The 455,900-nt window shown below is 59.2% G+C and carries 429 protein-coding genes, 3 tRNA genes, 1 other RNA gene, 8 pseudogenes and 1 other annotated feature (1 of these 442 cut by a window edge); of the genes and pseudogenes, 207 read left to right on the top strand and 234 right to left on the bottom strand.

What is annotated here, in order from left to right; translation table 11 throughout:
- Positions 1-100: the end of a 23S rRNA pseudouridine(2605) synthase RluB gene (gene rluB / locus GKQ23_RS12900; RefSeq protein ID WP_056238337.1), read on the top strand. It extends 791 nt beyond the left edge of the window; the window shows 100 of its 891 coding nt (coding positions 792-891); its start codon lies off the left edge, out of view; its stop codon occupies positions 98-100.
- Between the two features lie 278 nt (positions 101-378).
- Here the strand turns inward: rluB and cobO are convergent, their stop codons facing one another.
- Together cobO and GKQ23_RS12890 are read right to left on the bottom strand one after the other, a co-directional pair.
- Entirely contained in the window at positions 379-972 is a 594-nt protein-coding gene (cobO, locus tag GKQ23_RS12895; RefSeq protein ID WP_212408424.1) for a cob(I)yrinic acid a,c-diamide adenosyltransferase, read from the bottom strand.
- The gene (locus GKQ23_RS12890) at positions 972-1,733 is read right to left on the bottom strand and encodes a YciK family oxidoreductase (protein ID WP_101505946.1); all 762 of its coding nucleotides are present in this window, start codon (positions 1,731-1,733) and stop codon (positions 972-974) included. The genes cobO and GKQ23_RS12890 overlap by 1 nt, the downstream gene beginning before the upstream one ends.
- A gap of 222 nt (positions 1,734-1,955) precedes the next feature.
- Between GKQ23_RS12890 and sohB the strand changes: the two genes are divergently transcribed.
- From sohB to acnA, 6 genes are all read left to right on the top strand, one after another.
- A complete protein-coding gene (gene sohB / locus GKQ23_RS12885; RefSeq protein WP_212408423.1) occupies positions 1,956-3,005 on the top strand; it encodes a protease SohB in 1,050 nt (349 codons plus the stop codon).
- Between the two features lie 446 nt (positions 3,006-3,451).
- A complete protein-coding gene (gene topA / locus GKQ23_RS12880; RefSeq protein ID WP_056238324.1) occupies positions 3,452-6,049 on the top strand; it encodes a type I DNA topoisomerase in 2,598 nt (865 codons plus the stop codon).
- 255 nt (positions 6,050-6,304) lie between these two features.
- A complete protein-coding gene (gene cysB / locus GKQ23_RS12875) occupies positions 6,305-7,279 on the top strand; it encodes an HTH-type transcriptional regulator CysB (protein ID WP_056238322.1) in 975 nt (324 codons plus the stop codon).
- 481 nt (positions 7,280-7,760) lie between these two features.
- The gene (locus GKQ23_RS12870; RefSeq protein WP_072166401.1) at positions 7,761-7,919 is read left to right on the top strand and encodes a YmiA family putative membrane protein; all 159 of its coding nucleotides are present in this window, start codon (positions 7,761-7,763) and stop codon (positions 7,917-7,919) included.
- On the top strand, positions 7,901-8,086 hold the full coding sequence (locus GKQ23_RS12865) for a hypothetical protein (protein ID WP_146005477.1): 186 nt from the start codon (positions 7,901-7,903) through the stop codon (positions 8,084-8,086). The genes GKQ23_RS12870 and GKQ23_RS12865 overlap by 19 nt, the downstream gene beginning before the upstream one ends.
- A 466-nt stretch (positions 8,087-8,552) precedes the next feature.
- Positions 8,553-11,234, top strand: a complete 2,682-nt coding sequence (gene acnA, locus GKQ23_RS12860; protein WP_212408422.1) for an aconitate hydratase AcnA — start codon at positions 8,553-8,555, stop codon at positions 11,232-11,234.
- A 49-nt stretch (positions 11,235-11,283) separates the two neighbouring features.
- Here acnA and ribA read toward each other — a convergent pair whose 3' ends face one another.
- Positions 11,284-11,877 carry a GTP cyclohydrolase II gene (gene ribA, locus GKQ23_RS12855; RefSeq protein WP_056238315.1) on the bottom strand — a complete coding sequence of 198 codons (594 nt, stop codon included), beginning with the start codon at positions 11,875-11,877 and terminating at the stop codon, positions 11,284-11,286.
- A 229-nt stretch (positions 11,878-12,106) separates the two neighbouring features.
- On the opposite strand from ribA, the gene pgpB reads away from it, so the two are divergent.
- The 5 genes from pgpB to yciH all read left to right on the top strand — a co-directional run bounded on the left by pgpB (position 12,107) and on the right by yciH (position 15,780).
- Entirely contained in the window at positions 12,107-12,871 is a 765-nt protein-coding gene (gene pgpB / locus GKQ23_RS12850) for a phosphatidylglycerophosphatase B (protein ID WP_212408421.1), read from the top strand.
- A gap of 174 nt (positions 12,872-13,045) precedes the next feature.
- Positions 13,046-13,354 carry a LapA family protein gene (locus GKQ23_RS12845; RefSeq protein ID WP_101505949.1) on the top strand — a complete coding sequence of 103 codons (309 nt, stop codon included), beginning with the start codon at positions 13,046-13,048 and terminating at the stop codon, positions 13,352-13,354.
- Positions 13,355-13,360: 6 nt separating this feature from the next.
- Positions 13,361-14,530: a lipopolysaccharide assembly protein LapB gene (lapB, locus tag GKQ23_RS12840; RefSeq protein WP_056238306.1), complete on the top strand. Its 1,170-nt coding sequence runs from the start codon at positions 13,361-13,363 to the stop codon at positions 14,528-14,530.
- Positions 14,531-14,737: 207 nt separating this feature from the next.
- The gene (pyrF, locus tag GKQ23_RS12835) at positions 14,738-15,454 is read left to right on the top strand and encodes an orotidine-5'-phosphate decarboxylase (RefSeq protein WP_212408420.1); all 717 of its coding nucleotides are present in this window, start codon (positions 14,738-14,740) and stop codon (positions 15,452-15,454) included.
- A complete protein-coding gene (gene yciH / locus GKQ23_RS12830; protein ID WP_056238297.1) occupies positions 15,454-15,780 on the top strand; it encodes a stress response translation initiation inhibitor YciH in 327 nt (108 codons plus the stop codon). Before pyrF ends, yciH begins: the two co-directional genes overlap by 1 nt.
- A gap of 76 nt (positions 15,781-15,856) precedes the next feature.
- On the opposite strand, the gene osmB is transcribed toward yciH, so the two are convergent.
- Positions 15,857-16,072, bottom strand: coding sequence for an osmotically-inducible lipoprotein OsmB (gene osmB, locus GKQ23_RS12825; protein ID WP_056238294.1), 216 nt, complete (start codon positions 16,070-16,072; stop codon positions 15,857-15,859).
- A 230-nt stretch (positions 16,073-16,302) separates the two neighbouring features.
- On the opposite strand from osmB, the gene araD reads away from it, so the two are divergent.
- Both araD and GKQ23_RS12815 read left to right on the top strand, forming a co-directional pair.
- Positions 16,303-17,001 carry an L-ribulose-5-phosphate 4-epimerase gene (araD, locus tag GKQ23_RS12820; RefSeq protein ID WP_212408419.1) on the top strand — a complete coding sequence of 233 codons (699 nt, stop codon included), beginning with the start codon at positions 16,303-16,305 and terminating at the stop codon, positions 16,999-17,001.
- A 109-nt stretch (positions 17,002-17,110) separates the two neighbouring features.
- Positions 17,111-17,980, top strand: coding sequence for a crotonase/enoyl-CoA hydratase family protein (locus GKQ23_RS12815; protein ID WP_056238289.1), 870 nt, complete (start codon positions 17,111-17,113; stop codon positions 17,978-17,980).
- Positions 17,981-17,995: 15 nt separating this feature from the next.
- Here GKQ23_RS12815 and pdeR read toward each other — a convergent pair whose 3' ends face one another.
- The 3 genes from pdeR to GKQ23_RS12800 form a co-directional block, all read right to left on the bottom strand.
- A complete protein-coding gene (gene pdeR / locus GKQ23_RS12810; RefSeq protein WP_212408418.1) occupies positions 17,996-19,981 on the bottom strand; it encodes a cyclic di-GMP phosphodiesterase in 1,986 nt (661 codons plus the stop codon).
- Positions 19,982-20,631: 650 nt separating this feature from the next.
- On the bottom strand, positions 20,632-22,569 hold the full coding sequence (locus GKQ23_RS12805) for an exoribonuclease II (RefSeq protein WP_212408417.1): 1,938 nt from the start codon (positions 22,567-22,569) through the stop codon (positions 20,632-20,634).
- Positions 22,570-22,664: 95 nt separating this feature from the next.
- Positions 22,665-24,971 carry an FdhF/YdeP family oxidoreductase gene (locus GKQ23_RS12800; protein ID WP_212408416.1) on the bottom strand — a complete coding sequence of 769 codons (2,307 nt, stop codon included), beginning with the start codon at positions 24,969-24,971 and terminating at the stop codon, positions 22,665-22,667.
- Positions 24,972-25,208: 237 nt separating this feature from the next.
- On the opposite strand from GKQ23_RS12800, the gene GKQ23_RS12795 reads away from it, so the two are divergent.
- Positions 25,209-26,798 (top strand): PTS transporter subunit EIIC, encoded by a 1,590-nt coding sequence (locus GKQ23_RS12795; protein WP_212408415.1) that lies wholly within the window; start codon positions 25,209-25,211, stop codon positions 26,796-26,798.
- A gap of 123 nt (positions 26,799-26,921) precedes the next feature.
- Here the strand turns inward: GKQ23_RS12795 and GKQ23_RS12790 are convergent, their stop codons facing one another.
- On the bottom strand, positions 26,922-27,101 hold the full coding sequence (locus GKQ23_RS12790; protein WP_212408414.1) for a DUF2158 domain-containing protein: 180 nt from the start codon (positions 27,099-27,101) through the stop codon (positions 26,922-26,924).
- A 148-nt stretch (positions 27,102-27,249) separates the two neighbouring features.
- Here GKQ23_RS12790 and GKQ23_RS12785 point away from each other — a divergent pair, with 148 nt between their 5' ends.
- The gene (locus tag GKQ23_RS12785) at positions 27,250-28,140 is read left to right on the top strand and encodes a LysR family transcriptional regulator (RefSeq protein ID WP_212408413.1); all 891 of its coding nucleotides are present in this window, start codon (positions 27,250-27,252) and stop codon (positions 28,138-28,140) included.
- Positions 28,141-28,181: 41 nt separating this feature from the next.
- Here the strand turns inward: GKQ23_RS12785 and GKQ23_RS12780 are convergent, their stop codons facing one another.
- The 8 genes from GKQ23_RS12780 to pspF form a co-directional block, all read right to left on the bottom strand.
- A complete protein-coding gene (locus tag GKQ23_RS12780; protein WP_212408412.1) occupies positions 28,182-28,976 on the bottom strand; it encodes a hypothetical protein in 795 nt (264 codons plus the stop codon).
- A gap of 772 nt (positions 28,977-29,748) precedes the next feature.
- A complete protein-coding gene (locus GKQ23_RS12775; RefSeq protein WP_212408411.1) occupies positions 29,749-30,882 on the bottom strand; it encodes an oxidoreductase in 1,134 nt (377 codons plus the stop codon).
- A gap of 244 nt (positions 30,883-31,126) precedes the next feature.
- Complete coding sequence (sapF, locus tag GKQ23_RS12770) at positions 31,127-31,933, bottom strand: putrescine export ABC transporter ATP-binding protein SapF (RefSeq protein WP_056238263.1); 807 nt, start codon at positions 31,931-31,933, stop codon at positions 31,127-31,129.
- Complete coding sequence (sapD, locus tag GKQ23_RS12765; RefSeq protein WP_212408410.1) at positions 31,930-32,925, bottom strand: putrescine export ABC transporter ATP-binding protein SapD; 996 nt, start codon at positions 32,923-32,925, stop codon at positions 31,930-31,932. Before sapD ends, sapF begins: the two co-directional genes overlap by 4 nt.
- Positions 32,925-33,815: a putrescine export ABC transporter permease SapC gene (gene sapC, locus GKQ23_RS12760; RefSeq protein ID WP_056238256.1), complete on the bottom strand. Its 891-nt coding sequence runs from the start codon at positions 33,813-33,815 to the stop codon at positions 32,925-32,927. The genes sapD and sapC overlap by 1 nt, the downstream gene beginning before the upstream one ends.
- Positions 33,802-34,767, bottom strand: a complete 966-nt coding sequence (sapB, locus tag GKQ23_RS12755; RefSeq protein WP_056238254.1) for a putrescine export ABC transporter permease SapB — start codon at positions 34,765-34,767, stop codon at positions 33,802-33,804. The genes sapC and sapB overlap by 14 nt, the downstream gene beginning before the upstream one ends.
- Positions 34,764-36,398 (bottom strand): ABC transporter substrate-binding protein SapA, encoded by a 1,635-nt coding sequence (gene sapA / locus GKQ23_RS12750; protein ID WP_212408409.1) that lies wholly within the window; start codon positions 36,396-36,398, stop codon positions 34,764-34,766. The genes sapB and sapA overlap by 4 nt, the downstream gene beginning before the upstream one ends.
- A gap of 317 nt (positions 36,399-36,715) precedes the next feature.
- A complete protein-coding gene (gene pspF / locus GKQ23_RS12745) occupies positions 36,716-37,747 on the bottom strand; it encodes a phage shock protein operon transcriptional activator (protein WP_212408408.1) in 1,032 nt (343 codons plus the stop codon).
- A 173-nt stretch (positions 37,748-37,920) separates the two neighbouring features.
- Between pspF and pspA the strand changes: the two genes are divergently transcribed.
- From pspA to tyrR, 7 genes are all read left to right on the top strand, one after another.
- Positions 37,921-38,586, top strand: coding sequence for a phage shock protein PspA (gene pspA / locus GKQ23_RS12740; RefSeq protein WP_056238250.1), 666 nt, complete (start codon positions 37,921-37,923; stop codon positions 38,584-38,586).
- 28 nt (positions 38,587-38,614) lie between these two features.
- Complete coding sequence (pspB, locus tag GKQ23_RS12735) at positions 38,615-38,842, top strand: envelope stress response membrane protein PspB (RefSeq protein ID WP_056238247.1); 228 nt, start codon at positions 38,615-38,617, stop codon at positions 38,840-38,842.
- The gene (pspC, locus tag GKQ23_RS12730) at positions 38,839-39,183 is read left to right on the top strand and encodes an envelope stress response membrane protein PspC (RefSeq protein WP_056238243.1); all 345 of its coding nucleotides are present in this window, start codon (positions 38,839-38,841) and stop codon (positions 39,181-39,183) included. The genes pspB and pspC overlap by 4 nt, the downstream gene beginning before the upstream one ends.
- A gap of 43 nt (positions 39,184-39,226) precedes the next feature.
- Positions 39,227-39,475: a phage shock protein PspD gene (gene pspD, locus GKQ23_RS12725; protein ID WP_056238240.1), complete on the top strand. Its 249-nt coding sequence runs from the start codon at positions 39,227-39,229 to the stop codon at positions 39,473-39,475.
- A gap of 31 nt (positions 39,476-39,506) precedes the next feature.
- Positions 39,507-40,904 carry a YcjX family protein gene (locus GKQ23_RS12720; RefSeq protein ID WP_212408407.1) on the top strand — a complete coding sequence of 466 codons (1,398 nt, stop codon included), beginning with the start codon at positions 39,507-39,509 and terminating at the stop codon, positions 40,902-40,904.
- The gene (locus tag GKQ23_RS12715; RefSeq protein ID WP_212408406.1) at positions 40,901-41,959 is read left to right on the top strand and encodes a TIGR01620 family protein; all 1,059 of its coding nucleotides are present in this window, start codon (positions 40,901-40,903) and stop codon (positions 41,957-41,959) included. Before GKQ23_RS12720 ends, GKQ23_RS12715 begins: the two co-directional genes overlap by 4 nt.
- Positions 41,960-42,073: 114 nt before the next feature.
- Positions 42,074-43,639: a transcriptional regulator TyrR gene (tyrR, locus tag GKQ23_RS12710; RefSeq protein WP_056238233.1), complete on the top strand. Its 1,566-nt coding sequence runs from the start codon at positions 42,074-42,076 to the stop codon at positions 43,637-43,639.
- Positions 43,640-43,701: 62 nt separating this feature from the next.
- On the opposite strand, the gene tpx is transcribed toward tyrR, so the two are convergent.
- Positions 43,702-44,205 carry a thiol peroxidase gene (gene tpx, locus GKQ23_RS12705; RefSeq protein ID WP_056238230.1) on the bottom strand — a complete coding sequence of 168 codons (504 nt, stop codon included), beginning with the start codon at positions 44,203-44,205 and terminating at the stop codon, positions 43,702-43,704.
- Between the two features lie 165 nt (positions 44,206-44,370).
- On the opposite strand from tpx, the gene ycjG reads away from it, so the two are divergent.
- Positions 44,371-45,336 carry an L-Ala-D/L-Glu epimerase gene (gene ycjG / locus GKQ23_RS12700; protein ID WP_212408405.1) on the top strand — a complete coding sequence of 322 codons (966 nt, stop codon included), beginning with the start codon at positions 44,371-44,373 and terminating at the stop codon, positions 45,334-45,336.
- Here ycjG and mpaA read toward each other — a convergent pair.
- On the bottom strand, positions 45,333-46,040 hold the full coding sequence (mpaA, locus tag GKQ23_RS12695; protein WP_212408404.1) for a murein tripeptide amidase MpaA: 708 nt from the start codon (positions 46,038-46,040) through the stop codon (positions 45,333-45,335). The two genes, ycjG and mpaA, sit on opposite strands and share 4 nt — an antisense overlap.
- A gap of 185 nt (positions 46,041-46,225) precedes the next feature.
- Between mpaA and GKQ23_RS12690 the strand changes: the two genes are divergently transcribed.
- The 4 genes from GKQ23_RS12690 (at position 46,226) to licT (ending at position 50,051) form a co-directional block, all read left to right on the top strand.
- A complete protein-coding gene (locus tag GKQ23_RS12690) occupies positions 46,226-47,839 on the top strand; it encodes an ABC transporter substrate-binding protein (protein ID WP_056238218.1) in 1,614 nt (537 codons plus the stop codon).
- A gap of 433 nt (positions 47,840-48,272) precedes the next feature.
- Positions 48,273-48,398, top strand: coding sequence for a Hok/Gef family protein (locus GKQ23_RS23885; RefSeq protein WP_233208971.1), 126 nt, complete (start codon positions 48,273-48,275; stop codon positions 48,396-48,398).
- A gap of 301 nt (positions 48,399-48,699) precedes the next feature.
- Complete coding sequence (locus GKQ23_RS12680) at positions 48,700-49,023, top strand: hypothetical protein (RefSeq protein ID WP_212408403.1); 324 nt, start codon at positions 48,700-48,702, stop codon at positions 49,021-49,023.
- A gap of 164 nt (positions 49,024-49,187) precedes the next feature.
- Positions 49,188-50,051, top strand: coding sequence for a BglG family transcription antiterminator LicT (licT, locus tag GKQ23_RS12675; protein ID WP_101505957.1), 864 nt, complete (start codon positions 49,188-49,190; stop codon positions 50,049-50,051).
- Positions 50,052-50,160: 109 nt separating this feature from the next.
- On the opposite strand, the gene GKQ23_RS12670 is transcribed toward licT, so the two are convergent.
- Positions 50,161-51,555, bottom strand: a complete 1,395-nt coding sequence (locus tag GKQ23_RS12670) for a glycoside hydrolase family 1 protein (protein ID WP_212408402.1) — start codon at positions 51,553-51,555, stop codon at positions 50,161-50,163.
- A gap of 21 nt (positions 51,556-51,576) precedes the next feature.
- Positions 51,577-53,469: a PTS beta-glucoside transporter subunit IIABC gene (gene bglF, locus GKQ23_RS12665; protein ID WP_212411787.1), complete on the bottom strand. Its 1,893-nt coding sequence runs from the start codon at positions 53,467-53,469 to the stop codon at positions 51,577-51,579.
- A 339-nt stretch (positions 53,470-53,808) separates the two neighbouring features.
- On the opposite strand from bglF, the gene zntB reads away from it, so the two are divergent.
- A complete protein-coding gene (gene zntB, locus GKQ23_RS12660; RefSeq protein ID WP_212408401.1) occupies positions 53,809-54,792 on the top strand; it encodes a zinc transporter ZntB in 984 nt (327 codons plus the stop codon).
- A 275-nt stretch (positions 54,793-55,067) separates the two neighbouring features.
- Positions 55,068-55,226 (top strand): hypothetical protein, encoded by a 159-nt coding sequence (locus tag GKQ23_RS12655; protein WP_199177654.1) that lies wholly within the window; start codon positions 55,068-55,070, stop codon positions 55,224-55,226.
- A gap of 28 nt (positions 55,227-55,254) precedes the next feature.
- Here GKQ23_RS12655 and ttcA read toward each other — a convergent pair whose 3' ends face one another.
- On the bottom strand, positions 55,255-56,184 hold the full coding sequence (gene ttcA / locus GKQ23_RS12650) for a tRNA 2-thiocytidine(32) synthetase TtcA (protein ID WP_212408400.1): 930 nt from the start codon (positions 56,182-56,184) through the stop codon (positions 55,255-55,257).
- Positions 56,185-56,446: 262 nt separating this feature from the next.
- On the opposite strand from ttcA, the gene dbpA reads away from it, so the two are divergent.
- A complete protein-coding gene (gene dbpA / locus GKQ23_RS12645; RefSeq protein ID WP_212408399.1) occupies positions 56,447-57,826 on the top strand; it encodes an ATP-dependent RNA helicase DbpA in 1,380 nt (459 codons plus the stop codon).
- Positions 57,827-57,935: 109 nt separating this feature from the next.
- Here dbpA and GKQ23_RS12640 read toward each other — a convergent pair whose 3' ends face one another.
- Positions 57,936-58,229 carry a putative quinol monooxygenase gene (locus GKQ23_RS12640; protein WP_101505962.1) on the bottom strand — a complete coding sequence of 98 codons (294 nt, stop codon included), beginning with the start codon at positions 58,227-58,229 and terminating at the stop codon, positions 57,936-57,938.
- Between the two features lie 303 nt (positions 58,230-58,532).
- Between GKQ23_RS12640 and GKQ23_RS12635 the strand changes: the two genes are divergently transcribed.
- A complete protein-coding gene (locus tag GKQ23_RS12635; protein WP_212408398.1) occupies positions 58,533-58,802 on the top strand; it encodes a DUF333 domain-containing protein in 270 nt (89 codons plus the stop codon).
- A 234-nt stretch (positions 58,803-59,036) separates the two neighbouring features.
- Here GKQ23_RS12635 and GKQ23_RS12630 read toward each other — a convergent pair whose 3' ends face one another.
- Complete coding sequence (locus GKQ23_RS12630; protein ID WP_212408397.1) at positions 59,037-60,023, bottom strand: 2-hydroxyacid dehydrogenase; 987 nt, start codon at positions 60,021-60,023, stop codon at positions 59,037-59,039.
- A 194-nt stretch (positions 60,024-60,217) separates the two neighbouring features.
- On the opposite strand from GKQ23_RS12630, the gene GKQ23_RS12625 reads away from it, so the two are divergent.
- Genes GKQ23_RS12625 through GKQ23_RS12615 form a run of 3 tightly spaced genes read left to right on the top strand, consistent with a single transcriptional unit; the run spans position 60,218 to position 63,358 of the window.
- Complete coding sequence (locus GKQ23_RS12625; RefSeq protein WP_212408396.1) at positions 60,218-62,848, top strand: YdbH family protein; 2,631 nt, start codon at positions 60,218-60,220, stop codon at positions 62,846-62,848.
- Positions 62,838-63,023: a YnbE family lipoprotein gene (locus tag GKQ23_RS12620; RefSeq protein WP_371820213.1), complete on the top strand. Its 186-nt coding sequence runs from the start codon at positions 62,838-62,840 to the stop codon at positions 63,021-63,023. The genes GKQ23_RS12625 and GKQ23_RS12620 overlap by 11 nt, the downstream gene beginning before the upstream one ends.
- Positions 63,023-63,358: a YdbL family protein gene (locus tag GKQ23_RS12615; RefSeq protein WP_212408394.1), complete on the top strand. Its 336-nt coding sequence runs from the start codon at positions 63,023-63,025 to the stop codon at positions 63,356-63,358. Before GKQ23_RS12620 ends, GKQ23_RS12615 begins: the two co-directional genes overlap by 1 nt.
- A gap of 77 nt (positions 63,359-63,435) precedes the next feature.
- On the opposite strand, the gene GKQ23_RS12610 is transcribed toward GKQ23_RS12615, so the two are convergent.
- Positions 63,436-64,041, bottom strand: a complete 606-nt coding sequence (locus GKQ23_RS12610) for an FMN-dependent NADH-azoreductase (RefSeq protein WP_212408393.1) — start codon at positions 64,039-64,041, stop codon at positions 63,436-63,438.
- A gap of 235 nt (positions 64,042-64,276) precedes the next feature.
- Between GKQ23_RS12610 and hrpA the strand changes: the two genes are divergently transcribed.
- Entirely contained in the window at positions 64,277-68,176 is a 3,900-nt protein-coding gene (gene hrpA, locus GKQ23_RS12605) for an ATP-dependent RNA helicase HrpA (RefSeq protein ID WP_212408392.1), read from the top strand.
- Between the two features lie 46 nt (positions 68,177-68,222).
- Here the strand turns inward: hrpA and GKQ23_RS12600 are convergent, their stop codons facing one another.
- The 3 genes from GKQ23_RS12600 to GKQ23_RS12590 all read right to left on the bottom strand — a co-directional run bounded on the left by GKQ23_RS12600 (position 68,223) and on the right by GKQ23_RS12590 (position 69,692).
- A complete protein-coding gene (locus tag GKQ23_RS12600; RefSeq protein ID WP_212408391.1) occupies positions 68,223-68,465 on the bottom strand; it encodes a hypothetical protein in 243 nt (80 codons plus the stop codon).
- 33 nt (positions 68,466-68,498) lie between these two features.
- On the bottom strand, positions 68,499-68,984 hold the full coding sequence (locus GKQ23_RS12595) for a hypothetical protein (RefSeq protein ID WP_212408390.1): 486 nt from the start codon (positions 68,982-68,984) through the stop codon (positions 68,499-68,501).
- A gap of 546 nt (positions 68,985-69,530) precedes the next feature.
- Positions 69,531-69,692: a hypothetical protein gene (locus GKQ23_RS12590; protein WP_212408389.1), complete on the bottom strand. Its 162-nt coding sequence runs from the start codon at positions 69,690-69,692 to the stop codon at positions 69,531-69,533.
- An 18-nt stretch (positions 69,693-69,710) separates the two neighbouring features.
- On the opposite strand from GKQ23_RS12590, the pseudogene GKQ23_RS23880 reads away from it, so the two are divergent.
- Positions 69,711-69,860 (top strand): annotated as a pseudogene (locus tag GKQ23_RS23880) (DUF5431 family protein); the annotation flags it as partial.
- Positions 69,802-69,927, top strand: a complete 126-nt coding sequence (locus GKQ23_RS12585; protein WP_304437885.1) for a type I toxin-antitoxin system Hok family toxin — start codon at positions 69,802-69,804, stop codon at positions 69,925-69,927. The pseudogene GKQ23_RS23880 and the gene GKQ23_RS12585, both read left to right, overlap by 59 nt.
- 197 nt (positions 69,928-70,124) lie before the next feature.
- On the opposite strand, the gene GKQ23_RS12580 is transcribed toward GKQ23_RS12585, so the two are convergent.
- From GKQ23_RS12580 to rstA, 5 genes are all read right to left on the bottom strand, one after another.
- Complete coding sequence (locus GKQ23_RS12580; protein WP_212408388.1) at positions 70,125-70,934, bottom strand: serine protease; 810 nt, start codon at positions 70,932-70,934, stop codon at positions 70,125-70,127.
- 282 nt (positions 70,935-71,216) lie between these two features.
- Positions 71,217-71,759 carry an acid resistance repetitive basic protein Asr gene (gene asr, locus GKQ23_RS12575; RefSeq protein WP_212408387.1) on the bottom strand — a complete coding sequence of 181 codons (543 nt, stop codon included), beginning with the start codon at positions 71,757-71,759 and terminating at the stop codon, positions 71,217-71,219.
- 190 nt (positions 71,760-71,949) lie between these two features.
- The gene (locus GKQ23_RS12570) at positions 71,950-73,431 is read right to left on the bottom strand and encodes a carboxypeptidase M32 (protein ID WP_212408386.1); all 1,482 of its coding nucleotides are present in this window, start codon (positions 73,429-73,431) and stop codon (positions 71,950-71,952) included.
- Positions 73,432-73,455: 24 nt separating this feature from the next.
- The gene (rstB, locus tag GKQ23_RS12565) at positions 73,456-74,748 is read right to left on the bottom strand and encodes a two-component system sensor histidine kinase RstB (RefSeq protein ID WP_212408385.1); all 1,293 of its coding nucleotides are present in this window, start codon (positions 74,746-74,748) and stop codon (positions 73,456-73,458) included.
- Complete coding sequence (gene rstA / locus GKQ23_RS12560) at positions 74,745-75,476, bottom strand: two-component system response regulator RstA (protein WP_056238159.1); 732 nt, start codon at positions 75,474-75,476, stop codon at positions 74,745-74,747. Before rstA ends, rstB begins: the two co-directional genes overlap by 4 nt.
- A 155-nt stretch (positions 75,477-75,631) precedes the next feature.
- Between rstA and GKQ23_RS12555 the strand changes: the two genes are divergently transcribed.
- The gene (locus GKQ23_RS12555) at positions 75,632-76,045 is read left to right on the top strand and encodes a hypothetical protein (RefSeq protein WP_056238156.1); all 414 of its coding nucleotides are present in this window, start codon (positions 75,632-75,634) and stop codon (positions 76,043-76,045) included.
- A gap of 160 nt (positions 76,046-76,205) precedes the next feature.
- On the opposite strand, the gene GKQ23_RS12550 is transcribed toward GKQ23_RS12555, so the two are convergent.
- Together GKQ23_RS12550 and ydgH are read right to left on the bottom strand one after the other, a co-directional pair.
- Positions 76,206-77,597 (bottom strand): amino acid permease, encoded by a 1,392-nt coding sequence (locus GKQ23_RS12550; RefSeq protein WP_212408384.1) that lies wholly within the window; start codon positions 77,595-77,597, stop codon positions 76,206-76,208.
- Between the two features lie 226 nt (positions 77,598-77,823).
- Positions 77,824-78,774, bottom strand: a complete 951-nt coding sequence (gene ydgH / locus GKQ23_RS12545) for a DUF1471 family protein YdgH (protein WP_212408383.1) — start codon at positions 78,772-78,774, stop codon at positions 77,824-77,826.
- A gap of 515 nt (positions 78,775-79,289) precedes the next feature.
- Between ydgH and pntA the strand changes: the two genes are divergently transcribed.
- Positions 79,290-80,819, top strand: a complete 1,530-nt coding sequence (gene pntA / locus GKQ23_RS12540; protein WP_212408382.1) for a Re/Si-specific NAD(P)(+) transhydrogenase subunit alpha — start codon at positions 79,290-79,292, stop codon at positions 80,817-80,819.
- A 10-nt stretch (positions 80,820-80,829) separates the two neighbouring features.
- Positions 80,830-82,218 carry a Re/Si-specific NAD(P)(+) transhydrogenase subunit beta gene (pntB, locus tag GKQ23_RS12535; RefSeq protein WP_056238144.1) on the top strand — a complete coding sequence of 463 codons (1,389 nt, stop codon included), beginning with the start codon at positions 80,830-80,832 and terminating at the stop codon, positions 82,216-82,218.
- Positions 82,219-82,599: 381 nt separating this feature from the next.
- On the opposite strand, the gene GKQ23_RS12530 is transcribed toward pntB, so the two are convergent.
- The 5 genes from GKQ23_RS12530 to GKQ23_RS12510 form a co-directional block, all read right to left on the bottom strand.
- Positions 82,600-82,866, bottom strand: coding sequence for a DUF2534 family protein (locus GKQ23_RS12530; protein ID WP_056238142.1), 267 nt, complete (start codon positions 82,864-82,866; stop codon positions 82,600-82,602).
- 17 nt (positions 82,867-82,883) lie between these two features.
- The gene (locus tag GKQ23_RS12525; protein ID WP_212408381.1) at positions 82,884-84,917 is read right to left on the bottom strand and encodes a TonB-dependent copper receptor; all 2,034 of its coding nucleotides are present in this window, start codon (positions 84,915-84,917) and stop codon (positions 82,884-82,886) included.
- Between the two features lie 221 nt (positions 84,918-85,138).
- Positions 85,139-85,594 carry a DUF2946 domain-containing protein gene (locus GKQ23_RS12520; RefSeq protein WP_162237201.1) on the bottom strand — a complete coding sequence of 152 codons (456 nt, stop codon included), beginning with the start codon at positions 85,592-85,594 and terminating at the stop codon, positions 85,139-85,141.
- 324 nt (positions 85,595-85,918) lie between these two features.
- Entirely contained in the window at positions 85,919-86,869 is a 951-nt protein-coding gene (gene uspE / locus GKQ23_RS12515) for a universal stress protein UspE (RefSeq protein WP_212408380.1), read from the bottom strand.
- A 115-nt stretch (positions 86,870-86,984) separates the two neighbouring features.
- Positions 86,985-87,740, bottom strand: a complete 756-nt coding sequence (locus GKQ23_RS12510) for an FNR family transcription factor (protein WP_056238130.1) — start codon at positions 87,738-87,740, stop codon at positions 86,985-86,987.
- 428 nt (positions 87,741-88,168) lie between these two features.
- On the opposite strand from GKQ23_RS12510, the gene smrA reads away from it, so the two are divergent.
- Positions 88,169-88,741, top strand: coding sequence for a DNA endonuclease SmrA (gene smrA / locus GKQ23_RS12505; protein ID WP_212411785.1), 573 nt, complete (start codon positions 88,169-88,171; stop codon positions 88,739-88,741).
- Positions 88,742-88,756: 15 nt separating this feature from the next.
- On the opposite strand, the gene GKQ23_RS12500 is transcribed toward smrA, so the two are convergent.
- Positions 88,757-89,680, bottom strand: coding sequence for a LysR substrate-binding domain-containing protein (locus GKQ23_RS12500; protein WP_056238126.1), 924 nt, complete (start codon positions 89,678-89,680; stop codon positions 88,757-88,759).
- Positions 89,681-89,998: 318 nt separating this feature from the next.
- On the opposite strand from GKQ23_RS12500, the gene GKQ23_RS12495 reads away from it, so the two are divergent.
- Positions 89,999-91,321, top strand: coding sequence for an aromatic acid/H+ symport family MFS transporter (locus GKQ23_RS12495; RefSeq protein WP_056238124.1), 1,323 nt, complete (start codon positions 89,999-90,001; stop codon positions 91,319-91,321).
- Positions 91,322-91,358: 37 nt separating this feature from the next.
- Here the strand turns inward: GKQ23_RS12495 and GKQ23_RS12490 are convergent, their stop codons facing one another.
- A complete protein-coding gene (locus tag GKQ23_RS12490; RefSeq protein WP_212408379.1) occupies positions 91,359-91,793 on the bottom strand; it encodes a DoxX family protein in 435 nt (144 codons plus the stop codon).
- A 418-nt stretch (positions 91,794-92,211) separates the two neighbouring features.
- On the opposite strand from GKQ23_RS12490, the gene GKQ23_RS12485 reads away from it, so the two are divergent.
- Positions 92,212-93,756 (top strand): methyl-accepting chemotaxis protein, encoded by a 1,545-nt coding sequence (locus GKQ23_RS12485; RefSeq protein WP_212408378.1) that lies wholly within the window; start codon positions 92,212-92,214, stop codon positions 93,754-93,756.
- Here GKQ23_RS12485 and GKQ23_RS12480 read toward each other — a convergent pair.
- Entirely contained in the window at positions 93,748-94,590 is an 843-nt protein-coding gene (locus GKQ23_RS12480) for a LysR substrate-binding domain-containing protein (RefSeq protein ID WP_212408377.1), read from the bottom strand. The genes GKQ23_RS12485 and GKQ23_RS12480 overlap by 9 nt on opposite strands.
- A gap of 137 nt (positions 94,591-94,727) precedes the next feature.
- Here GKQ23_RS12480 and GKQ23_RS12475 point away from each other — a divergent pair, with 137 nt between their 5' ends.
- The 4 genes from GKQ23_RS12475 to GKQ23_RS12460 all read left to right on the top strand — a co-directional run bounded on the left by GKQ23_RS12475 (position 94,728) and on the right by GKQ23_RS12460 (position 97,933).
- Positions 94,728-95,897, top strand: coding sequence for a methionine aminotransferase (locus GKQ23_RS12475; RefSeq protein WP_212408376.1), 1,170 nt, complete (start codon positions 94,728-94,730; stop codon positions 95,895-95,897).
- Positions 95,898-95,921: 24 nt separating this feature from the next.
- Positions 95,922-96,695 (top strand): transporter substrate-binding domain-containing protein, encoded by a 774-nt coding sequence (locus GKQ23_RS12470; RefSeq protein ID WP_212408375.1) that lies wholly within the window; start codon positions 95,922-95,924, stop codon positions 96,693-96,695.
- Between the two features lie 110 nt (positions 96,696-96,805).
- Complete coding sequence (locus GKQ23_RS12465; RefSeq protein WP_212408374.1) at positions 96,806-97,507, top strand: YafY family protein; 702 nt, start codon at positions 96,806-96,808, stop codon at positions 97,505-97,507.
- 57 nt (positions 97,508-97,564) lie between these two features.
- Positions 97,565-97,933, top strand: a complete 369-nt coding sequence (locus tag GKQ23_RS12460) for a VOC family protein (protein ID WP_056238106.1) — start codon at positions 97,565-97,567, stop codon at positions 97,931-97,933.
- A 35-nt stretch (positions 97,934-97,968) separates the two neighbouring features.
- Here GKQ23_RS12460 and pepT read toward each other — a convergent pair whose 3' ends face one another.
- Entirely contained in the window at positions 97,969-99,204 is a 1,236-nt protein-coding gene (gene pepT / locus GKQ23_RS12455; protein WP_212408373.1) for a peptidase T, read from the bottom strand.
- A 127-nt stretch (positions 99,205-99,331) separates the two neighbouring features.
- Between pepT and GKQ23_RS12450 the strand changes: the two genes are divergently transcribed.
- Both GKQ23_RS12450 and GKQ23_RS12445 read left to right on the top strand, forming a co-directional pair.
- Positions 99,332-100,924: an ABC transporter substrate-binding protein gene (locus GKQ23_RS12450; protein ID WP_212408372.1), complete on the top strand. Its 1,593-nt coding sequence runs from the start codon at positions 99,332-99,334 to the stop codon at positions 100,922-100,924.
- A 259-nt stretch (positions 100,925-101,183) separates the two neighbouring features.
- Entirely contained in the window at positions 101,184-102,458 is a 1,275-nt protein-coding gene (locus GKQ23_RS12445) for an MFS transporter (protein ID WP_101506364.1), read from the top strand.
- Positions 102,459-102,563: 105 nt separating this feature from the next.
- Here GKQ23_RS12445 and GKQ23_RS12440 read toward each other — a convergent pair whose 3' ends face one another.
- Complete coding sequence (locus GKQ23_RS12440) at positions 102,564-103,487, bottom strand: LysR family transcriptional regulator (protein ID WP_101506365.1); 924 nt, start codon at positions 103,485-103,487, stop codon at positions 102,564-102,566.
- Between the two features lie 167 nt (positions 103,488-103,654).
- Here GKQ23_RS12440 and GKQ23_RS12435 point away from each other — a divergent pair, with 167 nt between their 5' ends.
- The 6 genes and pseudogenes from GKQ23_RS12435 to rluF all read left to right on the top strand — a co-directional run bounded on the left by GKQ23_RS12435 (position 103,655) and on the right by rluF (position 111,357).
- Positions 103,655-105,079, top strand: coding sequence for a M20 family metallopeptidase (locus GKQ23_RS12435; RefSeq protein ID WP_212411505.1), 1,425 nt, complete (start codon positions 103,655-103,657; stop codon positions 105,077-105,079).
- Entirely contained in the window at positions 105,076-106,347 is a 1,272-nt protein-coding gene (locus tag GKQ23_RS12430; RefSeq protein WP_212411503.1) for an MFS transporter, read from the top strand. The genes GKQ23_RS12435 and GKQ23_RS12430 overlap by 4 nt, the downstream gene beginning before the upstream one ends.
- Positions 106,348-106,459: 112 nt before the next feature.
- Positions 106,460-107,716: pseudogene (locus GKQ23_RS12425) on the top strand (IS3 family transposase).
- A 276-nt stretch (positions 107,717-107,992) separates the two neighbouring features.
- The gene (locus GKQ23_RS12420; RefSeq protein WP_212411501.1) at positions 107,993-109,312 is read left to right on the top strand and encodes an OprD family outer membrane porin; all 1,320 of its coding nucleotides are present in this window, start codon (positions 107,993-107,995) and stop codon (positions 109,310-109,312) included.
- Between the two features lie 34 nt (positions 109,313-109,346).
- Positions 109,347-110,237: a 5'/3'-nucleotidase SurE gene (gene surE / locus GKQ23_RS12415; protein WP_212411499.1), complete on the top strand. Its 891-nt coding sequence runs from the start codon at positions 109,347-109,349 to the stop codon at positions 110,235-110,237.
- Between the two features lie 238 nt (positions 110,238-110,475).
- Positions 110,476-111,357: a 23S rRNA pseudouridine(2604) synthase RluF gene (rluF, locus tag GKQ23_RS12410; protein WP_056238081.1), complete on the top strand. Its 882-nt coding sequence runs from the start codon at positions 110,476-110,478 to the stop codon at positions 111,355-111,357.
- 652 nt (positions 111,358-112,009) lie between these two features.
- On the opposite strand, the gene aldA is transcribed toward rluF, so the two are convergent.
- Positions 112,010-113,446 (bottom strand): aldehyde dehydrogenase, encoded by a 1,437-nt coding sequence (aldA, locus tag GKQ23_RS12405; RefSeq protein ID WP_212411490.1) that lies wholly within the window; start codon positions 113,444-113,446, stop codon positions 112,010-112,012.
- Between the two features lie 384 nt (positions 113,447-113,830).
- Here aldA and rhaT point away from each other — a divergent pair, with 384 nt between their 5' ends.
- Positions 113,831-114,865, top strand: coding sequence for an L-rhamnose/proton symporter RhaT (gene rhaT, locus GKQ23_RS12400; RefSeq protein ID WP_056238076.1), 1,035 nt, complete (start codon positions 113,831-113,833; stop codon positions 114,863-114,865).
- Positions 114,866-115,193: 328 nt separating this feature from the next.
- Here the strand turns inward: rhaT and rhaR are convergent, their stop codons facing one another.
- A complete protein-coding gene (gene rhaR, locus GKQ23_RS12395) occupies positions 115,194-116,045 on the bottom strand; it encodes an HTH-type transcriptional activator RhaR (RefSeq protein ID WP_056238075.1) in 852 nt (283 codons plus the stop codon).
- 11 nt (positions 116,046-116,056) lie between these two features.
- Positions 116,057-116,878, bottom strand: coding sequence for an HTH-type transcriptional activator RhaS (gene rhaS / locus GKQ23_RS12390; protein WP_056238071.1), 822 nt, complete (start codon positions 116,876-116,878; stop codon positions 116,057-116,059).
- 297 nt (positions 116,879-117,175) lie between these two features.
- Here rhaS and rhaB point away from each other — a divergent pair, with 297 nt between their 5' ends.
- The 4 genes from rhaB to rhaM are packed head-to-tail and all read left to right on the top strand — an operon-like array spanning position 117,176 to position 121,062.
- Positions 117,176-118,648 (top strand): rhamnulokinase, encoded by a 1,473-nt coding sequence (rhaB, locus tag GKQ23_RS12385; protein ID WP_212411488.1) that lies wholly within the window; start codon positions 117,176-117,178, stop codon positions 118,646-118,648.
- On the top strand, positions 118,645-119,901 hold the full coding sequence (locus GKQ23_RS12380; protein WP_056238066.1) for an L-rhamnose isomerase: 1,257 nt from the start codon (positions 118,645-118,647) through the stop codon (positions 119,899-119,901). Before rhaB ends, GKQ23_RS12380 begins: the two co-directional genes overlap by 4 nt.
- Positions 119,902-119,915: 14 nt before the next feature.
- On the top strand, positions 119,916-120,758 hold the full coding sequence (rhaD, locus tag GKQ23_RS12375; protein WP_212411486.1) for a rhamnulose-1-phosphate aldolase: 843 nt from the start codon (positions 119,916-119,918) through the stop codon (positions 120,756-120,758).
- Positions 120,748-121,062, top strand: coding sequence for an L-rhamnose mutarotase (rhaM, locus tag GKQ23_RS12370; RefSeq protein WP_056238062.1), 315 nt, complete (start codon positions 120,748-120,750; stop codon positions 121,060-121,062). Before rhaD ends, rhaM begins: the two co-directional genes overlap by 11 nt.
- A 376-nt stretch (positions 121,063-121,438) precedes the next feature.
- Here rhaM and GKQ23_RS12365 read toward each other — a convergent pair whose 3' ends face one another.
- Positions 121,439-122,623, bottom strand: a complete 1,185-nt coding sequence (locus tag GKQ23_RS12365; protein ID WP_212411484.1) for a sugar transporter — start codon at positions 122,621-122,623, stop codon at positions 121,439-121,441.
- A gap of 368 nt (positions 122,624-122,991) precedes the next feature.
- Here GKQ23_RS12365 and glsB point away from each other — a divergent pair, with 368 nt between their 5' ends.
- Positions 122,992-123,915 (top strand): glutaminase B, encoded by a 924-nt coding sequence (gene glsB / locus GKQ23_RS12360; protein WP_212411777.1) that lies wholly within the window; start codon positions 122,992-122,994, stop codon positions 123,913-123,915.
- Between the two features lie 184 nt (positions 123,916-124,099).
- Here glsB and GKQ23_RS12355 read toward each other — a convergent pair whose 3' ends face one another.
- On the bottom strand, positions 124,100-125,518 hold the full coding sequence (locus GKQ23_RS12355) for an MFS transporter (protein ID WP_212411476.1): 1,419 nt from the start codon (positions 125,516-125,518) through the stop codon (positions 124,100-124,102).
- A 114-nt stretch (positions 125,519-125,632) separates the two neighbouring features.
- Between GKQ23_RS12355 and GKQ23_RS12350 the strand changes: the two genes are divergently transcribed.
- From GKQ23_RS12350 to GKQ23_RS12340, 3 genes are all read left to right on the top strand, one after another.
- Positions 125,633-126,487, top strand: a complete 855-nt coding sequence (locus GKQ23_RS12350) for a helix-turn-helix transcriptional regulator (RefSeq protein ID WP_056238053.1) — start codon at positions 125,633-125,635, stop codon at positions 126,485-126,487.
- A gap of 201 nt (positions 126,488-126,688) precedes the next feature.
- Positions 126,689-127,153: an Rrf2 family transcriptional regulator gene (locus tag GKQ23_RS12345; protein ID WP_056238051.1), complete on the top strand. Its 465-nt coding sequence runs from the start codon at positions 126,689-126,691 to the stop codon at positions 127,151-127,153.
- Between the two features lie 216 nt (positions 127,154-127,369).
- Positions 127,370-127,711 (top strand): helix-turn-helix domain-containing protein, encoded by a 342-nt coding sequence (locus GKQ23_RS12340; protein ID WP_056238049.1) that lies wholly within the window; start codon positions 127,370-127,372, stop codon positions 127,709-127,711.
- Positions 127,712-127,768: 57 nt separating this feature from the next.
- Here GKQ23_RS12340 and GKQ23_RS12335 read toward each other — a convergent pair whose 3' ends face one another.
- Both GKQ23_RS12335 and GKQ23_RS12330 read right to left on the bottom strand, forming a co-directional pair.
- Positions 127,769-128,779, bottom strand: a complete 1,011-nt coding sequence (locus GKQ23_RS12335) for an ABC transporter permease (protein ID WP_212411467.1) — start codon at positions 128,777-128,779, stop codon at positions 127,769-127,771.
- A gap of 9 nt (positions 128,780-128,788) precedes the next feature.
- Positions 128,789-129,832 carry an ABC transporter substrate-binding protein gene (locus tag GKQ23_RS12330; RefSeq protein WP_212411465.1) on the bottom strand — a complete coding sequence of 348 codons (1,044 nt, stop codon included), beginning with the start codon at positions 129,830-129,832 and terminating at the stop codon, positions 128,789-128,791.
- Between the two features lie 192 nt (positions 129,833-130,024).
- Here GKQ23_RS12330 and GKQ23_RS12325 point away from each other — a divergent pair, with 192 nt between their 5' ends.
- The 9 genes from GKQ23_RS12325 (at position 130,025) to GKQ23_RS12285 (ending at position 137,974) form a co-directional block, all read left to right on the top strand.
- Positions 130,025-130,834 (top strand): ABC transporter ATP-binding protein, encoded by an 810-nt coding sequence (locus GKQ23_RS12325; protein WP_212411463.1) that lies wholly within the window; start codon positions 130,025-130,027, stop codon positions 130,832-130,834.
- Positions 130,821-131,870 (top strand): PLP-dependent cysteine synthase family protein, encoded by a 1,050-nt coding sequence (locus tag GKQ23_RS12320; RefSeq protein ID WP_212411461.1) that lies wholly within the window; start codon positions 130,821-130,823, stop codon positions 131,868-131,870. Before GKQ23_RS12325 ends, GKQ23_RS12320 begins: the two co-directional genes overlap by 14 nt.
- Positions 131,871-131,891: 21 nt before the next feature.
- The gene (locus GKQ23_RS12315) at positions 131,892-132,923 is read left to right on the top strand and encodes an isopenicillin N synthase family oxygenase (RefSeq protein ID WP_212411459.1); all 1,032 of its coding nucleotides are present in this window, start codon (positions 131,892-131,894) and stop codon (positions 132,921-132,923) included.
- 15 nt (positions 132,924-132,938) lie between these two features.
- Positions 132,939-133,745, top strand: coding sequence for a MetQ/NlpA family ABC transporter substrate-binding protein (locus GKQ23_RS12310; protein ID WP_212411439.1), 807 nt, complete (start codon positions 132,939-132,941; stop codon positions 133,743-133,745).
- 1 nt (position 133,746) lies between these two features.
- Entirely contained in the window at positions 133,747-134,616 is an 870-nt protein-coding gene (locus GKQ23_RS12305; RefSeq protein ID WP_212411437.1) for a methionine ABC transporter ATP-binding protein, read from the top strand.
- Entirely contained in the window at positions 134,606-135,277 is a 672-nt protein-coding gene (locus GKQ23_RS12300) for a methionine ABC transporter permease (protein WP_212411435.1), read from the top strand. The genes GKQ23_RS12305 and GKQ23_RS12300 overlap by 11 nt, the downstream gene beginning before the upstream one ends.
- 78 nt (positions 135,278-135,355) lie before the next feature.
- Complete coding sequence (locus tag GKQ23_RS12295; RefSeq protein ID WP_212411433.1) at positions 135,356-136,375, top strand: AI-2E family transporter; 1,020 nt, start codon at positions 135,356-135,358, stop codon at positions 136,373-136,375.
- A 283-nt stretch (positions 136,376-136,658) separates the two neighbouring features.
- A complete protein-coding gene (locus GKQ23_RS12290) occupies positions 136,659-137,573 on the top strand; it encodes an AEC family transporter (RefSeq protein WP_212411426.1) in 915 nt (304 codons plus the stop codon).
- Between the two features lie 113 nt (positions 137,574-137,686).
- Complete coding sequence (locus GKQ23_RS12285) at positions 137,687-137,974, top strand: hypothetical protein (protein WP_212411424.1); 288 nt, start codon at positions 137,687-137,689, stop codon at positions 137,972-137,974.
- A gap of 188 nt (positions 137,975-138,162) precedes the next feature.
- Here GKQ23_RS12285 and GKQ23_RS12280 read toward each other — a convergent pair whose 3' ends face one another.
- On the bottom strand, positions 138,163-139,194 hold the full coding sequence (locus GKQ23_RS12280) for a methionine synthase (protein WP_212411422.1): 1,032 nt from the start codon (positions 139,192-139,194) through the stop codon (positions 138,163-138,165).
- A gap of 29 nt (positions 139,195-139,223) precedes the next feature.
- Positions 139,224-140,201, bottom strand: coding sequence for a DUF1852 domain-containing protein (locus tag GKQ23_RS12275; protein WP_101506381.1), 978 nt, complete (start codon positions 140,199-140,201; stop codon positions 139,224-139,226).
- 563 nt (positions 140,202-140,764) lie between these two features.
- Here GKQ23_RS12275 and GKQ23_RS12270 point away from each other — a divergent pair.
- The 3 genes from GKQ23_RS12270 to GKQ23_RS12260 all read left to right on the top strand — a co-directional run bounded on the left by GKQ23_RS12270 (position 140,765) and on the right by GKQ23_RS12260 (position 142,121).
- The gene (locus GKQ23_RS12270) at positions 140,765-141,310 is read left to right on the top strand and encodes a tetratricopeptide repeat protein (RefSeq protein WP_212411420.1); all 546 of its coding nucleotides are present in this window, start codon (positions 140,765-140,767) and stop codon (positions 141,308-141,310) included.
- Between the two features lie 247 nt (positions 141,311-141,557).
- On the top strand, positions 141,558-141,731 hold the full coding sequence (locus GKQ23_RS12265; protein WP_156365603.1) for a hypothetical protein: 174 nt from the start codon (positions 141,558-141,560) through the stop codon (positions 141,729-141,731).
- Positions 141,732-141,857: 126 nt separating this feature from the next.
- Positions 141,858-142,121, top strand: a complete 264-nt coding sequence (locus tag GKQ23_RS12260; protein ID WP_056238015.1) for a hypothetical protein — start codon at positions 141,858-141,860, stop codon at positions 142,119-142,121.
- A 401-nt stretch (positions 142,122-142,522) separates the two neighbouring features.
- Here GKQ23_RS12260 and GKQ23_RS12255 read toward each other — a convergent pair whose 3' ends face one another.
- Positions 142,523-143,617: an NADH:flavin oxidoreductase/NADH oxidase gene (locus GKQ23_RS12255; RefSeq protein WP_212411418.1), complete on the bottom strand. Its 1,095-nt coding sequence runs from the start codon at positions 143,615-143,617 to the stop codon at positions 142,523-142,525.
- A gap of 585 nt (positions 143,618-144,202) precedes the next feature.
- Here GKQ23_RS12255 and GKQ23_RS12250 point away from each other — a divergent pair.
- The 4 genes from GKQ23_RS12250 to GKQ23_RS12235 all read left to right on the top strand — a co-directional run bounded on the left by GKQ23_RS12250 (position 144,203) and on the right by GKQ23_RS12235 (position 147,854).
- Positions 144,203-145,804, top strand: coding sequence for an alkaline phosphatase (locus GKQ23_RS12250; protein WP_249168514.1), 1,602 nt, complete (start codon positions 144,203-144,205; stop codon positions 145,802-145,804).
- Between the two features lie 184 nt (positions 145,805-145,988).
- Complete coding sequence (locus GKQ23_RS12245) at positions 145,989-146,906, top strand: sugar ABC transporter substrate-binding protein (protein ID WP_212411410.1); 918 nt, start codon at positions 145,989-145,991, stop codon at positions 146,904-146,906.
- 197 nt (positions 146,907-147,103) lie between these two features.
- Positions 147,104-147,580 carry a ribonuclease domain-containing protein gene (locus GKQ23_RS12240; protein ID WP_212411774.1) on the top strand — a complete coding sequence of 159 codons (477 nt, stop codon included), beginning with the start codon at positions 147,104-147,106 and terminating at the stop codon, positions 147,578-147,580.
- Position 147,581: 1 nt separating this feature from the next.
- Positions 147,582-147,854, top strand: coding sequence for a barstar family protein (locus tag GKQ23_RS12235; RefSeq protein WP_212411408.1), 273 nt, complete (start codon positions 147,582-147,584; stop codon positions 147,852-147,854).
- A gap of 171 nt (positions 147,855-148,025) precedes the next feature.
- Here the strand turns inward: GKQ23_RS12235 and GKQ23_RS12230 are convergent, their stop codons facing one another.
- From GKQ23_RS12230 to GKQ23_RS12220, 3 genes are read right to left on the bottom strand one after another with little or no spacing between them, the layout of a single operon-like run.
- Positions 148,026-150,419: a virulence factor SrfC family protein gene (locus GKQ23_RS12230; protein ID WP_212411406.1), complete on the bottom strand. Its 2,394-nt coding sequence runs from the start codon at positions 150,417-150,419 to the stop codon at positions 148,026-148,028.
- Positions 150,416-153,397: a virulence factor SrfB gene (locus GKQ23_RS12225; protein ID WP_212411772.1), complete on the bottom strand. Its 2,982-nt coding sequence runs from the start codon at positions 153,395-153,397 to the stop codon at positions 150,416-150,418. The genes GKQ23_RS12230 and GKQ23_RS12225 overlap by 4 nt, the downstream gene beginning before the upstream one ends.
- Before the next feature lie 2 nt (positions 153,398-153,399).
- Positions 153,400-155,079, bottom strand: coding sequence for an SrfA family protein (locus GKQ23_RS12220; protein ID WP_212411404.1), 1,680 nt, complete (start codon positions 155,077-155,079; stop codon positions 153,400-153,402).
- A gap of 188 nt (positions 155,080-155,267) precedes the next feature.
- On the opposite strand from GKQ23_RS12220, the pseudogene GKQ23_RS12215 reads away from it, so the two are divergent.
- A pseudogene (locus GKQ23_RS12215) lies at positions 155,268-155,483 on the top strand (VF530 family DNA-binding protein); the annotation flags it as partial.
- A 416-nt stretch (positions 155,484-155,899) separates the two neighbouring features.
- Here the strand turns inward: GKQ23_RS12215 and mqo are convergent.
- Positions 155,900-157,555, bottom strand: a complete 1,656-nt coding sequence (gene mqo / locus GKQ23_RS12210; protein ID WP_212411402.1) for a malate dehydrogenase (quinone) — start codon at positions 157,553-157,555, stop codon at positions 155,900-155,902.
- Between the two features lie 212 nt (positions 157,556-157,767).
- Here mqo and GKQ23_RS24185 point away from each other — a divergent pair, with 212 nt between their 5' ends.
- A complete protein-coding gene (locus tag GKQ23_RS24185) occupies positions 157,768-159,018 on the top strand; it encodes a hypothetical protein (protein WP_371820193.1) in 1,251 nt (416 codons plus the stop codon).
- A gap of 194 nt (positions 159,019-159,212) precedes the next feature.
- On the opposite strand, the gene GKQ23_RS12200 is transcribed toward GKQ23_RS24185, so the two are convergent.
- From GKQ23_RS12200 to GKQ23_RS12165, 8 genes are all read right to left on the bottom strand, one after another.
- Complete coding sequence (locus GKQ23_RS12200; protein ID WP_056237991.1) at positions 159,213-159,521, bottom strand: hypothetical protein; 309 nt, start codon at positions 159,519-159,521, stop codon at positions 159,213-159,215.
- Positions 159,522-159,699: 178 nt separating this feature from the next.
- Positions 159,700-159,954 (bottom strand): biofilm development regulator YmgB/AriR family protein, encoded by a 255-nt coding sequence (locus GKQ23_RS12195; RefSeq protein WP_212411400.1) that lies wholly within the window; start codon positions 159,952-159,954, stop codon positions 159,700-159,702.
- Positions 159,955-160,042: 88 nt separating this feature from the next.
- Positions 160,043-160,333 (bottom strand): hypothetical protein, encoded by a 291-nt coding sequence (locus GKQ23_RS12190; protein WP_056237988.1) that lies wholly within the window; start codon positions 160,331-160,333, stop codon positions 160,043-160,045.
- Between the two features lie 40 nt (positions 160,334-160,373).
- Positions 160,374-160,616, bottom strand: coding sequence for a regulatory protein YcgZ (gene ycgZ / locus GKQ23_RS12185; protein WP_212411768.1), 243 nt, complete (start codon positions 160,614-160,616; stop codon positions 160,374-160,376).
- A gap of 252 nt (positions 160,617-160,868) precedes the next feature.
- Positions 160,869-161,180: a hypothetical protein gene (locus GKQ23_RS12180; RefSeq protein WP_056237985.1), complete on the bottom strand. Its 312-nt coding sequence runs from the start codon at positions 161,178-161,180 to the stop codon at positions 160,869-160,871.
- A 376-nt stretch (positions 161,181-161,556) separates the two neighbouring features.
- Complete coding sequence (locus GKQ23_RS12175; protein ID WP_056237983.1) at positions 161,557-161,991, bottom strand: 6,7-dimethyl-8-ribityllumazine synthase; 435 nt, start codon at positions 161,989-161,991, stop codon at positions 161,557-161,559.
- 184 nt (positions 161,992-162,175) lie between these two features.
- Positions 162,176-163,117: a sugar phosphate isomerase/epimerase gene (locus tag GKQ23_RS12170; RefSeq protein WP_101505692.1), complete on the bottom strand. Its 942-nt coding sequence runs from the start codon at positions 163,115-163,117 to the stop codon at positions 162,176-162,178.
- 9 nt (positions 163,118-163,126) lie between these two features.
- Positions 163,127-164,305, bottom strand: coding sequence for a Gfo/Idh/MocA family protein (locus tag GKQ23_RS12165; protein WP_212411398.1), 1,179 nt, complete (start codon positions 164,303-164,305; stop codon positions 163,127-163,129).
- Between the two features lie 643 nt (positions 164,306-164,948).
- Here GKQ23_RS12165 and GKQ23_RS12160 point away from each other — a divergent pair.
- Positions 164,949-165,911 (top strand): LysR family transcriptional regulator, encoded by a 963-nt coding sequence (locus GKQ23_RS12160; protein WP_056237976.1) that lies wholly within the window; start codon positions 164,949-164,951, stop codon positions 165,909-165,911.
- A gap of 195 nt (positions 165,912-166,106) precedes the next feature.
- Here GKQ23_RS12160 and GKQ23_RS12155 read toward each other — a convergent pair whose 3' ends face one another.
- Positions 166,107-166,742: a carbonic anhydrase gene (locus GKQ23_RS12155; protein WP_056237973.1), complete on the bottom strand. Its 636-nt coding sequence runs from the start codon at positions 166,740-166,742 to the stop codon at positions 166,107-166,109.
- A gap of 272 nt (positions 166,743-167,014) precedes the next feature.
- Between GKQ23_RS12155 and GKQ23_RS12150 the strand changes: the two genes are divergently transcribed.
- The 3 genes from GKQ23_RS12150 (at position 167,015) to GKQ23_RS12140 (ending at position 168,855) form a co-directional block, all read left to right on the top strand.
- A complete protein-coding gene (locus tag GKQ23_RS12150; RefSeq protein WP_212411396.1) occupies positions 167,015-167,626 on the top strand; it encodes a GNAT family N-acetyltransferase in 612 nt (203 codons plus the stop codon).
- Between the two features lie 215 nt (positions 167,627-167,841).
- Positions 167,842-168,222, top strand: coding sequence for a DUF4354 family protein (locus tag GKQ23_RS12145; RefSeq protein WP_212411394.1), 381 nt, complete (start codon positions 167,842-167,844; stop codon positions 168,220-168,222).
- A 108-nt stretch (positions 168,223-168,330) separates the two neighbouring features.
- Positions 168,331-168,855, top strand: a complete 525-nt coding sequence (locus GKQ23_RS12140; protein WP_212411392.1) for a GNAT family N-acetyltransferase — start codon at positions 168,331-168,333, stop codon at positions 168,853-168,855.
- 209 nt (positions 168,856-169,064) lie between these two features.
- Here the strand turns inward: GKQ23_RS12140 and GKQ23_RS12135 are convergent.
- Positions 169,065-169,192, bottom strand: a pseudogene (locus GKQ23_RS12135) (NUDIX domain-containing protein); the annotation flags it as partial.
- Positions 169,193-169,432: 240 nt separating this feature from the next.
- Between GKQ23_RS12135 and GKQ23_RS12130 the strand changes: the two are divergent.
- Both GKQ23_RS12130 and GKQ23_RS12125 read left to right on the top strand, forming a co-directional pair.
- Positions 169,433-170,086, top strand: coding sequence for a hypothetical protein (locus tag GKQ23_RS12130; protein WP_056237963.1), 654 nt, complete (start codon positions 169,433-169,435; stop codon positions 170,084-170,086).
- 1 nt (position 170,087) lies between these two features.
- Positions 170,088-171,110 carry a hypothetical protein gene (locus GKQ23_RS12125; protein ID WP_212411390.1) on the top strand — a complete coding sequence of 341 codons (1,023 nt, stop codon included), beginning with the start codon at positions 170,088-170,090 and terminating at the stop codon, positions 171,108-171,110.
- Between the two features lie 11 nt (positions 171,111-171,121).
- Here GKQ23_RS12125 and GKQ23_RS12120 read toward each other — a convergent pair whose 3' ends face one another.
- Positions 171,122-171,457, bottom strand: a complete 336-nt coding sequence (locus tag GKQ23_RS12120; protein WP_056237957.1) for a gamma-glutamylcyclotransferase family protein — start codon at positions 171,455-171,457, stop codon at positions 171,122-171,124.
- A gap of 258 nt (positions 171,458-171,715) precedes the next feature.
- Positions 171,716-172,126, bottom strand: a complete 411-nt coding sequence (locus tag GKQ23_RS12115; protein WP_212411388.1) for a GFA family protein — start codon at positions 172,124-172,126, stop codon at positions 171,716-171,718.
- A gap of 321 nt (positions 172,127-172,447) precedes the next feature.
- Here GKQ23_RS12115 and GKQ23_RS12110 point away from each other — a divergent pair, with 321 nt between their 5' ends.
- The 3 genes from GKQ23_RS12110 (at position 172,448) to GKQ23_RS12100 (ending at position 174,783) form a co-directional block, all read left to right on the top strand.
- Positions 172,448-172,693 (top strand): YmjA family protein, encoded by a 246-nt coding sequence (locus tag GKQ23_RS12110; RefSeq protein WP_212411386.1) that lies wholly within the window; start codon positions 172,448-172,450, stop codon positions 172,691-172,693.
- A gap of 235 nt (positions 172,694-172,928) precedes the next feature.
- Entirely contained in the window at positions 172,929-173,705 is a 777-nt protein-coding gene (locus GKQ23_RS12105) for an MBL fold metallo-hydrolase (RefSeq protein WP_056237947.1), read from the top strand.
- A 100-nt stretch (positions 173,706-173,805) separates the two neighbouring features.
- Positions 173,806-174,783, top strand: a complete 978-nt coding sequence (locus GKQ23_RS12100) for a GlxA family transcriptional regulator (protein WP_212411384.1) — start codon at positions 173,806-173,808, stop codon at positions 174,781-174,783.
- Positions 174,784-174,848: 65 nt separating this feature from the next.
- On the opposite strand, the gene GKQ23_RS12095 is transcribed toward GKQ23_RS12100, so the two are convergent.
- On the bottom strand, positions 174,849-175,433 hold the full coding sequence (locus tag GKQ23_RS12095; protein WP_056237935.1) for an NUDIX domain-containing protein: 585 nt from the start codon (positions 175,431-175,433) through the stop codon (positions 174,849-174,851).
- An 86-nt stretch (positions 175,434-175,519) separates the two neighbouring features.
- On the opposite strand from GKQ23_RS12095, the gene GKQ23_RS12090 reads away from it, so the two are divergent.
- Both GKQ23_RS12090 and GKQ23_RS12085 read left to right on the top strand, forming a co-directional pair.
- On the top strand, positions 175,520-176,275 hold the full coding sequence (locus GKQ23_RS12090) for a DeoR/GlpR family DNA-binding transcription regulator (protein WP_101505688.1): 756 nt from the start codon (positions 175,520-175,522) through the stop codon (positions 176,273-176,275).
- 38 nt (positions 176,276-176,313) lie between these two features.
- Positions 176,314-176,853, top strand: a complete 540-nt coding sequence (locus tag GKQ23_RS12085; RefSeq protein ID WP_212411382.1) for a GrpB family protein — start codon at positions 176,314-176,316, stop codon at positions 176,851-176,853.
- Between the two features lie 575 nt (positions 176,854-177,428).
- Here GKQ23_RS12085 and GKQ23_RS12080 read toward each other — a convergent pair.
- Positions 177,429-177,911, bottom strand: a complete 483-nt coding sequence (locus GKQ23_RS12080; protein ID WP_212411380.1) for a GNAT family N-acetyltransferase — start codon at positions 177,909-177,911, stop codon at positions 177,429-177,431.
- Positions 177,912-178,262: 351 nt separating this feature from the next.
- On the opposite strand from GKQ23_RS12080, the gene GKQ23_RS12075 reads away from it, so the two are divergent.
- Positions 178,263-179,363 carry a Fic family protein gene (locus GKQ23_RS12075; RefSeq protein ID WP_056241232.1) on the top strand — a complete coding sequence of 367 codons (1,101 nt, stop codon included), beginning with the start codon at positions 178,263-178,265 and terminating at the stop codon, positions 179,361-179,363.
- Here the strand turns inward: GKQ23_RS12075 and GKQ23_RS12070 are convergent.
- Positions 179,352-180,281 carry a nucleoside recognition domain-containing protein gene (locus tag GKQ23_RS12070; RefSeq protein ID WP_101505683.1) on the bottom strand — a complete coding sequence of 310 codons (930 nt, stop codon included), beginning with the start codon at positions 180,279-180,281 and terminating at the stop codon, positions 179,352-179,354. The genes GKQ23_RS12075 and GKQ23_RS12070 overlap by 12 nt on opposite strands.
- Positions 180,282-180,517: 236 nt before the next feature.
- Between GKQ23_RS12070 and GKQ23_RS12065 the strand changes: the two genes are divergently transcribed.
- Positions 180,518-180,877: an MmcQ/YjbR family DNA-binding protein gene (locus GKQ23_RS12065; protein WP_056241239.1), complete on the top strand. Its 360-nt coding sequence runs from the start codon at positions 180,518-180,520 to the stop codon at positions 180,875-180,877.
- A 53-nt stretch (positions 180,878-180,930) separates the two neighbouring features.
- Here GKQ23_RS12065 and GKQ23_RS12060 read toward each other — a convergent pair whose 3' ends face one another.
- Positions 180,931-181,140, bottom strand: a complete 210-nt coding sequence (locus GKQ23_RS12060; protein ID WP_056241241.1) for an osmotically-inducible lipoprotein OsmB — start codon at positions 181,138-181,140, stop codon at positions 180,931-180,933.
- Positions 181,141-181,347: 207 nt separating this feature from the next.
- Here GKQ23_RS12060 and GKQ23_RS12055 point away from each other — a divergent pair, with 207 nt between their 5' ends.
- Positions 181,348-182,364 carry a lipoate--protein ligase A gene (locus GKQ23_RS12055; RefSeq protein WP_212411378.1) on the top strand — a complete coding sequence of 339 codons (1,017 nt, stop codon included), beginning with the start codon at positions 181,348-181,350 and terminating at the stop codon, positions 182,362-182,364.
- 110 nt (positions 182,365-182,474) lie between these two features.
- Here GKQ23_RS12055 and GKQ23_RS12050 read toward each other — a convergent pair whose 3' ends face one another.
- Positions 182,475-183,374 carry a LysR family transcriptional regulator gene (locus GKQ23_RS12050; RefSeq protein WP_212411376.1) on the bottom strand — a complete coding sequence of 300 codons (900 nt, stop codon included), beginning with the start codon at positions 183,372-183,374 and terminating at the stop codon, positions 182,475-182,477.
- A gap of 567 nt (positions 183,375-183,941) precedes the next feature.
- Here GKQ23_RS12050 and GKQ23_RS12045 point away from each other — a divergent pair.
- Together GKQ23_RS12045 and GKQ23_RS12040 are read left to right on the top strand one after the other, a co-directional pair.
- Positions 183,942-185,264 (top strand): MFS transporter, encoded by a 1,323-nt coding sequence (locus GKQ23_RS12045; protein ID WP_212411374.1) that lies wholly within the window; start codon positions 183,942-183,944, stop codon positions 185,262-185,264.
- 2 nt (positions 185,265-185,266) lie between these two features.
- Complete coding sequence (locus GKQ23_RS12040) at positions 185,267-186,739, top strand: amidase (RefSeq protein ID WP_212411372.1); 1,473 nt, start codon at positions 185,267-185,269, stop codon at positions 186,737-186,739.
- Positions 186,740-186,796: 57 nt separating this feature from the next.
- Here the strand turns inward: GKQ23_RS12040 and dksA are convergent, their stop codons facing one another.
- On the bottom strand, positions 186,797-187,216 hold the full coding sequence (gene dksA / locus GKQ23_RS12035; RefSeq protein WP_249168513.1) for an RNA polymerase-binding protein DksA: 420 nt from the start codon (positions 187,214-187,216) through the stop codon (positions 186,797-186,799).
- Positions 187,217-187,429: 213 nt separating this feature from the next.
- The gene (locus tag GKQ23_RS12030; RefSeq protein ID WP_212411370.1) at positions 187,430-188,626 is read right to left on the bottom strand and encodes a GTP-binding protein; all 1,197 of its coding nucleotides are present in this window, start codon (positions 188,624-188,626) and stop codon (positions 187,430-187,432) included.
- A gap of 122 nt (positions 188,627-188,748) precedes the next feature.
- On the opposite strand from GKQ23_RS12030, the gene GKQ23_RS12025 reads away from it, so the two are divergent.
- The 4 genes from GKQ23_RS12025 (at position 188,749) to GKQ23_RS12010 (ending at position 193,743) form a co-directional block, all read left to right on the top strand.
- A complete protein-coding gene (locus GKQ23_RS12025) occupies positions 188,749-189,741 on the top strand; it encodes an ABC transporter substrate-binding protein (protein WP_056241762.1) in 993 nt (330 codons plus the stop codon).
- Positions 189,738-190,757, top strand: a complete 1,020-nt coding sequence (locus GKQ23_RS12020) for an iron ABC transporter permease (protein ID WP_212411353.1) — start codon at positions 189,738-189,740, stop codon at positions 190,755-190,757. The genes GKQ23_RS12025 and GKQ23_RS12020 overlap by 4 nt, the downstream gene beginning before the upstream one ends.
- Positions 190,757-191,545 (top strand): ABC transporter ATP-binding protein, encoded by a 789-nt coding sequence (locus GKQ23_RS12015; protein WP_212411350.1) that lies wholly within the window; start codon positions 190,757-190,759, stop codon positions 191,543-191,545. The genes GKQ23_RS12020 and GKQ23_RS12015 overlap by 1 nt, the downstream gene beginning before the upstream one ends.
- A gap of 347 nt (positions 191,546-191,892) precedes the next feature.
- A complete protein-coding gene (locus GKQ23_RS12010) occupies positions 191,893-193,743 on the top strand; it encodes an ABC-F family ATP-binding cassette domain-containing protein (RefSeq protein WP_212411349.1) in 1,851 nt (616 codons plus the stop codon).
- Positions 193,744-193,845: 102 nt separating this feature from the next.
- On the opposite strand, the gene GKQ23_RS12005 is transcribed toward GKQ23_RS12010, so the two are convergent.
- Positions 193,846-194,754: an SDR family oxidoreductase gene (locus tag GKQ23_RS12005; protein WP_212411347.1), complete on the bottom strand. Its 909-nt coding sequence runs from the start codon at positions 194,752-194,754 to the stop codon at positions 193,846-193,848.
- Positions 194,755-195,134: 380 nt separating this feature from the next.
- Between GKQ23_RS12005 and GKQ23_RS12000 the strand changes: the two genes are divergently transcribed.
- The 5 genes from GKQ23_RS12000 (at position 195,135) to GKQ23_RS11980 (ending at position 200,888) form a co-directional block, all read left to right on the top strand.
- Positions 195,135-196,373, top strand: coding sequence for an MFS transporter (locus tag GKQ23_RS12000; protein WP_371820212.1), 1,239 nt, complete (start codon positions 195,135-195,137; stop codon positions 196,371-196,373).
- 22 nt (positions 196,374-196,395) lie between these two features.
- On the top strand, positions 196,396-197,460 hold the full coding sequence (locus GKQ23_RS11995) for a sugar phosphate isomerase/epimerase (protein ID WP_212411342.1): 1,065 nt from the start codon (positions 196,396-196,398) through the stop codon (positions 197,458-197,460).
- Positions 197,457-198,605 (top strand): Gfo/Idh/MocA family protein, encoded by a 1,149-nt coding sequence (locus tag GKQ23_RS11990; RefSeq protein ID WP_212411340.1) that lies wholly within the window; start codon positions 197,457-197,459, stop codon positions 198,603-198,605. Before GKQ23_RS11995 ends, GKQ23_RS11990 begins: the two co-directional genes overlap by 4 nt.
- Before the next feature lie 234 nt (positions 198,606-198,839).
- Entirely contained in the window at positions 198,840-199,820 is a 981-nt protein-coding gene (locus GKQ23_RS11985) for a LacI family DNA-binding transcriptional regulator (protein ID WP_101505675.1), read from the top strand.
- A 99-nt stretch (positions 199,821-199,919) separates the two neighbouring features.
- Positions 199,920-200,888, top strand: coding sequence for a S9 family peptidase (locus tag GKQ23_RS11980; RefSeq protein ID WP_249168525.1), 969 nt, complete (start codon positions 199,920-199,922; stop codon positions 200,886-200,888).
- Positions 200,889-201,072: 184 nt separating this feature from the next.
- Here the strand turns inward: GKQ23_RS11980 and GKQ23_RS11975 are convergent, their stop codons facing one another.
- Both GKQ23_RS11975 and GKQ23_RS11970 read right to left on the bottom strand, forming a co-directional pair.
- On the bottom strand, positions 201,073-201,933 hold the full coding sequence (locus GKQ23_RS11975) for a sugar phosphate isomerase/epimerase (protein WP_212411339.1): 861 nt from the start codon (positions 201,931-201,933) through the stop codon (positions 201,073-201,075).
- A gap of 349 nt (positions 201,934-202,282) precedes the next feature.
- A complete protein-coding gene (locus tag GKQ23_RS11970; RefSeq protein WP_212411337.1) occupies positions 202,283-203,527 on the bottom strand; it encodes an MFS transporter in 1,245 nt (414 codons plus the stop codon).
- A 413-nt stretch (positions 203,528-203,940) separates the two neighbouring features.
- Here GKQ23_RS11970 and GKQ23_RS11965 point away from each other — a divergent pair, with 413 nt between their 5' ends.
- From GKQ23_RS11965 to GKQ23_RS11945, 4 genes are all read left to right on the top strand, one after another.
- Positions 203,941-204,150, top strand: coding sequence for a YdgH/BhsA/McbA-like domain containing protein (locus GKQ23_RS11965; protein WP_212411335.1), 210 nt, complete (start codon positions 203,941-203,943; stop codon positions 204,148-204,150).
- A gap of 422 nt (positions 204,151-204,572) precedes the next feature.
- A complete protein-coding gene (locus GKQ23_RS11955) occupies positions 204,573-205,064 on the top strand; it encodes a type VI secretion system tube protein TssD (RefSeq protein WP_212411323.1) in 492 nt (163 codons plus the stop codon).
- Between the two features lie 80 nt (positions 205,065-205,144).
- Positions 205,145-205,504: a tlde1 domain-containing protein gene (locus tag GKQ23_RS11950; protein ID WP_212411321.1), complete on the top strand. Its 360-nt coding sequence runs from the start codon at positions 205,145-205,147 to the stop codon at positions 205,502-205,504.
- Entirely contained in the window at positions 205,504-206,001 is a 498-nt protein-coding gene (locus GKQ23_RS11945; RefSeq protein WP_249168512.1) for a hypothetical protein, read from the top strand. The genes GKQ23_RS11950 and GKQ23_RS11945 overlap by 1 nt, the downstream gene beginning before the upstream one ends.
- A 97-nt stretch (positions 206,002-206,098) precedes the next feature.
- On the opposite strand, the gene GKQ23_RS11940 is transcribed toward GKQ23_RS11945, so the two are convergent.
- From GKQ23_RS11940 to GKQ23_RS11910, 7 genes are all read right to left on the bottom strand, one after another.
- Positions 206,099-206,719 carry a TetR/AcrR family transcriptional regulator gene (locus GKQ23_RS11940; RefSeq protein ID WP_249168511.1) on the bottom strand — a complete coding sequence of 207 codons (621 nt, stop codon included), beginning with the start codon at positions 206,717-206,719 and terminating at the stop codon, positions 206,099-206,101.
- A gap of 46 nt (positions 206,720-206,765) precedes the next feature.
- The gene (locus GKQ23_RS11935; protein ID WP_212411316.1) at positions 206,766-207,917 is read right to left on the bottom strand and encodes a pyridoxal phosphate-dependent aminotransferase; all 1,152 of its coding nucleotides are present in this window, start codon (positions 207,915-207,917) and stop codon (positions 206,766-206,768) included.
- Positions 207,918-208,056: 139 nt separating this feature from the next.
- Positions 208,057-208,863 carry an SDR family oxidoreductase gene (locus GKQ23_RS11930; protein ID WP_212411314.1) on the bottom strand — a complete coding sequence of 269 codons (807 nt, stop codon included), beginning with the start codon at positions 208,861-208,863 and terminating at the stop codon, positions 208,057-208,059.
- Positions 208,860-210,548: a hydantoinase B/oxoprolinase family protein gene (locus tag GKQ23_RS11925; RefSeq protein WP_212411313.1), complete on the bottom strand. Its 1,689-nt coding sequence runs from the start codon at positions 210,546-210,548 to the stop codon at positions 208,860-208,862. Before GKQ23_RS11925 ends, GKQ23_RS11930 begins: the two co-directional genes overlap by 4 nt.
- Complete coding sequence (locus GKQ23_RS11920; RefSeq protein WP_212411311.1) at positions 210,548-212,635, bottom strand: hydantoinase/oxoprolinase family protein; 2,088 nt, start codon at positions 212,633-212,635, stop codon at positions 210,548-210,550. The genes GKQ23_RS11925 and GKQ23_RS11920 overlap by 1 nt, the downstream gene beginning before the upstream one ends.
- A gap of 44 nt (positions 212,636-212,679) precedes the next feature.
- Positions 212,680-213,984, bottom strand: coding sequence for an MFS transporter (locus GKQ23_RS11915; RefSeq protein ID WP_249168510.1), 1,305 nt, complete (start codon positions 213,982-213,984; stop codon positions 212,680-212,682).
- A 102-nt stretch (positions 213,985-214,086) separates the two neighbouring features.
- Positions 214,087-214,719: an RraA family protein gene (locus GKQ23_RS11910; protein WP_212411307.1), complete on the bottom strand. Its 633-nt coding sequence runs from the start codon at positions 214,717-214,719 to the stop codon at positions 214,087-214,089.
- Positions 214,720-215,817: 1,098 nt separating this feature from the next.
- Here GKQ23_RS11910 and GKQ23_RS11905 point away from each other — a divergent pair.
- The 6 genes from GKQ23_RS11905 to GKQ23_RS11880 all read left to right on the top strand — a co-directional run bounded on the left by GKQ23_RS11905 (position 215,818) and on the right by GKQ23_RS11880 (position 225,565).
- Positions 215,818-216,033, top strand: a complete 216-nt coding sequence (locus GKQ23_RS11905) for a hypothetical protein (protein ID WP_101505663.1) — start codon at positions 215,818-215,820, stop codon at positions 216,031-216,033.
- A 102-nt stretch (positions 216,034-216,135) separates the two neighbouring features.
- The gene (locus tag GKQ23_RS11900) at positions 216,136-217,422 is read left to right on the top strand and encodes an HlyD family secretion protein (protein WP_212411299.1); all 1,287 of its coding nucleotides are present in this window, start codon (positions 216,136-216,138) and stop codon (positions 217,420-217,422) included.
- Positions 217,415-219,514: a peptidase domain-containing ABC transporter gene (locus GKQ23_RS11895; RefSeq protein ID WP_212411297.1), complete on the top strand. Its 2,100-nt coding sequence runs from the start codon at positions 217,415-217,417 to the stop codon at positions 219,512-219,514. Before GKQ23_RS11900 ends, GKQ23_RS11895 begins: the two co-directional genes overlap by 8 nt.
- A gap of 81 nt (positions 219,515-219,595) precedes the next feature.
- Positions 219,596-220,945, top strand: a complete 1,350-nt coding sequence (locus GKQ23_RS11890) for a hypothetical protein (RefSeq protein WP_212411295.1) — start codon at positions 219,596-219,598, stop codon at positions 220,943-220,945.
- Entirely contained in the window at positions 220,942-222,855 is a 1,914-nt protein-coding gene (locus GKQ23_RS11885) for a hypothetical protein (RefSeq protein ID WP_212411293.1), read from the top strand. The genes GKQ23_RS11890 and GKQ23_RS11885 overlap by 4 nt, the downstream gene beginning before the upstream one ends.
- Positions 222,842-225,565: a DEAD/DEAH box helicase family protein gene (locus tag GKQ23_RS11880; protein WP_212411291.1), complete on the top strand. Its 2,724-nt coding sequence runs from the start codon at positions 222,842-222,844 to the stop codon at positions 225,563-225,565. Before GKQ23_RS11885 ends, GKQ23_RS11880 begins: the two co-directional genes overlap by 14 nt.
- Positions 225,566-225,580: 15 nt before the next feature.
- On the opposite strand, the gene GKQ23_RS11875 is transcribed toward GKQ23_RS11880, so the two are convergent.
- The 4 genes from GKQ23_RS11875 to GKQ23_RS11860 all read right to left on the bottom strand — a co-directional run bounded on the left by GKQ23_RS11875 (position 225,581) and on the right by GKQ23_RS11860 (position 228,918).
- Positions 225,581-226,162, bottom strand: coding sequence for a flavin reductase family protein (locus tag GKQ23_RS11875; protein WP_056241327.1), 582 nt, complete (start codon positions 226,160-226,162; stop codon positions 225,581-225,583).
- Positions 226,163-226,181: 19 nt separating this feature from the next.
- Positions 226,182-226,778: a hypothetical protein gene (locus GKQ23_RS11870; protein WP_212411289.1), complete on the bottom strand. Its 597-nt coding sequence runs from the start codon at positions 226,776-226,778 to the stop codon at positions 226,182-226,184.
- Entirely contained in the window at positions 226,771-227,886 is a 1,116-nt protein-coding gene (locus GKQ23_RS11865; protein WP_212411287.1) for an ATP/GTP-binding protein, read from the bottom strand. The genes GKQ23_RS11870 and GKQ23_RS11865 overlap by 8 nt, the downstream gene beginning before the upstream one ends.
- A 114-nt stretch (positions 227,887-228,000) precedes the next feature.
- A complete protein-coding gene (locus GKQ23_RS11860) occupies positions 228,001-228,918 on the bottom strand; it encodes a DMT family transporter (protein ID WP_212411285.1) in 918 nt (305 codons plus the stop codon).
- Positions 228,919-228,998: 80 nt separating this feature from the next.
- Here GKQ23_RS11860 and map point away from each other — a divergent pair, with 80 nt between their 5' ends.
- Complete coding sequence (map, locus tag GKQ23_RS11855; RefSeq protein ID WP_056241333.1) at positions 228,999-229,787, top strand: type I methionyl aminopeptidase; 789 nt, start codon at positions 228,999-229,001, stop codon at positions 229,785-229,787.
- Positions 229,788-229,826: 39 nt separating this feature from the next.
- Here the strand turns inward: map and GKQ23_RS11850 are convergent, their stop codons facing one another.
- The 4 genes from GKQ23_RS11850 to GKQ23_RS11835 form a co-directional block, all read right to left on the bottom strand.
- Positions 229,827-230,462, bottom strand: a complete 636-nt coding sequence (locus GKQ23_RS11850; protein WP_056241334.1) for an NrsF family protein — start codon at positions 230,460-230,462, stop codon at positions 229,827-229,829.
- Complete coding sequence (locus tag GKQ23_RS11845) at positions 230,446-231,003, bottom strand: RNA polymerase sigma factor (RefSeq protein ID WP_056241769.1); 558 nt, start codon at positions 231,001-231,003, stop codon at positions 230,446-230,448. Before GKQ23_RS11845 ends, GKQ23_RS11850 begins: the two co-directional genes overlap by 17 nt.
- 116 nt (positions 231,004-231,119) lie before the next feature.
- Entirely contained in the window at positions 231,120-232,370 is a 1,251-nt protein-coding gene (locus GKQ23_RS11840) for a protein-disulfide reductase DsbD (protein ID WP_212411283.1), read from the bottom strand.
- Between the two features lie 26 nt (positions 232,371-232,396).
- Entirely contained in the window at positions 232,397-232,972 is a 576-nt protein-coding gene (locus tag GKQ23_RS11835; protein ID WP_212411282.1) for a peroxiredoxin, read from the bottom strand.
- A 358-nt stretch (positions 232,973-233,330) separates the two neighbouring features.
- Here GKQ23_RS11835 and GKQ23_RS11830 point away from each other — a divergent pair, with 358 nt between their 5' ends.
- The gene (locus GKQ23_RS11830) at positions 233,331-233,726 is read left to right on the top strand and encodes a cupin domain-containing protein (RefSeq protein WP_371820211.1); all 396 of its coding nucleotides are present in this window, start codon (positions 233,331-233,333) and stop codon (positions 233,724-233,726) included.
- A 73-nt stretch (positions 233,727-233,799) separates the two neighbouring features.
- On the opposite strand, the gene GKQ23_RS11825 is transcribed toward GKQ23_RS11830, so the two are convergent.
- Entirely contained in the window at positions 233,800-234,669 is an 870-nt protein-coding gene (locus GKQ23_RS11825; RefSeq protein ID WP_212411278.1) for an ABC transporter substrate-binding protein, read from the bottom strand.
- 315 nt (positions 234,670-234,984) lie between these two features.
- Between GKQ23_RS11825 and GKQ23_RS11820 the strand changes: the two genes are divergently transcribed.
- On the top strand, positions 234,985-235,278 hold the full coding sequence (locus GKQ23_RS11820; protein ID WP_212411276.1) for a SelT/SelW/SelH family protein: 294 nt from the start codon (positions 234,985-234,987) through the stop codon (positions 235,276-235,278).
- Positions 235,279-235,405: 127 nt separating this feature from the next.
- On the opposite strand, the gene GKQ23_RS11815 is transcribed toward GKQ23_RS11820, so the two are convergent.
- The 9 genes from GKQ23_RS11815 to GKQ23_RS11775 form a co-directional block, all read right to left on the bottom strand.
- The gene (locus tag GKQ23_RS11815) at positions 235,406-236,698 is read right to left on the bottom strand and encodes an MFS transporter (protein WP_056241350.1); all 1,293 of its coding nucleotides are present in this window, start codon (positions 236,696-236,698) and stop codon (positions 235,406-235,408) included.
- 229 nt (positions 236,699-236,927) lie between these two features.
- Positions 236,928-238,076, bottom strand: a complete 1,149-nt coding sequence (gene dgoD, locus GKQ23_RS11810; protein WP_212411274.1) for a galactonate dehydratase — start codon at positions 238,074-238,076, stop codon at positions 236,928-236,930.
- Positions 238,073-238,690, bottom strand: coding sequence for a 2-dehydro-3-deoxy-6-phosphogalactonate aldolase (locus tag GKQ23_RS11805; RefSeq protein ID WP_212411272.1), 618 nt, complete (start codon positions 238,688-238,690; stop codon positions 238,073-238,075). The genes dgoD and GKQ23_RS11805 overlap by 4 nt, the downstream gene beginning before the upstream one ends.
- Positions 238,674-239,555 (bottom strand): 2-dehydro-3-deoxygalactonokinase, encoded by an 882-nt coding sequence (locus tag GKQ23_RS11800; RefSeq protein ID WP_056241361.1) that lies wholly within the window; start codon positions 239,553-239,555, stop codon positions 238,674-238,676. Before GKQ23_RS11800 ends, GKQ23_RS11805 begins: the two co-directional genes overlap by 17 nt.
- Complete coding sequence (locus GKQ23_RS11795) at positions 239,552-240,250, bottom strand: FadR/GntR family transcriptional regulator (protein WP_056241364.1); 699 nt, start codon at positions 240,248-240,250, stop codon at positions 239,552-239,554. The genes GKQ23_RS11800 and GKQ23_RS11795 overlap by 4 nt, the downstream gene beginning before the upstream one ends.
- A 216-nt stretch (positions 240,251-240,466) precedes the next feature.
- Positions 240,467-242,863, bottom strand: coding sequence for a TonB-dependent receptor domain-containing protein (locus GKQ23_RS11790; protein ID WP_212411270.1), 2,397 nt, complete (start codon positions 242,861-242,863; stop codon positions 240,467-240,469).
- A 255-nt stretch (positions 242,864-243,118) separates the two neighbouring features.
- Complete coding sequence (locus GKQ23_RS11785) at positions 243,119-243,598, bottom strand: GNAT family N-acetyltransferase (protein WP_212411268.1); 480 nt, start codon at positions 243,596-243,598, stop codon at positions 243,119-243,121.
- A gap of 305 nt (positions 243,599-243,903) precedes the next feature.
- Complete coding sequence (locus GKQ23_RS11780; protein WP_212411266.1) at positions 243,904-245,244, bottom strand: LLM class flavin-dependent oxidoreductase; 1,341 nt, start codon at positions 245,242-245,244, stop codon at positions 243,904-243,906.
- A 101-nt stretch (positions 245,245-245,345) separates the two neighbouring features.
- A complete protein-coding gene (locus GKQ23_RS11775) occupies positions 245,346-249,302 on the bottom strand; it encodes a bifunctional nitrate reductase/sulfite reductase flavoprotein subunit alpha (RefSeq protein ID WP_212411264.1) in 3,957 nt (1,318 codons plus the stop codon).
- Positions 249,303-249,851: 549 nt separating this feature from the next.
- Between GKQ23_RS11775 and GKQ23_RS11770 the strand changes: the two genes are divergently transcribed.
- Positions 249,852-250,883 (top strand): Gfo/Idh/MocA family protein, encoded by a 1,032-nt coding sequence (locus GKQ23_RS11770; RefSeq protein ID WP_212411262.1) that lies wholly within the window; start codon positions 249,852-249,854, stop codon positions 250,881-250,883.
- Positions 250,884-251,384: 501 nt separating this feature from the next.
- On the opposite strand, the gene GKQ23_RS11765 is transcribed toward GKQ23_RS11770, so the two are convergent.
- Positions 251,385-252,389, bottom strand: a complete 1,005-nt coding sequence (locus GKQ23_RS11765; RefSeq protein ID WP_212411260.1) for a Gfo/Idh/MocA family oxidoreductase — start codon at positions 252,387-252,389, stop codon at positions 251,385-251,387.
- A gap of 111 nt (positions 252,390-252,500) precedes the next feature.
- Between GKQ23_RS11765 and GKQ23_RS11760 the strand changes: the two genes are divergently transcribed.
- Positions 252,501-253,520 carry a LacI family DNA-binding transcriptional regulator gene (locus GKQ23_RS11760; RefSeq protein ID WP_212411258.1) on the top strand — a complete coding sequence of 340 codons (1,020 nt, stop codon included), beginning with the start codon at positions 252,501-252,503 and terminating at the stop codon, positions 253,518-253,520.
- Between the two features lie 263 nt (positions 253,521-253,783).
- On the opposite strand, the gene fabV is transcribed toward GKQ23_RS11760, so the two are convergent.
- Together fabV and GKQ23_RS11750 are read right to left on the bottom strand one after the other, a co-directional pair.
- Positions 253,784-254,983: an enoyl-ACP reductase FabV gene (gene fabV / locus GKQ23_RS11755; RefSeq protein ID WP_056241437.1), complete on the bottom strand. Its 1,200-nt coding sequence runs from the start codon at positions 254,981-254,983 to the stop codon at positions 253,784-253,786.
- Between the two features lie 122 nt (positions 254,984-255,105).
- Positions 255,106-256,446 (bottom strand): D-serine ammonia-lyase, encoded by a 1,341-nt coding sequence (locus GKQ23_RS11750; RefSeq protein ID WP_212411256.1) that lies wholly within the window; start codon positions 256,444-256,446, stop codon positions 255,106-255,108.
- Between the two features lie 398 nt (positions 256,447-256,844).
- Between GKQ23_RS11750 and GKQ23_RS11745 the strand changes: the two genes are divergently transcribed.
- Positions 256,845-258,119: a Glu/Leu/Phe/Val dehydrogenase gene (locus GKQ23_RS11745; protein ID WP_212411254.1), complete on the top strand. Its 1,275-nt coding sequence runs from the start codon at positions 256,845-256,847 to the stop codon at positions 258,117-258,119.
- Between the two features lie 537 nt (positions 258,120-258,656).
- On the opposite strand, the gene GKQ23_RS11740 is transcribed toward GKQ23_RS11745, so the two are convergent.
- From GKQ23_RS11740 to GKQ23_RS11715, 6 genes are all read right to left on the bottom strand, one after another.
- Complete coding sequence (locus tag GKQ23_RS11740) at positions 258,657-259,091, bottom strand: hypothetical protein (protein ID WP_056241447.1); 435 nt, start codon at positions 259,089-259,091, stop codon at positions 258,657-258,659.
- 58 nt (positions 259,092-259,149) lie between these two features.
- Complete coding sequence (locus GKQ23_RS11735) at positions 259,150-259,596, bottom strand: DUF441 domain-containing protein (protein ID WP_056241449.1); 447 nt, start codon at positions 259,594-259,596, stop codon at positions 259,150-259,152.
- Positions 259,597-259,695: 99 nt separating this feature from the next.
- The gene (locus tag GKQ23_RS11730; protein ID WP_212411252.1) at positions 259,696-260,328 is read right to left on the bottom strand and encodes an aspartate/glutamate racemase family protein; all 633 of its coding nucleotides are present in this window, start codon (positions 260,326-260,328) and stop codon (positions 259,696-259,698) included.
- A 69-nt stretch (positions 260,329-260,397) separates the two neighbouring features.
- On the bottom strand, positions 260,398-262,449 hold the full coding sequence (gene dcp, locus GKQ23_RS11725; RefSeq protein ID WP_212411250.1) for a peptidyl-dipeptidase Dcp: 2,052 nt from the start codon (positions 262,447-262,449) through the stop codon (positions 260,398-260,400).
- Positions 262,450-262,604: 155 nt separating this feature from the next.
- Positions 262,605-263,927 (bottom strand): guanine deaminase, encoded by a 1,323-nt coding sequence (gene guaD / locus GKQ23_RS11720; RefSeq protein ID WP_212411248.1) that lies wholly within the window; start codon positions 263,925-263,927, stop codon positions 262,605-262,607.
- A 9-nt stretch (positions 263,928-263,936) separates the two neighbouring features.
- Entirely contained in the window at positions 263,937-264,164 is a 228-nt protein-coding gene (locus GKQ23_RS11715; protein WP_212411246.1) for a hypothetical protein, read from the bottom strand.
- Between the two features lie 106 nt (positions 264,165-264,270).
- Between GKQ23_RS11715 and ydfG the strand changes: the two genes are divergently transcribed.
- Positions 264,271-265,017 (top strand): bifunctional NADP-dependent 3-hydroxy acid dehydrogenase/3-hydroxypropionate dehydrogenase YdfG, encoded by a 747-nt coding sequence (ydfG, locus tag GKQ23_RS11710; RefSeq protein ID WP_212411244.1) that lies wholly within the window; start codon positions 264,271-264,273, stop codon positions 265,015-265,017.
- 92 nt (positions 265,018-265,109) lie between these two features.
- On the opposite strand, the gene GKQ23_RS11705 is transcribed toward ydfG, so the two are convergent.
- The gene (locus GKQ23_RS11705; RefSeq protein WP_056241464.1) at positions 265,110-265,436 is read right to left on the bottom strand and encodes a YnfA family protein; all 327 of its coding nucleotides are present in this window, start codon (positions 265,434-265,436) and stop codon (positions 265,110-265,112) included.
- Between the two features lie 137 nt (positions 265,437-265,573).
- Between GKQ23_RS11705 and GKQ23_RS11700 the strand changes: the two genes are divergently transcribed.
- Together GKQ23_RS11700 and GKQ23_RS11695 are read left to right on the top strand one after the other, a co-directional pair.
- Positions 265,574-265,918: a DUF1283 family protein gene (locus tag GKQ23_RS11700; RefSeq protein ID WP_212411242.1), complete on the top strand. Its 345-nt coding sequence runs from the start codon at positions 265,574-265,576 to the stop codon at positions 265,916-265,918.
- An 88-nt stretch (positions 265,919-266,006) separates the two neighbouring features.
- Positions 266,007-266,306 carry a DUF1161 domain-containing protein gene (locus tag GKQ23_RS11695; RefSeq protein ID WP_369814408.1) on the top strand — a complete coding sequence of 100 codons (300 nt, stop codon included), beginning with the start codon at positions 266,007-266,009 and terminating at the stop codon, positions 266,304-266,306.
- 75 nt (positions 266,307-266,381) lie between these two features.
- Here the strand turns inward: GKQ23_RS11695 and GKQ23_RS11690 are convergent, their stop codons facing one another.
- The 4 genes from GKQ23_RS11690 to GKQ23_RS11675 all read right to left on the bottom strand — a co-directional run bounded on the left by GKQ23_RS11690 (position 266,382) and on the right by GKQ23_RS11675 (position 271,234).
- Positions 266,382-267,839 carry an MDR family MFS transporter gene (locus tag GKQ23_RS11690; RefSeq protein ID WP_212411240.1) on the bottom strand — a complete coding sequence of 486 codons (1,458 nt, stop codon included), beginning with the start codon at positions 267,837-267,839 and terminating at the stop codon, positions 266,382-266,384.
- A 335-nt stretch (positions 267,840-268,174) separates the two neighbouring features.
- Entirely contained in the window at positions 268,175-268,840 is a 666-nt protein-coding gene (gene bioD, locus GKQ23_RS11685; protein WP_056241777.1) for a dethiobiotin synthase, read from the bottom strand.
- Between the two features lie 120 nt (positions 268,841-268,960).
- A complete protein-coding gene (locus GKQ23_RS11680) occupies positions 268,961-270,178 on the bottom strand; it encodes an ROK family transcriptional regulator (RefSeq protein WP_212411238.1) in 1,218 nt (405 codons plus the stop codon).
- A gap of 144 nt (positions 270,179-270,322) precedes the next feature.
- Positions 270,323-271,234: a LysR family transcriptional regulator gene (locus GKQ23_RS11675; protein ID WP_212411236.1), complete on the bottom strand. Its 912-nt coding sequence runs from the start codon at positions 271,232-271,234 to the stop codon at positions 270,323-270,325.
- A 102-nt stretch (positions 271,235-271,336) separates the two neighbouring features.
- On the opposite strand from GKQ23_RS11675, the gene GKQ23_RS11670 reads away from it, so the two are divergent.
- Positions 271,337-272,590 (top strand): MFS transporter, encoded by a 1,254-nt coding sequence (locus tag GKQ23_RS11670; protein WP_212411234.1) that lies wholly within the window; start codon positions 271,337-271,339, stop codon positions 272,588-272,590.
- Between the two features lie 15 nt (positions 272,591-272,605).
- On the opposite strand, the gene GKQ23_RS11665 is transcribed toward GKQ23_RS11670, so the two are convergent.
- Entirely contained in the window at positions 272,606-273,490 is an 885-nt protein-coding gene (locus GKQ23_RS11665; RefSeq protein ID WP_212411232.1) for a LysR family transcriptional regulator, read from the bottom strand.
- A 198-nt stretch (positions 273,491-273,688) separates the two neighbouring features.
- On the opposite strand from GKQ23_RS11665, the gene GKQ23_RS11660 reads away from it, so the two are divergent.
- From GKQ23_RS11660 to tus, 3 genes are all read left to right on the top strand, one after another.
- A complete protein-coding gene (locus tag GKQ23_RS11660) occupies positions 273,689-274,825 on the top strand; it encodes an alpha/beta hydrolase (protein ID WP_212411230.1) in 1,137 nt (378 codons plus the stop codon).
- A gap of 178 nt (positions 274,826-275,003) precedes the next feature.
- Positions 275,004-276,197: an MFS transporter gene (locus GKQ23_RS11655; protein WP_212411223.1), complete on the top strand. Its 1,194-nt coding sequence runs from the start codon at positions 275,004-275,006 to the stop codon at positions 276,195-276,197.
- 179 nt (positions 276,198-276,376) lie between these two features.
- Positions 276,377-277,306, top strand: coding sequence for a DNA replication terminus site-binding protein (gene tus, locus GKQ23_RS11650; protein WP_212411221.1), 930 nt, complete (start codon positions 276,377-276,379; stop codon positions 277,304-277,306).
- Positions 277,307-277,391: 85 nt separating this feature from the next.
- On the opposite strand, the gene GKQ23_RS11645 is transcribed toward tus, so the two are convergent.
- The 4 genes from GKQ23_RS11645 to yajD all read right to left on the bottom strand — a co-directional run bounded on the left by GKQ23_RS11645 (position 277,392) and on the right by yajD (position 279,681).
- Positions 277,392-278,027, bottom strand: coding sequence for a DUF421 domain-containing protein (locus GKQ23_RS11645; RefSeq protein ID WP_056241506.1), 636 nt, complete (start codon positions 278,025-278,027; stop codon positions 277,392-277,394).
- Positions 278,028-278,035: 8 nt separating this feature from the next.
- A complete protein-coding gene (locus GKQ23_RS11640) occupies positions 278,036-278,482 on the bottom strand; it encodes a DUF3290 domain-containing protein (RefSeq protein ID WP_212411219.1) in 447 nt (148 codons plus the stop codon).
- A 329-nt stretch (positions 278,483-278,811) separates the two neighbouring features.
- A complete protein-coding gene (locus GKQ23_RS11635; RefSeq protein ID WP_212411217.1) occupies positions 278,812-279,249 on the bottom strand; it encodes a VOC family protein in 438 nt (145 codons plus the stop codon).
- 84 nt (positions 279,250-279,333) lie between these two features.
- Positions 279,334-279,681, bottom strand: a complete 348-nt coding sequence (gene yajD / locus GKQ23_RS11630) for an HNH nuclease YajD (RefSeq protein ID WP_056241517.1) — start codon at positions 279,679-279,681, stop codon at positions 279,334-279,336.
- 665 nt (positions 279,682-280,346) lie between these two features.
- On the opposite strand from yajD, the gene rcsA reads away from it, so the two are divergent.
- On the top strand, positions 280,347-280,976 hold the full coding sequence (gene rcsA / locus GKQ23_RS11625) for a transcriptional regulator RcsA (protein ID WP_212411215.1): 630 nt from the start codon (positions 280,347-280,349) through the stop codon (positions 280,974-280,976).
- Between the two features lie 28 nt (positions 280,977-281,004).
- On the opposite strand, the gene GKQ23_RS11620 is transcribed toward rcsA, so the two are convergent.
- Positions 281,005-281,967, bottom strand: coding sequence for an AraC family transcriptional regulator (locus GKQ23_RS11620; RefSeq protein ID WP_212411213.1), 963 nt, complete (start codon positions 281,965-281,967; stop codon positions 281,005-281,007).
- Between the two features lie 331 nt (positions 281,968-282,298).
- Positions 282,299-283,696, bottom strand: coding sequence for a class II fumarate hydratase (gene fumC, locus GKQ23_RS11615; RefSeq protein ID WP_212411211.1), 1,398 nt, complete (start codon positions 283,694-283,696; stop codon positions 282,299-282,301).
- 486 nt (positions 283,697-284,182) lie between these two features.
- Here fumC and manA point away from each other — a divergent pair, with 486 nt between their 5' ends.
- The 3 genes from manA to add all read left to right on the top strand — a co-directional run bounded on the left by manA (position 284,183) and on the right by add (position 288,174).
- Entirely contained in the window at positions 284,183-285,367 is a 1,185-nt protein-coding gene (gene manA, locus GKQ23_RS11610; protein ID WP_212411209.1) for a mannose-6-phosphate isomerase, read from the top strand.
- Positions 285,368-285,507: 140 nt separating this feature from the next.
- Positions 285,508-287,010, top strand: coding sequence for a YdgA family protein (locus GKQ23_RS11605; RefSeq protein ID WP_212411207.1), 1,503 nt, complete (start codon positions 285,508-285,510; stop codon positions 287,008-287,010).
- A gap of 156 nt (positions 287,011-287,166) precedes the next feature.
- A complete protein-coding gene (add, locus tag GKQ23_RS11600) occupies positions 287,167-288,174 on the top strand; it encodes an adenosine deaminase (protein WP_212411199.1) in 1,008 nt (335 codons plus the stop codon).
- Here add and araC read toward each other — a convergent pair.
- The 4 genes from araC to GKQ23_RS11580 form a co-directional block, all read right to left on the bottom strand.
- A complete protein-coding gene (araC, locus tag GKQ23_RS11595) occupies positions 288,171-289,091 on the bottom strand; it encodes an arabinose operon transcriptional regulator AraC (RefSeq protein WP_056241554.1) in 921 nt (306 codons plus the stop codon). The two genes, add and araC, sit on opposite strands and share 4 nt — an antisense overlap.
- A gap of 13 nt (positions 289,092-289,104) precedes the next feature.
- Complete coding sequence (gene araH, locus GKQ23_RS11590; RefSeq protein ID WP_056241558.1) at positions 289,105-290,085, bottom strand: L-arabinose ABC transporter permease AraH; 981 nt, start codon at positions 290,083-290,085, stop codon at positions 289,105-289,107.
- 15 nt (positions 290,086-290,100) lie between these two features.
- Positions 290,101-291,624 carry an L-arabinose ABC transporter ATP-binding protein AraG gene (gene araG / locus GKQ23_RS11585; protein ID WP_101505617.1) on the bottom strand — a complete coding sequence of 508 codons (1,524 nt, stop codon included), beginning with the start codon at positions 291,622-291,624 and terminating at the stop codon, positions 290,101-290,103.
- 200 nt (positions 291,625-291,824) lie between these two features.
- Positions 291,825-292,808 (bottom strand): arabinose ABC transporter substrate-binding protein, encoded by a 984-nt coding sequence (locus GKQ23_RS11580; protein WP_212411197.1) that lies wholly within the window; start codon positions 292,806-292,808, stop codon positions 291,825-291,827.
- 358 nt (positions 292,809-293,166) lie between these two features.
- Here GKQ23_RS11580 and GKQ23_RS11575 point away from each other — a divergent pair, with 358 nt between their 5' ends.
- The 3 genes from GKQ23_RS11575 to GKQ23_RS11565 all read left to right on the top strand — a co-directional run bounded on the left by GKQ23_RS11575 (position 293,167) and on the right by GKQ23_RS11565 (position 297,319).
- Positions 293,167-294,852, top strand: a complete 1,686-nt coding sequence (locus GKQ23_RS11575; RefSeq protein WP_212411195.1) for a ribulokinase — start codon at positions 293,167-293,169, stop codon at positions 294,850-294,852.
- Between the two features lie 12 nt (positions 294,853-294,864).
- The gene (gene araA / locus GKQ23_RS11570) at positions 294,865-296,358 is read left to right on the top strand and encodes an L-arabinose isomerase (protein ID WP_212411193.1); all 1,494 of its coding nucleotides are present in this window, start codon (positions 294,865-294,867) and stop codon (positions 296,356-296,358) included.
- 562 nt (positions 296,359-296,920) lie between these two features.
- Positions 296,921-297,319 carry an NUDIX domain-containing protein gene (locus GKQ23_RS11565; RefSeq protein ID WP_212411184.1) on the top strand — a complete coding sequence of 133 codons (399 nt, stop codon included), beginning with the start codon at positions 296,921-296,923 and terminating at the stop codon, positions 297,317-297,319.
- Between the two features lie 28 nt (positions 297,320-297,347).
- On the opposite strand, the pseudogene GKQ23_RS24180 reads toward GKQ23_RS11565, so the two are convergent.
- The 11 genes and pseudogenes from GKQ23_RS24180 to ytfQ all read right to left on the bottom strand — a co-directional run.
- Positions 297,348-297,461: pseudogene (locus GKQ23_RS24180) on the bottom strand (IS630 family transposase); the annotation flags it as partial.
- Between the two features lie 11 nt (positions 297,462-297,472).
- Positions 297,473-297,615: pseudogene (locus GKQ23_RS11560) on the bottom strand (helix-turn-helix domain-containing protein); the annotation flags it as partial.
- A gap of 103 nt (positions 297,616-297,718) precedes the next feature.
- Complete coding sequence (locus tag GKQ23_RS11555; RefSeq protein WP_212411182.1) at positions 297,719-299,497, bottom strand: ABC transporter ATP-binding protein; 1,779 nt, start codon at positions 299,495-299,497, stop codon at positions 297,719-297,721.
- A complete protein-coding gene (locus GKQ23_RS11550) occupies positions 299,494-300,357 on the bottom strand; it encodes a hypothetical protein (RefSeq protein ID WP_212411174.1) in 864 nt (287 codons plus the stop codon). Before GKQ23_RS11550 ends, GKQ23_RS11555 begins: the two co-directional genes overlap by 4 nt.
- Positions 300,338-301,861, bottom strand: a complete 1,524-nt coding sequence (locus tag GKQ23_RS11545; RefSeq protein WP_212411172.1) for a type 2 lanthipeptide synthetase LanM — start codon at positions 301,859-301,861, stop codon at positions 300,338-300,340. The genes GKQ23_RS11550 and GKQ23_RS11545 overlap by 20 nt, the downstream gene beginning before the upstream one ends.
- Positions 301,862-301,909: 48 nt before the next feature.
- A complete protein-coding gene (locus tag GKQ23_RS11540; protein ID WP_212411170.1) occupies positions 301,910-302,089 on the bottom strand; it encodes a hypothetical protein in 180 nt (59 codons plus the stop codon).
- A gap of 795 nt (positions 302,090-302,884) precedes the next feature.
- On the bottom strand, positions 302,885-303,871 hold the full coding sequence (locus GKQ23_RS11535; protein WP_212411678.1) for an IS110 family transposase: 987 nt from the start codon (positions 303,869-303,871) through the stop codon (positions 302,885-302,887).
- A gap of 371 nt (positions 303,872-304,242) precedes the next feature.
- Complete coding sequence (gene yjfF, locus GKQ23_RS11530) at positions 304,243-305,241, bottom strand: galactofuranose ABC transporter, permease protein YjfF (protein WP_056241579.1); 999 nt, start codon at positions 305,239-305,241, stop codon at positions 304,243-304,245.
- A complete protein-coding gene (gene ytfT, locus GKQ23_RS11525; RefSeq protein ID WP_212411168.1) occupies positions 305,234-306,253 on the bottom strand; it encodes a galactofuranose ABC transporter, ATP-binding protein YtfT in 1,020 nt (339 codons plus the stop codon). The genes yjfF and ytfT overlap by 8 nt, the downstream gene beginning before the upstream one ends.
- Positions 306,246-307,769 (bottom strand): galactofuranose ABC transporter, ATP-binding protein YtfR, encoded by a 1,524-nt coding sequence (gene ytfR / locus GKQ23_RS11520; protein ID WP_212411166.1) that lies wholly within the window; start codon positions 307,767-307,769, stop codon positions 306,246-306,248. Before ytfR ends, ytfT begins: the two co-directional genes overlap by 8 nt.
- A gap of 51 nt (positions 307,770-307,820) precedes the next feature.
- On the bottom strand, positions 307,821-308,777 hold the full coding sequence (gene ytfQ, locus GKQ23_RS11515) for a galactofuranose ABC transporter, galactofuranose-binding protein YtfQ (protein ID WP_212411164.1): 957 nt from the start codon (positions 308,775-308,777) through the stop codon (positions 307,821-307,823).
- A 474-nt stretch (positions 308,778-309,251) separates the two neighbouring features.
- Here ytfQ and ydgT point away from each other — a divergent pair, with 474 nt between their 5' ends.
- From ydgT to nth, 9 genes are all read left to right on the top strand, one after another.
- Positions 309,252-309,467, top strand: coding sequence for a transcription modulator YdgT (ydgT, locus tag GKQ23_RS11510; protein WP_101506449.1), 216 nt, complete (start codon positions 309,252-309,254; stop codon positions 309,465-309,467).
- A 152-nt stretch (positions 309,468-309,619) separates the two neighbouring features.
- Positions 309,620-310,060 carry a DUF2569 domain-containing protein gene (locus tag GKQ23_RS11505; protein WP_101506450.1) on the top strand — a complete coding sequence of 147 codons (441 nt, stop codon included), beginning with the start codon at positions 309,620-309,622 and terminating at the stop codon, positions 310,058-310,060.
- A gap of 151 nt (positions 310,061-310,211) precedes the next feature.
- Positions 310,212-310,793, top strand: a complete 582-nt coding sequence (gene rsxA / locus GKQ23_RS11500) for an electron transport complex subunit RsxA (protein WP_056241594.1) — start codon at positions 310,212-310,214, stop codon at positions 310,791-310,793.
- Positions 310,793-311,368: an electron transport complex subunit RsxB gene (gene rsxB, locus GKQ23_RS11495; protein WP_212411162.1), complete on the top strand. Its 576-nt coding sequence runs from the start codon at positions 310,793-310,795 to the stop codon at positions 311,366-311,368. The genes rsxA and rsxB overlap by 1 nt, the downstream gene beginning before the upstream one ends.
- Positions 311,361-313,970 (top strand): electron transport complex subunit RsxC, encoded by a 2,610-nt coding sequence (gene rsxC, locus GKQ23_RS11490; protein WP_212411160.1) that lies wholly within the window; start codon positions 311,361-311,363, stop codon positions 313,968-313,970. The genes rsxB and rsxC overlap by 8 nt, the downstream gene beginning before the upstream one ends.
- Complete coding sequence (gene rsxD, locus GKQ23_RS11485; protein ID WP_212411158.1) at positions 313,971-315,032, top strand: electron transport complex subunit RsxD; 1,062 nt, start codon at positions 313,971-313,973, stop codon at positions 315,030-315,032.
- On the top strand, positions 315,033-315,665 hold the full coding sequence (gene rsxG, locus GKQ23_RS11480) for an electron transport complex subunit RsxG (protein WP_212411156.1): 633 nt from the start codon (positions 315,033-315,035) through the stop codon (positions 315,663-315,665).
- A complete protein-coding gene (locus GKQ23_RS11475) occupies positions 315,658-316,359 on the top strand; it encodes an electron transport complex subunit E (RefSeq protein WP_056241608.1) in 702 nt (233 codons plus the stop codon). Before rsxG ends, GKQ23_RS11475 begins: the two co-directional genes overlap by 8 nt.
- The gene (gene nth / locus GKQ23_RS11470; RefSeq protein ID WP_212411155.1) at positions 316,356-316,997 is read left to right on the top strand and encodes an endonuclease III; all 642 of its coding nucleotides are present in this window, start codon (positions 316,356-316,358) and stop codon (positions 316,995-316,997) included. The genes GKQ23_RS11475 and nth overlap by 4 nt, the downstream gene beginning before the upstream one ends.
- Positions 316,998-317,146: 149 nt before the next feature.
- On the opposite strand, the gene GKQ23_RS11465 is transcribed toward nth, so the two are convergent.
- Both GKQ23_RS11465 and GKQ23_RS11460 read right to left on the bottom strand, forming a co-directional pair.
- Positions 317,147-318,328 carry a PLP-dependent aminotransferase family protein gene (locus tag GKQ23_RS11465; RefSeq protein WP_212411153.1) on the bottom strand — a complete coding sequence of 394 codons (1,182 nt, stop codon included), beginning with the start codon at positions 318,326-318,328 and terminating at the stop codon, positions 317,147-317,149.
- Positions 318,329-318,451: 123 nt separating this feature from the next.
- The gene (locus GKQ23_RS11460; RefSeq protein ID WP_212411151.1) at positions 318,452-319,339 is read right to left on the bottom strand and encodes a LysR family transcriptional regulator; all 888 of its coding nucleotides are present in this window, start codon (positions 319,337-319,339) and stop codon (positions 318,452-318,454) included.
- Positions 319,340-319,432: 93 nt separating this feature from the next.
- Between GKQ23_RS11460 and GKQ23_RS11455 the strand changes: the two genes are divergently transcribed.
- Positions 319,433-319,624 (top strand): hypothetical protein, encoded by a 192-nt coding sequence (locus GKQ23_RS11455; RefSeq protein WP_212411149.1) that lies wholly within the window; start codon positions 319,433-319,435, stop codon positions 319,622-319,624.
- A gap of 551 nt (positions 319,625-320,175) precedes the next feature.
- Here GKQ23_RS11455 and betA read toward each other — a convergent pair.
- Genes betA through betI form a run of 3 tightly spaced genes read right to left on the bottom strand, consistent with a single transcriptional unit; the run spans position 320,176 to position 323,944 of the window.
- A complete protein-coding gene (gene betA / locus GKQ23_RS11450; RefSeq protein WP_212411147.1) occupies positions 320,176-321,822 on the bottom strand; it encodes a choline dehydrogenase in 1,647 nt (548 codons plus the stop codon).
- A 45-nt stretch (positions 321,823-321,867) separates the two neighbouring features.
- Positions 321,868-323,334: a betaine-aldehyde dehydrogenase gene (gene betB / locus GKQ23_RS11445; RefSeq protein WP_212411145.1), complete on the bottom strand. Its 1,467-nt coding sequence runs from the start codon at positions 323,332-323,334 to the stop codon at positions 321,868-321,870.
- A 10-nt stretch (positions 323,335-323,344) separates the two neighbouring features.
- Positions 323,345-323,944 carry a transcriptional regulator BetI gene (gene betI, locus GKQ23_RS11440; protein ID WP_056241625.1) on the bottom strand — a complete coding sequence of 200 codons (600 nt, stop codon included), beginning with the start codon at positions 323,942-323,944 and terminating at the stop codon, positions 323,345-323,347.
- 775 nt (positions 323,945-324,719) lie between these two features.
- Between betI and dtpA the strand changes: the two genes are divergently transcribed.
- Together dtpA and gstA are read left to right on the top strand one after the other, a co-directional pair.
- Positions 324,720-326,186 (top strand): dipeptide/tripeptide permease DtpA, encoded by a 1,467-nt coding sequence (dtpA, locus tag GKQ23_RS11435; protein ID WP_056241628.1) that lies wholly within the window; start codon positions 324,720-324,722, stop codon positions 326,184-326,186.
- A gap of 141 nt (positions 326,187-326,327) precedes the next feature.
- The gene (gstA, locus tag GKQ23_RS11430; protein ID WP_056241631.1) at positions 326,328-326,933 is read left to right on the top strand and encodes a glutathione transferase GstA; all 606 of its coding nucleotides are present in this window, start codon (positions 326,328-326,330) and stop codon (positions 326,931-326,933) included.
- Between the two features lie 255 nt (positions 326,934-327,188).
- On the opposite strand, the gene pdxY is transcribed toward gstA, so the two are convergent.
- The 5 genes from pdxY to anmK form a co-directional block, all read right to left on the bottom strand.
- A complete protein-coding gene (pdxY, locus tag GKQ23_RS11425; protein WP_056241782.1) occupies positions 327,189-328,049 on the bottom strand; it encodes a pyridoxal kinase PdxY in 861 nt (286 codons plus the stop codon).
- A 78-nt stretch (positions 328,050-328,127) separates the two neighbouring features.
- A complete protein-coding gene (gene tyrS / locus GKQ23_RS11420; protein WP_212411143.1) occupies positions 328,128-329,402 on the bottom strand; it encodes a tyrosine--tRNA ligase in 1,275 nt (424 codons plus the stop codon).
- A gap of 136 nt (positions 329,403-329,538) precedes the next feature.
- Complete coding sequence (pdxH, locus tag GKQ23_RS11415; RefSeq protein WP_056241637.1) at positions 329,539-330,195, bottom strand: pyridoxamine 5'-phosphate oxidase; 657 nt, start codon at positions 330,193-330,195, stop codon at positions 329,539-329,541.
- A gap of 47 nt (positions 330,196-330,242) precedes the next feature.
- On the bottom strand, positions 330,243-330,560 hold the full coding sequence (locus tag GKQ23_RS11410) for an MliC family protein (RefSeq protein WP_056241643.1): 318 nt from the start codon (positions 330,558-330,560) through the stop codon (positions 330,243-330,245).
- Positions 330,561-330,623: 63 nt separating this feature from the next.
- Positions 330,624-331,742: an anhydro-N-acetylmuramic acid kinase gene (gene anmK / locus GKQ23_RS11405; RefSeq protein WP_056241646.1), complete on the bottom strand. Its 1,119-nt coding sequence runs from the start codon at positions 331,740-331,742 to the stop codon at positions 330,624-330,626.
- A 290-nt stretch (positions 331,743-332,032) separates the two neighbouring features.
- Between anmK and slyB the strand changes: the two genes are divergently transcribed.
- A complete protein-coding gene (gene slyB, locus GKQ23_RS11400; RefSeq protein ID WP_056241650.1) occupies positions 332,033-332,500 on the top strand; it encodes an outer membrane lipoprotein SlyB in 468 nt (155 codons plus the stop codon).
- 51 nt (positions 332,501-332,551) lie between these two features.
- Here slyB and slyA read toward each other — a convergent pair whose 3' ends face one another.
- Positions 332,552-332,989 carry a transcriptional regulator SlyA gene (gene slyA, locus GKQ23_RS11395; protein ID WP_056241653.1) on the bottom strand — a complete coding sequence of 146 codons (438 nt, stop codon included), beginning with the start codon at positions 332,987-332,989 and terminating at the stop codon, positions 332,552-332,554.
- 147 nt (positions 332,990-333,136) lie between these two features.
- Between slyA and GKQ23_RS11390 the strand changes: the two genes are divergently transcribed.
- From GKQ23_RS11390 to GKQ23_RS11380, 3 genes are read left to right on the top strand one after another with little or no spacing between them, the layout of a single operon-like run.
- Positions 333,137-333,376, top strand: coding sequence for a DUF1656 domain-containing protein (locus GKQ23_RS11390; protein WP_056241656.1), 240 nt, complete (start codon positions 333,137-333,139; stop codon positions 333,374-333,376).
- Positions 333,377-333,380: 4 nt separating this feature from the next.
- The gene (locus tag GKQ23_RS11385; RefSeq protein ID WP_212411141.1) at positions 333,381-334,238 is read left to right on the top strand and encodes an HlyD family secretion protein; all 858 of its coding nucleotides are present in this window, start codon (positions 333,381-333,383) and stop codon (positions 334,236-334,238) included.
- A gap of 7 nt (positions 334,239-334,245) precedes the next feature.
- On the top strand, positions 334,246-336,273 hold the full coding sequence (locus GKQ23_RS11380) for an FUSC family protein (RefSeq protein ID WP_212411760.1): 2,028 nt from the start codon (positions 334,246-334,248) through the stop codon (positions 336,271-336,273).
- 184 nt (positions 336,274-336,457) lie between these two features.
- Here GKQ23_RS11380 and sodC read toward each other — a convergent pair whose 3' ends face one another.
- Both sodC and GKQ23_RS11370 read right to left on the bottom strand, forming a co-directional pair.
- Positions 336,458-336,976 carry a superoxide dismutase family protein gene (gene sodC, locus GKQ23_RS11375; protein ID WP_212411139.1) on the bottom strand — a complete coding sequence of 173 codons (519 nt, stop codon included), beginning with the start codon at positions 336,974-336,976 and terminating at the stop codon, positions 336,458-336,460.
- A gap of 123 nt (positions 336,977-337,099) precedes the next feature.
- Positions 337,100-337,339, bottom strand: coding sequence for a DUF1289 domain-containing protein (locus GKQ23_RS11370; RefSeq protein WP_056241671.1), 240 nt, complete (start codon positions 337,337-337,339; stop codon positions 337,100-337,102).
- 246 nt (positions 337,340-337,585) lie between these two features.
- On the opposite strand from GKQ23_RS11370, the gene GKQ23_RS11365 reads away from it, so the two are divergent.
- The 4 genes from GKQ23_RS11365 (at position 337,586) to rnt (ending at position 340,624) form a co-directional block, all read left to right on the top strand.
- On the top strand, positions 337,586-338,179 hold the full coding sequence (locus GKQ23_RS11365) for a TetR/AcrR family transcriptional regulator (protein WP_101506458.1): 594 nt from the start codon (positions 337,586-337,588) through the stop codon (positions 338,177-338,179).
- Between the two features lie 44 nt (positions 338,180-338,223).
- Positions 338,224-339,327 carry an alkene reductase gene (locus tag GKQ23_RS11360; RefSeq protein ID WP_212411137.1) on the top strand — a complete coding sequence of 368 codons (1,104 nt, stop codon included), beginning with the start codon at positions 338,224-338,226 and terminating at the stop codon, positions 339,325-339,327.
- 116 nt (positions 339,328-339,443) lie between these two features.
- Complete coding sequence (gene gloA, locus GKQ23_RS11355; RefSeq protein WP_056241786.1) at positions 339,444-339,851, top strand: lactoylglutathione lyase; 408 nt, start codon at positions 339,444-339,446, stop codon at positions 339,849-339,851.
- A 104-nt stretch (positions 339,852-339,955) separates the two neighbouring features.
- The gene (rnt, locus tag GKQ23_RS11350) at positions 339,956-340,624 is read left to right on the top strand and encodes a ribonuclease T (RefSeq protein WP_056241679.1); all 669 of its coding nucleotides are present in this window, start codon (positions 339,956-339,958) and stop codon (positions 340,622-340,624) included.
- Positions 340,625-340,734: 110 nt separating this feature from the next.
- Here rnt and GKQ23_RS11345 read toward each other — a convergent pair whose 3' ends face one another.
- Positions 340,735-341,076 carry a Grx4 family monothiol glutaredoxin gene (locus tag GKQ23_RS11345; protein WP_199177690.1) on the bottom strand — a complete coding sequence of 114 codons (342 nt, stop codon included), beginning with the start codon at positions 341,074-341,076 and terminating at the stop codon, positions 340,735-340,737.
- A 380-nt stretch (positions 341,077-341,456) separates the two neighbouring features.
- Between GKQ23_RS11345 and GKQ23_RS11340 the strand changes: the two genes are divergently transcribed.
- Entirely contained in the window at positions 341,457-342,305 is an 849-nt protein-coding gene (locus tag GKQ23_RS11340) for a C40 family peptidase (protein WP_056241685.1), read from the top strand.
- A 59-nt stretch (positions 342,306-342,364) separates the two neighbouring features.
- Here GKQ23_RS11340 and GKQ23_RS11335 read toward each other — a convergent pair whose 3' ends face one another.
- Positions 342,365-342,454 carry a YnhF family membrane protein gene (locus GKQ23_RS11335; RefSeq protein ID WP_101506459.1) on the bottom strand — a complete coding sequence of 30 codons (90 nt, stop codon included), beginning with the start codon at positions 342,452-342,454 and terminating at the stop codon, positions 342,365-342,367.
- Positions 342,455-342,749: 295 nt separating this feature from the next.
- Here GKQ23_RS11335 and purR point away from each other — a divergent pair, with 295 nt between their 5' ends.
- Positions 342,750-343,775: an HTH-type transcriptional repressor PurR gene (gene purR / locus GKQ23_RS11330; RefSeq protein ID WP_056241688.1), complete on the top strand. Its 1,026-nt coding sequence runs from the start codon at positions 342,750-342,752 to the stop codon at positions 343,773-343,775.
- A 19-nt stretch (positions 343,776-343,794) separates the two neighbouring features.
- Here the strand turns inward: purR and punR are convergent, their stop codons facing one another.
- On the bottom strand, positions 343,795-344,712 hold the full coding sequence (gene punR / locus GKQ23_RS11325) for a DNA-binding transcriptional activator PunR (protein WP_056241691.1): 918 nt from the start codon (positions 344,710-344,712) through the stop codon (positions 343,795-343,797).
- Positions 344,713-344,825: 113 nt separating this feature from the next.
- Here punR and punC point away from each other — a divergent pair, with 113 nt between their 5' ends.
- Entirely contained in the window at positions 344,826-346,025 is a 1,200-nt protein-coding gene (gene punC / locus GKQ23_RS11320; protein ID WP_212411135.1) for a purine nucleoside transporter PunC, read from the top strand.
- A gap of 326 nt (positions 346,026-346,351) precedes the next feature.
- Positions 346,352-347,500: a cyclopropane fatty acyl phospholipid synthase gene (gene cfa / locus GKQ23_RS11315; RefSeq protein ID WP_056241699.1), complete on the top strand. Its 1,149-nt coding sequence runs from the start codon at positions 346,352-346,354 to the stop codon at positions 347,498-347,500.
- Positions 347,501-347,536: 36 nt separating this feature from the next.
- Here the strand turns inward: cfa and GKQ23_RS11310 are convergent, their stop codons facing one another.
- Positions 347,537-348,202 (bottom strand): riboflavin synthase subunit alpha, encoded by a 666-nt coding sequence (locus GKQ23_RS11310; protein ID WP_212411133.1) that lies wholly within the window; start codon positions 348,200-348,202, stop codon positions 347,537-347,539.
- A gap of 253 nt (positions 348,203-348,455) precedes the next feature.
- On the opposite strand from GKQ23_RS11310, the gene GKQ23_RS11305 reads away from it, so the two are divergent.
- The 6 genes from GKQ23_RS11305 to GKQ23_RS11280 all read left to right on the top strand — a co-directional run bounded on the left by GKQ23_RS11305 (position 348,456) and on the right by GKQ23_RS11280 (position 352,581).
- The gene (locus GKQ23_RS11305; protein WP_056241789.1) at positions 348,456-349,829 is read left to right on the top strand and encodes an MATE family efflux transporter; all 1,374 of its coding nucleotides are present in this window, start codon (positions 348,456-348,458) and stop codon (positions 349,827-349,829) included.
- Positions 349,830-349,976: 147 nt separating this feature from the next.
- Positions 349,977-350,053: transfer RNA gene (locus GKQ23_RS11300), tRNA-Val, on the top strand.
- A 39-nt stretch (positions 350,054-350,092) separates the two neighbouring features.
- Positions 350,093-350,169 (top strand) — tRNA-Val (locus GKQ23_RS11295).
- A 25-nt stretch (positions 350,170-350,194) separates the two neighbouring features.
- Positions 350,195-350,271 (top strand) — tRNA-Val (locus tag GKQ23_RS11290).
- Between the two features lie 356 nt (positions 350,272-350,627).
- Positions 350,628-352,040, top strand: coding sequence for a pyruvate kinase PykF (gene pykF, locus GKQ23_RS11285; protein WP_212411131.1), 1,413 nt, complete (start codon positions 350,628-350,630; stop codon positions 352,038-352,040).
- Between the two features lie 304 nt (positions 352,041-352,344).
- Positions 352,345-352,581 (top strand): major outer membrane lipoprotein, encoded by a 237-nt coding sequence (locus tag GKQ23_RS11280; protein WP_056241710.1) that lies wholly within the window; start codon positions 352,345-352,347, stop codon positions 352,579-352,581.
- Between the two features lie 102 nt (positions 352,582-352,683).
- Here the strand turns inward: GKQ23_RS11280 and GKQ23_RS11275 are convergent, their stop codons facing one another.
- The 7 genes from GKQ23_RS11275 to sufA all read right to left on the bottom strand — a co-directional run bounded on the left by GKQ23_RS11275 (position 352,684) and on the right by sufA (position 359,479).
- Positions 352,684-353,712, bottom strand: a complete 1,029-nt coding sequence (locus tag GKQ23_RS11275; protein WP_212411129.1) for a L,D-transpeptidase family protein — start codon at positions 353,710-353,712, stop codon at positions 352,684-352,686.
- Between the two features lie 70 nt (positions 353,713-353,782).
- Entirely contained in the window at positions 353,783-354,205 is a 423-nt protein-coding gene (gene sufE / locus GKQ23_RS11270; protein ID WP_212411127.1) for a cysteine desulfuration protein SufE, read from the bottom strand.
- A gap of 112 nt (positions 354,206-354,317) precedes the next feature.
- Positions 354,318-355,538 carry a cysteine desulfurase SufS gene (gene sufS / locus GKQ23_RS11265; RefSeq protein ID WP_212411125.1) on the bottom strand — a complete coding sequence of 407 codons (1,221 nt, stop codon included), beginning with the start codon at positions 355,536-355,538 and terminating at the stop codon, positions 354,318-354,320.
- Positions 355,538-356,815: a Fe-S cluster assembly protein SufD gene (gene sufD, locus GKQ23_RS11260; RefSeq protein ID WP_212411123.1), complete on the bottom strand. Its 1,278-nt coding sequence runs from the start codon at positions 356,813-356,815 to the stop codon at positions 355,538-355,540. Before sufD ends, sufS begins: the two co-directional genes overlap by 1 nt.
- Positions 356,790-357,536, bottom strand: coding sequence for a Fe-S cluster assembly ATPase SufC (gene sufC, locus GKQ23_RS11255; protein WP_056241730.1), 747 nt, complete (start codon positions 357,534-357,536; stop codon positions 356,790-356,792). Before sufC ends, sufD begins: the two co-directional genes overlap by 26 nt.
- Positions 357,537-357,605: 69 nt before the next feature.
- Positions 357,606-359,099, bottom strand: coding sequence for a Fe-S cluster assembly protein SufB (gene sufB / locus GKQ23_RS11250; RefSeq protein WP_056241734.1), 1,494 nt, complete (start codon positions 359,097-359,099; stop codon positions 357,606-357,608).
- A 5-nt stretch (positions 359,100-359,104) separates the two neighbouring features.
- Positions 359,105-359,479, bottom strand: a complete 375-nt coding sequence (sufA, locus tag GKQ23_RS11245) for a Fe-S cluster assembly scaffold SufA (RefSeq protein WP_056241737.1) — start codon at positions 359,477-359,479, stop codon at positions 359,105-359,107.
- A 390-nt stretch (positions 359,480-359,869) separates the two neighbouring features.
- Between sufA and GKQ23_RS11240 the strand changes: the two genes are divergently transcribed.
- Positions 359,870-360,274: a hypothetical protein gene (locus GKQ23_RS11240; RefSeq protein ID WP_056241739.1), complete on the top strand. Its 405-nt coding sequence runs from the start codon at positions 359,870-359,872 to the stop codon at positions 360,272-360,274.
- A gap of 54 nt (positions 360,275-360,328) precedes the next feature.
- On the opposite strand, the gene GKQ23_RS11235 is transcribed toward GKQ23_RS11240, so the two are convergent.
- The gene (locus GKQ23_RS11235; RefSeq protein ID WP_212411122.1) at positions 360,329-360,748 is read right to left on the bottom strand and encodes a hotdog fold thioesterase; all 420 of its coding nucleotides are present in this window, start codon (positions 360,746-360,748) and stop codon (positions 360,329-360,331) included.
- A complete protein-coding gene (locus tag GKQ23_RS11230) occupies positions 360,748-363,801 on the bottom strand; it encodes an FAD-binding and (Fe-S)-binding domain-containing protein (protein WP_212411120.1) in 3,054 nt (1,017 codons plus the stop codon). The genes GKQ23_RS11235 and GKQ23_RS11230 overlap by 1 nt, the downstream gene beginning before the upstream one ends.
- A gap of 6 nt (positions 363,802-363,807) precedes the next feature.
- Between GKQ23_RS11230 and GKQ23_RS11225 the strand changes: the two genes are divergently transcribed.
- From GKQ23_RS11225 to rprA, 3 genes are all read left to right on the top strand, one after another.
- Positions 363,808-364,110 carry a hypothetical protein gene (locus tag GKQ23_RS11225; RefSeq protein ID WP_156365638.1) on the top strand — a complete coding sequence of 101 codons (303 nt, stop codon included), beginning with the start codon at positions 363,808-363,810 and terminating at the stop codon, positions 364,108-364,110.
- A complete protein-coding gene (ydiK, locus tag GKQ23_RS11220) occupies positions 364,107-365,234 on the top strand; it encodes an AI-2E family transporter YdiK (RefSeq protein WP_212411118.1) in 1,128 nt (375 codons plus the stop codon). The genes GKQ23_RS11225 and ydiK overlap by 4 nt, the downstream gene beginning before the upstream one ends.
- Positions 365,235-365,494: 260 nt before the next feature.
- Positions 365,495-365,599: antisense sRNA RprA (gene rprA, locus GKQ23_RS11215), an RNA gene on the top strand.
- 211 nt (positions 365,600-365,810) lie between these two features.
- Here the strand turns inward: rprA and GKQ23_RS11210 are convergent.
- From GKQ23_RS11210 to ppsA, 3 genes are all read right to left on the bottom strand, one after another.
- Entirely contained in the window at positions 365,811-366,917 is a 1,107-nt protein-coding gene (locus GKQ23_RS11210) for a T6SS immunity protein Tli4 family protein (RefSeq protein WP_212411116.1), read from the bottom strand.
- Positions 366,914-368,443, bottom strand: a complete 1,530-nt coding sequence (locus GKQ23_RS11205; protein ID WP_212411115.1) for a triacylglycerol lipase — start codon at positions 368,441-368,443, stop codon at positions 366,914-366,916. Before GKQ23_RS11205 ends, GKQ23_RS11210 begins: the two co-directional genes overlap by 4 nt.
- Positions 368,444-368,803: 360 nt before the next feature.
- Positions 368,804-371,185, bottom strand: coding sequence for a phosphoenolpyruvate synthase (ppsA, locus tag GKQ23_RS11200; protein WP_212411113.1), 2,382 nt, complete (start codon positions 371,183-371,185; stop codon positions 368,804-368,806).
- A gap of 469 nt (positions 371,186-371,654) precedes the next feature.
- Here ppsA and GKQ23_RS11195 point away from each other — a divergent pair, with 469 nt between their 5' ends.
- The 6 genes from GKQ23_RS11195 (at position 371,655) to GKQ23_RS11170 (ending at position 377,454) form a co-directional block, all read left to right on the top strand.
- On the top strand, positions 371,655-372,488 hold the full coding sequence (locus GKQ23_RS11195) for a pyruvate, water dikinase regulatory protein (protein ID WP_056234620.1): 834 nt from the start codon (positions 371,655-371,657) through the stop codon (positions 372,486-372,488).
- Between the two features lie 127 nt (positions 372,489-372,615).
- The gene (locus GKQ23_RS11190) at positions 372,616-373,662 is read left to right on the top strand and encodes a 3-deoxy-7-phosphoheptulonate synthase (RefSeq protein ID WP_212411111.1); all 1,047 of its coding nucleotides are present in this window, start codon (positions 372,616-372,618) and stop codon (positions 373,660-373,662) included.
- A 172-nt stretch (positions 373,663-373,834) separates the two neighbouring features.
- The gene (locus tag GKQ23_RS11185; protein WP_212411109.1) at positions 373,835-374,866 is read left to right on the top strand and encodes a hemin-degrading factor; all 1,032 of its coding nucleotides are present in this window, start codon (positions 373,835-373,837) and stop codon (positions 374,864-374,866) included.
- Positions 374,863-375,684 (top strand): hemin ABC transporter substrate-binding protein, encoded by an 822-nt coding sequence (locus tag GKQ23_RS11180; RefSeq protein ID WP_212411108.1) that lies wholly within the window; start codon positions 374,863-374,865, stop codon positions 375,682-375,684. Before GKQ23_RS11185 ends, GKQ23_RS11180 begins: the two co-directional genes overlap by 4 nt.
- Positions 375,684-376,682 carry an iron ABC transporter permease gene (locus GKQ23_RS11175; RefSeq protein WP_200929779.1) on the top strand — a complete coding sequence of 333 codons (999 nt, stop codon included), beginning with the start codon at positions 375,684-375,686 and terminating at the stop codon, positions 376,680-376,682. Before GKQ23_RS11180 ends, GKQ23_RS11175 begins: the two co-directional genes overlap by 1 nt.
- Complete coding sequence (locus GKQ23_RS11170; protein WP_056234606.1) at positions 376,675-377,454, top strand: heme ABC transporter ATP-binding protein; 780 nt, start codon at positions 376,675-376,677, stop codon at positions 377,452-377,454. The genes GKQ23_RS11175 and GKQ23_RS11170 overlap by 8 nt, the downstream gene beginning before the upstream one ends.
- Here the strand turns inward: GKQ23_RS11170 and GKQ23_RS11165 are convergent.
- From GKQ23_RS11165 to GKQ23_RS11085, 17 genes and pseudogenes are all read right to left on the bottom strand, one after another.
- Positions 377,451-378,887: a protein adenylyltransferase SelO gene (locus tag GKQ23_RS11165; RefSeq protein ID WP_212411106.1), complete on the bottom strand. Its 1,437-nt coding sequence runs from the start codon at positions 378,885-378,887 to the stop codon at positions 377,451-377,453. The two genes, GKQ23_RS11170 and GKQ23_RS11165, sit on opposite strands and share 4 nt — an antisense overlap.
- Positions 378,888-379,004: 117 nt before the next feature.
- Positions 379,005-379,733, bottom strand: a complete 729-nt coding sequence (locus GKQ23_RS11160; RefSeq protein WP_056234600.1) for an EAL domain-containing protein — start codon at positions 379,731-379,733, stop codon at positions 379,005-379,007.
- 373 nt (positions 379,734-380,106) lie between these two features.
- Positions 380,107-380,565 carry an NlpC/P60 family protein gene (locus GKQ23_RS11155; RefSeq protein ID WP_056234597.1) on the bottom strand — a complete coding sequence of 153 codons (459 nt, stop codon included), beginning with the start codon at positions 380,563-380,565 and terminating at the stop codon, positions 380,107-380,109.
- Positions 380,566-380,633: 68 nt separating this feature from the next.
- Positions 380,634-381,374, bottom strand: a complete 741-nt coding sequence (btuD, locus tag GKQ23_RS11150; RefSeq protein WP_212411104.1) for a vitamin B12 ABC transporter ATP-binding protein BtuD — start codon at positions 381,372-381,374, stop codon at positions 380,634-380,636.
- Entirely contained in the window at positions 381,375-381,920 is a 546-nt protein-coding gene (locus GKQ23_RS11145; RefSeq protein WP_212411758.1) for a glutathione peroxidase, read from the bottom strand. It abuts the gene before it with no gap.
- A gap of 43 nt (positions 381,921-381,963) precedes the next feature.
- The gene (gene btuC, locus GKQ23_RS11140; RefSeq protein ID WP_212411102.1) at positions 381,964-382,941 is read right to left on the bottom strand and encodes a vitamin B12 ABC transporter permease BtuC; all 978 of its coding nucleotides are present in this window, start codon (positions 382,939-382,941) and stop codon (positions 381,964-381,966) included.
- A 300-nt stretch (positions 382,942-383,241) separates the two neighbouring features.
- Entirely contained in the window at positions 383,242-383,616 is a 375-nt protein-coding gene (locus GKQ23_RS11135) for a type II toxin-antitoxin system HicB family antitoxin (RefSeq protein WP_212411100.1), read from the bottom strand.
- Positions 383,613-383,901: pseudogene (locus GKQ23_RS11130) on the bottom strand (type II toxin-antitoxin system HicA family toxin). Before GKQ23_RS11130 ends, GKQ23_RS11135 begins: the two are co-directional and overlap by 4 nt.
- Before the next feature lie 194 nt (positions 383,902-384,095).
- The gene (ihfA, locus tag GKQ23_RS11125; RefSeq protein WP_056234587.1) at positions 384,096-384,395 is read right to left on the bottom strand and encodes an integration host factor subunit alpha; all 300 of its coding nucleotides are present in this window, start codon (positions 384,393-384,395) and stop codon (positions 384,096-384,098) included.
- Positions 384,396-384,399: 4 nt separating this feature from the next.
- Entirely contained in the window at positions 384,400-386,787 is a 2,388-nt protein-coding gene (gene pheT / locus GKQ23_RS11120; protein WP_212411098.1) for a phenylalanine--tRNA ligase subunit beta, read from the bottom strand.
- Between the two features lie 14 nt (positions 386,788-386,801).
- Positions 386,802-387,785 carry a phenylalanine--tRNA ligase subunit alpha gene (pheS, locus tag GKQ23_RS11115; RefSeq protein WP_056234583.1) on the bottom strand — a complete coding sequence of 328 codons (984 nt, stop codon included), beginning with the start codon at positions 387,783-387,785 and terminating at the stop codon, positions 386,802-386,804.
- Between the two features lie 84 nt (positions 387,786-387,869).
- Positions 387,870-387,990 (bottom strand) — a sequence feature (Phe leader region).
- A gap of 170 nt (positions 387,991-388,160) precedes the next feature.
- Positions 388,161-388,517 carry a 50S ribosomal protein L20 gene (rplT, locus tag GKQ23_RS11110; RefSeq protein ID WP_004157375.1) on the bottom strand — a complete coding sequence of 119 codons (357 nt, stop codon included), beginning with the start codon at positions 388,515-388,517 and terminating at the stop codon, positions 388,161-388,163.
- A gap of 41 nt (positions 388,518-388,558) precedes the next feature.
- Positions 388,559-388,756, bottom strand: coding sequence for a 50S ribosomal protein L35 (gene rpmI / locus GKQ23_RS11105; protein WP_004157374.1), 198 nt, complete (start codon positions 388,754-388,756; stop codon positions 388,559-388,561).
- Between the two features lie 94 nt (positions 388,757-388,850).
- Positions 388,851-389,402, bottom strand: a complete 552-nt coding sequence (gene infC / locus GKQ23_RS11100; protein ID WP_072166329.1) for a translation initiation factor IF-3 — start codon at positions 389,400-389,402, stop codon at positions 388,851-388,853.
- 3 nt (positions 389,403-389,405) lie between these two features.
- Positions 389,406-391,334, bottom strand: a complete 1,929-nt coding sequence (gene thrS / locus GKQ23_RS11095) for a threonine--tRNA ligase (RefSeq protein WP_056234576.1) — start codon at positions 391,332-391,334, stop codon at positions 389,406-389,408.
- Between the two features lie 239 nt (positions 391,335-391,573).
- Complete coding sequence (locus GKQ23_RS11090) at positions 391,574-391,897, bottom strand: hypothetical protein (protein ID WP_212411096.1); 324 nt, start codon at positions 391,895-391,897, stop codon at positions 391,574-391,576.
- A gap of 1 nt (position 391,898) precedes the next feature.
- Positions 391,899-392,135, bottom strand: a complete 237-nt coding sequence (locus GKQ23_RS11085; RefSeq protein WP_212411093.1) for a DNA polymerase V — start codon at positions 392,133-392,135, stop codon at positions 391,899-391,901.
- Between the two features lie 482 nt (positions 392,136-392,617).
- Here GKQ23_RS11085 and GKQ23_RS11080 point away from each other — a divergent pair, with 482 nt between their 5' ends.
- Complete coding sequence (locus GKQ23_RS11080; protein ID WP_212411091.1) at positions 392,618-393,925, top strand: hypothetical protein; 1,308 nt, start codon at positions 392,618-392,620, stop codon at positions 393,923-393,925.
- A 262-nt stretch (positions 393,926-394,187) separates the two neighbouring features.
- On the opposite strand, the gene GKQ23_RS11075 is transcribed toward GKQ23_RS11080, so the two are convergent.
- Genes GKQ23_RS11075 through GKQ23_RS11060 form a run of 4 tightly spaced genes read right to left on the bottom strand, consistent with a single transcriptional unit; the run spans position 394,188 to position 405,538 of the window.
- On the bottom strand, positions 394,188-395,246 hold the full coding sequence (locus GKQ23_RS11075; RefSeq protein ID WP_212411083.1) for a tail fiber domain-containing protein: 1,059 nt from the start codon (positions 395,244-395,246) through the stop codon (positions 394,188-394,190).
- A gap of 16 nt (positions 395,247-395,262) precedes the next feature.
- Positions 395,263-404,256 (bottom strand): DUF1983 domain-containing protein, encoded by an 8,994-nt coding sequence (locus GKQ23_RS11070; protein WP_212411081.1) that lies wholly within the window; start codon positions 404,254-404,256, stop codon positions 395,263-395,265.
- Positions 404,257-404,314: 58 nt separating this feature from the next.
- Complete coding sequence (locus GKQ23_RS11065) at positions 404,315-404,908, bottom strand: tail assembly protein (RefSeq protein WP_212411079.1); 594 nt, start codon at positions 404,906-404,908, stop codon at positions 404,315-404,317.
- 60 nt (positions 404,909-404,968) lie between these two features.
- Positions 404,969-405,538: a zinc ribbon domain-containing protein gene (locus GKQ23_RS11060; RefSeq protein WP_212411077.1), complete on the bottom strand. Its 570-nt coding sequence runs from the start codon at positions 405,536-405,538 to the stop codon at positions 404,969-404,971.
- A 218-nt stretch (positions 405,539-405,756) separates the two neighbouring features.
- Here GKQ23_RS11060 and GKQ23_RS11055 point away from each other — a divergent pair, with 218 nt between their 5' ends.
- A complete protein-coding gene (locus tag GKQ23_RS11055) occupies positions 405,757-406,239 on the top strand; it encodes a hypothetical protein (RefSeq protein ID WP_249168509.1) in 483 nt (160 codons plus the stop codon).
- 59 nt (positions 406,240-406,298) lie between these two features.
- Here GKQ23_RS11055 and GKQ23_RS11050 read toward each other — a convergent pair whose 3' ends face one another.
- The 25 genes and pseudogenes from GKQ23_RS11050 to GKQ23_RS10930 all read right to left on the bottom strand — a co-directional run bounded on the left by GKQ23_RS11050 (position 406,299) and on the right by GKQ23_RS10930 (position 425,054).
- The gene (locus GKQ23_RS11050; RefSeq protein ID WP_212411075.1) at positions 406,299-406,658 is read right to left on the bottom strand and encodes a hypothetical protein; all 360 of its coding nucleotides are present in this window, start codon (positions 406,656-406,658) and stop codon (positions 406,299-406,301) included.
- Positions 406,659-406,726: 68 nt separating this feature from the next.
- Positions 406,727-407,437 (bottom strand): C40 family peptidase, encoded by a 711-nt coding sequence (locus tag GKQ23_RS11045; protein WP_212411073.1) that lies wholly within the window; start codon positions 407,435-407,437, stop codon positions 406,727-406,729.
- Between the two features lie 2 nt (positions 407,438-407,439).
- Positions 407,440-408,195: a phage minor tail protein L gene (locus tag GKQ23_RS11040; protein WP_212411071.1), complete on the bottom strand. Its 756-nt coding sequence runs from the start codon at positions 408,193-408,195 to the stop codon at positions 407,440-407,442.
- A gap of 7 nt (positions 408,196-408,202) precedes the next feature.
- Positions 408,203-408,550: a phage tail protein gene (locus GKQ23_RS11035; RefSeq protein WP_212411069.1), complete on the bottom strand. Its 348-nt coding sequence runs from the start codon at positions 408,548-408,550 to the stop codon at positions 408,203-408,205.
- 60 nt (positions 408,551-408,610) lie between these two features.
- Positions 408,611-409,153: a DUF3916 domain-containing protein gene (locus GKQ23_RS11030; RefSeq protein WP_212411067.1), complete on the bottom strand. Its 543-nt coding sequence runs from the start codon at positions 409,151-409,153 to the stop codon at positions 408,611-408,613.
- A gap of 57 nt (positions 409,154-409,210) precedes the next feature.
- Positions 409,211-412,249: a phage tail tape measure protein gene (locus tag GKQ23_RS11025; protein ID WP_212411065.1), complete on the bottom strand. Its 3,039-nt coding sequence runs from the start codon at positions 412,247-412,249 to the stop codon at positions 409,211-409,213.
- Between the two features lie 476 nt (positions 412,250-412,725).
- Positions 412,726-412,974 carry a DUF1799 domain-containing protein gene (locus GKQ23_RS11020; RefSeq protein WP_072166282.1) on the bottom strand — a complete coding sequence of 83 codons (249 nt, stop codon included), beginning with the start codon at positions 412,972-412,974 and terminating at the stop codon, positions 412,726-412,728.
- 62 nt (positions 412,975-413,036) lie between these two features.
- Positions 413,037-413,348, bottom strand: coding sequence for a phage tail assembly chaperone (locus GKQ23_RS11015; protein ID WP_212411063.1), 312 nt, complete (start codon positions 413,346-413,348; stop codon positions 413,037-413,039).
- Between the two features lie 58 nt (positions 413,349-413,406).
- Positions 413,407-414,066 (bottom strand): phage tail protein, encoded by a 660-nt coding sequence (locus GKQ23_RS11010; protein WP_212411061.1) that lies wholly within the window; start codon positions 414,064-414,066, stop codon positions 413,407-413,409.
- Positions 414,067-414,120: 54 nt separating this feature from the next.
- Positions 414,121-414,531 (bottom strand): phage tail terminator-like protein, encoded by a 411-nt coding sequence (locus GKQ23_RS11005; protein ID WP_212411060.1) that lies wholly within the window; start codon positions 414,529-414,531, stop codon positions 414,121-414,123.
- Positions 414,528-415,112, bottom strand: coding sequence for a hypothetical protein (locus GKQ23_RS11000; RefSeq protein ID WP_212411058.1), 585 nt, complete (start codon positions 415,110-415,112; stop codon positions 414,528-414,530). The genes GKQ23_RS11005 and GKQ23_RS11000 overlap by 4 nt, the downstream gene beginning before the upstream one ends.
- A gap of 1 nt (position 415,113) precedes the next feature.
- Entirely contained in the window at positions 415,114-415,464 is a 351-nt protein-coding gene (locus GKQ23_RS10995; protein WP_212411056.1) for a hypothetical protein, read from the bottom strand.
- Between the two features lies 1 nt (position 415,465).
- Positions 415,466-415,720, bottom strand: a complete 255-nt coding sequence (locus GKQ23_RS10990) for a hypothetical protein (protein WP_212411053.1) — start codon at positions 415,718-415,720, stop codon at positions 415,466-415,468.
- Position 415,721: 1 nt separating this feature from the next.
- On the bottom strand, positions 415,722-416,204 hold the full coding sequence (locus GKQ23_RS10985; RefSeq protein WP_212411051.1) for a DnaT-like ssDNA-binding protein: 483 nt from the start codon (positions 416,202-416,204) through the stop codon (positions 415,722-415,724).
- Between the two features lie 37 nt (positions 416,205-416,241).
- Positions 416,242-416,523: an Ig-like domain-containing protein gene (locus GKQ23_RS10980; RefSeq protein WP_212411049.1), complete on the bottom strand. Its 282-nt coding sequence runs from the start codon at positions 416,521-416,523 to the stop codon at positions 416,242-416,244.
- Positions 416,523-417,476 (bottom strand): major capsid protein, encoded by a 954-nt coding sequence (locus tag GKQ23_RS10975; RefSeq protein WP_212411047.1) that lies wholly within the window; start codon positions 417,474-417,476, stop codon positions 416,523-416,525. The genes GKQ23_RS10980 and GKQ23_RS10975 overlap by 1 nt, the downstream gene beginning before the upstream one ends.
- Positions 417,477-417,490: 14 nt before the next feature.
- Complete coding sequence (locus GKQ23_RS10970; RefSeq protein WP_212411045.1) at positions 417,491-418,270, bottom strand: hypothetical protein; 780 nt, start codon at positions 418,268-418,270, stop codon at positions 417,491-417,493.
- Between the two features lie 82 nt (positions 418,271-418,352).
- Entirely contained in the window at positions 418,353-418,541 is a 189-nt protein-coding gene (locus GKQ23_RS10965; protein ID WP_212411043.1) for a hypothetical protein, read from the bottom strand.
- A gap of 39 nt (positions 418,542-418,580) precedes the next feature.
- Complete coding sequence (locus tag GKQ23_RS10960) at positions 418,581-418,769, bottom strand: hypothetical protein (RefSeq protein ID WP_056233141.1); 189 nt, start codon at positions 418,767-418,769, stop codon at positions 418,581-418,583.
- Between the two features lie 659 nt (positions 418,770-419,428).
- Positions 419,429-420,502, bottom strand: a pseudogene (locus GKQ23_RS23870) (phage minor head protein); the annotation flags it as partial.
- Positions 420,474-421,892 carry a DUF4055 domain-containing protein gene (locus tag GKQ23_RS10950; protein ID WP_212411039.1) on the bottom strand — a complete coding sequence of 473 codons (1,419 nt, stop codon included), beginning with the start codon at positions 421,890-421,892 and terminating at the stop codon, positions 420,474-420,476. The pseudogene GKQ23_RS23870 and the gene GKQ23_RS10950, both read right to left, overlap by 29 nt.
- Positions 421,892-423,199: a terminase large subunit domain-containing protein gene (locus GKQ23_RS10945; protein ID WP_212411756.1), complete on the bottom strand. Its 1,308-nt coding sequence runs from the start codon at positions 423,197-423,199 to the stop codon at positions 421,892-421,894. Before GKQ23_RS10945 ends, GKQ23_RS10950 begins: the two co-directional genes overlap by 1 nt.
- Entirely contained in the window at positions 423,177-424,178 is a 1,002-nt protein-coding gene (locus GKQ23_RS10940; RefSeq protein WP_212411037.1) for a terminase small subunit, read from the bottom strand. The genes GKQ23_RS10945 and GKQ23_RS10940 overlap by 23 nt, the downstream gene beginning before the upstream one ends.
- An 82-nt stretch (positions 424,179-424,260) precedes the next feature.
- Positions 424,261-424,605, bottom strand: a complete 345-nt coding sequence (locus tag GKQ23_RS10935; protein ID WP_212411035.1) for a hypothetical protein — start codon at positions 424,603-424,605, stop codon at positions 424,261-424,263.
- Between the two features lie 278 nt (positions 424,606-424,883).
- Positions 424,884-425,054: a hypothetical protein gene (locus GKQ23_RS10930; protein WP_212411034.1), complete on the bottom strand. Its 171-nt coding sequence runs from the start codon at positions 425,052-425,054 to the stop codon at positions 424,884-424,886.
- Here GKQ23_RS10930 and GKQ23_RS10925 point away from each other — a divergent pair.
- Positions 425,033-425,248, top strand: a complete 216-nt coding sequence (locus GKQ23_RS10925; RefSeq protein WP_212411032.1) for a KTSC domain-containing protein — start codon at positions 425,033-425,035, stop codon at positions 425,246-425,248. The two genes, GKQ23_RS10930 and GKQ23_RS10925, sit on opposite strands and share 22 nt — an antisense overlap.
- 72 nt (positions 425,249-425,320) lie before the next feature.
- Here GKQ23_RS10925 and GKQ23_RS24175 read toward each other — a convergent pair whose 3' ends face one another.
- The 11 genes from GKQ23_RS24175 to GKQ23_RS10870 all read right to left on the bottom strand — a co-directional run bounded on the left by GKQ23_RS24175 (position 425,321) and on the right by GKQ23_RS10870 (position 431,565).
- Positions 425,321-425,503, bottom strand: coding sequence for an Rz1 family lipoprotein (locus tag GKQ23_RS24175; RefSeq protein ID WP_371820210.1), 183 nt, complete (start codon positions 425,501-425,503; stop codon positions 425,321-425,323).
- Positions 425,504-425,728: 225 nt separating this feature from the next.
- Positions 425,729-426,268, bottom strand: coding sequence for a lysozyme (locus GKQ23_RS10915; protein WP_212411028.1), 540 nt, complete (start codon positions 426,266-426,268; stop codon positions 425,729-425,731).
- A 3-nt stretch (positions 426,269-426,271) separates the two neighbouring features.
- Entirely contained in the window at positions 426,272-426,454 is a 183-nt protein-coding gene (locus tag GKQ23_RS10910) for a phage holin family protein (RefSeq protein ID WP_212408548.1), read from the bottom strand.
- A gap of 305 nt (positions 426,455-426,759) precedes the next feature.
- A complete protein-coding gene (locus GKQ23_RS10905; protein WP_371820170.1) occupies positions 426,760-427,479 on the bottom strand; it encodes an antitermination protein in 720 nt (239 codons plus the stop codon).
- 107 nt (positions 427,480-427,586) lie between these two features.
- Complete coding sequence (locus GKQ23_RS10900) at positions 427,587-427,805, bottom strand: LexA family transcriptional regulator (protein ID WP_212411024.1); 219 nt, start codon at positions 427,803-427,805, stop codon at positions 427,587-427,589.
- Positions 427,793-428,194 carry a RusA family crossover junction endodeoxyribonuclease gene (locus GKQ23_RS10895; RefSeq protein WP_212411022.1) on the bottom strand — a complete coding sequence of 134 codons (402 nt, stop codon included), beginning with the start codon at positions 428,192-428,194 and terminating at the stop codon, positions 427,793-427,795. Before GKQ23_RS10895 ends, GKQ23_RS10900 begins: the two co-directional genes overlap by 13 nt.
- Positions 428,194-429,576, bottom strand: coding sequence for a replicative DNA helicase (locus GKQ23_RS10890; protein WP_212411020.1), 1,383 nt, complete (start codon positions 429,574-429,576; stop codon positions 428,194-428,196). Before GKQ23_RS10890 ends, GKQ23_RS10895 begins: the two co-directional genes overlap by 1 nt.
- A complete protein-coding gene (locus GKQ23_RS10885) occupies positions 429,573-430,628 on the bottom strand; it encodes a replication protein (RefSeq protein ID WP_212411012.1) in 1,056 nt (351 codons plus the stop codon). The genes GKQ23_RS10890 and GKQ23_RS10885 overlap by 4 nt, the downstream gene beginning before the upstream one ends.
- A gap of 200 nt (positions 430,629-430,828) precedes the next feature.
- Positions 430,829-431,023, bottom strand: coding sequence for a DUF4222 domain-containing protein (locus tag GKQ23_RS10880; protein WP_212411010.1), 195 nt, complete (start codon positions 431,021-431,023; stop codon positions 430,829-430,831).
- Positions 431,016-431,312, bottom strand: a complete 297-nt coding sequence (locus GKQ23_RS10875) for a CII family transcriptional regulator (protein ID WP_056233170.1) — start codon at positions 431,310-431,312, stop codon at positions 431,016-431,018. The genes GKQ23_RS10880 and GKQ23_RS10875 overlap by 8 nt, the downstream gene beginning before the upstream one ends.
- Before the next feature lie 55 nt (positions 431,313-431,367).
- A complete protein-coding gene (locus GKQ23_RS10870) occupies positions 431,368-431,565 on the bottom strand; it encodes a Cro/CI family transcriptional regulator (protein WP_056233173.1) in 198 nt (65 codons plus the stop codon).
- A gap of 105 nt (positions 431,566-431,670) precedes the next feature.
- Between GKQ23_RS10870 and GKQ23_RS10865 the strand changes: the two genes are divergently transcribed.
- The 15 genes from GKQ23_RS10865 (at position 431,671) to GKQ23_RS10800 (ending at position 439,392) form a co-directional block, all read left to right on the top strand.
- Positions 431,671-432,390 carry a LexA family transcriptional regulator gene (locus GKQ23_RS10865; RefSeq protein ID WP_056233174.1) on the top strand — a complete coding sequence of 240 codons (720 nt, stop codon included), beginning with the start codon at positions 431,671-431,673 and terminating at the stop codon, positions 432,388-432,390.
- Between the two features lie 914 nt (positions 432,391-433,304).
- Positions 433,305-433,712, top strand: coding sequence for a hypothetical protein (locus tag GKQ23_RS10860; protein ID WP_212411009.1), 408 nt, complete (start codon positions 433,305-433,307; stop codon positions 433,710-433,712).
- A complete protein-coding gene (locus GKQ23_RS24075; RefSeq protein WP_256442897.1) occupies positions 433,709-433,843 on the top strand; it encodes a hypothetical protein in 135 nt (44 codons plus the stop codon). The genes GKQ23_RS10860 and GKQ23_RS24075 overlap by 4 nt, the downstream gene beginning before the upstream one ends.
- Complete coding sequence (locus GKQ23_RS10855; protein ID WP_212411007.1) at positions 433,834-434,034, top strand: hypothetical protein; 201 nt, start codon at positions 433,834-433,836, stop codon at positions 434,032-434,034. Before GKQ23_RS24075 ends, GKQ23_RS10855 begins: the two co-directional genes overlap by 10 nt.
- Positions 434,012-434,686, top strand: coding sequence for an exodeoxyribonuclease X (gene exoX, locus GKQ23_RS10850; protein ID WP_212411005.1), 675 nt, complete (start codon positions 434,012-434,014; stop codon positions 434,684-434,686). Before GKQ23_RS10855 ends, exoX begins: the two co-directional genes overlap by 23 nt.
- 1 nt (position 434,687) lies before the next feature.
- Entirely contained in the window at positions 434,688-435,338 is a 651-nt protein-coding gene (locus GKQ23_RS10845) for an ATP-binding protein (RefSeq protein WP_212410997.1), read from the top strand.
- A gap of 14 nt (positions 435,339-435,352) precedes the next feature.
- Positions 435,353-436,051 carry a hypothetical protein gene (locus tag GKQ23_RS10840; protein ID WP_212410995.1) on the top strand — a complete coding sequence of 233 codons (699 nt, stop codon included), beginning with the start codon at positions 435,353-435,355 and terminating at the stop codon, positions 436,049-436,051.
- 41 nt (positions 436,052-436,092) lie between these two features.
- On the top strand, positions 436,093-436,281 hold the full coding sequence (locus GKQ23_RS10835) for an ANR family transcriptional regulator (protein ID WP_212410993.1): 189 nt from the start codon (positions 436,093-436,095) through the stop codon (positions 436,279-436,281).
- Positions 436,278-436,805, top strand: a complete 528-nt coding sequence (locus GKQ23_RS10830; RefSeq protein ID WP_212410991.1) for an HD family hydrolase — start codon at positions 436,278-436,280, stop codon at positions 436,803-436,805. Before GKQ23_RS10835 ends, GKQ23_RS10830 begins: the two co-directional genes overlap by 4 nt.
- A complete protein-coding gene (locus tag GKQ23_RS10825) occupies positions 436,802-437,311 on the top strand; it encodes a hypothetical protein (protein WP_212410989.1) in 510 nt (169 codons plus the stop codon). Before GKQ23_RS10830 ends, GKQ23_RS10825 begins: the two co-directional genes overlap by 4 nt.
- A 132-nt stretch (positions 437,312-437,443) precedes the next feature.
- Complete coding sequence (locus GKQ23_RS10820) at positions 437,444-437,860, top strand: hypothetical protein (RefSeq protein WP_212410987.1); 417 nt, start codon at positions 437,444-437,446, stop codon at positions 437,858-437,860.
- The gene (locus GKQ23_RS10815) at positions 437,857-438,060 is read left to right on the top strand and encodes a hypothetical protein (protein ID WP_212410985.1); all 204 of its coding nucleotides are present in this window, start codon (positions 437,857-437,859) and stop codon (positions 438,058-438,060) included. Before GKQ23_RS10820 ends, GKQ23_RS10815 begins: the two co-directional genes overlap by 4 nt.
- Positions 438,057-438,680, top strand: a complete 624-nt coding sequence (locus GKQ23_RS10810; protein ID WP_212410983.1) for a hypothetical protein — start codon at positions 438,057-438,059, stop codon at positions 438,678-438,680. The genes GKQ23_RS10815 and GKQ23_RS10810 overlap by 4 nt, the downstream gene beginning before the upstream one ends.
- Positions 438,677-438,919: a hypothetical protein gene (locus GKQ23_RS10805; protein ID WP_212411985.1), complete on the top strand. Its 243-nt coding sequence runs from the start codon at positions 438,677-438,679 to the stop codon at positions 438,917-438,919. The genes GKQ23_RS10810 and GKQ23_RS10805 overlap by 4 nt, the downstream gene beginning before the upstream one ends.
- Positions 438,916-439,392, top strand: coding sequence for a hypothetical protein (locus tag GKQ23_RS10800; RefSeq protein ID WP_212410981.1), 477 nt, complete (start codon positions 438,916-438,918; stop codon positions 439,390-439,392). The genes GKQ23_RS10805 and GKQ23_RS10800 overlap by 4 nt, the downstream gene beginning before the upstream one ends.
- Positions 439,393-439,651: 259 nt before the next feature.
- Here the strand turns inward: GKQ23_RS10800 and GKQ23_RS10795 are convergent, their stop codons facing one another.
- Positions 439,652-440,629: a Kiwa anti-phage protein KwaB-like domain-containing protein gene (locus GKQ23_RS10795; RefSeq protein ID WP_212410978.1), complete on the bottom strand. Its 978-nt coding sequence runs from the start codon at positions 440,627-440,629 to the stop codon at positions 439,652-439,654.
- A 13-nt stretch (positions 440,630-440,642) separates the two neighbouring features.
- Positions 440,643-441,236, bottom strand: a complete 594-nt coding sequence (gene kwaA / locus GKQ23_RS23865; RefSeq protein WP_249168507.1) for an anti-phage protein KwaA — start codon at positions 441,234-441,236, stop codon at positions 440,643-440,645.
- Between the two features lie 447 nt (positions 441,237-441,683).
- Here kwaA and GKQ23_RS10785 point away from each other — a divergent pair, with 447 nt between their 5' ends.
- The 5 genes from GKQ23_RS10785 to GKQ23_RS10765 all read left to right on the top strand — a co-directional run bounded on the left by GKQ23_RS10785 (position 441,684) and on the right by GKQ23_RS10765 (position 446,615).
- The gene (locus tag GKQ23_RS10785; protein WP_212410969.1) at positions 441,684-441,953 is read left to right on the top strand and encodes a hypothetical protein; all 270 of its coding nucleotides are present in this window, start codon (positions 441,684-441,686) and stop codon (positions 441,951-441,953) included.
- A gap of 76 nt (positions 441,954-442,029) precedes the next feature.
- On the top strand, positions 442,030-442,152 hold the full coding sequence (locus tag GKQ23_RS24070; protein WP_256442896.1) for a hypothetical protein: 123 nt from the start codon (positions 442,030-442,032) through the stop codon (positions 442,150-442,152).
- A 1,191-nt stretch (positions 442,153-443,343) separates the two neighbouring features.
- Positions 443,344-444,384 carry a phage N-6-adenine-methyltransferase gene (locus GKQ23_RS23860; protein ID WP_249168506.1) on the top strand — a complete coding sequence of 347 codons (1,041 nt, stop codon included), beginning with the start codon at positions 443,344-443,346 and terminating at the stop codon, positions 444,382-444,384.
- Positions 444,381-446,345 carry a DNA cytosine methyltransferase gene (locus tag GKQ23_RS10770; protein ID WP_212410967.1) on the top strand — a complete coding sequence of 655 codons (1,965 nt, stop codon included), beginning with the start codon at positions 444,381-444,383 and terminating at the stop codon, positions 446,343-446,345. The genes GKQ23_RS23860 and GKQ23_RS10770 overlap by 4 nt, the downstream gene beginning before the upstream one ends.
- 27 nt (positions 446,346-446,372) lie before the next feature.
- The gene (locus tag GKQ23_RS10765; RefSeq protein WP_249168505.1) at positions 446,373-446,615 is read left to right on the top strand and encodes a helix-turn-helix domain-containing protein; all 243 of its coding nucleotides are present in this window, start codon (positions 446,373-446,375) and stop codon (positions 446,613-446,615) included.
- Here GKQ23_RS10765 and GKQ23_RS10760 read toward each other — a convergent pair.
- The 3 genes from GKQ23_RS10760 to GKQ23_RS10755 all read right to left on the bottom strand — a co-directional run bounded on the left by GKQ23_RS10760 (position 446,579) and on the right by GKQ23_RS10755 (position 449,254).
- A complete protein-coding gene (locus GKQ23_RS10760; RefSeq protein WP_212410959.1) occupies positions 446,579-447,781 on the bottom strand; it encodes a site-specific integrase in 1,203 nt (400 codons plus the stop codon). The genes GKQ23_RS10765 and GKQ23_RS10760 overlap by 37 nt on opposite strands.
- A gap of 436 nt (positions 447,782-448,217) precedes the next feature.
- Positions 448,218-448,352, bottom strand: coding sequence for a hypothetical protein (locus tag GKQ23_RS24065; RefSeq protein WP_255354425.1), 135 nt, complete (start codon positions 448,350-448,352; stop codon positions 448,218-448,220).
- A 146-nt stretch (positions 448,353-448,498) separates the two neighbouring features.
- A complete protein-coding gene (locus GKQ23_RS10755; protein ID WP_056234573.1) occupies positions 448,499-449,254 on the bottom strand; it encodes a YdiY family protein in 756 nt (251 codons plus the stop codon).
- A gap of 337 nt (positions 449,255-449,591) precedes the next feature.
- Between GKQ23_RS10755 and ghoS the strand changes: the two genes are divergently transcribed.
- Both ghoS and GKQ23_RS10745 read left to right on the top strand, forming a co-directional pair.
- The gene (ghoS, locus tag GKQ23_RS10750; protein ID WP_101506175.1) at positions 449,592-449,885 is read left to right on the top strand and encodes a type V toxin-antitoxin system endoribonuclease antitoxin GhoS; all 294 of its coding nucleotides are present in this window, start codon (positions 449,592-449,594) and stop codon (positions 449,883-449,885) included.
- Positions 449,886-449,984: 99 nt separating this feature from the next.
- Positions 449,985-450,884 carry a fructosamine kinase family protein gene (locus GKQ23_RS10745; protein WP_212410956.1) on the top strand — a complete coding sequence of 300 codons (900 nt, stop codon included), beginning with the start codon at positions 449,985-449,987 and terminating at the stop codon, positions 450,882-450,884.
- Between the two features lie 21 nt (positions 450,885-450,905).
- Here the strand turns inward: GKQ23_RS10745 and GKQ23_RS10740 are convergent, their stop codons facing one another.
- Complete coding sequence (locus GKQ23_RS10740) at positions 450,906-451,445, bottom strand: YniB family protein (protein ID WP_101506173.1); 540 nt, start codon at positions 451,443-451,445, stop codon at positions 450,906-450,908.
- Positions 451,446-451,615: 170 nt separating this feature from the next.
- Here GKQ23_RS10740 and hxpB point away from each other — a divergent pair, with 170 nt between their 5' ends.
- The 3 genes from hxpB to GKQ23_RS10725 all read left to right on the top strand — a co-directional run bounded on the left by hxpB (position 451,616) and on the right by GKQ23_RS10725 (position 454,634).
- Positions 451,616-452,284 carry a hexitol phosphatase HxpB gene (gene hxpB / locus GKQ23_RS10735; RefSeq protein ID WP_212410954.1) on the top strand — a complete coding sequence of 223 codons (669 nt, stop codon included), beginning with the start codon at positions 451,616-451,618 and terminating at the stop codon, positions 452,282-452,284.
- Positions 452,285-452,486: 202 nt separating this feature from the next.
- Positions 452,487-453,077: a metal-dependent hydrolase gene (locus tag GKQ23_RS10730; protein ID WP_056234559.1), complete on the top strand. Its 591-nt coding sequence runs from the start codon at positions 452,487-452,489 to the stop codon at positions 453,075-453,077.
- Between the two features lie 159 nt (positions 453,078-453,236).
- Entirely contained in the window at positions 453,237-454,634 is a 1,398-nt protein-coding gene (locus GKQ23_RS10725; protein ID WP_212410952.1) for an L-cystine transporter, read from the top strand.
- A gap of 92 nt (positions 454,635-454,726) precedes the next feature.
- Here the strand turns inward: GKQ23_RS10725 and GKQ23_RS10720 are convergent, their stop codons facing one another.
- Positions 454,727-454,948: a hypothetical protein gene (locus GKQ23_RS10720; RefSeq protein ID WP_212410950.1), complete on the bottom strand. Its 222-nt coding sequence runs from the start codon at positions 454,946-454,948 to the stop codon at positions 454,727-454,729.
- A gap of 490 nt (positions 454,949-455,438) precedes the next feature.
- Here GKQ23_RS10720 and GKQ23_RS10715 point away from each other — a divergent pair, with 490 nt between their 5' ends.
- Entirely contained in the window at positions 455,439-455,840 is a 402-nt protein-coding gene (locus GKQ23_RS10715) for a DUF6515 family protein (RefSeq protein ID WP_212410948.1), read from the top strand.
- The last annotated feature ends 60 nt before the right edge of the window (positions 455,841-455,900 follow it).

Below are 455,900 nucleotides of genomic sequence, written 5' to 3'. Positions count from 1 at the left end.
GGCCAGCCAGATCCGTCGTGCCGTCAAGCGCCACACTACCACCAGCAAAACGGCCAGGCCGGGCGGCAACCGTCGCTCATCGCGCCGCCAGCAGGGGTAATATGCTACGGCGGGCGTGCGTTATCTGACGCCGCTGCAAATCCTGCAAGCGTTGAGTATTAAGAGGGGGCCATAGGGTCCCCTTTTTTATTAGTACGTAATATCCGCCGGAACCTGCAGAACAACCCCTCTTTGTAAAGCGGATGACCCGTAACAGGGGCTATCGTCGCCCCTCTTTACTGGCACGTAAAATCCGCCGGATCCTGCAGGACAACCCATCGTATTAAAGCGGATGAGCCATAACAGGGACCCGTGTGGCCTCTTTATTATGTTAACGGCTTACCAGTCAATGCCCTGCTGTGCCTGAATGCCGGCGTCAAAGGCGTGCTTAACCGGCCGCATCTCACTGACCGTATCGGCCAGCTCCAGCAACTCACGGTGGCAGCCGCGCCCGGTGATAATCACGCTCTGCTGCGCAGGCCGCTGCCGCAGCGCCTGCAGCACCTCTTCCAGCGGCAGATAGCTCAGGCTGACCATGTAGGTCAGCTCATCCAGCACCACCAGGTCCAGCGCCGGATCCTGCAGCATGCGCCGGGCATGCTGCCAGACGCCGAGGCAGGCGGCGGTATCGGTGTCACGGTTCTGCGTGTCCCAGGTAAAACCGGTGGCCATCACCTGAAATTCCACACCGTGCGGCTCCAGCAGGTTGCGCTCGCCGTTGGGCCACTCGCCCTTGATAAACTGGATCACCCCGACGCGCCTGCCGTGGCCCACCGCACGGGTGGCGGTGCCGAAGGCGGCGGTGGTTTTGCCCTTACCGTTGCCGGTAAAGACCATCAGGATACCGCGCACCTCAGTGGCCGCGGCGACGCGCGCATCGACCTGCTCCTTAAGCCGCTGCTGCCGCTGCTGATGACGTTCGTTATCGGCCATTATTCTGCGGCCCCCGGCTTGCGCCCCGGCTGCGCGTCAAAGGTCTGGCCGGATTTACGCTGGCTGTCATCGCCCATCAGCCACAGGTAGAGCGGCATGATGTCGGCGGGGGTTTTCAGCTTAGCGGCATCCTCCTGTGGGAAGGCGCTGGCGCGCATCGCGGTGCGGGTGCCGCCGGGATTAATGCAGTTGACCCGCAGCTGGCGGCTGTCGTACTCGTCGGCCAGTACCTGCATCATGCCTTCGGTGGCGAACTTGGAGACCGAGTAAGCCCCCCAGCCGGCGCGGCCCTGGCGGCCAACGCTGGAGGAGGTGAACACCAGCGAGGCAGCGCCGGCCCGCAGCAGCAGCGGCAGCAGCGCCTGGGTCAGCAGGAAGGTGCCATCGATATTCACCCGCATCACCTGCTGCCAGACGGCGGGCGACTGCTCGGCCATCGGCAGCACTTCGCCGAGCAGCCCGGCGTTGTGCAGCAGCCCGTCAAGGCGCGGCACCTGTTCTGCCAGCGCGCTGGCCAGCTGCTGACAGCTCTCCGGTGTTGCGGTTTCAAGGTCAATCAGCAGCCACTGCGCCGGGGCACGGCTGGTCAGGTTGATCTGGTCACACACCTGCTGCAGTTTTTCGGCATTGCGCCCGAGCAACACCACCCGCGCACCATAGCGGGCGTAGGTCAGGGCGGCTTCGCGGCCAATGCCGTCGCTGGCACCGGTGACGGCGATAATGCGGTTGACCAGCAGGTCACTTTTCGGTTGATAATGCATACGAACTTCCTCAGTGCAGCAGGGCGATGGCGGCTTCCGGTCAGGCAGTCGTGGCTAAGCCTTTGCCTGGATTGAATAAAAGGGTTTATGCCTGAAAACCGCCCGCAGTTCAATCCCGGCCTGCAGCAATTCATCTTATGTTACCCGCTTTCAGGCGACGGGACGGCGCGAGTCGGCTACACTAGGCTTATCTCTAACATAATGTTAAATAAGGCGGAATGAGTGGATTTCCTGACATATTACGGACTTTTCCTGGCTAAAACCGTTACCGTCGTGGTAGCGATCGTGGCGATTGCCGTCGCCATCACCGCGCTGGCCCTGCGCAGGCGTGCGGCCGGCGGTGAACTGAAGCTCAGTGACCTGGGTGAACGCTATACCGAGCTGCAGGATCAGATGCGGCTGGCGAAGCTGAAGCCGCTGCAGCAGAAGCTGTGGCAGAAGGAGCATAAGAAGAAGAGCAAGCTGGAAGCGAAGCAGGCAAAACAGCAGGCGAAAAGCGGTCTGCCGCAGCCGGCAGCGCAGAGCACCCTCTACGTGCTCGACTTTAAAGGCAGCATGGACGCGGGTGAAGTCAGTTCCCTGCGTGAAGAGGTCTCCGCCGTGCTGGCGGTGGCAACGCCTGGCGATGAAGTGCTGCTGCGTCTGGAGAGCCCTGGCGGGGTGGTGCACGGTTACGGCCTGGCCTCTTCGCAACTGCAGCGCCTGCGCGACGGCGGCATTCCGCTGACCGTGGCGGTGGATAAAGTCGCCGCCAGCGGCGGCTATATGATGGCCTGCGTGGCGGACCGCATCGTCGCCGCGCGGTTTGCCATTATCGGTTCGATTGGCGTGGTCGCGCAGATCCCTAATTTCAACCGCCTGCTGAAGCGCAATGAGATTGACGTGGAGCTGCACACCGCCGGCGAGTACAAGCGAACCCTGACCCTGTTTGGCGAGAACACCGAGCAGGGGCGTGAGAAGTTCCGTGAGCACCTTAATGAGACCCACCTGCTGTTCAAACAGTACGTGCATCAGATGCGTCCTGCGCTGGACATCGACAGCGTGGCGACCGGTGAGTACTGGTACGGCAGCCAGGCACAGGAAAAAGGTCTGATCGACGCTATCAGCACCAGCGACGACCTGATTATCGCTCAGTTGAAAAATCATCAGGTGATCGGCGTGCGCTACGCGCGACGCAAGCGCCTGATGGACCGCTTTACCCACAGCGCCGCCCGCAGCGCGGAGGGCGTGCTGCTGCGCCTCTGGCAGCGCGGGACCAGGCCGCAGGTGTAATCAGCGGCGTTGCGGCCCCTGTGGCCATGTTGTTCTGAAGACGCCCGCCGCCGCGGGCGTTTGTTTTTTTACGGGGGAAATTGCCGCCGGGCGTCGCGCGTCAGAGTGACGCACTGGCCAGGCGATTGAAAAAACAGCCTCTTTTTGCTGCCTTTTCTGGCGAAATGTCTTGCTAAATGCTAATTAAGTTGCGTAACGAATTTTATCAGGTACAGTGTGGGCGTTTCGGGTTCCGGGCGTAAAAATGACTTTACGCTTTGTTAGCGATGCGTTTAACAGGTGGTAAAAAGTCCCGTTAATCAGGGTGTTATCAGCTGCATTTGGGGATGTTATACGGTGTGTTTGCTCCAGCATTCCCCCACGTCGGTAGAGCCATCGGCGTCATTCGCAGCGATCGCCTAACGGAACGACTTACTCTCGGATGTTTTAATCAGGTAAAGGTAACTATGGGAAAAGCTCTCGTAATAGTTGAATCCCCGGCAAAAGCCAAAACGATCAATAAATATCTCGGCAATGACTACGTGGTGAAATCCAGCGTGGGCCATATCCGCGATTTGCCGACCAGCGGATCAACGGTTAAAAAGAGCGCTGACTCTACAACCAGTAAAACAACCAAAAAAGTTAAGAAAGATGAGAAAGCGGCGCTGGTCAGCCGCATGGGCATCGACCCGTACCACGACTGGGAGGCGAACTATCAGATCCTGCCCGGTAAAGAGAAAGTGGTGGCGGAGCTGAAGGCGCTGGCAGAAAAAGCTGACCATATCTATCTCGCAACCGACCTTGACCGCGAAGGGGAAGCCATTGCCTGGCACCTGCGAGAAGTGATCGGTGGCGATGAGTCACGCTACAGCCGCGTGGTGTTTAACGAAATTACTAAGAATGCGATTCGTCAGGCGTTTGACAAGCCGGGCGAACTGAATATCGACCGCGTTAACGCCCAGCAGGCGCGCCGCTTTATGGACCGCGTGGTGGGCTATATGGTGTCGCCGCTGCTGTGGAAGAAAGTGGCCCGTGGCCTCTCCGCAGGGCGCGTACAGTCGGTTGCCGTGCGGCTGGTGGTGGAGCGTGAGCGCGAGATCAAAGCCTTCGTCCCGGAAGAGTACTGGGAGCTGGCGGCCGATCTGCAGACGCCAAAAGGGGTTGCGCTGCCGGTGCAGGTCACCCATCAGGGCGATAAGCCGTTCCGTCCGGTTAACCGTGAGCAGACCGAGGCGGCCGTCAGCCTGCTGGAAAAGGCGCGCTACCTTGTCTCTGAGCGGGAAGATAAACCGACCAGCAGCAAGCCGGGTGCACCTTTTATTACCTCCACGCTGCAGCAGGCGGCCAGCACCCGGCTTGGGTTTGGCGTCAAGAAAACCATGATGATGGCGCAGCGGCTGTACGAAGCGGGTCATATCACCTATATGCGTACCGACTCCACCAACCTGAGTCAGGATGCGGTGAGCATGGTGCGCGGCTACATCGAAGATGAATTCGGTAAAAAGTATCTGCCGAAGGATGCCAACACCTACAGCAGCAAAGAAAACTCGCAGGAAGCGCACGAGGCGATCCGTCCGTCCGACGTGAAGATCCAGTCTGAGCAGCTGAAGGATATGGAAAACGACGCGCAGAAGCTTTATCAGCTGATCTGGCGTCAGTTCGTGGCCTGCCAGATGATGCCGGCGCAGTATGACTCAACCACGCTGACCGTCGAAGCGGCCGGCTTTAAGCTGAAAGCCAAAGGGCGTACGCTGCGCTTTGACGGCTGGACGCGGGTGATGCCCGCGCTGCGCAAGGGCGATGAAGATCGTACCCTGCCGCCGGTGGACGTCGGCAGCGAACTGTCGCTGCAGGAACTGCTGCCGAGCCAGCACTTCACCAAGCCGCCGGCGCGCTTCAGCGAAGCCTCGCTGGTGCGCGAGCTGGAAAAACGCGGCATCGGCCGCCCGTCCACCTATGCATCGATCATTTCGACCATTCAGGATCGCGGCTACGTTAAGGTCGAGAGCCGCCGTTTCTACGCCGAGAAGATGGGTGAAATCGTCACCGATCGTCTGGAGCAGAACTTCCGCGAGCTTATGAACTATGACTTCACCGCGCATATGGAAGACAACCTCGACAAGGTGGCCAATAACCAGGCGCAGTGGAAAGGGGTGCTGGATGCCTTCTTCGGTGATTTCACCCAGCAGCTGCAGCAGGCCGAGAAAGATCCGGAAGAGGGCGGTATGCAGCCCAATCAGATGGTGATTACCTCGATTGACTGCCCGACCTGTAACCGCCAGATGGGCATCCGCACCGCCAGCACCGGGGTATTCCTCGGCTGCTCCGGCTATGCGCTGCCGCCGAAAGAGCGCTGTAAGCAGACCATCAACCTGATTCCGGAAAATGAAGTGCTGAACGTTCTGGAAGGGGATGATGCGGAAACCAACGCCCTGCGCGCCCGTCGCCGCTGCCAGAAGTGCGGCACGGCGATGGACAGCTACCTGATCGACAACCAGCGCAAGCTGCACGTCTGCGGTAACAACCCGGAGTGTGACGGCTACGAAATCGAACAGGGTGAGTTCCGCATCAAGGGTTATGACGGCCCGATCGTTGAGTGTGAGAAGTGTGGTTCTGAGATGCACCTGAAAATGGGCCGTTTCGGTAAGTACATGTCCTGCACCAACGACGACTGCAAGAACACCCGAAAGATCCTGCGTAACGGTGAAGTCGCGCCGCCGAAGGAAGATCCGGTGCCGCTGCCGGAACTGCCGTGCGAGAAGTCAGACGCCTACTTCGTGCTGCGTGACGGTGCGGCCGGCGTGTTCCTCGCCGCCAACACCTTCCCGAAATCGCGCGAAACCCGCGCGCCGCAGGTGGAGGAGCTGCAGCGTTTCCGCGACCGTCTGCCGGAGAAACTGCGCTACCTGGCCGATGCGCCAGCGGCGGATGACGAAGGCAACAAGGCGGTGGTTCGCTTCAGCCGTAAAACCAAACAGCAGTACGTCAGCACCGATAAAGAGGGTAAAGCCACCGGCTGGACAGCCTTCTTCGTTGACGGCGAGTGGCAGGTGACCAAAAAGTAACTGCCCATGAGGGGAGATCGCCCGATCTCCCCGCTTTTTTTGAGCCCCCGCTGTTGCCGGATCCCGCCAGAAATCCCCAAGATTGTTCCCAAACCGATGCTATACATATCCCACATTTTTGATATAGTTGTTATAGAAATGGCTTCTCTTATTATCAAATCGCATTAGACCCGCAGTCTGCATCCGGTCATTTTCCTGGCGGACGTCTTAGTCTGGTCTCTGGCGTCGTGCTTCAAACCCAGGATGGAATGAAAAATGAAATTGCAGCAGCTGCGCTACATCGTGGAAGTGGTAAACCACAATCTTAACGTCTCCTCTACGGCCGAAGGGCTCTACACCTCTCAGCCCGGCATCAGTAAGCAGGTGCGCATGCTGGAAGATGAGCTGGGCATCCAGATTTTTGCCCGCAGCGGCAAACACCTGACTCAGGTCACCCCCGCCGGGCAGGAGATTATCCGCATCGCCCGCGAGGTGCTGTCCAAGGTTGACGCGATTAAGTCGGTGGCCGGTGAGCACACCTGGCCGGATAAAGGCTCCCTGTTCGTGGCCACCACCCATACCCAGGCGCGCTACGCGTTGCCGGGGGTGATCAAAGGTTTTATTGAACGTTATCCGCGCGTGTCGCTCCACATGCACCAGGGATCGCCGACGCAGATCGCCGAAGCGGTGTCGAAGGGCAATGCCGACTTTGCTATCGCTACCGAAGCGCTGCACCTGTATGACGATCTGATCATGCTGCCGTGCTACCACTGGAACCGGGCGATTGTGGTAACCCCGGATCACCCGCTGGCCGGCAAAAGCAAGGTATCGATTGAGGAACTGGCGGAGTACCCGCTGGTCACCTACACCTTCGGCTTTACCGGACGCTCTGAGCTGGACACCGCCTTCAACCGCGCCGGTCTGACCCCGCGCATCGTTTTTACCGCCACCGATGCCGACGTGATAAAAACCTACGTGCGTCTGGGGCTCGGCGTCGGGGTGATTGCCAGCATGGCGGTGGACCCGGTTTCTGACCCGGACCTGGTGAGAATTGAAGCGACGGACGTGTTTACCTACAGCACCACCAAGATCGGTTTCCGCCGCAGCACCTTCCTGCGCAGTTATATGTATGATTTCATTCAGCGTTTCGCGCCACACCTGACGCGCGACGTGGTAGACACCGCCGTTGGCCTGCGCTCGAACGACGATATTGAAGCGATGTTTAAAGACATCAAACTGCCCGCCCGCTAACCAATACGCAGACTGAACGCCTCAGGGCAGCACCGCCTGCCCTGAATCTGCATTATCGGCACCACCTGTTTCTGCAATAGCCCCCTGCCTGAAATAAATTTCATTAAATGACACCTGCGTCACAGCTTAAAGCTAATTCATTTATTAAATGAGAATCTGAACACACTTTCACGCCGATAACTTTGATAACCAATATGAAGATTTCCATAATTAGTGGAAAGTTTAGACAGTAAAGGGCGGCGGCAGCGCCTGTGCAACCTCGAACCGGCAGCCGACAATCGCTAGCAACTGTTTCCTCTGGCGATTAATTTGTTGATGCAAACAAGATGGCTATCTAAATATTAATTTGGCTTAGTTGATAAAATGAATTAATCGTTTTCTCGCATAAATATTGCTGGATTTTATCCCCCGGAATGCCTTAGGATTAATCCTAATAGTGGTGGATAACATCACCAGCACCAATCAAACCAGGAGTCGCATTATGGCTACAAGACTGTCTGTACATGCAGAGTTTGCAGAGGATGCCGCTGACGCCGAAGGATCGAGCGATCTTAAACGTAAGGCCTGGCTGGCGGTGTTTGCCGGTTCATCGCTGTTCTGGCTGATGGTTGCGCTGGTGGTATGGCGGTTGATGAGTTGAACCGTTGCACACCAGAGCTTGCCGGTCAGCTGCGAAAAGAAACGGAAAAAAAGGTTAAAGAATCGACAATGGCTGCCGATACTAAGACTGAGCAGGCGATACTGGAAGGTTGGATGTTTAACGAGTCTCAGCATCGTTTTATTGAGTCAATGCTGGAAATGGATTGAGCCGGGCAGGCGGGTCAGATTAATAACGCCGCAACGGTTATTATTATAAAAAAAGCCTTATTTTTCGTTACTGATATTTATACCGGGACTGATCTCAATCAGTGTGTCTGAAACCCGATAATCGCGCAGCGGTCAGAATGCTTTAAAAGGGCAGCTGCGATTAATACCTGTTTTGTTAGCGAGGGTTTCTGTGAATATTACGCAATTGACGTGGTTAGGGGTGCTGACCTTCTGCACTTTGTTCTGGAGCGGCGTGGTGTGGCTGGGTATGTCACTGTAAACACACCATAATCTATTTTTTCTTACCTTATTCTCATCACGCCCTGTCGCCAGCCGACGGGGCGTTTTTGTATCCGCCTGTGCTCACACCTCATGTTATCAAAATCTTACCTCCATTCTGTACTATGTTTATATCAGCCCTGTAGTTTGTCAGGGTATGAACTGCATGCGTCAAAACGGAGGAGCCATGTCGCAGACCCTACGAGAATTAAGCCAGGACACGCTGGCAGTACAGCAACAGCACTATCGTTTTTTCAGCCTGGCCCGTGTGGCGGCTGAACTGGGGGATATTTCCCGCCTGCCGAAATCGATGAAGGTGCTGCTGGAAAACCTGCTGCGCTGGCAGGATGATGACTCGGTCACCGATGAAGATATCCGCGCGCTGGCCGGCTGGCTGCAGACGGCCCACGCCGATCGTGAAATCGCCTATCGCCCGGCGCGGGTGCTTATGCAGGACTTTACCGGCGTGCCGGCGGTGGTCGACCTGGCCGCAATGCGTGAGGCGGTGAAACGCCTCGGCGGCGACGTGGCGAAGGTTAACCCGCTGTCGCCGGTCGATCTGGTGATCGACCATTCGGTAACGGTAGACCGCTTCGGCAGCGACGCGGCTTTTGATGAGAACGTACGGCTGGAGATGGAGCGCAACCATGAGCGCTATGTCTTCCTGCGCTGGGGGCAGAAGGCTTTTAACCGGTTCAGCGTGGTGCCGCCCGGCACCGGCATCTGCCATCAGGTGAACCTGGAGTATCTCGGGCAGGCGGTGTGGCACGAAGAGCAGCAGGGCGAAGAGGTGGCTTACCCCGATACGCTGGTTGGCACCGACTCTCACACCACCATGATCAACGCGCTGGGGGTGCTCGGCTGGGGCGTGGGCGGGATTGAGGCGGAAGCGGCGATGCTCGGACAGCCGGTATCGATGCTGATCCCCGACGTCGTCGGCTTTAAGCTCAGCGGCAAGCTGAAACCGGGAATCACCGCCACCGACCTGGTGCTGACCGTCACCCAGATGCTGCGTAAGCACGGCGTGGTCGGCAAATTTGTTGAGTTCTACGGCGACGGCCTCGACGACCTGCCGCTGGCTGACCGCGCCACCATCGCCAATATGGCCCCGGAATATGGCGCCACCTGCGGATTCTTCCCGATTGATGCGGTGACGCTGGGCTACATGACCCTTACCGGGCGCAGCGCGCAGCAGGTGGCGCTGGTGGAAGCTTACGCTAAGGCTCAGGGCCTGTGGCGCGAACCCGGCGATGAGCCGGTGTTCACCAGCACCCTGGCGCTGGACATGTCGGGGGTGGAGTCAAGCCTCGCCGGGCCGAAACGCCCGCAGGATCGCGTGGCGCTGGGCGACGTACCGGCGGCGTTTAAGGCCAGTCACGAGCTGGAGGTCAACCACGCGCAGAAAGACGGGCGGGCGGTCAGCTACCTGGACGAGAAGAGCGGTCAGCAGACCGCGCTTGATGACGGCGCGGTGGTCATCGCGGCGATCACCTCCTGTACCAATACCTCCAACCCCAGCGTGCTGATGGCCGCCGGCCTGCTGGCGCAAAAAGCCGTAGCGGCCGGCCTGCGGCCGAAACCCTGGGTGAAAGCGTCGCTGGCGCCGGGTTCCAAAGTGGTCTCTGACTATCTGGATAAAGCCGGGCTGACCGCCAGCCTTGATGCGCTGGGCTTTAACCTGGTGGGTTACGGCTGTACCACCTGCATCGGCAACTCCGGGCCGCTGCCGGACGCCATTGAAACGGCGATTAAGCAGGGCGACCTGACCGTCGGCGCGGTGCTCTCCGGCAATCGTAACTTTGAGGGGCGCATCCATCCGTTAATCAAAACTAACTGGCTGGCCTCGCCGCCGCTGGTGGTGGCCTATGCGCTGGCCGGCAACATGACGCTTAACCTGCAGACCGAACCGCTGGGCTTTAACGCCAGTGGGCCGGTATATCTGCGTGATATCTGGCCGTCGCCGGAGGAGATCGCCGCAGCGGTGCAGCAGGTCTCCACCGATATGTTCCACAAAGAGTATGCGGCGGTGTTTGCCGGCACGCCGGAGTGGCAGCAGATAGACGTCAGCGAGGCTGCCACCTACGGCTGGGATCAGGACTCCACCTACATCCGCCTGTCGCCGTTCTTCGACACCATGCAGCGCGAACCGGAACCGGTCAGCGATATCCACGGCGCGCGCATTCTGGCGATGCTTGGCGACTCGGTCACCACTGACCATATTTCGCCCGCCGGCAGCATAAAGGCCGACAGCCCGGCCGGGCGCTATCTGCTGGAGCGCGGCGTGGAGCGAACCGACTTTAACTCCTACGGCTCGCGTCGCGGCAACCACGAGGTGATGATGCGCGGCACCTTTGCCAATATCCGCATCCGCAACGAAATGGTGCCGGGGGTAGAGGGTGGCATCACCCGTTACCTACCGGGCAATGAGCAGATGGCGATTTATGACGCGGCGATGCGCTACCAGCAGGCAGGAGTGCCGCTGGCGGTGATTGCCGGTAAAGAGTACGGCTCCGGCTCCAGCCGCGACTGGGCGGCAAAAGGGCCACGTCTGCAGGGGGTAAGGGTGGTGATTGCCGAGTCCTTCGAACGCATCCACCGTTCAAACCTGATCGGTATGGGCATTCTGCCGCTGGAGTTCCCGCAGGGTGAAACGCGCAAAACCCTGGGACTGACCGGTGACGAGCAGATCGACATCAGCAACCTGGACCAGCTGCGGCCGGGGGGAACGGTGAGGGTGACGTTAACGCGCAACGATGGCAGTAAGCAGGTGCTGGAGACCCGCTGCCGCATCGATACCGGCAACGAACTGACCTACTACCAGAATGACGGCATTCTGCACTACGTGATCCGCAATATGCTGAACGACTGAGGGGCAGAGCAGGGATCGGGCAAGGGAGACCCCTTGCCCGCTGCGGTGGTTAGCCTTTAGACAACAGGTGGCCCATTTTGGCGGCTTTGGTATCCAGGTAATGGGTATTGCTCGGGTTGCGGCCGACGATAAGCGGTACCCGTTCAACGATATTGATGCCGGCCTCGCTGAGGATTTCGACTTTACGCGGGTTATTGGTCAGCAGGCGAACTTCGTTGACGCCCAGCAGCTTATACATATCGGCGCACAGCGTAAAATCACGTTCGTCGGCGGCAAAACCCAGCTGGTGGTTGGCTTCTACGGTGTCGTAGCCCTGATCCTGCAGCGCATAGGCGCGGATTTTATTCAGCAGGCCAATATTACGCCCCTCCTGGCGGTGATAGAGCAAAATCCCGCGCCCCTGTTCCGCGATCTGGCTCAGCGCCGCTTCCAGCTGAAAGCCGCAGTCGCAGCGCAGGCTGAACAGCGCGTCGCCGGTCAGGCACTCAGAGTGGATGCGGGACAGGACCGGCTCATGGTCCGAGACGTCGCCATACACCAGCGCCACGTGGTCGTGCCCGGTGGCCACCTCTTCAAACCCCACCATCAGGAAATCACCCCAGGGGGTGGGCAGATTGGCTTCCGCCACTCGTTTAAGCTGCATGCGTTCTCCGTAAACGTCAGATACTGCCACTTTCGCGCGGCGAAAGCGGCAGGGTCAGCTTGCTGACCGGTACAATACCCGCTATTTTGCCACAACCCGTCTCGCGAGGGTTAACAGCTTAGAGCGATTGCTGCGATACCGTACAATAAGCGCATCGCCAGGCTCCAGGTTATTATTTTTTATCCTATTGTTAGTGACTGACGTGATTTGAACGGACCAGGGAGAGTAGATGAAGGATATTCTGAAACGTACCACGCTGGGGGCGCTGCTGTTGCTGCTGTTGCCGCTGGCGGTAATGGTATCGGGCTGGCGCTGGCAGCCGGTGGAGATGGGGCTGGGGCATCAGATTCTGTTCTGGTTTACCGAAACGGTGACCCGGCCGTGGGGCACGCTGACCAGTGCCATCCTCTGCGGCTGGTTTCTCTGGTGCCTGCGCTTTCGCCTGAAACCGGCGGTGTTTCTGCTGGCGATTATCGTCGGCGCGATCCTGATCGGGCAGTACACCAAAGGGGTGATTAAAGAGCAGGTGAGGGAGCCGCGCCCCTACGTGCTGTGGCTGGAGCAGCAGCGCGGCGTTAACCCGGAGACCTTTTACCAGCAGCACCGAAAGCAGCGCAGCCAACTGGTCAGCGAGGCGGTAGCGGAAGATAAGCAGCTCCCCGGCTGGCTGAAGCGCCACTGGGCGTTTGAAACCGGTTTTGCCTTCCCGTCCGGTCATACGATGTTTGCGGCCAGCTGGGCGCTGCTCGGCGTTGGCCTGCTGTGGCCGCGCCGGCGCTACGTGACCATCATCGTGCTGCTGGTGTGGGCGTCGCTGGTGATGGGCAGCCGGCTGGCGCTCGGCATGCACTGGCCGCGTGACCTGATCGTTGCCACCCTGTTCAGCTGGCTGTTTGTCAGCCTCGCCACCTGGCTGGCGCAGCGCTTCTGCGGCCCGCTCGGCGTGCCGCTGCAGGAGCAGCAGGAGATAGCCGAACGGGAAAATCAGCCTTAATGATTGTAAACTGACGAGCTGCCCCCATTTCTTAGCGGATGCGGGACGCGCGGAACCGCCGCAGGGGGATCGCGTGCAGCGTCCGTGGCGGCCGCATCCGCTGCATCTAAGCAAGCATCGGGGCGATTTTTTTGGCATAATTCATCTGGTTAACTCCAGATAACGGGATGCACTGTGAAATATTTGCTGATTTTTTTGGTTGTGCTGGCGATATTCGTCGTTTCTGTCACCCTCGGCGCGCACAACGACCAGGTGGTGAACTTTAACTACCTGCTGGCGCAGGGCGAGTTCCGTATTTCAACGCTGCTGGCAACCCTGTTTGCCAGCGGATTTATACTTGGCTGGGCTATCTGCGGGCTGTTCTGGCTGCGGCTGCGCCTGTCGCTGGCCAACAGCCAGCGTAAGCTGAAACGTCTGCAGCAGCAGCTGGGGCAGAGCGATACCACTGCGGCCAGCGCCCAGCCTGCGGCAGTCAGGGAATAATACTTTATGTTGGAACTGCTGTTTCTGTTGCTGCCCGTCGCTGCCGCCTACGGCTGGTATATGGGCCGGCGCAGCGCGCAACAGGATAAGCAACAGGAGGCCAGCCGCCTGTCACGGGATTACGTAGCCGGGGTTAACTTCCTGCTTTCCAATCAACAGGACAAAGCGGTTGACCTGTTCCTTGAGATGCTGAAAGAGGACAGCGGGGCCGTGGAAGCGCACCTGACGCTGGGCAACCTGTTCCGTTCGCGCGGCGAAGTCGACCGCGCGATCCGCATTCACCAGGCGCTGATGGAGAGCGCGTCGCTGACCTACGACCAGCGCCTGCTGGCGATCCAGCAGCTGGGGCGCGACTATATGGCCGCCGGCTTCTACGACCGCGCCGAACAGATGTTTGGCCAGCTGGTGGATGAAACCGACTTCCGCGTCAGCGCGCTGCAGCAGCTGCTGCTGATCCACCAGGCGACCAGCGACTGGACCAACGCCATTGAGGTGGCGGAGCGGCTGGTTAAGCTGGGCAAAGAGCGGCAGAAGATGGAGATCGCCCACTTCTACTGCGAGCTGGCGCTGCAGGCGATGGGCAGCGACGATCTCGACCGGGCAATGAGCCTGCTGAAACGGGGTGAGTCCGCGGACCGCAACAGCGCCCGCGTATCGATTATGATGGGGCGCATTCAGCTGGCGAAAGGGGAGTACGCCCGCGCGGTCAGCCATCTGCAGCGGGTGATCGAACAGGATCACGAGCTGGTCAGTGAAACACTCGATATGCTGGAAACCTGCTATCAGCACCTCAACCAGCCGCAGGCGTGGCGCGACTATCTGCAGCGCTGCGTGGAAGAGAACACCGGCGCGGCGGCGGAGCTGCACCTGGCGGCGATCCTCGATCGCGATGAAGGGGCCGAGGTGGCGCAAACCTATATTACCCGCCAGCTGCAGCGTCATCCTACCATGCGCGTTTTCCATCGCCTGATGGACTTTAACCTGCAGGAGGCCGAAGCGGGCCGAGCGAAAGAGAGCCTGATGGTGCTGCGCGATATGGTTGGCGAGCAGATCCGCACCAAGCCGCGCTACCGCTGCCACAAGTGTGGTTTCACCGCCCATGCGCTCTACTGGCACTGCCCGTCATGCCGCACCTGGTCTTCGGTTAAACCGATCCGTGGCCTCGACGGCCAGTAACCGGGGGCGATTAAACCGGTATCGTCAATTAGTTACAACATACTTTTTATCCCTCTCCCGACAGGGTTGCAGTAACGCCGGTGCAGCGCGGTCATGCAGGGCGAGGGAGTTTTTTACAGCGCGGGCCATTTTCTCAATACCTTGCCTGTGAATTTCCTCCTGACACAGGTAGAATGCCAGCCGTTTGCCACCCACCAGGAGAGTTCCATGCAAGACATTCAGGTTAGCGGTTCACCGATTGTGGTCGCTTTAGATTACGCCGATCGCGATCGCGCGCTGGCGTTTGTCGACCAGATTGAACCCGGCAGCTGCCGTCTGAAGGTGGGCAAAGAGATGTTCACGCTGTTCGGGCCGCAGATCGTCCGTGACCTGCAGCAGCGCGGCTTCGAGGTGTTTCTCGATCTGAAATTCCACGATATTCCCAACACCACCGCCCACGCGGTGGCGGCAGCGGCCGATCTCGGCGTATGGATGGTCAACGTTCACGCCAGCGGTGGGGCGCGGATGATGAGCGCGGCGCGCGAAGCGCTGGTGCCGTTTGGCAACGATGCGCCGTTGCTGATCGCCGTGACGGTACTCACCAGCATGGACGCTGAAGACCTGCGCGGGCTGGGCATTACCCTGACCCCGGCAGAGCAGGCGGAACGGCTGGCGCGGCTGACCCGCCAGTGTGGCCTCGACGGTGTGGTCTGTTCCGCACACGAAGCGGTGCGTTTTAAACAGCACATTGGCCAGGACTTCAGGCTGGTAACGCCGGGTATTCGCCCGGCGGGTAGCGATGCCGGCGATCAGCGCCGCATCATGACGCCTGAGCAGGCGCAGCAGGCCGGCGTTGACTATATGGTGATCGGGCGTCCGATTACCCAGTCTGCCGATCCGGCCGCTACGCTTGCCGCGATTCTCAGCTCACTGCAGGAGGCGTAATGGCCGATAACAACAGCCGCCTGGTCTACTCGACGGCCGGCGGACGTATTGACGAGCCGAAAGCGGTAGCGGTGCGCCCGAAGGGCGATGGTATCGTACGTATTGCGCGCCAGACCAGCGGGCGAAAGGGCAAGGGCGTGTGCCTGATTAGCGGTATCGACGCGGACGACGCCGAGCTGAGCAAGCTGACCGCCGAGCTGAAAAAAAAGTGCGGCTGTGGTGGCGCGCTCAAGGATGGCGTGATTGAGATTCAGGGCGACCAGCGCGACCTGCTGAAAACGCTGCTGGAGGCCAAAGGGCACAGGGTCAAACTGGCCGGCGGATAAGGGAAAGGCCACGAGCGATCGTGGCCTTTTTGCTAAGCGCTGCTGCAGGCAGCCTGCCGGCTATACCGTCGTCAGCTTAATCGACCTGGTGGCCGATTATACCGCCGACGGCCGCGCCGCCGAGGGTGCCAAGGCCGCTGCCGTTGGTCAGAATTGAGCCGCCGATAGCACCGGCGCCGGCACCAATGGCGGTGTTACGATCGCGTTTCGACATGTTTGAACAGGCGCTGAGTGAAAGGACTAAAGTTGCAGCCAATACGGCGGCGGTAACGCGTTTTGCAGTAGTTGACATCATTATTCTCCTGATTTTCGTCGACCAGATAGCGTTAATTGTCTGGATACCCTCTAAGTATAGAAGGGTTTACTGATTATACGCTCAGGTGAAAATTCCTAATTTTTAGACATCTCTGTACACACTTCTCCTGCCTCAGTCAGAAACTGCCCGCTATTCAGCCAATGCTTCCATACCGTCCCGGCCGCGCTGGCATGACAATATTCCGACATGCATCGGGAGACGAGATTATGCTGGAACAACTGAAACAGCAGGTACTGGCGGCCAACCTGGCGCTGCCGCGCTATGGCCTGGTGACTTTTACCTGGGGCAACGTCAGCGCCATCGATCGTGAGCAGGGGCTGGTGGTGATTAAACCGTCCGGCGTAAGCTACGAAGAGATGCAGGCCGACGATATGGTGGTGGTCAGCCTCAGCAGTGGCGAGGTGGTCGAAGGCAGCAAACGGCCGTCGTCCGACACCGACACCCATCGCGCGCTCTATCTTGCCTGGCCGCAGATAGGGGGAGTTGTCCACACCCACTCACGCCATGCCACCATCTGGGCCCAGGCGGGCCGCGATCTCCCCGCCTGGGGCACCACCCACGCCGATGACTTTTACGGCGCAATCCCCTGCACGCGCGCGATGTACGCCGACGAAATTAGCGACCGCTACGAATGGCACACCGGCCAGGTGATTATTGAAACGCTGCAGCAGCGCGAGATCGATCCGCTGGCGGTACCGGCGGTACTGGTCAATTCGCACGGGCCGTTCGCCTGGGGGCGTAGCGCGGAAGAAGCAGTGCACAGCGCCGTCGTGCTGGAAGAGGTAGCCTATATGGGCATTTTCAGCCGTCAGCTAACCCCGGAGCTGCCGCCGGTGGATCAGGCGCTACTGGACAAACACTGGTTGCGTAAGCACGGCGCCCAGGCATATTACGGGCAAAAATAGTCTGACGATAAAAATTTTTATCCGTTATATCAGGCACCTGTTCTGGCTTTACTCACTCTCTATTAGGCTGGTTAAGCGATTATCGCGCCAACTAACAGAGGATGAAACTATGACCGTTATTAATCAGGCTACCTGCCGTCTGTTCAATGAAGTCGGCTCTACCACCCAGCTGTCGGCTTACTATGAAGAAGAGCGGCGCACCCTGTGGATGTTATTGCGTGCCCAGCCGCGCCCGAGCTTCAATCATCAGCTGATTGAAGAGATCATGAACCTCAGCTATGCCGCCCAGCGCAGCGGGCTGGAGATTGATTTCTGGGTTACCGGCTCGCTGGTACCGACCATGTTTAACGCGGGCGGCGACCTGCGCTTCTTTGTCGAGTCGATCAAAAATGGCCGGCGGGAAGCCCTGCGTGCCTATGCCCGCGCCTGTGTGGACTGCATCCACGCCGCGGCGCGCGGTTTCGACTGCGGGGCGGTGAGCATTGCGATGATTGAGGGCAGCGCGCTGGGCGGCGGCTTTGAAGCCGCGCTGGCGCACCACTTTATCCTCGCGCAGAACACCGCCCGCATGGGCTTCCCGGAGATCGCCTTTAACCTGTTCCCGGGCATGGGCGGCTATTCACTGGTGGCACGGCGTTCCGGCATGAAGCTGGCCGAAGAGCTGATCTGTGAAGGGGAGTCGCACACCGCGGAGTGGTTTGAAACCCGCGGGCTGGTGGATCGTCTGTTCCAGCCGGGTGACGGCTATCGCTGCACGCGCACCTTTATCGATACGCTGCGGCCGAAGCTGAACGGCGTGCGCGCCATGCTGCGCGCGCGTCAGCGGGTGCTACAGCTGAGCCGGGGTGAGCTGATGGATATTACGGAAGACTGGGTGGATGCGGCATTTCAGCTGGAGCCGAAGGATATCGCCTATATGGAACGGCTGGTGACGTTGCAGAATCGACACAGCCAGCAGGCGTTACGCCACGCTGGCTGAGTCGCCGTGCGCTAGTTAATCCTTAGCGGCACGTTGTTTAAGCCAGTGCTCGAGCTCCCCGGCGGGCATTGGCTTTGCATACAGATACCCCTGGCGCAGGTCAACGCCGCTGGCGATGGCAAACGCCTCCTCCTCCGGGGTTTCCACCCCTTCGGCAATCACCTGCAGATCCAGCGCGCGCGCCACCGCTACAATCGCCCGCACCAGCGACTGCGAGACTTTTTGCGAATCCACTCCGCGGATAAAGCTCTGGTCGAGCTTAATCGCGTCAATCGGCACCCGTGCCAGCTGCGACAGCGACGAATAGCCGGTGCCAAAATCATCCAGATGCACCGCCGCCCCCAGTTTCTGGAACTGCTGCATCAGGTCCAGCGCCTGTTGCTCATTCTCAATCAGGCAGCTCTCGGTCAGCTCGATATCAATCGGGCAGCCGACAATCCCCGCCTCGTTCAGCGCATGCTTCAGATCGGAATAGATGCTCTGGTCGATCAGCTGACGCGGCGACACGTTCACCGCCACCCGCAGGTCAATCCCCATCACTCGCCAGCGTTTAATCTGCTCCAGCACCGACAGCATTACCCAGCGGCCAAGCGGCACGATCAGCCCGGACTCCTCGGCGTAGGAGATAAAGCTGTCCGGTCGCACCAGTCCACGTTCCGGCGACATCCAGCGCACCAGCGCCTCAACGCTGGTCACGCTGTTGTCGGCGTTGAGCTTAGGCTGATAGTGGATCACCAGCTGGCTCAGCTCCAGCGCTTTGCGCAGGTTGGTGTCCAGCCAGATATACTCAAACACCCGCTGGTTCATCTCGGAGCAGAACATGCTGAAGCGGCCGCGTCCGCCCTCTTTGGCGGTATACATCGCGGTATCGGCATTGCGGATCAGGCTGTCGCGATCCTCACCGTGCTGCGGGGCGAAGGCGATGCCGATCGAGCAGCCGGAGTAGACCTCGATCAGGCCAATGCGGAACGGCTGCTTCAGGCGGTCGAGAATGCGTGAGGCCAGCGCCTCCAGCGCCAGCTGGCTGGTCTGCTCCGCCAGGATAATAAACTCATCGCCGCCGAGGCGGGCGAGGGTCTGCTGCTCTTCAAGACAACTAAGGATCGCCAGCGACACCGCCTGCAGCAGCCGGTCGCCAAACATATGGCCGTAGGCGTCGTTGACCTTCTTGAAGTTGTCGAGATCGAGATACACCACCCCGACCTGGCCATTGACACGTTTTTCCAGCGCGGCGCTGATATCCTGGTTGATCGAGTTGCGGTTCGGCAGGCCGGTCACCGTGTCCGTATTGGCCATCACCCGCAGCCGTTCCTGAGCACGGCGCTCTTCGGTAATATCGGTGCCGGAGCAGATCAGGAAGATTTCATTTTTACCGCTGCCGCTGTGGACAAATTTATTGCGGAACAGGAACAGGCGCTGGCCTTTTTTGGTTTTGACCCAGCGCTCTACCTCATACGAGCTGCCTTCACGAAAAAAGTGCGCCACGTTGCGGCGCGAGGCGATCGCTTCTTCGCGGGTCATAAACAGTTTGAACACGTTGCGCCCGATCACCTCCTGCTCCTTCAGGCCGGTGTACTCTTCGCTCAGGCGGTTAAAACGCTGGATATGCCCGTGCTGATCGAGGATGACGATCACCGAGTTGGCTTCGGATACCACCTGCTCGGCAAAGGAGAGACCGTGCACCAGGTCACGCGCGACCGATGAGGTATCGCCCCAGGCAGACGCCGAACCGGCCCACGCCGACTGGCTGACCTTGCGGCCAACCAGGTGCAGCGACAGGTCGTTGCCGTAGATCGCCAGGCTGAGGTTAACGCTGGAGGTGATCACCGTCATCGCGCGCAGCATGCTGGCCTGACCGGGGCTCAGCGCCACGGCGATACTGGTGACGCCGCCTTCATCTTTGGCAAACTGCAGGGCATCGCTGTCAGAAGTTAAACGCCAATGAGGGCTGTGGGTGCCAAACCAGGCATACATCAGCGACTGCCCCTGTTCATCGGTCATTCAGATTCTCCTTCGTGCTAGGTAGCAACGGATATCATACTGGTTTAACGACATTATTCTGCCGAAAGCGGCTGCGTCCGTTGCCGCCATACTCAATTTTATACTGAAATAAAACTTTCCGATCGCGACAACGATCGGGAGGGAGATCGCGCGGATAAGGCACCGGATCAATCATTAAGGAAGGTCGCCACGGGGTGTGTCTGAATTCAGTTAACTGAAAATACCGTTAGTGTTCTTTTTATTCAATAGGTTAACAAGAATATTTCATCAGCATGCCGCTGGCCTGACTCATCAGAACCTATAAGCCTTATTCACTCCAGGCTTTCTGTGGAGGGGGCAGGAAACAGCAATTATTTTATGTCGGGGTGGCCAGACGCCAGCGGCCAGCGTGGTGCTGGTCCGATAACAGCACTGTTAACATCGGAATAGCTTAATAGTTTATGGCAGTTATCTGCAATTTTTCTCGCGCTGCGCGCAACAGACAATGGCTAAAGGTGCATCGGTCAGGGTCGCAGGTTCGGGCCGCGTACTAAGAAGGAGGGAATGAATCCGGGAGAGCAGAGCAGGATGACACGGCAGCAGAAGTGGATGACAACATCACGGCAGGTAAGGCAGCGGGCCAGCCAGAGCCGGCCCGCTGCTAAACGTCATCAGGCAGCCGGGCGGGCCACGATGCTGCGGGTCTCCATACGCACTTCGGCGATGGTGACCTCAATCAGGTCGGTAACGCGGTAGGCGACTTCACCTTTCACCATCACCGTACCGTTTTCGTTGCTGCACACCAGCTCATCACGCACCGCGTGAATGAACGGCGCCGGGATAAAGGCCACCGCGCCGTTATCCTGCAGGCGCACGCGCATGCCACCGCGTGAAACGTCGATCACTTCGGCGCTGAAACGCTGCTCGCTGCCGGCCGCATTCTGCAGGAAGCGCGAGTAGAGCCAGTCGCCCACGTCACGCTCGGCCATGCGGTTCTGGCGGCGGCGCTCAGCCATCTTCACCGTCAGCTCGTCGGCAGGTTTTTCCGCCGGCTCGCCTTTGATAATGGCTTTCAACAGACGATGGTTGACCATATCGCCATACTTACGGATCGGTGAGGTCCAGGTGGCGTACGCGTCCAGGCCAAGGCCAAAGTGCGGCCCCGGCGTGGTGCTGACTTCGGCAAACGACTGGAAACGACGGATGCGGCTGTCGAGGAACTGGGTCGGATGGGTGTCCAGCTCGCGGCGCAGTACGCGGAAGCCTTCCAGCGTGGCGATCGCCTGCGGGTCAGCGGTGACGCCGTGGTTGGCCAGCACGGCGGCGGCCTGTTCGGCGTTCAGCGCGTCAAAGCCGAGGTGAACGTTGTAGATGCCGAAGCCCAGCTTGTCGCGCAGCACGCTGGCGGCGCAGACGTTGGCAAGGATCATCGACTCTTCCACGATACGGTTGGCGATGCGGCGGTGCTCGGCAATGATGTCCAGCACTTCGCCTTTTTCGCCCAGCAGGAAGCGGAAGTCAGGGCGGTCCTTGAACACCAGCGCGTGGGTCTGGCGCCATTCGCAGCGTGCCAGGCACACCTTATGCAGCAGGCGGATCTGCTGTGCGATGGCTTCTGATTCCGGCTGCCAGTCGCCGCTGTTCTCCAGCCAGTCTGAGACGTTGTCATAGGCCAGTTTGGCTTTCGATTCGATCCAGGCGGCGAAGAAGTGCGGTTCACCCTGCGGCGTACCGTCGGCGGCCAGCGTCACGCGGCAGGCCAGCACCGGGCGGCGCACGTTCGGGCGCAGCGAGCAGATGTCGTCAGACAGCTGGCGCGGCAGCATCGGAATATTGAAGCCCGGCAGATAGTTGGTAAAGGCGCGTCCGGCGGCGATCGCATCCAGCTTGCTGCCCACCGGCACATAGGCGGTCGGGTCGGCAATGGCGATGGTCAGCAGCAGGTTGCCTTCTGCCGTTTCTTCCACATACAGCGCATCGTCCATATCTTCGGTGCTGGCGCTGTCGATGGTTACGAAGTCCAGGCCGGTAAGGTCTTCGCGCGGCAGGCACTCGTCAAGCATCTCTTCCGGGGTAGCGACGTCCGGAGCTTCACGCTCCAGCGTATGGCGTGACAGTGTCACCCACCACGGTGCCAGGTGATCGTCACCGGTGGTGATAAATTCGGTCAGTTCAGCGTAGAAGGTGCGGTCGCCCTTCAGCGGATGGCGGCGCATCTCGGCCACCGCCCAGTCACCGGTCTGGAAGTCATGCTTCACGTCACGCTCGGCGCGGCACTGGATGGCATCTTTCAGCAGCGGATGATCGGGAACGATCGACAGGCGGTCATCTTTCTTCTGCACCCGGCCAACAAAGCGCGTCAGGAACGGCTCAATCAGCGTTTCCGGATCGGCAACTTCACGATCCTTATCGGTCTGCAGCACCGCGGAGACGCGGTCACCGTGCATGACTTTTTTCATAAACGGCGGCGGAATAAAGTAGCTTTTCTGTGCGTCGACTTCCAGGAAGCCAAAGCCTTTCTCAGTGCCTTTTACCACACCCTCAACACGCGGCGTCTGGGAGTGGAGTTTCTCTTTGAGCTGCGCGAGCAGCGGGTTATCCTGGAACATAATCTCAACAGTTTTCGTGGCCTAAGTGCGGCAGACAGTTTTACGCGATTAACCGCGCAGCGGCAAGTAAAAAGCCGGGAAATCCCGGCTTTACGTCAGGCGATGCGCAGCCCCGGCACCTGCGGCGACAGGCTGATTTTCACCGGCACCGACTTAGAGGTTGGCGTACCGCTACCGTCGCCAAAGCTTGAGAGCGGCACCAGCGGATTGGTTTCCGGATAGTAGGCGGCGAGGTTGCCGCGCGGGATGGCGTAAGGCACCAGCTTAAAGCCGCTGACTTTACGGGTAATGCCATCATTCCACAGCGTTTCAATATCCACCAGGTCGCCTGCGGCCAGCCCCTGGCGCTGCATATCTTCCGCGTTGATAAACAGCACCTCGCGCTGGCCATACACGCCGCGGTAACGGTCATCAAGGCCATAAATGGTGGTATTGTACTGATCGTGGGAGCGTAACGTCTGCAGCGTATAAGGCACCGCCTCGGCCAGCGGCGGGAACAGCGAGTCGGGCAGGGCGGCGGCGCTAAACTGCGCCTTCTCATGCAGGGTAGTAAAGCGCAGTTCGGCGGCGGCGTTGCCAAGGTAGAAGCCGCCCTTCAGATCGCATTTGGCGTTAAAGTCGCTGAAGCCGGGAATGGTCGCCGCAATATGTTCACGGATCCTGCCGTAGTCATCGGCCAGCCCCTGCCAGTCGACCTTCGCACTGCCCAGCACCGCGTTGGCGATACCGGCGACGATCCAGGTTTCCGAGCGCTGGGTGTCGGCGATCGGTTTACCCACCCCTTCCGAGGCGTGCACCATGCTGAACGAGTCCTCGACGGTAATAAACTGCGGGCCGCTGGCCTGCAGATCCTGCTCGGTACGGCCAAGGGTCGGCAGGATCAGCGCGTCCACCGCGCCGGGGCACAGGTGGCTGCGGTTCAGCTTGGTACTGATCTGCACCGTTAAACCGCAGCGCTTCAGCGCCTGCTCGGTACGCGGACTGTCCGGCGCGGCTGCCGCCAGATTGCCGCCGAGGGCGATCAGCACCTTAATCTCATCGCGCAGCATCGCTTCCAGCGCTTCAACGGTGTTGTGGCCGGGTTCGCGCGGCGGCTCAAAGTCAAAATGGCTGCCGAGGCTGTCAAGGAATGCCTTTGAGGGCTTCTCATCGATGCCCATTGTACGGTTGCCCTGCACGTTGCTGTGGCCGCGCACCGGGCACAGGCCGGCACCTTTTTTGCCCAGCTGACCAAACAGCAGCTGCAGGTTAACGATTTCGCGGACCGTATCTACCGAATGTTTATGCTGGGTGATGCCCATCGCCCAGGTACAGATCACCCGTTCGGCGTTCTGGTAGAGGGTGGCCGCTTCGCGGATCTGCTGCTCGCTCAGGCCGGACTGGCTCACAATATGCGACCACGGAGTGGCATCAACGGTGGCCAGGTATGCCTCCACGCCCTCGGTATTGGCGCTGATAAAGGCCTGGTCAAACAGGCCGCTTTCCCCTGCGGCGAGGCGGGCGCGATGGGTCTCTGCCAGCACCTTGACCATGCCGCGCACCGCGGCCATATCGCCGCCGAGGTTGGGCTGATAGTAGCTGGAACTGATCTGGCCGGCCATGCTGGTGACCACTTCCAGCGGCTTCTGCGGGTCGGCAAAGCGCTCAAGGCCGCGTTCGCGCAGGGTATTGAAGGTGACGATGCTCGCGCCGTTGTCGGCGGCGTGGCGCAGGCTGTGCAGCATACGCGGGTGGTTGGTGCCCGGGTTTTGTCCGAAAACGAAGATCGCACTGGCGTGGTCAAAGTCATCCAGACGAATGGTGCCCTTACCGACGCCGATGCTGCGCTTCAGACCGGTGCCGCTGGCCTCATGGCACATGTTCGAACAGTCGGGGAAGTTATTGCTGCCGTTCAGGCGACCAAACAGCTGATAGAGCCAGGAGGCTTCGTTACTGGCGCGGCCGGAAGTGTACAGCTCCATCTGATGGGGATTATCCATCGCGTGGACATGGCGGGCGATCAGCGCGAAGGCGTTATCCCAGCTGATGGGCTCGTAATGGTCGGTTTCACGGTTGTAGCGCAGCGGTTCGGTCAGACGGCCCTGATATTCAAGAAAGTAATCACTTTGCTGGTAAAGCTGGCTGACGCTGTACTGGGCGAAGAACTCTGCACCGATATGGCGGCGGGTGGCTTCCCAGGTCACCGCCTTGGCGCCGTTTTCGCAGAAGCTGAAGGTGCTTTTATTGTCATCGCCCCAGGCACAGCCCGGGCAGTCAAAACCTTTGGCTTTGTTCATGCGCATCAGGTTACGCATGTTCTTGATCACCTGCTTACTGTCAAAGACAAAACGGGTGGTGGCTTCCAGTGAACCCCAGCCGCCGGCTGCGGCCTGATAGGGCTTAATCGCTTCTTTAAATTTCATGATGGCAGGCTTGTGTTGAATAGTTGTTATGAAGTTATGGTTTGTTTGCCTGAATTTTGCGAGCCGGTAACCGGCTTGTCTAATTGATTAGGGCGATGAAGCGATAGCTGATGTTTATCGTCAGAGGCTAAAAAATGTGATGCTCCTCAAAAAATGGCTGCCGTTTAGCCGCCGGAAACGCGCCAGAAGCGCCACCCGGGCTAATACTTAACGCTCAACGTCAGCGCAGGGGGCCAGATGAAACAGTTCGCCAGTAACGTTCATGCCTTTGGAAAAGCACTTATGATGCCGATTTCGGTGATCGCCGCCGCCGGTATCTTTCTTGGTGTGGCCGCCGCGCTACAAAACCCGGCCATTACCGGCGAAGCCTTCGCTGGCCTGCCGCTGCCGCAGCTGATTATTGGCTTTATTCGCAAGGTGGCTGGCGCACTGTTTGCCAATCTGCCGCTGTTCTTCGCCGTGGCCAGTGCCATTGGTCTGGCAAAGGCGGAAAAGCCCACCGCCGCTTTTGCTGCGGCGATTGGTTTTATCGTTATGCACGTCGGCGTAAGCGCCACTCTGGCAGCACAGGGGCTGACCGCAGCCACCACCACCCCGGCGGCGCTGCAGCAGCAGGGGATGGATCAAACTGCCGCAATGATGCAGGCGGCGGAATATATCCAGATGCTTGGTATCTTTACCTATAACATGAGTGTCCTGGGTGGGGTGATAGCTGGCCTGCTGACCGTGGTCATTCACAACCATTGCTACACCGTGCAGTTGCCAACGGCGATCGCCTTCTTCGGCGGGCGTCGCTTTGTACCGATCGTTACCGTGCTGGTGCTGCCGCTGGCCGGCGTTCTGCTGGCGCTGATCTGGCCGACCATCGGCAACGGCATTGCCTGGGTCGGCGAGCTGATTGGCAAAAGCGGCCAGTATGGCGCCTTTCTTTATGGCAGCAGCGAGCGGCTGCTGATCCCCACCGGCCTGCATCATATCCTCAATGAAACCGTGCGCTTTACCCCTATTGGTGGTGTGGCCACGGTAGACGGACAAACGCTGGTCGGCGCACTGAATATCTTCAATGCCTCGCTGACCCACCCGGGCAGCGTGCCGGATGACACGGTGCGTGAGGCCACACGTTTTCTGGCGCAGGGAAAAATTCCGGTGATGATGTTTGGCCTGCCCGCCGCCGCACTGGCGATTTACCGCTGCGCACGCCCTGCAGAAAAGCAGCGGGTCAAGGCACTCATGCTGGCCGGGGCGCTGACCTCTTTCAGCACCGGCATTACCGAACCGCTGGAGTTCTGTTTTATCTTCGTTTCGCCGGTGCTCTACATCCTGCATGCCGTGCTGAGTGGCCTGTCGTTTATGCTGATGTCGCTGATGCACCTGATGATCGGCAACATACAGGGCGGGGCGATCGACCTGGTGGTGTTCGGTATTCTCGGTGGCAGTAAGACCGCCTGGTGGTGGAGCATTGTTCTGGGGCTGGTCTACCTGCCGGTCTATTACTACAGCTTTACCTTTATCATCAGGCGTATGCGGGTAGAGACACCGGGGCGAGAGTCAGCGGATCAGGAGCCGGCGGCAACGGTGTCAGCCGACGAGCGGATTAAAACCATTATCAGCGGGCTGGGCGGTGCGGAGAACATTAGTGACGTGGACTGCTGCTTCACCCGGCTACGGGTTAGGGTAAACGATATGCAGCAGGTGGCTGATGAAACGCTGATGACAACCGGGGCCAACGGCGTCAGGCATGTCAGTGAGCACGATGTGCAGGTGATTTATGGCCCACAGGTGGAGAAAATTGCGGCGGAGGTGAAGGCGGCGCTGGGGATCGGCTGATCCATTACACCGCCTGTCGGTAGAGGTCTTTACGCTATCGGCTATCGGCGGTTATCGAACGCGTCTCACAGGCAGCTCACTGAGTGCGCCGGTCTGTGGGGCCTGCGCCGACTGGTCTGGCGATCAGCAAACGCCGAAATCGCCGTCTTCGTGGTAAAGATTAACGCTATCCACCGCGACATCGAACGGTTTTTTTTCTGCGTCGCTGGCGCGCGCGCAGCTAAGCGTGTCGCCGTGAACGGCCAGCACCACCATTTTCGGGCCGCCGGTTTTGCCTTGAACGAAATCACCTGCTTTAAACATGTCTCTCTCCTTAAAAAACCGATAAAATGTCGGTTAACTATAGCAACGTATTTATCCGTCCCGCAAAATTGTCGTCAGCTGGCGATAACTTCGCCCACCAGCCGTTAAAGTCCGTAAGCCCGATGAATTATTCAGGAAGCCCGACGCATTGGACATCAAGCAATTAACCTACCTTGTCAATCTTGAGCGCGAGCGCCACTTTGGCCGCGCCGCCGAGGCCAGCTTTGTCAGCCAGCCAACGCTCTCTATGCGCCTGAAAAATCTGGAGCGCGAGCTGGGGCTGTCGCTGATTAACCGCAGCAACAACTTTGACGGATTTACGCCGGAGGGGGAGCGGGTGCTGGCCTGGGCGCGTGAGATGGTTTCCGTCTATCAGGGGCTGAAGCTGGAGGTGGAATCACTGAAGCACGGCGTCAGCGGCACGCTGCGCATTGGCGTGGTGCCGCAGTGCAGCATTTCGCTGCCGGAACTGCTAAAGGCGGTCAGCGGCCGCTACCCGCAGCTGGATTATCGCGTGGCGGTGCTCAGCGCCGATCAGCTGCTTGAGGCGCTGAACAGCCACACCGTAGATGCAGGCATCGGTTTCTTCGAGCTGGCGACGTTACGTGAACTGCATTTTCAGGCGGAGCGGGTGGCGGATAAGGGCGTAGAGTTGCTGTACCACCCACAGCAGTTTCCACAGCTGATGGGGAACGAGCCGCTGACGCTGGGTGGACTGGCTGGTGTACCGCTGTGCCTGGCCGAACCCACGCGCTATTTCCGCCGCTATCTTGATGGACACTTCCGCGAGGCCGGTGTAACGCCAAGGGTGGTACTGGAAACCACCTCGGTGTTTCAGCTGTTGCAGGCAACCCAGGTCGGGTTGGGCTGCCTGCTCTCTCCGGTGGGGCAATTGCTGCCAGGTATGACCGGAGAACTGCAGCGCCGGGTTATAAGCGTACCGCCGATGTCACGGCAGGCCGCCATTGTTATTGCTGAACCCGGACGCGCTACGCCGCTGGCGCAGCACTTTTTTGATGCGGTGCGTGGATCAGTTTGAACCTCATTCAGTTACCATCAATTTAAAAATGAAAGTAATGACTACTGGAATTCAATTTTAAGGATCCCTGAGCTTTTATAATCACCAGCTGAGATGGCAGAGGTATTTTCCAGCGTTGAAGAGAGTGTAAAAGAGATCTCTTTCTGATTATTGACCTGAACGCCGTCTGCACCGTCTCTGCTGTTGATTTTTAGTCTTGCACCCAGCCCCGGCGCCAGGTTTATTTTGCTCAAACCAGCGTTATCTGACGCTGTTATCGTAACGGAGGCAGGTAGTTCGCAGCTGATATTAGCCGTTAGCGATGTAGTGTTGCCGTTAAGATTATCTGCAGGTAGAGTTTTATGGTCCAGTACATAACTTTTTTCACGGATACTGCAACTGTTTTTTGTTGGTGGTAGTTTTCCATTTATAATTTCGAGCGTTTCTTTACCGCCTATATAATTTAATTCGAAATGAACGGTGTAATCACCGCCGAGATCAGGGTTATAGAATTGTTGCGAAAAACCATGTAACTCTGCGGCGACCGATGAAGCCGACTCCCATGATCGGTGTTGAGTGAGGCTGGTGAGGTTTAAAAACAAGATCGGACCTGCTTTTTCATCATAGATGTAGAGTGTGCAGCCTGTTCTGGGGCATATTTTTCTGGAGGTGTCATAATTTAAAGTTATATTAGTTATATTCATTAACCAGTGATCGTTAGACCTTTTCATGAAGGTTGTTGTTATATTTAATGGGGTTTTTGGCCATTGGGAATAGTTGACGGGTTTAGTTAATGCTGGGGTTGTCACTAAAATGAGGGATAAGAGCCCACCTCTGATTTTTTTAATGTATTGCATTTGATATCCTTATCTTTTTCAAAATGTTAAATTTTTTTCTGTTGGAATCGTGGAGAGGTAACCGAAAAAATTGCTTCCATAGAAAAATGGTTATACATTGTAGATAGATGTCATCATTGTTCTTGATTTATTTTTAATCAACACTTATGGGCTTTGACCTGCCTACCGGTGTACTGAATATCTTGCTGCATGTGGGGTGGTTAAACGACCAGATGAAGCGACTTTAAGAGCAAGTTATTAAAATTCTATTCACGTCCTCTGTGATTAAAGTTGTATGTTGATCGTTATTAATACGCGAAATTCTGAATTAAATTAAAATCACATTATGCATTTTTATGAGCCATGATAAGGCATTTAAATGTGATTGTCACGTTGCGGAAGTGCTGTTGTTAAAAGGCTTGTGGTTGCACCTGTTTAAGGTTTTTTTGGTTGTCGTAATAGGTGGGAATGGAGTGTTGCGATATTTTATTCTTTTTTAAGGCGTGCTGAAGAATTCGATTGGAAAGGGCATTGGGGGTGGCTCTCTGTCTTTAAGTCAAAGATTGATACAAGTTTCGTCGGCCCTGAGCGGCACAGGGCTGCTAAACCATGCATAACTTGACGATTAATAGCCGTGTATTCCAGTTCCTGCATAAAATGAAAGGAGCATCATGGTGCTCCTTTCAGTTCGAGTAAGTCTGAGAGATATACCCAACTCAGTTAGCAGAGAAGTACGACAGGAATATACTCCCGGACTTAATGACGGGTATTTGCGTCGCGAACTGAGTAAAAATTATAAACCCAACCCCTGCATCAGCCGGTTGCCCCAGCTGGCTGCCGCCGCGCTTAATACCGCCGCTAACACCCGGCCATCGCTTAATCCGGCGTCGCGCAGCGGCTGCAGATGTGCAGCGCTGAAGCGCTCCGGGGAACGTGTCAGCTGGGCGGCCAGGTTAATCACCGCCTGTTCAACCGGTGTGGCTAAGTGCAGCGCCCGATCCACGCCTTCGGCCAGCGCATCGCGCAACGCGCCTTCAGGGTAGCGGTAAAAGCAGCCGGCGCTGCCGTTGATGCGTGATGCCACGGCTGCCGCCAACCGTGTTTCTGCCGTTTGCTGTGACGCCGCCAGCGCCGCCAGCAGCGCGCTCCAGCCGGAAAGCACCCTGCCGTCGTGTGCAAACAGCCAGCAGGCGGCCTCCGGCAGCCCCAGCGGCGCGCTGCTGTTAATGGCCACCAGCTGATCCGCCGCCGCATAGCGTGGCTCCAGCGGCGGCAGGGCAGGCTGCCAGTCGCCGGGTTGAAGGCAGGACGCATCGGCATCTGGCGGCACGGCAACGCCCGGGATCCAGCGCACCGGCAGCGCCATGAATGCATGAATGCCAGCCACCACCCGCGCCTGCCAGCAGACAAAGCCGATAATCTGGTTGAAGGTAACGATATCCGGCGCGGTCAGGCCCGCGTCGTCCAGCCGCTGCAGCGCGGCGGCATCGATCAGCGTCGGCTGCCCGGCCAGCTGGCGGGCATACTCGGTGATCTGCGTCAGACGGCGGTTGCTTTCGCGTGAGGAGTCCGGGCCCGGCAGTGGGTTCAGCCGCGCCGCATAGTGGTTGCACAAACGCTGCACACCGGCAACCTGCGCCACGGTCAGCGCGGTACATAACCGGTCATAGAGGGTGAGCGTATGGGTCAGGCTGGTGTTCAGCAGGTCGGGGAACAGCAGCGGGTAAAGATCCCGTGAGGCGTGCATCACCGGTTCTGCCCGTTGCAGAAGGGTATTCAGTTCGCCGTTCGCCTGCTGCCCAAGACCAAGCAGAAAACGGTCTTCAACGTTGGCAGCTTCAGGCACCAGCGGCGCGCGCTGCGTGGGCAGGCTGGTCTGGGTTTCATGATACCACTGGCTGTTGCCGGGAAGGCGGCGTTGTTCCATGATCAGTCCTTGTTGAGTTAACTGACCCGCTGCCGTGGTGGTGAAGGGCACGACGCGGCGGCGGGTCTGAATGGCTTCAGTATCCTGACCTAAGCCGGCTGGCGAACGAAATAATGATCGGTGCTAACAAATAGCGGATAGCTATAAGGCAGACGCATGCAGGCAGACAGAAGGACGGAAAGTGGGGAAGGCGAGGTACAGGCGGTACAGTAAGTCGGGCAGCCAGCGGCGACCGCCCGTCAGATCAGCGGTCTTTACGCCAGGCGTCAGCGGTTAACGCTTCACCAAAGTGGCTGGAGATCAGGCGTTTGGTTTGTTCGTGCATCGGGCAGGCCAGCACGTCGGCGGTGCTGCCGCGCTCCACCACCTCCCCCTGATGCATCACCAGCAGCTGGTCGCTGATATGCTTCATCATCCCCAGATGCTGGGTAACGTAGATATAGGCGATGCCGTGTTTCTGCTGCAGCTCAAGCATCAGGTTAATCAGCTGTGAGCGCATCGACATATCCAGCGACGCCAGCGCCTCATCGGCCACGATCACCTGCGGCTGCAGGATCAGCGCACGCGCCAGGCCAACGCGTTGCTGCTGACCCGGTGCCAGCATATGCGGATAATAGGCGGCGTGGTCGCGCAGCAGCCCGACCTGGCGCAGGGTGGCGATAATGCGTTTCTCCCGCGCGTCGGCGTCCAGCTCGGTGTTCAGCCGCAGGGGTAAGTCAAGGATCTGACTGATGCGCTGACGCGGGTTCAGCGAGGTGGACGGGTCCTGAAAAATCATGCGGATGCGCTGGCTGCGATAGCCATAGTCGCCGAACTCCAGCGGGTGCCCGTCGATCAGGATCTGTCCGGTGCTCGGGGCGACCATGCCGCTGAGCATCTTCGCCAGCGTCGACTTACCGGAGCCGTTTTCGCCGATAATCGCCAGCGTTTGCCGCTCGCGCAGCGTAAAGCTGACCGCCTTCACCGCCTCAACGTGCTGACGATGGAACAGGCCGGTGCGGTAGCGCCAGGTTTTACTCAGCCCGCGCACTTCCAGCAGCGTTTCACTCATGGCTGGCTCTCCATATTCAGCGGGAAGTGGCAGGCAAACAGGTGGGCCTTCGGCCCGCTGAGCCGCGGCGTGGCGATGCAGGTTTTCTGCGCATAGGGGCAGCGCGGCCCCAGCCGGCAGCCGATCGGCAGGTGTTCCAGCGACGGGATCGCGCCCGGCAGGGTATTCAGGCGGCTTTTGTGCGGCAGCGCGCGGCCAAAGTCAGGCATGGCACGGATCAGCGCCTGGGTATAAGGGTGATGCGGCGCGGCGATCAGCGCGTCGCTGGCCGCCGACTCCACCGTCTGCCCGCAGTACATCACGTTGATGCGGTCGGCCCACTGGCTGAGCATCTGCAGGTCGTGGCTGATCAGCAAAATGGTGGTGTTGTTATTCTGATTAAGCCGCGTCAGCAGGCGGAAAATCTGCGCCTGAGTGGTCGGCTCCATGGCGTTAGTGGGCTCGTCGGCGATCAGCAGGCGCGGCTGGTTGGCCAGCGCAATGGCGATCATCACCTTCTGGCACTCCCCCTCGGTGATCTCATAAGGGTAGCTGCGCATGATGTCTTTATGATCTTTAATGCCCACCCGGTGCAGCAGCTCGATGGCGCGGCGGTGACGCCAGCGGAAGCGCTGATACCAGCGGCCTTTCCAGGTCCAGCCGGGAATGGCCTGCTTAATCTGGGTGCCGACGCGTGCTGACGGATCGAGGCACGACTGTGGCTCCTGAAAAATCATCGAAATATTGTGACCAATGATCTTACGCCGCTCGCGCGGCGACAGGTGCAGCAGGTCGATATCGTCAAAGCGCATGCGGTCCGCCGTTACCCGCCAGTTGTCTTTGGTCACGCCGCAGATCGCCTTGGCAATCAGGCTTTTCCCTGAACCCGACTCGCCGACCAGGCCGCGGATCTCGCCTTCCGTCAGGGTGATGCTGACGCGGTCCACCGCCTTCACCGGGCCGTCAGCGGTCATAAACTCAATGGTCAGATTACGAATGTCCAGTAGCGGCATTACTCCACCCCCGCAACGATGGCGCGGCGGATGCCGTCACCCAGCAGATTAACGATCAGCACGCTCAGCATAATCGCCGCGCCCGGCAGCATCACCGTCCACGGGGCCACGTAGATCAGCTCCAGCGAATCGCCGAGCATTGCTCCCCACTCCGGCGAGGGCAGCTGCGCGCCGAGATCGAGGAAGCCCAGGGCCGCAATGTCGAGGATTGCCATCGACAGCGCGCGGGTAAATTCGGTGATCAACAGTGCCAGAATATTCGGCAGGATAGCGTGCCAGAGTATATCGAGGCTGCTGGCACCGTCCAGCCGGGCCGCCACCACGTACTCTTTCTCCAGCTCGTCGTGTACCGCACTGTAAATGGCGCGCACCAGCCGAGGCAGCAGCGCGAGGAACACCGCCAGCAGCGCATGCTCCAGACGCGGACCCAGAAACGCCACCACGATAATTGCCAGCAGCAGCGACGGGATCGACAGCAGCGTATCGAGGATATGGTTGAGCACCGCCGAACGTAAACCTCGGGTCAGCCCGGCCAGCACCCCCAGCAGCATGGCACAGAACGCCGCCGCCAGCGTCACCAGTATCGCCGAACCGACGGTGGGTGCCGCACCGCTTAACAGCCGGCTCAGCAGGTCGCGGCCGAGATCGTCGGTGCCGAGGAAAAACGACACGTCGCCGTAGTGTGACCACGACGGCGGCAGCAGCTGGAAGCCTAAAAACTGCTGGTCTATATCATAAGGGGCCAGCAGGCCGCCGGCCAGGCACAGCAGCAGCAGCGCGATAAAGGCATAAAAGCCCACCATCGCCGTGGTATCGCGGTAGAACAGCCCCCAGGTGTAACGCAGCGGGCTGGGCTGACGCTGTTCAGAGTAGACGTTATCGCTGGGCATACCACTCCTTATGCTTCAATGGCGTCAGCATGGCACCGAGAATATCGGCCAGCACGTTGACGGCGATCACCAGCGCACCGACCACCATCACGCCGGCGGAGATGGCGGCGTAATCCTGCTGACGGATGGCGCCGATCAGCCAGCGGCCGAGACCGGGCCAGCTGAACACCATCTCGGTGATCATCGCCAGCGTCAGCATGGTGGAGAACTGCAGCCCGAGGCGCGGGATCACCGGCGGCACCGCGTTATGCAGCACGTGGCGGCGGATAATGGTGAACAGGGACAAACCGCGAGTGGCGGCGGCTTTGACATAGTTCTTCTCCATCACTTCCCGGGTGCTGATGCGCAGCAGGCGGATCACTTCGGTGGTCGGGGCCACCGCCAGCGCGGTGACCGGCAGCACCATATGGGTCAGCGCGCTGAGGATCATCTCATGCCGCCACGGCGAATCACTCAGCCAGGCGTCAATCAGCGCAAAGCCGGTGACGTTCTGCACCGGGTAGAGCAGATCGAAACGGCCGGAGACCGGCAGCCAGCCCAGGTTCAGTGAGAAGAACAGCGTCAGCAGCAGCGCCAGCCAGAACACCGGTACCGAGAAACCGAGCAGCGCCACGGCGCTGATCGCCTTATCCTGCCACTTGTTGCGCATCACCCCGGCGACCATCCCCAGCGGGATGCCGACCAGCATCGCCAGCGCAAAGGCCATAAAGCACAGCTCCAGGGTGGCCGGAAACACCTCACGCAGCTGCTGGTTGATTGACTGACCGTTAATGCTGGAGACGCCAAAATCGAGCTGCACGATGCCTTTAAACCAGAACAGCCAGGCGTCAAACAGCGACGCGCCCTGCAGCGGGGCGTGCGGGGTAAAATAGCTGAGGCTGAAGCCGACCAGCGTCAGCATAAACAGCGTGACCATGAACAGCACCAGCCGGCGCAGGGTGTAGATAATCATCGTGGGTGCTCCTCTGCGCCGTCAGCTTCACGGTACACGCCGGCAAACGAGGCGTTGCCGAACGGGCTCAGTACCAGTCCTTTGATATCGTAGCGATAGGCCTGCAGGCGCAGCGAGTAGGCCAGCGGCAGCACCGGCAGCTCGCGGGAGAGCAGCGTCTGCGCCTGGTCGTAATATTCAATGCGGTTCGCCAGCTGTTGTGAGAGCAGCGCCTTGTGCAGCAGCTCGTCGAAGCCGGAATTGCACCAGTGGGCGTAGTTGGTCTGCGAGGCGATCGCCGCGCAGCTCAGCAGCGGGCGGAAGAAGCTGTCCGGGTCGTTACTGTCGGTGGCCCAGCCGGTCAGCGTCAGGTCGTGATTCATCTCCATCAGCCGGGCTTCCTGAAAACGCCCCTCGACCTGTACGATGGTGACCTTAACGCCCACCTGCGCCAGGTCGGCCTGCAGCAGTTCGGCGGTTTTCATCGGGCTGGGGTTCCACGCCTGCGAAGCGGAAGGGACCCACAGCGTCAGGTGCAGATCCTCCACCCCCAGCGACTTCAGCGCCTCGCGCGAGGCCTGCGGATTATACGGCGTGACGCGGGCGTCGTTATCGTAGGCCCAGGAGGCGCGCGGCAGGATCGTCGCGGCGGTCTCGGCGGTGCCGTAATAAATTGACTCCATCAACCGTTCATTATTGATCGCCAGCGCCAGCGCCTGGCGCACCTCCGGCCGGTCCAGCGGAGCTTTACGGGTGTTAAACGCCAGATAAGCGATGCTCATACCCGGGCGCAGCGTCAGCCGCAGGCGCGGATCGTCGCGCAGGATCGACAGCTGGCTGGCCGCCGGATAGGCCAGCACGTCACACTCGCCGGTCAGCAGTTTGGACAGGCGCCCGGTGCCGCCGGCACCGAGGTCGACCACCACCTGCTGCATACGCGGCACGCCTTTCCAGTAATCCGGATTACGCTGCAGGCGGATATACTGCCCGGCGCGATACTCCTCAAGCATAAACGGCCCGGTGCCCACCGGCTGGCGGTCCAGCGTCTCCTGGCGGTCGGTCTGGTCCAGACGCGCGGCGTACTCAGCCGACAGCACCGGCGCATAGTGGGTCGCAAGGTGCCAGAGGAACGAGGCATCCGGGCTGTTCAGGCGAAACTCAACCGTATATTTATCGATTTTTTTCACACTCTGCACCGCGTCGGCGAACTGCAGGCTGTCGAAATAGGGGTAGCTGCCGCCGTTGACGTTATGCCACGGGTGCTGGCGGTTAAACATGCGCCCAAAGCTGAACACCACGTCGTCGGCGTTCATCTTCCGGCTGGGGGTGAACCAGCGGGTTTTCTGGAAGGGCACGTTCTGCCGCAGGTGAAAACGGTAGGTGGCACCGTTGTCCAGCACTTCCCAGCTTGCCGCCAGTTCCGGCACCAGCCGGTAGGTATAGGGGTCAACGTCCAGCAGGCGGTCGTAAAGCTGCGCGGCGAGGGTATCCACCACCAGGCCACTGTTGGCCATCTGCGGGTTAAAGGTATTTATCATGCCGTTAACGCAATAGACAAAGCCGCTCTGACGAATATCGCCGGGCGTTGCGGATCGTGCCGGGGCGCTAAGCACGCTCAGGCAGAGAAGCAGGGTGATGAATAGTGGGCGCATAACTCTTCTGATATTTCAGACAATAAACACAGTGTACAGCACTCTGCGTGCGTACCCAAAGCCCACCGGGATAACTGCGTTAAAATCCACCGCGAGCCGTCAGAATATTCTCCGGTTACGCGACGTGCTGGATGAAATACGCCCATAATTGCTGTGGAGATGAGAAAAATTCTCAACAAATGGCTTTACAGATCGGAGTGAGAATGATTATTATTCATCTGCGCTTCACCGGTGGCTCTACCGGGGAGGGGCACGACATTGCTCACATTGCTTCCAGTATTTTTTCAGCCCGCCTTGTGCGGGTTTTTTTTCGCCTGTTACTCTTCAGTCACCTGAATATCGTGTTTTTTCAGCATCGCGCGGAACTGATGATAGGTTACGCCAAGCAGCTCCGCGGCGCGCTTCTGGTTAAAGCGTGCCTGCTGCAGACTGGCGGTGACCAGCGCCTGCTCCTGCTGATGCTGCCACCGGCGCAGATCCAGCGGCAGCTGGGGTAACCCTGCCGCCGCAGCCTCGGCTGGAAGGTCTGCCGCCGGTTCTGTCTGCGCGGCCCGATCCTGCGCCGCTGCGGAACTGCTGGCGGCAAACGGATTGAGAATAATGTGGTCGAGCGGCTGCTCGGCGCTGGCGTGGCGGTACACCGAGCGTTCCACAACGTTCTTCAGCTCGCGCACGTTGCCCGGCCAGCGATACGCCAGCAGCGTCTGCTCCGCCGCCGGGGTAAAACCGGCAAACAGCGGCAGCCCGAGTTCGCGGCACATCTGTATCGCAAAGTGCTGCGCCATCACCAGAATGTCGCCGCGCCGCTGGCGCAGCGGCGGCAGCTGCACCACGTCAAAGGCCAGCCGGTCGAGCAGGTCGGCGCGGAACTTTCCCTGGCTGGCCAGCAGCGGCAGATCGTCATTGGTGGCGCACACCAGCCGCACGCTGACCTGTAGCGGCTGGCTGCCACCAACCCGCTCCAGGTGACCGTACTCGATCACCCGCAGCAGTTTTTCCTGCACCAGCATCGGCGCGGTAGCCAGCTCATCCAGGAACAGGGTGCCGCCGTCTGCGCGCTCAAAACGGCCCAGATGGCGCTTTTGCGCGCCGGTAAACGCCCCGGCTTCATGGCCAAACAGCTCGGAGTCGAGCAGGTTTTCGTTCAGCGCCGCGCAGTTGAGCGAGACAAACGGCCCCTGCCAGCGGTCGGAGAGGTAGTGCAGGCGGCTGGCAATCAGCTCCTTGCCGGTACCGCGCTCACCGACCACCAGCACCGGTTTATTCAGCGGAGCCAGCCGGGAAACCTGCTCCAGCACCTCAAGAAAGTTATTCGACTCACCCAGCAGGGTCTCTGCGCGTTCAGACATGATGAATTTCGCCATCTGTTAGTGATAATCACTAATCTAGTCGGGTGGTGGAAATCTGTAAAGCGCAATGTTTATTTAAAATCAATAACATAAAAACTGGCACGGATTTTGAATGGTGTTATGCAGACCGGACGGCATTCTGCCTGATACCGTTGTTAAAGAGGAACTGACTTATGGGAATTTTTTCACGCTTTGCTGACATCGTTAACGCCAACATCAACTCGCTGCTGGAAAAAGCAGAAGATCCGCAGAAGCTGGTGCGACTGATGATTCAGGAAATGGAAGACACGCTGGTGGAAGTGCGCTCCACCTCTGCCCGCGCGCTGGCCGAGAAGAAACAGCTGCTGCGCCGCATTGAGCAGGCGGAACTCCAGCAGAGCGAATGGCAGGAAAAAGCCGAACTGGCGCTGCGCAAAGAGAAAGACGATCTGGCCCGCGCCGCGCTGATCGAAAAGCAGAAGCTGACCGAGCTGATCGCGCTGCTGCAGCAGGAAGCCGACCAGGTGGAAGAGAGCCTGACGCGGATGAAAGGCGAGATCGGCGAGCTGGAAAGTAAACTCGGTGAGACCCGCGCGCGCCAGCAGGCGCTGACCCTGCGCCACCAGGCGGCTTCGTCATCCCGCGACGTGCGTCGTCAGCTGGACAGCGGTAAGCTGGACCAGGCAATGGCCCGCTTCGAGTCCTTTGAGCGCCGCATCGACCATATGGAAGCCGAAGCGGAAAGCCACAGCTTTGGTAAAAAGAAAAGTCTCGATCAGCAGTTTGCCGATCTGCAGGCCGACGATGAAATCAGCCAGCAGCTGGCCGCGCTGAAGGCCAGAATGAACCCGGGCCAGTAATCCGCACCCCTGTGCATAAGGAGAGTGAATGAGCGCGTTATTTTTAGCCATCCCCCTGACGATATTTGTACTGTTCGTCGCGCCGATCTGGCTGTGGCTGCACTACAGCAACCGGCAGAGCAGCGGGGCCGCCCTGTCGCAGGGCGATCTGCAGCGTCTGCAGCAGTTGAACCTGGAGGCGAAAAAGATGACCGACCGCATCCAGGCGCTGGAAGCCATTCTTGACGCCGAACATCCGAACTGGAGGCAGCCATGAGCAACGGGAAAAAGCTCTGGCGCATTCCGGCGCAGGGTAAAATCAAAGGCGTCTGCGCCGGTATCGCGCAGTACCTGGATATTCCGGTGCGGCTGGTGCGGGTGATCGTGGTGCTGTCGATGATCTTCGGGCTGTTTATGTTCACCCTGATCGCCTACTTCGTGCTGGCGTGGGTGCTGGACGAGATGCCGCAGGAGCAGCAGGCGGCGCAGCTGAACGCCGGGCAACTGTTAAACCAGCTCGGCAACGAGCTGCAGCGGGGTGAGCAGCGTCTGCGTGACGTTGAGCGCTACGTCACCTCCGAGACCTTCAGCGTGCGCAGCCGGTTCAGCCAGCTGTAATCGCATCGCGGAGCCACGGCTCCGCCAGCAACGGGAGAAATCTATGCGTCAGTGGCAACAGGTTGCGCGGCAGCAGGCCGCGCCGGCAATGAAGAAGGCCGGAAAATTTATCCTGCTCACCGCCATTACCGCCGGCCCGGCCGGCATCAGCGGCTGGGCGGTGAAGTCGGTGGCCCGCCGGCCGCTCAGGATCCTGCTGGCCTGGGCGCTGGAACCGCTGCTGCGCCGGGCGATGCGCGGCATTGCCGGCCGCTGGCTGAAAAACGCCCCGGCGGACACTGTGTTAAAATAAGGAAAATTTAAACGGAGGTGCCCGGGCACAGATGAAACGACTGCAAACTGAACTACTGTCTCTGGTCAACCGCGGCGTGGATCGCCATTTACGGCTGGCCGTTACCGGTTTAAGCCGCAGCGGCAAAACCGCTTTTATTACCTCACTGGTCAATCAACTTTTGCAGGTCAACAACGGCGCGCGGCTGCCGATGTTCAGCGCCGTGCGCGAAGGGCGGCTGTTGGGGGTTAAGCGCGTGCCGCAGCGCGATCTCGGGATCCCCCGTTTCAGCTACGATGAGGGGCTGGCGCAGCTGTACGGCGACCCGCCCGCCTGGCCGGTGCCAACCCGTGGCGTCAGCGAAACGCGGCTGGCGCTGCGCTTCCGTTCGCGTGACTCGCTGTTGCGCCATTTCAAAGACACCTCGACGCTCTACCTTGAGATCGTTGACTACCCCGGCGAGTGGCTGCTCGACCTGCCGATGCTGGCGCAGGACTACCTGAGCTGGTCGCGGCAGATGACCGGCCTGCTGCACGGCGACCGCGCGGCGTGGGCGCAGCGCTGGCAGCAGCTGGTGGACGGACTGGACCCTTTCGCCCCCGCCGATGAAAACCGCCTGGCGGAGATCGCCGCCGCCTGGACCGAATACCTGCAGCACTGCAAGCGGGAAGGGCTGCACTTTATCCAGCCGGGGCGCTTTGTGCTGCCGGGGGAGATGGCCGGTGCGCCGGCGCTGCAGTTCTTCCCGTGGCCGCAGATCGGTGAGGGCAGCGAAAGCCAGCTGATGCAGGCCGACGCCGGCAGCAATATCGGCATGCTGCGCGCCCGTTACCATTACTACTGTCAGCACGTGGTGAAAGGCTTCTATAAAAATCACTTCCTGCGCTTTGACCGGCAGGTGGTGCTGGTTGACTGCCTGCAGCCGCTTAACAGCGGGCCACAGGCGTTTAACGATATGCGGCTGGCGCTGACCCAGCTGATGCAAAGCTTCTCTTACGGCCAGCGCACGCTGTTCCGCCGCCTGTTCTCACCGGTTATCGACCGGCTGCTGTTCGCCGCCACCAAATCTGACCACGTTACCGTCGATCAACACGCCAACCTTGTGTCGCTGCTACAGCAGCTGGTGCAGGACGCCTGGCAGAATGCCGCGTTCGAAGGCATCAGCATGGAGTGCCTTGGCCTGGCCGCGGTGCAGGCGACGCAAAGCGGCCACGTTGAGCATAACGGCGAGCGGGTTCCGGCGCTGCGCGGCCACCGGCTGGACGATAACGCGCCGCTGACCGTCTACCCGGGCGACGTGCCGCCGCGCCTGCCCGGTCAGGCGTTCTGGCAGCAGCAGGGGTTTCATTTTGATCAGTTCCGGCCGCAGCCGCTGGACATTGACCGGCCGCTGCCGCATATCCGCATGGATGCCGCGCTGGAATTTTTACTGGGAGATAAGCTGCGATGAGCACACCGATCAAACCGCGGGTTGATTTTGCCAGCCCGCTGCAGGATAAGCCCGAGCCGCAGCTGCGGCCGTCGCAGGCGTTTAACGCCGGGGAGCCGGATTTTGTCGTAGCGGCTGAGCCGGATGACGAGGTGCTGGCCGCCGAAGGCGCGGGCGAGCAGGCGGTTGAAGCGGCGCTGCGTCCGAAGCGCAGCCTGTGGCGCCGCATTGCGCTGGCCGGGCTGGCGCTGTCTGGCGTCAGCGTTCTGGCGCAGGGCGGACAGTGGCTGCATCAGGCGTGGCTTGAGCAGCAGTGGATCGCGCTGGCCGGCGGCGTGGCCGGGGGACTGATCGTCGTCGCCGGTGCCGGATCGCTGATCGCCGAGTGGCGGCGTCTGTATCGCCTGCGCGAGCGGGCGGAGGAGCGTGACGTGGCGCGCGGGCTGCTCAACAGCCAGGCCCCCGGTGAAGGGCGGGCGTTCTGTGAACGGCTGGCGCGGCAGGCCGGGCTGGACGCTGGCAACCCGGCGTTACAGCGCTGGCAGGCTGCGCTGCACGAAACCCATAACGATCGTGAAGTGGTGATGCTCTATGCCCGGCTGGTGCAGCCGCAGCTGGACAGCCAGGCGCGCCGCGAAATCAGCCGCTGCGCCGCCGAGTCGACCCTGATGATCGCCGTCAGCCCGCTGGCGCTGGTAGACATGGCGTTTATCGCCTGGCGCAACCTGCGTCTGGTGAACCGGATTGCGGCGTTGTACGGCATTGAGCTGGGCTACTTCAGCCGTATCCGTCTGTTTCGCCTGGTATTAATCAATATCGCTTTTGCCGGCGCCTCTGAACTGGTGCGCGAAGTGGGCATGGACTGGATGTCGCAGGATCTGGCGGCGCGCCTCTCCGCCCGCGCCGCGCAGGGCATTGGTGCCGGCCTGCTGACAGCCCGGTTAGGCATTAAAGCGATGGAGCTGTGCCGCCCGCTGCCGTGGCTTGAGGAGGATAAACCCCGCCTCGGCGATTTCCGCCGCGAGCTGCTGGGGCAGTTAAAAGAGACGCTGGCGCGCGATAAAAACGCGAAGTAACACAAAAGCAGGGGTTGCGTGTCAACTTATGCTGACACACCACTTCTGGACAAACAGGGGATAGCGTATGATTGGCGTTAATGACCCTGCTGCCGTTCACGAAGGTTAAAACATATGCGTCTTGAAGTCTTTTGTAAGGACCGGATTGGTCTGACCCGCGAACTGCTGGACCTGCTGGTGGAGCGCGCTATCGACCTGCGCGGCATCGAAATTGCCGCCATCGGCCGCATCTACCTCAACTTCTCCACCATCGGCTTCGAGCAGTTCAGCCAGCTGATGGCGGAAATCCGCCGCATCCCCGGCGTAACCGACGTGCGCACCGTGGCGTTTCTGCCCTCAGAGCGCGAGCACCGGGCGCTGAGCGCGCTGCTGGTGGCGCTGCCGGAGCCGGTGTTCTCCATCGATATGAAAGGCAAAGTGGAGCTGGCTAACCCGGCGGCGCAGTCGTTGTTCGATCTCAACGAAGAGAAAATCCGCAGCCACAGCGCGGGCGCGCTGATCGGCGGGTTCAACTTCACCCGCTGGCTGGAGAGCGAGCAGATTACCGCTCAGGCGCATCACGTGGTGCTGCAGGGGCGCGATTTCCTGCTGGAGATTACCCCAATTTACGGCCGTGATGATGAGCAGCAAACGGTGATGCCGGTCGGCGGGGTGGTGATGCTCAAGTCAACCGCGCGCATGGGGCAGCAGCTGCAGAACCTCGCGGTCAACGACGACAGCGAATTCCAGCATATCGTCGCCGTCAGCGGTAAGATGCGGCAGGTGGTCGATCAGGCGCGCAAGCTGGCGATGCTCGACGCGCCGCTGCTGATCGTCGGCGACACCGGCACCGGCAAGGATATGCTGGCGCGCGCCTGCCATCTGCGCAGCGCGCGCGGTAAAAACCCGTTCCTGGCGCTTAACTGTGCCTCGCTGCCGGACGACGTGGCAGAAAGCGAGCTGTTTGGTCACGCCGCCGGGGCTTACCCGAACGCGCTGGAAGGTAAAAAAGGGTTCTTTGAGCAGGCCAGCGGCGGTTCGGTGCTGCTGGATGAGATCGGCGAGATGTCCCCGCGCATGCAGACCAAGCTGCTGCGCTTCCTCAACGACGGCACCTTCCGCCGGGTGGGTGAAGAGCACGAGGTACACGTCAACGTGCGGGTGATCTGCGCCACGCAGAAAAATCTGCTGGAGCTGGTGCAGCGCGGCGAGTTCCGTGAAGACCTGTTCTATCGGCTGAACGTGCTGACGCTGAACCTGCCGCCGCTGCGCGATCGTCCGCAGGACATTCTGCCGCTCACCGACCTGTTCGTCGCCCGCTTTGCCGATGAGCAGGGCATGGCGCGGCCTAAACTGTCACCGCAGCTGAACGCATTTCTGACCCGTTACACCTGGCCGGGCAACGTGCGCCAGCTGAAAAATACGCTGTACCGGGCGCTCACCCAGCTGGAAGGCTACGAACTGCGGCCGCAGGATATCGTGCTGCCGGAATATGCGCTGGAGATGCCGCTGGGTGATGAGGCGATCGAAGGATCGCTGGATGACATCACCAGCCGCTTTGAACGTTCGGTGCTGACCCGGCTCTATCTCTCCTATCCGAGCACCCGCAAACTGGCCAAACGGCTGGGCGTCTCGCATACGGCGATCGCCAATAAGCTGCGTGAGTATGGCCTGAGCCAGAAGAAAAGCGACGGGGAGTAACGCGGAAACCGGCGATCCGGCTGGGAAAACAACGGGCCGCCCGGAGGGGCGGCCCGCAGAGATTACTTCAGCGCCGCCAGGGCCGCATCGTAGTCCGGCTCGGTGGTGATTTCATTCACCAGCTCGCTGTAAATCACGTTATCCTGCTCGTCCAGCACCACTACCGCACGTGCCGCCAGGCCGCTCAGCGGGCCAGCTGCGATCGCCACGCCGTAGTCCTGGATGAAGCTCGCGCCGCGCAGGGTGGAGAGGGTTACCACGTTGTTCAGGCCTTCCGCGCCGCAGAAGCGTGACTGCGCAAACGGCAGGTCGGCGGAGATGCACAGCACCACGGTGTTTTCCGCGTCGCCGGCCAGCTGGTTAAATTTACGCACCGAGGCGGCACACACGCCGGTATCAATGCTTGGGAAGATATTCAGTACCTTGCGCTTGCCGGCGAAGCTGGACAGCGCCACATCGGAAAGGTCTTTGGCTACCAGGGTGAAGGGTTTGGCTACCTGGCCCGGGGCCGGCAGCAGGCCATCGACGGCAACCGGGTTGCCCTGAAAATGTACGGTCTGAGACATAAACTATCCTTTGTATGTTAATGGTGTTTAAGCGCCCCCAGTGTATGTCATGCCGCGGCGGGGAAACAGTAAAAAAACAGACGCATAGCAGTGAGGGTTCGCCCGGCGTTATGCGTGTATGGACTGAAGATATGGCGGGTATCAAACCTGAACAGGAAGGTGACGATGAGAACGGTCAAGGTTTACCCGGAAAGCTGGCCCCTGCACACGCCGTTTGTCATTGCCCGCGGCAGCCGCAGCGAGGCAGCGGTGGTGGTGGTGGAGCTGGAAGAACAGGGCATCAGGGTGCAGGGCGAGTCCACGCCATACGGGCGCTACGGCGAAACCGAAGGTTCAGTACTGGCGCAGATTGCCCCGCTGATCGCCGCGCTGCAGCAGGGTATGAGCCGCGCAGAACTGCAACAGGCGCTGCCGGCCGGGGCTGCCCGCAACGCCATTGACAGTGCGCTGTGGCAGCTGGAGGCGCAACTGAGCGGCCGCAGCCTGTGGCAACTGACGGCAGCCAGCGCCCCGGCGCGGGTGGAGACCGCGCAAACCGTCACCATCGACCTGCCGCAGATGATGGCCAGCAGCGCGCTGGCGCTGTGGGAAAACGGCGCGCGCCTGCTGAAAATTAAGCTCGATAACCACCTGATCGCCGAACGGCTGGTGGCGATCCGCGCGGCGGTGCCGGAGGCGACGCTGCTCGTTGACGCTAACGAATCATGGCACGGCGAGGGGCTGGCTGAACGCTGCCAGCTGCTGGCCGACCTCAATATCGCCATGCTGGAACAGCCGCTGCCCGCCGGCGAAGACGCCGCATTAGAGACCTTTATCCACCCGCTGCCGATCTGCGCCGATGAGAGCTGCCACACCCGTGACAGCCTGCCGGCGCTGCGCGGGCGCTATGAGATGGTCAACATCAAGCTGGACAAAACCGGCGGGCTGACCGAAGCGCTGGCACTGGCCGATGCGGCGCAGGCGCAGGGATTTTCGCTGATGCTGGGATGTATGCTCTGCACCTCAAGGGCGATCCGCGCCGCGCTGCCGCTGGCACCAAGGGTGCGCTTTGCCGATCTCGATGGCCCCACCTGGCTGGCGGTGGACGCCGATCCGGCACTGGATTTTCACGGCGGGCGCATCCAGCTCTAAGCCTGCCAGCGCAGCAGGGCGGTCATCGCCGTCAGATAACGTTCGCTGGCCTCATCGGTCGAGATGGCCGGGAGCTCGGCGGTGATCACCGGCAGGCTGAGGTCGGCGCACCAGCTGCCAAACGAGCCGGGTGTGGCGTAGCCGACGCTGCTGACCAGCGGCAGCGCGGTCTGCTCTGCCAGCCAGTGGCCGAGCGGGCTGGCCTGCGGATCTTCAATACAGGCCAGCGGCTCGTGGAAGGTGACCACCCAGCGCGGCTGCAGCTGATGGATCAGCTGGCACAACGCCTGGGTCTCCGGCTCGGAACCGGCCTGCCCGCCGCTGGACAGCCGCACGTCACGTTCATCTGCCGCGCTGTTCCAGCGATATACCGTCTCACCGGGCTGCCAGTTGGCCGCCGGAAAATTGCGGTTCAGGTCCACCCCGCGCGCGTTGGCGCGCAGCCCCAGCTGGCAGCCGTCCGGGTTCACCGCCAGCACCACGTGGTGGCGGCGCAGCGCCTCCGGCAGCGTGCGCAGGGCACAGGAGAGGGTGACGATACTGGCGGTTTCGTCACCGTGGGTGCCGGCAAGGATCAGCCCGCTGTCGGCATCGGCCTGCAGCGCCGGAAACCACAGTAACGGTGCGCCGAGCACCGAGCTACCGTACTGCTGCACCGCAAGGTCGAGTGGCCCGCGCAGCGGGCGCGGCTGGTGGTTTAACATAGTCGGCTCCTCAATGTTGGCCCTTCACTGTGGCATAAATTTGCGGCGCGAAACACATCCCGTTGAAAAGTCTGTCGGTCTGACAACATTTTACGCTACAGTGCCAGCAGTCGTTTTCCTCAGTTACCCCGCGGCGCGGCTACGGTAGTGCGCCCGCCGCCGGCACAGGCATGGAGAAGTTCAGGATGCAGAAAACCCGATTTACGCTGGGCGCGCTGGCGGCGTGCCTGAGTTTTGCTTCGCTGGCCGCCGAGGTGCCGGCGGGCACCCCGCTGGCCGCCAGTCAGGAGGTTATCCGTCATATTAAAGACGAGCCCGCCTCGCTCGATCCGGCCAAAGCGGTCGGTCTGCCGGAGATCCCGGTGATCCGCGATCTGTTTGAGGGGCTGACCAGCCAGGACGCCAGCGGTAAAACCGTACCCGGCGTCGCGACCAGCTGGCAGACCAGCGATAACAAAACCTGGATTTTCACCCTGCGTAAAGACGCGCGCTGGTCAAACGGTGACCCTGTCACCGCTGCCGACTTTGTTTACAGCTGGCAGCGGCTGGTCGACCCGAAAACCAGCTCCACCTTCGCGTGGTTCGCCGCGCTGGCGGGGATAGAAAATGCGGCGGCGATCGTCAAAGGCGAAATGAGCGCGGATAAACTCGGCGTCAGCGCGGTGGATGCCACCCACCTTAAGGTGACGCTGGACAAGCCGCTGCCGTGGTTCGCCAGCCTGACCAGCAACTTCAGCCTGTTCCCGGTGCCGCAGAAGGTGATTGCCGGGTTCGGCGAGCAGTGGACGCGGCCGGGCAACCTGGTGGGTAACGGAGCCTATCAGCTGGAAAGCCGGGTAGTGAATGAGAAGCTGGTGCTGGTGCGCAATAGCCATTACTGGGATGACGCCCACTCGGTGCTGACTAAAGTGACCTTCCTGCCGCTCAGCTCCGAGTCCAGCGCGGCGAAACGCTACCGGGCCGGCGAGATCGACATCACCGAATCCTTCCCGAAAGAGCAGTTTGCCATGCTGAAAAAGCAGCTGCCGGGCCAGGTCTACACCCCGGACCAGCTGGGCACCTACTACTACGCGTTTAACACCCGGAAAGGGCCCACCGCCGACGCCCGCGTGCGCCAGGCGCTCTCATGGAGCATCGACCGGCAGATTATCGCCGGCAAAGTGGTCGGCAGCGGTGAAAAGCCCGCCTGGCACTTTACCCCGGACGTTACCGCCGGCTTCAGCCCGAAGGCCAGCTTTATTCAGCAGCACAGCCAGGCGGAACTGAATCTGCAGGCTAAGGCGCTGCTGGCGGCGGCGGGCTACGGGCCGTCGAAGCCGCTCGATCTGACCCTGCTGTATAACTCCTCCGAGAATAACCAGAAGATCGCCATCGCCGTGGCCTCAATGTGGAAGAAGAACCTGGGGGTTAACGTTAAGCTGCAGAACCAGGAGTGGAAAACCTACATCGACAGCCGCAGCAGCGGTAACTTTGACGTGATCCGCGCCTCCTGGGTCGGTGATTACAACGAGCCCTCCACCTTCCTCAGCCTGCTGGGTTCAACCCACAGCGGCAATATCTCGCGCTTTAACAGCAAAGAGTACGACGCTATTCTCGCCCAGGCCAGCCAGCTGACCGATGCGCAGGCGCGCAACGCCGCCTACAACCGTGCCGAACAGTTAATTGCCGACCAGGCGCCGATTGCACCGATCTATCAGTACACCAACGGACGGTTAATTAAGCCTTACGTGAAAGGTTATCCAATTAATAACCCGGAAGACGTGGCTTACAGCCGTCAGCTGTATATTGTGCAGCACTGATAACGGGATATTTAACGGTTAGCGGTAATTAAAGTAAAGGCCAGCGGAGAAACCGCTGGCCTTTTTTTAATGGCAGGTCGGGGCGGCGGAGTGAAGGCGTTAAGCTGTTGTTAATATTATTGAGTTGCTTCGGTAAATACGGGCGATTAATGCGACATATTAAACTGCTGGCCTTTTAAATACGCGCTTACTGCTCCTGGAAACATGTTGGTATCTGGCGGTATAATAACCGCGGCGCTTGCGGCTTTTTGCCCGGGCGACGTGCAGAAATGCTGATTTGTCTGTGGCATAAAGTAGAAAAGCCCCGAAGTTAATTTTCATTAACCCCGAGGCCTACCCTATGCTCAACAACATCAGGATAGCCTCTTACCTGCCTCAAGGCAAGGAGAAGACGGTCATGAAACTGCCGAACAACCCCCTGATCGGGTGCGTATTGATACTGTGTATAACATTACTGATATTCACGCTCCTGACGCGGCGCTCGCTGTGTGAGTTAAGGCTGAAGGATGGAGAAAGGGAGGTGGCAGCCAGACTGGCTTGCGGATCTGACGGTAAGTAGTCTGTTTTAAGGCGGGGGTAAGCCCGCCTTATCAGGACTGATGGAGTTTTGCACCCAGGCGCTTTTATCAAGCGCTCTTCACAGATGCGGAGAGCGCTTTTTTTATTAACCCGATGGTTTTTAGCTGTTATTTATTTCGCAGGATATGAATGGTCAGGTTTATCCGAAGTTTTTTACCAACTGCGAAGAAAACTCATCTTTTTATCGCCAGGAAATACCCCCCCTTAACGCTGCTGTTCGACCTATTGCCCGCGGGCCGCGCTGCCATAATCAGCCACTCTTACACCATCAGGGTCTCATCATGAAAACAATAACCGGCCTGCTGACCGTCAGCCTGCTGCTCAGCGGCTGCGCAGTGAAAAGCTATCCCGACTCGCCGCCGTTGAGCAACGTGCAGCAAACCCAGCTGGACTGCCAGGGCGCGCAGAAGCTGACGGCTGAACAGCAGCAGGTGCAGCAGCAGATTGATAAGAAAGGCGAATTCGACGGTCTGACGGTGGTCGGAGTGTTACTGGACTTCGGGGTAGGTAACGGTATCGCTAAGGCGCGGGCGCAAAGCCAGGCCGACAAGCGGGAAAAACAGCTGCAGGCGTTAACCCAGGCAAAGTGTACGCAGCCTGGCTGAAAACAGATCGCGAGCTGAATCACATTTCAGCCTCTGACCGCTTGAGACGGTCGTATAAAGGATTATCGTGTTACCACTACTGGATTGTTACTGCATTTACGCAGGCAAAACCTGATCTCCGGACTCCACCGGCGGTCGGGTTTTTTTGTTTTCAGGCCAAAAAAATGATAATAGCGAAAGTACTTAATAATAATGTGGTCATCGTGCATGACCAGCAGGGCCAGGAACAGGTGGTAATGGGGCGCGGTCTGGCGTTTAAAAAACGCGCGGGCGACGAGCTGGACCCGCAGCTGGTGGAAAAAACCTTCGCCCTGAAAAGCCATGAACTGACCGGGCGCTTAACCGAGCTGCTCTCTGAGATCCCGCTGGAGGTGGTTATCGCCTCGGAATGTATTATCGCGCTGGCGCGCGAGCAGCTCAGCGGCGCGCTGCACGACAGCCTGGCGATAGCGCTGACCGATCACGTTAACTTTGCCCTGACGCGCCACCAGCAAAACCTGCCGATCCGCAACGTGTTGCAGTGGGAAATCCGCAGCCTCTATCCGAAAGAGTACGGCATTGGTCTGGCGGCGCTGGATATCATCGAAAAACGGCTGAAGGTCAGGCTGCCGGACGATGAAGCCGGTTTTATTGCCCTGCACCTGGTTAACGCGCAGCTGGGCAGTGAGATGCCGGCGGTAATGCATATCACCAGATTTATGCAGGAGATCCTGCATATCGTAAAGTACCAGCTGCAGCTGGACTATCAGACCGACTCGCTGAGCTATAACCGCTTTGTCACCCACCTTAAGTTCTTCTCGCAGCGCATGCTTGGCAAACGCGGCGTCTACAGCGACGATGATTCACTGCACGACGTGGTACGTGAGCGTTATCCCGCCGCCTACAAGTGCGTGGAGAAGATCGACCGCCACGTGATGAAAAACTATGACTACGCGCTGGGCAGCGAAGAACGCATGTTCCTCACCATTCATATTGAACGGGTGCGTAAGGAGACGCTGGCGCTGGATGAGAGTGCGGACGAAGCGTAACGCTAGCGCATGATGGTGGCGGCAGGGAGGCCGCAGAGGGCTGGTACAGGCAACGTCATTAACCGGGCACGCAAACAAACAGGGCAGCGAATCGCTGCCCTTATGTTTTTTACTTCAGTGATTCACCGTGGGTTTTAATCACGTCCTGATACCAGAAGAAGCTTTTCTTGCGGCTGCGGGCGAGGGTGCCGTTGCCCTGGTCGTCGCGATCGACGTAGATAAAGCCGTAACGCTTGGAGAACTCCGCTTTCGAGGCGCTGACCAGGTCGATCGGCCCCCAGCAGGTGTAGCCCAGCACTTCAACACCGTCTTCAATCGCTTCACGCACCTGCACCAGGTGATCGTTCAGGTAAGCGATGCGGTAGTCATCGTTGATCGAACCGTCAGCTTCCACCGTATCGCGCGCGCCCAGGCCGTTTTCGACGATAAACAGCGGCTTCTGGTAGCGGTCATACAGCACGTTCATCAGATAGCGCAGCCCTTCCGGGTCAATCTGCCAGCCCCACTCTGAACTGGCCAGGTGCGGGTTCGGCACCATGTTCAGGATATTGGCGCGCGCTTTCTGGTTGTGCTCTTCGTCGGTGGTTACGCAGCCGGTCATATAGTAGCTGAAAGAGATAAAATCGATCGGCTCGCGCAGGTCGGCCTTGTCCTGCTCGCTGATTTCCAGGGTGATACCCTGCTGTTTAAAGTAGCGGTTCATGTAGGACGGGTAGTAGCCGCGCGTCTGCACGTCGCCGAAGAACAGCCAGTCGCGGTTCTGCGCCAGCGTTTCCAGCACGTCGGCCGGTTTGCAGGTCAGCGGATAGAGCATCGCACCCAGCAGCATATTGCCGATTTTAGCGTCCGGGATCAGGGTATGACAGGCTTTTACCGCGCGGGCGCTGGCCACCAGCTGGTGGTGAATCGCCTGATACACCGCCTGCTTATTGCTCTCTTCCGGCAGACCGACGCCGGTGAACGGCGCGTGCAGCGACATGTTGATCTCGTTAAAGGTCAGCCAGTGCTTCACCTTGTCTTTGTAACGCGTAAACACGGTCTCTGCGTAATTCACGAAACAGTCGATGGTGGTACGGCTGCCCCAGCCGCCGTACTTTTTAATCAGCCCGTACGGCATCTCGTAGTGGGAGAGGGTCACCAGCGGCTTGATGTTGTACTTCGCCATCTCATCGAACAGGCGATCGTAGAAGGCCAGGCCCGCCTCGTTCGGCTGCGCTTCGTCACCTTCCGGGAAGATGCGCGTCCAGGCGATGGAGGTGCGCAGCACGGTGAAGCCCATCTCGGCGAACAGCCTGATGTCCTCCGGGTAGCGGTGGTAGAAGTCGATCGCCTCGTCTTTAATACCGAAATCGCCAGCCTGACGCTCCACGCGTTCACCGAAAATGCCGTGCGGCTGCAGATCGGAGGTGGAGATGCCCTTGCCATCGGCCTGCCATGCGCCTTCAACCTGGTTAGCGGCAACCGCACCGCCCCAGAGGAAGTGTTGTGGGAAACGTTGAGTCATGATGATTCTCCTTATGAAAATTTATTTAATCAGCGTCAGCAGCGGCTCACCGGCGGCCACGTCGGGCTGCGGGCTGGCGGCCAGCACGTCAATATAGTCATCGCTGTTGCTGACCAGCACCGGGGTGGTCAGGTCATAGCCTGCGGCGGTAATCGCCGGGATATCGAATTCGATCAGCAGGTCGCCGACGCGCACGCTGTCGTCCTGCTTAACGTGGGCAATAAAGTGCTGACCATCCAGCTTCACCGTATCGATGCCAACGTGGATCAGCACCTCCGCACCGTTTTCCGCTTCCAGGCCAATCGCATGGCGGGTGCGGAACAGCGAGGCGACCGTGCCGTTAACCGGCGAATAGACCCGGCCTTCGGTGGGTTTGATAGCGATACCTTTGCCCAGCAGGCCGCTGGCAAAGGTTTCGTCGGCCACCTGTTCCAGAGCTACAACCGCGCCGGTCATTGGGCTGGCCAGCGACGCCTTATTCAGCAGATCGGGGTTAACCGGGGCGGATTCGGCAGCAGCAGGCGCCGCGGCCTGTGCAGCCGCAACGGCCTCATTCGGTAAACCAAACAGCGCGGTGGTTACCGCGGCAAAGCCAAAGGCGATCAGCGCGCCGGCAAAGGCCGCCATCACGCTGGCGTCAAAACCGGTTTTTGGCACCACCTGGCTGAAGGTAAATACCGACGGCAGGCCAAAGGAGTAGCTGGTGGTGTGCCAGAAGCCGAGCACCGCGGCACCCATCGCGCCGCCGATGCAGCCGAAGATAAACGGACGGCGCTTGGGTAAGGTGACGCCGTACACCGCCGGTTCGGTAATACCAAACAGGCTGGCGCTGAACGCCGAGGCGGCAATGCCTTTCAGCTTCAGGTCACGGGTACGCAGCAGTACGCCCAGCGTGGCGCCGGCCTGGCCGAGCACCGCCGGCATCAGCAGCGGCAGCAGGGTATCGGCACCGTGCACCGCCAGGTTGTTAAGCATAATCGGCACCAGGCCCCAGTGCAGACCGAAGATCACGCACACCTGCCAGAAGGCACCCATAAACGCGCCGGCAAAGGTTGGGCTGAAGGTGTAGGCGTGCAGATAGCCCGCCGCCAGCAGCTCGCTAACCCAGGTGGCGGCCGGGCCGATCACCAGGAAGGTCACCGGCACCACGACAGCCAGGCAGATCAGCGGGGTGGTGAAGTTGCGGATCGCCGACGGCAGGCGCTGATGGATCAGGCGCTCGATCACGCAGGAGAACCATGCGGCGAAGATAATCGGGATCACCGACGAACTGTAGTTAATCAGGATCATCGGCACGCCGAAGAAGTGCAGCGGTGCGCTGCCGGCCTGGGCGGCGGTAAAGGCGGCCATCATCGACGGATGGATCAGCGCAGCGCCGATAATCATGGTGATAAACGGGTTGCCGCCAAACTTTTTACCGGCGCTGTAGCCGAGGATCACCGGCAGGAAGTAGAACACCGCGTCGCTGGCGGCGAACAGAGTGATATATGTGCCGGAGGCTTCGGTGGTCAGGCTAAAGGCCAGCGCCAGCGCCAGCAGGCCTTTCAGAATACCGGCCGCCGCCATTACGCCGACAAACGGGGTAAAGATGCCGGAGACGATATCGATAAAGCGGGCAAACAGCGACCCTTTCTGCTGGCCGTCGTCGCTGCTGTCGGCACCGTCTCCCAGGCCTGCGATCTTCAGCAGCGCCTGATAGACGTCACTGACGTGGTTGCCAATCACCACCTGATACTGGCCGCCGCTCTCTACCACCATGATTACCCCGGCGTTGTCTTTCAGCCCGGCGGTGTCGGCTTTTTTGCTGTCTTTAAGTTTGAAACGCAGGCGGGTGGCACAGTGCATCACCGAGATGATGTTCTCTTTGCCGCCAACGCCCTGCAGAATCTCTTCTGATAACCCCTGATACTTCATTGTACGCTCCTGGTTCAGACATCTTGTCATGCGGCCGTTACCGAATTCAGGCCAAAAAAAAACCTAAATCGCCTCTGCAGGGCCCGACGGGCGCAAGAAAAGCGATTTAGGTTTTGCCTGAAGCTCAGTAGCAATCCTGTTTTTAGTGCAGCGATAGTTCCCCAGCGGCGGATAATTAGCAAGAGATGTGGCAGATCAAAACTGATTTTCGTGACCGCGATCCGCTTTTGGTAGCAGTTTGATACGCTTTCTCACCGCTGTTGCCGCGCGTGCGATTATGCAAGCCTGGGCGGACAGGCTAAACTGTATCGCATTGATTATGCTGAATCCGGAGACACAATGGAGTCAATTTCAGGCAATGCGTTACAGGTATCAGACGCCATTATCTCCTGCCAGCTGGACGGGAAGGGCGGGCTGATCCCGATTGAGAACAGCGAAGTGGTCCATTGCGACCGTCCGTGCTGGCTGCATCTGAACTACACCCACCGCGCCAGCGCCGACTGGCTGATGTCGACGCCGCTGCTGCCGGATGCGGTCAGGGATGCGCTGGGCGGTGACAGCATGCGGCCGCGGGTCAGCCGGCTGGGCGACGGCACGATGATCACCCTGCGCAGCGTGAATCTCAACAGCGAGTCGCGTCCCGATCAGCTGGTGGTGATCCGGGTGTTTATCAACGAAAAGCTGATCGTCTCGACGCGCCGCCGCAAGGTGTTCGCCATCGATGAAGTGCTGACCGACCTGAACAACGGCAACGGACCTACCGACGGCGGCAGCTGGCTGGTGGACGTCTGTGACGCGCTGACCGACCACACCAGCGAGTTTATCGAGGACCTGCACGATAAAATCATCGAGCTGGAGGACGCGGTGGTTGACCAGCGCGTGCCGCCGCGCGGCGAGCTGGCTTTAATTCGCAAGCAGCTGATTATTATGCGCAGGTATATGGCGCCGCAGCGCGACGTCTTTTCGCGGCTGGCCAGCGAGCGCCTGCCGTGGATGAGCGACGACGACCGCCGCCGCATGCAGGATATCGCCGACCGGCTGGGGCGCGGGCTGGACGATCTGGACGCCAGCGTGGCGCGTACCGGGGTGCTGTCCGATGAGATCAGCACGGTAATGGCGGAGGCGATGAATCGCCGTACCTACACCATGTCGCTGATGGCGATGATCTTCCTGCCGACCACCTTCCTCACCGGCCTGTTCGGCGTGAACCTCGGCGGCATTCCCGGGGGCGAGTGGCGCTATGGTTTTGGCATTTTCTGCCTGCTGTTAGCGCTGCTGGTTTCCGGCGTTGCATGGTGGTTACGGCGACGTAAATGGCTGTGAAAAAACACAAAGACAGCAGATTAAATCGCGGAAAGCGTGCGGAACCTGATCGAAATCAATAACGCCGCGACGGCTTCGCGGCAAACTTCATCTCGCAGGTGAATGTAACGTCAAGCGATGGGCGTTACGCTCCATATTGTCTGACTTCCTTTTAGAATTGATGCTCAGCGCATTTAATTCGCACGACGCCGGCCGCTGGCCGGTTTTTTTTTGCCGGTTTGCCAGCCGGGCCAGATCTTCTACGCTTAAGGTTCGACCTTACCGAGGAGGACGCCATGTTATCCGCTATCCATCCGCACATTCGCAGCTCAGAACCGCTCAGCGACCCGCTGCCGATCCCCGGACCGCAGCCGACGCCGCCGCCGGACCCGTCACTGCCCGATCCGCCGCCGATCGATCCACACCCGATTATTGACCCGCCGGCGCACCGTTAAGACAGCGTGCAGGCAGGGCAGGATTGGCTTAGCGAATTTCCAGCACGTCGAGACGCACCGGCGCGTCATCCTGCTCTTCCGGCTGCCAGCCGGCCGGCTGCACCGGCAGCGTTTCGCGGTCAAAGGCCAGATCGCCGCCGTCGACGACCTCGCTGCCGTGCTGAATGTTCCTGAAGTCGAACAGCTGATGGTCGGCAAGGTGTGACGGCACCACGTTCTGCATGGCGCTGAACATGGTTTCAATGCGTCCCGGATAGCGTTTATCCCAGTCGCGCAGCATTTCGCCCACCACCTGACGCTGCAGGTTGGGCTGCGAACCGCACAGGTTGCATGGGATAATCGGGTATTCGCGGGCGATAGCGAAGCGTTCGATATCCTTCTCGCGGCAGTAGGCCAGCGGGCGGATCACGATATGTTTACCGTCGTCGCTCATCAGCTTTGGCGGCATGCCCTTCATCTTGCCGCCGTAGAACATATTCAGGAACAGCGTCTGCAGGATATCGTCGCGGTGGTGGCCGAGGGCGATCTTGGTACAGCCCAGTTCGGTGGCGGTGCGGTAGAGAATACCGCGGCGCAGGCGCGAGCAGAGTGAACAGGTGGTTTTGCCTTCCGGGATCTTCTCTTTCACGATGGCGTAGGTGTTCTCTTCAACGATCTTATACTCCACGCCCTGCTGTTCCAGATACTCCGGCAGAATATGGCCCGGGAAGCCCGGCTGCTTCTGATCGAGATTGACCGCCACCAGCGAGAACGAAATCGGCGCGCTCTGCTGCAGGCTGCGCAGGATCTCCAGCATGGTGTAGCTGTCTTTACCGCCTGACAGGCAGACCATAATGCGGTCGCCCTCTTCGATCATATTGAAGTCGGCAATCGCCTGGCCGACGTTACGCCGCAGGCGCTTCTGCAGCTTGTTCAGGTTGTATTGATCTTTTTTGGCGGTCTCTGGATTCGATAGCATATTCTGACGTTCTCAACTCGGAAATAGTGGCGGGATTGCCCCACGAACACGGTGGGTAAGCCCTGATGGCGTGTATGGTACGGATTCCGCGGGGGAATTCCAGCACGATTTGTGGTGCATTAACCGCACACGATCGCTGGCCGGGCAGGATATGCCCCCGCAGCGGGCAGCCGGGCGGGGCGTCCGCGCGGAAAGTCGCCCTGCGGACGGGTTATCTGCTACAATCCGCGCCATCTTCCTTTGCTGTTTTGAGAATCATCCCGTGACTGCTTTTTCCACCCTGACCCAACTGCCCGCCAGCCAGATCGACAACCTTAACGAGCTGGGCTACACCGCGATGACCCCGGTGCAGGCCGCGGCGCTGCCGGCGATCCTCGCCGGACGTGACGTGCGTGCCCAGGCCAAAACCGGCAGCGGCAAAACCGCCGCTTTCGGCCTCGGCGTGATGCACGTGATTGACGCCAGCCAGTACGCCACCCAGGCGCTGGTCCTCTGTCCGACCCGTGAACTGGCCGATCAGGTCAGCAAAGAGCTGCGCCGGCTGGCGCGCTTTACCGCCAATATCAAGATCCTGACGCTGTGCGGCGGCCAGCCGGTCAGCGCGCAGCGCGACTCGCTGGTCCACGCGCCGCATATCGTGGTCGGCACCCCGGGGCGCATTCTCGATCACCTGAAGCGCGAAACCCTCAGGCTCGACGGCGTCAAAACGCTGGTGCTGGACGAGGCCGACCGCATGCTGGAGATGGGCTTCCGTGACGACATCAACGAGATCGTCAGCTACTGCCCACCGCAGCGGCAGACGCTGCTGTTCTCCGCCACCTGGCCGCAGGATATCGCGCAGATCAGCCAGCGTATCCAGCGCGACCCGCTGACCGTGGAAACCGGCGACGTCTCCGATCTGCCTGCCATCGAGCAGGTGTTCTATGAGGCCGGCTCGCGGGAGAAGCTGCAGGCGCTGACCGGCCTGCTCAGCCAGCGCAGGCCGGCCTCCTGCGTGGTGTTCTGTAACACCCGCCGCGAGTGCGACGACATCGCAGCCGCGCTGGAAAGCGCGCAGATCAGCGCGCTGGCGCTGCACGGCGACCTCGAACAGCGCGATCGCGATCGCGTGCTGGTACGCTTCTCTAACGCCAGCTGCCGGGTGCTGGTGGCCACCGACGTCGCCGCGCGCGGACTCGATATCAAATCGCTGGAGATGGTGGTCAACTATCAGCTCTCCTTCGATCCGGAGGTGCACGTGCACCGCATCGGCCGTACCGCACGCGCCGGGCAGGAGGGCTTTGCCGCCAGCCTGGTGGCGCCGGACGAGATGGCACGCGCCCACGCGCTGGAAGATCTGCTGCAGCAAAAACTGCAGTGGCGCAGCGTCAGCGAGCTGAAGTCGGTGGCGACGGTGGCGCTGCCGGCGGAAATGGCCACGCTGTGCATTGACGGCGGACGTAAGGCTAAAATCCGCCCGGGGGATATTCTGGGTGCGCTGACCGGCGACGGCGGGCTGAAGGGCGATCAGGTGGGTAAAATCGAGATTGCGCCGAATCACGCCTATGTGGCGGTGCGCCAGTCGCTGGCCCGCCAGGTGATGAAACAGCTGCAGCAGGTGAAGATCAAAGGTAAATCCTGCCGCGCGATGCTGATGAAGTAAGCCGGCGGTCGGACAGGGAGCCTGACGCTGGCATCAGCGTTCGCCATTTGACCCGGAATATTACCGCCCGCGTTAACAGCGTGCGGTAATATTGGGATCAACCAGATGCTTAGACAGAAATCTTGCTGACCACCGGTGCTGCCGCCAGCAGTGGCGCCGCGCCCTGCTGCAGCGCCAGGTAGTGCGGCTGCTGCTCGTGTTCGGCCACGGCGGCCACGCTCTTCCAGGTCTCATGGAACAGGAACGCATCCGGGTTGGCTTCGCTGCGGTAGAGATCGTAATGCACGTTGCCTGCCTCGGCGTGGCTTGGCCCTACGCAGGCCTGCAGCACTTTCGCCAGTTCGTCACCTTTACCGGCTTTGGCAGTCAGGGTGGCAATAATTAATACCTGCTTATCGGTCATAACGGTTCCTTTTCTCTTCATAACAGCGATGGAGTGACCATCGCAACGTAGTCTGGTCGGCGAGTCTGACACAGCAGCCCGGCACTACCACAAGCATTTCAGGCTATCGTATTTTTACGAAATTCGCCGTATTTAATCGCCGGAGTGGTTCGGCTGCTGCGAAACGTGGTTGAAATTCAGAGGCGTGCCTATTGCCAGATGCGAACTTTTGATTTTGTAAAAAATCGTGACAGCTATCGACCTGCTGTGCAAGGTAGCCTATTCTCGTTGAGCCCTTACCGCCTTCCGAACCGGAGATCCACCATGAAAGCCGCGAAACTTCTTCTGGCAACGGCCGTCCTGCTGTTGTCCGCCTGCAGCAGCAGCGATAATGAACCGCCGCAGCAGGCCACGGCAGCCCACGTTCCGGCTCGGGTGGCGATGGCCGATCTGGCCGCCAGCAACTGCGAGAACGCCGGCGGCACCCTGGCGCTGTCGCGCCAGCTCGACGGCAGTTCGGTAGGCATGTGTCAGCTGACCAACGGCCGCCGCTGCGGTGAAAGCGCGCTGCTTAACGGCACCTGCGCGCGCTAAGCTTCACTCACCGCACCTGTGAGTGGAGTTTCACTGACGGCACCTGCGTACAAGTTTCACCGACGGCACCTGCGCACGCTTAGTTCCACGAACGCGTGCGGGCCGTTTCAGATGCTCTCTTTATTCAACGCTGACCGGCTTAGCCTGCGCACCTGGACCGTTTAAGCACGGCAGGTCGCAGTGAGCGCAGGTTGATTCAGAGACGGCGTTAAGCCGTCAATGATGCTCCCCCGTTCAGAGCTGATTGGCGCAGGTCTCGCCCTGCTCCAGCTGGCTCAGGTTCTGTAGCGTGGTCTGTGAGATGCTGGTCAGCGCTTCGGCGGTAAGAAACGCCTGATGGCCGGTAAACAGCACGTTGTGGCAGGCGGACAGGCGGCGGAAGATATCATCCTGGATCACGTCGTTAGACTTATCCTCAAAGAACAGATCGCGTTCATTCTCATACACGTCCATCCCCAGCGCGCCAATCTTGCCCTGTTTCAGCGCGTCAATCGCCGCCTGCGAGTCGATTAAGCCGCCGCGGCTGGTGTTGATCACCATCACCCCGTCTTTCATTCGCGTAAAGGCTTCGGCGTTAAGCAGGTGGTAGTTTTCCGGCGTCAGCGGACAGTGCAGGCTGACCACGTCGGACTCGGTCAGCAGGGTGTTGATATCGACGTACTCCGCGCCCAGATCCCGCGCCTGCTGGCTCGGATAAGGGTCGCTGACCAGCAGGCGCATGCCAAAACCTTTCAGAATGCGCAGGGTGGCAATACCAATCTTGCCGGTGCCGATCACCCCGGCGGTGCGGCCGTGCATATTAAAGCCGATCAGCCCGTCCAGCGAGAAGTTGGCGTCGCGGGTGCGCTGGTAGGCGCGATGAATGCGGCGGTTCAGGGTCATCATCAGCCCCACCGCGTGTTCCGCCACCGCCTCCGGTGAATAGGCCGGCACGCGCACCACCTGCAGGCCGAGCTCGCGGGCGGCGTCCAGGTCGACGTTGTTGAAACCGGCGCAGCGCAGGGCGATAAACTTCACCCCCAGCGCGGCCAGCTCCTCCAGCACCTTACGGCTGCCGTCGTCGTTAACAAAAATACAGACCGCCGTGCAGCCGGCGGCGTTTTTCGCCGTGCGTTCGCTGAGCAGGAAGTCGAAAAACTCCAGTTCAAAACCGTAACCGGCGTTGACCTGCTCCAGGTATTTCCGGTCATATTGCTTGGTGCTGTATACCGCAAGTTTCATTTTTTTCTTTCCCTGACTGCGCGAAGTGAATGCCTCCAGTGTAACAATTAATGCGCCGACAGCGAGCGCGACGTGACGCCGGAGCCGGTAAAAAGGATCTGCTGCGGCATTTCTGCCGGGAATAATTTCACCCTGGGCGCTTTTCCGTGCCATCATTCAGCATTATTTCAGGGATTAACAGGATGTTTTTTGCCATGACCCGCCGATGGAAAAGAGCGCTGGCCGCGCTAATGGCCGTCGTTCTGCTGATCGTCGGCCTGCTGCTCAGCGTCACCCAGTGGCTGCCGCGGCTGGCCGGCGTCTGGCTGCCCGCCGATACCGCTATCGCCCTTGACGGCAATCCGCGCCTGCGTCACGGCGCGCTGGTGTTGCCCGGCGTGCACTACTACGCCGGCGACTGTGAACTGGCGGTGGTCAGCAACGTCGCCCTGCGTTACGCCGATGGCCGCTGGCAGGCGTCTGCGGACCGGCTGCAGATTGACAGCGCCTGCGCCTCGCGCCTTGAGTCCGGCCCCGCCTCAGATGCCCCGCGCACGCTGGCCGAATGGCAGCAGATGCTGCCCGCCGCCCGCGTGACCCTCGGCCAGCTTACCCTGCTGCCGTGGGCCGACTGGGCCGGTGAGCTGGCGCTGGATCTCGACCCGCAACGCCAGCGTCTGCACTACCAGGGAAAAAATATCGCGCTGGAGGCCGAGCTGAACCAGCAGCAGCTGACGCTGCGCAGCCTGAGCCTGCAGGCACCCGGCGTTGCCCGGCCGGTGGCGGTAAGCGGCGAGCTGACGCTGCCGCGCCTGCCGGGCGACCTGCCGCAGACCGGCGCGTTGCACGGGGCGCTGCGGCTTGACGCCATCCCTGATCCGCTGCGGCTCGAGCTGAACTGGCAGCAGCAGCAGGGCCAGCTGCGGGTGGTGGCGGAGAATCAGCCCGCGCCTTTGCTGACGCTGCCGTGGCAGATATCGCCACAAACCCTCACGCTGCAGCAGGGCCAGTGGAACTGGCCGTACGCCGCCCAGCCGCTCTCCGGCGGCATTACGCTGACGGCGGACGGCTGGCGGCAGGGGCTGGAGGCCGCGCAGATCGCCGGTCGGCTCAACCTGCTGACCGCCGGGCGCGGCGGCAAGGGCAACGTGGTGCTCAACGTCGGCCCCGGTCGTCTCGACTTTACCGACAGCCGGCTGCCGCTGCGGCTGACCGGGGACAGCAAACTGGCGCAGCTGCAGTTCTATGCCAGCCTGCCGGGCGAGCTGCGCGGCCCGCTCCTCAATCCGGTTCTGCAACTGCAGCCCGGGGCGCTGCTGCGCATGAAAGGGCGGCTGCTGGACACGCTGGAAGTGGACGAAGCGCGCTGGCCGTTAGCCGGGGTGACCCTTGCCGCCAGCGGCATCAGCGGCCGCCTGCAGGCGATCCTCAGCGCACACAACGGCGATCTGGGGCGCTTCCGGCTGCATCTGGACGGCCGCGCGCGCGACTTCTGGCCGGATAAGGGCGAATGGGGCTGGGGTTACTGGGGCGAAGGGCGGCTGACGCCGCTGGCGGCAAAATGGGACGTCAGCGGCCAGGGCCGCTGGCAGGATACGCTGATCGCGCTGGATTCGCTTTCCACCGGTTTTGACCGCCTGAGCTACGGCAGCGTCAGCATGGCTGCGCCAAGGCTGACCCTCACCCAGCCGGTGCTCTGGCAGCGCGATCCACGGCAGGCGGCGTTTGGCGGCGCGCTGAGCCTCAAATCGGGTGAGACACGCTTCAGCGCCGGCGGCTTCCTGCCGCCCTCAACGCTAACCCTGACGGTGAAGGGGCGCGATCCGGCCGATTTCCTCTATCAGGGGGCGCTGCAGGCGCAGCAGATCGGCCCGGTGCAGGTGCGCGGCCGCTGGGACGGCGCACGCCTGCGCGGCCAGCTCTGGTGGCCGCAGCAGTCGCTGCGGGTATTCCAGCCGCTGCTGGCACCGGACCTCAAGCTGGCGATCCAGAGCGGCACGCTCAAGGCACAGGTGGCCTTTTCGGCCGCCGCCGATCAGGGGCTGGAGGCCGGCGGTCATCTGCTGGTGGGCAACGGCGAACTGCGCCTGCCGGACAATGAATTTCACGGCGTCGACTTCTCGTTACCGTTCCGCCTGGCGTCGCACCGCTGGTACTTCGGCACTCATGGCCCGGTGGCGCTGCGCATTAAACAGATTGCCAACCAGTTTACCCTGGAGAACGTCACCGCCGATCTGCAGGGCTGGTATCCGTGGAGCACGACGCGCCCGCTGCGCCTGAGCAACGTCAGCCTCGATCTGCTCGGCGGCCAGCTCAGCCTCGCCAGCCTGCAACTGCCACAAACCGAAGCCGCCACGGTCCGGCTGCGCCAGCTCAGCCTTTCCGAGCTGGTCAGCGCCATTAAACTGAAGCAGATCGCGCTCTCCGGTCGGATCAACGCCGCGCTGCCGCTGTGGCTGAATAACTCGCGGTGGCTGGTGAAGGAGGGCTGGGTGGCCAACAGCGGCGAAATCACCGTGCGCATGGATAAACAGATCGCGGATGCCATCAGCAGCAACAATATGGCCGCCGGGGCGGCGATTGACTGGCTGCGCTATATGCAGGTGACCCGCTCGTGGGCCACTCTCGATATTGATAACCTGGGCCTTATGACGCTGACCGCAAAGGTCGACGGCACCAGCCGCTTCAGTGATAAAGATCAGCGTGTTGCGCTGAACTACACTCAGCAGGAAAACCTGTTCCAGCTCTGGCGCAGCCTGCGCTTTGGCGATAATCTGCAGTCCTGGGTGGAAGATAACGCCACGCTGCCGACGCAGAAGGAAAAACGTAATGACAATGCAAACTAACCTGCTGCTGGCCTGCGTCGGGCTGCTGCTAAGCGGCTGCGTGCCGCGCATTGAGGTGGCGGCGCCGAAAGAACCGATCACCATCAATATGAACGTGAAGATCGAACATGAGATCCACATTCGCGTGGATAAAGACGTGGAGGCGCTGCTGAAAAATCAGAGCGGGTTGTTCTGATGGCGGCGCGATCTGGCGTGAAAAGCGTGCTGCTGGCGGCGCTGCTGCTGGCGGCGGCCCCGGCATTCGCCGCCTTAACCCTTGATCAGGCCCGGACGCAGGGTATGGTCGGTGAAACGCTGGGCGGCTATCTGGCGGCGATAGAGAACGATGCAGAGACGCAGGCGCTGGTAACGCGGATTAATAACGGACGGCAGCGGGAATATGCGCGGCTGGCAGAACAGAATAATCTGACCACGCGGGAAGTGGCCAGTATCGCCGGGCAGAAGCTGGTGGCGCGGGCAAAGGCCGGTGAGTACGTGCGTGGAATCAACGGTCAGTGGCTGCAAAAGTGAGATCGGGTAGAACAGGCATACGGCGGCACCCGGAGGCACCGCCGTCGTTCGCCTGAGCAGGTCAGGCGAGGGAGTCGTTACGCGGTCACCAGCTGGGAGATGGCGTCTTTCGCATCGCTGGCCGCTTTAGCCGCCACTTCCGGGCCGTAGCCGATACCTTCAGCAAACACGAACTGCACGTCTGTCATGCCGAGGAAGCCAAGGAAAATGGTCAGGTACGGGGTCAGCAGGTCGTTTGGCGTATCTTTATGAATACCGCCACGGCTGGTCAGCACCACCACTTTCTTGTTCTTCACCAGGCCTTCCGGACCGTTTTCGGTGTAACGGAAGGTCACGCCCGCACGGGCAACCAGATCGAAGTAGTTTTTCAGCTGGGTAGGGATGTTGAAGTTGTACATAGGTGCTGCGATCACGATGGTGTCGTGCGCCTGCAGCTCTTCGATCAGCGCGTCAGAGAGCGCCAGCGCCTCTTCCTGGCGTGGGGTCAGGGCCACGTCGGACGGACGCAGCGCGCCGACCAGCTCACCATCCAGCACCGGGATTGGGTTCGCGGCCAGGTCACGCACGGTAACGTCGTCGCCCGGATGAGCAGACTGCCACTCTGAAACCAGGTGGTCGGCCAGCTGGCCAGACTGTGAATAACCGGCGAGGATGCTTGATTTCAGAACGAGTACTTTGCTCATGGGACTGTTTTCCTGTTATTAGAAGCGACTGCCTGCCGCCGAATGTCAGACACTTTACTGCCTGTTGGCGAAATGTGTAAGTGCGAGTTTTCGATGTCTATATTCGAAAAATCTGAATAAGAGTATCAGCACCGCTTCTGCGCTAAGTGGTTGTCTGTGCTACCATACGAAAAATTTTTTATTGCCAGGATCAATCCGGCTGCCGCCCGGCGGCACCGCGTGAGTTAGAAACCCTATGTCTGAGAAACCACAATCTGTTCTGACCCCGCTGTTTGACCGCCTGCCGGCGCTGATGCTGCGCGACGGCCAGCGGCTGCAAAAGCGCCTGCACGGTGCGAAAAAAATCAGCAATCCGGCCGCGCTGCAGGCGCTGCTGGGCGAACTGGAGGGCGAGATCGCCAGCGCCGAGCAGCGTATCGCCACGCGCCGCGCCGCCACGCCGACCATCCGCTACCCGGAAAACCTGCCGGTCAGCCAGAAGAAGCAGGCGATTGCCGAAGCGATCCGCGACCACCAGGTGGTGATCGTCGCCGGTGAAACCGGCTCGGGTAAAACCACCCAGCTGCCGAAAATCTGCCTCGAGCTGGGCCGCGGCCTGCGCGGCCTGATCGGCCACACCCAGCCGCGCCGGCTGGCGGCGCGCACGGTCGCCGACCGTATCGCCAGCGAGCTCGAAACCAGCCTCGGCGGCTGCGTCGGCTATAAGGTGCGTTTCAACGATCAGGTCGGCGAGACCAGCCAGGTCAAGCTGATGACCGACGGTATCCTGCTGGCGGAGATCCAGCAGGACCGCCTGCTGATGCAGTACGACACCATCATTATCGATGAGGCGCACGAACGCAGCCTGAACATCGACTTCCTGCTCGGCTACCTGCGCGAGCTGCTGCCGCGCCGCCCGGATCTGAAGGTGATTATCACCTCGGCGACCATCGATCCGCAGCGCTTCTCGCGCCACTTTAATAACGCGCCGGTGATTGAAGTCTCCGGCCGCACCTATCCGGTGGAAGTACGCTACCGCCCGGTGGTCGATGACGCCGACGACAGCGAGCGCGACCAGCTGCAGGCGATCTTCGACGCGGTGGATGAGCTGGGGGACGAGAGCCCCGGCGATATTCTGATCTTTATGAGCGGCGAACGGGAAATCCGCGACACCGCCGACGCGCTGACCAAACGCAACCTGCGCAATACCGAAATCCTGCCGCTCTACGCACGCCTCTCTAACGCCGAACAGAACCGCGTATTCCAGTCGCACAGCGGGCGGCGCATCGTGCTGGCGACCAACGTGGCGGAAACCTCGCTGACCGTGCCGGGCATTAAGTACGTCATCGACCCCGGCACCGCGCGCATCAGCCGCTACAGCTTCCGCACCAAGGTGCAGCGCCTGCCGATCGAGCCGGTGTCGCAGGCCTCGGCCAACCAGCGTAAGGGCCGCTGCGGCCGCGTGTCGGAAGGGATCTGTATTCGTCTCTACGCCGAGGACGACTTCCTCAGCCGCCCGGCGTTTACCGACCCGGAGATCCTGCGCACCAACCTTGCGTCGGTGATCCTGCAGATGACCGCGCTTGGCCTCGGTGACATCGCCGCGTTTCCGTTTGTCGAAGCGCCGGATAAACGCAATATCCAGGACGGCGTGCGGCTGCTCGAAGAGCTGGGGGCGCTGACCGTCAACGACGTTGGCCACTATAAGCTGACCGCCTCCGGGCGTTCGCTGGCGCAGCTGCCGGTGGATCCGCGGCTGGCAAAAATGGTGCTGGAAGCGCAGCGCTTTGGCTGCGTGCGCGAGGCGATGATTATTACCGCCGCGCTGTCAATTCAGGACCCGCGCGAACGCCCGTCCGACCGCCAGCAGGCGTCGGACGAGAAGCACCGCCGCTTTGCCGATAAAGACTCGGACTTCACCGCTTACGTTAACCTGTGGAACTACCTTAAGGAGCAGCAGGCCGAACTCTCTTCAAGCCAGTTCCGCCGCCAGTGCAAGCTGGACTTCCTCAACTACCTGCGCGTGCGCGAATGGCAGGATATCTACACCCAGCTGCGCCAGGTGGTGCGGGAGCTGGGGATGCCGGTCAACAGCGAACCGGCCCCGTTCCGCGAGGTGCACTGCGCGCTGCTGACCGGCCTGCTGTCGCATATCGGCCAGAAGGACGCGGAGAAGCAGGAGTTTACCGGCGCGCGCAACGCCCGTTTTGCGCTGTTCCCCGGCTCCGGCCTGTTTAAAAAGCCGCCGAAGTGGACGATGGTCGCCGAACTGGTGGAGACCAGCCGCCTGTGGGGGCGCATTGCCGCACGCATCGAGCCGGAGTGGATTGAGCCGCTGGCACAGCACCTGATCAAGCGCAGCTACAGCGAACCGCACTGGGAAAAAGCGCAGGGCGCGGTGATGGCGACAGAGAAGGTAACGCTGTACGGCCTGCCGATTGTCGCGGCGCGTAAGGTCAACTACGGTCAGATTGACCCGGTGTTGTCACGCGAGCTGTTTATCCGCCACGCGCTGGTGGAGGGCGACTGGCAGACCCGCCACGCCTTCTTTAAGGCCAACCTTAAGCTGCGCGAGGAGGTGGAAGAGCTGGAGCACAAGTCGCGCCGCCGCGATATCCTCGTCGACGATGAGACGCTGTTTGGCTTTTACGACCAGCGCATCGGCCATGAGGTGGTCTCCGCCCGCCATTTTGACCAGTGGTGGAAAATCGCCGGCCGTGAGGACCCGGAAAAACTGAGCTTTGCCCGCGAGATGCTGATCCGCGACGGCGCGGAAAACGTCAGCAAGCTCGATTACCCGAACTTCTGGCAGCAGGGCAATCTTAAACTGCGCCTCAGCTACCAGTTTGAACCGGGGGCCGACGCCGACGGCGTCACCGTGCACGTGCCGCTGCCGCTGCTCAACCAGGTGGAAGAGAAGGGTTTTGAGTGGCAGATCCCCGGCATCCGCCGTGAGCTGGTGATTGCGCTGATTAAATCGCTGCCGAAGCCGTTACGCCGTAACTTTGTCCCGGCCCCTAACTATGCCGAAGCCTTCCTGGGGCGCGCCACGCCGCTGGCGCTGCCGCTGCTGGAGTCGCTGGAGCGCGAGTTCCGCCGCATGTCCGGCGTTACCCTTGACCGCGAGGCCTGGCAGTGGGATCAGGTGCCCGATCACCTGAAAATCACCTTCCGCGTGGTGGACGAAAACAACCGCAAGCTGGCGGAGGGCAAAGATCTGCCGGCGCTAAAGGAGAACCTGAAGGGCAAGGTACAGGAGACGCTGTCGAAGGTTGCCGACGACGGGCTGGAGCAGAGCGGGCTGCATATCTGGAGCTTTGGCAACCTGCCGGATCACTTCGAGCAGAAGCGCGGCAGCTACAGTGTGAAGGCGTGGCCGGCGCTGGTGGACGAAAATGACAGCGTGGCGATCCGCCTGTTTGACTCGCAGCACGAACAGCAGAAGGCGATGTGGCGCGGCCAGCGGCGACTGCTGCTGCTTAACATCCCGTCGCCGATCAAGTATCTGCATGAGAAGCTGCCGAACAAGGCCAAGCTTGGCCTCTACTTTAACCCCTACGGCAAGGTGCTGGACCTGATCGACGACTGCATTGCCTGCGGCGTCGACAAGCTGATCTCTGAAAACGGCGGCCCGAGCTGGCAGGAAGAGGGCCACACGCGGCTGCACGACAAGGTGCGCGCCGAACTGAACGACACCGTGGTCGACATCGCTAAACTGGTTGAGCAGATCCTCACTGCGGTGTTCAACATCAACAAGCGGCTGAAGGGGCGAGTGGATATGTCGATGGCGCTGGCGCTCTCCGACATCAAAGCGCAGATGTCCGGGCTGGTCTATCGCGGTTTTGTCACCGGCAACGGCTGGAAGCGCCTGCCGGATACGCTGCGCTATCTGCAGGCCATTGAACGCCGGATGGAGAAGCTGGCGGTCGACCCGCACAGCGACCGCGCGCGCATGCTCAAGGTTGATTCGGTACAGAAGGCCTGGAGCCAGTGGTTTAACAAGCTGCCGCAGCAGCGCCGCGACGATGCTGACGTGCAGGAGATCCGCTGGATGATTGAAGAGCTGCGCGTCAGCTTCTTCGCCCAGCAGCTGGGCACGCCGTACCCGATTTCGGAGAAGCGTATTCTGCAGGCGATGGAGCAGGTTGATATCTGACCGGATCGTACCAGGGTAAGGCCCGCTGTAGCGGGCCATTATTTTATTAATTATCGGTAAGGGCTACTTTAAGTTCAGTCGGCGTCAGCTCAGGGTGGTCCTGACAAATCGGCTTGATGATTTTCTCAAATATCTCGGCGACGATATAGCCTGTAGCCCGGCGGTACTCTATATATTCCTGTTCTGAAATCTGATTTCTGATATCAATAAGATCCTGCTGCAGTTGCCGGGATGCTTTCAGCTGTTTTTTTAACATCACTTCGGCCAGCGTTTTATCTTTAATTAACATGGTTACTCCCGGATCGAATTTTTATAGAAAAGATCAGAAATTTGCTGCGCTCAACTTATTCAGTTCCGTATTACCGTTGACCACATTATAAAAGGTCAGCGAGGCGTCACTGAATTCGATCTGCTTTTCGGTACGGCGCTCGTTGAGTCGCATCGGTCTGGAGACCTGAACACAACCATTTTTGATATCCATCAGCTTGACGACGTATTCACCGACAGCCATCTCCAGCAGTTTAAGCTGCTGTCCGGCGGGAATAAAGGCGGAGCGGGCGAAGTTTTTGCTCTGTTTATCCGCTACACGGCTGACTTTTACATAGATATCCTGCTGATTTTTGCTGTTGTCCAGCCGCAGCGACGAATGGCCCTTTTTCTTCTCTTTCTGCTGCAACTGCCGGGCCTGAGCCGGCCAGGGTTTACCATCCGGTGCCAGCGTCAGCGGCGGAGCGCAGCCGCTTTCGGTCCACGGCTGATAGCTACGCACCGGCGCTTCCCGGCCGGCAAAGGTATCGGCTACGGCCACCGGTGCTAAAAAGAGTGAAGCCAGAGTGGCAATTGTCAGAGTAACAGCGGGTCGGGTCAGGTGTGCAGTCAACCCCCTGTGTGCAGAGGCTGGCGTACAGGCGGCAGACGGTTGGGACAGTGGGCAGAGGTTCAACTTCCGTTCCCTGAAAGGTTGTGCGCAGTTTAATTATACACTTTGGCATTAGAAAAACTTCACCGTCACTTCACATGGCGCGGCTAAAGTGCAGCTTTTCCCTGTTCAGAAGAGTATCAGACATGACGCTTATTTTAAAATCGCCGCCGGAACTTTTTTAGGCATGCTGGGATTTTTGGCCGTTTTAGTGGCGGTTGTTTATTTTTCATTCGCAGCCACCAGTTGTGCGGACAAGACCGCCTGTGGTTCACTCAAGCCTACGCAGGCTGCGAATGTGACCCGTCCTGAATAGCGTTGAACTATGGCAACGCGCTGAAGAGAATCCCATTTTCCCATCGGCAAATATCGTCCGCTAACTCGGTTTTGTCTGGCAGTTAAAGGCTGACTAACCCGGTCCGCGGCTAAAGGATGTCATTCGATTTTTGGATTTTTTACTAACCGCCACTTCATTAAGCGCAGAACTGAACGCGGTATAATAGCTGCGGCGCTTGAGGCTTTTGCCTCATAGCCGTTGGTAGCAGTGCTGATTTGTTGTGAGGCAGAAAGCAGAAAAGCCCCGAAGTTAATTTTCATTAACCCCGAGGCCCCTGTATGCATGAACAACATCAGGATAGCCTCTTACCCGCCGCAAGGCAAGGAGAAGACGGCCATGAAACTGCCACGCAGCACCTTGATCTGGTGCCTGTTAATTGTGTGCGTAACACTATTGATATTCACCGGTCTGACGCGAAAATCGCTATGCGAGGTACGCTACAAGGACGGGATCAGGGAGGTGGCAGCGTCAATGGCCTGCAAATCCGGTAAGTAGCAACCTGGAGGCGGGGAAACCCGCCTTTTCAGGGCTCTGATGGAGTCAGGCACCACAAGCGCTTTTTGAAGGCTCTCCGGTAAAATGGAGAGCCTTTTTGTTGTGACCTGCGGATCGGACTGTTAAGCCTGGCTGCAACATAATGCCCGCCAGGATGCACGCTGGAAGAGGGCGCTATCGTGCCGGGCATGCAGAACTCACTGCTGCGCCAGCGCCTCCAGACTATCCCGAAACGCCGTCACCGCAATCGCGCGGTTATCCGCCAGGTAGCGGTCTTTCGCCGCCGGGGCCGAGCTCTGCACCGCAATCAGCTGCCACTCACCGTTCACCTTTAGCAGCAGCGGCGAACCGCTGTCGCCGGGCAGGGTGTCGCACTGGTGCGACAGCACGTTTTTCTGCGCCCAGCCGGTGACCAGGCAGTCGCTGTGCGAATAGAGGTTGTCCAGATGATCTTCCGGGTAGCCCGCCTGGGTGACTTTACGGTTGCTGGCCTTCAGCGCGGCGGTTAACTCGCTGCGCGTGCCGCTAAACAGCGGCACCGGCGTAATGCCGGAGGGCGGATTACGCAGCACGATCAGGCCGAAATCGTAGGGCGCGGCGGAGGCCGGCACGATCCACCCGTCACCGTCGGCCTTCAGCTTTTTGCCCAGCGCCGGATCGACGCGGCCTTCGATATCGTGGATCTCATAGCGCCAGCCGCGCTTGCCGCCGGTGATAAAGCGCAGCGCCACGGCGGGATCGGGCTTGCCCGGCGGGGCCAGCAGACAGTGGCCGGCGGTCAGCGCCAGGTGCGGGGCGATCAGCGTCGCGCTGCACAGGTTGCCGCTTTCGGTCTCCAGCTGGCCAATCGCATCCCAGGGCGCAGCGCCCGAATTGCTCACTTCCTGACGATCGTCATGGCCAAAAAACAGCGTTTTGGTTTCATTATTACTGCGGGCATCGTCATCGGCATGGGTGGTAAATGAAACAGCGAAGCAACCCATTAATAGCACAGCGGTCAGGCGCATATTGTTCTCAGGCTGGAAGGGATTCAACAAGTGATAACGCGGGTGTAATAACTATAGACGCAACGCGTTAAAAAGGGGAGATTATTTTGATATATCAGCGTGCTACGGGGATTACAGGTAGAAGCTGGCAGCAATAATTCCGCACAGGATCATCAACCCCAGAATAATTTCGAACAAGTAGCGTCGGCCCATCATTCGAAACTCCTTAAAAAAACACCCGGAAAATCCGGGTGTTTGAGTGGGACATTCAGCCGGGGTGAGCGATTCACCCCTCAGTCAGACTTACGCTTTTGGAGCAGATTTTTTCGCTTTGTGGTGTTTTTTAGCAGCCTGGGCTTTCTGAGCTGGTTTAGCCGCGGCTTTGTGGTGCTTCTTAGCCGCCTGCGCTTTCTGAGCAGGTTTTACTGCTTTGTGATGCTTTTTAGCAGCCTGGGCTTTCTGTGCTGGCTTAGCCGCGGCTTTGTGGTGCTTCTTAGCCGCCTGCGCTTTCTGAGCAGGTTTTACCGCTTTGTGGTGTTTTTTAGCAGCCTGGGCTTTCTGTGCTGGCTTAGCCGCGGCTTTGTGGTGCTTTTTAGCAGCCTGGGCTTTCTGTGCAGCGGCTTTCTTCGCTTTGTGATGCTTTTTAGCGGCCTGGGCTTTCTGTACGGCGGCTTTCTTATGGGCTTTATGATGCTTAACAGCGGCTTTCGCCGGGGCAGCGGCCGGAGCAGCGGTAGTGGCAGCAGCCGGGGTAGTGGTGGCTGGCGCGGCGGTGGTTTCAGCAGCGAAAGCGACTGAAGAGATACCCATTGCAGCGGCTACAACCAGAGCAAATAATTTTTTCATCGCAAAACCCTCAAGTGTTTAGTTCATTTGTCAGCCCACTGCGGGGCCGGTGAGAAGACTATAAGGGATGGCGTGTTGGCTTTCCGTGAGTGATTGGTATCGGCGTGTAACCTAATGTACAACGTGGCCGAAAGGCGTAAATATCGCGTCTGGGCAGACAGCCAACGTTCGCTGCCTGCCCGCAGCTCAGTTACAGATAACGCTGCTCAAGGTGCTTACGGAAGTGCGCCGGGTTAAGGTCTTCGCCGGTGGCGTTCTCAATCAGCTGGCGGGTGCTGAAGCGGCTGCCGTGCTGCCAGATATTCTGCTGCAGCCAGTCAAACACCGGCTGCAGTTCGCCCTGGCGGATCATCTCATTGACCTGCGGCAGCGCGCGCTGCAGCGCCTGGAACAGCTGTGCGGCGTACATTGCCCCCAGCGTGTAGGTCGGGAAGTAGCCGAAGGCACCGTCGGTCCAGTGAATATCCTGCATACAGCCGTTGCGGAAGTCGCCGGTGGTGTCCAGCCCGAGCAGCGCCTGCATTTTCTCCTGCCACAGCGCCGGAATATCCTCCACCTCGATTTCACCGGCTACCAGCGCACGTTCGATCTCATAGCGCAGGATCACATGGGCCGGGTAGCTCACCTCATCGGCATCCACGCGGATCAGCCCCGGTTTCACCCGCTGGTTCAGCGCAATAAAGTTGTCTGCTGCCAGCGCCGGCTGGTCGCCCAGCAGCTGTACCGCCAGCGGCTGCACCAGGCTCAGGAACGCCGGGTTGCGCCCCAGCTGTTTCTCAAAGAACAGGCTCTGCGATTCGTGGATGGCGGTGGAGCGCGCCAGCGCCACCGGACGCCCGGCCCACTGTTTTGGCAGGTTCTGTTCGTAGCGGGCGTGGCCGGTTTCATGGATCACCCCCATCATCGCGCTGATAAACTCCGCCTCGTTATAACGGGTGGTGATGCGCACATCTTCCGGCACGCCGCCGCAGAACGGGTGGGCGCTGATATCCAGCCGCCCGGCGTTAAAATCAAAGCCCAGCAGCTTCATCACCGCCAGCCCCAGCTGCTGCTGGGCGGCCTGCGGGAAGGGGCCATCCGGGCGCTGCACCTGCTCAGTAGCCTGTTTATCCACCACCCGCTGCAGCAGGTCCGGCAGCCACTGTTTCAGGTCGCCGAAGGTGCGGTCCAGCATGGCGCTGGTCATGCCCGGCTCATACAGGTCGAGCAGCGCATCGTAGCGCGAGCAGCCGTTGGCCTGGGCGCGGATCTCCGCTTCTTCGCGGCTGAGCTTAACCACCTCCTGCAGGTTGGCGGCAAAGCCCTGCCAGTCGTTGGCCGGGCGCTGCTGCCGCCAGGCGTGTTCACAGCGGGAACCGGCCAGCGCTTTGGCCTCCACCAGGCTGGCTGGCAGCAGCGAGGCCTGCTGCCAGCTGCGCTGCATCTCGTGCAGGTCGGCGCGCTCCACGTCGTCCAGCTCTTCCTGCTGCGCCTGCTGCAGCCACTCGCCCACCTGCGGCGCGGTGAGGATCTCATGGCGCAGCACGCTCAGTTCGGCCAGCGCTTCACCGCGCGCGCGGCTGCCGCCGGCGGGCATCATGGTTTGCATATCCCAGCCGGCGATGGCGGAAAGATGGCCAAAGCGTGACAGGCGCAGGAAGGTATGGGTTAAACGGGCATAAGCTGAAGACATAATTATCCTTATTAATGAACAGGTTCAGACATTGCGTAAGGGTAGATCAACCGGCCAGCAAAAGCGAACGCTGGCACCGCCCAGCGGGCTGCTGTCGATGGTGACGGTGCCGCCGAAGGCCTGCGCCACCGAGTGGACGATCGCCAGGCCCAGCCCGCAGCCGCCGGTGGCGCGGTCGCGGCTCGGGTCGAGGCGCACAAAGGGTTCAAACACCCGCTCGCGTTCTTCGGCAGGGATGCCGGGGCCGTCATCTTCCACCTGCAGGCAGGCGAGGTGGCCGTCAAACCACAGGCCCACCCGCAGGCGCCCCCCGGCATAGCGCAGCGCGTTGTTGACCAGGTTATCCAGCACCCGCTCCATCAGCCTCGCGTCGGCCACGCCGGGATTCTCGCGCTGTGGCGTGTCGAGTTCGATGGTGAACTCCGGGTGCACCAGGCGGAAGTCCAGCAGCCGCTCCTCCAGCCAGTCGGCCAGATCGAAGGCCTGCAGATTCAGCTCCACCCGCGGGCGGTCGAGGCGTGCGTAGGTCAGCAGCTCTTCGATCAGCGCCTCCAGCTGGCCGATATCACGATTCAGCGCGGCGGACTCTGCGGCGCTCAGATTGTCGCTCATCTCCAGCCGGTAGCGCAGCCGCACCAGCGGGGTGCGCAGCTCGTGGGCGATGCCGTCGATTAGCTGTTTCTTACTGGCGACCAGCGCGTTGATATTGTCCGCCATCTGGTTAAAGGCCACGCCAACCCGCAGCAGGCTCGACGCGCTGTCAAAATGAATGCGCTCGTCAAGGTGCCCCTGGCCGAAGCGCTGTGCGGCGTTTTCCAGCCTGAGCATCTCCTTCCAGTGCGGGCGCATCCAGATAAACACCGGGAAGGCCAGCGAAATGCCGATCAGCGCCAGCAGGGCGATATCGAACATCCGCATCTCGTGCAGGTAGAACAGATAGGGGATTGGCCCGACCGCCAGCACGTAGTGGCTGCGCGGAATGTGCTGCAGGAAGGTGTACTCATCGTCCAGCGCGACGATCTCCCCGGCGCGCAGCCGCTTCAGGGTGGTCGGGTCAAGCTGATACTTGTTCATCGGCTCGATATGCAGCTTAAACGACAGGTTAAGATCGAGATTCTCGATGGTTTTGTTCCAGTCGCGCGGCGGGATCTCGCGCAGCTCGCTGCGCATCAGGTACAGCGAGCTTTTCATCAGGTCATCCATCGACTGACGGCCGGCGCGCTCGGCGGTGAACTTGTATACCAGCCCGACCAGCATTGCCATCACCAGAAAGCAGACGAACAACAGCAGATAAAACTGTATAAACAGCTTTCTCATGGCTGCGCGTCCCAGGCATGCGGCGCAAACAGATAGCCGCGGTTGCGGATGGTTTTGATACGGTAAGGTTCGGTGGCGCTGTCGAGCAGCTTTTTGCGCAGGCGCGATATCGCCACGTCAATGCTGCGATCCATACCGTCGTAGCTGACGCCGCGCAGGGTTTTGAGCAACGCGTCGCGGTTAAGCGTGCTGCCGGCGTGGGTCGCCAGCTCCCACAGCAGGTCAAAATCGGCGGTGGAGAGCGCAATCACCTCGCCGGAGAGGATTACCTGGCGGTTGACCGGATCAATGCTCAGGGTGCCGAAGCGCAGCATCTTCTGCGCGGAAACCGTGGGCGCGATATCGTCGCTCTGGGTGCTGTTGCCGGCCTGGCGCAGATGCAGGCGCAGGCGTGCCAGCAGCACGGCGGGCGGGGTGGTTTTCAGAATATAGTCGTTAGCGCCCATCTCCAGCGACAGAATATGGTTCATATCGCTGTCCAGCGAGGTCAGCAGCACGATCGGCCCGCGCCAGCCGCTGCCGTTGCGCAGGTCGCGGCACAGGGTCATACCGTCTTTGCCCGGCAGCATAATATCCAGCATCACCAGGTCCGGCTCGTGGGCGGCAATGGTGGCCTCGGCCTGGTCGCCGCGCGGCTCGACGATCACCTCGATGTCGTGGCGGCCGAGATAGGCGGCAATCAGTTCACCGACGTCTTTGTCATCTTCTACAAATACAATTTTGTTCATAACGCCTTCATGCCTGCGCGGAGGGCCGCGGCCGTTTCGTCAGGAGTTTGACGAGGGTCAGGATTGTCACTCTGCTGGCTAGTGTATAATGGCTGTGGAATATGTCATTATATTCGTCAGTGCTGGCGTAATATCAACCAATTAAGGAGAGCAGGGTGGCGGAAAAGAAGCTGGCGGGCGCTGACTACGGTGACCGTATCTGTCTTAACTACATTGATTTTCTCTCCGCCTCCTGTCGTAAGCGCTGGAGTTTTGTCGACGCCATCTACGGCGTGATGCCGATTTTCGGCATGGTCACCAAAAAGCCAGCTGCCGTCGCGCCGGCCGGCCCGGAAGAGATTAAAGAGCTGGCGCTGCAGATCCTCTCCACCCAGGTCAGCGATGAGATCAATATTGCCCGGCTGATTGCCCTCGCCGAACAGCAGCAGCTGTCCCGCTTCGATATTCTGTTACCTTACCCGCTCTCCGCTTCACAGCTGGACACCGTACGCCAGGAGTATGCGCGGCCGCTGGAGTTACAGCAGCTGGACGATCGGCTGCAGGTGACGCTGGCCTCACAGACGCACTGAAAGGGCGGGTTTACGCCCCACGGGTTGGCCTCCCCGGGCATCCGGCAGGCCAATCCCGTGGCCCCGCACTGGATGGCTCGCCGCTTCGCACCGGCTTAAATGTATCACTGGCGGTGCGTTTTTTAGGGGATGAGGGCCAGCGAGTTGCGCGTGCTAAACCTCAGTGCATCAGCTGCCACAGTGCCGGAACCGCTGCCACCCCGATCAGCACCATCAGCCCTTTTTCCCAGATCCTCAGCGGCTTTACCCCGGCGTTGCGGTGGCGCGCATACAGAAACAGCAGCAGCCCCGGTGCATACAGCACCACCGACAGCAGCAGATGCATCACTCCAGACGCGTACAGCAACCACAGCCCGTAGGCGCAGGCCCCGGCGGCCACCAGCGTTATCGCCGGCTTATGCTCCGCCCACGCCAGTCGCAGCAGGTAGGCACCGACCAGCAGATAGGGCAGCAGGATCATCTCCGAGGCGATGGTCAGCAGGGTATTGTAGTCGGCCCCGGTGACGCCGATCAGGATCAGGCACAGCTGTACGCTGCCGTTGGTCAGCCACAGCGAGGCGGCGGGCGCGCCGCGGGCGTTCTGCCGGCTGAGAATGCGCGGGAAGGCCCCGTGTTTCGCGGCAATCATCGGCACTTCGGCGGCCATAATCGTCCAGCTCAGATAGGCCCCGCACACCGAAACAATCAGCCCGGCGACGATAATCAGATTGCCCCACGGCCCGACCAGCGCGGTCATCAGCCCGGCCATCGACGGGTTACGCAGCTGAGCCAGTTCAGCGCGCGGCACCACGCCGAGCGCCAGCAGCGTCACCAGCAGATAGACCACCAGCGCCGCCATAACCGCCAGCAGCGTGGCGCGTCCGACGTCGCGCTTGTGGCGGGCGCGGGCGGAGACCACCACCGCCCCCTCCACGCCGATAAACACCCACAGGGTGATCAGCATGGTGTCTTTCACCTGCTGCCACACCGGCTTACCGAGCGTCATTCCGCTGAAATCCAGCGTAAAGCGGTCGAGGTTAAACGCGGCCAGCGCCAGCAGGACAAACAGCCCCAGCGGCAGCAGCTTGCCCAGCGTCGCCAGCAGATTAATGCCCGCCGCCGTCTGCACCCCGCGCAGCACCAGCCCGTGTACCGCCCACAGCAGCAGCGAGGCCGCCAGCATCGCCTGCCAGGTGTTGCCGTCGCCAAATACCACCCGCTGCGGCGTGTCGGTAAAGAAGCTCATCGCCGAGAAGACGATTACCAGATAGGAGACGTTAGCGATCACCGCACACAGCCAGTAACCCCAGGCCGAACAGAAGCCGATCAGGTCGCCAAAGCCCGCCTGCGCGTAGGTAAAGATGCCGCCGTCCAGTTCCGGCTTTAGTCGGGTCAGCAGCAGCATCGCCGTTGCCAGCAGCAGAATGCCGACGCCGGTGATCGCCCAGCCGATCAGCAGCGCCGCCGGGCCGGCCACCGCCGCCATATTTTGCGGCAGGCTGAACACCCCGGCACCGAGCATCGAGCTGAGTACCAGCGCCGTTAACGCCGCGAGCCCTAATTTTTTGTCCAATAAAAACTCCAGTAACAGAATATAAAACCAGATTACGACGCCGTGGTGGCGTTCTGTTCAGGCCCAGGCGCGTTAAGGTGAACGAAACCGCTGTGAAGGGCGGCGATTTTACGGAGGGACGGGGCGGGATGCAATGACTTGCTATGCAGTTTCTGAACGAAACTATGCAAAAAAAAGGGCAGCACGCGGCTGCCCCTGGCGATCCCCTGGGTCAGGGGAAGCGCGATTACTTAAACAGGTCGGCGCTGATGGTCAGGTTGCCGCCGCTCTGATTCGACCACTCACGGGTGACGTGATAGTACTTGGCGCCTTTGGCAATGGCGCGTTTACCCACTTCTTCCGAGATTTCGGTCGGGGTGCTGAAGTGGCCGGTAAAGATGATGCTGTCGTATGGCTGCATCTGCGCCGCGGTGATGGCGTTCACTTCCTGCACGCTCTTGCCGTTCGGCAGGGTCACGGTATAACGCTGACCGCTGGAGCTCTGGGTTTCGTAGAAACGGCCAACCTTGTTGCTTGGGGTTTCCGACGAGGCCACGCCCGGGATCTCAACCTTTTTCGCTGCTTCGCCGCCGGCGGCCAGCGCCGCTTTACCGGCTTCTGAATCGGCAGGGATCAGGTTAGGCGACTGCACCTTACGCTCTGGAGCATCGGCCTTGTAGATATAGGCGTTAACGATCTGGTTGCCGCCGCTGTTGATGTCAACCTGGCGTACGATAAAGAATGACGCGGCACCCTTATCTTTCGCGGCGCGGGTGATGGCATCGTTGACGTCCGGCTGGCTGCGGAAGAAACCGCTGGCGGAGACGGTATCAAACGGCTCCAGCTTGAAGGCTTCCGCTTTGGTCAGTTCACGCACGCCGTTGATCACGCGGTCTTTGTTTTTTACCGCTTCCGGTGCGTCTGCACGGTAGAGGTCCGCCGTCACGGTCCAGTTGCCGCCGTTGCCGTTCAGATCGTTGATGCCCTGAATGTAATAGGAGGCCGCACCCAGTGCGTCAGCACGGCGCGAAACGGCACTGCTGGCCTCATTGATCGCGTTAAAACGTCCGTTGATCGTGATGCGATCGAACGGCTTCAGCGCGGCGGCCTTTTCCGGCGTCAGTTCCTGCGCCGCGTGCGCGGAGAGTGCGGTCATTGACAGCAGGGCTGATGCCAGAATGGTGTTCTTAAGCTTCATAAAATAATCCTTCGCCTTACGCAAAAAATGAGTTCAAAAACGTGCGGACTCTTGATGTGTAACAGATTAGTTGTCGAATATTACATGTAATCATCTGCGCTGTCTCAGCCATTTTATGGGGTTTTATCGGTCAGGCTATTCTGGATTTCAGAATAACGGCGAAAGCTGGCTGAATCGTGTCATATTCCGGCTCGCTACCACTTATTCCGATAATAGTAACCACCGGACTCGTTAATGCATTGTTAATCAATGTTTTTTTTGAGCGTCACGCAGCCAGATGTTAAAAAAAATCGCAGCAGAAAATCGCTGAAAATATGCGATATTCAGGTCTGATATAGGGTGTTGATGGCGGAAGCCTGAATTTTTATAGTTAATGTGGCCATAAGGCCGCCGTTGGCTGGATCGGAAGGCATATTTTCAGTAGGTTATTAAGACTTTGCTACAAAAAATGCTGCGGTATTTTTCACCGCAGCCTGAAGAACAACCCGTCTTACTCTCTGAAGAAAGGGAAGAAAATGCTTATTGGTATCACCAAAGAGCGGTTACCCGACGAAGCCCGCGTGGCCGCCACGCCGAAAACGGTTGAGCAGCTGCGCTCGCTGGGCTTTAGCGTGGCCGTTGAACGCGATGCCGGGAAACTGGCCAGTTTTGAAGACGCTGCCTTTGTGGCGGCCGGTGCGACGATCGTCGACAGCGCGGGCGTCTGGCAGTCGGATATTGTGCTGAAGGTCAATGCGCCAACGGATGAAGAGATTGCCCTCAGCCGCGCAGGCTCCACGCTGGTCAGTTTTATCTGGCCGGCGCAGAACCCGGAACTGCTGGAAAAACTGGCGGCGCGCAGGGTCACCGTGATGTCGATGGATGCGGTGCCGCGCATCTCCCGCGCCCAGTCGCTGGACGCCCTCAGCTCAATGGCCAACATCGCCGGCTACCGGGCGATTATTGAGGCCGCTCACGAGTTCGGCCGTTTCTTTACCGGGCAGATCACCGCCGCCGGTAAAGTGCCGCCGGCCAAAGTGATGATCATCGGTGCCGGTGTCGCCGGCCTGGCCGCCATCGGTGCCGGCCGCAGCCTCGGCGCTATCGTGCGTGCCTTCGACACCCGCCCTGAAGTGAAGGAGCAGGTGCAGAGTATGGGCGCCGAGTTCCTTGAACTCGACTTCGAAGAGGAGGCGGGCAGCGGCGACGGCTACGCAAAAGTGATGTCAGAGGCCTTTATTAAGGCCGAGATGGCGCTGTTTGCCGCCCAGGCGGCAGAGGTGGACATTATCGTCACCACGGCGCTGATCCCAGGCAAACCGGCACCGAAGCTGCTGACCGCTGAGACGGTGGCGCTGATGAAGCCGGGTAGCGTGATCGTCGATATGGCCGCGCAGAACGGCGGCAACTGTGAGCTGACCGTACCAGGCAAGATCCACCTGACCGAAAACGGCGTCAAGGTCATCGGCTATACCGATCTGCCCAGCCGCCTGCCGGGCCAGTCTTCGCAGCTGTACGGCACCAACCTGGTGAACCTGCTTAAGCTGCTGTGCAAAGAGAAGAACGGTGAAATCACCATCGATTTTGACGACGTGGTGGTGCGCACCGTGACCGTGGTGCGTGACGGTGAGATCACCTGGCCGGCACCGCCGATTCAGGTATCCGCCGCGCCAAAAGCGGCGAAGGTGGAAGCCCCGGTCACTAAGGCCGAGGTTAAACCCGCTTCACCGCTGCGTAAGTATGCGCTGATAGCGCTGGCGGTGGTGCTGTTTGGCTGGCTGGCCAGCGTGGCACCGGCCGAGTTCCTGTCGCACTTTACCGTGTTTGCGCTCTCCTGCGTGGTCGGCTATTACGTGGTGTGGAACGTCAGCCATGCGCTGCATACGCCGCTGATGTCGGTGACCAACGCCATTTCCGGCATTATCGTCGTTGGCGCGGTGTTGCAGATTGGGCATGGTGGCTGGGTCAGCGTGCTGTCGTTTGTGGCGGTGCTGATTGCCAGCATCAATATCTTTGGTGGCTTTACCGTCACCCAGCGCATGCTGAAAATGTTCCGTAAAAACTAAGGGGTAGTCCATGTCTGGCGGATTAGTGACTGCAGCGTATATCGTTGCTGCGATCCTGTTTATTTGCAGCCTTGCCGGGCTGTCTAAACATGAAACCTCGAAGCAGGGGAATATTTTTGGCATCAGCGGGATGGCGCTGGCGTTGCTGGTGACCATTTTCGGCCCGGAGACCGGCAACGTAGCCTGGATCCTGCTGGCGATGGTGATCGGCGGCGGCATCGGCGTGCGCATGGCGAATAAGGTGGAGATGACCGGTATGCCGGAGCTGGTGGCGATGCTGCACAGCTTTGTCGGCCTGGCGGCGGTGCTGGTGGGCTTTAACAGCTATCTTGACCATGGTCCGGGGCTGGAGCCGGTGATGGAGAATATCCATCTGACCGAGGTGTTTATAGGCATCTTTATCGGTGCGGTAACCTTTAGCGGTTCCATCGTTGCCTGGGGCAAGCTGAACGGCAAGTTTTCGTCGCGCCCGCTGGCGTTGCCGCACCGTCATAAGCTGAATCTGCTGGCGCTGGTGGTGTCTGCCGTGCTGCTGATTATCTTTGTGCGTACCGACAGCGTGGGTCTGCAGAGTTTTGCGCTGCTGGTGATGACGCTGATTGCGCTGGCGTTTGGCTGGCATCTGGTGGCGTCGATCGGCGGTGCCGATATGCCGGTGGTGGTGTCGATGCTGAACTCTTACTCCGGCTGGGCGGCGGCGGCGGCGGGCTTTATGCTGAGCAACGATCTGCTGATCGTGACCGGTGCGCTGGTGGGTTCCAGCGGGGCGATCCTCTCTTACATTATGTGTAAGGCGATGAACCGTTCGTTTATCAGCGTGATTGCCGGCGGGTTTGGTACCGACAGCAGTTCTGTCGGTGAAGAAACCGAGATGGGCGAGTACCGCGAGATCGACGCGGCGGGCACCGCCGAGCTGTTGAAGAGTTCGACGTCGGTGATTATTACACCGGGTTACGGGATGGCGGTGGCGCAGGCGCAGTATCCGGTGGCGGATATTACGGCGAAGCTGCGCGAGCGCGGGATCAGGGTCCGTTTTGGTATTCATCCGGTGGCCGGGCGTTTGCCGGGGCATATGAACGTGCTGCTGGCGGAGGCGAAGGTGCCGTATGACGTGGTGCTGGAGATGGATGAGATCAACGATGATTTCGCAGAGACGGATACCGTGTTGGTGATTGGTGCCAATGATACGGTGAATCCGGCGGCGCAGGAGGATCCACGGAGTCCGATTGCCGGGATGCCGGTGCTGGAGGTGTGGAAGGCGCAGAACGTGGTGGTGTTTAAGCGTTCGATGAATACCGGGTATGCCGGGGTGCAGAATCCGCTGTTCTTTAAGGAGAATACGCAGATGTTGTTTGGCGATGCTAAGGCGACGGTGGATGCGATTCTGAAGGCGCTGTGATTTTTCTCGCGATCTGATACGAGGCTCCCTTAGGGGGCCTTTTTTTTGCCTTCAGGGCTGAAGGGCTCGTTGTCTGGTTGATCGAGATACGCCGGGCCTGTCAGCAGGTGACCCTGCGCGGGTTACCCCGCTCCGGGCTCATCCCGCTGCCCTCCCGAAAAATGGGCGGGGGTGTGGCCTGATGAGGAGGAAGGGCGTGTTGTCTGGTTGATCGGGATACGCCGGGCCTGTCAGCGGGCGACCCTCCGCGGGTTACCCCGCTCCGGGCTCATCCCGCTGCCTTCCCGAAAAATGGACTTTGGATTGGACTGTGGGTTGGATTGTGGGGGGCGCTGGAGGGGCGTTGGCGGGCCACAGCGTTAGCTGTGGCCTGTGGGGGGGTTAGCCGCGGGAGTTGGGGTCCTGTTCGCCGAGGAACCAGTACCAGAGCGGGATCGAGAGCAGCAGGGTGAAGACGCTGGTGTAGATCATGATCATAAAGAATTCGGAGACGTAGAGTTCTACCGGCCAGGTGTTGAACGGCATGTTGTATTCGTTGATGGCGCCGCCGATGATCGCTTTGACCATGACGACGGCGATGCAGAGCCAGAGGATGCCCTGGGCGATAAAGAAGTTGCGGCGTTTTTTGCCTGGGGGAAACATGGACATGACGATCTCCTTGTTAGTTAAAATTTCACGTTAACTTTGGCCCACCAGGTGCGGCCAGGTTCATTGACCGGGGTGCTGGCCGAGTAGCCGAAGGCGCTGTTACCGGCCAGGTTCAGGTGTTCGCTGTAGGCCTGGTTGAGAATATTGTCGACGCCGGTGCTGAGCCTGACGTTTTTATTCACTTTATAAGCGGCGTTGGCGGAGAGTACCGCGAAGCCGCTGCTGCGTTCAAAGTCTTTGCCGACCACGTTGCCCTGGTTGAGCGCGATGCGGTTCTGGCTGCTGACCATGCGCAGCAGGCCGGTGGTGCTCCAGTCGCCCTGTTGCCAGGTGAGGCTGAGGCGGCCGTCCAGCGGCGGCATTTGCGGCAGCGGCTGGTGGGTGGAGCTGTTTTGCCCCCAGGCCCAGGCGAGGCTGGCGTCGGTGGTCAGGCTGTCACTCAGTTTATAGCTGAAGCCGGCTTCGCTGCCCATGATGGTGGCGTCAACGTTGCTGACCCGGCTGATGTAGGCATTGTTTGGATCGTAGTTAAACAGGATAAAGTCGTTGATCCGCCCCACGTAGGCTGAAACCCAGCCGTCCAGCCGCTGGCCGCTGTACTTCGCGCCGAAATCCAGCTGGGTGGTTTTTTCCGTTTTCACCTTATCGAACGCCCTCGAATGGCCGTCGGCGGCGTAAGTCGGCGAGAACAGTTCCCAGTAGTCCGGGAAGCGTTCGGTATAGCCGATACCGGCATAGACCATCAGCGACTTCTGCAGGCTGTGCTCCAGGCGCAGGAAACCGGCGGGCAGGGTAGCACTTCTTGATGCGTCTGCGGAAGTGGCAAAGCTGTCCACCCAGCTGCGATCGAGACGGGCACCGCCGATAACCTTGTTCTGTTCGTCGGCGCTCCAGGTGAGTTCACCAAAGGCACCCACGTCGTGGAAGCGGGCGTCCCTGATCCAGGCACCGCCTGCCTGTTGACGGTTGCGGTGGGTGCTGGTTTGCATATCCATACCGCTCTCCAGTTTGAAGTCGGACCATATCCAGGTGCCCATCATCCGGCCGCTGACGGTGCGGCGATCCACCTGCATCGACATGCCGTGGTCCATGCCCGTATCGCCCATGTCCATGTCACTCATGTCCATGTCGGCGCTCGCCATTCCGGACATGCTCATCATACCTGAAGGGGCGCGCAGCGTAATGTTATCCATGATGTGGTTGGCGTAGTTATACTTAATCTGCGCTTCGAACCTGTCGAAGGTGTCGCTGATGTTGTTTTTTTCAAGCCGCAGGCCGAGGCTTTCACGTTTGAACTGCGATCCGTCCATTGCGCGGCCGCCGTAGCGGGCTTCGCCGTTGCTGCGCCCGGCGCTCAGTTCCAGCAGGGTGTCTTTATCCGGCGTCCAGCCCAGCGCCACGTCAGCGCTCCACTTATCCCACTTTGACGGCACGCGCTGGCCGTTGCCGTCTTTATAGTCGTTAGCGCGTGACTTACTGCCGATAGCGCGCAGGTAGCCCTGCTCGTTGCCGAGGCTGATATCCGCATTGCCGTCGTTGCGGCGGTTAGAGGCGGTCAGCAGGCTGGCATCGCCCTTGACGCCGGCTTCATCAAACTGAGGCGGTTCACGCTCAAAGCGCACTGTTCCTGCTGAATTGCCCGGGCCCCACAGCACGGTCTGGGGTCCTTTAATGATGCTCAGCAGGTCAAAGCTTTCCGGTGAAATGTAGGAGCTGGGGGCGTCCATACGCGCCGGGCAGGCGCCGGGCATGTCGCTGCCGTCGGTCAGTATGCGCAGGCGTGAACCGAACATGCCGCGCAGCACCGGGTCACCGTTGGTGCCGCCGTTGCGCACCTGGGCGAATCCCGGAATGGTTTTCAGGTAGTCAGAGCCGTCACTGGCCGGTACCGGCTGGCGCGGGATTTTCGGCGAGGTGACGATGGTCAGCGGCGATTGTGCCGGGGCGGTGACGGTCATCACCGGTTCGGCTTCCTGCAGGTCGGCGGCCTGGCCCTGAGCGGCAAACAGCGAGAGCGTCAGTAGCGACAGCGGAAAATAACGAGGTAGCATAATCAATTCCTTTTAATGGCGGCACAGGGCGGCCTGCGAACGATTGATCGCAACAGTGAGAAGAAAAATAGATTCATTACCGGCACTGACGTTATTCAGCACCGGGTAAATTAAACAACGGTATATTTAAGACGTCAGTTACCCTGTGCAGTGCACATATTTATTCGCGACGCGATGTTATTACCGCGTCAGCCGGCAAATGCAGGATAAACGAGGAGCGATCAGGCGTGTGGTGGCGCGCGCGGCTGTGAAGTGCCGGGGAACCAGCATTGCGGGTAAGGGGGTAATGCGAGTGGCGGCGGCAGGCGGCTGGTCAGCAGGATCAGCCACAGCAGCGGGATAAAGATCCACACCAGTATCGGCAGGTGTGCCAGTAGCTCACAGTAGCCGCAGCTGAACTCATCCATACCACGCGGGTGAGGGTGGGTCGAATCGGCCCCGGTACCAGCCCGTGTCTCAGTAGCAGATGTCGTGTGTCCCTGGTGCGCGGGCTCTGCGCCGTGCTGCCCTGGCGTCTCTGAATGATGTCTGTGCCCGGAAGGGTGACCTTCTGCTGCGGCTGCGTTATCAGGCGTTGCAGAGCCTGTGGAGTGATGGCTGGAGCGCTCGCCGGTTATGGCGCTATGCCCCGATACTAGTTCGCTTTCGCCCGTTGCGCTAATGCCAGCCTGCGGCATCGTCATCTCATGCATCCGCATGCGCATTTCGCCCCAGGCGGACATTCTTTGCTGTTCGAGGATTCTGGAAATGTCCGGCGCAATAAACAGCAGCCCGATCGCCAGCAGGGCGATAAAGGCAGATATTCGGCTATGCGTCAGACGATAAGATAACAACAAACCAGCGATCCATCATGGCGTATTACAGGTGGGCTAAAGTGTAACGATTTTCTTTCAGAAGTTTAAAGCCTTATTTAATTAAAAGTGATTATTGCGCCGGAAGTCAGATTTATTCTGCTTATCCGGCGCTAATTTTAACAGGCTGGCAACAATAAGCCGCTGGGCTTAATCATCTTCATCGTCATCCAGCGCCACCGGCGAGATAAATCCATCGGGCTTAATCGCCAGCAGATCGCAGCGCAGGTGATCGATCACCTGCTCTGCGGTATTGCCAAGAAACGCAGCGGAAAAACCGGTGCGGCCGATGGTGCCCAGCACCACCACGCCGGCGTCCAGATGCTCGGCGACGGCCGGGATCACCTCTTCCGGCAGACCCTTTTCAACGTGGGTAAACTTCTCATCGATGCTGTACGACTGCCGCAGCGCCTTCATCGCCACCAGGTGCTGGCCGCGGATGGCGTCGTTGTAAACGCTCGGGTCGAAGTCGGGAAGCTCAATGGCGATATTGATCGGCGTAATCGGGTAGGCCCCGACCAGATGCACTTCGGTATGGTTAACCCGCTCCGCCAGGTCGAGGGTTTCGCGCACCAGCTTGGCGTTCAGCGGGTCGTGATGCGGTTCTTCGCTCGCGAGATTAACCGCCACCACGGCTTTGCCGCCTTCCGGCCAGGCCTGGTCTTTCACCATCCATACCGGGCACGGGCACTTGCGCAACAGATGCCAGTCGGTCGGGGTGAACACCACCGCCTGCAGGCGATCGTGCTGGTGGGCCATCTTAATCACCAGGTCATGCTGGTGGTTTAGCACTTCCTGAATAATCGCTTCGAACGGCCGGTTGTGCCACACCACTTTAATGTCGATCTGCACCCCAGCGGCCAGATAAGCCTGCGCCTGTTCGCGGATCCACTCAGTGCGTTGACCGATCACCCCTTTGCGCATGGTCTGGCGTTCATCAGGGGAGAGCAGGGTGGTCATCTCATAGGAGAAGTCGTAAATCGGCAGAAAACAGGTGATTTTGCCGCCAAGCCGTTGATTAAGATAGACGGCACGGCGCAATGCGGGCTGGTCGTCCTGCTGCGGGTCGATCGCCACAAGGATATTCTGATAGTTAGCCATAACGGGTTCCCCTACGCTGAGCATGTCGTTTAAAGATAGCCCAATCATGGCAAAGGAAAAAGCGGAAAAGTTGTTGCCGGATCAATAAAATAACAAATATTAACCCGGCAAAGGGTCAGCCAATTGCGCGGCTCTGGCCGGCCAGCTGGGAGAGGATTTCATGATTTTCAATGGTGATGTATTTGCCTTTCACCGCCAGCATACCGTTTTTCTGGAAGCGGCCGAGCAGGCGGCTGATGGTTTCCACCGTCAGGCCAAGATAGTTGCCGATATCACCACGGGTCATGGTCAGACGGAACTCGCGCTGCGAGAAACCGCGCTGGCCGAAGCGGCGTGACAGGCCATAAATAAAGGCGGCCAGACGCTCCTCGGCGTTCTTTTTCGACAGCAGCAGGATCATCTCCTGGTCGCCTTTGATTTCGCCGCTCATCAGACGCATGATCTGCTGGCGCAGGTTGGGCATTTTTCCCGACAGGTCATCCAGCGTTTCAAAGGGAATTTCGCAGACCATCGCGGTTTCCAGCGCCTGGGCAAAGCTCGGGTGCTGGTTAGCGCTGATGGCGTCAAAGCCTACCAGGTCGCCGGCGAGATGGAAACCGGTAATCTGTTCATCGCCCTGCTCGGTGATGGTGTAGCTTTTAATGGTGCCCGCACGGATAGCGTAGATCGACTTCAGCTCGTCACCGGCCTTGAACAGCGTTTGTCCCTTCTGGATCGGCTTTTTACGCTCGATGATATTGTCCAGCTGGTCAAGCTCATGCTCGTTAAGTGTGAACGGGATGCAAAGCTGGCTGATACTGCAATCCTGGCAGTGAATGGCGCAACCGCCGGATTGTACGCGTCTGCTGATAATTCGCTTTTCGGGAATCATAATCTACGCTCGATGATAATTGACTGGAATCAATTTTACCCTGTTACAGGTCGGATGAAAACTCATCTGAGCAGTTAAAAGGTATTAAATATAAGTATGTTGCGAAAATTGTTTCTTTATGTGATTCACATGTAACAATCCAGTCTTCATCGTGCTTTGCCGCTCTATACGCTAAAAATTATCTCCGTGCATTAGCCGGGTAGAGGTTCTGCTTCGTTAATAACTGTAAACTTGATCTAAATCAATTTTAATGGATTCAACGGTTGCCTTAAATAAATTTAGTTTAAGTTTGCTAATCAGTCGCGGTGACGACGCGACGGTTGCTGGCCCGGTCTGATGACGGTCAGATCTTCCTTTAACGACGTATGCTAAAATTTATCCGCCCCCGCATTACGCAGGCGGCAATCTACAGCATCGGGGGAGAGGCGATGACCTGCCATCATGACGACAACGATCTTTTTCAACAGGCGATGGGTGACGTTACCCCGCTGAAAACCTGCGGCAGCACGCTGTGGCTGCCGGTATCCGCCCCCAGGCCCGACCGCGATCGCCAGCAGGAGCTGCAGCTCGATAACCCGCTGACCAGCGGACTGCTGGAGATCGTCCCCTGCACCACCGATCTCGCGTGGCAGGCGGCCGGCATGCAGCAGGGCGTGGTTGACAAACTCTGGCTGGGGAAATATGCCCCGCAGGCCAGTATCGATCTGCGTGGGGTTTCGGTGGAACAGTGCCGCCAGCGGCTGTATCTGTTTATCGGCCAGGCGCAGCAGGAGAACTGGCGCAACCTGCTGATCGTGCACGGTAAAGGCCGCCACGATCGGTCTCATGCCAATATCGTGCGCAGCTATCTGATGCGCTGGCTGCCGCAGTTTGAGTCGGTACAGGCGTTTTGTGCCGCCCGGCCTCAGGACGGCGGCAGCGGTGCCTGTTACGTCGGCCTGCGTAAAAGCGAGCAGGCGCGCCAGGAGAACCGCGAACGCCATGCGAAACGCAGCCGCTAGCGCAATCACCTCCGTTCAGCCGGAGTGGGATTTACGTACCGTGGATAAAAACACTTCGGCACTCAGGCTCAGCGGCTTGCCGGAGCGGGTGACGATGCCCACCGGTTCGCCCGGCCCGTGCGAGGAGATCGGCAGCGCCGCCAGCGCATTGTGCAGCAGGTCGTCCTTGATCGCGCCGGAGGGCACAAACCAGACGTAGCTGGCGCGTAAGGCCAGCTGGCGCGCCAGGGAAGTGGCTGAGGTCTCGACCAGCGTGGCGGGCAGGCGGCAGCCCTGGTCTTTAAGCATCGCCTCGGCAACGCGTCGTGGGGCGGTACCTTCCGGGGAGATCACCACCGGCCATGACAGCGCTTTCGACAGCGTGACGTTGTCACTTAAAAGCGGATGGTCGGGGCGCACCACCAGCCGCATCGACTCAAGGAACAGCAGCTCATAGGTCAGGCCGGTCATCAGGCCGGGGTCGGCCATGCGGCCAATACCCACGTCAAATTCGCCGGCCTTCAGCCCGGCCAGCAGGACGTTATTGTGCAGGGTTGCAACCTGCACGATGGTCTGCGGCTGCTGCTGGTGAAACCGTTCGAGGATCGATGGCAGCATCCCCAGCGCCACCGTGGTCAGCACGCAGACCCGCAGCACCTCCGGATCGCGCGCCTGCGGCAGGTGGAAACTCTGCCCGGCATGGTTCAGCGCGTCCAGTACCCGCACCGCGTGAGTAAGGAACTGTTCGCCCATGGTGGTCAGCTGTGCACCCAGCCGCCCGCGCTCGAACAGCCGCACGCCGGTCAGCTCTTCCAGCTCGTTAAGCGTTTTTGACAGCGCCGGCTGGCTGAGCGACAGCGTTTCGGCGGCACGGCCCAGCGTGCCTTGCTGGGCAACGGCCACGAAGGTATGCAGGTGGCGCAGGCGAATGCGCTGATTAAAAACGTAATTTTTGTCCATAGCTCAGAGTAGTAACCCGCAGGAGGCCCTGGCAAGTCTTGCCTGTGGGTTTTGTTAACCTTATTGCAAAAATTAATTAACATTTAGCGGAAATACCGGCGTATCTATTACTTTTATTCCCTCTTAGCGGCCGGGATATGCGTATAGCTTATCGTTCTTCGCCCGTCAGGGCTGCGGTGCAATGCTCCGAAATGATAATCATTATCGAAAAACTGCCCATTTTTACGAGTCAACGTCATTACTATCCGTTATGATAGCCAGCAATTTTTACCGGTCCCGCGCTATGCCGCAGGGAGTCAACCAGCCAGGGAGCGCGAAGTGAACCGTACCGCAGCGATCGATATCCGTGGATTAATCAACCAGGGTGGCCTGAGCCGTTATCAGAAACGCATTATTGCCCTGAGCTTTGCCATTGTGGCGATGGACGGCATGGATATTGCGCTGATGGGCTTTATTGCTCCGGCGTTGAAAACCGCCTGGGGCGTCAGTAACCACCAGCTCGGGCTGGTAATCAGCGCCGCGCTGATCGGGCTGGCGCTGGGGGCGATGTTTGCCGGGCCGCTGGCCGACCGCTTTGGCCGTCGGGTGATGATCCTCAGCAGCGTGTTCTTCTTTGGCCTGTGGACGCTGGCCACCGCCTTTTCGCAAAATCTTGACCAGCTGATGCTGTTCCGCTTTTTGACCGGGCTGGGGCTGGGCGCAGCGATGCCCAACGTCGGCACGCTGGTGGCGGAGTATTCGCCGGAGCGTAAACGGGCGTTTCTGATCACCGTGGTGTTCTGCGGCTTCACCTTTGGCGCGGCCAGCGGCGGCTTTGCCGCCTCCTGGCTGATCCCGCATTACGGCTGGCATTCGGTGCTGGTGATGGGCGGCGTGTTGCCGCTGCTGCTGCTGCCGCTGCTGATGCGCGGGCTGCCGGAGTCGGTGCGTTTTATGCTGACGCGCAACGCTCCCGCTGCGCAGGTACGGCAGATCGTCGAGCGGATGCGGCCGGGCAGCACCCGGGAAGACAGCCGCTTTGAGCTTAACGAACCGCAGGTAAAAGAGGCCGCGGTGCGGCTGGTACTGTCGCGCCAGTACCGCTTTGGCAGCCTGATGCTGTGGGGCAGCTACTTTATGGGGCTGTTTCTGGTTTACCTGATCGGCAGCTGGCTGCCGTCGCTGGTAAAAGATGTCGGCATGACGGTGACCCAGGCGGCGCTGGTGACCGCCATGTATCAGGCGGGCGGCACGGTCGGCTCGCTGTTTGCCGGCTGGATGATGGATCGCTTTAACGCGAACCTGGCGCTGGCCGCCATCTACTTTAGCGGCGCCATTGCCACGGTAGGCATCGGTTTCGCACCGGCGGATGCCTGGCTGCTGAGCGCCATCGCCTTCTGCAGCGGTTTCTGCCTCAACGGCGCCAACACCGGCATGAATGCGCTCTCGGCCAGCTACTATCCGACCCGCGCCCGCGCTACCGGCTCCAGCTGGATGCACGGCATCGGTCGCATCGGTGCCATTCTCAGCGCCTTTGCCGGCGCGCAGATGCTGTCAATGGGCTGGAATATTACCGACGTCTTCTCTTTCCTGGCGATCCCGGCGGTGCTGACCAGCCTGATGCTGGTGGCGAAATACCGCTTCGCCTGGCACCCGCAGTAACGCGTGCCTGCCCGCCTGAGCGCGGGCAGGCCACGTCTCAGGTCAGGCTACCGTCGCGCACCAGCGTATAGCGCCCGGCGCCGAGGAACATCACCGCCAGCGCGCCGAACAGGTACAGCGCCTCCACCTCCAGCGCCCAGGCACCGACGGCGGTGCGATCCCAGAACACGCCGCTCTTCGCCAGCAGCGTCGCCACCACCAGATTGATTGCAATCACCAGCGCCGCCGGGCGGGTCAGCAGGCCGAGCACGATCATCGCCGGCGCCAGCACCTCGCCGATATAGGCGCCGTAAGCGATAAACCCGGGCAGGCCTTGCCCCTCAAGCAGGCGCGCGATCCAGCCGACGCCGTGCTGCATTTTAAAGAAGCCGTGGAACAGCAGCAGCGCCCCGAGCGAGACGCGCAGCAGCAGTTTGCCAAAATCCGGGGCATCGGCGAAGCGGGAAAATCCGTTATTGATTGAGGTAAACATCGGGTCATCCTTTTAGATAGCAGAAGGGAGGCGGGCGCGCTAAACGCGCCGCGTTGGGCGCTGGGATCCTGCCGCCCGCGGTACGGCTCTGCTATCAGCATAATCTGCAAAACCGCCGGCGGGAGGGTTTTTTAAACAACCTGCGCCGCTCTGCGGGGAGAAACGCCCGTACAGAAACAATCAGAAATACTTTTGTTACGGTCACAGATAACGTTATCTGCTGATTAAATAGCGCATTCAGAGAAGAATAATCTGTCACAACAGCGGCTTATCCTGTTCTTTCGCCTGGCACAATCGGGCAATTCAGTACGCTTTCTATAGTGTTATCTGCTCACCTTTGCCGTAAATATGCCGATAACCTACGTTGAATACCCTAAAAACTAAAATCTCAACGGTTTCACCAGGTTATGGAGTCACTATGCAATTTTTAAAAAACTACACCATCCGTGCAGTCATGCTGTGGGTGCTCGGACTGTTCTGCCTGCTGTGGGGCGCGGTGGGCGGCTACAGCATCTACTCGCTTAATCAGTTAGCGCAGGGCAACGCGCTGGATCGTGAGCTTGTCAGCCAGATGAACACGCTAAGCCAGGGCAATGATCGCTATTTCCGCTTTATTACCCGCCTGACCCGCGCGCTCGACTCCGGTAAGCCGGAGGAGCTGGCCTCGGCGCAGAAGGCGCTGGATAACATGAACGGCCTGCTGGTCCGATTTAAACAGCAGGCGCCCGGCCCGCTGGGCGATGAACTGGTGACACCGGTGATCAACAGCTGGCAGCAGCTGCTCGATCGCGGCGTGAACCCGCAGATGCAGCTGGCGGCGCAGGGCAACAGTGAGGCGTTTCGCCGGCACGCCAGTAGCGTCACCCCGGCGCTGAGTCGGGAATTTGGCAGCCACGTTGAACAGTTCAACGCCGCCGCCACCGCCAAGCTCGATCAGACCCGGGTGACCGTCGACCGGCTGACGCTGATGACCAAATTGGTGCTGGCGCTGGCGCTGGCCGCCGGGCTGCTGATCCTGCTGTTTACCGATCGCTATCTGGTCAGCATGCTGGTGCGTCCGCTGGACCGCATCCGTCAGCAGTTCCGCCTGATTGCCGACGGCGATCTCAGCCAGCCGGTTGAGGATATGGGCCGCAACTGCGTCGGCCAGCTGGTCCCGCTGCTGAGCGCGATGCAGGACAGCCTGCGCGATGCGGTCAGCGCCATTCGTAGCGGCACCGACGGCATCTGGCGCGGGGCTGAGGAGATCTCCAGCGGCAATAACGACCTCTCCTCACGCACCGAGCAGCAGGCGGCGGCGCTGGAAGAGACCGCCGCCAGCATGGAGCAGCTGACCGCGACGGTGAAATTCAACGCCGACAACGCGCATCAGGCCAGTCAGCTGGCGGAAGCGGCGTCCGCTACCGCCGGCAAGGGCGGGGTGCTGGTCGGTCAGGTGGTCAGCACCATGCAGGGCATTGCCGGCAGCTCGAAGAAAATTGCTGAAATTACGTCGGTGATTAACAGCATCGCCTTCCAGACCAATATTCTGGCGCTGAACGCGGCGGTAGAAGCGGCGCGCGCCGGCGAACAGGGGCGCGGCTTTGCGGTAGTGGCCAGCGAGGTGCGTAACCTCGCCCAGCGCAGCGCCGCCGCGGCGAAGGAGATTGAAGGGCTGATCGGCGACTCGGTCAGCCGGGTCAACAACGGCTCAACGCTGGTGGCGGCGGCCGGCGACACCATGGACGAGATCCTGCGCGCGGTCGGCGAAGTGACGGCGATTATGCAGCAGATCGCCGGTGCGTCGGCGGAGCAAAGCAAAGGTATCTCGCAGGTCGGCACCGCCGTGGCGGAGATGGACACCGTCACCCAGCAGAACGCCACGCTGGTGCAGAAAGTTTCTGCGGCGGCCAGCTCGCTGGCGCGCCAGACCGAAGCGCTGTCGCAGTCGGTGGCCAGGTTCCGCCTGTCGGCCTCAGCCTGACAGCCCGCTGACCAGCCGATCCAGCCCCGGCGGCGCGCCAGCCTCCGGGCGCAGGATCAGGCTGTAGAGCGCGCCGGTCTTCACCGGGTGGGGCAGCGGGGCAACCAGCCGCTGCGCCGCCAGGTCATCCACCACCAGCGTCTGGTCGGCGACCGTGACGCCAAACCCCTGGATCGCCGCGGCGATCGCCAGATCCATGGTAGCGAAGTGCTGACTGCGGCGCATCTCCAGCTGCTGCCCCTGCGCCGCCAGCCACAGCTGCCAGTCGCGGCGGTCGGCGGTGGGGTGCAGAAAGGTCAGCGCCGTCAGCGCCGCAGCGTCCTGCGTCCCGGCAGGCAGCAGGCCGGGTGCCAGCACCGGTATTAGCGCCTCTTCAAACAACAGCCTCCCCACCGGTTCATGGCCATAGACTATCGCGGCGTCGAAGTTCTCCAGCCTTGGCCGGTGATCGACGGTGGTGGTCAGCGCCACGTGCAGCTCCGGATGCGCCTTCTCCAGCGCAACCAGCCGCGGCACCAGCCAGCGCATAGCGCAGGTGGGGGCGCGTAGCCGGATGGTGGCATGCTGGCGGCTGGCCTGCAGCGCAGCATCCAGCATCTGCTGATAGCCCGCCTGCAGCGCGGGCAGCAGGCTGCTGCCCTGCGGCGTCAGGTGCAGGCCGCGCGCGTGGCGATCGAACAGCGCAAAGCCCAGCCACCCCTCCAGCGCACTGATTTTGCGACTGACCGCGCCCTGGGTAATGCACAGCTCAGCCGCCGCCCGGGTCAGGTTCAGGTGACGGGCGGTAACGATGAAAGCGTGAATGGCGTTTAACGGCAGCGTACGCTGGGTCATGCAGGGCCTCTGAGCTATGTGAAAAAGTCATAGCTATTATGACAACAAATCGCTTGTTCACTCAAGGTGCGCCACGTTGAATAGGACAGCGGTCGCTGACCCCCCTTACACAGTAAATTACCCGAACCGGAGTTCCCATGGCCCTCAAATCTGCGCTGCAGCCGCGCTCTAAATTACCTGATGTCGGCACCACCATTTTTTCGGTGATTGGTCAGCTCTCCGCGCAGCACAACGCGATCAACCTGTCACAGGGCGCGCCGGACTTCAGCTGCGACCCGCTGCTGGTCGCCGGCGTCACCCGCGCGATGCAGCAGGGGCATAACCAGTATGCGTCAATGACCGGCTACCCGCCGCTGCGCGCGGCGCTGGCAGACAAGGTGGAAACCCTTTACGGCCAGCGCTATGACGCCGCCAGCGAAGTGCTGGTCACCGCAAGCGCCAGCGAAGGGCTGTTCGCGGCGATTGCCGGGCTGGTGCACCCCGGCGACGAGGTGATTTTCTTTGAACCGGCGTTTGACAGCTATGCGCCGATGGTGCGGCTGCAGGGGGCGACGGCGATCGGCCTTAAGCTGCAGGCCGGTGATTTCAGCATCAACTGGGACGAACTGGCGGCCACCATCACGCCGCGCACCCGGATGATCATTATTAACACGCCCCACAACCCCAGCTCGCAGGTGCTGAGCGCTGCGGATCTGGACCGGCTGGCGCTTATGCTGCGCAACACGGATATCATCGTGCTCTCCGACGAGGTTTACGAACATATCCTGTTCGACGGCCGCCGTCATCACGGTATGGCCACCCACCCGGAGCTGGCGGCGCGCAGCGTGATCGTCAGCTCGTTCGGTAAAACCTTCCACGTCACCGGCTGGCGCGTCGGCTATCTGCTGGCCCCGGCGGCGCTGATGGAAGAGGTGGTTAAGGTGCATCAGTTTATGATGTTCGCCGCCGATACGCCGATGCAGGTGGCCTTTGCCGACTATCTGCAGCAGCCGGAAAACTATCTCGGCCTGGGCGAGTTCTATCAGCGCAAGCGCGACCTGCTGGCCAGCCTGCTGCAGGATTCGCCGTTTACCCTGCTGCCGTCGGCGGGTTCCTTCTTTATGCTCGCCAGTTTTAAGGATTTCAGTGACGAAACCGACGCTGAAATGGTAAAACGTCTGATTGTCGATTACGGCGTAGCAACCATTCCGCTGTCGGCGTTTTACACCGACGGCACCGACAATAAGTTAATCCGTCTCTCTTTCGCAAAAGACGAAGCCACCCTGAAGGCCGGCGCACGCGCGCTGTGTCAGGTTAAGCCTCGCTAAAATAAACATCATGAGGGGAAGTGAATGAAGAAAATCAATGCGTTGTGCGTCGTGGCCGGTCTGCTGGCCTCCATGTCGGTGATGGCAGAAAATCTGCGTTACGGCGTGGAATCACAGTATCCGCCGTTTGAAAGCCGCAACGCGCAGGGTGAGCTGGAAGGCTTTGATATCGAGCTGGGTAACGCCATCTGTAAGGTGGGCAACTTTACCTGCAGCTGGGTGGAGAGCAGCTTTGACGCGCTGATCCCGGCGCTGTCGGCGAAGAAGTTTGACGCTATCAACTCCGCGATGAATATCACCGAAGCGCGGGCGAAGAGCATCGGTTTTACCAAACCGATCTATCGCATTCCAAGCATGCTGATCGGTAAAACCGGCGCGGTAAAAGCGGCGACGGCTGAAGGGCTGCAGGGTAAAAACATCGGCGTGCTGCAGGGGTCTATTCAGGAAACCTACGCCAAGCAGCACTGGGAGCCGAAAGGGGTGACTGTGACCTCCTATCAGGATCAGAACCAGGTCTATAACGACATGGTCGCCGGCCGCCTCGACGGCACGCTGGTGATGTCGGCCGCCGGTCAGTCCGGCTTCCTCGACAAGCCGCAGGGTAAAGGCTTCGGCTTTATCGGCCAGGCGGTCGATGACGACAAGATCCTCGGCAGCGGCATCGGTTACGGCCTGCGTAAGGACGATACTAAGCTGAAAGCCGCGCTGGATGAGGCGATCGTCAAAGTGCAGAACGACGGCACCATCACTAAACTGGCCGCGAAGTACTTCCCTGGCATCGACGTTTCAGTGAAATAATTCGTCCGAGAAGACCATTTTTACCCCACGGGGCCGCTCTGTCGGCCCCTTTTTACGTTATTATCCGCCCATCGCCACCCTTTCCATTTTTCTCTAAAGGTCACCCCATCATGTCACGCGCCCAGCGCCTGCTCGATATCCTGCAGCTTCTGCGTAACCACCGCTTTCCGGTGACCGCGCAGCAGCTGGCTGAACAACTCAGCATCAGCACCCGCACCCTGTATCGTGATATCGCCACGCTGCAACAGCAGGGGGCCGATATCGTCGGCGAAGCCGGGCTGGGCTACGTGCTGCGCCCCGGTTTTACCCTGCCGCCGCTGATGTTCAGCCAGGCGGAGATCGCTGCCCTGGTGCTCGGCTCACGCTGGGTCGGCAGCCGCGCCGATAACGAGCTGGCCGGTGCCGCCCACTCGGCGCTGAGCAAGATTGCCGCGGTGCTGCCGGACGAGCTAAGAAGCCAGCTGGAGCTGTCGCCGCTGCTGGTCGGGCCGGCCGCCGTCAGCGTGCCGATCAGCGGTGAAACGCCGGAGCTGCGCCGGGCGATCGAACAGCAGCGCATCGTGCGTATTGATTATCTGGATCTGCGTGATGAGGTCAGCCAGCGCACGCTGTGGCCGCTGGCGATCGGATACTTCGACAGCGTGCAGCTGCTGATCGCCTGGTGCGAACTGCGCGGGGATTTTCGCCACTTCCGCCTCGATCGCATCACTGCGATTACCTACACCCAGCGCCGCTACCGCCAGTCGCGTAGCGCGTTGCTGAAAACCTGGCGCAGCCAGCAGGGCATTAAAGCGCAGGGCTTCGGCTACTGACGGAAACTGTCACTGGCGCCGCGTACTCTCTGCCTATCAACCAACGGGGAGAGCACCATGAAAGCACTAAACTTCACCATCCTGTACGTCAGCGATCCGGCGGCCAGCGCCGCGTTCTATCAGCGTCTGCTGGGCCTGCCGCCGGTTGAGCAGTCGGCCACCTTCGCCATGTTTGTGCTGCCGGACGGCGGGCGGCTGGGCCTGTGGCGGCGGGACGGCGTGCGCCCGGCGGCCACGCCGGGCAGCAGCCAGTCGGAACTGGTGCTGAGCGCCGCCAGCCGCGAAGAGGTGGATAGCTGCCATCAGCAGTGGCAGCAGTGGGGGATAAATATTCTGCAGCAGCCGGTCAGCATGGACTTCGGTTACACCTTCACCGCCGCTGACGACGACGGCCACCGGCTGCGCGTTTACGTGTACGAAGAGTAAAGGCGCGGCCGGCAGCGGGTCCGGGTAGCCGGGGATTACGCCTGTGCCGCCAGCAGGCAGATCTTCTCGGCCAGCTGATACGACTTCACAAACGACGGCAGCGGCAGGAACTCGAAGCGCGAGTGGAAGTTGTGCGCGCCGGTAAAGAAGTTCGGCGTCAGCAGCCCTTTGGCGGACAGGGCGGCACCGTCGGTGCCGCCGCGCATCGGGATCACCTTCGGCTCAATGTCCAGTTCGGCCATTGCGGCGAAGATCAGATCAATCGGCCGGCGGTCGTCGCCGATCGCGTTGCTGATGTTGCTGTAGGTGTCGCTGATGCTCACTTCCACGCGACCGGTTGGATTGGCCTGGCGAATTTTGTCTGCCACCGCCTCAATCTGCTGCTTGCGTGCGGCGAAGCTGACAAGGTCAAAATCGCGAATTGATGCCTTCAACACCGCGCTGCTGGCACCGGCCTGCATATCGTTGAACCAGGTGTAGCCTTCACGGCCTTCGGTGTGCTCCGGCGTCTGCTGGCGGTCAAAGTGGCCGATAAAATCCCACGCCATCAGCAGCGGGTTAACCAGCACCCCTTTACCGGACATCGGGTGCGCCGCCACGCCGGTAAAGCGGATCTCGGCGGCCGCGGCGTTAAAGTTCTCAAACACCACTTCCCCCAGTTCGCAGCAGTCGATGGTATAGGCGAAATCGACGTTAAAACGCGAGGTCAGATCCAGCGCCTTGGCCCCGCGCAGGCCGATCTCCTCATCCGGCACAAAGGCCACCACGATATCGCCGTGCGGCTGATCCGCGCGCAGGTTCTCCAGCAGCGTCATCACCACCGTGACCGCCGCCTTGTTATCTGCCCCCAGCACGCTGGTGCCGTCGCTGAAGATAATCTCCTGCCCCTGATAGCGGGCGATTTCCGGGTGCTGCGCGGTACGCAGCCAGATATCCTGTTCCGCGTTCAGGCAGAGATCCTGCCCCTCAAAGCGCAGCTTTTGCGGCTTAATGTGCGGCGACAGCCCGACGTCAACGGTGTCGATATGAGTGATAAAGCCGATGCGCGGTGCCCCCGGACGGTTGCCGGGCTTCACGGCGGTGACGGTGGCGAACTCATCGATCACCACCTGCTGCAGGCCCAGCGCGCGCAGCTCGTCGGCCAGCAGCCGGGCCATATCGTGCTGCTCCGGCGTGCTCGGCAGCACGCTGGCGGTGGCGTCACTCTGGCTGCTGACGGCCAGATAACGGAAGAAACGGTCGGTAAGCTGGCGTTCCAGTGAGACAGTCATCACAATTCCTTATCGATTGCCGATTACCCGGATTAGGTAATATGACGAATAGTGTGGTTTATTAATCAGCTACCTTCTGGTTTTACGCACTGCCCCCGGACACTGTCAAATAAAAAAGAGGATGGAGATGAACAAAAGACTGATTAGCGCCCTGATTGCGGCGCTCTCACTGGCCGCCGGTTCTGCCACCGCCGCCAAAACGCTGGTCTACTGCTCAGAGGGCTCACCGGAGAACTTTAATCCGCAGCTCTACACCTCCGGTACCAGCGTGGACGCCAGCGCGGTACCGATCTACAACCGGCTGGTGGACTTCACTCCCGGCACCACCGAACTGATCCCAAGCCTGGCAGAAAGCTGGGAGATCAGCCCGGATGGCACGGTCTACACCTTCCATCTGCGCAAGGGGGTGAAGTTTCACAGCAACAAAAACTTTAAGCCCACGCGCGATTTTAACGCCGATGACGTGATCTTCTCGTTTATGCGACAGAAAGATCCGGCCAACCCGTATCACAAGGTCTCTAACGGCAGCTACGCCAACTTTGAAAGCCTGGAGCTGGGCACGCTGCTAAAGAGCATCGATAAGGTCGACGAGCACACCGTGCGCTTCACCCTGGCGCATGCCGAAGCGCCGTTCCTCGCCGATCTCGCCTGGTACTTTGCCTCGATCCTGCCGGCGGAATACGCCGACGCAATGCTGAAAGCGGGCACGCCGGAGAAGGTGGATCGTGAACCGATCGGCACCGGGCCGTTTGAACTGGTGCAGTACCAGAAGGATGCGCGCATCCTCTATCGTGCCTTCCCGGACTACTGGCAGGGCAAGGCGAAGCTGGACCGGCTGGTGTTCAGCATCACCCCGGACGCCTCGGTGCGCGCCGCCAAGGTGGAAAAAAATGAATGCCAGGTGATGCCGTTCCCTAACCCGGCCGATCTGGCACGGCTGGGGGAGAATAAAAATATCACCCTGATGCAGAAGGCCGGGCTGAACACCGGTTTCCTCGCCTTTAACACGCAGAAAGCCCCGCTGGATAACGTGAAGGTGCGCCAGGCGCTGACCATGGCGATTAACAAGCCGGCGATCGTTGAAGCGGTATTCCACGGCACCGGCACGGCGGCGAAAAACCTGCTGCCGCCGGGCGTCTGGAGTGCGGACGCCGACCTGAAGGACTACGACTACGATCCCCAGGGGGCGCAGGCGCTGCTGAAGCAGGCCGGGATTGCACCGGGCACTAGCATTGACCTGTGGGCAATGCCGGTGCAGCGCCCGTATAACCCTAACGCCCGCCGGATGGCGGAGATGATCCAGTCGGACTGGGCAAAGGTCGGTATTAAGGCGAATATCGTTACCTACGAGTGGGGCGAATATCTTAAACGGGTAAAAGACGGCGAGCATCAGGCGGCGCTGATGGGCTGGACCACCGCCACCGGCGATCCGGATAACTTCTTCGGCCCGCTGTTCAGCTGCACCTCTGCCAGCGGCGGCTCCAACTCGGCGAAGTGGTGCTACAAGCCGTTTGACCAGCTGATCACCCAGGCGCGCGCCGAGCAGGATCACAACAAACGCGTGGCGATGTATAAAGAGGCGCAGCAGATTATGCATGACCAGGCGCCGGCGGTGATGATTGCCCACTCGACCATCTTTGAACCGGTGCGCAAGGAGGTCAGCGGCTACGAGGTTGATCCGTTCGGCAAGCATATCTTCTATCAGGTCGATCTGAAGTAACCCGTTCCCCGGCCCGCGGCCGGGGAGTTTAACCGGGATAACCGCAGAGCCGGAAATGCATCTGCTGCCTTCTGCGGCCACGCCAGGTGCAAGCGAAAAGCAGCCGGATCCCCCTTGAGCAGGCGGACGACAGGGTAATCCGGTTTTTTTGTGCTTAACCCGCGCCATCCCCGCGCACAACTCTCTGATTTTCGATAAATATCCATGGGTAATTTTGCTAGTTATGTCGTGAGAACCTCAACGGAAGGAAATCCCGCACATGACCTGCACAAAACAACACCGCGCCTCTGCACCCCCCGGACTGCTGCCGACGCTGGCTGCCACCTGCGCCGGCAACGCGCTGGAGTGGTACGATCTGGTCGTTTACGCCTTCTTTGCCCGTTACATCAGCCAGACCTTCTTCCCGGCCGCCGATCCCTCGGTAGCGCTGCTGCTCACCTTCGGCAGTTTTGGTGCCTCTTTTCTGGTTCGCCCCCTCGGCGCCGTGGTGCTCGGCGCTTATGCCGACCGTCACGGACGTAAAAAGGCGCTGCTGCTGACCATCGGCCTGATGATGCTGGGTACGCTGATGATCCTGCTGATGCCGGGCTATCAGCAGATCGGGCTGCTGGCTCCGCTGCTGGTGCTGCTGGCGCGGCTGATTCAGGGATTTTCCGCCGGCGGTGAGTTCGGCAGCTCCACCGCGTTTCTGGTTGAGCATTTTCCCGCACGCAGGGTGTTTATCGCCAGCTGGCAGATCGCTACCCAGGGCGCAAGTACCGTGCTGGCCGCCGGCGCAGGCTGGCTGATGACCGCCTGGCTCACCGAGCCTCAGCTGTACGCGTGGGGGTGGCGGGTGCCCTTTATCTTTGGCCTGCTGCTGGGGCCTGTCGGGCTGTGGATGCGGCGCAACATCCAGGAGCCGCCCGGTTTTGTGACGCCAGGTGCCGGCCATTCGCCGCTGAAGCTGCTGATGTTGCAGCATAAGGCGCGCCTGCTGCTGGCTACCGGGCTGATCGTGTTGCCAACCGGGATCAACTATATGATCAACTTTGTGCCGACCTACGCGATGGAAAATCTGCACCTGCCGGGTTCCGTCAGTTTTGCGGCCACCCTGAGCGCCGGGGTGGTGCTGACGCTGCTGACCCCGCTGGTCGGGATGCTGGCGGAGCGGGTGGGGCGCGTACCGCTGATGGCCGCAGCGGTGCTGGCGCTGTTAATCAGCCTCTGGCCGGCGTTCTGGCTGCTGACCCACCGGCCGTCATCAGCCACGCTGCTGCTGGTCGTGTGCTGGCTGGCGGTTACCCAGTCGTTTTACTTTGCCTGCGTGCCGTCGGCGCTGGCCGATCTGTTTCCCATCCGGATCCGCACCAGCGGCATGTCGATTGGCTATAACGTGGCGGTCACCCTGTTCGGCGGCTTTGCACCGATGATCTGCACCCTGCTGATTGCGCTGACCGGTTCGCTGCTGGCACCCGCCTACTACCTGCTGATGCTGGCACCGCTGAGCGCCGCTGCGCTGTGGTGCAGCCGCAGCGCGCTGGCGGAACGCTGATGTTGCGCCCCGCGCAAAGCCGCTGCCGCTCCCCCTTGCCTGCGCTGAGCGATGGCCGCTCCCGCGTTGCGCCGGGCGGTATGGTTTCACCGGCCCGTGCCGTGTTTACAGCGCAAAAGCCTCGCGGATCTGCCGATCCTGCCGCTGCAGCTCGCGGCAGGCAAACTCCACGAACAGCGTTTGCGCCTGCGTTGGCTTGCGGCCGGAGGCGGTCTGCACCTGCAGCGAACGCTGACTCATCTGCTCAATGCCGGGTGATTTCAGTATCAGCTCCTGCTCCACCTGTGGATACATCACGCTGAACTGGCTGCAGATGGTCACCGCCAGCGGCGTCTGCATCAGAAAGGTGTGGAGGGTGCTGAAATTGTTGCAGGTGAGCACCGGCTCCAGAAAAGTGCCACCCATCTGGCAGGCGAGGTCGAACAGCTGGCGCACGGTGGTGCCGGTGTGCGGCAGCGCCAGCGGGTAGGCCTGCAGGTCACTGAGGCGAATCTGCCGTGAGGCCAGCGGGTGGTCCCGCTGCATCACCAGCAGCACCGGCGCGGGCCAGGAGCCGGCAACGTCCACCGCCGGCTCGGCAAACAGGCTGAACTGCAGGGCGACATCGCACTCGCCGCGGCTGAGCAGGGCGGCAATCTGCTGGGTGTCGACGACGTTCAGGTGAAAGCTGACGCCCGGATGCTGCTGGCGGAAGCGGCTGCACAGCAGCGGCAGCAGGCTGAAGGCCGCGCCGTCGGTACAGGCCACGCGCAGGGCGGTGCGGCGCACGGCGGTCAGCCCTTTGATCTCCGCTAGCGCGTGCTCCATATCCAGCAGGCTGCGGCGCACGTGGTTCTCGAAAATTTTACCGGCATCGTTCAGCACCATGCCGCGCGCGTGGCGCTCAAACAGCGGGCAGCCGACCTGCGTCTCAAGCCGCTGGATCTGGCGGCTGATCGCCGAAACGGCCACAAACAGCTGCTGGCTGGCGGCGCTGAGTGAACCGCAGCTGGCGACGGCTAAAAAATAGCGGATTTCGGTACTGTGCAAGGTGTGCTCTCTGAAGGGGCATGGGCCAGGATCGTGCATATTAGCATTGCTTTGAGAGCAAAGCGTCGTTGTTAATTTGATAATTGTGGCAAGCCATGTCGCTGGCATACAACTACAGGGCAAACACAAAAAACATAATCATAAACATTCAAACAAACGGACCGACTATGACAGGTGAACAGGCGGTGGCGCAGGCCACGGCGTATTTTGACAGCGGCGCGTTTAAAGCGCTACTGGCGCGGCGGGTGGCGCTGCGCAGCGAGAGCCAGCGTGACGACTGCGACGCGCTGATTCAGGCCTATCTGGATGATGAAATGGCCCCGGCGTTTCAGGCGCTGGGCTTTACCACCGAACAGCTCGACAATCCTCAGGCTCCGGCGCGGCCGTTCCTGCTGGCGACCCGCATTGAAGATGCGGCGCTGCCGACCCTGCTGTGCTACGGCCACGGCGACGTGGTATTTGGCGACGATGAGCACTGGCGGGACGGCCTGACGCCGTGGCAGCTGGTGGAAGAGGGCGACCGCTGGTACGGGCGCGGCAGCGCCGATAACAAGGGCCAGCACTCGGTGAATATCGCCGCGCTGGAGCAGGTAGCGGCCGCGCGCGGCGGCAAGCTCGGCTTTAACTGCAAATTCCTGATTGAGATGGGCGAAGAGGTCAGCTCGCCGGGGCTGGCTGACCTGTGCCGCCGCGAGGCGGAGAAGCTGCGGGCGGATATTTTTATCGCCTCCGACGGTCCGCGCCTCAACGCGCAGCGGCCGACGCTGTTCCTTGGTTCGCGCGGCGCGGTTAACTTCCGTCTGTCGATCCACGCCCGCGATCGCGACTACCACTCCGGCAACTGGGGCGGCCTGCTGACCAACCCGGGCACCCAGCTGGCGAACGCGCTGGCCTGCCTGGTCAACCCGCACGGCCAGCTGCAGGTGGCCGCGCTGAAGCCGCTGGCCATCAGCGCGGCGGTGAAGGCGATCCTCAGCGACATTGAGGTTGGTGAACCCGGTGGCCCGGAGATCGACCCGCACTGGGGCGAAGCCGGCCTGACGCCGACCGAACGCCTGTACGGCTGGAATACGCTGGAGGTGCTGGCAATGGTGGCCGGCAACCCGCAGCGGCCGATGAACGCCATTCCCGGTTCGGCCAGCGCGGTGTGCCAGCTGCGCTTTGTGGTGGACACCGACTGGCAGAATATCGGCGGCCATCTGCGCGCTCACCTCGACGCCCACGGCTTCCCGCAGGTGGCGGTTGAGGTGCTGCGTGGCTCCCCGGCCACCCGCCTTGACCCGACCGACCCGCTGGTTGGCTGGGCGCTGGCGGCGATGGCCGAGACCAGCGGCAAGAAGCCGGCGCTGCTGCCGAACCTTGGCGGTTCGCTGCCGAATGACGTGTTTGCGCAGATCCTCGGCCTGCCCACGCTGTGGGTACCGCACTCTTACCCGGCCTGTGGCCAGCATGCGGTGGATGAACACATGCTCAGGTCAATTGCCCGTGAAGGGCTGCAGATGATGACCCGGCTGTTCTGGGATCTGGGTGAACAGGGTGGCGAGCTGCTGGCCCGCCATCGCGCGCACCGTGCGCAGGAGGAGCAGGCATGAGCACTCACGTTGAAACGCAACCCGCCGTACAGCCTAACCTGTACAAAACGCTGTTTGCCACCTGCGTCGGTAACGCGCTGGAGTGGTTTGATATCGCGGTATACGCCTTCTTTGCCAGCTATATCGCCCACGTCTTCTTCCCGACGGCTGACCCGTCGGTCTCGCTGCTGCTGACCTTCGGCAGCTTCGGCATCTCGTTCCTGATCCGTCCGCTGGGCGCGGTGGTGCTCGGCGCCTATGCTGACCGCCACGGGCGCAAAAAGGCGCTGCTGGTGTCGATTACGCTGATGATGATCGGCGGGCTGATGATCGCCGTGATGCCGGGCTATGAAACCCTCGGCGTGGCGGCACCGCTGCTGATCCTGCTGGCGCGCCTGATTCAGGGCTTTTCGGCCGGCGGTGAGTTCGGCAGTTCTACCGCGTTCCTTGTCGAGCATTTCCCGCAGCGGCGGGCGTTTATCGCCAGCTGGCAGTTCGCCACCCAGGGGGCCAGCACGCTGATGGCCGCCGCGTTTGGCCTCGGGCTGACCACCTGGCTCAGCGAAGCGCAGATCCAGGACTGGGGATGGCGCATTCCGTTCTTCTTTGGCCTGCTGATTGGCCCGGTGGGGCTCTACATCCGCCGCCACGTGCATGAGCCGGCCACCTTTGTGGCGCAGAAGAAGGTGGAGTCGCCGCTGAAGATGCTGGGAGGCCAGCAGAAAACCCTGCTGCTGCTGGCGATGGGGCTGATGGTCATCTCCACCGGGGTCAATTATATGCTCAACTATGTGCCGACCTACGCCACCAAAAACCTGCACCTCTCCGGTTCGGTGGCCTTTGGTGCCACGCTGCTGGCCGGCGTGATCCTGACGGTGGTCACGCCGCTGATGGGCCTTTGGGCGGAGAAGGTCGGCCGGGTACGTATCATGTGGTGGGCGCTGGGGCTGCTGGGCGTGACCATCTGGCCGGCGTTTATGCTGGTGGTCAACCACACTTCACCGACCACGCTGATGCTGCTGGTTGGCTGGATGGCGCTGCTGAAGTCCGCCTACTTTGCCGCCGTGCCGTCGATGATGGCCGATCTGTTCCCGGTGCAGACCCGCGCCAGCGGCATGGCCATCGCCTACAACCTGGCGGTGACCATTTTTGGCGGCTTTGCGCCGCTGATCTGTACGCTGCTGATTAGCCTGACCGGCACCGCGCTGGCCCCGAGCTACTATCTGGTAGCGCTGGCGCTGATTAGCGCCGTGGCGTTGTTCAACAGCCAGCGACGCACCGGGCGGTAACCTCTTAACCGCATCACTGCCCACCAGAGGCCGGGATAACCCGGCTTTTTTTTATACTGTGACCCGTCCTGAATAGCGTTGACACGTTTCCGACTTAATTCCGGAGAACGTGATGAATACTGAGTTCAAACGCACCCAACGAGATTACACTCTGTCTTTTAAACTGGCCGTTGTTGAGCAGGTCGAGAAAGGCGAACTGACCTACAAACAAGCCCAGCAGCGCTATGGCATCCAGGGACGTTCAACCGTTCTGTCCTGGTTACGCAAACATGGACGCCTTAACTGGAGTCCAACTTTGCCCAATCTCTCAACCAGGAGTCTGCCTGTGAATCAGCCCCCGACCCCTCTCACACCACAACAAAGAATCAAGGAACTTGAAGAACAGCTTGAACTGGTCAGCCAGAAAGCTGAGTTTTTTGAAGCGGTTGTGAACGTTTTAAAAAATGATTACGGGGTAAGCATCGTAAAAAAGCGGCCCGGGAAGTCCTCGCGCAAACTCCGGCCAAAAAGCTGACGGTCAGCCGTGTCTGTCAGTTTTTTGGGCACAGCAGACAGTCCTGGTACCAGCAAAACAAACGGGATATCGCCCGCCGGAGGCAGTCGGCTGAGGTCATACGTTTCGTGGCGAAAGTCAGGCTACGCCAGCCGCGAATAGGCACACGGAAACTTCATTACCTGCTTCACAGCCAGGCACAGATAGCCCCGCCAGTGGGGCGTGACAGGCTGTTCACACTGCTGTCTGAACACCGAATGCTGGTTCCCTGCAAGCGTGCATACCACAAAACAACTAACAGCCATCATCGGTTCCGCAGGCATCCAAATCTGCTAAAAAAGGGTCCAGACCAGGTGATAATTAGCCGTCCTGAACAGGCCTGGGTTGCAGATATTACATATCTTCCAACCCGGGGTGACATGGTTTATCTGAGTCTGATAACCGACGCCTGCTCACGTAAAATCATGGGCTACCACGTCCATGAAAGCCTTAAAACTGAAGAGGTTATGGAGGCGCTTCGCTGTGCCTTACGACACCGGCGCGGTCAACTGAAACTGATACACCACTCAGACAGGGGGATCCAGTATTGCTCGGAAAAGTATCAGGCGATGCATCAAAAATATGGAATAACCTGTTCGATGACCGATGGTTACGACTGTTATCAGAATGCGCTGGCAGAAAGAGTCAACGGGATACTGAAAACGGAATTTCTCCTGCACCGTCCGGCCGATCTGCATGAGGCAAAAAAAATGGTGGCGGAGTCGGTAGCAATCTACAACGGGGAGCGTCCACATCTGGCGCTAAAATATAAAACGCCTGATGAGGTTCATCAGGCGTTGATCGCTGGCTGAAGGTGTCAACTTATACCAGGACTAGTCACTGATTTTTGCATTTAGTGCCTAAATAATCGCCAGATCTGCTTTTGCCGTAATCTGCTTCACAGTTTTCTAAATCAACCAATACTTCCTGTATTTTCCTGATTGTCACTGATGTTACTGTTTCAGTGTTGATTTATCACGTCTGTTACTGGAGCTATAAAATTCACTCGTCAGCCACCGCCCGCGCCGCAGTGCGGGCAGCAAGGGTGACGAGGTAACGCGGATGAGGGAGCGGTACATCCGGTCAGCTGTTCAGGGAACCAGGGAGGAGAGAATGAAAAACACCATCAGGGTGAAAAAAAGCGCGCTGCTGCTGGCAGCAGGGCTGTGGGCGGGCCAGGCGGCGGCCGGGCGGGACAGCCTGCACGGGTTGCTGACGGATAGCCACCTCGACGTTACGTTAAAAAATATCTGGATGACCAATACCACCGATGCTCTTGAGGAGCAGGGGATCGGGCCGCAGAATGCCTGGGCGCAGGGGTTGCTTGTCGATTACCGCAGCGGCGCGTATTACGGTTTTGGGCTGGATGCCTCCTGGTACGGGGTCGGCAAACTCTACGCCAACCGCTCATTTGCCGGGCGCGATCTGGTGCGCGATAACCACGGCCACGCGGAGGGGTTCAGCAAGCTAGGCCAGCTCTATCTGCGTAGCCATGTTGGTGATGCTACTCAGTTTCTGCAGATGAAGGCCGGCTGGCAGCAGCTGTACAAATTTGGCGTGCTGAACGTTACCCGTAGCCGCGCTGCACCCAGCAGCTGGCAGGGGCTGAGCGCGGAGGGCCGATTTGAACAGTTTTACGCCCGTGCCGCGCTGGTCAATAAATTTTCCGAGCGTGACGAGCCGGAAAAACGCCATTTTATGACGCTGAGCAGTAATAAGCGCATCGACTATATTGCCACCGCCGATTTTACCTGGCAGCCGCAGAAGGGGCGCGCCATCACCCTGGTGGGGGGCGAAAGTAAAGACTACATCCGCCGGCTGGGCGTCGAGTCGGCCTGGTCGCAGCCGCTGGCTGAAGACCTCAACCTGCTGCTGCGCGGCGTTTATTATTACAACCAGGGATTGCGCGAGTGGGAGGGGGCGCGTGGCTTCAGCCATCAGGCGCAGCACCTTTTTGGCCTGGTCGGCATTGCCACCGCCCGCACCGAGGCGGGAATCGGCTGGTCAGTAACCCGCGCAAGGCTGGATAACAATCTTGGCCGCTTCTACTGGCATCTGGGTAAAAATACCCGCGGTGCCTTCAATAGCAAAGCCGACGCCCCGGGCAACGACTATGTTAACGATGGCGAACAGATGCTGTATGGCTACGGCCAGTATCAGATTTCGCCGGAATGGCTGGCCGGGTTGTACGCCTACTACGGTGACCATATGCGCTATCGCGGCGTGGCGATGCGCGAGTGGGAATATGGCGGGTTTATCTCCTGGGCACCGGAACGGCTACCCGGTTTCACGCTGTTTGCGGGGTTAGGCCCCAGCTACAGCTGGAAACTGTCGCACGGCAAGCCGGCGCTCAACGCCAGCGGGGACGATTTTCAGCGATCTTCCGGTATTGGGGGCGCGTTCAGCCTGGAATACAAATTCGGGTTGTTCTGATCCCCTGGCTGGATAACACCACAAGGAGAGTAAAATGAAAAAGAGTCTTGTCACCCTCGCACTGGCCGCCAGCGGCTTAAGTGTTGTCGTACAGGCTGCGCCGCTGCGCATACTGCTGGTTAACGATGATGGCTGCCGCTCGCCGGGGATCACCCAGCTACAGCGTCAGCTAGCGGACAATGGCTATGACGTGTGGCTGGTCGCCCCGGCAGAAAATCAGAGCGGGATCGGTTCTGCCATCACTATGAGGATGGGCAAAACGTTCAGCGTGCAGAAAAATGCCGATCGGCAGTTCTGCTTCCCGGGTACCCCGGCCGACTCGGTCGACTTTGGACTGTTCGGGGTGTTGCGTGATAACCCACCGGACCTGGTGATCTCCGGGGTCAATGACGGGCCCAATACCGGTGCGTCTCAGCTTAACTCAGGCACCGTTTCGGCAGCGGCGCGCGCCGTGCGCTTCGGTTACCCGGCGATAGCCGCCAGCATTGGTTACATTCTGACGCCAGAGGAGATGAGCCAGGGCTGGCCTGCGACCAAAAAATACTGGCCACAGGCGATCGACTATGTGGTGCAGGTGGTGAAAAAACTGGATCGGCAGCGCCTGGCGGGCCAGCCGTTACTGCCTGCCGGTATCGGGGTGAGCATCAACTACCCGGCGCGCGATAAAAAGCAGATTGCCGGGGTAAAAGTGATTGAAAACCAGCCTCGCCCAACGCCGCAGTTTTACTATCAGATCCAGCCTGACGGAAAGGTGCAGCAGATGATGAATGATCAACTGCTGGGCGCGGATAACAGCGATACCGACGGCGGCTGGCTCAGCCGCGGCTGGATCACCTGGACGCTGTTTGACGGCCAGTGGAATACGCAACAGGGGCTGCAGCAGGTGAAAAAACTGCTTGCCGATCCTGCATTACAGCAGCCGTAACGCTTTCGGCCAGCTTCCTTCGTTATCCCGCCACGGGCAGGCCACGCGCCTGCCCGCTGCTCCTGCCACGCCGCGATATGTCATCGCAACAACAAATCCTTTGCCGACCATCACCCGTCGGTGACCATAAACTCACCGACGGTCAGCCGGTGCGGGCTGCCGGCCGCTGAAAAAGACGTTACTGACGCTTCGCAAGCTACCCCGGCTGAGGTATAGTCCGCTTTTTTACGGGGGAACCATGCTGACTAATTCATCTACACGTCTTAACAAGTACATCAGCGAGAGCGGAATCTGCTCGCGTCGCGAGGCCGACCGCTATATTGAACAGGGAAATGTGTTTATCAACGGCAAGCGCGCCGCCGTCGGTGACCAGGTGGTGGCTGGCGACGTGGTAAAGGTGAACGGTCAGCTGATTGAACCGCGTAACGAAGAGGATCTGGTGCTGATTGCCCTCAACAAGCCGGTTGGCATCGTCAGCACCACCGAAGACGGCGAGCGCGACAACATCGTCGACTTCGTTAATCACAGCAAACGTGTGTTCCCGATAGGCAGGCTGGACAAAGATTCGCAGGGGCTGATCTTCCTGACCAATCACGGCGACCTGGTGAACAAAATCCTGCGGGCCGGCAACGATCACGAGAAAGAGTACGTGGTCACGGTTAACAAGCCGGTCACCGAGGAGTTTATTCGCGGCATGGGTGCCGGCGTGCCGATGCTGGGCACCGTCACCAAAAAGTGTAAGGTGAAAAAAGAGGCACCGATGGTGTTTCGCATCACCCTCGTGCAGGGGCTTAACCGTCAGATCCGCCGCATGTGCGAACATTTTGGCTACGAGGTGATGAAGCTGGAACGTACGCGGATCATGAACGTCAACCTGAAGGGCATTCCGCCCGGCGAGTGGCGTGACCTGACCGATGACGAACTGATCGCACTGTTTAAGCTGATTGAGGACTCCTCTTCAGAAGACAGCAGTCACAAAACGCGTCAGAAACCGTCCCAGGCAAAAAAACCGGCCAGCGGCGCGACCAAAGGTGGCGTGACGAAAGCCGCTGAGAAAGCCACGACGCCCTCTAACCGCAAGCGTTTTGCCCAGCCAGGGCGTAAAAAGAAAGGGCGCTGAGTCATCGTTCAACGGCTGCCGCAGCGGCCATTTGTCCAGCCGATCCTGCAGACGGCGTTAGGCACCAGTATGTTCTGCAGTGCAGTGGAGCAAACATAATAAAGGGTGCACGTGGCGCTGAATGAGTTCATTGGGTAGCTACAGGGAAAGAAGGCATAAAGCGTGTGGAAAAGCGGTTGTTAGCAGAAGTTTTATACAATTCTCACGGGTGATGGTGCTAATAATGCATAACGGTGATGTGCATCAACGTCGCCGTCATCGTTTTGCTAACGGCGACCCTTTAATTATTAATCAGCTATTTTCACAGTGTTTCTTTTTCTTCGATGCTTTCCACCAGTCCCAAGGCCATTTGGCAGGATAGGTGCCGCCACTGACTGATTTTATCTGTTGTTTGTTCAATATTTTCATGGTATTCCCCCTTGATTGAGGAGGTCAATTTACGCAATAACAGGAGGATGAATTGTGATTATGATCACTTAATGGCTGCAAATTAAAAATATGGATTAAATACTAAATAAAGCAATTAAAGTTCGGGTGTAAGTTTCTAAATGCTTCATAATTTCGCGAGATATTACTATTTCATCGCGGCTGCGGCGGAGGGGAGCGGCGGAGGATAAATTGACGCCGCGCCTTATTTGCGCGGCGGGTGTTACTAATACTGTAAATAAGCTACGTGGGTCTGCAGGTACTCTTCCAGCCCGTGGCGGCCGTCCGCACCGCCGATGCCCGATTTACGCCAGCCGGCGTGGAAACCCTGCATCGCCTCGAAGTTTTCGCGGTTAACGTAGGTTTCACCAAACTTCAGCGCTTTTAACGCGGTCATCGCGGTATTGAGGTTCTGCGTGAAGATTGACGAAGTCAGGCCGTACTCGCTGTCGTTGGCCAGCGCGATCGCTTCATCCAGCGTGCTGAACTTCATCACCGGCAGCACCGGGCCGAAGGTCTCCTCCTGCATAATTGCCATCTCCTGCTGCACGTTGGTCAGCAGCGTCGGCTGGAAGAAGAAGCCTGTGTCACCCGCGCGCTTACCGCCGGTGACCAGCGTGGCACCGGCCGCCAGCGCGTCGGCCACCTTCTGCTCAACGCGCTGCAGGGCAGCGGCGGTGATCAGCGGGCCCATATCCAGCCCTTTCCGGGTGGCCGGATCGCCAAAGGTGACCTGCCCGAACGCATGGGTCAGACGTTCAACCACCTGGTCATAAACGCCTTCCTGCACGTAAAGCCGCTCGGCGCAGTTGCACACCTGCCCGGTATTGATCATCCGTGAGGCGACGATCGCCCTGACCGCCAGATCGAGGTCGGCGTCGTTCATGACGATTGCCGGGGCCTTACCGCCCAGCTCCAGTGACACCTTAGTGACGTTTTTCGCCGCCGCCTGCATGGTGGCAATACCGGCACCCACGCTGCCGGTCAGGCTGACCAGACCAACCTTCGGGTTGGCCGCCAGCTCCGGGCCCAGCTCCGGGCCGTAGCCGGTCACCAGGTTGAACACCCCGGCGGGCAGGCCGATGCTGTCAACGATCTCTGCAAAAATAATCGCGTTATTGGGCGTCAGCTCGCTCGGCTTAATTACGATGGTGTTGCCGGTCAGCAGCGCCGGTGCGGCCTTGCGCGCGATCAGGAAGAACGGGAAGTTCCACGGCAGAATGCCGGTGGTGACGCCAATCGCCTTCTTAAACACCAGAATATTTTCACGGGCGCGATCGCTCTGCACGATCTCACCTTCATAACGACGCGCCCAGCCGGCCATATAGTCAAGGTAGTCGGCGGTGAAGAACACTTCGGTCTCCGCCAGCTCCTGAGTTTTACCGCCTTCGGCTACGATGGTGGCCGCCAGTTCGCTGGCGCGCTGGCGGATGCCGGCGGCCAGCTTCTGCAGCCAGTTGCCGCGCTCCACGGCCGGCAGCGCTTCCCAGCCCGGCTGTGCGGCTGCGGCGGCATCGATCGCCCGTCGCGCGTCTTCGGCGCTGCCTTCAGGAATACGCGACAGCACGGCTTCGGTCGCCGGGTTAATCACCTCGATCCAACGGCCGCTGCGGTTTTCCACGAACTGGCCGTCGATATACATCTGATGCTGAACTGGGGTCATTGGTTGGATCCTCGTCAAAACGTGTTTATACGGTTGTTAATAAACAGGCAGCGCGCTGTTACACGGGTAAGAAACTGACGCATTCCGGCGGGCACTTCCTTGAGCTGACTGCCAGCAATGAGAGCCCGCTGGCAAAATTGACAAGAACGCCATGACCGGGCTGGCAAAACCGACAGTAAATCCCGAATATGAGCGACTTAGCTAAAAACGGACTTTTTCAGTAGCAAAACGGTGATTTCGGTGGATTTGTGACAGCGGTCGGCAGAAGCCGCTGAATTTTGCCATTTCCGTACAATCCGGGGCAGCCAGCCAAAGGTTGCCCGGAGGGGCTTCTCCGTAGACTCCTTCGTCAACAGGGCAAACAACAACGAAGGAAAACAACCAATGAGTGAAGCGATTATCTCTGGCATTCTGTGGCACCTGGTGGGGGCGGCCAGCGCCGCCTGCTTCTATGCGCCATTCAAGAAGGTACGTAACTGGTCATGGGAAACCATGTGGTCGGTCGGTGGAGTGATGTCATGGCTGATCCTGCCGTGGGCGGTCAGCGCCATCCTGCTGCCCAACTTCTGGGGCTACTACAGCTCGTTCTCGCTGTCGCAACTGCTGCCGGTGTTTCTGTTCGGCGCGATGTGGGGCATCGGTAACATCAACTATGGCCTGACCATGCGCTACCTCGGCATGTCGATGGGCATCGGCATCGCTATCGGCATCACGCTGGTGGTCGGCACGCTGATGACGCCGCTGCTGCAGGGGCGTTTTGTCGAACTGTTCAGCTCGTCCGGCGGCCGCCTTACGCTGGTGGGTGTGCTGGTGGCGCTGATTGGCGTAGCGATCGTCTCCCGCGCCGGGCTGCTGAAAGAGCGGGCGATGGGCATCACCGCCGAAGAGTTTAACCTCAAGAAGGGGCTGATCCTCGCGGTACTCTGCGGCATCTTCTCCGCCGGCATGTCCTTCGCCATGGACGCCGCCAAACCGATGCACGAAGCCGCCGCCGCCGCCGGTATCGACCCGCTCTACGTCGCGCTGCCAAGCTACGTGGTGATCATGGGCGGTGGCGCACTGATCAACCTCGGCTTCTGCTTTATCCGCCTGGCCACAAAAGCCAACCTGTCGGTCAAAGCCGACTTCTCGGTTGCCAAATCCATCCTGATCGCCAACGTACTGCTCTCACTGCTTGGCGGCACCATGTGGTACCTGCAGTTCTTCTTCTACGCCTGGGGCCACGCCCGCATCCCGGCGCAGTATGACTTCGTCAGCTGGATGCTGCACATGAGCTTCTACGTCCTCTGCGGCGGCCTCGTCGGCCTGGTGCTCAAAGAGTGGAACAACGTCGGCCGCAGCCCGGTCCGCGTCCTCACCGTCGGCTGCTTCGTCATCATCCTCGCCGCCAACATCGTTGGCCTCGGCATGGTCTCCTGATCCCCCGGCTGGCGGCACACCGCCGCCAGTCATAAAACCCGCAGACCACAAAGAAGTAGATTATCAGGGAGGGCAGTGGGATGAGCCCGCAGCGGGGTAACCCGCGGAGGGTCGCCCGCTGACAGGCCCGCCAGTCTCGATCAACCAGGCAACGAGCTTGTACTCTCGATCCCAAAAACAACGAGCCCTTAAAAAACCAGCAGACAACAAAGAGTCAGATTATCAGGGAGGGCAGTGGGATGAGCCCGTAGCGGGGTAACCCGCGAAGGGTCGCCCACTGACAGGCCCGATAGTCTCGATCAACCAGACAACGCGCTTTTATTCTCGATCAAACAGAAAGCGCAACCACCCCGCGTAAAAACTGCTGTCGCCATGCGCTCGGCGTCATCCCCGTCTCACGGGTAAACACCACCGAAAAATAGTTACTGTCATCAAAACCACAGCGCGCCGCCACCTCACCAATCAGACAATCGCTGGCGCGCAGCAAATACTTCGCCTGACACAACTGCAGCTGCCGCACATAATGACCAATCGTCATCCCGGTCTGCTGACGAAACAGCTGCTTCAGCCCGCGCTCCGACAGCTGATGATGCTGACAAAACCGCGCCAGATCGAACGGCTGCGCCATCTGCCCCTGAATCGCCGCCATCAGCAAATCCAGCTGCTCCCCCTCCGGCAACTGATACGGACAATCGGCCGCGTAACGGTGCCGCTGCAAAATCAGCGCCAGCTGCAAAAACAGCGCCTCGCTCAGCTGCCGCGACAGCGGATCGGTCTTGCGGCTCTCCTGCTCCAGCTGCTTCACCACCCCGCGCGCCAGCGCCATCCCGCGCAGCGTCAACCGCCAGGCCCCGGCGTCACGCGGCGGTAACAGCTGCTGCCAGTCCAGCGCCAGCTGGAAACGCTCCGGGCAGTAGATAATATTGTCCAGCACCAGATCGTGCACTGCGTCAAAACTGTGGCAGTCATCGGCGTGCAGATAAAAAATATCACCGCAGGTCACCAGCCACGGCCGATCGTTCATCACGTGCAGACCGTTGCCGCGCCAGACCAGCACCAGCTCGTTGAATTCATGGACGTGCGGAGGGAAAGAGGGCTGCGGGGTGCGCTCGGCCACCGCTACCGGCAGCAGCTCAGAGGGCAGATAGTCAGCTTTTAACAGCCGCAGGGGAGCAGTCACGGGTCACCTCATCAGTCATGTTGACGCAGTGTACGCGGTGCGCTGCCAAACTCACGCTTAAACAGCGTTGAAAAGTGATTGCTGTCACCAAATCCACACTGAAAAGCGATATCGGTAATGCGCATATCGCTGTGGCGCAACAGATGGCGCGCCTCCAGCAGGCGCAGACGGTTCAGATAACGCTGCGGCGTACTGCCGGTCTGCTGCTTCAACTGCCGGTGCAGGGTACGCAGCGACAGCGCAAAACGATCGGCCAGCGCCTCCCAGTCGATCTCCTCGCTGTAGTGGTCGGCCAGCCAGTCCAGCAGCGCGCGCAAACGCCCCTCATGATCGTCCGCCTGCGCGCTGCTGCTTCCCTGACGCAACAACAGCAGCAGCTGCATAAACTGCATCTCACGCGTGGCCTGCGCGGCAAAACCCTCTTCAAGCGGGCTGGCCATCTGCGCGGTCAGCTGATGCGCCTGGGCCAGCACCTTGCTGCTGATGCGCCAGTGCGACGGATAGTGGCCGTTCTGCTCGGCCGGCAACAGCTGCTGCAGCCCGGAGAGGAAATGGAACGCCTCCGGCCCGCGGTACAGCACGTTGGTCAGGCACAGGTTGTCGGTCTGCTCATACAGATGGCGATCGTGATTGCGCACAAAGCAGACGCAGCCGCCGCACAGCGGCTGCGACTGGCCGTTAAACACGTGGATCCCCGAACCCTGTTCAACGATCACAATCTCATGGAAGTCATCGTGATAGTGCTCGGGGAAGCTGCCCTGCGGGGCCCGCGGTTCAATCGCCACCGGACAGTGACCGGCCGGAAAAAAGTCAACGCTGTGCAATACGGTCATGATCGCCCCTCCTTAACAAACAGTTCACAGAGTCTACCCAGCGCCCGACGCGGGCACCTTGAATTTACGACAGCAGAAGCGGCGATCGCCGTCAGTTATTAAAGAAACCGCCGTCGGCGTTGCGAAAATGAGGCGGGCGTCACAGAAGCATTTTCCGGCCCTCTGCGGTAAAAGTGTGAGCCTGTTCACGTTCATCTTTGCCGTTTTGCCAGTGAGCAGATCGGACTGGCAGTGGCAAGAAGGTGGCAAAACGCGGCTCTTTTACACTGGTCACATTGATTGATCGGGAACGTAACTATGAGCACTCGTCATTTTGTCGCTATCGATTTAGGCGCCTCCAGCGGCCGCGTGATGCTGGCCAGCCACGCCGCGCAGGGCGGCGCGGTCAGCCTGCGGGAAATCAGCCGCTGTACCAATAAGCTGGTCAACGTTGACGGCCGCCAGTGCTGGGATCTCGACGCGCTGGAAGCCTTTATCGTCGCCGCACTGGTCAGCCTCGACGCCGAAGGCATCGTGCCCGAGAGTATCGGCATCGATACCTGGGCGGTGGACTACGTGCTGCTGGACGCCGACGGCCAGCGGGTTGGCCTGCCGGTCGCCTACCGCGACGACCGCACCCACGGCCTGATGGCCCAGGCCTGCCGCGAGCTGGGCAGCGAAACCATCTATCAGCGCACCGGCATCCAGTTCCTGCCGTTTAACACCCTCTACCAGCTGCGCGCGCTGTGCCGTGATAACGCGGCCGACCTGCCGCAGGTGGCGCATGCGCTGCTGATCCCCGACTATCTGCACTACCGGCTGAGCGGTGAGCTCAACTGGGAGTACACCAACGCCACCACTACCCAGCTGCTGAATATCCACAGCGGCGAATGGGACAGCGAACTGCTGCGCTGGTGCGGCGCAAACCCGGCGTGGTTTGGCACGCCTTCGGCCCCCGGCCGCCGTATCGGTGCCTGGACCAGCCCGCGTGGCCACGCGATCCCGCTGGTGGCAGTAGCTACCCACGACACCGCCAGCGCGGTGCTGGCCACGCCGCTGAGCGATGCGGACGCCGCTTATCTCAGCTCGGGCACCTGGTCGCTGATGGGCTTTGAAAGCCGCCAGCCGTTTACCGACGGCGCGGCGCTGCAGGCCAATATCACCAACGAAGGTGGCGCGGAAGGGCGCTTCCGCGTGCTGAAAAACATTATGGGGCTGTGGCTGCTGCAGCGGGTGTGCAGCGAGCTGGAAATCAGCCAGCTCGCTCCGCTGATCGCCGACGCCGAACGCCAGCCGCTCTGCCGCTGGCTGGTTAATCCCAACGACCATCGCTTTATCAACCCGGCCAATATGGTGCGCGAAATTCAGGACGCCTGCGCCGAACTGGGCCAGCCGGTGCCCGCCACCGCCGCCGAGCTGGCGCGCTGCATCTTTGACAGCCTGGCGCTCTGTTACCGCCAGGTGCTGCGGCAGCTGGAGACGCTGCGCGGCGGGCGGTTCAGCCAGCTGCATATCGTCGGCGGCGGCTGCCAGAACCCGCTGCTGAACCAGCTGTGCGCCGATGCCTGCGGCATCCCGGTGCTGGCCGGGCCGGTGGAGGCCTCGACCCTCGGCAATATCGGCTGTCAGCTGATCGCCGCGGGGCAGGTCGCCGACGTCAGCGCCTTCCGCCAGCAGCTGCGCCAGCATTTTCCTCTTATTCGTTTTGAACCTCACGGCAGTGATGCGTATCGCCCCCATCTGGCGCGATTTGAGTCACTGACGCCATCAGCTAAGGAGCTTTGTGTATGACCCAGGCAATTGACCAGGCCTTCGCGCTGGCAAAACAGCGTTTCGCCGATATCGGCGTGGATGTGGAAGCGGCAATGACCCAGCTCGACCGGCTGCCGGTATCGATGCACTGCTGGCAGGGCGACGACGTGCGCGGCTTCGAAAACCCGCAGGGCGCACTGACCGGCGGCATTCAGGCCACCGGTAACTACCCGGGCCGCGCGCGCAGCGTCGACGAACTGCGCGCCGATCTGGAGCAGGCAATGAAGCTGATCCCCGGGCCGAAGCGGCTTAACCTGCACGCCATCTACCTGGACACCGAACAGACGGTGGATCGTCACGAGATCAAGCCTGAGCACTTTGCCGGCTGGGTCAGCTGGGCGCAACAGCACCGGCTGGGGCTGGACTTTAACCCGACCTGTTTCTCCCACGCGCTGAGCGCCGACGGCTTTACCCTCGCGCACGGCAACGCGGAGATCCGCCAGTTCTGGATCGACCACTGTAAGGCCAGTCGTAAAATTTCAGCGTACTTTGGCGAGCAGCTGGGCACACCGTCGGTGATGAACATCTGGGTGCCGGACGGCATGAAGGATCTGACCGTCGATCGCCTGGCACCGCGTCAGCGGCTGCTGGAGTCGCTGGATGAGATCATCAGCGAGAAGCTGGACGAATCGCTGCATATCGACGCGGTGGAGAGCAAGCTGTTCGGCATCGGCGCGGAGAGTTACACCGTCGGTTCCAACGAGTTCTGCCTCGGCTACGCCGCCAGCCGCCAGATCGCGCTGACGCTGGACGCCGGCCACTTCCACCCGACCGAGGTGATCTCCGACAAGATCTCCACCGCCATGCTTTACGTGCCGCGCCTGCTGCTGCACGTCAGCCGCCCGGTGCGCTGGGACAGCGATCACGTGGTGCTGCTGGATGATGAGACCCAGGCCATCGCCAGCGAGATCGTGCGGCAGAAGCTGTTCGATAAGGTACATATCGGGCTGGACTTCTTCGACGCGTCAATTAACCGCATCGCCGCATGGGTAATCGGCACCCGCAACGCGAAGAAGGCGCTGTTGCGCGCGCTGCTGGAGCCGGTCGACCAGCTCAGGGCGCTGGAAAACGGCGGCGACTATACCGCGCGGCTGGCGCTGCTGGAGGAGCAGAAGTCGCTGCCGTGGCAGGCGGTGTGGGAGGCCTGGTGCCTGCGTCACGACGTGCCGGCCGGTGCCAGCTGGTTAGGCGACGTCCGTCAGTATGAACAACAGATTCTCAGCCAACGTTAAGTTAAGGAAGTAAAATGCAACAGATTCTTAAATCCTGGTTTGTGCAGGGCATGGTGAAAGCGACCACCGATATGTGGCTGAAGGGCTGGGATGAGCGTAACGGTGGTAACGTGTCGCTGCGCCTGCTGGACGAGGAAGTGCAGCCGTTCGCCGCCGATTTTTATCCCGAGCCGCGCACGCTGGAGCTGAGCCAGCCCGCGCCCGAGCTGGCCGACTGCTGGTTCCTTGTGACCGGTTCCGGCAAGTTTTTCCGCAACGTGCAGTTAGATCCGGCCGACTGTCTGGTGCTGCTGCGCGTCAGCAGCGACGGCCGCGCCTTTACCATTCACTGGGGGCTGAGCAACGGCGGCGTGCCGACCTCCGAGCTGGCGTCGCACTTCCAGTCGCACAGCGTGCGCAAGGTGGTGACCAACGGTGCCGATCGGGTGATTATGCACTGCCATGCCACCAACTTTATGGCGCTGAGCTACGTGGTGGATCTGAATCCGGCCAGCTTTACCCGCCTGCTGTGGGAAGGCAGCACCGAGTGTCTGGTGGTGTTCCCGGACGGCGTCGGTATTGTGCCGTGGATGGTGCCGGGCACCGACGGTATCGGTACCCAGACGGCCGAGAATATGAAGTCGCATACGCTGGTGATGTGGCCGTTCCACGGTATTTTTGGCGCGGGGCCGACGCTGGATGAGACCTTTGGCCTGATCGATACCGCTGAGAAGTCGTCGGAGGTGGTGGTGAAGGTGCTGTCGATGGGCGGGATGAAGCAGAGCATCACTACGGAAGAGCTGGTGGCGTTGGGCGAACGTTTTGGCGTGAAACCCTGGCGCGCGGCGCTGGAAGCGACGCATCCGCATGTTGCGTAAAGCCTTTGTGATGCAGGTGCATGCTGATAAGCATCAGGAGTATCAGCAGCGGCACGATCCGATCTGGCCGGAGCTGGCGCAGGTGTTGAAGGATCACGGGGCGCATCATTACAGTATTTTTCTGGATGCAGAGCGGGATTTGTTGTTTGCGGTGGTGGAGATTGAGTCAGAAGAGCGTTGGGCAGCGGTGGCGCAGACCGAGGTGTGTCAGCGCTGGTGGCGGTCGATGCGGGAGTTGATGCCGTCGAATGCGGATAACAGTCCGGTGAGTGCGGAGCTGAAGTCGGTGTTTTATCTGGAGTGACGGTGTCACTTTTACTGAATGGAGCCTTTGTGGCTCCTTTTGCATTTGTGGGGTTTTTTTGGGTTCGTTGGGTGTGGGATCGAGTCTGAGGCTCGTTGCCTGTGGGATCGAGAGTGCCGGGCCTGTCAGCGGGCGACCCTGCGCGGGTTACCCCGCTCCGGGCTCATCCCGCTGCCCTCCCTGATGGCGGGCGGCGGTGGTGGCTGGGGGGATTAAGGGCGCGTTGCCTGTGTGATCGAGACAGTCGGGCCTGTCAGCGGGCGACCCTCCGCGGGTTACCCCGCTCCGGGCTCATCCCGCTGCCCTCCCTGATGGCGGGCATTCTCTTTGTCTGGTGATTTTCAGGGCTCGTTGGCTGTTTGATCGAGCTGGCCCTTTATCCGTTGATGCGGAGTTGGGGGTAGCGTTTGAGGCTGATGGCGCACCAGAGCAGGGAGCAGAGGCCGATGGCGCCGCCGACGTAGCCGATGCTGGCCATGTTCAGATGCAGGCTGACCTGGTTGCCGAGCAGCGCGCCGCCGCCGATGCCGATGTTGTAGATGCCGGAGAGCAGCGACATGGCGACGTCGGTGGCGTCGGGGGCCAGCGCCAGGACGCGCACCTGAACGGCGAGGCCAATGATCATCATCGCCATGCCCCAGATAATGCACAGCAGGGAGATGGAGAGGGTACTGGAGGCCGCCAGCCAGAGCAGGAACATGCTGCCGGTAATAAGGGCGATCGCGCCTGACAGGAAGGTAGCGGGATATTTATTGCCGTACAGGCTGAACAATATGCTGCCGACGATTCCGGCCGCGCCGAAAATTAACAGCAGGAAGGTGGTGAAGCCGCCGCTGATTGCCGCGACGTTTTGCATAAAGGGTTCGATATAGCTGTAAGCGGTATAATGTGCGGTGACGGTGACGGCAATCAGAATATAGAGGGCGACCAGCGCCGGGCGGCGGAACAGCATCGGTACGCTTTTGAGCGAGCCGGTGTGTTCGCTGGGCAGGCGCGGCAGCAGTTTTACCAGCAGTACCAGGGTTATCAGGGCCACTACGCCAATCGCTGCAAAGGTTATGCGCCAGCCGAGCAGCTGGCCGATCATGCGGCCAATCGGCAGGCCGAGGACCATCGCCAGCGCGGTGCCGGTGGCCAGCATGCTCAGCGCCTGGGTTTTCTTGCCGGGCGGGGCGACGCGGATCGCCAGCGAGGCGGTGATCGACCAGAAGATGGCGTGGGAAAAGGCGATGCCGATGCGCGAGACAACCAGCGTGGTGAAGTCCCAGGCCATTGACGACAGTACGTGGCTGGCGATAAACAGCACGAAGATGATGATTAACAGCAGGCGGCGCTCAACGTTACGCGTCAGCAGCATCATCGGCAGCGACATTAGCGCGACGATCCAGGCGTAGATGGTGAGCATCAGGCCGACCTGGGCGGTGGGCATGGCGAAGCTGGCGCCGATATCCGAGAGCAGGCCGACCGGCACAAATTCGGTGGTGTTAAATATAAACGCAGCAATAGCGAGCATGACCACGCGCAGCCAGGCGACTTTCCGGGAAACAGTTGATGATGGCATTTGAAGTTAGCGATGTGTTGAGAAAGTGTTAACTGTCATAAAGGGTGCACAGCAAATGTGGAGGTATTGTCTTTTATTTAGCAGGCAGATGACATCGAAAATTTAATAATTTTGTAAAGCAGCATCAAAACGTCAAATAAAAGAATAAATATTCGATAGCGGTGCTATTTTGACCTGCGATGGCGATGGCGATGGCGATGGCGATGGCGATGGCGATGGCGATGGCGATGGCGATGGCGATGGCGATGGCGATGGCGATGGCGAGCGTGAGTCAGCGCAACCTTTCAGGCAGAACGTTTGACGAAGCCGCCTTCAGTCGGCAGAATCGCGCGCAAAATCAGGCCGTTCAGGTCAATCGGGGAATAATAATGGCAAGTGCACTGGATAACGCGCTGTTGCAGGAGATCCTGCAGCAGGTCAGGCCGCTGATCGGGCAGGGCAAGGTCGCCGACTATATACCTGCGCTGGCGCAGGTGCCCGCCGACCGGCTGGGCATCGCGGTTTGCCTGCTGGATGGCACGGTGTACCAGGCTGGCGACGCGCTGGAGCGGTTTTCGATCCAGTCGATCTCTAAGGTGTTGTCCTTAACCCTGGCGTTAAGCCGCTACAGCGATCGTGAGATTGCGCAGCGGGTGGGCAAAGAGCCCTCCGGCCAGCCGTTTAACTCGCTGGTGCAGCTGGAGCTGGAGCAGGGTATTCCGCGCAACCCGTTCATTAACGCCGGTGCGCTGGTGGTGTGCGATATGCTGGAAACGCGTCTGACCGCGCCGCGCCAGCGCATGCTGGAGCTGGTGCGTGGCCTGACCGGGCAGGCTGACGTCAGTTACGACCGCATCGTGGCGCGATCGGAGTTTGACCACTCGGCGCGTAACGCGGCGATCGCCTGGCTGATGAAGGCGTTTGGCAACTTTGCCAACGACGTGCCGACGGTGCTGCAAACCTATTTCCACTACTGCGCGATGACGCTGAGCTGCGTCGAGCTGGCGCGCTGCTTTCTCTATCTGGCCAATGGCGGGCTGGGCCCGCAGGGCGAGGCGCTGCTGACGCCGAAGCAGACCCGCCAGGTCAACGCGCTAATGGTCACCAGCGGCATGTACGACGGTGCAGGTGAATTTGCCTGGCGCGTTGGCATGCCCGGTAAATCCGGCGTCGGCGGCGGCATCATTGCCGTGGTGCCCGGCGAGATGACCATTGCCGTCTGGTCGCCGGAGCTGGACAGCGCCGGAAACTCGCTGGCCGGCACCGCCGCGCTGGAGCTGCTGGCCGACCGCATCGGCCGCTCGATCTTTTGAGAGGGTTTAGCGGTGGCAAATCAGTCGGCAGAGGTTTCCGGTAAAAATCTTCGCTGATACTGACAATGCATAATAAATTGATTTCTTTTCAGCTAACGTTACAACAATAAACGGGATGGCAAGGTAAGCCAGCAGCCAACGTGGCTGTGATACCGCAGTAAGTTCTGCGGCATCACGAAACCCGTTATTCAGGCTGCATTATCCTGATACCGCGCTTCTGCAGGGCAAACACCACCAGTACCAGCATTAACCCCCACTCGACGCCGAGGGTGATGAGGATCGCCTGGCGATAGTCGTCGTGCGGCTGCAGCACGTGGCTGAATACCGCGCCGAGCAGCATCGGGCCGAGCCCCATCGCGGTCTGCTGCACGGTGGAGAGCACCGCGCTGCCGGCCCCGGCGTGGGTTTTCGGTACATCGGCGAGGCCGATGCGGTAGAAGCAGCTGACGATAAACGACTGACCGAAGCCAATCAGCGCGGTGGCCGGAGCGAGGGCGAGGATGCCGATCTGCGGCCAGCCGCGTTCCAGCGTCAGCATCAGCGCCAGCAGGCCGCTCATCTGAATGGCATAGCCGGCCAGCAGCGTGGCAACCTTACCCCAGCGCGCCACCATGCGGGTGGAGAGCATCGCGCCGATAAAGTAGGCGCTGCCCAGCGCGATAAAGGCGTTACCGGACTGGAACGGCGTCATGCCCAGCCCGGACTGCAGCGTCAGCGCCACCACAAACATAAAGCCGCTCCAGCAGGCGAAGAACAGCACGCCAATGGTCAGGCCGAAACGCACGCCGGGCAGGCGCAGCAGGGCGGGCGGCAGCAGCGGTGAACCGCCCCTGCGCTCCAGCCGTAACTCAACCTGCCACAGGCGGCCGAGCAGCAGCGGGAACAGCGCCAGCAGCGCGAGGCATGGCCATGACCAGTGCAGCAGCGGGCCGAGCGACAGCGAAATCAGCAGGCTGCCGGTGGCGGCGGCCAGCCAGAAGGTGCCGGCCCGGTCCAGCGCCACCCGGCGATCGTTACGGGTCTCCGGCAGGGTGCGCGTGGCCAGCAGCAGGATCGCCACGCAGAACGGGATATTAATCAGGAACACGCTGCGCCAGCCGAAGCCACCGGGATTGAGCTCAATCAGCGTGCCGCCCAGCACCTGACCGATGATAAACGCCAGCCCGCCAATGCCGCCGTACAGGCCCAGCGCGCGCGAATGTTCGCGGCCGTGCAGCGTCACGTGCAGCGTCGCCAGAATCTGCGGCACCACCAGCGCCGCGCCCACCCCCTGCAGCGCCCGCGCCAGCAGCAGCGTGGTAACGTTGGGGGCCAGCCCGCACAGCAGCGAGGAGAGGCCAAACAGCGTTACCCCCCAGATAAACACCCGGCGGCGGCCGAGGTTGTCGCCCAGCCGGCCGCCCATCGCCAGGCTGATGGCAAAGGCGATACCGTACAGCGCCACCATCAGCTCCAGCTGGATCGGCGAGGCGTGCAGCGAGGCGGACATTGCGTCCAGCGCTACGTTAACTATCGAAAAATCGATCATCGGCAACAGCTGACCCGCTAACAGCACCAGCAGTCCGCTGCGGCCGAGAGTGGTGGAATCATAACCGCTTTTCATGGTGTAAACCCTTGTGTTAATCAGTAACCGGGCTGAGAATAACGCTTTCTGAAACGGGTACCAGTTTTTGCTTATCATGGTATAAACACTACCCGCCTGCGTGGAGAACACCGAATGAGCGAAGCGATCCTGCCGGTCAGCGGCACTGAAAAAAACCGACAGCTGCTGGCGACCTTCCTGCGCAGCCGCCGCGAAAGCCTCGACCCGCAGCGGCTGGGGCTGCCGCGCCAGCGCAGCCGACGCACGCCGGGCCTGCGGCGGGAAGAGGTGGCGCAGCTGGCCGACGTGGGCGTCACCTGGTACACCTGGCTGGAGCAGGGCCGCGAGATTAAAGCCTCACCGAAAACGTTGGCGGCGATCGCTGCGGCGTTACAGTGTAACGAGGCCGAGACCCAGCACCTGTTCCGGCTGGCCGGGCATGAGTCACCGGCGAGGGAGCTGGCAAAAAGCTGTGAAGTGGTGTCGGCCCACGGCCAGATCCTGCTGGATTCTCTGCACCCGCTGCCGGCGATTATTCAGAGCAAACGTTTTGATATCATGGGCTATAACCAGGCCTGGTGCCGGCTGATGAATGTCGATCTGGAAAGCATCGCCCCGGAGGACCGCAACTGCATCCTGCTGGCCTTTACCCACCCTGACTGGCGGGCGGCGGTGGTTGACCAGGAGCAGCTGATGCCGCATATGGTGGCGCTGTTTCGCACCCAGATGGGCGAACACCATGACGACCCGCGCTGGCAGGAGTTGCTGGATCGCCTGCTGCGCGAGTCGGCAGAGTTTCGCCTGATGTGGCAGCGTTATGAAATTCGCGCGATTGATAACCATATTAAGCAGTTCCGCCACCCGCAGGCGGGCGTACTGACCCTGCGGCAGAATAACTGGTGGTCCGCGCCGCGCAACGGCGATCGTCTGCTGGTTTATATTCCCAATGACGAACAGAGCGCGGCGGCGCTGCAGCAGATTACCGCCTGAATCTGTCAGGACCGGTAATAATAAACTGTGCTAAATCATGGTGATGGTGATAATAGCCCATAGTGCTTAGTCACCATCTTCAAAAACGCGCCGCGCTTTGATATATTAGCGTTCTGAGTTATTTTTTATTTTATTGATTTTAAATGCTTTTTAATTCAATGCTTCATCCGTGGATGAACGGCAAAAAGCAAGGATCACCGCATGCTTGATAATCGTTTTCCCACCGCCTTACAGATGGTGCTCTGCATCGCTAAAGCGGACGGCGAAGATAAACGCTGTACCAGTAAAATGCTCGCCGATGGCCTTGAGGCTAACCCGAGCTTTGTACGCAAAATGATGGTGCCGCTGACCCGCGACGGTATTATCGTCTCTACGCTCGGCCGCAGCGGCACCATTCGCCTCGGGCGGCCTGCTGACCAGATCACCCTGTGTGATATTTACAGCGCGGTGATCGAAGATAAACCGCTGATGGCCTGCCGGCCGGAAGTGCCGGCGCGCTGCACGGTCAGCGCCAACGCCTGCTGGTACTTCAAAGAGCTGGCATGGGAAGCGGAACAGGCCTCGCTGGCGGTGCTGGCGAAACGAACCGTTGCCGAGGCATTGCGCGATATTCTGCAGCGCGGTGCACCAAAGACGCAGGATGACTGCGTGGCTGTCACCGAATAGCACTCCCTTAATCGTCCCGCTGCTGACGGCGGCGGGGCGCTCAACCCAATTTTAACTCTCCCTGCCTGGTCGATCCTTTTTCCCCTATCCATCGCTACTCGTTCGGCGCAACCTGCCCGTCAGAATTTAATGCAACAATAAAACTTGCATTATAGGCCCGGCTGACTTACTTTTATTAAAGTGCATTTTTGATTGATACTTTTTAGGGGAAGACCGATGAGCCATGATGACTTTATTCAGGATTTACTGCAGTGGATTGACGGCCACATTGAAGGCAAGATGGATTTAGACACCGTGGCTGCCCGCGCCGGTTACTCCAAATGGCACCTGCAGCGCATGTTTAAACAGCATACCGGCTATGCAATGGGTGAATACATTCGCGAACGTCGTCTGAAAAAATCCGCTGAACGCCTCGCCCGGGGCGGTGAGCCGATTCTGGATGTGGCGATCAGCTTTGGTTTTGATTCCCAGCAGTCGTTTAACCGCAGCTTTAAGCGCCAGTTTGGCCAGTCGCCGGGCGCATGGCGCCGTCAGGTACAGATTGCCGCGCACGCCTGATGACGCAGGGGCAGGTAAACCTGCCCCGTCATCGTCTTACTTCACTCTGGCTTATCGTTACCACTTCACCGTGCCGCGCTGCCAGGCGAGCGAGCGATCGCGGACCGCAAACAGCAGGGTGATCAGCGACGAGAACAGCAGCGCCATCACGATCAGCGCGCCGTACATATTGGCGTAGGCCGCCCAGCCCTGAGCCCACTGCAGATACCACCCCAGCCCGGATTTCACCCCCATCATCTCCGCCGCCACCAGCACGGAAAACGACGCCCCCAGCCCCATAAACAGCCCGACAAACACCTGCGGTAACGAGGCCGGGATCGCCACGCGCAATACCAGGAACAGCGTGCTGGCCCCCAGCGTGCGCGCCACGTCGTAGTAGCGCTGATCGACGCTGGCGACGCCAGACCAGGTGAGCACCGTCACCGGGAACCAGGTGGCCAGCGCGATCAGAAACACCGCCGCCGAAAAGCTGGAGGGGAAGAAGTAGAGCGCCAGCGGCAGCAGCGCGGTGGAGGGTACCGGGCCGAGGAAGCGCAGCACCGGGTGCACCCAGTAGCCCAGCCCGCGCGACCAGCCGATCGCCACCCCGGTCACAAAGCCGCTCAGGCTGCCAAACACAAACCCCAGCGCCAGCAGCCGCATCGAGTTCAGCACGCTGTCGCCCAGCCGGTACCAGTCGGTAGCGTATGCTTCGACCAGCGCCCGCGGTGGCGCAAAAAACGGCACCGGCAGCAGCGCCAGCTTGGCAGTGACGATCTCCCAGACGGCGAACAGCAGCGCCAGCGCCACCAGCCAGCGCGCGCCGCGCAGCAGCGGTGCCAGCAGGCGCGGCAGCGCCAGCAGCCGCCCGGCCAGCACCGTCAGGCTCAGCGCGGCGGCCAGCACCACAAAGACCTGATGGGTCTCGGTGACAAAACGCGGTGCGGCAAAGCCGACCGGCTTATCCGGCCAGAGGATCATCAGCGCGGCCAGCCCCCACCAGGCGGCCGCGGCCAGCAGCAGGGTGGCCGACAGGTGCACCGGCGGGTCGCGGCGCGTCAGCGGGGAGGCAAGGGTTTCACTGGACATCACGACTCCTTATGCGCTGTGGTGGGCGTGTTCGCCCTGGCCGCCAAGCAGGTCCGGCACGTAGTGCTCGGCAAACTTCTGCGCGTCGGTGTCTTCGCGGATCACCTTAATGGTTTTCAGCTCATTGACGTAGATCGCCACCTCTTTGCGCAGCTGCGCGCCGCTGGAGTGGTGGGCGTGGGTGTGCTCGCTGAGCATCGCGGCGATGTCATCCGCTGACACGTTGCCCGGCACAAACGGGGCGAAGATCTTCGCCGATTCCGCCGGGTGATCGGCCGTCCACTGCTGGGCGTCGATAATCGCCTGGCTGATCGCCTGCGCGACCTTCGGGTTATCGCGCACCAGCGAACCGCGCAGGCCCAGCACGCAGCAGGTCAGGTTGCTGTACTCGCCGTTGAGGTTGTTATCCACCTCCACCAGCCCGTCGCGTTTCTTAATCAGCCAGCCCTGCGGATCGTCGGTGGCCAGCGCCTGTACTTCCCCCTTGCGCAGCGCCTCGCCGAACAGGTCGGCCGGGTACTGTACCCAGTTCACCTGGGTATCCGGGTCGATACCCAGTTTCGCCAGCTGGATGGCAAAGAAGTTACGGATCGGGCTTGCCTGGTCGGTCACCGCCACGCTTTTGCCCACCAGATCGCGCACGCTGTTGATGCCGCTGTCTTTCGGTGCCAGCAGGCGCATACAGCCGCCGTGGGTACCAACGGTAAGATCAACGTCAAAGCCCTGCTCCAGCGGCTTCAGCCAGCGTAATGCCATGCCGATACCGCCGTCCGCCTTGCCGGTGGCGATCGCCTGCAGCAGGGCGTCGGTCGGGCCGCTGAAGTTCACCGGCTCGACGTTCAGCCCGTACTTCTTAAAGAAACCCTGCTTCAGCGCCACCGAGATCGGCGACTGACACACCGCCGTCTGGCCCCATGCCAGCTTCACCGTGGTCAGCTTCTCGTCACTGCCCGCCGCCCATACCGGTAGCGAGGGTGCCAGCACCAGTCCTGCCCCTGCCACACCCAGAGTCTGAATAAAGTTACGACGCGAAACACCGCGAGAAAGAGTCATGCTGTTTATCCCTTTTGGCTGAATTATCACCGCACTATGACAACATTTTCCGCCGGTCTGAAATAACAATCCCGCATGTGGAAATGCAAAATCACGTTATCTGGCGCGCTGTAAACCTTTGCCACTATTGGTATTTCACCCGGCAGCAAAAAAACGGAATAGTCAGCGTGTATCCGTTAATGAGGTGAACCAATGGCAGTAGCAGAGCAGAGAGAAAACCCGGCCGGTCTGGCGCTGAACGTTAACCAGGTCAGCCATGCGTTCCATCTGCAGGGCGAAAGCCTGGCGGTGCTGGATAACGTCTCGCTGCAGGTGGCACCGGGGGAGTTTGTCGCGCTGCTTGGCCCCTCCGGCTGCGGTAAATCGACGCTGCTGCGGCTGGTGGCCGGGCTGGATCAAGCCTCGCAAGGCGAGATTCTGGAGGACGATCGGCCGCTGACCGCGCCGCACCCCAGCCGGGTGGTGGTGTTTCAGGACCCGACGCTGTACCCGTGGCGGCGCGTCTGGCGCAACGTGGCGCTTGGCCTGCAGACCCGCGGTGCGCTGACCCCGGCTGGGCGCGAACGCATTGATACCACGCTGGAGAAAGTCGGCCTCAGCCAGTTCGCCAACGCCTGGCCGCATCAGCTCTCCGGCGGCATGGCGCAGCGTGCGGCGCTGGCGCGGGCGCTGGTCAACCATCCGCGCCTGCTGATCCTCGACGAGCCGCTGGGCAAGCTCGACTCGCTGACCCGTATCCGCATGCAGCAGGAGCTGGTGGCGCTGTGGCGCGAGCAGCGTTTTACCACGCTGATGGTCACCCACGACGTGGAAGAGGCGCTGCTGATGGCCAACCGGGTGGTGATCTTCAGCCCGCGCCCGGCGCGCATTATCGAAACGATTACCGTCGACCTGCCTTACCCGCGTCGCCGCAACGATCCGCGGCTGGTGGAACTGCGCGCCCGTGCACTGGCGCTGCTGGGTGCTGAACTCACTGAGGAGCCTGAGTATGACTATTCATAATTCGATCGCCGAACTGGTGGGCAATACGCCGCTGTTGCGCCTGAACCGCTTTATCGCGCAGTTCGCGCTGCCGGCGGAGATCCTTGCCAAGCTGGAGTATTTCAATCCCAACCACAGCGTTAAGGACCGCATTGCGCTGGCGATGATCGAAGAGGCGGAACGCAGCGGCAAACTGAAACCGGGTGACACCATCGCCGACACCACCAGCGGTAATACCGGCATCGGCCTGGCGGCGATCGCGGCGGCGAAAGGCTATCCGTTCCGGGTTTATCTGCACGACCGGCTGAGCGAGGAGCGCTTTCAGATCCTGCGCGCGCTGGGCGCGGAGGTGATCCCGTACAGCCAGGTCGAGGGCTTCCGCGAGATCCTCGAAAACTGCGACGGTGATTTTGTGGCGGCGGCGCGCTGGCTGGCGCAGAACGTGATTACCCGCCAGCCTAACGTGTTCCACGCCGCGCAGCTGGAGAACCCGGCTAACCCGGGCGCGCACCGGCTGACCACCGGCCCGGAGATCTGGCAGCAGACCGCCGGGCAGCTGGATATCGTCATCGTAGCGGTCGGCACCGGCGGCACCATCTCCGGCGTCGGTCAGTATCTGAAGCAGCAGAACCCGGCGATCAAAATTATCGCCGTCGAACCGGGGCCGCACTCTGTTCCGGCCGCAGGGCGGGAAGATATCCGTGAACTGACCGGCGTCCACGCCTTCAGCGGTGTGCTGCCGGAGCGCATCCCCCCCAACCTGAATCTGTCGATTATTGATGAAGCGATTGCCGTTGAGTCCTGGCAGGCCACCGAGGCCGCCCGCGCCGTGGCGCAGAGCGACGGCATCCTGATCGGTGAATCCGCCGGCGGCGTGCTGTGGGCGGCGCGGGAAGTGGCGCAGCGCCCGGAGAACCACGGCAAACGCATTGTTACCCTGCTGGCCGATAGCGGCCTCAGCTACCTCTCCACCGACCTGTTTAACCACAACCTGACCATTGGTCAGCTGCAGGTCAACGCACTGTTACACAACCCGGCGATCCAGAACGCCTCGTGAAATGATGTTAAGGGAACAGTTATGAGCCAGATTACCTCTCTGCCGATTCTTGATTTATCCGAGCTGGATGGCGATGCCGCCCGCCAGCAGGCGTTCTTCGACAAGCTGAGCTTCGCCGCGCGCGAAGTGGGCTTTTTCTACCTGATTAACCACGGCGTGGACGCGGCGCTCTCTGCGCAGGTGCAGCAGCTGTCGCGCCAGTTTTTTGCGCTGCCGGATGAGGAAAAACAGCAGGTTGCCATGCTGCACTCGCCGCATTTTCGCGGCTACAACCGCGCCGGTTCCGAACTCACCCGCAGCCAGCCGGACTGGCGGGAGCAGTTCGACATCGGCGCCGAACGCCAGCCGCTGCCGGTGCAGGCGGGTGACGCCGGCTGGAAACGGCTGCAGGGGCCAAACCAGTGGCCGCAGGCGCTGCCGGATCTGAAACCGGTACTGCTGGCCTGGCAGCAGGCGATGACGCAGATGTCGCTGCGCCTGCTGCGCGCCTTCGCCCGGGCGCTGGATCTGGCCCCCGATGCCTTCGACCCGCTGTATGGCGATAAGCCCAACGAACATATCAAACTGATCCGTTATCCCGGCCAGACCGCCGGCACCTCCAGCCAGGGGGTGGGAGCGCACAAGGACTCCGGCTTCCTCAGCTTCCTGCTGCAGGACAACCAGCGCGGCCTGCAGGTGGAGGTTGAGCCGGACCGCTGGGTGGATGCGCTGCCGCTGCAGGGGGCCTTTGTGGTCAATATCGGCGAGCTGCTGGAGCTGGCAAGTAACGGCTACCTGCGGGCGACCGTCCACCGGGTGGTGGCACCGCCGGCCAATAAAGATCGCCTGTCGATCGCCTTCTTCCTCGGCGCACAGCTGGACGCAACCATTCCGGTTTATCAGCTGGCGCCGGAAATTGCCCGCCTGGCGCTGGGGCCGGCCAGCGACCCGCGTAACCCGCTGCTGCGCGACGTCGGCTGGAACTACCTGAAAGGCCGCCTGCGTTCGCACCCGGACGTTGCCGCGCGCTGGTATGACCAGTTACAACAACAACAACCCCAACACACCGCTTAATCTTAAGGAACCGCAATGACTACAGGCTTCACTTCGTTCCCGCTGGCCGGCATCGCGTTATCTGTTGCATTCGCCTTCAGCGCCCAGGCTGAGACGCTGCGCGTGGCCGCCGACCCGGTGCCGCACGCTGAAATCCTTAACTTTGTAAAAAAGAGCGATCCGCAGCTGGATCTGAAAATCATCGAGCTGACCAGCGGCATTAACGCCAACGAACTGCTGGCGCACGGCGACGTCGACGCTAACTACTTCCAGCACGTGCCGTATCTGAAAGAGCAGGAAAAAGCGCTGGGGCAGACATTTGTTGTCGCCGCCACGGTGCATATTGAACCGCTGGGTATCTATTCGCGCAAAGTGAAAACCCTGCAGGCGGTACCGGACGGTGCCACGGTGGCGGTGCCGAATAACGTCACCAACCTCAGCCGTTCGCTCTATCTGCTGCAGAAAGAGGGGCTGATCAAACTTAAGGCGGGCTACAACGATCCCTCAAAAAATCAGGCCACGCCGAAAGATATCGCTGAGAACCCCAAACATCTGAAAATTCTGGAAGTGGAATCGCCGCAGATCCCGCGCACGCTGGATGACGTGCAGCTGGCGGTGATCAACGGCAACTACGCGCTGGAAGCGGGGTTAACCCCGGCGAAGGACGCGCTGGGACTGGAGAGCGCGGTTAATAACCCGTACGCCAATATTCTGGTCACCACGCCGAAGCTGGCTAACGACCCACGCATTAAGCAGCTGGCGAAAGATCTGGAGTCAACGCAGGTGGCCGGGTTTATTCAGCAGAACTATAACGGTTCGGTGATCCCGGTAGCAGGTAAATAGGATGATTGTCCTCGACGGGGTCACCAAACGCTATGCTGCCGGGCAACCGCCGGCGCTGGATAACGTCTCGCTGCGTATCCCCGACGGGGCCATTTACGGCATTCTCGGCCGCAGCGGGGCAGGGAAAAGCACCCTGATCCGCTGCCTTAATCTGCTGGAGCGCCCGGACAGCGGGCGCGTACAGGTGGAGGGGGCTGACATCATGCAGCTGGACGATCGCGCGTTGCGACAGCAGCGTCAGCGCAGCGGCATGATTTTTCAGCACTTTAACCTGCTGCATTCACGCAGCGTTGCCGCCAATGTGGCGGTGCCGCTGGAGATCGCCGGTGTGAAACGCCCTGAGCGGGAGGCACGGGTCAGCGAATTACTGGCGCTGGTCGGCCTGACTGAGAAAGCCCGCGCCTTTCCCTCACAGCTTTCCGGAGGCCAGCAGCAGCGGGTGGGTATTGCCCGCGCGCTGGCCGCCAGACCGGACTACCTGCTGTGCGATGAGGCCACCAGCGCGCTGGACAGCGAGACTACCGCCTCGGTGCTGGCGCTGTTACAGCAGATTAACCAGCGGTTCGGGCTGACCATCGTGATGATCACCCATCAGCTGGAGGTGGTGAAAGCCATCTGCGATCACGCCGCGCTGCTGGAGCAGGGGCGGGTGGTGGAGAGCGGAGCGTTGAGCAACCTGCTCAGGCAGCCGGACTCATTGCTGCGTAACGCGCTGCTGCACGATGAACAGGCCGAACTGCGCTTTCTTCAGCGGCACGGCATTGCCGCAGGCGTGGAACCTTTCGCCCGGGCGACCGGCGCTGAACGGACCGGCCACGCTCAAGCGCCGGAAGGCTGGCCGTTAACTCAGGAAGTGAACTATGCGCGGTAGTCTCGATATCAACGAACTGTGGCAGCTGATGGCGCAGGCCACGCTGGAAACCCTCTATATGGTGGCGCTGGCCGGGGTATTTACCCTGCTGTTCGGGCTGCCGCTGGGCGTGCTGCTGTTTATCAGCCGCCGTGGCGGCATCCTGCCGCTGCCACGGGTCAATGCGCTGATCGGCACCCTGGTCAATATCGGCCGCTCGCTGCCGTTTGTGGTGCTGCTGATTGCGCTGATCCCCTTTACCCGACTGGTGGTCGGCACGACGCTCGGCAGCAGCGCGGCGGTGGTGCCGATTACGCTCGGCGCGGTGCCGTTCTTTGCCCGCATTGTTGAGAGCGCGCTGGATGAGGTGGCGAAAGGGCGCATTGAAGCGATCCTGTCGATGGGCGGCAGCGGCTGGCACGTGATCAGCAAAGTGCTGCTGCCGGAAGCACTGCCCGCGCTGCTGGCCGGCGTGACGCTGACGCTGGTGATGCTGATTGGCTTCTCCTCCATGGCCGGGGTGATCGGCGGCGGCGGGCTGGGTGACCTGGCGATCCGCTACGGCTACCAGCGATTTAATCAGCCGGTGATGATCGGCACGGTGGTGGTGCTGGTGTTGCTGGTGCAAATCGTGCAGATGACCGGAGACCGGCTGGTAAGACGGCTGGCGCACCGCCGTTAAAGCAGCCCAAAGCGCGGCTGGCGGTGTATACTGTCTGAATTGGTTACACTTTTGCTATCAGACAGGACAGGACGTGTCATGGAAATACGCAATGCCAGCCAGGCGCACTGGTGTCAGGCCGCCAGCTACGGCCTGATTTTAATCGCACTGTTTGCCATCTTCCCGCTGCGGCTGTTGCCGTGTTTTCTCGCCGGATTTATCGTCTATGAGATCATTCTGGCGCTGACGCCGCTGGTGGAGCGGCTGGTAAAGGGGCCGATCGCCCGCTGGATCAGCATCCTGTTCCTCAGCGTGGTGATTATCCTCGCGCTGGTCACCGGCATTACGAAGATCATCACCTTCCTGCTGCATGATTTCCAGAACCCGGCGCAGTTCCACGCCACCGCCACCAAGCTGCTGGTTGACGCCCAGCACACGCTTTCGCCGGTGATCACCCGCTATCTGCCGTCGGATATCGATGAGCTGCAGCACCAGGTGGTGACCTGGCTGCGCGAACACCTGGTGGTGGTGCAGACCTTTGGCCGCAACGCCGCCCATACCTTTGCCACCATGCTGATCGGCATGCTGCTCGGGGCGATTATCTCGCTGCGGCCTGCCTCAATATTCCGCTCCGACGCGCCGCTGAAAGAGGCGCTGCTGGACCGGCTGACCAACCTGGCCGCTGCGTTCCATAACGTAGTGTTTGCCCAGATTAAAGTCTCGCTGGTGAACACGGTGCTGACCTGTGGCTTCCTGTTTGGCGTACTGCCGCTGTTCGGACTGCACTTCCCGTTCGCCAAAACGGTGGTGGTGCTGACCTTTGTTGCCGGGCTGTTGCCGATTATCGGCAACCTGATCTCCAATACGGTGATTGTGCTGATCGGCCTGTCGATCTCGCTGGAAGCCGCGCTGATCGCGCTGGTCTACCTGATCCTGATCCACAAGCTGGAGTACTTTATTAACGCGCGTATCTTCGGCACCCGTATCAGCGCCAAAACCTGGGAGATCCTGCTGGCGATGCTGGTGTTTGAATCGGCCTTTGGCCTGGCCGGGGTGGTGGCCGCCCCGGTTTATTACGCCTACCTGAAAAGCGAGCTGCGCGAGGCGAAGCTGATCTGACGCCGGGCGGGCACTTTGCCCGCTTATCCATCGTTCAGACCTTATGATGCCACTGTTTTTATTTAGAAGTCGTCCCTTCGCGATGCGACAGCCTGTTATAAGGCGTATTGCTCTGCATCCTGCCTGGCCGTAGCAGGCCAGGGGCGCCTAAGGCTGTATTGCGCTAACGGTGCCGCGAAAGAGTTCATCCTGGTTTTTTACATTACGTCCGCAAATCTGAAGAGTTCGGGGTTAGGTTACATTGTCACTTTTTAGCTCGTTTTTACACCAGGTTCTGGCGGCGATGCCATTATTTATGCTGATCGCGCTGGGCTGGCTGCTGGTGCGCTGGCGCAACTGGCCGGAGACCATTACCACCGCCCTTAACCGGGTGGTGTTCCGCCTGGCGCTGCCGGCGATGCTGTTCCGCCTGATGTGCGACTTTAGCGCCGGCCCGGCGGTGGACGTGCGCCTGCTGCTGGCTTTCTTTGGCGGCTGCCTGCTGGTATTTATCATCGGTCGCCTGATCGCCAGCCGGGTATTTAAGCTCGACGGCGTGGCCGGCTCGGTATTTGCCCTCGGCGGTATTTTTTCCAATAACGTGCTGCTGGGTATTCCGGTGGCGAAGGTGATGATCGGCGACCAGGCGATGCCGTCGGTGGCGCTGGTGCTGGTATTTAACGGCCTGCTGCTGTGGACGCTGGCCACCGCCTCGGTCGAGTGGTACAGGCACGGATCGCTCTCCGTGAAGGGCATCGGTAAAACGACCGCCAGCGTGCTGCGCAACCCGCTGATTATCGGCATCCTCTCCGGCACCGCCTTCAGCTTCAGCGGCCTGACCCTGCCGGCAATCATCGACCGGCCGCTGACGATGATCGGTCAGATTGCCGTACCGCTGGCGCTGATCGCCCTTGGCATGAGCCTGGCGGTGTATCGCATCCGCGACGGGCTGGCCATCAGCTACACCCTCAGCGCGATTAAGCTTGTCGTGATGCCGCTGGTGGTGTGGGCGCTGGCCGCGCTGCTCGGCCTGCCGCCGCTGGAGAGCAAAGTGGTGGTGCTGCTGGCATCGATGTCGGTCGGGGTGAATGTGTATCTTATGTCGCAGCAGTTCAACGCTCTGGTCGGCCCGGCCGCCGCCAGCATGCTGATCACCACCGTTTTTTCGGCAATTACCACGCCAGTTCTGATACTTACGATGGATGGGGTGTATGGGTGACAGGGGCATGGTGCTGTTGCAAGGCATAACCTGCCCATTCCGCACGACCGATGCCAAACCGAACCGGTCAAAGAGGTAGAGTAGACAGCGGTATTTTTCAGTTAAGGATATGTATGTTGTCTGCGATAGGGATGCTGCTAACCGCCGTCTATGCGATAGCGTTGACGGTGGTGATATCATTTTCCAGTCTCAAACCGGTGACCAGCTGTGCTGAGTTAGGTCTGTTTTTGGTCGGCGTTTTCTCACCGCCTGTGTTTCTGTGGCTTTATCTGGTGAATCTACAGCAACAGAAACAACTGAGGCAGATTAACAGGGTGATTGATCTGCTGATTTCCGAACGTTGTTGTGCTGAGATAATTAACACCTCCGGGACACCTGCAGCCCCGGACCTGAATGAATGACGGACAGGGTGCGTACATTTATCCGCTAACGAGCGAGGTGGATGCTGCACAACCCGCTGGTGATGGTTAGCCAGCCTGATGATCGATATCGTCAGGACAGAGCCGTTGAAGGAGGAGAAGTTAATAGTTTGCATCGAATCGCTTAACCCGGACTGATGGCCGTTTAAGCGATCCGATCACCGGCGATATTATTTACCCAGCAGTTCCCTGCGGACAATATCAGCACCGGCGCTCAGGGCCATCATTTTGCCTTTGGCGATACGGCGGGATAACGGGATCATGCCACAGTTGGTCGCCGGGTAGAGCTTGTCGGCATCGACAAACTGCAGGGCCTTGCGCAGCGTGTCGGCTACTTCTTCCGGCGTTTCAATGATGTTGGTGGCCACGTCAATCGCACCGACCATCACTTTTTTACCGCGAATCAGCTCAATCAGGTCCATCGGCACGTGGGAGTTCTGGCACTCCAGCGAGACGATATCAATGCTCGATTTCTGCAGTTTCGGGAAGATCTCTTCGTACTGGCGCCACTCTGAACCCAGCGTCTTTTTCCAGTCGGTATTGGCTTTGATGCCGTAGCCGTAGCAGATATGCACCGCAGTTTCGCACTTAAGCCCTTCAACGGCTCTTTCCAGCGCGGCGATGCCCCAGTCGTTAACCTCGTCAAAGAAGACGTTAAACGCCGGCTCGTCGAACTGAATAATATCAACGCCCGCCGCTTCTAACTCTTTGGCTTCCTGATTCAGAATTTTGGCAAATTCCCAGGCCAGCTTTTCACGGCTCTGGTAGTGGTGGTCATACAGCGTGTCGATCATCGTCATCGGGCCGGGCAGGGCCCACTTGATCGGCTGCGTGGTTTGCTGGCGTAAGAACTTCGCATCTTCAACAAACACGGACTTCTGGCGGGATACGGCACCCACCACCGTCGGCACGCTGGCTTCGTAGCGGTTGCGAATTTTAACGGTCTTACGATTTTCAAAATCAACGCCGTCAAGGTGCTCAATAAAGGTGGTGACAAAGTGCTGACGCGTTTGCTCCCCGTCGCTGACGATATCAATGCCGGAACGCAGCTGATCTTCCAGACACAAACGCAGGGCGTCCAGCTTTCCGTCAGTCAGTTCCTGTCCCTGCAGTTTCCACGGCGACCAGAGTTGCTCAGGCTCTGCCAGCCATGAAGGCTTAGGTAAGCTGCCGGCGGTCGAGGTGGGTAATAACTTTTTCATAATAATAAAGACCTTATAATTTTAGCCGATCAGGCAGCGTAGTTAGCAGACCACTGCTCAAGAATGTGCTGGTACGGTTTAATGAAGTTCTCTTCAGTAAATTTACCCTGTTCAACGGCCAGCTGGCTGCGCTCCACGCGATCGTAAACAATGCGGGTTAAGGAGTGATCCAGGTGGTTCAGGCTTGGCTGATAGACTTCTCCTGCTGCCGAGTTTGCGTTGTAAATCTCAGGGCGATAGATCTTCTGGAACGTCTCCATGGTGCTGATGGTGCTAATCAGCTCAAGATCGGTGTAATCGTTCAGCAGATCGCCGTTGAAGTAGAAGGCTAACGGCGCGGCGCTGCCTTTAGGCATAAAGTAGCGCGCCTGCAGACCCATTTTATTGAAGTAGTGATCGGTCAGGGACAGCGCATCCTGCTGGTATTCGAAGCCCAGCACCGGGTGCTCGAAGTCAGTGCGCTGATAGACGTTTTTACTGGATACGCTCAGGCAGATAACCGGGGCTTTATTAAAGTTGGTTTTATAGACATCCGAATTAACGAAACATTTAAATAAATTACCGTGCAAATCACCAAAGTTGGCTGGCGTGCTGAATCCGGCATTGCTCTTATTATGCTCAGACAATAAGACGCTGAAATCATAATCGCGAACGTAAGAAGAGAAGTTGTTGCCGACAATCCCTTCGGTACGCTGCCTGGTTTTTTTATCAACGATATGAGTCTTCAGGATTTCAATCGCCGGAAAGGTTTTGCCATTGCCTTCGATATCAATCTCAACGGAAACGATCTCAATGTCCACAGAATAACGATCTGATGTTGGATTATCCCAGTGCGCCAGGGTATTGAAACGGTTATTAATCATCACCAGCGTGTTGCGCAGGTTCTCCTGGCGTTTCTCACCGCGGGCCAGATTGGCGAAGTTGGTGGTAATGCGCGTATTTTCGGATGGGTTGTAATCTTCATCAAAGCTGATGCGTTTAACAGTAAAGGCAAATTCTGTATTCATATTAATCGGTATCCTGAGTCTGATATAAAACCTGAATTAATTTCTTGCTTTTCAGGATTTTTAAATTTTGTCTTTATCACCCAGTAGTCTTGCTGTAGGCTACTGTTAATAACATGATGTTATTTATGCCAGAGTTGTGACTTGAGTAAAAGTGATTAAATTTCACAGCAACATGAGCGTTCTTCATGATCGTGGTGAGAGACGCCATCAGCGCTAAGTTGTTGATGTAACTGCGGCGTTTTAGCGGCACAGACTGCGCTGAACAGCCTGGTAAAGCCTGAATGAATTTACGTCAGCTGTGAGAGACAGGCGGGCGCTGGCCCTGACGGGGCGAAGCGTGACATAAGCGATATCAGGCAGTGGTGTGCGTAGTCGTTACTGCCTGAGCGTAGGTTTGAATCCTACCCTGAGCTTTTTGTGAACGACCCACCCATAGATTGAACTGAACCCATAAAGTCGGGCGTTTTTTACGCCTCACACTGCTATTCAACCACGCTTGTGACTTCCCTTTACCGCCTCACGCCGTTAGGATCGCCGATAATTTTACTGACGGGAAGCGGGATATGAAAAAGATTGGCTGGCTGCTGGCCGCGTGTTTAGGTATTTCTGCCTGCGATTCAGGTTCGTCTCAGGCCGATATTGAGCAGAAGGCGAGGGCCGGTGACAGCAGTGCGCAGGTCGAACTTTACCGGCTGTATCACTCCGGGCAGGCGCGCGGAGGCTCTAACCACGCTGAGGCAATGAAGTGGCTGAACAAAGCCGCGCAGGGCAACAACGCCGAGGCGCAGTATATGCTGGGCGTTATCTACTCGTCCGCTGAGTCGGGTGAAGCCAAAGACAACAACGCGGCCGCAGCCTGGTTTGAAAAATCGATCGAAAACGGCGGCAAGCCGGCCCTGTTACCGGCGGCAGTGTTCTTTAAGAACGGCTGGGGCGTCGAAAAGGATGAGGTCAGAGCTTTTGCTTATCTGCTGCTTGCTCAGCAGTTCGACAATAAAAAGGCTTTTTCTCAGGACGCCATCTTTCGCGGCGCGTTAACGCAACAGCAAAGGGACAACTCCGCAGCGCTGGCGCAGGAGATTAAGCAGAAGTATTACCCGCAGCCTTAGTTATCCCGCTGAAAACCCTGCATCCGCGGGGTTTTCAGTTTGATGCAGCAGAATTGGCTGGCTGTCATCTCCAGGTCTGAACTTTCTGCCTTCTGATAACGTCGCCCGGCGGCCTTTAATTTTAACCGCTTTACAGCCAGTAATCAGCCAGATACCCACGGGAATGACAAAACCCAACAAATCCCTTCAGGTAATTTTTATCTCAGCGTGTTAGAGTGGGCGTTCAATACATGACCGGAACAGCTTTATGGACACCGGATTTTACTGGATTGGAACGGGGTTATCTAAACCTCAGGTTTGGTTTTACCGTCATCAAAGCGGATTCTTCAAACCTGCTAATGCCGTACCTATGACACTGACCCGATTTGAAGCAGAAGGGTTTAAATTTCTTAGCGAAAAACTGACCTTTCCTCATTTCTGACCGGAGCCGCCACAGGGCGGTTTTTTTCTGCCCGTCGCCATTTTGCCCTTACCGATAAATTTCACCAATCTGAGCAACACGTACAACCTGTTGGGCTTTCATAACCCGCTGCCACATAATTACGGCATGACAACTTATCGCGTAAGAGTAGGGTTCCACAACCCGTCAGCCCTGACCTTCAGGCAGCTGGATGAGATCTTTGCGCCACAGCATATCGTACGTTGCGCAAAGCGGGGCGGCACGTTCCGCTATTTTATGGATTACCACTATGAGAGCGAAGAGAAGGACGTCTGCTCGGTCTGCGAACTGGCGTACAGCCACGCCTGCAGGGTGAAGAAATGTCCGCTGGTGCTGGTTGAAGAGCTGGCGCCCCCATCGGAGAGTTATTGATTAAGCAAAGTCTGACCTTAACTAAGCGTGTTGTCGGGCGGGTAGTTTAAGAGGTTTACCTGCATCGCTCGACGGCAGCCAGTCGCGGATTTACCGAGCAAACCGGCAGGGTGAGGGGCAACGATGTTTATAACGCAATCCTTATTAGTTACAACATACATATTACCCTCAATAAAGAGAGTGCTTCGGCAGCGGCGGTGTTAATTTCTGGCTAAGCAGGTTTTAATGGCCCGTTTAGCCAGCAAAGGGAAAACCGCGCCCTCGCTGGCCTTGGTTTATATCGTCAGCCTCTGACCGTTGAGTTCAGCTGAATTCGCCAGCAGAGCGTGTTACTCGGCCAAGGTTCGTTCAGCATGCAGGCGCCGTAATGTCGCCTGGCCGAAGCTGCCTGAACCGATCCCTTAGCGCCGCAAAGTCCCCTTAACCTCATGCGGCTCCGAACGCAGATACTGTGGAGCAACGCGAACCTGTGCATCAAGCGCGGCCGCTGCGTGCCATGGCCAGCGTGGGTTATAGAGGATGCCGCGCGCCAGCGCTACCAGGTCGGCGTCGCCGTCCTGCAGCACCGCCTCAGCCTGATGCGGGTCAGTAATCAGCCCAACGCCAATCACCGGGATAGATACCTGCTCACGGATGGCGCGGGCAAACGGCAGCTGATAGCCCGGCCCGACGCTGATGGCCTGAGCGGGGGAGAGGCCGCCGCTGGAGATATGCAGATAATCACAGTTCAGCGCCTGCAGGCGCTGGCTGAAGACGATCGACTGTTCCACGTCCCAGCCGCCCTCCACCCAGTCGGTGGCCGACAGGCGTGCGCCAACCGCGACCGCTGAAGGGACCGCTTCGCGCACGGCCTGGAACACTTCCAGCGGGAAGCGCATGCGGTTTTCCAGCGAACCACCGTACTCGTCGCTGCGCTGATTGCTCAGCGGCGACAGGAACTGGTGCAGCAGGTAGCCGTGCGCGGCGTGGATCTCAATCAGTTCAATGCCCAGCCGCACCGCGCGCAGGGCGCTATCGACGAAGGCCTGTTTTACCGCGGCCAGACCGGCAAGGCTCAGTTCTGCAGGCGGTGCATCACCATCGGTAAACGGCAGCGCCGATGGGGCCACCGTCTGCCAGCCACCGCGATCGCTGGCCAGCTGCTGACCGCCCTCCCAGGGCACCTCGCTGGAGGCCTTGCGCCCGGCGTGGCCTAGCTGAATGCCAAGGCGAATGGGCGACCAGCGGCGAATATCGCCAATTACCTCGCCCAGCGCGGCTTCAGTGGCGTCATCCCACAGCCCGAGATCGCCGGAGGAGATGCGCCCGATCGCTTCGACGGCGCTGGCCTCTATGATCAGCAGCCCGGCACCGGAGAGCGCCAGCTGGCCAAGGTGAATACGGTGCCATGAGGTGGCAAGACCGTTCTCAGCGGAATACTGACACATCGGCGCAATCACGATGCGGTTTTCAAGTTCAAGCTTACCAATGCGTGTCGGACTGAACAGTTGACTCATTACTACCTCATATCTCTGAAGGATTTCTCATAATCGGTCGTGCGCAAGGCGGGTCGATTCAGGATTAAGCGTAAACCTAAAAGAGTGCATCTGCTGCCAGCCACCATTAATGATGGTCGCAGGGTGCGAACGTCTTACTCACTCACAGAGGGGATGGTAATCAATCCAGAGTATGAAGCGTAAAGCGCTGTGTGCTGAGCGCTGGCAGCCCGCTGTGTTATGTCATTGCCGGCTGGCATATGCACAACAGAACTGCATAACGTCATCGCGTAACAGCAAAATCTAAACGGTATGCCGTATGCGGAGATGGGACAAGCGCCGCTGTAGGTGTCTTTACAGTGGTTTACATTTTACGGGTTAATCTTATCAGTGACAGAAAAATGTGACTTAACTCAATTTAAAAACAGTCACTTAAAGAAGAGCGATCTTATTGCCTGTGGTCAGCTGTTAACCTTCAACGTCGTCAGTGGTCATGAAATTGTCATAAACGCCATCGATACTGCGCTGCGAAAACTGCAACAAAATTAAACATATCAACAATCTTTGCAATGATTTGTTGTGATGAAATTTTACACGGAGAGTCTCATGGTTAATCAACACACCCCCGCCAGCGCCACCGGTCTGTTTCGCAAACGTTACCTTGCCTTGTGCATGTTATCGGTCACCGGCGTTAGCGTCGCGCAGCCGGCACTGGCGACTGAAACCAAAGCGAAAAACGTGATCGTGATGATTAACGACGGGGCGGGCTGGGGGACCTGGGATGCCACGGCCTACTGGCAGTACGGTGCACGTGATAAAACGCCGTACGCCGGTTTCCCGGTGAAGTTTGCCATGACCACTTTCCCACTGAACGCGTCGAAAAAAGCCACCCATAATGCCGACTCGCTGGTTAACTATGACCCGCAGAAAGCCTGGGACATCACACCGGACGCGGCGAACAAAGATCTGCCGTTCAAAGGTTACGAATACCTGGCCACCGAGCCGACCGACAGTGCCGCGGCCGGCACCGCGCTGGCTTCAGGGATCAAAACCTACAACAACGCCATCAACTACGACAATAACGGCAAGCCGGTTGATTTCGTTACTCTTGTCGCAAAAGCGCAGGGTAAAGCCACCGGCGTGGTCACCAGCGTGCCGTTCTCCCACGCCACGCCCGCCGCGTTTGGCGCTCAGAACGCCTCGCGTAACGATTACCACGCAATCGCCCGCCAGATGCTGACCGAAGGCAAACTGGATCTGATTATGGGTACCGGCCTGCCGGGCTTTAACGTCAACGGCACCGCCTGTGACAAACTGGCGAAGGACGAATCGGAGGTTGGCTGTGGCAAAGACGCTAACAGCTATCTGGCTAAAGAGGAGTGGGACGCCCTGCAGGCAGGCAAACTCACCCCGGAAAACGCCACCAGCCCGTGGAAAGTGTTGCGCAGCAGCGAAGAGTTCAGCCAGCTGGCCAGCGGTGCCCTGAAATACGATGGTCCGCTGATCGGCTCGCCTGACGTTGCGCCTAACGGCACCCTGCAGCAGGGCCGTCAGGCCGCCTTTACCGGCAAAGACAGCACCACGCCGTCCGGCGATGCTTATATCCGCAGCGTGCCTACGCTGGCCACCATGACCGAGGGTGCTATCCGGCACCTGAGCAAAAACGGCAACGGCTTCTTCGTCATGGTTGAAGGCGGAGCCACCGACTGGGCGGCGCACACCAGCAACGCCTGTACCGGCAAGGGCGACTGGGGTAACTCTTACAACCCGAACTGTACCGGCGTGGAGTATGGTCGCCTGATTGAAGAGACCGCCGACTTCAACAACGCGGTAAGCGCCGTGGTTAACTGGGTAGAGAAGAACAGCAGCTGGGAAGAAACGCTGCTGATCGTTACCACCGATCACGACAACGGCATGCCGATGGGTGCGGACGCGCAGAAAACCGCCTTCGAAGCGGTGGCGAATAAAGGCAAAGGGCAGATGCCCGGCATCTCCTTCCGCCCGACCGGCAACCACTCTAACGCGCTGGTACCGCTGTGGGCCAAAGGCGCGGGTTCTGCAGCCTTCGCTGCCCGGGTTCAGGGCACCGATGCCGGTTATGCCAGATACGTGGGCCTCAGTAACGGCGCGTATATCGATAACACCGATGTGTTCAAAGTGGTGAAAGCCGCGCTGGAAGGATCGGCGGTTGAGAAAATCGCGCGGTAACTCTGCAACGTTCCATCCTTTTCCTGAAACCGGCCACCGTGCCGGTTTTTTTATTTAGCGTGAGCTGAGTTGAGAAATTGCACTAATCCTGTTGCGGGCAAATCGTATGTTTCATTATTATCTCGACGTGGACTAATCATTCCATTTTATACTCATCCGAACCTCTTGCCCGCGGAGAAGAATAATGAAACATCTTAAAAAGTTAGTACTGGTGGCTGCCCTGGGTTTTTCCGCGTCGACGCTGGCCGAAACCATCGGCGTATCGATGGCCTACTTTGATCAGAACTTCCTCACCATCATTCGTCAGGCGATCGATAAAGAGGCCAAAGAGCGCGGCATCAAAGTGCAGTTTGAGGATGCTCGTGGTGATGTGGGCCGTCAGACCGACCAGGTGCAGAGCTTTATCAGCGCCGGGGTGGACGCGATTATCGTCGATCCGGTCAACTCCGCCGGCACCCCGGCGATGACCAGACTGGTAAGCGCGGCGAAGATCCCGCTGGTCTACGTAAACCGCACGCCGGGCGACGTGAAGCTGCCGCCGGGCGTGGTATTTGTCGGCTCCGATGAGAAGCAGTCCGGTACCCTGCAGATGGAGGAGCTGGCCCGCCAGGCCAACTATCAGGGCAATGTGGCGGTGATGATCGGTAACCTGAGCGATGCCGGCGCGGTGCAGCGCACCAAAGATGTCGAACTGGTGGTGGCTAAGTATCCAAAAATGAAGGTTGTCCTGAAGCAAACCGCTAACTACTCGCGTAACGAGGGCATGGATCTGATGCTCAACTGGCTGACCAACGGTGAGCAGGTGGATATCGTTGCCGCCAACAACGATGAGATGGCGATCGGCGCGATTATGGCGCTGCAGCAGGCCGGTAAGAAAGACAGCAAAATTCTGATCGGCGGCATTGATGCCACCCCGGACGGCCTGAAGGCGCTGGCCTCCGGCAAAATGCAGGTCACGGTATTCCAGGATGCGGTCGGGCAGGGCAAAGCCTCGGTGGACGTCGCCCAGCGGATGATCAAGGGTGAGAAACTCGACTCGTACCACTGGATCCCGTTTGAGCTGGTCACCAAAGAGAATATGAAAAAATACGAAGAGATGTGATTTTCGGTCATCATGGCGGAAAAAAGTTGTTATCGTTCTAGTGCAAAGGGGCCTCTGGCCCCTTTTTTCACAGCGATGCACCACAGGAATACACCATGAGTAAGAAACTGATTATCGCTGGCGTGGTGGCACTTATCGCCACTTACGCCGGGCTGCGTCAGCCCGACGGGCAGACTTCTCATTCAGCCACGGGAACAATGGCGGATACCGCGGCGAGGTCAACCCATTCGGGCTCGGCCTCCCGCGCGGAAAGAACGGAACCCGCTGGTTACGGCTCGGTAGCCAGTGGCGCTGGCGGGGAAAACGAGCGTGGATCAGCAGCGGGCAGTCCGGCCGCCACTATCGATCGGCTTACCGCTGAATCGCGGGTGGCCAACTATATTCAGCAGCATCAGCGGCTGCCGGACTACTATATCCGCAAGTCGGCGGCGCGCAGACAGGGCTGGGACCCGGCAAAAGGTAACCTGTGTCAGGTGCTGCCGGGGCGGGCGATCGGCGGCGATCGCTTCAGCAACCGCGAGGGCGGGCTGCCGGAGAAAAGCGGCCGCAGCTGGTATGAAGCCGACGTCAACTATCAGTGCGGGCGGCGCGGCGCCGACCGGCTGCTGTACTCCAGCGACGGGCTGATCTTCGTCACCCGCGATCACTATCGCCACTTTGAACAGGTGAAATAAGATGCGTGAAGAACGCTTTGATCTCAGCGAGGTCGCGGACGCCGCCGATTTTTATCGCCAGTTTGCCGCGCGTTTTGAGCTGAATTACTTCGGTAACAATCTTGATGCGCTGTGGGATGTGCTGACCGGTCAGCTTAATCTGCCGCTGCGGGTTACCCTGTGCCATCTGCAGCAACACCCACAGCGGCCGGCGCTGGCGAGGATAGTGCAGGTGATGCAGGAAGCAGAAGCGGAGACCGACGGGGCCTTTTGCATCTGTAACGATGAGGGCTGAATTGCTCGTACCTGGTGTGGAGCGGTCAGCAGATATCGGAATACCGTCATCTGCTAAACCACAGTATGTGACAGTGTCACCATTTGAGTGGCGCTTACGGTTCTGTCGCTAAGTCAACAGACGTTTCCGGGCTACGCAGCACAATCGCCTTGCCCGGAACGCCCCCCACATTTACCGTCGAATCATCGCTACCGTCTGCGCCAGCTGCTCGCGCTGTTCCGGGCTGACTTCACGTGCGGCGGACCAGCCGGCGTTTTGCACGATCAGCGTATTCAGCCCGACCAGCCAGTCGTAGATGTAGAAGGCCGCGTGGTTATTCGGCTTCAGCGCCAGCCGGGTCAGGCGCTGGCCCGGCCCGAGGCTGGCGGTCTGCACTTCCGGTTTGGCGAAAATCTTCTGCCCGCGGTTGATGCGGCTCTCCGGCCGTTCAGCCTCCGGCAGCTGCTGAAAGCCCAGCCAGGCGACAAAATCGCCGATCACGCTCAGCGCGCGCGACACCTGGCGGTCGGCGACCTGCCCGGCCGGCAGGCCCTGGGCGTCGTCGTTGGCCAGAATGCGCGCCAGCGCCGGTTCCACCCCCTGACGCACGCTGGCGGTGATCAGCTCGCTGGTCAGCATCTCCAGCGTCGGTTTGCTGACGCCGAGCAGCTCCAGCAGCGGGCCGTTTTCCGGCAGCTGGCGCAGCTGGTTGACCCAGTAGCGGTACACCTGCTGGGCAAATTCGGCGTCGTGGTCGACTTCCGGCACGCTGTGGTAGCTGGTCTGCACCGCCGTCAGCGGCGTTTCGCTCAGCAGGTCGATGGCCACGCCGATGCCAAACGGGTCGTCATCGCTGATGCTGTACTCATCCGCCAGCAGGCGTTCGTTGCGCTGTTCACGCTGTAAAAACAGATGGCGCAATGTGTCACGCACCGGCACCAGCCGCTCCAGCAGTTCGCCGTGAACGCCGGTGCGGGTCTGCAGGGCCTTCAGCAGGGTTTCGGCGATGCGCAGGCGGGCCGCGGCGTCGTCGGCTTCCACGTTCTGCGCCCACTGGCCGAGCAGGTTTTCGGTCAGCTCGCGCTGCACCTCACTGCGTAATACCTCCATCCGCGCCAGTTTCGCCTCGCGCAGCACCTCGTTAGAGAGGTAGCCGGCCATGCGCTGCACGCCTTTTTCATCCATCGCCAGCATCGCGCCCCAGGCATCGCCGGGCTGACCGACGAAGCGCTGCACGGCAGCGTCATGGTTATGGCCGTGGGTCAGGCGCTGATCGAACGGCGTCATCGCCCAGATCAGACCCGGCTTACGGCCGCTGCGCTGCTGACTGTTCTCTCCCTGGGTCTGCTTAACCCACTGGTCGAGCAGCCGGCCGACCAGCGGCGTCTCCAGGCGGTGGCCCGAGGCGCTGCACACCAGCAGATGGGTCAGCGTCTGCTTAAGGGTCGCGCGCTGCAGCAGCAGCGGGCGGCGCGCCTGCAGAAAGCCCAGCGCCAGCGCGTGCTGCTCGTCGTCCGGCAGCACCGAGGGCGTTACCAGGCCGGGATAGTCAAGCAGATCGACCTCACTGAACAGCGCTTCACGCGGGGTACTGTAAAGCGGCAGCAGTACCTCACGGCATAGCAGGGTCAGCTCCGCCAGCGCGATATTCACCGCCGGCAGGGTGCGCCCCTGGTGCAGCGGCGCGACCTGCACGATCAGGTCGCTGCTGGCGTTAAACTGGCTGACGCCGCTGTCGTTAAGCAGGCTGAACGACGGCTCATCCAGCACGCCGATCGGGGCAAGTACCCGGCGGGCGCCGGCCAGATGGTGCAGGGCGTGCGCCAGCTGGCGATAGAGCGCGGTCAGCTGGCGATCTTCGCCCCACAGCAGCGAGAACAGCCGCGCGCGCTCGTCAACGCCGAGCAGCGGCGCCAGCTCCACCGCCTGCGGCCAGAAGTGGCTCTCCAGCGCCGGGTCCTGGCGGCGCTGCAGCTGATTTACCTGATCCCACAGCGCCACCACCTGCTGCGGGGTAATGCCGGCCACCGGCTCCGCCTGGCGGTAGGGCGCCACGTTCTGCAGGCGTTCGTTCAGCTGCGACTCATCGGGCGCGGCGGCGCGATCCGTCTGCGACTGGCGGTACTGCAGCGCCAGCACCGCCACCAGTTCAGTCTCGCTCAGCAGGTCCAGCCGCACCGGCCAGCTGCTGTCGCTGGCGTGCTGCTGTGCGCTGAAGCGCAGCACCGGCGCGGCGGTGTGCTGCTGCGGGTTGAGCTGGCTGGCGTAATCCAGCACGCTGTTGCCCAGCGCGCACTCCAGCCGCCCTTTATCGCTGGCCGCCAGCCGGGCGATCAGATAGGACTTACCCTGCTGCGCCAGGCCGAACAGGCCGATGGCCGGAGGCTTCTGCACCGCGCTGACCAGCGCGCTGGCCTTATTATGCTGGCGCAGCAGCTTGACGCTCAACGAGTCGGCTTCCAGATCCAGCCGCGGTGACTGCTGGCGGTTGAGTTCCAGCCAGGCCAGCGCCTGTTCGATGCCCTGCGTCAGGGCGTCACGTTTTTTCACGGCCTGGGCGGAGAGAATTTGATTAATTGATTTCATTTACGGTACACGCTCCCGCTGTCGATCCAGTAATGTGCCATGCCGGAGCCGTTGCTGGCCAGGGTGTTCAGGCTCAGCCGCAGGTGTTCCAGCGGCACCTGGCTGCCGTCGTCCAGCTGGGCGTCGGCCAGGGTAAAGCGCTCGGGGCCAAACTCGCCGAAGGGCCGGCTGACCGCCAGCTTAACGCGCAGAACCCGGTCGCCGGCCACGCTGCGCGCCAGCTGCGGATCGACCAGCGTCAGGGAATAGAGCGGGGATGCCGGCCAGCGGTCGTTATCCAGCTGGCGGAAACCCAGCGTCAGCGCCCCGCGCACCTGGAAGCGGTTGCGCACTTCAAGGTTAAAGCTGTGCTGATCGAGGTCGATATCGCTGTACCACACGTCCTCCGCCTTCAGCGCGCCGGTAGCGTCGAGCATGCCAAGGTAGCGGATGGTGGAATAGGGCTGGAAATCACCGGCCTTAAACCAGAAGTTGGCCAGCCGCAGATCCAGCGACAGCAGGCACAGCATCGCACCCACCGCGGCGGTCGATTTTGGGTTCTCAATTTTTCCCTGCTTGTTAAACGGATACCAGTCGTTAGTGTGATAGCCGTCCAGCGACAGGATGCGGCTGACCGGCAGCGGCTGCAGGTGGCGGAACAGCGCCTGCACGCCGGGGAAGCGCGACGGGCGGCCGGTCAGCAGCAGCACGTCGCAGTCATACACCGCCACCACTTCCGACATCGAACGCAGGCTGTGGGTGATGTTCATGCGCGGCGAGAGGAACTCGGCGTGCAGCTTGCTCAGACGCACCACCAGCGGCACCTGCATTATGTCAAAACGTGCGGCTTCCGCCGGCAGTTCGCGCTGGATCTCGCGGTTAACGTACTCCAGCAGCGGGTCGGTCGGGCGGTGTGCGAGCAGCTCGGCAAAGCGGGCGTCGATCTCCGCCGCCAGATCCAGCGGGTCGAAACGCTCGTAGGCTTCGAGGATCGCCTGGCCAAGCGGAATAAACAGCTGCAGCGTCACCTGCTGGCGCAGGGTGGAGTGGCCGTCAAGGCGGCCTTCATGACCGAACAGCCGGGTCATCACCGCTTCCGGGTTGACCATGCCGGCCTGGCGGAAGGACGCCTGCAGCGCGGGCAGCACGTAGAGCTGGATCACGTCGAGCAGGATATCGTCACCGGCCAGCTTAAAGCCTTCGCGGAACAGCAGGCGCGGCATGATTTTGACGTTGTTGCCGGCGCCGTCGTCCAGCCGGTACTGGGTGATCGCCAGGTCGGTGGTGCCGCCGCCGATGTCGATCGAGGCGATGCGCAGGGTTTTTCCGGCCGGTTCATCGGCGGCGCGGGCGCGGTCCGGGCGCGCCATGCTGGCGAAGAACGCCTCCGCACGGCCGCCAAAGTTGACCTGGGTTTCGTTATACAGATAGACCATCTGGCCGCAGGTGGCTTCGTCCCACTCCATCTGCACCTCGGGCACCGGCAGCAGGCTGCTGGCGCGGTCGCTCTCGCTGCGGAAATCCTCATCCGCCGGGTGCCAGCCGAGCGCTTTCCACACCAGCGCGATCGCCTCCTGCATGCGGCGGCGGAAGATCTCCCGCTCGGGTTTCGGCATCGCGGAAGGCAGGGTGAGGATAATGTTACGCAGCTGACGCGGGGCGCTGCTGTGCAGCATCTTTTGCCGCTGCTGCGGGCTGTTCATCTGCAGCAGCGCCTGGGCCAGCAGCTCTGATAGCATCAGGCTCATCAGCGAACTGCGGCTGTACTGCGCGGCAAACACCGGCAGCCGATCTTCCAGCGGCAGGCGGTAGAGCGGCTCGCCGTCGTCGTTGATCAGGCAGGTAAGCGGCAGCGCGATGGCCGCCGGCTCCAGCTGCTGATTGCCCGGCGTGCGGCTGAAGCGCCAGCCCGGCGTGTAACTCTCTTCGTCCCACAGGTAGCGGCGCGGGCTGGAGAGGCCGGTGGCCCCTTCGGTGCCGAGGCGCTGCTGGGCCAGCCTGACCGCTTCGCGGCCGACGCGAACGATCGACGGCCAGATAAAGGCGTCTTCCCGGCCGCTTTCGCGCGAGTAGTTCTGCTTGCCAAACTGCGCCAGCGCGAACTCCACCCGGCTTTCAAACAGCTCGTTATAGCGCAGGTGAGGTTCGCTCAGGTTGCGCAGCTGCATCTCGTAGGTGTGCTTCAGGCCCTGATGATCGTCGAGGTGATCTTCCACCATAATGCCGCAGGTGTGCGAGTTGCCGACGTCGAGGATCAGGTCGACGTTAATCGCCGGCTCCTGCAGCGTGGCGGCGCTGATCTTCAGCTCCGGCACGCTGAGCTGCTCACCGAGCAGCTGCAGGATATTCAGGTAGTGCGCCTGGTACTCAAATTCGCGCAGGGCGGTTTTGATATTGACCTGTGGCCGCTGTTCGCGCTCGCTGGCGCTTTCGCTGAACGCCTCGCGCAGCCAGCCGTCCACCCAGGTCTGATCGAGAAACTCGCCCAGCTCCTCGCTGCGGTGGGCCAGCGCAAAGCTGACGCCGTTGCGCACGTCGCTCTCGTTCAGCGCCAGCGCATCTTCGCCCTCCGTCGCCAGCCGGGTGTCAAAGGCCAGCACGATGCGGTGAGTGCGGCCTTTCTCGTCCGGTGCGTCCAGCGCCACCACCTGCACCCGCGCCCAGTTATCCGGGCCGCCGGTGAAGTTGCGCGGTGGGTTAAAGCGGAAGAACGGCAGCGGCAGCCACTGCCCGTTCAGCAGCGCCAGCGACTGGGCCAGCGGGAAGCTGAACTCCGGCTTCACCAGCTCCGGCGGCATGCCGGCGGTCTGCGGCAGCAGGTATTTGCCGCTCTGCGGATGATAATCCAGCCGCAGCAGCGGGCCGTTGGCCGTCTGGCGCACAAACTTGCCCGGCCAGTCGGCGTCGCAGACCGGCGTCAGTGCAAAATCAAGAAACTGAATACCGCTGTTCTGCACCAGCGTCATATTGGGTTTGAAATCAGTAATGGTTGCCAGCAGCATTATCGGGTCTCACGTTTCATGGTCATTGGCAGCACCGTATTGTTACTGTCGTTATAGCTGCCGTTACACTGGGCGGCACCGGTCAGGCCCTGGCGGCACAGCAGTTCCGGCATACGATAGCGCGTACCGTCGCTGCAGCGGGCGGTGTTGCGGCTTTTAATCACCAGGTTGCCGGACGGCATCACCGCCGCCTCAACGTCGGCGCGGCAGGTTACGCCGTCGCCCTGGGTGATGCGCGCGGTGCCCGTGCCGTTGCGCAGCTGGTATTTCAGCTGTGGCGGGCGGCCGGTCAGCGGCGCAGCCTGCTGCACGATCACCCGCCAGTTGCCGTTAAGGAACTTCGGCGAGCCGAGTCTGACCGCCTCCGCCGGCAGCACCAGGTCATCTTTATCCGGCGGCGGCAGATCGGCTTCCGGCTCTGGTTCCGGCGCGATCGCCGGTGCGGCGTGGGTGGCCGGGGCCAGCGGCAGCGTGCCACCGGTTGTGGCGGTAGCGCCCTGAGTCATTGCGGCTGTGGCCGGAGAAAGGGCGGTTGCGGTGCTCTGTGCCGTGCCGGCAGAAGCCTGTCCGGCCACTGGCGCTGCCGGCTGACCGACGGATGCCGATGCTGCGGGCTGAGCCGCAGAGGTGGCCGGTGCGGGGCTGGCGTTAGCCGCCGTCGCGGCTGTGGACGGGGTAGTCTCTGGTGCAGAAGCTGTAACAGCTGCAGCTGGCTTCGCGGTCTGAGCAACGGTTGAAACAGGGACAGACGCCGCAGCAGGCTGTGCCGAAGCCGAAGCCGAAGCCGAATCCGTCGGCATCGCGGCAGGTTGCGCCGCCGGGGCCGAAGCCTGCGGCTCAGCGTCGCCCATCGGTGGCAGCCACTGCACGCCGATGGCGACCAGCATCGCCACCACCGGCAGCGCCCAGATATAGCGCATACCGCCGCGCGAGCGGCTCGCCGCCGGGCTGGTCGCTGCCGTCGGTGCGGATTCTGTAACGGTATTTACCGCCTCTTCCGGCTCATCGACGATCTGCAGCGGTGGAATAGCGGGCATCACCAGCGGTTCAGACAGGCTGGCCGGGGGGGCAGAGGGAGCAGGGGGGATTGCTGGCGTCGCAGCGGCCACCGCCGCAGGGGCGACAGGTGCGGCCGAAGCGGCCAGCGCGGCAGGGGCCGCAAGGCGTGACAGCCCCAGCGCTGGCATTTCGTCCTCTTCCGCCAGCTGCAGGCAGTCCAGCGCGTCTTTGTGCGCGCGCTTTTCCAGGCTGACAAACCCCCAGAAGGTGATCACCGGCCTGCCGTCGACCAGGTAGACGTGAAACTCATCGGGGAACTGCAGCGCCTTACTCAGCAGCGCGCCAAACAGCCGCTGGCTTGGTTTCGCCGAGGCACAGGCCTGTTCGCTGAGCTGGAGCATCACCTGCTGGCAGGCGCGCAGCTGGGTCAGCGCCGCCGCCCGCGCGCCGTTGCTGGCGGCGGCCCAGGAGGTGACTTTGCCGCTGACCGGTGAATACCAGTCGAGGCGATCGCCGGCGTCGTTAGGCTGGGGGATCGCCAGACAGTCGGCAATCTGCGGCTGCTGGCGCAGGCGCAGCGTTTCCCGCAGCTGTAAGGCAGAAAGCCACAGCGGCTGGCCATTTTCACCGAGGGCCAGCAGCGCATCCAGGCTGCCGCTGCGTAAGAAGATTTTTGCCACGCAATAAGGCCTTATAGTCAGAGTTCGTTAGAAAAAACCACGTGTAATCAGCCTACTTTAGCCGGAGCGACTTAAATCAAATGCGTAAATAAGCGGTGAAACTGCCGAGTACTTGCGGCATAGGTCGTTGCATAAGCCAGAGGCGCTCAGTATGGTGTGCGTCCCACACGCTAACTGACCGGAATGAAATGACGAATCCTGGCTCAAAAGATCCCCTGCATGGCATTACGCTCGAGGCCCTGCTGAATGCGCTGGTTGCGCGTTACGGCTGGGCTGAACTGGCGCAGCGGGTCAACATTAACTGCTTTAAAAGCGACCCCAGCATCAAATCCAGCCTGAAATTTTTGCGGCGTACCCCGTGGGCACGCGCGGAAGTTGAGGCGTTATACCTGGCCTTACAGGACGCACTGCAGCGCCATGCCAGACCTTCGGTTGCTCATCCCGCAGAGCAGGCTTCGCCGCCTGCCTGCCGTCCGGCGCGCGGCGTTGATCCGGCGAAACGTGCCGATCGGCCTGATATTACCCCGCCAGCCGGTTCTGCTGCGCAACAGCATCCTACTTCGCCTGGCGATCCTGCTGCGCAAGGTGACAGCACGCCCGCGGACGAAGTCGCGGTGAAAAAAAGCCCCCTGCCTCCTGCTGAAGACCCGTGGAGTAAATGGCGGAAAGAATAATACCCGGCAGCGCTACTGGACCGCGCCCACGTAAAGGAAGTGTGGTAAGGGAAGATGAGAATTCAGGGCGGAAGGAGGAGGATTTTTCCGGGGAAGGCAGGAGAGAGAACTGGCGCCCCCGCTTTACGCGGAGGCGCCTGACGCTGTTACAGTGCCATATCGTGCTGCGGGCTGTCGGCGCGCTTCTGCTGCGGGGCAGCATCAGCAGCCGGAGCCGCGTGGTTCATATCAATCACCGGTGGGGTGACCAGCTGCAGGGTCGCAGCCGTATCGTTCCACACCTGCTGGGTCAGGCCAGCGTTGCCGTTCAGCTCCTGACCGTAGCTTGGGATGATGCCACGGATCTTGCTCTGCCACTCTGGTGAGTTGAACTGCTCAGGGAACAGCTTCTTCATCACGTTCAGGGTGATCGGTGCCGCGGTGGATGCGCCCGGGGAGGCACCCAGCAGGGCCGCTACGGTTTTCTGCCGATCGGTCACGATTTCGGTACCGAGTTTCAGCACGCCGCCTTTCTCCGCGTCCTTCTTGATGATCTGCACGCGCTGACCGGCCTGAATCAGTTTCCAGTCCTCTTTACGCGCGTTCGGGAAGTACTCCTTCAGCGCCTCAAAGCGGTCGTCATCGCTCAGCATCACCTGACCAATCAGGTATTTCACCAGATCGAAGTTGTCCATGCCCACGTGGGTCATCGGCATAACGTTACTGGTGGTGGTGGTGCTCAGCAGGTCAAACAGCGAGCCGTTTTTCAGGAACTTGGTGGAGAAGGTGGCGAAAGGTCCAAACAGCACCACGCGCTTACCGTCCAGGAAACGGGCGTCCAGGTGCGGTACCGACATTGGCGGTGCGCCAACCGACGCCTGACCGTAGACTTTCTCCAGGTGCTGTCTGGTCAGCTCCGGGTTCTCGGTCACCAGGAAGGAGCCACCCACCGGGAAGCCGGCGTAGTTTTCACCTTCAGGAATACCGGTTTTCTGCAGCAGCTTCAGCGCGCCGCCGCCGGCACCGATAAACACGTATTTCGCGTCCACCGCGTGCTCTTTACCGCTTTTCACGTCGGTGATGGTCACATGCCAGGAGTTATCGTCGTTGCGCTTGAAGTCGGTCACTTCGGCCGAGGTTTCCAGCGTGAAGTTGGTGTCTTTCTTCAGGCTGCCGATCAGCTGGCGGGTGATCTCGCCGTAGTTAACGTCGGTACCGGCCGGCGTCCAGGTGGCCGCCACTTTCTGCTGCGGATCGCGACCTTCAATCACCAGCGGAGCCCACTGTTTGATCTGGTTCTGATCGGTAGAGAACTTCATGCCCTGGAACAGGGTGGTCTGCTGCAGCGCTTCGTAGCGCTTGGTCAGGTAGCTGACGTTCTGGTCGCCCCAGACGAAGCTCATGTGCGGCGTGGAGTTGATGAACGAATGCGGGTTGTTAAGGATGCCGCGCTTGACCTGTGCGGTCCAGAACTGGCGCGAGATCATAAACTGTTCGTTGATCTCCAGCGCTTTAGTCACGTCGATGCTGCCATCGGCGCGCTGCGGCGTATAGTTCAGCTCCATATTGGCCGAGTGGCCCGTACCGGCATTGTTCCAGCCGTTAGAGGATTCCAGCGCCACGCCGTCCAGCTTCTCAACCATCAGCTGTTTCCAGCCCGGCTGCAGTTCCTGTAACCAGGTGCCCAGTGAGGCGCTCATGATACCGCCGCCAATCAGCAGAACGTCGGTCTTAGGGGTGGCTGGCGTTTCAGCATGCAGGCTGGAGCAGACCAGCAGCGCTGAGAGAGAAAGCAGGGGAATAAATTTAGGAGAATTCGACATTTTTATAACACGCATCAATACTTTTTTAAAAAATGAAAAAATATTTTAACGCACTTTGTTTTAGGTTGCCAGCAGAACAGCCCGGCTGAAAGGCGTCCGCTGCGCTAAAAGCGGCGTAAATCAGAGTAAACCGAACGCTGTCATGCTGTTGTCGTTGTCCCGGGCGCGTTATCATACGCTGTTAAATTTTTAGCTAAGGAAGTTGCGTCATCATGTCCTGTCGTTCTGCTCTGACCCTTATTTCCGCCGCCTGCGTGCTGAGCGGCTGCACCAGCATCAGCAGCCTGACTACCCTGTCGCAGGCACCGGCCCCCGTTCAGGCCTCCAGCCCGGCGTCGGCTGAAAACACTACGCCCGCAGCGCAAACCGCTGCGGTTAGCGGTGCTCAGCCGGTGGACACTTCCGCCAGCGGCACCGTAACGCCGGTGGAGGGTGGGGCATCCTCACCCGCCGGCGGTACACAGCAACCGTCGACGGGCTGGGTGGCCATCCAGCCGGACGAAACCTCCGGCACACAGGCCGTTAATGCGGCCAGCGGCAGCAGCGTGACCACAGAGCAGGCCGCCGGGGCAGCAACACCGGCAGGTACGGCAGCGGCTGGTGATACCGCTACTCAGGCCAGCGGCAGCAGCGGCGCAGCAGCCGGGCAGGCCGCCGTCGGATCGATGTCGCGTCCGATCGCCGCACCGGGTACCGAATCCGTAACGCCAGCGACCGGCGGTGAGACCGCAGCAGCGGCGACCGCCACGCCTGCCGCTGGAACGACGGCACTCGCTGCCAGTAGCGTCAGCCAGCCCGCAGCGACAACAGCTGCGGCCACAGCGGCTAACGAAGCAGGTTCAGCAGGAACGGCCATAACGGCTAACGCCGCAGGGCAGACGGTGCCGTCTGCTACCACGGCGGCCACTCAGTCCGGGACTGACACCGTCGCCGCCCCGGCGGCAACGGCCAGCCAGGCCACCCCGGAGACCGCCGGCTCCGTGAGCACGCCATCTGCCGCAATCGACGCAGCATCAGCCCCGGCGGCGGATTCATCGGCAAAAGTGCTTGCCGGCAGCGAGATCGCTTCGGCACCGAAGGTTATCGCCGGCAACGATATCGCCTCGGCACCGGCCAGCAGTACGGCAAACGTTAAGCCAGAAGCCGATCCGAACGCGCCGCCGTTCAGCAGCGGCCCGACCCAGATAAGTATTACCCATGTCGTCACCAAAGCCGATGACGGCTCAAAGCTGACGCTGACCATCGACGGGACCGATGCCGGAACCCTGGGTAAAGGTGAAAAACGCCAGCTGTTTATGCCCGCCGGCAAGCATAAAGTGGGTGGCTACGTTAAGACGCTGTTTGGCTATGGTCGTGTAACCATCGATTCGGTGGACGTCACCACCACGCCGGGCAAACCGGTGAGCGTGACCTATTCGGTTACCCGCAACAAGCCGACTTTTGCGCTGCAGAAACACCGTTAGACTGTCTACAGCGGAGCAGAACCGAACGGGTTATCAGCAAAGCGTTGGCAACCCTGGCCGGCGAGTGCGATCGGTAACGCTGAGTCAGGCGGGGTAAGCTTCTGTAACGCTGAGGAATGCGTTGGCACTGAACGCCGTAAATCATGCTGAAAAAAGTGGCCTGGCGAGCTCGTTGAGCGAACCTGGCCATTGTGCTATTCGTGGCCGCAGCTAAAGTTAAAATCCTCCAGTTTCACCACGGCCCCGTTCACCAGCCGCGCGCCGCTGCAGCGTACGGCGTAGGGATACTCGGGGCCGACCTCAACGTAAACCTGCCAGACGGCCTCGCTGCCGTCGGCCAGCTCTGCAGAGAAAGTAAACAGCCAGGTTTCGTTCTCCGCGCCAGCGGACTGACCGGGGCAGACCACCGGACTGGCGTGGTGCATCTGTTCGGGGCTGACCTCGATCTGCCGATCCTGATAGCGATAGATAAACAGGCCGGATGGGATCACATTCACTGACATGGCTCTCTCCTGGATCGAACGGAACATTTCCGCGAGTACAGGCCACGGCGGTGGCCCGCAGGGCACTATAGGAGGATGAGCAATGGGAAAAGTGGCCCGATGTAGCGACCGGGCACGGGGCAGGTGTAAATGGACAGATTACTATTTCAGTGACAAGCTGGCGTTTGCCAGACGCCGGTTAAACGCTGGGGTCATCCGGGGTATAGCTGACCACCAGTTCCAGCGTATTGCGGATCACCTCGTTGTAAGCCTCATCGATACTCTGATCCAGTTCAGCGATCAGCTGAATAATCACCGTCTTGTTACTGACTTCGCTGCTGGCAGCAACGATTTTCTTGATGACTAAACCCAGCAGGGCGGTTTCCTGAGCAAGCGACTCACCGGCGTTACGAAAAAAATTAAGAACAGAGAGTTCTGAGTAGACTTGCTGCATTTTCTTCTCTTATGGGTAGGCGTGCTGTTTAGCGATCGAAACCGGTACGGCGGGGCGATCCTGCCCGTCGCCGGAATAAAGCGTACAACTAATGTTTTTTGCTGCCCTGCGGCACGTTTTTAATGCTGGAAACGTGCCGGTGAGAATCACTGGCGCTGGGTTCGGCGTGGTTGCGGTTGCGCGCGGTGGAGATGCCTTCACGCACTTCAACAATCGCCCGATGGAGCAAAGAAACCTGTGCGGCATCTTCATTCTCTGACATCAGCTCCAGCCGCGCCACCAGCGCCGCGCTGCTGATCGGGCCGTTCTCATGTAACAACGAGAGAACCGCTTCACCGATCAGGATATCGATCATTTTGTCATCATCACTGTGCTTCATCACTACGTCTCTGTATCACTACGTCTCTGTGTGCTGTCCCTTACGTCCGACCAAAAAGCAGTTCAATCAGTTGATGGTAATGACGTTCCTGTTCCTGACTGCTCGCCGCTTCCAGATGCCCCAGTAGCCGGGCGCACAGGGATTTGCGGTTCAGGGGGTCACCGGAACGCAGAATTTCTACCACAATTTTCCCCATCGTCTCCTGTTGCGAAGGTAGTGAGGGGGAGCTGATAAAATGCGAGTGGTTTTCAGCATTTTCGGATTCATGGCCACTCTGGCGCATCATTACGTCCTCAATCGTAAGGGATTTCCCAGCCTGTCGGGATAAAGTTATACAATAATGTCTTAATGGTACAGGATTTTGTGGGATTACTGAGCGGTTGATTGATCAAAAAGTGCTTATTGCATAAAATCAATAAGTTAAATCGGCACAATGAGAGGGCGCCAGCAACGCTGTGCGCATTATACAGTGGGGGTGCGGTCTTCCGTGACCCGGCGGCTTATCAGATGCGACCCGGTCAGGGAAGCAGACGTTTTATCGTCGCGTCGCGCCAGCAAAACTCAACATAGTGGCGCTGGCAGGCAGCGGTGGCTCGGCAGGTAAAGCGCTGCGCGGCGTTTTCATGCCATGCGGCAGGCTCAGGCTGGTGGCGGGCTCGCGTAAGCCCATCAGCCATTTTCGGGCTTTATAAATCTGCATAACGCGCAGATCGTCGGCTTCACTTTCCGCCATCTCCCGCAGGGTGTCGATAAGCGATCGAAGGGTCACTTCTTCCGAGTTGAAGATGAGGTGAATGGCGGCCTCGCCGACGACGACGTTACCTGTCTCTTCATCAGAAAAATACAAATTAACTCCTCCACAATGGCTTCAACACGTTCATCTGACTTACCCGATAATTTTAGCAACGGCGCTTATAATCAAACGAACAATTTACCTGGATGTTATTGGGCTAATCATAGCCCTGGGCTATCAATCAAGCAATGTAATCGGTAACAACTTGATTGTATAAGACTTTTGTCTCACTAAAAGGACCGTTCCGAAACGGTCTTTTTGTAAACTTTATCGTATTTTGTGATCGCTATCGGATTTGCTGACATCCTGTTGTCATCTGTGGCAAAGCGGTACTGCTTACGGAAGGCTAATCGTTCAGCGGGTTACGGGCAAAACGGGGGCAGCGTAAGGGTTCAGGCACGCCGCAGCGTGCCTGAACAACGGGCGAGAATCAGATTGCAATGGCGTGAATCTGAGCCACGGCGCGCGCCGCTTCTTTGCCTTTTTTCACAAAATGCTCGGTATAGAAATCGATAAATTCAGCCGACGGCTGGAAGTTATGCGGGGTCAGTGAAACGGAGAAAACCGGTACGTTAGTCGCCAGCTGGGCCTGCATCAGACCGGTCACTACCGCCTGGGCAACAAAATCATGGCGGTAAATGCCGCCGTCAACCACCAGCGCGGCGCAGACGATCGCATCAAAGTTGCCGCTCTGGGCCAGACGCTGTGCCAGCAGGGGCATCTCAAACGCGCCCGGAACATCCCAGGTTTTCAGTTCATACGGGGTGTTGCTGCTATCCAGCTCCTGCTGAAAACCAGCCAGCGCCTGAGAAACAATTTCACTGTGCCAGTTAGCTTTAATAAAGGCGACTCTTAACGCGGACATGAATGACTCCAGAAAAGGGCGGTGAACCCCGCCGGGCGAAGCAGCGGATCGGGTTTTCACCAGGCATTATAATTAAAAGAAAAAGTGCCTCCTTTTTACATCCTATTTCGTAATATGTCCATGTTGAGTTAATGGTTGCGCTACTCGCCGCACCATCTGTTAATCCGGTGCGGCATTCTGGCAGTTACTGACTGATGGTCTGTTGCAGGGCGGCGATAGAGGAGGTAACACCGGCCTCAACCGACATGGTCAGGTCTTCCATCTCCAGCGAGACCCAGTCGTTATAGCCCATCATGCGCACCACGGAGAAGAACTCCTTCCACCACTGCAGATCCTGGCCGCAGCCGACCGCGACGTAGTTCCAGGCACGGTTGGCGACGTCTTCCACCGGTTTGGTCTCCAGCAGGCCGTTAATACCGACCAGGCCGCGCTCCAGGCGCACGTCTTTACCGTGCACGTGGTGGATGGCCGGGCCAAGGGCGCGGGCGGCGGCGATCGGGTCAGCGCCCATCCACAGCAGGTGGCTCGGATCGAGGTTCAGTCCGACGGTCGGGCCCACCGCGTCGCGCAGACGGAACAGGGTTTCCGGGTTCCACACCAGCATCGAGCTGAAGTTCTCCAGCGCGAATTTTTCCACGCCGTTCTCCTTCGCACGCTGCACCAGCCCCTGCCAGTAAGGGATCGCCACTTCGTTCCACTGATAGTCCAGGCAGTTTTTCAGCGTTGGCGGCCAGCTGACGGTATAGGTGATCCAGTTCGGGATGGTGTCGTGCGGGCTGGCCGGCGGCAGGCCGCTCATCATCACGATCTTCTTCACCCCCAGCTCACCGGCCAGCTGCAGCGCTTTTTCGGTGTCGCTTTTGTGGCGCTGGCCCAGCTCACCCGGGTCAAGCGGGTTACCGGAGACGTTCAGCGCGGCGATGGCCATGCCGCGGCTCTCCAGCGCCTGCCGCAGCTGCTGGCGCTTTTGCGCGCTGGCCAGCAGTTCGTCGGTGCGCAGGTGCGGTGCTGAAGACCAGCCACCGGTGGTCATTTCAACGCCGTTAACGCCCAGCTCCAGCAGTTTATCCAGCATCGCTTCAAAGGGCAGGTGGCCCAGGCTGTCGGTACAGAATGATAATTTCATGGTCAGGCCTTACTCGTAGTTAACCCAGGTGGCGCCGTTGTCGGCAGAACGTACACAGTTTTCAATCCAGCGCACTCCTTCCAGCCCGGCATCGATATCCGGGTAGATCAGCGCATCCAGCGTCTGCTGGTCGCCGCGCTGGGTGGCGCTGATGGCAATGGCAAATTTCAGGTAGATATTCGCCCAGGATTCGGCAAGGCCTTCGGTGTGCAGCGCCCCTAAACGTTCGTCGGCCAGTGCGCTTTCGTGCAGGTACGGCATACCGTGGTGCATCATCTGGCTCGGCTGGCCCTGCACCTCATACTTCAGCTCGCCCGGGTTGTAGTCGCTCCACTCCAGGCTGGCCTGGGAGCCGATCACGCGAATAAACTGGCTGTCCATAGAACCGGCGTTAATAGAGGACGCCCACATACGGCCGACGGCGCCGTTCTCGTAGTGCATCAGCACCATGGCGTTGTCTTCCAGCGGCGCGCGGGAAGGGATAAAGCTCTGGCGATCGCACAGCAGCGACTTAATCCTGAGGGCCGGCAGCACCAGCTGCGAGATATAGAAGGTGTGGGTAGAGATATCCCCCAGCACAAAGGTTGGCCCGGCGATTTTCGGGTCAACGCGCCACTTCTGCGCTTCGCTGAACTTATCGGCGCTGTCGTTGGCGCTGAAGCCGTGGGTGTACTGCAGCTCGACCATGCGCACTTCACCGATATCACCGTTGGCAATCATCGCGCGCATCTGCATCAGCAGCGGATGCCCGGAGAAGCCGTAGGTGACGCCAACGATCAGATTTTTCTCTGCGGCCAGCGCTTTGATTTCCCTGGCTTCCGCGGTGGTGAAGAACAGCGGCTTTTCACAAATTACGTGAATGCCGGCGTTCAGAGCGGCTTTAGCGATCTCATAGTGGGTGCCGTTTGGCGTGGCGATGGTCACCACCTCAATGCCGTCTTCCCGTCTGGCTTCCTCCGCCAGCAGCTGCTGGTAGGTGTCGTAGCAGCGATCGGCCGCCACGCCCAGATTAATGCCAAAATCGCGGCCGCGAGCGGCGTCAATATCGAACGCGCAGGCGACCAGCTGGTAAGCGGTGTTATCGCGCAGGGCACCGCTGCGATGTTTATAGCCGACCTGGCTCAGACGACCGCCACCGATCATCGCCCAGCGCAGGGGGCGAGGGATTTTTCTTTCACCGTTAAGCATGTGTGACTCCTTAATTCTTTGCACCCGGGTGCAAAAGTGTTGGCAACAAGACGTAATTCAGACCGGGTTGAGCGTTGTGGCGCTGCCTGTCATGAGCTGCACTTTTCAACACGGCACAATTTTCGTCAATCGACTTTATGCAGATTTCAGTAGCGCGATCACAAAAAATCAACATAAAGCACCCGGGTGCAAATTTAGCGCCAGCAGGAGAGATGAAACAGATTTTCATAGCAAAAGTTAACGGAAGGTAATGAAAAATAATTGTATTTTTTTATATTCGCTTCGCGACGGCGCCAGATTCGAATGATGCTACCTGCTGCATAGATTCTGCGCCGGGGAAGACAAACGCTTACTTCCTGCTCTGGTCCGACAGGGCTGTTCTGAGTGTGCGCGGTGCCCGCTGGCATGATGTGATGAGAACGCCGGGCAGGGCGAGTTAAGTTGCCCTGCCTCGTGGGGATGGCAGGTACTTTTAAACACCGCGCAATGAATCTTTACGTGACGGTGTCACCTAATCGCGCAATGATGCCATTAAGCGGCTAATCAATAGCTTATTCAGCCCAGGCTGACTATTATGTGCCTGAACTGACCTGCAAATTTTGAGGGTTGGGTTACCCAGCCCGTAAGAGATCTGACATTAACGATGAATGCCCTCAACGATATTGATTTAAAGCAGCTGGAAGCGTTCACCACGGTGATCCAGACCGGCAGCGTCACGGCGGCGGCGCGGGCGTTAAATCGTTCGCAGCCGGCCGTATCAAGGCTGATCCAGGAACTGGAAACGGTGCTCGGCTATCCGCTGTTTATCCGTAACGGCCCGCGCATTCATCCGACGGAACAGGCGCTGCAGCTGCATCAGTACGTGCAAAAGGCGCTGCAGTCGCTGGAGCAGATCCGCCTGCGGGCGCAGGAGATTGGCCACCAGATGGTCAGGCCGCTGGCGGTGGCCGCCACCCCTGCGCTGGCGGCGGGCCTGTTGCCGCTGGCGCTGGCGCGAATGGGGCTGGAGAATAAAGTGCAGATCATCAGCGAAGCCGCGGAGCAGACCACCCACGCGGTGATCAGTGGCCAGGCAGACGTTGGCCTGTGCAGCCTGCCGCTGGAGCATCACGCGGTGGAACTGCACTGGATCGGCCATGCGCGCTGCGTGGTGGCGCTGCCCGCAGACGACGAGCTGGCCGCACAGCCCCGGATCGCGCTGGCCAGCCTTGCCGGCCGGCGGTTGATTGCGCCGTGGAACCCGTTGCGCCTGCGCGGACGTTTCGAGAAAGTGCTGAAAAAACTCAGGGTTCCGGCGCACGAAACGATCGAAACCAACTCCTCGGCCAATATTCTCTCCTGTGTACGCGCCGGGCTGGGGGTGGCGATCCTCGAGCCGGTAACCGCGTGGGGCATGCCGCTGCAGGGCGTCGCCATTCGCGAATTGCAGGAAGAGATCCCCTATTTCTTTGGCGTGATCACCCCGCAGGGGCGCCAGCTGTCGCCAGCGGCCGACCGTCTGATCGCCGCGCTGGCCGAGGCGGCAGAGCAACTGTTGCCTGCTTTTCAGCGCTTACCGGCCAGCGATCACCCGCGGGTAATGCGGATGCTGCATCAGGACGGTTAGCGCGCAGAACCACCCGCAGAACACCGATATTTAACAGCGCTTACGGCTGGCGGCCGAACGGCACGATGCATTTGTCAGCGCGCTGGGAAAACGCGATGAAGAGCAGGGGGTCAGGCCGGTATTTGAACACTGGGAGCTGTCGCGGGAAAATAGGGAGGGGGATGCAAAATTTGCGGGCGTCCCTGCCCGTTGGGCTTATTCGAAGAATACGCCCGGGTTTTCAGACAGCGTGACAAACTCTTTGGTGTCTTTTTCCAGCGCGCGGATCACGCCGGTTTCGATATCATAGACCCAGCCGTGCAGGCGGATCGCCTTATCGCGCAGGCCAACCGCCACCGACGGGTGGGTTTTGATATTGTTCAGCTGGGCGATGACGTTCTCCTGCACCATCGCATTCACTTTCTCTTCTTCCGTGGCGTACTCTTTTTTCTCCACCACGGCCCTGGCCGCGTCGGCATAGTGCAGCCAGTGGGCCACCGCCGGCATCGGATCCAGACACTGACAGGTGGCAATCGCCTTCATTGCGCCGCAGTTAGAGTGGCCGCAAATCACGATATCGGTCACGCCCAGCGCCACGACCGCATACTCGATGGTGGCAGAGACGCCGCCCGGCTCGGGGCCGAAAGAGGGCACGATATTGCCGGCATTACGAATGACAAAAAGCTGTCCCGGATCCTGCTGGGTGACCAGTTCGGGCACCAGACGGCTGTCTGAGCAGGAGATAAACAACGCTTTGGGATTCTGGCTGGAGGCAAGGCTGCGGAACAGCTCTTTCTGGTGCGGAAAAATCTCTTTCTGAAAGTTCAGGAAACCTTCGACAATGTGTTGCATAGTGATATCTCTGTTTTCTCAGTGTTTATAATGACGACATGACAACGATCACAGTTTGACAGTGTAGCACCGGAAAACATAACCGGTCTGCAAAATTGCTACGGCGTTATCTGAAAAAAATTCTCACAGGTTGGTGAACGGGCAGCGGCGAAGCTGCAGGGGGCTGAGCGGCTCAGCGGGGGGCGATATCATTTTTTCTTATGACCCACGCCGTTCCCATCCGGTTCGCCAGCGGGTACTCTCTTGCCACTGAATCCAGGGAGATTTTACAGATGTCTGAGAACACACCTCTGCCAGCCGGTTATTCTGATGTTCCCGCCGGGCACGTTGCCACCGTGGTGACCTGTCTGGAAATGCACACTAAACCGCAACTGAAGGCCGTACCACAGCCTGCCGGCATCAGCCTCGTACGCTTCAGCGGCTGCGATCTGCAGGCCTACCGTCAACTTTTTCGCAAGGTCGGCAGCGACTGGCTGTGGTTTTCGCGGCTGCTGATGTCCGACGAGAAACTGGCGGAGATCCTCCGCAACGACAGCGTGGAAATTTACGTGGTGCGTGACGGCGCTGAGGACACTGGCATGCTTGAGCTGGATTTCAGCCAGCCGCACCAGTGCGAACTGTCGTTCCTTGGCCTGACCGGCGCGGCAACCGGCAAAGGTCTGGGGCGTTGGGTAATGAACCAGGCGATAACCCGCGCGTGGTCAAACCCGATCAACCGCTTCTGGGTGCACACCTGCAGCTTTGACCACCCGGCAGCGCTGAATTTTTACATTCGCTCCGGATTTACCCCTTATGCGTTTCAGGTTGAGGTGAAAGCTGACCCGCGCCTGAGCGGCCACCTGCCTGCTGACGCCGCGCCCCATGTGCCGCTGATTCGTGACTGAACAGGAACGTCCCCCGCTGCTGTTGAGGGTGGGGAGCGTTTTGCTCCTGCCTGCACGCTCTTTACCCCGTTTCCTGCGCGTCGGACCGCTCTTTATTCCCCCAATGCGTCTTTATAATTGTGCCTGCGTTTATCACTGTGCGATTAACTTACTAAACGGACCACCGTGCTGTTTTTGGGTGGAAAGTCCGTAATCAATTGCACAAGGAAATTAATATGAAGAGCTTATTTATCGCCTGCACCATGTTGTTTTCTGCTGCCTGTGGCGCAGCAGTCGCTAACGCGCCTGCAAATCTGCTGGTGTACGCGCAGTCAAAGTCAGAGGGGTCCATGTGGGCGGGGAGTAAGAGTGCGTTTACCAAAACCTTTGACGTGTCTATCGCCAATCCGACTGATCAGGATATCGATCTTGCGACCCTCTGTCTGAGAGCCTATGCGTCAGACACGCAAAGCTTCGGTGTCGATACGGTGGATGATTTGCTGACGAAAGGCTGGCTGAAAAAAGGGAGTACGGTCAGCGGCGTGGTCGTATTTTCCTCGGGCAAGCGGGACGTTTATCAGGCCGCGATGGTCAAGGTTTTTCACGACTGTCCTTAACGGCCGACCGTTGTGGTGATGTTTATCAGTAAAACGTATTGGCCGACTGTGCCTGTGCGGGGTAAAGTCCCTGCCGATCTCTAACGGCTCAGACAGGGAATTCACCGCATGTCGGTCATTACGCACCAGATACCGCCACTCATTATTCGTCCGCTCAGCGCAGCGGACTCATTGCAGGAACTGACCACGCTGCTGCATAGCGCCTATCGGCAGCTCGCGAATCTGGGGCTGAACTATATGGCCGTAAACCAGAGCGTGGCGGTCACCGCCGAACGCGTGGCGCAGGGGCTGTGCCTGATCGCCAGCGAGGAACCCCGTCTGCGCGGCACCATCCTGTTTCGCAATCCACAACAGACCCACGGCTGCGGCTGGTACGATCGCCCGGAAGTGGCCTCAATCGCTCAGTTTGCCGTCGACCCGACCCTGCAGGCGCAGGGGTTAGGGCGGCAACTGCTGCAGGCAGCCGAGGCGCAGGCGCGGCTCAGCGGTGCCACCGAGCTGGCGCTGGATACCGCCGAACCGGCCACGCACCTGGTCAACTGGTACACCCGGCTCGGCTATCGCTTTACCGAACACGTGCAGTGGTCGCATACCAACTACCGCAGCGTGATTCTGAGTAAAGCACTGGTCTGATCAACGCCAACGCGGCTTATGTGTTGACCCACGTTGCTTAACCGCCGATCTCTGTAATTCTGCTTAACGGTTGCGCGCCGACTGGAGGTTGAAAGGGCTGGTTATGGTACGTTTCACGATCAATATCTTGCTGCAGACGGGAATAAATGCGGTTTAATAGCGATACTGTATATTTATACAGTTTAATATTTATTGTGTATAACTCAAAGCAAACCGCGCACGGCTGCCTGCGTAAAAGTTTCACCGTTCTCCACGCCACCGCCTGGCGTTGCCCGGCAAGTGCATCATTATGATGGCTAAAGCGGAACAGCAGCACACGACCGTCAGCATCGATCATCAGCAGCCTTCCGCTGTTAAGAACACTACATTGTTGCTCGTGCAATCATTATGGTTGATAAACTCAATTATCAATCAAAATGGTTGCAAAGCTCGACAGCTCATTGAGTCCTGCTGGGGTTAAAATGCCCACAGCATTCTCATATAATGCAACCAAAATGATTGACAATCGACATTGTAAACCATTATGGTTTACAAAAACGGTATCTGACAGCAAGGGTTGACCTGGATGGGATATTAGATGAGTAAGCTGATCGGCGTGATTACCGGCGACCTGTTTCGTTCAACGGCGGGGCTGACGCGGGGAATAATTTATCAGAGGGTGATGCAGCAGCTGGAGCAGACCATTGTCAGCCATCCGCGTTTTGACGTGGCGGAGATGGAGCTGTTCCGCGGCGACGCTTTTCAAATAACCCTTAACGATCCCTCTACGCTGCCGGAACTGGCGGCCTGGCTGCGGGCCAGCCTGATGGCGCTACCGGAAGAGCAGGACGGCGTGCGCTATGATGCGCGCATGTCGCTGACCATCTTTACCCGCAATCGCTATTCATCGTTCAAAGAGAGCGCTTTTGAACAGGCGCATATCGTTTCCGGACGTAATCTGGAAACCCTCGACAAAAAAAATATGATGGTATTTGGTTCGGATCGGCCAGCGCTGGACGCGCCACTGCGCGCGCTGATCGCGCTGTTGGACCCGCTGCTGACCATGCTTTCGCGCCCGCAGGCAGAGGTGCTGCAGCGGGCCATGGCGGAGATGAAGGTAGATACCACAGCGCTGGCGGCCGCAATGGGCAGCAGTCGTCAGAACGTGCATAAACTGGTGACACGCAGCGGCTGCGAAAACATTATCGCTGCGCTGCTGACCATCGGCGAACATATCAGAATGGAGAGTTAAGATGCAGTACCTGATCATCTGGCTGTTCCTCGTGCATCTGCTGGCCAGTAGCTATTTACCCGGCTGCGGGGTAATGAAACAACGACCTCTTTTATCCCGCAGCGGTCTACGAAACCTGTGTGTCTGTGCGCTGACGCTTATCCTGCTGCTGTGGCTGGCATTTCAGGGCTGGTCGCGCAACAGCGGGGTGGTGATGGCCGCATACTATCCCGATTTTGTGCAGGCCATCGCGACAGTGGTATGTAGCAGTCTCGCAATAAAACTGCTTTTCGGTCTGATGCCGCAATCTTCACCGGTACAGCGTCTGCGGGCAACGGTGAGCGGCCAGCTGCTACAGACTGGCGTGCTACTGTGGGTGACATATGGCTTCCTGCAACCGCAGCTGCTGGTGCCGCTGCCCCCGGCCCCTCAGTCAGACGCCACGCTGATTGCCGATGCGCTTTTACTGCTGGTGGCCATATTATGGCTGCTGCGCCCAGCTTCTCAGCTGGTCAGTGAGTTTCTTGAACTGGCGATGAGCGAAACGCGCATCGGGGAGATCCGCCTGACGCAAAGTCACCTGGCTGAAGTGTTCTACGGCGCGATAAAAAGCCGGATGACGGCGTTACTGGCGCAGCCAGGCTCGCTCAGCGAACAGCAGGTTGATGTGCTGCTGCAGGAGTCGCAGCAGAATCAGCAGCGGGTGGCCGACTCACTGCTGAAAAACCCGCCGCAGACCAACGTCGCGCAGAACTTCCCCTCCAATCAGGCCGGTAAATGGATCGGCTACATTGAAAGAGTAATGATTTTTCTGTTCTTTATTCTCGGGCAATACCCCGCGATTGCGGCGGTGATGGCGATCAAAACGGCATTCCGTTTTAACGATCTTAAAGACGATAACGACAGCCACCGCTCGGAATACATTATGATCGGCACCTTTATCAGCTTTTTTATTACGCTGCTGACCGCTGTGCTGGTACAGCATCTGCTAACCCGCCATGATTTTAATGCTACGGCGGCGGAGTGGCTGAGCCAGCTACTGTAAGCGCTACCCCGCTAAGCCATTTCTCGCGGCTGCAGCTGATAGATCCACGCCACCTCCTGCCCGCCGCCAGCGGTGGTCACCCTGACCTCCACCCGATCGTAGCCATCTTCAAACTCATCCAGCATCGGCCAGTGCGGTTCAAGATGTTCAGACAGGAACAGATAGCCTTCAACGCGCGGCCCCTGATTATCCAGTACGATGCCGGGAAAACCTGCGGCCGCCCCCCAGCCATTCTCATAGAAGGTGCCGGTGACATAGCCCGGCAGCCACTCGCCGCCGATATTTTCCAGAATATGGGCATTCGAACGCCCCGGACATAACGTCCCGTAGACAAACAGTTTTTTCATTTTTTTCCGATCGACTTTCTGATGTTGGTCATTTTTACGCGTAAAAAAGCCAGGCAGCCACAACTCACCGGCGCAACCTGCCTGCCGTCAGCGGTCTTTTGCCACCGTCAATGATAAGACCTGAGTCTGCCACAGAATAGCCTGGAGAAAGGACGCGGGAAACATTTCAGATCGGATGCCTGCCCCGGAGCCATCCGCCGGAAGCACGACGCCAGCGGAAGCCGGGTAAAGGGGGCTATCAGTCATGATGATGACAGGCTATTTAGCAACGTAGTGCAGCCGGCCCGCTATATCACCCTTACCGCCGTCCTGCGGATGGTTTATGCCGTCGGCGACGTCAACCACCGCAAAATCAAACGGTGAGATCCCCTCAATGCAGGCCACGTTTACCGCATACTGCTGAGGATTCGATCGCCGCTGGTGGAAGGTGTAGATCCCGCAGACCTTACAAAAGTAGTGCGCCACCATCCGGGTGTTAAAACGGTATTCGCTAAGCTGTGGGTTCTCCTTCAGCGTCTCAAGTTCGGGCAGGCGGGCAGGGACCACCACCGCGCCGCGCATGCGGCAGAACGAGCAGTTACAGCGGCGCACGCCGTTAAATCCGTCAATCAGTTCAACGTTAAAGCTGATGGCTCCGCAGTGGCAGCGGGCCGCAAGCAGACTGGTCATTAATCCTCCTGAATTTTATGACAGAGAGCGTATCATCCGGCGGTGACAGCGGCATGACAACCCGCCTGCACAGGGCTCATATCCTGGCCCTAATTTAGCTATCTTTGAAATCAGGGCAGGCCATTGTTAACATCGAAAAGCGTAAGTAGCGATCGCCTGGACCGTTCGGCTCAGCCCCGTTAATAGTCGCCGGTCGCATGACTGATAAAGCCGTTAATCTCTGATGCCGAAAGGGGGCCTGGTCGGCTACAATCAGCGCTGTACTGCTGGTGGACCATTCAGGCCAGCGAGGGATCGAAACGTTAACTTTGAGAGCTTTTTATGACCAATGCAATACCGCTGAAATATTATGACATCGTGGATGAGTACGCGACGGAAACCGCACACCCGGTGGCCGATGCCGAACGCGATCCGCTGGCGCGCTATTTCCAGCTGCTAATCGAACGTTTGACCAACAACGAAGAGATCGATGAACAGGCGCAGCAGGATATGGCCGTTGAAACGGGTATCGCAGAGCAGCGTATCGACGATATCGCTAACTTCCTCAATCAGTGGGGCAATGAGTAACGCCGGCTGAGGCTCTGCCGGTACGACGTGTGCCGGCAGCGCTGGTGGGCAGGGTATTCAGCAGGACCACAAGCGGTAATGCCTCAACCCTGTGGCACCGTGTGTCGGTCAGATCCACCTGACCTTATTCCATCGAACAATGACCTGCGGGCCACTCACGGCCGTTCGGCAGCTTTTTTATACTCTGCACTCAACCTTAAGGCCGTCCGCCGTGCCTTTACCGATGGAGTGCACCATGAAACTGACCCAAATTCGTAACGCAACACTGAAGCTGGATTATGCCGGCAGCCGCTTTCTTATCGATCCTATGCTGTCAGATAAAGAGGCCTGGCCCGGTTTCCCCGGCACGGCCCGTAGCCACCTGCGTAACCCGATGGTGCCGTTACCGGTATCCGTGGCAGAGCTGCTGGATGTGGATGCGATTATTATCACCCATACTCATCAGGATCACTGGGACGAAGCGGCGCAGCAACAGATCCCCAAAGACCGGCCGATCTATACCCAGAATGACCATGATGCCGCGCTGCTTCGCGCACAGGGGTTTACCGCGGTAAGTGCGCTGTCCGATATAACCAGGATTGCCGGAATAACGATCGATAAAACGGACGGCCAGCACGGCAGCGATGACGCCTACGCTATCCCCGAGGTGGCCGAACGGCTGGGTGACGCCTGCGGGCTGGTGTTTTCACACCCGGAGGAAAAAACGCTCTACGTCGCCGGTGATACCGTCTGGGTTCCCGCTTACGCGGAGAGTCTGCATCGCCATCAGCCTGATGTGGTGGTGCTGAATATCGGCTTTGCCCATGTGGACGGGATCGGTGCGATTATCATGGGCAAGCAGGACGCGGTACGCACGCTGAAGGTACTGCCTGCCGCCATCGTCGTGGCCTCACATATGGAAGCAGTTAACCACTGCCTGCTGACCCGAGCTGAACTTCGGCACTATGCGGCTGAACAGGGCGTTGCCGATCGAGTGCTGGTGCCGGAAGACGGTGAAACGCTGATCTTCTGAAAGACCTGATACCCTCAGGCGCAGGGCAATGGCATCCGGTTGCCAGGCGATGTCGCCAGCGTGGCAGCCCGCAGTTTACAACAGTATAAGGATCTGAACGATGTCCGCTCTGCGGGTTGTAGTGATTGCCACTCACGGGTTCAGCCCGTTTCATTTTTCGGTGCCGTCAATGGTCTTTGATAAGGCTATGCCGGAGCCTGGCCTGTTTCGGGTGGATATCTGTGCTGAGCAGCCAGGGCGGGTGGAATCGGACATCGGCATGTCGCTTAACGTGGCGCACGGGCTTGAGCTGCTTAACACGGCGGACATTATTATCGTACCGTTCTGGGAACATCCTGCCACTGAACCCTCACCGGAGCTGCTTGCGGCACTGCGTACGGCCTGGCAGCGTGGTGCGGAAGTGGCCGGATTATGCCTGGGGGCGTACGTCCTTGCCTATGCCGGGCTGCTGAACAACCGCCGAGCCTCCACGCACTGGGAGTATGAGCGCGATTTTGCCGGACGTTTCCCGCATATCCGTCTGGACAGCAACGCGCTCTATACCCGTGACGAACGCCTGATTACCTCGGCCGGAACGGCGGCAGGGATCGACTGCTGCCTGCATATCGTGCGTGAAAAATATGGCGCAGCGCTGGCTAACCGCGTCGCCCGCAGAATGGTCGTCCCGCCTTATCGCGAAGGCGGTCAGGCTCAGTTTATCGAGCGGGTGATACCGGAAACCACCCGTGACGCGCAGATCAACGAACTGATCGCGTTACTGCGGCGCAGCCTGGAAAAACGGCACGATATTGACTCGCTGGCCGCTGCCGTCGGCATGAGCCGACGTACGCTGACCCGGCACTTCAGCAAAGCCACCGGTATGACGATTGGGGAGTGGCTCAGTGCCGAGCGCCTGCAGCGGAGCCAGGAGCTGCTGGAAACCACCGATCACAGCATTGAACGGATCGCCTTACTGGCAGGCTATCAGTCGCCCGTATCGTTCAGGCAGAGTTTTAAAGCACATTTTAATGTCAGCCCCAGCGAGTGGCGCCGTACCTTTCGCGGGCCCGGCCACCGGATGTCGTGCGCATCAGCCTGATAGGGACGACTGCCGCCGTACCGCTTGAGTCAGCGGGCTGCTGGTCGCTCAGGGTTATTGGAACCTCATAAAATGCCCTTCAGGGCCAGGTGATAAAGCAACATAATGGTTTTACCATCAACGATCTGACCGCTGTCGACGGCGGCCAGCGCCTCGACGAGGGTCAACTCCAGCACTTCGATATCTTCGCCCTCGGCTTCAATGCCGCCGCCCGCCGTTGCCCGATCGGCAGCCGCATATTCAGCGATATAGAAGTAGAGCTTTTCCGTTACCGAGCCCGGGCTCATAAAGGCTTCGAACACCTTCTGCACCTGTGAAACGCGGTATCCGGTCTCTTCCTCGGCTTCCGCCTTAATGCGGCTTTCGGGGTCCATATTGTCGAGCAGGCCCGCTGCGGTCTCAATCAGATAGCCATCGTGACCGTTGATAAACACCGGAAAACGAAACTGGCGGGTCAGGATCACCGTTTTCCGCTCGCGGTTGTAAAGCAGCACCGTCGCCCCGTTGCCGCGGTCGTAAACTTCGCGATTCTGGCGCTGCCACTCGCCGCTGCGCCGCTGAAGTTCAAAGGTATATTTTTTAAGTGAATACCAGTCGTCAGACAGGATCCTGCTGTCGACGATCCGTATTTCTGCACGTTTTGATTGCATGATAAGGCCTCTGACCGTAGAGTAACCATAATAAACAGCATTATCGTGCATGCTCAAGAAAAATCGTGCAACATCAGGAATGATTTATGCTCACCAGTCAACGCAAACAACATATACTTGAACAATTGGCGGCCGATGGGCAGGTACTGTCGAAAGATCTGAGCGCCCGCTTTGCCGTCTCAGAGGACACCATCCGCCGGGACTTGCGCGAGCTGGCAGCAGAAGGGCACCTGCAACGCGTTCACGGTGGTGCTTTGCCCTCGTCGACGGCGGTTGCCACCTTTACGGAACGTAAGTCATTAAAAACCAGTGCAAAAAAGAGGGTGGCATTGCGAGGGGCGCAGCTGATTTCCGCCGGGCAGGTGGTGATTATTGACGGCGGCACCACCACCTCAGAGCTGATCGGCTATCTGCCGCACGACCTGCAGATTACCGTGGTCACGCACAGCCCGAGCATCGCGCTGGGGCTGATCGACCATCCACTGATTGAGGTGATTCTGATTGGAGGACGGCTCTACAAGCACTCAATCGTCACCGTGGGAAGCACCGCTATTGAAGGGATCAACGCGATTCATGCCGATATTTTCTTTATGGGCGTCACCGGTATTCATCCCGAAGCGGGCTTAACCACCGGTGATTACGAAGAATCGTGCATCAAACGTGCATTTTCCGGCAGAGCGGCGGAAACCGTGGTGCTGCTCTCCCCGGAGAAGATCAACACCGCCTCGCCGTTTGTGATCGGCGGCCTCGGGCTGATCGACACCGTGGTGGTGGATGACGGAGTGGATGAGCAGTGGATCAGCAGCATAGAAGAGAAGGGCGTTACGGTAGTGAAAGCGTAGGGGACTCAAACCTCCTGACAGGGAAAATGGAGCGAAACATGCGAAAGATCATCATTTCCGACTACGATCCGCAATGGCCTGATTTATTTGAGGCCGAAAGCAAGCTGTTGCAGGAAACGCTTGGCGCTATCATTTTGCATGTTCATCACATTGGTAGTACGGCAGTGCCAGGCCTGGCAGCAAAACCCGTCATCGATATACTGCTGGAAGTGGCCAGCCTAAGTGAACTCGATAAACATAACGCGGCAATGGAGCACATTGGATACGCTGTGCGAGGTGAAAATGGGATCTGCGATCGCAGATATTTCACTAAAGGTGGCGAGCGGCGTAGTCACCATGTCCATGCCTTCATAATGGGCGATCTGCAAATCCTTAAACATCTGGCGTTCCGTGATTATCTCATTGCAAACAGTCAGGTAGCCAATCGCTATGCCGGGATTAAACGCGCGATAGCCTTAGCAAACCGTAATAACTGCCATCAATATAGTATGCTGAAGGCGGAGTTTATTGAAAACCACCTTAAAGAAGCGGCCATGCTGGTTAAGGCACGTAAGGCGGTACTGGACAGCGGTGACTGACCTTACGACCATCTGCTCGATCTGGCCGCCAGGTTGGATGTGCTGATTGTGCCGGGCAGGGAATATTAGTTGTACTTGATCACGTACATGTACCATGCTGGGACATTAACTGATGGGAGCTAACAATACAGACGCCGGTCAATCACGTCCTGAAGGATCCTGAGTCGGTTCACATCGTTCATCGAGAAAAACTCCGTTCCGTATGCCGTCATGAGTCTCATCCTTTGAAAGCAGCGATCGCTGTGGTGAGACTGTAGCGCGGACATGTCTATTTGGTCAGAGACGGACATCTGAATTTGGCTACTACATTTCTAGTACGCATAATGTATATTATGTTAAATTGAGTATCAACCTGGCGATACCCATTCAGGCTCAGCCCTGACCTGCCTTTCCCCAGCCAGATCGTCGTTATTATGCTGTAGTGCTCTGTTATTATGCTGTAGTGCTCTTATGAAACCTGACCTGCCTAAACGGCCAGGCGATGAACATCAGATATTCCGGCGCCGTGCCGGCTTCTGTCAGTCATCAGCACCAGCGCCTACCTTCCGGATTCAACGTCTGGCGTTTGCGGTGGTTCAACCCTCCTCACTCAACGCCTTACTCATCCGGTAGTTCACAAAGGTTTCTCCTCTCACTTCCACCTGCTGCTGTTCCAGCACCTGATAACCGCGGCCAAGATAAAACGGCTGCGCGGTAATGCTGCCGTGCGTGGTGACCTGTTTAATACCTTGCTGCCTCAGATCGCTTTCGAGGCGATCGGCCAGCCGCGTTGCCACGCCGCGGCGCGGAAAATCCGGATGGGTAAACAGCAAATCGAGATACCCGTCTGGCTCAGTACGGCTGAATCCGGCAATTCTCTCACCGATAATCGCCAACAGGATCTGCCCGCTGCTCATCATTCGCTGCCAGCGTTCGCGGTCGCAGGTCGACCAGGCCGCAATCTGGCCAGGAGTGTAATCACCGGCGGCCAGCTGCCTGACCGATGCCTGGTAAAGAGTGATAATCTGCTCCAGGTCCTCTGGCAGGTAAGGCCTGAGTACGATTTCATTGCAATTCATCTGTAACCTCATGATTATAAACAATACACTCCTGCTGATCGCGCTACGTGAAATCTGCAAAAACATCAGGGTAATGATACTGCAGATTTCACACAGCGCAGGCAAAATCTGGTCGCAGAAATTGTCTTAACCCGCTCGCCGGCCTCTACGATAACGCATTCAGCACTATCCCGATCGGGATTAATCACGTTCTTACCCCACAACGTGATTATGGATCCCTGCCCGACCGCGCAATCCTCACTCGGTGAGTCAATTAACTCTTATAATCGACTCGTTTTATGAGTAAAATAAGATTTTAATCGACTCATAAAGTGAGGCGAATAACCCTTCTAATTGACTCAGGAGCACAGCATGTGGATTTGGCAGCAGGAAAACTGGCCGGCGTTTGGCTGGGATCGCCAGCAGCTCGATCCGCTGCTGCGTGACGTACGGTTTCTGCAGGGAAAACTCTACGGTAGCAGCCTGCTGCTGGATACCACAACCAGTACGCTGGATAACGTGCTGGCCAATATCCTTTATTCCAGTGATATCGAGGGCGAAAAGCTCAACGCCCGTTCGGTACGTTCATCGCTGGCGCTGCACCTGGGTGTGGATAACGAGCTGGCCTGGCCGGTGGATCAGAAAACTGAAGGTCTGGTCGCCTCGGCGCTGGACGCCATCGAAAACCTTGACCAGCCGCTGACTCGTGAACGCCTGCTGCACTGGCACGCCCTGCTCTTTCCGGATGGCGCGGCGCTGTTTCATCCGATCGCCGGCGGGCAGTTTCGCAGCGGCCCGGTGCAGGTCGTTTCCGGCCGGCTGGATAAACCGCTGGTTCACTTTGAAGGCCCGGCGAGTGAAGCGGTGGACGGTGAGGTCGACGCTTTCCTCCGCTGGTTTAACACCAGCGGCGACGATCGGCAGATCGATCCGCTGCTGCGCGCCGGCATCGCCCACCTGTGGTTCTTAACCCTGCATCCGTTTGAAGACGGCAACGGCCGCATCGGTAGGCTGATCATGGACCTGGCGCTGGCGCAGGCCGAGCGCAATACGGTACGGCTGTATGCGATGTCGCGCACCATCAATACCCACCGCCGGGACTATTATCAGGTGCTGGAACAGACGCAGCGTGGCGAACTGGAGATCACCGGCTGGCTCAGCTGGTTTATCGATATGCTGAAAGCCTCGATCGAAGAGACGCTGACGGTGATTGAGCAAACGGTGTTTAAAACCCGCTACTGGCAGCGCTTCGGGCGGTCGGCGTTAGGCGGTGAACAGGTTAAGGTGCTGAACCGCCTGCTCGACGGAGACTTTAGCGACGGGATTAACAACAGCCAGTATAAAGCGGTGGCCAGAGTCAGCCGCGCCACCGCCACCCGTCATCTGGCCCAGCTGGTTGAGCTGGGCTACCTGGTCGTTAACCCCGGTGGCGGGCGCAGCACCCGTTACAGCCTTCCAGCGCTAAAACAGTAAAGCATGCAGCACCGAACGTAGCGCAATACCGATCAGCGCGCCGGGCAGCGCAAAGCGGAACAGACGCACAAAGCGGCTGGCGATGCCGAGGTAAATACCAATGCCGGGCAGATCCAGCGTCTGCACCATAAAGCCGGCCGAGGCGTTGATCTGCTGCGGAGTTAACAGGCCGCGCTGCAGCAGGTCGGATGCCACGCCAAAATACGCGGTGCCGCCGGCCAGGCACTTGGTCAGCGCCGGTAACACGTAGACGTCGGAAATACTTACCGCGGCCAGCAGCGGCGAAATCAGACGGGTAAGCAGATCGATAGCGCCCGCCTCTTTCAGAATGCCGACGATGGTCAGCGACAGGATCAGCATCGGCACCGAACCGAGCGACAGACGAATGGCGTCCGAGCCTGCACCGTTAATAATGGCGATCGCCCCGCTGGATGACTTGTCCTCAACCGGCATGGTCTCCGGCAGCAACGATTTAACCGATAAGCGCCGGCCAGACAGATACCAGGTCACCGCCGACGCGGCCAGCCCGCCGGCCACTGAGATCCCAATCGCCGCGCCCCACTGCAGCCCGAACGGGATCAGCGGATAGAACACGTTACCCTGCCCCATGGCAAACAGCATCGCCAGGGTAGCGGCCAGATGGCGATCGGAGGTACCGCGTTTTTCCATAATCGCCAGCGCCGCCAGCGGTGCGGCAAAGCTGACGAAGTTAAGCTGGATCAGCGCGAAAATGCCCAATCCGGTAATGCCAAAAGGTTTTAACAGCGGGCTGAGCAGCGCCACGATGCGATCGAGTATCCCGCGTGCTTCCAGATACTTCATAATAATCAGCATCACTACCATAACCGGGATCAGCGTGTAGAGCGCCACGTCAACCGAGGCCTTGCCCGCCGCCATGATGATCCCAATGATATCCATTCCCTGCTCCGTAAGGTTGAGTAAAGTTTCGCTTAGCTTATCGCATTTTTTGCCTCTGCCAATGCTTAAGGCTGGTTGGCAGAGAAATAATTTGCTGAGTAATCATTTGCATAAAGCAGTATTAACGGCAGAATGTAAGCAAGAGTGTGGAATCGTTTCTGACTAATCACCACGCTGGCGCTTAACAACGTTGGTGAACATGGGTGAACGAGAAAAGACGTTTGAGGAGAGCAACAATGCAGGGTAATGAGATCCATCAGGCGGCGATCGCCACGGCAGAGCTGTTGGCCGCCTCGGCGTGCAGCTATCCGTTCGGGCCGGAACATCAGGTGTTTAAAGTCGCCGATAAAATTTTTCTGTTGCTGACCGAACGTCACGGCGAGAAGATCGTTACCCTGAAGTGTCGCGAGCAGGACGGTGAGCTGCACCGGGCTATTTATGACAGCATCAGACCGGGCTATCATATGAATAAGCGCCACTGGATTACGGTGTGGCCGGGGGAAAAGATTAGCGCAGCGTTAATTAGCCAGCTGGTTGAAGAGTCGTATCGTTTAGTATTAGAGGGTGTACCGAAATACCGGCGGCCGAAATTTTAAGCGGAATTTGTGGCGGCAGTTACCGGAGATAACCACCGCCAGGCAAGCGAGACTCAGCGGCTCACTTCGTGTCCGACCAGGCCACCGATGGCCGCGCCGCCCAGAGTACCCCAGGTGCTGCCGCCGGTAAGAACCGCGCCACCTACGGCACCGACACCCGCGCCAATGGCGGTGTTACGTCCGCGGTGGGACATACCGCACGCGGTGATCGAGAAGGTGACCAACAGGACGACGGCAATAGTACAGCTGCGTTTTAAGAGCATCAAAGACCTCATTACCATTAATGATAATGGAATGTAGAAGAGTTAAGTGTGTTATTTGTACTGACCCGATCCGTTTTAGCCTGCTATTCCCTTTGCAGTCAATTTACTCTCTGCTAGTTTATTACGATAGGTAAAAATTCTTATTTTTTAATGAGTAAAAAAGCATCTTCCAGGATGATTTTAATAACTAAATGAACGGGAAACTGAATGTCCTCACTACGCCTGCTGTTGTCGCTGTCGCACGATCCCTGGTTTAACCTTGCCGTTGAAGAGTGCATCTTCCGCCAGATGCCGCCGACCCAGCGGGTGCTGTTTCTGTGGCAGAACGCTGAGACGGTGGTGATCGGCCGCGCGCAGAACGCGTGGAAAGAGTGCAATACACGGCGAATGGCGGAAGATAATGTGCGTCTGGCGCGGCGCAGCAGCGGCGGCGGCGCGGTGTTTCACGATCTCGGCAACTGCTGCTTTACCTTTATGGCCGGCAAACCCGGATACGATAAAAGCGTTTCTACCGGCATTATCCTGCAGGCGCTCGCTTCGCTGGGCGTGCAGGCGGAGGCGTCCGGCCGTAATGACCTGGTGGTCAACACCGCAGACGGCGTGCGGAAAGTTTCCGGGTCGGCCTATAAAGAGGCGGCGGATCGCGGTTTCCACCACGGCACGCTGCTGATCGATGCCGACCTGTCGCGGCTGGCCAACTACCTCAACCCGGACCAGAAAAAGCTGCAGGCCAAGGGCATTACCTCGGTGCGGGCCAGGGTGGCCAACCTGCGGGAGCTGGTGCCGGGGATCGACTTTGCTCAAATCTGTGAGGCAACACAGGAAGCCTTTTTCAGCCACTTTAACGAACGCTGCGAGCCGGAACTGATTTCGCCGGATGCCCTGCCCGACCTGCCCGGTTTCGAAGCGCTGTTTGCCCGTCAGAGCAGCTGGGAGTGGAACTTTGGTCAGGCGCCGGAGTTCAGCCATCAGCTGGATGAGCGCTTTAGCTGGGGCGGCGTGGAGATCCATTTCGACGTTGAGCGTGGGACGATCGCGCGCTGCCAGATTTTTACCGACAGCCTGAATCCCGCCCCTCTGGAGCAGCTGGCGCTGACGTTACCGGGCGTAACCTATCGGCCGGCGGACGTAGCCGCCTGCCTGGCGTCGGTGCAGGCCGACTATCCGCAGCAGCAGGCGGAACTGGCGCAGCTGCGCGAATGGCTGCTGATTAGCATTAGTTAGCAGCGGCCCTGCCGCTTTCAGGGGCCGGGCATCCGTTACCTGCCGGTCCGGATTGCGCTGGCCGACGCATAGCTGCCCTGCGGGTCGGCGATAGGATATGACACCAGCGGTTAGCCGTTCTGCCTGACCACGATCGCCGCCAGCTGCTGATGGAACAGCCGGGTGGCCATCGACAGATTGCGCTGGCGCGGCAGACACAGGTCAACCTTTACCCGCCCCATCACCGGGTCGGCCAGCGATACCGCAATCAGCTGGTCGTGGTCGGTACTATCGTTAACGTTCAGCTGCGGCTGGATAATCAGCGCCAGGCCGAGCACCGCCAGCCGCTTCTGCACGTCCAGCGAGCTGGCAACATAGCGGATATCAAAGGTCAGCCCTTCGCGGCGGGCGGCCGACTCCATCAGCTGGCGTACGGCAAAGTTCTCTGACGGAATGCACAGCGGGTACTGCGCCACCTCCTTCAGCGTCAGGCTACTTTTCACCGCCAGCGGATGCTGATGTGACATCACCACCTTGTGCTGCAGTTCACAGCTGTGGGTGATCTGCAGGTCGGCGCTGACCGGCAGATAAAAGGTCAGCGCCACGTCAGCCCGCCCCGCCAGCAGTTCGGCGGCGATATGGGGTGCGCTGCCGGTTTCAATCTCAAACGTCACCCTGGGATGCAACGCGCTGAATCCGGCAATCGCCGGCGCGATAAACGAAGACATCAGGCTTTCGGCGGCGCACAGCCGCACGCTGCCGGAGACAATGCTGTTCGAGGCGGCAATCTTATCCTTAACGCTGTCCAGCTCGGTCAGCGTGGCGTGGATCGCCTGCGCCAGAAACTCCCCCTCACGCGTCAGCCTGATGCCGCGTGGGCTGCGCTCGACCAGCGACGCGCCGTAATAGTGCTCAAGGATCTCAATCTGCCGGGTCACCGCCGTGGCGGTGACAAACAGCTTCTCCGCGGCCTCACGCAGCGAGGCGGATTTGGCGACCTGACTAAAATATCGCAGTGCCCTGAGCTGCATAATTGCTCCTGCCGTACAGTATTATAAGATGAAAATTATCATCACCGTTTTTTATTGATGATGCAAATACCCTCAGCGACAGGAATGAATATATCGCTGCCCGCTTATGGCGCATCGCGATCGCTATTTGTGCAGCGTTGAATTTAAGCGTCCGATCACATTTTTTTGCTCTGAAAGAAACAGGTTAGCAATCATCATATTAACCGGAAAACCCCTTTCAGCGGATCGATAAGCAAACCATGACAGAGCGCACATTTTTAGTGCGTTATGATCATTTTTGTTTTTGAAAACAGATCGGTGTGACGGCATGATCGGACTATAATCCAGAAATTTCAATGCGTTACTGTGGTTCATCTTTCCGGGCATTTTTATCGCCACCTCCTGAGTGCTCACATTTTGTTGACACTGCTCCAGCGCAATTGTGCTGGTCGGGGCACGCGGCCTTTGTTATATCTGACATTCGCAGCCTGCTGCGGCAATTAATTCAGGCAGTCATCATCATCACGACGGGCATTAACCCTGACCAGCAATAATAACATTCTGCTCAATTCAACAGGAGCTTCTGCTATGTCGCATGAAACAACCGCGCCCCGGCGCGCAAGCCGTAAAGAAGTGGTTGCCGTGGTGTTGGGGGCAGCGGTCGAGTTTTTTGATTTCAGCGCCTACGCCACCTTCGCTATTATGATCGGCAACGTCTTCTTCCCGTCGGAAACGCCGTTTATGAGCCTGCTGCTCTCCGTTTCCGTGTTCGGCATCGGCTTTATTGTGCGGCCGCTGGGGGCGATCTTTATCGGCAGCTACGCCGACCGCGCCGGGCGCAAACCGGCGATGCTGCTGACCATGGCGCTGATGACCATCGGCACCGGCGGGCTGGTGTTCCTGCCCGGCTATGAAACCATCGGTATCGCCGCGCCGATCCTGCTGGTGCTGATCCGCATGATGCAGGGGCTGGCCTGGGGCGGCGAAGCCGGACCGGCCACCACCTTTATTATGGAAGCGGCACCGGAAGGCAAACGGGCATTCTACGCCAGCTGGCAGATTGTCGCCCAGGGAGTTGCCGGCATCAGCGCCGGGCTGATCGGCTACTCGCTGACCGTCTGGCTGACGCCGGAGCAGCTCGCCAGCTGGGGCTGGCGCCTGCCCTTCGCCTTTGGCCTGCTGATCCTGCCGATTGCCATCTACCTGCGCCGCCACCTGCATGAAAGTTTTACCCCGGCAGAACAGAGCAGCAAAACCACCACCCGCGGGCTGCTGTCACAGGTGATGAAAAATCACCGCAGCCTGGTATTGCTGGGGATCTTTATGCTCTCCGGCAGCACCATCACCCAGTACTTCCTGAACTATATGACCACCTATGCGCTGAGCGAGCTGCACTTTGACTCCGGTACGGCGATGATCTCCACCATGATGATCGGCGGCTGCGTGGTGGTTTTCTCGCTGGTCGGCGGCTGGATGGCGGATCGCTTTGGCCGCAAAGTGACGATTATCGCGCCGCGCCTGCTGCTGCTGATACTGCTGCTGCCGGCGCTGGACCTGATTAACAGCACGCGCAGTGAACCGGTGTTCTTTGCGGTGATCGCCGTGCTGGCGGCACTGCAGTGCATCAGCGGCTCCGGCGTTCTGGTCGTGCTGTGCGAGAACTTCCCGAAAGCGATCCGCTCCACCGGTTTTTCCATCGCCTATGCCTTTGGCATCACCCTGTTCGGTGGTACCGCGCAGATCGTCTTCTCCTGGCTGATCAAAAGCACCGGCGACCCGGTGTCGCCCGGCTGGTATCTGATTGCCGCCAATATTCTGTGCCTGATCTCGGTGGCGCTGATTAAGACCCGCACCTCGTCGCGGCCGCCGGTCATCGCGCATCGCCCTCTGTTAAACCCTGAGGATCTCTGACTATGAGCACTGTAATGAGCTGGGAGGCGTGGGCCTCCGCGGATGCCGTCGCGCTGGCGGCAAAGGTTAAATCGGGTGAGGTAACGGCGGCGGAACTCGCCCACCAGGCCGCCGACGCCGTTGCCCGCGTCAATCCGGCGACTGGCGCGGTGGTTGAACTGTTTGACGACGCCATCCACGCGCCGGCTACCGACGGTACGCGGCTGGATGGCCCGTTTGCCGGCGTGCCCTTCCTGATGAAAGACCTCGGGCCGGGCGTCAAAGGCCGCCTGCAGGAGCAGGGATCGAAATTTCTGCGCGGCAACCGCCCGGCGGAGGATGCATTCCTGACGCAGCAGATCCGCAACGCCGGGCTGAACATTATCGGCCGCAGCGCCACGCCGGAGTTTGGCGTCTGCGGCTCGGCGGAAAACCCTGACATCTACGTCACCCGCAATCCGTGGAATCCGGAATACACCACCTTTGGTTCTTCGGCCGGGGCTTCGGCCTCGGTGGCCGCCGGGGTGCTACCGCTGGCGCACGCCACCGACGGCGGCGGTTCGATCCGTATTCCCGCCGGATCGCACGGGCTGATCGGCCTGAAAAGCTCGCGCGGCGTGTTCTCCATCGCCCCGGCGCTCTCCGATATCAGCGGCTACGTCTCCACCCAGGGCTGCGTCAGCCGCTCGGTGCGGGACAGCGCCCTGTTTGTCGACAGCTGCCGCGGCGGTGCGCCTGGGGAGTTTATGCCCTACTGGCAGAGTGCGGAGCCGTGCAGCGAGCTGATCAAACGCGACCCGCCGCCGCTGCGCATCGCTATCTCCCATGAGTGGGGGGATTACCGCGCCGACCCGCACTTTGTTCGCGAACTGGAGCGCGCCGCCGGGCTGCTGGCCGAGCTGGGGCATCAGGTGGAGTGGCAGGTGCCGGATATCGACTTTGAGGCGGCGTTTGCCGCGCAGACCAGCTGCTATATCGGCAACTTTGCGCAGTTTATCGCCCGCCTGCTGGAGAAAAAGGGGCTGGATGCACCGCCGGAAGATCTTGTCGAGCCGATCAATATTAAGATCTGGCAGAAAGGCATTGATATGAGCTACAGCGAACGCTGGAAAATGCAGGACGTGTTTAACACTACCGCACGGCGGCTGGGCAACTTTTATCAGCAGTGGGATATTATCCTCACCCCGACCTTTGCCAAACCGACGCCGCTGCTGGGCGATAAACGCTATCTGACCACCAGCGACAACCCGGACGTGCTGGACTGGTTCTACGGCCTGTGGGATATCTTCGCCTATACGCCGCTGGCCAGCGTCACCGGCACCCCCGGCATCTCCCTGCCGCTCGGCCACCAGCAGTCCGGCATTCCGCTGGGCATTCACGCGCAGACCCGCCAGGGCAACGACGCGCAGCTGCTGCAGCTGGCCGCCCAGCTGGAGCGTGCGCTGGGGGGGAGATTTGGTATTGGCCACCAGCCAATGGTGCACGTGACAGGGTAAAAACAGAAAGCCGCGATGAATCATCAGATTATCGCGGCTTAAACGGATTCAAAACAGTTACTTCCTGTACCCCAGTTCCCGAATCTCCTGCGCCGCCTTTGCATCAATACTCAGCTCCGCCGTGGGCCGCAGCAGCAGGCGCGGCAGGCCGATCGGGTCGCCGGATTCCAGGCAGTAGCCGTATTCGCCGTTACGCAGGCGAGTCAGGGCCGCGTCGATTTTTGGCAGCAGCCGCGATTCACGATCGATCTGCCGAAACAGCAGCCGCAGTTCCTCCTCTCTTAACGCTTTATCCGCTTCGTCACCGTGATTATCGCCGCCCTGCAGCCCCTGCTTCAGCTCGGCAATATGCAGCAGCAGCGCCTGTTTCTCCTGCTCCAGCCGCTGACGGAAAAATGCCTGCTGTTGCGTATTCATATAGTGCTCTGGTTTCATCGCCAGGATTTTCTGTTCTTCGGTCTGTTTCTTTGCTGGCATCTTTGCCCTCTGCTGCTTATGAACGGTCATCACGCCGTCTTAGTAGATAGTTGATGCGGTAGTAGTCATGATTCTTTACGTGCTCAGCACACTCTCCGGTCAAAGCCGTAGCCGCGTGATTCGCTCACGCAAAGGGTTTTGACTGTTCAGCGGCTATGTATGACCAATACGTCGATGGACGCGGGGCCTTTCCCTGAAGCTGAGTGGTGGCGGTCAAACCTGCAGCCGCGCCACGCTCGTCGGCCAGGGATCGCTAAACTCCCCGCCCGCCTGCCACCAGGCGATCTCCCGTTCGGTCAGAAAACAGCGTTTAAGCGCCGCGACAAACGGATCGAGCTGGTCGCGCAGGCCAATTACCGTCAGGCTGCAGCGCCGGTCGCCAAAGCGCCCCGGCATCGCGTCCAGCTGCTGTTGCAGCATCGCCCGCTCCCCGGCATTGAGTCGGTTATCCTCGTGGCGCAACACCCCCGCCTTCCAGTAGCTGATAAACTCCAGCCCGATGCTGCCCGCCGCCTGGTTCCACAGCAGCGCCAGGTCATCGCGCCCCGGCAGCCAGAAAAAGCCTTTACTGCGATGGATACCCATGCCGGTAAACTGCTGCCAGGTGTCCCATAGCCGCTGCGGGTGGAACGGCCTGTCGTCCTCAATCACCCGTGACTCAATATCATAGGGCGCGCGCTGCGGCGTCATGCGGTCCACCTGCGGCGCCAGCTCCTCAATCAGCCGTCCCACGCGATGAAAGTCATAGTCCGGCGCGTTGAGCACCCTCTCTATCGGCAGATTCCCCCACGGCAGGGCCATCACCGCCACGCCCGGATTAATCGGATGTACCGCGTGGGCGATACTGACCACCTGCTCTGCCGTCAGCCGGTCGGTTTTCGTCAGCAACAGCTGGCTGCAGAACAGCAGCTGCTCGGCCAGCAGGTTCTCCACGCCGCGTTGCCCGGCAGCCAGATGACGCTGCCAGCGTGGCAGCAGGTCCGCGCCGCCGTGATAGTCGCCGTTGAGCATCACCGCATCCATCAGCGTCAGAAATCCCGTTAACCGGACTAAGGGATGGTCGCGCAGCGCTCTCACCAGCGGCAGCGGATGGCTGCTCCCCGAGGTTTCCAGCAGGATATGTGCGGGGCGATTGCCGGAAGCCAGCCGTTGCAGCGCCAGCTCAAGCTTCTGAACACCGGTAACGCTGCTGACACTGTCGGCTGAGAGCGTAATAAAGCGGTTTTCGTGGCCGGCGATACCGGTACTGGCAATCAGCACGCCGTCCACGTCCAGTTCGCTCATGTCGTTAACGATCACGCTAACCGGCAGCGACCGTTGCCCGGCCTGCTGCAGCAGGCTTTTCAGCAGGGTGGTTTTACCGGCGCCAAGAAAGCCGTTAAGGATGGTCAGGGGAAGTCGCGGTTGCATGCTGAGATCTCATTGTCACGGCGCTTGACTCGGGATACGCCTGAATGCAGAATAATTGATATGTTATAACATATCTAAATTCAGGTGTTAACCCCGTGAAATCCAGAAAACTGCTGTTGCCGATGCTCTCCGCCCTCTCCCTTGCCGTCTCTCTTTCCGTCTCTGCCGCGTATCCGCTAACCGTGCATAACTGCGATCGCGATGAAACCTTTCAGGCCGCCCCACAGCGGGTGGTAACCATCGGTCAGCATGAAACCGAACTGCTACTGGCGCTGGGTCTGGAGAAGAAAATTGCCGGGACTTCGGTGTGGTTTGGTCCGCTGCCGGATGGGGTACGGGCAGCCGGAAAGGATCTTAAGCGACTGGCCGATAATGCCCCCGGCTTTGAGGCCGTAGTGGCACAGAAGCCGGATCTGGTATTAGCGCAGTACAGCTGGCATCTAGGCCCCCAGGGGGAAGTCGCCAGCCGCGAACGCTTTGAGCAGCTGGGGATCAACACCTGGCTCTCCCCCGCTGACTGCATCGGTAAAGCGGTGACGGCGGAATCAAACGGTGACGGTGCCCGCAGCGCGCCATTCTCGCTGGATGCGATCTACCAGGAAATCAGCCAGCTGGCGCAGATTTTTGACGTTGAGCCGCGTGGGCTGGCGCTGACCGAACAGCTGGCCGGGCGCATTACCCGCGTACAGCAGCAGCTGAAGGCGTCGCAGGTGCGGCCGCTGAAGGTGCTGTACTGGTTCTCCAGCACCCGGCTGAACGGCGATCCCTGGGTGGCCGGGCGCGATGGAGCGCCGGGCTGGATCAGCCGCACGCTGGGCCTGCAAAACGTGATTGCGTCAAATCAGGAGTGGCCGGCGGTCAGCTGGGAACAGATCGCCCGCCTGCAGCCGGACGTCATTGTGCTGGCCAGTATGGATCGCCGCCTCTACCCGGCAGACGATATCACGCAGAAAATGGCGTTTCTGCACAGCGATCCGGTGACCAGAGAGCTACCGGCGGTAAAAAATAACCAGTTGATCGTGGTACCGGCGATGTCGCTCAATCCGTCGCTGCGTAACGTCGACGCCGTTGAGCTGATCGGTCAGCAGATTGCCCGTTCTGCGGCGCAGCCATGAACCCGCTGCTGAAAACGTCCCTGCTGCTGACTGCGGGAACGCTGAGCACGGGTGCTCTCACCCTGCTGGCCGCCGCCAGCGGCGAGCTGCCGGTCTCCTTCAGTCATACCCTGCAGGCGGTGAGTAACGGGCTGGGTGTGAGCCAGTATCCGCTGCCGGCTATCGAACAGGGCGTGGTCTGGCAGTACCGGATGAGTCGGGCGGTGATGGCGGCGTTTAGCGGTGGCGGGCTGGCGATCTGTGGCGTGGTATTACAGGCTCTGCTGCGTAACCCACTGGCGGAACCTTATCTGCTGGGTATATCCGCCGGTGCCTCCACCGGCGCGGTGCTGGTGATGTTACTGGGTTTCGGCGGCAGCCTGCTGTCGGTGAGCGGCGGCGCGTTTCTCGGCGCGCTGGCGGCGTTTGCGGTGATTATGCTGCTGGCGCGCGGGCTGCGCGACGGCCCGGCGCGCATTATCCTCAGCGGTATCGCGGCAACGCAGCTGTTCAACGCCCTGACCGCCTGCGTGGTCAGCACCTCGGCCAACGCCGAGCAGTCGCGCGGCGTGATGTTCTGGCTGCTGGGCAGCCTGAGCGGCGTGCGCTGGCCGGACGTGTTACTGAGCATGGCGGTTACCGGTCTGGCGCTGCTGCTGTTTCTGTGGTTTGCCCGCACGCTTGACACGTTCAGCTTTGGTGAGGAGGTGGCGACCACGCTGGGCACCGCCGTCACGCCGGTACGCATCGTGCTGCTGCTGACCGCCGCGCTGCTGACCGCGGTGCTGGTGAGCATTATCGGCGCGGTAGGATTTATCGGGCTGGTGATCCCGCATCTGACCCGCTTCTTTACCGGGCCGCCGCATCTGCGGCTGCTGCCGGCCGCTTTCCTCGCCGGGGCACACTTTATGATTATCGCCGACCTGCTGTCGCGCAGCCTGATTGCCCATCAGGTACTGCCGATCGGCGTGGTCACCGCGCTGGTCGGTGCACCGGTGTTTGCAGCGATCCTCTGGCGGCAACGGGGGGCAGCCTGATGGAGCTTAGCGCACGGCAGCTGACCCTGACCCGCCAGGCGCAGACGATTTTGCAGCGGATTGATTTTAATGCCGCCAGCGGGCAGACCGTTGGCCTGCTGGGGCCGAACGGCAGCGGGAAATCGACGCTGCTCAAGTGCCTTGCGGGGCTGTACCCCGATCCGCAGCGCGCGGTGCAGCTTGACCGGCAGCCGTTACGCCTGCTTTCGGCCCGCCAGCGCGCGCAGCGGCTGGCGCTGGTCAGCCAGCACGCGGAGGCAGAAGATGCGCTGAGCGTGGAGGAGATCGTGCGTCTTGGCCGCAGCCCGCACCGGGGAGCCTTGAGCCCGTGGCAGAGAGAGGACGCGCAGGCGGTCGCCGCCGCGCTGGAGATGACCCACCTGCAGCCGCTGCGCCAGCGCCGCTGGCAGCAGCTCTCCGGCGGCGAAAAACAGCGCTGTCAGATTGCCCGTGCGCTGGCGCAGCAGCCGCATGTGCTGCTGCTGGATGAGCCGACCAACCATCTGGATATTCAGCACCAGCTGGCGCTGATGCAGCTGATCGCCAGCCTGCCGGTTACCGTGGTGGTGGCGCTGCACGATCTCAACCTCGCCGCGCGCTACTGCCAGCATCTGGTGGTGCTGAAGCAGGGTGAGGTCGCCGCCGCCGGCACGCCGCAGCAGGTACTGACGCCGCAGCGTATCGCCGCCATCTGGCAGGTGGATGCCAGCGTCGAGCAGCGCCATCCGGGGGTGATGCGCATCGATTTCCACTGCCCGCTCTGTGCAGCTGGTGTTACGGCGGGATAACCAGCCAACAATTCAGCGCTGATTTGCCGCTATTTAACTTAACCCTGAAGCCGCACTAATCCGGCCAGTTTTATTATTTAGCTGGCCGCCGCTGCGGTTGTTGCTTATACTTTTTTCACCGATTCACTCAGATAACTATATTAAGGAGGATGGCTATGCTCACACGTGAATGGTTTCTTTATTCACCTGTCATCAGCGATCGTCGCTGCTCAGACCTTTCTGCTATCGTGCTGCGATAACGGGTCTGAGCGAAGCCCACTAATCTGAGTTCTTCCCTCCGGCTTACCGGTTATCGTCAGCGACTATGACGAGGGCATTGTTACGCCCAAAAAACTGGACCAGTCATTATGAGTACACTTCTTTCTGCCCAGGCGCTGAGCCTCGATCTGGCCGGCGGCCCGCTGCTGTCTGACCTGAACTTCACCCTCAATACCGGCGACCGTATCGGCCTGATCGGCGATAACGGCTGCGGTAAAAGTACCCTGTTAAACCTGCTCAGCGGCAGGCTGGCCCCCGGCCGTGGCAGCCTCACCCGTGCCGCCCGCTGCGTGGTGGCGCAGGTGGAACAGTTTCTGCCGCCGGACCTGGCACGACTGCCTCTGCCGGAGGTGCTGCTGCACGGCCTGCCCGGCAGTGCCGAACCGCCGCAGCGCTGGCAGGCTGATCTACTGCTGGAGCAGACCGGTTTCGCTCCCCCGCTCTGGCAGAAAACCGCCGCCGAACTGAGCGGCGGTCAGCAGACCCGGCTGCTGCTGGCCCGCGCGCTGATCCGCCAGCCGGACCTGCTGCTGCTGGATGAGCCGGGCAACCACCTCGATCTGCCGACGCTGCTGTGGCTGGAGCAGTTTTTACAGCAGTGGCGCGGCAGCCTGGTGATGGTCTCCCACGACCGCCAGCTGCTGGACGCCGTCACCGGGGTGAGCTGGATCCTGCGTGACCGTCAGATAGTCAGCATTGCGCTGCCCTGCACGGCGGCACGCGCCGCGCTGGCGGAGCAGGATGACGCCGACCGCCACCGCCGTCAGGCGCAGCAAAACGAGATCGACCGGGTGGCCAAAAGCGCCCGCCGGCTGGCATTGTGGGGGCGCGACTATGACAACGAAGGGCTGGCGCGCAAGGCGAAACAGATGGAGAAGCAGGTGGCGCGCCTGCAGGAGCAGCAGACCGGGGTCAGCGCCGGTTCGCGCTGGCAGCTGCGTCTGGCCGGTGAGGCGCTGGCGGCGGACCGGCTGCTGGCGCTGGAGGGGCTGACGGTGCGCGCGGCGGCGGCGTCCCCGCCGCTGTATCAGCTGCGCCAACTGCGGGTAAAAAGCGGCGACCGTATCGCGCTGGCCGGGCGCAACGGCAGCGGTAAATCCTCACTGCTGCAGCAGCTGTGGCAGGCGTATCAGCAGCGCCCGGCGGAGGTGCCGGGCATCACCTTCCACCCGCGCGTGCGCATCGGTTACTACGATCAGCACCAGCAAACGCTGCGCGACGGGCACAGCCTGAGCGAGGCGCTGGCCGGGTTCGCCCCGCTCAGCGAGGAGCAGCGACGCCGCGCGTTGATTAGCGCCGGCTTTAGCTGGCAGCGGCATCAGCAGTCGGTGAGCACGCTGAGCGGCGGTGAACGCGCGCGGCTGCTGTTGGTTGGGCTGTCGCTGGCCCGCTACTCGCTGTTACTGCTGGATGAACCGACCAACCACCTCGACCTGGCGGGTAAAGAGGAGCTGGCGGTGGTGCTGCGGGACTATCCGGGGGCGGTGATTATGGTGTCACACGACCGCACGCTGATGACGCAAAGCTGCAACCGCTACTGGCTGATTGACGGCGGTGAACTGACCGAGTGGCACGATCTGGCGGCGGTGAACGATCGGCTGCGGGGCGAGGCGCATATCAAGGCTGACAACGTGATGCCCGGGAGCCACGCATCCGGCAAGGCAGCTTTACCGGCGGTGGGCTGCCCGGACGGCGGCGATCCAGGCGTAGCGCTACGACGTGGCAGCGACGCCAGAATGCCGGGCCTGGCATCCCCCTGTGAAGCGAACGGCGACGTGCAGCAGGTTGAGGAGCAGTGGCTGGAAGAGCTGGTGACGCTGGAAAGCCGGCTAATGGCGGACCAGCAGCGCAGGCCTCACCACCAGAAGCCCGCCCTGCAACAGCAGTGGCAGCTACGCATAAGCCAGCTGAACGGGCTGCTGGGGATCGGCGAGGAGTAACGTCCCATTACGCTGCCGCTCCTGATAACACAATAAGCAGTAACCATAAAAACGGCCGCCCAAAGGCGGCCGATAGGGTTGTTACGCCAGCGCAGATTGAGATTACAGGGTGCCGGTACCGCCGTCCGAGCACCACACCTGGCCGGAGGTGTAGCTGTTTTCAGCCGCGGCCAGCGTGACGTACAGCGGCGCGATCTCGGCGGGCTGGCCTGGGCGGCCGAGCGGCGCGGAGGCACCAAACTCCTCGACTTTGCTCTGCGGCTGACCGCCGCACACCTGCAGCGCCGTCCAGTACGGTCCCGGTGCCACCGCGTTTACGCGAATGCCCTGCGGGCCAAGCTGTTTGGCCAGCGATTTGGTAAAGGCGACGATCGCGGCCTTGGTCTGCGCGTAGTCGAGCAGGATTTCGCTAGGCTTAAACGCCTGCACCGAGCTGGTGTTGATCACCGAGGCACCGGCGGGCAGGTGCGGCACCGCCGCTTTAGTGATCCAGAACATCGCATAGACGTTAGTTTTAAAGGTGGCGTCAAAATCCGCGGTGCTCAGGTCAAGAATTGATTCACGGAACTGCTGGCGTCCGGCGTTGTTGACCAGCAGATCCAGCCCGCCCAGTTGTTCAACGGCCTCGCTGACCAGCCGCTGGCAGAAGGCCTCGTCGGTGATATCACCGGGAATTGCTACCGCCCTGCGTCCGGCCTGACGGATTAGCTCCACCACCTCACGCGCGTCCTGCTCCTCGTCCGGCAGGTAGTTGATAGCCACGTCCGCTCCTTCACGGGCGAAGGCAATCGCCACCGCGCGGCCAATGCCGGAATCACCGCCGGTGATCAGCGCCCGGCGACCGTTCAGCCTGCCGCTGCCCTGATAAGAGGTTTCACCGTGGTCCGGGCGCGGCTGCATTTCGCTGGCGAGGCCGGGAAACGGCTGCTTTTGCTGTGCAAACGGCGGCACGGGATAAGTGCTGGCATTGGTGGCGTTAAGTGAGTTGAAAGTACCGGTTTTCTGGCTCATGGGAACCCCTTTGTCGCGACGAATGAAGGGTAAAGCTTAGAACAGGCTGCCGCTGGCGGAAGGTCTGAGCGGGAAATTAATCACCGTGCTGCCCTGTTAATCCTGCTCTTAATGGCGGATTATTTTGAGGCAAATCACTGATAAATATCATCTTATATGAACGAGCGGAGACCGGTTCCCCGCTCTCAACCTCCGCTTATCATCGCCAGAGGCGCAGGTAACAAACTGTGTCTGAGACCTCGCCTGTGAAACAAACGGCCAGAAATATTGATTGTGATCCTCCTCGCACTTCAACACGATCGATATGAAATCCAAAAAGTAATCGATTACATTTGCGCTGAGATAATAATGTAATCGATTACTTTAGAAGGGGTCCGATGATGGTTTCTTCCGCTACACACACCCACCCGGCCGGGCAGCATCGCCTGCTGGTCCCGCGCCTGGCGCTGATGATGTTTCTGCAGTTCTTTATCTGGGGCACCTGGTCGGTGACGCTGGGCCTGGTGATGAGCCAGCACAACCTCAGCACGCTGATTGGTGACGCCTTCTCCGCCGGGCCGATCGCCTCAATCCTGTCGCCGTTTGTGCTGGGCATGGTGGTTGACCGCTTCTTCCCGTCGCAGAAGGTGATGGCGCTGCTGCACCTGGCCGGTGCCGTATTCTTATGGCTGGTACCACAGGCGTTAGTCGCTGAAAACGGTCCGCTGCTGATCGGCCTGCTGTTTGGCTACACCCTGTGCTACATGCCGACGCTGGCGCTGACCAATAACATCGCCTTCCACAGCCTGAGTAACAGTGAAAAAAGTTTCCCGCTGGTGCGCGTGTTCGGCACCATCGGCTGGATCGTCGCCGGGATCTGCATCGGCGTCAGCGGCATTGCTGCCAGCACCGGGATTTTTAAGCTGGCGGCGGTGTGCTCGGTGCTGCTGGCGGCCTACAGCCTGACGCTGCCGCACACCCCTGCCCCGGCTAAAGGCCAGCCGTTCGCCCTGCGCGACCTGCTGTGCGCCGACGCCTTCGCGCTGCTGAAGAAAAGCCACTTCCTGATTTTTGCCATCTGCGCCACGCTGATCTCGGTGCCGCTGGGCACCTACTACGCCTTTACCGCTTCGTTCCTGTCCGATGCTGGCATTGCGGACGTCAGCAGCGCGATGTCGTTCGGCCAGATGTCCGAAATCTTCTTTATGCTGATTATCCCGCTGCTGTTCCGCCGGCTCGGCGTGAAGTACATGCTGCTGATCGGCATGGTGGCGTGGTTTGTGCGCTACGTGCTGTTCGCCTACGGCGTCAGCGAAGAGACGCGCTGGCTGCTCTACGCCGGCATCCTGCTGCACGGCGTCTGCTACGACTTCTTCTTCGTGATCGGTTTTATCTACACCGACCGCGTCGCCGGCAGCCAGGTGAAAGGCCAGGCGCAGAGCCTGATCGTCATGTTCACCTACGGCATCGGCATGCTGCTCGGCTCACAGATCTCCGGCGCGTTGTACAACCGCCTGTTTACCCCCGGCGTGGCGCACCAGCCCGCCGACTGGACGACGTTCTGGCTGATCCCGGCGGTGGCCGCGCTGGTTATCGCGGTGATCTTCCTGTTCTCGTTCCGCTACAAAGAAGAACGCTAATTTTTACCCTCAGGAGAGTGCAATGAACACATTAAAAGGGCCGGGTCTGTTCCTGTCGCAGTTTATCGGTCAGGAAGCGCCGTTTAATACGCTGGATAACCTCGCCGCATGGGCGGCGAGCCTCGGTTATAAAGCGCTGCAGATCCCCTGTAACCATCCGCACATTTTTGACGTGCAGCAGGCCGCCGCCAGTCAGGCCTACTGCGACGATATTCAGCAGCGGCTGGCGCGCTACGGGCTGGTGATCAGCGAACTTTCCACCCACCTGGAGGGGCAGCTGATCGCCGTGCATCCGGCCTATGACGAGGCTTTCAACGATTTTGCCCCACCGGCGGTACGCGGCGACCGCCACGCCCGCCAGCAGTGGGCCACAGAGGTGCTGATGCAGGCGGCGCAGGCCTCGGCGCGGCTGGGGCTGACCGCGCACGCCACCTTCTCCGGCGCGCTGGCCTGGCCTTACTTCTACCCGTGGCCGCCGCGCAAAGAGGCGCTGATCGACACCGCCTTCGCTGAACTTGCGGCGCGCTGGCGTCCGATCCTTGATGAGTTTGACCGCCACGGCGTCAACCTCTGCTACGAGCTGCATCCGTCGGAGGACCTGCACGACGGGGTCAGCTTTGACCGTTTCCTCGCGGCGGTGGACCACCATCCGCGCTGCCATATCCTGTTCGATCCCAGCCATATGCTGCTGCAGCAGATGGACTACCTGGCGTTTATCGATCTCTACCACCCGCGCATCAAGGCGTTTCACGTTAAGGATGCCGAATTTGTCCGCTCCGGGCGCAGCGGCGTGTACGGTGGCTACCAGCCCTGGCGGGAACGCGCCGGGCGCTTCCGTTCACCGGGTGACGGCCAGATCGACTTTAAGGGCATCTTCAGCCGGCTGGCCCAGTACGGCTATGACGGCTGGGCGGTGCTGGAGTGGGAGTGCTGCCTGAAGGACGCGGCGACCGGCGCGGCCGAAGGCGCAGGGTTTATCGCCGGTCAGATGATTCCGCTGGCGGATCGCGCGTTTGACGACTTCGCCGTCACCGGCAGCGAACTGCCGGCCATTCGCCGCATGCTTGGCCTGGAGGCGCAGCCATGACCATTAAAGCAGCCATTATCGGTTCCGGGTTTATCGGCCCGGCCCATCTCGAAGCCATTCGCCGCCTCGGCTTTGTCGAGGTGGTGGCGCTGTGCGACAGCTCGCAGGCCGCCGCGGAGGAGAAAGCCCGCCGCTACCATATTCCCCATGCCTACGGCGACGTCGCCGAACTGCTGCAACATCCGGGGCTGCAGGCGGTGCATAACTGCACGCCAAACCATCTGCACGCGGCGATCAACCGGCAGATCCTGCAGGCCGGTAAACACGTGTTCTCGGAAAAACCGCTGTGCATGACCGCCGCCGAAGCGCGGGAGCTGGTGGCGCTGGCCGAAGAGGCCGGCGTGGTGCACGGCGTCAGCTTTGTCTACCGCCAGTTTGCCATGGTGCAGCAGGCGGCCAGCATGATCCGCCAGCAGCAGGCCGGGCGGATATTCGCCGTGCACGGCAGCTACCTGCAGGACTGGATGCTGCACGATACCGATTTCAACTGGCGCATCGACCCGCAGCAGGGCGGCGTCTCGCGCACCGTGGCCGATATCGGCTCCCACTGGTGCGACACGTTGCAGTTTGTCACCGGACGCAAAATCGTCGGGGTGCTGGCGGATTTCGCCATCGTTCACCCGTTCCGTAAGGCCAGCCGCGGCGCGCAGAGCACCTTTACCAGCGGCGAGGCGGTGACGGAGTACGACGAGGTGGCGGTACAGACCGAAGATTTCGCCTCGGTGCTGCTGCGCTTCGACGACGGCAGCAAGGGCAGCATGACCGTGTCGCAGGTCAGCGCCGGGCGTAAAAACCGGCTGGCGTTTGAGGTTAACGCCAGCGAACTGTCGCTGGGCTGGGACCAGGAGGTGCCGCAGAAACTGTGGATCGGCCGCCGCGACGGACCTGACCAGCTGCTGAGCGACGATCCGTCGCTGCTTAATGCGGATATCGCCGCCGCCGCCCACTTCCCCGGCGGGCATATTGAGGGCTGGCCGGACGCGTTTAAAAATATGCTGCTCAACTTCTACAGCACCATCCGCGACGGCGGTAGCGCGGCGGCGGGCAACTTCGCCAGCTTCCACGACGGGGCCAACGTGATGTGTATTATCGAGGCGATGGTGCAGAGCCATAAACAGCAGCGCTGGGTGAAGGTGGCGGACTGACAACCTGCCACCCTGCTGCGCTCGTTTCCCCGCCCCCGGCGGGGAAAGCCTGCCAGGCTCCGGCCGGTGAGCCGCTAAAAACGTTGCCCACTCCCCCGGCAGCAGGCTGAGGCGGCTCTGCATCACGGGGGATCGTTGCGGGCATGCCAGCCTGGTGCCCCGCTAACCTGAATACAGCGGCATCAGGAACTGTGTTACCCTGTTTTTAACTCATCAGCAGGGACAGTTATCGGGATGTCGATTCAAAAAATTGCACGCCTGGCGGGCGTCTCCGTCGCCACCGTTTCCCGCGTGCTCAACAATCTCGGTACGGTAAAGCCGCAGAATCGTGAACGCGTGCTTAACGCCATCAAAGAGAGCAACTACCAGCCCAACCTGCTGGCGCGCCAGCTGCGTACCGCGCGCAGCAATATGCTGCTGGTGATGGTCTCCAATATTGCTAACCCGTTCTGCGCCGATGTGGTCAAAGGCATTGAGGCCGAGGCGGAAAAAAACGGCTACCGCATTCTGCTGTGCAACTCCGGCTCCGATCTCGCCCGTTCCCAGTCCAGCCTGCAGCTGCTCTCCGGCAAGATGGTCGACGGGGTGATCACCATGGACGCCCTCGCCGCCCTGCCCGGACTGCAAAACCTGATCGGCGATGCCCCCTGGGTGCAGTGCGCCGAATACGACGAGGCGTCGCGCGTTTCCACCGTCGGCATCGACGATCGCCAGGCCTCACGCTTTGTGGCAGAGCACTTCCTTGCCGGCGGCCGGCGGCAGCTGGCGATGATCAATCACGATCTGACCTACAAATATGCCCAGCAGCGCGAACAGGGTTTCCGCGACGTGCTGGCAGAGCAGCAGCAGGCGGTGCCTGAGGTAGCCTACGCCAGCGAACTGACTTACCAGGCGGGGAAAGCGGCGATGGCACAGCTGTTGCAGCACGGCCAGCGCCCGGATGCGGTCTTTGCCGTTTCCGATACGCTGGCCGCCGGGGCGATCGCTACCCTGCGCGAGGCGGGCATTCGCGTGCCCGAAGAGACGGCGGTGATCGGCTTTGACGGCACCGAGCTGGGCCACCTCACCTCGCCGCCGCTCTCAACCATTGAACAACCCTCGCAGGAGATTGGCCGTCAGGCGGTGCTGCTGCTGCTGAACAACATCAACGACCCGGACAGCCAGGCCCAGCACACTACGCTGGCCTGGCGCTACCTGGCACGGGGATCGGCCTGACGGGTCAGCAGGTCAGCGTGACACCGTCACGAAAGAGAGGATAGTGTTTTGATAAGAAAGTGGCGACTCTGGGCCTGTTGGCTGGTTGGTTTGGCTTTTGTGCTGGCGGCTCTGCTCTTTATCCGCCTTGCCGATTTCGAACCGGACGGCGCGGCAGCCCAACGCCCTCTCTCCTTTACCTCCGCAGGCCACACCCTGCAGGGCACGCTGATCCTGCCACCGGGCCGCACGTCACCGGCGGTGGCGGTGATCGTGCACGGCGATGGCCCGCAGGATCGCTGGTCGAACGGCGGCTATCTGCCGCTGGTTAACGCACTGCTGGCACGCGGCATCGGCGTCTTCTCCTGGGATAAACCCGGCGTCGGCGGCAGCGGCGGCAACTGGCTGGCGCAGACCATGAGCGATCGCGCCAGTGAGGCCGCAGAGGCCGTTAATCTGCTGCGTCAGCAGCCCGGATTATCCGCCAGCCGTATCGGTTTTCTGGGTTTCTCGCAGGCCGGCTGGGTCGTGCCGCAGGCCAGCCGCATCGCGCCGGCCGAATTTGTGGTACTGGTGGGGCCGGCAATCGACTGGCGTGAACAGGGCCTGTGGTTTATGCGCCAGCGGCTGAGCGCCGAGGGGGTGGCTCCGCGGGAGGTCGATCGCCAGCTGGCGCAGGAACAGGCCGACGTTGAGCAGACGTTCACCCCGCAGCGTATCGCCCTGCCTTGTGCCGCGGCCTGCACCCGTGAGGACTTCGAACGGCGCAATGCGGATGCTAACGCGCTGCCGGATATTCGCCGCATGACGGTGCCGGTGATGGTACTGATGGGCGAGGACGATCGCAACGTCGATCCCTGGAACACGCTGCCGCTCTGGCGCTCCTTTGTGCCGCCCGCCACCCGGCACTGCATCCGCAGCGTTGAACACGCCAGCCACGGCCTGCTGCGCAGCCGCTGGTTTAACTACCAGCTGGAATCGGACTGGCCCGGCTGGAAACAGGGGCTGTTTCTGCTGCTGGGGCGCTACGCCTACGCACCGGGGGCCATCGACGGCATCGCCGGCTGGATTAACGGCCAGCGTTGCTGAGCGCCCTGCAACTGCCTGAGCATCAGGAAATACCCTGTTGAATGCGCCTGCTGGTTAATGCTAAGCACTTCTTCACGCGGCGAATCAGCAGATGCATTCGCGATAAAACTTCCGTTGAATGCATCCTCAAGCTTTGCAACGAACTGAACACGCAACGTTCAGCACACGAACCCTGCCTGCTGACTTATTTCTCCAGCGTTTTTAGCTGGCTGACCAGGTAGCTGTTGGCCTGAACGATAATCCCCTGCGGATCCTTCGGCAGATCGTGCTCGACGATAAACCAGCGGGTGTTGGCCTTCACCGCCGCCGGCAGCACCTCGTTCCACGCCAGCAGCCCGCTGCCCGCCGGGGCAAAGTTCATCTCGTCATCGCGAATGCCGATGCCGGCGTTATCCTTGGCGTGGATCGCCACCACCCGCCCGGCATACTTACTCAGCAGCCGCACCGGATCCTGCCCGCCGCGTGACACCCAGGCGGCATCCATCTCCAGCTGCAGGTTTGACGGTTTGCTGTTGTCCAGCAGGATCTCCAGCGCCGTCTTGCCGTCATACTTTTTCATCTCAAAATCGTGATTGTGGTAGGCCAGCGTCATCCCCTGCTGACGCAGCTGACCGCCCAGCGCGTCCAGCTCGTGTGCCAGCTTTTTCCAGCCCTCGGCCGTGGTCGGTCGCTCTTCCGGTTTCAGCCACGGCATTACCAGCAGCGGGTTGCCTACCGCCTTGTTAAACGCCACCACCTCGCGGCTGTTGCTGCGCAGCTCCGCCAGCTGGACGTGATCGGCAATGGCACGCAGCTGATATTTTTTCAACAGCGCCTGCATCTGTGCTGCGCTGACGCCGTGGTTGCCGACCAGCTCTACCGCGCTAAAGCCGCTCTGTTGCGCCAGAGCAAACTGCTGCTCCAGCGTGCCGACGTTGCGCAGCGTGTACATCTGCAGCGCCAGATGCTGTTTTGCCGCCGCTTCATCGGCCACTGCCGGTGCCAGGCTGGTGAGGGATAACAGCGAGATCAGAACGCCGCCGGTGATGAGGGTTACGCGAGCCATGGAAAATCCTTATTGTCAGGTAAGATGCCTAAAGTAATCGATTACTTTTGAAGTTATAAAAATGTAATCGATTACTTATGCTACTGGCAGCTGAGGTTGGCTGGCAAGCACGCCATCGCGCGGTTCAGGGTTAATGCTGTAATTTATGAAGCCGATCACAGAAGATCCCGCTGGCTGCGCTACCTGTTATGGCCGCAGTGAATCAGAGGCGCTACCGGTGGCTCATTTAGTCATAAAAAAGCCCATCGGTTAAGATGGGCTCATTGTAACATTGTCATACCAGCCGGGATAATGCGTGATGGAATAGCAATCAGCTGCGACTGAGATAAGTCAGTTTCCGGTGACCCAATTATGCCGCAGCCTCATTCTCCAGCGTTTGCCGCCGCCGCAGGTGCGGGAACAGCGTCATCCACACGCCGACCACCACCAGCGTCCCTACCCCGCCCAGGACTGCGGCAGGCACCGCGCCCATCAGCGCTGCCAGCATGCCCGATTCGAACTCGCCAAGCTGGTTTGAGGTATTAATAAAGATACTGTTCACCGCGTTCACCCGCCCGCGCATCTCGTCCGGCGTGTCCAGCTGCACCAGCGCACCCCGGATCACCATGCTGACCATATCAAAACCGCCGAGCAGCGCCAGCGCCACCAGCGACAGCCACAGCTGGGTGGAAAGCGCGAACACCAGCGTCGCCACGCCAAAACCGGCCACCGAGCCGAACATAATCATGCCGACGTTCTTCTCCAGCCGGTTGCGGCTCAGCCACACCCCCACCAGCAGCGCGCCAACGGAAGGTGCGCCGCGCAGCAGCCCCAGCCCCCACGGGCCGGTGTGCAGCACGTCCTGGGCAAAAATCGGCAGCAGCGCGGTGGCCCCGCCGAGCAGCACGGCAAACAGATCGAGTGAGATCACCCCGAGCACGTCACGACGCTCGCGGATAAAGGTCACCCCGGCGAACAGGGTTTTCAGCGTGGCCGGCTGGCGCGGCTGCGGCGGACGCACGTAATGGATGCGGGCGACCATTACGATCGACAGCAGATAAAACAGCGCCGAGACGCCGTACACCACCTCAGGCCCCGCCACGTACAGCAGGCCGCCCAGCGTTGGCCCGAGGATCACCGCGCTCTGGCCGCTGACGGCGGATGCCGCGGTGGCCCGCGCCAGCAAGGGTGCCGGTATCAGAGAGGGCAGCATCGACTGCATCGCCGGGCCTTCAATCGCCTTAGCGACGGCAATCAGAAATACCAGCCCCCACAGCGCGGTTTTTTCCGGCCAGTGCAGCACGGTCAGCAGGGTTAGCGCCAGCAGCGCCAGCCACTCCAGCAGCTGCCCGGCCAGCGCCAGACGACGCCTGTCATAGCGATCGGCCATATGGCCGACCGGCAGCGCCAGCAGCACCGAGGGTAAAAACTGCATCAGCCCGATCATTCCCAGCGCCATCGCGCTCTGGGTCAACGCGTAGATCTGCCAGCTGACCGCCACGGAGAACATCTGGAAACCGAATGAGGAGAAGGTGCGGGCCAGCCAGAACGCGACAAACGGCCTCTGGCGCAGCAGCGAGTCGTCGCTCTGCGCCGGGGAAAGACGGGAAATCATGCGGATCCTTACCTGAAAGTGCCCCGGCCAGCGGCCGGTGAGCGATGTCGTTTCATTGTTATGGTTGCCGGTTTCTCCCGGCGGGCAAGATTATGCCAGAGAAGTCCGCCCCGCTAGCGCACTGTTTGTTATAAGGATGTGACAAAAAGTGTCGAGCAGGCGGCAGCTAGCGGATTGCGGTTGAGAGGGTCCTGGCTGTCTGCTGTTGCCCAATCCAGAGGGCGATGCAGGAGTTCATACAGAAGTTCATACAGAAGGTCATGCAGAAGGTCTTTCAGAAGGGATTAGTTATTCAGTTTATTTGATTTTAATCAACAAAACCGTCCGCTTTTACTTCCCTGCAAACAGGCCTATTATTTATCACATCAAGGCGAGACGCCTTACTACAAACAATAATCTCTGAGGAAATGACCATGAAAACCATCAAAACTTTAGTTGCAGTTGCCGCCCTGTCCCTGCTCGCGTCTACCAGCTTTGCCCAGAGCATCAGCGTCAGCGCCTCTACACTGGACGCCGCCGAAGCGCAGATCGCCGCTCAGGCACAGCAGGCCGGCACCAGCTACAAAATCACCTCTGCCCGTCAGAATAACGGTGCCTATATGACGGCTGAACTGGTGAAATAAGCGTTTAACATCTACACGTTACACTGCGACGAAAGCCCCTGATGGGGCTTTTGTCGTTTTCGGCGTTTCTACAATAGTTTTTAAAATATACGGCGGTACAGTAGTCCTTATCCACCAACCTCACTTCTGGCGGTGGATAAGGAGAAAACGGATGTTTAAACACAGGAAGGAGTCTTATATGACGTGGGAGCATTCACAAAGAACAGGTGAGTTAACACACAACGGCCAGCGCTACGCACAGGGTTACAGCGGTAAAGACTCAGGTAAGAACAATCCATCAATGGACGATGTCAGCAACACCGGCCCTATCCCAAAGGGCCATTACAGAATATCGGGATATGACAATCATAAGGGCCCCTGGACCATTTAAGGTTAACGTACTGCGTGTTATAAATACATTCATGTAATTAAGGACAATGAATATGGCAATACCTGTATATTTATTTTTAACTGACGATGCTGGAAATGTCGTCAAGGGCGGCGTTGATATTCGCGGTCGTGAGAACAGCATTGAAGTTCTTGGTCTGCATCATGGTGTTTTCCTTCCAACAGATGACCTGACAGGAAAAACTTCAGGGATGCGCACCCATCTTTCGTATCTTATTGAAAAAGAGATTGATTGCTCCTCATCCTGGCTTTACAAAGCATTGACCAGTGGAAGAACATTCAAAACAGCCGAACTTAAATTTTTTCGAATAAACTCTGCTGGACAGGAAGAAGAGTACTTCAACACGTTACTGGAAGATGTAAAAATTGTAACCATATTACCAATGATGCATGACATCAAAGATGAAACAAAGAAACAGTTTAACCACATGGAGGCTATAGAACTACGCTATCGAAAAATCACCTGGAAATATCTGCCTGGCAATATAATTCACTCGGATAGCTGGGGTGAAAGGAAGTTGGCCTGAATAAATTAAATGCTAAGAAGTGAGGGTGACTGAGGCACCCACTTCCTTGGTTGTCAACTATAAAAACAAGGAATCTTCATATGACATGGGAATACTCGCAACAGACCGGAGTGCTGACACATAATGGTCAGTTTTTTGCGCAGGGATACAGTGGCGCCGGGATTGGTGAGAACAATCCGGAAAAGGAAACTGAGAGTGGTGTAGGTCCGATACCAAAAGGGCACTACAGAATAGCCGGATCGCATAACACCATCACGCAAGTAACAATTATTCTTGAGCCCATTCTTGGCACCAATACTTTTGGCCGCGATCTTTTCAGAATTCATGGCGGTAGCAAATCTGGAGCCCATAATGCGTCTCAAGGCTGCATTGTTATTGATGGCGTATCAAGGAGGCAACAGATTGTGAACAGTGGTGACTCCATTCTGGTGGTTCGATAATGAAAATTAGATATTTAGTGCTGTTACTCTCGATCGTCTCGTTCAGTAGTATAGCATTCCCGAACATCTGCGAATTAGAAAAGAAAATCACCACTCTCGGCCCCAAAAAAACCATTGCCCAACTGTATGCCGATGATGAAAAAGAGTGGCTGTTAGTGACCTCAAAGATCGCACAAGGCGACCGACGCTGGTTACAGGTAGCTGCGCGGCTTGCGCCGGGAGCAGACGCAGATTCTGCTGAGTCCCTTACCTCAGCCGTGGGGCTGGCAATACCGCATAATCCAGCGGGCGTATTGGCTATTATCAACGCACAAGATCCTCCTCTCGCGATGGCTAACGTTTGCAGTTTACCCTTCTACTCAATGAATGAAATCGAACTAAACCAGTACGTGGTGGATGCGATACGGGCCCTGTATAAAGTGCCCAATGGCAAGGCCTGCCTGGATAAGATAATCAGTACAATTGGGCAGTCCGACGGATATCGCGAGGACAACTGAGTTTATTCAATGCTCATGACTCCGAACAAAGTCTGCATGATATGCGGAGTGGCAAGCGCAATCATCGGGCCTCCGTGCCCAATGATAGGATAATGACTTACTTCTCGCGGCCTGCAGAGTGGCTGGCAGGTTCAGCGTTTGCCCCCTGCCCCTCGGCAAACCCGCGCAGCCCGCCCAGCAGCACCGCCATCAGCTGGCTGCCGACCTGCTGCTCGCTCAGGCCGACGGTGTCGATCAGGTCGAAGATTTCACGTGGGTCAAACAGGATATTCCACAGAAATACCGCCTTATCGCCGATATCCGGCAGTGACTGCTCCTGCATCGCGTCACGCAACGCCGGGCGTACGGCGTTGGCCTGCACCAGCAGGTAGTCAGCGCCTTCCCATAAGCGGGCCAGGTAGCCGCGGCGGTTACGCATCGGCACCATCGCCGCGCCGCGTTCGCGGACCAGTCTGATCCAGTAGCGGCTGATGCTCTCCAGCCGCTGCACCCCGCTGCCCTGTTGACGTTCGCTGAACTCCAGCAGCAGCTGGCCAACGTCCTGACGATAGGTGTTCAGTACCTCCTCCACCGAGGCAAACTGCCGGTAGGCGGTCGCCACCGACACCCCGGCTTCATGGGCGATCTCGGTCATGCTGATCGGCCCTTCGGCCACCTCGAACAGCCTGGCCGCCGCCTGAATCAGGTTTTTTCGGTTCCTCTCCGTATCACTGCGCATTATTTTCGCCATGGTTAATCCCAGTCCGTGATGACTTTACAATGCCTTAGCCCAACAGCGCCAGACCGCGCTTGAGCCGTTTAACCCCTTCAGCGATCGCCTCACTGCTGGCAGCATAAGACAGGCGCAGATGTTTTTCACCCGCCGCGCCAAATTCGCTGCCGGGCCGCACGGCAACGCCCTGTTCGCGCAGCATCGCCACCAGGTCGATGGCCGGGATCGGCAGCGCATAGGACGGGAAGCAGTAAAACGCCCCTTCCGGCGGGTTGAGGGTCAGCCCCGGAATCGCATTCAGGCCGTCCATCATCAGCTGCCGCCGCTGGCGATAGACTGCCACCATCCGCTGCACATCATCTTTACACTCGGTCAGCGCCACCCGTGCCGCGCGCTGTACCGCCGTATTTACCGAGCCGTTGACCGTGTTGTGCACCCGCGCCGCCGCCGCAATCATCTCAGCCGGACCGGAGAGATAACCGACGCGCCAGCCGGTCATGGCGTAGCTTTTCGAGAAGGTCTGGCAGTAGAGCGTGCGGCCTCTGAACGCCGGCACCTGCAGCACCGAGGTAAACGGCCGGTCGGTAAACACCAGATCGCTGTAGGCCTCATCGGCAATCACCCGAATATTGTGCTGCTGCACCAGCGCGCCCAGCGTTTCGATCTCCTCCCGGCTGTGGACGATGCCGGTCGGGTTGCCGGGGTTACAGAAGACAAACAGCGCGGCCCCCTCCAGCGTCTGCGCCAGGCGGCCAAGATCCCAGTGCAGATCGGTTTTACACGGCATCGGCACGCAGATGCCACCGGCCATATTCACCAGGTCGGCGTACAGCGAATAGGTCGGATCGGGGATCACCACCCGGTCGCCGGGGTTAACGATAGAGAGAATGGCGGCGGCCAGTCCGGCGGTGCCGCCGTGGGTCACCAGCACTTCACTGGGTTTTACCGCCACGCCCGATTGCGCTTCAATTTCAGCGGCCAGCGCCTGGCACAGCGCCTTATCGCCGAGCAGCGGCGCATAGTGGGTGTAGCCGTCGCGCAGCGCATCGGCGGCGGCGGCAACGATACGCTGCGGCGTGTCAAAATCCGGCTCGCCCATCGCCAGCGAGACCATCTCCGCGCCGGAGGCGGGCTGCTGCACGCGCAGCGAGGTGCGTTCGATACGCAGCACGGCCTCGGCCGGGCTGAAGGGTTTTAACGACATAAGTTACCTCTGAACAGGTTAAGAGCCTGACGCATCAGGCTGCTGTAATTCGTGTACGCTGCGTTTTTACCGCGTTGTCCGACTCCGGACCGGCTGCGACAATCATGCTGATCAACCAGCCTTCGAGCCTTCAAGGGTGTTACTCGCGTTCGTTCAGGCAGTCGGCGGGTGCGCCCTGCCAGCGGCTGATCTCAAGGTCACCGGAGATATCACGCAGCCGGGTCGGCGCAATGCGCAACTCTTCAATCACCGTGCGTGGCGGCAGCGACGCACAGAGCACGATCGCCTCTGCCACGTCTTCCGGCTGCACCATCGCGTCACGCACCGCCTGTTCCGGCGGCCTGGCGCGGCTGTTCATAATCGGCGTATTCACCTCCCCCGGCAGAATGCAGGTGGCGCGGATGCCGTCGTTACGGTAGGTGTTGTGCAGATAGGCCATAAAGTTGCGCACCCCGGCCTTGGCGGCACCGTAGGCCGCCCCGCCCAGCAGATTAGGGCGCAGCGCCGCCAGCGAGGAGACGGTAATCACCGTGCCCGCGCCGCGCTTTAGCATCCCCGGCAGCACCGCCTGGGTGAGCAGGAACACCGCCTTCAGGTTGACGTCCTGTACCTGTTGCCACTCCTCCTCTTCAATCCAGCGGGCGTTAAGGGTTTTACTGGCGCTGCCGGCGTTATTGACCAGAATATCCACCGCGCCGAGTTCGGCTTCAACCGCAGCGATCAGCGCCGTGACCTCCGCTTTACGTTCGATATGGCAGACGCGCGGCCAGACATCACCGCCCTGCTGGCGCAGCGCCGCCGCCAGCCCCTCCAGCACCTCAATCCGTCGGCCGACCAGCACCACCCGCGCTCCGGCGGCCGCCAGTGCGGCGGCGCTGCTTCTGCCGATACCGCTGCCCGCCCCGGTCACCAGCGCAACCTGTCCCTTCAGCGTTTGCCCGTTCATTTTGCCTCCTTTAGCAGCGTTTCTGCCGCAATACCGTAATCCCGCAGCGCGCCTTCCGCACTGATATACCCTTCCTGCAGATCGAACAGGATCGCTTCCCGGCTGCGCTCCGCCACCGGCATCTTGCCGCCGCCGCCGGGCATCTGAATCGTAATCTCATCGCCAGGCTGCACGTCGTGCCGTCCGACCGGTTTCGCCAGCGGCTGGCCGTTCAGCGCAATCAGGTTAGGTGCACCGGCCTCGCCGCCCAGCACGCCCTGCGCCGGGTGCTTCTGCCGTGAGTAGAACATGCTGTGCGACAGCGGATAACGGCTGGTGTTGCGGATGGTCATGCGCTGCGCCACGCCGCCGCGCCAGCGCCCGGCACCGCCGGAGTCCGGCACGAGGGCCTTTTCCAGAAACAGCAGCGGCGTGGCGGCTTCGATCAGCTCCACCGGGGTGGAGGACATATTGCCGGGGAAACCGGTGACGATGCCGTCCGCCGCCGGGCGGGCGCCGGTGCCGCCGTTGACGCACAGGCTTTCGACAAAGCGGCGACCGTCGTCAAACTGCCCGGCGAACACGTCGCAGGTGACCGGCGCGCTGCCGGAGTGGCCCATCACCCGCTCCGGCATGATCCCTGCCAGTGCGCTGAAGATCGCCGCGTGGGCCATATGGCCGACGCGGTTGCGCATCTCCACCGCGCAGGGCGGCCGCGCGTTGACGATCGAACCTTCCGGGGCGGTCACGCGAATCGATTTAAAGCAGCCTTCGTTATTCGGCAGGTGCGGCTCCAGCAGGCACTTCAGCGGATAGACGCTGTAGGCATAGGTAAACGACATCGGGCAGTTGCTGCCAAACAGCGACTCGGCCGACGAACCGGCGTAGTCGATGGTGATGTTACTGCCCTCGACGATCACCGCTACGTTCAGGTGAATATCGCCCTCGTAGTCGCCAATATCCACCGCCGCCTGGTAACGGCCGTCCGGCACGGCGGTAATCGCCTTGCGCATCGCCTGTTCGGTCAGCGAGTGGATCTTCGTGGCCAGCGGCTGCAGCGATTCAAGCTGCAGATCGTCCATCAGCCCGAGCAGCCCGCTGGCACCGATCTGGTTAGCGGCCAGCATGGCGTGCAGATCGCCCTCGACCTGGTCGGGCGCGCGCACGTTGGCCAGCAGCAGGTCCAGCAGCTGCTGGTTGATGACCCCCTCGTGCGCCAGTTTGCTCGGCGGGATCAGAAACCCCTCTTCAAACATGTCGCGTGAGGAGCCCATATTCAGCGAGCCGCCGATATCTGACATATGCGCCGCCGCGCCGGTAAAGGCGACCAGCCGGCCGTCGCGGAATACCGGGGTGACGATGGTAACGTCGTTAAGGTGCCCGGTGCCCAGCCAGGGATCGTTGGTGACCAGGCTGTCGCCCGGCTTCAGCGTCTCCGCAGGGAATTTCGCCAGCAGATGGCGCACGGTGGCCGGCAGGGTGCCGATAAACACCGGGACGCTGGCCTTCGGCTGCGCCAGCGAGTTGCCCTCTGCATCCATCAGCAGGCAGGAGTAGTCACCCACCTCGCGGATAATGCTGGAGAAGGCCATATTGACCAGCGTGGCCGCCGCCTCTTCCGAGATGCTGACCAGCCGGTCCCAGGTGATGCGCAGGGCCACCGGATCGTTAAGGAAGCGCAGATTGTCGTGGGTTGTGATGCTCATCAGTTCAGCTCCATCAGGATATTGCCCTGTTCATCCAGCGTCGCGACCGCCCCCGGTCCGACAAAAATCGCACACTCTTTTTCCTGCAGCAGCGCCGGGCCATACACCGACTCTCCGGCCACCAGTAACGCGCGTGGGATCGCCCGGCAGGCGCTGAAGCCGGCCTCGCGGCCAAGGTAAACCCGCAGTGATTTTTCCTCTGCCTGCTGCGCCTGCGGATCGGGGCTGTCACGGGTGTACAACGGCGGCGCGTCGGTCTGCACCCGGCCGCGCCAGTTGACGACCTCGACCTCCAGCCCCGGCAGCGTGCGGCCAAAGCGTGCCAGATGCGCCTGTTCAAAGGCGGCGATCAGCGACGCGCCGTCACCGTCGGTGATAAAGGCATCCGGCAGTGGCAGGGTCAGCTGCGAGCCCTGTCCGACGTAGCGCACGTCAGCCATCCTTTGTACCTGCGCGGTGGCCGGGTCAATGCTGGCGGCGGCCAGGGTGGTAAAGGCCTCGTCAAAGCCTTCGGCAAACAGTGCGTTAATTGTGGTCATGCTCATCTCCGGCCGCAGACGGCAGCGATCGCTGCGCACAAAGTCGGCGCTGGGCGGTGCGGTCAGCAGGCCAAAGGCGGAGTAAACCCCGGCTCCGTTAGGGAAGAACACCCGCTTTACGTGCAGGGTGCGCGCCAGTGACCAGGCGTGGCTTGGCCCGGCACCGCCGAAGGCCAGCATGGTCATCTGCTGCGGGCTGACGTTTTTCTCCACCGCGTGGGTGCGCAGCGCCTCGGCCATTTTGCTGTTGGCCACTTCGTGGATGCCCCACGCCGTCTCTTCAATACTCAGCCCCAGCGCCGTCGCCACCCGTTCAATGGCGCGGCGCGCGGCGTCGACGTCCAGCGGCATACGTCCGCCGAGGAAGGCAGCCGGATCCAGCAGCCCGAGCACCAGGTTGGCGTCGGTAACCGTGGGCAGTTCGCCGCCGCGCGCGTAGCAGGCAGGCCCCGGAAAGGCGCTGGCGCTCTCCGGGCCGATCTCCAGCAGCCCCAGCCGATCGACGCGGGCGATGCTGCCGCCGCCGGCACCGATCTCAATCATATCCACCACCGGCAGCTTGACCGGCAGGCCGCTGCCCTTCAGCAGGCGGTCGGCGCGGCCCACCTCATAATCGGTGGTGATCGACGGCACGCCGCCGCGCACCACGCAGGCTTTGGCGGTGGTGCCGCCCATATCAAAGGCCAGCACCTGCGAGAGCGCGTTTTTACGCGCAAAGGCGGCGGTGGCAACAATGCCGCCCGCCGGGCCGGACTCGATGATGCGCGTCGGGTAGTCGGCGGCCACCTGCGGTGCCATCAGCCCGCCGTTGGAGCCCATCACCAGCCAGTCGCAGGTGAAGCCGCCGTCGCGCAGTTTGCGCTCCAGCTGCGCCATATAGTGGCGGGCTTTTGGCTGGACAAAAGCGTTCATCGCCGTCAGCACGCCGCGATCGTATTCGCGGATCTCGCGGGAGACCTTGTGCGAAACGGAGACCGAGACGCCCGGCAGTTCGCGTTGCAAAATAGCTTCAATGCGCAGCTCATGTTCCGGCCAGGCATAGGCGTGCAGACACAGCACCGCCACCGCTTCATAACCGTCATTTTTCAGCCGTGCGGCCAGCGTGACCACCTGTGCCTCGTTCAGTTCCGTGACAACGTCACCGCGTGCGGTGACCCGCTCCTCTATTTCAAACGCCTGTGAACGCGGCAGTAGCGGTGCGGCGGGTGCGCCGTTAAGATCGTAAATGTCATAGCGGTATTCGCGGCCCAGCACCAGCACATCGCGAAAACCTTTCGTCACCAGCAGCGCGGTTTTCGCGCCGCGACGCTCCAGCAGAGCATTAATCGCCAGGGTGGTGCCGTGGGTGATGGTGTGGATCTGGCTGGCCTGCAGCCCGGCCATGGCCACCAGTTCCGTTAAGCCGGTGTAGGCCCCTTCAGACGGGTCGTGCGGCGTGGTCAGCGTTTTATGACGCAGCGCGCTGCCGGTCTCATCGTTCAGCAGCACCAGGTCGGTAAAGGTGCCGCCAATATCAAACCCCATTCTCCAGGGTGACGCATGTTTCATAGTGACCTCAGATAGTCTGTTTGCTCAGTTGAGCCGTCGGGTGATCAGGCGTCGCGCAGCGGTTTACCGGCGGTCTCTTTCAGATACAGGGTGCTGATCAGGGTCAGCGCGGCGGTAGCGATCACCATATAACTGGGGATGCTGGCAACGCCGGTCAGGCCAATCAGCCAGGTCATCAGCAGCGGCGCAGAGCCACCGAAGATCACCGTCGACAGGTTGAAGCCGATGCTGTAGGCGCTGTAGCGCACGGTGGTCGGAAACATCTCCGCCAGCGCGGCCTGAATCACTCCCGCGTGCCCGGCAAAAGCCAGCGCCAGCAGGATGGCGGCCATACAGGCCAGCGGCAGCATGCCCAGCGTCAGCAGCCAGAAACACGGCCACGCCAGCACCGCCATCGCCATTGCCGAAGCAATCAGCAGCGGCTTGCGTCCCAGCCGGTCAGAGAGCCACGCCATCAGCGGAATGGCGGCGATAATGGTCAGCAGGCCGCAGGCGGTCACCATCAGGCTCTGCACCTGGGTAAAGTGCATCACCTTATTCAGGTAGGTCGGCATATAGACGAACAGAATGTAGTAGCCGGGGCCGTTAACGGCGGGCAGCGTGATCGCCAGCAGGATGGCTTTCAGGTGCCGCTTTGAGGTCAGCACCTCACGCAGCGGGTTAGCCACCACGCGTTTTTCGTTCTTCATCAGACGGAAGTGCGGCGTGTCTTCAATGCGGGTGCGGATATAGACGCCGATCAGCGCCATCGGGATCGCCAGCAGGAACGGCACGCGCCACACCCAGGCCACCATCGCCTGCGGGCCGTACAGGTTGATCAGGCCGCTGATCAGCAGGCTGCCGAACAGCAGCGCGATAAACGAGCCCATCACCAGCGGTGACATCACCACGGCGCGGCGGTGATCTTCGGCGTACTCGGCAACAAACGACCCGGCACCGGAGACTTCACCACCCGCCGAGAAGCCCTGCACGATGCGCAGTAAAATCAGCAGCGCCGGTGCCGCCCAGCCGATGCTCTGATAGCTGGGCAGCAGGCCGATAGCGGCGGTCGCCAGCGAGATCATCAGCAGCAGGATCGCCAGCAGCTTCTGGCGGCCAATTTTGTCGCCGAAGTAACCGCAGATAATGCCGCCAAACGGCCGCACCACAAAGCTGACGGTAAAGCCGAGATAGGTCAGCATCAGCCCGGCATCGCTCATCCCCATCTCGCTGGAGGAGAACACCAGCACCAGCGTACTGACCAGCAGGCCATAAATGCCGTAGTCATACCACTCAACAAACGAGCCGACGCCGCCGGCCAGCGAAGCGCGTTTAACCACATTGCTCTGTGAAGACGCTTTTGATGGCATCGGGTAATCCATCGGGACTGTCTGTGATTTATTCATGGTTTTGCCCTGCTACAGTGTTGACGAAATCCGGTCAGCGCGGCTGAACCGGCACGGCGTATTCCGCTAGCGGTACTGACGGGTGACTTCGGCGGTCATCTCCGCTTCGCGCTTAGCCACCTCTCTGACTTTTTCCAGCACACCGGCGGCGCGCCAGAACGGGATCACAATCACGCCATCGGCATCGGCGACCACGATATCGCCGGCGCAGCACACCACGCCGCCGATCGCCACCGGTTCACCAATCACACCCGGACCATTCTTATAGGGACCGGCCGGCGTGGTGCCGCGGGCAAAGGTCGGAAAACCGGTCGACTCAATCACGCTGCGATCGCGGATCGCGCCGTCGATAATCTGCCCGCGTGCCCCGGCGTGCTGGAAACGCTGGGTCAGCTGTTCGCCCACCAGCGCCCGGTCGGTGTGGCCCATACCGTTAATCACCATCACGTCACCCGGCTCGATATACTCCAGCGCCATAATCACCGCCGCGTTATCGCCCGCAGTCACCTGTACCGGCAGCGCAAACCCGCAAAACTGGCTCTGCCCGGCCAGCGGAACAATCCCGGCATCACACATACTCAGCCGTTCCATCGCATCACCGATATTGGCTACCGGAAACGCGGAAAATGCTTCCAGCCACTCGGAAGATGGCCGCGTCCAGCGCGGGGCAATACGAACCTCTGCAGTTTCAAGTGCCATAACTTACCTCGTCGTTATTGTGATAATGATTTCTCGAATGAGAATGTTTTATCACTTTAAAAATTAATCTGGCAATCGATTTCTGCGGAGGGAATTAATGGAAAAGGTGAGATTCATCACAATAAAATGACATGCCATGATTAAGTTGAAATGACAAAAATCATTCAAAAACATAACGTTAAAATAACTTAAATCGAAAATTACAGACGTTCAAAAATGCAGGCGGCATCACATAAAACAGGTCATTCTCTTTTCTTATGGTTTTGGGGTTAAACATAATGCAGGGTTAACTAAATTCTGCCGCAAATAAACGCATGCATGCTCTCCCCGCCCCAAAAATGTGCACAAAGCCAGTAAAGGAACATTATTTTCATCAATTTTGCACCCCGCCGGACCATTCTTCCCCATTACCCGTGCAATTAAGGTGCAAGCTTCTTCCCCGATCCAATATGCGACGAGGAATAACTCAGCCAACGCCATCGCTGATTATCAGGGAGGGCAGCGGGATGAGCCCGAAGCGGGGTAACCCGCGCAGGGTCGCCCGCTGACAGGCCCGGCACTCTCGATCACAAAGACAACGAGCCCTAAAAAAAGCACCAGCCCCCACCAAAAGCCAATTATCAGGGAGGGCAGCGGGATGAGCCCGAAGCGGGGTAACCCGCGCAGGGTCGCCCGCTGACAGGCCCGGCACTCTCGATCACAAAGGCAACGAGCCCTAAAAAAGCAGCAGCCCCCACCAAAAGCCGATTATCAGGGAAGGCAGCGGGATGAGCCCGGAGCGGGGTAACCCGCGCAGGGTCGCCCGCTGACAGGCCCGGCACTCTCGATCAAACAGGCAACGAACCCTTCTATCACCATTCCAAAATTCAATAGTATTTTTTATGATTTATCACCCCACCCGTATCACCAAAACAGTCATAAAATTAATGATTTCCATAAATCACCTGACCGCCAGTCTCATAAACACAGCCAAAACTCCGCCACAGAGACTGGTTGCTAACAACCGTTCTGCTATGCTCTTTTCAGCCTGTTGTTAATGGCTTACCTCCCCTGATGCTCAGTCATCAGGCACATCAAGTTTATTGCGGAGTAGTGGAAATGACTTCAACCATTCGTGAATTAACTGAAACAGAAATTGATGATGTTGCAGGTGGCGGTCTCCTGGGTAGCGTGCTGGGGCTAACCAGTTCATTAGGTCTCAACCTCGGTTCTGTCGTCCAGGTCACGCCAGGCCAGGGCGTCACCGTGGCGCTGCCGGGCGTACAGGCGGCGACCGTTGGCGTTGGCGGCCTGCTGGGCAAACTGCTGTTCTGATACTGCCCGTCAGACATCCTCTTCAGGAAAAAAGCCTCCGCCGCGTCGGGGGCTTTTTTTAGTATGCTATGCTGCCCCAGAACATCTGACCAGGGATATGCCATGCCGATACAGTTTCGCCCGGAGGTGACGCAGCATCAGCAAAGCCGCTGGAACGGCCAGGTGCTGCTGCTGAACGGCTGGCCGCTGTGGCTGACCCTGCTGCTGACCGCCGGCTTTATCATCGCACTGCTTACCTTACTGATTTCAGGTACCTACACCCGCCGCATTACCGTTAACGGTGAAATCATCACCGAACCGCGCACCATCAACCTGTTTGCCCCGGAACAGGGCATCGTCTCGAAGCTGCTGGTGGCCGACGGTCAGCAGGTTAACGCAGGTACGCCGCTCTACCAGCTGGACGTCAGCCAGGTGACCGACACGGGCAGCGTCAGCGGCACCACCCTCACCATCCTCGAACAGCAGACGAAACAGCTGGACGCCATTATCAGCCAGCTGCAGAGCAACAAACGGGAAACGCTGTCCAGCCTGCAACAACAGCTGAAACAGTATCAGCAGGCGCAGCAGGGCCTGGAGGGGATGGTGACCACGGCCCGCGAAGGCCTGCAGGCGATGCGTGCCAGTCGGGATTCCTATGAAGCCTCGCTGCGCAAGGGGCTGATCAACACCGATCAGATGAATAACCAGCGCTACCTCTACTATCAGCAGCAGAGCGTATATCAGAGCCTGAACTCGCAGGCGCTGCAACAGTCGCTGCAGATCACCACCCTGAAAAGCGAGCTGCAGACCAAAGCCGCCGACTTCGATAACCAGATCGCCCAGTCGCGCTATCAGCGTGATGACCTCGCGCGCCAGCGGGCAGAAACCGGCGCGCGCGGCAGCCGGATGATCATCGCCCCGACCCGCGGCGTGGTCTCCTCGCTCAGCGTGACGCCAGGGCAGATGGTCAACGCCGGCGACAGCCTGATCCAGCTGGTGCCCTCCTCGCATGCCAGCGTGCTCTTTGTCGCCTGGCTGCCCGACGACAGCCGCCCGCACGTGGCACCGGGGGAAACCATCAATATCCGCTATGCCGCCTTCCCCTATGAGAAGTACGGCCAGTTCCCCGGCCGCATTGTCTCCGTCTCCGCTGCGCCGGTGCCGGTGCGTGAGCTGGAGGGGTGGGCCAGCGTGCCGCGCGACCCGGCCGGCCGGGTTAACGGCTCCTGGTATAAGGCCACGGTGGCGCTCGATAACGGCGGACTGAGCTGGCAGGGCCAGCCGCTGGTGCTCTCCAGCGGCATGCAGGCGCAGTCGACGCTGTTTCTGGAAAAACGCCCGCTCTATCAGTGGATGCTCTCCCCCTATTACAGCCTGAAGAAAAGCATCACGGGACCCGTCAATGAATAAAGAAGACGTGCAGCAACTGGCCAGCCGCCTGCACCTGGGCCTGCGACGCCGCGTGCCACAAATCATCCAGACCGAAGCCGCCGAGTGCGGGCTGGCCTGTCTGGCAATGGTCTGCGGCTGGTTTGGCCTGCATACCGACCTGCTGACGCTGCGCCAGCGGTTTGACGTCTCCAGCCGCGGCGTGACGCTGCGCACGCTGATGGCGGTGGCCGGCGCGCTGAATCTGAAATCGCGCGCGCTGCAGCTGGATATCGACCAGCTTGCGGCGCTGAAAACCCCGGCGATCCTGCACTGGGATATGAACCATTTTGTGGTACTGGTCGCCGTGCGCGGCAGCCGGGTAATTATTCACGATCCGGCTTCCGGGCGACGGGTGCTGAGCCTGAACGATGTGTCGCAGCACTTCACCGGCGTGGCGCTGGAGCTGTGGCCGGACGGTGAATTCACCCGTCAGAAACGCCAGAAACGCGTCAGCATCCGCTCGCTGATGGGCAGCATCAGCGGCCTGCCCGCCACCCTGACCAAAATCGCCTGCCTGGCGCTGATGATCGAGTCGGTTAACCTGCTGCTGCCGGTGGGGATGCAGCTGGTGATGGACCATGTGATCCCGGCGCGGGACGCCGACCTGCTGACGCTGATTTGCCTCGGCCTGCTGTTCTTTGTGCTGTTCCGCACCGGCATGGGCATCGTGCGATCCTGGACCACGCTGGTGATGACCACGCTGATCGACGTGCAGTGGAAGGCGCGGCTGTTTGACCATCTGATGGCGCTGCCGCTGGCGTGGTTTGAAAAGCGCAAGCTGGGGGACATTCAGTCGCGCTTTCTCTCCCTTGATACGCTGAAAGCCACGCTGACCACCAACGTCGTTAACAGCCTGATGGACGGCGTGATGACCATCGGGCTGCTGGTGATGATGGTACTGTACGGCGGCTGGCTGGTGTGGGTGGTGCTGGCATTCACCGCGATTTACTGCCTTTTTCGCCTGAGCACCTATCAGCGTTACCGGCAGATCTCGGAAGAGATGCTGGTAAAAAATGCCCGTTCCGGCTCGCACTTTATGGAAACGCTGTACGGCATCACCACGCTGAAGGTGCTCGGGCTCTCCGGCACCCGGGCGCAGCACTGGCTGAATATGAATATCGACGCCGCCAACGTCGGGGTGCGCAAGGCCAAATTTGAGATGCTGTTCAGCGGCGGCAGCACCCTGATCGCCACCCTGGATCAGATCGCCCTGCTGTGGCTGGGTGCCACTCAGGTCATTGACGGCCATATGACGCTGGGGATGTTTGTCGCCTTCAACACCTACCGCGGGCAGTTTTCGGAGCGCACCGCCAACCTGCTGGAGATGCTGCTGCAGCTGCGCATGCTGTCGCTGCACGCCGAACGCATCGCCGATATCGCGCTGACCGAAACCGAACCGGTACAGCCGGACCGGCCGCTGCTGCGCCCCGGCGAACCGGCCGGGCTGGAGGTGCACAACCTCGGTTTCCAGTACGATGCGCTCTCCGCGCCGCTGTTCCGCGAACTGAGCTTCAGCGTCGCCCCCGGCGAGTGCCTGGCGATTACCGGCCCCTCCGGCAAGGGCAAAACCACGCTGATGAAGATCCTCACCGGTCTGCTGCAGCCCACCGTTGGCGAGGTGCGGCTTAACGGTCTGGATATCAGCCAGGCGGGCAGCAATAACTACCGCGCCTGCATCGCCTGCGTGCTGCAGGAGGACACGCTGTTTGCCGGTTCGATCGCCGATAATATTGCCGGCTTCGACGGCCAGAAGGATGAGGCCTGGCTGCTGGAGTGCGCACAGCGCAGCGCGATCCACGAGGATATTATGCGCATGCCGATGGGCTATGAGACGCTGATCAGCGAGCTGGGCAGCAGCCTCTCCGGCGGCCAGAAACAGCGGCTGCTGATCGCCCGCGCGCTCTATCGCCGCCCGGCGATCCTGTTTCTCGATGAGGCGACCAGCCACCTGGATACCGACAGCGAAGCGCGGGTTAACACCGCCATTCAGGGGCTGAATATCACCCGGGTAATCATCGCCCACCGGCCTTCGACCATTGCCTCGGCGGATCGGGTAATGACGCTGGGCTGACGGCGAACGCACGGGCGGATTCAGGAATTTCCACCGGCTGCCGATACTCCCTTATCACAGTGATAAGGGAGTCATGAAAGGATGCAACTCGCGGAGTTTCTTACCGAATATGATCAGCGCCTGACGGCAGAAATCAATAGCGACCCGCTGGGCAACCTGGTTATCTGGTCTGCGTTCGGGCAGCGGGTTTTTCGCCACCGACTCAGCTCGATTTCAAACGACGTGCGCCAGTATACCCTCAATCTACTGCACCACGCGGTGATCAAACGCCTTACCGAATCCGGCGACCTGACCCCGGCGGACTACCCCGACCTCAACAGCCTGGCGTTTAAACACGCCTGCCTGACGTACCTGGAGAACCTGTTTGTTTACAGTATGCTCAGCGCGCAGGATCGCGAGGACGTGGTGTTGAGCGGGGTTCCCGGCATCCGCATGGGGCAGAAAAACCGGCTGGAGAAGCGTGAGCGGCTGCTGTTCAGCCATCGGGGGGACGGCTGGCTGCTGGAACGACAGACGCTGCTGGGCATCAGCGGCCGCTATAAAACGCCGATGATGGAGATGCAGTTTTTTGACCGGCACTACCACTACAGCGGCGCGGAAAGCGGCGCCGTCTGGCAGAAGGCGCAGGTGCTTCTGGGGCACGGCGGCGTGCTGCATCCGCTGTTTACCGCGCTGGTAACCCACCTGCAGCAGCAGCTGGCGCTGCCCGCTGCCCGCCGTATCGCCCGCTTCAGCCAGTGCGATCCGGCGCTGGCCGCACACTATGTGGCGGCTTTTCGCTCGCGGGAACACTGCGGCAGCTACGCGCGTGAATTCTGGCTGGAGGTCACCGGGCTGGATGATGCCGCCGCCGGTGCGCTGGGCGACGTCATTTTGCAGTGGCCGCCGGCCACCGCATTGCACAACGCTGAGGTGTTCAGGCTTGCGCGTGCCGCACTGCCTGCCGGTGATGCACGCCAGCGGCTGGATGATATCCGCCTGACCGAACCGCTGCTGACCGGTATCGATCTGCTGTTCCGCACGCTGACCTGCCGCCGGCACAACAGCCTGCGGCAGATTGAGGCCGACTGGCGCGCGATGCAGCGGGATGCGCAGACCCTGCCTGCGCTGGCCGTGCAGGCGGAACAGGCCGAGGTGGCATGGCTGGCGGAGAGCACCGCCGGGGAGCGGCGCAGGCAGCTGCTGGACATTGCCCGCGCCGGTACGCTGGCAGAGCAGATTGCCCTGCTGCTGAGCTGGCATCAACGGGTGATGGCGCTGCGCGGTCAGCTGCCCTGGCTGCGGGAGACCGCCCCCGGCAGTTACGCCGTCAGCGTGCTCTCAGCCGCAGTCGACGAGGAGGAGCGGCAGCTGCCAGGCCGCTGGAAAAACAGTTACTACCTGCCGCAGTTTCAGTATCTGCTGCAGGGGTTATGGGGGAACACACCGTGAAACTGCTGACCGAATTTGAACAGCAGCTGGCGGCGTTGCGCGGCCGGGCTCCGCTCGTCCGGGTGTGGATGACCAGCTTTAACCTCAACATCCCGTTTATTGAAAAATACCTGTTGCCGCGTGTGCTGGATGGCGAAGTGGAGCCGGTTACCCGCATGGATTATGAGCTGCTGCAGAGCAGACTCAATGAGAGCGGCCTCGACCTGCGCATCTTCTGCGATCACCGGCTGGCCGGCAGCGACCAGGTGAAGCGCACCGCGCTGAAGATTCATCCGGTGGCTCCCCGCCTGCTGCAGTGGCCGGATGCTGAAATAACGCCGGATCGGCATACCCTGTTTCACCCCAAGGTGATCCTGTTGCAGAACAGCCTCGGCGAGACGATCCTCGGCACCGGCAGCGCCAACCTGACGCTGGGCGGCTGGGGCCGCAATCAGGAGGTGTTTCGCTTCTATCCGGTGAGTGCGCGGGTGCAGTACCAGGCCATTCTCGACTTCTTTGCCCCGCTGCGCCCGTTTCAGGAGCAGGAGAGCCAGCACGAAGGCGGCCTGCCCCCGCGCTGTCGCTATCTGCCGGGGGAGACGGGCTGGCGATTTGTTCACAGCTTCCAGCCCGGTAGTTTTCTCAGCACCCTGTTTCGCGGTATGCGCCGCGGAAGGCTGACGGTCTGGTCGCCTTACCTGGCCGCCGATCTGGCCGGGTTCTGGCAACAGCTGGCGGAAGAGAGTCATAACGCCAGCCTGTCGGTCAGCCTGGTCAGCGATCGGGTGGACGGCCGCGTTTACCGCACCCGCCGGAGCGAAGCGCTGCTGGAGCTGATGGCAGAAGAGAAGCTGCATTTCTGTCATAACCCGCTGCAACAGCCGCACAGCGAGCTGATGCACGCCAAGATCTGGCATCTGCACGACGGTGAACGCGCCAGAATGGCCACCGGCTCGTGGAATTTCACCCCCAGCGGCGTGGGTCACAATATTGAGGCCGGGGTGGTGCAGACGGTCCCGGTCGGTCTGGCGATCGCCGGGGCCGCCCTGCCGCCGGAAGAGGTACACTTTGCCAGCCCTGAACAGCTGGACGCACTTGGCCCGGACTGGCCGCTGCCGCCACCGTTCGACCTGCAGGTGCACTGGGACTGGCAGCGCGGTGAGTACACTATCAGCGGCAGCTGGGCGGAGGGTAAACCGCAGAGCGGTTACCGGCTGCATCTGCCGGGCGTTAAGGGCAACCTGACGCTGGAGTGGGCGCAGCGCCGCAGCAAGGGCAAAAACAGCTTCCGCCTGATCTCACCAACAACGCTGCACGTGGCCGATAACACCGCACTGCTCCACGATCGTGCCTGGCAGACGTGGCGCAGGCGTGAAGTTCCGTTTTCCGGGCCGATCGTGGAGAGCCATCCGCACTGCCGCCCGGCACAGGGTTATGCCTCGCTGAACGATCTGCTGCAGGATTTGATTTTACAGCGCGACCCGCAGCAGTCGGACAGCCTGCTGCTGCGCGGTCTGGCAGAAAACCTGGAAACGGATGGCTCTCCGGCGGAGCATGCAACAGACACCGCGCAGGATACCGTGTCGTGGCACGGCCTGTTTCTGGCCTGCTCACAGCTGCGCACCAGGCTGGATGCAGCGGCAACCGGCCAGGCTTTTTACCAGCAGACGTTTGGTTTTCCCGGCGGTCTGGCTGAACTGGTGGCCTTTGCACGTCAGCCGCAGGCGCACCCCAGCCCACTGTTCCGCTGGTTTCTGATTCAGGAGTTAAGTTCGCTGGTAAACCATGCCGGGGAGCTGGCAGAAGCGTGGCCGGAGCTGTCCGGATTGCCGTGGTCGCGCCTGGCACTGCCCTCCGTAAAACTCCCGGTGACAGTGTCACCGCAATATCAGCGCTGGATTAAGAAGAACTGCGGTTATGAAAAACAGTAAAAAATACAAACCGGTTAGCGTGGCGCAGGTTGCAGAGCGGATCAATTTTGACCTCAGCCAGCCGGACTGGCTGCCGCAACCGGGCGGTAACAGCATGGCTGACCGCCAGGCAGAAGGCGTTGCCGGACTGCTTAACCGCCTGCACGCTGGCGGGCTGGCCCTGCTGGCAGATGAAGTTGGCATGGGCAAAACGCTGCAGGCGCTGGCCGTGATGGCGTGGAACTGGCAGAAGAACCCCGCGGCTAAGGTGCTGGTCATGGCACCGAACCGGGATATCTGCCAGCACTGGGAGACGGAATTTGCTACCTTTTTCGCAAAGCACGTCCGGGATAAGACGCTCTGCCCGGCGCTTACCGTGGCTTACCGGCTGGAGGATCTGGTCACCGCCGTGCAGGCCGGCAGCAGCCAGCTCTGTATCACCACTATCCATGCGCTGAGCCATCTGCTGAGCAGCGCGGAGAAAGAGACCACCGACGATCGTGCTCAGGCTGCTTTTACGGCCGCCAGCCGGATCCATCAGCGGCTTAAAGCGGCGCTGGGCGCACAGGGATTTGACCTGCTGGTGATTGATGAGGCGCACTATTTTCGCCACGCGTGGAGCGGCAGCCAGCGGGCATCTGCTGCGCGCGGACTGTTCGGCCCCCCCGCGCAGCCGCTGAGTCAGCAGGTGCTGCTGATGACCGCCACGCCGAGCTACTCCTCGCTGGATGATATTCCCAATATGTTCAGCTACTTTCTCGCCGCTGAAGGGGGTAACAGCCTGCCGGATGCGGACGAGCTGCTCCGGCGCTTCGCCATCCGGCGGATGCGTATTCTGTCCGGTGCCGGGGGGAAAGCGTTTAACAAATATCACTATCGTGAAGAGCGGGCGCTTCCTGCCTCACTGGCCGGTGACGAACGGGCGGAGCTGTTTTTTGCGCTCTACCATAAGCTGCTGTTAAAAGAGAACGAGCAGGCCGACGCGCCACGTCGTTTTTTCTATGGTTATCTGGAAGGGTTTGAGTCCACCACCCCGCAGCGTCCGACCGAACAGGCTGACAATGATAATCAGGGGCAGTCGTGGCATCAGGCACCCGACTCCTCACTGTTGCAGCAGCTGACAGAGGCTCATCAGAAATTCACCGGCAGTGTGCCGGAGCACCCGAAATATCAGCAGCTGGTCGATCTCTGCCGCGCCAGCGATCCGCTGACGCCTTGCAAAAATATCGAAGAGCATAAGCATCTGGTGTTCGTACGCCGTATCCCCTCCGTGCGCGAATTAACCCGCCGCATCAATGATGATTATGACCGCCAGCAGGCACGGCTGCTGCTGGAGACCTGGCTGCCGGAAGACCAGGTGGCGGAAAATCTTGCGCAGTGGCACCAGGATAAATGGTCACGCAGCTGGTTTAACGGGATGGTTCGTTGGCAGTCAGCGGTGTCGCAGAATGCCTCCCGTACCGGTAAAAAACGCGCCAGGACGAGATCTGAGACCGCAGCTGTTACCGATCCTGTCTACCAGGATGAATATGATGCCGACGCTGACCACGACCTGCCGCACCGGGAGGACGATGCTACGGGTTCGCGCATCGCCGATCTGTTTACGGTAAAAAAAGGGGATAACCCCGATGAAAACCGCAGCGACTGCGCCAACGTGCGCCAGCGCTTTCGCAAAAAAGAGAGCCTGTTTGCTCTGTTTCTTGAGCCGGCAGCGGACTATTGCCAGGCTGAGTACGCAGGGGGGGATCACGCTGCTGAACAGGATCGGGATCGCATTAACTATGTGCTGGCCGCGCAGCATTACCGCCTGCACGGGCAACAGGCAGTGCAGCGGCGGCTCCCCATCAGCCAGCCAGCCACCACCGCCTGGGCGCTGGTCTGGCCGCTGCTGATTGCATCTGAGCAGCAGCAAATTCTTGACTGGCGCAAGACAAACCCGCGCATCGTGGAGAACTTTTCCCGCTATCTGCAAAGCGGTTTCCTCTACGCCAGCCCGGTGATGATCGAACTCTACTGCTGGTACACCGGCTTCTGGCGGCAGCGCCAGCAACGGGGAGAAGCTGAAGGCGTTGAAGGCGAATACCGCGCTTTTATCCGCTTTGTGCAACCGAAAATCGCCGGGTCGCATCTTTTTAACTACTTTTCCGCCGCGCTGCGCACCTTTGAGGCGCTGTGCACAAAGGTCGTCTCGCGTTCGCTGGAAGACTGCGATACGCCCTGGACATTTATCAGCAGCATGCACAGCCCCGCCCGCTTTGCCAGCGGTGAAACGGGCAACCGGACGCCGCTGAAAATCGGTTTTAACAGCCCATTCTACCCCAACGTGCTGGTCGCCACCGCCGTGTTCCAGGAGGGCGTTAACCTGCACCTGCAGTGCCGTAAGGTGCACCACTACGGGCTGGCCTGGACACCAGGCGCAAATGAGCAACGTATTGGCCGGGTGGATCGGCTGTTCGGGTTGCTAAACCATCAGCTGCGCCAGCGGGGGGAAACGCGCCTGACCATTAACTACCCTTATCTGGAAAACTCCTTCGACCAGGAGCAGCTGGCGCGCTTTATCATCGCCAAACACCAGGTGGAAAAGCGGGTAGATGCCTGCCGCGTCCAGGCGTTCAGCGGCGAGATTGATATGCAGGTGGACGGCAGCCGCTGGCGCGACTATCTGCGCCAGCCTGACCCTGACGCCAGCGCGATCGATCCCTGGCCGGCGCTGAGGGAGGATGAGGGCTGACCGCCCTCACCCCGGTCACTCTTCCGCTACGTTCAGCGACTCGCCGGTGGCGTAGAACTGGCCGCCGGCCACGTAGTGCAGGCTGCGCAGAGACGGGTCCGCCTGTTCGAAATGCCAGTGACCGTCGCTGAACACCCGGCTGTCGGCCCAGGCCCCGATCACTTCACCAATAAACAGGTCGTGCGCCTGCTGGTTATGCGGCTCGTTAATCAGGCGGCAGGCCAGCCAGCCGGAGCAGCCAGCAACAAACGGCAGGTCGAAGCCGTCGAAGCCGAACAGCTCCACGCCGTGACGCGCCAGCTTATCCGGCTGGTCGGCCAGGCTGCTATGGCCCACCGCGTGGGTCAGTTTGATTTGCGCCACCGTCGGCACCTGAAGAACAAACTGACCGCTACCTTCAATCAGCTGGCGCGTCACCGCGATTTTATCCAGCACCACCAGCACTTTCGGCGGATTGAAATCCAGCCCGGTAGCCCAGGCGGCGGCCATCACATTGTCCACGCCGTCATGCCGCCCGGAGACCAGCACCGTCGGCCCGTGGTTAATTAAACGCCAGGATTTTTCTAAGGCTACGGGGCGAATAAACGTATTGTTCATCAGGACAGCTCTCTTTTGGTTATTGAAGTCGACTTAATGTGCAAGGTAAACCACAGTCTGGCAGGGTCGCCTGATTAACAACGTACACGTTAATACCATAGCCTTTAAAGGCTGTGTTCAGTTTTGTCTGTATGCGCTTGGCGATCAGTTTAAAATCTTTTACATCCCAGGTTAACAGCAGCACAACCGTCCATCGTGGGGCCGGGCTGGCGAACAGGTTCCATGGCAGCAGCGCGGCTTCAGCCTGACGGTGAGCAATTGACAGCGCGGCCAGCGTATCGCGGACCTTCAGCAGCATTTCTTCAATAATAAACGGTTTTTTTCGCAGAGCCCGAACCTCATGGTCAATATTTTCTGCCACCAGCCAGGCGCGAGTTTTTTCCAGGGATGGGGAGCTGGCATCAGAAAGACGTGGCCGGTTATCGGTTTCAAAGCCCTCACAATCTTTAATTTCAATCCACCAGTGCGTCTGGTCATCACCAACCGCCAGCACATCCATCGCGTGCGCGCCATGTCCCGCTTTATGTTGTTTATGCCAGGAGCACTCATCGTATTTCATCACCTGCCAGGTGGGGGGAAACGCCAGCTTTATCTTACCTTCCGTGATATCAGGCATTCCCCGCCTCCATGTCGCGATCGTACTGAGCCAGTTCCTCATCCAGCATCACCAGATTCTCAAGCTCAGAGAACCGCTCGGCGGTTTCTATACGATTAACCACACTGCCTTCTTTTACTAATGCAAAGTAGCGCGATGGTGTTTTTTCAGGTGTATCAGGTGAGTCTCCGGCTATTTCAGCATTCTCATGACCTTCCGGTTTGCGTTGCGCCAGTTTTTCCAGTATTTCCAACTCCTTCATTAAAAAGTAACTGTGGCTGGCAATAAAGACCTGAATGCCATTAGCCGCCAGAGCATGGATAACGAAGGCCACCAGACGGATAAGTCGCGGATTAAGATTAGATTCAGGCTCATCCCAGAACAGATAGCCCTGCTGCTGCAATGTTCCATTGGCAATAAGATGTGCCAGCATCGCCAGCTTACGCAGACCTTCAGCGACAAGGTACATCTCCATCTTTCCGCCATCCGTCACATTAAGATAGAACTGACCATTTCTCTCTACCACCACGGTTCCTCCCATGGCAATTTCAAGCGGCTTAATCAGGCTGGCAAGCGCTTTGGAACGACGCCCCTTCAGGGCCGATATCTCCAGATGCCGGCAGGTATCGCGCCATGTCTCTTCAAACTGGACATGACGTTGTTCATATAATGCAGCCAGTCCGGGAGAGAGAGTCAATAACTCACGGGTAGGAATAAACAGTGCTGTTTTCGTGTCCCACATCGCAGGCAGGTGTTCAATCTGAACGTCCGTCTGGGCTCGGGTTCCAATGCTGATGCCAACATCAAGCTTAGGCTCGCTGAAGGTCACCTTGATCTCGCATCGTGCGAGACCCTGCTTACGGCTGGCCAGCCTGCCAACGGCATCCGGTTTAAATACGCCCATCAGCTTTTCGCCATAGGCTTTTTGCAGATGCAGTTTGGTGGGAAGCAGCGTGATGGCCTGACGTGCAGACTCATTACTGGTTGCAATCAGGCTGTAAAGCAGTTTGAGTAAGTGCGTTTTGCCGCTGCCATTTTCTCCGACAATAACGTTCAGTCCGGATGAGAACTGCAGAGGATCTGTTTTCTGAAATAAGGTGAAGTTCTCTACGGACAACGTCTTTAACATACATCCTCCCTTACTGGAGTGGTGAAACCTGGCAGCGATATCATTCTGGCAACTGATTGTTTTATTATACGTTAATCGCTTTTATTGACCAGCCCGTAGCTGGGCTGGCAACTGTCATGACACCTCATTTCTCGCCTTCATTTCACGACAACGTTGCAGTAATGCGCCCAACACCCCCGGCAGGCACATGCCCAGCAGGATAAAAGCGCCACCGGTCACTATGTTATCAGACAGGGTTTCGTGCAGCAGCCAGACGGCAAACAGCGCGGAGAATACCGGGTCAAGATTGTAGATCAGAATCGCCCGCGTTGGGGTGGTGAAGCGCTGATAGTGGGTCTGCACCCAGAAGGCAAATACGGTCGAGAAGACGGCGGTTATCAGCAGTGCGGTCAGCAGCGAGGTGTCAACATGGTCGGGGAACAGCGGCTGACCGGTGCCCAGCAGTGCCAGCAGCATCATCACCGTCATGGTAGCAATCTGAATCACCGTCAGCGTCAGCGTATCGTGACGGCCGCTCCAGCGGTCCAGCGCGAGGATATGCAGGGCAGAGAAAAACGAGCCGGCAATCACCAGCAGATCGCCCTGCCGCAGTTGCAGGCTGCTGATGTCTGACATCAGAGCCAGCCCGAGCAGCGCACAGCCGGTCGCCAGCCAGGCGTCTGCACCGGGGAAACGGCCGGCCAGCAGCGCCGCCAGTAACAGCACCCAGATCACATTCAGGCCCGCCAGAAAACCGGTGCTGGCCGCCGAGGTCTGTTGCAGCCCGAAGATCAGCAACAGATAGGTCGCGCCCAGTAACGTCCCCAGCAGCACGCCGGTCATCAGGGTGCTGCGCTGCACCCTGAGCAGTTTTTTGCCGGTCAGTGGCAGCATCAGCAGCGTCGACAGCAGAAAACGCAGGAACAGCACCATCAGCACCGGATAGACATCCACCGCGCTTTTCATCACCGGAAAGCCGATTCCCCAGCCCGCCGCCACGCAAACCAGTAATCCCTCCGCCAGCCAGCGCTGACGTGCATTCACCTTTTCCATGCTATCCCTGAATCAGTGTTTCAATTAACTCGTTGAATCTATTAAAATGCCTTATCAGACACTGAAATACGAGAATTGAGATGGAAAAAGTCAAAATCCACTCCGCGGCGGAGATTGAACAGGCACGTACCGCGGGCAACCTGGCGGCGCAGGTGCTGGCGATGATCGGCGAACACGTGCGTCCGGGCGTCACCACCGAGCAGCTCGACGCCATCTGCCACGACTATATCGTCAACACGCTGAAGTGCATCCCGGCCAATATCGGCTATCACGGCTATACCAAAACCGTCTGCACCTCGGTGAATCACGTGGTGTGCCACGGCATCCCTACCGATAAGAAAGGCCTGCGCGACGGTGATATCGTCAATATTGACGTGGCGCTGATCTGCGACGGCTGGTTTGGCGATACCAGCCGCATGTACTACGTCGGCACGCCGTCGATTCGTGCAAAGCGCCTGGTTGAAGTCACCTACGAGGCGATGCTGGCCGGTATCCGCGCCGTGCGCCCTGGCAACACCCTCGGCGATATCGGCTCCGCGATCCAGAAGCTGGCCGAAGCCAGCGGCTTCAGCGTGGTGCGCGAGTACTGCGGCCACGGCATTGGCCGTATCTATCACGACGTACCGCAGATCCTGCACTACGGTAATCCGGGCCAGGGCATGGTGCTGGAACCGGGGATGATCTTCACCATTGAACCGATGATCAACGCCGGTAAGCAGGCGGTGAGCGTGCTGGGCGACGGCTGGACGGTGGTGACCAAAGACCGCTCACTGTCGGCGCAGTGGGAGCACACCGTTGCCGTCACCGAAACCGGCTTCGATCTGTTAACGCCGTGGCCGGACGGGCTGGGTGATTACTCGCCGGTGTAATAGCGGTTAACGTTCCTGAGGGCTGCCGCCGGGCTGCCCTCAGGAACGCGGCAGGCCAACCAGCCAGCGGCCGCTGACGAGAGTCAGCGCGATAATGCTGATAAAGGCGGCGACGTGCAGCAGCAGATCCAGCGGATGCTGATGCACCGGGTGGCACAGCATCAGCAGCGCCATCGCCATACAGGCGACGCCAAAACCGGCCGCCGCCAGGCTTTGTAACGGATAGAGCGTGCGGGTGCGCCGCAGGTAGAGCAGCGTTATCAGCACCATCGGCACGCTGACCGTCAGCATAAAGCGATAGCAGCTGCTGGCATCATGATCGGCCGACGGCAGCGTCGCGGTCGCCTGCCCCATCAGCAGCGCCAGCAGCCAGCCAGCGGCCAGCGGCAGTAACCATTTCCAGCTCAGCTTACGCCGTCCGGCGATACTTAACGTGAAGGCCTGCAGCATAGCAAACAGCCCGGCCAGCAGGCACAGCGCCAGCTGCAGCAGCGCCCATTCTGCACCGGGCTGCGACCAGTCGGTCAGCGGCCGGGCGGAAAGCAGGCTCATCAACGCGCCGCACGGCAGCGCGATCAACAGCCAGCTTAACAGGCGCCACGGCCGGGTAAGCGGCCGCCGCACCGGTACGGCATCACGGCTCAGTTCGGCGATAAGTTTACGATGATCGGTCATTTTTTTCTCCATAGCGCCGCAGGGTGGTCAGCGCCCGATGCAGCAGCGACTTCACCGCCGCCACGCTCAGCTGGCTTTTACTGGCCGCCTCGGCCAGGCTCATCTCCCGCAGATGAATATCTTCCACCACCTCACGCTGGCGCAGCGGCAGCTGGCCGAGAATGCCCTGCAGTTCGCGCTGGCGGTCGCGCTGATGCAGGGAAAATCCCGGCTCATCACCGCGCGCCGCCGGCGCGTCTGGCGGTTCGCTCACGTCACCGTTCGGGCCGTCAGCTGCCGGGTGCCAGCGGCGATCGCGGCCGCGACGGCGCAGCGCATCCGTGCTGCGCGCGGAGACGATCGCCGTCAGCCAGGGTAAAAATGGGCAGCGCGGATCGTAGGTGTGCCGCACCCGGTGCAGGCTGAGCAGCACGTCCTGGATCACATCCTCGGTGAGCAGCGGATCGGCAATCTGCCGCCGTATCAGCGCGCGGATCGCCGGCAGCAGGCTGGTCAGCAGGCGGGCGTACGCCTGGCCGTCGCCGCGCTGGGCACGGGCCATCAGCCGCGGCCACGCTTCACGCGGCGCGGGCTGTGGCGAACTCTCTTGCTCTGCGACGGTCACGCTGGCATTCCCTTCCTCACGAAATCCGGCGCGCCCGCAGGCGCGCAGAATGGTTATGTTTTTTTCGCCGCCGCACGTTCCAGCGCACTGACCACAATCGCCGGGGTCAGCACCTGCGGCAGCACTTCCGGCTTACCGCCGCTGGCGGGGTAGACCAGGTAGAACGGCAGGCCGCCCTGACCAAACTTCGTCAGCATATCGTCAATATCCGGGTTAAATTTGGTTGAGTCACCAACCATATACAGGGTATCGGTGCGCGCCAGCGCCGCTTTCACCGCGGCGGTGGAGAGTGACGTGCGTTCGTTCACCTGGCAGGTAATACACCAGGAGGCGGTAAAGTTAACCAGAATCGGCCGACCTTTGCCCTCGTTTTCGCTCAGCGCCTGCGGCGTCCAGGCGACGGGCGTGGTTTTCTCCTGCCCCGCCGGTGGCGTGCTGGCGGCTAACGGCGTCGGTGCTGCCGTGACCTTCATCACCCCCGGCAGCGGGATCACCGTCACCAGCAGCAGCACGGCGGCCACCGCCAGCAGCGCCTTATAGCTGCGCCCGGCAAACTGGCGGTGCTGCGCAATGCCGTAGATCCAGGCAGCAAAACTGACCACCACCGAAGCCGCCAGCAGCGCGGCCAGCGCGGTGGTGCCCGCCTGCTGCGCCAGCACCCAAACCAGCCATCCCCAGGCGGCAAACATCGGGAATGCCAGCCCGCGCCGCAGCGTCGCCATCCAGGCGCCGGGACGCGGCAGCCGCTGCGCCAGCGCCGGGAACAGCGAAATCAGCACAAAAGGCGCGGCGAAGCCGAGCGCCAGCATCAGGAAAATCAGCAGCGCCACGGCGGTCGGCTGCACCAGCGCATAGCCGACCGCGCCGGCCATAAAGGGCGCCGAGCACGGCGTGGCGACGATAATGGATAGCGCGCCGGTCAGCGCCGAGCGGGTAAAGGTGCCCTTGCCGCCTTCAAGCGCTCCTGCACGCTGTGCCGTTAAGCCGACTTCAAACACGCCAAGCAGGTTGATGGCGGCCAGCAGGATCACCAGCGCCAGCGCGGCGACCACCAGCGGAGACTGCAGCTGGAAGCCCCAGCCGACCGCCGTACCGCCGGCGCGCAGGGCCAGCAACAGCGCGGCCAGCGCCAGCATGGTCACCACCACGCCGAGCAGAAAGCCCAGCCCCTCTTTGCGCGTTTCCGCGGCGTTGCCCTGCTGCCCGAGCAGGCTGAGCGCCTTCAGTGAGATCACCGGGAAAACGCAGGGCATAAAATTCAGGATCAGGCCGCCTGCAAAGGCGGCCAGCATGGCGGTTAACATGATGCTGGCCTCGGTGATATTGCGGATTACAGTGCTTTAGCGGGATGCGTTTCGCTGTACTGCTTCACGGCGGCCATCGTTTTGTCGATGTGCGTTTCCGGGTTGCGGTCGGTATAGCTGAGCAGGATTTTGCCGTCCGGCGCGATCACGTAGGAGGTGCGGTCAGAGAGCGTTTTATCTGCCAGCTTGATCAACGTATCGTACTCGGTAGCCACTTTCGCGCCCGGGTCAGCCGCGACGGTAAACTTATCGCGGCACTCAAGGCGCGAGAACTCGCCGATCTGATCGACATTGCCGGCCGTAACGCCAACCACGCTGGCCCCGAGCTTTTTGAAGCCGTCGGTCGCTTCGGCAAAGGCGTGTGCCTCAATGGTGCAACCGGCGCTAAAGGCGGCCGGGAAGAAGTAGAGCACTACCGGCCCTTTCTTCAGCGCCTGCTGCAGCGAGAAGCTCATCGGCTTGCCGCCCAGCGCCGCCTGCAGGGTAAAGTCCGGCGCTTTTTCACCGGCCTTAAGTGCCGCCTGCGCCGGCAGCGCAGCGACGGACAAGCCCAGAACGGCGGTGGCGGTCAGTGCGGAGAACATTTTTTTCATGCGGGTCATAGTCCACTCCTGTCAGATAAGATTCAGATTAAGGGTATGCTTTCTTCTATGGTTCGCCAGCACGCGCAGAAAGTTTCGCAGGAATGCATAAAAAGATAAAAAAGTGAGGTATCCGGCGAAAGTAACGATCTCACTGAGACTATTACTCGCAGTCCGGGCAGTTCAGAATTTTCATCTGTAAGATAACCTTGTCATGCTGAGAGATGAAATTTCATAAATAACAGAAAGTTATTAAGATAAATTACATACCCGGTTCATTCATTTTTTTGCACAGTAACTAAAAATTTGTCATAAGGCCGACGAGGTTACCGCTGGCATACTGGCTGCTGTGATCTGTTTTAATCAGGGATTTCTGATGATCGACGTAACGAAAAAAGCCAGCACCCCCACCACCGATGGCCCGGCCAGCTACTTCAGCGGTAGGGTAAAGATTAACCAGCCGTTTAAAACCACCGAACCGGCACGGGTCAGCGGGGCTACCGTGTCATTCAGCCCCGGCGCGCGCACCGCCTGGCATACGCATCCACTAGGGCAGACGCTGATCGTGATCGCCGGCCAGGGCTGGGTGCAGGAGTGGGGAAAAGCCGCGCAGCAGATCGCCGAAGGCGACAGCGTATGGATCCGCCCCGGCGTGAAACACTGGCACGGGGCCGGAGTGGAGAGCAGCATGACCCATGTGGCGATTGCTGAGGAGGTGAACGGCAGCGCCATTGACTGGCTGGAGCATGTGACGGATGAGCAGTATCAGCAATAACATTCACAACCCCGGGTGACCTGTCAGGGGATCCTCCCAATGCGGCAGCCAGCGGCCAGCGTTCTCTGTTTTTTCATCGTGGTTCCTGTGCCACCGCGGCGGCAATCGCCAGCGGCTGGGTGATAAATCCGGCGGCCAACAGATCGTCGGCCTGCCGTTGCTGCCCGGCGAGCAGCGCATCGTTCATCCGTTGAATACCCCACGGCCGCGCGCCAATGGTCGTCAGCCAGTGGGCGGCGCTGACCGCGCCGGGCAGGTGCTGGTGCAGCAGCTCTGCTGCCTGGCGCGGATGCAGGGCGATCCAGCGATCGTTGGCGGTCAGCGCGTCGAGCAGCGGTTCCGCCAGCGCTTCGTGCTGCTGCAGCCAGCGCCGGCGGCACCAGAACAGCGAGCGGTTGGCGATCGCATCGTCGGCCTGGGCCACGCAGCGGATTTTTTTAGCATCCCGCGCTGCGGTCAGCCAGGGATCAATCGCCGCCCACAGATCCACCCGCCCTTCACGCAGCGCGCGCGCCGAATCGCTGCCGTTGAGATCGACCAGCGTGACGTCTTCCAGCCGTAGCCCCTGCTGCAGCAACAGGCGGGCGATAAAGCGATCGGTAAACGAGCCCTGCATACAGGCAATGCGCGCGCCGCGCAGGTCGTCGAGGCTTCTGTATGGCCCCTCCTTCATCGCCAGTAGCGCGCAGCTGGCCCCGCGATCCGGCGAGGCGGCGAGATAGGCGACGTCCAGTCCGTTGCCGGCGGCGATCACCGGCGGCGTCGAGCCGGTGCCGGCCACGTCCAGCCGTCCATCGCTCAGCAGGCTGGCGCTGTCGCCGCCGTGCAGGTAGTCCACCCAGGCCACCCCGCCCGCGTCTGCCAGCGCGCTCTCCAGCACGCCGCGATGGCGCAGAATAAACAGCGACAGGTTGTCCGGGTGGCTGCCAATACGAAGCGTCATGACGCCACCCTCTTAAACCCGTCGTAGTCAGTTTTGTAACTGCCGTCCGCCGTCCACGGCTGCGGCCCGTCGGGGACGGTAAGATACCAGTAGATTTCCATGTCGTTTCCTTTCTGAATTCTGAGTAGCCTCTCTCAGCAATAGCAAACCGCAGGCGGCGGGACAAAGAAGAAATCGGGGAATCGTCAGAGGAAGAAAGCATTTATTCGCGTCATCCCGCAGGCCGCCTGTGCTGCGCGACAGCCGGGCACTAAAACGTTAGACTACAGAGACTTGTTTAACCGCGATCGCCGCCCCCTTCCGAGGAGTTCAGCCATGAGTACCCTGCCCGTTGTGACCATTAACTACTGTTCCCAGTGCAACTGGATGCTGCGCGCCAGCTGGATGGCGCAGGAGCTGCTGCACACCTTCAGCACCGATCTCGCCGCGGTGACGCTGGTGCCCGGCACCGGCGGCATTTATCAGATCCATGTTAACGAACAACTTATCTGGGATCGCAAAACGGATAACGGCTTCCCGGACGCCGCTGAAATCAAACGTCGCCTGCGCGCGGTGTGCTGGCCGGAGCGTGATCTGGGGCATATTGATAAGCATCAGGCGGCGCAGTAAGCGCCTGTCAGCGGCGTGGCGAGGGGTGCTGTTGCGCAGCGCTGACCTGCGGTTTCAGGAGAGGATTCTGCACAGTGCAGCCACACGGGCTGCACGGTGTGCAGGCGGTTCGCATGCGGGAGTCGACTCAGCCGACCCGCTTCACGTCGCCCACCAGCAGGATGTAGGAGAGTGCGCCGAGCAGCGCCACGCAGGAGATATAGGTTAACGCCGGGGCAAAGCCGTAATCCTGCGCCAGATAACCGACCACCAGCGGCACGGTGATGCCCCCCAGCCCGCCAACGAAGTTAAATACGCCGCCGGTTAAGCCAATCAGCCGCACCGGAGCCAGCGACGAGACCAGCGACCAGGTGATCGAGGCAAAACCGTTGCCAAAGAACGCCACCGCCATCAGCACCATGATCCACAGCGGATCGTTGGTGTAGTTCGCGCCCATAATGCAGGTGGAGATCAGCAGGCCGCAGATAATCGGCGTTTTCCGCGCAAAACCGATCGAACGGCCGCTGCGTACCAGCCGGTCCGCCACCATCCCGGAGAGGATCACCCCGACAAACGCGGCGAGGAACGGTACGGTGGTCATAAAGCCGGCCGTGAGCGCTGCGATCTGCTTCTCCTGGGTCAGGTAGTTAGGGAACCAGGTGAGGAAGAACCACAGCGTCGAGGTCACCGCGAACTGTCCGAGATAGACGCCGCACAGCTTACGATGGAACACCAGCTTCCAGTCCGCCGCGGTCATCTTCACCCGCGTCTTTTTCTCCACCGGCGCATCGCCGTCGATCATGCCGCCGCCGTCGCGGATATAGTCAAGTTCGGCCTGGTTGATGCCGGCGCTTTTACGCGGGGCCTGGTAGTATCTGATCCAGATAAACGACCAGATAATGCCGATGCCGCCGGTGATGATAAACACCCAGTGCCAGCTCAGCAGCTCCTGGATCCAGATCAGCAGCGGGGTCAGAAACGCCAGGCCGACAAACTGGCCTGAGGTGTAGAAGCCCACCGCCGAAGCGCGCTCCTGCTCGGGGAACCAGCTGGTCACCAGCCGGTTATTGGTCGGGAACGCCGGCGCTTCGAAGATGCCGGTGATCGCCCGCAGGCCAATCAGCGACATCAGCCCGGTGGCAAAGCCCTGCAGCAGCGTCGCCACCGACCAGCCGAAGATGGCGATAAAGTAGGTCAGCCGCGAGCCTACGCGGTCAAGGAACCAGCCGCCGGGGATCTGGCACAGCGTGTAGAGCCAGGCAAAGGCGGAGAAGACGTAACCCATCTGCGCCTTGCTGATGCCAAACTCCTCCTGAATGTGCGCGGAGGCCACGGCAAGATTGGCGCGATCGACGTAGCAGATCACCACGGTAATAAAAATCATCAGCAGCGTTAAATAACGCCTGCGGGTTGGTCTGGCGTTAACCTGAGAAAGTTCCATAGAGGGTACCTGTTATATTTAAGGTGCCGGGTTGCGCACCGGGTAGAGGTTGTGTTGAAAACGGCATGGCCCACCCTGCCGCGCTAAATATGCGCCGTGGGTTATTATTGTGCCATGCCGGATGCGTGCAGAAGCGGTCGTGCGGCCTGACTGAGGCGCAGCCGATCCCGTCCCTGTTTTATTAACAGGCTGTTTTAATCTGTTTTCACTGTTTATTCAGTAACGGCAATTACCACTCGGCGACGGAGCCGTCCGGCAGACGCCACAGCGGATTCCGCCAGTCCGGTGCCTGTTTGCTGCGTTCAGTCACCAGTTCCTCATTAATTTCCACCCCGAGGCCGGGCTTCTGCAACGGATGGAAATGGCCGTCATCCATTTTGAAATCATCTTTATTCAGCACGTAATCCAGCAGTTCGGCCCCTTTGTTGTAGTGGATACCCATGCTCTGCTCCTGGAATACCGCATTGCGCGAGACAAAGTCGACGTGCAGGCAGGCGGCCAGCGCAATCGGCCCCAGCGGGCAGTGCGGAGCCAGCGCCACGTCATAGGCTTCCGCCATTGCGGCGATTTTATAGCACTCGGTAATCCCACCGGCGTGCGACAGGTCCGGCTGCAGAATCGCCAGGCCACCGGCCTGCAGCACGCGTTTAAATTCAAAGCGGTCAAACATCCTTTCACCGGCGGCAATCGGAATATGCGTTTGCGCCGCCAGCTTCGGATAATATTCCGCCTGTTCGGCCAGTACCGGCTCTTCAATAAACAGCGGGCGATACGGCTCCAGCTCTTTAATTAATACTTTTGCCATTGGTGCGCTGACGCGGCCGTGGAAATCCAGGCCAAATTCAATCTGATTACCGAAGGCTTCACGGATCTGCGCTACGGTATTCACCGCAGCGTCAATTTTCTGTGAACTGTCAATAATGCCCATCTCTTCGCAGCCGTTAAGCTTAAAAGTATCGACGCCGATCGCCCGCAGCTTATTAATACCGTCGATCACCTCGGCCGGACGGTCACCGCCTACCCAGCTGTAGGCTTTCATTTTGTCGCGCACCAGACCGCCCAGCAGCTGCCACACCGGCACCCCCAGCACTTTGCCTTTAATATCCCACAGCGCCTGGTCGATACCGGCAATGGCGCTCATCAGGATCGGGCCGCCGCGGTAGAAGCCGCCGCGATACATCACCTGCCACAGATCGTTAATGCGGGCCGGGTCCTGGCCAATCAGGTACTCCGACAGCTCGTGCACCGCCGCTTCGACGCTGCGCGCGCGCCCTTCGATTACCGGCTCGCCCCAGCCGACCACGCCTGCATCGGTCTCAATCTTCAGAAACATCCAGCGCGGTGCCAGGCGGTAAGTGGTCAGTTTGGTTATTTTCATCGTAACGCTTCCTTATATGCGGCAACAAATGCGAGTGCCTGGTCAACGGTGCGCGCCAGCGGCTGCCCGGCACGGTAGAGATCGCTGCCCAGCCCGGCGCCGATGCACCCTGCCGCCAGCCACTGATGCAGGTTCTGCGGGGTGACGCCGCCGACGGCGAACACCGGCACCTCCGGCGGCAGAACCGCCTTCAGGGCTTTGATATAGTCCGGGCCAAACGCCGCGGAGGGAAAAATTTTCAGCGACTGTGCGCCGGCCTGCAGCGCGGTGAAAGCTTCAGTTGCGGTGGCACAGCCTGCGGCCACCGTCATGCCGCAGGCGACCGTCCGGCGGATCACCGCCGCGTCGGTGTTTGGCGTCACCACCAGCCGGCTGCCGATGGCGGCCAGCCGATCCACCTGGTCGGGCTGCAGCACGGTACCGGCCCCGATCAGCGCGCGATCGCCAAATTCGCGGACCGCGGCGGCAATGCTCTGTTCCCACTGCGGCGAATTAAGCGGGATCTCGATGGCATCAAAGCCCGCGTCGATCAGCGCGGCGATATGCGCCTGCGCCTCCTGCGGGCGGATGCCGCGTAAAATAGCGATTAGCGGCAGCTCAGTTTGCCAGCGCATGGGCAATGCTCCTTATTCCGTGCCGGAAGGCGACGTCGCCGTCCAGCGGGTTAACGGTCAGATCGATAAAGCGCAGCGCCTGCTGATAGCGCAGCGACAAGGCGCTGCCGGCGATCAGCGTCAGCGGCTGCGCCGGGGTAACGGCCCACTGATCCGCCAGGGTCGCCACTTCGTGGCCGATCAGCAGCCCGGACAGAAACTCGCTGATGGTGTCCGGCGCGCGGCGGCCCAGCACGTGTGCCGCCCGGACTTCAAACAGCCGTGAGAGGATCGAGCGATCCTCGCTGCCGATCTGCAGGCCTGCGGCAAACGCCGCGGCGTCCTCACGCTGTGCGGGCAGCCCGGCACCGACCAGCGACTGGCTGAGCAGCAGGTGGTGCAGTTCGCCGGTCATCACTGTGCGAAACGTCTCCACCCGGTCGCCCTCCGCCCTCACCCACTTGGCGTGGGTGCCGGGCATGACATAGAGGTCGGCGGCGGCCAGCGCCACGGCACCGAGCAGCTGGGTCTCTTCACCGCGCATCACGTTAAGGTTGTCGGGCTGCTCGACGCTCAGCCCCGGTACGATCCACGCCCGGTTCTCAACCCGGGTCAGGCGGGAGGCAATCTCGCCCAGCCGCAGCGGACAGGCCAGATACGGCACCGGCAGCCAGCCGGCATTGCTGCCGACCATACCGGCCATCACCACCGGCACCTCGCTGACAGGCCAGCCAGCGGTCACCTGGTCAAACACGTCGGCGGGGGTACGGCCGTTTAAGCGGGTGACGCCGGCCTCCGAGCGGCGCTGATCAACGCAGCGATCCTGCTGATAGTGCCAGGCGCGCAGGTTGGTCGAACCCCAGTCAATCGCAATATAGCTGCTCACATAACGTCCTTAAGTCGCGCCGTTGAACTGGCAATCATCGATTTGGCCGCCTGCTCGGCGGCGTCGGCATCCTGGTGGCGGATGGCGTCAAACAGCGCTTTGTGTTCGGCCAGCGTGCGCGGCATGTTGCCCTCATCCGGCATAAAGGTGCGGGTAAACACCGCCTGCTGCAGCTGGCCAATCGCCACGTTAAGCTGCTGCAACACCGGATTATGCACCGAGGCCATCACCGCTTCGTGATAGCGGATATCGGCCTGGTTAAAGGCGTCGCGATCTTCGCGGTGCGCCACCATATCGCCGTAGGCCTGCTCGATGGCGGCGAGATCCGCCGAGGTGGCGCGCTCCGCCGACCAGCGGGCAACCTGCGGCTCAACCAGCACGCGTACCTCATTCATCGCTGCGATCAGCCGCGGATCGTAGTCGCTGGAGAGCGACCACTGCAGCACGTCGCTGTCGAGATAGTTCCACTGGTTGCGCGGGGTGACGAACGCGCCGCGGTAGCGCTTCATCTCAATCAGCCGTTTCGCCATCAGCGAGCGAAACACCTCGCGAATAATGTTGCGCGAGGTGGTGAACTGTTCACACAGGTCCGCCTCGGACGGCAGCGGCGCGCCGGGCAGGTATTTGCCGGTGACGATCTCCTCACCCAGCGTCAGGATGATGCGTTCCGTTTTACTCAGACTCTCTTGCGTCATAGTTTTCAGTCCGTTAGTGGCGATGAGTCGGCAGCGTAGCGCGGAGAACCGGCGCTGCACAGATCTCAGCGGCCTGAGGCGCGGTGCGGGAGTGATTGTAGTACCATCTGCGTTAGTTGTACTACAATCCAGATCACAAAAAATACAACCCACCTCTCAGGAATAAAAAAAGATCGCCGAAGCGATCTTTTAAGGGAGGCAAAATGTCGGCCGGGGTCAGAAGTCGACGTTAACCCCCAGCTGCACGCTGCGGCCCGGCTGCACGGCCAGCGCCTGGTCAGCGACGTCACGTGGGGTGTCGCCGGTCAGGTCGCGGCTGCTCAGGTAGTCGCGGTATTTACGGTCGGTCAGGTTGTAGACGCCGCCGTTAACGCGGACGTTTTTCGCCACCTGCACCCACGCGGTCATATCCACCGTGCCGTAGCCCGGCACCCGCTGATAACCGGCGGTGGCGTCGGTAATCGGCGCGCCGTTGTTGAGGTAGCCTTCACGGTTGGTCGTTTCCGCCTTCTTGCCTTTCACAAAGGTGGCCATCACTTCCGCACCATAGCGCTGCGACGGATCGTTCCACGCCAGGCCAACGGTGGCCTTCATCGGTGCCACGCTGTCGAGATCGACGTAGCGGTCGCCGTTGTAAGAGGACTTCGCCTGCCCTTTGCTGTAGCCCAGAGAGAAGCTGCTGCTCAGGCCTTCCACCGCGTTAAACCAGGTGCCGTAGTTAACCTTAGCGCCAATCTGACCGCCCCAGATATAGGCCTTATCGCGGTTCTCGGTCTGATAGATGGTGGCGATGTTGGCCGGCAGGTTGGTGAACTTGTCCGGCGCGCCGGCGCGGGTGTAACGGGTGGTGGCGATAAAGTTCTTATAGGTGTTGTAGAACAGCGCACCGTTAATCGCCACGCCTTCGGTCGCCTGGCCTTTGATGCCCCACTCAACGTTGTTGCTGGTTTCGGTGTCCAGGTCGGTGTTGCCAATCAGCGCATACTGACGGTTGCCCGGCACGTAGTTGGAACCGAGGTTCCACGAGCCGTACAGCTGGGTGGCGTTCGGGAACTGCGCGCCACGGCGGTACTCAACGTAAGTCATCAGCGCTGGCGTGATGTCATAGTTGAAGCTGATTGACGGCAGTACCTGGGTGTCGCTGTTGGCTTTACCGTACAGCTTCTCGGCGTCCGCCGGGGTCAGCACTGCGGTACCCTCAGCCATGCTCGCCAGATTTTGCGGTTTGGTTTTCTGATGCTGCACGCGCACGCCCGGCACCACGGCAAAGCCGTGACCGTCAAGATCGAAGTTAATGCTGTCCTTCACAAAGCCACCCAGAACAACGGTGCGGCTGTCGCTCTGCGGACGCGTGGTGGCGGCGCTGTTGGCGGCCGGCGTCGGCGACTCGCTGAACGGGCGCTCGGTGTCGGACAGACGGGCGTTAAGGCCGGCCAGCAGATCGTGACGGCCCAGCGTTTTGCTCAGCTGCCCCTCATAGCCCCAGGTCTCAACGTTGTAATCGGAGTAGACGCGCTGCATGCGCAGCGGGCTGGAGTCGGCCACCGGCAGCAGCGTGTTGTCGTGCGCCTGGGTGTTCTGATAGTCAATTTTGTTGCTCAGGCTGTCGATCCAGGCGTTGGCCGGCGTCCACTCGTCCTTCAGGTTCAGACCCCAGCGGCGGCTGTTGCTCTGCTGGTTGGCGTCGCCCTCGATCAGCGTTCCGGCGTTATTCCAGCTGTCATAGCGGGTGTGGTTAACCTTGCTGTAGAAGTCACCGCCCAGCGTCAGCTTGTGCTCGTCGTTTGGCTGCCAGATACCGGAGGCCAGCAGCGCGTCGGAGTGCCAGTTGGCCGGGAAGGCCGCCAGCTCGTCGCTGTTATTGCGGGTCTGCTGGCCGTCACGGCGGCTGTAAGCGATCAGGCCGCGCAGGATCTCGTCGCCGGCGGCGGCGGTAACGCCGTTCTGCCAGCTGCGGCTGGCGGAGTCATAACCGCTCTGGTAGCCGAAGTAGGTCTGTTTGCCCGGTGTCAGATAGTCATCGGCCGATTTCGGTACGAAGGAGACGGTGCCGCCCAGCGCGGTGGTGGTGCGCTGGGTCTGGGTAGCCCCGGATTCAATATCAACGCGGCCGTAGAGGTAAGGATCGATGTAGTCGCGGCCGATACCGAAGGTGTTCAGGCCGGCGCGGCCGACGTAAGGGCGGCCGGTGGCGTCAGGCAGCGGTACGCCGTCGACGTCGATCGCCACGCGGTTGCCTTCCAGGCCGCGGATGTTGTAGCCGGTGTAGCCGCCGCGATCAAAGCCGCTTTTGCCGCTGCTGGAGCCGCCGCTACTGCCCACCGCGCCGATCAGCGGCTGGTAACGCATGATGGAACCGAAGTCGTTGCCGCCGCGCTGGCGCAGTTCATCGGCAGAGACGCTCACCTCGCTGCCGGCGACGTGCTTAACGGCCGGTGCGGTAACGGTGATCTGCGCTTCGTCACTCTTCGACGTGGAGGCGGTGTTGCTACTGGTGCTGGCGGCAACGGCATTGTCTGCCTGCGCGGCATACGCAGCGCTGGCGGCGGTGGTGACGATCGCCATAACAATTGACGTGTGCAGCAATCCCTTGCGGGATGAAAAGTTGAGCATGCGAAATACCTTGATTTAATTATTGGTATTCGCCCACATTTGCTTTGATTAACAGGTGCATAAGCCCACATTTACTGCGGGAAACTAACATTTTATATTTTGCGATATCATATACAGACGAGAATGATTATCAATCCATTGATACAAAATATTACATTTAAGCAGTGAACTTTTGCGCTGGTCAGCCGTTGCGCGAAGGGGAAAAGCGAGGCAATAGCGGAGGATGGCGCGGCGATGCGCCACCCTCGGAGGGGATCAACCGGCGGCAAAATCGCGCAGCACCTGCCCTTCCATACGGTAACGCACCCACTCATCCTGCGGGGCGGCACCGATGCTCAGATAGAAGTCGATCGCCGGCTGGTTCCAGTCCAGCACGCTCCACTCCAGTCGACCGCAGCCGCGCTCTACGGCCAGCTGCGCGATGTGGCGCAGCAGGGTTTTCCCCGCCTTCTGGCCGCGAAAACGCGGGCTGACGTAGAGATCTTCCAGATAAATACCGTTCCTGCCAAGCCAGGTGGAGTAGCTGGTGAAGAACACGGCGTAACCAGCCGCTTCCCCGCCAATTTCACAGATTAGCGCTTCCGACTTGCTGTCGGCGGCAAACAGCGAGGTCTCAATATCGTGCTGGCTGGCGACCACTTCATGCAGCGCTTTTTCGTAGTCGGCCAGCTCGGCGATCATTGCCAGAATCAGCCCGGCATCGTCACGGGTGGCACGGCGGATAACGGTATTCATAGTAACTCCCTGGGGTAACGGTATTTCAGGCGGGCAGCATAGCGGCTGAGAGGGTTGGAATGAAGAGGAATCTGAGCTAATACATCAGAGTGGGCACATCAGGCCGCGTGTGGCGAGCCTGGACGGGCAGGAAGGTGGGCATCAGCGTCAGCTGTATGACGGCAACAGCGCCCGGCAACGTGAAAACGCTGTCGGGCGCTGATTGGGCGGGCCGGGCGGCGCTGCACTCCCCTCGGGAGAGGCAGCATTCGCCCCCCTCTGGCAACACCGCTTAATTCTGCTGAGGTCACTGCAGGCAGGCGGCGTTACTCTGCTGAGGTCAGTGCCGCCTGACGGTTTTCAGCATAGCGGTTAGCGCGCTTCGGCAGGCCAAGGCGGCCGCGCAGCGTGCGGGTGGTGTCGTCAATCTGCCAGTAGCCGCGCGCGGCGAGGATCGGCAGTACGTAGCGGGTGATGTCCTCCAGCGCTTCGTTAAGCACCGGCCCGGCGATGATAAACCCGCTGGCACCGCCCTGCTCCGTCCAGCGAATAAAGGCGTCGGCCACCTGCTCCGCCGTGCCGAAGAACTCGCCCTTCGGCACCGTGGTGCGGTAGGCGACTTCGCGCAGGGTGAGGTTTTCATCGCGCGCCAGCTTCTTAATCTGATCGGTGGTGGAGCGGAAATTGTTCTCGCCGAGACTGCCCAGCTCCGGGAACGGCGCGTCCGGGTCATACTGGCTGAAGTCGTGATGGTCAAAGAAGCGGCCGAGGTAGCTGAGCGCGTCGTCAAGCGACAGCAGCGACAGCAGATAGCGGTACTTCTCTTCGGCCTCGGCCTCGGTGCGGCCGACGATCGGGCTGATGCCGGGGAAGATCCCCGACGCGGCGCGGCCGTGCTGCTCTGCGGCCTGCTGCAGTTTCTGTGCGTACAGCGTCGCTTCTTCCAGCGTACGCGCGTTGGTGAACACCGCATCGGCGGTTTTCGCCGCCAGCGCAATGCCGGTATCCGAGGCGCCGGCCTGGAACACCACCGGCTGCCCCTGGGCGGAACGCTGGATATTCAGCGGGCCGGCCACCGAGAAGTAATCGCCTTTGTGATTCAGCGCGTGCAGCTTCGCCGCGTCAAAGAACACGCCGCTCTCTTTGTTGCGCACGAAGGCGTCATCTTCCCACGAGTCCCACAGCCCCTGCACCACCTGGATATACTCCTCGGCGATCTGGTAGCGTTCGGCGTGCTGCGGGTGGGTTTTACCAAAGTTACGCCCGGAGCCTTCCAGCGGTGAGGTCACCACGTTCCAGCCCGCGCGGCCGCCGCTCAGCAGATCCAGCGAGGCCAGCTGACGCGCCACGGTGAAGGGATCGCTGTAGGAGGTGGAGATGGTGCCGGCCAGGCCAATGCGCGAGGTGATCGCCGTCAGCGAGGAGAGCAGCGCAATCGGCTCAAAGCGGTTCAGGAAGTGCGGCAGCGATTTTTCGTTGATGTGCAGGCCGTCGGCTACAAACAGAAAATCGAAACCGGCAGCTTCGGCGTCTTTCGCCAGCTGCTGGTTCCAGGCAATATTGACGCTGGCGTCCGCCGCCGCGCGATGGTGGCGCCAGGAGTTCATATACCCACCGGCTCCCTGTAACATTAACCCCAGTTTAATCCGGCGTTTGGTCTGGCTCATTGGCTAACTCCCTGATCCTGATAGCGGTAACTGGCTCCAGATTTTCATAAAAACGCCGGGAAATTAAATATCAATATCGGCAATCTATTGCCGGTTTGCGGCTAATACACATCACGCAGGTAGCGTTTCTCCTGCGCCAGCTGCTGCAGCCAGCCGGCGGCCTGCTGTGCATTCATCCCACCGTGCTGGCAGGCGATATCACGCAGTGCCGTCTCAACGTCTTTCGCCATGCGGCTGGCGTCGCCACACAGATACAGTCGTGCGCCCTCCTGCAGCCAGCGCCACAGGTTATCCCCCTCTTCACGCAGCCGGTCCTGCACGTAGATTTTTTGCGGCTGGTCGCGGGAGAACGCGAGGCTCAGCCGGGTCAGCAGCCCGCTGTCGCGCATCGGCTCCAGCTCCTCGCGGTAGTAAAACTCGCTCTGCTGATGCTGCTCGCCGAAGAACAGCCAGTTTTTGCCGCTGTCGCCGCGCAGGCGGCGGTGATGCAGAAAACCGCGAAACGGCGCAATGCCGGTACCGGGGCCGATCATCACCAGCGGCGCGTCGCCCGCTTCCGGCAGCAGGAAGTGACGCGTCGGCTGAACAAAGACCGCCACCGCGTCGCCAGGTGCCAGATCGGCCAGCCACGCCGAAGCCACGCCCTTGCGCTGGCCGTAGCGCACCGTGGCGACGGTCAGCTGGATCTCGCCCGGATGCGCCAGCGGGCTGGAGGCGATCGAGTAAAAGCGCGGCTGCAGCCGCTTCAGGCAGGCCAGCAATGTTGTCGCCTCCCCCCGCCAGCTGAATTCGGCCAGCACGTCGGCCAGCTGGCGCCCCCACAGCCAGCTTTTCAGCGCCTCGCCCTGCGCCAGCCGCTGTTGCAGCGCGCCGTTGCCCGACTGCCCGGCGATCAGGCTTAACGCCTCCCGCGACGGACGGGCGATCTCATAGTGGCGGCTCAATGCGTCACGCAGCGGCATCTCTCCCTGCTCCGCCACGCTGACCGCCTGTTCGCCGTCCAGCCCGGTCAGCGCCAGCAGTTCATCGACCAGCCGCGCACAGTTGCGCGGCCAGACCCCCAGCGCGTCGCCGGGCTGATAGCTCAGCGGCCCGAGACTTAGGCGGATCAGCCGCGTCTCCTTTGCTGATTCGGGCGCGCTGATGCGGGCGTTGTCCAGCAAGGTTGTCGGGTACGGCTGGCTTTTGCTGAAATGAGAAGCAGATGATAAGGCCGGATTTGATGCTGCTAGCGTGAATGCTGCGTGGACGGATGAAATACCGGATGATGCAGCTGCACCGGCTACCGCCGGGGCGGATGATACGCTGCTGACGGAGGGGGTATACACTGCCGGGATGTGAAGACTCAGCAGCGGCAGCAGCTGGTTAAACCAGGCGCTGGCGGGCTGCGCATAGTCGCTGTCGCACTCGCTTAGCGGCAGCAGCGGCGTGGCGGCCAGCTGCGTTAAGCGCGCATCCAGCTGGCGGCCGTGCTGGCAGAAACGATCGAAGCTGCTGTCGCCCAGCGCCAGCACCGCGTAACGCAGCCCGATGAGCGGTTCATCTTGCGCCTGCAGCCGCTGCCAGAACTGCTGACCGTTATCCGGCGCGTCGCCGTCGCCGAAGGTGCTGGTCAGCAGCAGCAGCGTTTCGCCGGCACGCAGACAGTCCGCCGGGGCCTGATCCATCTCGTGCAGCGCCACCGCAAGACCGCCGTCGCGCAGCTGCGCGCTAAAGCTCTCCGCCAGCCCGGCGGCGTTGCCGGTCTGCGAAGCGTAAAGCAGCGTAATGCCGGCGGCCGGTACAGCGTTGCTGGCCACGGACTGCGCGTCAGCAGCACCAGCACCGTTAGTGGTATTAACGGAATCTGCGGGGATGGCAATGCTGGCGACTCTATCTGTGACACTGTCACGATAAATAATCTTCTCCACCCGCTGCAGGCTGACGGCGCAGCATTTCAGCTCCGGCTGCAGCGAGATCGGGTCGACGGCATCGCTGGTCACGGCGTTAATCGCCAGCTGCTCGCCATAGAGATCGTTCCAGTGGAACGGGGCAAAGCAGCAGCCGGGCTGTACGCGATCGCTGACGTTGACCGGCAGCACCGCCTCGCCGCGCCGCGACCGGATGCGCAGCGCATCGCCGTTTTTCAGCGCCAGCCGTGCGGCATCCTGCGGGTTCACCTCAATAAAAGGGCCCGGATTAAGCTTGTTCAGGGTCGCCACCTTGCCGGTTTTGGTCAGGGTGTGCCACTGATGCTGCACGCGGCCGGTATTCAGCAGAAACGGATAGTCGTCGTCGGGCATCTCGGCCGGGTCCTGATGCGGGCGGGCATAAAAGCAGGCGCGGCCGTCGGCGGTGGCAAAGTTCAGGGGCGGCGTGCTGCCGTCTTCTGCCACGCGCAGGGTCTGGCTGATGCCCTGATTCAGGTAGCGCAGCGGATGGCGATCCTGAGGGTCGTCGGGCGGGCACGGCCACTGCAGCGGCTGCTGCCGCAGCCGCGCATAGCTGGCACCGCGCAGATCGTAGCCGGTGGCCGGGTTGTGGAACCGGCGGATCTCATCAAACACCTGCTCCGCGCTCTGGTAGCTGAAGGCGTCGGCAAAGCCCATTTTACAGGCGACGCGGGCAATAATCTGCCAGTCGGGCAACGCCTCGCCGGGCGGTGCCACCGCCTGATGCATCAGCGTCAGGCTGCGTTCGGAGTTGATCATCACCCCTTCCGCTTCGGCGTGCAGCGCGGCGGGCAGCAGAATATCGGCATAGCGGTTGGTTTCGGTATCGAGAAAGGCGTCCTGGGCGATCACCAGCTCGGCCGCCTGCAGCGCCTCAATGACCCGGTCACGGCCGGGCACGCTGGCCACCGGGTTGCTGCAGATAATCCAGCAGGCTTTAATCGCCCCGGCCCGCAGCTGTTCGAACAGCGCGAGGGTGCCACCGCCGCCTTCGCTGCGAAGCGTGCCGGGCGGCAGCCGCCACTGCTGCTCAACAAAGGCGCGATCCTCCGCGTTCAGCGCCGAGCGCTGCCCCGGCAGGCCCGGCCCCATATAGCCCATTTCGCGCCCGCCCATCGCGTTGGGCTGGCCGGTCAGCGAGAACGGCCCGCTGCCGGGGCGGCAGATTTTACCGGTTGCCAGGTGCAGGTTGCACAGTGCGTTGGTGCTCCAGGTGCCGTGGGTGCTCTGGTTAAGGCCCATGGTCCAGCAGCTCATCCATTCGGCGGCCTCGCCTAACCAGCGCGCGGCCAGCTCGATATCGGCCTGCGTCAGTCCGGTGAGCTGCGCCACCCGCCCGGGCGTATAGTCGCTGAGAAAATCGGGCATCGCCTGCCAGCCGCGGGTGAACTGTGCGATAAAGGCTTCGTCGACGGCGGCGTTCTTAACCAGCAGATGCAGCAGCCCGTTAAGCAGCGCCAGATCGCTGCCGGGACGAATCGCCAGGTGCAGATCGGCCTTCTCTGCGGTGGCGGTGCGCCGTGGGTCGACCACGATCAGCTTCGCCCCCTGGCGTACCCGCTCCATCATGCGCATAAACAGGATCGGATGGCAGTCGGCCATATTGGCCCCGGTAACCAGAAACAGATCGGCAAGGCCAAAATCGTCGTAAGAGCCGGGCGGCCCGTCTGACCCCAGCGACAGCCTGTAGCCGCTACCGGCGCTGGCCATACAGAGCCGGGAGTTGGATTCGATATGCTGGCTGCCGATAAAGCCCTTCACCAGTTTGTTAGCGAGGTACTGCGCCTCCAGCGACATCTGGCCGGAGACGTACAGCGCGATGGCGTCCGGCCCGTCCCTGTCGAGGATTGCACGCAGGCGGCCGGCGGTGGCGCTAATCGCCGCGTCCATCGCGGCGGGCAAGGGTTCACGTTGCCGATCCTCGCGCAGCCACGCCCGTTGCATACGCCCGGCGTCGCTGACCGGCAGATGGCTGCTGCTGCCTTTACTGCACAGCTTACCGGCGTTAGCCGGGTGCTGCTTATCGCCGCTGACGCGGGTGATGCATCCCGCCTCCACCTGCATCACAATGCCGCACCCCACGCCGCAGTACGGGCACGCGCTGCGCACCGTCCGGTTATTGCTCATCCCGCCCCCTGAAAACAAAAAAGCGCCGCTTACCCTCCGCCAGGAGAGCAAAACAGCGCCGTTGCAGTGCGGCCACTCACCGTTGAGCGACCTTTATTATCAGGGGTGCAAGAAGCGTACCAGGGGGGCAGCACCTGGCGAAAGCGGATTTCCGGGTGGGGAAGACGGTAAGCTGCACTGGTGCGGGGCAGCTCTGCTTTATAAGGTGGCAGGGTGAGCGTTAACGGCCGGGGCGTGCACTGCCTCTGCCGTCAACAGCCGGTAACTCGCCGCGCGGGATCGTTAAAACGACTGCACGCCTGGCGGAAGACCTGGCGACGCTGCACGCTGAAAAAGTCATTATCCATCACTGCACATCAGCCTTTTTAAGCCGGTACAGAAACCTTTCTGCCCCAGCGGTCGCCGGTCGCGCCCATTCCGCAGTGCTGACTGATGGCTTTCCATCATAAAAGCCGTTTCCGCCCCCCGCTGCGCTGTCTATAGTGAAATATCGCCGCCGCGCAACGGCGCGTACCCGTTGATTACCCTACGAAATAATCAGGAGCTGTCATGTTTCCTTCACACCTGCCTAAAGCCCGCATCCAGGATCCGCACGCCGTACCCGCTCTGCGCTGGGGGATTATTGGCCCCGGCTGGATCGCCGAGCGTTTTGCCAAATCACTGAAAGAGAGTACCGCACAGCAACTGGTGGCCGTGGCTTCGCGTTCTTATGAACGCGCCAGCACCTTTGCCGGCAAAACGGGCATCGCCCAGGCCTTCGGCAGCAGTGACGACCTGCTGGCACAACAGGATATCGATGCGGTTTACATCGCGACGCCCCACAACCACCACTACCCGGATGCGCTCAAAGCCTTACAGGCCGGTAAACACGTGCTGATCGAAAAACCGCTGGCGCTGAACGGGCAGCAGGCGCGCGCGCTGGCCGAACTCAGCCGCGCCAAAGGCCTGCTCTGTATGGAGGCGATGTGGTGCGACTTCCTGCCGAAATATGACGTCATCAGCCAGCTGCTGGAGGACGGCGCGCTGGGCGACCTGCACACCCTGCTGGCCGACCACGGCGAGTATTTCACCCCCGATCACCGTATCTTCAATGCCGACCTCGCCGGCGGCCCGATGATGGATCTCGGCAGCTACCTTATCGGTCTCAGCGTTAAAGTCGCAGGCGCACCCACTACTATCCACGCCGCCGGCCAGTCGGTAGCCGGCGGCCTCAACGGCCAGACCTCAATGCTGCTGACGCACAATAACGGCATGCACTCGGTGCTCAACACCACCCTGTTCAGCAACACCCCCGGTGCCGCCGTTATCGCCGGCCGCGACGCTACCCTGCAAACCGACGGCTGCTTCTACGCCCCTGGCCCGTTCACCCTCACCGCCAGCCAGGGCGGCAAAACCCTCATCTGGGACGAACCACGCAACCGCTACGACCAGCTGTTCCACGAAGCCGTCCACTTCGCCTGGTGCGTCGGTCAGGGCAAAACCGACTCGCCGATCCGCCCGCTGTCACTCTCCATCGCTACCCTCGACGCCATCGACGAAGTGCGCCGCCAGATTGGTCAGGTGTTTAACGAAGAGAAGTGATGCACGCCCCCAATAAAGCGGCATCTGCGAAGAAGTAAGAAGAAAAAAGCCGGACGTTTATCGCCCGGCCCTTTGTTAAACCCGCTCCCAGGCTCAAAAATGCCCAGCCCAAACCACAGCCCATTTTCCGGGAGGGCAGCGGGATGAGCCCGGAGCGGGGTAACCCGCGCAGGGTCGCCCGCTGACAGGCCCGGGGTATCTCGATCAACCAGACAACGTGCCCTAAAACCACCAGCCAAAACCACAGCCCATTTTTCGGGAAGGCAGTGGGATGAGCCCGGAGCGGGGTAACCCGCGCAGGGTCGCCCGCTGACAGGCCCGGGGTATCTCGATCACAAAGACAACGTGCCCCAAAACCACCAGCCAAAACCACAGCCCATTTTTCGGGAGGGCAGCGGGATGAGCCCGGAGCGGGGTAACCCGCGCAGGGGCGCCCGCTGACAGGCCCGGGGTATCTCGATCACAAAGACAACGAGCCCCAAACCACCCAGACAACGTGCCCTAAATCCGCTCAACAGAACAAAAACGCCCCGTCTCCAGCGACTTCACCGCCGCCTCCGCAATCGCCTGCGCCTGCAACCCGTCATGCAACCCCGGCACCTGCACCGACTCGCCGTTCAGCGACCGCACAAACGCATCCAGATGCAGATAATAGGTCTCCTTCACCCGGTTAAACCAGTCCGCATACAGCGCCGGACGGGTAATCCCGCCGGTGGTATACAGCGTCGCCCCCTGCGGACTCTGCGCCGCCGAATCCGCCATCCCCTTATCGCCCAGCACCGTAATCCGCTCATCATAGCCGTAAGCCGTGCGGCGGGTATTATCCAGCTGCGCCAGCGCCCCGCTGGTCAGCTTCATCATCAGCACCGACGTATCCACATCACCAAACCCGGCGATCTCCGGCATCGCCAGCGCCGACCCCAGCGCGCCGATCGTCTCCACCTCCTCTTCCGTCAGCCAGCGCAGCAGATCGAAAAAGTGAATCGCCTGATCGCGCATCTGCCCGCCGGAACTCTGCAGATAGCTCAGCGGCGGCAGCTCGGAGGCGCGGCACACCATCTGAATCAGCTCCGCACGGCCCAGCGTCCCCTGTTTTAAATGCTGCTTAAGCTGATTGTGGCTCGGATCAAAACGGCGGTTAAAGCCAACGGTCACCGGCACGTCATAACGTGCGACTTCATCCACCACGCGACGCGCCTTGCTCAGCGACAGATCGATCGGCTTTTCGCAGTACACCGCCTTGCCCGCCGCCGCCGAGGCCGCCAGAAACTCGGCGTGCGACGGCGTGGAAGTGGCGATCAGTACGCTGTCGATAGCATCATGGTTGATCGCCTCCGCCACGCTACCGGCACGCACGCCATAAAGACTGGCCACCTCTGCCGCCCGCGCCGCATCCCGATCGGCAACCATCACTAGCTCAATATCGGGATGGGACGCCAGATTTTTTGCATGAACCTGACCAATAAAACCGGTACCCAGCAGGGCAAACTTACGCTTCTGTGCCATTGAATGACGCCTTTAAACAGGTGAAAGTTAACGAATCGTTGCCAGGATAACCCCAGTGCCTATACTGGCTGAATCGGGATTTTGATGGGAAGCCATCATGCGGAGAAAACAGTGAAGAAAATCACGCTGGAAGCGCTGGCGAAACAGATTGGCGTGGGCATCGCCACGGTGGATCGGGTGATCAACGAACGCGGCGGCGTCTCACCCGCCACCACCCGCCGGGTGCTGGCGGCGGCGCGTGAGGCCGGTCTGAACCGCCTGCTGCCCGACGCTCATCGCCACCCGTGGCAGGTCGAACTACTGCTGAGCAGCAACGAAGCGTTCTTCTTCGGCCAGCTGAGTGAACACTTCAGCCAGCTGGCCGACCAGATTGGCTACCGCAGCCTGACCCTGCACCGCACGCTGGTGGCAGAAGGCGATCCGCAGCGGCTGGCCGCGCAAATTCTGCGTGCCAGTGAGCAGCGCGACGGCCTGATGATCTTTGCCCATGAACACCCGGCGGTGCTTGCCGCGCTGGCCCGGTGCCGGGAACGCGGCGTGCCGGTGATTACCCTCGCGACCGATCTGCCGGGCGCCTGCCGGCTGTGCCACGTCGGCATTGACCAGCTACAGGCCGGGCGCACCGCCGGGTTGCTGATGGGCAAAATGCTCAGCGGGCCGGGTGAAGTGGTGATTATCAGCGGGCGGATGGATTATCTGGCGCACCGTCAGCGGGTGGAGGGATTCAGCGCGGTGATTACCAGTCAGTTTCCGCAGCTGCGGCTGCACCAGGTGCTGACGGCGATGGACGATCGCCGTGAGATCGGTCGCCAGCTGGAGGCACAGCTCTACCAGAGTCCGACAATCCGCGGCATTTACAACACCGGGCTGGGCAACACGGATATTGGCGAGGCGCTGGCGCGTCACCGGCTGGCAGACGTAGTGTTTATCACCCATGAACTTTATCCAACCACCCGCCGCCTGCTGGCGCAGAACGTGGTAGCGCTGACGCTGGATCAGAACACCCGCGAGCACGCCCAGCGTGCGTTAACGCTGATGCTGAACAGGCTGGAACAGGATGCAAATCCGGATGAGTATCACGACGGAAAAATAGACTTTTTGCTCTACACGCGGGAGAACTGTCAGCCGTAACGGCAGAACTGACCAGCCTGCCACCAACGCAGCATGCTTTAACGATCGGACGATACACTCTGGTCAGCGCCAACTGCTGTAAAGCGCGGATAGACTTCTACATCGCACGGGAAGCCTCATCAGCAGCGCGTGCCATGAAGCGTGGATGTCGTTCGCCTGCGAATCCGCTTAAGCTGGCTCCCTTCGTCGCTGCACTGCACGATAAGATAAAAAAAGGCGACCGCTATGGGTCGCCCTGATCGTACTCTGAAGCGCCGGGCAGATTACATCTGCACCAGGTTTTTGATCTTCACGTCGGCATTAACGTCTGCGTCATAATCGACGCCCGCCAGGCCAAAGCCGAACAGCTGCAGGAACTCGGCCTTGTAGCCGGCGAAGTCGGTCAGCTCGTTCAGGTTCTCGTCGGTGACGGTTGGCCACAGCTGAGACACTTCACCCTGCACGTCCGGCTGCAGCTCTTTGTAGTCGGCGCGCAGGCGGCCAACGTCATCCAGAATCGGCGAGGCGTTGTAGAGGCTGTCTTTAAACAGGCCGTAAACCTGCTCGATGCAGCCTTCGTGGGTGCCCTTCTCTTTCATCACTTTAAACAGCAGCGACAGGTACAGCGGCATCACCGGGATAGCAGAGCTGGCCTGGGTTACGACGGCTTTCAGCACCGAGACGCGGGCGTCGCCGTTGCCGTGGGCGGCCAGGGTGTCACGGATGGTCAGCACGCGCTTGTCCAGATCCTTCTTCGCTTCACCGATCGAGCCGTTCCAGTAGATGTCGTGGGTGATCTGCTCGCCGAGGTAGGTGAAGGCGGTGGTTTTCGCGCCTTCCGCCAGCACGCCGGCTTCCAGCAGCGCGTCGATCCACATCTGCCAGTCTTCGCCGCCCATCACCGCCACGGTACCGGCGATCTCTTCGGCGTTAGCCGGCTCCAGCGCCACTTCGGTGATGGTTTCTTTGTCGGTGTTCAGGCCGCGGGTGACCAGCGGTTTACCGATCGGCTTCAGGGTGGAGTTAAACACTTCACCGGTAACCGGATGGGTACGGCGCGGCGCGGCCAGGCTGTAAACCACCAGGTCAACCTGACCCAGATCCTGCTTAATCAGTTCAATGGTTTTCTGCTTAACCGCGTCTGAGTAGGCGTCGCCGTTAATGCTTTTAGCGTACAGGCCCTTCTCAGTGGCAAACTCTTCAAACGCAGCGGAGTTATACCAGCCGGCGGTGGCAGGTTTGGTCTCTTCACCGGCGCGCTCGAAGAACACGCCCAGCGTGTCGGCGTCGCAGCCAAAGGCCGCAGAGATGCGGGCGGCAAGGCCGTAACCGGTTGAGGCGCCAATCACCAGCACTTTTTTCGGGCCGGAAGCCACCGGGCCCTGCGCAGTGACGTAATCGATCTGTTGTTTGACGTTAGCTTTACAACCTGCCGGATGGGCAGTAACACAGATGAAGCCACGGATACGTGGTTTAATAATCATGTCGACCTCAATAGAGACTTTTTTTATTAAATACAGGCGTCAGGATACCGCTTTCACCGCGCCAGGGCAAAGCGCACATGCGCGAACAGCGGCCCTTAGCCTGCTTTCTGTACAAATAGTGCTTAATCTGCCAGCAGTTTTTCAGCGGCAGCCTGATATTTCGCCATCTCTTCCGCTGGCACCATGCCACCGCCGGTCGCCCACACCAGGTGGGTGGCTCGCGACAACTGCGCTGCGCTGATGCCCTGCGCGGCCAGTTCCTGCGGCTGCGCGCTGATGCGCCACGGCCCGGCCATCCCGGCCAGCGCCGAAGGCTCCAGGCTCAGCCCCTCGTGACACTGTAACAACCCCAGCAGGCGATACATCTCCTCGTCGCTAAGCGTATAGAAGGCGCTGAGCAGGCGCTGCATCGCGCGGCCGACAAAGCCGGAGGCACGGCCGACCGCCAGGCCGTCGGCGGCGGTCAGGTTGTCAATACCGAGATCCTGCACGGAGATTTCATCATGCAGGCCGGTATGCACCCCCAGCAGCATGCAGGGCGAATGGGTCGGTTCGGCAAACACGCAGTGTACGTGGTCGCCAAACGCCAGCTTAAGGCCAAAGGCCACGCCGCCCGGTCCGCCACCGACGCCGCAGGGCAGATAGACAAACAGCGGGTGGTCGGCGTCCACCACGATATTGTGTTCGGCAAACTGCCGCTTCAGCCGTTCGCCGGCCACCGCGTAGCCGAGAAACAGGTTGTGCGAGTTCTCATCATCAATAAAGAAGCAGCGCGGGTCGTCCCCGGCCTGACGCCGCCCTTCCGCCACTGCCACGCCGTAGTCCTGCTCATACTCCACCACCCTGACGCCACGATCGCGCAGCGTCTGCTTCTTCCACGCGCGGGCATCCGCCGACATATGCACCGTCACCTCAAAGCCGAGCTGCGCGCTGATGATGCCGATCGACAGGCCGAGGTTGCCGGTGGAGCCGACCGCGATGCGGTACTGGCTGAAGAAGGCGCGGAAGTCATCACCGGCCAGTTTTGCGTAGTCGTCGCCCTCCTGCAGCAGCCCGGCGGCGATCGCCAGCCGCTCCGCGTGCGCCAGCACCTCATAGATGCCGCCGCGCGCCTTGATCGAGCCGGAGACCGGCAGATGGCTGTCTTTCTTCAGCCACAGCCGCCCCGCCAGCCGCTGCTGGTAGTGCGCCTCCAGCACCGGCTGCAACTGCGTCAGCGGGCAGATCGCTGACTCAATAATCCCCTGGCTGGCGCGCGTCTCCGGAAAGACCTTCATCAGGTACGGCGCAAAGCGGTGCAGCCGCGCGGCTGCATCGGCTACCTGGGCAGCGGTCAGGCCTACGTGCGGGTAGCCGGCCGCCAGCGTACCATAGTCCGGGTTGAACCAGCTAACAGGTTGTAGCGCACAGATCGCATCAAGCAGAGGAAAATTCTGCTTAAGACTTTTGACGTCAAGGGTCATAGACTCTTCTCCTGGCAAAATGGTCATTTTGCGAATTTTTGGGGGTTGCAACCGCGTTACGTGCCGCAACTGGCAAAATTTGATCGCATTCAAAATTCTGAAAAATAAAGGAAAAACCACATCTATGCAGTCTAACTGCATAATTAACGCCTGCCAACGGCTACCACATCGGGCTGACGAGGTTAGCGCGGTATCTATGCACACGGCAGTCACTTTTCTGCACCAATCAGGTGCAATTCACAATAATTTAATAACTTTGAAACTTTTATTTGATGCTAAATTAGCGCTGTCCCAGTGAATTTCGCTGGGCCATCCACGGTTACCAGAAGTTATAACTAAGCATCATCCCGCCGGTCCGGACGGTCGCGGGGCAGGTGCTAACATATTAAAGGTTGGTTATGGAAAAGCTCTCCTACGTATCTGAAGGCAGTAAAACGGCCTGGTCCACCTATCTGCAGCAGATCGACCGCGTTGCCCCCTACCTCGGCGATCTCTCCCGCTGGATCGACACCCTGCGTCATCCGAAGCGCGCGCTGATCGTTGATATCCCGCTGCAGATGGACGACGGCACCATCCGCCACTTCGAAGGCTTCCGCGTGCAGCACAACCTGTCGCGCGGACCGGGCAAAGGCGGCGTGCGCTATCACCCTAACGTCGATCTCAACGAAGTCATGGCGCTTTCGGCCTGGATGACCATCAAGTGTGCGGCGGTCAACCTGCCTTATGGCGGTGCCAAGGGCGGGATCCGCGTCGATCCGCTTAAGCTGTCAGAGGGTGAACTGGAGCGTCTGACCCGCCGCTATACCAGCGAGATTGGCCTGATTATCGGCCCGCAGAAGGATATTCCGGCACCGGACGTCGGCACCAATGGGAAAGTAATGGCGTGGATGATGGACACCTACTCCATGAACAACGGCACCACCGTTACCGGCGTGGTGACCGGTAAGCCGGTACACCTTGGCGGCTCGCTGGGGCGTGAAAAAGCCACCGGGCGCGGCGTGTTTATCACCGGCCGTGAAGTGGCACAGCGCAGCGGTATCGAGCTGGAAGGCGCACGCGTGGCGGTACAGGGCTTTGGTAACGTGGGTAGCGAAGCGGCCCGCCTGTTTGCCGCCGCCGGCGGCCGCGTGGTCGCGGTGCAGGACCACAGCGCCACGCTGTTTAACCCGGCCGGCATCGATCTGGCGGCGCTGAGCGAGTGGAATGCGGCGAACAAGAAAATCGCCGGCTTTAGCGGCGCGGAAGTGATTAGCGACGAGGCGTTCTGGGACGTGGAGATGGACATTCTGATCCCGGCGGCGCTGGAAGGGCAAATCACCCGCCAGCGCGCTGAGAAGCTGAAATGCCGCATCGTGCTCGAAGGTGCCAACGGCCCGACCTACCCTGAAGCCGACGACGTGCTGGCCTCACGCGGCATTACCGTAGTGCCGGACGTGATCTGTAACGCCGGCGGCGTGACCGTTTCGTACTTCGAGTGGGTGCAGGATATGGCCAGCTTCTTCTGGAGCGAGGACGAAATTAACGAGCGCATGGATAAGATCATGACCGAGGCGATGGTTCACGTATGGGATAAAGCGCGGGAAAAAGAGTGCAGCCTGCGCACTTCCGCCTATATCGTGGCCTGTGAACGCATCCTGATGGCGCGTAAAGATCGCGGTATCTATCCGGGCTGATGCCCGACGCGGCGGGCGCAGATGCGCCCGCCCTGCTGCACCATTCAGGCAAATGTCTGACCCGCTAGTCCCGCCCTGCTGCGCTATTCGGGCAAAACCTGATGAGAGTGACCTGCCAGACGCTTCTCACTACAGAGTGCTGCTCTGACAAATCCGCGTTACTGATGCATGCCGGAATGGACGATCGAAAGAGAGTTTTTCTATCAAAAACTATCAGACTGCGCTTTTTACCACTGGAAACCATGACCTTTCTCTAAGAATTAATGTTCCATTTAATTAATAAATGGAATTTAAATTCTTTTGACTCTATTATCAGCAGCACAGCAGGCAAAAATGACGGTTAATCATCAGCGGCTGAGAATTCTGTGATGTTTTTCTATCAGGAAAATGATGGCGGTGTTGAAGCTGTTCAGCAGCACACTTTTGCACCCGGATGGCAAACCCGTCGCGCAGAGCATAATAACCGCGGCGAAGTGAAAAATTGAAGTAGGGTTGGCAGGATGACTGGCAGGCTCCCACGGGAACCTGCCGTTTTTTTTAGCCGTTGTCGGCCGGCAGTACGACAAATTCTGCCTCTGCGGCCGCGTACTGCTGCTGAAACGCCTCGTTTTTTTCCACCAACGTCAGCGCCGCTTCGATTAACTCGTTCTGCACCAGCGTGGTGGCACCATCGCGGGTGGTCCAGTGAATATACATCACGCACAGCGCCGCTACCTGCAGCGCCTCGCCTTCCGCATTGTCACCGTCAAACTGATACTCTTCGCGACACCAGCGATAAACCGCACCGACGAACGGCATCGCGCCGCTCTCATCCAGTGCCGGCAGCGACCGGAACAGCTCAACCATCTCCGGCGTGGCCTGATACTCCTGACGGCCGATAGCGTCCAGCTGGCGGCCGTGCGCGCGCGCCTTGTTGACCTGTTTAGCCTTTAGTTTGGCACGTTTGTTTCGTTTATCCTGTTTGCTGCTCACGAATAGATTCTCAGTTAATTAAATGCGGCGGGCAGCATAGCACAGCGCCCGCCGCAGGTTACATCTTCCCGATCAGCAGTGAGACCAGTCCGGCGGCGATCAGCGGGCCGACCGGCACGCCGCGAAACAGCGAAACGCCGATAATAGTGCCGATCAGCAGGCCGCCGACCACCGTTGGCTGGTTGCTCATCAGCGTGACGCCTTTGCCGCCCACCCAGGAGACAAAAATACCCACCGCGATCGCCAGCAGCGATTTCCAGTGCAGGAACGAGTGCAGCAGCGTGCTGCTGGGCAGGGTGCCGCTGGCCAGCGGCGCCATCACGCCGATGGTCAGAATGATGATGCCGACCGTTACCCCCTGCTTCTCAATCCACGGGAAGGTCTGATTTAACGGCGTTAAGCGGATGGCGACCAGCACCAGCAGCGCGATGGTAACGGTCATGTTGTGGCTGAAATAGCTCAGGGCGGCGAGGAACAGCAGAATAACCAGCGAAAGATCGAACATCAGAATTCCTGAACAGTAACGGGAGTAACAATATGTCAACACAGGATAAACAATTTTGCCGGCCGGCGGGGAGTTTTTTTGCCGCTGGCTACGCCCGCATCAGGCCAGCGCTTCGATCGCGGCCTGCAGCGTTACCTGCGGGCCGGTGAGCACCGCCAGCGTGGTGTTGATGCGTTTTTCCGCCCCGCTCATCGAAGCCTGTGCCAGCACAATGCAGCCGAGCGGGCACTCGGCACGGCCGGTGATATAGTCGGCGATCTGCTGATGATAGCCGTCGGTGTCCCCCTGGTTAAACCACGCCCAGGCGCGCGGCACCAGCTCCACCGCCAGCCGGTCGCCGGGAATAAAGGCGCTGAACAGCCGGGTGGTCGATTCCATCGTCGAACTGGCGGTGCACAGCACCAGGATGTTGCCGTGATAGCGCGACGCCACCTTTGCCAGGGTGGCATCAATGCGCAGCACCGGTTTGCCGAAGTCGACCTGCCAGGCCGCCGCGCCCAGCGTGGTACAGGTGACGATCACCGCATCGGCCTGCTGGCACAGCGCGGCGATGGTTGCGCGGGTGGCGTCGGCAATCTCCGGCGTCAGCCCCTGCTCCGTCTGGGTCTGCGCAAACAGCTCGCTCTCCACCCGGTGCAGCAACTGCACGTCCGGGTAGTCCAGCGCTGCCAGCGCCTGTTCAAATACCGCAGCGTTGCTCTCTGCCGCGTGCAGGCAGGCAATAATGGTCATAACAACATCCTCTTATCGTTAGCATTCGGGGCCATATGACGGCACGGAAACCTGCTGAGCACCGTTCCGTTACTCTTTCAGTCCCCGGTTGACCAGCATCGGTTCGCTCAGGGGTTCGTGGCCGCGCCAGTCGTGCCATAGCTGCTTCAGATCGCTGCTGTTGCCGCGCGACAGGATCAGCTCGCGGAAGCGCTGGCCGTTGGCGCGGGTCAGGCCACCGTGTTCGCTGAACCAGGCGAAACCGTCGTCGGCCAGCATCTGCGTCCACAGATAGGCGTAATAGCCTGCCGCATAACCGCCGCCCCAGATATGCTGGAAGTAGCTGGATCGGTAGCGCGGCGGTACGGCATTCAGCGCGATCTGCTCAGCGGCCAGCGCCTGCTGCTCAAACTCGGCCACCGACGGCGGCGCGTCGTCGGCGTCGAGGCCGTGCCAGTGCTGGTCGAGCAGCGCCGCGGCCAGCAGCTCGCTCATCTCGTAACCCTTGTTGAAGCGGGCGGCGCGTAACATCTTCTCTCGCAGCGCGGCCGGCATCGCGTCGCCGCTCTGATAGTGGCGGGCATAGTTGTCAAACACCGGTGCATCGCTGGCCCAGTGCTCGTAGATCTGTGACGGGAACTCGACAAAATCGCGCGGCGTGTTGGTACCGGAGAGGCTGACATAGCGCTGTTCGGCAAACAGGCCGTGCAGCGCGTGGCCAAATTCATGGAACAGGGTGATCACTTCATCCCACGACAGCAGCGCGGGCTGGCCGTCGGCGGGCCGGGTAAAGTTGCCAACGTTATAGATCACCGGCCGGCTGCCGAGCAGCGTCGACTGCTCAACAAAGTTGCCCATCCAGGCACCACCGCCCTTGTTGTCACGCTTAAACCAGTCGGTATAGAACAGCGCCAGCGGCGTGCCGTCCGCTTCCTGCACCTCGTACACCCGCACGTCCGGGTGGTAAACCGGCAGGTCGGCCCGCGGGCTGAAGCGCAGGCCAAACAGCTGGCTGGCGGCATAAAATGCGCCGTTTTCCAGCACGCCGTTGAGTTCAAAATAAGGCGCGGTCTGCGCGTCGTTTAACGCGTAGTCGCGCTGGCGCACCTGTTCGGCATAAAACGGCCAGTCCGCCGCCGTCAGGATAAAGCCGCCCTGCTGGCCGTCGATCAGCTGCTGGATCGCCTGCGCCTCTTTATTCGCACGCGCGGTGGCCGCCGGCACCAGCTGACGCATAAACGCCAGCGCCGCCTGCGGGGTTTTCGCCATCTGGTCCTGCAGCTGCCAGGCCGCATAGCTGGCGTAACCCAGCAGCTTCGCCTGCTGCGCGCGCACCTGCGCCAGCCGCAGCAGGGTTTCACGGGTGTCGTTCTCGTCGCCCTTCTCGCTGCGCGCCCAGGCCGCGCTGAACAGCGCGTTGCGGGTCTGCCGGTTGCTTAAACGCTGCAGGATCGGCTGCTGGGTGGTGTTCTGCAATACCAGCAGCCACTGATTTTTCAACCCGCGCGCCTCTGCGGCGGCGGCAGCGGCGCTCAGCTGTTCGTCGTTCAGACCGGCCAGCGCGGCGGCATCGCTCACCGCCAGCCCACCGCTTTTGGTGGCGGCCAGCAGGCGGCGGGTAAAGCGGCTGCTCAGGGTCGCCGCCTCCTGGTTCAGCGCCCGCAGCCGGGCCTTATCTGCCGCATTCAGACGCGCGCCGGCCAGCTCGAAACTCTGCCAGGTGACCCCGACCAGACGCAGAGATTCGGCGTCCAGCCCCAGCTGCTGCCGCTGCTGATACACCGCATCCAGCCGGGCGAACAGCGTAGCGTTAAGGCGGATATCGTCGTCGAGCGCCGCCATCAGCGGTGAGATCTCTTCGTCCAGCGCCTGCAACGCGTCGCTGGTATGGGCCGCGGTTATCGCCGTAAATACGTTATACACCCGTCGCAGGGCCTGGCCGCTCTGCTCCAGCGCCTGGTAAGTGTTGGCAAAGGTCGGCGCTGCCGTTTCATGCGCGATGCGCACCACCTCTTCACGCTTCTGCGCGATGGCGGCGAGCAGCGCCGGGCGGTAATGCTCTTCACGAATGCGGTCAAACGGCGGGGCGTCGAAGCTTAAGCCGCTGGCCTGATAAAAGGGGTTGTCCTGAAGCTCGGTCATGATGCGATTCTCCTGTTACGCTTGCTGACACTGTAGCACCTCCTGTGACGCCCGTGACAGACAGATTACCCAACCCGGCCACGCGCTGCGGGCATTGCTCCCTGCGCTGGCTGCACCTCCACGTTATACTGGCAGGAAAATCCAGAGTCAGCCCGTCATACACCCGCATCACGCTGCCAGACGCAGCGGCCGTTGACCCAGGTGGCGGCGATATTGCGATCGTCACCCAGCGTCATCAGTACAAACAGCTGCTCGCGGATATCGCGACTGTTGCCGTGGCGCAGCTGCTGCAGCGGCGTAACGGCCGGATCGATAATCACCAGGTCCGCCTCTTTACCCGCCTCAAAGTTGCCGATGCGGTCATCGAGATCCAGCGCCTGCGCACCGCCGAGCGTGGCGCGGTAGAAGGCTTCAAGGGCAGAGAGCCGGTAGCGCTGCAGCTGGCCTACCTTGTAGGCTTCGCCCATGGTCTGCAGCAGGCTGAAGCTGGTGCCCGCCCCGACGTCGGTGCCCAGCCCCATTTTCACCTGCTTCTGCCAGCAGCGCTGCAGGTCGAACAGGCCGCTGCCGAGAAACAGGTTTGAGGTCGGGCAGAAGGCAATGGCGGAGCCGGTGTGCTGCAGGCAGTCCCACTCCTGCTCCTCAAGGTGCAGGCAGTGGGCAAACAGGCTGCGACGGCCGGTCAGGCGGTAGTGATGGTAAACGTCAAGGTAGCTTTCATGCTGCGGGAACAGTTCGCGCACCCAGGCCACCTCCTGCGGATTTTCGCTGAGATGGGTTTGCAGCCACAGGTCGGGAAACTCCTCGCGCAGCTGCTGCACTTTTTCCAGCAGTTCCGGCGACGAAGTGGGCGCAAATCGCGGGGTCAGCGCGTAGCTCAGGCGGCCGTGGTTGTGCCAGCGTTCAATCAGCTCGCGGGTCTGCCGGTAGCTCTGCTCCGGCGTTTCGGTCAGCGCCGGCGGCGCGTGGCGATCCATCATCACCTTACCGGCGATCAGCCGCATCTGTAGCGCATCCGCGGCGCTGAACAGCGCCTCCACCGATTCCGGGTGCACGGTGCCAAACACCAGCGCGGTGGTGGTGCCGTTGCTCAGCAGCTGCTGCAGAAAAAAGGCCGACATCTGCGCCGCGTGCTGCGGGCAGTGGTACTGGCTCTCCACCGGGAAGGTGTACTGATTCAGCCACTCGAGCAGCTGTTCGCCGTAAGCACCGATCATCTCGGTTTGCGGATAGTGAATATGGGTATCGATAAAGCCCGGCACGATTAAACGGCCGCGGTAGTCAATGGCGTCGCTCTCCGCCCGCAGCAGCTGTCGCCCCTGCTGCCAGTCACAGAGGCCGACGATGATGCCGTCCTGCAGCAGCAGCAGGCCATCCTCAATATAGCGGGCCGCATCCGACAGCTGCTCTGCCGCGGTCACCGGGTGACGGATATCAAAAAAACTGCCGCGCAGCGCCTGAGTGTATGAGGTTGCCATAACGAATCCTTATTGATTGAGTGGTGCCAGACCAGCAACGGTCGTGCTTTTAATAATGCAATAATTGCGCCACATTCCACCTGAGTGGCTGATGCCTGCATGCTGGCGAGCCTTAGCGTTCAAATAACGTCCTCCCTTCGCCACCGGCCCATCCTGGCCTGCCCTCAGGCGTGAGAGCACGGGCTTTAAACGGCTGCCGCCGGGTGGCAAAGGATTGCGTAATTTCTTATTAATCATCCAGATTCGCTACTTATCAGCGTGGCGGTGGAGTGCTATGGTGTCGGGTGAGTATCCTCAATGAACCTGGGTTGGTTAACCCTGAATTACCTGAAGGAATTGTGAGATGATCGTATTTGTTACCGGCGCGACCGCCGGTTTTGGTCAGAGTATTGCCCGCCGTTTTGTCGCTGAAGGCCACAAGGTGATTGCCACCGGCCGCCGCCAGGAGCGCCTGGACGCGCTTAAAGCCGAGCTGGGTGACCGTGTTTATACGCTGGTACTGGACGTGCGCGATCGCGCGGGGATCGATGCGGCGGTGGCCAGCCTGCCGGCGGAGTGGCGGGATATTGATATTCTGGTCAACAACGCCGGGCTGGCGCTGGGCATTGAGCCGGCGCACCGCGCCAGCCTGGAAGACTGGGAAGATATGATCGATACCAATAATAAAGGGCTGGTGTATATGACCCGCGCTATCCTGCCGGCTATGGTAGAGCGCAACGTCGGCCATGTGATCAACATCGGTTCGATCGCCGGCAGCTGGCCTTATCCTGGCGGCAACGTCTACGGCGCGACCAAAGCCTTTGTGCGTCAGTTCAGCTTTAACCTGCGTACCGACCTGCACGGCACCGCGCTGCGCGTCACCGATCTCGAACCCGGCCTGGTGGGCGGCACCGAGTTTTCCAACGTGCGCTTTAAGGGCGACGACTCACGCGCCGAGAGCGTCTATCAGGGTGCCGAAGCGCTGACTCCGGAAGACGTTACCGAGGCCGTCTGGTGGGTGGCTACCCTGCCGAAACACGTCAACATCACCGCGCTGGAGATGATGCCGGTCGGCCAGAGCCAGGCGGGCCTGCGCGTTCACAAGGCATAAACGCCAGACCGCTGTTGCGCCGGGCCGCTCACAGATGGCCCGGCGCGTTAACGATCGACACATCCGTCACGCCGATAACGCATCATCCTGACTTATGCACGGCCCCATCCGGCCACGATAATCAGCATTCCGCAAAACGCGACCGCCGCCCCCGTCCAGTCCCATGCGCTGAGCCTGACCCCATCGACCACCCGCAGCCACAGCAGCGCCGTGACCACGTAAACTCCGCCGTAGGCGGCATACACGCGGCCGCTGGCCGCCGGATGCAGGGTCAGCAGCCAGACAAACATCGCCAGGCTCAGCGCTGCCGGCAACAGCAGCCACGGCGAACCGCCCTTTTTCAGCCACAGCCAGGGCAGAAAACAGCCGATAATTTCGGCCAGCGCGGTGGCGAAAAACAGCAGCGTGGTGGTTAACATCTTTTCATCCTTTTATTCTCACTCAATGCTCAACGGCGATTACGGCTTGCTGGTGGCCGCCTGAAGGCTAATGATATACTGGCGTCATTATTGGTGCAGCCGTTACCGATCGCCCGGCCTGACAGAAAGGAAGACCTATGAAGAGATTGCCCCAACGCCTGACCCGCACCGCCCTGCCTCTGCTGCTGGCAGCGCTGTTCTCCGTGCAGCACGCTGCCCAGGCGCGCACAGACCGCCTGATTATTCAGGACGGCAACAATGCGCTGAGCAATGAGCAGGCACGCCAGGAAAAAGAGCAGTGGGACGACACCCACCGCCTGCGCGGCAAGGTAAATAACCGCGTTGAGAAAGAGTTTGATAAGGCCGATCGCGCCTTCGACACCCGCGATAACTGTGAGAAAAGCCTTAACGTTAACGCCTACTGGGAGCCGAACACCCTGCGCTGCCTCGACCGCCGCAGCGGCCGCCCGGTGGCTCCGTAAACAGGAAAATGCGGCTGATTAGCCGTGCCGGCCTGCAGACCTGCTGATTTGACATATAATTAGCGCTGATTCAACGCATAAGGATGAAATGATGAAAGGTTTTAAGTGGATGTTAACCGCACTGATCGTCGCCACCCCGCTGGCGGCTCAGGCATCATGCGAATCGGTCAAAGCGGATATCAATCAGAAAATTATTAACAACGGCGTGCCGGCGTCAGGCTTCACGCTGGACGTGGTGCCGAACGATCAGGCGGACCAGGCAGGCGGCCAGGTGGTTGGACACTGCGAAAATGATTCGCAGAAGATTGTCTATAAGCGCAGCGGCAACGACGGCGACAGCAATGTGCCGGCCTCGGCGGGATCGTCGCAGGACGCGCCTGCACAGTAAGCGATAATGGCTTTAAATGAGGCGGCCTGATGCCGGTCACTTAAGGTGACCGGCATTTTTTTTGTTAACGGGAATTCAGTGGTGCAGTTTCTGCGCCGGCACCAGTCTGGAGATCAGCAGGCTGGCGCAGGCAATTACCAGCGAAACGGCAAACACCCAGTGCAGCGAATGGGCGATTTCCGCCAGCATCTGCTGCAGCCCTCCTTCGGTCAGCCGTTCACGCTGCGGGTGCGACATAATCTGTTGCACCGGATCGCGGTAGTCAGGTAGCCGGAGCAGCAGGTTGTAGTTCAGTACCGCGCCCATCACCGCGGTGCCCAGCGCCGAGCCGAGCATGCGGCTGAACATAATAGACGCGGTGCAGATGCCACGAATTGAGAACTCTGCATTGTTCTGCACCGCCAGTAAGAAGGTGGTGCTGGTCATGCCCATTCCGGTGCCGATGACGAAGGCAGACAGCCCGGCGTACCAGATCGGGCTGCCGAGGTGCAGCGCCAGCAGCATCGCGGTGCCGGCGATCAGCAGCAGCGATCCCAGCAGCGCGGTAAACCGGTAGGAACTCCACTGCATCAGCCGCCCGCTCAGCGTGCTGGCCAGCGGCCAGCCGATCGACATCATCGCCAGCGCACTGCCCGCCTGCAGCGGCGTGCCGCCGTTAACGCCCTGGATCCAGGTAGGCAAAAACGCGCTGATGCCCATCATTGCCGCGCCGATCGCCAGGTTACCGAGGTTGCCGGCCAGCAGCGGGCGGCTGCGCCAGATCACCGGCGGGAACAGCGGCTCGCTGGCCGTGCGCTCATGCAGCAGCAGGCGGGATCCGGCGACCACGGCCAGCGCCAGCAGCAGCAGGCTCCAGTAGCCGAGGCTTTCTGCCTGCAGCAGCGCGGCCAGTAAGGCGCTGACCGCCAGCATTAACCAGACGCTCCCCGCTACGCGGATGCGCTGGCCGCGCGCCGACGGGCTTTCGCTGAAGAACCGCGCCAGCAGCAGCATCGAGATAATACCCACCGGCACGTTGACCCAGAAGATCAGCGCCCAGTTAAAGTGCTGCACCAGCCAGGCCCCGGTCAGCGGGCCGACGATGGCCGCCACGCCCCACACGCTGGAGAGCCAGCCCTGTACCCCGGCGCGCTCTTTCGGCGAGTAGATATCGGCGACGATGGTTGAGGTCAGCGGCATAATCGCCCCGGCCCCCAGCCCCTGAAACGCGCGAAACAGGATCAGCCAGCCCATATGGCTGGCAAACCCGCACAGCACCGAGCCAAGCAGGAACAGCCCGGTGCCGATAAAGAACACTTTCTTACGCCCCCACAGATCCGCCAGCCGGCCGTAGATCGGTACGGTCACCGCCTGGGTCAGCAGGTAAATCGAGAATACCCAGCCAAACTGCGAGAAGCCGCCGAGATCGGCAATAATGGTCGGCATCGCCGTGGCGACGATGGTCACTTCGATTGCCGCCATAAACATCGCCAGCATGCAGGCGATCAGTACCCAGTGACGGTGCGTCACGGTATGTGCAGTGGTGTCTGTCATATCATCCCTTTTTAACGTCTTCTGACAGTGTGCATCATTTTTTGCCGGTCAGTTTCCCGTCTGTGCGGATTTTTTGCAACGGCGTACGCAAACCGGCAAGGAATTATGATCTTAAAGGCGTTACACCAGCGGGCCGCACCGTTTAAGCCTTGCCGGTCGCAGGGAATACACGCCGTCGCGCGTGCGCGTTCAGGCTCACCGCAGAGAGGAGATCAACAGAGTTCAGCGCGCATTAGCGACGGCACAGGCAGTAAGGGAAACGAGAGCGAGAGTGTGGCAGAGGGCGAACATGAAATGTGATCGGCTGGAGTGAGCCCCCTCAGCCGTTCAGATAATCAGAGAGACAGCGCCGAGAGATCGATATAACGCGCCAGTTCGCGGGTTTCCGCGCGCGGCAGGTAGGGCAGCTCGCCGAGCATCGGGGCCGGGATTTTTTCCGCCAGCACCGCGATAATTTCCGCATAGTGCGCCAGGCCTGGATTGATGCGGTTGGCCACCCAGCCGAGCAGCGGCAGGCCGTCCTGCAGGATCGCCTGCGCGGTGAGCAGCGCGTGACTGATACAGCCCGGTTTGATGCCTACCACCAGTACCACCGGCAGCCGTTCCTGCACCACCCAGTCGGACAACGGGCGCAGGTCGCCCATCAGGCTGCGCCAGCCGCCGGTTCCTTCCACCACCACGCAGTCTGCCCGTGCGGTCAGCGCCTGCAGGCCATCGCTCAGGGTGGCGTAGTCGATCGCGGCACCGCTGGTGCCGATCTCATCGTCCGGCAGCGTCACCGGATTGACCGCCTGATAGGCCAGCGGCAGCGAAGAGGAGTGCTGTAATACCAGCGCATCTTTGTTGCGCAGCCCGTCGGCCGTCTGCTGGCTGCCTTTACCCACCGGCTTAAAACCGACCGCCTGCTTTTCTGCGGCCACCAGCGCCTGCAGCAGCGCACGGGAGACCACCGTTTTTCCCACCTCGGTATCGGTACCGGTGACAAATATTCTCTCTAACATCAGGGACTCCAACAGGCAGAAGCTGCCCGTAATGACCAATGAACACCTAAGTGACGAGGGAAAATTTTAGTGCAGCCCAGGGTGGCGGGAATTGCGCTGGCGCAAGGTTTAGTGGGTTTATCAGCCCTGCAGCAGGGAGATCAGTAAGGAACCGTTATACATCGCGTCTTTTACCAGCGCGGCACCGGGCAGCGTGCCGTCGTTCGGGTAACGGGTGGCCTCCACCTGCAGCGCGCGGCTGTAGTCCGGCAGCGCCTGCTGGCTGATGCAGGCATCAATCGCCGGGAACAGGATCGCCTGCGCGCGGTTAAGCGGCGAACCGATTAAGATCTTCTGCGGGTTAAACAGGTTGACCATAATTGCCAGGATGCGGCCAACGCTGTTGCCGACGCCGGTGATCACCTCAATCGCCAGCGGGTCGCCGGCCAGCGCGGCGTCGCACAGCGAAGCCACCGTTAACGGCTGATGGTGCAGGCTGGAGCTCATCGACGCCTGCATGCGCTGGGCGGCCAGCTCCAGCAGCCGGTCGGTGCTGGCCACCGTCTCCAGGCAGCCGTTGTTGCCGCAGTAACAGCGGGTGCCCCAGGGATCGACCTGCGTGTGGCCGATTTCGACCAGACTGGAGGTACCGCCGTGCAGCAGGCGGCCGCCGGTAATTACCCCGGCGCCAACGTTATGGTCAATCACCACCTGCAGCACGTCGCTGGCGTCGCGCGCCGCACCAAACAGCGACTCCGCCATGGTCCAGGCGCAGACGTCCTGCTGGATATAGACCGGCAGACCGGTGCGCTTGCGCAGCTCCGGGCCAAGCGGCATATCGTTGACCGGGTAGAACGGCATGCGGTGGACGACGCCGGTCTGCGCGTTAACGCGCCCCGGCAGGGTGATGGCGATCGCGGTCAGACGCTCCAGCCGGCGCTGGTGCAGAATAAAGAACTGGTCGATCTGCTGAACGATGCGCGTCAGCAGCGGCTCGTCGGCCTCCGCCGGCAGCGGGATAAGCTGTTCAACGATGATTTTACAGCTGAGGTCACGCAGCGCGAGGGTCATCTCGCCGTTGCCAAGGCGCACCGAGAGAAAATGCCAGGCGTCGGTGTCCAGCACCAGCCCAATCGCCGGGCGGCCGCGGCTGCCCGGATCCTGAAACTCGGTCTCCTGCACCAGGTGTGCTTCCAACATCTCACGGACGATTTTGGTGATGCTGGCGGGGGCCAGCTGGGCACGCTTGGAGAGCTCGATACGCGAAATCGGGCCATAGCGGTCGATCAGGCGATATACCGCGCCGGCATTTGTCTGTTTAATCTGATCTATATGACCAGGCTGACCGTCAGCAATCACACCCCTGCTCCCACTACGCACCCATCCTGATACTTATTTTCGGGCTTCAAAATAAAGCCATTCGCTATGGTGAAACACTTCGCAGCGGGCGTCAAATATTTGATTCGAAATGTGATTTGCAGCACATAATGCTGCCCGTTACGCTCAGGTTTTCAGCGATTCAGAGGGGCGGGACTGCAGTAACAGCGACATCATCGCCGCGGTGCTCGCCGAGCGTTCGCGCTGATGCGCCCATACCAGCCACACCTCAGATCGCGCGTCGGCCTCCGCCAGCGGGATCCACACCACGTCGGCCAGCCCCACCCGGCGGAATGACGCGGGCAGGATCGATACGCCAAGACCGGTGGAGACCAGGCCAATGATGGTCATCGCTTCACCGACCTCCTGGGTGATGGTCGGCTCAATCTGATAGCGCTGCAGCAGCGCGAGGGTCTCCCCGTACAGCGCGGTGCCGCCCTGCGGATCGAAAAACACCAGCGGTTCGCCGGCCAGCTCGGTAATCGACAGCCGTGCGCGGCCGGCCAAACGATGATCGCGGTGCATCAGCGCGTACATCGGCTCTTCCAGCAGCAGCTGATGGCTGAGATTATCCGGCAGCGCGGTGTTGCGCATCACCCCCAGATCCAGCCGCCCGTCGCTGAGCGGTGCCAGCAGCTGGCGGGTATTAATTTCCTGCATCTGGATATGCACGTCCGGGTAGCGCCGGCGAAAGCTGAACAGCGCGTCAGAGACGCCGCTGATAAAGGGCGCGGAGGAGGTAAAGCCGATGCGCAGCTCCCCCTCATCACCTCGGTGCAGGCGTGCGGCTTTATCCGCCGCCTGGCTGACGTTTTGCAGGATCAGCCGCGCGTCGGCGAGAAACTGCTGGCCGGCCGCGGTCAGCCGCACGCTGCGGTTGGTGCGCGCCAGCAGCCGCGCGCCAATCTCCTGCTCCAGCTGCTGGATCTGCTGGCTGAGCGGCGGCTGCGAGATATTGAGCCGCGCGGCGGCGCGGCCAAAGTGCAGCTCTTCCGCGACGGCGATAAAATAGCGCAGATGACGCAACTCAACATTCATAGCTTAAACGTCTCAATCGAGATTATTAATATATTATACATCCTAATGGAATTTTCTTACGCTTAGCAAGGTGTTACTCCTCCTCGCGACTAAGGAATCTTTGTGAACCGCTCATCCGCTGCCGTCATCGTTGAAGACGGCGTTGATCGTACTGAACCGTTATCCTCCCCTGCCACTGACTATATTCAACGCGGTACGCCGCAGTTTATGCGCGTGACGCTGGCGCTGTTCAGCGCCGGGCTGGCGACCTTCGCCCTGCTCTACTGCGTGCAGCCGATCCTGCCGGTACTGTCGCAGCAGTTTGCTATCTCGCCGGCGGCCAGCAGCGTTTCGCTGTCAATCGCCACCGCCATGCTGGCGCTGGGGCTGTTGATTGTCGGGCCGCTGTCCGATGCCGTCGGCCGGAAATCGGTGATGGTGACGGCGCTGATGCTGGCGGGGATCTTTACGCTTCTCTCAGCCACCATGAGCAGCTGGCACGGAATTTTAATCATGCGCGCGCTGACCGGGCTGGCGCTGAGCGGCGTGGCGGCGGTCGGCATGACCTACCTCAGCGAAGAGATGCACCCCGGTATGGTGGCATTGGCAATGGGGCTGTATATCAGCGGCAATTCGATTGGCGGTATGAGCGGCCGCCTGGTGAGCGGGGTGATCACCGATTTCAGCGGCTGGCGGGTAGCGGTGGCGACCATCGGCTGCTTTGCGCTGGCCTCGGCGGTGATGTTCTGGAAGATCCTGCCCGCCTCGCGTCATTTTCGTCCGGCCTCGCTGCGGCCCTGCAAGCTGCTGATTAACTTCCGCCTGCTGTGGCGCGATGCCGGCCTGCCGCTGCTGTTTTTGCAGGGGTTTCTGCTGATGGGCGCCTTTGTGACGCTGTTTAACTATATTGGCTACCGCCTGCTCGCCGCCCCCTGGTCAATGAGTCAGGCCACGGTTGGGCTGCTGTCGCTGGTCTATCTGACCGGTTCGTGGAGCTCGCCAAAGGCGGGGGCGATGACGGCGAGGTTTGGCCGCGCGCCGGTGATGCTGTTCTCGACCGCGCTGATGCTCAGCGGCCTGCTGATTACTCTGTTTAACAGCCTGTGGCTGATCCTGCCGGGGATGATGCTGTTTACCGCCGGCTTCTTTGCCGCCCACGCGGTGGCCAGCGGCTGGATCGGCCCGCGCACCCGCCGCGCCAAAGGCCAGGCCTCGGCGCTGTATCTGTTCTGCTACTATCTCGGCTCCAGCGTGGCCGGGACGCTGGGCGGGGTATTCTGGCGTCATTACGGCTGGTACGGCATCAGCGCATTTATCACCCTGCTGCTGCTGGCGGCGCTGCTGGTGGGTAACCGGCTGTTTGTTAAACGGCTCTGAGCGCGATTGGGCGAATCAGATTTTCAACAGATCGATCACCACTCTCAGCGCAGGCGAGACGTTACGGTGAGGATAATAGAGAAACGATCCTTCCATACGCTGGCTGTGGCGGTGTAAAACCCGGATTAAGCTTCCTTGCTCCAGATCGTCAGCAATCAGCTCTTCGGGGACATAAGCCAGCCCGAGCCCGAGCCTGGCCGCCTTAGCTTCCATATAGCTGTCTGCGAACACCCACTGCCCCTGCGGCCGGTGGCTCACCGTTTTACCGTCCTGGATCAACTCCCATGAGTAAAGGCTGCCGTCGGCAAACTGATAGGCAATGCAGGGATGGCTGGCTAAATCGGCCGGGATTTGTGGAAAGCCGTAACGGCGAAAATGTTCGGGCGAGCCGACCACGGCCATACCCATATCCGGGGTAATGCGCACCGCCACCATCCCCTGTGCCACCTCCGGCCCCAGCCGCACGCCGGCATCAAACCGTTCGGCGATAATATCGACAAAGCGCCCTTCGCCGATCAGCTCAAGACGGATATCAGGATAGTGTTGTTTAAGCACCGCCAGCTTAGGCAGCAGAACTTTATCAATCGCGTGCTGGCTGGCGTTGATGCGCACCGTGCCGGAGGGTGTGGTGCGATAGTGGGCCAGCGTGGCCAGCCCCGCGTCTAACGCGTCAAAGCCGGATTCTGCGGTCTGGTAAAGCTGCTCACCTGCCTGGGTTAACGACAGCCGGCGCGTGGTGCGCACCAGCAGCTGCACGCCGAGCCGTTCTTCCAGTTCGCGAACGGAGCGGCTGATCCCCGACTGTGCCAGCCCCAGCCGCCGGGCCGCGGCGGTGAAGCTGCCCTCGCGCACCACGTGCAGAAACAGCCAGATCTCATTGTAGTTTTCGCGTTTGGTCATTCATCTTCTTCCAGGCAGCAGCATTCAGGAAGGGCCATCACAGCGCCCTCATTGATAGCAATTTGCTATGAATCATAGCATCTCAACCCCACTAATCAGCTTCTTTTATGCTGAGTATAGTGTGTACAACTGAACAAAGCACCGCAGCGTTGCCCTGGGCGCGCTGTACCTTCTCTGTTATTTACCCTGGGGATTTAGATGATCGCTTTCACCCGTAAACTGACCAGCGCGATACCTGCCATGCTGCTGTGCGCGTCAATAAGTGTAGTTGCAACAATGAGTTATGCTGATACCACCAATCCAAACCTGCCCGTATCAATGGTAAAGACATGGGACAAAACCTTCGCCGAGAGCGACAAGGTGGAACACCGCAAGGTGTCATTCCAGACCCGCTACGGCATCACCCTGGTCGGCGATCTGTATCTGCCCAAAACCCGTGGCGACGCTAAGCTGGCCGCGATCGCCTTAAGCGGGCCGTTTGGCGCGGTGAAGGAGCAGTCGAGCGGTCTGTACGCGCAGACCCTCGCCGAACAGGGCTTTGTGACGCTGGCCTTCGACCCTTCTTACACCGGTGAAAGCGGCGGTTCTCCGCGTAACGTCGCCTCGCCGGATATCAACACCGAAGACTTTAGCGCGGCGGTGGATTTCCTCGGCTTACAGAAAGAGGTGGATCGCAACCGCATCGGACTGCTCGGCATCTGCGGCTGGGGCGGCATGGCGCTTAACGCCGCCGCGATGGACACCCGCGTAAAAGCGGTCGCGACCAGCGTCATGTACGATATGAGCCGGGCGATGGGCCACGGCGTGGGTGATGGCAAAGATCGTTACACCACGGCCGACCGGCGCGCGGTGCTGGGCTATCTGAACCAGCAGCGCTGGAAGGATGCTGAGAACGGCTCCCCGGCGGCGGGCAGCCACGATCTCTACGTTGATAAAGACGGCCGCGTTACCGCCGCCGAGCGCATTCTGCCGGAAGCGTTACCAGCTGACCCAAACCCGGTGCTGAAAGAGTTCTTTGACTACTATCGCCTGCCGCGCGGCTTCCACGCGCGCTCCGTCAACTCTAACGGTGCCTGGACCGCCACCATGCCGCTGTCGTTTATGAATATGCCGCTGCTGAGCTACGCGAAGGAAATCACCATTCCGACGCTGATCGTTACCGGTGAAAACGCCCACTCGCGCTACTTTGCCGAAGACGCTTATAAAGCGGTGGGCAGCACGAAGAAACAGCTGGTAGTGGTGCCGGGTGCTAACCACGTTGACCTGTACGATAACGCGGCCGGTAAAATCCCGTTTACGCAGTTTGACCAGTTCTTTAAAACCAATCTGAAGTAAACCACTTAACGGGCCACCTGTCAGCGACGGGTGGCCTGACCACGGGTTTCAAGTAGCGATGTTCGCCTCGCCGCCGTTGACGGCGCACGGCATCTATTCCCCATTAGTTGTTATTGCATTAATAGCCTTAGCCCCGGCTTTTCCTGAGCCTGCCGGGGCGATATTCAGAGATGCTGATATGTCCACACTAAGCCATACCCCACCCCATCACCCACCGCACGCTTACTGGAGCGGCATTTTTGCCATGACCCTGTGCGTCTTTGTGCTGGTGGCCTCCGAGTTTATGCCGGTCAGCCTGCTGACGCCGCTGGCCCGCGATCTGCAGGTCAGCGAGGGGCTGGCAGGCCAGGGGATCGCCATCTCCGGTGCACTGGCGGTGCTGACCAGCCTGAGTATCTCCTCCCTGGCCGGCGCGATAAACCGTAAAATCCTGTTGCAGGGAATGACGGTGCTGATGGCGGTCTCCGGCATCATTATCGCGCTGGCCCCGGACTACCCGGTCTATATCGCCGGACGCGCGCTGATCGGTGTTGCTATCGGCGGGTTCTGGTCAATGTCCGCCGCCACCGCGATCCGTCTGGTGCCGGCGCCGCAGGTGCCGCGCGCGCTGGCGATTTTCAACGGCGGTAACGCGCTGGCGACGGTGATCGCCGCCCCGCTGGGCAGCTATCTTGGTACCACCATCGGCTGGCGCGGGGCGTTCCTGTGCCTGGTACCGGTGGCGATCGTCGCCTTTATCTGGCAGGCGATCAGCCTGCCCGCAATGCCGGGGGATCAACGCCCACGCTCCCACGGTACGGCGTTTCGCCTGCTAAAGAGGCCGATCGTTGCCGTCGGTATGCTGGCCTGCGGGCTGTTCTTTATGGGGCAGTTTGCGTTATTCACCTACGTGCGCCCGTTCCTTGAGACGGTGACCCGGGTTGACGGGGCCGGCCTGTCGCTGATTCTTCTGGGGATTGGCGTGGCGGGTTTCATCGGCACGCTGGCGATTACCCCGTTCCTCAATGCGAAGTTCTATCCGACGCTGATCGCCATTCCGCTGCTGATGGCGGCGATCGTCGGCATGCTGCTCCTCAACAGCCAGCTGGTCTGGCTGGTTGCGCTGCTGTTCGGGCTGTGGGGACTGCTGGCGACCGCAGCACCGACCGGATGGTGGACGTGGATTGCCCGTACCCTGCCCGGTGATGCCGAGGCGGCGGGCGGCCTGATGGTGGCAATGGTCCAGCTGTCGATTGCGCTGGGTTCAACGGTGGGCGGCGTTCTGTTTGATAAGCTCGGCTGGCAGAGCACCTTTGCGATGAGCGGCGCGCTGCTGCTGGTTGCGGCGCTGCTGACCTGGCTGACTTCAGGGCAAAACAGCCGTCATAAATAGCGGACAGGCTTAATCAACGTTACGCTTTTAACGGGGCCGTAAGGCCCCGCTACGGTTAACAGACTCGTCGCCAACTCGCTGCTGTTTTCGCTGCCGAAAATAAACTGACGCAAGTGCTGGATTTTTGCACCAGTATTCGGCAAAGTAAAAGTATGTTGTAACTATTAAAGGTTCGCGTAATGAGTCAATATGAAGCCGTCGATCGCCTGCACCGCTGCGTGGCGGATCTGGAGCAGGAACTTGCCACTTTGCAGCAGCAGATTGTTGCCCTGCGGCTGCTGGCCGCGCGGGTGTTTGTCTTACCGCCGGTGGAGAAAGGTCGCGAGCACGATCCGCTGCTGAAAATTGCCGTTGAGCAACAGCTCGGCCAGGCCGCGCTGCAGCGGGCGCTGGCCCACTACGGGCTGCTGTTTATGCAGCACCAGTCGGAGAAAATCAGCACCAAATCGGCGGTACGCCTGCCCGGTGCCATCTGCCTGCAGGCCGATGATGTGCAGGCCGAAAGCCTGCGCCAGCAGGTGCAGCGGGTCAATCAGCTGAAGCAGGATCTGGAGCAGATTATCACCGTCGACTCCGGCCTGCCGAGCGAGGAGCGCTTCGAGTTTGTGCATCGCCACCAGCGCGGGCTGATCACCCTTAACGCCTATCGCGGCATTCCGCTGCTGGAGAGCCCGGACTCGGTGCGCTTCGGCTGGGCCAACAAGCATATTATTAAGAACGTCAGCCGCGCTGAGATACTGGAGAAACTGGAAAAAAGCCTGCAGGCCGGGCGTGCCGTCGCCCCCTGGACGCGTGAACAGTGGGCGGAGCGGGTATCGGAAGAGATGGATCTGCTGCGCGGGTTACCGGAAGGTGCGGCGCTGAAGATTAAACGGCCGGTAAAAGTGCAGCCGATTGCGCGGGTGTATGATGCGGAGTCAAAAAAACAGACCCAGCTGGCCTGCCCTTCCCCGCTGCTGGTGCTGTGCCGCGATGCCGCCAGCGTGCCGAAGCTGGGGGAGCTGCTGAACTACAACGCGGCGCAGATTACGCACCGCTATAAGCCGGAGGCGCAGATGCTGCACCTGGTGGTGCCAAGGCTGCATTTGTACAGTGACCGGGTGGAATAGCTTCAAGGGTATTTTTCGCGCCCCGTCTGTCGCCACGCGGTTACCTGGGCGGCATTGTACAGTGACCCGATGGGATGGCCCGCGATTATCTCGCATACCCGTATAAATTAATCCGGCCGGAGAGGTATTCACCTAAGTAGACTTCACTGATTTTACTGAAGCCCTGTTCTGCAATTCTTGCTTCTAACCATGCGCTGTCCTTATTAATAATTTCCAGCAGGTCATGGTTCGCTAAACCGTCCACGATGATGGGATATCGAATATTTTCGTCGCCACTCTGAATAATGGTCAGCTGCCCATTCTGCTCAAGAACAACGCGCTTGAGCTGTTCCACTTCATAAACGCCGTTAGCCCTTAATTTAAACATCAGATCGTTGGCAGAAACCCCGTTGCGTAAACACTCCTTCACATTCACGGATCCATTATGTACTAACGTAATGGGTTTGCCATCGATGATTCTTTTGACGAAACGATTATGCTCTTTCGAAAACTTAAGAACAAAAACAAGCAAGGTCCATATAATCAACACCAGCACAAATTGCAGCACCGTAATTGACTCATTGTAAATCACGCCACCGATAATCCCACCCAAAACGTAGTTCTGAACCTGATCCATCGCCGATGAAGGGGCCAGATTACCCTTCCCCATAAGATTGATTTGCACAATCAGGCACAGTATCCCCAGAGCCAGCTTGATCATAATAGGTGTGTAAAGAGTCATTTTATTCCTCAATTATTGACGATGGAGATGTCAGGATTGGTTAACCAGACCTCCACTAAGCTGTAGGTGGCTTGATCCGCACTTAGATTCACGCGGTAATAACCGTCACCGACCTTAACGATCACGCCATCCGTCAGCTGTACTGAGCTGGCAAAAACAGCATTGACGCTGACGTTTTTTTCTTTGGACAACAGCCTTACAAAATTAACCATTTGTGATGACTGTGAATGTACGTTCTGGCTGTTGGTATAATCCGCATACTGAACGCCCGAGATGAAAAGCAGAAACAGGAAGGCGATAATCGTTAAATCCCGATACTTAGTCTGCAGGCGATGGCGCATATACAGGCTAAAGACGACGATCAGAACAAATAACGTGCTAAAGATAATAATATATTTCAGATAGTCATTCAGATTAGACTGCGTTTGTAGATAATTTATCCCATAAAACTTCATTCAGACACCGTTCCTGGTCGTTTAAAATTTTGCTGAGGCCATTATAGCAAATCATTATCAGCATGCTCTGCTACACCTGGCTCCCACGTCAGGCATTTTGCCTTCCCGATCTATGGCACCCACTGAAGAACAGAGGAAAAACGGCCTGGAAACGGGGTGCAGGTGGCTGAACCCGACGATATCCGGTGGGTATATTATCCGGTTGGCTGCGGCTTCCCCTGCCTTGAGAGCACAGTATCAGCCCGGCGATACCGCAATATGCGTGGCTATGACTCGGTCAGCGCCTTTATCACCATGCTAAGAAAGGCGCTGGGTAAGTCGCCTGCTTATTACTGGCGCAACCAGGGCGTGATCGTCAATCCGGTGAGCAACCCTTCAGGACTGAGCAGGCGGGTGACCTTTTGCCCCCAGGGCTCGGTGCGATTTGCCACCAGCAGACGATAGCCTCTGTCGGCCAAAACCTGGGTGGCAGCATCGAGATCCCGTACCTCATACTCAATCCATCCCTGCGGGATCGGCAGTTCGCCTGGCCACTGCTCAGTGCCAAAACATGAGGTGGCTGCCTGCGCCAGCGGCCAGACGGCAAAATGCTTAGCGCCCTGCAGCGCGCCCTCTTCCGTCACCAGGTAATCGCTGTTGCCCTCAATCGGCTTCAGCGGCAGCCCCAGCGCATGCAGATAAAACGCGGCGCTGGTTTCCGTACTCCGGGAGATTGGGCCAAACCCGGCGATAAACATCACTTCGATTTCCGGTAAAAGCTGGGACATTGCTGCTTCCTTTCATGACTGGTTAGTTTTCTTCGTTCTCCTTCCTGCTGCTGGCAATCTGCTAACAGAAGCAGGCAGCGGCCATCACTTCTTCTTGTTCAGCATCGCCTGAAGGTTGGCAAACGGGTTGTAGGTTGCGGCTTCAACGTCATCCTGCGCGTCTTCGCCTGCCACCACGCGGGTGCCGTACTGGTCCGCTTCGGTGTACTTCGAATGCTCGTGATCGTGACAATAAAGGCATAAAAGCTCCCAGTTGCTGCCATCTTCCGGGTTATTGGTGTGATCGTGATCGATATGGTGCACCGTCAGTTCGCGCAGGTTGGAGTAGACAAACTCACGCGTGCAGCGCCCGCAGACCCACGGGTAGATTTTAAGCGCTTTCTCGCGGTAACCGCTTTCGAGACGGGCATAGTTTTTGGGGATCAGGGCCATCGGGGAATACCTTTGGAAAAAGAGGATTTTGATAGTGGGGCTAATATATCGCAAAATGGGCAAAAGAGAGAAATGATCCCCCGCTTCATCACCGACGCGTTCAGGGTAATCGCTTTTTATGCGAATTATTAGCCATCTTCATGGCCTCGCCTCACACGCCCTGCGGTGTCCACTGTCAGAAGTACCCCTGCCGCGTTGCGGCGAAAATCATGATTTAACAGTGCTTGTCGCGTCAGGTTAACTGAAACGCTGTTCCCTGTACCAGATTTTTCGAGGGAGCTCAGCCTGGATTCAGCGTTCCGATCAATCATCTCTGATAACAACCTGAGATCTTAACCGACAGGCTGTCGATGCGGTTGCGGGGGTTCCCGCAAAGCCAGATTTCCTGCAACTTCCGCCGTTGGTCTTACGGGCTGGCCGCGGCTGGCGTTCTTTGTCTTTCTGGGGGTGAACCCCTGACTCATCTCATTGCTGCCGGCAGCAGGGGAACACACATCCCTGTGACGGAGAAGAACAAAAAGTGATGTGCAGAGACATGTTTTAATGAAGAAAAACTACGCATAATTTGATCTGCCTGTGGCCGTTACTTATTTTTTTCCCTTTGAATTTCAATCTTTATTCACGCGGAAAAGCTGAAAGAAACCCAACTTAAGAAGAAGATAAAAATGCAAGCGATTGTTATTGATCCCTGTAATTATACGCTAACCGGGCTGACACATTACTTCTCACATATTAATATATTTTTCGCAAGAAAAGTAACTTCCGCACAGGCTTACTGCACTCAATACCGGTCCGGACTGGTGTTTGTTAGTGAGAATTGCCTCTCTGAACACAATCAGGAAACGCAGGCGCTGCGGGAGATGATTGCCAGTAATGCCGACTTGATCTTTTTAGTATTTATGTCAACTTCAGCCAGAAATTTTAAAGAGCATGTCGTTGTTCGTGAGAATCTGGTGTTCTTATCAAAGCACATTGGGTTGAATACGTTGAAAACACTGGTTGACGACTATCTTAAGAGGGATGCGCTACATCCTTTATGCAACGACCGTCAGTCCCAGCCTGTAAAGCTGAGCAGAACAGAGTCGGTTATGCTGGAAATGTGGATGTCCTGTCATAGCACGCCGCATATATCTGAAGAACTGAACATCAAAAACAAGACCATTGCAGCACACAAAGGCAATATTAAAAGAAAAATAAAAACCAACAGCAAACAAATTATTCATCACGTGTTCAGTCTGGCAAACAAGGTGAGCGGTGGTATCTGCGTTGACAGGGAAAGATTCCAGCAACAGTAAAGCAAGGATTTACCCTTTTGAGTAAGGATTATGTCCCGCCAAAGTTATCACGCCAGACTTTAGGCGGCATTTGGTACTTCTCCCGAAAATTCTTACTAAAAATAAACTGACTACTGAAACCACACTCCCATGCGATCCGATCAATACGTAAATGCGGATGGTTTTCCAGCATCTCTTTTGCTTTAGTTAAACGCACATCTTTAATCGTCGCCATCACCGTCGTCCCCTGCTCTTTAAACGCTCTGTCAAGGCTGGATCGTGAATAGCGCAGAACGTTGGTAATCTGGTCCGGAGAGAGCGCCTGCAGATGACAGTTCTGCTCGATATAGGATCTGGATGCGTTGTAGATGTGGCTAAGCGCACCTGATGAAATCAACCCTTTTTCTTTCGCCACGTCCGTTAACATCAGCATGGCCATATTGTGCAGGCCATCCAGAATCACCGATGCCTGTTTGACATTGAGTAAGGCCCCCTGTTGATGCAACAGCAGCATGTGGGATTTCATAAAGGGCATCAGAGGATGGCTTTCCAGCGAAACGGTAGGGTTGGTTAGCCTGCCCTCAAATATGCTGTTAACGGCAGCAATATCCGGGATCAGATAGAGCTGGTTCACGTCATTACTTTCATAGGTGTAATAATCATTACGCTGATGAACGTTCAGCGTGCCCTGGCTGACCCTGGCGTGGGCTGACTTTTTCACCCCACGAATAGACTGATCGCCTGCCAGCAGAACGGAAATGTAGAGGGAGGGCTTTGGCGATTTATGCGGGTCAAAGGTGGTGATGTTTCGTGATCCCGCTGCGCTGCAGAAGTCACAGTTGATCCCGGAAATGGTTTTGTGCCGGGCGACGATCTCTTCCGGCCGGCGATCGTCTGCCACCGTTATGCCGTAACACTCCAGGTTTTTGGCGATTTCCAGATAGCGATTTTCAGCAGGAATATCATCGACATCAAGCAGATGCTGAACATAGAGTTCTGTCGGTCTGGACATGCTGTTCTCTTGGGTTACCGGCGCTCAAAACCACAAGTGATTATTTATACGGCAAACTCAGGGAAGAAGCTATGTGCGTAGGGAACCGAGCAGTATTCCAGCCAGCGAGTTACTTTCACTTACAGCCCGGTGAAGCGGGTCTGGCTGGTTACGCTGCTGTCTGGCCTGTGGGATCTGCCGGGTACCGCGGCCCCCTGTGGGACAGTCGTATTTTTATAAAAAACCGGCGCCGTGTTACTGACGCCGGTTTTGATGCTTAATGTGCCCTCAGCCAACGCTTGCGGATTATCTGTTGAACGAAGCCGCTGATTGACTGACGGAACTCAGCTAATCATATTTTAAGACTCCCCACCATCTCCTCAGGCTTAACCCAGGCATCAAACTCGGCTTCGCTCAGATACCCCAGCTTAAGCGCAGCGGCTTTCAGCGTAGAGCCTTCCTTGTGCGCCTTCTTGGCAATCTCGGCCGCTTTATCGTAGCCGATATGGGTGTTCAGCGCGGTAACCAGCATCAGCGAGTCGTTGAGCAGCTGGGTGATGCGGTCGCGGTTAGGCTCGATGCCGACCGCGCAGTGGTGGTTAAAGCTGTCCATACCGTCGGCCAGCAGGCGCACCGACTGCAGGAAGTTGTGGATCACCATCGGACGGAACACGTTCAGTTCGAAGTTGCCGGAGGCTCCGCCGATGTTGACCGCCACGTCGTTGCCCAGCACCTGGCAGCAGAGCATGGTCAGCGCTTCGCACTGAGTCGGGTTCACTTTGCCCGGCATGATCGAGCTGCCCGGTTCGTTTTCCGGGATGCTCAGTTCACCGATGCCGCTGCGCGGGCCGGAGGAGAGCCAGCGCACGTCGTTGGCGATTTTCATCAGCGAGGCCGCCAGGCCTTTCAGCGCGCCGTGGGCGTGAACCAGCGCATCGCAGGTGGCCAGCGCTTCAAATTTGTTCGGCGCGGTGACGAACGGCTGTTTAGTCAGCACCGCCAGTTCTTCCGCCACGCGCACGGCGTATTCCGGGTGGGTATTCAGGCCGGTGCCGACCGCGGTGCCGCCCAGCGCCAGCTCCGCCACGTGCGGCAGGCTCTGTTCGATATGTTTGAGGTTGTGGGCCAGCATCGCCACCCAGCCGGAGATCTCCTGGCCAAGCGTCAGCGGCGTGGCGTCCTGCAGGTGGGTGCGGCCGATTTTCACCACGTCTTTAAAGGCTTCAGCCTTGGCGTTCAGCGTCTGCTGCAGCACGTTCAGCTGCGGGATCAGGTGCTCTTTTACCGCCACCACCGCCGCCACGTGCATCGCGGTCGGGAACACGTCGTTGGAGCTCTGGCTCTTGTTAACGTCGTCGTTCGGGTGCACCAGCCGCGACATGCCGCGCTCGCCGCCGAGGATCTCGCTGGCGCGGTTGGCCAGCACCTCGTTCATATTCATATTGGTTTGCGTGCCGGAGCCGGTCTGCCAGATCGCCAGCGGGAATTCACCGCCGTGCTTATCGGCCAGCACTTCGTCAGCCGCGCTGACGATGGCGCTGGCGCGTTCTGCCGGCAGCAGCCCGAGGTCGCTGTTGACCTTCGCCGCCGCGCGCTTGGTCAGCGCCAGCGCGTAGACCAGTTCGACGGGCATTTTTTCCGTGGAAATGCGAAAGTGTTCCAGGGAGCGCTGCGTCTGCGCGCCCCACAGTTTGTCAGCCGGTACCTCAATCGGGCCCATTGAATCTTTTTCAATGCGGTTGGCGACCATTACTCTCTCCTTTAGCGCAATCATATGATTAATCATAGCCCTGCTCTGCCGGGTTGCGGCAGCGGGCGCGGCCATAGTGTACCTTTCACAGCAAAAGATTATGCGACTCATTCGCATTTATTACATCAGAGTGTCTTTGCGATCACAAAAAACATCCCCCATTATGCCCCCGGCGGGTGAGCGCCAGATTGTGCCAGCCCGCGCCCCCGTTACAGCTCAAAAATTATCTGTCATCCTCCTTAACAGCACGCCCGGTTAAGTGGCGATCCCATAACCAGAATCAGTCAGCTGGCCTTATCCTGGCCAGGATTCAGAATTAGAGCATAGACCGGGGGAGACATATTTTGTAAGCTGATGTAATAGAAAGGAAATGCCATCAGATCTGATCTGCCTGATTTTACGGGGGATCACGGTGTCAATCCGATCGTCTTTTCTGGTTTAATCGCGGCCCTGCCCGCATCGTTACAAGGATGAATTACACCGATCATGCAAAAACTACTCAACACCGTGCAGAATTATGCCTGGGGAAGCACCACCGCGCTCAACGAGCTGTACGGCATTGCCAATCCGCAGGGCCTGCCGCAGGCCGAGCTGTGGATGGGCGCGCACCCGAAGAGCCCGTCATCGGTGGTGGTCGGGGGGGAGACGCGTTCACTGCGCGAGGTGATTAACGCCGACCAGCCTGCACAGCTGGGCGCACAGGTGGCGCAGCGCTTTGGCGAGCTGCCGTTCCTGTTTAAGGTGCTGTGCGCCGCTCAGCCGCTGTCGATTCAGGTACACCCAAGCAAAGCGGCCGCAGAGCTCGGCTTTGCCCGTGAAAACGCCGCCGGCATTCCGCTGGACGCCGCCCACCGCAACTATAAAGACGCCAACCATAAGCCGGAGCTGGTTTACGCGCTGACGCCGTTCAGCGCCATTAACGGCTTCCGCCCGCTGGCGGAGATCGCCGCGCTGCTGCAGCCGGTAGCGGATGCCCACCCGGCGATTGTCGCCTTCCTGGCGCAGCCGGACGCAGAGCAGCTGGCACAGCTGTTTGCCGCCCTGCTCTCAATGCAGGACGCGGAGAAACTGCAGGCGCTGACGGTGCTGCGCGCGGCGCTGAAAACCGAACAGGGCCAGCCGTGGCAGACCATCGCGCAGATCGCCGGGGTCTACCCGGACGACAGCGGCCTGTTCTCTCCGCTGCTGCTGAACGTGGTTGAGCTGCAGCCGGGTGAGGCAATGTTCCTGTTTGCCGAAACGCCACACGCCTACCTGAACGGCGTGGCGCTGGAGATTATGGCCAACTCCGATAACGTGCTGCGCGCCGGGCTGACGCCGAAATATATCGACGTGCCGGAGCTGCTGGATAATCTGCAGTTTGTTTCCCGCGCCGCGGACACCCTGCTGACCGCTCCGCAGGACGACGGACGCACGCAGAACTTCCCGATCCCGGTGGCCGATTTTGCCTTTGCCATCCACCGCCTGAGCGCTGAACCGCTGAGCGTCAGCCAGCAGAGCGCGGCGATCCTGTTCTGCATCGAAGGCGAGGCCGTGCTGAGCACGGGCGGCCAGACGTTGCGTCTGCTGCCGGGCGAGTCGGCGTTTATCGCCGCCAGCGAGTCGCCGCTGACGCTTGCGGGCAATGGCCGGGTGGCGCGCGCGTTCAACGATCTCAACGCGCGCGGCTGACGCCAGCGCACATTATTGCTAAGCTGAGTAGCGAAGCAGAGGAAAAACGCCGTTCCGGCGTTTTTTTATTCGCCAGACAACTGGCCGCCGGAGATGCGAGGCAGCTCCGGCGATGGTGACTAGAAAGGATGACATTACCGATGAAGAAAACCAGGATTGCAGTAGGCGTGGTGATTGCGCTGGGCGTGGTCTGGACCGGCGGCGCATGGCTGACCGGTAAGCAGCTGGAAAAGCATATGGACCAGGTGGTTGCCGACGCTAATGCGAAAATCGCCGAGGCCGCGCCGGAGAGCCGCCTGCAGCTGAGCTACCAGGACTATCAGCGTGGTCTGTTCAGCAGTTCCGCCCGCTTTGTGCTGCAGTCAAGCTCGCAAACCGAAGATAACTCCCTGCTGAAGCCGGGCCAGAGCGTAGTTTTTAAAGAGACTATCGACCACGGTCCGTTCCCGCTGGCACAGCTGAAAAAATTCAATCTGCTGCCGTCGATGGCTTCGGTACACAGCGAGCTGGAAAACACCGACGCGGTGAAGAAGCTGTTTGAGATGGCGCAGGGTAAATCGGTGGTGCAGGCTGAAACCCGCATCGGCTACGGTGGCAACACCGACTCGCGCATTCAGCTGCTGCCGGTGGATTACAACAACGTGCAGACCCACGAGCGCTTTGCCTTTGAAGGCGGCACGCTGGACATCAGCGCCGACGATAAGGGCGATAAGGTTGATATCAACGCCGATATCAAGAGCGTGGCGCTGAGCAGCAAAAATCAGCTGGATATGCCGATGCTGTTTACCGTAAACGGCCTGACCTTTGACGCCAACAGCAGGCTGAGCGAAGAAGGCCTGCGCATCGGCGATCAGAAGGTGGTGCTGAAAAGCTTCACCACCGCCGTGTCCGGTAAAGACGTGCTGGCGCTGGAAGGGCTGAACGGCACATCTAACTTCGACTCGAAAGATAACCGCGTCGGCGGTGAAGTGGCCTATACCCTCGACAGCCTCAAGCTGCAGGGCCAGGACTTTGGCCAGGGTAAACTGGTGGTTAAGCTGGCCGACTTTGACGGTAAGGCGATGAAAGCGTTCTCCGCTAACTACAACAGTCAGGTGCAGGCGCTGAGCAACGATCCGGCGGTCGCCAACGACCCGGCGCTGTATCAGCAGCGCGTCAGCGAACTGCTGATGGCCAACCTGCCGCAGCTGCTGAAAGGCAGCCCGTCGATCGCTATCGCGCCGTTCAGCCTGAAAAACGCCAAGGGCGAGAGCAGCTTTAATCTGAACACCCAGTTTAAAGAGCCGACGCCGGGCACCCCGCCGGCCGACGATCCGGCACAGCGTCTGGACAGCGTACTCAAGTCGCTGGACAGTAAGCTGACCATCTCAATGCCAATGGCCACCGAGCTGATGACCCGCGCCGCGCTGGGCGAAGGCCATTCGCAGGAAGATGCGGCCAAACTGGCCGAGCAGCAGGTGAAAGGTCTGGCAGCGATGGGCCAGATGTTCCGCCTGACCACCCAGCAGGATGACAACATCATCACCAGCCTGCAGTACGCCAACGGCCAGGTGACGATGAACGGCGAGAAGATGCCGCTGGAGCAGTTCCTCACCCGCTATATGCTGGGCGGCGGAATGGCAGCGCCTTCCCTGTCTGAGTAAACTCGACTAAGGGCACCTGCGGGTGCCCTGCTTATTTCCGTATTCCGCCGATTAATCCAGCAAACAGGCCAGCCGTTGCGCAATTTGCTGGTATTGTTGCGCAAAGAGTTTTTATAATGCTCTGCACTTAACTGATTACATAAAAAGAGTGCCGACATGATCGATTCCCAGCTTCCCCTTACCGATATTCATCGCCATCTTGACGGCAATATCCGCGCACAGACCATCCTCGATTTAGGCCGTGAGTTTAATCTGACCCTGCCCGCCAGCACGCTGGAGCAGCTGCGCCCGCACGTGCAGGTGATGGAGACCGAGCCGGACCTGGTCAGCTTCCTGAACAAGCTGGACTGGGGCGTGAAGGTGCTGGGTTCGCTCGACGCCTGCCGCCGGGTGGCGCTTGAGAACGTCGAAGACGCGGCGCGCGCGGGCATCGACTACGCCGAGCTGCGCTTCTCCCCCGGTTATATGGCGATGACCCACAACCTGCCGGTAGCGGGCGTGGTGGAAGCGGTGATCGACGGCATTAAAGCCGGCGTGGCGAAGCACAATATCGACGTGCGCCTGACAGGGATTATGAGCCGCACCTTCGGCGAAGACGCCTGCCTGCGCGAGCTGGACGCGCTGCTGGCGCACCGCAGCGGCATTACCGCGCTGGACCTGGCCGGTGACGAGCTGGGCTTCCCCGGCGAACGTTTCCTCAGCCACTTTACCCGCGCGCGTGACGCCGGGCTGCGTATTACCGTACACGCCGGTGAAGCGGCAGGCGCGGCGAGCATCTGGCAGGCGATCCGTGAGCTGGGCGCTGAGCGCATCGGCCACGGCGTGAAGGCGATTACCGACCCGACGATGATGGACTACCTGGCCGAACACGGCATCGGTATGGAGTCCTGCCTGACCTCAAATATTCAGACCAGCACCGTCGCTTCGCTGGCGCAGCATCCGCTGAAGTCGTTCCTCGATCACGGCATCCTGGCGACCATCAACACCGACGATCCGGCGGTTCAGGGCATTGAGATCGGCCACGAGTACCGGGTGGCCGCCCCGGCCGCCGGCCTGAGCCAGCAGCAGATACGCACCGCGCAGGAAAACGGCCTGAAGATCGCCTTCCTCAGCGACGCCGAAAAAGCGTCGATCCGCAAACGCGTGGCGGATCGTCTGGTTTAGCCTTCATTCACCCGGCGCGGCGGGTGCCAGGTCTCCTGTGCCACCAGCGCATCGTGCGCGTCGAGGCTGCGGCGGCGGAAGTCGCTGGGGCTGACCCCGACCCGCTTACGAAACACCCGCGAGAAGTAGAGCTGATCGTCGTAGCCGACTTCGCGGCCGATGCTGGCGATCGGCTCCTGGGTGGTCTGCAGCAGCAGCCGGGCGCGGATCACCCGCTGATCTTCCCGCCAGCGCAGCAGGTTAACCCCCATCTGTTCGCGGAACAGGTGCGCCAGGCGCGACGGCGACAGGCAGACGTGCTTCGCCACGTCCTCAATTTTCACCTCGGCCGCCAGGTTGCGGGTAACAAACTGGCAGGCCTCCACCACCCGTGCGTCGCGGATCTGCTGATGGCTGCGCGGGTCCTCCTCCACCGCGCGCAGCAGCAGCCGCTCCAGCAGGTTCATCGCCAGCTCTTCGGCAAAGCGCCGCCCGGAGTTGTGCGTCTGCTCGATGCCGGCAAAAAGCCGGTCAAACTCCTCGCGCAGCGACTCCGGCAGCCGCAGACGGCCTACGCCCTGGCCGTTATCCTGCCACTGCAGCCAGTCGTTCCAGTAGGCGCGCGGGCGGAAGTAGACCCAGCGATGGTGCCAGGCGTCGCTGCCCGGCGAGCGGCCGTAGAGGTGCGGGGTCTGCGGCTGGAACAGCAGCAGATCGCCGGGCTCACAGTCAAACTCGGTTTCGCCGTCAAACACCTGGCCGCGCCCCTTAATGGTCAGGTTAAGGATATAGCCCTTCATGCCGTGCGGACGGTCGATAAAGAAGTCGAGCGGCCCGTCGGCGGCGATCGGCGTCAGTCCGGCTACCAGCCAGGCACCGAACTGATAACCGGGCAACAGCGGGTTGGACTGCGCCACCGGGGCCAGACGATGATACATAGCGCCTCCTTAATCAGGCCTGTTTGGCTTTCTGTTTGTAGCGGTCGAAGACCACCGCCGCTAACAATATCAGACCGCGCACCACGTACTGTGAGAACGGCGAGATATTGAGTAAATTCATCGCGTTTTCAACGGTGCCGAGGATCAGTACCCCGGCGATCACGTAGGAAATTTTACCGATGCCACCCTTCAGCGACACGCCGCCGAGCACGCAGGCGGAGATAACGATCAGCTCATAGCCCAGCGAGGTCATCGGCTGGCCGCTGGTCATGCGCGAGGCGAGGATAATGCCCGCCGCGGCGGAGACCAGTCCGGAGAGAATAAAGATGATAATGCGGGTGCGTACCACCGGCACGCCGGCCAGCCGCGCCGCCTCTTCGTTACCGCCGATCGCCAGCGTGTTGCGGCCAAAGGTGGTTTTATTCAGCAGGAAGGCAAACAGCGCCAGGGTGATGATGGTCAGCCACACCGGAGCCGGTACGCCCAGCCAGCTGGCGTAGCCGAGGGCGAAGAAGCGTTCGTCTTCGATGCCCACCGCCTTACCGTCGGAGAAAATATAGGCCAGACCGCGCACGATCTGCATGGTCGCCAGGGTGGTGATCAGCGCATTAATTTTAAGCTTTGCGATGACAAAGCCGTTAACAAAACCGCAGGCAACGCCGAGCAGCAGCCCGGCCCCCACGCCGATCCACAAGCTTTCGCTGAGGTTGATCACCACCGCGCAGGTGACGCCCGCGCAGGCGATCACCGAGGCCACCGACAGGTCAAAGTCGCCGGAGGCGAGGCAGAACAGCATGCCGCAGGCGACCATGCCGGACATTGAGATCGCCAGCCCCAGCCCCTTCATATTGATCAGGCTGGCGAAATTAGGCACAAACAGCGTGCAGGCCAGAAACAGCGCGGCGAACACCACCAGCATGCCAAAGTTGTCCCAGATGCGTCCGAGGCTGAAACGCTTCGCTGCCGCAGGGCCGGAGGTCGTGGTTACAGACATAGTTTACTCCTGAATTCAGGCCACCCGGCTGGCGGGTTTGGCGGTTTTAGGCATGGCAAGGCTGAGGGTCAGGGCTTCGGTGGCGTCGTCGTGCGCCAGTTCGCCGGCAATTTCACCTTCGCGCATCACCAGGATACGGTCGGCCAGCCCCATCACTTCCGGCAGATCGCTGGAGGCAAACAGCACGGCAATGCCGCGTTCGGCCAGCGCGTAGATCAGCTGGTAGATTTCGTTTTTTGCGCCGACGTCGATGCCGCGCGTCGGCTCGTCGAGCAGGATCACTTTCATCTCTTCCGACAGCCAGCGGCCGAGGATCGCCTTCTGCTGGTTGCCGCCGGAGAGGTTCATAATCAGCTGCTCTGCCGACGGGGTACGGATCTTCAGCGACCTGATATGCTCACCGGCGTTGCGCGCTTCCCAGCGTTTGTCGATCAGCCCGCTGGCGGTGAGGTTGTTGCGCCGCGCGCTGATGTTGATGTTGTCGCGCACCGAGTGCACCGGGATGATGCCGTCCGCCTTGCGGTCTTCCGGGCAGAGCATAATGCCGGCGCGGATCGCCTCAATCGGCTCGCGAAGCGTGACGTTGTCACCGTCCAGCTTCAGCTGGCCCCCCGTCAGGCGGGTGGCACCGAACAGGCCTTTCATCAGCTCGCTGCGCCCGGCACCCACCAGACCAAACAGGCCGACGATCTCGCCGGCGCGCACGCTGAACGAGATCGGGCAGCGCACGCCCTTCGCCTGCACCGCCTCCAGCTGCAGCCTTACCTCGCCGTGCGGGCGCGGACGGTAGCCGTAGATATCGCCGATGTCGCGGCCGACCATCGCCTGCACCAGCTGGTCGTTGTCGGTGGTGGCCATATCGGTAAAGGTGCGCACGTAGCGGCCATCCTTAAACACGGTAATCGCGTCGCTGAGGGCGAAAATCTCCTCCATGCGGTGCGAGACGTAGAGCACCACCCGCCCTTCGGCGCGCAGCTGGCGGATCACCCGAAACAGCTGGTCGATCTCGCGGGCGGAGAGCGAGCTGGTCGGTTCATCAAAGGCGATCACCCGCGCGTTGCGCGCCAGCGCCTTGGCGATCTCGACCATCTGCCACTGGCCGAGGGAGAGATACTTCAGCGGCAGGTCCGGGTCAATATCCATGCCCAGCGCCTGCAGCTGCACCCGCGCGTCGGCGCGCAGGCGGGCGTGGTTCACCAGCCCGGCGCGGGCGGGCAGCTGGCCGAGGTAGATATTCTCGGCGACGGTCATCTCCGGCACCAGGTGCAGCTCCTGGTAGATAATCGCCACGCCGGCGTTGAGCGCCGCCACGGTAGTGGGGAATTTGACCGGCTGCCCCTGCAGGCGGATTTCACCGGCACTGGGCTGATAGCTGCCGCTGAGGATTTTCAGCAGCGTCGATTTGCCGGCGCCGTTCTCACCCATCAGCGCGTGCACCTGTCCGGCATGGCACTCAAAGCCAATATCCTGCAGCGCCTTAACGCCCGGAAAGGTTTTGCCAATGCCGTGAAAGCTGAGATAAGCAGGTTGTTGTTGCATAACCACTCCAGCCAGAATGCGGGTTGCCCCGCCGGTACCTGACGCGGCCTTGTACAGCCGCGCGTTGCGTATTGCTTCAGCTGACCGTCTGCCGTGATGCGCAGGCGTTCAGCTGAAGCGCTTTATCCGTTCTGCCCGGCGGCGGGCAAACCGGCTGGCGTGTGACCCGGCCATAATGTGACAGGGTCACACAGCCCCTTTTACATCAGCCCTTTCTTCGCCAGCTCGGCTTTGAAGTTGTCGCGGGTGATCAGCACCACGTCGGTGACTTCGGTGAATTTCGCCGGCTCGGTGCCGCTGGTGACCCAGTCATGCAGCATCTTGATGCTGCGGTAGCCGTGCACGTCCGGGCTTGGCAGCAGCGAGCCGTAGAAACCGGTGGCCTGGCCCTTCGACAGCTCGCTGACCGCGTCAACGCCGTTGATGCCGATGCCGATCACGTTGCTGCCCTTAAAGCCCTGGCCCTCGGTGGCGCGCACGCCGCCCAGCACGGTGTTGTCGTTCATGCCGACGATCAGCCAGTTTTTCACTTCCGGATGCTGCACCAGCAGCGAGTTGCCGGCGTCAAACGCGCCGGGGATATCGTTGGATTTGGTCGGGATCTGGTAGATCTGATTCTCCGGGAAACCGGCCGCCTTCAGCGCGTCCATCGAGCCGCCGGTGCGGCGACGGGCGGTGTCCAGCTCGTTGGCGGTAATCGCCATCACCGCGGTCTCTTTCACGTCCCAGCCGCGCTTCTGCATCTCTTTGTACAGCTCCTGGCCCTGACGCTCGCCGATTTTGGTCGCCGCCATCATCACCAGCGGTACGGTGTCCATCGGTTTGCCTTTGGCGGTGACGAACTGATCGTCAACGGCGATCACCTTCAGGTTATAGCTGCGCGCCTTGGCCATAATCGCCGAGCCGAGTTTCGGGTCCGGCGTACAGATCACAAAGCCCTTCGCGCCGCTGGCGGCCAGGCTGTCGATGGCGTTCAGCGTTTTTTCACCGTCCGGCACGGCGATTTTAATCACCTCAAAGCCCAGTTCCTTACCGGCCTTGTCGGCGAATTTCCATTCGGTCTGGAACCACGGCTCCTCCGGCTGCTTGACCAGAAAGCCCAGTTTCATGGTTTCGGCGATAGCGGATTGTGACATAACGGCGGCGAAACCAATCGCGGCCAGCGTTTTAGTGAATTTGTGCATGAGGCTCTCCGGCTCAGTGCCCGCATCAGCGGGTTTGTGTAAACGGTATCAATCGGGTGAACGAAATTTTTTACGCCTGCAAACATTAGGTTATCCCGATGCCGACGGCCTGACGGTGCGGGGATGCGCTAGTTTTAGCCGCTGGGGAGAAATAATTTGTAGAGCGTTATCACATCGCGGGATTACAGCTATTTTGTCCATGCATTCAGCCGTTTTAACCGCCACGTAACATTTGAAGCCGGTCACATAACCCGTCGATACGGCAGAAAAGTGCATATTTGCAGCCAGCGATGCCTAACGGCTTACGCCCAGGTTTTCCAGGATAGAGGCAACCTTTTCTCGTCTCTGGAGAACCCCTATGCATCAGGATGCGATTACCCTCGGCCTCGACTTTGGCAGCGACTCGGTGCGGGCGCTGGCGGTGGAGTGCCGCAGCGGTCGCGAGCTGGCCAAACACGTGGTGGCCTACCCGCGCTGGCAGGCCGGGCGCTACTGCCGGCCGGCTGATAATCAGTTTCGCCACCATCCGCAGGACTATATCGACGCGCTGGAGCAGGCTATTCGTGACGTTGTCACGCAACTAAGCCCCGCGCAGCGCGCCAGCGTGGTCGGCATCGGCGTGGATTCAACCGGCTCCACCCCTGCCCCGATCGACCGTGAAGGCCGGGTGCTGGCGCTGCGGCCGGAGTTTGCCGACAACCCCAACGCCATGTTTGTGTTATGGAAGGATCACACCGCCATTGAAGAGGCGGAGGCGATTACCCGCCTGTGCCACAGCGGCGAGTTTGCCGACTACTCGCGCTTTATCGGCGGCATTTACTCCTCGGAGTGGTTCTGGGCGAAAATTCTGCACGTCAGCCGCGCCGACGGCGCGGTGCGCGAGGCCGCCGCTTCCTGGGTAGAGCTGTGCGACTGGGTTCCCGCGCTGTTAAGCGGCACCACCGCCCCGGCGATCCTTAAACGCGGCCGCTGCGCCGCCGGGCATAAGTCGCTGTGGCACCCGCTGTGGCAGGGGCTGCCGGAGGCGCGCTTCCTTGAGGCGCTGGACCCACTGCTGACCCGCGATCTCGACTACCCGCTGTTTAACGATACCTGGACCGCCGATCGCCCGGTCGGCCAGCTGACCGCCGAGTGGGCGGAGCGGCTCGGGCTGCCGCAGACGGTAACCCTCTCCGGCGGCGCGTTTGACTGCCATATGGGCGCCGTGGGTGCGGGCGCGAAGCCCTATACGCTGGTTAAGGTGATCGGCACCTCCACCTGCGACATTCTGATCGCCGACGCCGACCGCGTGGGCGAGCGGGCGATTAAGGGCATCTGTGGCCAGGTGGACGGCAGCGTGGTGCCGGGAATGATCGGCATGGAAGCCGGCCAGTCGGCATTTGGCGATATGTACGCCTGGTTCAGCCGCCTGCTGGGCTGGCCGCTGCAGCAGGCCGCGGTGCAGCAGCCCGAACTGCGCACGCAGCTGGAGGCGCTGCAGAAGGGGCTGCTGGAGCAGCTGACCGCCGCCTGGGCCGCCGACCCGCAGCTCGATCACCTGCCGGTGGTGCTGGACTGGTTTAACGGCCGCCGCACGCCGTTTGCCAACCAGCGCCTGAAGGGGGTGATTACCGACCTGAACCTCGGCACCGACGCCCCGACGCTGTTCGGCGGCTTTATCGCCGCCACCGCCTTTGGCGCACGCGCCATTATGGAGTGCTTCGAGCAGCAGGATATTCCGGTGGAGCAGGTGCTGGCGCTCGGCGGCATCGCGCGTAAATCACCGGTGATCATGCAGGTGTGCAGCGACGTGATGAACCGCCCGCTGGATATCGTCGCCTCCGACGAGTGCTGCGCGCTGGGGGCGGCGATTTTTGCCGCCGTCGCCGCCGGCGTCTATGCCGATATCCCCACCGCACAGGCCGCGATGGCCAGCCCGATTGAGCGCACGCTGCAGCCCGACGCCGCGCGCGTGGCCCGTTATCAACAGCTTTATCAACGTTACCTTGAATGGTGTGAACTGGCTGAACCACAGTTTGCCCCGCAACCGTCGTCCGTCAGTTAAGGAGTGGTCTTTATGTCCCAGCATGTATGGTTTGTGATTGGTACCCAACATTTATACGGCGCGGAAACCCTGCGCCAGGTGGAGCAGCACGGTCAGCAGGTGGTCGACGGCCTGAATCAGAGCGGCGCACTGCCCTTCACCCTGCGGCTGAAGCCGCTGGTCAAGAGCCCGGACGAGGCGCTGGCGCTGTGCCGCGACGCCAGCCACGATACCCAGTGCCTGGGCGTGATTACCTGGCTGCACACCTTCTCGCCGGCCAAGATGTGGATCGGCGGGCTGACGGTGCTGACCAAACCTCTGTTGCAGTTGCATACCCAGTTCAACGCGGCGATCCCGTGGGACACCATGGATATGGACTTTATGAACCTGAACCAGACCGCCCACGGCGGCCGCGAGTTCGGTTTTATCGGCGCGCGGATGCGGCTGCCGCATCAGGTGGTGACCGGCCACTGGCAGGATGCCACGACGCAACAGCGCGTGGCGCAGTGGATGCGCGGAGCCGCCGCGCTCCAGGCCAGCCAGCAGCTGAAGGTGGCACGCTTTGGCGACAATATGCGGGAAGTGGCGGTGACCGAAGGTAACAAGGTTTCGGCACAGATCCAGTTTGGCTATTCGGTCAACGGCTGGGGCGTGGGCGATCTGGTTGAGGTGGTTAATCAGGTGTCGGACGGCGACGTCAGCGCGCTGATCGATGAATATGAGAGCCGCTATACCTTCTCCGCCGTGGCGGCTGCGGGCGGCGAGAAGCGCCAGCACGTGCTGGACGCGGCGCGCATTGAGCTGGGGATCAAACGTTTCCTCGACGGTGAAGGCTGCCGCGCTTTTACCACCAATTTCCAGACCCTGCACGGCATGAGCCAGCTGCCGGGGCTGGCGGTACAGCGCCTGATGCAGCAGGGTTACGGCTTTGCCGGTGAAGGTGACTGGAAAACCGCCGCGCTGCTGCACATCTTCAAGGTGATGGCGGGCGACCGGCCGGGTGGTACGTCGTTTATGGAGGATTACACTTATCACTTTGCGCCGGGCAACGATCTGGTGCTCGGCTCACATATGCTGGAGGTGTGCCCGTCGATTGCCCGCGAGGCGAAACCGCTGATTGACGTGCAGCCGCTGGGCATCGGCGGTAAGGCCGATCCGGCGCGTTTGATCTTCTCTGCCCCGGCCGGCCGTGCGGTTAACGCCAGCGTGATTGACCTCGGCGATCGCTTCCGTCTGCTGGTCAACGTGGTGGATGCTATCGATCAGCCGCAGGCGCTGCCGAAGCTGCCGGTGGCCCGTGCGCTGTGGAAGGCACAGCCGTCGCTGGCGACCGCGTCGGAGGCCTGGATCCTCGGCGGCGGCGCGCACCATACGGTGTTCAGCCAGGCGCTGACGGTGGAGGATATGCGCCTGTACGCCGAGCTGCACGGTATTGAGGTGGTGGTAATCGATGAGGAGACCACCCTGCACGGCTTCCGCGATGCGCTGCGCTGGAACGAGGCGTACTACCGGTTGAATCAGCGATAAGCTGCGGCTGGTGATTAACACGAAACCCACCTTGTGTGGGTTTTTTTTATCCCTGTCTCAGATGGGTTACTCTTCAGGCTATGATGTTGCTGTTTAAGGGCATCGCTTAGCGTTAAGCTACTGTTTTGCTTTCTTAAAGGCATCGCTTCATATACTGGTGCCGGGTTCGGCCGCTGGCGACAGAACGCCGGGGCGCCGTTAATTTTTTAAAGCCTAAAACCGGCTTTAAAAAATAATCCATCCATGGAGGCTCGGATGCCGCATCCATGCGGCATACGCCCGGCTAACCTGCTCGCCAGCGCCCTCCCTTGTAAGCTATTGTTTTGCTTTCTTAAAGACGTGGCTTGTTAACGTCAGCAACGGTTAGCTTTGCGACTGGACGTTTTTGCCCGATAATCTCGCCATACTGCATTCAGGTAAGGTAATCCCCCCTGATATCGCACAAGATAAGACCATTAAACGCCACCTGGACACGCTGCCGCAGTCAGCTTTTCCTCGCCCAAATGTTCAGATTTAGGGTCTGGTGGTAGCACAACGTATTTAGCAAGGAGAGTGAATCATCGTGAGTGAAAACAAGGTTATTACCGTTGCCGCAGCGCTTATTACCGATCGCGCGGGACGCTATCTGCTGGTCAGAAAGCGCAACACACCGTACTTTATGCAGCCGGGCGGCAAACCCGAGCCGGGCGAAACGCCGCAGGCGGCGCTGGTGCGTGAGCTGTGGGAGGAGCTGTCGCTGGAGGTGAAACTGGCAGACCTGACGCCGTTAGGCCGCTTTGAAGATCGCGCCGCCAACGAACCGGGCCACAAGCTGATCGCCGATATGTTTGCGATTACCACCGCCCAGACTGATTTCAGCCCGGCTGCCGAAATCGAGGAGGTGATCTGGTTCGATCCCCGCCAGCCCGGCGAAGTGATACTGGCCCCCTTCAGCCGCAGCCAGTTAATGCCCGAGGCGTAAATGCTCTAAATAGCGGATCCTAATACTGCTACACTTTTGCCAGACCATATCTGCTTTCGGGGAACGAACTTGCTGTTGTCATAAAATGGCAAATCTTTTTCAGCAGTCGCCACATCGAACGGCACTGATGGTTTCGGGTAAGGGCCAGCGTCATCCGCGTCCTGGTGGCAGAGATTCAAGACCCTCAAGGCCATACAATGTAAACCCGTTAATCCAGCGTCCGACGGAAGAACGTCCACAGCAGAGCATTCTGGCCACGACACTGACACGTTCGCCCGGTGCAACATCAGCATAGTTGATTTGCCCTTTTGCCTGTTTCCGGGATGCTCGTGTATTCGTATGCTCATATGCTCGTGTGCCTGTATGCGGGATAGGTTGCGGGCGGTGGCAATGGCCAGCTTATTGTCCGGTGCGCGATGATGGTCGCTCGGCATACTGGTTTTTCTGAAGCGCCAGCAGCTCAGCATATTCGCCGTTCAGCGCTTCCAGCACCTGAGGCGGGCCTTCCTCAACGATCCTTCCCGCCTTCATCACCACCACCCGATTAACGTCTCTTACGCTGCCCAATCGGTGGGTGACCATCACCGCCGTTTTTCCCGCCATAATAGTGCCAAACTGGCTGAACAGTTCGGACTCAACGCGCGGGTCCATTGCGCTGGTGGGTTCATCGAGGATCACCAGCGGGCGATCGGCGTAAAACGCTCGTGCCAGCGCCAGCCGCTGCCATTCACCACCCGACAGCTCGGTACCGTCAAACTCTTTGCCGATTTGGCTGTCAATACTTAACCCTTCACGTAAAGTAAATTGCGCCTTTTGACAAGCGACAGAGACTTTTTTAGATGTAATATGTGTGCTTAAATCCCCTATAAAAACATTTTCCTTAATTGTTAAATTATAATGTCCAAAATCCTGGAAAATAGCGCTAATTGTTGAATGCCATTCCTCTATGTCAATTTCATTGATATCTATGCCGCCTATCGTAATTCTGCCTTGATCTGGAATATATAATCTACAGAGTAACTTTATTAAAGTGCTTTTACCTGCACCATTTTCCCCTACAATAGCAATGTGATCGCCTTGCATTATTTTTAAGTTAACGTTATTAATGCTCATTTTATCTTTATGATATGAAAAACTAACGTTCTCGAATTTTATTGTTTTGTTTCCTGGTATTTTTTTGCATGGAAACACTTTAGGCGTGCTGTATTTTTTTTCCAGGATCATTAGCTTTTCGAAAAACGAAAAACAAATTCCAAGATTGCTAAATGAGTATACCATCCATTGGCAAGACAGACCAAAAAGTCCGATAGATTGTATGGTTCCTAGTAATCCACCTGTAGATATATCACCTTTTGATACATATTCAGAAAACCAAAACATCACACCCATGGCAGAAATGAAGTACAGAAAATTCCATTTTTGGGGGCGGGCAACCTGACCTTTCCTAACCTTATCAAGGTCTTTATCAATTAAATAAAAAGACTCGCGGTGTTTATTTATGAAAAAACCGGACAGGTTAAATAATTTAATCTCCTTAGAGTGTCTAACGTCAATGGCTGTTGAAAAATAATACCGAATTAGTCTTGATGTCATGCCTTTTCCAAGCAAAACTTTAAAAATATCCAGTTGAGATTGAGCGACAGATACCGTGACGGGAATTGCAGGTAATAGAAGTGCAAGCGGCAACCACCATGCTACACTAGCTAATACTAAAGACATTGATAAGAGAGTTAATGAACCTCTTAGTATATCAACCAGGTTAACCAATAAGTTTAATGGACGGTGTGAGGCTTCTTTAGATAAAACCTCAAGCTTGTCATGTATTTCATTGCTCTCAATGATTTTTAAATCTTGAATTCGAGATATTGCCAACATAATTTTATGTTGTGTTAATTGTGTTGACTTTTGATTAAGAACACTCTGTACTGTACTTATTACAGGTGCGATAATCCCAGGAAAAATAAAAGTGAATGCCCATATCAGACAAGCTATTAGTAGTTGGCTGTGAGAACCAGTGTTGACAAGATTTCCTAAATGAATACTTGCCATTACACTTACTGTTGGTATCAAACCTTGAATTGTGACCATGGCTATAAATAACATTGATAGCCTGGGGTGAGATATCAACAATAGTCTTAATGAATATTTAAAAATCTGGAATTTTTCTCTGTTTTTCATAACGCCTCCTTTATTTTTATAGGGTTTTCATGATTAGCTATTATTACTTTATCAAAATGATGTGGTTTTTTTATTTTCATTCTAATAATGTCCTTTTTTTCACACTCGAAGAATGCGGAAACTATCTTTGCAAAATATGATTTTTTATTGTATTTTATGATTGCATTTTTCAATTTGTTTTTTTGCAGGGTATTGATGCTATTGGTTGAAAGAAATGTCATGTTTCTGGAGAAAAATGCGTAAGAAAGAATATTATGAGAATTTGCGTGCTTTTCTGTAATCATCTCGCACAAACTATTGTGAGGTAACCAGCTTTTTTTAGATGCATGAAAAATATGACACAAAACATAGATGTTTTTATATTTGCATTTTAAAATAGTTGAAAGTTTATTTTCCATTGTTGTTTCTCTCTGCTCTGGCGTGTCAGTCTCCGTAGTGACCAAATCAATATTCAGGAGTTTTGAAGTTGTACTTTGCAAGTATTTTTCTTTTCTTTTCATTAATTCAATTACTTTTATGCTTTCCTCTTTGTTAATAAATGAAACGTCAATACCATAGATATCCACCTCATTCAAAAAAAAGAGTCTTTGAATGAACCTACAGACCTCATCAGATTTCATCCACCAATAAGCTGTGTTGACATTTCCCATGGTTATATCTTTTCTATATTTTGTCAAATTACCCAGATGTTGAAGCACATCTAACGTAGGACATTCTATTACCACAGAAAACTTACCTTTGTTTTTATTCCTGTTTTCATTTTTGACAATGAAGTTCAAACGATGCACCCAAACCTCTGATGTGCCGTGACTATTTTGCCCTAAGAAATAAACATTTCCTTTATCGATTTTTTCTTTCATTACCCATACCCATTAAAATGTTATTTTTCTGCTCGTCAAGATAACCCTTGTTAAAAACCAAGTTCTTTTTTATATGATTAACTGGCGGTTGAGGGAAAAAATTCATGTATATCTTCCCATCTCCATCTTTAAGGGCGGTGCTATCCTGAAAGGAGTAAAAAATAGGTACGTCATAATTCATCATACTTGATATTTCATATTTCAATATTTTATTGAATGCCTCGCCCTCTCCTTTATATCTTAAATATTTATCAGTTAGCATTGGAATGTTGTGATGATGGTTTTTTGTAAAGGCAGGGTGTAGTATTTTATTTATTACCAATAAATAGTAAGAGGTGGTTCTAATTAAACATCTGGATTTAATTTTAAACTCCGTTAACAGTGAAAGCACTTCTCTTCTGTTCAAAGTAAGTAGCCTGTAACCCTTTTCGAATCCTTCGATTACTTCCTTTATGTAAGAACAAGGATTGGTCGCAACCCCATCCAAATGAGGGTAGTTTTTGGTTTTTTTTATGTGTGAGTTTTCATATTTAATTTTTATTCTTTCAGTTTTATCATCAACTGCGTATGGATAACAGTAAGAATTAAATATGTTTGTTACGGCAGTTATCGCAGATGTATGGCCTAAACCATTAGCAATTGCATCTTCGCTTTGGATTAAACCTGTGTGATATATTGATCTCTTAAAGTTTTTTTTGTACGCATAATATTGGAATATAGTTTCCGAATCAATCATGTAGGCTTTTTCTCTATTAATTATAAAATTATCAAAATGGCAGTCATTAATATTTAGTAAATCAGCGAAAGATAGTATGATGCCATAGTTGAAATATGCCTCATTAAACATGCTTGTTTTTTCAATGGGATCATTTCTAATGAATTCTTGCCAGAGATGATCTTTCATATCTAAGGTTTCTGGGCATATTTTATTTGTTTTTATTAAGTGGCAAACTTCATTAATATAATTTTCACTGCCACTTCTTCTTGGTTTATAGATTAATTTAGACTCATCAAGTTCTATAAGTACAGGTTGCTTGCCATTTTCATGACGATCCCCACCAAGTAATGATATTTTTTTTATTTTACTTCTTACTTTAACATTTAGCCTTGTTTCAATATTCGCCCTGTCAGATTCAAAAAAGGAAAGGCACTCTCTTATATTTGCAAGTGACATTTTGCATATTTTTTCAGCCAGGCATTCAATAAATTCATCTTTTCCCAATATCTCTTTCCTCCATTCCCCACATGCATTTTTGAAATAGTTTTTATATCTATCATCATTATTATTACCCGGTGAGTTTCTTAACCACGCATCGAAATCCAACACAAAGTTCGGTAAAAAAATATTATCCATCACCTCGGCTATATTCTCTAAAACATCACTAAAATCTACTTTGTAGTGATTGAAAAATGAAAGCAAATCATTAATTTCAAGATTAAATCTTACAAGGTGTTTATGATATAAAAAAGCGCGATACTTTTCTATCACAGTGAATGTGGCCATGTTGCCTCCTTTTTTTAAGGGTGGTACGATAGTACCACCCGATGATTTTTAGCAGAAGAAGTTGTCATCAATGCTTTCTAAAGCATTACACACGACATCCTCTGCGTTTATGCTCTTGGAATTCCATCCATGATCGCAGGTTCCACTAGCACAATCTTTTCCGCTGTTAGCCATATACCCACGAATTTCCTGAATCCTGGATTCTCTGACTTCGATGATTCTTTCCATAATACTATCTCCTTAATTAATTATTGATACTGCCATCAGTATCAATTCTATCTTCTTATTAATCCCGTCAGATTGAAATGGTATTAATGTCCATATTTTGTAGTCAGGTGTCATGAAGAACTTTTATTCTAATTTACCCTTGCGTGTTATTGCTTTATTTAAACTTTAAGCAAATACAATCAATTGCATTTTATCTGTAGTAATTGAATTATTTTTAATGTGAATTTTTTTATTGATGTAGCTTTTTGACTAAAATATTTTTTAAAAGTTACTGATAAAATTCAAGCACGGGTTGTTAACTTTGGCACTTAGTGAATAAATTATTAGCACCTCTGTTAAAAGCACTATTCAATTTTAGAGGTCTTCCGGCATGCTGATAACTGTTCTCTTCTCTGATCTTCTCCCAATATCGGTGCCGGATTCGATTATTTAGTGGCGGTGAAGGACGTGGCTTTCTGCTCCGGTGCCGGGTTCGGCCGCTGGCGACAGAACGCCGGGACGCCGTTAGTTTTTTAAAGCCCAAAAACCGGGCTTTACAAAACAATCCATCCGTGGAGGCTCGGATGCCGCATCCGTGCGGCATACGCCCGGCTAACCTGCTCGCCAGCGGCCTTCCTTTCTGGCTGTAGCGTTGCTGTGTTAAGGACAGCGCTTTGAGTCGGAGTAGATCAATTGCAAGCTGTGATTTTGCTATCTGAAAGGCTTGGAAAGATTTGAGACAGCGACACTTATGATTACAGGCAATAGGGGTAATCCGGGTTAGCGGACCGTCGGGTACAGCTACCGTCTTGAACGTCAACCCACTGCACCATAATTTTCATCGTAGCAGCGTTGATGTTTCAGCACCCCGAAGCACTGATGAACCAGCTTTCGCATCACCGCTCCGAGCGCCGACATCTTACATTTGCCCCCTGCCTGCAGCCGTTCGTAGAGGGCCTTCATTGGCTTGTTATACTTCACCGCAACCAGTGCGCCGATAAACAGTTTTGCCCGCAGGTGTGCGGGGCCGTTTTTCGACAGCCGGGCGCGATAGTGTACCGAGGTGCCTGAACGCTTCTCCTTAGGTACAAGACCAAACCAGGCTGCGGCCTGTTGGGCACTCTCAAAGTCGTGGCTTTTCAGGGCGACCAGCATGTTCGGACCGATCTGACGCCCCACGCCTTTGATGGACGTGAGCAGATCCAGGTCACGCTTAAGGCCGGGATACCTGTTGATATGTTCATCAATGAGTTTTTCCACCGCGTTAAGTTCGCCGTACAACACGGCTATCATCTTACGAACGGAGGTTTCAACCAGAGGAGAAGGTCGCGTTGACAGGATTTTTTCCAGCCGGTTGTCTTCCCGCATCGCATCCTTAAGCAGAGCATCCCGCCTGCTCAGTAGCGCCTTCAGCTCACTGATTTCTTTAGGAGGTGCCTTCCACGCTTCGGGCTTTCTCAGCTCACCGTAGCAGGCAAGAACAAACGCATCCACCCGGTCCGTTTTCGTCAGGATCCCCATGCCGTTAGCAAAGTTCCTCACGCGGGCCGGATTAGCGATAACCACTCTGACGCCCTGGTCGTAAAGGCCAAAGGCCAGATGCTCGTGATAGGTGCCCGTGGGTTCCAGAACGACCTGCAGGTCGGCCACGTTCACTTTCCTGGCCACAACCCATTCAAGAACGGCCGCTGCAACCCGGGGACCATTGCTCAGTACTTTCGTTTTCTTCCTGCCGTCGGGACCATCGGGCAGCAGGCAGAGGTCGATTTTACTTTTTCCAACGTCAATACCTAACTGGATCATCATGCGTCTCCTTTCACATATAACCATCACGCCCATTATCCTTGTGCATGCGGAGTCAGTGCTCCCGGCAACCGTTCAAAGTCTATGCTGGCGTGAAAGGCGAAACAGGGGATTTAGGCTGTACGACAAGGTCATAACCTTATGGATGTATCAAATTCACCCTGTTTCAGATGGTGGTAGCTAACCACCACCCACTACAAGATTCAAGATACAAGGATGTGCCCGACCGAGCGCAGGGACGGTGTAGCGGGTCCGCGTTCCGGATTACCCCGATAAGCCAGGCACCCGATCCCAAAGCGACCAGGCCCCAAAGCCAAAAAAGGGGAACGATCCTTAAATCGCCCCCCTTTCCCATGCCAGCAACGAAAGAACTACCCCGCCGCCCCCGAATTAAGCCGCTTCACCGGCGCATTCTGCTGCCTGTCCCACATCACCGACAACACCCGCTGCAGCGCAATAAAGGCAAACAACAGCACGCCAATCGCAATCTTGGTCCACCACGAACTCAGCGTGCCGTCAAAATTGATCCACGTCTGAATCAACCCCTGAATCAGCACGCCAAACAGCGTCCCCAGCACCGTACCCACCCCGCCGGACAACAGCGTCCCGCCAATCACCACTGACGCAATCGCATCCAGCTCCACCCCCATCCCCGCCAGCGCATACCCCGCCGACGTATAAATCGAAAACACAATCCCGGCCAGCGTCGCCAGCGCCGAAGACAGCATATAAATACGCACCGTGGTACTGCGGGTGGAAATCCCCATCAGCTGCGCCGACGTCGCATTACCGCCGATGGCATACACCTGATTACCAAAGCGGGTGCGGTGCGCCACTAAAATACCAAACACCACCACCGCCAGCATAATCACCGCCAGCAGACTGAGCCGCCCGCCGCCTGGGATCTTCCACGCCATCGACGACAGCGTGCCGTACAGCGGATGGTCGATCGGCAGCGAAGATTCAGCCACCAGATAACTGCAGCCGCGCAGAAAGAACATCCCTGCGAGGGTAATAATAAACGCCGGGATCTTCAGCGCGTCGATCAGCCAGCCCATAAAGGCACCAAACGCCGACCCCATCCCCATCACCAACGCAAATGCCAGCCACGGGTTCAGGTTATAGTCGCCAATCGCCCGGGCCAGAAACACCCCGGTAAAGGCGATCACCGCCCCCACCGACAGATCGATACCACCGGAGAGGATCACAAAGGTCATCCCGACCGCGATAATGCCGAGAAAAGCGTTATCGGTCAGGATATTGGCGATCACCCGCGTGGAAGCGAAGCCGGGAAACTGGCTCAGACAGAACAGATAGCCCGCCACAAACACCAGCAGGGTAATCATTAAGGGTAAATGACGTTTAATCACGGCGTGGCCCTCGCTTAAACAGTTGAATAAATCGTGGCGACTGCAGCAGCAGTACCGCCATTACCACCACCGCTTTCACCACCTGATTCAGCTCCGGCGGGAAGCCCGACAGCAGAATACCGGTGTTCATCGCCTGAATAATCAGCGCGCCGATCAGCGACAGAAACAGGTTAAAGCGCCCGCCCATCAGCGACGCGCCGCCGATCACCACCGCCAGAATGGCGTCCAGCTCCAGCCACAGCCCGGCGTTGTTAGCGTCCGCGCCGCGGATATCCGCCGCGACGATTAAGCCTGCCACCGCCGCACACAGCCCGCTCAGGAGATAGGTGCTCATCACCACCAGCCAGCCGTTAACGCCGGCGTTGCGCGCCGCGCGCAGGTTAATGCCCACCGCCTCGATAAACAGCCCCAGCGCGGTTTTTCGCGCCAGCAGCCACACCAGCAGCGCCAGCCCGAGGGTTATCCACAGCGGCACCGGCAGCCACAGCAGCGTGCCGCTGCCCAGCTGCGCCAGCGCGTCGTTGTTAAAGGTGACGATCTGCCCTTCGGTAATCAGCTGCGCCACGCCGCGCCCGGCCACCATCAGGATCAGGGTGGCGACGAACGGCTGGATTTTCAGCAGCGCCACCAGCACGCCGTTCCACAGCCCGCACAGCAGGCCGCTGCCGAGGGTAACCAGAATGATCACCGGCAGGCTGTGGCCGGCCACGGTCAGCGTGGCGGCGGTGGCCCCGGCGATGGCCATCACCGCGCCCACCGACAGGTCGATGCCGCCGGTGGCGATCACCAGCGTCATGCCGATGGCAAGGATCGCCACCGGCGCGGCGCGGTTAAGGATGTCAATCGGGCTGCCAAACAGCCGCCCGTCCTGCAGGTGGATAGCAAAGAAGTTGTTTGCCACCAGGCTGTCGATAATCAGCACCAGCAACAGCGCGGCGATCTGCGGCAGCCCCGGCGGTAGTTTACGTTTGCGCATCGGCGTTTTCCCCGGCACCAGGTCTGTTTCAAGCATGCTGCTCCCCTCCTGCGGCGATGGCGTTAACAATTGCCGCCACCGACAGCTGTTCCAGCGGGATTTCCGCCACCTGCTGGCGATCGCGCAGGATCACCACCCGATCGGCGTAACCGACCAGCTCTTCCAGCTCGGAGGAGATCACCAGCAACGCCAGCCCGTCGGCACACAGAGTTTCGATCAGGCGGATAATTTCGGCGTGGGCACCGACGTCGATGCCGCGCGTCGGTTCATCAAGGATCAGAAACTGCGGTTTGGTCACCAGCCAGCGCGACAGCAGCACCTTCTGCTGGTTGCCGCCGGAGAGCAGCTGCACCGGCTGTTCGGCGTCCGGCGTGCGGATGCCGAGGCTCTTAATAAAGCGGTCGGCGATCTGCTGCTGTTCGGCGCGCGGCAGCGGCCGCAGCCAGCCGCGCTGCGCCTGCAGCGCCAGGATAATGTTTTCGCGCACCGAGGCGGCACCGATAATGCCGTCGGTTTTGCGATCTTCCGGGCAGAACCCCATGCCGAGGCGCGACGCCTGGCCCGGCGAACGCAGCGTGCGCGGCTGGCCTTTAATCAGCGCCGTGCCGCTGTCCGCGCGGCGGATGCCGAACATCAGTTCGGCGGTTTCTGTGCGGCCGGAGCCGAGCAGCCCGGCCAGCCCCACCGCTTCCCCCGGCCTTACGCTCAGGCTGAACGGGGCCAGCGTGCCCTTTTTACCAAAGTCTTTAAACTCCACCACCGGCCGTTCGCTTTTCAGGGTGCTGCCGGCCCGCTGCAGCGCGGTTTCCATCAGCTCGCGCCCGAGCATCAGCTTGATCAGCTCGACGCGCGGCAGCGTGGCGGTGTCGCGGGTGGCGATAAACTGGCCGTTGCGCAGCACGGTAATGCGATCGGTAATGCGATAAACCTGGTCGAGGAAGTGGGTGACGAAAATCAGCCCCATCCCGCGATCGCGCAGCTGTTTCATCAGCGTGAACAGCATTTCGACCTCTTCCGCGTCGAGGCTGGCGGTGGGTTCATCGAGGATCAGCACTTTGGCCGACAGGTCCACCGCGCGGCAGATGGCGATAATCTGCTGCATCGCCACCGAGAAGTGCCCGAGCGGACGGGTGACGTCCAGTTCGAAACCATACTCCTGCAGCAGCGCGGCGGCGCGACGGTTGAGGGTTTTACGGTCGATCAGACCGAAGCGTTTCGGCTCGCGGCCGATAAACAGGTTATCCGCCACCGACATGTTCGGCAGCAGGTTCACTTCCTGGTATACGGTGCCAATGCCCAGCTGCTGGGCCTCGGCGGTGCTGCGCGGGTCGATCGGCTGCTGCTGCAGCGCGAGGGTGCCGGCGTCACGGCTGTATACGCCGGTCAGCACCTTAATGATGGTCGATTTACCCGCGCCATTTTCGCCGAGCAGCGCCATAATCTCGCCCGCACGCAGCGAGAACGAGACGTTGTCCAGCGCTTTCACGCCGGGGAAGGTTTTGCTGACGCCGCGAATATCCAGCAGCGTCGGTGCCGAGTTCTCGATGGTCATACGCCTGCCTCAATACGAGAAAAGCCGCCCGGCATCGGGCGGCAGGGTGTCTCAGTAACCCATACCCTTTTTGCTGTCCAGTTCGGTCTGCGCGTCGGCAGGCAGGAACAGTTTGGTTTCGGTTTTAATAATTTTCGGCGGCGCGGTGCCGTCTTTTTTCAGTTTTTCCAGCGCGTCAAACGCCGGACCGGCCATATTTGGCGTCAGCTCAACGTTGGCATTCGCCTCACCGGCCAGCATCGCTTTATAGATATCCGGCACGCCGTCGATCGATCCGGTGAGAATATCTTTGCCCGGCTTGAGGCCGGCCTCTTTGATCGCCTGAATGGCACCAATCGCCATATCGTCGTTGTGCGCGTAAACCATGCAGATGTTTTTGCCGTTGTTCTCCGCCTTGATAAAGCTTTCCATCACCTCTTTACCCTTGCTGCGGGTAAAGTCCCCGGACTGGGAACGGATCACCTTGATATTTGGCGTGTTGGCAATCGCTTCCGCAAAACCTTTCTTACGGTCAATCGCTACGCTGGCGCCGACGGTGCCCTGCAGTTCGACCACGTTACAGGGTTTGCCGGCCTGCTCTTTTACCAGCCAGTCGCCGATCAGCTTGCCTTCCAGCACGTTATCCGCGGTGACCACCGCCTGATACAGCGATTTGTCCTTCACCACGATGGCGCGGTCCAGCAGGAACACCGGGGTTTTGGCGTCTTTCGCTTCTTCCAGCACCGGTTCCCAGCCGGTTTGCACCACCGGCGCAATAAAGATGGCGTCCACGCCCTGAGCGATAAAGGAGCGTACCGCCTTGATCTGGTTCTCCTGTTTCTGCTGACCATCCGCAATCTTCAGGGTGATGCCCCGTTTCTGTGCTTCACTTTTTGCCACGCTGGTTTCTGCCGCGCGCCAGCCCGATTCGGAGCCAACCTGCGAGAAACCCACGGTCAGATTTTCAGCCATTGCCGGTACAGACAAGCTGGCACCAATTAAGGTGGATAAGAGTAAACGCTTCCACATGATCATTGTTCCTCTGATGGGATGATATCGTTCATGATTAACAGCCCTGTTAGCCTGGACTATTTAACGAATAACATTTTGGACAATGCTCACAAAATCCTGAAAAACAAATGAGTTACGCCAACTCACCTCATTGGCCGCCGCCGGGTCATATGGAATAAACTCCTGGATGAGGAAAAAATAAGGTTAAATAATCGTAATAAACATAAGCGTTTGCGTAACGAACATTTGGTAGCGATTACAGCACCGCGTGAAGATCTGTCATTGCTTAGCGGACCATTACCGGCGCGGGCAAAAGCCAACTTTGTGAACTGCAACACACTTTGACCAGCAGGCGCGCGGCGCTCAACGCGCCGATTCGCTCAGGAAACGGCGCTTTATGAAAATTTTTAACAATTTTACACTTGCCGGTCTGGACTCCGTCCGACGGCCACATATACTTGAACATTCTCATTTTTATTTCCAACCGCCACTATGACCTTTCTTGATTATCTGATGAAATTCCGCAAAGTGAGTTCAGCGGAGAGCCTGGAGAAACTGTTCGATCATCTCCACTATTCGCTAAACGATGACCGCGACATTATCCTGATGTACCGCGCCGCCGATCACCGCCGCGCCGAGCTGGCCTCCGGTGGCCGCCTGTACGATCCGGGCCGCGTGCCGAAAACGGTCTGGCATTACGTCGTGTAACCACTTTTCCACCTGTTCCGGTAGCGCGACGACGGGTAAAACCTCTCTGGTTCTGATGATCTGCCTGCGTTTATTCCGTATAATTATCCGCTTTGCAAAACGGCAGGCAGAGCACGCCTGCGGCACTTTGCGGCTTCACTTAAGGACACCCCGTGGCTACTGACTCTAAAACGCGTATTGGCGGCTGGCTGCTGGCCCCGCTGGCCTGGCTGATCCTGACGCTGCTGACCAGCGGGCTGGTGATGACCATGTACCTGAGCGCGCTGCTCGACCCTGCTCTGCGCAACGTGCTGTTCAGCCAGGCCGGAGGCGCGTTCATTCCGTGGGCGGCCTCGCTGCTGACCTCGGCGCTGATGCTGGTCTACAGCGGCTGGCTTACCTGGCTGTTCTGTCAGCGTTCACAGCGGGTACCGCGCCATTACATTATCTGGCTGCTGCTGACGGTGCTGCTGGCGCTGAAGTCGTTCGCTTTTTCGTCTGTGACCGACGGTGCGGCCACGCGCACGCTGCTGATCGCCCTGCTGGCGGCCAGCGTGCTGGCCCCCTATTTTCGACGCTCTCAGCGGGTAAAAGCGACGTTTACCGAGCGCTGATGCTGAAAAAAACGTCAAGAATTTAATCCTGAGTGCGCTATGGATCCCCCCGTGTCAGCGGGGAGTTGTGACCTGCGCCACATTATCAGATAATATGCACCGCCCTGTGCGTGCAGGGCTGACGGTTTTACTCTCTTTATCAGGCATAACTATGACCGATTACCTGCTTCTTTTTATTGGCACAGTGCTGGTGAATAACTTCGTTCTGGTGAAGTTTCTCGGCCTCTGTCCCTTTATGGGTGTTTCCAAAAAACTGGAAACTGCGATCGGCATGGGGCTGGCCACCACCTTTGTTATCACCCTGGCGTCGATCTGCGCCTGGCTGGTGAACCACCTGATCCTGCTGCCGCTCGACCTCGTCTACCTGCGCACCATGGCCTATATCCTGGTGATCGCCGTGGTGGTGCAGTTCACCGAAATGGTGGTGCGTAAAACCAGTCCGGACCTATACCGCCTGCTGGGCATCTTCCTGCCGCTGATCACCACCAACTGCGCGGTGCTCGGCGTGCCGCTGCTTAGCGTTAACCTTAACCACAGTTTCCTGCAGGCCGCCCTGTACGGCTTCAGCGCCTCGATCGGCTTCTCGCTGGTGATGGTGCTGTTTGCCGGCATCCGTGAACGGCTGGTGCTGGCCGACGTGCCTGCGCCGTTTAAGGGCTCGTCGATCGCGCTGGTGACCGCCGGCCTGATGGCGCTGGCCTTTATGGGCTTCACCGGACTGGTGAAGTTCTGATGAGTGCGATTTGGATTGCTGTTGTCGTACTGAGCGCCCTGAGCCTGGTGTTTGGCGGCCTGCTGGGCTACGCCTCGCGCCGCTTTAAGGTGGAACAAGACCCGATCGTTGAACAGATTGACGCCATCCTGCCGCAAAGCCAGTGCGGGCAGTGCGGCTATCCGGGCTGCAAGCCGTATGCGGATGCGGTCGGCAACAACGGTGAGATGATTAACAAGTGTGCCCCCGGCGGCGAGCAGACCATGCTCAAGCTGGCGGCGCTGCTTAACGTCGATCCGCAGCCGCTGGGCGACGAGCAGGCGAAAGAGCCGGAGCGCAAGGTGGCGTGGATCGACGAGGCCAACTGCATCGGCTGTACCAAGTGCATTCAGGCCTGCCCGGTGGACGCCATCGTCGGTGCCACCCGCGCGATGCACACCGTGCTGAGCGACGTCTGCACCGGCTGCGATCTCTGCGTTGCCCCCTGCCCGACCGACTGCATCGAGATGCGCCCGGTTGCGGCCACCACAGCTAACTGGAAATGGGATCTGCACGCTATCCCTGTCCGGGTTATTCCAGTAGAAAGCCATGTTTAATCTGTTCAAATTATTTAAGAAAGATCGTCTGTGGGACTTCGACGGCGGCATTCATCCGCCGGAGATGAAGACCCAGTCCAACGGCACGCCGCTGCGCCAGCTGCCGCTGCCCGCGCAGTTTATTCTGCCGCTGAAACAGCATATTGGAAACGAAGGCGAGATCGCCGTGTGCCCCGGCGATAAGGTGCTGCGCGGCCAGCCGCTGACCTTTGGCAACGGCCGCATGCTGCCGATCCACGCCCCCTCTTCGGGGACGGTAACGAAAATCGCACCGCATATGACCGCGCACCCGTCGGCGCTGGCGGAGATGTGCATTTTTATCACTCCCGACGGTGAAGACCGCTGGGCTGAAAAACGCCCGATTGCCGACTACCGCCAGGCGGAGCGCAGCGAGCTGGTGGCCTGCATTCATCAGTCCGGCGTTGCCGGGCTGGGCGGGGCAGGCTTCCCGACCGGCACCAAGCTGCGCGGCGGCCTGCGCGGCGTGAATACCCTGATTATCAACGCCGCCGAGTGCGAACCCTACATCACCGCCGATGACCGTCTGATGCAGGACTGCGCCGACGAGGTGCTGGAAGGCAGCCGCATCCTGGCGCATATCCTGCAGGCGGAGCGGGTGCTGATCGGTATTGAAGATAATAAGCCGGAGGCGATCGCCGCGCTGCGCCGGGCGCTGGGCGACGCGGCCGACCTGCAGATTCGGGTGATCCCGACCAAATACCCGTCCGGCGGCGCTAAGCAGCTGACAAAGATCCTCACCGGTCAGGAAGTGCCGCACGGCGGGCGCTCGACCGATATTGGCGTGCTGATGCAGAACGTCGGCACCGCGTTTGCGGTGAAGCGCGCGGTGGTCGACGGCGAAGCGCTGACCGAGCGCGTTGTGACGCTTACCGGCGAGGCGGTGCAGCGCCCGGCTAACGTCTGGGCGCGCCTCGGCACCCCGGTCAGCCATCTGCTGCAGCAGGCCGGTTTTATCCCCGGCAACGAGCAGATGGTGGTGATGGGCGGACCGCTGATGGGCTTTACCCTGCCGGCGCTGCACGTGCCGGTGGTGAAGATCACCAACTGTATTCTGGCTCCTTCCGCCAGCGAGATGGGCCACAGCGAGCCGGAAAAAGGCTGCATCCGCTGCAGCGCCTGCGCCGACGCCTGCCCGGCGGGGCTGCTGCCGCAGCAGCTCTACTGGTACAGCCGCGGTGGCGATCACGATAAGGCCCGCGAGTACAATATCGCCGACTGCATCGAGTGCGGTGCCTGCGCCTACGTTTGCCCGAGTAATATTCCGCTGGTGCAGTACTACCGTCAGGAGAAGGCCGAGATTCATGCGATCGATCTGGAATCCGAACGCAATACGCTGGCAAAAGCCCGCTTCGAAGCCCGTCAGCTGCGTCTGGAACGCGAAAAGCTGGCGCGGGACGCAAAGCACCAGCAGGCCAAACGCAGCGCCGCCGAGCGCTCACCGGCTGAACTGAACGCTGCGCTGGCGCGGGTGAAGGCGAAACAGACCGACGCCGATGCGCCGCAGGTTACCGCTACAGCAGAACAGGAGAGCGCCGCAAGGTCAGCACAGCGCGAGGCGCGTCTGGCCGAAGCCCGCGTGCGTCAGGCCGAGCAACAGGCGGCCAGCGTACCGGTCAGCAATCAGATCGAGGATCCGCGTAAAGCCGCGGTGGCTGCCGCGCTGGCGCGTGCTAAGGCGAAGAAGGCAGCGGCAGCTGAGGGCCCGGTACCTACCACAGATGCAGCAGCTGAAGCGGCTGTCACGGCTGCCGGGCCTGCTGCGCCGGCGGCAGCGGCAGAGAGCGATCCACGTAAGGTTGCTGTTGCAGCAGCAATTGCCCGCGCCAAAGCGAAAAAAGCCGCTCAGGCCGCTGAGAGCGCTGAACCAGTGGACGAAACAGCCACTGAAACGGCTGTTTCCGCTGCCGAACCTGCTGCTCCGGCAGAAGAAGCCGATCCGCGCAAAGCGGCGGTAGCAGCAGCAATCGCCCGCGCCAAAGCGAAGAAAGCCGCTCAGGCCGCTGAGACAGAAGCAGACGCAGCTGCTGAATCCCCTGCTCCGGCAGAAGAAGCCGATCCGCGCAAAGCGGCGGTAGCAGCAGCAATCGCCCGCGCCAAAGCGAAGAAAGCCGCTCAGGCCGCTGAAAGCGCTGAGACAGAAGCAGACGCAGCTGCTGAATCTCCTGCCCCGGCAGAAGAAGCCGATCCGCGCAAAGCGGCGGTAGCTGCCGCGATTGCCCGTGCCAAAGCGAAAAAAGCGGCGCTGGCGGCTGAAAGCGCTGAGCCAAAAGCAGCGCCTGAAACGGCTGCCCCGGCTGACGAACCTGCTGCACCGGTGGCAGAAACCGATCCCCGCAAAGCGGCCGTAGCTGCCGCAATCGCCCGTGCTAAAGCGAAGAAGGCGGCGCTGGCCGCTGATAACGCGGCAGCGTCGGCAGAAGCAGCGCAGGCTGCCGCCGCCGTGGTGGCCGAGGCACCTGAATCTGAAACTGAACACCCTGCGCCCGTCGACGCCGATGCGGCGCGTAAAGCTGCGGTGGCCGCCGCAATAGCGCGCGTGAAAGCGCGCAGGATGCAGCAGTCTGAGACGCAAGAGGATTAAATGGCTTTTCGAATTGCTAGTTCACCCTATACCCACAACCGCCGCAGTACCGGCACGATAATGATGCTGGTGCTGCTGGCCGCGGTGCCGGGAATAGCGGCACAGTGGTGGTACTTTGGCTGGGGAAATCTGATTCAGGTGGCGATCGCCGCCGCCGCCGGCATCGGCGCCGAAGCGGCCATTCTGCGCCTGCGCAAGCTGCCGCTGGTGCCGGTGCTCAAGGATAACTCGGCGCTGCTCACCGCCCTGCTGCTGGGGATCAGCATTCCGTCGCTGGCCCCGTGGTGGATGGCGGTGATCGGTACGCTGTTCGCGGTAGTGATCTCCAAGCAGCTGTACGGCGGCCTCGGGCAGAACCCGTTTAACCCGGCAATGGTTGGCTACGTGGTGCTGCTGATCTCCTTCCCGGTGCAGATGACCAGCTGGCTGCCGCCGGACGCGCTGCAGGGGATAACCCCGACCTTTGCCGATACGCTGAGTATGATCTTCCGTTTCCATACGCTGGACGGACACACCATGCAGCAGCTGCAGATCGGCATTGACGGCATCAGCCAGGCCACGCCGTTAGATAATTTCAAAACCGGGCTGCGCGCGGGCCACTCCGCTGAACAGCTGCTGGCGCAGCCGATTTACGGCGGCGTGCTGGCCGGCCTTGGCTGGCAGTGGATCAACGTCGGCTTCCTGCTGGGCGGGCTGTTCCTGCTGTGGAACAACAGCATCCGCTGGCATATCCCGGTGAGTTTTATTGCCTCGCTGGCGCTGTTTGCCACCCTCGGCTGGCTGTTTTCACCGGAAAGCCTGGTGTCGCCGATGGTGCATCTGTTCTCCGGGGCGACCATGCTCGGCGCGTTCTTTATCGCTACCGATCCGGTGACCGCCTCCACCACCAATAAGGGGCGGCTGGTGTACGGCGTGCTGATCGGCCTGCTGGTGTGGCTGATCCGCAGCTTCGGCGGCTATCCGGACGGCGTGGCGTTTGCCGTACTGCTGGCTAATATCACCGTACCGCTGATCGACTATTACACCCAGCCGCGCGTTTACGGCCACCGGAAGGAGAAGTAAATGCTGGATGCGATTCGTAAAAACGGCGTAACGCTGGCGGTGTTTGCCGCCATTACCACCGGCATGACCGCCGTGGTGAATACGGTGACCAAACCGACCATCGCCCACCAGACGGCCTTACAGCAGAAGGTGCTGCTGGACCAGGTGGTGCCGCCGGAGCTGTACAATAACGCCATTCAGAAAGAGTGTTACGTGGTGAGCAATCCGGCGCTGGGCAACGCGGCCCCGCACCACCTTTACGTGGCGCGTAAGGACGATAAGCCGGTGGCGGTGGCGATTGAAACCATCGCGCCGGACGGCTATTCCGGGGCGATTATGATGATCGTCGGCGCTAACTTTAGCGGCACCGTCTACGGCACCCGGGTGGTGGAACACCATGAGACGCCGGGGCTGGGCGATAAAATCGAGCTGCGTATCTCCGACTGGATCAACAGCTTTAACGGCCGGCAGCTGAAAGGCGCGGATGACGCCACCTTCGCGGTGAAGAAAGACGGCGGCACCTTCGATCAGTTTACCGGGGCCACCATCACCCCGCGCGCGGTTGTGAATGCGGTAAAACGCACCACGCTGTATATTGAAACCTTACCGGGGCAGCTGGCATCGCTGCCCGCCTGTGGAGAATCCAATGAGTGAAGCGAAAACCCTGCTAATCGGCGGGCTGTGGAAGAATAACTCGGCGCTGGTGCAGCTGCTCGGGCTGTGCCCGCTGCTGGCGGTGACGTCGACCGCCACTAACGCTCTCGGCCTCGGCCTGGCGACCACCCTGGTACTGACCCTGACCAACAGCGGCATCTCGATGTCGCGCCGCTGGGTGCCCGCTGAAATTCGTATTCCGATCTACGTGATGATTATCGCTGCGGTGGTGAGCTGCGTGCAGATGCTGATTAACGCGTACGCCTACGGTCTGTATCAGTCGCTGGGGATCTTTATCCCGCTGATCGTTACCAACTGTATCGTGGTGGGCCGCGCTGAGGCGGTCGCTTCGAAGAGCAGCATTCCCCTCTCGGCGCTGGACGGCGCGGCGATTGGCCTGGGTGCCACCAGCGTGATGGTGGTTCTGGGTTCAATCCGCGAAATAATCGGCAACGGCACGGTGTTTAACGGTGCCGATCAGCTGCTTGGCCCGTGGGCGCGGGTGCTGCGCATTGAGGTAGTGCACTTCGACTCACCGATGCTACTGGCAATGCTGCCCCCGGGGGCGTTTATCGGCCTCGGCATGCTGCTGGCCGCCAAATACCTGATCGACAATAAAATGAAGCAGCGGGCGGCGCTGAAGGCGGAGCGCGAGGCCCGCGCGCTGCCGGATGGCAAGCCGGAGGCGCTGTGAATAAAGAGAAACGCGAACAGATCCTGGTACGGTTACGCGACGATAACCCGCACCCGACCACCGAGCTGGCGTTCACCACGCCGTTCGAACTGCTGATCTCGGTGCTGCTGTCGGCGCAGGCCACCGACGTCAGCGTGAATAAAGCGACGGCGAAGCTCTACCCGGTGGCCAACACGCCGGCGGCGATCCTCGCGCTCGGCGTGGACGGCGTAAAGGAGTACATCAAAACCATCGGGCTGTTTAACGGCAAGGCTGAGAACATGATTAAGACCTGCCGCATGCTGCTGGAGCTGCACGGCGGCGAGGTGCCGGAGAACCGCGAAGCGCTGGAAGCGCTGCCGGGCGTTGGTCGTAAGACCGCTAACGTGGTGCTGAACACCGCCTTTGGCTGGCCGACGATTGCGGTGGATACGCATATTTTCCGCGTCTGTAACCGCACCCGCTTTGCGCCGGGAAAAAATGTCGACGAGGTGGAGCAGAAGCTGCTGAAGGTGGTACCGGCAGCCTTTAAGGTCGACTGCCATCACTGGCTGATCCTGCACGGCCGCTACACCTGCGTGGCGCGTAAGCCGCGCTGCGGTGCCTGCCTGATTGAGGACCTGTGCGAGTTTCCGGAGAAGGTGGAGATCGGCGCGTAACCTGGCGGTCGTCTGCTCTGCTGGCTTACTGGCTTACAGTCCTGCAGCGCATATCCTCGTTAACAGAGCTTGCCGCTTTTAACGAAAAAAAACGGGCAGGGTTAATCCCCCTGCCCGTTTTTTATTGTGCCGCCGCAGCGGTCAGTGACTTACAGCGATTTAGCCAGGCGTTCTACCGCGGTGACCAGGTCAGCGTCGGAAACCGTTGAGTAGGAGAGACGCAGGGTGCGTTTATCCGGGGCGTCGTTGTAGAAGGCCTCGCCCGGTACGTAGACCACGCCGTTGGCCAGCGTTTTGCTTAGCCAGGCGGTGGTGTCGAATTCGTAACGGAAGCGCGCCCACAGGAACATGCCGCCTTTTGGCTGGCTGAACTCAATGTGGTCGCCCAGTTTCTCGCGCAGCGCGTTAGCCAGAATCTCCCCTTTTTTGTGGTAGAACTCGCGCATCAGCGCGATCTGCTGCGGCAGGCGGTTCAGCGCCAGGTACTGCGCGGTGACGATCTGCGTCATCGAGTTGCTGTGCAGATCGGTAGCCTGCTTGACGATAATCGCCTTGCCCGCCAGCCACTCCGGCATCACCAGCCAGCCGATACGCAGGCCCGGGGCGAGGATCTTGGAGAGCGTAGAGGTGTAGATCACCTGGTCCGCGCAGCCCAGCTCCTTCGCGTGCTGGTAGAGGGTTTTCCAGCGGGTTTCGGTGAAGTTAATTTCGCCGTACGGGTCATCTTCAATAATGATAAAGCCGTGCTCTTTGGCCAGCGCCACTACGCGGGCGCGGCGCTCTTCGCTCAGGGTTTTGCCGCCCGGGTTGCCGAAGGTAGGCACCAGATAGACCATCTTCACCTTAGTGGTGGTCAGCAGGTCGGCCAGCTGTTCAACCAGCATGCCGTCATCGTCGGTATCAACGCTCTGAATATTGGCCTGCGCCAGCTGAAACACCTGCAGCGCGGCGAGATAGGTTGGGCGCTCCACCACTACCACATCACCCGGATCCAGCAGGGTACGCGCCACGATATCCAGCGACTGCTGCGAGCCGGAGGTAATGTAGATCTCTTCGGCCGGGCAGTTTACGCCGCGCAGGCGGCACAGCTCGCTGACCGACTGGCGCAGCGGCGAATAGCCCTCGCTGAGCCCGTACTGGAAGGCATCGTTAAAATTGCCGCTCATCACCTGGCTGACCGCCAGCTCCAGCCCTTCACGGTCAAACAGTTCCGGTGCCGGAATGCCGCCGCCCAGCGAGATCACGCCCGGCAGTTTGCTGTGTTTGAGGAGTTCACGTACGGCGGAAGGTTTCAGTTCGCTGGCGCGGGTTGCAAGTTGCTGATCGTGCATTTTATTATTGTGCCTGTATCCGGTAAAAATGGGTTTATTCACTCTATTCACAACCCCAGCCCGTGGCAAGCGATGTTAATCGCACGGTGACAAAAAAAGGCATTACTTTGCATAATGTGCGGGTTACGCCGCAGGCTGGCTGACCAGCGCGATAAAGCGATCGCGCAGCGCATCCGGCCGCAGCGGGTTCCACACCAGACCGGTGTCCCAGCGGGTGAAGGGGCCATGCAGCGGCAACATCACCACTTCCGCTGAGGCAACGGTGAGCGCACTTAGCGGCAGGATAGCCACGCCGTTGTCGCCGGCCACCAGCGCCAGCAGCGTCTGTATATCCCGCGCGTACTGCTGCACCTGCGGCTGCAGCTGATGCAGCGCCAGAAAACGGGCGATCTGCTGATTCAGGCCCGGAGCCCGTTCCTGATGCAGCGCCAGCAGCGGCAGGCGCTCAAGTACCTGATAGTCCGGCCCGGCAGCCAACGCCGTCGCCACCGCCTCACGCTGCGGCCGTGCAACGGCCAGCGCCAGCGTCTCGCAGCGTAGCGACATACCGCTCAGCGGCGGCTCCACCGGCAGGCGCATAAATCCCAGCTGCAGCGATCCGTTCAGCAGCGCAATGGCCTGCTCGGCTGAGGACATATCCTCAAGGCTTACGCTAACCTGCGGATAGTGCTGGCGAAACGCCGCTACCCGGCGCGGCGCATCGGCAATGCCGGATATTCCAAAACCGATCGCCAGCTGACCGGCCTTGCCGCTGGCGACCTCTGCCGCCAGCTGCTGCAGTTCCGCCCCCTCTTTTACCAGCTTCTGCGCTTTTTCCAGCAGCTGCTGCCCCGCAGCGGTCAGCGTTGCGCCGTGGCGACCACGGGTAAACAGGGTCACACCCCATAACAGCTCCAGCGCCTGGATGCGTTTGGTTAGCGCGGGCTGGGTCAGGCACAGCTGCTCAGCGGCGCTGCGGTAGCTGCCGGTACCGGCAAGGGTGATAAAGGCCTGTAACTGTCGGGTATCCATTCTGTTCCGTTATCAAACGCAGACAATTATTCATTATATTAACCGGTGCGCGTTAATTACAATCCCCTTCATCGCGTTAATAAGGGGATAGTTATGAGTCAGCATTTTGTATTTCTCAGTAAAGATACCACGCTGGTTCCGCAGTCGTTAAATGATGCCGATGCCGGTGAAATTATCCGTTCACTGTTGCTACAACAGTTCAGCCTGTCGCCGTTAAGGTTGCAGGCAGACAACAGCAGAGAGGCGCTGGAAAAGTACTATTCATTGAAATTTAAGCATAATTAACAGTTATTTATACAGCAACCCCCCTACACATCCCGTAAGATGCGCGGAGGCACGGGGTTAATTTTATTCACACAGCAGGCGTGACGTTTTTTCTGTGAGCATAAATATCTACTGCGAAAACCAATTCGCCAGGTGGCAAGTTAAATTAATTTTTTAAAAAATACCATGCCGTTTAAATTTTTCATTTTTCCTTAAAGCAAAGCTAAATGGCTGTTGAAAATAGTAGATCAATTTGAGTAACGGCCAGCCCCTTCTCGGGCGGTCAACACAAGTGTAGCGATTGTAGAATCAGCTCTTTAGACTGAGTGACCATAAATAGCCTCGTTAAGTGTTGTGTCTCGCTGAGGCAAGAAGATAAGGTCAGCAACGGTTGATCTGGCGGCAAAGTCAGGAACGTGATGAAGGCGGGATCGGTCGGGAACGTCAGATAAGAAAAAAACGGGGCCGGAAGGCAACATCGGAGAAGCGTAAAGGCGGGAAAGGACGGCAACGTCGGAGTGAGGAGATAAGCGGGATCGCGTACGGCGGGGATCGCTCCCCGCCGTTAGCCGTTAGCGTTCCAGCTGATAGTAGTCCGCCGTGGAGAGCGGCAGCGGCGCTTTGCCGCGAATGGCGTCGGAGATCTTCTCGGCAATCATCACCGTAGGCGCGTTGAGGTTGCCGGTGACGATCTGCGGCATAATCGACGCATCGACCACGCGCAGGTTCTGCATGCCGTGCACCCGCCCTTCGCTGTCCACCACCGACATCTCGTCGTTGCCCATCGCGCAGCTGCCGCACGGATGGTAGGCGGTTTCCGCATGTTCGCGGATAAAGGCGTCGATCTGCTCGTCGCTCTGCACCTGGCTGCCCGGCTGCAGTTCTTCACCACAGTAGGCGGCCAGCGCGGGCTGCCGCATAATTTCCCGCGTCAGGCGCACCGCGTTACGGAACTCCACCCAGTCGCGCTCTTCAGACATATAGTTGAAGAAGATTGACGGCGCGGCGTAGGGATGTTTCGAGGTCAGCTTGATACGTCCGCGACTCATCGAGCGCATCGGGCCGACGTGAGCCTGGAAACCGTGCTGTTTTACCGGGCTGCTGCCGTTGTAGTTGATCGCTACCGGCAGGAAGTGGTACTGCAGATCCGGCCAGTCCGGCTTATCGTCACTGCGGATAAAACCACCGGCTTCAAACTGGTTGCTGGCCCCGACGCCGGTGCCGTTGAACAGCCACTCGGCGCCGATCGCCGGCTGGTTCCACCACTGCAGCGCCGGGTAGAGGCTGACCGGCTGTTTACAGCCGTACTGCATATAGACTTCCAGGTGATCCTGCAGGTTGCGCCCGACGCCCGGCAGCGCGTGGACCACGTCAATATCCAGCTCGCGCAGCCACTCTTCCGGGCCAACGCCGGAGCGCTGCAGGATCTGCGGTGAGTTAATCGCCCCGGCGCACAGCAGCACTTCACGTTTTGCCTGAGCCTGTTCCTGTTTGCCGTGACGCCACCAGCAGACGCCGGTTGCCGTTTTACCTTCGAACAGGATGCGGTCGGTCTGCGCCTGGGTGACGATGGTCAGGTTGCTGCGCTGTTTCGCCACGTCGAGGTAGCCGCGCGCGGTGCTGGAGCGTCGGCCTTTTGCCGTTACGGTGCGGTCCATCGGGCCGAAGCCGTCCTGACGGTAGCCGTTAAGGTCGTCGGTTTCCGCATGCCCGGCCTGCTTCGCTGCATCGATAAAGGCGCGATACAGCGGGTTGTTACCGCTTTTCGGCGTAGTTACGCTGAGGTAACCCTCGCCGCCGTGCCAGTCGTTAGCGCCGATATCGCGCTTCTCGGCGCGGCGGAAGTACGGCAGGCAGTTAAGGTAGGACCAGTTTTCAAGACCGGGCTTTTTCGCCCAGTTATCGTAGTCCATCGCGTTACCGCGGATGTAGCACATGCCGTTAATCAGCGACGAACCGCCGAGCCCTTTACCGCGGCCGCACTCCATACGGCGGTTATCCATATGTGGTTCCGGATCGGTTTCAAAGGCCCAGTTGTAGCGTTTACCCTGCAACGGGTAAGCCAAAGCGGCTGGCATCTGGGTACGGAAGTCCCAGCGGTGATCTTTACCGCCGGCTTCCAGTAACAGTACCGATACGTCAGCATCCTCGGTCAGCCGCGTTGCCAGTACGTTCCCTGCGGAGCCGGCACCAATAATGATATAGTCGAATGTCTGCATGATTCCTCCTGGAATGTTCCGCGGCGCAAGCGCCGCGGCAGAAAATCAGAATGCGGATGGATAGTCGCCCATCTCGATCAGAACCGATTTGGTTCGCGTATAGTGGTGCAGCGTCTCGAGGCCATTTTCACGGCCAATACCGGACTGCTTATAGCCACCGACCGGCATCGGCGCCGGCGATTCACCCCAGCTGTTCACCCAGCAGATACCGGCTTCAAGCTGATGAATCACCCGGTGCGCACGGTTCAGAGACTGGGTAAACACGCCGGCCGCCAGGCCATATTCGGTGTTGTTCGCGCGTTGAATGACTTCTTCTTCGTCATCGAACGCCAGGATGCTCATTACCGGCCCGAAGATCTCCTCCTGCACGATGCGCATATCATCACGGCAGTCGGTAAACACCGTCGGTTCTACGTAGCAGCCTTTCGCCAGCGGGCCTTCGGTGATGCGGGAGCCGCCGGACAGCACGCGTGCGCCCTCCTGTTTGCCGATCTCAAGGTAGGAAACCACCTTGCGGCAGTGGGTTTCGCTGACCAGCGGACCAAAGTTCACCGCCGGATCGCGCGGGTCGCCGCAGTGGATGCCAGCCATTTTCTCTGCCAGGCGTTTTTCAAAGGCCGGCAGCAGCGAGCGCTGCACGAAGACGCGGGTGCCGTTGGTACAGACCTGGCCGCTGCTGTAGAAGTTCGCCATCATCGCGCCGTCGACCGCCCGTTCCAGTTCGGCATCGTCAAACACGATCAGCGGTGATTTGCCACCGAGCTCCATGGTCACCGACTTCAGGTTAGCCAGCGCGGCGTCAGCCATCACCCGCTTGCCGGTGTTCACTTCACCGGTAAAGGAGACCTTGGCGATCCGCGGGTGCTGGCTCAGCCCCTGACCCACGCTACCGGCACCCTGCACCACGTTAAACACGCCATCAGGCAGGCCGGCTTCGGTGAAGATGTGCGCCAGCTCGAGCACGCTCAGCGGCGTCACTTCGCTTGGCTTGAACACCATCGCGTTACCGGTGGCCAGCGCCGGGGCGCTTTTCCACAGGGCGATCTGGATCGGGTAGTTCCACGCGCCGATACCGGCACAGACGCCCAGCGGTTCGCGGCGGGTATAGACCAGCGCGCTGTCGCGCAGGGGGATGGATTGCCCCTCAACCGCCGTCGCCAGACCGGCGTAATACTCCAGGACGTCGGCACCGGTAACGATGTCCACCGCCGCCGTTTCGCTAATCGGTTTGCCGGTATCGGCGGTTTCCAGCTCGGCCAGCTGCTGATTGCGCTCACGCAGAATAGCCACCGCTTTTAACAGCACACGGCTGCGCTCAACCGGCGTATAGCCGCGCCAGATGCGCTGCCCGGCCTGCGCAGAGGCAACAGCCGCATCGATATCCTGCTGGCTGGCGCCGGTGATTTCCGCCAGAACCTCGCCGTTGGCGGGGTTGACGGTGGTGAAGATGTCACCCGTCCCTGCAACTTCCTGTCCGTTGATGTATAAACCACGGCGTTGTAAATCGGCCATGTTGCCTCCTTCAGTGGGTGGGTGCGCTGTTCAGCCACAGCGCAAGATTTTGGTAGCAAAGCAGGCGGGCCTGCTGCAGCCCCTGCTCCATCGGCTGAGATGCCAGCGTCATGCGCAGCCAGACGCCGTCGATCACCGCGGCCAGGCTGGCCCCGGCGGCGCGGGCCTGCTCTCTGGGCAGCACCCGACGAAACTGCGCGGTCAGGTTGGAATGCAGACGCCGATCGTTTACCCGCTGTAAACGGCGCAGTTCGGGCTGGTGCAGGCTGTCGGCCCAGAATACCAGCCAGGTTTTCAGCACCGGTACGGTGATCTGGGTGATATCGAAGTTGCCGTCGATAATCGCCCTGATGCGCGCCTCGGCGTCCGGTTCTGCCTGCTGCCGGTGGCGCTCCAGCGCCTGGTAGAGGTCGGCCAGAATCTGGCGCATACAGGCGTCCAGCAGGCCGCTCTTGTCGCCAAAATAGTGGCTGACAATCCCGGTGGAGACGCCCGCCTCGCGGGCAATCAGCGCCAGGCTGGCATCCGCCAGCCCAACCCGGTCAATCACGGTCAGGGTGGCGGTAATCAACTGCGCCTGACGAATCGCTTTCATTCCAACTTTTGGCATCGCTTTATCAATTGTAGCCAGTGAATGAGAACAAGGATAACTTTTTTATATTGAACGTTCAATCAATAAAAATCCAGATGCAGATCTGATGCGCTAAGAAAAGACAAGGATTGTGCAGAGTGCAAGGGAGTCAGGGAGTCAGGGAGTCAGGGAGTCTTTTCGCGATCTCCCCCGTTAACCTGAATCGTAGGTAAGACCGGTTAAAGACGGGTGATAAGCCCTCCTCACATAACATTGCCTTAAAAACGGTGAAAAACAGCCCTGAATATAAGGTAATAATCGGTAAAAACGCGCTTAACTCAGCATAAACTTCTTTCTTCGGGAGTATTATCACAGGTTGATGTGATAAAAATGACACGCTACCCGTCACTAAGATAACCCACCGTTAAGCCAGATTCTGACAACACCGTACAGCGGCATAACGCCATTTTTTCCAGATATAAACCTGATAAGCATCTCATTTATAATATTTAAATCTGGTAAGAAGCCTGCAGCAGACCCGGCTACCCGCAGGCGAAAATCTACGCTAACCTGCGTCGTTAAAACTCCTTAACCACACCCAAAAAGCATTAAAATCTATTGCGTTGCTTAAATGACCAGATAAACCCCTTGTGTAACGACTTATTACGCACAGAAAAAAAGCTTGCCTGATGCCACACGATAGGCGAAATTGTTCAGCGTTTTTCACATCCAATAACAAAAAGGTGAACGTGCCCGGCGCGTTATGCTGACTTAATTCCTGCCACAAAACAGGGTATGACTTTCAGAGGTACGAGTGTCAACTGCAAACAAACAACCCGAGGCGCCAAGCCTCAATGCTTTTAAGCAACCGAAAGCGTTTTATCTGATCTTCACCATCGAGCTTTGGGAACGTTTTGGCTACTACGGTCTGCAAGGGATCATGGCGGTCTACCTGGTTAAAATGCTGGGGATGTCCGAAGCCGATTCCGTGGTGCTGTTCTCCTCCTTCAGCGCGCTGGTGTACGGTATGGTCGCCATCGGCGGCTGGCTGGGTGATAAGGTTCTGGGTACCAAGCGTGTGATCGTGCTGGGTACGCTGGTGCTGGCGCTGGGCTACGGCTTAATCGCCTGGTCGGGCCATAATCTGGCGCTGGTCTATTTCGGTATGGCAACCATCGCCGTCGGTAACGGACTGTTTAAAGCCAACCCCTCTGCCCTGCTCTCCACCTGCTATGAGAAAGACGACCCGCGGCTGGATGGTGCGTTCACCATGTACTACATGTCGATCAACATCGGTTCATTTTTCTCAATGCTGGCGACACCGTGGCTGGCGGCGAAATATGGCTGGAGCGTGGCGTTCTCGCTCTCCTTCGTCGGCATGCTGATCACCCTGCTGAACTTTATGCTGTTCCGTAAAGCGGTCAGCGCCTACGGCTCTAAACCCGATTTTGCGCCGCTTAACGTTGGCAAACTGATCGCTACCCTGGCCGGCGTGGTGGTGCTGATCGTGCTGGCCTCCTGGCTGCTGCACAATCAGGGCATCGCCCGCATGGTGCTGGCGCTGATCGCCGCCGGTATCGTGCTGGTGTTCTTCAAAGAGGGCCTGGCGCTGAAGGGCGCGGCGCGGCGTAAGATGATTGTCGCCTTCCTGCTGATGCTGGAAGCGATCGTGTTCTTTGTGCTGTATATGCAGATGCCGACCTCGCTGAACTTCTTCGCCATCCGCAACGTCGAGCACAGCATTCTCGGCATCACCTTCCAGCCGGAGCAGTTCCAGGCGCTTAACCCGTTCTGGATTATGATCTTCAGCCCGCTCCTCGCCGCACTGTACAACAAAATGGGCGACCGCCTGCCGATGCCCCACAAGTTTGCCGTCGGGATGGTGCTGTGTTCGGCCGCCTTCCTGGTGCTGCCGCTGGGGGCCAGCTTCGCCAGCCAGCAGGGCATCGTGTCGGTCAACTGGCTGATCCTCAGCTACGGCCTGCAGAGCATCGGCGAACTGATGATCTCCGGCCTAGGCCTGGCGATGGTAGCGCAGCTGGTGCCACAGCGTCTGATGGGCTTTATCATGGGTTCATGGTTCCTGACCACCGCCGGCGCGGCGATGGTGGCCGGTAAGGTCGCCAGCCTGATGGCGGTGCCGGAAGATATCACCGATCCCCTGCTGTCACTGCACACCTACGGCGACGTGTTCCTGAAGATCGGTATCGTGACCGGCGCGATTGCGGTCCTGATGCTGTTAACCGCTCCTAAGCTGAACCGTATGACCCAGGGTCAGTAAGCGCTGTAAACCACAGGGTGGGCCGCTGAGGCTCACCCTTTTTACGATAAACCGCGATCTGACCCTCGCCCCACGCTGACATTTTCCCCCCGCCGCAGTAAGATAAAAACAGTTTACGTCCCCTCATCTCAGGAGAACGCAATGAAGCTGTTCTGTAAGCCCGGCGCCTGTTCGCTGTCCCCTCATATTATCCTGCGCGAAACCGGCCTCGATTTCTCGCTGGTCAACGTTGATTTGCAGACTAAAAAGACCGAACAGGGTGAAGATTACCTGCGCATCAACCCTAAAGGCCAGGTGCCCGCTCTGCTGCTGAATGATGGTTCTCTGCTGACAGAAGGCGTGGCCATCGTGCAGTATCTGGCCGATCTGAAAAGCGACCGCCAGCTGCTGGCCCCGGCCGGTAGCCTGACGCGTTACCATACGCTGGAGTGGCTGAACTATATCGCCACCGAACTGCATAAAGGGTTCAGCCCGCTGTTCCGCCCAACCACGCCGGAAGAGTATAAAACCCTTAGCCGCCAGCAGTTGCTGCAAAAGTTCAGCTATGTCAATAACGAACTGAATGAGAAACAGTGGCTGATGGGGCTGCGCTTTACCGTCGCCGACGCCTATCTGTTTACCGTCACCCGCTGGGCGCAGGCGGTAAAACTGGATTTGAGCGGTCTGGATGCGTTAAACGCCTGGTTTGAACGGGTGGCGGCGCGCCCGGCGGTGATGGCGGCACTGAAGGCGGAAGGCCTGAACTGAGTGACGAAAGCCGGGCCCGGATGAATAACGTCCGGGTCGGCTGCAGATAGCCAGGCAGAACGGCAGCCGTTGATTAGCGGTTGCTGGTGTGAAGTGACAACCGTTGAATCAGATGGCTGTAATCTTCGCGGCTGGCTGTCGTTGAAAAAAGTGGCTGTTATCTTCACGGCTGGCTATCGTTGAGTCAGGCTGCCGTTAACTGCGCGTAGTTAAGCACTGCATCGGGCAGAGCCACGCTGCTCTGCCCTGCTTTAATTACAGCTTCACCGCGGCGAAATGCTGCTGCGGCTCGGCAATCGCCTGCTGAGCTGCCACCAGCTGCAGCTCATACTCACCCATCTGATGGGTTTTCAGCATCACTTCATACACCGCAGCGGTCACGTGCTCCAGCGCCTGCTGTAGCGACAGGCCGTGCAGCAGATCCACCAGCAGCAGGCCGCTGGTCAGATCGCCAACGCCGACCGGCTGACGGACGCCAAAGTCGATCAGCGGCCGGCTGATATGCCAGGCTTCATCTTTGGTTACCAGCAGCATCTCAAAGCGATCGCTTCGGTAGCCCGCGCGCGCCAGGTGTTTCACCAGCACCACTTTCGGCCCTTTGGCGATCAGCTCGCGGCAGACGGCCACCGCCTGTTCCGGGTCAGCCACCTCGTGGCCGCTGAGCATCTCCAGCTCCAGCAGGTTTGGCGCAATAATGTCGCTGGCCGGCAGCGAGGCGTTGGCGTGAAACTCCGCCACCCCCGGCGCCACGATGCAGCCCTTCTCCGGGTGGCCCATAACCGGATCGCAGAAGTACCATGCATCCGGGTTGGCCGCCTTGACCATCCTGACGATCTCCAGGATCGCTTCACCCTGTTCGGCCGAGCCGAGGTAACCGCTGAGTACCGCGTTGCAGGTTTTCAGGCGGTCAATGTCGCCGATACCGCGGGCGATATCGGTCAGATGGCTGGCCGGCATTACCGATCCGGTCCAGTGCCCGTACTGGGTGTGGTTGGAAAACTGCACGGTGTTCAGCGGCCAAACGTTTGCGCCCATGCGGCGCATCGGAAATTCAGAGGCGCTGTTGCCCGCGTGACCAAACACGGTGTGGGACTGGATGGAGAGAATATTTTTCATCATCACGACCTTTCTTGCCAATAAAAAAAGCCGGGCGAACCGGCTTCAGAGGGCGAGGCGGGCTCGCCCACACTGTTTTTATTTCCAGCAGACTAAGCTGTAGTTCTTTTTACCGCGGCGCAGCACCGTGTACTGGCCAAACAGGCGGTCGGCGTCGCTGAAACCGTATTCGCTGTTGGTCTGCAGTTCACCGTTGATGCTGACCGATTTGGCGTAGATCAGCTTACGCGCCTGGCCACGCGATGGCGCCAGATCGGCGTCAACCAGCGCCTGCTGCAGATCCTGACCGGCTTCCAGCGTCACGCTCGGCATGCCGTCCTGCGCCAGCTGCGCCAGATCCTGTTCGTTCAGTTCCGCCACGCTGCCGGCAAACAGGCTCTGGGTGATACGCTGTGCGGCGGTCAGGCCGGCGTCGCCGTGCACCAGACGGGTAACCAGCTCGGCCAGCACGTACTGCGCACGCGGGGCCTTGCCGCTGTTTTTGTCTTCCTCTTCCAGCGCATTGATCTCTTCAATGCTCATAAAGGTGAAGAATTTCAGGAAGCGGTAGACGTCAGCGTCGGCGGTGTTGATCCAGAACTGGTAGAACTTGTACGGGCTGGTTTTCTTCGCATCCAGCCATACCGCGCCGCCTTCGGTTTTACCAAATTTGGTGCCGTCTGACTTGGTGATCAACGGAACGGTCAGGCCAAACACCTGGTTCTGATGCAGGCGACGGGTCAGGTCGATACCGGAGGTGATGTTACCCCACTGGTCGGAACCGCCGATCTGCAGCACCACGTTATGGCGCTCGTTCAGGCAGGCAAAGTCATAGCCCTGTAGCAGGTTGTAGGAGAATTCGGTAAACGAGATCCCCTGGTCATCACGGTTCAGGCGCTGTTTGACCGCTTCTTTGTTAATCATCTGGTTAACAGAGAAGTGCTTACCGATATCGCGCAGGAAGGTCAGCACGCTCATGCCGCCAAACCAGTCATAGTTGTTGGCCGCGATAGCGCTGTTTTTCTGGTCGTTGAAGTTCAGGAAGGGTGCAACCTGCTGGCGAATCTTCTCCACCCACTCGTTAACCGTATCGGCGGTGTTCAGCTTACGCTCAGCGGCTTTGAAGCTCGGGTCACCGATCAGGCCGGTGGCTCCGCCAACCAGCGCCACCGGCGTGTGGCCGGCGTCCTGGAAGCGCTTCAGGCAAAGCAAAGGCACCAGATGCCCCAAATGCAAGCTGTCGGCGGTCGGGTCGAAGCCGCAATAGAGAGCAATTGGCCCCTGCGCCAGTCGCTCTGCTAACGCTTCCTCGTCCGTTACCTGGGCGACAAGGCCCCGCTCTTGCAATTGTTTGATCAGGTTACTGCTGGCCATCTAAGACTCCATATAAAAAAAGTCTGCACCTAAGCTGGTACACAGCTTTCCGCTCTGCGCGGAGAGAAAAAATAGGGTTATAGAATAAGGCGCTGGGAGATTGCGATCCAGCGCTTAACGGCATTATTTCGCGTTTTCAGGGTGCAAGGCGGTCAATTTGCCACGACTCGCCACTGCGCTGGTAGAAAAAGCGGTCATGTAAACGGTGAGAACCGCCCTGCCAGAACTCCATCGAGTCAATTTTGATGCGGTAGCCACCCCAGAAGCTCGGCAATGGCACCTCGCCCTGCTGGAATTTTTGCTTAATTTCAAGGAATTTAGCCTCCAGCACGCCGCGGGCGGAGATGCGGCTCGACTGCTTCGATACCCAGGCCCCCAGCTGGCTGTCACGCGGGCGGCTGTGGAAGTACTTCACCACTTCCAGCATCGACAGGCGCTCAACGCTGCCCAGCACCATCACCTGACGCTCCAGCATATGCCAGGGGAACAGCAGGCTGATGCGGGGATTTTTCTCCAGATGCTGCGCCTTGCGGCTGCCGAGGTTGGTGTAGAAGACCATGCCCTGCTGGTCAAAGTGCTTGAGCAGCACGATGCGCTGATACGGCTGCCCCTGCTCATCCACCGTCGCCACACTCATGGCCGACGGGTCCGGCAGCTGCGCGTCTACCGCCTGCTGAAACCACTGTTCGAACAGGGCCAGCGGGTCGGCCGGGAGATCGTTACGGCGCAGTCCGCCACGGGTGTATTCGCGACGTAAATGGGCAATCTGTTGCAGATGATCACTGTCACTCATGGTTCAGGCTTCTGTACTGGCGGGGCACGCGGCCCCGGGGTTAGCAATTAACTGCCGGGCTGCAGCCGACAGTCGTCGATGATAATTTTATCGTTGCGCTCAACGAAGGCGGTGTCGCCTTTCGACCAGAAAACGTAGTGGCCGTCGCTGTAGCGGGTGCCGGACGCGGCCACCTGCTGTTTCAGAGTCAGCGGGTTGCCGTCGAGGATCAGGTTAACCTCTTCGCGCGCGCGGTCGAGCTTCACGGTGAGCGGCAGCGTACCGCAGGTGTAATGCAGGGTTTTCACCGGCTGGGATTCGCCGTGTTGAAAATAGCTGCAGCCGGACAGGGTCAACAGCGCCGCCACCATCATTCCGTTCTTCATCGTCTTCTCCTGGTTACGTTAGGTTCACCCGGCAGGGTAAAACGTCCCGTCGGCCGATTGCAATCAGCGGATTGGAGAATTCGCCGGGAAAATGGCTCCGATGATGCTGGCTTCGCGCGCCCCGGTCACCGACGGCAGATTACCCGGTAAGCCGCTCAGCGTGCGCCACGCCAGCCATGCAAAGGCCAGCGCTTCCATGTCATCACCGCTGATGCCGGCCTGGTCGGTGGTATTGACCTCGGTGCCGGTCAGCCGCGCCGCCAGCCGCGACATCAGCAGCGGATTGCGTGCTCCACCGCCGCACACCAGCAGCCGATCGCAGCCGCCGCTGAGCAGCACCTGGTCGGCGATGGAGGCCGCGGTCAGTTCCACCAGCGTGGCCTGCACATCCTGCGCCGCCACGCCGGGAAACGCCGCCAGCTGCTGCTCCAGCCAGCCGGCATTAAAGTATTCACGGCCGGTGCTTTTCGGCGCGCGCAGGGCAAAATAGGGGTCGCGAAGCATCTGCTGCAACAGCGGCTGCACCACCTGCCCGCCGCGGCCCCACTGCCCGTCCCGATCGTAGGGCTGCTGCTGCTGCTGCCAGATCCAGGCGTCCATCAACATGTTGCCCGGCCCGGTGTCAAACCCGCGCAGCGGCTGGTCAGGAAGCAGCAGGGACAGGTTAGCGATGCCGCCGATGTTCAGCACCATCCGCCGTTCGTCCGGGTGCATCAGGATCGCATGGTGGAAGGCCGGCACCAGCGGCGCGCCCTGGCCGCCCAGCGCCATATCGCGACGGCGGAAGTCACCGACTACGGTAATGCCGGTCGCCGCCGCAATCTGGTTATTGTCACCGATCTGCAGCGTATTCGGGGCGTCGCCCTGCGGCTCGTGCCAGACGGTTTGCCCGTGGCAGCCGATGGCGGTGATATCCTCCGCCGTCAGCCGCTGCTGCTTCATCAGCGCCAGCACCGCCTCGGCAAACAGCTGCCCCAGCCGGGTGTCCAGCTGGCCAAGCTGCGAGAGCGTCAGCATCTGTCCCTGGGAGATCGCCAGGATTTGCTGGCGCAGCGCCAGCGGAATCGGATGGCAGTAGCTGGCCTGCTGCGCCACCATCTGCGGGTCAATCGCCGCCAGCACCACGTCCACCCCGTCCAGGCTGGTGCCTGACATCACCCCGATATAACGTCCTGATTTCATACCGTCACCTTACCCGATCATGAGGCCAATAAGTCTTACCGCCAGCGTGACAAAAAACTGCATCCAATTCCATGACTTACTAATGTATTTTTGGAGTTATACCGAATAAATACGCGCCGGTCACAATAATGGCAACGATTGATTTGGCGTTTAACCGCCGCAGGCTAGAGTTTCTTCGCTGTTTTTCAATTCTGATAGTGAGAAACATCCGGCTTGTAACATATAATAAAGCTATCTTCCGCTGCCTGACCTGACCGTTTGCAGCATCTGCAACACATAGGAGTTTTACAATGATGAAGCGTTTTTTGATCGTGGCAGTTGCCGGGATGACGCTGGCTGGCTGTGCGAATAACGACACGCTGTCGGGTGATGTGTACAGCGCCTCTGAAGCCAAACAGGTCCAGAGCGTCAGCTACGGTACCCTGGTTTCCGTCCGTCCGGTGCAGATTCAGGGCGGTGAAGAGAACAATGTGATTGGCGCTATCGGCGGTGCGGTGCTGGGTGGTTTCCTCGGTAACACCATTGGCGGCGGCACCGGCCGCAGCCTGGCTACCGCTGCGGGCGCGGTAGCCGGTGGCGTTGCGGGCCAGGGCGTGCAGGGTTCGATGAACAAGAGCCAGGGCGTAGAGCTGGAAATTCGTAAAGACGACGGCAACACCATTATGGTGGTGCAGAAGCAGGCCGCCAGCCGCTATGCGGTCGGTCAGCGTGTGGCGATGGCCTCTAACGGCAGCCAGATCACCGTCTCGCCGCGTTAAGCTCCCGCTTCGCGTTAAGAATAAGAAAAAACCGGCGGAAGCCGGTTTTTTTTAGTCGTCCCGGCGCTGCAGGTCGACGATGTTTTTTTCCAGCCGGGCAATCAGCGTCACCATTTTTTCAATCTCCTGCTGCGATATGCCGGACAGGATGTCGTCGCGGGTGGCCTCAATCACGCTCTCAACCTGATTGATAATCGGCTCTGCCGTCTGGGTCAAACGAATACGTTTGGCGCGGCGGTCGTTGGCGCAGGTAGTGCGGGTAATCAGCCCCTTCTCTTCTAACTGGTCGAGGGTACGCACCAGCGAAGGCTGCTCAATACCGATTGCTTTGGCCAGCTGAATTTGCGACTGCTCGGGCGGCAGTTGATGAATGTTGTGCAGGGTCACCCAGTGGGTTTGCGTCAGCTCAAGCGGCTTTAATCTCTGGTCGATCAGCGCGCGCCAGATGCGCACCAGTCGTGACAAATCAGTTCCTAATGGCGTATCCAATTTCAACTCCTTATAATTAGCTTGCTAGCTTTCAAGCCTCATTTTAGTCTATTCTGCGAGTTTACCGCACAAATTACAAATCTATCCCTGGTCGGGTTAGTTCAGAGTAGCGCGGGATTACGGTGACAGTTGAAAAGGATTTATGCGGTGTTCACAGCGTTTACGACAACAGTTTTCCCCCTTAGCGATCTGGTTTTTGGCGCTTCACTCTACTTCCCCCCGCTGTTCAGGGCGGTGCTACTGGGCTTTTTCTTCTGGCTATTGGTACACCCGTTGCTGCGTGACTGGATCTACTCCGGGGAGATCTGGCACCCCACTCTGCTTGACCTCTCGCTGTTTATTCTCTGCGTCAGCGCCGCCCAGTGGCTGCTGCTGAATATCGGATGACAAGATGAAACTCGGCTCACTGAAATACTTTTCGACGCTACTGTTCTTCGCCGCCGCGCTGTGCGCCAGCTGGTGGTTGTGGAACTACTACATGCATTCACCCTGGACGCGGGACGGCAAAATCCGCGTGGAGATCGTCGGTATTGCGCCGCAGGTGGGCGGACGCATCACCGCTCTCCATGTCAGCGATAACCAGTTTGTGCGTAAAGGTGCGCCGCTGCTGACGCTCGATGATACGCCGTATCAGATTGCCCGGGACAACGCGCAGTCACTGCTGGCGAAAGCGCAGGCCGATAATATCAAGGCGCAACACGAAGCTGCCCGCCGCCAGCGCCTGCCGGGCAGCGCCATCTCAGCGGAGGATCTGGACATAGCGAATCTGACCATGCGCAGCAGCGCCGCCGCAGTGAAATCCGCCGCGGCCCAGCTGGCGCAGGCGCAGTGGCAACTGTCGCAGACGCAGCTGGCAGCACCGGCAGACGGCTGGATAACCCGCCTGACCAGCCGGGTCGGCGACTATGCCGCCAGCGGCACGCCGCTGTTCGCGCTGGTGGACAGCCACTCTTTCTACGTGGTGGGCTACTTTGAAGAGACCAAACTGCGCCATATCCATGCCGGTGATAAGGCCACCCTCCGTCTCTACAGCGACGATCGTCTGCTGACGGGCCAGGTTGAGAGTATCGGCCGCGCGATTTATGATCAGAATGAAGAGAGCAGCAGCAGCCTGGTGCCGGACGTGGAGCCGACGGTGCCGTGGGTGCGGCTGGCGCAGCGGGTGCCGGTGCGCATCCGTCTCACGGCCGTGCCGGCAGACGTCACGCTGGTGGCCGGCACCACCTGCAGTATTGCAATTGGCGACTGACGCGCTGATGCGGCTGAACGGACTCACATGGCGGCAGCTTCCCTGGGTACAGGCGAACCTGGCCCAGTGGCGTTATGCGCTGCGCAACGCCACCGCCATGTGCCTGGCGCTGAGCGTGGCCTATGCGCTAAACCTCGACCAGCCCTACTGGGCGATGACCTCAGCGGCAGTGGTCAGTTTTCCCACCGTTGGCGGCGTCATCAGCAAAAGTCTTGGCCGCATCGGCGGCAGCCTGCTGGGAGCCGCAGCGGCACTGCTGATCGCCGGGCACACGCTGAACGATCCCTGGCTGTTCAGCCTCAGCATCGCCAGCTGGCTGGCGCTCTGTACCTGGGTCGCCAGCCACTACCAGAATAACGTCGCTTATGCTTTCTCGCTGGCCGGTTATTCTGCGGCGATTATCGCCTTTACCACGGTCAATGCCAGCGACACCGCGCAGATCTGGGTCACCACCCAGGCGCGCGTCTGCGAGGTGATTTCCGGCATTTTGTGCGGCGGGCTGATGATGATGATCCTGCCCAGCACCTCTGATGGTGATGCGCTGACCCGCTCGCTGCATCAGATGCATGCGAAGCTACTGGAGCACGCCAGCCTGCTGCTGCAGCGGGAAACCACCGAAACGCTGCACCGGGCGCACGAGAATGTCATCGGTCAGATCCTGACCCTCAATCTGCTGCGCATTCAGGCGTTCTGGAGCCACTACCGGTTCCGGCGGCAGAATAACGTCCTCAACTACGTATTGCATCAGCAGCTGCGGCTGACCAGCGTGATCTCCAGCCTGCGCCGGATGCTGGTCAACTGGCCCGATCCGCCCGCCGCGCTGTTCAGCGCGCAGCATCAGTTGCTGGCGGAGCTTGCCCGTCCCGATGCCAGTAAATATCGCCTTGCGCAGATCCTGCAGAGTATCTCGCCCACGCACGCTGACTACCGCTTACAGGCCTTTCACAGCCGCCTGCGCTATTTCTGCTGGCTCTGGCTGGATACCTCACGCTGGCTGCGGCAATTTGAACGGGCTGACGGCCACAACCGGCTTTCGCCTCCCACACTGCCGGGGCTGGCAAGACGGGCAGACAGCGCGGAGGCCAGCTGGGCAGCGCTAAGAACCTTCTGCACTATCCTCTCCGGCTGCGGTTTCTGGATCGCCACCCAGTGGGATGCCGGTGCCGCCGCGCTGACCCTGGCCGCCATCAGCTGCGTGCTCTACGCCTCGGTGCCCTCGCCGGTTAACAGCGTAACGCTGCTGCTGAAGACGCTTGGCTGGCTGTCGCTGTTCAGCTACGTGATGAAGTTCGGGCTGATGATTCAGATCAGCGTGCTGTGGCAGTTTCTGCTGGTGATGTTCCCGCTGCTGATCCTGCTGCAGCTGCTGAAGCAGCAGCAGAAAAAATATGCCGCTAACTGGGGCCAGTTTATCGTCTTTATGGGGTCATTCCTGGCGGTGGATAATCCGCCAACCTGGGACTACGGCAGCTTCATTAACGATAATCTGGCGAAGATCCTTGGCGTCACCCTGGCGTGGGTGGCGTTTCAGATCCTGCGCCCAAGCTCGGATAAGCGCCGCAGCCGTCGTCATATTCGCCTGCTGCGCCGCGAGTTTATCGATCAGCTCAGCCGCCGGCCGCGCAGCAGTGAAAGCCGCTTTGAGTCGCAGGTCTATTACCGTATCAATCTGCTTAACAGCAGTCGGGATGAACAGGCGCGCCTGTGGCTGCTGCGCTGGGGCGTGGTGCTGCTGAACTGTTCGCAGGTCGCCTGGCAGCTGCGCGACTGGCACGCCGGTTCGCCCGAACTTGCCGCCGTGCGTGACGCTGTGCTGCACGACCTGCGCGAGGTGGTGAGCGAACGCGGGATCCAGCATACGTCACTGAATCAGTCACTGGTGCTGCTGCAACAGCGCATCGATCGGCTCAGCGCAGCGTCAGATGTGCAGCAGAGAGAGCTGGCCGCCCTGCTGTGGCGGCTGCTCTGCTGCCTGACGCGTCTGCAGACGGTCACCACGCAACCTGTAGCGGACGAAGGGGCCATAGCCAGCTGACCGATGAAGAGAAGTGAAACGGACAGCGGGCTGGAGCCGTAAGCACGGGGCCAGAAGTGCACCTGGCGTTGCAGCAAAGACGGCTCAAGGCCGGGCAGAAGCGAACCGGGCAGTGAGCCGAAGCCGGCTGACCGGTGGACATTAGTGAGCCTGCCGGAGGGATTCCGACAGGCAGCGCCTGGCGTCAGATCACCCCGCAGGCAAAACGGTCACCGCCGCCGCCCAGCGGTTTAGGATGGTCAGCATGGTTATCACCGCCAACGTGGACCATCAGCGCCTTGCCTTTGATCTCCGCCAGCGATTTTAAACGCGGTGCCAGCACCGGGTAAGTGGCCTTACCGTCGGCGGTGACGGCGATGGCCGGCAGATCGCCGAGGTGCCCCTTGCCCCACGGCCCTTCATGCTTGCCGGTGTTCTGCGGGTCCAGATGGCCGCCGGCCGCCCCGGCAGGAACCACCTTGCCGTCGGTGGTTTTGGCGTCACAGCTGCCGTTGGCATGCACGTGGAAGCCGTGAATACCCGGCGGCAGGCCGTGCAGCTGCGGTGTAAAGGTCAGACCATACTCGGTTTCAGCAATCGTCACATGACCCACGGGGCTACCCGGACCTTGCGGCGTGGCGAGTTTCAGTTCGACGGTCTGGCTGGCCGCCAGCGCGCTGCCGGACAGCATCAGGCCGGCGATAATGGCGGGAAGAGTTTTCATAGTGACTCCTTACGGGTTGCGGGCTTGAGGTTAAGCCTGGAAGGTTTTACGCAGGATGCGGTGAATATTGCCAAACTTTACGTGCTTCGGCGCTAAGGCGCAGCCGCAGGGAGTGCGACCAGGCTAAAACAGGTCGGGTTGCCCGGAGGGTTGCGCATCCGGCGTGGTCGGCTTATTGCGCTGGCGCAGCCGCCGCTGATGGCACAGGCGCAGCACGTTACGTTTTTGCGCATCGCTGTACGAGGTCCAGCCGAAGCGCTCTTCACGGCTGCGCAGGCAGCCGCGACAGTAGCCGCGTTCGTCGGCCTGGCAGATGCCGCGACAGGGGCTGGGCACCGGAAACATTTCAATCTGTTCTGCCACCTTCCCTCCCGATTGCATGACTCCTGACTCCTGACTCCTGACTCCTGACTCCTGACTCCTGACTCCTGACTCCTTCAATTGAAGATGCTACGGCATCAGCGTGCAAGCGGCGCAGGTCGGTTTCGCTAAAATCCTCACAATAATGGCGATGATCTGCCGGGTGCGGCTGTATGCGGACATGAACCGATCGTGCCGTCAGCCGGTTAAAGGTTGAAAGCGACCGTTTGGTCGGGTACGGTAAGCGCCATGAATAAAGCCACGCGTTATGACACCCGAGATCATATCCTCACCACCGGCGAGCGGCTCTGCGTGCAGCGCGGCTTTAACGGTATGGGTCTGATCGAACTGCTGAAGCAGGCCGGGGTGCCTAAAGGGTCGTTTTATCACTATTTCAGTTCGAAAGAGGCGTTTGGCGTGGCAATGCTGGAGCGCTACTTTGCCCGCTATCATCAGCAGCTGCGGATGTTTCTCGACGATCATCAGGGCGACGCGCGTCAGCGCCTGCTGGACTATTATCAGCAGTCGCTGACCAACGCCTGTGAAGAGAGCGCCTTTGCCGGCTGCCTGTCGGTGAAGCTGTCGGCGGAAGTCTGCGATCTCTCTGAAGATATGCGCCTCGCGCTGCTGGCGGGGTCCGGTGCGCTGATTGCCACGCTGGCAGAGGTGCTGTCGCTGGCCCAGCGCCAGCAGCAGCTGAGCGCTGAACTCGATTGCGCTGCGATCGCGCAGACGCTGTATATGCTGTGGCTTGGTGCCAGCCTGCAGAGCAAGATTGGCCGTGACCGCGCGCCGCTGCAGATTGCGCTGCAACAAATTGAACGCCTGTTAATCCCTGTTTAAAAAAAAACACTTTTACTAGTCGACCGGTCTACCAGGAGTAAGTTATGACAACCAACGTACTGTTTACACCATTGCAAACCGGCGCGGTGACCTTAAAAAACCGCGTTCTGATGGCTCCCCTGACCCGCCTGCGCAGCATTGAGCCTGGCGACGTGCCGACCCCGCTGATGGCGGAGTACTATGCGCAGCGCGCCAGTGCCGGGCTGATTATTACCGAAGCCACGCAGATTTCCGCTCAGGCCAAAGGCTATGCCGGCGCACCGGGCCTGCACAGCGCCGAGCAGATTGCCGCCTGGACCGCGGTTAACGACGCCATTCACCAGCGCGGCGGCCACAGCGCCGTTCAGCTGTGGCATACCGGGCGTATTTCTCACGCCAGCCTGCAGCCGGAAGGTGCCGCACCGGTCTCCGCCTCGGCGATCAATGCGGAAACCCGCACCTCGCTGCGCGACGCTGACGGCAATCCGATCCGTGAAGCTACCTCCACCCCGCGTTCGCTGGCCACGGAAGAGATTAGCGGTATCGTGGCCGATTTTGCTCAGGCGGTGGCCAACGCTCGTGAAGCCAACTTCGACCTGGTCGAACTGCACGGCGCGCACGGCTACCTGATTCATCAGTTCCTCTCGCCGGCTTCTAACCAGCGTGAAGATCGTTACGGCGGCAGCATTGAGAACCGCACCCGCTTTGCGCTGGAGGTGGTCGATGCCGCCATTGCAGCGTGGAGCGCCGATCGTATCGGCATTCGTATCTCTCCGCTCGGCCCGTTCAACGGCCTGGATAACGGTGAAGATCAGGAAGAAGCCGCCCTCTACTTCCTCGCGGAGCTGGCAAAGCGTCAACTGGTGTACCTGCATATCTCCGAGCCTGACTGGGCCGGTGGTAAGCCGTACAGCGAGGCGTTCCGTCGCGCGATCCGCAGCGTCTATCCCGGCGTAATTGTCGGTGCCGGCGGCTATACGGCGGAGAAAGCCGCGGCGCTGATTGACGAAGGGCTGATCGACGCGGTGGCCTTTGGCCGCAGCTATATCGCTAACCCGGATCTGGTAGAACGCCTGCAGGCTGACGCGCCGCTGAATGAACCACAGCCGGCAACGTTTTACGGCGGTGCTGCCGCCGGTTACACCGATTACCCGACGCTGGCGGGATAAAGCGCGGGTTTGTGATATAATAAATTGTTTTCATAGCGATAATTTCCCGCCCTGCGGGAAATTATCGTTTCAAACTCTGACGCCATCCCCCGATGGCGCTTATCAAAGAGGGTGCTATGCGTTTACTTCACACCATGCTGCGCGTCGGCGATCTGCAGCGTTCCGTTGATTTCTACACCAAAGTGCTGGGCATGCGTCTGCTGCGCACCAGCGAAAACGCCGAGTACAAATATACTCTGGCCTTCGTCGGTTACACCGAAGAGAGCGAAGGTGCGGTGATCGAGCTGACTTACAACTGGGGTGTGGACAGCTATGACCTCGGTAACGCCTACGGCCATATCGCGCTGGGCGTTGACGATGTTGCCGCCACCTGCGAGCGTATCCGCGGCGACGGCGGTAACGTTACCCGTGAAGCGGGCCCGGTCAAAGGCGGCAGCACCATTATCGCCTTCGTGGAAGATCCAGACGGTTACAAAATTGAACTGATCGAGAACAAACACGCCGGCCACGGCCTGGGCAACTGATTTTGCCCTGCGGATGCCTGCGGGCATCCGCGTCCCCCTGCTCTTCTGCTGCATCCCGCCGTTAAATTTGCCATAATGTGCGCTGTCTTTTTTGTGCCAATGAGATGCTGATGTCTGAACCAAATGAACTGAACACCCTGAGCAGCCGTTTTCGCGGTTTTTATCCGGTCGTTATTGATGTGGAAACGGCGGGTTTCGACGCCAAAACTAACGCCCTGCTTGAAATTGCCGCGATCACGCTGAAAATGAACGACGACGGCTGGCTGGAAAAAGACCAAACCCTGCATTTCCACGTTGAACCTTTCGTTGGCTCGGTGCTGGCCCCGGAGGCGCTGGCGTTCAACGGCATCGACCCGAAAAACCCGCTGCGCGGTGCCGTCAGCGAACACGACGCGCTGCACGCGATCTTCAAGCTGGTGCGTAAGGGGATCAAGGAGAGCGGCTGCAGCCGGGCAATCATGGTCGCGCACAATGCCACCTTCGATCTCAATTTTATGAACGCCGCCGCTGAACGCAGCGCGCTGAAGCGCAACCCCTTCCACCCGTTTGTCACCTTTGACACCGCAGCGCTGAGCGGGCTGGTGGTCGGGCAGACGGTGCTGGCAAAGGCCTGTAGCGCCGCGGGTATTGCGTTTGACAGTAGCCAGGCGCACTCGGCGCTGTATGACACCACCCAGACAGCCGATCTGTTCTGTGAGTTGGTCAATCGCTGGAAGCGTCTGGGGGGCTGGCCACTGGCCGCCGGACCGGCTGCTGGCGACGACGCACAATAGCGCTAGGCGGGCGTAATCCGCGCCCCGCATCCGGCTGGCGTTTCCGGCGCAGAGCCATAAAAAAACCGGAGCAGGCTCCGGTTTTTTAGTCTGTAGCGTCAGGCCGACGTTTATTCAGCGGCCGGGGCCGGGTACTTCTGTGCAGTCTCTTTGATCAGCTGCTGCAGTTCGCCGCGCTGGAACATCTCGATGATGATGTCGCAACCGCCGACCAGCTCACCGTCCACCCACAGCTGCGGGAAGGTAGGCCAGTTGGCGTACTTCGGCAGCTCAGCACGGATGTCCGGGTTCAGCAGAATGTCTACGTAGGCAAAACGCTCACCGCACGCCGACAGCGCCTGTACAGCCTGAGCAGAGAAGCCACAGCTTGGCAGTTTTGGCGACCCTTTCATGTAGAGCAAAATAGGGTTTTCTTCGATCTGGCGTTGGATTTTTTCAACAGTACTCATTATGACTTCCTCAGTACGCGACGACAAAAAAGGGATATTCGTGTTTCTGTATTGTAACGATTCTGCCCTGGCGATGAAAACGACATTTTCCGCATGGACAATGTGATCCAGAGCGCTATTTGCAAAATGATACATACAAAATAACATTTTCCTCTGGCTGATGCAGCGCCGATATTGATCTGAGTCAATTAAATCGCTGCGATAAGCATCTGAAAGTGTTTAATTTAACGCCGTTTAAATCTATTGCAGGATTGAAACAAAAAACACCTAACCCTCCGTTTAAAAGTTAGATTAGAATCATCGAGGCCTTCTGCTTTAATGCAGAAAATTCTTATCCAATTGCGCTGCGGGATGGTGCAGAGCACAAACTGTTAATGGGACCGATGCGTTTACTTATCACCCTTATCACGCTGGCCTTGGCACAGCTGTTCTTAAATGTGGCACACGCATCGCCACATGCCCCTGTTAACGCCAGCCAGCACAAGGCTGACCGCTCGGCTGCGCGCGATGATGAGCGGCGTAAACGCCGGCCGGTGAAGGCGGCAACCACCAAAAAGGTGAAAGAGCCGCTGGTTAAGAAAGTGAAAGAGAAAACCCCGCTGAAGAAAGCCACCACCGCCACGCTGCAGAAGCTTAAGCTGAAGAAGAAAACCGCCGCGCAGCCCGCCAGCCCGATCAAAACCGCGCGTACCAAAGCCACGGCAAAAAATGCCACGGCGAAGCTCGATAAAAAACGCTACGGGCGTCAGAAAGGTGAACGCAAAGCGCTGCTGGTGGAAGATGGCGATGCGCCGCTTAAGCTGAGCAAGGCGCACCGCGCCCGCTACCAGAAGGCCCGCGAAACGGCGATGAACAAGCTGATGGGTCAGCTGGGTAAACCCTACCAGTGGGGCGGCACCTCACCGAAAACCGGCTTCGACTGCAGTGGCCTGGTCTGGTACGCCTATAAAGACCTGGTGAAGTTCAAGATCCCGCGCACCGCCAATGAGATGTATCACCTGCGCGATGCGGCACAGATAAAACGCGACCAGCTGGAGAAAGGCGACCTGGTGTTCTTCCGCATTAACGGCCGCGGTACCGCCGATCACGTGGGCGTTTACCTCGGCGGCGGGAAATTTATTCAGTCACCGCGCACCGGCAAAGATATTCAGGTTAGCGCGCTGAGCGAAGACTACTGGCAGGAGCACTACATCGGTGCGCGCCGGATGATGACGCCTAAAACCATCCGCTAAGCGGGTCTGGCGGATTAAGGCAGAGAGGGAGAAGCCTGGCTTCTCCCTTTTTTTATGGCTCAGTGCATGACGGCGGTAAAGCTGAAAGCAATGATCATCGCCAGTGCGCCAACCGTGGTCAGCAGTGAAAATTTCAGATCGGTACTCATGGCTGCCCCTTAATAACCTTATTAAAATTAAGCCTGATAATTTTCCCACAGTTAACCGTAAAAATCTCGTCTTCTCGGCGCAGCCTTGCTAGAATCCGCCATTCCGTTGCGCAACATCAGCAAAACGGCATTTAGCCAGCAATGCATGTCACTTTTTCGGACGAAATCATCCCTTCCCGACCCTGTGAGACAGCGCCTGACACCTGACACCAGGTGCAGAAAATCGCGCGGCTAGCGCAAACGTTTAACCATTTTGTTATCAACAGGTTGCGATAACATCAGGAGTACTATTTGAATGGCAACAATTAAGGATGTGGCGAAGCTTGCCGGTGTCTCCACCACCACCGTCTCTCATGTGATCAACAAAACGCGTTTTGTTGCGGAAGAGACGCGTGAAGCGGTTTGGGCGGCAATCAAAGAGCTGCACTACTCCCCAAGTGCGGTTGCACGCAGCCTGAAGGTTAACCATACCAAAACCATCGGCCTGCTGGCGACCTCCAGCGAAGCGCCCTATTTTGCCGAAATAATTGAGGCGGTGGAAAACCGCTGTTTTGCCAAAGGCTACACGCTGATCCTCGGTAACGCCCATAACGACCTGCAGAAGCAGCAGGCGTATCTGTCGATGATGGCGCAGAAACGCGTCGACGGCCTGCTGGTGATGTGTTCCGAATACCCGGAAACGCTGATCGGCATGCTGGAAGATAATCGTAATATTCCGATGGTGGTGATGGACTGGAGCGAGTCGCACGGCGACTTCACCGACACCATTCTCGATAACGCCTTTGAAGGCGGCTATCTGGCCGGGCGCTACCTGATCGAACGCGGCCACCGCGATATCGGTGCCATTCCGGGGCAGCTGGAGCGCAATACCGGCGGCGGCCGTCACGCCGGCTTTCTTAAAGCGCTGGCGGAAGCCAACATTACCCTGCGCCCGGAGTGGCTGGTACAGGGTGACTTTGAGCCGGAGTCAGGTTATCGCGCCATGCAGCAAATTCTGATGCAGAAACAGCGCCCAACCGCGATCTTCTGCGGCGGCGACATCATGGCGATGGGGGCGATCTGCGCCGCCGACGAGATGGGGCTGCGCGTGCCGCAGGATATTTCGGTGATCGGTTACGATAACGTGCGCAACGCGCGCTACTTCTCACCGGCGCTGACCACCGTGCATCAGCCCAAAGAGCGCCTCGGCGAAACCGCCTTCGATATGCTGCTGGATCGTATTACCAGCAAGCGCGAAGAGCCGCAGACCATCGAGGTACACCCGACGCTGATCGAACGCCGCTCGGTGGCCGATGGTCCGTTCCGCGACTACCGCCGCTAGCCGTTCCGGGCGGCCTGCCTCAGCGGCCAGGCTGCTCGCTCAGCCACTCCGCGTTTAGCGTCTCCGTATCCCCCAGGTAGTCCAGCAACCACGCCAGCGCCGGTGAGGCGTTCTGCTCCGTCCAGCTCAGATAGCAGGGGCTGGCGTGATAGGGGGCCAGCAGCGTCAGCTCCTGCAGCAGCCCCTGTTGCAGCAGCGGCTGCGCCAGGTGCCCGGGCACCATCCCCACGCACAGCCCGGCCCGCAGACAGTCAAAGGCACTTTCCCAGTCCGGCACCACCATGCGGCGCTGATTGTCCAGCGCCCAGGTGGTACGCTTCGGCAGCGCGCGTGAGGTATCCTCCAGCACCAGCGACGGCCACTCGCGCACCGCCGCTTCGTCCGGCGGCGTGGCGGTCTGCAACAGCGGATGGCCCGGCTGCACCACGCAGCGCCAGTTCAGACTGCCCATATCGCGGAAGGAGAAGCGCCCGACCACCGGGATCGCCTGGGTAGCGCCGATCGCCAGATCGACGCGGCCGTCGGCCAGCGCATCCCACACGCCGTTGAACACCTCCTGCGACAGGTGCAGCTCGATATCCGGAAAGTAGCGATAGAAATCCACCACCAGCTGGCGGGTGCGTGCCGGCCGCACGATGCGATCCACAGCGATACTGATCTGACCGCGCCAGCCGTTGGCCACCTGCTGACAGCGGCGGCGGGTGGCAAGCATTTTTTTGATAACAGCTCGCCCCTCTTCGCTGAACACCCGCCCGGCCTCGGTCAGCACCACGTCACGGTGACGCCGCTCAAACAGGCTGACCGCCAGCCACTGCTCCAGCTGACGCACCGTATAGCTGATGGCGGAAGGCACGCGATGCAGTTCGGCCGCCGCTGCGGAAAAACTGCCGGTTCTTGCTACCGCATCAATCACTTCCAGAGAGTGTTCCGACCACATAGCCTTCCCTTCAATTTTTTTCACATCAGGTGGCGAATAATACCATTTCACAAGCCGTTAGCCGTCCCTTTACACTGCCAGCCGAAAAAAAACTCATCAAAGAGCACCTTCACATGCAATCTTTCGGATTTATGATCTACCTGGCGCTGCTGAGCATGCTGGGTTTCCTCGCCACCGATATGTACCTGCCGGCCTTCGGCGTGATGCAGCAGGATCTGCAGAGCAGCGCCAGCGGCATCAGCGCCAGCCTGAGCATCTTCCTCGCCGGCTTTGCCTGCGCGCAGCTGATCTGGGGGCCACTCTCGGACCGCATCGGGCGTAAGCCGGTGCTGCTGATGGGGCTGAGCCTGTTCGCCGTCGGCTGCCTGGCGATGCTGTGGGTGCACTCCGCCACCGCCCTGCTGGTCTGCCGCTTTGTGCAGGCGGTCGGCGTCTGCGCCGCCGCGGTCAGCTGGCAGGCGCTGGTGGTGGACCGCTATCAGGGCGCAAAAGCCAACCGGGTGTTCGCCACCATTATGCCGCTGGTAGCGCTGTCGCCGGCGCTGGCTCCGCTGCTTGGCGCCTGGCTGCTGTCGGCGCTCTCCTGGCGGGCGATTTTTATCGCCCTGCTGGTGATTACCCTGCTGCTGATCCTGATGACGCTGCTGCTGAAGTCACCGCGCGCGCGCCCCGCCGCCACCACTGAGGCGGCCGGCCCGGCCACCGGTTTTCTGACCTTAATGAAGTCGCCGGTCTACAGCGGTAACGTGGCGATCTACGCCGCCTGTTCGGCCAGCTTTTTCGCCTGGCTGACCGGCTCGCCGTTTATTCTCGGTGCCCTCGGCCTGTCGCCGGCGGATATTGGCCTCAGCTACGTGCCGCAGACCATCGCCTTCCTGGTGGGCGGTTTTGGCTGCCGCGCACTGCTTAATCACCTGAGCGGCCGCCAGCTGCTGCCGTGGCTGCTGCTGTTTTACAGCATCAGCATATTTGCGCTGTGGCTGGTGGCCCGCGAAGCGCAGCCCTCGCTGGTGGCGCTGATGGTGCCGTTCTGCGGCATGGCGATGGCCAACGGCGCGATCTATCCGATCGTGGTTTCTAACGCGCTGCTGCCGTTCCCGCAGGCCACCGGTAAGGCCGCCGCGCTGCAGAACATGCTGCAGCTGGGCCTGTGCTTTGCCGCCAGCCTCGCCGTCTCTGCCGGCATTGACGCCGCGTTACATACCACGGCGCAGGTGATGTTGCTGACCATTTTACTGGCGGTTCTCGGCTATCTGCTACAGTTCAAAGCCGCGAAACAGGCCCGGCTGCTGGCGCAGCAGGAGCAGCAGTAAACGCGGAATGCGATTGATTCGCAGGCTAAAGATAAGCCATTGAATATTTTCACGGGTGAGCATATACTCGCCAAAAAACGATAAAACAGCCTTTTATTAACCGCTTAGCAAGCCGGTCTTTTAGCCGTTAAAAGACCGGCATTACAACCTGACAAGGTCGTCATGGTGTTTCCGACGCAGCACGCGTTACGGCCTCGCAGCATTGCATCAATCCTCTTTAAACGTCGGATTTCAAGCCACGGCAATCTGCCGTGACTTCTCTCACAAACTTGCAGAAATTGACTATCCTTTTTCTGAGGTTTCAGTCACAGGGTGATGGAGAAGCTATGAGTTCATCGTGTATTGAAGAAACGATTCTTGAAGATAATCCGTGGTATCGCATCGTTCATGAGATGTTAAGCCAGGCGGACGTGGCCATTAACGGTTCGCGGCCTTGGGATATTCAGGTCAGCCACCCCGGGTTTTTTAAGCGCGTGCTGCAGGAAGGCTCACTGGGGCTGGGCGAGAGCTATATGGACGGCTGGTGGCAGTGTGAACGTATCGACCAGTTTATCCAGCGTATTCTGCAGGCGCATATTGACCAGCAGATCCCTCACCGTTTTAAAGACACCCTGCGGGTGCTGGTGGCCCGCCTCACCAACCTGCAGTCGCGCAAACGCGCGTGGATCGTCGGCAAGGAGCATTACGATCTCGGCAACGATCTGTTCTCACTGATGCTTGACCCTTATATGCAGTACTCATGCGGCTACTGGAAAGAGGCCACCACGCTGGAACAGGCGCAGGAAGCCAAGCTCAGAATGATCTGTGAGAAGCTGCAGCTGGCTCCCGGCATGTCGCTGCTGGATATTGGCTGCGGCTGGGGCGGGCTGGCCGAGTTTGCGGCGCGCCACTACGGGGTCAGCGTTTACGGCGTGACCATCTCCGCCGAGCAGCAAAAGATGGCGCAGCAGCGCTGTGACGGGCTGGATGTGACCATTCTGCTGCAGGACTATCGCGACCTTGACCGGCAGTTTGACCGCATCGTTTCGGTGGGCATGTTTGAACACGTTGGGCCCAAAAATTACGCCACCTACTTTAAGGTGGTGGATCGTAATTTAAAGCCCGACGGCATTTTCCTGCTGCACACCATCGGCGCGAATAAAACCAACAGCGACGTCGATCCCTGGATCAACAAGTATATCTTCCCCAACGGCTGCCTGCCCTCGGTGCGCCATATTGCCGACGTCAGCGAGCCGCATTTCATTGTTGAAGACTGGCACAATATCGGGGCGGACTACGATCTGACGCTGATGGCATGGTATCAGCGCTTCCTCACCGCCTGGCCACAGCTGGCCGGCAACTATGATGAACGCTTTAAACGCATGTTCACCTACTACCTCAACGTCTGCGCCGGGGCGTTTCGCGCACGGGATATTCAGCTGTGGCAGGTCGTGTTTACCCGCGGTGCCGAAGGCGGCCTGCGGGTTGCGCGCTAGCGGAAATCAGGCGACCTGCGGGTCGCCTGTTTGATATTAGTCCTGCTCTGGCTGACGCAGCAGAGCTTCAGCTGCCGCTGCCGCCAGCACGGCTTCACGCTGGGCCAGCACCCGCTCAACGGTTTCAACGATCGCCTGGGTATGCGGGTCAATTTCAATATTTACGCGGTGCCCGAGACGTTTGGCACCCAACGTGGTGCGCGCCAGCGTTTCGGGGATCAGGTGCACGCAGAACTTAGTGCGGGTCACTTCACCTACCGTCAGGCTGATGCCGTCGATACCAATAAAGCCTTTGTGCAGAATATACTTCATCTGGCTGGCGTCCTGCGGTTTGAACCAGATCTCGCGATTGTTCTCCGAGGTGATGATTTTGCTGATCTCCGCGGTGGTCATAATATGACCGGACATCAGATGCCCACCGATCTCATCGCTGAACTTCGCCGCCCGCTCCACGTTAACCGTGTCGCCCGCCTCCAGATCGCCGAGGTTGGTGATGCGCAGGGTCTCTTTAATCAGATCGAAGCTGACCCGGTCGCCGTCCACTTCCGTCACCGTCAGGCAGCAGCCGTTGTGCGAAACCGATGCGCCCAGTTCGATGCCGGGTAACAACGCCTCAGGCATTTTGATTACGTGAGTACGGAAATTTGGCTTCTCTTCAATTGCCAGCACCTCTGCGGTGCCCTGCACAATACCGGTAAACATAGCGCTTGCCTCTGTCAGTGTGTTTTCGCTGGCCCTAGTTTGCCCTGTCTGACCGGTAAAGCCAAATCCTCCTGCGGAATAAGCGTGACTTAACGGGCTAATTTTATTACAGAAGACTGGCTATTTTGCCATCGAACATTAAACTAGACCACCTGCTCTACTATTACTGTGGAAATGGAGTCGTCTGTTTCCTCCAGCCGTTTTTCCCTACGTGCAGTTATTCAAGACTTACTCTAACGATAAAGGTGTTTTCGTGCAGAAGTACTTTACAGAGGCGCGTCAGTTACTGACTCTGGCGATCCCGGTGATCCTTGCGCAGGTTGCGCAAACGTCAATGGGCTTTGTTGATACCGTGATGGCCGGCGCCGTAAGCGCCACGGATATGGCCGCCGTCGCCGTGGGAACCTCGATCTGGTTACCCGCCATTCTGTTTGGTCACGGCCTGGTGCTGGCGCTGACACCGGTGGTGGCGCAGATGAACGGTGCAGGCCGCCGCGACCGTATTGCACACCAGGTGCGTCAGGCCTACTGGCTGGCCGGGCTGGTTGCGCTACTGATTATGGTGGTTCTTTATCACTCAGGCTACGCGATCGGCGCGATGCACAACGTCGATCCGCTGCTGGCCGAGAAGGCGATTGGCTACCTGCACGCGCTGCTGTGGGGCGCGCCGGGTTATCTGTTTTTCCAGGTTGCGCGTAATCAGTGCGAGGGACTGGCGAAAACCAAGCCGGGCATGGTAATGGGCTTCCTCGGGCTGCTGGTCAATATTCCGGTGAACTACGTGTTTATTTACGGCCACTTTGGTATGCCGGCGCTGGGCGGCGTGGGCTGCGGCGTGGCAACCGCGTCGGTCTACTGGGTGATGTTTATCGTGATGAAGCTGTGGGTCAGCCGGGCCGGTTCAATGCGTGATATCCGCTTGCCGACCCGCTTCAGCCCGCCGGACTGGAAGGTGCTTAAGCGGCTGGTAGGCCTTGGCTTGCCGGTGGCGCTGGCGCTGTTCTTTGAAGTAACGCTGTTTGCCGTGGTGGCGCTGCTGGTCTCGCCGATGGGTATCGTGCAGGTCGCCGGTCACCAGATAGCCCTCAACTTCAGCTCGCTGATGTTCGTGCTGCCGCTGTCGCTGGGGGTGGCCACCACCATTCGGGTCGGTTTCCGCCTTGGCCAGGGGCAGACCGAAGAGGCGCGCGTGGCGGCCTGGACCGCGCAGGGCGTCGGCATCTGCATGGCCTGCCTTACCGCGCTGTTCACGGTGGTGTTCCGCGAACAGATCGCGCAGCTCTATACCGACAACCCGCAGGTGGTAACGCTGGCCGCCTCCCTGATGCTGCTGGCCGCGCTGTACCAGTTCTCCGATTCGGTGCAGGTGATTGGCAGCGGCATTCTGCGCGGTTACAAGGATACCCGGGCGATCTTCTTTATTACTTTTGTCGCCTACTGGGTGGTGGGCCTGCCGAGCGGCTACATCCTGGCGATGACCGGCTGGCTGGTGCCGCCGATGGGGCCGGCAGGCTTCTGGACCGGCTTTATTCTCGGCCTGACCTCGGCGGCGGTGATGATGATCTGGCGCATGCGTCGTCTGCAGAAACAGCCGCCCGCGCAAATCCTCGCGCGTGCAGCACGTTAATTTTGCGGCTTTTTTGGTGACAAATGCTTAAAATTGCTGCGCTTCGCACAGATGCGCAGCAATCAGAGGCAAAATTGATTTTTTCTCCTTGCCAGCCGTGCGGGGTGTCGTTAATATTCGTCCCCGCTGTCACCCAGACAGCACAGTGCGTCCGTAGCTCAGTTGGTTAGAGCACCACCTTGACATGGTGGGGGTCGGTGGTTCGAGTCCACTCGGACGCACCAGCTTTCTGCAGACAGAAAGTGAAGCAAAAGATAAACGATGCGTCCGTAGCTCAGTTGGTTAGAGCACCACCTTGACATGGTGGGGGTCGGTGGTTCGAGTCCACTCGGACGCACCAGATTATCTGCAGCAACATCAGTACTGCGTTCTTAGCTCAGTTGGTTAGAGCACCACCTTGACATGGTGGGGGTCGGAGGTTCGAGTCCTCTAGAACGCACCATATCGCTCCCCTTCTCCCTGATTATTAATACCAGCTCGTTTGCGCAACAAAACCAACTTGTTTTAAAAACGTTACAAAGCTGACGCTTTTTAATTGGTTTTCGCACACTTAGCGACTATAATACGCAGCGTTGTTTCACTTGAATGGTTTCAGCGTATGGCAGATCATCAATATAACACTAACACCTGTTGCGCAACTCTCTGCTGCGCCTGCGCCAAAACCACGCCTCAACCTTTTCTCTACGCCCTGAACCCGTTACTAACGCAAATCACGCGCCCGGCCCCCAATTCCTCTTTCGCTGGTGTTACCGGCGGAAGTCATTTTTATCATCCATCACAACTTAATAGATAACCGTCATGAAAAAGACCAAAATCGTTTGTACTATCGGCCCGAAAACCGAATCTGAAGAGATGCTGACCAACCTGCTGGATGCCGGCATGAACGTTATGCGTCTGAACTTCTCCCACGGCGACTATGCCGAACACGGCCAGCGCATCACCAACCTGCGCAACGTAATGGCGAAAACCAGCCATCAGGCGGCGATCCTGCTGGATACCAAAGGCCCGGAAATCCGTACCATGAAGCTGGAAGGCGGCGTTGATGCCTCGCTGAAAGCTGGCCAGATCTTCACCTTTACCACCGACCAGTCGGTCGTGGGTAATAACGAGCGGGTTGCGGTAACCTACACCGGTTTCACCGCTGACCTGAAAGTCGGCAACACCGTGCTGGTGGATGACGGCCTGATCGGCATGGAAGTGACTGCTATCACCGATACCACCGTGGTCTGTAAGGTGCTGAACAACGGTGACCTGGGCGAGAACAAAGGCGTTAACCTGCCGGGCGTCTCAATCCAGCTGCCTGCGCTGGCGGAAAAAGACAAACGCGACCTGATCTTCGGCTGCGAGCAGGGCGTCGACTTTGTTGCCGCCTCCTTTATCCGTAAGCGTTCTGACGTGGAAGAGATCCGCGCACACCTGAAAGCACACGGCGGCGAGCACATCCAGATCATCTCCAAGATCGAAAACCAGGAAGGCCTGAACAACTTCGACGAGATCCTCGAAGCTTCTGACGGCATCATGGTCGCCCGTGGCGATCTCGGCGTGGAAATCCCGGTAGAAGAAGTGATCTTCGCGCAGAAGATGATGATCAAGAAGTGTAACCACGCGCGTAAAGTGGTGATCACCGCCACCCAGATGCTGGACTCGATGATCAAGAACCCGCGCCCTACCCGCGCAGAAGCCGGTGACGTAGCGAACGCCATCCTGGACGGTACCGATGCGGTGATGCTGTCGGGTGAAAGCGCCAAGGGTAAATATCCGCTGGAGTCCGTGACCATCATGGCAACCATCTGCGAGCGTACCGACCGCGTGATGAAGAGCCGCATTGATACGCAGGCTGACCTGCGCAAAATGCGTATCACTGAAGCCGTCTGCCGCAGCGCCGTTGAGACCGCTGAGAAGCTGGAATCGCCGCTGATCGTGGTAGCCACCGAAGGCGGTAAATCTGCTAAGTCGGTGCGTAAGTACTTCCCGAACGCCACCATCCTGGCGCTGACCACCAACGAGCAGACCGCCCGTCAGCTGCTGCTGACCAAAGGCGTTATCGCCACCGTGGTCAGTGAGATCGCCTCTACCGACGATTTCTATCGCCTGGGCAAAGAAGCGGCGCTGAACAGCGGCTATGCGCAGAAAGGTGAAGTGGTAGTGATGGTATCCGGTGCGCTGGTGCCAAGCGGTACCACCAACACCTCATCGGTACACGTTTTGTAATACAAAATCACTATCTGTTTAATAAAGCGCCCTGAGTGGCGCTTTTTTTGTGTCCTGATTAACCTGCTTTCACAAAATTTCCAATCGAAATTAACGATTCAATCACCTGAAAAACTCAGAGCTGTCCGATTAAAATTGCCTGTTTTCGCTTCATTTTTTTTATAAAACACCAAAGCAGATGCTTCTTTGAGCGAACGAGCAACTTTCAGCACGTTCTCATCAAAAAATTATTCTCATTAGAAAATAGTTTGTGTAATACTTGTAACGCTACATGGAGATTAACTTAATCTAGAGGGTATTAATAATGAATCGTACTAAACTGGTACTGGGCGCGGTAGTTCTGGCTTCAACTCTGCTGGCTGGTTGCTCAAGCAACGCCAAAATCGATCAGCTGTCTACCGACGTGCAGACTCTGAACGCTAAAGTTGACCAGCTGAGCAACGACGTGAACGCAATCCGTTCTGACGTTCAGGCTGCTAAAGACGACGCAGCACGCGCTAACCAGCGTCTGGACAACCAGGCTCACTCTTACCGTAAGTAAGAGTACTGGTTTTGAAAATGGCGCACACTGTGCGCCATTTTTTTTGTTCTTTTTTCAGCAGGTTTGCGCAGCATTGCCCGCCCCCGCTGAAAAGCTCTGTAATCAGTTTTGCGCCGCTGTTCCCTGCACCTGAGTAATCCCAGCAGGTTGCGCCGATAACCTCGCAGAGTTCGTCTGAAGAGCCACAGCAGGTTGTGTTGCGGTTCCGGCAGCGACACCCTCACTCACCAGCACCGGCATCCCCGAACGTCGCGCCATTGCCGCTTCAATCATTGCACCGTCACTCGCCTCGCTGTGTACAAACTTCTTCGCCGCTGGGCTAAGAGCGATCGGCATGGTTTGCGGGTCATCCTTTTCGCTGTGCGACAGCGGCTGATGCACCTCCAGCCAGCGCTTACCGTCCGGCTCGACGGCATACTTCACCGGCTGATTGATCACCTGCACGCGGGTCCCCGCGGGCACGCTGTTGAACAGCGCTTCGATGTCGTCCGGACGCAGGCGGATGCAGCCGGAGCTGACGCGCATGCCGATGCCAAAATCGGCGTTGGTGCCGTGGATCAGGTAGTGACCTTTGCCGTAAGCCAGGCGCAATGCAAACAGCCCCATCGGGTTTTCCGGCCCGGCGGGTACGGTAACCGGCAGGATCTCGCCTTTGGCCGCATAGCGCTTACGGATATTCGGCGTGGGGGTCCAGGTTGGGTTAGGGATTTTCTGGCTGATCGCGGTGACCATCGCCGGCGTATTGGCGCCCTGCTGGCCGATGCCGATCGGGTAGACGATCACTTTGTCTTCGCCCTTCGGATAGTAGTAGAGGCGCAGCTCGGCCACGTTGACCACGATGCCTTCCCGTTTAGTATCCGGCAGCAGCATCTGGGTGGGGATGGTCAGCTCGCTGCCGGCCTTCGGCAGCCACGGGTCGGTGCCCGGGTTGGCTTCCAGCATGCCCAGCAGGCCAATCTGGTATTTTTTCGCCACCGCTTCCAGCGGCTGGCCGTCGTTCGGCACCAGATAAGTGCTGTTTTCGCCGATCAGGCGGCTGTTCTCAGGCGGTAACGGATATTCGGTGGCGCTGGCAGCCTGCGCGCCGGCGAGCAGCGAGGCGATAAAAGCGAATCGAAACAGAGGTTTCATGCGGTTTTCCCGGTTAGATTTTAACACCCCACTGTAACCCAGCGGGGCCTCTACCGGGAAGTGTAGCAAATCAGCGCGGGGCGAGATTCAGCGCTTTCTGACGGATGGCACGGATCATCGCTTCCAGCCCCTGGGAACGGGAAGGCGTCAGCTGCTGGGTCAGCGACAGGTCGGCGAACCACGGGCGCACGTCGAAGTCGAGGATCTGATGAGGCGTCATCTGCTGGTAGATAGCAAACACGATGGCCAGCAGCCCTTTAACCAGCGCCGCGTCGCTGTCGCCCTGCAGGCTGACCACGCCGCTCTCATCGGTATCCATCACGATCCACACCTGGCTTTGGCAACCCGGGATCAGGTTTGCCTGCTGATGCAGCGTCTCAGAAGCAGCGGGCAGGCGGCCACCCAGTTCGATAATGTACAGGTACTTCTCTTCCTGATTAGCGCAACGATTGAAGTTGCGCACCAGTTTCTCTTTCTCTGGCAACGTGGCCATTACTTCCTCACTTAACTTAACGACAGTGCAAACGATCCGGGGCCGTATAGATCAGGGGCGGGGTTTCCCCCGCCCCTGTCGGTGTTATCATTGACGATCGCGCGGCGATCGTTCAGCCCAGCAGACGATGGATGCGGATCAGCCCGGCAACCAGGCGATCCACCTCTTCTTCGGTATTGTAGAGCACCAGCGACGCGCGGCACATGGCCGGTACCGCGTAGTGCTTCATCAGCGGCATCGCGCAGTGGTGACCGGTACGGATGGCGATACCGTACTGATCGAGGAAACTGCCGACGTCGAAGGCGTGGTGTTTGCCCAGATTAAAGGCAATCACCCCGGCGCGCTGCTGCGGGCCATAAATGACCAGGTCCGGCACCGTCGCCAGCTTATCCAGCGCATAGCGCATCAGCGCCTGCTCGTGGTGAGCGATAGCCTCCAGCCCCAGCTCGCTGACGTAGTTCAGCGCCGCACCCAGGCCGATAATCGCGCCGGTGTTTGGCGTGCCTGCCTCGAAGCGCCACGGCGCGGCGGCCCAGGTGGAGCCATCGGTCAGGCTGACGGTGGCGATCATCGCTCCGCCCCCTTCCCACGGCGGCATCTGGTCCAGCAGCGCTTTACGGCCGTAGAGGATGCCGATACCGGTCGGACCATAGATTTTATGGCCGGAGAAGGCATAGAAATCACAGTCCAGATCCTGCACGTCCACCTGGTGGTGCATCACCGCCTGCGCACCGTCGACCAGCGTCACGATACCGGCCGCGCGCGCCTGGGCAACCAGCGCCTTAACCGGGTTCTCAGTGCCCAGCACGTTCGACACCTGGGTCACCGCCAGCAGGCGGGTGCGGCTGTCGATCAGGTCAGGCAGTTGCGCCACGTCGAGCTCACCGTTGGCGGTCAGCGGGATAAAGCGCACTTCCGCACCGGTGCGGCTGGCAACCATCTGCCAGGGTACGATATTGGCGTGATGCTCCATCTCGGTGATGATGATGTTATCACCCGGCTGCAGCTGGCTGCCGCCCCAGCTGTTGGCGACCAGGTTGATCGCCTCAGTGGTGCCTTTAACAAACACGATCTCTTCCGCCGAGGCCGCGTTAAGAAACTGCGCGGCGCGGATACGGACGTTTTCCATCAGCGTGGTGGCTTCCGCACTCAGCGTATGGATACCGCGGTGGACGGCAGCGTAACCCTGCTCATAGAACTGGCTCTCAGCGTCAATCACCACCTGCGGCTTTTGGGCACTGGCAGCGCTGTCCAGGTAGGCCAGCGGTTGCCCGTTGACCTCGCGTGCCAGCAGCGGGAAATCGGCACGCACGCGAGCCAGATCGAAACTCATTACAGGGCCTCCGGGAAACGCTGCGCGATACGTTGCATCACCGCCTCTTTCAGCGTTTCATCGCTGATGGCTTCGGTCAGTTCGGCGGCAAAGGCGTAGATGATCATTTTCTGCGCCGAGGCGCGATCGATGCCGCGCGCGCGCAGGTAGAACATCTGCTCTTCGTCGATACGGCCGATGGTAGCACCGTGGCCACACTTGACGTCGTCGGCGTAGATCTCCAGCTGTGGTTTGGTATCCACTTCAGCCAGGCGGCCAAGCAACAGGTTGTTGTTGCTCATCTGACCGTCGGTTTTCAGCGCATACTTCGCCACTTTAATCATGCCGTTAAATACCGCACGAGCGCGATCGCGCACGATGGTTTTATGCAGCTGACGGCTCTGGCAGTGGCCTTTGTTGTGTTCAAGGTAGGTGCGGCTGTCGCAGACTTCTTTGTCGACCGGCAGCATCAGGGTGTTGATCGCCAGATCGCTGCCCTCGCCGTTCAGCTGGCTGCTGGTGTTATGGCGGGTCAGGCCGGCACCCAGCAGGAAGCTGTGGCTCTGCACGCGCACGTCACGGCCCAGCGTCAGGTCGTTATGCGCAAAGTGGTAGCTGCTGCGGTCTTCAAACGCCAGCTTGTAGTGGCTCAGCCCGGCGTTATCGCCGACGTCCGCGGTAAAGCGCGCGCCGGTAAAGTGCGTAGACGCGGTCAGGCTGACGTAATGTTCGATCACCGTCGCTTCTGCCGCTTCACCCAGCTGCAGGTGGTGGCGATAGTGGCAGGTGTTCATTTCGCCTTCCGCGCTGCCGCTGCTGATGTGCAGCAGGTACAGCGGACGTGGTGCCGCTTTGCCACGCGCCAGTCCGATGGTCGTCACCTGTTCGGCCAGGCTTTCGGTCAGGTGCAGGAACACCTCCGGCTGGATCGGCGCGTTCAGCTCACGGCGGTCGCCCATCTGGCCTACCTCAATACTGAACAGATCGTGATCGCTGTCGCTCAGTTCAGCCACAAAACGGCCGTCAACAAACACCAGGCGCACCGCGTCAATCGCCAGCGCGTGCTGCTGCACCGTCTCAGCGTTGAGCACTGCGCTCTGCGGCAGCACGAACTGGTGGTTTAACAGCGCATCCAGCGGAGTGTATTTCCAGTCTTCATGCTTGCGCGTCGGCAGGCCAACGCGCAGCAGCTGCTGCCAGTGCTGCTGTGCCTGCAACGAGCGGCCTTCACCCTGAGTTTCAAACAGGTGATGCCACTGCTGCAGCGCGTTATCATTCCTGGTCGGTAAGCCAGCCATAGCCTTGCTCCTCCAGCTGTTTCACCAGTGAGAAATCACCGGACTTAACGATTTTGCCCTGATACAGCACGTGCACGAAGTCCGGCTTGATATAGTCCAGAATACGCTGATAGTGGGTAACGATAATGAACGAACGCTTGCCGTCACGCAGGCTGTTGACGCCGTTGGCGACGATTTTCAGCGCATCGATATCCAGACCGGAGTCGGTCTCATCGAGGATGCACAGATCCGGCTCCAGCGCCGCCATCTGCAGAATGTCATTACGCTTTTTCTCACCACCTGAGAAGCCGACGTTAACTGAACGGGTCAGCAGGTCTTCCGGCATCTTGAGCAGGTCGATCTTCTCTTCAATAAAGTCCTGAAAATCGAAGCGGTCCAGCGCTTCCTGTTCACGGTACTTACGCACGGCATTAACAGAGGTTTGCAGGAAGAACTGATTGCTGACGCCTGGGATTTCAACCGGGTACTGGAAGGCCATAAAGATGCCTTCACCGGCGCGCTCTTCCGGGTCCAGTTCCAGCAGGTCTTTGCCTTTAAACTCGACGGAACCGCCGGTCACTTCGTAGTCTTCACGGCCGGCCAGCGTGGCAGACAGGGTGCTTTTCCCGGAACCGTTCGGGCCCATGATGGCGTGCACTTCCCCGGGTTTAATCTCCAGATTCAACCCACGCAGGATAGCTTTATCTTCAACGCTAACCTGTAAGTCTTTAATGCTTAACATAAGTTTTCCTTCGCAATGCTTTCCAGCACTGTTGATAGTCGCCGTATCGGGCAATGTTCTTATCGCGGGTTAGCCCACGCTGTGTTCAAGGCTGATCGCCAGCAGTTTCTGCGCTTCCACCGCGAATTCCAGCGGCAGTTCGGAGAACACATCTTTGCAGAAGCCGTTTACGATCATTGAGATCGCATCGTCTTCGCTGATGCCGCGCTGCAGGCAGTAGAACAGCTGATCTTCACCGATGCGTGAGGTGGTCGCTTCATGCTCCAGCTGCGCGCTGTTGTTACGCACTTCCACATACGGGAAGGTGTGCGCACCGCACTCGGCGCCGATCAGCATCGAGTCGCACTGGGTGAAGTTACGGGCGTTTTCCGCGGTGGGCATGATTTTCACCAGGCCACGATAGGTGTTCTGGCTGGTGCCGGCCGAGATCCCTTTGGAGATAATGGTCGACTTGGTGTTTTTACCGATGTGGATCATCTTGGTGCCGGTATCGGCCTGCTGACGGCCGCTGGTCAGCGCCACCGAGAAGAACTCACCGATCGAGTTGTCACCGCGCAGGATAACGCTCGGGTACTTCCAGGTGATCGCCGAGCCGGTCTCTGACTGGGTCCAGGACATCTTGCTGTTTTCACCTTCACACAGCGCGCGCTTGGTCACAAAGTTAAGGATGCCGCCTTCGGAATCGCCGCCGGAGAACCAGTTCTGCACGGTGGAATATTTCACTTCAGCGTCTTTATGGATGATCACTTCGACCACCGCCGCGTGCAGCTGGTAGGTGTCACGCACCGGCGCGGAGCAGCCTTCGATATAGCTGACGTAGCTGCCTTCATCGGCGATCAGGATGGTGCGTTCGAACTGACCGGTCTTCGCCGCGTTAATACGGAAATAGGTCGACAGCTCCATCGGGCAGCGTACGCCTTTCGGAATGTAGACGAAGGTGCCGTCCGAGGCCACGGCGGAGTTCAGCGCGGCAAAGAAGTTGTCGTTGGCCGGCACCACGGTGCCCAGATACTGTTTTACCAGCTCAGGGTGATCGTGAATCGCCTCGCCGAACGAACAGAAGATGATGCCCTCTTTCGCCAGCTTGTCGCGGTAGGTGGTCGACACCGACACCGAGTCAAAAATTGCATCAACGGCAATTTCCTGACCTTCACGCACCGGCACGCCGAGCTGCTTAAACGCCTCTTCCACTTCCTGAGTCAGGTAGTTTGGCGCTTCAGCGCCTGACGCCTGAGTCGCTCCCGGCTCTGACGCGCAGCTGTCATCACAGCTACCGCAGGAAGGCGCTGAATAGTAGCTGTAGTCCTGATAATCGAGTTTTTTGTAGTTGGCTTTCAGCCAGTGCGGCTCTTCCATCTCCAGCCAGGCGGCAAACGCCTTCAGGCGGAAATCCAGCATCCACTCAGGTTCGTTACGTTTGGCCGAAATCGCACGTACCACGTCTTCATTAATGCCGTGGGCGAACTCTTCGGTTTGCAGCTGGGTAAAGAAGCCTTCTTTGTAGTTCTGCTGGCTTCCTTCCCACACCTGTACATCGTCAGATGCGTCAGTATTACGAGACATAGAATTTACTCAACGCCAAAGCTCTCACCACAGCCACAGGCGTGTTGAGCTTTAGGATTATTAAATTTGAAAATCTGGTTCAGGCCTTCACGTACAAAATCCACTTCCGTACCGTCGATATACGGCATTGCCTCAAGCGGCACCAGCAGCGTCGCACCGTTGTGCGTGAACGGAATATCGTCCTTCGCTGAGGCTTTCACCATGTCCATGGTGTAGCCGAACCCGGCGCAGCCCGAGGTTTTGACGCCCAGCTTCAGCCCAAGGATCTCGGGATCGCCTGCCGCCAGGCTCAGAATTTGTTTGGCCGCGCTGTCGGTAAGCGTCAGGCCTTTCCAGATAAAGTCATCCGGTGAAAACGATGCAGGATTTGCTGATTGCATATATTACCTCACGATACGATAGCCCTTCGGGCTAGTGCCCCTATGTTAGTGATAACCTGTATCACTTCAACCTCTTGTTTTGCAGGGATAAAGGTTAAAGGGGGTTTTCAGATACCCTTTGGTTAAGTTTAGACCGGGTTCTGCTGCCGGGTAACACCCCGACCGACAACGCGCGATAAAAGATAACCAGTTGAAAACAAGATGTTTATATTTTGTAACTTCGGTACTCTGCTCACCCATCGTCCGCCTGCCGCCGCCTTTCATCCGTTATATCGGTTTCGTCTATTTTTCTGAAAGGCTGCATTTATCGATAAAATTTATTTCAGGTCATTGAATATTGCCGCAGTTATAATATGATAATGATTATCATTAGCGCGACCGGACCCAGCAATGACCGTTTCGATAAGTGCCTGGCTGCAACATAAGATTGATGAGTACAAATTCTCCGTACGTGATATTACCGTCGATTTTTATATGGCGCAGGCCCGGCTAAACCGCCCCGATTGCACCATCGAACAACTGCGCCAGTTTAACGCCACCTGCCTGGACATGGCCGAACTGTGCCAGCTCAACGGTGACGATCACAGCTACCTGCACGCGCTGGGCAAACTGCATCACCGCCTGGTCGCTGAGCTGAGCAACACCCAGCGCGAACGCCTGTTTCGCATGCAAGCCTGGCAACTGGCGCGCCACTCGTTGTCCCGTTTGTGCCATCAACTGGCGCTCAGCGGCGACTGGGATAAAGCCAGCGAACTGCAAAGCGATTTTGTGAAACGCGCCGCATGGATTATGTAACTGAGACCAGTATACTCCCGGCAGCAGATACGAAAAACCCCGAAATATTCGGGGTTATTTAGCGATCACGGCGGTAGTGAGGCGGGAAGTGCAGCAGAGTCGGTCACGTTCATCAACGATTTCGATCTGCCACACCTGATGGGTGCGGCCGAGGTGCACCGGCCGGCAGCGGCCGCGCACCTCCCCCTCCCGCGCCGACCGCACGTGGTTAGCGTTAATCTCAATCCCCACCACGTGCCGATCGCCCTCGGTGCAGAGATAGCCCGCCATCGATCCCAGCGTTTCGGCCAGCACCACCGACGCGCCGCCGTGCAGCAGCCCGAACGGCTGCTTTGTGCGGCCGTCCACCGGCATCACCGCTTCAATACTGTCTTCGTGCAGGGCAGTAAAGCGGATACCGATATGTTCCACCATGGTGCCCTTGCTGCGCTGATTCAGCTCTTCCAGCGTGGTTTCACGCCGCCATATGGTCATCAGATTATCTCCAGTAGCGCCTGTAACGGATGGCGCATGCCGTTCCCTTCCGTACGCTTCACCTGGCTGCGGCAGGAGTAGCCGGTGGCCAGGCAGCGCTCGCGCGGGAGCTTGTGCAGCGCCTTCTGCCAGGAAAGCTCGTAGATACCGAGTGAGTTTTCCAGGTTTTTGGTTTCATGGCCGTAGGTGCCGGCCATGCCGCAGCAGCCGACGCTGACGTTCTCCAGCGTAGCGCCAAAGCGGGCAAAGATACTTTCCCATTGTTTGACGGAACCGGGCAGCGCGGTCGACTCGGTGCAGTGACCAAACAGATACCACGCCGCGCCCGCCGCCGACGGGGCATTTCGGGCGATATCGGCGTTCTGCAACCATTCGTGGACCAGCTGCACGTGAAACTCGCCGCGCCGGTCGCCCAGCACCTGGCGATACTCATCGCGGTAACAGAGCACCAGCGCCGGATCGACGCCGACCAGAGGCAGGCCGAGCTGCGCCACCCGGTTCAGCATATCGGCGGTCTTCTGCGCGGTACGGGCGAACTGCTGCAGGAAGCCCTTAACGTGCTGCGCCTTACCGTTAGGGGAGAACGGCAGCACCACCGGATGGAAGCCGAGCTTCTCAATCAGCCGCACAAAGTCGGCGATCAGCTGCGCTTCGTAATAGCTGGTAAAGGGATCCTGCACCACCAGCACGTGACGGGCGCGCTGGCCGGCATCCATCGCCTCCAGCTGCTCCAGCGTAGTGCTCAGCGCCGGGGTGCCGGAAAGCTGCTGTTTCAGCGTCGGCGAAGAGAGCAGCGGCAGATCCACCATCCCCAGATGACGCTTGCTCAGCGCCCCGACCCAGCGCTGGCGCAGGAAGAAGTTGAACGTTTTCGGTGCCCGCGCCATCAGCGGCGCATAGCTCTCTACCGTCGCCACCAGATAGTCGCTGGCCGGGCGCAGATAGCGGGTGTGGTAAAGCTGCAGGAAGCGCGAGCGAAAGCCGGGCACGTCGATCTTGATCGGGCACTGGGTCGAGCAGGCCTTACAGGCGAGGCAGCCGGACATCGCCTCTTTCACCTCATGCGAAAAGTCATACTCGCCGCGCTTCGCCTGCCAGCTATTGCGGGTGCGCTGGATCAGGCCGCGCAGGCTGACGCCCTTTTTCGGCAACTGCTGCTCCAGCAGCAGCGGATCGACGCCCTGCTCGGCCAGCAGGCGCAGCCACTCACGCGTCAGCGTGGCGCGCCCCTTCGGCGAGTGCATGCGGTTGCTGGTTATCTTCATTGACGGGCACATTGGGCTGTTCACGTCGAAGTTAAAGCACAGGCCGTTACCGTTACACTCCATCGCGCCGCGCCAGTCGCTGCGCACGGCGATCGGGATCTGACGGTCATACTGGCCGCGGGTCACCGAATCGACCTTGATCATCGGGTCGTCAACCCCCAACGGGGTGCAGATTTTGCCGGGGTTCAGGCGGTTGGCCGGGTCAAACGCCGCCTTAATACGCCGCAGTTCGCTGTACAGCACCTCGCCAAAGAAGGCAGGACTGTATTCGCCACGCACCCCTTTACCGTGTTCACCCCACAGCAGCCCGCCGTAGCGCGCGGTCAGCGCCACCACCTCGTCGGAGATGCGTTTCATCAGGATCTCCTGCTGCGGGTCACACATATCCAGCGCCGGGCGCACGTGCAGCACGCCGGCGTCGACGTGGCCAAACATGCCGTAGCTGAGGTTGTGGCCGTCCAGCAGCGCACGAAACTCGACGATATAATCCGCCAGGTTCTGCGGCGGCACGCAGGTATCTTCCACAAACGGGATCGGCTTGGCACGCCCTTTGGCGTTACCGAGCAGCCCTACCGCCTTCTTACGCATACCGTAGATGCGCTCGATGCCGCCGACGTCGTTACACAGCTGATAACCAATCACCCCGCCTTCGCGCAGGGCCATCAGCTCATCCAGACGCGCGCAGAGCGCCTCCACCCGGCCGTTGATCAGCTCAGCGTCATCGCCGGCAAACTCGACCATATTCAGGCCGAGCATCTCCTTATCGGGCACGTCGGTTATCAGCTCGCTGACCGAATGCCAGACGATATCTTCACGCGCCAGGTTCAGCACCTTCGAATCGACGGTTTCAACCGACAGCGCTTTCGCCTCCACCATAAAGGGGGCGTTGCGCAGCGCGGAGTCAAAGGAGTCATACTTCACGTTGACCAGCCGCCGGACCTTCGGGATCGGCGTAATATCCAGCCGCGCTTCGGCGATAAACGCCAGCGTGCCTTCGGCCCCGCAGAGAATGCGGGTCAGGTCGATCTGCTGCAGATCGTCGCTGAGCACGTGGCGCAGATCGTAACCGGTGAGAAAGCGGTTAAGTTTAGGGAATTTTTCCAGAATCAGCGGGCGCTGCTCACGGCAGCGATCGAGCACCACGCGATAGATGTTGCCTTCCGCACCCGGCTGCTGCGCCAGCTGCCCGGCCTCGGCCACCGGCATCGCGCGGGTGTCGAGAATATCGCCGCCCAGCAGCACGGCGCGCAGGCCCAGCACGTGGTCCGAGGTTTTGCCGTAGACCAGCGATCCCTGGCCGGAGGCATCGGTGTTGATCATGCCGCCGAGGGTGGCGCGGTTGCTGGTGGAGAGCTCCGGCGCAAAGAAGAAGCCGTAAGGTTTCAGAAAGGCGTTAAGCTGGTCTTTAACCACCCCGGCCTCGACCCGCACCCAGCGCTCCTGCGGGTTGATCTCCAGGATACCCTTCATGTGCCGCGACATATCCACCACGATGCCCTGGTTCAGCGACTGGCCGTTGGTGCCGGTACCGCCGCCGCGCGGGGCAAAGGTCAGGCTGGTAAAGCGCGCATCGCCGGCCAGGCGGGCAATCAGCGCCAAGTCAGCCGTAGTGCGGGGAAACACCACCGCGTCCGGCAGCATCTGATAGATGCTGTTATCGGTGGACATAATCAGACGATCGGCATAGCTGGTGGCCGTGTCGCCGGTGAAACCGTCCTGCTTCAACGCATCCAAAAAATCAAGCACCAGCTGCACAAGGCCGGGTGCCCGGGAAATCTGTGGGATCATTATCGGGTGACCAAAATGTTATGTGAATCGTTTGCGTCGCTCTGTTACGCAGCAGTTCGTTTTATCATATTTTTTTATGACCTGCCTTTATTTCAAAAAGCGAAACAAAAGAATAACCTGTTGTTTCTGGCTAAAAATCAGGAAATCCGTGATGATTACGCGGCAGCCTTCAGCGTAACCGTGCAGGCTGCAGGGGATTTTGCCGAATTTTTACAGTCGCTAAAGTACGAAAATAATTGCCGTTGCCCCGGGTCTGTTATCGCCCGGCGGCGGCAGGAAGCCTTTACTGAGGATCGGTCCGCAAGATGAAGAACGTCTACAACGGGTGGGATTTGCCGCAAATCGTGTTTTCGCTGCTGTTTGTCAGCATGCTGATCACCGCGAGCTTCTGGGTGGTACAGCCGTTTATTCTCGGCTTTGCCTGGGCCAGCATGGTGGTGATCGCCACCTGGCCGCTGATGATTAAAATTCAGGGCTGGCTGTGGGGGAGACGCGGGCTGGCGGTGGCGGCGATGACGCTGCTGCTGGTGCTGGTATTCGTTATTCCGATCGCGCTGCTGGTCAACAGCCTGATTGAGAACAGCTCGCCGGTGATTGCCTGGATCAGCGCCGGGCGCATCCAGATGCCCGAACTGCAGTGGCTGAAAGAGATCCCGATGGTCGGCCATAAGCTGTTTTCCGCCTGGAATAACCTGGTAGCGGGCGGCGGCAGCGCCATCATGGCAAAGATCCAGCCCTATATCGGCCGTACCACCGGCTTCTTCTTCGCCCAGGCCGGTCATTTTGGCCGCTTTATGCTGCACCTCGGGCTGATGCTGCTGTTCAGCATTCTGCTCTACTGGCGCGGTGAACAGGTCGCCCGCGGCATCCGCCACTTCGCCTTCCGCCTCGCCTCACGCCGCGGTGACGCGGCGGTGCTGCTGGCCGGTCAGGCGATCCGCGCGGTAGCGCTGGGCGTGGTGGTAACCGCGCTGGTGCAGGGGGTGCTGGGCGGCATCGGCCTGGCGCTCTCCGGCATTCCTTATGCCACCATTCTGACCGTGCTGATGATCCTCTCCTGCCTGGTGCAGCTGGGGCCGCTGGTGGTGCTGATACCGGCCATTATCTGGCTCTACTGGAGCGGGGATACCACCTGGGGCACGATACTGCTGGTATGGAGCTGCGTGGTCGGCACGCTGGATAACGTGCTGCGGCCGATGTTGATCCGCATGGGTGCCGATTTGCCGATGATCCTGATCCTCTCCGGGGTAATCGGTGGGCTGGTCGCCTTTGGCATGATTGGGCTATTTATCGGTCCGGTGGTGCTGGCCGTCTCCTACCGCCTGGTGATGGTGTGGGTTAATGAATCCCCCGCGCCGGATGAAGACCCTCATGCGGTGGTGGAAGAGCTGGCGGAGATCGAGCACGAGCGCCATCAGAACGGCACGCTCTGATTCGACGTTTCGGCCAGTCCTGCTGGCCGAAACATTAATTTACCAAATCTATTCTGCCCCGCACCACGCCTCAGTTTTCTGCCAGACGCCTGTAAACCCCCTTTTTCAGGGCCAGTTTTCCACCGTTATGGTGATATTTTATTTTTAAGACTTACGCGCGGGCAAAAAGTGGCCGTCCGCAGGTCGCAAAATATCACTAACGGTATACTAATGAGATGATTCTTAAAGACGCCAGTACATCCGTTCCCTAGTATGATTACCAGGTTTGAAATCAAGTTACTGATTTTTAAACAACCTTCCCTGAGTAACGTAACGAATTGCTGTGTGTAGTCTTTGCCCATCCCCTGTGATGGGCTTTTTTTTTGTCCGCGATCCCGCAAGAAGGGCAATGTGCCCTCCTCCACAATGAAAGAAGGCCAGCCTGCTCTTAATGCTAACCCCCTAAGGTCCAAGGAGTATTAACTCAACGAACCCGAACCATCCCGCCTGAGCGTATTGGTTCGTTTCTGAAAAGATGTTTATACGCTGAAGCAGAGGTTCTCAAGAGAACCCTTTACTTCTGCCCGAATACTCAGATTAGAAGGCATTACTCCTGAGACGGAAAGAACGGGTGATACGGTCCCATATTTCCACCAGTTCGGCATCGCTGTAAGCAGGTGGAGGCAGCGCATGGTTACTCAACGTCATGTCAAGATTGGGGTGTCTAAAGTCCGCTGTTTTTTCATTGGCGACAGCGGTAAACAATAACTGTGCGGACGCGTTATCGGGTGATTTTTCTGACGGCGCGGTGGCAAGCCATTCGCTGGTATCAAAACCGGCTATCTGTGTTTTACCTTTACGCAGTGTCCTGGCATTAACCTGATTCAGATAAGACTGTATCTCACCGTTTCGCTCCAGCATGTTTGTGCTTTCTTTTAGGGTATTATTGCTCCAGACAACAAAAGAGAAGACCGGACTGTGCGGATAGACAAAGGTAATATCTTCCTTCGGCTTGCCGTTCCCGTCGCGGATAAACCCTTCTGAGATACAGGTTCCCGGCTGCGTCGGGATATCATCGTTTTTTCGCCCGCTCAGGCGGGACATTACATCTTTCAGCTCCGCCAGTTTTGCAGGTTTGGTGTTAAGAGAGCCGATACTAACGCCAGCCCTGATTAAACTCTCCTTATCTTCTTGATACTTTGGGTCAGATAAATCATTGATTTCCTGAGTAAGGATAAATGCCACCCCGTCAACGTACAGGTGCCCTTCCAGAACACGGCCATATCCGGCCTCACTCTCATTCCTGTTACGGTCAAATATCACCGCATTCTCACTCAGCCGGTACACCTGCTTGAGAAAAGGCCGATCGACCGTTCTTACCGTGTGCCCATGCTGTAATGCCTGCTCCCGCAGCTCGATACGCTGCTCAAATGCCGGAGGGTAGAGCCGCTGGCTGCTGATGTTCACCTCATTAATCTGAGCACGGTCCGTCAGGGTATTTTCGAATGATGCCGGAACCTCAAACACATAGCGCCCCACGCACTGGGCTTTGGTGGTGGCAAACAGGGTAGCAACCATACGTTTTTCCTTGTCCGTTAACGCCGGTGGCGTATGCACAAACGTCACAAAATTGTGAATATAGAATCCTGCCGCCAGCAGCACTATCGCCAGCGAGGTAAGCAGCTGAAACGGGATTTTTTTCATGGAGGCGGCACCTGCTGCACGATTTTCACCACCGAGCGGACCGTGAACACCAGGGCGTCTGACAGGTCACTGTAAACCGAACGCGAGCGGTCCACGGGATCAGCGGCATAGGCCCCTTCATGATCGACATCGGTCGCCAGCACGCCCCGAATACTGGAGGATGAGGTGCGGATCGCCGTGACCGGCACGGTGCCGTCACCGGGTGTCTCCGCCGAAATCAGCTCATGGGTTCTTAACGGGGAGAGCGCAAGCGGCTCTCCGGAATCTTTCCGGACCCTCTGCGCCTCCTTCACGTACGGCGGGATCCGCTCTTTCCACGTCAGGAACGCATCAGACGGATTGTCCGCACTGGCACCGTAAAACAGCCAGGTCTGCGGATGGTATTTGCCGTTCAGTTCTTCAATGAAAATTTTGACTGGATTTTCTATCCGATGAGCAAAAGCCGTCCACTCACTGTCAGTATTACCCAGCAGCAAACCCTGCTCACACAGCCGCCACCAGGCCGTTTTGTTCAGGTAAATGTCCTGATACGGATCCTCCACCGGCAGGGACAGCCGGGTACCGCTGCTCTCGATTTTCAGCCAGCCGGTGCCATAAGCACTGCCCGGCAGCAGCTGTAACGGACCGGGGGACTGGGCCAGCACCGGCATCAGCTTTTCTGCGCTGTCGCCGATAATCATACCGGTAATGCCGCGCTCGCCGGTTTTCATGCGCCGGTACGCTGCTGGTGAGCCCAGGTCCGGCATCACGCCGTGCACCATCCCCAGAATGTTTTCCCGTCCGTTCATGTTCTCCGAGTAGTGCCGGGCCACCAGCCCCCCCATTGAGTGGGTGACCAGAATGACTTTGTTCACTGCCAGGCGGTAGTAATACTGTCCCAGCACGCTGCGGATAAAGGTTCCCAGCAGTGCCGCCGAATCAGCGCAGGACTGCAGCCAGTTGTAACCAAAAACGTGCAGCGGAAATAAAAACCGGTGGCCGTGTGCCGCTTCTTCTTTCGTCAGCATCTGTTCCGCCGGCTCGTCGCCTATCCTGACGCCGGTAAAACGCTGTCGCGCCGTCTGCAGCTGCGCTTCCCTGAAGTGATTTTCCGTCAGGATGTCGTCGTCACTGAGCAGGTACTGCAGCCGGTCGAGCGCCTCTCCGTAGCTCTTGTAAAACGCGCTTCCCCATCCCCGTTCGCGCCGGGAGGGGAATTTTTTCCCGTCAACATCGTCGTTAAAAATCGCTCCACTGTCGTCAACCGTTGTGGTCTTCGGATCAAGCAGAAACTTTCTTTTTTCCGGGCTGGCAAGCGGCCATTTTCTAAGCGATGAAGCACTAAACTGCCAGACTTCGCTACTCTGGTTTTTCAAATTTGACCCCATCACCCCCGGAATAAAAATCACCGGGATCACTTTGTCCGGCGGCTTGAGGCAGACCGCCACGTGATTTTTTTCTTTCGGATGGAAAGGGATCTTGAAATAAACCCGCCCGTTATCATCCCAGATCGGGCGATGATATGAACGGTTTTCATTGTCGTCCATGCGTTAACCTCCTGTTATTATTAACCGAAAACGGTATCAGTTCTGACCGTGTACACGATGGTGTGTAAATGCTTTTTCTCAAAGCTGACCGTTAAGTCGGTCACAGAACCGGACAGTAAAAGCGCCACATTGCTATCTCCCAGTCTCGCAGCGGTCTCGGGGAGGATCCCGGTGCTGGTCAACGATGCATAAATGAGAGTGCGGCCAGTAAAACTGCCGGGGCGGCGGGAAAGATCATTCTCAATGAGTGATGAAGGAAAAACCTTATAATTATCCGATAGTAAGAAGAAAAAATGCCAGGCAGATTTAACTGACTGGCATTAAGTTTGCGGTGGCCCTGTCGTTTTTACCGAGCGCTAATTACTTTTTCGCCAGCTCCGCCAGCCCCACCCAGGTTTGCACCACGGTGTCCGGGTTCAGTGACAGGCTGTCGATCCCCTCGTCCATCAGCCAGGCGGCGAAATCTTCATGGTCCGAAGGCCCCTGACCGCAGATGCCGACGTACTTGCCCTGCTTTTTCGCAGCTTTGATCGCCATCGACAGCAGCGCTTTAACCGCCTCATTGCGTTCGTCAAACAGCTCCGACACCACGCCGGAATCGCGGTCCAGTCCCAGCGTCAGCTGGGTCATGTCGTTTGAACCGATTGAGAAGCCGTCAAAGTATTCGAGGAACTGCTCTGCCAGCAGCGCGTTCGACGGGATTTCACACATCATAATCAGCTTAAGGCCGTTTTCGCCGCGCTTCAGTCCCTGACGCTCCAGCTCTTCCACCACCGCCTTCGCCTGCGCCACGGTGCGCACAAACGGCACCATCACCTCGACGTTGGTCAGCCCCATCTCATTGCGCACCCGCTTAACTGCGGCGCACTCCAGCGCAAAGCAGTCGCGGAAGCTGTCGGCCACGTAGCGGCCGGCGCCGCGGAAGCCGAGCATCGGGTTCTCCTCTTCCGGTTCGTAGTGCTCGCCACCCACCAGGTTGGCGTACTCGTTCGATTTGAAGTCCGACAGGCGCACAATTACCCGCTTCGGCGCAAAGGCCGCGCCCAGGGTGGCAATCCCTTCGGTCAGACGGCCGATATAGAACTCCACCGGATCGTCAAAGCCCTTCATCATCTCGCGGATCTGCTGCTGCAGCTCCGGCGTCTGGCGGTCAAATTCCAGCAGCGCTTTCGGGTGCACGCCGATCATGCGGTTAATAATAAACTCCAGACGGGCCAGCCCGACGCCTTCGTTCGGCAGGCAGGCAAAGTCGAAGGCGCGGTCCGGGTTGCCAACGTTCATCATGATCTTCAGCGGCAGTTCCGGCATCTCATCCACCTGCGAGCTCTTCACTTCGAAGTCCAGCAGCTGGTCATAAACATAGCCGGTATCGCCTTCGGCACAGGAGACGGTCACCTCGTGGCCTTCGTGCAGCCGTTCGGTGGCATCGCCGCAGCCGACCACCGCCGGGATGCCCAGCTCACGGGCGATAATCGCCGCATGACAGGTGCGCCCGCCGCGGTTGGTGACGATGGCGGAGGCTTTCTTCATGATCGGTTCCCAGTCCGGGTCGGTCATGTCGGTCACCAGCACGTCACCTTTTTCAATCCGGTTCATCTCGCTGATGTCATGGATCACCTTGACCGGGCCGGCACCGATGCGGTGGCCGATTGCCCGCCCTTCCACCACCACTTTCCCCTGGCCCTGCAGGATATAGCGCTCCATCACCTGGCCGTTAGAACGCACGGTTTCCGGGCGCGCCTGGACGATAAACAGCTTACCGGTGTGGCCATCTTTGGCCCACTCAATGTCCATCGGCCGCTGGTAGTGCTGCTCAATCTGCACCGCCTGGGCGGCCAGCTCCTGCACCTCAGCGTCGGTCAGGCTGAAGCGGTCGCGCTGCTCCGCCGGCACCTCTTCGATATCCACCTGCTTGCCGTGCTCTTTCGAGCCGGCGTAAACCATGCGGATCTTTTTGGAGCCCATATTGCGGCGTACGATCGCCGGACGGCCGGCGGCCAGCGTGGGCTTGTGCACGTAAAACTCATCGGGGTTGACCGCCCCCTGCACCACCATCTCACCCAGGCCCCAGGCCGAGGTGATAAACACCACCTGGTCGAACCCGGACTCGGTATCAATGGTAAACATCACCCCGGACGAGGCGAGGTCGGAGCGCACCATACGCTGCACCCCGGCGGAGAGCGCCACGCCGCGATGGTCATAGCCCTGGTGCACCCGATACGAGATGGCGCGATCGTTAAACAGCGAGGCGAACACGTGTTTGATCGCCACCAGCACCGCGTCGTAGCCCTGTACGTTAAGGAACGTCTCCTGCTGCCCGGCGAAGGAAGCGTCAGGCATATCTTCCGCGGTTGCGGACGAACGCACGGCAAACGAGGCCTCGGCATCGTCGGCTGACAGGCGGTTATAAGCATCATGTACCGCCTGTTCGAGTTCAGGCTGGAACGGGGTATCCACGATCCACTGACGGATCTGTTTACCCGCGCGCCCCAGCTCGTCAACATCGTCAATATTGGTCTGGTCCAGCAGTTCATAGATACGCTGGTTGACGCCGCTTTGATCGAGGAACAGGTTAAACGCCTCTGCGGTGGTCGCGAAGCCGTCAGGCACCGACACCCCCAGAGAAGAGAGGTTAGTAATCATCTCACCCAGAGAGGCGTTTTTGCCTCCCACCCGATCAACATCGTTCATGCCAAGTTGGTTGTACCAAAGCACGAGCGGCAATTCGCCTTTATTGGACATTGAAGCAATCCTTGTAATTAATTGGGAACATGAAGGACATCGTATTGCTTTATGAGACTGGCACACTTGTTGCCTTGAGATAAAGTGTTGAATCGTTCAAGCAAGCAGGGTTTTTTATTTTCCAGATTTTTCGCGTCTATTCTCAGGCGTTGCGCAACATAACACGCATGATATACCCAATAATTTCAACAGGTTAAAATAATTAACACTTTTTATACAAGTTTATTTTGCGCAACGGGTAACGATTCCAAAACAGAATGCTTTCAATTTTTACCGCGAAAAAATGGCATACCAGCGCGAGCATCAAAATTAAAGATGAGGTATAAAGGCCAGGGGATCAGCATATAAAAACAAAACATTCATGCCAATTTATTTTGAATTTTTTATTTCATATCATCCGTGCAATCATCATTTGCATTGCGGCTATCGATTAAATTAGTCTGCAGGTAACCCGACCAATGGAGATAAAATGGACGTGAACGCGGAACGCAGTGTTTTTTATATCTCGGACGGCACGGCGCTGACCGCCGAAGTGCTGGGCCATGCGGTGCTGTCGCAGTTTCCGGTGACCACCCAGACCCTGACGCTGCCCTTTGTTCAGACCGTGCAGCGTGCCCAGGCGGTAAAGGCGCAGATCAACGCCATCTGTCAGCAAACCGGCGTGCGTCCGCTGGTGTTTATCTCTATCGTTACCCCGGAGATCCGTGAAATCATCCTGCAGAGCGACGCCTTCTGTCAGGACATCGTGCAGTCACTGGTCGCGCCGCTGCAGCAGGAGCTGGGCATTGCCCCCGCACCGGTGGCCAACCGCACCCACGGCCTGACCGCCAGCAACCTCGGCAAATACGATGCACGCATTGCCGCCATTGATTACACCCTCGCGCACGACGACGGCATCTCGCTGCGCGGGCTGGAGGATGCCCAGCTGATTCTGCTCGGCGTGTCGCGCTGCGGAAAAACCCCCACCAGCCTCTACCTGGCGATGCAGTTTGGCATCCGCGCCGCCAACTATCCGTTTATCGCCGACGATATGGACAACCTCAGGCTGCCGGCGGCGTTGAAACCCTTCCACAACAAGCTGTTTGGCCTGACCATCGACCCGGAACGGCTGTCGGCGATTCGCCAGGAGCGGGCGGAAAACAGCCGTTATGCATCACTGCGCCAGTGCCGCATGGAGGTCGGAGAGGTCGAGGCGCTGTTCCGCACCCACCAGATCCGCTACCTCAACAGCACCAATTTTTCCGTGGAAGAGATCGCCACCAAAATCCTCGACATTATGGGTCTGGCAAGGCGCATGTTCTGAATCAGCACCAGGGAGCCCATTATCCCTGGTTGTCTTCCGGTTGAAATCATCAGGCTTTGCTTTAATGTAGCGATCAATCCTTCCCGGTACTCCTGCCGTTGTGAAGAAAAAATTTTTGAGAAAACTGATGAATAAAACCGATGAACTGCGTACCGCGCGCATCGACAGCCTGATTACGCCTGCGGCCCTGCAGGCCAGCCTGCCGATTACCGCCATGATTGCCGATAACGTGACCGCGTCACGCAAGCGGATTGCCCGCATCCTCAGCGGCGAAGACCCGCGCCTGCTGGTGGTGATTGGCCCCTGTTCACTGCATGACCCGAAAGCCGCGCTGGAGTATGCGGAGCGGCTGGCCGTGCTGCGCGAACAGCATCGCGACCGTCTGGAGATCGTGATGCGCGCCTATTTTGAAAAGCCGCGTACCGTGGTGGGCTGGAAGGGTCTGATTTCCGACCCGGACCTCGACGGCAGCTACCGGTTGAACCACGGCCTGCACCTGGCGCGCAAGCTGCTGCTGGACATCAACGCGCTGGGGATGCCCACCGCCACGGAATTTCTCGACATGGTGATCGGCCAGTTTATTGCCGACCTGATCAGCTGGGGGGCTATCGGTGCACGTACCACCGAGAGCCAGATCCACCGGGAAATGGCCTCCGCGCTCTCCTGCCCGGTCGGCTTTAAAAACGGCACCGACGGCAATACGCAGATCGCCATCGATGCCATTCGCGCCGCCCGGGTCAGCCATATGTTCCTGTCGCCGGATAAACAGGGGCAGATGACCATCTACCAGACCAGCGGCAACCCGTCCGGCCACGTGATCCTGCGCGGCGGCAAACAGCCTAACTATCACCCGGAAGATATCGCCGCCGCCGCGGCCAGCCTGCAGGCCTGCCATCTGCCGCCGCAGCTGGTTATCGACCTCAGCCACGGCAACAGCCTGAAGCAGCACCGGCTGCAGAAGGAGGTCGCCGCCTCAATGGCCGATCAAATCCGCCGCGGCACCACGGCGATTGCCGGCGTGATGATCGAAAGCTTCCTGCAGGAAGGCACGCAGAAGGTGCTGCCGGGCACGCCGCTGGTTTATGGCCAGTCGATCACCGACGCCTGCCTAGGCTGGGATGACAGCGAGGCGGTGCTGCAGCAGTTAGCCGACGCGGTCGACAGCCGCTTCTGATTCACCGTTCGCTTCTGCGACTTACGGCTGGCCCGGTTACGGTCAGCCGTCACTCTTCTTGCTTCTCCCCCTTCCCGACGCTTAATTTTACTTGCGCGGCGCGCACAATTCTTGATAATGATTATCATTCTGATAATGAATGTTTTTAATAATTATTCTGAGGACGCCAGCAATGCACGACATTTACCACCGTTACAGCGAACTGAAAGCCGAGCACCCGAGAAAATATGCCCGCGACCTGGCCGCGTTAATCGGCATCAGCGAAGCCGAACTGACCGCCGCCCGCGTCGGGCATCAGGCCACCGCGCTGCGTCCCGCCATGCGCGAACTGCTGCACGCGCTGGAAAAAGTGGGTGACACCAAATGCATCACCCGCAACGAATACGCGGTGCACGAGCAGTCGGGCACCTTCAGCAATATCCACATCAATGAACACGCCGGCATCGTGCTGAACCCGCGCGCGCTCGACCTGCGCGTCTTCGTTGGCCAGTGGGCCAGCGTGTTCCACCTGCAGGAGATGACCGGCCACGGCGAGCGTCAGAGTATCCAGTTTTTTGACCACCAGGGCGACGCGGTGCTCAAGGTCTATGCCACCGGACAGACCGATACCGCCGCCTGGCAGCAGCTGGTTGACGACTACCGCGACGCCTCCCCGGCCACGCTGAGCGTCAAACCCGCCGTCGCGACGCCTTTCGCTGATGCGTTCGACGGCGCGGCGCTGGAGAACGAATGGCGGGCGATGACCGACGTCCACCAGTTCTTCCGCCTGCTGAAGAAGCACAACGTTTCGCGCCAGCAGGCGTTTAAGGCGGTAAGCCGCGACCTGGCGCAGCCGGTCAGCAACGGCGCGCTGGCCGCGCTGCTGGAGATCGCCCGTGACGAAGCCAACGAGATCATGATCTTCGTCGGTAACCGGGGTTGCGTGCAGATTTTCACCGGCGCGGTGGAGAAGGTCACGCCGATGCACAACTGGCTGAACATCTTTAACAGCACCTTTACCCTGCACCTGCAGGAAGAACTGATTGCCGAAAGCTGGATCACCCGTAAACCGACCGCCGACGGCATCGTCACCAGCCTTGAACTGTTTGCCGCCGACGGTACCCAGATCGCTCAGCTGTACGGCCAGCGCAGCGAGGGTCAGCCTGAACAGGCGCAGTGGCGTGAACAGTTAACCCGCATCAGCACTGAGGAAACCCCCGCATGAAAGGCTGGTTAACCGCACTTTGTCTCCTGCCCCTGACCTTCTCCGCGATGGCGGCGGAGCGCGTGATCAGCATCGGTGGCGACGTTACGCAGATTATCTACGCGCTGGACGCGCAGCAGCAGCTGATCGCGCGCGACAGCACCAGCCTGCACCCGGCGGTGGTGAAAAAGCTGCCGGACGTTGGCTACATGCGTCAGCTGAACGCCGAAGGCATCCTGGCGCTGAAGCCAACGCTGGTGCTGGCCAGCGAGCTGGCGAAACCAGCGCTGGCGCTGCAGCAGGTGGCGCAGAACGGCGTCAGGGTGATCGATATCACCGGTAAGCCGGCGATTTCCGCCATCAATGAGAAAGTGGCGGCGGTGGCGGCGGCCCTGCACCGTGAGGAGGCCGGTAAGGCGCTGCAGGAGAAGATCAGTAAAGAGCTGGCCAGCGTGCCGAAAACCGCGCTGCCGGTAAAAGTGCTGTTTATCCTCGCCCACCAGGGCATGGGCACCATGGCGGCAGGCCAGGGTACCTCCGCCGACGCGGCGATTCAGGCCGCCGGCCTGCAGAACGCCATGTCCGCCGTGCAGCGCTATCAGCCGCTCTCCCAGGAAGGGGTGGTGGCCAGCGCGCCGCAGCTGATCGTGATAACCGAAGACGGGCTGAAAACCCTTGGCGGCACTGACAATCTGTGGAAGCTGCCGGGCATGACGCTGACCCCGGCCGGGAAAACGAAACAGGTGCTGGTGCTGGATGATATGGCGCTGCTCGGCTTTGGTATTGATACCCCGGCGGCGATCCTCAAGCTGCGCAAAACGGCGGAAGCGCTGCCGTGATGTCGACGCGCGCGCTGCGCTGGCTGAGCGTGCTGCTGCTGCTGCTGCTGGTGCTGACCGTCAGCGCGGCCAACATCGGCGCGATGCGGCTGTCGCTGCCGATGCTGTGGCACGCCGGCACCGACAGCAGCCTGTGGCAGGTGTGGTACACCATCCGTCTGCCACGCGTGCTGCTGGCGGTGCTGGTGGGCGGCGCGCTGGCGCTTTCCGGCTGCGTGATGCAGGGCCTGTTCCGCAACCCGCTGGCCGACCCCGGCCTGCTGGGGATCAGCAGCGGAGCCGCGCTGGCGGTAGCCTGCTCGATCGTGCTGTCGCTGACCCTGCCGGGCGTGCTGGCGCTCTACGTACCGCTGCTGGCCGCCTTTATCGGCAGCCTGGCAGTCACCGCCGTGATCTTTATGCTCAGCCGTCAGGGGGCCAGCGGCCTGAGCCGCCTGCTGCTGGTCGGCATCGCCATCAACGCGCTGTGCGCGGCCTCGGTCGGCGTACTGTCATGGCTGAGCACCGATCAGCAGCTGCGCCAGCTGTCGCTGTGGGGCATGGGCAGCCTGAGTTCGGCGCAGTGGCCGACCGTGCTGGTCTGCGCCTCGATCGTGATCCCCTGCATGCTGCTGGTACAGAGGCTGGCCCAGCGGCTGAACCTGCTGCAGCTCGGCGAGGAAGAGGCGCACTACCTGGGCGTGGACGTGCCGCGCACCCAGCGCGCGCTGCTGGTGCTGAGCGCGCTGCTGGTGGCGTCGGCGGTAGCGGTCAGCGGAGTGATCGGCTTTATCGGTCTGGTGGTCCCGCACCTGATGCGTTTCTGGCTGGGTGGCGACCACCGCTGGCTGCTGCCCTCCTCGCTGCTCAGCGGCGCGATGCTGCTGCTGCTGGCCGATACGCTGGCGCGTACGGTGGTCGCCCCGGCCGAAATGCCGGTCGGGCTGCTGACCAGCCTGATCGGCGGCCCGTGGTTCCTGTGGCTTATCCTGCGGCGTCGCGGAGGTGTCAATGGCTGAGGTACTGCGCGCCAGCGGCCTGAGCTATCAGCTCGGACAGCGCTGGCTAATCGAGGATATTACCCTGTCACTTCACCCAGGCGAACTGGTGTCGCTGATCGGGCCAAACGGCGCGGGCAAATCGACGCTGCTGCGGCTGCTGACCGGCTTTCTTACCCCGCAGCGCGGCGGCTGTCAGCTGAACGGCCAGCCACTGGCCGCCTGGTCACCGGCGAGGCTGTCGCAGCAGCGGGCGGTGATGCGCCAGCAGAGCAGCATGGCTTTTCCGCTCAGCGTTGAGCAGGTGGTGGCGATGGGCCGCGCCCCGTGGCCGGGCAAAGACGTGAACGGCGTGGTGGAACAGGTGATGGCGTTGACCGGCTGCGAGAACCTCGCACAGCGCGACTACCTGCAGCTGTCGGGCGGCGAGCAGCAGCGGGTGCAGCTGGCCCGCGCGCTGGCGCAGCTGTGGCAGCAGGATGGCCCGCGCGGCTGGCTGTTCCTTGATGAACCGACCTCGGCGCTGGATCTCTACCACCAGCAGCACCTGCTGCGCCTGCTGTCCCGGCTCACGCAGCAGCACGCGTTAAGCGTCTGCTGCGTATTGCACGATCTGAACCTCGCGTCACTGTGGTCCGATCGGGTGATGCTGCTGGCGCAGGGCCGGCTGGTGGCGGAAGGCACCCCGGCCGGGGTGCTGGACGAAGCGACGCTGGCCCGCTGGTATCACGCCGACGTGATGGTGCACCCGCACCAGACTGAAGGCGTACCGCAGGTGGCGCTGCGCCGCTAGCTGGAGCAGCTGACCTCCAGCGTTTTGCCCCACTCCGGCGGGCGGCGCGACAGATCGTCATACTCTGGCACGTCTGTAAACGGCTGCAACAGCGCCTGATGCAGCCGTGCCAGCTCTCCCACCTCGTCCTGCTCCGCCTGCTCAATCGCCTGCTGTGCCAGGTAATTGCGCAGAATGCGTGTCGGGTTGACCTGCTTCATCGCCTGCTGGCGCTGCGCGTCGCTGACCTCCTCCTGCAGCAGCCGCTGACGATAGACGTTATACCAGCCGTCGAACGCTTCACGATCGATAAACTCGTCGCGCAGCGGTGACGCCGACTGCTGCGCCTCGGTGTCGCTGAGCAGGCGGAAAGTACGCGTATAGTCGCTGCCTTCACGGGTCATCAGCGACAGCAGGCCGGTGAGAATATCGTTGTCATGCTTATCGGCGGTGAACAGCCCCAGCTTCGCGCGCATCCTCTCGCCCCACGCCTGCATCAGCGTGGTTTCATAGTGGGCCAGCGCCTGTTTCAGCTGGTCGGTGCTCAGCAGGCCCGAGAGCGCATGCGCCAGCCGGTTGAGGTTCCACAGCCCGATCATCGGCTGGTTTTCAAAGCTGTAGCGCCCCTGGTGATCGGAGTGGTTGCAGATAAACTGCGGCTGGTAATCGTCGAGGAAGCCGTAAGGGCCGTAGTCCAGCGTCAGGCCGAGAATCGACATATTGTCGGTGTTCATCACGCCGTGGGCAAAGCCGACGCTCTGCCAGCCGGCGATCAGCCGTGCGGTACGTTGCACCACGTCGGTGAACCACAGCAGATACTTATCCGCCTCCTGCTGCAGTTCAGGCCAGTGGTGGCGAATAGCGTAATCCGCCAGCTGCTGCACCTGCTCCTGCTGCCCCAGATAGTAGAAATGCTCAAAGTGGCCAAAGCGCAGATGGCTCTCCGCCACCCGCAGCAGCATCGCGCCGCGCTCGGTGGTTTCGCGATACACCGGTTCATCGCTGGTGACCACGCTCAGCGCGCGGGAGGTGGGAATGCCGAGGGCGTGCATCGCTTCCGAAGCCAGAAACTCGCGCAGCGTGGAGCGCAGCACCGCCCTGCCGTCGCCCATTCGCGAATAAGGGGTCAGCCCGGCGCCCTTCAGGTGCCAGTCGAACTTGCGGCCGTCGTCCAGCCGCTGCTCCCCCAGCAGCAGGCCGCGCCCGTCACCCAGCTGCCCGGCCCACACGCCGAACTGATGGCCGCTGTAGACCTGGGCCAGCGGCTGCATGCCGGGCAACAGGCGTTCTCCGCTCAACACCGCATCGGCCCCGGCGCTGAACAGCGAGGTGACCTGCAGCTCCTGCGCCAGCGGCGCGCTGTGGTACAGCAGTCGGGCATTTTTCAGCGGCGTGGGTGCCAGCGGCCGGTAAAAGCCCTGCAGTTCATCGTGCCAGGTATTATCAAAGTGCATAGCGCCTCCATCAGGACGGCCGGGCAGACTTAACTCAACGCCGCGGCAGGAGGGACAGTGTAAAGCGCCAGGGGCCGGGTAAATACGGACAATCAACAGGGTTATTGCCGTTACGGGCTACCCCAGCCACGGCGGTGGGGTCAGCAACTGGTCAAGACACTCCACCGGAACCGCCGGAAACAGCGCGCTCTCAATGCCGCCAAGCGGCAGATGACGTATCTTTTGCAGGTCGCTGAGATCGTCAGCGCCGGCCAGCACCAGCAGGCCGCAGTAAGGGGTAATCTGCTCAACGATCACCCCGGCCAGCGCGCTGAATGACGCGCGCTTCATCATCCGCTGCATCAGCGCCCGATCCAGCGTGATGCGTTCAAACAGGCTGTCAAACACCGCTTTCGAACTCAAGTTTCCTGCGCCGTAGTGGCTCAGCGCCAGTGAAAAGTGGTCGCTCAGCGCCCGCAGCCGCGGATTGTCTGCGCCTTCATGCAGGCCGGGGAAACTCTCCGCAATATCCAGCTGCAGCCCTGCCAGCAGGCTCATTTTTTTCAGCAGAAAGTCACTCTCAAGCAGCGTATCGGCCAGCAGTCCGTCGACGCTAATTGAAACCTTAATATTATTTATGCTAAAGAAACGCGCACCGCTTTCAATCAGGTTAATTTGACTCTGCAGCAGTAAAATGCGCTGTGATATATCCAGCTGCGGCGTCAGCATCGCCTGCGGAATGGCCACGTTGCTCTGCGGGTGACAGAAATTCACCCGTAATTCGGTACAAAGTAACCGCCCCTCCGGGCTGTACACCGGATAAAACTGGGGGTGGGTGCGATACTCCGTTTCCAGATGGATGTTCATTGATTTTTGCCATTATTCCGCGAGGGTAACCACAGCCTTGCCGGTGTCGATTTGACCACCCCACCGCGCCAGCGCAGGCTTCAGGCCCGTTCAGACACCCTGTTAATCAGCTTACGCTGGTCTCTACTGGTCAGACTACCACAGATTTTCTGCTAAAAATGCTGAATAAAAATCCATACACAGAGCGGGTAAATAATCCTTTTCTCGGATTAATGTGATTTTCACTGAAATATGAGTTAAGTAAGAAAAATTAACATCCTTATGAAGAGATCGGACCACCTGGCGAATAAATCTCATAAATTTCTGAATAAGTGCTGTTAAATCAAATGCTGTTTAAAACAGCATTCTGTCACTTTTTTCAGCGGCAGAGCGATCAGATACGTCTCGCCTGCCAGAATACTTTACGCCAGTAAACGTTATCGAGCGATGAACGCACCACGCCGCGGCTGGTCGAGGCGTGAATAAAATAGTTATCGGTGTCGTAAATGCCCACGTGCAACCCATTTTCACCGCTGCCGGTTTTGAAAAACACCAGATCGCCGGGCAACAGATCGGACTTATCAATGCGCGTGCCGACGTCGGTTTGCGCCTCGGTGCTGCGCGGCAGCTGCAGATCGAAACGATCGCGAAAGGTCAGCAGCACAAAGCCGGAACAGTCGATACCGCGCCGCGTCATGCCGCCATAGCGATACGGCGTGCCGTGCCACTGGGCAAGCTGATCGTTCAGCTGGGCGATGACCATTATACGATCGGCCAGCTGGCTTTTCGGTGCGGGAGCACGGCTGCTACAGCCTGCCAGAAGAATAACCATCAGTAACAGCCAGTAACGCATAAACGCTCCCTAAAAAAATTCATCACCGCTGTCTGTGCCACGCCGCGGAGGTAAAACGGGCCGGACGGTCAGCCCCCGGTGGTTAAAAAAATACGATCGTCAACCTGCAGTTCGCGGAACGCGACCTGATATAACGCCGTCAGGTTGTCGCAGGTGAGTATTTCACGCGCTGCGCCGACCAGCGCGGGCTGCCCCGGACGCATCAGCCAGACGCTGCTGGCCTGCTGCAGGCTGTGGTTAAGGTCATGGCTGCTCATCACCACGCTAATACCGCTGGCGATAACGCGGCTCAGCAGACCATCGAAGGCGTGCTGCTGGGCGATATCCAGACCGGTCAGCGGCTCATCCAGCAGCAGCAGCGCGCCGTCGGGCTGACTGACCTGCAGCAGCACCGCCGCCAGCCGCACCCGTTGCCACTCACCGCCGGACAGCTGCCCGAGCGGGCGCTGCAGCTTGTCATCCAGCCGCAGCGCTGCGCTCAGCTCGCGCAGCGAAAACGCGTCAGCCTGAGCGCCAGGGCCATGATGCATCGACAGATAGTGCCATACCGGCATCTGCGCGGGGGCCAGATGCTGCTGCGGCAGATACGCCCGCCGGCGCGCCAGCGCGCTGCCCGCCCAGTCGCCCAGCGGTCGCCCGCACAGCCGGATGTCACCGCGGGCCGGCTGCAACCCGGACAGCGCGGCCAGCAGCGAACTCTTCCCGGCGCCGTTCGGCCCGACCAGATGGATAAGCTCGCCGGCCCCGACCCGGGCGCTGAACGGAAACAGCCGCGGCTCGATGGCCACCCTGTCGATCTCCAGCAGCACTTACTCTGCCAACGCCTGCTGCACGGCGGTGACGATCTGCGCGTCGTCAGGGGTCATATCCGGCGAGAAACGAGCCAGTACCTTACCGTCACGGCCGATCAGAAACTTCTCGAAATTCCACAGAATATCACCAGGCGCTTCTGGCGCACGCCCTTTGCTGGTCATGCGCTCCAGGAAACCGCTGCCCTCGGGTGCCAGCGCCTGCGGTTGTGCCGCCACCAGCTGCGCATACAGCGGATGGCGCTGCTCACCGTTAACCTCAATTTTGCTGAACATCGGGAAGGTCACGCCGTAGGTGGTGCTGCAAAAGGTTTTGATCTCTTCATCACTGCCCGGCTCCTGGCCGAGGAAGGCGTTGCAGGGGAAGCCGAGCACGCTGAAGCCCTGCGCGTGCCACGCCTTATGCAGCGCTTCCAGCTGCTCGTACTGCGGCGTCAGGCCGCACTTAGAGGCCACGTTCACCACCAGCAGCACCTTACCCTGCCACTGCGCCAGCGTGGTAGCTTCCCCATCCAGAGTGGTCAGTTGCGTATCATAAATCGTCATCATCTTTTCCTGTTTCAGCGAGAACATCGTTGAGGGTAACCGTTTAACGGTTGTTCAATAATAACCAGATAAATACCGGCGCGCCCAGCGTGGCGGTCACCACGCCGACCGGCAGCTCGGCGGCGGTCAGCGCCACGCGGGCAATCACGTCGGCCAGCAGCAGCACGCCCGCCCCGGCCAGCGCGCAGGCCGGTAACAGCGTACGGTGATCGCTCAGCCCGTTGAGGCGCAAAATATGCGGAATAACCAGCCCGATAAAGCCGATCGCCCCGGCCAGCGCCACGCTGACCCCGACCAGCCAGCCGATAGCCGCAACCAGCAGGTTGCGCCACAGCAGCAGCGGCAGGCCCAGCTGTTGCGCGGAAACCTCCCCCAGCGCCAGCAGATTGAGCACCCGGCTGCGGCTGCACAGCCACATCAGCACCGGCAGCAGCGCCAGCATCAGCCAGCGGTAGCGCCAGTCAACGCCGCTGAACCCACCCATCATCCAGTACATTAACTGGCGCAGGTCGAGGCTGCTGCTGAAGTAGACTGCCCAGGTCATCACCGCGCTGCAGATAATCCCCAGCGCCACGCCCGCCAGCAGCAGTTTAGCGGACGAAAGGTGGCGGCGGGCAAAACGCAGCAGCAGCAGCGTTACCAGCAGCGCGCCGGCGATAGCGCAGACGCTCATCAGCCACGGGTTGTCCGTGCCAAAGAAAATACAGGCAACCAGGCCAACGCCCGCCCCGGCGGAGACGCCAAGCAACCCCGGCTCTGCCAGCGGGTTGCTGAACAGCGCCTGCATGACGGCCCCGGCCACCGCCAGCGACGCCCCCACCAGCAGCACCGCCAGCGTGCGCGGCAGGCGCAGCTGCCAGACAAACAGCCGCGCGTCGTCGCCGAGCCACGCATCGGGCAGGATCCAGCGCTCACCGGCAGACAGGCTGAGCAGGGTCATCAGCAGGCAAAACAGCCCCAGCCCCAGCAGCCAGAGCCGGGCACGGTGGCGAGCGCGTTGCAGATACGGGGTCAGCGTCATGGTGATTTATGGCAAGAAAACAGTGGGTTAATTGTAGAGAGGTTTTCTCTGAATTGACATGGAAAAGGATGAACTGAATGATGAGCATAAGAGGCAACTGCGGGCATCCTCAGCCCTCGTGGCTATTCCTCCGCCACCTGTGCGAGACATTCGCTTCGTTTTTTTGCCGTTGCCGCTTCAGGGCCAGGCCGCCCGGCAGCAGAAGGGACCGGGCCTGAACTATGACGAGAACATTGTGCAGCTGTTGATGAAATCAGGACAGAATAACCCCCCGCTTCTGCTGCACGACACGAAGAAAGGTCAGGCGTGTTTCATGCGCTCACTGAGTGTTTCGATAATGAAGGTATTGACCGATGTCTCATGCGCCGCGGCGACCTGATTAAGACGTTCCCCGAACGACTCCGGATAGCGCAACGTGAACGTCCTGACCTTTTCCTGACGTACATAAGGTTCAATACCCGCTGCGCTGCAATCCTCCAGATACCCATGTAGCGATATCTCGCCTTCTGTTAACAACCCCTGAATACTGTCCGAGACAAAGTCACAATAGCCGGTCAGACCCAGGAACTTCCCGCGAAACGCGCCCAGCTCCGCTACATAGGTGATAATGGCCGGTTGCCCGGCTATCTGCATGGTATTGGGGGTCGATGTTTTGAGTGTCGATGCTTTGATCATGGCTTAACTCCTGTGCTTTCAAGCCAGTCACGCAGGTTAACAACTGCGCCTTTGTCAGTATCTGGCGATGGATGCGGGCGATGGATGCGGGCGATGAAAGTTAGCGATACTGCCGTTAAGGATAAACTTACAGCGGGAACCGCGCCCCTCTTTGACCTCCCCTCCCAGCGCTTTAATCAGTGACTCGATGTCAGCCCATTTAATGCCTGACTGCACGGGCGATTTAAATATCTGCTCAAGCGTGCTCCATTGCTTCTTCCGTAGTGGTGCAACTTGTTCGTCCATTCCCTGCCTCACGAAGTCACCTTATGAAGTCAGTATTGCATGGCGATGAATGAAGTCAACTTATGAAGTCATTTTATTGCTGTGGCTTTTTTTAAACAAGGACAACGTGTGGATAATATTTTATAGAAGATCTTAAAACCAGAAGGATAACCACATAAAAAAGGCCGCTTGCGCGGCCTTTTAAATAGCAGAAATCACTCTTCTTTCGGTGTGGCGTTTTCTACCCGGCTTTTCAGCTTCTGTCCAGGCCTGAAGGTCACCACACGGCGAGCCGTAATCGGGATATCTTCACCCGTTTTCGGGTTACGACCCGGACGTTGATTCTTGTCGCGAAGGTCGAAGTTGCCAAATCCTGACAGTTTCACCTGCTCACCGTTTTCCAAAGCACGACGCACTTCTTCAAAAAACAGTTCTACCAGTTCTTTGGCATCCCGTTTGCTCAGCCCCAGCTTCTCAAACAGGTATTCAGACATTTCAGCTTTTGTAAGCGCCATAGGTTCAATCCCTCAAGGATGCTTGGAATCGCTCTTTCAGTGCCTCTACGCATTTTGCAACGGTAGCGGCAATCTCCTCTTCTTCGAGTGTCCGGCTGGTATCTTGCAAAATCAGGCTGATAGCGAGGCTCTTAAAACCATCATTTACGCCCTTACCACGGTACACGTCAAACAAGTTTACGCCAACTACCTGATTTACGCCAACTTTCTTACACTCCGCGATGATATCTGCTGCAGGGACGTTTTCAGCCACCACCACAGCGATATCACGACGGTTGGCCGGGAAGCGGGAAATCGCGCTGGCGTCAGGCAGGACGCGGTTTGCGACCTTATTCCACTCCAGTTCGAACACCACCGTACGGCCGTTAAGATCCAGTTTACGCTCAACTTCCGGGTGCACCACGCCGATAAATCCAACCCGCTCATCGCGTAAATAAATCGCCGCGCTCTGCCCCGGATGCAGCGCAGAATGACTTTCGGCCACGAAGCGGATCGCGTCCAGTTCACCGGTTAACTCCAGCAGCGACTCCAGATCGCCCTTCAGATCGTAGAAGTCGACCGTCTCGCGTGCCTGAGCCCAGTGCTCCTCAATACGGCTGCCGGCGATGACCCCGGCCAGCATAACATCCTGACGGATGCCAAGATTTGCCTGGGTATCAGGCACAAAGCGCAGGCCGCTCTCAAACAGACGCACGCGCGCCTGCTGGCGGTTCTGGTTATAGACCACCGCGCCCAGCAGGCCGCTCCACAGCGACAGACGCATCGCCGACATCTCAACGGAGATCGGGCTTGGCAACACCAGGTTCTCTTCGCCCGGGTGCAGCAGCGCCTGAATTTTCGGGTCGACGAAGCTGTAGGTGATCGCTTCCTGATAGCCTTTGTCCACCAGCAGCGACTTCACGCGCTTCAGCGACAGCGTCGCTTCACGGTGACGGGTCATCACCAGACCCGCCTGCACCGGCACGTCAGGGATGTTGTTGTAGCCGTAAATACGGGCAACCTCTTCCACGAGGTCCTCTTCGATCTCCATATCGAAGCGCCAGCCCGGTGCCGTGGCCTGCCACTCACCGTTGCCGCCGGTGACGACACACCCGAGGCGGGTCAGAATATCGCTGACCTCTTCATCGGCAATCACGTGGCCGATCAGACGATCCAGCTTTTCACGACGCAGGGTAATAGAGGCACGCTGTGGCAGCTGAGCGGTATCGGTCACGTCGATCACCGGGCCAGCTTCACCGCCGCAGATGTCCAGCAGCAGGCGGGTGGCACGTTCCATCGCCTGATGCTGCAGGGTCGGATCGACGCCGCGCTCGTAGCGGTGGGAAGCATCGGTATGCAGGCCGTGACGGCGCGCGCGGCCAACGATCGACAGCGGGCTGAAGAAGGCGCACTCCAGCAGTACGTTCTTAGTTTCAGCGTTCACACCGGAGTGTTCACCGCCGAAAATGCCGCCCATCGCCAGCGCTTTCTGCTCATCTGCGATCACCAGCGTGTCGGCGTTGAGCTTCGCTTCGCTGCCGTCCAGCAGAGTCAGCGTCTCGCCCTCTTCCGCCAGGCGCACCACGATGCCGCCGCTGATGCGGTCCAGATCGAAGGCGTGCATCGGCTGCCCCAGTTCCAGCAGCACATAGTTGGTGACGTCCACCACCGGATCGATCGAGCGCACGCCGCAACGACGCAGCTTCTCTTTCATCCACAGCGGCGTTGCCGCGGTGACGTTAACGCCTTTAACTACCCGGCCCAGGTAACGCGGACAGGCCTGGGTGGCTTCAACGCGGATCGGGAAGGTATCGGTAATGGTGGCCGCTACCGGCGCGATGTCCGGGGCGGTCAGCGGCAGACGGTTAACTACCGCCACGTCACGCGCCACGCCGAGAATGCTCAGGCAGTCGGCACGGTTAGGCGTGACGCTAATCTCGATGGTGCTGTCGTCCAGCCTGAGATAGCCGCGAATGTCGCTGCCGATCGGTGCATCCTGCGGCAGTTCGATGATGCCGTTGTGATCGTCGGAAATACCCAGCTCGGAGAACGAGCAGAGCATGCCTTCAGAAGGTTCACCGCGCAGTTTCGCCGCCTTGATTTTGAAATCGCCCGGCAGTACCGCGCCGACGGTGGCCACCGCCACCTTCAGACCCTGGCGGCAGTTGGCCGCGCCACAGACGATATCCAGCAGGCGCTCGCCGCCGACGTTGATTTTGGTCACGCGCAGTTTATCGGCGTTCGGGTGCTGGCCGCACTCAACCACTTCACCCACCACCACGCCGTGGAAGGCACCGGCAACCGCATCCACACCATCCACTTCCAGGCCGGCCATGGTGACCTGGTCGGAAAGCTGTTCGCTGCTAACGGCCGGGTTGACCCATTCACGTAACCAGAGTTCGCTGAATTTCATTGGTTTACCGGTCCTTATTTAAACTGTTTGAGGAAACGAAGATCGTTTTCGAAGAAAGCGCGCAGATCGGTGACGCCATAGCGCAGCATGGTCAGACGCTCCATGCCCATGCCGAAGGCGAAGCCGGAGTAAACCTCCGGATCGATGCCGACGTTGCGCAGCACGCTCGGATGCACCATGCCGCAGCCCAGCACTTCCAGCCACTTACCGTTTTTACCCATCACGTCCACTTCTGCGGAGGGTTCGGTGAACGGGAAGTAGGACGGACGGAAACGAACCTGCAGGTCAGCCTCAAAGAAGTTGTTCAGGAAATCGTGCAGCGTGCCTTTCAGATTGGTAAAGCTGATATTTTTATCAACGATCAGCCCTTCCATCTGATGGAACATCGGGGTGTGGGTCTGATCGTAATCGTTACGGTAGACGCGGCCCGGCGCGATAATGCGGATCGGCGGCTCACCCTCTTTCATGGTACGGATCTGCACGCCGGAGGTCTGCGTGCGCAGCAGACGGGTGGCGTCGAACCAGAAGGTATCGTGATCGGCGCGTGCCGGGTGGTGGCTCGGAATATTCAGCGCATCGAAGTTGTGATAGTCATCTTCAATTTCCGGGCCGGTTTCGACGGAAAAGCCCAGTTCGCCAAAGAAGGTCTCAATACGGTCAATGGTGCGGGTAACCGGATGCAGGCCGCCATTTTCGATGCGGCGGCCCGGCAGTGAAACATCAATGGTCTCCTGTGCCAGGCGAGCGTTCATTTCGGCAGATTCCAGGGCGTCCTTCTGCAGGGCCAGCGCGTCCTGCACCTGTTGCTTGGCGTCATTGATCACCGCGCCTGCCGCCGGGCGTTCGTCGGCCGGCAGTTCACGTAAGGTGGTCATCTGCAGCGTGAGATGCCCTTTTTTCCCCAGAAATTCGACGCGAACGTTTTCTAACGCGGCGACATCCTGGGAACCGTTGATGGCGGCTTTCGCCTGTGCCACCAGGTCTGCGAGATGTGACATGCTTTCCTCTTCTTCCAGCCAGGGTGGCCGGTCTGTTTTTGGTCAGGACGGGAGATCCCGTTCGTCCGGTAATCGGGTGTAAAAACGAAAAAAGCCTCCACATGGGAGGCTTTCAGCGCGAATTTTCGTTTCTTTTCTCTGCGCAAAAGCCCCCGACATTCAGGTGCTAAAGTAAAAAAAGAAACGGAAGTTCGCATTTATCATGGTGATACCCGGTGGCACAATCAACCGCTCTATTGAAAGGTTATATGGAATAAAAGTCAATCATTTGCTGCGGTTAGGAGCAATAAAAAAGGGGGGCAAGCCCCCCTTTCTTCCCTTCATCTTCCGTCAGCCTGCTTGCGCTTCGCGACGAAATATTTCAGGGCGTCTGACTTACGCCAGAGCTGATTTCGCTTTTTCTACCAGAGCAGCAAATACCGCTTTGTCGAATACTGCGATGTCAGCCAGAATCTTACGGTCGATCTCAATAGAAGCCTTTTTCAGGCCATTGATGAAGCGGCTGTAAGAGATACCGTTAGTGCGGGCTGCGGCGTTGATACGCGCGATCCACAGCTGACGGAACTGACGCTTACGCTGACGACGGTCACGGTAAGCATACTGACCAGCTTTGATAACAGCCTGGAAAGCAACGCGGTATACACGTGAACGTGCACCGTAGTAGCCTTTAGCTTGTTTTAAGATTTTTTTGTGACGTGCGCGAGCAACTACACCACGTTTTACACGAGCCATTACGCTCTCCTGTTAATATTCTGAATGAATTAAAAAATTACTTATGCGTACGGCAGGCAGGCGATAACCAGACCCAGATCGCCTTTAGACACCATGCCTTTCGGACGCAGGTGACGTTTACGCTTAGTAGATTTTTTAGTCAGAATATGACGCAGGTTAGCGTGTTTACGCTTGAAGCCGCCAGAAGCGGTCTTCTTGAAGCGCTTGGCCGCGCCACGTACAGTTTTAATCTTTGGCATTTAAAAAATATCCACTTCGCATTGTTAATAAAATGAATCAGACAGGCGAATCACGCCGCGCGCCTTTCAGCACGCGGCACGACTACTTGAGGGCCTACTGTTTCTTCTTGGGAGCGAGCACCATAATCATCTGACGGCCTTCGATCTTCGTAGGGAAGGACTCGACAATCGCCAGATCAATATCTTCACACAGGTCTTTACGGACGCGGTTAAGCACTTCCATACCGATCTGCTGGTGCGCCATCTCACGACCGCGGAAACGCAGCGTGATTTTGGCTTTATCGCCATCTTCCAGAAAGCGAATCAGGTTGCGTAGTTTGACCTGATAGTCGCCATCATCGGTTCCAGGACGGAATTTGATTTCCTTAACCTGGATAACTTTTTGCTTCTTCTTCTGTTCCTTAGAAGATTTGCTTTTTTCGTAAAGGAACTTGCCGTAGTCCATGATACGACATACGGGCGGCTCGGCGTTAGGGCTGATCTCGACCAGATCAACACCTGCTTCTTCAGCTTTTTCTAAAGCTTCATTCAGACTGACAATACCAATCTGTTCGCCATCGACGCCTGTCAGACGAACCTCAGTGGCGCGAATTTCTCTGTTAATGCGATTAGGACGCGCCGGTTGAACTCGTTTTCCGCCTTTAATACTTTATTCCTCCAATTGATGAAGATTGCGACTGCGAATTTCATTCTGCAGCTTCGCGATCACTTCGTTAACGTCCATGCTGCCCAGGTCTTTACCGCGGCGGGTGCGAACGGCCACTTTGCCAGCTTCCACCTCTTTATCGCCACAGACCAGCATATAAGGCACACGACGCAACGTATGTTCACGGATTTTAAAGCCAATCTTCTCGTTTCTCAAGTCTGCTTTTACGCGAATGCCCGCATTTTGCAGTTTTCGTGTCAGTTCTGCAACATATTCAGACTGACTATCGGTAATATTCATTACCACTACCTGTACAGGAGCCAGCCAGGTCGGGAAGAAACCGGCAAATTCTTCGGTTAAAATCCCGATGAAGCGCTCCATTGACCCCAGAATCGCACGGTGAATCATCACCGGCACCTGACGGTCATTATTTTCGCCAATGTATGACGCGCTCAGGCGGCCCGGCAGCGAGAAGTCCAGCTGAACGGTACCACACTGCCATGCGCGGTCGAGGCAGTCATACAGGGTAAATTCAATTTTCGGACCGTAGAACGCGCCCTCACCCGGCTGATAGTCAAACGGAATACCGTTCTCTTTCAGCGCAGCGGCCAGGTCAGCCTCGGAGCGATCCCACAGTTCATCAGCGCCGATGCGCTTTTCCGGACGCGTGGAGAGTTTCACCACGATCTTTTCAAAGCCAAAGGTGCTGTAGACGTCGTAAACCATCTTGATGCAGCTGTTTACTTCGTCGCGCACCTGCTCTTCGGTACAGAAGATATGCGCGTCGTCCTGAGTGAAGCCACGCACGCGCATCAGACCGTGCAGGGCACCCGAGGGTTCGTTACGGTGGCAGCTGCCGAACTCTGCCATACGCAGCGGCAGGTCGCGGTACGATTTCAGGCCCTGGTTGAAGATCTGCACGTGACCCGGGCAGTTCATCGGCTTGATGCAGTACTCGCGGTTTTCAGACGAGGTGGTGAACATCGCCTCTTTGTAGTTTTCCCAGTGGCCGGTTTTTTCCCACAGCACGCGATCCATCATAAACGGACCCTTCACTTCCTGGTACTCGTACTCTTTCAACTTGGTACGGACAAACACTTCCAGCTCGCGGAAGATGGTCCAGCCGTCATTATGCCAGAAAACCATGCCCGGCGCTTCTTCCTGCATGTGGTACAGGTCAAGCTGCTTACCGATTTTACGGTGGTCGCGTTTCGCGGCCTCTTCCAGGCGCTGCAGATAGGCTGCCAGCTGCTTCTTATCGCCCCACGCGGTACCGTAGATACGCTGCAACATTTTATTGTTGCTGTCGCCACGCCAGTAAGCGCCAGAAATCTTCTGCAGCTTGAAGTGGTGGCAGAAACGCATATTTGGCACGTGCGGGCCGCGGCACATGTCCACGTACTCTTCATGATGATACAGGCCCGGACGATCGTCACGGCTGATGTTCTCATCCAGAATAGTGATTTTGTACTCTTCACCGCGTGCGGCAAAGGCGTCACGCGCTTCCTGCCAGCTCACTTTCTTCTTGATGACGTCGTAGTTGGTCTCGGCCAGCTGGTGCATACGCTTTTCCAGCTGCTCAATATCTTCCTGCGTCAGGGTGCGATCGATATCCACATCGTAGTAGAAACCGTTGTCGATCACCGGGCCGATAGCCATTTTGGTATCGGGCCACAGCTGCTTGATCGCGTGCCCTAACAGGTGGGCACAGGAGTGACGGATGATTTCCAGGCCGGCATCATCTTTTGCGGTGATGATGGCAACATGGGCATCTTCGGTAATCGGGTCAACCGCATCCACCAGCTCGCCGTTAACGCGGCCGGCAATACAGGCTTTCGCCAGACCTGGCCCGATATCCTGGGCAATCTCCATCACGCTTACGGCGTGATCAAACGAACGCTGGCTTCCATCAGGAAGAGTAATAACTGGCATGTAACATCCTTAATTGCAGTGGTAACCCTTACGCGAGGCTACTTACATAATCGAGTTTTATCGGGTTTTCAAAAACTTAGCACCTTCATCTAACCCACGTTTGTTAGTTTGGTACACAGTTTGGTACACAGATTCAAAAGTGTCTCTTTAGACTGAAAACTTTCGAAGGAAGGTATCCTACACCCCATAGCGCAGAATTGCACGGCCACTGACTGTCAACGAAAACAATGGGGTGGGCATTATATCGTCGGCCCGCCACGCTCCATCACATCCAGCACGATCCACGTCACGCAACCCAGCATCACCACATCCTCCAGCGCCTGCCCTTCGATCGCCTCACCCTCTTCCGTTATCAGCGACTGCCCCATCAGCTTTCCTATGTGCCCTTCTCCGAACAGCTCAAACGCCACAGTATCGCCCTGCCTGATTTTCACAGACCGATCGATAACCAGGATACGCCCCGGCTCCTGAATGATGGTGGTGGCCGCCGGGTGCGCGATCATTATGTCGTCAAGGTTGAGCCGGGTTTCGATGTAGTCATTAGCTGGCGATGGAAAGCCCATATCAGTACCCCGCGTTCGGGCTGAACAGGGAGAAGATGCGCCTGTCCCCTTCTTCGGTCGAGATGTCCGTGAAGCTGGTCTGATAGAACTCTATCCAGCGGTTGGCCTCGCGCAGGGTGAAGTGGTGGTTAACTTTGGCGAGTTCGGCCTGAAAGTCCACGGTGCTAACCGTTCGGCGGCCGTGCTCGTGCTTGATAGCTGCTCTGAATGCGAGTGGGATTTCGTAACGACGGGGCATGATACCCTCCGGAAAATACTGGATATAAACACAGTATATTTCGGAATGGAGATCGATCAAGTTGGAAATTCAGGGCAAAGGTTAAGTGGGTGTTTGGCGGAGGAATTTAGCCAATGGCCCGCGCTGGCCTGGCTACTGCCGTTACCGCTGACTGATACGGGTCATGCTTTCGGCGCTGAGCGCGCCTTTGTAGTGTATAGCAGCAGCCCCGCTACCACATCCTCAAAGTTTTTAAGCCTCGGGGTGCGACTGGCAACCTTGTAATCCTGGAAATCACTGTGTTATATCATTGTCCGCTACACGTATGTAGCGGAATTTGAATGATACGCAACGTGCTCTTTGCATCAGCAGCGGACATTAACAATATCAGTTCGCATTATTTAATTAGTAAAAACCACAATGAATTTTTGAAACAAATCAAGATAATGATATTTTATTGTAATGCCGTTTTGGTTATGAAATTCGACTTAAGGAGAAAAATAATGTTCAATGAGTTATCTGGGTGTTTTCATGCTGTAGGGAATGGCACTTTTTTTACTTCGAAAATTCGAGGAAAAGAAGGTAGTGAATTCAAATGGGGTTATGACTGTGGCTCTACCAGTGAAAAAATTATAAATGGTATAATTGACTCCTCTTATATTGAGTTCACAGATGGTGATAGCATAGACATGATGGTCATTTCTCATTTTGACGATGACCATGTTAATGGATTGATAGCTCTATTAAGAAAGCATACAATAAAAAGATTGGTGCTCCCCTATAGTGATTGGACACAGTCTATTAGGGAAATATCTATCGATGGATCCCATGGAGTATCACCTTCTACCGCACTTTTTCAGTTAAATCCAGCACTCTGGTTATTTAATAACGACCTTTCAAATCGCGTGGAAACAATAATCTTAGTACAAGGCAATGGTGGCCCAGAGAACCCTGAGGAGCAGACAACTCCTAGAAAATTTCCAGCGGATCATAATGAGCCTTTGATATTAACAGATAATTCAGATGAATCAAACGTTCCTGAACAAGAAAAACACATAAATGATGCCAAAGATAATGTTTTTTTTGATTTAGGAAGACCAGTCAATAGTGGTGGAATTAAAATATTAAAAATCAATCACATGCAACCCATTGATGCACTGGGCGGTATATTTGAGTTCATATTTTATAATGCCGAAAAGACATTTAAAAAACTAAATCTTGTGTACGAGAAAGATGAGGAAATTTATGCCATCAAGTCTCGCGTTAAACTTTCTGATGCAAAGGAAGACATTCAGAAAACAATCGAGAATATAAACCTACATCGCTGCATCAATTCAAGCATTGATGTAAAATGGCGGGAAAAGTTAAAGAATTGCTATCAGAAACATTTCGGAAGAACTAATAAAGCCAACAACAATATATCTTTATGTATGTATGCCTCACCTAAAATCCCCCCACATGGTAAATGTTTTATTTTTGATTTTCCCCATAATGGCTACAATATTCATTCTTCTGGTTTGATATTTACAGGGGATATTAATCTCACACTCCCTGTTCTAGATGATTTTGAGTCGCATCTAGGCAGTGAGCGATGGATGAATTGTGGATTGTTTCAGATCCCTCATCATGGTTCGGCTAATTGCTGGGAAAAAGGTCATACTAAAAAAATCAAGCCTGCTTATTTTGTCCAATGTGCGAGTCCTACATTGAAACATCCCAGTCAGTTTGTTTTAGATGATTTGAATGGTGAAAAAGCCATTGTTTATAATGCATCCCGACAAAACCCAATCCACTTTTCATATTTATTTTAAGAAAGCAAGCAAAATTATCATAAATTTTTCGACCAATAAGGCTTTTAGGTAATATTATATTGTAATCTCATCCGTTCCTAACTCTACGCTGGGTCCGCTTTTAGCTCACAGTAGAACAAGAGGAGTGGTCACTGAGTGCTGGTAATGCTTGCGTCGCCACGTTTTATCCCCCCCTGAGTATGCAACAGTGGGATCTTAGTGGGGGGTATAAATCGAATGGGAAATGCGAGGATGCCGGTAAGGGGATGATTAGGTATAAAATTTAGTTCTGCGGCGATTCCTCCGGGATGGGGTATGTCGTCGACTCCTGCAGGGCTTCCAGAGTTTTAACACGCGCATTAAGCTCCTTGAATGCCTCGACATACAACGCTGCCAACGCGCTGTAATCAACTCCCTTCATTGCCTCCAGTGTGCTGCCATCGCTGGCAATACCTTCTCCCAGCGTGGTCACCGCCTCCGGCAGCACCTGCTCAACGTCCTGGGCGATAACCCCGGCACCGCGTACCGTGGTTTCCTTCGTCACGCGCAGGCTGTAGGTGTAACCGGTAAGCATGGCCAGCTTATCCAGCGCACCCGTGACCTGCTGCTTTTCCGACTTGCTGCGGGTATCCGATGTCTGGGCCAGTGAGGCGCACTGGAACACGCCGGCCTTGTTCATGACGAACTGGTAGCCCATCGCATTACTGGTTTCATCATCAACGCGCAAAAATGCCTGACCGTTGCGGTTGCTGTAGAGGACAGCCCGCGAAATACCCCCCGGTCCGCGCATCCAGAAATGCGCGTTCTGACCGTCCGAAGCGGCCTGCGAGAACATCACGCCGGCAGAAGAGATAACGTCAGAGGCGACTGTCAGGGGTCCCGACAGCCTGCCGCCGGTAACCGGCAGCGCCCCCAGGTTCAGGCACGCTCCTGCAGCGTCTTTTGCACCGTGTCCGCCCTGCTTAATGCTGAGCGGCGTGGTCAGGCCGGACAGCGAGGTGATATCGCCGTTACCCCCGGCGCTGGCCCGCCCACCGAGCGACGCCTTGAAGTAGTCGATGGCCTCCGCAACCTGCGCGGCCAGCCCGTCGGCCGACAGCGCATCGGTGGTCAGAATGGTGTAGGTCGTGCCCGCCGGAATATTTGCTGCTGGCCCGGCGGTCACCGTCAGCTGCGTCGCGCTGTTAACGGTGGCAATCTGAAAAATCTGCACCGGATTTGTGCCGGCAATCAGCGTGTGGCCGGGACGAATCCCGGCGGTCGAGTCGGTGAAACTGGTCCCGGCACCGGACACCGTTCTGCCGGTGCCGATGCTTACGGTGCCCGTTTTATAAATAGGCAAAATATCCTCCCGTTAATTAAGTGTGGAACTGATTTGACGTAGGGGAAGCAAATATCTGCACCACCCACCGGGTGCGCTCTCCCTGCCCCTGATTCAACGACCCGGCATACAGGGCTAACGTTTCTGCCCCGGTGCCCACGTCGACGCTGAAAGTAAACGTATCAACCGTGGTTTTGTCAGCGGTCTGAGTCGAAGCTATGCCGATCTCCTGGCCTGCTATAACAACCCTCGACCCGATCTGCAGATTATTGCGGGTGCGGATAACGGTTCCACTGAGCGTCATAGGCACGTCCCCTTTTCCTGCCGTGCCGTCCCAGTAGATCACGCTGGACTGGCCCGTATTCTGATGGTAGAAGCTGAACGTTTTTGCCTGCATAAGCGGGCCGTTAATACGGCTGGCGTTCAGCGTGCCCAGGATGGTGCAGCTTTCATTTATCCGTACATTGTTAAGTTCTCCCTCGCTGGCATACATTTTTCCCCTGACCGTGACGTTGTTAAATTCAGCCTTCCCGTCCTTGTTGACGTTCCAGCCGCTGTTACCCGGCGCGTAGTCGCGGGACTGAATGTAATCCCCGATTTTCGCGTTGGTTATCGACGCATCGCCAATGAACGCGCTGTTCATATACACCTGCCCGTTCTCAACCACGAACGGCGACACGGCGTTTTTCGACGTGTCCGACGGCAGCAGCGCCAGGCGATCAGCCGTCATCAGGATCTGCGACTGCAGCGCCCCGGTTTCGTTGCTGATGCCCACGCCAATCCCGGCGACAACGTAGCGCCCGTCGCTGGTCACGTTCATCTTCACCTGCCAGCTGGCGTCGATCTTACCGTTCGCGGCCACCACGGCTTTAGACAGCGTGCTGACGCTGGCGTCGGTCTGCGCAATGCTCGACGCCTGCTTCAGCACCGCCTCGGCGTTGTTGCGGTTGGATGCCTTAACCTCTTCAATGCGCGTGGCCGTGGAGCTGTCCAGCGTGCTGACCGCCGTCTGCAGCGTGTCGATCGTGGCCTTCTGGCTGTTCACGTTGCCGGTCAGGCTGGTAATGCTCTGCCCCTGCGCCATCAGCCCGCTTTCCGTCTGAGTGACGCGGCTGCTGATGCCCTGAATGGCCGTGGCGTTGGCGGCGTTCTTCGCCATCGCGCCGGCACCGCCCCCCAGCCCTTCAATCAGGCCGTTGAGGAACGTCACCGGTGTTTCAACAAAGGCTGACGCATCGCCGCCGGTCGGTGATACCAGCTCGATGGCGGTTCCCGGTGCCATGCCCTTGCGGCCAATCAGCACGTAGGCCGAGCGGTAAACCAGCCCGCTGACCAGATCCGCGGTGCCGCCCAGTGACTCTATCGCTGCGGCCACCGTATAGGCGTAGGTGCGCGGCTCGTCTGCCGTGAAGAGGATCACCTGGGTTCCGTTGGCCAGCGCCGCGATGGCATCACTCAGCGCTTTGCCGGTTGCGGCGGAGCCAAAAACGTCATACCGGGCAAAACTTGCGATCGATGCAGACCCATCCGCCTCCGTCTTAAACACCGCCAGGCTGAAGCTGCGACCGCCGACCGCCACCGCCGTACCGTCCAGCCGGTAGATGCCGGATGCCCCGGACGACCCGTTACCCCGCGAGATAACCCGCAGCTGGGTTTCCCGCGACAGCGCCGCGTTGATTTCGGTGATGCTGCTCCCCTGCGCCGTCAGCGTGGTGCCCTGTTTGGAGACGGAGTTTTCGAGGCTCTGCAGCGCGGCTGATGTTGCCTTGGTGGCCACCTCCTTATTGGTTGCGGTCAGGTCGTTACGCAGCTGCGTTACCGCGCTGTTGGCCGCCGACACGTCCTGCTCGGTCCTCGTCACGCGCCCGGTCAGGAGCTGCGTGGCGCTGGCATTGGCATCGGCGGTCTGCTGCGCCACGTACGCGTCGGTTATCTCGGTCAGGGTGACGTTATCCAGATAAACGCTGTACCCCGGCGTGCCGGCTCCGTTGGTGCCGCGCGGCGAGACCCAGAAGCGGGCGCGGGCGGCACCGGAAAGGCCCACCACGCCGTTGAATTTGACCCACTTATCCCGGCCTCCCAGCGCGGACTCCGTGATGTCAAAACCGACCTTCCAGATGTGAGCGCCCGCCTGGGTCCAGCCGTGCAGGCCGACGGCCATCGACCAGCCCGCTGCCGGAGCCTGATCTGCCGGCATCAGCGCCCAGAGTTCCAGGCGATAGTAGGCGATATCTTTAACGGCAATATCCGGGCCGATATCCTTATCGCTGTTCCCGCTGGTGCCGGCAGGGCGCGTTATGCGCAGGGATTTCGCGCCGGCATACGCCGTGCCGCTGACCACCACCGCATCGGCGGTCAGCGCCTGGTTGTCCGCGTAGGACTCCAGCGATCCGTCAAACCACGGGTTGCTGCCCAGACGCCCGGCCTGGGCGATGCTGTTGCTCAGCGACGTCATACTGGTGCTCTGGCTGCTGAGCACGCCCTCCGCGCTGGAAACGCGCGTGCTAAGCCCGGAGATAGCCGTGGCGTTTGCCGTAAGCTGGGTCTGCACGTCTTCGGGAGCCGGTGACCAGTCGCTAACCTTGCTGCCGGCCTCAAGCATCGGCATCGAGAGTGACGCGCTGACCGAGCCGCTGGCCGGGTTGGTCAGGCGCATAAACACCAGTTTTTTCACCGTGGTGGTCGCGCTCTGCGTCCAGGTTATCCAGTACCGCTCCCACTTATCAGACAGCGTGACCGGCACGCCGCCGTCGCTGTTGGTGTTCTGCACCCCCTGGCTGCTCAGCGCTCTGGTCGTGGTGTTCGGGCTGTAGAAGAAGCACGACACTACCGTGCCCTTCACGCTCGATTTCGCCCAGAAGCTGGCCGTATACACGCCTTCCAGCGCCGGGTTTAACGTCGTCGGCGCGAACAGGTCGTTGTAAACCCCGCTTTGCCCCGCGTTACGGGTCAGGGTGATCACCGCGTTGCCTTTAAACACCTCTGCGGCGATGCCCGCCGCGCCCTTAAACGTGCCCGTATCCGCCAGCAGGTTGGTGCCGCCAAGCTGCAGCGTCGCGTCGTACTGGCTGACCTGGCCGGCTGCCGCCGCATCTGCCTGCGTTTTGGTGTAGTAGTTGTTGAGCGCCGCCGCGTCCGCTTTCTGGCCCAGCGTCGTTCCCTGCTGCTGAACGGTATTTTTCAGCGAGGTGATCGCATCACCCTGGCTGGTTGCCACCCCTTCCGCATTCGATACGCGGGTGGTTAACGCTGAGGTGGCCGCCGCCGTGGCGTCGAGCTTCTGGCTATCGGTGACGTCGGCAAGGTAGACGCTGTCAATCTGCAGCCAGCCCGCCGTTAACACCCCCTGAACGCCCAGCGTTGCGTCGATATCCGCAGCCGTGCCGTTCAGCCACTCCGCCGAAGCGGTCGTCCAGTCCGTTTTGCTGACGTCAAAAAACGGGCTGGTCAGCACCACGTTGGTGGCAACGTTGCCGAGACGAAGCTTGTTGTTGGCCTGTGCCCCAATTTTAGAACCGCTGGCGAAGCGGTAGCTGCAGGAGAGCCGGTAGCGCCGCCCCGTTTTCAGCAGCACCCGCTGCTCCAGGTTAACGATCGGACCAGGCAACACCCGCAGGCAGGCCGGGCTGGCTGCCGCAGCCCCGCCGGAGGTATCAACCTGGTAATTCACCGCGCTTTCCGTGAACGACCAGCCGATCACCCCGCCGTCAAAGCCGCCGTTTGCCATCATGTTTTCCGGCTCCCGATCGGCAACGGTCAGCGCGGCGGTCAGGTCCGTAATGCTGGCCCCCTGCGCGGCCAGTGAGGTTCCCTGCTGGCTGACGGTGTTCGACAGGCTCTGCAGCGCCGCCGCGTCGGCTTTTTTGGAGACGTTGTTGCTGATTGTGGCCAGATCGTTTTTCAGCGTGGTCAGCTGGGTGCCCTGGCTTGAAATCGCGTCGGCGCTCTGATCCACCTTCGTGGTCAGGGCCGTCATTGCCGTCGCGGTTGCGTCCGCCGTTTCCTGCGCGGCATAGGCGTCGGTGATGTCAACGATCGTCACGTTATCCAGATGCACAAAGTAACCCGGCGACCCGTCGCCGTTCTGCCCGCGCGGCGAGACCCAGAAGCGGGCGCGGGCGGCGTCTGACAGCCCCACCACGCCGCTGAACTTCACCCACTTATCCCGCCCGCCGAGCGATGCCTCGGTGATGCTCACCCCGACCCGCCAGCTGTGAGCGCCGGCGGCGTTCCAGCTGTGAACCCCCACGGCAAGCGACCAGCCCGCCGCCGGCTTCTGATCCGCCGGCATCATGGCCCACAGCTCAAGGCGGTAGTATCCGCGCTCCTTCACGGCGATATCCGGGCCGATGTCCTTATCGCTGTTACCACCGGTGCCCGCAGGGCGCAGCACGCGCAGCGACTTAGATCCGCTGTAAGACGTACCGCTGACCACCACTGCATCCGTGGTCAGCGCCTGGTTGTCGGCGTAGGACTCCAGCGATCCGTCAAACCACAGGTTGGTACCCATGCGGTTCTGCTGCGCCAGCGTGTTGGTCAGGCTGACCATGCTGCCGCTCTGGCTGGTCAGGGCGTTTTCAGCCGACTCCACCCGTGAGGTCAGCCGGCTGACCGCATCGGAGCTGGCCTTGCCGCCCAGATCGTTTTTAAGCCCGGTCAGCGCCTCGCTCTGGCTGGCGGTAGTGGCCTCCGTTTTCGTGACGCGGGTGTCCAGCGACTGGATCGCGCCGGCGTTGGCCGCGCTGCTCAGCATGGCACCGGTGCCTCCACCAACGCCCTCGATCAGGCCGTTAACGAGGGTAAACGGCACGTTCAGCAGCGCCGTGGCGTCGCCGCCCGCCTGCGTGACGCGCTCAATCGCCGTGCCTGCCGCTGCCCCTTTAGAGCCAAGCAGGACATACGCGCCGCGATAGGGCACGCTCTTCAGCAGCGCCATCGTGCCGCCCAGCTGGTCGATGGCGTTATACACCGGCGTGCTGTTGGTGCGCGGCTCATCGTGGGTATACAACAGCACCTGAGTACCGTAGGCCAGCGCCGCAATGTCTGACGCCAGGGTAACGCCGGTTGCGGCAGTACCGAAAACGTCATAGGTGGCCGACGTGGCGATCGCGCTGCTGCCGTCCGCGTTGGTTTTGAACGTCACCAGGTTATAACTGCGGCCTCCGCTGAACAGAGACTGCCCGTCGGCGGTAAACACGCCCACCGTGCCGCCCGCTCCGTTACCCCGCGCCAGCACGCGCAGTTTCGTTTCACGGGCCAGAGACGCGGTGATCTGCGTGATGCTGCCGCCCTGGCTGCTTAACTGGCCCTCGGCGGACGTCACCCGGGTGGTGAGCGACTGGACGGCATCGGCGCTGGCCTTACCGGCGATGTCGCTCTTCATGCCGGTGATGGCCGCGCTGTTGGCGTTGGTTTTGTCGCTGACCGCCGTCAGCTGGGTATTTACCTGCGACAGGGAACCGTTGACGCTGGCCTCCAGCGCCTGCCGGGCGGTAACTTCCGCCTGATCGGCGGTGACGCGTGCCTGGCGTTCGCTGTAGATCAGGCCACTGCTGACCTGCGCCGCATCGTTGCCGGTGTACGCACCGCGCATCTGCACGGCCAGCGTATTGCGGTTGGCCGCCTCCGCCGCATCGGCATTAACGCGGGCGGTGGCTTCATCCTGCAGCGCGGCCATACCGGCACCCGGCGTTGGCCGGCCAACGGCGATCCAGTCGAAAAGGATGTAGTTGCTGTCATCCTGCTTGTCGGTCAGATCCAGGCGGAACTTGTCGATAGTGCCGGTCCCGTTCCACAAAATATCGTGAACGGTCAGCGTTGCCACGCCGCCGGCGTCGTAGACCGGTTCCGCCACGGTGAACAGCTGCGTGTTGTTAAAGCTCTGCCCGGCGGCCACCCAGCGGATCTGCCCGCTCCACGGCGGCGAACCGACCTTTTTCACGCGCAGCTTGATAAAGCGGTACGCGCCGGCGTTCACGGCGATGCCAGCCGGTGAAACGACGTAAGGATCGGTGGCGTGGTTGGCCGGGCGCAGCCAGCCGTCGGCGGTCACGGTTGGCGTACCCTGCCCGGTCCAGCCCTCAATACTGCTGGTGTCAAAATGCCAGATTTTCAGGCTATCGAACTGCTCACCGGTGCCGGCGGCAACCTGCGAAATCTGCTGCGCCAGCGACTCGTTGCCGTTCTGGATCAGCGTCTTCATCTGGCTGATATCCGCGGTGCGGGCGTTCTTCTCGCTCAGCAGCGCGTCGGCGCGCGCGGATGCTTCCTGCTGTACCGCAGCGCTGCGCGCCTGTACCTCGGCAGCATCGGCGTTGATGCGTGCCAGCGTTTCAGCAGCCACTTTCTGATCCGCCTGCTGCTTCGCGGCTTCGACCAGCTGGGCGGCCTGCGCTTTCGCATCGCTGACCTGCTGAGTGGCCTGGGTTTTCGCGTCATTTACCTGCTGGGTGGCCTGCGTTTTGGCCGCATTCACCGCAGCGGTCATTTCATCCCGCGTGGCCTTACCGCCGATATCGCTGACCAGCTCCTGCGCCAGCTGGGTTTTACCGATCTGGCCGGTCAGGTAGCTCAGCACCTCTTCCGCGTCTGCCGACGACTGGCCCATCACCCAGCCGGTAAAGCCGGATTCGTTGCCGCTTTTATCCACCAGCTGCGCGCGGTACCAGAAGCTAATCCCCGCCTTCAGGCCGAGCTGCTGGTAGGTGCTCTGCGGATACGGCACGTCGGCCAGCAGCAGCGCGTCAGAGCCGTCGTCTCTGGTGCTGTACTGGATTTCAGTTTTCAACACGTCGCCGGTGCCCGCCGGGAATCCCCAGTCCAGGTGAACGCCAAACACCAGACCGCCGGCCATCAGGCCTACCGGCTGCGGCGGATTGCCCTCCTTGCCGGTCAGCGTGACCTCGTCAGACATTCCCCAGCCGCTGGAGATCTCCGCGGCGTTGATGGCACGCACGCGCACCTGATAGCGCCCGGCGTAAATCCCCTGCACTTCAAACGAGGTTGTAGCGTTGCGCGGGACGGTGACCCAGTTACCCTCATTACGGCGCCACTGTGCCTCGTAAGAGATGGCCCCGGCCGTCTCCGGCCAGGTCACGCGCATCGTCTGCACGCTGATCCCCTGATTAACCACCGAGTACGTAGCAATCTGAATATCCGCCGGGGCCGCCTGGCTGCCGGCCGGTACCACGCTGATCGGGCGCTCATCGATAACCGCGCCGGCATCGATGCGCACGTATTTGTCCGGATCGTGGTACGCCGCCGAAATGGTAAAGGTGTTGTCGTTGTTGTCCTGCACGCTGACCACGCGGTACTGCTGCGCCAGCAGCTGGTCTGACTCCACCACCCACACGCTTTCCGCCTGCGGCGTCTCGGTGTAAGCGGTGGTGACGGTCACCACCTTGCCGGATACCGCCTGAATGGTGCGGCTCTGCGACGCGCCGCCGGGCAGGTTCAGCACCAGCCGATCGCCCGCAACGGCATCGGCAGCACGATCGAGGGTAATAGCACGCCCGTTGACGGCGCTGATGCGACCGCCGGTCACCTTGCCGGACAGCATCTCGTCGGCCACGGCGATGATATAGCCCGGCTGCGGGATAGAGCCGTCCAGACCGACGGAGAAGGTGACCACCCGATCTTTATTGTTTGTCAGGATGCCCCAGCGGCCCTTACGGTTGGCCTCCGACTGGCGGGTGCAGCCGATCGCCGTCACCTCCAGCTGGTTGTAGCCGTAGCGTGCCACCAGTTCCTGCTCAAACACCGGCTCCATCGCGTTGGCGTAGCCGTTGGCCGGATCGGTCCAGGAGACCAGCGCGGTGGTGTAGCGGGTTTTGGTGGTGCTGCTCGAGTAAGTGAACAACCCGTCAATCACGTTCGCCCGGGTGAAGCTGTAATCGACGTCGCGCGGCATATCCGCCAGCGTGACGATCTGGTTGCCGCCCCAGTAGGTCATGCCCCGGAAGATGGCCGCGAAGTCGCGCAGCACGGTGTAAGCGTCGTTGCGATCCTGCACGTAGACGTCGCACTTATAACGCGGTTCGGTGCCACTGCCGCCCTTGCCGTCCGGCACCGGCTGGTCGCAGTACTGCGCCACGCGGTACAGCTCCCACTTATCGATATTGGCCGCCGTGAGGCGCTGGCCCAGCCCGAAACGGTCGCTGATGACGATGTCGTAGAACACCCAGGCGGGGTTATCGGTCCACGCCCACTTAAAGGTACCCGCCCAGGTGCCGGTGTAGCTGCGCGACGCCGGGTCGTAGTTGTCCGGCACGCGTATCACCCGCCCCTTCGGTTCGCAGGCAATCTGCGGGATAGAGCCGTTAAACTGGCTGGAATCGAACTCGATATACAGCAGCGCGGTATGCGGGTAGCGCAGCTTGGCGTCGATCACCTCGGTGTAGCTCTGCAGCGACATCGCGTCGCCGATTTTGGCGCTGTTGGCGTCGGTGGTCACCTTACGCAGGCGCACCGTCCAGATGTTGCCGTCCTGCGGCAGGTCGATGCGGTGGCTGCGTTCGTAGCCGGAGGTGGTTTTGCCGGTAACCGCGGTGTCGACAACCGTTTTAAACGCGCCGCCGTTGGTCTGCAGCTCGATGGTATATTTGATCGAGTAGCCCACCAGGTCGCCGTCATCTTCCTGCTTAAACAGTGAAGGCCACTTCAGGCGCAGGCGGATCGCCGACAGCTGCGGATTGGTGAAGGTGTGCGACCATGCGGCGTCACTTTTGAGGGTGGTGCCGACGCTGACCTCGTTCTCGGTGCCCGGCATCCCCTGAATATAGGTCTGCGCCTGGGTGCCCGGGCGGAACTCCCACGCCACGCCGCTAAAGTTGCTGGTGCCGTCGCTGTTTTTCAGCGGTGTGCCGTCGAGGAAAATGGTCTGGTCGGTCAGCCCGCCAGCAAACTCGCCCTCACCCAGCGCGATCAGTAATTTTGCTTTAGCGATCGACTGCAGGTCGTCCGGCTGTTCAACCGGCGTGCGTGCGGAGCCGCCGCCGCCCTTGCGGCCTTCTATTGTGGTCTTCTTTGCCATATTGCGCCCATAAAAAAAGGCCGCACAATGGCGACCTTAAAGGTGATGAGGGATTAAGTTACTGTTGATCTTCGACGTAGATACCGGCTGAGATAATCGCGCCACCAATACGGGGCTTGCCGTAGCACAGTGCGACCGGATAGCCCTGCGCCGCGGTGTTGGTGACGCCGCCGAAGGCATAAGAGGCTTTATTGTCGGCGTCCTGGCTCATGGCGAGGCCTTTGGCTTGGGGGGAGAGCATCTGGATGACGCCGCCGATCGCCATTGAAGCAGCGACACCGTAACCGCCTGCCACCACTGAGGCTGACATCCAGCCGGCTGGGTTCCACCACATAACCGCAGCGATTACAGCGGCTGCGATAATCTGGAAAATACCGGCCTGCTTGCTGCCAATGATGATGGGTGCGATCCGGATGTCCTCAACACCATTGTCCATTGTGAGTTCGTTAACACTGATATTCGTTTTCCCACGAAATACGGCGTATGCAAGTCCCTTGCGCCTGCTTTTATTAATAAAAGCCTCAAAGCCGGGGATAACCACTGATAATGCCCGCAACGCTTCTTTCGGCGTTGAGACAGCCAGACGATGGACGCGGCCAAAGGTGGCCCCCAACACGCCATAGAGGCGTACTGTTCTAAGTTTATTGTTCATGATTCACCTAAAGAAAAACCACCCGAAGGTGGTCATGATGAAAGAGTTATTGAAGAATGTTTAGGTTCGACCCCGGAATTTTTTCTCATATTCGATAGCAAAATCCTCACGAATCGAAGCAGGCATCCTCCCTGTTAAATCTTCTATCTGAACCTTATACTTCTCTTTAAGATCCATATTCTGCAAAAGTGGATTGCTTTTCTTTAATTTCAAAAAAAGAACATCTACTGCGGCGTCTATAAATTTATAGCCATGGTCAACCTCGACGTAAAAATCATCAGGCGACATTGAAAGCGGGCTGAAATTTTCATCATCGTTATTTGATTTTTGTGGTGCTATATCAGCTCCGCAGTGCTTACATCTAATCGCTTCGGGCTTTATGCTTTCAGCGCAAAATGGGCATTTCACATCTCTACCAGAACTAATACTGCTGCGCTTTGTGAGAAGAACAGTTAGAAGCCCGCACAAAGTGATGAATGCGCCGAGAATAATGTGATTCTGCTTTGATGCCATCAATCCAATATTGTTGACTCTGCCACCGTACCCGGTAGCGACACTGACATCCATATTAAGGGCGATAAGCAGCCATAAAATCCCCAAGGCCAACACCACCCAACCAAAACTTTTCATATCCCTGTCCCTATCAGTAAACGTTCAGATGAATCCTAACGAGGAGCGGCGGCAAAGGGAAGCAAGAATAGCTACTATCCGCACTTCGCTGCAGACCTTCTCAACGCAACAAATCTGTCGCATAGTGTTCACCCAAAACAAGTAACGCAGGAAGCGACACTTATGGCAAATTTCAAGCCGTACATTAGCGAAAACTACCACAACACAGCTAGTATGGCATGCGCGTCTTGGTTCTCGGCGAGTCGTACTGCGGCGACATTGGTGATGAGTCTGAGGACTACACCAACATAGTAGTAAGGAACCATGCCTATATCCCCGGTCTGTCCTTCTTCAGTCTCGTAACAAAACTGCTGAGGCTCTACCAGGATAACCCGTCCGATGCCGAACGCTATGAAGCCTGGCAACAGGTTGCATTATACAACTTTTTACAGGAACTCGTCGGCGAGCAAGGCAGGGTTCGTCCCACCGCTCAGATGTGGAATGATGCAATCCTAATGTTCCTAGAGGTCGCTCACGAGTTAAAACCTGACGTCATAGTGGTACTGGGTTATGAGCCTTGGCATAAAGCACATCAACTACCAGCTAATCAACCGGTTGAATGGCGTTCCCTTAGGCATCCGGCGGGCGGGATGCTCTACGAAGAGTCTTTTGCGGAATTTGCTAAGTCATTGGCGGCAGCTAAGGAAAAGGAAACTGTCTAACATTTTAAAATATAATTATCTTGTGTTAGATAAATAAGAAAAACCCGCCGATCAGCGGGTTAAATTTTTAATGCTGGCGCGTTATGAACCACTTCATAGATGACATTCCCCAAAACCCCACACATAGCATTATAACTTGTTGTAACGGTGAAATTGCTTAGTGAGTTAGAGTTATTTTCATTCATATAGATTTCCTTATTATCCAGACGTTCTGCTTTTTTTGATTTGTAATGATTCGATATCAATTTGTAGGCTGCGAATCCAGCCAGAGCAAGAAGTGTTGGGTCTAAGGAAAACATCATCAACGGCATCGAAACCGAAGACGCGCATAATTCTTTTGCCTTACACAAAACGTGATAAGTACGAACCGTGAGTATAACCAAAAAATCTGCAGGCGTCGAGGCTTTTTTCTCTCCCATGCTAACTGCAAAATTTATCTACTTTGGGAAAATTTAGTTCCGGCTCACCCGCCGCGTAAATGAAGTCATCAGCATTGGGAAGGTTTGTACCGAACCATCTTCACGGTTCTGTCCCGCCAGTAGCCCCCATAAGGTACCCGCTGGCTCAGCATGCCGTACATATGGTGCAACAGCATATTGTCGACAAGCAGCACACCTGCGTGGTTGGCGACTGGTGCCTGAACCTGCATGATCACCACATCGCCTGCCTGCGGGTCATCGCTGAACTCACGAAAACCGCACTCATACCAGTTATCCAGATAACGGTTCTCTTCGCCGCTTACCCACCACGGATAATCCACCCGGTAGTCGGGCAGCTCGATCCCCAGTTCCTGCCGGTAGTAGCTCATCACCAGCCCCCAGCAGTCGGTATGCCCCAGCACAAACGGGCGACCCAGCAGCGGCAGCTCGCCGCGCGGCTGGATGGTGCGCAGATCGCCCTCCGGCCAGCTGACAATATTCCAGGGCAGCGCAGTGGCATCGCACTGCGCCTTATCCAGTTCGCTGGGCTGGGTGGTGGCATCCGGGTGGCTGTGCACGATGGCGGTGACCGTTCCCCAGTCCTCCGCTGCGGCGTAATCCGCTGGGCAGAGGTGGAAATGCTCCAGTGGGTTATCGGCCAGGTTACGGCAGGGGAAATAGCGCTCCACCCTGCTTTTCTGTGCGATCACGCCACAGCACTCTGCCGGGTAACACTGGCGGGCGTGTTCAAACACAGCCTGCTGAGTTTTTTCACGCATGATCAGCTCTTTATCAGTGAAGTTCCGGGGAAACCGCCGAACGGCAGCGGCTCGTTTTCGCCAAAGCGCGGTTTGCAGCCGGTGTTCAGCGTGCCGTTGCACTCGTCTTTTGACGGATCATCGACCGCGTTGCCGTGCTTATCAAAGTACCGGGTACCGGCATAATCGCAGCCGTCACCGCTGCGGTATTTGCCACGGATGCACCAGCTGCAGAGGGAGTGCAGCTGGCGGGTGGGGATCATCAGCCCCTGCAGATCCATCGGACTGGAGAGCGTGAACTCAATCGCCGCGTTGGTCTCCTGGCTTTTGCTATCGATGTAGAACACCTGCACTTTTTCCTGCGTCGGATCCGCCGCTGCATTCCCGGCAATAAAATTCCGCGCATCGAGATACTGCGCCAGCGTGTCATGCACCGCCACTTTCGCCTGCAGCATATCGTCGTAAGCGAGGCACAGTGCGGTGATTGAGCTGTTGATGTTCGCCACCATCAGCTTCGGCGACGCGCTGGCGCCGCTGGTTGCCGCCTCAATGCCGGACAGTTCGCAGGGCCACGCCTTGTACTCCTGCCCCTGCCACCAGATGGATTTCGCCGGTAGTTTGGTTTCATCACCGCCGGCCGCCGCAATTTCTGCCGGCGTGTGGGGGATGTTGTGTGCGTGGAAGCGCAGAAAGTCAGCGCCGAACGCGCTGCCGTCCACCTCCAACAGCCGGACCCAGTTTCCCGGCTCAAGCTTCTGCACGTCGCTGTTGATAGTCATAGGGCTCCTATGGTGCGTAAGACTGTTCGAATGTCGCCATAACGGTCATGGCCCGGCCGCCGATCGGCATCGCGCTGATCGACTCCTTTGCCACTCGGTAGAGGCCAGCCACGCCGAAAGGCGGCGTCCAGATAAAGGAATTCACGGTGTGGCTACGCATGAAGGTGAGGATCGGCAGCATCTCCTCCTCGTTGCCGGTAAATGTAACCGGCCAGCTTTGGGATTCGGGGTTGATGCCGTCCCCTGATACCTGTTTGTACCCGTCACCAAACTGCGCCTCGCGCACGCGGTGCGTGAAGGTGCCCTGCGGCTGATTCTGGATCTGGGTGCGCCAGGTGAAGGTGTCGAGGGCCATGCTTTTCTCCAGGCGCAAAAAAACCCGCCGAAGCGGGCTGGATGTCTCATTCAGACATGTTTAGCGAACGTTGCCGTAATACCAGCGCTCTCCCGTAAACCAGTCATCGGGATCTTCGTAACCCCTATAATCCAGGAGCATGCCTAACTCCTTGACGTTATCGGGCAGGAGCAATCCCCATTCCCGCGCAAGGCTTCGGTCAGTGATTATTGATGAGCTGCCGTATTCAGACTCATGCTCTCTCACGAAGCCCTGAAAATACTCTTCGGACCGGTAAATACAGACTTCACTGGTAAACATATCCGGAAGGCAGATCACGGTGGTGATTCTGACGGATTCACCTGAGTCACCTTTTGCCGAAATCAGATTCGAGCAGGCATTGATCAGCTGCTGTGCACAGTCAGCTCTGATGGCTGTGGAGCTGTGTTTTCCTTCAACCAGATTGATCTCAACAGGTATTTTGTAATTCCAGTAGCGTTCGCCGGGAGGCACTTCAGCCCTGGCTGCATCATTAAACGTCCCGGACCACCACTCAAGCGCTCTCAGGCGGCGAGGTACATTTCTGATTTTACTACGGTAATCACGGTTTAGTCGTCTGGCCACGTAAACTCCTTTTTGTCGCGCAGAAACCTCAGATTTTACAGCGTGTCTGGCTGAAAGCTACCTCGGATTAGAAGCAATCCAGATGATGCCACCCGGCCGGGTTTCTCGCTGAATGCCTTCTCTTACTGAGCGATCGAGAGTTTGCTGCCAGGCTTTAGAAACGGCAGCGTTCTGGCTGGCGGACGTCTGCTGATTGTCGCTGGTGTTCACCGTCACTGAGGTTTGCACGTTAACGCCACCAGCGGCGCCGCTTTGCATGCCGTACAGCTTTCCTGCACCTTCGACAAGGCCGCCGTCAGCGTAGCCGCGCATTATGCCATACAGGTTTGATACGCCGATCCGCTGAGTGGCTTCTTTGGTGAAGACGAATTCCCCTTTGTGAACCACGCCAGCCGGTTCGTGTTTTCCGCCATCTCCTGTGAAGCCGCCGCCATCGAACTGCGGCGTGTAGGCGTGGAAATCAGTCGACATCCCCATAGCCCCGGTTGAGCCGGCAGAGGCGGAAGCCGTGGACGCCGAGGCACCTGCGCTAATCCACCCCAGCGCCGTCTGCAGCGCGTAGGCGATCAGCATTTTGTTGATCACCTCAACAATCATTTTCAGCATCGACACGCCGAACTCTTTGATGTTGGCTTTGCCGGTAGTCACCAGGCTGGTCATCATCCCGGCCAGGCCATTAAACCCTGCCTGCGCCACCTGCTGAGCCGAGCTGAAAGCATCCGTGGCGCTGTCGGCAAAGTCAGCCCAGCCTTTCTTCGCCCCGGAAATCCAGTCCTCGCGGAGCGCGTCCTGCGCAGAATAATAGTCCTCTGCGGCTTTCAGCTCTGCTTTGTAACCCGCACCCTCCAGATCGCCACCAGCATTTTTCCAGCCCGATGCCAGCTGCGCGCGTTCGAGTTGGCGCTGGGCTTCACGGTTGCTCAACGTTGAGCCAGCATTCATCGCTTTGGTTTTTTCAGCCATCTGGGTGGCGTATTTCTGCGAAGCGTCCATGCGCTTATTGAGCTGTTCCTGGGCGGTGATTTGGTCACCCAGCAACGCTTTCTGCCGTTCGAGGTACAAAACCTGGTCTTTGCTTGCGAGCAGCGATTGTTCCTGCTTTGACAGTTTCCGCTTACCTGCAGCTTCTTCCAGAACCGCAAATTTCGCCTCTGTCAGCTGCAGGTCTTTACGCTGCTTGCTGATGACATCCGTAACTGAACGATGATCCTGTAGCGTTTTTAGTTGCGCCTGCAAAGCCAGCAGCTCTGCCTTCCCCGTATCCTCTGCCCGGTCGCCAGCAGGTGGGGTATAAGCTTTACCTTTAGGGGTTACCGGATCCTTGTACTTGTCGTCGATATTTTTACGCAGGCGCGCTTCTTCTTCTTTGCTGATCACTGCGCCATCTCTGATGGCTTTGGTCAGCTTCTCCTGTTCTTTAACCCTCTTTTGCGCATTGCTTAATGTTTGTTCAGTGATGGTGTTGATGTATTGCTGGGCGGTGATGCTTTTCTGCTGCCGGGATTCATATTCACCGATCGCCCCGTTGAGAGTATCCTGCGTGATTTTTTCACTACGCAGTGCTTCCAGACGCTGCTTTATTGCATCAACAACTTTCTGCTGGCGGCCTAACTCGTCAGATTTCCATGGCCCATAGGGCCCGGCATTTGCACCCTGTCCTTTTTGCAGATCGGAAAGGGCCTTTTGCGCCCGATCCAGTTCACTGCTGGAATCCTGGATTTTCTGCTCGACGGAGACTTCCCGCCCGATATCAAGCATTGAGTCCCACGCGCCCTTAGCGGCGTCTCCGAGCCATTTCCATGCCTGCTCAAGGGTGCCGAGGCTGTCCTGAATCTGGTCAGCTCGTTGTTTCATGGTCGCCGAATAATTATCGGTGGCGACCCGCGCCGCTTCCTGCTGATTGCCCTCATCCTGCAGGGCCTTCACCTGGTTATAGGTTGCCAGCGTCAGGTAATGGTATTTTTCATTCAGATCAGAAATCGCCGCGACCGGATTTTTCGCGATCTTCTCAAAGTCGGCCACCAGGCTATCGACCGATTCGCCAGTCGCGTCGTTCATTGCGACCACGGCCTCAGTCACAGTCTGCAGCGAGTCTTTGGCAATCTTGCCGCCAGCGACTACCCGATTCAGCGCCTCAGCAGCCGCAGCCGTGGGATTGCCGGTGCTTGCCGCTACCGCCTTCGCCATATCAGCAAGCTGCCCGGAGGTCACACCCGCCAGGTTGCCGCTGAGGATCAGCGATTTACTGAATTCCGACTGTTCCTGGCTGCCTTTGTACCAGGCATAGGTCAGCGTGCCGACAGCCGCGGCCAGCACGCCGACGGCGATCGTGGCCGGGCTGAGTAGTCCGGTGAATTTTTTCGCATTCTCGGCATTTTCAGCCAGGCCGTTGGCATTTTCAGACAGAGATTCAGATGACTCGTCAGAGGCATCGCTCATCCCCAGCAGTTCCTGTTTGATGTAGGTAAACAGCCCACCCAGACCACCAAAGGAGTCAGATATCTGCCCACCCTGCTGCATCAGCACCATCCAGACCGGCATACCACCGGCCAGCGAGGTGGCGATATCGGTCAGCTGAGCAGGCAGTTGCCTGATCGCCTGCCGATACTGCCCGGCCGATACTGCTCCATGCTTCCAGGCCTCCTCCTGTTCGCGCAGCCTGGCGATCATTGGCGCTGCCTGCGACGACACGCCGAGCTGCGCGGCCTTCAGCTCCAGCAGCTCAGAGCGTGTTTTGCCGATGGCCGTGGCCTGTTCCTGCAGGGAGTTGATAAAACCCTGCTGTGCCGCGGCGGTACGCTTAGCCTCAGCGGCCAGGGCGCGCTCTGCTGTCTCTTGCTCGGCCAGCGCCTGCTTCAGGCCGCGGGCGGCAATGGCGGCCGCGCGCTTCTGGTCAGCCTCTCTCGCCACAGCACGTTCCTGCTCGCGCAGCTGAGCGATCATCGGCGCTGCCTGTTCGGCGATCCCCATCTGCGCCGCACGATACTCGGCCAGATCCGCCTTAGACGCGCGGAAAGAGGCCGTTTGGTCGGTCAGGCTCTGCAGAAAAGCTTTCTGCGAAGCAGCAGCACGCTCGGCGGCCTGCGCCTGCTCCATCCTTGCGCGGCCCTCTGCCGTCTCAGCATCAACCACCTTACCGAGCTTATCCCGCGTCGTTTCCAGAACGCTGTTATAAAGAGCAAATTCCTCATCAGCCACCAGGCCACTTTTGTGGAAATTGCTCAGGCTATCCTGAATATCTTGCAGTTCGTTCAGCGCTTTGCTTACAGGGCTGATCCGGTTAAGCAGGTTCTGCAGCTCCTCCTTCTGCTGGGCGGTCGCCTGGGTGGCTGATTTGGAGGCTTCCTGATTCTGGCGCTGCGCCTCGCTGAACTCACGAACGCGCTGGTGAATTTCTTCAATTTCCCGCGCCGCCTCTGCGGTGACTTTGGCAGCGCCCTTACTGCTGGTCCCAAAATTATCAGCGCCTTTTGCCGCGCCTGCCGCAGCCCCTTCGAAATCGTCCAGGGCTTTACTGCCGCGCTCCAGTTCGGAGGTGTTAACGCGCAGCGAGATTGTTGCAATATCGGACATCACGCCCCCTTGTGGATCACATCCAGCGCCGCGCGCTCCATGACCCGGATATCGTCAAGAGCGGTTGCCTCATCCTCCACGCCGCCCACCTTCATCAGCCAGGGCAGGACGTTGTAATCCAGCCCGGTGACGCCGTTCATACCGGTGCGCCACTGCGTGCTCATCGCGCGGAACACGCCAAACGCCGGCCAGACGTCCGGCCAGACGGAAACCGTATGCTCTTCATCGGTGTAGTCGTCGGCGCTCAGGCCAAATGCGGCGAGGTCTTCGGTGGAGGGTTCAGGCGTATAGAACGCCGAGGCAACCGCGATCAGTTTTTTTGACGGTTCCCCATCAGCTCGTTGTAGTAGTGACGAGTGATCGCCTCCAGCGCGCGCGGGTAGTTGTCCAGCAGCGTCTCCAGATTCTCCTGGCTAAATGCGTCAGGCAGCGCCCAGGCTTCGGTGATATCCAGCAGGAACTCGACGGCGTTCTTGCCTCCCATCGACTCGATGGACGCCAGTTCTTTCAGCGGTTTGTGGCGGAAGGTGAAGGTGATCACCCCGTCTTCATCACCGGCGCGCGGGATCGCCACGTCAACTTTAAAGGTCGGTTTGGGTTGAAGCTGAAACGTCTTTGCCATGTATTCCTCTGCAAAAAAGACAGGCCCGCTGCCGGGCCAGGGTTACAGGATGACCGGCTTACGCCGCGTCTTTGTAGAAGGTCATATCGCGCGACTGGATCGCGAATGCCGGCTGCACCGTTTCCACGCTGTTAACCGCGGTGGTGGGCGTGGCGTTAAACGATGCCTGTGCTGACCAGTAACGGGTCTCCTTCGCCTTCGGCACGTACATCCGCAGCGCCAGCGTCTCGCCGGAGCGGTCGGCGGCGGTCAGACGGGCGTAGATCGGCAGCGTAGAGTCGTGAGCCATCGTAAAGGTCTGCGACTTGGCCGCTTTGTAGGTGGCAACGTTGCGCTGGCGGTCATCAGACAGGAACTGGATCTGCGCGTACTGCTGATCGCCGCCAGAGTTGGCGACCTCGGTGATCTGCGGGATTTCGGTCCAGCTGCTGATTTTTTTCAGCGAACCGACGCCGGAACCGGCCGGAAAATAGCTGACGTTGGTACTGTCGATCACGCCGATGGTGACGCTGGTCGCGGTCTGCGCCGATACGCGCGCCACCAGGCTGTCGATCAGGCTCCAGCCGGAGCTAATCAGCACCTCGTCGCCGACCGCAAGGTTGTGGCCGGTCGCCACGGTAAATACTGCGCCGTTGGCGTTGCTGACGCCGGTAACCGCAATCGCTGCTGCGGACTGGCCGACAAACACCGTGGCGCCGTTGGGTAATGCGAAGCCCATAATGGTTTCTCCGTTATCTGGACATAAAAAAACCGGCGGTTGCCGGCGGGTAGGTTACTGCGCCACGTCAGCGCGGTAGTTGATGCTGACGGGGATGGTCCAGGTGGTATCGGTGGCGATTCCGGCGTACTGGGCAGGCTCGCCGCTGACGTAGCAGCTGAAGCCCTCGCCCTGCAGTTCGGTGCCGTTGGCAAACAGCGCCTCCAGCAGCCCGGCGATGGCCCGGCCTTCTCCCCGCCCCTGCGCCGCCGGGATCACCACGTTCACCTGGTAAACGCCGATAAAGACTTTGCTGCGCTGGCTGAGGTCGATGGCATACGGCGTGGCCGGCATATCGTGCGAGGTCAGGTAAATGCCGCCGGGCGGCTCGAACGGGATATTATCGTAAGCCACCGCCAGCCCCTGCAGGTCCGCCCATTCGCCCAGCCGGGACTCCAGCAGGCCGGTAATATCGGGGCGGCTCACGACTGCACCTCCCGCACCGCTTGGTCAAAGAAGCGCTGGAACTCAGCCGCGGTGATCCGCACCATGCCGCCGGGTGCCTGCTTCGAGTGGCCGAACTCCAGCGGGTAGGCGTAGGGCACGTTGTTGGCGAAATAGACCGCGGTCATCCCCACCTTAAACTGCTCGATCACCAGATTACCGGCGGCGATGGTCTGGTGCCCCTGCTTATCGATGCGCCCGGTTTCGCCCTCCGCCTGCTGGTTGAAGGACACCTGCCAGTTGCCACGAAAGCGGCCGCCGGTGTAGCCGGGCGGTGCCTTGAGGCCCATGCTGTCGTTGACCTTCATCCCCTTACGCAGCCGCCCTGCTTTCGTCAGGTTGTCCGGGTTCTGGCGCAGCAGGCTGTTGTGTTCGGCCACCGCGGAGTTGTAGGCGACCGCCGTCTGGTTCACTTCCCACAACTCCGGGTTGCCCACCGGCGACATCTGCACCAGCCGCGCCAGAATTTTGATCGATACCGCGCGCACCACATCTTCCTGCCGCTCCTTCGCCTGGCTGACAAAGGCGTTAATGGAGGACATAAACGACTGATTGTCTGACATATCACGCTCTCAGCTGTGCCCGGTAGCAGATCACCACCGGGCCGGGTTTGACCGGGTGGGGATGAACGATACGGTGCGGTTTACCATCCACCTCGACCAGATCGCCGATCCGCAGCTCTTCCTCCCAGGTGAAGGTAATAGCCACATCGCCGGCCTGAATGTTGCTGCCGTCGATTTCGCGCGGGTCGTATTCGGTGCGCACGCCGGTGGCGCTGAAGCTCAGATCCGGCTCTCGCACTTCTTTACCGGCCACCACCTTGATGCTGCCTTTGCGGGTCACGGTGTACTGCATGCCGTTTTCAGTCAGCAGCCGCTTTGCCGTGGCGCGCATACGGGTGTAATTGATTTGCATTTCACCTCCGCTCAATGCAGGCGTGCAGATAGTCAGCCTTCAGCGATTCAATCGCGCCAACCATCACGTAAGGCCGGCCGCCGTTGTGCCAGCAGTCCAGGATATCGCCGTCACGCGCGACCAGGATCAGCGCCACGCTGGTGTATTCCCCTTTGTGGGCAAACGCCAGCGCCTCCTCCAGCTGGCGAATCACCTCTGCACGATCATGGCCGGTCTGCTGGTTTGGCCTGAACGTCACAACTTTCAGATCGCTCATCTCAGCCTCGCTCTGCAAACGCGTTGATGGCAAATCCCCGCCCGGCGGCCAGGGTGCCCAGCACCGCGAACACCGCAGGATACTGCGGGGTGAACGTCTCGCCGTCGGCCACCGCGTAGGTAGTGGTGACTGCGCCTTCCACGCGCTCCGATTTGACCGCGGCTTCGCGCACGCTGCCCAGCAGCTCCCCGTTCATTGCCTCCAGCGCCAGCATGCACTGCGCGCTGATCACCTGGCGGGGAATTTTGCTGGCCGGGATCGGATAATCATCAAACCAGGCATCGCTGCGCGGCCACGCCAGCGGCTGCTCCGGGTCAGCGCGCCGCCCGTCCCACTCCAGCCCCTCTAAATAATCCATCGCGCGGATCAGCATCACCTCGGTATCGCCTGTGATCTGCCTGCCGCGCCGGGCCGCGAATGACTCCAGCACCGCCACGCTGGCGTAGCTGTTGAAATCGGGCGACCCGGGGTCGGTATCAATCATGCTTCCCCCTGGGTGATGGGGCTTGCGCCCCAAACGGTTAGCCGCCTGTCGGCGCGGTGAAGGTGATCGCCTGCGACGTCTGGCTTACATCCTCCACCAAAGCGGTGACGGTGAAGGTGCCAGCAGTGGCAGAGGTGAGCTTGACGGTCGCGCCACCGCTGGAGCCGGTACGGGATGCGTCGGTACTGAGGGTGCCGCCGGTCGTCGTCCACTGGACGTTTGCGCCGCCAACGCCTGCGCCATCTTTGGTGTACTTCAGCGCGAGGGTTACCGCGTCGGTGCTGTCAGCAGTTGCGGAGGTTTTATCCGCCGACAGCATTACTCCCCCGCGGCGGCATCCAGCTTGATCAGCACGCCAGCCGTGGATTTGTTGCTGGTGACGTGTTTTTTCCAGTTGGCACCGGTGCCGATTTTGGTCAGATCCGGGTTTTCACCTTTGGAGGTATCCCAGCTGTAGCCCATCAGCTCAACGTTGACGGTACCTTCCGCGCGGTAGCCTACGGCGAGGTTTTCCTGAGTGTTGATGTCGTAAGAGCGGAAGCCGGGAGCCTGCGACTCGGTGATGGTCACCGCGCCGGTCACCAGCCCGAGGATCGCGTTAACGTCCATCGTGTCGGTCACCAGCACCGGCTTGCCCAGGGTGCCCGGCTGGCCGCCGTACACTACCACGCCCGCCTCTTCGTAAATCTTGTTGGCGATCGCCTCATCGATGATGTCGAAGTAGGTGGCGGAGTGCATAACGAACAGCACCACGCGGTTGAACTTGTCGCCGTACTTGCGCAGGCCACGGGTCAGCGTTTTCTTACCGTCGGTGGCGATATTGGCGGTCACCACCATCTCAGCATTCGCGCCGATCGCCGCCACCAGCCCTTTCAGGCCGTATTTCACGTAGCCTTCCAGGGTGGCGTCGGCCACGTCCACGCCGATCACTTCGGAGAACTCATCCACGCTGCGGCCGCGGCGCTTAAACGCTTCTTCGGTGGTTTCGTAAGGACCGTATTTCCACGGTGCCTTAACCGATACCGCCTCGCCGGCACCGATTTTTTTGCCGCTGATGGTGCTGGTTGAGTTGACGTCGCGCGACTCGATGCTGCCGCCAACTTTATAGAACGCGCGCTTGCGGAAATCGCCTTCGATTAGCTCATTATCCAGCAGGATCGCGCCGTTGGAGGAGGCGTTAAACACCTCCAGGTTATCCTGGCGGCGCTCGAGGAACGCGGTCTGCGCCAGGTCGTCGTAAATCTTCAGGTCACTGTTAACAGTGGTTGTCATCGTCGTTAAATCCTTTATTTAGGAAGCTGGAGGAAAGCCTGCTGGCCGTGCTTACGGATATAGGCTGCTTTATCGGTGGAGGTCATTTCCGATCGTTTCAGGCTGCCACCGCCGCCGCCCTGCTTGTGCCCGCCTGCGCCGGTACCTTCAGCGCGCGGGAACAGGTGGGGAGCCGTCTCCTTGAGCGACTCGGCCCACTCCAACGGGGTCAGCGGCGTTTTGCCGTCTTTGCCGAACAGGACATCACCATTTGCATCAACCGCTACGGCCTCGCCTTCGTCGTTGAGCTGGAATGCGCCTTTGGCGCGCAGGATCAGGTCATCGGAGGCTTCCGCCAGCGCGCCGACTTTTGCCGCAGCGCCGCGAATAGCGTCACCGAGCACCCGATCCCGGAATTTACTGGAGAACGCTTCGGCTTTATCCGCGCGTTCGTTGGCTGCCTTGATCTGCTTATCGACGTCGGCACGCATACGCTCGGTGCGCTTATCGAGCACCTCATCCACTTTCCCGGCGGCAATCAGCTTTGCCTCTTCGTCGTCGGAGAAACGCTGGATGATGCCGCGCACGGCGTCGGGGTCGATGCCTTCAAAGCGCGAGAGGTTGTCTTTCTGCTGCTTGATGGTGCCCAGCAGCTCAGAGTTTTTGTTTTTCAGCCCGGTGACCTCAGAGGCCACGCGCTCATCAATCAGCTTCTGCATTTCCGGCGTGATTTCCGGCTGGCCGCCACCGCCACCGCCGCCCTCTTCCTGGCCTGCGGCGGTGTAATATTTGATAAACATGTTACGAATCAGCATTGGTTTCCCCTCGGGATTTGCCGGGCTTTGCCCATAAAAAAAGGCCGCCCGTGGGGCAGCCTCGTAGTGGTAAAAATCGTTGTCAGACGTGACCGTTGGCCTCATCCATTGTTGCGGCACTCACCAGAGAACCTATCATCCTCGCTTCCACAGTTGTCCCACCGGCCATTCTTGCCAGTTCATCGAGTTGATCCACAAGGTCATCTGGGCGAGGTTTTGAGTGGTAAAGGTTATGCGCCATTTTCAGGTATTTGAGTTCTTCTTCAGCCATTTGTTTTGTGTAACGCTAGGATGATATATGCCAGATGTTCTATTTTTTCACTTCGTGCATTTCCAGAATAGTACCGCTGATGAGATTCCCGATCATTCGTGCTTCCAGTATATCTCCTTCAGCCTCATCGCTAAGCATTTCCAGCTGCTTAAGAAGTTCAGCGTCTCGTGGTCTGGAGTGGAAAAGATCGCTCGCTCTTTTGTAAATCAGGAATTCTTTATCAGCCATTTGAGGATCTCCGGTTCGATTCGTTTATGGTCGCCTTCCCCCCCAAGCATAAACAGAGAGAATGCTTCTGCAAACAGTTCTGCTACTGAACCTGCGGCGTAGAGGCTGACAGGACGCCACCATCCATCCTCATAAGCTTGATTTGCAACTCCCTGAATTTCATTGATGCGCTGATAGTACAGATGATGGCCCATTTCATGTGTAACAGTACCAGCTACACTCGGCACAGCAACATACCCAAAATGATGGGTTTCTGCCGCCGCTGCCGCTAGGTCTGAAATAGTCATCAGTTGACTCAGGTGAATGTCGGCGACAAAGTCGTGGTCCTTCTGATTAGCGTCGATTACTTTCCATTGCTCAGCGTTAAGCGCCCACCCGGTAATGTGCACTGTTTGTGTGTCAGAGTAATATGCGCCAGCTGCGGTCACCCTGGTTCCCGGCACCTCACCAAAATAGCTCACCGGCGGCAGCCCGAAGCGCTCAATCACGTCCTGCATTGCGCCAGCGGCGATCCGCGCTGACTCCAGCGTGGTCCCTTCCGGGAAGCGGATTTCATCGGCGATAATGCCGCGCATACCCTGCTCAATCTCCGCCACCGACTGCGCGCCGGCCAAAGAAAAGCCGGGAGATTTCCCGGCCTGTTTCGACGCTGACAGCGCTTTGAGTTGGGCCAGCGTCAGCCACTCGCCCTTATCGGTGAACATCTCCCCCAGCCGCAGCTCACCGGCGCGATACATCCGGCCCCGTTCGGTGCCCAGCACCTGATCCTGACGCTCCGGCGACTGGCGGGCCAGCCACTCCAGATAGGTGGTGTCTTCCGGCACCTGGCCGTCCATGTTGGCGCGGGTGCCCGGCGACATCTCGTCGCTGTCGATCCCCAGCTCGCGCCAGGACTTCGTAACCAGCGTCTCCGCCGAGCGGCAGCAGAAGTGAATACGGCCCGGCCCCTGCAGGTAGGGGATTTTATGCCCCACCGGCTTACCGTCCAGCGTGTACTTTTTGCGGTCGCGGATGATGCAGGTGGGCGTGGTGCGATTGTCCAGCGTGGAGAGCCACTGCTTGCACTCGAGGATATCGCTGTTGGCCTGGGCGAAGGTATCGCGCGCCACCGCCGCCACGTGGCTTACCGCCGTTTTGGCGATGCTCATGGCGTTGGCACGGCTCATCTGCAGCGCGCCGTCCTGCCGGCTGGCCGCCGCGGTACCGCGAACCTTGCGGGCGATCTGCTCGGTGGTATCGCCGGCCATATAGCCGCTGCGCACCGCGTTCATCACCCGGGTCAGCCGGTCGGACTCCAGGCTCTCCGCCCACTCCTTCAGCAGACGCCCCTGAAACGGCCGCGACATCGCCGCGGCATACGCCATATCTGGCGTTACCGCCGCCAGCGGGTGGTGCCGCAGCACCGCCTCGGGCAGCAGCTCGCTGAACAGGTCGTGCTGATAGCCCGCCTCATGCGAGGCGAACGCCAGCAGCTCGTCCGACAGCGTGCCAAACGCGCCCTGCACCGCCGTCTGGTTAACCTGCCGCACGCTGCCCAGCAGGCTCTCCAGCCGGGCCACGGTGAAGCTCTCACGCGGCAGGTCTTCCAGCGCCATCAGCAGGCGCGCCGACAGCTCGGCGTCGCTGTCATTGAGCACTTTCGCCATGCGCCTCGCAGCGCCAGTGCCGTAACGGCTGACAAACAGCGAGTGCGCGATCGCCTCATCACGCAGGCGGTTGTTTACCTTGGTCATTGCTACCGCCGATCAGCGTGGGAGTGGAATTGTTCAGCTCGTCGATAACCGATTCCGGATCGGCTGCGGGGTCGATAAGGTCCAGCTTCTGCAGCGCCCTGACCAGATCCGCGCTACGAATAGCCCCGGACTGCCAGGCATTGACGATAGCCGTCACCATGCCGGACTCGGCCACCCGGGCGATAAACTCCTGGCTGATGGTGTAGGTTGTCGTTTCCCCCTTCAGCCCGATATAGCGGGCGCACCAGGCCAGCACGCGGCTGTAGGCTTCTGACACGTTGGAGGCGCAGATCCCCAGCACCGAGGTGGACGAGGTCTGTTCACCGCTCGACTGCGTGGCGGTCTTCGCCGTGGCGTTCTGCTCAATAAGCCGGGCACCCAGCGCCACCATGTAGTCGCGCTTACTGTCCATCGCCTCTTTCGCCAGCATATTGGGCTGCGCCTGGGCGTAACCGAAACTGCCATCCTTCGGCAGCAGCAGCGGCGATCGGGAGCCGAGCTTAACGCCGGCCTTTTCCAGATAGTCGCGCCAGCCCTCATCGAGACCGGAGATATGCGGCTGAACCTGCCCGCAGAACCAGACGCTGTCCTCATAGTCGGCGCTGTTGCGGTAGTGGCCGTGGTTAATTTCGGTCAGCGCCGCCAGTGGTGATTCGTCGATGGACGGATCGTTGTTCTGCGCGCCAACGAAGGTAAACGGGATTTCATCCCAGAACGCCTCCCCCTTAGGCTTTGGCTCATACTCGCTGCTGATCTCGAACGTGCCGCTTTGCGTGTCGCCGCTGCGCCGCCAGACCCGGCACTTAAAGCGCCCCTCTTCCAGCAACAGTTCACGGTACTGGATCAGCTCTTTAAAGCCGTAGCCGTCCGGCTCCTCGATGCACTCGCGCAGCACCACCAGCACCAGGTGATCGCGACCGTTGATGCGCTCGGTGCGCCAGTTGGTGATCTGCTCGGCCTGATAGCGCAGGATAATGGCCTGCTGGCCATCCTCCGCGAAATCGACGTAGAGACCGTCGCGCGCCACTTCCAGCACGTTCTCGGCCACCAGCTGCGACTGCTGATAAATGCTGGTGCCGGCACCGTCGGCGTTGGTCAGCAGGTAGCTCAGCTTGTCCGGCGCGGTAAACGTCGGATCCTTACGAAAAGCCATGCCCAGCATGCCAATCTTGGTATTGCCGGTAATTTCGTAGAACACCGCGCGCGCCAGGTAGTCTTCGTTGCGCCGCTTGTTGCGCGCCGAAGTGTCGGTCGGGTCCAGCTTTGGCAGATAAACGTGCCCGGCAGCCCTGACCGCATCCGCACCCCGGCAGAAATCGCGCACCTTTTTCCAGCTGGCGCAGGCCGCTTTGTGCTCCGGCCGCACAAATGTGATGTCGTGGTTTGCCATCAGTAGGTGGTATCCATTGAGATTGAGTAAGCGGGCTTGACGATCGGGTAGTCCTTCACGATGAGATAGCCGCCGGCGTCGTTCGTGTGGTCGTTACCGGCCTTTTTGTCCGGCTCGCCGTTGTCGGCCCACACCTGCTGCTCCAGCGATTCGGTATAGACCGGGCAGCGCTGCACGTTCACCAGATAGCGGCGTTCGCCCAGCGCATTGCAGAACATGGCGTTCATCGAGTTGATGCGGTCCTTCACAGGCGGGTTGGACGGGTTAACCATCACGCTAAACCCGGCCTGTTTAAGCTGGGCAATATCGGTTTCGCTGGCGTTGTTCGATTTGCGGCTGTCGCCGGTGGCATCCGGGTAGATGTAGATCTGGCGGCTGGCAACGTAACGCTCGCCGTCATAGCGCCAGAACTCTTCCTGAATGCGCTTAATCATCGCCGGCGTGTCGTAAACCTTCACCAGCTCACGCACCGCGCGCGGCAGCCCGTTGCGCTTTACGTGGGCGATGGCCGCCATCTTGCCGACGTTGAAGTCCATGCCGATAAACAGCGGTTCGCCCGGCTGCTCCTCGTCGCTGCAGTTGTTCAGCCTGCGGTCGAACTGGTGATAAATGGTGCCGCTGGTCAGGTTGGTGAACAGGCCGCGCAGATACGCCTTGATCAGCTCTGGCGGGTACGAGCCAAGCAGCGAGGGGATGTAATCCGGCGGCAGGTTCTTCGCGTTGTCGTAGGTACTGGCCTGCGTCAGGCCGTACAACGTGGCCAGCTCCGGCTTATCGCGCACCGCCTTGACGAACTGCTGATAAACGAACTTGAAGCCCTCAGGCGTGGTGGTCACGTCGATGCCGTTGCGAAGACCCGGCACGTTGTAACGCATACGGGCAATAATTTTCCGCCAGGCCTGCTGCGCTTTAGCGGCCGGCATCACGTCCAGCTCATCCACCAGCGCGTTACCGATCTTGAAGCCGACGATGGTGGCCGGCTTCTCCATCGAGCGGCAGATGGTGGTGCCGCGATACACCCGCCCCTCGTAAAAGTGAACCTCTTTGTTGCTCTCGTTGATCTTAACGTTCAGGCCCCAGTCGAAGGCCACTTCCTCGACCGTCGGATAGAAGATGTCGCGGATCTGCGGGTAGGTCGGTGCGAAGTAGCCCTGGTTGATGCGGGGGAACTCCCAGAACCCCTTACAGATGCCGCCGCAGCCGACCCACGTTTTCCCGCTGCCAAAGCCGGCTACGTAAGCCTTGAATTTGTGCGGCATCGCCAGAAAGCGCGCCTGCGGAATGTTAAGCGTCGGGCTGATCCCCATCGTCTGCCCTCGCATCTACTGCATTAATCACTATCTGTACCGGGGTTGGCGGCTGGTCGTTGTTGCTGTCATCCGCCAGTTCCTTCCGCAGCTTCTCAATCTCCAGCTGGCGCTTCTCAATTTCGATCCGCTGCAGCTTCTGTGTGAACTCGGTATCAACCAGGCCGAGCCGTTTCGCCACCGCCTCGAACATACGTTCCCGGCTGATGCTGCTGAACTCGATGCCGTTCTTCCCCACCTTCGCGCCGGAGTAAGCCAGACGGGCGATCGGCGGCAGCTCGCGGGTGTCAGGGAAGAATGTGCGCCCCAGCCCCTCGCCATTGCAGCGCGGGCAGTCGGGGTTGGCTGGTTTGGTTGTGTCGTAGCCGTAACCGCCGACATCTTTCGGCTCTGGCTTATCCCGATCAGTGGCTTCCTGCAGCTTTTCCTCGAACTCGACCATATCGCGCCACTGGTAGTTATGGCCGAAGCCCCAGCAGTACCGGCAGCAGCCGCGGCGATACTGCGACAGGTCGTTGGCGTCGAACGTGGCGAGCTGCCACATCTGCGCCAGCACCGTGTCGGCCGAGATCAGCACGCGGGACATCTGCGCAGTCTGCTGTTCGGTGATGGCGTCGATAACTGAAGTTTTCTGAAGCAGCTGGTAGCCGATCTGGCTGGCCGATGACGCGCTGTACCCGGCGCGGATGGCGGCCTGCGTGGCGTTGTTGTCTTTCAGGTATTCCGCGACAAAGCGGCGCTGCTGGTCGGTCAGGTTGTCGTTTACGGTGAGCTGTTTTGCGCTGCGCGTTGACTGCGCACTGCGCACTATTTCCTGCGCAGGTTTCTGTGCAGTTTGCGCAGCAGGTTTTTTGATATAGCGTCGCGCCGAGGCGTAGTTCAGTCCCTGCGCTTCACACCAGTCTTTCGGTGATACGCCGGTTGCGGCATTGTCGGACAGGAACCGTTGCTGAAGCGACGCCCAGTCCGGTTTTGCCATGCGAGTTCTCGTTGGTTAGAGCCATTACGATGCCGGGCACGCCAGGCATGGTGATGGCAATAAAAAAACCGCCCGGAGGCGGTTAATACTTTGAAAAGGAATAACCACAGGAGAGACAAACGAAATTGTCTAATACGTTGTCATCTATCACCTTTCCTGCTTTTGCTCCAGCAAATCCACCTGCAGCCCCTCCCCCAAACGCACCTATAATCCCACCAGCGATACCACCAACAGTTGCTCCAACAAGATTCCCAACTATTGGCACAATAGAACCTACCGCAGCACCTACCGCAGCACCTGATGCAGCGCCAGCACTTGCGCCAACATACCCCCCAGCGGCTCCAACAACAGTCCCAACCCCAGATCCTACTTTGCGTCCGTAATTCTTAGTATCAATTTTGTCTGATCCACACTTTACACACTTCATAACTATCACTCCTTGAATTCAGGAGTGATAAATTAACGCTAAGATTAATCCTAGTGAAGCAAAATTTCCTCATCAGGCGCACTCGAAAATGCGCCTTGTGATGCTCACTACTCGCTGCTTTCCGTAGCCTCGTCCCACTGCTCGCGGAACTGTACCGGGTTATCACTGCCTTGAAGTGCCATCGTGTTTCTCCTGTCGGATTTGTTCATTGTCTCGGATGCCAGCCAGCTGGCTGTTAGCCTGATAAATCGCTGTCAGCAGTGAACTTCCCCCTGAAGTTATGCGGGGGTCTGGACTGCCATGGCAATCAATTCCTTAAAATCTTTACAAAGCTCCAGAGGATGACCGTGATCATCCGCAAATTTGTAAGATTTGAAATGCTCTAAAATCTCCTCGGCACTTTTGCCATATAACGGAGAGTTAACAATTGATTCGTCAACCTGTTTCATCTTCAAACCTTCATTCTGTTGGTTACGATAGTGCAACTTCCACTTTGGAAATTGCCTTCCTCGGGGGTGGTATCTACCAGTACTCGGGTGTTCCAGCATCCGTTCACACAGCACTCATGAATGCATCATCAAAAGGCCAGTATTTTGATGTTTCCATCAAAAAAGCTGGCTACCCTTACCGCAAGGTTGGGTGATTGAACTAAAGCGAGGCCTACCCTCGCTTTTTCATCTTAAACACTGACCCCTGATGTACTGCTGCAGGTAGCTCACCTGCCCGGTGATGGTGCTGATCCGCTCTCTGAGGGTGAAATAATCCCGTTCAGCGGCGTCAGTAAGTCGGGGGCTGGTTGCATCGCCCACGCTGCCGGCGATGGCGGCGTTACCCGTTGGGCAGGAGGCGTTGACGCGCAGCCCACACTTGCCAGAGCGAACACACTGCTGCAGATCATTAAGCTTAGCTTTAGCATCGGCCAGTTCTCCGGTGTATTTGGCGTCCAGCGCAGCAACATCGCGCTGGCGTACCTGCATATCGTTGATAGTTTGCTGTCGCTGGGTTGCCAGCAGTTCAGCATCATTAGCGCGTTTTTTCTCGGCACTGACCTGCCCCAGCAGCACGTAAACCACCAGCGCAGACAGCAGCAGCTCAATGGCGATAATTATCCAGGCGCGTGCCGTCACTTGTCGATCCCCCAGCACGCCAGCTCAGCTTCCTGATCCCGGCGTTCCACCTGCCCGTAACAGCCGTTCGCCTGGCCTTTGGTCAGCCTGCAGTCGCGGCCCTTGTCGTGCACCCACCAGCGCATCGCCTCGCAGGCACCTTTGCGGTCACCTGCGTTCAGGCGCTTGTAGAACGTTGAGGGGAGGCATTTGCCGGGGCCGATGTTGTACGGGCAGAACGAGGCAATGCCCGCCTTCTGCGGCTCGGTCAGTGGCACCTTGACGTTGCGCTCCACCCAGGCCAGTGCTTTGCGCTCCTCGATGCCGTTAACCTCGGCGCACTTCTCGGCGGTCAGCCGCATGCCCTTCACCACCGATTTGCCATCAACGCGGATCACCCCGCGGCAGATAGTCCAGATGCCGGAACCGTCGAGGTAGGCCACCAGCCGGTTGCCCTCTTTCTCGTCCAGAAACCGATCCAGAATGACGGATGCCGGAGCGCCAGCCAGAACCAGCCCCAGCACGGCAGCGCTGATTTTAGTTTTCAGGCTTGCCATCGATCACCCCGCGCTACGCTTCAGCTGATACTCGCGCCAGCGGTAATACCAGTTCACGCCGAAGGTGCCGAGCGTGCAGATGATGCCAATAACAATCGCCCACTCGTTCAGCGACAGGGCGCCAAACAACACCGTGGTCGAGCCAGTACCGAGGGCAGCACCATTTGTGAATTTTTCCATACGCATATCTCTCACCTCCGGGTTGTCCGGTTGGGCGCTGTGTGTGGGTTAACGGGGAAGAAAAGGACGCCGCCCGGCCAGACTGCGATGAGTCGAATAGAACGGCTATTCGCCTCATTTTGTGAGTCAAATAAGGGGAGTGGATGAGTTTGCCGGGCGGCGTCGAAACCGGATTGCAGAAAGCAAAAAGGCCCCGCGATTGCGAGGCCTCTGAATTCGTTTGTTCTGTGCGGACATTGAAATCCCACGATGGGATGCATATTCGGTCAAAGTTATGCAAAATGCAACTACTTTCGACGCATTATCTCGCGTTATCGCGTCACTTTATGGAATGCAAAGTCAGCCAGACTTTCCTCCGTCTCGCATTTGGTGATCAGGCTGTCGTAAAACGGTTTCCAGTTACGCGACCAGGCCGACTGTGTCAGCTCCGGCAGCAGCGCCCGGATCCCCCTGAATGCCACGCTGGCTGATTGCCGCTTAAAGCCCAGTCCGCTGCAGCGGTCGCAGTCCTTCTCCACCGGCGCGCCCTGCAGCTTCGAGCGTTTCAGATCCCGAACCTTTCCGGTACCGCCGCAGCGGCAGCGCGCTGACAACTTTCCTTTGCCGTGACATGTCACGCACTGATTTTCCACCAGCTGCAGCTGATACGTTGGTGGCGTCTTCTCTCCGCACCCCGGATGCGTCATCACGTTGGCCAGCGTGTTGGTTACGCCCCTGCCCCTGCAGTCCGGGCACTCATTGGTATCTGCAGCAGAGCGCGCGTAATCGTCATAGGCGAACTTAGCCAGCACAACCAGACACTGGCTCAACTTTTTCCCTGCAGCCTTTCTGAGGAGCGCTGGCGCGGTTTTACGGGCATGCGCCAGCAGATGCTTAACCGCTTTATCCCGATCCTGCTGGCTTATGCCTGCTTTGCCCAGATAGCAGCTCATCCCAAAGGCGGCTTTCGCCTGGCACATACCGATGGCGGCCATCACGTCGGTACCGTTCAGGCTGTCTGAGCCGGTTGCGCGGGGGCTGTCGGTGATCATCTGGCTTTTCGGGCTGAAATGTTTCAATGCTGATTCGACTCTCACTGGTTTTTCCCCTCTGGTCTGTTCTGGTTATCTGGTACTGCAAGGCGGCCGGCGGCCCGACGCTACACTTCGATTAGCACCCTGAGCGTGCGGGAGCTGTGCGGGACTCTGGACACGGCCCCTTTCTTCAGCAGCGCCTGCACGTGCGTCTCGGCGGCGTTGCCGGACTTCCAGCCGAAGTGGCCGGCAATCTCCAGCCTGCTGGGCGCGTAGCCGTTGTCTGCAGCGAACTGCCGGATAAAGCGGCACACCTGTTTTTGTAGCTCGGTCAGCTCTGGCATTTTCCCTCCCCTGCGGCTAACTCAGCCGGTACGGCAATTTCGGCGATCCGGATGCTGCCCGACTCGCCCCATATTTTTGATACCCGGACATCCCACACGCCGCTATCGTCGGCAAACAGGGCATCCATCAGCGCTTTCATCAGGTTGTCCACGTCCGGCTTCTGCTGGTGCGGCTGCCCGGCGCTGGCGGTGCGCTTCTTTTTGCTCCAGCTGGGCGGCATGGGCAGTACGAAGGTCACGTGGCTGCCGCTGACCGGCAGCTGCAGGCGACGCAGCCTTACCTCGTCGCAGAATGCGCGGTAGCGGAGCACCACCGGCCGTTTGGCCCAGCGGTCTCTCTGGGTCATGCGGGGCTTTGGCAGCGGGCAAATGTCATAAACCTGCGTCATTAAAATTCGTCCCTTGTGCGTCGGCCACCGGCTGGCGCTTTCTCGGTGCAGATGCGCCGCGCCTCTTCCTGGTGGGTGTCGTGGAAGTGGCCGTTACGGAACTCCTGGTAGACGGTGCCCAGGGTGCCGAAACGGTTCTTGGTAACGATGATCTCGGCGAAGCGGGCCGCCGGGCTGTTCTCGTTGTAGACGGCATCGCGGTACAGCATGATGATGCTGTCGGCGTCCTGCTCAATGCTGCCGCCGTCGCGCAGATCCGCATTCACCGGGCGCTTGTTCGGGCGCTTCTCCACCTCGCGCGATAGCTGGCTGAGCGACAGCACCGGCGTTTTCAGCTCCTTCGCCATCGTTTTCAGGCCGCCGGAGATAACGGCGATCGCCAGGTCGTTGCGCTCGGCACGCGGCTTTTTGATCAGCCCGAGGTAGTCGACCAGAATCAGCGACAGGCCGGGGAACTGGCGCTTATGGCGCTCGGCGATAGCGCGGATCTGCTCAATCGTCAGGTTAGCTGCGTCCACCATCCACACGTCGAGGCCCATCAGGCGGCGGATGCCCATCGAGATCCGGCCCCAGTCCTCATCCCCCATGCGCGACGGTTTGCGCAGGCTGGATACCGGCATGTTGGCCGCGCCGGCTATCTGCCGCTCTATCACCTGCTGGTTGCTCATTTCCATGGTGAAAATCAGCACGCCGCGGCGAACTTTGTGATCGCCCATTACGCGCTCACTCGAGGCAACGCCCTCGGCCACCTTCAGGGCAAACTCGGTTTTACCCATGCCGGGCCGGGCGGCCACCACCACAAAATCCTCGTCGTTCATGCCGCCGGTGATCTCGTCCAGTTCGGCGATCCCGGTTTTCAGTGTGTCGGACTCTTCACCGTTGGTTACCCGGCGCTCCAGCACCCCGGCGTAGGAGTCCAGCAGCGTGTCGATGTGTACCGGCATCACCTCGTCACCCGGGCGGCCCAGCGCCAGCACCTGGCTGGTGAACGCCTGGATGCTGTCCATCGCCTGCTCCTGGGTGTTCGCTTTGGTGATCGAGTCATAACTGCCTTCCATCAGCTGCACAAAGCTGCGCACCACAAACTTCTCGTTCAGCCGGGCCGCGTAGCCTTTCAGGTTGGCCGCGCTGGGCGTGCTCTTCACGGTTTCCATCACGTCAGCAAAGATACCGGGCTCATTGCCCATTGCTTCCGCCACCAGCAGCGCGTCGATCATTTTGCGCTGGATGGCCTGGCGCTTAATCTCGCTGTACAGCTGCGCGTAGAACGGCTGGGTGAATGCGGCCGGATCCAGCGTGTTCAGCACGTCACTGGCGTCTGGCGTCAGCCCGGCGTGCAGCAGCGCGCCGATCACGCTGGCTTCGAGATACAGATCAGTCATAGCGATCCCTCGCGGAGGTTACGAAGAGTTTCAGGTTTCATCAGGTAGTCGAAGCCAGCTTTCCAGCCGGACGGACTCTCACCGAAGTAATACGGGCGCGCCTCTGCACGGAACGCCTGGAAATACGCCCGGAAAGCATCGACGGTTTTTTTGTTCAGGTGGGCCAGCAACTCGCGAATGGCGATTTCCCGATCCGCATCCAGCTCCGCCTGCGGCAGCGCGTCGCCCAGCACCTCGTTGTAAGCTTGCACCACGGAGCCGCAGTCGATCTCCACGTAGCTGGCCAGCCAGGCGCTGGCGTCCGCCAGGTAACCATCGAATCGGCCAACCCGGCAGATGTTGGCTGGCTTAGCCACGGTGCCATTGCGACGCTTCCAGGTGAGAACCACCCAGCGCACCACCAGCTGCAGGTCGTCCACGGTGTAGGCAGCACGGACGGAACGTGGTGTGAGCAGAACGGCAAAGGCTTCTGCAGAGCGGCAGGTGGTCCCTGTGAGCTCGTTGTAATACGCCAGAACCTGTTTTGCCTGTGATATTACCTCCTCCGAAAATTCCCCCCTGGGGGCTTTAGGGGGATCTGTATTTATTGTCTTTTGAATAGTGTCTTTTGTGTGTCCCTGTTTTGGTGACAACCCTGTCACGGTTTTGGTGACAATTTTTGTCACTGCTTTGGTGACAAAGTCACTGTTTTGGTGACACTCGGGAATTTGCCAGTCTGAAAGGGCCTTATTTGGCCCAATCAGAGACCCTTCTCGCACCAGAACACGCATGGCGATCAGCTCGTTTTTAGCCTTGTTCACCTTCTGCCGTGGCAGGCGTGTAAGCTCTGAAATCTGGCTGTCAGAAACCCGGTCCAGCTTTTTGTTGAAGCCGTACGTTTTGCGGCAAACAGCGTGCGCCACCTTCGCCTGGTTGCGGGTCAGATTAGCGCCTATCAGCTCCTCATACAGTTCATTTGCCAGCCGGGTGTACCCGTCATCGGTATCGGCCACGCGCTGCTCCTCGCGCTCCTGGTGAGCGCGGAATTGGATGATCTCGGCTGTGTTACTCATGACCTTCCCTCCTGAGCCTGTCCTTCTGGAGGATCTCGCGCAGGAGTTCAGCCAACCGTGGGGATGATGACCGGGCTAACTGCTCCCGGATCATGTCTTTATGTACAGTGTTTTCTGGTTGCGCTTTACGGCGTTTCTGTCGCATAATTGACCTCGCTTTACCAAAGCAATGCAGTATCTGGCTGAGCAGTTGGCGCTGTTCAGCCTTCACTTTTCCCTTCGTACTTCCGAAAATACTTCTCGAAATACCATTTCGGCACGCAGCACGGATACGGGTAATCTGGCCGCATGAAAATGATTCTTCGCTCCCGGCGATCGTAGCTGGTGACCCGTACAACAACGCCACGGCGATCCCGGTATGGCTGGTCTGTTTCAACGAATCGTTCGTCATCCACCAGTACCTCCGTTACGCAGGTGATCGAGCATGGCTATCAGCCCCTTAGCTAACTCAGCCGTTTCTTCACCGCGGAACAGCACCATGCCTTCAGGTCGCTGAAAATCGATGGCAGCCAGCAGCTGGCTTGCCTTCTCAACCAGTCCGCCCTTACTCTGCCAGCGGCTGACGCGGGATTTATCCACGCCGATCTCCTTCGCCACTGCCGTCACTCCGCGTTCAGCGATCCGCACGATAATTTCATTTTCGATTTCGCGTGCGATGTTGCGTGACGTTGCGCTTGATTCCATTGATAATTTCCTTTTTGTTCGTCTTGATATGTTTTGTGGTCCGCTCACACCGCTCTTAATCTTTCTGGTGCTTGAGGATCGGGAACGGTCGAATCTCTTCAGCTTCAACTTTGCCGTCGGGCAGTCGAGTGATGAAAATTTTCCGGCCAACACGTACTGCTTTACTGATTGCCGTCTGATGAACGCCGATCGCATCAGCTGCATGCGCCTGGCCGTTCTCTCTGACGTAATCACCAAGAGGGATTTTTTCCATAGGTCGTCTCCAGTTGTTAGATGGCAGCAATAATACCCTAAGTATTAAATAACACAATACTTGCGGTATTTCATATTTTAATAACTCAGGTATTAGAATCCGGACATGGAAAAGAAAAAGTCACTGACGCCTGAGCAGCTTGAAGACGCGCAACGCCTTCAAGCCCTCTACAAGGCAAAGAAAAAAGCTATTGGTGTAACCCAACAGCAGATCGCGGATGAACTGAACATTACCCAGGGTGCGGTAGGCCACTATCTCAACGGTCGAAATGCTCTGAATGTGCCGGTGGCCTCTGCATTTGCGAAAATTCTTCAGGTAGCCATTAGCGACTTCAGCCCCTCTATAGCTAAAGAGATCGCGGGTTTTGCATCGTCAGCTGATTCAAACGTCTCCTACGTGGGCGAATACAAGAAGGGAGCGCGGTATCCGTTGATCAGCTGGGTTAGTGCAGGAGCGTGGTCTGAGGCTGTTGAGCCTTACACACTCGAAGAGATTAATGAGTGGTTTGAATCAGATGCCCATGTTCAGGGTGAGGCATTCTGGCTTAGAGTGAGTGGTGACTCCATGACCTCACCTGTAGGGCTCAGTATTCCCGAAGGGATGCTGATCCTGGTTGATACAGGTCGGGAACCGAAGAACGGCAGCCTCGTTGTTGCAAAACTTACCGATGCTAACGAAGCTACCTTCAAAAAGTATGTGGTCGATGAGGGGTTAGGGCAGAAATATCTGCAACCGCTAAACCCATCCCATCAGCAGCGTATCAAAATCAATGGGAACTGCCGAGTAATCGGCGTTGCAGTTCAAACCATGATGCTTTTAGTTTAAGCAACCACAACTCCAGAACCGGCCGCTGAGCCGGTTTTTTTGTATCTTTTTTCTCAAAAGGTCAGATTTCAACCAATACCGCACAAAACTAAATATCTCCAGATTTCAGCAATTTAATATGATTGATATTATTTTTAATACCTAGAGTATTGCTTTGTATTAATACCGCAAGTATTGTTTGAGGCATCAGCACGACGCAGCCCACCGCAGAACGCTGACCCGCTCTTTAACAATACGAATATCAGTCACCGCGCTGGCGGCCGAGAGGCCCGAACTCAGCACCCTGGCGCTCCCTGACCTCATGGGGTTAAGGCACCCCAGGCATGCAGCGGACAGCGTGGTGATTAAGTTTTCTTTGAGCTGCGATAGCGCAGCGTCAAGCAAATTAACGACATATCGCTGCAAAAATGAGGAATTATCGTGGATAAAGCATACGAAGAATATTTTGACAGTCTGGAAAAAGGTGAAGAGGTTCTGAGCTTCAAGGAGTTCTGCACAGCCTTAGCATCGGCACCAGCGAAGTAAGCCTCACCAGGGCAAGCCCGGAGAACCACAGCAGCACATTGGGCTTAAAAGTAAAGGCGGTACGACGCCGGGCATCACCCCGGCATACAACGGAAAGAGCGCTGCGCCGGATATGTGGCCAGCACCTGTGTAACTCCCCCTGGCGGCAAGGTAGTGAGGTCGCAAAGGCGACGTTACGGGCAACGCGGCGCAAGGTGGTCAAATGCAGCGCTCTCCCCGTTGTGGAGGCAGTTAAATTGTCAGGAGCTTACCTGGCTGCGGTCATAAGGCCTAAAACAAGCGTTGGCGAGCAGGCACGCCTGCTGTCTCTGCAACCCCACCCATTGCTGTGTGTAGTCTGTTCGCCCCCGCCTCGGGGGCTTTTTTTCGCCCTTTTCACGGAGGTGATCATGCAACCCATCCCCAAATTAACCGCGCAGCGCCTGGCCGAACTACCGCCGGGCACGCCAATCCGGATCGGCACTCAGCTGGTCACCTTTACCGGTTGTCGCATCAGCCCGAACTATAAGGGCAACGACGAGACCTTCGTCGATTACACCCTGCCCGACGGCAGCACGCAGTCGCATCTGCAGTGCACGGTGCTGGAGGCCGGCACCGAACATATCAACTCGGTGATGTGCCGCTACTGCGGGAAGTTCCGGGATCCGGAAGACGTTCAGAGGCGCACCATCACCCACTGGAACCACTCCGAGTATGACGACTTCTGCACGGACAGAGGTTGCGCCGCTTTCTACCAGCAAACTATCCGCCTGCCGTCCAATAAGCGCCTGCAGGTGCGCCGGAGGTTCTCACAATGAACCAGATCCACAAATCGCAGTTCATCCACCGGCTGACCGGTGCTGACTTCCATCCTCGGCGGCGCGTCTGGCTGCTGCCGCTGATCGGCGTGCTGGCCGTATTCGTGGGGATGTGTATCGGATGGAAATAACGCTGATCCCCACGTCGCTGCAGATCCATGAATGGATGCAGGAGGTCGCGCACGACGTAATCCTGCAAATCTGCCTGCAGAACCAGATCGGCCCCGCCGAGCTGCACCAACTCGCCCACCAGCTGGCGCAGCGCGAAGCTGCCGCCGACTCACTGACGGAAGGACAACATGACCACCTTACGCATTATTGATACCGAAACCACCAGCCTCGAAGGTGGCGTGTGTGAAATCGCCAGTGTCGACATCATCGACGGCGTTATCTGCAACCCGATGAGCGACTACGTGAAGCCGCCGGAGCCGATCAGCATTGCTGCTATGGCGCTCCACCACATCACCGAAGCAGACGTGGCAGACGCCCCGCCGATTGACGCCGTTATTGACCGTTACCTCGGCGCTGACGTCTACGTGGCGCACAACGCCCGTTTCGACCGCAGCAAGCTTCCGCAGATTACTGCACCGTGGATATGCACCATGAAGCTGTCCCGCAAGCTCTGGCCGGAGCTGGAGAGCCACGGTAACCAGTTCATGCGTTACCACCTCGGCGTTAATGCCAATGTGCCGGAGGGGCTGCACGCCCACCGCGCACTGTATGACTGCTACGTCACGGCAGCGGTGCTGATCGAGATTAACCGCCACGCCCGTTTCACCATCGCGCAGATGCGGGAAATCAGCTCCCTCCCTTCGCTGCTTCATGCCATCCGCTTCGGCAAGCATAAGGGCGAAACCTTCGAAAAAATCGGGGCGACTGACCAGAAATATGTGCGGTGGTGCCTCGAAAATATGGACCTGGACGAAGATCAGAGATTCACGTTCCAGCATTACCTGAAGCGGCCCGGAGGTTGATATGGGGATCCCGGTACTTATCCTCGGTGAATCAGGCTCCGGTAAGTCGGCCAGCATGATGAAACTCAACCCTGACGAGGGCTTTCTCGTTAACCCCGAAAATAAGCGCCTGCCGTTCAAATCTAAGGGCTGGCAGCCGCGCGATTTTACCGCTAGGACAGGCAACGTCTTTCATACAGACCTGGCTGCTGACCTCGTGACGATTATCAATTTTGCCCGCCGCGCAGGTAAGAAGTACGTCGTTATCGACGATTTTCAGTACGTGATGGGTAACTCTTTCATGCGGCGCCGCAGTGAAAAATCTTTCGAAAAATTCACTGAGATCGGCGGCGGCGCGTGGGATGTGGTGAAAGCCGCGCAGCATGCGGAAGACGACCTGATCGTTTACTTCCTGGCTCACACCGAAGAGACCGCCGCCGGCCGCATCAAGATGAAGACCATCGGCAAGATGCTGGACGAGAAGATCACCGTTGAGGGCATGTTCACCATCGCCCTGCGCACCCAGGTCACCGACGGCCGCTACCAGTTCACCACGCAGTCAGATGGCACCGACCCGGTTAAATCGCCGATCGGCCTGTTTGACAGCTTCCAGATAGACAACGACCTGAACGCCATCGACGCGGCGATCCGGGATTACTACGAACTGAATTAAGGAGTCACACCACCATGCAACCACTCTTCACGTTTAACCAGGATGAAGCCAAAAAAGCGGGGCCCTCCGGTGCTTCCGAGTCAGGCGCGTACACCGGCATTATTCGTACTGCCCTTTTCACCACTTCCCGTGACGCTAACTCGAAATCAGAGTCAATGGAGTTCTCGCTGGACGCTGACGTAGGCCCGATTAACTTTCTGCGCGTGTCCTATGTCGGCCGCGACGGTAATCCGCTGCAGGGCGGCAACGCCATGATTCAGGCGATCATGGGGCTTACAAACGTTAAGGCCCTGCACGCCACGGAGCAGGTGAACAGCCAGAACGAAACGGAATACCACTGTAAAGAGCTGGAGGGCAAGCCGATCGGCTTCGTCCTGCAGAAAGTGCTCTACACCAAAAATAACGGCGCCGACGGGTACCGCTTCGAGATCCGCCAGGCGTTCGGAACGAAAACCCGCAAGACCTACAAAGAGGGCATCGAGGGTATGCCCGCTGAGACGGTCGATAAGCTGGTTGAAACGCTCAGCGACAAAGACGAGCGCCAGCAGGGTGGCAGCGGTCCTGTTGGCGGCCCGGCTGGCAATCAGCAGCGTTCAATGCTGGGCGGCCAGCAGAATCATCAGCAGCCGCAGTCGAACCTGCAGCGCGCCTCTGGCGGCCGCAACCAGCAGCAGCCCCCGGTGCAGGACTTCGACGACGATATTCCCTTCTGACGCCGGGCACGCAGCCCCGGCCGTGAGTTTCTGGAGCATCTATGCCACTTCCAAATGACGCCGCCCAGCTGGCCGCTGAGACCGAGCGCAGCGGCGATTTTGCCGAAGCCGCTCACCAGTGGCTGCAGGCGGCCCGGCAACCCGCCGGACAAAACATCAAATGGTGCCGGCGCCGCGCAGTGTTCTGCGCCGGTGTTGCGCGCCGGGCAGCAATTAAGGATCCGCAATGACCTGGATTAACACCCTTTCCGGCCAGCATTTTCGCTTTACCGATACCGACCCGGCCACCATCAGCATCGAGGATATCGCCGCGGCGCTGTCCAATCTGTGCCGCTTCACCGGCCATCTTGAGCAGTTCTACAGCGTGGCGCAGCATTCGGTTCACGTCAGCCTGCTGGTGCCGCGTGAATTCGCGCTGGAAGCCCTTCTGCACGATGCGGCGGAGGCTTACTGCGGCGACGTCAGCTCACCGCTGAAAGCGCTGCTGCCGGACTACCGGGCGGTTGAGCGCCGCGTCGATCAGTTGATCCGCGATAAGTTCGGTCTGCCGGCCGCAATGTCCACGCCTGTTAAGTACGCCGACCTGATTATGCTGGCTACCGAGCGCCGCGACTTCGATATGGACGACGGCACGCCGTGGCCGGTGCTGGAGGGCATCCCCTGCGCTGACTTTATCGTTGCCCCGCTCACTCCGCGCCAGGCGCGTGTGCTGTTCCTGCAGCGCTTCAACGAGCTGAAAGGAGACATCCTGTGAGCTTCTATAAATTCAGCACGCCTGCAGCGCTGACCGCCTGGAACGAGATGGATCAGCAGGAAGCTGAACTGATCCAGCAGGCAGCAACCTTTGCGGCCCTGTTCGGTGCCAAGCCGGTGTTCAAAAACGATCTGACCTGCGCATATCTCTATGGCGTACGGTTCGACGGCGCAGCGTATGGGGATCCGGCTCTGTGGACAAAGCCAACCGAACAGACCGGGTACGCCGCCTGGCCGCGCGCCAAAGCGCCTAAAGGGATGGGAGATGAGCACAAAGCGCTGGCCGCTCTGTGGAAGGAGCAGAAACCATTGATAACCGTTAAACGGGACTCGTTCCTGCAGTCGGTAGGTCTTGACTGGGGAATGCTGTTCCTTACCGGCTGCACCTACTTCCGGCGCGACGACGCCATCTACTTCAGTACCGGTGCAAAACCTGATCCAGCTGCCGGCGGCGTTGAGATCCTCGGCAGCGAGTATCAGCAGGCTAAAACTGCGTCCAGTAAATAGATCAGCCACCCCCACCTTTTCAGCAGCATAACGGCCATCACCACCAGCGTGCCGCAGTTGCTGCGCAACCAATTTAGTTGATAACACCTGTAGTAAACCATTCTGGTTGACCGTTACAGGCTGGAGAAAAATATGAGCGAAAAATACTACGTTGCCGGCTGCGTTGATAACGGCCTGGACGTTGATCAGGTTGAAGACCAGGACGCTGAGTTCTGGACGCTGTATGCGCGGGACGTGAATGGCGAGAGTGAGGCTCTGGCCGACTTTGCGGATCGGCGCAGTGCTGAGGCGGCTATGGCCGTTTACGTTGAGCGTGATGTGCTGGGTGAGCAGGTGCGGGCGCTGGCTGCTGAGAAAGAGAATGCACGTGATGTGATGTTGTACGCCGCAAATAACATTGCATACGCGATTTTCAATCTTTCCGATAAAAAGCTAAGCGATTTAAAGCGCGGCCTAAGCGACACGACTTGCCCCACGGATTCAGCCCTTTTGGCTGAGAGAGAGTTACGCAGCTTCGCCGCACGAATCCGCGCAGGAGAGCAGTCATGAGCAATCTTCCAGCAGGAAAAGTCATAATCGAAGTCGTTCGCAGCCAATCCGGCGGGTTCTCTCTGTGCATTGGAGACAACAGTGGTGGTCATCGCCTTTGTGGTGGAAAGGTAGGTGGCATGGAGACGGTGCACACTTTCATCGTGGATGCTAAAGAACTGATTGAGCAGGCCGCTGATTATGGGAAGGTGCAGCCATGAAAGACATCGACCTGATTAAACAAATGCGTGGTTATGCGGAAGCGGCAGAAAAAAACGGATTTAAGGTACTGACCGTCCCATTGCGTGACCTGTTCCCACTGATTGATCGACTGGAGTCGGCAGAGCGTGAGCGGGATGAATATCGGGCAGAGATCGCCCGGCGCGATGCGGCAGCGGGTGAGCCGGTGGCGTACCTGATAAGCGATAAGAGCGACCGGGCAGAGGGACGGATAGGTCGCCCGAGCCTGCGGGGAATCATCGCATATTCCGAAGAGGATATTAACAAGCATGAGCTATGCGAAACCAGACTCTACACCGCCGCACAGCCATCAGTACTACCTGAAACCTGGGATATATTCACTCAAGTGGGAGGTGTGGAGGTTGCGGTAAGAGGTGGGGTTACTAAAAACCCCCTGTGGGCTAAAGGCTACAACGATGCTATTGCCGACGGCAAAGCGCGGGACTGCCAGCCTGAGATTAATCAGCGCCTCGCTGAAGCCGTGCGTCAGCTGCTTACCCGTGTGGCTGATCCTGATGAAACCTACGGGCCTGACCATGCTGTGACGATCGCACGTGCAGCCCTCGACGCTGCCGGGGTTAAGTGGGAGGCGCAGAAGTGAAGCTGACAAAATCAGAAAAAGCCTGGGTGGCCAAGGTCAACAAGCTGCTGGCTGAATGCCCATCTGACCGACTAACATTTTACGCGATGGGCGACCATGGGATATACATCGTTGACGGAGGCATAACCGATCAAATCGACGCTTCGCGTGATGATCCGTTACGTGTAGCCCAAAGGCTGGATGGGCTTGCCGCAGAACAGATCCAATTTCCATCTAACGTATCGGCGGTGTGCGGATGAAAAATCTGATTGAGAAGTTCACAAGAAAGCGATTGGAAGAGATTTCTACATCGTTTCCTATCCGTGATGAGTTAAGTCTGGCAGAGACTGAGGCGCTGGCACAAATCGCGCTGGCGGTGATGGATTATAGCCCTATTGGAGTCGTTTATATCGACCCGGAAGACGGCGAAAAAGCCGTTGGCTGGATTGAGGAGCCTTGGGATATGCCAGTAGGAACAAAGCTCTACACCACCCCGCCAGCGGACAGCGTGCCGAACTATCCGGTAATTCCGGATGGTTGGAAGTTGGTTCCCATCGAGCCGACAGAGGACATGGTAGTCAATGGGTTTGAATCTGAGCCAGACGAGTCATTTAGCGACCCGGCAATATGGGACGCGTATCAAGACATGAGCGGATGCGAGCAGGCTGCCGAGCGTGCACGCTTATGCTGGGCAGCAATGCTAGCCGCAGCTCCAGCGCCGGAGGCCAAATAGTGGATCCATCACTCGAATACGCCTGCAAACGGCTGCAGGAACTGGAAGGCCTCCTGCTGGTGGATGTTCCTAATGTTTCTGGCCTGCCGTAGTTAGTATTGTACTCAATCAGGTAGAAAAACGCCGGGGAGATCCCGGCACACCACTAGCGAAAATCCCAACATCATATTGAAAAACACGTTGAACGAAAATATAACTGAGGTGAATTTATGTAGTGTGCTTTATGAAAATTAAATTCGACCATTTTGGATAATGAAGATTATGCTGCTGAGTCTTTTCCAACTGCAAGGAATGGTTCTTGATTGAGTGCAGTGAAAGATGCCTCATTATTCAATAGTCGGATGAAATATAGCTTTTGTTTCTGTGATGACAATTCTATCAATCCAGTTTGGTTAAAAATGATATTTCTACCTAAGACTGGGAAGTTTTGTATTAGTGTTTGTATGCTAGCAATAGTTACAGTCCCATTTTGTAGCAAAGGGCTGTTTGCGGTAGTTGCGAGCCTACGCATGAAGTTTCTGTTTTTATGCATGTCATTAAAAATATCTAGAGGGTTCTGCTGACCTGCTACATCCAAAATATTCAAAGCGATTATGTGTGGTGTTGCATTTGCTGCAAGATTATTGATCACTTGCTCAAGTCCATAAGCCCTTTCAAGTAGACTGATGTTTAATGCATAATATTTATTGTTAAAGTAGAAGAAATCGACGTTTCCATTGATGTCAATGCTGTCGTGGCTAACTTCATCCAACGTCCTTCCGTTTGCTGAGAAATATGATAGCTTTGTTTTCTTATGCAACGAAATTGGGTATTTGTGTTGGTAAACAACAACATCATTTCCTTGCCCATCACTAAGGTAATAGATAATCCCTTTAACGGAAGAAAGGTCTTGTTGAGCAAAATCAAAAACTGGTGGTGCGTTATTAACTCCAAAGTTAAGCACGTTAGCCATCATTGCTAGTGCCGGGGGAAGGTAGTTAATTGCTAAATGGTCATATTCATGAACCTGCTTATCTCTATTTAATAGTGAGGATACAAGTGGTAATGCATTCTGACCAACATTAGGATTAATAACATCCCTTATTAAGGACTGGCTAAATGAAAGTGTTAACTTGCGTTCAGCACCTGGCTCAAGTGCAACTCTATATGCGTTAAGTTGACCTTGGGAATCTGCGACGAAGTAAGCTTCGCCTGATAAATTAACGGAATTTACTATGTTGTCGATTGCTGTAAACATAAAACCCTCGGTATTAGGTAATTTTTGCTAGGCATGTATTATTATCAAGTCTTATATATCTAATTGTGCTGCTGTCGTCAATTTCTCCGTGGCATATTATTACAAATTCCTTTGCCCCTCTGTCATGTATTTTAGCTCTAAATATTCTAAACCCAAGTAATGCAAGTGAAGGGTTTGAATAAAACCGATTGGTTTTCACATAAATCATCCCTATAGCCACAATCATTATCAATAGGTTGAGCATTGTCCTTTTGCTGTTAACATCAGTAAAAACCAGCGGCATAACATAAGTAGTTAAAAACTCCAAGTGCTCATGACTTTCATTTTTTACATCGGAGACCGTGCAGGCGACAGACCATCCCGCTCTAAACGAAAATAGTAAATAAAGGAATATGAATATGCCAGCCAATATCATTATAAAACTTGAGGCAAAAACTATGTTTTTTGGGGTTATTTTAGATAATAGAATCATCGCATCTCTATCATTAAAATAGTTCAATGCAGATGAAAAGAATTTTTTGTCATATGACATTATAAATAAAGATATGAACAAGAGCCATAAAGATAATATATATAATGCATACTTTAAACCTGTTCTATTTCTCATGGTTTACATCTCTGAAATTAAAATCGTTTAATATCGTTGAAAATACTCTTTGCGTTAGTTTGAATGCAATAAACGCTCATCAGTAATTAACGGATACGAAAAGAGATGGAGAGGGACCTTTGCAAGGATTTTTCTGGCACGCTACCGCCACAAACGCACATAAGTGAGTCTGAGTGATGGTAAATACAAAAGAGGTATCTTCGCGATTTTACAATCTTTTGAATATAAAAATCCAGCACTACATCCCTAGCCACACCTCCGATTGATACTGTTATAATATACAGTGTTTTCTTCGGTGTTCCAACATCATCTTCAAAGCATAAACTCTCTGAGGCCCTTACAGGGGCCAGCCTGTCAGAAATGAGCGTGGGCAGAGATGCTGCTTGATGGTGGAGCTATAAAAATCAAACACGACATTTGTTATCAACAAAACACAGGTTTGTAGTCATGCGAATGATAACCAGAAAGAAGCCCGCATTTACTGAACTGCATCAGGCCGGTGTTCTGACCCGCATTGTGGCTGTAAAAAATGCCGACGGTGGAGGGTGGCGCCTGTTCGGACTATGGCGAGATAAAAACGTTGCGGTTTTTGTTGAGGCTGCGCGGGGCGGTATACGGGAGTGGTCCGGACTGGATTACCTGGCTGGTTTCTGCGAGAGCTGCGGAATTAGCCTGTGGGAAATCCATAATCAGACAGCGCCGAAACTGCCTCAGTAATCAGCGGTACCGATCCTGACTGAACATCGCAACCCTATCCTCAAAGCCGACGTTTGGCGTTTTTATTCTGACCCCCATGAAAACCAGACTCCGGCGGCACATCTCCCGCCACCAAATCTTCTATGCCAGCATCCGCCCGGCTGCCGTGCTGATCCTGCTGCTTATCGCGGCGTTAACTGCGGAGATTTATCTCCATTAAGGCCAGGTCATGAAAACACAAACTCATGCGGGAAAGCGTACTGGGACGGCAGGCAGGTTACATGCAACTGTCCCGCGTATGACTTTCCGCACCGGTTCGGAGGTGGCGGCTGCAATGGCTACCACATGGCGAAGAACTGCTTTGAAAACCGGCTCAGCTGCATGCAGTGCAACTGCCTCCATGCCGGCGGGTGTGACGTCGTAAACGAGACCGAAGCGCCAGCAGAGTGCCCCTACGTTTTAGACTTTTGCTCCTACTACCAGATCACCATTTCCCGCAGGTCGAAGCACTGACCACCGGGGATTCAATACGATTACCGATCACACTATTAAGCGTTTATGAGAGGTCTCAATGTCAGTGCACTGGCACGGCGGCCCCATATGGGGCGACAGGGAAACGCCCTCTGACGATTTAATAAAGGCTCTTTACCGCAATGGCTGTTCACTCATCTCCTACGCTCGCCCCGACCAAATTAAGAAAATCGCCGCTATTGACTGCAAATTGGTGCTGGATAACGGCGCGTTTTCAACATGGCGCAAGGCCGGAAATGACAACAGGCAACCGGATGCTGAGTGGTGGCAAAAGCACTGGGCCGCTTACTACGATTTTGTCGGCGGTTGGTTCAGTCGGATCGAGTGGTTCATTATCCCGGACGTTATTGAGGGTAGCGAGTCAGAAAATGACTCTCTGATTGAGCAGGTGCCCCACTGGCTAATGGATAAAGCAGTACCGGTGTGGCATTCGGACGAAAGCATAGAGCGCCTCCTACGCCTCTGTCAGCGGTTTCACCGCGTGGCGATTGGCTGCTGCGGACCTCACCGGATAATTCGCACCAGAGCCTGGCAGCAGCGCATGGATGAGGTGTTCAGGGAGCTTTACGTAAACCGGCAGCTCAGTGTGAAAATCCACGGCCTGCGCATGCTGGACGTCCGGGTACTGAGCCGTTACCCGTTCGCCAGTGCTGATTCTACCAATGTAGCGGTCAACGTACCGCTCACCGAAAAGCGTTTCCCCGAAATCAAAGACAAGCTGACGCGCACAGCTGTAATGCGTGCAGCGATCGAGAGAGTTTTTCCTCCATCCGTCAGCGAGTGGGTGGCCGGTCAGGCATCCGAGCCACTGCAGGAGATTTTAGCCCTTTCACTTCCTCAACCCGAACCAGACGTTAATCATCGCGGAGCTATCCCACCCATGACTGAACCAGCAGTAAACCCATACTGCGCGGCGCTGGCCGCCCTGCGCGCAGCACCCACGCACAAGCTGAAGGAAGTCGGCGACCAGTGGCGATCGCCGAAAGCGCTCTGGTGGGGCATCAACGCGATGTTCGGCCCGTTCGTGCTCGATCTGTTCGCCGACGCCAGCAACGCCAAATGCGAGGCGTTCTACAGCGCCGAGGATAACGCGCTGACGCAGGACTGGAGCGCCCGCCTGGCGGAGTTGCACGGTGCGGCCTATGCCAACCCGCCCTATTCCCGCGCCAGCCAGCACGACGGCCAGTACATCACCGGAATGCGGCAAATCATGGCCCACACGCTGGCGATGCGCGAACTGGGCGGCCGGTACGTGTTTCTGATTAAGGCCGCCACCGGCGAGGTGTGGTGGCCGGAGAATGCGGATCACGTTTCGTTTATCCGCGGGCGCATCAGCTTTGACCTGCCGGAGTGGTACCGGCCAGCGCCCGGCCAGCCGTCGGAATCATCAGCAGGATTCGGCGCGGCGATCGCCGTGTTCGATAAGACCTGGCGGGGCGAACGGTTCGGCTACACCAGCCGCGACGAGCTGGAGGAGCGCGGCGCGGTGCTCATTCGGCAGATTGAGCTGGCGGCGGCGCGACTGCACCCACCGGCGGCAGCCACTCCTTCACCGCCTGCAGAGTTGTGTGCCTCCTGCAGTCAGCCAGCAGCGCCAGCAGCGCCAGCAGCGCCAGCAGCGCCAGCAGCGCCAGCAGCGCCAGCAGCGCCAGCAGCGCCAGCAGCGCCAGCAGCGCCAGCAGCGCCAGCAGCGCCAGCAGCGCCAGCAGCGCCAGCAGCGCCAGCAGCGGAGAATGACGTGTGGCCGATCGAAGTCAACCGCCTGGCCGGACAAATTGAGCATCTTGCCGATCTGGAGCCGGAGCACCAACGCAAAGTGAAGCACCACATCAACACCCTGCTGCTCGAGCGCGCGCCATCCGGCGTAATCATCGCTACCGCGCAGGCCCTCACCAACACTTTCGGGAACATTCCAGTATGAGAGAAATTATCGTCGACAACTTCGCCGGCGGCGGCGGTGCCAGCACCGGCATTGAGGCAGCAACTGGCCGCAGCGTGGATATCGCCATCAACCACGACCCAAATGCGATCGCCATGCACAGCACCAATCACCCGGAGACGCTGCACTACTGCGAATCGGTCTTTGACATCAATCCGGTGGCGGCCACCGCCGGCGCGCCGGTTGCGCTAGCCTGGTTCTCGCCCGACTGCCGGCACTTCAGCAAGGCCAAAGGCAGCACCCCGGTGAAAAAGGAGATCAGAGGGCTGGCGTGGATCGTCCTGCGCTGGGCGCTGGCTACCCGGCCCCGGTCAATGATGCTGGAGAACGTGGAGGAATTTAAAACCTGGGGGCCGCTGCTGGCAGATGAGGATCGGCCAGACCCGGCGCGCGCTGGTGAAACCTTCGCTGCCTTCGTCGGGATGCTCAGCACCGGCGTACCAGCTGATCACCTGGCGCTCGATGAGGCGTGCGACTTCCTGCAGATTGACCGGAACGGACCGGATGCGCAGCGGCTGACCGCCGGGCTTGGTTACACCGTCGAACACCGCGAGCTGCGCGCGTGCGATTACGGCGCGCCGACGATCCGCAAACGCTTTTTCATGGTGATGCGCTGCGACGGGCGGCCGGTGGTTTGGCCGGACGCTACCCACGGCGATCCAAAAAGCCTGGCAGTGCAGAGCGGCCAGCTCAAACCCTGGCGCACTGCGGCGGAGTGCATCGACTGGGAAATCCCCTGCCCGTCCATCTTTGGCCGTAAGAAGTCGCTGGCGGAGAACACCATGCGGCGTATCGCTCGCGGCATCCAGCGCTTCGTGATCGACAACCCGACGCCGTTTATCGTGAAGTGTAACCACACCACCAGCAAAGGTAGTTACGACTGCTTCCGGGGCCAGGCGCTCAATACCCCGCTGCAGACGATCACCCGTAAGCACGGCTATGCGGTCGTTACGCCGCACATCACCAAATTCCGTACCGTGGCCACCGGCCAGGAAGTTACCGAGCCTCTGCCGACGGTAACCGCCGGCACGTCAGCGCGACCAGGCGGCAACGGCCACGCGCTGGGAATGGTTGAGGCGCATCTGTCACCGTTCATTGCCCGGCAGTTCGGCAGCAGCATCGGTCACGCGGTGGATCAGCCCAGCGGCACCATTACCGCTGGCGGTGGAGGTAAAAGCCAGCTGGTGAGCCCGACGCTGATCCAGATGGGTTATGGCGAACGCGAGGGACAGGCACCGCGGGTGCTGGACATCCATAAGCCAGTTGGAACGGTCACCGCCGGCGGCAATAAGTTTGCGATCGCCAGCGCGTTTCTGGCCAAACACTTCGGCGGGAACTACACCGGCCCCGGCGCGCCGCTGGACGGCCCGGCCCACACGGTCACCACCACGGATCACCACGCACTGGTGACGGCGCAGCTGCTGGTCAACAACACCGGCCACCCGGGCGGCGCTGCTGACCAGCCAGCGCATACGGTTACCACCGGCAATCACCACGCAGTGGTGACGTCCAACCTGGTAAAGCTGCGCGGCACCTGCAAAGACGGTCAGCGCACCGACCAGCCGATGCCAACCATCACGGCCGGCGGCCAGCACGTCGGCGAGGTGCGCACCTGCCTGGCGGTTCACGACTACGACGAGGAGCGTGCGGCACTGGCGGCGGAGTTCCTGCACCAGCACGGCATGAGCGAGTTTGTTCAGGTGGAGGGCGTGACGTACCGGATCGTCGACATCGGCATGCGCATGCTGCAGCCGAAAGAGCTTTACGCCGCGCAGGGCTTCCCGTCCTGGTATGTCATCGACCGCGATTACCGCGGCAACACCTATTCGAAGGATAAGCAGGTCGCGCGCTGCGGCAACGCCGTGCCGCCGCAGTTCGCCGAGGCGCTGGTGCGGGCAAACCTGCCAGAGCTGTGCACCAACCGCGACCAGCAGGTCGCATAACCCCACTACCTACCGAAAGAGGCAACCATGCACAACATTGAAATGACGATTAAACCGGTGCTGATCAATCGCGAGAGCGTGCAGCAGCTGCTCGGCGGCATCTCGCGCAGCACGTTTTACAACAAGCGGAAGGAGTGGGCGCAGAAAAACACGCCTTTCCCGGATGAGGTGCCGGAGCTTAAACCGGCCAAAGGAGGGGCAATCTACCGCTATGAGGAGGTTATGCAGTTCTGTTACCGAATGGGTTTTATCTCAGCAGCGCAGCATTGAACTTTTTTCGCCCACATCTCGGCCGCCTCGATCTGCTCTTTGATGTAGTCGTGCTGATCGTAAACCTCCAGCATGCCGGTCAGCTTATGCCCCAGTATCTTCTCGGAGATATGGGGCATGATTCCCATCTCTGCCATCTTCGTTTTACACGTGCGACGGTGATCGTGGGTGCTCCAGTCGGTCACCCCCATCACTTCGCCGATCTGCTCTGACATCGAAACCAGCACACTTTTTGCCATTGGCCTGTCTTCGTGAATCGTGGCCGGCGGGAACACGATGGACAGGTCTGGATACAACCCGAAAGCAAACCTGAGCAGGTTTGTGGCCAGCTTCGATAACCCTCTCCTGAACGCCACTCTGGTTTTGGAATTCTCCTCCCTGATCGTCCAGACCTGCCCCTCCAGATCGAAATCTCTTTTTTCAGCCAGGCGTAGTTCAACTCCCCGGCAGCCGGTCAGAAACACCAGCTGCATAAAGAGTTTGTTCTGATAGCTCATTGCCGTTTGCGGTACCGCATTCCAGAACAGGCCAATCTCCCGATCGTTGAAGTGCCGCGTTTTATTTTTTGGGGCCTGGCCGATGTCAGGGATTGAAAGCAGCATCAGGGGGTTATTCTTGATCCTGCCGCGACGCATGGCGTAGCTGAGGATCTGCTTCATCTTCACCAGCACGCCACCAGCCATTACCGGCGCGTCGTTGTTTCGAATGCGGACAAAAACCGGCTCCCAGTGAGAAATTTTCATTTCTTCGGCAATCATCTTGCCAACATGGGAGGTGACATGCCGGGTCAGCGCGCGTTTCCAGTAGGCGTGTTTTACCAGCAGCATGGCCGCCGGGCTCGACAACCATTCGTCAACCAGCACCTTCACCGTCGGTGAGGTTATGGTCTCATGCAACTGCATCAGTTTGACCACGCCTGGGTCCCGACCCTCTGCGACGATTTTCCGGTACTCCTCTGCCGTGTCGCGAGCATCGCGTAACGAAATATCGCCATAGCGGCCTATCTTGAGGCGTTTTAGGTTCCCGCCAATGCGATAGCGCAGCTGAAAGGTGATAACGCCTTTGGGGCTGATCCTGACCGACAGGCCGCCGCCGTCAGGCATCTCCAGGGGACCGTCATACGGCTTGCCTGCAATTTTTCTGAGTTTGGTGTCGTTGAGTGCCATGAGTTCGCTTTTGGTACACACTTTGGTACACAGATTTTATCGCACGAACTTACACGGGTATATGTATATTTATACAGTAGTGGATTGTAACCCGCGAAGACGAAAGACAATTTTATTCCGACTTACACGAGTTTGAATGGCTATGCGCGGGGCTGGGTGCTCTTACGCGAGGCTACTTACATAATCGAGTTTTCTTTTAGTATCAGACATCTAGCCCTGTGAATTAGCTCACAATTGCTAATCCGGTACGCAGCCTGGTACACAGATTCAAAAGCGGGAAAGGGCCGAACTTTTGAAGAGGAAGTATCTTACACTTCATAAGGATAAATTGCACGGTCGGCGCCGCGAATGGCACAAGCGGAGGATGAAGCAACGCGGAAGGCACGGCGGTTTTAGGAAGATCCTCCACCCGGTTAAAGGCGTGGAGGTGGACAGACTAACGGTCCTGATACGGGTCTTTTTTGTCATCCTCGCTGTCGTCGCGGGTGCGCGGAATTTCGCCGTGATCCTGCGGGTCGTCCTTCGCCGGATGATGGTCTTCGCGCTTCTCTTTTGACGGATGTTGGGACATAGCAGCCTCCTCTGACGTTAGTCAGTAAAGCGTAGTCGATTGCGTAAAAGCTGCAGCAAGGCGGTGAAACGCTCGTGCGAAGGTAAACGGAGGGTAAAGGCAGTACAGCCAGTGCAAAACGGGCCGGAAATCCGGCCCGTCTAAGATTACATCGCGTACGACAGCGTCACGGTGGTTTTGGTATCCGTTCTGTCCGGCGCGGAGGCTGGCGGATTCTGGTTCCAGGTGACGTTGTAAGCCACTTTCAGCGCAAAGTGCTCATTGATACCGACCTGCAGGCCGGTTTCGGAGTTGACGGTGGTATCGTCGCTGCCCAGCACGGAGACACCCTGAATGAACCGGGTGTTATCGGTCAGCTGCCACTGGTAGCTCAGCGCACCGTAGGCCAGCGCCTGAGTCTCATGGCCACCTTCGTGGTACTCGTCATAACGCACGCCAGGACCGGCTTCCACACGCAGTGAATGCACCGGGCCGTTCAGCAGCTGGCGACCGTAACCGGCGGCCAGAATAGAACGACCATCGTAGCCGTTGAAGCGGTCGCTCAGCCAGCTGGCCTGACCAAACAGGTAGTCAGCGGTGTTCATGTTGTAACGGGTACGCGCGCCAACCTGATAGGTTTCGGAGGCGCGTTCGTCGTTTGAGGAGGTGTTGCTGGCGTTGCCCCACAGGCTGTAGGCGGTGCTCGGCTGATACCACGTCATGTTGGTGTTAGCGGTCACCGAGGAGCTGGTGGTATTACCGGTCTGCGCCAGGTAGCCGGCGGCGGCGTTACCTTCGAAATCTTTCTTCGCCGTGCTTGGGTCATCCATAACCGTAAAGACGTTATTGTCCGCCAGCGCCTGTTGACACAGCACGCCACCGGAGAGCAGCAGAACTACAGACAGTTTATTGATCGCTTTCATTAAATGTGACCCGTACGACAGTGTTTTAAAAGAGAGTGAGTCTGAAGTTTTTTGAAGGACGATCAACGCAATTTACGGTAAGTTTCGTAACAATATGTTAAATCGCTCTTTTTACTAAGCATCTTCACTGGATAACCTGAGGAATGAGAGCATTCCAATTTACGGCGCGCATTATAGAGGGTAATGACCAGGAAAACACCTGCCGGCCGATAAGAATTATCTGCTCTCATCACGCCCCCCTTTCCCTTCGCAACTTGCTGCAAAAAACGCCAAATTTCTGCGCAGGGTGCCCGCATGGTCTATGCTGGAAACATCTTTATTAACAATGAGGTGAATCATGAGCCAGGAGAACATTCAGCAGTACGTCGTTACCTTGCGCTATCAGGAGCGTGGCCTTGCCGACCTGCTGGAGCTGAACAGCACGCTGCTCGCTGCCGGTTTTACCACCACCCTGAACGATGCGCAGGGTCACCCGCATGAGCTGGGCAGCAACAACTTTGGCCTGATTACCGCTCTGCCGTCAGAAGAGGTGCAGCAGCTGGCGCGCGGGCTTGGCGAACGTGTGCTGGAGAGCGCGCCCGACGTGGACGTGCAGCTGTGGCAGGATTTTTACCGGCAGGATCGCGGCTGATATTTTGCAACGAGTTGTGCGGGTCGTGCATAAGTTCTGGTTTTGGTTATTCTTTAAGCGTTAGGATGGTGCAATCTCACGAATCATAAGGAGTGCCCTATGTGGTCAGCCATCGATCGTCTGTTGAGTGAGCAGTTTGGTCAGGCGGAAATCAGCGCCCGCCGCGAACTCCCGGGAGGAGAAGTCCATTCGGCCTGGCAACTGCGATATGGAGAGCGCGAGGTGTTCGTGAAGTGCAACCAGCGCGAGATGCTGGACCTCTTCACCTGGGAGGCCGATCAGCTGCAGCTGCTGGCGCGCACCGGCACCGTGCGCGTGCCGGAAGTGTACGGCGTCGGCAGCTCGCGGGACCACAGCTTCCTGCTGCTGGAGTTCATTGCTCCCACCCCACTTAACGCAGAAAACGCCTGGCAGCTTGGTGCGCAGCTGGCCCGCCTTCATCAGTGGAGCGAGCAGCCGCAGTTTGGCCTCGACTTCGATAACAACATCACGACCTCCCCGCAGCCTAACAGCTGGCTGAAGCGCTGGTCGGTATTCTTTGCCGAACAGCGTATCGGCTGGCAGCTGCAGCTGGCCGCGGAAAAAGGCATTCAGTATGGTAATTCAGAGCTGATTGTCAGCTGCGCGCAGGCGGCGCTCAGCAACCACCATCCTGAACCCTCGCTGCTGCACGGTGACCTGTGGCCAGCCAACTGCAGCGGCAGCGCTGAAGGTCCCTGGCTGTTTGACCCTGCCTGCTACTGGGGAGATCGTGAATGTGACCTGGCAATGTTGTCCTGGTTCAGCGACCTGCCGGCGCAGATTGCAGAAGGCTATGACTCGGTGTGGCCGTTACCCGCGGACTACCGGAAGCGGCAGCCGGTCTATCAGCTGTATTACCTGCTTAACCGCGCTAACGTGTTCGGCGGCAGCTGGATGAATGAGGCGCAACAGGCCGTCGGCGCGCTGCTGGATACGGATGAAGGGGGGAAACAGCAACGCCATGCGCCCTCTGCATAAGGGCTGACATGGCGCATGTGGCTACCAGATAAAGCCCAGCAGCTTAAACAGGAAGTAGCCGGCGACGGCGATAACCAGCGGCAGGATATAGAGCGGGAAGAACTGCAGGAAGATGGTGTGGCGCGGCACGACAATCTTCTCTTCCAGCTGCTGGCGGCTCTGACCATCGGCACCGCGCGCTTTTTCCAGAATCATTTGATCTTCAAGCCCTTCACGCAGATAGCGTGCCTGACGGCCCATCCGGGCCCCTGAGGCCTGCAGCGCCAGCCCGACAAAAATCAGCCAGTAAATCACCCAGAACAGCACGTTCAATCCGGAGTTGAAGTCCGGCACCGGCGAATTATCCCAGAAACCCTGCAGAAAGCCGGTGTTGAAGCGAATCATATCGATCATCACGTGCGCAAAATCCTGCATCACCGCGTTGATCCCTTCCCGTTGTTCACGGCTTTTTTCCATAAACCCCAGCAGTGAAATCACCGTTGATATCAGTGCCGGGATAAAAATGATCCAGCCTGCGATGCGCTTTAACAGCGCAACCCTGCCAGCCTGTTGATAGGTCATGCTTTCTCCAGTCGGTCCGTTGTCTGGCAGTAAGTCTACCTGCACTGGCAGAAAAGTGCCCGCTAAAAGCCTGTTTTTACGCGGCACCCGCGTCGGGAGCCGCCGCCAGTGCATTTTTTCAACGCCCGCTTCGTGCTAAGGTGACGCAAACCGTTAAATGGAGCCGTAAAATGTCACATCGTCGCCCGGTACAGGCCGCAATTTTTGATATGGATGGGTTACTGATCGATTCCGAGCCGTTCTGGCACCAGTCCGAGCTGGAAATTTTCAGCGAACTGGGGCTGTCACTGACGGAAGCCGAGGGCATGCCCGATACCCTTGGCCTGCGCATCGATCAGGTGGTCAGCCTGTGGTACGACGCGATGCCGTGGAGCGGCCCGTCCCAGGCCGAAGTGGCCGAACGGATTATCGCCCGCGTGATTGCCCGGGTAGAAGAAACCCGCCCCTTGCTGCCCGGCGTGCGAGAGGCGCTGGAGCTTTGCAAACGCGAAGGCCTGAAAATCGGCCTCGCCTCTGCATCCCCGCTGTATATGCTTGAGCGGGTGATGGCGCTGTTTGACCTGCGCGGCTACTTTGACGTACTGGCCTCCGCCGGTGAACTGCCGTACAGCAAGCCGCATCCGCAGGTCTACCTGGACGCCGCACGCGGGCTGGGGATCGATCCGCTCAACTGCGTGACGCTGGAAGATTCCTTTAACGGCATGATCGCGACCAAAGCGGCGCGGATGCGCTCCATCGTGGTGCCGGCGGCGGAGAACCGTCAGGATGCGCGCTGGGCGCTGGCCGACGTGCAGCTGGGTTCGCTGACCGAACTGACCGCCGCGCACCTGAAAGGGTAAGCGTCAGCCGCTGCGACCGCATCACGCTGGCATTATCTGGCCACCACCCCCGGTGGTGGCCAGGATCATCGCTGTCACTCCAGTGCAAATCTAAGAAACATCTCCTTAAAATATTTGCTCTTCGTTACAGCGTCACATATTTATTCTACTGTATATATTCCCTATACTGGATACATCGACAGCTATGTAGCCAGGGATCCCCATGACGGCCGAAGGCCATCTTATTTTTGCCATTGCCAGCGCCATCTTTGCCAAGCGCGCTGAACTGACGCCGGTGCTGGCCAGCGCCGACTGGTGGCATATTATTCCGGCGGCGCTGCTCACCTGCCTGCTGCCGGATATCGATCATCCGAAGTCACTGCTCGGGCAGCGGCTGGCCTGGCTGTCGAAACCGATCGCCCGCGCGTTTGGCCACCGCGGCTTTACCCACAGCCTGCTGGCGGTGGCCGGTGGCGTGATGCTGCTGCAGACGCCGCTGCCGGCAGGCTGGCTGATCCCGGCCGATGCCTTTCAGGGGCTGGTGCTGGGCTACCTCAGCCATATCGTGGCGGATATGCTGACCCCGGCCGGCGTACCGCTGCTGTGGCCCTGCCGCTGGCGCTTTCGCCTGCCGATCCTGCGCAGCCAGAAAGGCAACCAGCTGGAGCGCGTACTGTGCCTGGCGCTGGTCGGCTACGCGATGTGGTTTCCACCTGGGGTTGCGCCTTTTGGTCAGAATGGCTGGGCCAGCGGCATGGTCAGCAGCGTGCAGAACAGCGTCAGCAGCCTGATTAATCACCAGAAAGCGCAATAATTGGGCGATTAAATACAAAAAGTTATAATCAATTCCTTTTGGATATAAGCCATGCGCTAACAAGCTGATACCATCCCGCCCCTGTACGACTTGCTGCGCGGCACAAATCAACTGCCGCCAGCCGTGACCTGCTTTGCACACCCTTCTGGAGAACCGGAAATGAATTTTCCTCTGATCGTTAACCTCGTCGCCTTTATCGCGCTGCTGCTGCTGGTCGGCAAAGCCGGCCGTAAGGGCTGGAGCCTGTCGAAGAAAGTGCTGTTTGGCCTGGTGGTCGGCGTACTGTTCGGCCTCGCCCTGCACAACGTCTATGGCGAAGGCAGCGACGTGATTAAACAGTCCGTCAGCTGGTTTAACCTGGTCGGTAACGGCTACGTCCAGCTGCTGCAGATGATCGTGATGCCGCTGGTGTTCGCCTCGATTCTCAGCGCCGTCGCCCGCCTGCATAACGCCTCTTCACTGGGTAAAATCAGCGTGCTGACCATCGGCGTGCTGCTGTTCACTACCGCAATCTCTGCCGCTGTTGGCGTGTTTGTCACCTGGCTGTTTGGCCTCAACGCCAGCGGGCTGGTGCAGGGCGTGCAGGAGACCGCACGTCTCACCGCGATCCAGACTAACTACGCCGGCAAAGTGGCCGACCTCAGCGCGCCGCAGCTGCTGCTCTCCTTTATTCCAAAGAATCCGTTTGCCGATCTGACCGGAGCCAACCCCACTTCAATCATCAGCGTGGTGATTTTCGCCGCCTTCCTCGGCGTGGCTGCCCTGCAGCTGCTGAAGGATGATGCGGAGAAAGGCCAGCGGGTGCTGAAAGCCATCGATACCCTGCAGTCGTGGGTGATGAAGCTGGTACGCCTGATTATGAAGCTGACGCCGTACGGCGTGATGGCGCTGATGACCAAAGTGGTCGCCAGCTCTAACCTCAGCGACATCATCAAGCTCGGCAGCTTTGTACTGGCCTCCTACCTCGGCCTGGCGATTATGTTTGCCGTGCACGCGCTGCTGCTGTCGGTTAACGGCGTCAACCCGCTGCGCTTCTTCCGCAAAGTGTGGCCGGTGATTACCTTTGCCTTTACCAGCCGCTCCAGCGCTGCCACCATCCCGCTGAGCGTGGAAGCCCAGACGCGTCGCCTGGGCGTGCCCGAGTCGATTGCCAGCTTTGCCGCCTCATTTGGTGCCACCATCGGCCAGAACGGCTGTGCCGGCCTCTATCCAACCATGCTGGCGGTAATGGTAGCACCGACCGTGGGCATCAACCCGTTTGACCCGATGTGGATCGCCACCCTGATCGGCATCGTCACCCTCAGCTCGGCCGGCGTGGCTGGCGTGGGCGGCGGTGCCACCTTCGCCGCACTGATCGTGCTGCCGGCGATGGGCCTGCCGGTCACCCTGGTGGCGCTGCTTATCTCCATCGAACCGCTGATCGATATGGGCCGTACCGCGCTGAACGTCAACGGCTCGATGACCGCCGGTACCCTGACCAGCCAGTGGCTGAAGCAGACCGATAAGCAGATCCTGCTTACCGATGCCGATAACGACGCTGAACTGGCTCACCGGTAATAAACTGGCACACTGAATGTAATAAGCCGCAGGCAAAATGCCTGCGGCTTATTTACACAGCAAACTCTCTCACACTGTTTAAAACTGAATGATTATGAGTTGGCCGGTGGCGCTTTAAAAATTTGACAGGGATCGGTTATAAACCCTTTTAAAAGCGGACCAAGCAACGGGATCTTGCCGAGAGTGGCATCATAAATGTTGCTCTCTACGGTGTGCACTAACTGCCCCAGCGGCTTACTGACAGCATTTGCCAGATAGCTAAGAAAACACCCGCCTGAAACCTGATTAACGTGTTGAACGGAAAGTTGTTTCATAATTACCTCACTTTAATGAATATCCGTTTCGGATAGATCGCAGGTATCTGCAATACCGTTGGCACAGTAACCGGCGGGCTGGTTGGTGACTATGCTATAAGCAGCCAAATTCGCTTTATCAGAAATTCACCGATCGTTCCTTTTCAGCAACGTTTCTCCACGGGTTGATTGAGGCCGTACCACGCTGAACGTCAACGGCAGGATGACCGCGATACGCTGACCCGCCAGTGGCTGCAGCAGACCCAACTGACCAATGCCAGTAACGATAACGAAGCCTGAATGGCGCAGCGTTAATCGCGTAATACGCACAGCGTTATCCTCCAGCCCGGATCGCCATCCGGGCTTTTTTATATCTTAATTTCGCCCAATCATGGCGGTCAGGTAAAGGAATCGTTAAGCGCTGTAAGCAGCAGATAATGCGGTAAGGTTAGCGCTTGTGTTTCGGCCGGCAAGGGCCGATGCTGGCGACAGTTGCAACAGGAGAACCCCTATGAAAAAGGTGATGACCACGCTACTCGCCTTCACGCTGCTGGCCCCGACGCTCGCCTCTGCCCATCCCGGCGGCTGGGGACCCGGACCGGGCTGGCACGACGGCGGCCACGGCGGCCCGGAATGGCGCCACGGCGGCCCGGGACGGCTCTCATTTCTGCCGGATGCCGCTGCAGCGGTGCTGATCGGCGGCCTGACTTATTACGTGCTGAACGGCACTTATTATCAGCGTGAGCGTGATAACAGCTACGTGGTGGTTGACCGACCGGTTGAACGTTACAGGGGCGGCAGCATGCACGCGCTGGACTACAACGGCGAGCGCTTCTACGTTGAGGATGGCCACTACTACCGGCGCAATATCGACGGCCAGTATCTGGAAGTGCCGCGCCCGCCGGGTTTATAATTCACAGGCATAAAAAAATGGCCGCTGAACTTACAGCGGCCATTTTTATGCTCTTACGGC

Source organism: Erwinia sp. E602 (genome assembly GCF_018141005.1).
Taxonomy (GTDB): Bacteria; Pseudomonadota; Gammaproteobacteria; order Enterobacterales; family Enterobacteriaceae; genus Erwinia.
Note: the sequence above shows the minus strand (reverse complement) of the source record. Positions and strands in the feature narration are given on the sequence as shown.

Bases quoted from the DNA above. Each gene is read 5' to 3' on its own strand.
- cobO (WP_212408424.1), bottom strand. From the start codon at position 972: ATGGCCGATAACGAACGTCATCAGCAGCGGCAGCAGCGGCTTAAGGAG.
- GKQ23_RS12890 (WP_101505946.1), bottom strand. From the start codon at position 1,733: ATGCATTATCAACCGAAAAGTGACCTGCTGGTCAACCGCATTATCGCC.
- topA (WP_056238324.1), top strand. From the start codon at position 3,452: ATGGGAAAAGCTCTCGTAATAGTTGAATCCCCGGCAAAAGCCAAAACG.
- cysB (WP_056238322.1), top strand. From the start codon at position 6,305: ATGAAATTGCAGCAGCTGCGCTACATCGTGGAAGTGGTAAACCACAAT.
- GKQ23_RS12870 (WP_072166401.1), top strand. From the start codon at position 7,761: ATGGCTACAAGACTGTCTGTACATGCAGAGTTTGCAGAGGATGCCGCT.
- GKQ23_RS12865 (WP_146005477.1), top strand. From the start codon at position 7,901: ATGGCGGTTGATGAGTTGAACCGTTGCACACCAGAGCTTGCCGGTCAG.
- acnA (WP_212408422.1), top strand. From the start codon at position 8,553: ATGTCGCAGACCCTACGAGAATTAAGCCAGGACACGCTGGCAGTACAG.
- ribA (WP_056238315.1), bottom strand. From the start codon at position 11,877: ATGCAGCTTAAACGAGTGGCGGAAGCCAATCTGCCCACCCCCTGGGGT.
- pgpB (WP_212408421.1), top strand. From the start codon at position 12,107: ATGAAGGATATTCTGAAACGTACCACGCTGGGGGCGCTGCTGTTGCTG.
- lapB (WP_056238306.1), top strand. From the start codon at position 13,361: ATGTTGGAACTGCTGTTTCTGTTGCTGCCCGTCGCTGCCGCCTACGGC.
- pyrF (WP_212408420.1), top strand. From the start codon at position 14,738: ATGCAAGACATTCAGGTTAGCGGTTCACCGATTGTGGTCGCTTTAGAT.
- yciH (WP_056238297.1), top strand. From the start codon at position 15,454: ATGGCCGATAACAACAGCCGCCTGGTCTACTCGACGGCCGGCGGACGT.
- osmB (WP_056238294.1), bottom strand. From the start codon at position 16,072: ATGTCAACTACTGCAAAACGCGTTACCGCCGCCGTATTGGCTGCAACT.
- araD (WP_212408419.1), top strand. From the start codon at position 16,303: ATGCTGGAACAACTGAAACAGCAGGTACTGGCGGCCAACCTGGCGCTG.
- GKQ23_RS12815 (WP_056238289.1), top strand. From the start codon at position 17,111: ATGACCGTTATTAATCAGGCTACCTGCCGTCTGTTCAATGAAGTCGGC.
- pdeR (WP_212408418.1), bottom strand. From the start codon at position 19,981: ATGACCGATGAACAGGGGCAGTCGCTGATGTATGCCTGGTTTGGCACC.
- GKQ23_RS12805 (WP_212408417.1), bottom strand. From the start codon at position 22,569: ATGTTCCAGGATAACCCGCTGCTCGCGCAGCTCAAAGAGAAACTCCAC.
- GKQ23_RS12800 (WP_212408416.1), bottom strand. From the start codon at position 24,971: ATGAAATTTAAAGAAGCGATTAAGCCCTATCAGGCCGCAGCCGGCGGC.
- GKQ23_RS12795 (WP_212408415.1), top strand. From the start codon at position 25,209: ATGAAACAGTTCGCCAGTAACGTTCATGCCTTTGGAAAAGCACTTATG.
- GKQ23_RS12790 (WP_212408414.1), bottom strand. From the start codon at position 27,101: ATGTTTAAAGCAGGTGATTTCGTTCAAGGCAAAACCGGCGGCCCGAAA.
- GKQ23_RS12780 (WP_212408412.1), bottom strand. From the start codon at position 28,976: ATGCAATACATTAAAAAAATCAGAGGTGGGCTCTTATCCCTCATTTTA.
- GKQ23_RS12775 (WP_212408411.1), bottom strand. From the start codon at position 30,882: ATGGAACAACGCCGCCTTCCCGGCAACAGCCAGTGGTATCATGAAACC.
- sapF (WP_056238263.1), bottom strand. From the start codon at position 31,933: ATGAGTGAAACGCTGCTGGAAGTGCGCGGGCTGAGTAAAACCTGGCGC.
- sapD (WP_212408410.1), bottom strand. From the start codon at position 32,925: ATGCCGCTACTGGACATTCGTAATCTGACCATTGAGTTTATGACCGCT.
- sapC (WP_056238256.1), bottom strand. From the start codon at position 33,815: ATGCCCAGCGATAACGTCTACTCTGAACAGCGTCAGCCCAGCCCGCTG.
- sapB (WP_056238254.1), bottom strand. From the start codon at position 34,767: ATGATTATCTACACCCTGCGCCGGCTGGTGCTGTTCATGGTCACGCTG.
- sapA (WP_212408409.1), bottom strand. From the start codon at position 36,398: ATGCGCCCACTATTCATCACCCTGCTTCTCTGCCTGAGCGTGCTTAGC.
- pspF (WP_212408408.1), bottom strand. From the start codon at position 37,747: ATGTCTGAACGCGCAGAGACCCTGCTGGGTGAGTCGAATAACTTTCTT.
- pspA (WP_056238250.1), top strand. From the start codon at position 37,921: ATGGGAATTTTTTCACGCTTTGCTGACATCGTTAACGCCAACATCAAC.
- pspB (WP_056238247.1), top strand. From the start codon at position 38,615: ATGAGCGCGTTATTTTTAGCCATCCCCCTGACGATATTTGTACTGTTC.
- pspC (WP_056238243.1), top strand. From the start codon at position 38,839: ATGAGCAACGGGAAAAAGCTCTGGCGCATTCCGGCGCAGGGTAAAATC.
- pspD (WP_056238240.1), top strand. From the start codon at position 39,227: ATGCGTCAGTGGCAACAGGTTGCGCGGCAGCAGGCCGCGCCGGCAATG.
- GKQ23_RS12720 (WP_212408407.1), top strand. From the start codon at position 39,507: ATGAAACGACTGCAAACTGAACTACTGTCTCTGGTCAACCGCGGCGTG.
- GKQ23_RS12715 (WP_212408406.1), top strand. From the start codon at position 40,901: ATGAGCACACCGATCAAACCGCGGGTTGATTTTGCCAGCCCGCTGCAG.
- tyrR (WP_056238233.1), top strand. From the start codon at position 42,074: ATGCGTCTTGAAGTCTTTTGTAAGGACCGGATTGGTCTGACCCGCGAA.
- tpx (WP_056238230.1), bottom strand. From the start codon at position 44,205: ATGTCTCAGACCGTACATTTTCAGGGCAACCCGGTTGCCGTCGATGGC.
- ycjG (WP_212408405.1), top strand. From the start codon at position 44,371: ATGAGAACGGTCAAGGTTTACCCGGAAAGCTGGCCCCTGCACACGCCG.
- mpaA (WP_212408404.1), bottom strand. From the start codon at position 46,040: ATGTTAAACCACCAGCCGCGCCCGCTGCGCGGGCCACTCGACCTTGCG.
- GKQ23_RS12690 (WP_056238218.1), top strand. From the start codon at position 46,226: ATGCAGAAAACCCGATTTACGCTGGGCGCGCTGGCGGCGTGCCTGAGT.
- GKQ23_RS12680 (WP_212408403.1), top strand. From the start codon at position 48,700: ATGAAAACAATAACCGGCCTGCTGACCGTCAGCCTGCTGCTCAGCGGC.
- licT (WP_101505957.1), top strand. From the start codon at position 49,188: ATGATAATAGCGAAAGTACTTAATAATAATGTGGTCATCGTGCATGAC.
- GKQ23_RS12670 (WP_212408402.1), bottom strand. From the start codon at position 51,555: ATGACTCAACGTTTCCCACAACACTTCCTCTGGGGCGGTGCGGTTGCC.
- bglF (WP_212411787.1), bottom strand. From the start codon at position 53,469: ATGAAGTATCAGGGGTTATCAGAAGAGATTCTGCAGGGCGTTGGCGGC.
- zntB (WP_212408401.1), top strand. From the start codon at position 53,809: ATGGAGTCAATTTCAGGCAATGCGTTACAGGTATCAGACGCCATTATC.
- GKQ23_RS12655 (WP_199177654.1), top strand. From the start codon at position 55,068: ATGTTATCCGCTATCCATCCGCACATTCGCAGCTCAGAACCGCTCAGC.
- ttcA (WP_212408400.1), bottom strand. From the start codon at position 56,184: ATGCTATCGAATCCAGAGACCGCCAAAAAAGATCAATACAACCTGAAC.
- GKQ23_RS12640 (WP_101505962.1), bottom strand. From the start codon at position 58,229: ATGACCGATAAGCAGGTATTAATTATTGCCACCCTGACTGCCAAAGCC.
- GKQ23_RS12635 (WP_212408398.1), top strand. From the start codon at position 58,533: ATGAAAGCCGCGAAACTTCTTCTGGCAACGGCCGTCCTGCTGTTGTCC.
- GKQ23_RS12630 (WP_212408397.1), bottom strand. From the start codon at position 60,023: ATGAAACTTGCGGTATACAGCACCAAGCAATATGACCGGAAATACCTG.
- GKQ23_RS12625 (WP_212408396.1), top strand. From the start codon at position 60,218: ATGACCCGCCGATGGAAAAGAGCGCTGGCCGCGCTAATGGCCGTCGTT.
- GKQ23_RS12620 (WP_371820213.1), top strand. From the start codon at position 62,838: ATGCAAACTAACCTGCTGCTGGCCTGCGTCGGGCTGCTGCTAAGCGGC.
- GKQ23_RS12615 (WP_212408394.1), top strand. From the start codon at position 63,023: ATGGCGGCGCGATCTGGCGTGAAAAGCGTGCTGCTGGCGGCGCTGCTG.
- GKQ23_RS12610 (WP_212408393.1), bottom strand. From the start codon at position 64,041: ATGAGCAAAGTACTCGTTCTGAAATCAAGCATCCTCGCCGGTTATTCA.
- hrpA (WP_212408392.1), top strand. From the start codon at position 64,277: ATGTCTGAGAAACCACAATCTGTTCTGACCCCGCTGTTTGACCGCCTG.
- GKQ23_RS12600 (WP_212408391.1), bottom strand. From the start codon at position 68,465: ATGTTAATTAAAGATAAAACGCTGGCCGAAGTGATGTTAAAAAAACAG.
- GKQ23_RS12590 (WP_212408389.1), bottom strand. From the start codon at position 69,692: ATGAAAATTAACTTCGGGGCTTTTCTGCTTTCTGCCTCACAACAAATC.
- GKQ23_RS12580 (WP_212408388.1), bottom strand. From the start codon at position 70,934: ATGCGCCTGACCGCTGTGCTATTAATGGGTTGCTTCGCTGTTTCATTT.
- asr (WP_212408387.1), bottom strand. From the start codon at position 71,759: ATGAAAAAATTATTTGCTCTGGTTGTAGCCGCTGCAATGGGTATCTCT.
- GKQ23_RS12570 (WP_212408386.1), bottom strand. From the start codon at position 73,431: ATGTCTTCAGCTTATGCCCGTTTAACCCATACCTTCCTGCGCCTGTCA.
- rstB (WP_212408385.1), bottom strand. From the start codon at position 74,748: ATGAGAAAGCTGTTTATACAGTTTTATCTGCTGTTGTTCGTCTGCTTT.
- rstA (WP_056238159.1), bottom strand. From the start codon at position 75,476: ATGAACAAAATTGTATTTGTAGAAGATGACAAAGACGTCGGTGAACTG.
- ydgH (WP_212408383.1), bottom strand. From the start codon at position 78,774: ATGAAGCTTAAGAACACCATTCTGGCATCAGCCCTGCTGTCAATGACC.
- pntA (WP_212408382.1), top strand. From the start codon at position 79,290: ATGCTTATTGGTATCACCAAAGAGCGGTTACCCGACGAAGCCCGCGTG.
- pntB (WP_056238144.1), top strand. From the start codon at position 80,830: ATGTCTGGCGGATTAGTGACTGCAGCGTATATCGTTGCTGCGATCCTG.
- GKQ23_RS12530 (WP_056238142.1), bottom strand. From the start codon at position 82,866: ATGTCCATGTTTCCCCCAGGCAAAAAACGCCGCAACTTCTTTATCGCC.
- GKQ23_RS12525 (WP_212408381.1), bottom strand. From the start codon at position 84,917: ATGCTACCTCGTTATTTTCCGCTGTCGCTACTGACGCTCTCGCTGTTT.
- GKQ23_RS12520 (WP_162237201.1), bottom strand. From the start codon at position 85,594: ATGCCGCAGGCTGGCATTAGCGCAACGGGCGAAAGCGAACTAGTATCG.
- uspE (WP_212408380.1), bottom strand. From the start codon at position 86,869: ATGGCTAACTATCAGAATATCCTTGTGGCGATCGACCCGCAGCAGGAC.
- GKQ23_RS12510 (WP_056238130.1), bottom strand. From the start codon at position 87,740: ATGATTCCCGAAAAGCGAATTATCAGCAGACGCGTACAATCCGGCGGT.
- smrA (WP_212411785.1), top strand. From the start codon at position 88,169: ATGACCTGCCATCATGACGACAACGATCTTTTTCAACAGGCGATGGGT.
- GKQ23_RS12500 (WP_056238126.1), bottom strand. From the start codon at position 89,680: ATGGACAAAAATTACGTTTTTAATCAGCGCATTCGCCTGCGCCACCTG.
- GKQ23_RS12490 (WP_212408379.1), bottom strand. From the start codon at position 91,793: ATGTTTACCTCAATCAATAACGGATTTTCCCGCTTCGCCGATGCCCCG.
- GKQ23_RS12485 (WP_212408378.1), top strand. From the start codon at position 92,212: ATGCAATTTTTAAAAAACTACACCATCCGTGCAGTCATGCTGTGGGTG.
- GKQ23_RS12480 (WP_212408377.1), bottom strand. From the start codon at position 94,590: ATGACCCAGCGTACGCTGCCGTTAAACGCCATTCACGCTTTCATCGTT.
- GKQ23_RS12475 (WP_212408376.1), top strand. From the start codon at position 94,728: ATGGCCCTCAAATCTGCGCTGCAGCCGCGCTCTAAATTACCTGATGTC.
- GKQ23_RS12470 (WP_212408375.1), top strand. From the start codon at position 95,922: ATGAAGAAAATCAATGCGTTGTGCGTCGTGGCCGGTCTGCTGGCCTCC.
- GKQ23_RS12465 (WP_212408374.1), top strand. From the start codon at position 96,806: ATGTCACGCGCCCAGCGCCTGCTCGATATCCTGCAGCTTCTGCGTAAC.
- GKQ23_RS12460 (WP_056238106.1), top strand. From the start codon at position 97,565: ATGAAAGCACTAAACTTCACCATCCTGTACGTCAGCGATCCGGCGGCC.
- pepT (WP_212408373.1), bottom strand. From the start codon at position 99,204: ATGACTGTCTCACTGGAACGCCAGCTTACCGACCGTTTCTTCCGTTAT.
- GKQ23_RS12450 (WP_212408372.1), top strand. From the start codon at position 99,332: ATGAACAAAAGACTGATTAGCGCCCTGATTGCGGCGCTCTCACTGGCC.
- GKQ23_RS12445 (WP_101506364.1), top strand. From the start codon at position 101,184: ATGACCTGCACAAAACAACACCGCGCCTCTGCACCCCCCGGACTGCTG.
- GKQ23_RS12435 (WP_212411505.1), top strand. From the start codon at position 103,655: ATGACAGGTGAACAGGCGGTGGCGCAGGCCACGGCGTATTTTGACAGC.
- GKQ23_RS12430 (WP_212411503.1), top strand. From the start codon at position 105,076: ATGAGCACTCACGTTGAAACGCAACCCGCCGTACAGCCTAACCTGTAC.
- GKQ23_RS12420 (WP_212411501.1), top strand. From the start codon at position 107,993: ATGAAAAACACCATCAGGGTGAAAAAAAGCGCGCTGCTGCTGGCAGCA.
- surE (WP_212411499.1), top strand. From the start codon at position 109,347: ATGAAAAAGAGTCTTGTCACCCTCGCACTGGCCGCCAGCGGCTTAAGT.
- rluF (WP_056238081.1), top strand. From the start codon at position 110,476: ATGCTGACTAATTCATCTACACGTCTTAACAAGTACATCAGCGAGAGC.
- aldA (WP_212411490.1), bottom strand. From the start codon at position 113,446: ATGACCCCAGTTCAGCATCAGATGTATATCGACGGCCAGTTCGTGGAA.
- rhaT (WP_056238076.1), top strand. From the start codon at position 113,831: ATGAGTGAAGCGATTATCTCTGGCATTCTGTGGCACCTGGTGGGGGCG.
- rhaS (WP_056238071.1), bottom strand. From the start codon at position 116,878: ATGACCGTATTGCACAGCGTTGACTTTTTTCCGGCCGGTCACTGTCCG.
- rhaB (WP_212411488.1), top strand. From the start codon at position 117,176: ATGAGCACTCGTCATTTTGTCGCTATCGATTTAGGCGCCTCCAGCGGC.
- GKQ23_RS12380 (WP_056238066.1), top strand. From the start codon at position 118,645: ATGACCCAGGCAATTGACCAGGCCTTCGCGCTGGCAAAACAGCGTTTC.
- rhaD (WP_212411486.1), top strand. From the start codon at position 119,916: ATGCAACAGATTCTTAAATCCTGGTTTGTGCAGGGCATGGTGAAAGCG.
- rhaM (WP_056238062.1), top strand. From the start codon at position 120,748: ATGTTGCGTAAAGCCTTTGTGATGCAGGTGCATGCTGATAAGCATCAG.
- GKQ23_RS12365 (WP_212411484.1), bottom strand. From the start codon at position 122,623: ATGCCATCATCAACTGTTTCCCGGAAAGTCGCCTGGCTGCGCGTGGTC.
- glsB (WP_212411777.1), top strand. From the start codon at position 122,992: ATGGCAAGTGCACTGGATAACGCGCTGTTGCAGGAGATCCTGCAGCAG.
- GKQ23_RS12355 (WP_212411476.1), bottom strand. From the start codon at position 125,518: ATGAAAAGCGGTTATGATTCCACCACTCTCGGCCGCAGCGGACTGCTG.
- GKQ23_RS12350 (WP_056238053.1), top strand. From the start codon at position 125,633: ATGAGCGAAGCGATCCTGCCGGTCAGCGGCACTGAAAAAAACCGACAG.
- GKQ23_RS12345 (WP_056238051.1), top strand. From the start codon at position 126,689: ATGCTTGATAATCGTTTTCCCACCGCCTTACAGATGGTGCTCTGCATC.
- GKQ23_RS12340 (WP_056238049.1), top strand. From the start codon at position 127,370: ATGAGCCATGATGACTTTATTCAGGATTTACTGCAGTGGATTGACGGC.
- GKQ23_RS12335 (WP_212411467.1), bottom strand. From the start codon at position 128,779: ATGTCCAGTGAAACCCTTGCCTCCCCGCTGACGCGCCGCGACCCGCCG.
- GKQ23_RS12330 (WP_212411465.1), bottom strand. From the start codon at position 129,832: ATGACTCTTTCTCGCGGTGTTTCGCGTCGTAACTTTATTCAGACTCTG.
- GKQ23_RS12325 (WP_212411463.1), top strand. From the start codon at position 130,025: ATGGCAGTAGCAGAGCAGAGAGAAAACCCGGCCGGTCTGGCGCTGAAC.
- GKQ23_RS12320 (WP_212411461.1), top strand. From the start codon at position 130,821: ATGACTATTCATAATTCGATCGCCGAACTGGTGGGCAATACGCCGCTG.
- GKQ23_RS12315 (WP_212411459.1), top strand. From the start codon at position 131,892: ATGAGCCAGATTACCTCTCTGCCGATTCTTGATTTATCCGAGCTGGAT.
- GKQ23_RS12310 (WP_212411439.1), top strand. From the start codon at position 132,939: ATGACTACAGGCTTCACTTCGTTCCCGCTGGCCGGCATCGCGTTATCT.
- GKQ23_RS12305 (WP_212411437.1), top strand. From the start codon at position 133,747: ATGATTGTCCTCGACGGGGTCACCAAACGCTATGCTGCCGGGCAACCG.
- GKQ23_RS12300 (WP_212411435.1), top strand. From the start codon at position 134,606: ATGCGCGGTAGTCTCGATATCAACGAACTGTGGCAGCTGATGGCGCAG.
- GKQ23_RS12295 (WP_212411433.1), top strand. From the start codon at position 135,356: ATGGAAATACGCAATGCCAGCCAGGCGCACTGGTGTCAGGCCGCCAGC.
- GKQ23_RS12290 (WP_212411426.1), top strand. From the start codon at position 136,659: ATGCCATTATTTATGCTGATCGCGCTGGGCTGGCTGCTGGTGCGCTGG.
- GKQ23_RS12285 (WP_212411424.1), top strand. From the start codon at position 137,687: ATGTTGTCTGCGATAGGGATGCTGCTAACCGCCGTCTATGCGATAGCG.
- GKQ23_RS12280 (WP_212411422.1), bottom strand. From the start codon at position 139,194: ATGAAAAAGTTATTACCCACCTCGACCGCCGGCAGCTTACCTAAGCCT.
- GKQ23_RS12275 (WP_101506381.1), bottom strand. From the start codon at position 140,201: ATGAATACAGAATTTGCCTTTACTGTTAAACGCATCAGCTTTGATGAA.
- GKQ23_RS12270 (WP_212411420.1), top strand. From the start codon at position 140,765: ATGAAAAAGATTGGCTGGCTGCTGGCCGCGTGTTTAGGTATTTCTGCC.
- GKQ23_RS12265 (WP_156365603.1), top strand. From the start codon at position 141,558: ATGGACACCGGATTTTACTGGATTGGAACGGGGTTATCTAAACCTCAG.
- GKQ23_RS12260 (WP_056238015.1), top strand. From the start codon at position 141,858: ATGACAACTTATCGCGTAAGAGTAGGGTTCCACAACCCGTCAGCCCTG.
- GKQ23_RS12255 (WP_212411418.1), bottom strand. From the start codon at position 143,617: ATGAGTCAACTGTTCAGTCCGACACGCATTGGTAAGCTTGAACTTGAA.
- GKQ23_RS12250 (WP_249168514.1), top strand. From the start codon at position 144,203: ATGGTTAATCAACACACCCCCGCCAGCGCCACCGGTCTGTTTCGCAAA.
- GKQ23_RS12245 (WP_212411410.1), top strand. From the start codon at position 145,989: ATGAAACATCTTAAAAAGTTAGTACTGGTGGCTGCCCTGGGTTTTTCC.
- GKQ23_RS12240 (WP_212411774.1), top strand. From the start codon at position 147,104: ATGGCGGATACCGCGGCGAGGTCAACCCATTCGGGCTCGGCCTCCCGC.
- GKQ23_RS12235 (WP_212411408.1), top strand. From the start codon at position 147,582: ATGCGTGAAGAACGCTTTGATCTCAGCGAGGTCGCGGACGCCGCCGAT.
- GKQ23_RS12230 (WP_212411406.1), bottom strand. From the start codon at position 150,419: ATGAAATCAATTAATCAAATTCTCTCCGCCCAGGCCGTGAAAAAACGT.
- mqo (WP_212411402.1), bottom strand. From the start codon at position 157,555: ATGTCGAATTCTCCTAAATTTATTCCCCTGCTTTCTCTCTCAGCGCTG.
- GKQ23_RS24185 (WP_371820193.1), top strand. From the start codon at position 157,768: ATGTCCTGTCGTTCTGCTCTGACCCTTATTTCCGCCGCCTGCGTGCTG.
- GKQ23_RS12200 (WP_056237991.1), bottom strand. From the start codon at position 159,521: ATGTCAGTGAATGTGATCCCATCCGGCCTGTTTATCTATCGCTATCAG.
- GKQ23_RS12195 (WP_212411400.1), bottom strand. From the start codon at position 159,954: ATGCAGCAAGTCTACTCAGAACTCTCTGTTCTTAATTTTTTTCGTAAC.
- GKQ23_RS12190 (WP_056237988.1), bottom strand. From the start codon at position 160,333: ATGAAGCACAGTGATGATGACAAAATGATCGATATCCTGATCGGTGAA.
- ycgZ (WP_212411768.1), bottom strand. From the start codon at position 160,616: ATGCGCCAGAGTGGCCATGAATCCGAAAATGCTGAAAACCACTCGCAT.
- GKQ23_RS12175 (WP_056237983.1), bottom strand. From the start codon at position 161,991: ATGTCCGCGTTAAGAGTCGCCTTTATTAAAGCTAACTGGCACAGTGAA.
- GKQ23_RS12170 (WP_101505692.1), bottom strand. From the start codon at position 163,117: ATGAAATTATCATTCTGTACCGACAGCCTGGGCCACCTGCCCTTTGAA.
- GKQ23_RS12165 (WP_212411398.1), bottom strand. From the start codon at position 164,305: ATGCTTAACGGTGAAAGAAAAATCCCTCGCCCCCTGCGCTGGGCGATG.
- GKQ23_RS12160 (WP_056237976.1), top strand. From the start codon at position 164,949: ATGAATGCCCTCAACGATATTGATTTAAAGCAGCTGGAAGCGTTCACC.
- GKQ23_RS12155 (WP_056237973.1), bottom strand. From the start codon at position 166,742: ATGCAACACATTGTCGAAGGTTTCCTGAACTTTCAGAAAGAGATTTTT.
- GKQ23_RS12150 (WP_212411396.1), top strand. From the start codon at position 167,015: ATGTCTGAGAACACACCTCTGCCAGCCGGTTATTCTGATGTTCCCGCC.
- GKQ23_RS12145 (WP_212411394.1), top strand. From the start codon at position 167,842: ATGAAGAGCTTATTTATCGCCTGCACCATGTTGTTTTCTGCTGCCTGT.
- GKQ23_RS12140 (WP_212411392.1), top strand. From the start codon at position 168,331: ATGTCGGTCATTACGCACCAGATACCGCCACTCATTATTCGTCCGCTC.
- GKQ23_RS12130 (WP_056237963.1), top strand. From the start codon at position 169,433: ATGAGTAAGCTGATCGGCGTGATTACCGGCGACCTGTTTCGTTCAACG.
- GKQ23_RS12125 (WP_212411390.1), top strand. From the start codon at position 170,088: ATGCAGTACCTGATCATCTGGCTGTTCCTCGTGCATCTGCTGGCCAGT.
- GKQ23_RS12120 (WP_056237957.1), bottom strand. From the start codon at position 171,457: ATGAAAAAACTGTTTGTCTACGGGACGTTATGTCCGGGGCGTTCGAAT.
- GKQ23_RS12115 (WP_212411388.1), bottom strand. From the start codon at position 172,126: ATGACCAGTCTGCTTGCGGCCCGCTGCCACTGCGGAGCCATCAGCTTT.
- GKQ23_RS12110 (WP_212411386.1), top strand. From the start codon at position 172,448: ATGACCAATGCAATACCGCTGAAATATTATGACATCGTGGATGAGTAC.
- GKQ23_RS12105 (WP_056237947.1), top strand. From the start codon at position 172,929: ATGAAACTGACCCAAATTCGTAACGCAACACTGAAGCTGGATTATGCC.
- GKQ23_RS12100 (WP_212411384.1), top strand. From the start codon at position 173,806: ATGTCCGCTCTGCGGGTTGTAGTGATTGCCACTCACGGGTTCAGCCCG.
- GKQ23_RS12095 (WP_056237935.1), bottom strand. From the start codon at position 175,433: ATGCAATCAAAACGTGCAGAAATACGGATCGTCGACAGCAGGATCCTG.
- GKQ23_RS12090 (WP_101505688.1), top strand. From the start codon at position 175,520: ATGCTCACCAGTCAACGCAAACAACATATACTTGAACAATTGGCGGCC.
- GKQ23_RS12085 (WP_212411382.1), top strand. From the start codon at position 176,314: ATGCGAAAGATCATCATTTCCGACTACGATCCGCAATGGCCTGATTTA.
- GKQ23_RS12080 (WP_212411380.1), bottom strand. From the start codon at position 177,911: ATGAATTGCAATGAAATCGTACTCAGGCCTTACCTGCCAGAGGACCTG.
- GKQ23_RS12075 (WP_056241232.1), top strand. From the start codon at position 178,263: ATGTGGATTTGGCAGCAGGAAAACTGGCCGGCGTTTGGCTGGGATCGC.
- GKQ23_RS12070 (WP_101505683.1), bottom strand. From the start codon at position 180,281: ATGGATATCATTGGGATCATCATGGCGGCGGGCAAGGCCTCGGTTGAC.
- GKQ23_RS12065 (WP_056241239.1), top strand. From the start codon at position 180,518: ATGCAGGGTAATGAGATCCATCAGGCGGCGATCGCCACGGCAGAGCTG.
- GKQ23_RS12060 (WP_056241241.1), bottom strand. From the start codon at position 181,140: ATGCTCTTAAAACGCAGCTGTACTATTGCCGTCGTCCTGTTGGTCACC.
- GKQ23_RS12055 (WP_212411378.1), top strand. From the start codon at position 181,348: ATGTCCTCACTACGCCTGCTGTTGTCGCTGTCGCACGATCCCTGGTTT.
- GKQ23_RS12050 (WP_212411376.1), bottom strand. From the start codon at position 183,374: ATGCAGCTCAGGGCACTGCGATATTTTAGTCAGGTCGCCAAATCCGCC.
- GKQ23_RS12045 (WP_212411374.1), top strand. From the start codon at position 183,942: ATGTCGCATGAAACAACCGCGCCCCGGCGCGCAAGCCGTAAAGAAGTG.
- GKQ23_RS12040 (WP_212411372.1), top strand. From the start codon at position 185,267: ATGAGCACTGTAATGAGCTGGGAGGCGTGGGCCTCCGCGGATGCCGTC.
- dksA (WP_249168513.1), bottom strand. From the start codon at position 187,216: ATGCCAGCAAAGAAACAGACCGAAGAACAGAAAATCCTGGCGATGAAA.
- GKQ23_RS12030 (WP_212411370.1), bottom strand. From the start codon at position 188,626: ATGCAACCGCGACTTCCCCTGACCATCCTTAACGGCTTTCTTGGCGCC.
- GKQ23_RS12025 (WP_056241762.1), top strand. From the start codon at position 188,749: ATGCTCTCCGCCCTCTCCCTTGCCGTCTCTCTTTCCGTCTCTGCCGCG.
- GKQ23_RS12020 (WP_212411353.1), top strand. From the start codon at position 189,738: ATGAACCCGCTGCTGAAAACGTCCCTGCTGCTGACTGCGGGAACGCTG.
- GKQ23_RS12015 (WP_212411350.1), top strand. From the start codon at position 190,757: ATGGAGCTTAGCGCACGGCAGCTGACCCTGACCCGCCAGGCGCAGACG.
- GKQ23_RS12010 (WP_212411349.1), top strand. From the start codon at position 191,893: ATGAGTACACTTCTTTCTGCCCAGGCGCTGAGCCTCGATCTGGCCGGC.
- GKQ23_RS12005 (WP_212411347.1), bottom strand. From the start codon at position 194,754: ATGAGCCAGAAAACCGGTACTTTCAACTCACTTAACGCCACCAATGCC.
- GKQ23_RS12000 (WP_371820212.1), top strand. From the start codon at position 195,135: ATGGTTTCTTCCGCTACACACACCCACCCGGCCGGGCAGCATCGCCTG.
- GKQ23_RS11995 (WP_212411342.1), top strand. From the start codon at position 196,396: ATGAACACATTAAAAGGGCCGGGTCTGTTCCTGTCGCAGTTTATCGGT.
- GKQ23_RS11990 (WP_212411340.1), top strand. From the start codon at position 197,457: ATGACCATTAAAGCAGCCATTATCGGTTCCGGGTTTATCGGCCCGGCC.
- GKQ23_RS11985 (WP_101505675.1), top strand. From the start codon at position 198,840: ATGTCGATTCAAAAAATTGCACGCCTGGCGGGCGTCTCCGTCGCCACC.
- GKQ23_RS11975 (WP_212411339.1), bottom strand. From the start codon at position 201,933: ATGGCTCGCGTAACCCTCATCACCGGCGGCGTTCTGATCTCGCTGTTA.
- GKQ23_RS11970 (WP_212411337.1), bottom strand. From the start codon at position 203,527: ATGATTTCCCGTCTTTCCCCGGCGCAGAGCGACGACTCGCTGCTGCGC.
- GKQ23_RS11965 (WP_212411335.1), top strand. From the start codon at position 203,941: ATGAAAACCATCAAAACTTTAGTTGCAGTTGCCGCCCTGTCCCTGCTC.
- GKQ23_RS11955 (WP_212411323.1), top strand. From the start codon at position 204,573: ATGGCAATACCTGTATATTTATTTTTAACTGACGATGCTGGAAATGTC.
- GKQ23_RS11950 (WP_212411321.1), top strand. From the start codon at position 205,145: ATGACATGGGAATACTCGCAACAGACCGGAGTGCTGACACATAATGGT.
- GKQ23_RS11945 (WP_249168512.1), top strand. From the start codon at position 205,504: ATGAAAATTAGATATTTAGTGCTGTTACTCTCGATCGTCTCGTTCAGT.
- GKQ23_RS11940 (WP_249168511.1), bottom strand. From the start codon at position 206,719: ATGCGCAGTGATACGGAGAGGAACCGAAAAAACCTGATTCAGGCGGCG.
- GKQ23_RS11935 (WP_212411316.1), bottom strand. From the start codon at position 207,917: ATGTCGTTAAAACCCTTCAGCCCGGCCGAGGCCGTGCTGCGTATCGAA.
- GKQ23_RS11930 (WP_212411314.1), bottom strand. From the start codon at position 208,863: ATGAACGGGCAAACGCTGAAGGGACAGGTTGCGCTGGTGACCGGGGCG.
- GKQ23_RS11925 (WP_212411313.1), bottom strand. From the start codon at position 210,548: ATGAGCATCACAACCCACGACAATCTGCGCTTCCTTAACGATCCGGTG.
- GKQ23_RS11920 (WP_212411311.1), bottom strand. From the start codon at position 212,635: ATGAAACATGCGTCACCCTGGAGAATGGGGTTTGATATTGGCGGCACC.
- GKQ23_RS11915 (WP_249168510.1), bottom strand. From the start codon at position 213,984: ATGCCATCAAAAGCGTCTTCACAGAGCAATGTGGTTAAACGCGCTTCG.
- GKQ23_RS11910 (WP_212411307.1), bottom strand. From the start codon at position 214,719: ATGGCACTTGAAACTGCAGAGGTTCGTATTGCCCCGCGCTGGACGCGG.
- GKQ23_RS11905 (WP_101505663.1), top strand. From the start codon at position 215,818: ATGACTTCAACCATTCGTGAATTAACTGAAACAGAAATTGATGATGTT.
- GKQ23_RS11900 (WP_212411299.1), top strand. From the start codon at position 216,136: ATGCCGATACAGTTTCGCCCGGAGGTGACGCAGCATCAGCAAAGCCGC.
- GKQ23_RS11895 (WP_212411297.1), top strand. From the start codon at position 217,415: ATGAATAAAGAAGACGTGCAGCAACTGGCCAGCCGCCTGCACCTGGGC.
- GKQ23_RS11890 (WP_212411295.1), top strand. From the start codon at position 219,596: ATGCAACTCGCGGAGTTTCTTACCGAATATGATCAGCGCCTGACGGCA.
- GKQ23_RS11880 (WP_212411291.1), top strand. From the start codon at position 222,842: ATGAAAAACAGTAAAAAATACAAACCGGTTAGCGTGGCGCAGGTTGCA.
- GKQ23_RS11875 (WP_056241327.1), bottom strand. From the start codon at position 226,162: ATGAACAATACGTTTATTCGCCCCGTAGCCTTAGAAAAATCCTGGCGT.
- GKQ23_RS11870 (WP_212411289.1), bottom strand. From the start codon at position 226,778: ATGCCTGATATCACGGAAGGTAAGATAAAGCTGGCGTTTCCCCCCACC.
- GKQ23_RS11865 (WP_212411287.1), bottom strand. From the start codon at position 227,886: ATGTTAAAGACGTTGTCCGTAGAGAACTTCACCTTATTTCAGAAAACA.
- GKQ23_RS11860 (WP_212411285.1), bottom strand. From the start codon at position 228,918: ATGGAAAAGGTGAATGCACGTCAGCGCTGGCTGGCGGAGGGATTACTG.
- map (WP_056241333.1), top strand. From the start codon at position 228,999: ATGGAAAAAGTCAAAATCCACTCCGCGGCGGAGATTGAACAGGCACGT.
- GKQ23_RS11850 (WP_056241334.1), bottom strand. From the start codon at position 230,462: ATGACCGATCATCGTAAACTTATCGCCGAACTGAGCCGTGATGCCGTA.
- GKQ23_RS11845 (WP_056241769.1), bottom strand. From the start codon at position 231,003: ATGGCCCGTGCCCAGCGCGGCGACGGCCAGGCGTACGCCCGCCTGCTG.
- GKQ23_RS11840 (WP_212411283.1), bottom strand. From the start codon at position 232,370: ATGTTAACCGCCATGCTGGCCGCCTTTGCAGGCGGCCTGATCCTGAAT.
- GKQ23_RS11835 (WP_212411282.1), bottom strand. From the start codon at position 232,972: ATGACCCGCATGAAAAAAATGTTCTCCGCACTGACCGCCACCGCCGTT.
- GKQ23_RS11825 (WP_212411278.1), bottom strand. From the start codon at position 234,669: ATGACGCTTCGTATTGGCAGCCACCCGGACAACCTGTCGCTGTTTATT.
- GKQ23_RS11820 (WP_212411276.1), top strand. From the start codon at position 234,985: ATGAGTACCCTGCCCGTTGTGACCATTAACTACTGTTCCCAGTGCAAC.
- GKQ23_RS11815 (WP_056241350.1), bottom strand. From the start codon at position 236,698: ATGGAACTTTCTCAGGTTAACGCCAGACCAACCCGCAGGCGTTATTTA.
- dgoD (WP_212411274.1), bottom strand. From the start codon at position 238,076: ATGAAAATAACCAAACTGACCACTTACCGCCTGGCACCGCGCTGGATG.
- GKQ23_RS11805 (WP_212411272.1), bottom strand. From the start codon at position 238,690: ATGCGCTGGCAAACTGAGCTGCCGCTAATCGCTATTTTACGCGGCATC.
- GKQ23_RS11795 (WP_056241364.1), bottom strand. From the start codon at position 240,250: ATGACGCAAGAGAGTCTGAGTAAAACGGAACGCATCATCCTGACGCTG.
- GKQ23_RS11790 (WP_212411270.1), bottom strand. From the start codon at position 242,863: ATGCTCAACTTTTCATCCCGCAAGGGATTGCTGCACACGTCAATTGTT.
- GKQ23_RS11785 (WP_212411268.1), bottom strand. From the start codon at position 243,598: ATGAATACCGTTATCCGCCGTGCCACCCGTGACGATGCCGGGCTGATT.
- GKQ23_RS11780 (WP_212411266.1), bottom strand. From the start codon at position 245,244: ATGAGCCAGACCAAACGCCGGATTAAACTGGGGTTAATGTTACAGGGA.
- GKQ23_RS11775 (WP_212411264.1), bottom strand. From the start codon at position 249,302: ATGAGCAATAACCGGACGGTGCGCAGCGCGTGCCCGTACTGCGGCGTG.
- GKQ23_RS11770 (WP_212411262.1), top strand. From the start codon at position 249,852: ATGTTTCCTTCACACCTGCCTAAAGCCCGCATCCAGGATCCGCACGCC.
- GKQ23_RS11765 (WP_212411260.1), bottom strand. From the start codon at position 252,389: ATGGCACAGAAGCGTAAGTTTGCCCTGCTGGGTACCGGTTTTATTGGT.
- fabV (WP_056241437.1), bottom strand. From the start codon at position 254,983: ATGATTATTAAACCACGTATCCGTGGCTTCATCTGTGTTACTGCCCAT.
- GKQ23_RS11750 (WP_212411256.1), bottom strand. From the start codon at position 256,446: ATGACCCTTGACGTCAAAAGTCTTAAGCAGAATTTTCCTCTGCTTGAT.
- GKQ23_RS11745 (WP_212411254.1), top strand. From the start codon at position 256,845: ATGGAAAAGCTCTCCTACGTATCTGAAGGCAGTAAAACGGCCTGGTCC.
- GKQ23_RS11735 (WP_056241449.1), bottom strand. From the start codon at position 259,596: ATGTTCGATCTTTCGCTGGTTATTCTGCTGTTCCTCGCCGCCCTGAGC.
- GKQ23_RS11730 (WP_212411252.1), bottom strand. From the start codon at position 260,328: ATGACCATTATTGCCTGCCTGCACGCGGCAGAGAGCAACGCTGCGGTA.
- dcp (WP_212411250.1), bottom strand. From the start codon at position 262,449: ATGACCGAGCTTCAGGACAACCCCTTTTATCAGGCCAGCGGCTTAAGC.
- guaD (WP_212411248.1), bottom strand. From the start codon at position 263,927: ATGGCAACCTCATACACTCAGGCGCTGCGCGGCAGTTTTTTTGATATC.
- GKQ23_RS11715 (WP_212411246.1), bottom strand. From the start codon at position 264,164: ATGATTAATAAGAAATTACGCAATCCTTTGCCACCCGGCGGCAGCCGT.
- ydfG (WP_212411244.1), top strand. From the start codon at position 264,271: ATGATCGTATTTGTTACCGGCGCGACCGCCGGTTTTGGTCAGAGTATT.
- GKQ23_RS11705 (WP_056241464.1), bottom strand. From the start codon at position 265,436: ATGTTAACCACCACGCTGCTGTTTTTCGCCACCGCGCTGGCCGAAATT.
- GKQ23_RS11700 (WP_212411242.1), top strand. From the start codon at position 265,574: ATGAAGAGATTGCCCCAACGCCTGACCCGCACCGCCCTGCCTCTGCTG.
- GKQ23_RS11695 (WP_369814408.1), top strand. From the start codon at position 266,007: ATGATGAAAGGTTTTAAGTGGATGTTAACCGCACTGATCGTCGCCACC.
- GKQ23_RS11690 (WP_212411240.1), bottom strand. From the start codon at position 267,839: ATGACAGACACCACTGCACATACCGTGACGCACCGTCACTGGGTACTG.
- bioD (WP_056241777.1), bottom strand. From the start codon at position 268,840: ATGTTAGAGAGAATATTTGTCACCGGTACCGATACCGAGGTGGGAAAA.
- GKQ23_RS11675 (WP_212411236.1), bottom strand. From the start codon at position 271,234: ATGAATGTTGAGTTGCGTCATCTGCGCTATTTTATCGCCGTCGCGGAA.
- GKQ23_RS11665 (WP_212411232.1), bottom strand. From the start codon at position 273,490: ATGACCAAACGCGAAAACTACAATGAGATCTGGCTGTTTCTGCACGTG.
- GKQ23_RS11660 (WP_212411230.1), top strand. From the start codon at position 273,689: ATGATCGCTTTCACCCGTAAACTGACCAGCGCGATACCTGCCATGCTG.
- GKQ23_RS11655 (WP_212411223.1), top strand. From the start codon at position 275,004: ATGTCCACACTAAGCCATACCCCACCCCATCACCCACCGCACGCTTAC.
- tus (WP_212411221.1), top strand. From the start codon at position 276,377: ATGAGTCAATATGAAGCCGTCGATCGCCTGCACCGCTGCGTGGCGGAT.
- GKQ23_RS11645 (WP_056241506.1), bottom strand. From the start codon at position 278,027: ATGACTCTTTACACACCTATTATGATCAAGCTGGCTCTGGGGATACTG.
- GKQ23_RS11640 (WP_212411219.1), bottom strand. From the start codon at position 278,482: ATGAAGTTTTATGGGATAAATTATCTACAAACGCAGTCTAATCTGAAT.
- GKQ23_RS11635 (WP_212411217.1), bottom strand. From the start codon at position 279,249: ATGTCCCAGCTTTTACCGGAAATCGAAGTGATGTTTATCGCCGGGTTT.
- yajD (WP_056241517.1), bottom strand. From the start codon at position 279,681: ATGGCCCTGATCCCCAAAAACTATGCCCGTCTCGAAAGCGGTTACCGC.
- rcsA (WP_212411215.1), top strand. From the start codon at position 280,347: ATGCAAGCGATTGTTATTGATCCCTGTAATTATACGCTAACCGGGCTG.
- GKQ23_RS11620 (WP_212411213.1), bottom strand. From the start codon at position 281,967: ATGTCCAGACCGACAGAACTCTATGTTCAGCATCTGCTTGATGTCGAT.
- fumC (WP_212411211.1), bottom strand. From the start codon at position 283,696: ATGGTCGCCAACCGCATTGAAAAAGATTCAATGGGCCCGATTGAGGTA.
- manA (WP_212411209.1), top strand. From the start codon at position 284,183: ATGCAAAAACTACTCAACACCGTGCAGAATTATGCCTGGGGAAGCACC.
- GKQ23_RS11605 (WP_212411207.1), top strand. From the start codon at position 285,508: ATGAAGAAAACCAGGATTGCAGTAGGCGTGGTGATTGCGCTGGGCGTG.
- add (WP_212411199.1), top strand. From the start codon at position 287,167: ATGATCGATTCCCAGCTTCCCCTTACCGATATTCATCGCCATCTTGAC.
- araC (WP_056241554.1), bottom strand. From the start codon at position 289,091: ATGTATCATCGTCTGGCCCCGGTGGCGCAGTCCAACCCGCTGTTGCCC.
- araH (WP_056241558.1), bottom strand. From the start codon at position 290,085: ATGTCTGTAACCACGACCTCCGGCCCTGCGGCAGCGAAGCGTTTCAGC.
- araG (WP_101505617.1), bottom strand. From the start codon at position 291,624: ATGCAACAACAACCTGCTTATCTCAGCTTTCACGGCATTGGCAAAACC.
- GKQ23_RS11580 (WP_212411197.1), bottom strand. From the start codon at position 292,808: ATGCACAAATTCACTAAAACGCTGGCCGCGATTGGTTTCGCCGCCGTT.
- GKQ23_RS11575 (WP_212411195.1), top strand. From the start codon at position 293,167: ATGCATCAGGATGCGATTACCCTCGGCCTCGACTTTGGCAGCGACTCG.
- araA (WP_212411193.1), top strand. From the start codon at position 294,865: ATGTCCCAGCATGTATGGTTTGTGATTGGTACCCAACATTTATACGGC.
- GKQ23_RS11555 (WP_212411182.1), bottom strand. From the start codon at position 299,497: ATGAAAAACAGAGAAAAATTCCAGATTTTTAAATATTCATTAAGACTA.
- GKQ23_RS11550 (WP_212411174.1), bottom strand. From the start codon at position 300,357: ATGAAAGAAAAAATCGATAAAGGAAATGTTTATTTCTTAGGGCAAAAT.
- GKQ23_RS11545 (WP_212411172.1), bottom strand. From the start codon at position 301,861: ATGGCCACATTCACTGTGATAGAAAAGTATCGCGCTTTTTTATATCAT.
- GKQ23_RS11540 (WP_212411170.1), bottom strand. From the start codon at position 302,089: ATGGAAAGAATCATCGAAGTCAGAGAATCCAGGATTCAGGAAATTCGT.
- GKQ23_RS11535 (WP_212411678.1), bottom strand. From the start codon at position 303,871: ATGATCCAGTTAGGTATTGACGTTGGAAAAAGTAAAATCGACCTCTGC.
- ytfT (WP_212411168.1), bottom strand. From the start codon at position 306,253: ATGCTTGAAACAGACCTGGTGCCGGGGAAAACGCCGATGCGCAAACGT.
- ytfR (WP_212411166.1), bottom strand. From the start codon at position 307,769: ATGACCATCGAGAACTCGGCACCGACGCTGCTGGATATTCGCGGCGTC.
- ytfQ (WP_212411164.1), bottom strand. From the start codon at position 308,777: ATGTGGAAGCGTTTACTCTTATCCACCTTAATTGGTGCCAGCTTGTCT.
- ydgT (WP_101506449.1), top strand. From the start codon at position 309,252: ATGACCTTTCTTGATTATCTGATGAAATTCCGCAAAGTGAGTTCAGCG.
- rsxA (WP_056241594.1), top strand. From the start codon at position 310,212: ATGACCGATTACCTGCTTCTTTTTATTGGCACAGTGCTGGTGAATAAC.
- rsxB (WP_212411162.1), top strand. From the start codon at position 310,793: ATGAGTGCGATTTGGATTGCTGTTGTCGTACTGAGCGCCCTGAGCCTG.
- rsxC (WP_212411160.1), top strand. From the start codon at position 311,361: ATGTTTAATCTGTTCAAATTATTTAAGAAAGATCGTCTGTGGGACTTC.
- rsxD (WP_212411158.1), top strand. From the start codon at position 313,971: ATGGCTTTTCGAATTGCTAGTTCACCCTATACCCACAACCGCCGCAGT.
- rsxG (WP_212411156.1), top strand. From the start codon at position 315,033: ATGCTGGATGCGATTCGTAAAAACGGCGTAACGCTGGCGGTGTTTGCC.
- GKQ23_RS11475 (WP_056241608.1), top strand. From the start codon at position 315,658: ATGAGTGAAGCGAAAACCCTGCTAATCGGCGGGCTGTGGAAGAATAAC.
- GKQ23_RS11465 (WP_212411153.1), bottom strand. From the start codon at position 318,328: ATGCACGATCAGCAACTTGCAACCCGCGCCAGCGAACTGAAACCTTCC.
- GKQ23_RS11460 (WP_212411151.1), bottom strand. From the start codon at position 319,339: ATGGATACCCGACAGTTACAGGCCTTTATCACCCTTGCCGGTACCGGC.
- GKQ23_RS11455 (WP_212411149.1), top strand. From the start codon at position 319,433: ATGAGTCAGCATTTTGTATTTCTCAGTAAAGATACCACGCTGGTTCCG.
- betA (WP_212411147.1), bottom strand. From the start codon at position 321,822: ATGCAGACATTCGACTATATCATTATTGGTGCCGGCTCCGCAGGGAAC.
- betB (WP_212411145.1), bottom strand. From the start codon at position 323,334: ATGGCCGATTTACAACGCCGTGGTTTATACATCAACGGACAGGAAGTT.
- betI (WP_056241625.1), bottom strand. From the start codon at position 323,944: ATGCCAAAAGTTGGAATGAAAGCGATTCGTCAGGCGCAGTTGATTACC.
- gstA (WP_056241631.1), top strand. From the start codon at position 326,328: ATGAAGCTGTTCTGTAAGCCCGGCGCCTGTTCGCTGTCCCCTCATATT.
- pdxY (WP_056241782.1), bottom strand. From the start codon at position 328,049: ATGAAAAATATTCTCTCCATCCAGTCCCACACCGTGTTTGGTCACGCG.
- tyrS (WP_212411143.1), bottom strand. From the start codon at position 329,402: ATGGCCAGCAGTAACCTGATCAAACAATTGCAAGAGCGGGGCCTTGTC.
- pdxH (WP_056241637.1), bottom strand. From the start codon at position 330,195: ATGAGTGACAGTGATCATCTGCAACAGATTGCCCATTTACGTCGCGAA.
- GKQ23_RS11410 (WP_056241643.1), bottom strand. From the start codon at position 330,560: ATGAAGAACGGAATGATGGTGGCGGCGCTGTTGACCCTGTCCGGCTGC.
- anmK (WP_056241646.1), bottom strand. From the start codon at position 331,742: ATGAAATCAGGACGTTATATCGGGGTGATGTCAGGCACCAGCCTGGAC.
- slyB (WP_056241650.1), top strand. From the start codon at position 332,033: ATGATGAAGCGTTTTTTGATCGTGGCAGTTGCCGGGATGACGCTGGCT.
- GKQ23_RS11385 (WP_212411141.1), top strand. From the start codon at position 333,381: ATGAAACTCGGCTCACTGAAATACTTTTCGACGCTACTGTTCTTCGCC.
- GKQ23_RS11380 (WP_212411760.1), top strand. From the start codon at position 334,246: ATGCGGCTGAACGGACTCACATGGCGGCAGCTTCCCTGGGTACAGGCG.
- sodC (WP_212411139.1), bottom strand. From the start codon at position 336,976: ATGAAAACTCTTCCCGCCATTATCGCCGGCCTGATGCTGTCCGGCAGC.
- GKQ23_RS11365 (WP_101506458.1), top strand. From the start codon at position 337,586: ATGAATAAAGCCACGCGTTATGACACCCGAGATCATATCCTCACCACC.
- GKQ23_RS11360 (WP_212411137.1), top strand. From the start codon at position 338,224: ATGACAACCAACGTACTGTTTACACCATTGCAAACCGGCGCGGTGACC.
- gloA (WP_056241786.1), top strand. From the start codon at position 339,444: ATGCGTTTACTTCACACCATGCTGCGCGTCGGCGATCTGCAGCGTTCC.
- rnt (WP_056241679.1), top strand. From the start codon at position 339,956: ATGCTGATGTCTGAACCAAATGAACTGAACACCCTGAGCAGCCGTTTT.
- GKQ23_RS11340 (WP_056241685.1), top strand. From the start codon at position 341,457: ATGCGTTTACTTATCACCCTTATCACGCTGGCCTTGGCACAGCTGTTC.
- GKQ23_RS11335 (WP_101506459.1), bottom strand. From the start codon at position 342,454: ATGAGTACCGATCTGAAATTTTCACTGCTGACCACGGTTGGCGCACTG.
- purR (WP_056241688.1), top strand. From the start codon at position 342,750: ATGGCAACAATTAAGGATGTGGCGAAGCTTGCCGGTGTCTCCACCACC.
- punR (WP_056241691.1), bottom strand. From the start codon at position 344,712: ATGTGGTCGGAACACTCTCTGGAAGTGATTGATGCGGTAGCAAGAACC.
- punC (WP_212411135.1), top strand. From the start codon at position 344,826: ATGCAATCTTTCGGATTTATGATCTACCTGGCGCTGCTGAGCATGCTG.
- cfa (WP_056241699.1), top strand. From the start codon at position 346,352: ATGAGTTCATCGTGTATTGAAGAAACGATTCTTGAAGATAATCCGTGG.
- GKQ23_RS11310 (WP_212411133.1), bottom strand. From the start codon at position 348,202: ATGTTTACCGGTATTGTGCAGGGCACCGCAGAGGTGCTGGCAATTGAA.
- pykF (WP_212411131.1), top strand. From the start codon at position 350,628: ATGAAAAAGACCAAAATCGTTTGTACTATCGGCCCGAAAACCGAATCT.
- GKQ23_RS11280 (WP_056241710.1), top strand. From the start codon at position 352,345: ATGAATCGTACTAAACTGGTACTGGGCGCGGTAGTTCTGGCTTCAACT.
- GKQ23_RS11275 (WP_212411129.1), bottom strand. From the start codon at position 353,712: ATGAAACCTCTGTTTCGATTCGCTTTTATCGCCTCGCTGCTCGCCGGC.
- sufE (WP_212411127.1), bottom strand. From the start codon at position 354,205: ATGGCCACGTTGCCAGAGAAAGAGAAACTGGTGCGCAACTTCAATCGT.
- sufS (WP_212411125.1), bottom strand. From the start codon at position 355,538: ATGAGTTTCGATCTGGCTCGCGTGCGTGCCGATTTCCCGCTGCTGGCA.
- sufD (WP_212411123.1), bottom strand. From the start codon at position 356,815: ATGGCTGGCTTACCGACCAGGAATGATAACGCGCTGCAGCAGTGGCAT.
- sufC (WP_056241730.1), bottom strand. From the start codon at position 357,536: ATGTTAAGCATTAAAGACTTACAGGTTAGCGTTGAAGATAAAGCTATC.
- sufB (WP_056241734.1), bottom strand. From the start codon at position 359,099: ATGTCTCGTAATACTGACGCATCTGACGATGTACAGGTGTGGGAAGGA.
- sufA (WP_056241737.1), bottom strand. From the start codon at position 359,479: ATGCAATCAGCAAATCCTGCATCGTTTTCACCGGATGACTTTATCTGG.
- GKQ23_RS11240 (WP_056241739.1), top strand. From the start codon at position 359,870: ATGACCGTTTCGATAAGTGCCTGGCTGCAACATAAGATTGATGAGTAC.
- GKQ23_RS11235 (WP_212411122.1), bottom strand. From the start codon at position 360,748: ATGACCATATGGCGGCGTGAAACCACGCTGGAAGAGCTGAATCAGCGC.
- GKQ23_RS11230 (WP_212411120.1), bottom strand. From the start codon at position 363,801: ATGATCCCACAGATTTCCCGGGCACCCGGCCTTGTGCAGCTGGTGCTT.
- ydiK (WP_212411118.1), top strand. From the start codon at position 364,107: ATGAAGAACGTCTACAACGGGTGGGATTTGCCGCAAATCGTGTTTTCG.
- GKQ23_RS11210 (WP_212411116.1), bottom strand. From the start codon at position 366,917: ATGAAAAAAATCCCGTTTCAGCTGCTTACCTCGCTGGCGATAGTGCTG.
- GKQ23_RS11205 (WP_212411115.1), bottom strand. From the start codon at position 368,443: ATGGACGACAATGAAAACCGTTCATATCATCGCCCGATCTGGGATGAT.
- ppsA (WP_212411113.1), bottom strand. From the start codon at position 371,185: ATGTCCAATAAAGGCGAATTGCCGCTCGTGCTTTGGTACAACCAACTT.
- GKQ23_RS11195 (WP_056234620.1), top strand. From the start codon at position 371,655: ATGGACGTGAACGCGGAACGCAGTGTTTTTTATATCTCGGACGGCACG.
- GKQ23_RS11190 (WP_212411111.1), top strand. From the start codon at position 372,616: ATGAATAAAACCGATGAACTGCGTACCGCGCGCATCGACAGCCTGATT.
- GKQ23_RS11185 (WP_212411109.1), top strand. From the start codon at position 373,835: ATGCACGACATTTACCACCGTTACAGCGAACTGAAAGCCGAGCACCCG.
- GKQ23_RS11180 (WP_212411108.1), top strand. From the start codon at position 374,863: ATGAAAGGCTGGTTAACCGCACTTTGTCTCCTGCCCCTGACCTTCTCC.
- GKQ23_RS11175 (WP_200929779.1), top strand. From the start codon at position 375,684: ATGTCGACGCGCGCGCTGCGCTGGCTGAGCGTGCTGCTGCTGCTGCTG.
- GKQ23_RS11170 (WP_056234606.1), top strand. From the start codon at position 376,675: ATGGCTGAGGTACTGCGCGCCAGCGGCCTGAGCTATCAGCTCGGACAG.
- GKQ23_RS11165 (WP_212411106.1), bottom strand. From the start codon at position 378,887: ATGCACTTTGATAATACCTGGCACGATGAACTGCAGGGCTTTTACCGG.
- GKQ23_RS11160 (WP_056234600.1), bottom strand. From the start codon at position 379,733: ATGAACATCCATCTGGAAACGGAGTATCGCACCCACCCCCAGTTTTAT.
- GKQ23_RS11155 (WP_056234597.1), bottom strand. From the start codon at position 380,565: ATGCGTTACTGGCTGTTACTGATGGTTATTCTTCTGGCAGGCTGTAGC.
- GKQ23_RS11145 (WP_212411758.1), bottom strand. From the start codon at position 381,920: ATGACGATTTATGATACGCAACTGACCACTCTGGATGGGGAAGCTACC.
- btuC (WP_212411102.1), bottom strand. From the start codon at position 382,941: ATGACGCTGACCCCGTATCTGCAACGCGCTCGCCACCGTGCCCGGCTC.
- GKQ23_RS11135 (WP_212411100.1), bottom strand. From the start codon at position 383,616: ATGATCAAAGCATCGACACTCAAAACATCGACCCCCAATACCATGCAG.
- ihfA (WP_056234587.1), bottom strand. From the start codon at position 384,395: ATGGCGCTTACAAAAGCTGAAATGTCTGAATACCTGTTTGAGAAGCTG.
- pheT (WP_212411098.1), bottom strand. From the start codon at position 386,787: ATGAAATTCAGCGAACTCTGGTTACGTGAATGGGTCAACCCGGCCGTT.
- pheS (WP_056234583.1), bottom strand. From the start codon at position 387,785: ATGTCACATCTCGCAGACCTGGTGGCACAGGCGAAAGCCGCCATCAAC.
- rplT (WP_004157375.1), bottom strand. From the start codon at position 388,517: ATGGCTCGTGTAAAACGTGGTGTAGTTGCTCGCGCACGTCACAAAAAA.
- rpmI (WP_004157374.1), bottom strand. From the start codon at position 388,756: ATGCCAAAGATTAAAACTGTACGTGGCGCGGCCAAGCGCTTCAAGAAG.
- thrS (WP_056234576.1), bottom strand. From the start codon at position 391,334: ATGCCAGTTATTACTCTTCCTGATGGAAGCCAGCGTTCGTTTGATCAC.
- GKQ23_RS11090 (WP_212411096.1), bottom strand. From the start codon at position 391,897: ATGGGCTTTCCATCGCCAGCTAATGACTACATCGAAACCCGGCTCAAC.
- GKQ23_RS11085 (WP_212411093.1), bottom strand. From the start codon at position 392,135: ATGCCCCGTCGTTACGAAATCCCACTCGCATTCAGAGCAGCTATCAAG.
- GKQ23_RS11080 (WP_212411091.1), top strand. From the start codon at position 392,618: ATGTTCAATGAGTTATCTGGGTGTTTTCATGCTGTAGGGAATGGCACT.
- GKQ23_RS11070 (WP_212411081.1), bottom strand. From the start codon at position 404,256: ATGGCAAAGAAGACCACAATAGAAGGCCGCAAGGGCGGCGGCGGCTCC.
- GKQ23_RS11065 (WP_212411079.1), bottom strand. From the start codon at position 404,908: ATGAACAATAAACTTAGAACAGTACGCCTCTATGGCGTGTTGGGGGCC.
- GKQ23_RS11060 (WP_212411077.1), bottom strand. From the start codon at position 405,538: ATGAAAAGTTTTGGTTGGGTGGTGTTGGCCTTGGGGATTTTATGGCTG.
- GKQ23_RS11055 (WP_249168509.1), top strand. From the start codon at position 405,757: ATGCGCGTCTTGGTTCTCGGCGAGTCGTACTGCGGCGACATTGGTGAT.
- GKQ23_RS11050 (WP_212411075.1), bottom strand. From the start codon at position 406,658: ATGGGAGAGAAAAAAGCCTCGACGCCTGCAGATTTTTTGGTTATACTC.
- GKQ23_RS11045 (WP_212411073.1), bottom strand. From the start codon at position 407,437: ATGCGTGAAAAAACTCAGCAGGCTGTGTTTGAACACGCCCGCCAGTGT.
- GKQ23_RS11040 (WP_212411071.1), bottom strand. From the start codon at position 408,195: ATGACTATCAACAGCGACGTGCAGAAGCTTGAGCCGGGAAACTGGGTC.
- GKQ23_RS11035 (WP_212411069.1), bottom strand. From the start codon at position 408,550: ATGGCCCTCGACACCTTCACCTGGCGCACCCAGATCCAGAATCAGCCG.
- GKQ23_RS11025 (WP_212411065.1), bottom strand. From the start codon at position 412,249: ATGGAGCAGGCGCAGGCCGCCGAGCGTGCTGCTGCTTCGCAGAAAGCT.
- GKQ23_RS11015 (WP_212411063.1), bottom strand. From the start codon at position 413,348: ATGGCAAAGACGTTTCAGCTTCAACCCAAACCGACCTTTAAAGTTGAC.
- GKQ23_RS11010 (WP_212411061.1), bottom strand. From the start codon at position 414,066: ATGGGCTTCGCATTACCCAACGGCGCCACGGTGTTTGTCGGCCAGTCC.
- GKQ23_RS11000 (WP_212411058.1), bottom strand. From the start codon at position 415,112: ATGTCAGACAATCAGTCGTTTATGTCCTCCATTAACGCCTTTGTCAGC.
- GKQ23_RS10995 (WP_212411056.1), bottom strand. From the start codon at position 415,464: ATGCAAATCAATTACACCCGTATGCGCGCCACGGCAAAGCGGCTGCTG.
- GKQ23_RS10990 (WP_212411053.1), bottom strand. From the start codon at position 415,720: ATGAGCGATCTGAAAGTTGTGACGTTCAGGCCAAACCAGCAGACCGGC.
- GKQ23_RS10985 (WP_212411051.1), bottom strand. From the start codon at position 416,204: ATGATTGATACCGACCCCGGGTCGCCCGATTTCAACAGCTACGCCAGC.
- GKQ23_RS10980 (WP_212411049.1), bottom strand. From the start codon at position 416,523: ATGCTGTCGGCGGATAAAACCTCCGCAACTGCTGACAGCACCGACGCG.
- GKQ23_RS10975 (WP_212411047.1), bottom strand. From the start codon at position 417,476: ATGACAACCACTGTTAACAGTGACCTGAAGATTTACGACGACCTGGCG.
- GKQ23_RS10970 (WP_212411045.1), bottom strand. From the start codon at position 418,270: ATGCTGATTCGTAACATGTTTATCAAATATTACACCGCCGCAGGCCAG.
- GKQ23_RS10965 (WP_212411043.1), bottom strand. From the start codon at position 418,541: ATGGCTGAAGAAGAACTCAAATACCTGAAAATGGCGCATAACCTTTAC.
- GKQ23_RS10960 (WP_056233141.1), bottom strand. From the start codon at position 418,769: ATGGCTGATAAAGAATTCCTGATTTACAAAAGAGCGAGCGATCTTTTC.
- GKQ23_RS10950 (WP_212411039.1), bottom strand. From the start codon at position 421,892: ATGGCAAACCACGACATCACATTTGTGCGGCCGGAGCACAAAGCGGCC.
- GKQ23_RS10945 (WP_212411756.1), bottom strand. From the start codon at position 423,199: ATGGGGATCAGCCCGACGCTTAACATTCCGCAGGCGCGCTTTCTGGCG.
- GKQ23_RS10940 (WP_212411037.1), bottom strand. From the start codon at position 424,178: ATGGCAAAACCGGACTGGGCGTCGCTTCAGCAACGGTTCCTGTCCGAC.
- GKQ23_RS10935 (WP_212411035.1), bottom strand. From the start codon at position 424,605: ATGAAGTGTGTAAAGTGTGGATCAGACAAAATTGATACTAAGAATTAC.
- GKQ23_RS10930 (WP_212411034.1), bottom strand. From the start codon at position 425,054: ATGAAACAGGTTGACGAATCAATTGTTAACTCTCCGTTATATGGCAAA.
- GKQ23_RS24175 (WP_371820210.1), bottom strand. From the start codon at position 425,503: ATGATCTGCAGCAGTGTGTTCGCTCTGGCAAGTGTGGGCTGCGCGTCA.
- GKQ23_RS10915 (WP_212411028.1), bottom strand. From the start codon at position 426,268: ATGGCAAGCCTGAAAACTAAAATCAGCGCTGCCGTGCTGGGGCTGGTT.
- GKQ23_RS10910 (WP_212408548.1), bottom strand. From the start codon at position 426,454: ATGCGTATGGAAAAATTCACAAATGGTGCTGCCCTCGGTACTGGCTCG.
- GKQ23_RS10905 (WP_371820170.1), bottom strand. From the start codon at position 427,479: ATGATCACCGACAGCCCCCGCGCAACCGGCTCAGACAGCCTGAACGGT.
- GKQ23_RS10900 (WP_212411024.1), bottom strand. From the start codon at position 427,805: ATGCCAGAGCTGACCGAGCTACAAAAACAGGTGTGCCGCTTTATCCGG.
- GKQ23_RS10895 (WP_212411022.1), bottom strand. From the start codon at position 428,194: ATGACGCAGGTTTATGACATTTGCCCGCTGCCAAAGCCCCGCATGACC.
- GKQ23_RS10890 (WP_212411020.1), bottom strand. From the start codon at position 429,576: ATGACTGATCTGTATCTCGAAGCCAGCGTGATCGGCGCGCTGCTGCAC.
- GKQ23_RS10885 (WP_212411012.1), bottom strand. From the start codon at position 430,628: ATGAGTAACACAGCCGAGATCATCCAATTCCGCGCTCACCAGGAGCGC.
- GKQ23_RS10875 (WP_056233170.1), bottom strand. From the start codon at position 431,312: ATGGAATCAAGCGCAACGTCACGCAACATCGCACGCGAAATCGAAAAT.
- GKQ23_RS10870 (WP_056233173.1), bottom strand. From the start codon at position 431,565: ATGGAAAAAATCCCTCTTGGTGATTACGTCAGAGAGAACGGCCAGGCG.
- GKQ23_RS10865 (WP_056233174.1), top strand. From the start codon at position 431,671: ATGGAAAAGAAAAAGTCACTGACGCCTGAGCAGCTTGAAGACGCGCAA.
- GKQ23_RS10860 (WP_212411009.1), top strand. From the start codon at position 433,305: ATGCAACCCATCCCCAAATTAACCGCGCAGCGCCTGGCCGAACTACCG.
- GKQ23_RS24075 (WP_256442897.1), top strand. From the start codon at position 433,709: ATGAACCAGATCCACAAATCGCAGTTCATCCACCGGCTGACCGGTGCT.
- GKQ23_RS10855 (WP_212411007.1), top strand. From the start codon at position 433,834: ATGGAAATAACGCTGATCCCCACGTCGCTGCAGATCCATGAATGGATG.
- exoX (WP_212411005.1), top strand. From the start codon at position 434,012: ATGACCACCTTACGCATTATTGATACCGAAACCACCAGCCTCGAAGGT.
- GKQ23_RS10845 (WP_212410997.1), top strand. From the start codon at position 434,688: ATGGGGATCCCGGTACTTATCCTCGGTGAATCAGGCTCCGGTAAGTCG.
- GKQ23_RS10840 (WP_212410995.1), top strand. From the start codon at position 435,353: ATGCAACCACTCTTCACGTTTAACCAGGATGAAGCCAAAAAAGCGGGG.
- GKQ23_RS10835 (WP_212410993.1), top strand. From the start codon at position 436,093: ATGCCACTTCCAAATGACGCCGCCCAGCTGGCCGCTGAGACCGAGCGC.
- GKQ23_RS10830 (WP_212410991.1), top strand. From the start codon at position 436,278: ATGACCTGGATTAACACCCTTTCCGGCCAGCATTTTCGCTTTACCGAT.
- GKQ23_RS10820 (WP_212410987.1), top strand. From the start codon at position 437,444: ATGAGCGAAAAATACTACGTTGCCGGCTGCGTTGATAACGGCCTGGAC.
- GKQ23_RS10815 (WP_212410985.1), top strand. From the start codon at position 437,857: ATGAGCAATCTTCCAGCAGGAAAAGTCATAATCGAAGTCGTTCGCAGC.
- GKQ23_RS10810 (WP_212410983.1), top strand. From the start codon at position 438,057: ATGAAAGACATCGACCTGATTAAACAAATGCGTGGTTATGCGGAAGCG.
- GKQ23_RS10800 (WP_212410981.1), top strand. From the start codon at position 438,916: ATGAAAAATCTGATTGAGAAGTTCACAAGAAAGCGATTGGAAGAGATT.
- GKQ23_RS10795 (WP_212410978.1), bottom strand. From the start codon at position 440,629: ATGTTTACAGCAATCGACAACATAGTAAATTCCGTTAATTTATCAGGC.
- kwaA (WP_249168507.1), bottom strand. From the start codon at position 441,236: ATGAGAAATAGAACAGGTTTAAAGTATGCATTATATATATTATCTTTA.
- GKQ23_RS10785 (WP_212410969.1), top strand. From the start codon at position 441,684: ATGCGAATGATAACCAGAAAGAAGCCCGCATTTACTGAACTGCATCAG.
- GKQ23_RS24070 (WP_256442896.1), top strand. From the start codon at position 442,030: ATGAAAACCAGACTCCGGCGGCACATCTCCCGCCACCAAATCTTCTAT.
- GKQ23_RS23860 (WP_249168506.1), top strand. From the start codon at position 443,344: ATGACTGAACCAGCAGTAAACCCATACTGCGCGGCGCTGGCCGCCCTG.
- GKQ23_RS10770 (WP_212410967.1), top strand. From the start codon at position 444,381: ATGAGAGAAATTATCGTCGACAACTTCGCCGGCGGCGGCGGTGCCAGC.
- GKQ23_RS10765 (WP_249168505.1), top strand. From the start codon at position 446,373: ATGCACAACATTGAAATGACGATTAAACCGGTGCTGATCAATCGCGAG.
- GKQ23_RS10760 (WP_212410959.1), bottom strand. From the start codon at position 447,781: ATGGCACTCAACGACACCAAACTCAGAAAAATTGCAGGCAAGCCGTAT.
- GKQ23_RS24065 (WP_255354425.1), bottom strand. From the start codon at position 448,352: ATGTCCCAACATCCGTCAAAAGAGAAGCGCGAAGACCATCATCCGGCG.
- GKQ23_RS10755 (WP_056234573.1), bottom strand. From the start codon at position 449,254: ATGAAAGCGATCAATAAACTGTCTGTAGTTCTGCTGCTCTCCGGTGGC.
- ghoS (WP_101506175.1), top strand. From the start codon at position 449,592: ATGAGCCAGGAGAACATTCAGCAGTACGTCGTTACCTTGCGCTATCAG.
- GKQ23_RS10745 (WP_212410956.1), top strand. From the start codon at position 449,985: ATGTGGTCAGCCATCGATCGTCTGTTGAGTGAGCAGTTTGGTCAGGCG.
- GKQ23_RS10740 (WP_101506173.1), bottom strand. From the start codon at position 451,445: ATGACCTATCAACAGGCTGGCAGGGTTGCGCTGTTAAAGCGCATCGCA.
- hxpB (WP_212410954.1), top strand. From the start codon at position 451,616: ATGTCACATCGTCGCCCGGTACAGGCCGCAATTTTTGATATGGATGGG.
- GKQ23_RS10730 (WP_056234559.1), top strand. From the start codon at position 452,487: ATGACGGCCGAAGGCCATCTTATTTTTGCCATTGCCAGCGCCATCTTT.
- GKQ23_RS10725 (WP_212410952.1), top strand. From the start codon at position 453,237: ATGAATTTTCCTCTGATCGTTAACCTCGTCGCCTTTATCGCGCTGCTG.
- GKQ23_RS10720 (WP_212410950.1), bottom strand. From the start codon at position 454,948: ATGAAACAACTTTCCGTTCAACACGTTAATCAGGTTTCAGGCGGGTGT.
- GKQ23_RS10715 (WP_212410948.1), top strand. From the start codon at position 455,439: ATGAAAAAGGTGATGACCACGCTACTCGCCTTCACGCTGCTGGCCCCG.